Origin of the sequence: Pseudomonas sp. MM227 (assembly GCF_947090715.1) — a bacterium.
Lineage (GTDB): Bacteria > Pseudomonadota > Gammaproteobacteria > Pseudomonadales > Pseudomonadaceae > Aquipseudomonas > Aquipseudomonas baltica.
Window position 1 is genome coordinate 4132501 of record NZ_OX352319.1, and the last position, 459645, is coordinate 4592145.

The window sequence follows — 459645 nt, forward strand, 5'->3', positions numbered from 1 at the left end:
AGCCTGGAAATGCCGGCTCCCGCAGAACAGCTCAAGGACGCCGAACAGGACACTCCGGTAGCCCCGATCGCCGAGCAGGCTGCTCCCGCGCCATTCGCCCAGATCGAAACCAGCGATTCGACAGACACCGAGCAGGCTGCACAGCCAGCTGCGCCGGCTACTCCTCAGGTAGCTGCGACCAAGGAAACGACTGTCGCCAAGGACGTCGCAGCGGTCAAGAAAGAGCCTTCGCACCGTCAAGTCGTTGTGGCCAAGGGCGACACGCTCTCCACGCTGTTCGAAAAGGTTGGCCTGCCAGCTTCCACCGCCGCCCAAGTGGTAGGCACTGACAAGAAGGCCAAGCAGTTCACCCAGCTCAAGCGTGGGCAACTGCTGGAGTTCGAGCTGTCGCCGGAAGGCGATCTGCTCGGCCTGCACAGCAAAGTCAGCGAGCTGGACACCATCCGCCTGACCAAGGCCGGCAACGGTTTCGCGTTCGAGCGTGAAACCAGCAAGCCAGTGACACGCGAAGCCTATGCGCATGGGGTCATCAAGAACTCCCTGTCGCAATCTGCGGCGCGCGCTGGACTGTCCCACAGCCAGACCATGGACATGGCCAGCATCTTCGGCTACGACGTGGACTTCGCTCAGGATATTCGCCAGGGCGATGAGTTCGATATCGTCTACGAGCAGCGCGTGCTCAACGGCAAGGTGATCGGCACTGGCGGCATCCTGGCCGCGCGCTTTACCAACCGCGGCAAGACCTATACCGCAGTCCGGTACACCAACAAGCAAGGCAACAGCAACTACTACACCGCCGATGGCAACAGCATGCGCAAGGCGTTCATTCGTACACCGGTGGACTTTGCCCGCATCAGCTCCCGCTTCTCAATGGGCCGCAAGCATCCGATCCTGAACAAGATTCGCGCGCACAAGGGTGTCGATTATGCAGCGCCACGGGGCACGCCGATCAAAGCCGCCGGTGATGGCAAGGTAACGCTGGCCGGCCGCCGCGGTGGCTACGGCAATACCGTGATCATCCAGCACGGCAACAGCTACACCACGCTGTACGGGCACATGCAGGGCTTTGCCAAGGGCATCAAGACCGGCGGCAGCGTCAAGCAAGGCCAGGTCATCGGCTACATCGGCACCACCGGTTTGTCCACGGGCCCGCACCTGCACTACGAGTTCCAGGTCAATGGTGTCCATGTTGACCCACTGGGCCAGAAGCTGCCGATGGCCGACCCGATTGCCAAGGCCGAAAAACAGCGTTTCAACCAGCTGAGCCAGCCGTTGATGGCGAAGATGGACGCCGAGCGGACGACGCTGTTGGCGAGCAAGCGCTGAGTCATGACTTACTACCTGGGGGTAATGTCCGGCACCAGCCTGGACGGGCTGGACATTGCCCTGATCGAGCAAGACCACTCGACTCGGCTGGTTGCGACGCACTATGTGCCCATGCCCGAAGCACTGCGCCAGCAGCTGCTGGAACTGTGCGCCAGCGGGCCGGATGAGATTGCCCGGGCCGCTCTGGCGGAAAACCAGTGGGTCGCGTTGGCGGCTGATGGCATATCGGCCTTGCTCACCGCACAGCAACTGGCCCCTGCAGACATCCGCGCCATCGGCAGCCACGGCCAGACCGTTCGCCACGAGCCTGCCCGTGGCTTCACCGTGCAGATTGGCAACCCTGCCCTGCTGGCAGAACTGACCCAGATCACCGTGGTGGGCGATTTTCGCCGCCGCGATGTCGCAGCCGGTGGTCAAGGTGCTCCTCTGGTGCCGGCCTTCCACGAGGCCCTGTTCGGCGCCGAAGGCGAGGCGCGTGCGGTGCTCAACGTGGGTGGTTTCAGCAACCTCAGCCTGATTGGCGGGAATACGCCGGTCAGCGGTTTCGATTGCGGACCTGGCAACGTGCTGATGGATGCCTGGATTCAGCTCAAGTGCGGCCTGGACTATGACCAGGGTGGCGCCTGGGCAGCAACCGGCACGCTACAGCCGCATTTGCTCGGCGCGCTGCTGGGCGACCCGTTCTTCGCTGGCAGCGGGCCGAAAAGCACGGGGCGTGAGGTGTTCAATCTGGGGTGGCTGCAGCGACACCTGGAGACGCTGCCCGCGCTCGCTGATGCCGACGTTCAGGCAACGCTTCTCGAGCTGACCGCGCAGAGCATCGTGCAGTCGCTGCGTGTCGCCCAGCCGACCACCCATGCGCTGCTGGTCTGTGGCGGCGGCGCGCACAACCAGACGCTGATGACGCGCCTGCAAGCCTTGTTGCCAGAAGCTCAGGTGGCCAGTACGGCGAAAGCCGGTGTCGACCCGGACTGGGTCGAGGCGATGGCGTTCGCCTGGCTGGCCGATTGCTGCCTGCAGGGCATAGCCGCCAATCGGCCGAGCGTGACTGGCGCACGCGGCCTGCGAGTACTGGGCGCTATATACCCGGCTTGAAGCCTGACGCCTGAAACGAAAACGCCGCGCAGATGCGCGGCGTTTTCGTTGGCGCTGGATCAGATCGAGAAGGACTGACCGCAACCGCAAGTGGTGCTGGCGTTCGGGTTGTTGATGACGAACCGCGAACCTTCCAGACCTTCCTGGTAATCCACCTGCGCGCCGGCCAGGTACTGGAAGCTCATGGGATCGACCACCAGACTGACGCCTTCGCGCTCGACGATGGTGTCGTCTTCGGCAACGTCTTCATCGAAGGTGAAGCCATACTGGAAGCCCGAGCAGCCGCCACCGGTGACGAAGACGCGCAGCTTTAGGCGATCATTACCCTCTTCATCGACCAGGTTCTTGACCTTGATGGCGGCCCCTTGGGTGAATTGCAAAGCCATGGGGGTAAAGGATTCGACGCTCATGTAGAAGTTCTCCCGGCGTACGCCGTCATAATGCTCAATGGCGGCATTATCCGCTTCTCCTACGAAAATGGTCAAGAATTAGCCAGTGGCAAACGCAAAGAGGCCCGCAAGCGGGCCTCTGGAAAGCACTGCGGCAAGCGTCAGGGGAGCATGCCGGCGTGAGATAGACCGAAGCGCTCGTCCAGGCCGAACAGGATGTTCATGTTCTGTACGGCCTGGCCCGAAGCCCCCTTGACCAGGTTGTCGATGACCGAAAGCACGACGACCAGATCACCGTCCTGTGGGCGATGCACGGCGATCCGGCAGACATTGGCGCCGCGTACGCTGCGGGTCTCGGGGTGGCTGCCGGCTGGCATGACATCGACGAACGGCTCGTCGGCATAACGCGCCTCGTACAACGCTTGCAGATCGACCGATTTGTCGACGACGGTGGCGTACAGCGTGGAGTGAATGCCACGGATCATTGGAGTGAGATGGGGAACGAAGGTCAGGCCCACTTCGCCGCCAGCCGCGCGACGCAAGCCCTGGGTGATTTCAGGCAGATGGCGATGCCCCTTGACTGCGTAGGCCTTCATGCTTTCACCTGCCTCGCAGAACAACGAGCCTACGCTGGCGCCACGACCCGCGCCGCTGACACCCGACTTGCAGTCGGCGATCAGGCGCGTGTTGTCGGCCAGGCCGGCCTCGAGCAGCGGCAGGAAACCCAGCTGGGTGGCCGTGGGATAGCAACCCGGCACGGCGATCAGACGCGCCTGGCGGATCTGCTCGCGGTTGACCTCGGGCAAGCCGTAGACAGCGTCGACCAGCAGCTCGGGTGCACCATGGGGCTGGCCGTACCATTTGGCCCATTCATCGGCATCCTGCAGACGGAAGTCGGCGGACAGGTCGATGATCCTGGTTCCCGCCGCGAGCAGCTCACCGGCCAGGGCATGGGCGACGCCATGGGGCGTGGCGAAGAACACCACGTCGCAAGCACCCAACGTCTTGATGTCAGGGACGCTGAACGCCAGGCCGTCGTAGTGGCCTCGCAGGTTGGGGTACAGGTCGGCAACGGGCAGGCCAGCCTCGGATCGGGAGGTAATGACCTCTACCTGCGCCTGCGGATGCTGCGCCAGCAGACGCAGTAGTTCGACCCCGGTATAACCCGTGCCGCCGACGATACCGACCTTGACCATAAAATGCCCTCTTCACGATGCGACTGGAAAGCCTTCGATGATAGGGGGCCTGCGTCTGTGTAACAACCGTTGAGATGACGTGGGCGCTGGCAGACTCTACTATCGACGCTACCGTGAACCTGGGAATAACTGGAAATGCTTTATCTATGGATCAAGGCCCTGCACATCGTCAGCGTTGTCTGCTGGTTTGCCGGGTTGTTCTACCTGCCGCGCCTGTTCGTCTACCACGCCCAGAGCGAGGACACCGTCAGCCGCGAACGCTTCGCCGTCATGGAGCGCAAGCTGTACCGCGGGATCATGACGCCGGCGATGATCGCCACGTTCATCTTCGGCATCTGGCTGATCGCGCTGTCGCCGGGCTGGATGAGCCAGGGGTGGATGCATGCCAAGCTGACCCTGGTCATCTTGTTGACCGGCTATCACCACGTATGCGGCGCGCAGATGAAGCGTTTCGCGCGGGGCGAAAACAAGCGTAGCCATGTGTTTTTCCGCTGGTTCAACGAAATTCCGGTGCTGGTGCTGCTGGCCGTGGTGATTCTGGTCGTGGTCAAGCCATTCTGATCCTGCGCACAAGCAACGCGCTCAAAGCCGGTGCGCCCTGTAGACTGTCCATATGAAATCGCGCCAGCTTGCCTGGCGCGGGTATGGAGAATTCGATGACCCGTTATGCCATGATCACAGGCGCGTCGGCAGGCCTGGGCCTGGCCATGGCCGAAGCCCTGGCCAGGCGCGGACGCAGCCTGCTGCTGGTGGCGCGCCACCGTGACCCGCTGGAAATCATTGCCGCTGAACTGACCCAGCGCTTTGGTGTGGAAGTACTGTTTCGTGCCTGCGACCTCGGCGAGCCGTTGCGGCTATCCGGATTCCTGCTGGAACTGGAAGAAAGCGAACGTCAGATCGACCTGCTGGTGAATTGCGCCGCCGTGCGCTCCCATGGGCATTTTCTCGCCCAGGACTGGAGCCAGGAACAAGACCTGATCGAACTGAACATTCTTGCCCTGACCCGGCTCTGTCATGCCTTGGGCAACGCCATGGCCGTGCAGGGCGGTGGGCAGATCCTCAATGTGGCCTCGCTGGCCGCGTTTCAACCCGGCCCATGGATGAGCAGCTATGCGGCCAGCAAGGCCTATGTCCTGCATTTTTCCGAAGGGTTGCGCGAGGAACTCAAGCAGACCGGGGTGAAGGTCTCGGTACTGTGTCCGGGGCCGGTACGCGCGAGCCAGCGGCGAATTCCACGCCTGGCGGGCAGCTCGCTGGTGCTGGACGCCGAGCAGGTTGCCTTGCAGACCGTGCGTGCACTGGCGCGCGATCGCGCGGTGATCGTGCCTGGACGGCGCAATGGCTGGCTGGCAAGGGCTCCGCGTCTGGTCCCGCGCTGGCTGATGCGCAGAGTGGCCGGATGGATCAACAAGGCCTATGCCCCGCATTGAAGCAGGCAAGACTGGGCGCTGGACGCAAGCCTCAGTACACTGACCTTTCGACTGCCATGGAGATGCATTGTGGATACTTTGTTTACCAAGATCATCAACCGGGAGATTCCGGCCAGGATCATCTACGAGGACGACCAAGTGCTGGCCTTCCACGATATCGCGCCCCAGGCTCCGGTGCATTTCCTGGTCATCCCGAAAAAAGCCATTCGCACGCTCAATGACTTGACCGAAGACGACAAAGGCCTGGCAGGACACATTCTGTTCACCGCCCAGCGCCTGGCCAAGGAGATGGGCTGCGAAGAGGGTTTCCGGGTAGTGATGAACTGCAACGAACTGGGCGGTCAGACCGTCTACCACATACACATGCATGTGCTGGGGCAGCGCCAGATGAACTGGCCGCCCGGTTGAATGGCATTCATGCGAGCCGCAGCCCAGTTGCTGTGCGCTCGTGCGCCAACATGCAGGCAAGATTTCAACGGAGGTGCCCATGGCTACCCAGCGTCACTACTCGCCGATTGACCGATTGTTGCTGCAGGCCGACACGGCCATGCGCACCCTGCTGCCTTTCAGCGGCCATCCGTCGCGACCGTCGCCGGCCGTCGTCCAGCCGGAGGTGACGATGGACAAGCAACAGAGTCGGCACGTGGCCGGACTGATGCGCATCAATCACACCGGCGAGGTCTGCGCGCAGGCGCTGTACCAAGGTCAGGCACTGACTGCGAAGCTGCCCCAGGTGCGCAAGGCTATGGAACATGCCGCAGAAGAGGAAGTGGATCACCTGGCCTGGTGCGAGCAGCGCATTCGTCAACTGGGCAGCCACACCAGCGTGCTCAATCCGCTGTTCTACGGGATGTCGTTCGGTATCGGTGCAGCGGCAGGCATCATCAGCGACCGGGTGAGCCTGGGTTTCGTGGCGGCCACCGAGCATCAGGTGGTCAAGCACCTCGACGAGCATCTGCTGCAGCTACCTGCCGAAGACGTGAAATCGCGGGCGATCCTGGCGCAGATGCGCAGTGATGAGCAGGCCCACGCCGAGTCGGCGCTCGACGCCGGCGGAGCCAGGTTCCCGGCACCGATACGCTTCGGCATGAGCTTGCTGGCCAAGGTCATGACCAAAAGCACCTACCGCATCTGAACGCGCGCGGGGCCTACAGAAAGGGCGCTCGGTGAGCGCCCTTTTCATTCATCCCAGTTCGACGATCTCGTAGTCATGGGTGATGTCGACGCCGGCGCGACCCAGCATGATGGATGCCGAGCAATACTTCTCTGCCGAGAGTTCCACCGCACGCTTGACCTGAGCTTCTTTCAAACCGCGGCCCTTGACCACGAAATGCAGGTGGATCTTGGTGAAGACCTTGGGGTCTTCGGTAGCGCGTTCAGCTTCCAGAAAGGCCTCGCAGCTTTCGACGGGTTGCCGCGATTTCTTGAGGATGCTGACCACGTCATAGTTGCTGCAGCCGCCCAGGCCCAACAGCAACATTTCCATGGGGCGCACGCCCAGATTGCGACCGCCGCTTTCGGGGGGGCCGTCCATGACCACGACATGGCCGCTGCCCGACTCGCCCAGAAACATGGCTTCGCCAGCCCATTGAATACGCGCCTTCATCTTTCCGGACTCCCGTGCTCATAAAGCGGACGAGCTTACCACAGCGCACTTGTAACGATTGGTGAGGGAGGATCGGCCAAACCGCCTGCCTCGCCGTCTAAATGGCGTGTGACTCTAGAGTGTGTCTGATAAGCTGACGCCAATGTACTGGCGTATCGCCGTGATTCATGCAAGATAGATTGCCCATTCCGGAACCAAGTCATGACCGCTGCCGCGCACAAGATCAAGAACCTCGAGAAGCTGCTCGCACATGGTCAGCGCTATCGGTTCGCCGCCAAGACCACCTTGATCGCCGCGGGTGCGCGTGATGACTCGCTTTCGCTGATTCTCAAAGGCTCGGCGACGGTGGTGATCGAGGCCGAAGAAGGCCGCGAGTTGGTGATCGCCTACCTCAACGCCGGGGATTTCTTTGGCGAGCTGGGCCTGTTTCAGACTGCAAGCGGCACACAGGCACACAACGCATGGGTACGCGCCAAGACCGAATGCGAAGTGGTGCAGATCAGCTATGCCGCGTTTCGCGAATTGGCCCAGCAGGAGCCGGAGATGCTCTACGCGGTGGGTGGACAGATGGCGCAACGTCTGCGCGACACTACGCGCAAGGTCGGCGACCTGGCGTTCTTCGATGTGACCGGACGGGTTGCCCGCTGCCTGCTCGACCTATGCAAGCAGCCCGACGCCATGACCCACCCCGATGGCATGCAGATCAAGATCACCCGGCAGGAAATCGGGCGTATCGTGGGTTGTTCACGGGAGATGGTCGGTCGCGTGCTCAAGGATCTTGAAGAGCGCAGCGTGGTCCATGTCAAAGGCAAGACCATGGTGGTGTTCGGCACGCGCTGAGCGCAAGGCAGCCTCGACGCTCGGGCAGCGTTCAAGCCAACGCCGACAGCATCCGCGTATAGACGGCGTGCAGCTCGTCGATCAGGTCAGGGGCGGGATGACGCTCATGCAGCGCGATATGGCTGTCGGCCTTGACCCGCTGTTCCAGACCACATTGCCGATTGAACAGATTGACAGCTGCTGCCATGGATTCACGCTCGTCATCCATCAGCATCGCCCCGTGCACCAACACCACCGGACGTGTGCCGCTCAAGCCCTGGCGCCAACGCTGCGCTGTGCCGACCCATTTGCGGCCGTCGAGATTGACGTTGAAACGGCCATCGCAAAAAGCCCCTTCTATTTCACCCAACGACGCACTGCCACCCAGTCGTTCGAGGGCATCGAGCAACGGCTGGCACAGGCGGCGGTAAGCCGTTTCGATACGATGCTGATCGCCTTCAGGCTGCGGAGCCACATACACCAACGCGACGTTGATGGTGGATGACGACTGCGGCACCGGTTCGCCGCCGGTTTCGCGCAGCAGCACCGGCCAGCCGCTGGCGGCCGAGGCGAGGCTGGCCTCCTGGAAACCATCGAGGCGGCTCATTCGTCGTGGCATCACCAGCGTGCGATCCGTCGGGCACCAGAACAGCAACCCCCAGGCTTGCTCGCCTTTGCAGACAGCGCCGAGCAGATCCTGCTCGGCGCGCAAACCCTGTTCCGTAGGCAAATGCACAAGCATTGACTGAGACTCATGAGGTGAAGGCCAAGGCGGCCGTTGGATCAAGGGAAGAACAACCGCTGCAGCTCCAGGCCTGGATCTTCGGCGCGCATGAATGCTTCGCCGACCAGGAAGGAATAGACCCCGTTGATTTCCATCAACTGGACATCGGCGCGGTTGAAAATTCCGCTCTCGGTGATCACCAGGCGATCACGTGGAATGCGTGGAAGCAGATCCAGGGTGGTTTCCAGGCTGACGTCGAAGGTGTGCAGGTTGCGGTTGTTGACCCCGACCAGCGGTGTGTCCAGGGTGTTCAGCGCGCGCTCAAGCTCAGCGCCGTCATGCACTTCGACCAGCACGTCGAGGCCGACGCCCTTGGCCACTGCGGCGAGTTCAGCCATTTGCGCATCCTGCAGTGCCGAGACGATCAGCAGGATACAGTCGGCGCCCAGTGCCCGTGCCTCGATCACCTGATAGGGGTCGATCATGAAGTCCTTGCGGATCACCGGCAGCTGGCAGGCGCCGCGTGCCTGTTGCAGGTACAGGTCGGCGCCCTGGAAAAAGTCGATGTCGGTCAGCACCGACAGGCAGGTAGCCCCGCCCTTCTCGTAGCTGCGGGCGATGTCGGCCGGAACGAAGTGTTCGCGGATGACGCCCTTGCTTGGCGAGGCTTTCTTGACCTCGGCGATCACGGCTGGCCGCTTCGAAGCAGCCTGGGTGATCAAGGCCTGGGCAAACCCGCGCGGCGCGTCGGCCGCGGCGGCAAGACGTTCAAGCTCGGCGAGGCTGACCCGCGCGCGCCGCTCGGCCACTTCCTGCGTCTTGCGCGCCAGTATGTTTTCCAGCACGGTGGGCACGCTCATGCTTCGTTCTCCTGCTTGAATACCGCGGTAAAGGCACCCAGTTCTTCGAGCTTTTCGCGGGCCAGCCCGGTGTGCAATGCATCGTGAGCCATGGCCACGCCCTCTTTCAGGCTGCTCGCTACATCGGCAGCGTACAGTGCGGCGCCGGCGTTGAGCACGATCATTTCGGCCGCTTTCTCGCCCTGCTCGGTCTTGCGCCGACCCAAGGCGTCGCGGATCAATTCGAGCGAGGCTGCCGGGCTGTCGACCACCAGGCCATGCAAGCTCTGGCTCTTGATGCCGAGGTCTTCGGGCTCGACCCAGTATTCGCTGACCTCGCCATTCTTGAGCTCGGCAACGAAGGTCGGCGCGGCAAGGCTGAATTCGTCCAGGCCATCGCGCGAATGCACCACCAGTACATGCTTGCTGCCTAGGCGCGCGAGCACTTCGGCCAGCGGTCGGCACAAGGCCTGGGTGAACACACCCACCACCTGATGCTTGACGCCGGCCGGGTTGGTCAGCGGGCCGAGCATGTTGAACAGGGTCCGCAGGCCCAGGTCGCGGCGCGGGATGGCCGCGTGCTTCATGGCACTGTGATGGGCCTGGGCGAACATGAAGCCGATGCCGACGCTGTCGATGCAGCGGGCGACCTGCTGTGCGTCCAGGTTGAGGTAGACCCCGGCAGCTTCGAGCAGGTCGGCGCTGCCGCTCTTGCCGGACACCGCGCGGTTGCCATGCTTGGCCACCGTGCAGCCGGCTGCCGCGACGACCAATGCCGAGGCGGTGGACACGTTGAAGATGTTGGCGCCGTCGCCACCGGTGCCGACGATGTCGACCACTTTGTCCAGGGTTCGCAGTTCGACCTTGCTGGCGAGTTCGCGCATTGCCGTCACGGCGCCGACGATCTCGTCGATGGTTTCGCTTTTCATGCGCATGCCCATCATGAAGGCGCCGATCTGCGCTTCGCTGCACTGGCCGGTCATGATGTCGAGCATCACCGCGCGCATTTCCTCGGTGGTGAGGTCCAGCTGGCTGACGATACGGGTCAGCGCGCTCTTGATATCCATGGGTATTCCTTAGCCCTGGCGGCTGCCGCCGGTCTGCTTGAGAAAGTTGGCGAACAGCTCGTGGCCTTGCTCGGTCAGGATCGATTCGGGGTGGAACTGCACGCCTTCGACATTCAGAGTCTTGTGCCGCAGGCCCATGATTTCGTCCACCGTGCCGTCTTCGTGGGTCGTCCAGGCCGTGAGCTCCAGGCACTCGGGCAACGTCTGGGCCTTCACCACCAATGAGTGGTAGCGGGTGACGGTCAGCGGGTGATTGAGGCCTTCGAACACACCCAGGTCGGTGTGGGTGATCGGGCTGGTCTTGCCGTGCATGACCTGACGGGCGCGGACCACGTCGCCACCGAAGGCCTGGCCGATGGACTGGTGGCCCAGGCAGACGCCGAGGATCGGTAGCTTGCCGGCAAAATGCCGGATCACGTCGAGGGAAACACCGGCTTCGTTGGGAGTGCAGGGACCGGGCGACACGACGATGCGCTCAGGTGCCAAGGCTTCGATCTGGGCGATGCTGAGTTCATCGTTGCGGATGACTTTGACGTCGGCGCCCAGTTCGCCCAGGTACTGCACGACGTTGTAGGTAAAGGAGTCGTAATTGTCGATCATGAGCAACATGGTGCTTAACCTCTCGAATCTGCTGACGGACCACCTGCTCGCTGGAACCGGTGGACACTGGCTTGCCGGGTCCGGAATCAGTCTGGCGACTGCTCGGCCAGGGCCACGGCCTTGAACATGGCGCGACGCTTGTTCAGCGTCTCTTCCCATTCCAGCGCAGGCACCGAGTCGGCGACGATGCCGCCGCCGGCCTGCACGTGCAGCTCACCGTTCTTGATGACCGCGGTACGAATGGCGATCGCGGTGTCCATGTTGCCGTTCCAGGCGAAGTAGCCGACCGCGCCGCCGTAGACACCGCGCTTGACCGGCTCCAGCTCGTCGATGATTTCCATGGCGCGGATCTTCGGCGCGCCGGACAAGGTGCCGGCCGGCAGAATGGCGCGCAGGGCGTCCATCGCGGTCAGGCCCTGCTTGAGGTGGCCGGTCACGTTGGACACGATGTGCATCACGTTGGAGTAACGCTCGATGACCATCTTTTCGGTCAGCTTCACCGAGCCGACTTCCGATACCCGGCCCACGTCGTTGCGGCCCAGGTCGATCAACATCAAGTGCTCGGCGATCTCCTTGTCGTCGGACAGCAGGTCGACTTCAAGCGCATGGTCGGCTTCTTCGGTAGCACCGCGTGGGCGCGTGCCGGCAATCGGGCGTACGGTGATCAGGTCGTCCTCGACACGCACCAGCACTTCGGGTGAGCTGCCGACCACATGGAAGTCGCCGAAATTGAAAAAGTACATGTAGGGCGTTGGGTTGAAGCAGCGCAGTGCGCGGTACAGGTCGATCGGCGCGGCCTTGAAGTCGATGGACATGCGCTGCGACGGCACCACCTGCATGACATCGCCCGCCAGGATGTACTCCTTGATGGTGTCGACGGCGCCTTCGTAGTCGGACTGGGTGAAACTTGAACGAAACACCGGATCGCTGGCCTGCGGACGGTTGAAATCCAGACCGCGGCGCGGAGCGATGGGCTGGCGCAGTCGCTCCATCAAGGTTTCGAGCTGGCTGCGGGCCTGTTCGTAGGCGTCGGCCTGGGCCGGATCGGCGAGGACGATGGCGTGCATCTTGCCCGCCAGGTTGTCGAACACCACCACCGCGTCGGACACCATCAGCAGGATGTCCGGAACCCCCAGCGGATCGGGGTTGGGGCACTGGCCCAGGCGTTTTTCAACGTAGCGCACGCAGTCGTAGCCGAAGTAACCGACCAAGCCACCGTTGAAGCGTGGCAGGCCGGCAATGCTCGGCACGTTGTAGCGCGCCTTGAAAGCTTCGACGAAGGCCAACGGGTCTTCGACTTCGCACGCTTCGATCTCGACGCCGTCGCAGGTCACGCTGGCGTGGTAGCCATGGACGCGCAGGACGGTGCGGCACGGCAGGCCGATGATCGAGTAACGGCCCCACTTCTCGCCGCCCTGCACAGATTCCAGCAGGTAGGAATTGGGCTGGTCGGCCAGCTTCAGGTAGATGGACAGGGGGGTGTCGAAGTCGGCCAGGGTTTCGTGGGCCATCGGAATGCGGTTGTAGCCTTCGGCAGCCAGGCGCAGGAAGTCTTCGCGGGTCATGATTCAGCCTCGTGATGGAGGGGTCGAACGGTCTGTGGGCAAACGTTGGAACGGAAAAGTCAGGCGCGCCAACGCCAGCGGGCCAGGGCCTTGATGACTTTCATCCAGAGTTTGCGAGTGACCACCACGATGGAATCTCTATGAGCGGGGGATTTGCCGTTGGCCAACGTTATCCCAGTGGCCGGATCGAAGCAACCAGGCATCAGCACGCGCAGATCGTCGATCACCAGCGTCGGTGATTCCTCGGCGATCGGACGCCCGTGATTGTAGCCGTAGCTGAGCGCAATACAGGTCACGCCGGCAGCCTTGGCCGCCTGCACGTCGCTGCGTGAATCGCCGACGAACAAGGAATGCTGCGACTTGACCTTGGCCATTTTCATGACGAAAAACAGGGCAGCCGGATCGGGCTTCTGCTGGGGCAGCGTGTCGCCGCCAATGATCCACTTGAAATAGCGGCCCAGGCCCATCTGGTCCAGCAAGGGGGCGACGAAGCGCTCCGGCTTGTTGGTGATCAGCGCCATTTTCACGCGTTTCTTGTGCAGCCATTTCAGTGTTTCGTGCACGCCTGGGTAGACCTGGGTCAAGGCATGGCTGGACGCATAGGCCGCCGAAAAAAGCTCGAGGGCGTGCGCGGTTTCCGCCTCGCCCACGTGCTGGTGCTCGAGGCCACCCGCGAGCGCCCGGCGAACCAGCACGCGGGCACCGTTGCCAACCCATTCGCGGACAGCTTCGAGCCCCGCCGGCGCGCGCCCCAACTGGGCCAGCATGGTGTCGACGGCGGCGGCCAGATCGGGTACGGAGTCCACCAGCGTGCCGTCCAGGTCGAACATCACCAGCCGTGGCAGGCCGCCGGGAAACAGCCGCTCCATGGCACTCATGAACGGGCCAGCGTCAATTCCGTGCGCATTTGCTCGATCACATGGCGGTAGTCCGGCGCGTTGAAGATGGCCGAGCCGGCAACGAAAGTGTCGGCTCCGGCTGCGGCGATCTCGCGGATGTTGGCGACGTTGACGCCACCGTCGATCTCCAGGCGGATGTCGCGGCCGCTGGCGTCGATCAGGGCGCGGGCTTCGCGCAGCTTGTTCAGCGTGCCGGGAATGAACTTCTGGCCGCCGAAGCCGGGGTTGACGCTCATCAGGAGGATCATGTCGACCTTGTCCATGACGTATTCGAGCAGGTTCAGCGGTGTGGCCGGGTTGAATACCAGACCGGCCTTGCAGCCGCCCTCGCGGATCAATTGCAGCGAGCGGTCGATGTGCTGGGTCGCCTCGGGATGGAAGGTGATGTAGCTGGCACCTGCCTCGATGAAGTCGCCGATGATGCGGTCGACCGGGCTGACCATCAGGTGCACATCGATGGGCGCGCTGACGCCGTATTTGCGCAGCGCCGCACACACCATCGGGCCGATGGTGAGGTTGGGGACATAGTGGTTGTCCATCACGTCGAAGTGGACGATATCGGCGCCAGCGGCGAGCACGTTATCGACTTCTTCGCCCAGGCGGGCGAAGTCCGCGGAGAGGATGGACGGGGCAATTGCGAAGGGCTGCATGGCGCACCTATTCAGGCTGGAATCACGGTGGCGCGCATTGTAGCTCAGGTGGGATGAGCGGGCGAACAAGCCCTGTCAAACGGCGGCGGTGCGCAGCTTTTCGCCGCGGCCGCGCAGCCATTCCAGTACCAACAGCAGCAACACCGAGAAGACGATCAGCAGGGTGGCGGCGGCGGCGATGGTCGGGCTGAGGTTCTCGCGGATGCCGCTGAACATCTGCCGAGGCAAGGTGGCCTGCTCCGGCCCGGCCAGGAACAGGGTCACCACCACTTCATCGAACGAGGTGGCAAAGGCGAACAGCGCGCCGGAAATCACCCCTGGTGCAATCAGCGGCAGGGTCACCCGACGGAACGTGGTCAGCGGCGAAGCGCCAAGGCTGGCCGCCGCCCGCACCAGGTTGTGGTTGAAACCCTGCAACGTCGCCGACACCGTGATGATCACGAACGGTACACCCAGCACCGCGTGCACCACGATCAGCGAGAGAAAGCTGTTGCCCATCCCCAGCGGCGCGAAGAACAGATAACTGGCCACGCCGATGATCACCACCGGTACCACCATCGGCGAAATGACCAAGGCCATCACCAGGGACTTGCCAGGGAAGTCGCCGCGGGTCAGACCGATTGCTGCCAGGGTACCGAAGATCATCGCGACGACCGTGGCGGCCGGGGCGATGATCACGCTGTTGCGCAGCGCGCGCATCCACTCTGCCGAACCGAAGAAATCCTGGTACCAGTGCAGCGAAAAGCCCTGCAGGGGATACACCAGAAAGCTGCCGGAGTTGAACGACAGCGGAATGATCACCAGTACCGGCAGGATCAGGAACAGCAGAATCAAACCGCACAGGATGCGCAGGGTGTAGAACCACAGGCGTTCGATGGGCGACAGGTAAGGGCTCGTCATGTCAGTGTTCCTCAGCTCAGGCGCAGGCGGCTGGCGCCGACCAGCCAGCTATAGATCAGGTACAACACCACGGTGGCCAGAAGCAGCAGGCCGCCCAGCGCGGTCGCCATTCCCCAGTTGATGCTGGTGTTGGTGTAGAAGGCCACGAAGTAGCTGACCATCTGGTCGTTGGGGCTGCCCAGCAGCGCCGGAGTGATGTAATAGCCGATGGCCAGGATGAACACCAGCAGGCAGCCGGCGCCAACCCCGGCGTAGGTCTGCGGGAAGTACACCCGCCAGAAGCTGGCGAACGGATGGCAACCCAGGGAAATGGCCGCACGCATGTAAGTGGGCGAGATGCCTTTCATCACGCTGTAGATGGGCAGGATCATGAACGGCAGCAGGATGTGCACCATGGAGATGTAGACCCCGGCGCGGTTGAACACCAGCTCCAGCGGTTTATCGATGATGCCCATGGCCATCAGTGCGCTGTTGATCAGACCGCCCGATTGCAGCAGCACGATCCAGGCGGCGACACGCACCAGGATGGACGTCCAGAAGGGCAGCAGCACCAGGATCATCAGCAGATTGCTCTGCCGGGTCGGCAGGTTGGCCAGCAGATAGGCCAAGGGATAGGCCAGCGCCAGGCAGATGGCGGTGATTACCAGCCCCATCCAGAACGTGCGGGCGAAGATGTCCAGGTAGATGGCCTGGTCCGGCGTGGCAGGCGCCACCTCGCCGAGGTCGTCGATGCGGTGATCGACCGCCGCCAGCAGGTAGAACGGCGTGAGGGTGCTGGTGTTGCGGCGGATCGCCTGCCAGTAGGCCGGGTCACCCCAGCGCTCGTCGAGTGCCTGCAGCGCCTCTTTGTAGGAGGCCGGTTCGGTCTTGAACGGCAGGGCACGAGCGGTTTTCGCCAGCAGGCTGCGGTAGCCGGCCAGCTCCATGTTCAGACGCTTGGACAGATCGCCCAGGCTTTGATTCTTGCGCGACTCGGCGAGGTCCTCGGCCAGTGACCGGTACACCGGTTCGTCGGGCAGGCCCTTCCCGTCCCACGCGGTCACGGCCGCCACGGTGCGCGGCATGCCTTCGACCACTTCGGGGTTGCCGACGCTTTTGTACAGGAGCGCGGCGATGGGCACTAGAAACACCAGCAGCAGGAACAGCACCAGCGGCGCAATCAACGCCTGGGCTTTCCAGCGGTTGCGCCGTTCGGCCCGGGACAGCCGCTGTTTCAAGGTGAGGCTGGCGTCCTGTTTGAGAGGCACTGCGACGGCCATGGTCAACTCCGCGAATCATTCAGGTCTAAAAAGGCGCGCCCGGCAGGCGCGCCCATGACAGCGTTGCCGCGACGCGTGTTACTTGGCCGCCCAGGCATTGAAGCGCTGTTCCAGTTGCTCGCCGTTGTCGGCCCAGAAGCTCACGTCGATCTGCACCTGATTGACGATGTTTTCCGGCGTGGTCGGCATGTCCTTGAGAATGTCCTTGTTCAGCAGCGGCACGGCCTGGGTATTGGCCGGGCCGTAGGCGATGTTTTCCGAGTAGGTTTTCTGCTGCTGCGGCGCGACCGACCAGGCGATGAATTTCTTGGCGGCTTCGACATTCTTCGCCCCCTTGGGAATGGCCCAGGCATCGAAGTCATAGATGCCGCCGTTCCAGACCACTTTCAGGTTGCTCTCTTTCTGCACGGCAGCGATGCGCCCGTTGTAGGCCGAGCTCATGACCACGTCGCCGGAGGCCAGGTACTGCGGCGGCTGGGCACCGGCCTCCCACCACTGGATGCTGGGCTTGAGTTCATCGAGTTTCTTGAAGGCGCGGTCCTGGCCGGCCTTGGTGGCGAGCACCGAATACACGTCTTTGGGCGCCACGCCGTCGGCCATCAGGGCGAATTCCAGGGTGTACTTGGCACCCTTGCGCAAGCCACGCTTGCCCGGGAATTCCTTGGTGTTCCAGAAGTCGGTCCAACCGGTGGGCGCCGTCTTGAGTTTGTCGGCGTTGTAGGCCAGCACTGTGGACCAGACGAAGAAACCTACACCGCAGGGCTGGATGGCACCCTTGACGAAGTCTTCCTGCTTGCCGAACAGCGCCGGATCGAGCTCTTCGAACATGCCCTCGTCGCAGCCGCGGGACAGCTCGGGCGATTCCACCTCCACCAGGTCCCAGGACACGCTCTTGGTATCGACCATGGCCTTGACCTTGGCCATCTCGCCGTTGTACTCACCGGCGACGATCTTGCCGGAGCCGGCCTTTTCCCACGGTTCGTAGAACGCCTTGACCTGCGCGGCCTTGTTGGCCCCGCCGAAAGACACCACGGTCAGGTCGGTAGCGGCCAACGCCTGGCCGGCCCAGAACAGGCCGAGCGTCAGCCCGGTCAATTTCAAGTGCTTGAGCATTTAATCGTCTCTCCAAGTGCAGGTGGGTCAAGCGCGGGGCGATGGTTCGCCTCTGATCGTTTTGGTACGGTTGCAGCGACTTCAGCGGTGAAGCCCTCATTGATCCAACAGCGGGTCCAGCGCGCGGGCGTGTTCCAATGGCCAGCCCAAGGGCACCACGTCGCCCACGGCCAATGCGGGGTCGAGCTGGGCGATGGGCTGCTTGACGAAGAAATCGGTCTTGCCGCACACCTCCAGGCGCACCCGTACGTGATCGCCCAGGTAGATGAATTCGGCGACTCGCCCCGAGAAGCGGTTGATGCACTCGCCGCTGTGGCCGTTCAGGCGAACCCGTTCGGGCCGAATCGACAGGGTCACCGGTGCGCCTATCTGGCCGACATTGATCGCCAGCGCCTCGATTTTTTCACCCCGTGGCAGTTCGACGATGCAGCGCTCGCCCTCGCGGCTGAGCAGACGTCCGTTGATGCGGTTGTTTTCGCCGATGAAGTTGGCGACGAAGGTGTTCTTTGGCTCCTCGTAGAGGGCACGGGGTGGGGCGATCTGCTGGATCTCGCCCTGATGGAACACGGCCACGCGGTCGGACATGGTCAGCGCCTCGCCCTGATCGTGGGTCACGTACACCACGGTGACGCCCAGGCGCTGGTGCAGGTGCTTGATCTCCATCTGCATGTGCTCGCGCAGCTGTTTGTCCAGGGCACCCAGCGGTTCGTCCATGAGCACCAGTTGCGGCTCGAAAACCAAGGCGCGGGCCAGGGCCACACGCTGTTGCTGCCCGCCGGACAGCTGCGCCGGATAGCGGTGGGCAAAGGCATCGAGCTGGACCATGCCGAGCACCCGCTTGACCCGCTCGCTGATGTCGGTCTTGCTCAGGCCGCGCACGGACAGGGGGAAGGCCAGGTTTTCCGCCACGGTCATGTGCGGAAACAGGGCGTAGTTCTGGAACACCATGCCGATGTCACGCTTGTGCGGCGGCACGTGGTTGATCGAGCGTCCGGACAGCTGGATTTCCCCCGCCGTGGGGGTTTCGAAGCCTGCCAGCATCATCAGGCTGGTGGTCTTGCCGGAGCCGGAGGGGCCGAGGAGCGTAAGGAACTCGCCCTTGCGGATGTCCAGATTGAGGTCCTTGACGATGAGGTTTTCACCGTCATAGCTTTTCTGCACGCCACGGAAGCTGACCAGTATCTCGTCCGTACTTGCGCTTGCCTCGCTCATACCCACACCTTTGTTGAATGACTGCCGTGGGGTCAAGCCTAGAGAAGGCCGCAACCCTTGCAAATCGGGGGCTGGGAGAGATTGCCATGGGGTAGTTGGAAGATTCGGGGTAGGGATTGCCCTACAGGCATGTCGCCCCTGAGCATGGGCGAGAAGTGCCAGAGCGGCTGCGTGGCAGAACCCCGGGTGCCACTGTCGTTTTCAGACCAGCTTGTGCTCCATCGCGTACTTCACCAGGTCGGCCAGCGACGCCACATTGAGCTTGTGCATCAGGCGCGCCTTGTGGGTGCTGATGGTTTTGCTGCTCAGGGCCAACTGCTGGGCAATGTCGTTGACGTTGGCGCCGCGAGCCAGGCGTTCGAACACCGAGAACTCGCGCTCCGACAGCAGGGCATGCCGCGGCCGGGCATCGGTGAGCCCGACCTCGAAGACCATGCGGTCGGCCAGGGCCGGGTCGATGTAGCGCCCGCCCGCGGCGACTCGGCGGATAGCGGTCAGCAGCAGCGCCGGGTCGCTGTCCTTGGTGGCATAACCTGCCGCGCCGACTTTCAATGCACGCGCGGCCATCTGCGCCTCGTCGTGCATGGACAACACCAGAATGGCCGGCGGATGAGGCAGCGCGCGGATCCGCGGAATGGCCTCCAGCCCATTGACGCCCGGCATGGAGATGTCCAGCAGGACCACGTCGCAAGGGGTGACGCGCAAGATCTCGAGCAACTGCTCGCCATTGCCGGCCTCCCCTGCCACCACCAAGTCCTTGGCCAGGGCGATCAATTGCTTGATGCCTTCACGCACGATGGTGTGGTCTTCGGCCACCAGCACTCGGATCAACGGGTCACCCTCCAGCAATCAATTCAACGGTGCGCTCAGTTCAACGGCACGGTGACCGTCAGGGCAGTGCCCTCCCCCAGCTGGCTGCTCAGTTCAAGCCGGCCACCGAGCATCAGTACGCGCTCGCGCATGCCTACCAGGCCGAACGACAGCGAGCTCACTTCGGCAGGTTCGAAGCCGCAGCCATCGTCGGTGATCGACAGACGCAGGTCGTTGCCTTCCTGGCTGAGCTCGATTTGCACAGTATGCGCCTGGGCGTGGCGAATGACATTGGTCAGCGCCTCTTGCAGAAGGCGAAAGAGGCCCACGGCCTTGGCGTCGTCCAGAGGCGGCAACTGTTCCGGAACGCTGACCAGGCAGGGAATCTGGGTGCGCTCTTCGAAGCGATGCGCCTGCCACTCGATGGCTGAGGCAATACCGGCATCCAGTATCGGCGGGCGCAAGGCGGTGGCCACGTCGCGCACCTGCTGGAACAGCTGGGCAATCAAGCGCTTCATGCTGTTGAGGCGTTCCTGAAGCCCGCTATCGAGGTCGGCGTAGGCCAGTTCGCACATCGAGGTTTCCAGTTTCAGTACCGTGAGGATCTGCCCCAGTTCGTCGTGCACTTCTCGGGCAATGCGCGCCTTTTCTTCCTCGCGCACGGTTTCCAGGTGCGCCGACAGCTCGCGCAGTTGCGCCTCGCTGTGCTGCAGGGCAGCCAGCGCCCGCCGCCGCTCGGTCACATCGGTGAGGTAGACCACCAAATATTCGGCTTCGCGAAAGCGCAGGAAGCTCAGCGAGACATCGGTGGGCAGGACGCTGCCGTCGGCGCGTACGCAGTGGGTTTCGAAGGTCTGCGCAGCGTGTTCGCTGGCCCGGGCCAGCCGCCACAGGTTCAGCCAGCGGTCCATGCTCAGGCCCGGTTCGAAGTCGGCCAGGGGCTTGTCCACCACCGCGCCGGTGCCGTAGCCGAGCATGCGCTCGGCAGCGCGGTTGGCGTAGCGCACATGGCTGTCCCAGTTGACCCACAGTATGCCGACCGTGCTTTGCTCGATGGAGAACTGGTTGACCCGCAGGGCTTCCTCGCTCGCCGCGCGCAGGGCAATGTCTTCCCGAGCCGCCAGCAGTTGCCGTTCCAGCGCGTGGACCTGGCGGCGCTGCCAGACCAGCAGTGCGATGATGGCCACGGCGATCAGCACCAGCAGCAGGCACAGGTTCTGCCAGAACCCTCGAGATTCGCTCAGACGCGGATACTGTGGCTGCAACCACCGCTCGTGCAGCCGCTCCAGGTCCTTGGCGGGCAGAGACTCCAAGGCCACGGTGACGATATGCGCCAACTGCGGCCAGTCGCGCCGCGTCGCCACGCGCAGCAACTGTGGATAACCTATGTCGCCGACCACCACCAGCTCGTCGAACTCGGCCTCGCGGGACAGCCGGCCCAACTGCGCCTCGTCCACCACCGCATAACGTGCCTGCTGGCTAAGCAGTAATTGCAGGGCCTGCCGTTCCAGCGGCACACCTTGCAGATTGAGGTGGGTGTAGGTGTTGCGCAAATAGTCGGCAACCGCCCCTGGCATGCGCACGGCGACCCGGTCATTGGCCGAAAGCGTCTCGAGATCGATGGCGACTTCGCCATTGCGCTCGCCTACCAACAACTGCGGCACGCGCAGGTAGGGATCGGAAAACTGCCACAGTTTCAATCCGGCAGGGGTTTGCGCAAGACCGGGCGCCAGGTCCACCTCGCCTGCGCGCAAACCCTGTTCCAGCGCCGGCTGGTCGGCGTAGTTGCGCCAGATCAGCTCCACCTGCATGGCCTTGGCCAGCCAGTTCATCAGGTCGACGTTGACGCCGGACAACTGGCCCAGGCGACGGTCCAGTTGCGCATAGGGTTGCTGCAGTACCAGCCCGACGCGCAAGGTGCGATGCTCATCCAGCCACTGGATCTGCGCAGCGTCGAGCGGCAGCTTCACGGCGGGCACGGCGGCGGCGCCATGGACGAGCAACGGCAGGCACAATCCGCCCAGCAGTGAAAGGCGACGCAGCAGTGGGTACATATCGGTATGAACGACCTTTGCGTGGATGGCACTAAGCTATAGGCTTTGAATATCGACCGGTGTCGGGATTATCCGCGAGAAAAGGATCGCCTGTCAGGTTGCATCGATGGCAGCGCGCACTCGGCCCGGTATCGAACAAGCGAGTCATTCATTTGGGCGGGAAGTACCGATGAAAGTTGTTCAGTTGAGAGCCGTTTGCCTGGCATTGCTGGTGCCCCTGCACAGTGTTGCAGCGGCCCAAGAGGCCGCGCCAGCCAAGGAGACGGCCGAAGTCCGCCAGCCTCTGGCGGAGCGCAGCGTCGAGGATGCCCAGGCACTGGAACGTCAGTTGCCCGCCAGCGAGCAGCAACAATTGCAGGCCGGCAGCGACGAGTTCCTGTCGTTGTGGCGTCCGGCCAATACCGCCGATGCGCAGGGTACGGTGATCATCGTGCCAGGGGCCGGGGAAACGGCGGACTGGCCTCAGGGCGTGGGGCCGTTGCGGCGCAAGTTGCCGGATGCGGCGTTCAACACCCTGAGCCTGAGCCTGCCGGACCTGGTCAGCCAGATGCCTTCGGCCAGGCCAAACGAGAAGCCGCCATTGCCGGTGACCACCGACACCCAGGCGACGCCACCGGACGCTGGCGCCGGGGTGGAAAAAGCCACGGCTCAGGACGCCGATACGGCCAGCACCGAGGTGCAGCTGCAAGACCCGATGCAGGTGGATGCCGAGCGGATCTTTGCCCGCATCGAAGCCGGCATCGCTTTCGCCCAGCAACACAACTCACGCAGGATCGTGCTCTTGGGGCATGGCAGCGGCGCTTACTGGGCGACCCGCTACATGGCCGAACGGCAGCCGGCGCACGTGCAGAAGCTGGTGTTGGTGGATACCCGCACACCGGGCAATGCGCCGCAGCAGATCGACGAACTGGCCGCGCTGCTCAAGGTGCCCACCACGGACGTCTTCTACAGCGATCGTCAAGCAGCGGCTGACGCCGCGCAACGGCGTTTGCAGGCCAGCAAGCGGCAGAAAGGTGCGGTGTACTCGCAGGTTTCGCTCAGGTCGCTGCCGGACAAGGCCGCGCAGGCCGAGCAGCTGTTCCGGCGGGTCAAGGGTGCCTTGAATGCGCAGTAAGCCACTGCGCGGTTGATGCCGGGCCTGCGCATCAGCGCAGGTCCAGGCGCTCGCGGATCAGGCTGTAGGCGTTGTGCAGCTCGCGCGTGCGGTCGGTGGCCTCGCGAATCTGCGCCGGTGTGGCGCCCCCGCCCACCAGCTTGTCGGGATGGTGGCGGCTGAGCAGACGCCGATACGCACGCTTGATCTGGTCAGGCTCGGTGGTCGAGGAAACCCCCAGCAGGCGCAGTGCTTCTTCGAAGGCGCCGCCTCGCTTGGTCACCGGTCTGTGGCGCGGCTCGTAATCCTGCCCCAGCCCCTGCACCCGTGCCGAGGACCAGCCCAGCCACTTGCCCCAGGTGACTACCAGTTCGCGCTCGGCGGTACCGGCCTGGCCATCGGCCCAGACCATCCGCCAGCAGGCACGCAGCATGCCTTCGGCGGAGTTGGGTTGGTGCTTGAGAAGCAGCAGGTGACTGCGCAGCTGATCGCCTCCCGTCTTGCCGCGATTGAACGCAACAATGGCCCGTTTTCGCGCCTGCTCGTTGAGGTTCAATGAGCGCATTTCCCGCCGCGCCTGCTGGATATGCACCGCCAGCACCTGGCCTTCGGCCTTGGCCACCCGGCCCAGCAGGACGAACAGCAACTGCTCGTCACGCAGCACCGATTTACCCTTGAGCCGATCCATCAACTCACCCCAGGTCTGCAACCTGAGGTGTCGATCCAGCGCCTGACCGAGCACTATGCCCAGCAGCGCCCCTGGAATGCTGGCGAGGGCATAACCTGCCGCCGCGCCGACTACCGTTCCGGGCCACAACATATCAACCTCGCTCGGCCAGCAGGCGGTCGAGTTCGGTCAGGCGTTGCGCAGTGCCGACGTCGATCCACTGGCCTTGATGATGCTCGCCGGTGACCTGCCCCACGTCCATTGCGCGGCGCAGCAGCGGCGCGAGCTTGAAGGCTGGCTCGCCATGGCCGTCGAACAGATCAGGATGGAGCACGGCGATGCCGCTGTAGGTCAAGCCAGGCTGATCGCGCACCTGGCCTTCGACCAGGCTGAAGTCGCCTTCGAGATGGTGGACCGGGTTATCGACCAGCACCAGATGCGCGTGGCCCGCCAACGGACCGCGCAACCGACTGAAATCGTAGTCGGTCCAGATGTCGCCGTTGACCACCACGAACGGTGCATCGCCGAGCAATGGCAACGCATGGCGAATGCCACCGCCGGTTTCCAGTGGCTCGGTTTCGCGGGAATACTCGATGGCCACCCCGTAGCGAGCACCGTCGCCCAGGTAGTCTTCGATCTGCTGGCCCAGCCAGGCGTGATTGATCACCACCTCGGCAAAGCCGGCCCGGGCCAGGGCCAGCAGGTGATACTCGATCAACCGCTTGCCGCCGGCGGCCAGCAACGGCTTGGGCGTGGTCAGGGTCAGCGGGCGCATGCGCTCGCCTTTGCCTGCCGCCAGGATCATGGCTTTCATGAGGACACTCCAAGGCTCTTGAACAATTGACCCAGTTCAGCCAGCTCGGGGCGCCGCGCCAGTACCGTCTCTATATAAGAGAAGAAACGGGGTGCGTCGGCCAGGTAACGGGGTTTGCCATCACGATGGCAGATACGGGCAAAAATGCCGATCACTTTCAGATGACGCTGCACGCCCATCAGATCGCTGGCACGGCAGAACTCGGCGAAGTCCAGTTGCACCGGCACGCCTTGCTCGCCCGCCTGTTCCCAGTAGCGCTGCAACCAGGTCTGCACACGCGCTTCGGGCCAGCTGAGGAAGGCGTCCTTGAACAGGCAGGTGATGTCGTAGGTGACCGGGCCGTAGACCGCATCCTGAAAGTCCAGCACGCCCGGGTTGGGCTCGCTGCGCATGAGGTTGCGCGGCATGTAGTCGCGATGCACCAGCACCTTGGGCTGCGCCAGGGCGCTGTCGATCAGGCGCGTGCACACCCGTTGCCAGGCGGCCGATTGCTCGGCGTCGAGCTGCTTGCCCAAAGCCTTGCCGACATACCATTGCGGAAACAGCTCGAGCTCGCGCTGCAACAGCGCAACGTCGTAGCTGGGCAGGTCCCCGCTGGCCGGCAGTTTCTGCAGTGCCAGCAGCGCGTCGATGGCATCGGCAAACAGCGCGTCGGCGTTATCCGCATCGATCACGTCCAGGTAGGTCTGGTGGCCCAGATCGCTCAACAACAGGAAGCCGCGCTCGAGGTCCTGGGCATGAATCTGCGGCACATTGAGGCCGGCGCTCGCCAGCAGTTCGTCGATTTTCACGAACGGCGCGCAGTTTTCCTGGGGCGGCGGCGCATCCATGACGATAAAACTGCGACCCTGGCCCTGCCAGCGAAAGTATCGGCGAAAACTTGCATCGCTACTGGCCGCGGTCAACGTGGCCGGGGGTACGGCGCCCCATTGGCGAGCCTGGAAGAGCTTCTCGAGCTGCTCGTCGAGCCATGTTTTGAGGTGTTGCAGGCGTACATCTTGATCAGGCATTGCAAGGGTCTCCGACGGCGCTAGCCGTCAAGCGGGTCATGCTTTATTATCCAGCATCTTTTTCAGACCATCGAGAGGCGTGCGGCCCCCCCGCGGGCAAGATGGCACGCAGGAAGCCCGGACTAATAAGATGGCATTGAAATCCCCCGCGTTTCGTAAAAAATTTCCGTTGCTGGTCACTGGCGGTTTGCTGGTGATGCAACCCATGGCCACCCCGTTCGTTTTTGCTGCAGAGCAATTCGACTGCCAAGTCTCCGCTGCTGGTGCCTGGGACTGCAACCCCAAGGCCAACGCCGCGCAGTTGCCGCCGCGCCCCGTGCACGACGGCGCGGCAGTGGCGAGCGGCGGCAGCGGTGCCTCTTCACGCGAAGAGAAAACCGTCGGGCCGGTCGCGGTCACGCAGAGCAAGGGCCGTGGCCTGAGCTCGCGCAGCCCCGACTACAGCCATCTCGACTGGGTGCCGCGCAGCAAGCTGACCGCCGCCCAACTGGCCGAGACCGGGCCGTACTGCTCCGGTGCGTACATCGAGCCGGTGCGTCCGGGCATGAACGACGACACGCCGAAGAGCGAGGCACCGACCTTCATCGGCGCCAAGGCTTCGCGCTACCAGACCGAGGAGCAGATCGCCTCGCTGGCCGGTGACGTCGTGATGCGCCAGGGCAGCATGCAGATCGAGGCCGACGAGGCCAGCCTGCACCAGGCCGAGAACCGCGGCGAGCTCAACGGCAACGTCAAGCTGCGCGACAACGGCGCGCTGGTCGTGGGCGACCACGCCCAGATCCAGCTCGACACCGGTGAAGCCCAGGTCGACAACGCCGAATACGTGCTGCACAAGTCGCGCATCCGCGGCAATGCGCTGTACGCCAAGCGCGCCGAGAACGCGATCATCCGCCTCAAGGACGGTACCTATACCACCTGCGAGCCGGACAGCAACGCCTGGCAGCTCAAGGGCAACAACATCACGCTGAACCCGGCCACCGGTTTCGGCACGGCGACCAACGTCACCCTTCGCGTGAAGGATATTCCGGTGCTTTACACGCCGTATATCTACTTCCCGATCGACGACCGTCGCCAGTCCGGCTTCCTGCCGCCGTCCTTCGCCAGCGACAGCGACAGCGGCTTCACCCTGGTTGCCCCGTACTACTTCAACCTGGCGCCGAACTACGACGCCACGTTGTACCCGCGCTACATGGCCAAGCGTGGCTTGATGATGGAAGGCGAGTTCCGCTACCTGACCAAGACCAGCGAAGGCCAGTTCGGCGGCGCGTACCTGAACGACGAAAACGACGATCGCAGCCAGCAGTCCGACTACGACAAGACCCGCTGGATGGTCAACTGGCAGCACAAGGGCGGCCTGGATTCGCGCCTGACCACTGAAGTCGACTACACCGACATCAGCGATCCGTACTACTTCCAGGACCTGCAGTCGGACCAGATCGGCGTCGAGCGCACTGACTGGATCAACCAGCAGGGTGCCCTGACCTATCGCGGTGACAACTACACCGCACGCTTGAACGCCCAGGCGTACAAGCTGGCGACCGTGGCCGACATCACCCCGTACAACCGCATGCCGCAGATCACCTTCAACGGTGCGCTGCCTTACCATCCGGGCGGTCTGGACTTCACCTACAACAGCGAGATCGTGCGTTTCGAGCGTGATCTGCGCAAAGGTACGTTCATCAACGAAGATGGCATTGGCGCGAGCCGCATCGACAACAACGTGTCAGGCCTGGCGCGTGCCAACGGCAACCGCCTGAACCTGGAACCAGGCGTATCGCTGCCGTTGAACTGGAACTGGGGCTTCGTGCGTCCGTCGCTCAAGTACATGTACACCCAGTACGATCTGGATCTGGATGGCCGAGGCAAGCAGGATTTGGCCAATCAAAATCCGAATTCAAGCACGTTCGAAAAATACAGCGGCTCGCAGAACCGCGGCGTACCGATCGCCAGCATCGACAGCGGCCTGTACTTCGACCGCGACACCCAGATGTTCGGCACCAACTTCCGCCAGACCCTGGAACCGCGCCTGTTCTACCTCTATGTTCCCGAGGAAGACCAGACCGACATTCCAGTGTTCGACACGTCGGAAACCACCTTCAGCTATGGCTCGCTGTTCCGCGAAAACCGCTTCACCGGTGCCGACCGCGTGGGCGACGAGAACAAGCTGTCGCTGGGCGTGACCAGCCGCTGGATCGAGGAGAACGGTTTCGAGCGTCAGCGCGTGGCCGTCGGCCAGGCCGTGTACTTCAAGGATCGTGAAGTGCAACTGCCGGGCGTCGATTTCAAGACGCGCGACGATGCCCAGGCCAACGTTTCGCCGTACGCCCTGGAATACGAATATCGCTTCAACCGCGACTGGCGCTTCAGCTCGGACTTCAACTGGGATCCGGACAGCCGCAGCACCCGTTCGGGCAGCGCGATGTTCCACTACCAGCCTGAAGACAACCCGAACAAGGTGGTCAACCTGGGCTACCGCTACCGCGACGACACCGTGCACTACGATTCGGCGACCGGTCGCTGGACCTTCGGTGGCGACTACGGTCAGCCGGGTGATCCGAACTACGTGAAGGACTACTACAAGATCCAGCAGCATGACTTCTCGGTCATGTGGCCGATCGTGCCGCAGTGGAGCGTCATCAGCCGCTGGCAGTTCGACTACAACCGCAATCGCACGCTGGAAGCCTTTGGTGGTTTCGAATACGACAACTGCTGCTGGAAGATGCGTCTGATCAACCGCTACTGGGTTGACTACGACGAGTACAGCCAGGCCGCCCCGCAGAACGAAAAAGGCGACCACGGCATCTTCCTGCAAATCGTGCTGAAGGGCCTCGGTGGCGTGGTAGGCAATAAGGTCGAGGGTTTCCTCGACAAGGGCATTCAAGGTTATCGTGAACGTGAAGACCAAGCTATGTGATCTGCTGCGCCCAGTCGTGCTGGGCGCCATGCTGCTGGGCACCACGGCGCACGCCGCGGTGCAACAGCTGGACCGCGTCGTGGCCATCGTCGACAACGACGTGGTCATGCAAAGCCAGCTCGACCAGCGCGTCAAGGAAGTGCAGCAAACCATCGCCAAGCGTGGCGGTGGCGTACCTGCGGCGAGCGTCCTGCAACAGCAGGTGCTGGAACGCCTGATCGTCGAGAATCTGCAGCTGCAGATCGGCGAACGTTCCGGCATTCGCATTACCGACGAAGAACTCAACAGCGCCATCGCCACCATTGCCCAGCGCAACAACATGTCGACCGAGCAGTTCCGTGCCGCACTGGCGCATGACGGCCTGTCGTATGACGATGCGCGCGAGCAGGTGAAGCGCGAGATGATCATCAGCCGCGTACGCCAGCGTCGCGTGGCCGAGCGCATCCAGGTATCCGAGCAGGAAGTGAAGAACTTCCTCGCCTCGGACCTGGGCAAGATGCAGCTGTCCGAAGAACTGCACCTGGCCAACATCCAGATCCAGGTCCCGGAAAGCGCCAGCTCGGCGGCTATCCAGGCAGCGGCGAGCAAGGCCGAGGACATCTATCGCCAGCTCAAGCAGGGTGCCGACTTCAACAAGTTGGCGATTGCCAGCTCGTCGAGCGAGAACGCCCTGGAAGGCGGCGACATGGGCTGGCGCAAGCCTGCTCAGCTGCCGGCACCGTTCGACCGCATGCTCAGCAGCATGCCGGTCGGCGATGTTACCCAGCCGGTGCGCACGCCCGTGGGCTTCATCATCCTCAAGGTGCTGGACAAGCGCGGTGGCGCCACCCAGACCGTGGACGAAGTACACGTACGTCACATTCTGCTCAAGCCGAGCGAGATTCGCAGCCCGGCCCAGACCGAAGAACTGGCACGCAAGCTGTACGAACGCATCGAAAACGGCGAGGACTTCGCCACCCTGGCGAAGAATTTCTCGGAAGATCCAGGTTCGGCGCTCAACGGCGGCGATCTGAACTGGGTCAACCCCCAGTCGCTGGTGCCCGAGTTCCGCGAAACCATGGCGTCGACGCCGGTGGAAACGGTTTCGCGTCCGTTCCAGACCCAGTTCGGCTGGCATGTGCTGCAGGTGCTGGGGCGCCGTGCAACCGACAACACCGAGCAGGCCCGCGACCAGCAGGCAATGACCGTGTTGCGCAACCGCAAGTATGACGAAGAGCTGCAGACCTGGATGCGCCAGATCCGCGACGAAGCCTACGTCGAAATCAAGCTGCCTGGCGCCGACCAGGCTGCGCAGTGACCCCCAAGCGTTTCGCGTTGACGCCCGGTGAGCCGGCGGGCATAGGTCCAGACCTGTGCCTGCTGCTGGCCGAGCAACCTCAGCCTCACCCCTTGATCGCCATCACCAGCCGTGACCTGCTCGCCGAGCGGGCCGCGCAACTGGGGCTGGCCGTCAGCCTGCTGGAAGTCGATGCCGACACCCTACCCGACCAGCCTGCGCCAGCGGGCAGCCTGTACGTCTGGGACACGCCTCTGGGCGCGCCGGTACTCACCGGCCAGCTGAATACCGCCAACGCCGCGTTCGTGCTGCAGACCTTGACGCGTGCAGCGCAGGGCTGCCTCGACGGGCTGTTCGCGGGCATGATTACTGCGCCGGTGCACAAGGGTGTGATCAACGACGGTGGCATCGCGTTCTCCGGACACACTGAATTCCTCGCCGATCTCACCGCTACCGAACAGGTGGTGATGATGCTTGCAACCGGCGATCTGCGCGTCGCACTGGTAACCACTCACCTGCCCCTGCGCGAGGTGTCCGATGCGATCACCGTCGAGCGTCTGGAGCGGGTCACGCGCATTCTGCACGCCGACCTGCAGGGCAAGTTCGGCCTGGCCCGACCGCGCATCCTGGTCTGCGGTCTGAACCCCCATGCCGGCGAAAGCGGCCACCTGGGCCGCGAGGAAATCGACATCATCGAGCCTACCCTGGAGCGTCTGCGCGCCGAAGGCATGGATCTGCGCGGGCCGCTGCCCGCCGATACGCTCTTCACTCCCAAATACCTGCAGCATTGCGATGCGGTGCTGGCGATGTATCACGACCAAGGCCTGCCCGTACTCAAGTACAAAGGCTTTGGCGCCGCGGTCAACGTGACCCTGGGGTTGCCGATCATTCGCACCTCCGTGGACCACGGCACCGCCCTGGACCTGGCCGGAACCGGCAAGGTCGATACCGGCAGCCTGCGCGTCGCCCTCGACACCGCCTATCGAATGGCCGAGACATTTTAATGACCGAGCACTACCAACACCGGGCGCGCAAGCGCTTTGGCCAGAACTTTCTCCACGATGCCGGCGTGATCGACCGTATCCTGCGCTCCATCCACGCCAAGCCCGGTGAACACCTGCTGGAAATCGGCCCGGGCCAGGGCGCCCTTACCGAAGGCCTGCTGGGCAGCGGCGCGCAACTGGACGTGGTGGAACTGGACAAGGACCTGGTGCCGATCCTCAATCAGCAATTCGCCGGCAAGGGCAATTTCCGCCTGCACCAGGGCGATGCATTGAAGTTCGACTTCACCAGCCTGGGCGCCGAGGCTGGCAGCCTGCGCGTGGTCGGCAACCTGCCGTACAACATCTCCACCCCACTGATCTTCCATTTGCTGCACAACGCCCACCTGATCCGCGACATGCATTTCATGCTGCAGAAGGAAGTGGTCGAGCGCATGGCTGCAGGCCCTGGCGGCGGCGACTGGGGACGGCTGTCGATCATGGTTCAGTACCACTGCCGTGTCGAGCACCTGTTCAACGTCGGGCCGGGCGCGTTCAATCCGCCGCCCAAGGTCGATTCGGCCATCGTGCGCCTGGTACCTCACACCACCCTGCCCCACCCGGCCAAGGATCACCGCCTGCTCGAGCGAGTGGTGCGCGAAGCCTTCAACCAGCGGCGCAAGACCTTGCGCAACACGCTCAAGGCGCTGCTGCCCGTCGAGGCGATCGAAGCGGCCGGCGTCGACGGCAGCCTGCGGCCCGAACAGCTCGACCTGGCGGCTTTCGTGCGCCTGGCTGATCAACTCGCCGAACGAAGCGACCCGCTCTGACCTCTAACCTGGACCAAGCGATTGGTCCACAGGCCACCGCGTTGCCCCGGACTGACCCTGAACCGGCCAACGCCGGCTACATTAGCTCTCGTTTTCAAGGCCCTTTGCATGTCCGATCCCCGTTATCAGATCGACGTCAGCGTCGTGACCCGTTTCCTGGCAGAACAATCACAGCCCGAGCAGCAGCGTTTTGCCTTTGCCTATACCGTTACCGTGAGCAACAACGGACAGATACCGGCTCGCCTGCTGTCTCGCCACTGGGTGATCACCGATGGCGATGGCAAGGTCGAGGAAGTCCGAGGCGCCGGTGTCATTGGCCAGCAACCGCTGATCGCCGCCGGTGAAAGCCACACCTATTCCAGCGGCACGGTGATGGCCACCACGGTGGGCAACATGCAGGGCAGCTATCAGATGCAGGCCGAAGACGGCAAGCAGTTCGAAGCCGTCATCGCCCCGTTTCGCCTCGCCGTACCAGGCGCCCTGCACTGATGGCAGTGTACGCAGTCGGTGACTTGCAAGGCTGCCTGCAGCCACTCAAGTGCCTGCTGCAACAGGTCGCCTTCGACCCTGCCAAGGACACGCTGTGGCTGGTGGGCGACCTGGTCAACCGCGGGCCGAGTTCGCTGGAAACCCTGCGCTACCTGTATGGCATGCGTGACGCGCTGGTGTGTGTGCTGGGCAATCACGACCTGCACCTGCTGGCGGTGGCCAACGACGCCGAGCGGCTCAAGCGTGGCGATACCTTGCGCGAAATCCTCGACGCACCCGACGGCCCGCAGTTGCTCGACTGGCTGCGCCGGCAGAAGCTGCTGCACCACGACGAACAGCGCAATGCCGTGCTGGTGCATGCCGGGATTCCACCACAATGGTCGCTGCGCAAGGCCTTGCGCCTGGCCGCCGAGGTCGAGACCGCGCTGCGTGATGACCAGCTGTTCAAGCCTTTTCTGGACGGCATGTACGGCAACGAGCCGAACAAGTGGGACAAGGCGTTGCAGGGCGTTGCCCGCTTGCGTGTGATCACCAACTACTTCACCCGCATGCGTTTCTGCACCGCCGACGGCAAGCTCGACCTCAAGGGCAAGGAAGGCGCCGACACCGCGCTGCCCGGCTACGCGCCCTGGTTCGCCCACAAGGAGCGCAAGACGCGCGACCTGAAGATCATCTTCGGCCATTGGGCGGCGCTGGAAGGGCGTTGCGAGGCGCCGGGCGTGTTCGCGCTCGATACCGGATGCGTGTGGGGCGGTGCGATGACGCTGCTCGACGTCGACAGCGGTGAGCGCCTGTCCTGCAAATGCACCGATGAGGGCGATGTGCACTTGCCTGCAGCGACCCCCGCGGCGGATTTCCCTCCCCCATGCGACAAACGCTAGAATGGGCGACCAGCCCAGGAGCCTGTCCATGACCGAATTCAAACGCATCCCTCCGCAAGACGTCCAGAGCCTGCGCGAACAGGGCGCCGTGGTGGTGGATATCCGCGACCCGCAAACCTTCGCGGCTGGCCATATCACCGATTCCACTCACCTGGACAACCACTCGCTGCACGGTTTCATCACGGCGGCCGATCTGGACAAGCCGCTGGTCGTGGTCTGCTACCACGGCAATTCCAGCCAGAGCGCCGCTGCCTACCTGGTGAGCCAGGGCTTTTCCGATGTGTACAGCATGGACGGCGGCTTCGAGCTGTGGCGCAGCACCTTTCCGGGCGAAACCAGCCAGGCTGAATAATCCTTCGCAAGCCCCGCGCGACGAAATTTTTTTCGTCGCCGACGCCGCGCCCCACGGGCCTTCGCAGCATTGTCGCCAGGCCCTGGCCGCAGTTAATTGCGCATCCGCGCTTGAAGTCTTCGATAACCAACTATCCTTAAGCTCAGGCCATCCATAACAGGGGAGAGCCGGTACACCGGCGCGCGGGTCAATCGGTCAAGGCTACAAGGGTGTTCTGGGGGGTATACGGCCACCACGGGGTTTGGGTGACCGCCAGCATCAACTGAGTGATCCGACGTCGGCTCCACGTATCGAGCGAGGTGACGTCATGAGTATCTTTAGCCACTTCCAACAACGCTTCGAATCCACACGCCAGGAAGAGCTCTCGTTACAGGAGTACCTCGAGCTGTGCAAAACCGACCGCAGGACCTATGCGTCTGCTGCCGAGCGGATCCTGATGGCGATAGGGGAGCCCGAATTGCTCGACACGTCGGCCAATTCCCGGCTGTCGCGCATCTTCTCCAACAAGGTGATTCGTCGCTACCCAGCGTTCGAAGACTTCCACGGCATGGAGGAATGCATCGACCAGATCGTGTCGTACTTCCGCCATGCGGCGCAGGGCCTGGAAGAGAAGAAACAGATCCTGTACCTGCTGGGCCCGGTAGGCGGCGGCAAGTCTTCGCTGGCCGAGAAGCTCAAGCAGCTGATCGAGAAGGTGCCGTTCTACGCGATCAAGGGTTCGCCGGTGTTCGAGTCGCCCCTGGGGCTGTTCAATGCCACCGAGGACGGCGCGATCCTTGAAGAAGACTTCGGCATTCCGCAACGCTACCTGAGCACCATCATGTCGCCCTGGGCCACCAAGCGCCTGGCCGAATTCGGCGGTGACATCAGCCAGTTCCGCGTGGTCAAGCTCTACCCTTCCATTCTCAACCAGATCGCCGTGGCCAAGACCGAGCCGGGCGACGAGAACAACCAGGACATTTCCGCGCTGGTGGGCAAGGTCGACATCCGCAAGCTGGAGGAATACCCACAGAATGACGCCGATGCCTACAGCTACTCGGGTGCCCTGTGCCGGGCCAACCAGGGCCTGATGGAATTCGTCGAGATGTTCAAGGCGCCGATCAAGGTGCTCCATCCGCTGCTGACCGCCACCCAGGAGGGTAACTACAACAGTACCGAGGGCCTGGGCGCGATTCCCTATTCGGGCATCCTGCTGGCGCACTCCAACGAATCGGAGTGGCACAGCTTTCGCAACAACAAGAACAACGAGGCGTTCATCGACCGGATCTACATCGTCAAGGTGCCGTACTGCCTGCGTGTCAGCGACGAGATCAAGATCTACGACAAGCTGCTGTTCAACAGCTCGCTGTCCAAGGCTCATTGCGCGCCCGACACCCTGAAGATGCTGGCGCAGTTCACCGTGCTGTCGCGGCTCAAGGAGCCGGACAACTCCAACATCTATTCGAAGATGCGCGTGTACGACGGCGAGAACCTCAAGGACACCGATCCCAAGGCCAAGTCGATCCAGGAATACCGCGACACCGCGGGCGTGGATGAAGGCATGAATGGCCTGTCGACGCGCTTCGCCTTCAAGATCCTCTCCAAGGTGTTCAACTTCGACCCCCACGAGATCGCCGCCAACCCGGTGCACCTGCTTTATGTACTGGAGCAGCAGATCGAGCAGGAGCAATTCCCTGCCGAGGTGCGCGAGCGGTACCTGCGCTTCCTCAAGGAATACCTGGCACCGCGCTACATCGAGTTCATCGGCAAGGAGATCCAGACCGCGTACCTGGAGTCGTACAGCGAGTACGGGCAGAACATCTTCGACCGCTACGTGCTGTACGCCGATTTCTGGATTCAGGATCAGGAGTACCGCGACCCGGAAACCGGCGAGATTCTCAACCGCGTGGCCCTCAACGAAGAGCTGGAAAAGATCGAGAAACCAGCCGGCATCAGCAATCCGAAGGATTTCCGCAACGAGATCGTCAACTTCGTGCTGCGCGCCCGCGCCAACAACAACGGCAAGAATCCGACCTGGCTCAGCTACGAGAAGCTGCGCGTGGTGATCGAGAAGAAAATGTTCTCCAACACCGAGGACTTGTTGCCGGTCATCAGTTTCAACGCCAAGGCCAGCAAGGAGGACCAGCAGAAGCACAACGACTTCGTCACTCGCATGGTCGAGCGCGGCTATACCGACAAGCAGGTCCGTCTGCTGTCCGAGTGGTATCTGCGGGTCAGGAAGTCGCAGTGATCACGCGGTAGGTTTCAGGCTGCGACGGGCCCAGGCAGGCATCGATGCCCGGGCTTTTCGCTGCTCTCGACTTGTGGCTTGCAGCCCGGCTGCCCGGAGGCCTAATGAGCTATGTGATCGACCGACGCCTCAATGGCAAGAACAAGAGTACGGTGAACCGCCAGCGTTTCCTGCGGCGTTACCGTGACCACATCAAGAAGGCCGTGGAAGATGCCGTCGGCCGTCGTTCCATCACCGACATGGAACATGGCGAGCAGATCAGCATTCCCGGCCGCGATATCGACGAGCCGGTGTTGCAGCACGGCCGCGGCGGCAAGCAGACGGTGGTGCACCCCGGCAACAAGGAGTTCACCGCCGGCGAACACATCGCCCGCCCCCAGGGCGGAGGCGGCGGCAAGGGGCCTGGCAAGGCGGGCAACTCCGGCGAGGGCATGGACGAGTTCGTGTTCCAGATCACCCAGGAGGAATTTCTCGAATTCATGTTCGAGGACCTGGAACTGCCCAACCTGGTGAAGCGCAACCTCAGTGGTACCGACACCTACAAGACGGTGCGTGCTGGTATCAGCAACGAGGGCAACCCTTCGCGCATCAACATCATCCGCACCCTGCGCTCGGCCCATGCGCGGCGCATAGCGCTTTCAGGCAGCAGCCGCGCCAAGCTCAAGGCGGCCAAGCTTGAGCTCGAGCGTTTGAAGATCGAGGAACCGGACAATTTCGGTGACATTCAGGCATTGATCGGCGAAATCGAAAAGCTCAGCGCGCGCATCCATCGCGTGCCCTTTCTGGACACCTTCGACCTCAAGTACAACCTGCTGGTCAAGCATCCCAACCCCAGTTCCAAGGCGGTGATGTTCTGCCTGATGGACGTGTCCGGTTCCATGACCCAAGCCACCAAGGACATAGCCAAGCGCTTCTTCATCTTGCTGTATCTGTTTCTCAAGCGTAACTACGACAAGATCGAAGTGGTGTTCATCCGCCATCACACCAGCGCCCGCGAAGTCGACGAGGAGGAGTTCTTCTACTCGCGCGAGACCGGCGGCACCATCGTTTCCAGCGCCCTGAAACTGATGCAGGAGATCATGGCCGCGCGGTACCCAACCAACGAATGGAACATCTACGCCGCCCAGGCCTCGGACGGCGATAACTGGAACGACGACTCACCGATTTGCCGGGAAATCCTCACCCAGCAGATCATGCCGTTCGTGCAGTACTACACCTATGTGGAAATCACGCCGCGCGAACATCAGGCCCTGTGGTACGAATACGAGCGCATCAGCGAGTCGTTCGCCGATACGTTCGCCCAGCAGCAGCTGGTGTCGGCCGGTGATATCTATCCGGTCTTCCGTGAACTCTTCCAGCGCAGGTTAGCGACATGACCGCCAGAGAGCAGAAGCGCCAACCCATCTCCACGGGCTCGGAATGGACGTTCGAGCTCATCCAGACCTACGACCGGGAAATCAGCCGCATCGCCGAGCGCTATGCGCTGGACACCTACCCCAACCAGATCGAGGTGATCACTGCCGAGCAGATGATGGATGCGTACGCCTCGGTGGGGATGCCCCTGGGCTATCACCATTGGTCCTACGGCAAGCATTTTCTCAGCACCGAGAAGTCCTACACCCGCGGCCAGATGGGCCTGGCCTACGAGATCGTCATCAACTCCGATCCGTGCATCGCCTACCTGATGGAAGAGAACACCATCTGCATGCAGGCGCTGGTGGTGGCCCATGCCTGCTATGGGCACAACAGCTTCTTCAAGGGCAACTACCTGTTCCGCACCTGGACCGACGCCAGTTCGATCATCGATTACCTGGTGTTCGCCAAGTCCTACATCATGAAGTGCGAGGAACGTCATGGCATCGATGCCGTGGAGGATCTGCTCGATTCCTGCCACGCCCTGATGAACTACGGTGTCGACCGCTACAAGCGTCCCTACCCCATTTCCGCGGAAGAAGAGCGTCGCCGCCAGGCCGATCGCGAAGAGCACCTGCAGCGGCAGATCAACGATCTGTGGCGCACCATTCCCAAGGGCGCCGACAAGAACCGCGAGGAAGACAACGCCCGGTTCCCGGCCGAGCCGCAGGAGAACATCCTGTATTTCATCGAAAAGCATGCGCCGCTGCTCGAGCCCTGGCAGCGCGAGATCGTACGAATCGTGCGCAAGATCGCCCAGTACTTCTACCCGCAACGCCAGACCCAGGTGATGAACGAGGGCTGGGCAACGTTCTGGCACTACACCCTGATGAACGACCTCTACGACGAAGGCCTGGTGACCGACGGCTTCATGATGGAGTTTCTGCAGTCGCACACCAGCGTGGTGTTCCAGCCCGGTTTCGACAGCCCCTACTACAATGGCATCAACCCCTATGCCCTGGGCTTTGCCATGTACCGCGACATACGCCGCATGTGCGAGCACCCGGACGATGAAGATCGTCACTGGTTTCCCGACATTGCCGGCAGTGACTGGCTGTCGACCATCAAGTTCGCCATGAGCAGCTTCAAGGACGAGAGCTTCATCCTGCAGTACCTGTCGCCCAAGGTCATTCGCGACCTGAAGCTGTTCAGCATCATGGATGACGATCAGCGGGACGAGTTACTGGTGCCAGCCATCCACGATGAAAACGGCTATCGCACCATTCGCGAAACCCTGGCGGCGCAGTACAACCTGGGTAACCGCGAGCCCAATGTACAGATCTGGAGCATCGATCGACGCGGTGACCGCTCGCTGACCCTGCGTCATCAGCAACATGACCGCAAGCCACTGGGAGAATCCACCGACGAGGTGCTCAAGCACCTGCACCGCCTGTGGGGGTTCGATATCCATCTGGATACGCTGCAGGGCGATCAGTTGGTCAAGACCCATCACGTGCCACCGCGCAGCGAGCATGCGGACGGCAGCCACGGGCGGATGGACCTCAACATCGTCCACCTCTGAGGCAGGTGCGTACGCAAAACCGCCGATGGCTTGGTGTTATCCTTCCGGGCCATCGGAGGTGTTGCAATGAAGATCTATGAAGTGGGTGGAGCGGTGCGCGACCGCTTGCTGGGCATACCGGTCGTGGACATCGACCGCGTGGTGGTCGGTGCCGACGCCGAACGTATGCTCGCTGATGGCTATCGTCCCGTGGGCAGTGATTTCCCGGTGTTCCTGCATCCGCAGACCGGTGAGGAATATGCCCTGGCACGCACCGAGCGCAAGAGTGGACGTGGCTATGGCGGGTTCGTCTTCCACGCCAGCCCGGACGTGACCCTGGAGCAGGACCTGTCGCGGCGCGACCTGACCATCAATGCCATGGCCGAGGACGATGACGGCCGCATCATCGATCCGTACGGCGGTCAGCAGGACCTGAACGAGCGCCTGCTCAGGCACGTGTCCCCAGCGTTCATCGAAGACCCCTTGCGCGTGCTGCGGGTCGCACGTTTCGCCGCGCGCTATGCCGGACTGGGTTTTCGCGTGGCCGAACCGACCCTGCAGCTCATGCGTCAGTTGAGCGAGTCGGGCGAGCTGCAGGCCTTGACCGCCGAACGCAGCTGGAAGGAGATTTCCCGAGCATTGATGGAGGCTCATCCCCAGGTGTTCATTCAAGTGCTGCGCGATTGCGGGGCGCTGGAGCACCTGCTGCCTGAGGTCGACGCGTTGTTTGGCGTGCCGCAGCCGCCGGCCCATCATCCGGAGATCGACACCGGCGTGCATACCCTGAGCGTGCTTGAACAGGCGGCGCGCCATGGCCAGCCGCTGAGCGTGCGCTGGGCGTGCCTGCTGCACGACCTGGGCAAGGGCACCACGCGCCCCAGCGAGTGGCCGCGGCATATCGCCCACGAGCAGCGGGGCGTGAAACTGATCAAGGCGGTCAACGAACGCTTCAAGGTGCCCAGGGATTGTCAGGAGCTGGCGGTGTTGGTGGGTGAATATCACACGCACGGCCATCGAGCCCTGGAGCTCAAGCCGTCGACGCTGCTGGAGTTGCTGCAGAGCTTCGATGTGTACCGTCGCCCCGGGCGCTTCGAGGATTTCATCATGGCGTGCGAGATGGACGCGCGAGGGCGGTTGGGGTTCGAGGCGCGGGAATATCCGCAGGCGGATTATCTAAGGGGTGCGGCTGCAGCGGCGCGGGGTGTGGCGGTTCAGCCGCTGGTTGCCCAGGGGTTCAAGGGCCAGGCATTGGGGGAGGCGTTGAAGCGGGCGCGGTTGGAGGCACTCAAGGCGTATAAGGCGGGGGTTTGAGGGTGGCCTTGGGGGCCTCTTCGCGGGCAGAGACCCGCTCCCACAGGTGGGGAGCTGTGCTTGTGAAGAAGACGGTGATGATTCAAAGCGTGACGGGAGTCAATTGCTGCCCGCGCCATTCGAATGGAACGGGGGCCAACACCTGATCGATGTTCGACTCGCGCCAAAGCTGGTCAAGACTCACCCCTGCGCCTGGATGCACCAACTCTGGCGCGATCAATGCCAATGGCCACAGTACAAACGCATTTTTCAGAATTTCGGCACGGGGCAGCACCAGTCCGTCGAAGTTACCGACCAGGTCGCCGTACAGCAATACATCGATATCCAACGGCAGGCCTTTGCGCTCCGGGGCGTAGCGGCCATTGTCGGCTTCGATGAACTTCAACCGACGATCCAGTGCGGTCAACGGCAAGTCGGTCAGCCCGGTTACCACCAGATTGAAGAACGGGCCGCTCTTGATGCCCACCGGCTGGCTTTCGAATACCGCTGAACAGCGCATGTCCACGAGCAAGGGCGCCAACGCATCGAGCCCCGCACACAGATGACGTTCACGGTCGGTGTTGCTGCCCAGGCCCAGGTAGATTCTATTCAGCGACATCCGCGCTCGATCTCCACACCGACACCTTGCGCCGCCGCGACGGCACCCGGCTTGGTGACCTTGAGCCGCAGCCTGGGAATGCCGAACTCGCTCATCAACAGCTGGGCCAGACGTTCGGCGAACGTCTCGACCAGTTCGAAGCGAGCCTGCGCGGCAAATGCCTGGACGCGCTGCGACACCGTCGCATAGTCGAGGGCCAGGGTGAGGTCGTCGCCAGCCGCAGCCGGGCGGTTGTCCCAGGCGAACACCAGGTCCAGACGCAGGCACTGACGAATGTCACGCTCCCAATCGTAGGCGCCGATCACCGTGTCGACTTCCAGACCTTCGATAAACACTCTGTCCAAGCACTTCACTCCGCAGCACGACAAGGGCGCCAGGCGCCGTTAGAATCAAGGGTTTCCAGACCCGGAAATAGTAAGCATGTTCTGGTTGCTGGCGCTTGGCGCCTACCTGCTCGGCTCGCTGTCCTTCGCTATCGTGCTCAGTCGCGCGACGGGCACTCCCGACCCGCGAATGAGCGGTTCGGGCAACGCCGGGGCAACCAACATGCTGCGCCTGGCCGGTAAAAAGCTCGCCATCCTCACTCTGCTGGGCGACTTGTGCAAGGGTTTGCTGCCGGTGCTGGCCGCCGCCTGGGCCGGGATGACCCTCGGGCAGCAAGCCTGGATCGGGCTCTGCGCGGTAATCGGCCACCTGTTCCCGCTGTATTTCCGCTTCAAGGGCGGCAAGGGCGTGGCCACCTCCGCTGGCCTGCTGATGGGGCTGTACCCACCCGCTGCACTGCTGGCAATGCTGGCCTGGGCGCTGACCTTTCGGCTCAGCCGCACCAGTTCGCTGGCGGCCCTGATCGCCACGCCCCTGACCCTGCCGTTGCTGGCCTGGCAGCGCCCTGAGGCGCTGCTGCCCATGAGCGTGCTGACGGTGCTGGTGATCTGGCGTCACCGCGGTAACCTGCGCGATTTGTTCGCCGGCCGCGAGCGTCACTTCTGAGCGGGCTGGCCAACATATTCAGAGCGGTGGCAACTGCTCCATTGGCCAACGCGCCTGGACACTGATCGCCAGGGTTTCCTGCTGGCCGGCCAACAGCCGCTGACAACCAGCATAGGCGATCATTGCGCCGTTATCCGTACAGAACTGCGGACGGGCGTAATAGACATTGCCACCCAGTTCACCCAGCATTTTTTCCAGGCCCTGGCGCAGCGACTGGTTGGCACTCACCCCACCCGCAATCACCAGGCGCTTGAGGCCGGTCTGCTTCAAGGCGCGACGGCATTTGTAGGTCAGGGTATCGACCACTGCCTGCTCGAAGGCCAAGGAGATGTCGCAGCGGGTCTGCTCGCCGTCGTCTCCGGCGCTGCGGCACTGCTGCCAGGTGTTGAGGGCGAAGGTCTTCAAGCCGCTGAAGCTGAAATCCAGGCCAGGGCGGTCGCACATCGGTCGGGGGAAGGTAAAGCGCCCCGCCACACCCTGCCTGGCCAAGCGAGCGATCTCCGGGCCACCCGGGTAATTCAGGCCGATCAGCTTGGCGGTCTTGTCGAAGGCTTCCCCGGCGGCATCGTCCAGGGTCTCGCCGAGCAAGGCGTACTGGCCGATGCCGTCGACCTGCACCAATTGCGTATGGCCGCCGGACACCAGCAGAGCGACGAACGGAAACTGTGGCGGTTGCTCTTCCAGCATGGGCGCCAATAGGTGGCCTTCCATGTGATGAACGCCCAGGGCTGGTATGTCCCAGGCGAACGCCAGCGCCTGCGCACACGAGGCACCTACCAGCAGCGCCCCGACCAGGCCGGGGCCGGCCGTGTAGGCGATGGCGTCGATCTCGGTTGCCGCGCAGTCGGCTTCGGCCAAGACCTGGCGGATCAACGGCAGCATGCGTTTGACGTGATCGCGCGAGGCAAGCTCGGGCACGACCCCGCCATAGGCGCGATGCAGGTCGATCTGGCTGAACAGCGCGTCGGCCAGCAGGCCGCGTTCGCTGTCGTATAATGCGACACCGGTTTCGTCGCAGGACGTTTCCAATCCCAGTACTAGCATGGCCAGGCCTTGTGGAGCTCTATTCGAAGGCGCGCATGATAGTCGTCGAACAAGGCACCGACCAGCGGTTTTCGATCAGAGGCTTTGCATTCCTGTCGGGTAAGGGTTAACATCCGCAACCCTTAAAAACCGACGTACTTATGCGCGATTTTGCCATGAGATGTCGACCCCGGTAATGAATGAAGGTAGCTCTGGATGCCAGCCGTCAAAGTTAAAGAGAACGAACCCTTCGACGTAGCTCTGCGTCGTTTCAAGCGCTCCTGCGAAAAAGCCGGTGTACTGGCTGAAGTTCGTAGCCGCGAATTTTACGAGAAGCCGACTTCGGAGCGTAAGCGCAAGGCAGCAGCCGCTGTCAAACGCCACGCCAAGAAAGTCCAGCGCGAACAGCGCCGCGCCGTTCGTCTGTACTAATACACAGACGTTCGTTGCAAGCTTCTGCCTTGCCCGGCCCACAGCCGGGCTGCCGGCAGTTGCAGCAGTACCCCGCCTCAACCGTCAGAACTGGTTTCATCGCCAGATCGTGCGCGTCATTCTGACGAGCCTTGCAAGGCTGCAGACGAGCACACTTATTCCTTTGGCAACGCCCTGCTTCGACTGCTGCCCCCGGGCTCCGTTGAACGTACAGACGTTTCCGATACAGAAATCTGCGCTGCAACACCTGCCAGACCGATTTCCAATGGGTACACTTCCGCTCCTGGGCTGCTGATAAAGAGAACGCCATGGCCGGGCTGATTCCCCAAGGCTTCATCGACGACCTGCTCAACCGCACCGATATCGTCGATGTCGTGCAGTCTCGCCTGCAAATGAAGAAAGCCGGCAAGAACTACACCGCCTGCTGCCCGTTCCACAAGGAAAAGACTCCCTCGTTCAGCGTCAGCCCCGACAAGCAGTTCTATTACTGTTTTGGCTGCGGCGCGGGCGGCAATGCCCTTGGCTTCATCATGGACCACGACAACCTGGACTTCCCCCAGGCCGTCGAGGAACTGGCCAAGGCCGCCGGCATGGAAGTGCCGCGCGAAGACAGCGGGCGCAACAGCAAGCCTCGCCAGCCCACCGACTCACCGCTGTACCCCTTGCTTGAAGCTGCCGCGCAGTTCTACCGCATGGCGCTCAAGGGGCATGCGCAACGTCGCGCGGCAGTCGACTACCTCAAGGGTCGGGGCCTGTCCGGCGAGATCGCCCGCGATTTCGGCCTGGGCTTCGCCCCGCCCGGCTGGGACAACCTGTTCAAGCACCTGAGCAGCGACAGCCTGCAACAGAAAGCCATGATCGACGCCGGCCTGCTGGTGGAGAACGCCGACTCCGGCAAGCGCTACGACCGTTTTCGCGACCGCGTGATGTTCCCCATCCGCGACAGCCGCGGACGGGTCATCGCCTTCGGTGGCCGCGTGCTCGGTGACGACAAGCCCAAGTACCTGAACTCGCCGGAGACCCCGGTGTTCCACAAGGGCCAGGAGCTGTACGGCCTTTACGAAGCACGCAAGCACAACCGCAACCTCGACGAGATCATCGTCGTGGAAGGCTACATGGACGTCATTGCCCTGGCCCAGCAAGGCCTGCGCAATGCCGTCGCGACCCTGGGCACGGCCACCAGCGAGGAACATCTCAAGCGCCTGTTCCGCGTGGTGCCCAGCGTGCTGTTCTGCTTCGACGGCGACCAGGCCGGCCGCAATGCCGCCTGGCGCGCACTGGAAGCTGCACTGCCGAGCCTGCAGGATGGGCGCAAGGCGCGCTTCCTGTTTCTGCCCGAAGGCGAAGACCCGGATACCCTGGTGCGCTCTGAAGGAACAGACGCCTTCCGCGCCCGCATCAACCAGCACGCACAGCCGCTGGCCGACTATTTTTTCCAGCAGTTGACCGAAGAAGCCGATCCGCGCTCGCTCGAAGGCAAGGCGCACATGGCGACACTGGCTGCGCCGCTGATCGACAAGGTGCCCGGCGCCAATCTGCGCACGTTGATGCGCAACCGCCTGAGCCAGATCACCGGCTTGAGCGGCGAGGCTGTCAGCCAGCTGGTGCAAAGCGCCCCTGCCGCACCGATGCCCAGCCATGATCCGCTGGCCGATTACGATTCAATGCCGGGTTATTCGCCCGACTTCAGTGACTTTCATGCGCCGCCGGCCTTCGAACCACAGCAACAATGGACATCGGCCAAGCCAGGCGGGAAGAAATGGGAAGGCAAGCCCTGGAAGGGCAAAGGCAAGCGTGATTTCGAGCCGCGCCCGCAGCCGCGCACGCCGGTGACCGTCGAGCCGCCTACCTTGAGCGCGCTGCGAACCTTGCTGCACTACCCGCAACTGGCGGAAAAGGTCGAGGACGTCAGCCATTTTGCCGATGAAGAACAGGTACACGCGCAGTTGCTGGTGGCATTGCTCGAAGCCCTGCAGAAGAATCCTAAGCTACGCTCTCTGCAGTTGATCGCGCGCTGGCACGGCACCGAACAGGGCAAGCTGCTGCGAGCACTGGCCGAGAAAGAATGGCTGATCGATGCCGATAACCTTGAACAACAGTTTTTCGACACTATAACTAGCTTGTCCGCTCGCCAACGCGAGCGTTGTCTCGAGCATTTGCTCAGAAAATCAAGACAGAGTGAACTGAGCGCAGAGGAAAAGAATCAACTGCGCGAGCTACTCAGCCGCAATGTTCACGCACAAACCCCGACCTCAACTGGCGCGTGAGGTCCTAGCTCGGGTATAATCCTCGGCTTGTTTTTTGCCCGCCAAGACCTTCAGTGGATAGGGTGTTATGTCCGGAAAAGCGCAACAGCAGTCTCGTATCAAAGAGTTGATCACCCGTGGTCGTGAGCAGGGTTACCTGACTTACGCCGAGGTCAACGATCACCTGCCCGAGGATATTTCAGATCCGGAGCAGGTGGAAGACATCATCCGCATGATCAACGACATGGGGATCAACGTATTCGAGAGTGCTCCGGATGCGGATGCCCTTTTGTTGGCCGAAGCCGATACCGACGAAGCGGCGGCCGAAGAGGCCGCTGCCGCGTTGGCAGCGGTCGAGACCGACATCGGTCGCACGACCGACCCGGTGCGCATGTACATGCGCGAAATGGGTACGGTCGAGCTGCTCACGCGTGAAGGCGAAATCGAAATCGCCAAACGTATCGAAGAGGGCATCCGTGAAGTGATGGGCGCAATTGCGCACTTCCCCGGCACGGTCGAGCACATCCTCAGCGAATACGATCGTGTGACCACCGAGGGCGGCCGCCTGTCCGACGTGCTCAGCGGCTACATCGACCCGGACGAAGGCATTGCGCCGCCGGCCGAGGTACCGCCGCCGGTCGAGAAATCGGCCGACAAGGCCGATGGCAAGGACGACGACGAAGAGGAAGCCGACAGCGACGACGAGGACGAAGTCGAAAGCGGTCCGGATCCCGTCATCGCCCAGCAGCGCTTCGGCGCCGTGTCCGACCAGCTCGCCGTCACTTTGAAGGCTCTGAAGAAGCATGGCCGTCACAGCAAGCAAGGCATTGCCGAGATGCTGCTGCTGGCCGAGCTGTTCATGCCGATCAAGCTGGTGCCCAAGCAGTTCGAAGGCTTGGTGGAGCGTGTTCGTGGTGCTCTGGAGCGTCTGCGTCAGCAGGAACGCGCCATCATGCAGCTGTGCGTGCGTGATGCACGCATGCCGCGTGCCGACTTCCTGCGCCAGTTCCCCGGCAACGAAGTCGACCAGACCTGGAGCGATGCCCTGGCCAACGGCAAGGCGAAGTACGCCGAAGCCATCGGTCGCCTGCAGGCCGACATCCAGCGCTGCCAGCAGAAGCTGAGCGCGCTGGAAGCGGAAACCGGCCTGACCATCGCCGAGATCAAGGACATCAACCGTCGCATGTCGATCGGCGAAGCCAAGGCGCGTCGGGCGAAGAAAGAGATGGTCGAGGCCAACCTGCGTCTGGTGATCTCGATTGCCAAGAAGTACACCAACCGTGGCCTGCAGTTCCTCGACCTGATCCAGGAAGGCAACATCGGCTTGATGAAGGCGGTGGACAAGTTCGAATACCGTCGCGGCTACAAGTTCTCGACGTACGCCACCTGGTGGATTCGTCAGGCCATCACTCGCTCGATCGCCGACCAGGCGCGCACCATCCGTATTCCGGTGCACATGATCGAGACCATCAACAAGCTCAACCGCATTTCGCGGCAGATGCTGCAGGAGATGGGTCGCGAGCCTACGCCTGAAGAGCTGGGCGAGCGCATGGAGATGCCCGAGGACAAGATCCGCAAGGTCTTGAAGATCGCCAAGGAGCCTATCTCCATGGAGACGCCGATTGGTGACGACGAAGACTCCCACCTGGGTGACTTCATCGAAGACTCCACCATGCAGTCGCCGATCGACGTGGCCACCGTGGAGAGCCTCAAGGAAGCCACGCGCGAAGTGCTGGGCGGCCTTACGGCACGGGAAGCCAAGGTGCTGCGCATGCGTTTCGGCATCGACATGAACACCGACCACACCCTCGAGGAAGTCGGCAAGCAGTTCGATGTTACCCGCGAGCGTATCCGCCAGATCGAAGCCAAGGCGCTGCGCAAGCTGCGTCACCCGACCAGAAGCGAGCACCTGCGCTCGTTCCTCGACGAATAAGCTTCTGCGACGAGCACCACCAGAACCCCCGGCCCTGTCGGGGGTTTTGCATCATGGACCGATGGCCTTCAAGTTTGTTATCACCCCCTCTTCCCGCTGGCCGCCGCGCCCGACTACACTGGCCTTTTCTGCGCTGGTCCAACGAGGCTGCCATGCATCGACTGCCGGCACTTGTGCTGCTGACTTCGCTCGCCGGGCCAGCCATCGCCGACACCCCTCCTCCCGCCGGCTACCCGCCAGGGCAACTTGAACGTGCGTCGTTGCACACCGACGGCGCAAACGCGCGCCCTGTGTTCGCAGCGCTGGCAAGCGACCGCGCGCCGTCGCTGGACGAGGAGACTGTGGCCGATGCCGCGCCCGCGCGCGACTGGTACAACACCCTGATCTACGGTCTGCCAGGGCTGGTCATGTTGGTAATTGCCCTGGGCGTGGTGATCCGCATCAACCGTCGCCTGACCTCGGAGATCAGCCAGCGCATTGCCCTGGAGCATGAGCTGCGCAGCAGCGAATACCATTACCGCGGCTTGGTCGAGAGCCTTTCGGCCATCGCCTGGGAAGCCGACACCACCGACTACACCTACAGTTACGTCTCGCCCCATGCCGAGGCCCTGCTGGGCTACCCTCTGCAGAGCTGGCTGGAGCCGGGCTTCTGGCAGCGCATCCTGCACCCCGAGGACGCCCGCCGAGCGCGCGCCTACTGCTCGGAACAGACCGCCGCAGGCGTCGGACATGCCCTTGAATACCGGGTGATCACCGCCGACGGACGCAGCCTGTGGGTACGCGACATCGTCAGCCTGATCAAGCATGACCTGCGCCCGGTGATGCGTGGCCTGATGATCGACATCAGCGAAACCAAGAAGATCGAGGAGGCCCAGCGCCTGTCCGAGCAGAAATTCGCTTCGGTGTTCCGCCAGTGCCCCGACATCCTGGTCATCGCGCGGCTCAGCGACGGCTGCCTGTTGGAGGTCAACGAGGCCTTCGAAGAGCAGATCGGCCTCAAGGCGCCGCAGGTGGTCGGGCGCCGCGCCGCAGAACTGGACATCTGGGGCGTGGACGGCGTGGCACCGCGCCTGCTCAAGCGCCTGCAGGACGGCAGCGTGCGCAACCTGGAGATGACCTTTCGCCGCGACAACGGCCAGCGCTTCACCGGCCTGCTCTCGGCCGAGCCGTTCGAACTGGAAACCACCGCCGCCCTGGTCGTGGTGGTGCGCGACATCAGCGAACTCAAGCAGACCCAGCAACGCCTGCAGATTTCCGAAGAGAAGTTCGCCAAGGCGTTCCACGCCTCGCCCGACGGCATGCTGCTGACCCGGCAGAGCGACGGGCTGCTGATCGAGGTCAACGAAGGCTTCAGCATCATGACCGGGCACAAGAGCAAGACCTCGCTGGATCGCTCGACCCTGGAGCTGGGCATCTGGGCCGACCCCAACGAGCGCAAGCGGTTGCTGGAGAAGCTGCAGCGACAAGGCTTCGTTCGCGACTTCGCCTGCCGCATTCGGCGCATCGATGGCCAGGTGCGACTCTGTGAGGTGTCGGTGCGCCCGCTGCCGATCGGTGGCGACGCCTGCATGCTGACGATTGCCCGCGACATCACCGAGCGCCACCAGATGCAGCACAAGCTGGCGCTGGCGGCGACCGTGTTCGAGAGCACCGCCGAGGGCGTGCTGATCACCGACACGCAGCAGCGCATCAGCATGGTCAATCGCGCGTTCACCGAGATCACCGGCTTCAGCGAACAGGAGGTGCTGGGCCAGACCCCTCGCCTGCTCGCCTCGGGCCAGCACGACAGCGCGTTCTACATCGCCATGTGGCATCGGCTGGCGGCCGAGGGTCATTGGCAGGGCGAGATCTGCAACCGGCGCAAGAACGGCGAGCTGTACCCCAGCTGGCTGACCATCAGCTCGGTGCGCAACGGCGACGAAGCGATCACCCATTTCGTAGCCGTGTTCGCCGACATTTCCAGCCTCAAACACGCCCAGGCGCGGCTGGACTATCAGGCCCATCACGACCCCCTGACCGGCCTGCCCAACCGCACCCTGTTCGAAAGCCGGTTGGCCGCCGCCCTGGCCAGCCAGACCGAAGCCGGCGGCCAGGGCGCGGTGCTGTTCCTCGATCTCGACCGTTTCAAACACATCAACGACAGCCTTGGCCACCCGGTGGGCGACCTGCTGCTCAAGGGCATCGCCCTGCGCCTCAAGGAGCAGGTGCGCGACATCGACACCGTGGCGCGCCTGGGCGGCGACGAGTTCATCATCCTGCTGCCAGGGCTGGCCCACGCCAGCGACGCCGAGCATATCGCCGCCAAGGTCCTGGCCTGCTTTACTGCGCCGTTCCAGGCCGGCGACCACGAGTTCTTCACCAGCGCCAGCATCGGCACCAGCCTGTATCCGCAGGACGGCAGCGACGTCGCCACCTTGGTCAAGAACGCCGATGCCGCCATGTACCGCTCCAAGGCCAAGGGCCGCAACCGGGTGGAGAGCTACACCCGCGACCTCACCACCCAGGCCACCACCCGCATCGCGCTGGAGCACGAGCTGCGCCGCGCCATCGAGCGCGACGAGCTGAGCCTGAGCTATCAGCCCAAGTTCAGCATCGACACCCACAGCCTGGTGGGCGCCGAAGCGCTGATCCGCTGGAAGCACCCCAACTTCGGCGACGTGCCGCCCGAGCAATTCATTTCGCTGGCCGAAGAGAACGGCATGATCCTGCAGCTCGGCGATTGGGTACTGGAACAGGCCTGCCGACAGATGTGCGAGTGGAAACGGCTATACCACGAGTTCGGTCCGCTGTCGGTCAACCTCGCCGGCGCCCAGCTGCGCCAACCCAACCTGCTCAAGCGCATCGAAGGCCTGCTGGCCGACAGCGGCCTGCGCCCGCAGTCGCTGCAGCTGGAGATCACCGAAAACTTCATCATGAGCCAGGCCGAAGAAGCCCTGGTGGTGCTGCACCAGCTCAAGCACCTGGGCGTGCAACTGGCCATCGACGACTTCGGCACCGGCTACTCGTCGCTGAGCTACCTCAAGCGCCTGCCGCTGGACATCCTCAAGATCGACCAGTCGTTCGTCCGCGGCCTGCCCGACGACCCCCACGATGCCGCCATCGTACGGGCGATCATCGCCCTGGGCCGCAGCATGCAACTGACCGTCATCGCCGAAGGCGTGGAAACCCCCGCACAGCAGGCATTCCTCGCCCGCGAAGGCTGCGAGCAGATCCAAGGCTACCTGGTCAGCCTGCCCCTGCCCCCCGAGCGCTTCGCCGCGACCTTTCTTCGTATGCGCCTTTCGGATTTTTCGGATAGCACTCCCTTCAATCCATCGCTATAATCGGCGGCCTTCTGGGGCCTATAGCTCAGTTGGTTAGAGCAGGGGACTCATAATCCCTTGGTCGCAGGTTCGAGTCCTGCTGGGCCCACCAAGATTTGAGAGCCGCGCTTTGCGCGGCTTTTTTTGTTTTGGAAAGGCCTTTGTCGCGATCGGCTTCCAGCACGTGGTCGCCAATATGTTCGTCATACCGGCGGCAATCTTTGCCGGGGCTTTGAGCTGGGCGCAGTTCGGCGATAATTTTGTTCCGGTATTCCTGGGTAACGCCGTGGGAGGCGCGGTCTTCGTTGGGCTGGCCTATCATGTGGCGTACTTCAAGACGGCAACCGGCTCCGAAGCGTCGGCCACGGCCGGTGGTGCGCGAACGCAGAAATAATCCAGCTATGCTGGCGTTGGTACTGTCATCAAGGTTGAGAAATGGACTTCACACCTGTCATCGCCCAGCTCTGGGGCATGCTGAGCTGGGCGCTTCCGCTCCTGTTGCTCATCACGTTATTCAAGTCGCCGTGGGCCAAGGGTCATATCGGTGAGTTGCTGGTACGCTTGTTTGCACACTGGCAACTGGACCAACACACCTATCGCCGCCTGCACAACGTCACCCTGAATACGCCTGACGGCACGACGCAGATCGATCACGTGTTTCTCTCGGTCCATGGCATTTTCGTGCTGGAAACGAAGAACATGAGCGGCTGGATTTTCGGTACTGAACAACAGGCGCAGTGGACGCAGAAGTTTCCCAGGCTCAGCTTCAAATTCCAGAACCCTCTTCGGCAGAACTACAAACATCTGAAGGCGCTGGAAGCCACTTTGGGGGTGAGCCCTGCCCACTTGCATTCGGTGATCACGTTCGTCGGGGGCAGTACGTTCAAGACCGAGATGCCGGCCAATGTGACTCGAGGCATCGGTTTCATCCGCTATATCAAGTCGTTTCGGCAGGTGGTGTTCAGCGAGGCGGAAGTCGATGACATGTTGCAAGCACTGAAGGCCGGGCGTCTGGCACCGAGCATTGCGACTCATCGCGAACACGTGCAACACCTCAAGCGTCGCAGTGATCCAAGCGCTGAACGTTGTTGCCCGAAGTGCGGCAGTGCGCTGGTCATTCGCACGCGGAAAACGGGAGCCAATGCCGGGCAGCAGTTTTGGGGATGTTCGGCTTTTCCCAAGTGTAGAGTCATGCAAAGTCTCTAAGGTGCTGCGCTCCATCAGGCTGTTGATTGAAGGCAAACTACCCAAATGTTTGCCTGAACGGATCGGCACTTTTCTGTATTGCGGCGACCACGTGCTGCGCTTGCTCCGTCACCTCACCCGAGCTCGCCAGCACCTGCTCCAACGCCTGCAATTGCCTGCGGATCACTTCTTGTGGCTGATCTACAGCACAGAGCTGGGCGAAATCCAGCAAGCCCTGTCGCGAGGCGAACATTGATTTGTTGCCGATCAGGTCCAGGGCAAGTACATCGTCAGGGATATAGGCCGTGGTGTTGACGATGTCGTAGGCGGGTGCAAGCCGTGCATCGCCCTGGGCGGGATTGGCGTAGAGCAGTCCGAAGTTTTTCAGATGAGCATCGCCGTTGCCGACCATGCAGCTGAGAGTCACGATGGCGAATAGCTGAGACAGTGAATGCTCTATCCGGTCCGGGGCGCAGAACATACGGATGGCTCTGGCAATGGACGAGTAGCTCTTGCTGTACTTCTGTTCGGCAGCCAGGCCCATGAGGGCTGTCATGTCCTCGAAGCCAATGGGGTTGAGCTGCTCGTCCCGATCGAAGCGGCGCATGACGAATAGTTTGGTGTTATCGGACAGGTAGAATTCCGGCACGACGATTCCAGAAGCCTTGGCCACGGACATGCAGAGAAACTCGTTGATCGCCAGGCCAGGGAATTCATCTCGGCCGCTCTTGATGATCAGTTCGGACGTTTTCGAGGTGAATCGCTGCGGCGCGTGGTTTTGATGCTCAGGTACCAGCACCTTGGGTTGCACCCCTGAGATGCCGGCACGCAGGATGTACCGATCAACCAGGCTGGCGAAGATGTCCTCGGCACCATCCCAGGCGAGGATCTCATCTAGCCTTTCTCCGGGGAACTGTTGGCGTTGCAACAGCGCATCGACTTCCGGCGAGTTGACTGCGACTCGCCCGATGGGCGAACTGCTGCCTGAAAGAGCCAGGAGTAGCATTGGATCGACGTTTGTCAGCTTGGCCAGGCGATTACGCAGCTGCTCCAGCACGTAACCCTCAGGCAGATTCATCTGGAAGATGGGATGAAGTTCGCGATGGCGATATTCATCCATTCGCGGGGGCATGAGCAAACTGATCGCCCTGTGGGCACTAGCGTCATCGCGATAGCGGAAGATGTAGTCATCTTCGCTGCACATCACTCTTCCGCTCTCTCCTTCCGGGGTTGAAACCTGCAGTAGGGTCGGCATCAGTCGAATATCCCGTGAATTTCATCCAGCGTGGGCAGCACGGCAGGTATGACCGTGAGTTCGCAATTCAGCGCAGCGAGCACGCGTGCATAGGCGGTCATGCCGACCGAGAGATCGCCCTTCTCGATCGCGATGACCTTCTGCCGTGTGACAAAAGCTAATGCGGCAAGCCGGGCTTGAGTCATGCCACGATTGAGGCGGCGTTGCCGGATTTGCGCGCCCAGACGGGTGGCAATAAGCTCGTAGTCCATGTTCTGCATACGTGACAAAGTGAGGTCAATGTAACGTATACCTAACCTTCACGAAAATAAAGCTCCGGCTGACACAAAGTGCAGCCTTTAGGCTCCTCTCTGGAAACCCTCACTTGGCCTGCAAACGAAACCCCAGCAAATTTTCCTGCAACGTAAACTGCTCACCAATGTTGCCGCAGAAGCTGGTGCGCGGCAGGAAGGCGCCGGCGCCGTTCAGGTAGGGCGGGATGTTGGTGCTCTGTTCGCAGCCTTGCAGAATGCGACCGCGCAGCGCGCCGTTGGCCTGGGCGGAGCGCAGGGCGCCCAGCGGGGTGGTGTCGGCGACGACCAGGGCGCCGGGCGGCACCAGGGTTTCGTAGGTGCGGGCGAACTGGTGCGCGGAGCGGTCTTGCAGGTAGGGCACCAGGTAGTAGCGGATGTCGTCGCGAAACGGCAGGGCTTCGGTGTGGGTCGGCAGTTTGACCCAGCCGTTGGCGTACAGCCCCCACATCGACAGCATGGCGACCGGCCCCGCCAATACCGACAGGTAGACGACGGCAGTGCCGATACGGCTGCCAGGCAGGTATCTGGCCAGGTTGACCACGCCGAGGATGCTGGCCAGGGCGATGCCCGGCAGGAACAGGGTGAAGCGGTCGAATACGCCGTAGGACACGGCAAACAGGAAGTTGAGTAGCAGCGCTGCCCAGAGCACCTGCAGCGCGCGGGTTTTTGGCCACAGGATGAGGCCAAGAATCTGCGGGCCGATCAGCGACAACGCCAGCAGCACCACGGCGTTTTTCTCGTGCCACATGTCGTCGAAACGCCAGAGCGTATCATTGCGGCCGCCTGCGATGATCGCCAGTTGGTCGGGGCCTGCCAGGTAACGGCGGGTGATGTCGAACAGGCTCATGCCAGTGCCCAGGTCGTTGATCACGGCAGGCCAGGCCGGCGCAAAACCCAAGGCGATGCCGGGCAGCACCAGCAGCAGGCGCAGCCTGTGTTGCACGGCCAGCTGCACATACAACGGCAGCAGCACCACCAGTGTCAGTGGGTGAATCGCCAGGGCCAGGCCACTGAGCGCGCCGATGGCCAGCAGGCGGCCGGTGGCACCGAGTCGCGCCGGTGCGGCGAAACACAGCCAGTAGGCGCCGATGATCAGCACGGCATGCAGCACGTAGGGCTCGGCCTTGGTGGAGGCCCAGAACACCGCGTGGGCCAGCACGGTGGCGGTTGCCGCCAGCAGCGCCAGGTGACGTGGGGTGCCGACACTGACCGCCAGGCCGTGGACGACCATGGCCAGTGGCAGCAAGAGGATGGCGTTGAGCAGGCTGAGCAGGTGCATGCCCAGCAGCGCATGAATGACACGAGCGATGAGCGCGTAGAACGGATGGCTGACCGGCCCCAGGGAGGAGCTGAAGAACGGGCCCTGGGCGGCGTCGGCCAGCATCAGGCCGTTGTCCATCCATTGCACCGGACCGCTGGCGGCCAGGAAGCTGGCGATCACGGCGCACGCCAGCATCAAGCCGGCCACGACGGTCGGCAGGTGCGTGCCACGGGTTGAACTCATGTTCCTTGTTCTCCTGTTCCTTGCTCTGTAGGGACCGCGAGCAGCGGGTTGTTCAGTAAAGGTCTGAATGGAAACAGCATCGGTAGGTGAACTATCGCGTGGCGAACTATAGAGGGATTGATAGTTTTTCCACTTCAATTTAATCAATCCATTGCACTCAGACTGCCGCTCGCCTGACGCCAGAAACAGCAAGTTCGACTGCACTTTCGACAAGTCGCGTCAAACTTTCCGTTCAACTGCAGGGTGCTGAACAAAAGACTCTGCGTGATTTGAAAAAGCGTGACTGGCAACATTGCTTTGAGCACGGCGCCGATCAATGGCCTAATCAACGCTCGCCCACTCGCTGATGGAGCCTGTTTTGTCCGACCGCCACTCGTTTGCCCTGGATGCCCTAGACCGCCAACTGATCGCCGCCCTGCAGATCAATGCCCGCGAAAGCGTGGCGATGCTCGCTCGCGGCCTCGGCATCGCACGTACCACGGTCACCGCACGGCTGGCGCGGCTGGAAAGCTCCGGGGTCATCAGCGGCTACGGGGTAAGGCTGGGCCAGCACGCACTGGATGGCGGCTTGCAGGCTTACGTCGGCATCACCGTGCAGCCGCGTTCCGGCAAGGACGTGGTACGGCGCCTGAGTGGCATGGCGCAGGTGCAGCAACTGTGCGCCGTCAGTGGCGAGTTCGATTACGTGGCCTGGCTGCGCACCGATTCGCCGGAACAACTGGATGAGTTGCTGGACCAGATCGGCGGCGTCGACGGGGTGGAGAAAACCACGACCTCGATTATCCTCAGCAACAAGGTGGACCGCCGGGGTTGAGCGCAAGCAGGCACAATGCAGCAACGACGCATCCAATCGACCGATAAAACGTCATATCGACGACACTTTGCGTCTTATTTACCGCAGCGCCCTTGCCTAGAATGAACGTGCCCTTTCTTCGTTCAGCCTCAGCCAAGGTCCCCCCATGAGCCCAACTTCGCGTCACCCCGCCGACGGCAAGAAGCCCGTCACCGTTTTCGGCCCGGACTTTCCTTTCGCTTTCGACGACTGGATCGAGCATCCGGCCGGGCTGGGGGTGATTCCCGAGCAACACCATGGGGCCGAAGTGGCCATCATCGGCGCCGGTATCGCCGGGCTGGTGGCGGCCTACGAGCTGATGAAGCTGGGCCTGCGGCCGGTGGTCTATGAAGCCTCGAAAATGGGCGGGCGCCTGCGCTCGCAGAAGTTCGAGGGCACCGAGGAAATCGTTGCCGAGCTGGGCGGGATGCGCTTTCCGGTTTCGTCCACGGCGTTCTACCACTACGTCGACAAGCTCGGGTTGAAAACCAAGCCCTTTCCCAACCCGCTGACGCCGGCTTCGGGCAGTACCGTGATCGATCTGGAGGGCGAGACCTACTACGCCCAGAGTCTGGCCGACCTGCCGGCGCTGTTTCAGGAAGTCGCCGACGCCTGGGCCGATGCGCTGGAGGAAGGCGCACGCTTCGGTGATATCCAGCAGGCGATACGTGATCGCGACGTGCCGCGCCTCAAGGAGCTGTGGAACACCCTGGTGCCGCTGTGGGACGACCGCACGTTCTATGATTTCGTGGCCACATCCAAGGCCTTTGCGCAGTTGTCATTCCACCACCGCGAGGTGTTTGGCCAGGTCGGTTTCGGCACCGGCGGCTGGGATTCGGACTTCCCCAATTCGATGCTGGAAATCTTCCGTGTGGTGATGACCAATTGTGACGATCACCAGCATCTGGTGATCGGCGGCGTGGAGCAGGTGCCGCTGGGCTTGTGGAAGCATGCGCCCGAACGCTGTGCTCACTGGCCGGCTGGCACCAGCCTGGCTTCACTGCACCGCGGCGCGCCGCGCGGCGGGGTGAAGAAGATCGCCCGCGCCGCCGATGGTCGCTTTGCGGTGACCGATCACTGGGACGACACCCGCCGCTACGCCGCCGTGCTGACCACCTGCCAGAGCTGGCTGCTGACCACCCAGATCGAATGCGAGGAAACGCTGTTTTCGCAGAAGATGTGGATGGCGCTGGACCGTACCCGCTACATGCAGTCTTCGAAGACCTTCGTCATGGTCGACCGGCCCTTCTGGAAGGACAAAGACCCGGACACCGGCCGCGACCTGATGAGCATGACCCTCACCGACCGGCTGACCCGCGGCACCTACCTGTTCGACCATGGCGACGACAAGCCGGGGGTGATCTGCCTGTCATATGCGTGGATGAGCGATGCCTTGAAGATGCTGCCCCACCCCGTGGAGAAGCGCGTCAAGCTGGCCCTGGATGCCTTGAAGAAGATCTATCCGAAAGTGGATATCGCCGCGCGCATCATCGGCGATCCGATCACCGTGTCGTGGGAAGCGGACCCTTACTTCCTCGGCGCGTTCAAGGGCGCGCTGCCGGGTCACTATCGTTACAACCAGCGTATGTATGCGCACTTTATGCAAAGCGCGCTGCCAGATGCACAACGCGGTATCTTCATCGCCGGTGACGACGTGTCGTGGACGCCTGCCTGGGTCGAAGGCGCGGTTCAGACGTCACTGAATGCGGTGTGGGGCATCATGACCCACTTCGATGGCTACACTCACCCGGAGAACCCTGGGCCGGGGGATGTTTTCGACGAACTGGGGCCCATTGCCCTGTCGGATTGACCGTGTCCCTGATCGCCACACTTGATCACCAGACTTGATCACAACAGGAGCCCGCATGCGCATAGCCTTGTACCAATGCCAGTCCCAACCGCTCGACGTCGAGGGCAACCTTGCCCGTTTGCAGGCGCGTGCCCGTGAGGCCGCTCAGTGGGAAGTCGAACTGCTGGTACTGCCGGAAATGTTCCTGAGTGGCTACAACATCGGCGCCGAGGCGGCGCGCGACCTGGCGCAGGCCAGTGACGGCGCCAACGCCGAGCGGGTCGCGCAGATCGCCCGGCAATTCGGCCTGGCCATTGTGTACGGCTACCCGGAACGGGATGAACAGGGCAACGTGTACAACGCGGTGCAGTTGATTGACCGCACCGGTGCGCGCCTGGGCAACTACCGCAAGACGCACCTGTTCGGCGACGCCGATCGCGCCATGTTCAGCGCAGGCGAACAGGCGCCCGCGCTGTTCGAGTTCAATGGCTGGAAGCTGGGCCTGTTGATCTGCTACGACCTGGAATTCCCGGAGAACGCTCGCCGGCTGGCTGCTGCCGGGGCCGAACTGATTCTGGTGCCCACGGCCAACATGGTGCCCTACGGGTTCATTGCCGAGGTGACTGTGCGCAGTCGGGCTTTCGAGAATCAGTGCTACGTGGCGTATGCCAACTACTGCGGCAAGGAAGTGGAGTTCGAGTACTGCGGTTTGAGCAGCATTGCCGGGGCGGATGGGCAGCAGATTGCCAAAGCCAGCCGTGACGAAGCGTTGATCGTGGGTACCTTGGACAAAGCCACGCTGGTATCGGCGCGCACTGCCTTCACCTATTTGAACGACAGGCGGCCGGAGCTTTACTGAAGCAGCCTGTGGGAGCGGTCGTTGGCCGCGAAAGGCATGCCGGGGTACATCCGATACACCGCGGCGTTTTTTTCGCGGCCACTGGCCGCTCCTACGGAGATCTGGTGGTCTGTGTAGGAGAAATGGCGCTTGGCCAGTGATGTCAATAAACCATCATAGGGGTGTTCCTATCTCCATGGTGGTTTTTTTTGACGACGTTAAATAGTCGGCTTCTGTAGGGATTTCGAGGTTCGGCCACGCTTGCGGAACGGCTGAGCCCAGACGCTGTGCGGGTTTGCGAGCCGTGCAGCGGATTGGCGGGAGGAAAACGTCAGAAACCCACAATTAAGCAGCAATATGCCAGCGCCAGAAATAAATTCTGATATAAATCATATACTTAGGGTATTTCAACGCGGCCATCCTAGCCAGTGCACTATTTTTGACGAAAGCGATTGACAGTCCCCCTGCCAAAGCCGATATATCACCCATCTGCCGCCAACACAGCAGTTGCAGTGGTGCCAAAGAGCGCCACGCACATTCGACCCACTACCCCGTATTGCCTTGCAGTCGCTGACTTTGAATACCGGTCCGCGCTGTGTGTTCTGGCGTGTGCAGTCAGCCAGGCTCATTGCAGTACGCGGTCGTTGCGTGCAAACGAAGTTGGAAGTCGCAAGTTCAAGGGATCGTCGAGTACGAACCGGGCGGTAGCTTTGCCCAAACATATAGAACGTTAGTTATGGCGTTCAATCAATCGCGTGTCCAAGGAGGGTTCTTCCTCATGCCACATTTGTTCAACCTGGATGAAAGCACGTCGCGCCGCCTGGCGGCCGATATGAACGAACAGGGCTATGCCGTACTGGAAAACGCTTTGGCGCCCTACGTGCTGGAAGAACTTCGTGCCTATGTGGATGACCAGGCTGCGCGCCATAACAACCAATATTTCGCGTATCATGGCAATGCGCCACTCGTGGGCAGCCGATTGGCTGCCACGGCGGTGTCGAGCGAATTCCGCCAGCACCTGGCGCGCCTGCACGAGCAGGGCCAGGGCCATGCCGCCCCCAGCGACCAGGTGTTCCCGGTGCTGCGTTGCGTGCAGGGCCACAGTGGCCTGAAAGAATCCAACGCGTTTCACTTCGATGCCACTCTGCTGACCATGTTGGTGCCTATCTTCATTCCAGACCAAGGCAAGGACCGCGGCGATCTGGTGCTGTTTCCCAACCTGCGCCGTGTGCGTGGCAGCGTGCTGTTCAACGCCGTCGAAAAGGTCGTGTATCAGAACCCGCTGTGCCGCCGCCTGATGGGCTGGTGCATCGAGCGTGGCTGGCTCAAGCCGCTATTGCTGCGCATGAAGCCTGGCAATGTGTATTTCTTCTGGGGCTATCGCTCGCTGCATGCCAACCAGCCATGCGATCCGGCGCACCGTCGTGCCACCGCGCTGTTCCACTACGGTGACCCGCATGCCGGCAGTCTGACCACGCGGATGATCCTGCGGCTCAACCAGCACCGCGCTCGCCGCGCAGTCGCTCGCAGCAAAAGTCAGGCGTCCTGAGCGGACAACACCGTGTTGGACACTTCGGGGAATGGCGAGCAGCCAGGGAGCAGCAAATGATCAACGTAACCAAGTCCTATCTGGGCGACATCGACAAGTTCAAGGCCTATGTGGACCGTATCTACGAGTCCCACTGGCTGACCAACCACGGTCCGCTGTGCTGCGAGCTGGAGGAGCGCCTCAAGGATTACCTGGGCGTGCGCCATCTGATCCTGACCAACAACGGCACCCTGGCACTGCAAGTCGCCTACCGCGCCCTGGGCCTGTCCGGCAGCGCCGTGACCACGCCGTTCAGCTTCGTAGCTACCAGCAGCTCGCTGCACTGGGAAGGCATTCGCCCGGTATTCGCCGACATCGACCCGCACACCTGGAACATCGACCCCGAGCAGATTCCAGCCAGCCTGCAGCCCGACACCAGTGCCATCGTTGCCACCCATGTGTTCGGCAACCCTTGCGCGGTGGAACGCATCGAAGCGATTGCCCGCCAGTACCGCCTCAAGGTGGTGTACGACGGCGCGCACGCTTTCGCCGTGAAACAGGCCGGCCAATCGGTATTCAACTGGGGCGATGCCAGCACCCTGAGCTTTCATGCAACCAAGCTGTTCCATACCATCGAGGGTGGCGCAATCGTCACCAACGACGACGATGTGGCCGCCCGTGTGCGCAAGCTGTGCAACTTCGGCATCACCGACGTCGACAAGATCGAAGGCCTGGGCACCAACGCCAAGCTCAACGAGTTCTGCGCCGCCATGGGCCTGAGCGTGCTCGACGACATCGACAACATCCTCGAGCGCCGCGCCGAGATGGGTCATTACTACACCCAGCGCCTGGGTGGCTACCTGGACCTGCAACGTCAGGCCGACGACAGCCAGATCAACTACAGCTACTTTCCGGTGGCGTTGCAGAACGAAGCCCAGGTGCTGGCCATGCGCACCGCGCTGCAGGCTGGCGGTATCAACCCGCGACGTTATTTTTACCCCTCGCTCGATACCCTGGACTATCTGCAACCGCAAGCGGTCCAGTACCAGTCGCGCAGCTTGAGCGACCGTGTGCTGTGCCTGCCCATCTACCCCGGGCTGGCACGCGCCACTCAGGATCAGGTCATCGATACCCTGCTGCGCGGCCACGAGCTGCATTATCCACAACCCGTTGCATGGGCCGCCGCCGTATGAACCGCCGTAACCAAAGCCTGAAAGCGTGCAACCAGGGCAATCGTCGATGAAGAAGCTTTCGGTCATCCACAACACCGCCCTCAGCTACCTGGGCCAGGCCTATGCGCTGGTGATCGGCATCTTGATCATGCCGTTCTACCTCAGCCATCTGGGCGCCGAGGCATACGGCCTGATCGGCTTCTACGCGGTGATGCAGGCGTGGCTGCTGCTGCTCGACGCCGGCGTCTCGCCGTCGCTGGTACGCCAGATCGCGCATCATCAGGGCAGCAGCGACAGCGCCGCAGCCAAGCGCATCGGCGGCTGGTTGATGCGTTCCTTCGAGCTGGTGTTCCTGCCCATGGCAGTGGTGTGTGCGCTGGCCGTCTACCTGGCCAGCGACTGGATGGCCACGCACTGGCTGCAGGCCCAGGCCCTGGACCCGCGAACCATCGTCAACTGCGTGATCCTGATGGGCGTTATGGTGGGCCTGCGCCTGTTCGCCACCCTGTACAAGAGCGGCCTGCAAGGCCTGGAGATGCACGCCTGGTTGAACAACGCCAACGTGGTGATCGCCACCCTGCGCTACTTCGGCGGCCTGGTGCTGGTGACCTGGGTGTCGCAGGATGCGCAGGTGTTCTTCGAATTCCAACTGTTCGTGGCGCTGGTGGAGACGTTGATCTTCGCCGCCAAGGCCTACCGCCATCTGCCCGCACCGACCCCCTTGAGCGGGTTCAACTGGGCGCTGGTGAAACCGATCCTGCCGTTCGCTGCCAGTGTGTCGCTGACCGCGGTGGTGTGGATCGTTCTGACCCAGCTGGACAAGGTGCTGTTGTCCAAGGTACTGCCGCTGGCCGAATACGGGTATTTCTCGCTGGTCGCGTTGCTGACCACCGGCATCATGATGATGATCAACCCGCTGGTGCAGACCCTGCTGCCACGCATGACGGTGCAGGTCGCCGAAGGCCGCGAAGGCGACATGCATGCCCTGTACCTGGGTGCCAGCCGCTTCGTCAGCACCTTTCTGTTTCCCCTGGCGGCGATCATCGCGTTCTATGCCGAACCCTTGCTGTTCGCCTGGAGCGGCGACACGCAGGCTGCACAGTGGGGCGCACCGATCCTGTTCTGGTACGCACTGGGCAGCGCCATCCTGGCGGTCAGCGCGTTCCAGTACCACCTGCAATACGCCTACGGCGAAATGCGCCTGCACATCTGGTACAGCGTGATTTCGGCCGCGATCAGCGTGCCGGCGATGATCATCGCGGTGTACGGCTGGGGCGCCCTGGGCGCGGCCGTGACCTGGTTCCTGTTGCGCCTGGTGTCGTTCGCACTGTGGCCGCAAGTGGTGCATCGGCGCCTGGCCCCTGGCCTGCACCGGCCATGGCTGCACGACATTCTGCGCATCAGCCTGAGCACCGTGCTCGGCGTGCTGCTGACCCATCCGCTGTTCACGGCAATTGCCGGCGGGTCCAACAACCGCCTGGTGATCTTCGCCGCCCTGGCTTTGTGCGGCGTGTTGACGCTGACCCTGGTGGCAGCGACCTACAAACCACTGGCCCAGCGGGTTTTCCTGAAGTTGAGCAGAGCGAGCGTCGAACGATGAACCGGACCGAACAACAGATCATGCACACCTGGCCCGAGGGCCAGGAACCGCTGCTGTCGATCACGTGCCCGGCCTACAACCAGGTCGAGTACATCGAGCAGACCTTGAACAGTTTCCTGGCGCAACGCACCACGTTCGCCTTCGAGATTCTGATCAACGACGACGCTTCCACCGATGGCACCACGCAGGTGATCGGCCGCTACGCCGAGCAGTACCCGAACATCATCAAGCCGGTGTTCCACGAGCACAACCAGTACCAACTGGGCCGCTGGTGTTTCCCGGCCCTGTTCAACCGGGCGCTGGGCAAGTACATCGCCTACTGCGAGGGCGACGACTACTGGATCGACCCGCTCAAGCTGCAGAAGCAGGTGAATTTCCTCGAGGCCAACCGCGACTACGTGCTGACCTACCACGATGCCATGGCCTTCGACAGCGAGGGCGACAAGGGTATCCAGCTGACCGGCAAGTACCAGGCCGATGCCACCGCCATGGACCTGCTCAAGACCCGGCCGATCTCGACGCTCACCACCTGCTTTCGCAACGTGCTGCACGAGCTGCCCCGGGAGCTGGAACAGGCACCCGTGCTGGACCTGTGCTGGTGGTCGATGCTCGGTGCCCACGGCAAGGGCAAGTACCTGGCCGACATCGCACCGGCGCGCTACCGCCTGCACCCTGGTGGGATCTTTTCCCAGCGCCCGAACCAGAGCAAATTGCAGATGACCCTGCACACCTATGCGTGCCTCGCCAACTACTACTTCCGTCAGGGCGACCGGGTGCTCTACGAGCACTTTCTGGTCCAGGTGTCGGGCATGTGCATCGCCGCTATCAGACCGGTGCAGAAGCTCAAGGCCGTACTGCACGTGTCGGGCAACGTCAGCCGCAACCTGCTGCGACGCCTGACGCCCGCCGCGGCGAGGGGCTGAAGACGACATGATCAACAAGGTTCTGGTGATCTGCATCGGCAACATCTGCCGCAGCCCCATGGCAGTGGCGCTGTTGCGCAAGCACGCGCCGCACCTGCAGGTCGAGTCGGCCGGATTGGCCGCATGCGTGGGCAACGACATGGACAGTCTCACCGCGCAGGTATTGGCCGATAACCAGGTGCCACAGCCGGCGCACGCTGCCACCCAGCTTACCGACGAGCTGGTGCGCTGGGCCGATCTGATCCTGGTCATGGACCAGCGCCAGTTGCGCAGCATCACCAGCAAGGCCCCGCACACGCGAGGCAAGACGTTCCTGATCGGCAAGTGGCGCGACGACTTCGAAATCGACGATCCCTATCGCCGCCCCATTGCCGCCTTTCAACGGACCTACACCGAATTGACTCGGTGTATCGAAGGCTGGTTGCCCTACCTGAGATCTGAGGATCGACAAAGATGACCGCGATGAACCGTACAAACCTGGAGTATTACAAGGACACCCAGATCGATCTCGCGACGATTCTACGGACCTTGTTCGATCACAAGAAACTGATTGTCGTGGTGGTGGCTCTGTTCACCCTGCTCGGTGGTTTCTACGCCGTGATCGCCACGCCGGTGTACCAGGCCAACGCCATGATCCAGATCGAGCCGAAGAAGGTCGGTCTGGATGCCACCCCGCAGCTCAATACCAAGCCGGCCTCGGTATCGGAAGCGGTGACCGAGATCGAACTGATCAAGTCGCGCACCGTGCTCGGCCAGGTGGTCAGCGACCTCAAGCTGGACGTGGTGGCCACGCCGCGCTACTTCCCGGCGATCGGCCGCTACATGGCCCGCGAATTCACTCCCACCGGCAGCCAGAAACTGGCCGCCCCGCTGTTCGGTCTGGATGCGTTCGCCTGGGGCGGCGAGAAGATCGACGTGTTCAACCTGGACGTGCCGGCCAACCTGCTGGGCGAGCGCATGACGTTGGTCGCCGGGCCCAATGCGACTTATCGACTGGTGGACGCCGGTGGCGCACCGCTGCTCAGCGGTCGTGTCGGCGAGATCAGCCAGGGCAACGGCATCACCCTGCAATTGGCTGAACTGACCGCCCGCCCCGGCACTGAATTCCGCCTGGTGAAGAATCGCCTGCTCAACACCTCGCTGGACTACCAGCAGCGTCTGCGCGTGGCCGAATCGGGCAAGGACTCGGGCATCGTCTACCTGAGCATCAACGACACCGACCCGGTACAGGCCAACCGCGTGCTGGATGAAGTGAGCCGCCTGTACGTACGCCAGAACGTGGAACGCAGTTCGGCCGAAGCGGCCCAGCGCCTGGACTTCCTGCGCTCGCAATTGCCGGTGGTGCGCAAGGAACTGGAAAAATCCGAAGAAGCCCTGCACGCCTTCCAGATGCGCACCAAGTCGGTGGACATCACCCTGGAGACCAAGGCACTGCTCGACCAGATGGTGGCCTACGATGCGCAACTGTCCGAGCTGCGCCTCAAGCGCACCGACCTTGATCGCCTGTACACCCGTCAGCACCCTGCCTCGGCCGCACTGAGCCAGCAGATCAGCCAGATCGAGTCGCAGAAGACCTCCCTGCAGGCACAGATCAAGGGCTTGCCCGAGACCCAGCAGGAGCTGCTGCGCCTGACCCGTGACATGCAGGTCACCACCCAGACCTACACCCTGGTACTGAACAAGAGCCAGGAGCAGGACATCATCCGCGCCGGCAACATCGGTAACGTACGGATCATCGACAAGGCCGACAGCAACATCGAAGAGCCGGTCAAGCCCATGCGCGCCGTCATCGTGCTGGTGGCGATGCTGCTGGGTGCCCTGGTCGCCGTGGCGATCATCTTCATCCGCCAGGCGTTCTACCGCGGCGTGGAAAACCCGGAAGTGATCGAGAACCTGGGCATGCCGGTGTACGCCTCGCTGCCGCTGTCGCGCCAGCAGGAACGCCTGCAGAAAAAACGCGACAAGGGCGTGACCAATCGCGAATCGCGTCTGCTCAGCGTGGCCGCCCCCAGCGAGCTGGCCATCGAGTCGCTGCGCAGCCTGCGCACCAGCCTGCACTTCGCGATGATGGAAGCGCGCAACAACGTGCTGATGATCACCAGCCCCATGCCGGGCGTGGGCAAGTCGTTCGTCAGCGCCAACCTGGCGGTGATCATTGCCCAGGCCGGCAAGCGCGTATTGCTGATCGACGGCGACATGCGCAAGGGCTACCTGCACCGCGTGTTCGGCCTGCAACCCAAGCACGGCCTGTCCGATGCCCTGGCTGCACGCCTGGGCAACACCGAGGTGATCAACGCCACCGAAGTGGACAACCTGCACCTGATCGCCTGCGGTTTCGCCGCGCCGAACCCTTCCGAACTGTTGATGCATGACAACTTCAGCAAGCTGCTGCGCGAGCTGTCGCCGCACTACGACCTGGTGATCATCGACACCCCGCCGGTGATCGCCGTGACCGATGCCAGCCTGATCGGCCGCCAGGCCGGGACCACCTTGCTGGTGGCCCGCTTTGGCCAGAGTTCGGTCAAGGAAATCGAGGTCAGCAAACGGCGCCTCGCGCAGAACGGCGTGCTGGTCAAGGGCGCGATATTCAACGGCGTGATCCGCAAGGCGTCCACCGCCGAGTACGACTGCGCCGCCTACGGCTACGACTATTCGCCGAGCAAGAAGTAATCGCCTAGCAAGGCAGGAGTCTCCCGATGTCCAGAACCGTAGCAATGATGCAGCCTTACTGGTTTCCCTATTTCGGCTATTTCCAGCTGATCGCCGGCGCCGATGCCTTTGTGCTCGGCGACAGCCTGCAGTACGTACACCCCGGTTGGGTCAACCGCAACCGACTGCTCAGCTCGGGCGCTGCAACGCTGTTCACCCTGCCGTTGAAGAAGGACCATTCGGACCTGGCGATCAATCAGCGCGAGCTCAGTGACAACGCTCCGCAGGTGCTGGACAAGCTGCTCAAGAGCATCGCCATGAGCTACTCCCGCGCGCCTTACCGCGACGAGGTGCTGGCGTTGCTCAAGCCGCTGCTGACCTACCCGGAACGCAACCTGGCGCTGTACCTGGAGTACTCGCTGCGCAAGGTCTGCGAGTACCTGCAGATCGACACGCCGATCCACGTCATGTCCACCCTGCCGGTGGATCAGCGCCAGGTGCAGGACAAGCAGGACCGTGTGGTCAAGCTGGCGCGGCACTTCGATGCGCAGCGCTACCTCAACCCCATCGGCGGCACGGCCCTGTACGACGAGGAATACTTCGCTCGTCACGATCTGGAACTGCGTTTCCACCGCATGGACGAGCTTTGCTACACGCAGTTCAAGGACCCGTTCGTGGCCAACCTGTCGATCATCGACGTGCTGATGTTCAACCCGGTATCACGGATCCGCCAGTGGCTGCCCTGCTACAGCACGCTCAAGCCGAGCGCTGCGCAGGACACCGTCAAAGTGGTCACCAGCCCTTCCGCCCACGCCATCGAGATGCGCTCATGAACGACTTCGACAGCAACGCCAACTGGTACTTGATCCAGACCAAGCCGCGGCAGGAAGCCCGTGCCGAAGAACATCTGCTGCGTCAGCAATACGACTGCTTTCGCCCGTTGCGCGCGGCCCCGGTGCTGACCCGCAGCCGCCGTGTGGCCGACGAGGACTTGTTCCCCGGCTACCTGTTCATTCGCCTGGACTGCAACGACAACTGGTACCCGATCCGCTCGACCCGTGGGGTGTGCCGCATCGTTGCCTTCGGCGGCATGCCGTGCCCGGTGCCGGACAGCCTGATCGCCAGCATCCGCCAGCGCGCGCAGGCCGGTTCGGCGAACGCGGTGCGTTTCACCGAAGGCGAAGCGGTGCGTGTGCGCAACGGCGACAGTGACGTACAGGCCATTTTCCTCTGCGAGGACGGCGATGAACGCGCCGTGATCCTGCTCAACATGCTGCAGCGCGAACAGCGCATCAGCCTGCCCCGCAGCAGCCTGCAGCGGCTTGCCGCGCACGCCTGCTGAGCGGCGCACAGACATACGATGCTTTAGGAGAGCTGTTCGATGAATGCCAAGACCACGCTGGTGACACTGACGTACGGCGATCGCTTGTGTTACCTGGAAGCGCTGATCGAGCGTTCGCTGGCCTCTGCACACATCGAACGGGTGGTGGTGGTGAGCAACGCGTCGCGCGCCGACCTGAACTCGCTGCGCACGCAGTGGCCAACCCAGATCACCGTGATCGAGTTGCCCAGCAACACCGGTTCGGCCAATGGCTACAAGGTGGGTATCGAAGCGGCGCTGCAACTGGGCGCCGAATACCTCTGGCTGATGGACGACGACAATGCCCCCACCCTGGGCGCGGTCGAGACCCTGCACCAGCGGCTGCACGAGTGCGAGCGCCTCGTCGGCGTGGACAAGGCGGCCGTGATCGGCTTCCGCCCCAACCACCAGGCCGACATCGCCTCCGGCGTGCCGCATCGCTACGCGATCCAGTTGCGCTCCAGCTGCTTCGGTTTCCATGTCGCGCAACTGCCCTACAAGCTCTGGCGCCGTACGCCCTGGGGCAAGCCCGCCGGGCGCAAGGCAACCAGCAAGCCGCTGGTGCAATTGCCATTCACCACCTACGGCGGCCTGCTGGCACACCGCAGCGTGTTCCAGAAGATCGGCCTGCCGCTCGAAGACCTGCTGCTGTATGCCGACGACACCGAGTACACCTGGCGCATCACTGCCAGTGGTGGGCAGATCTTTCTGGTGACCGAAGCGCTGCTCGACGACCTGGAAGAATCGTGGAACGCCAAGGCGCGTACCAACAACATCTTCGAGAGTTTCCTGCTCGGCAACTCGGACCTGCGCGCCTACTACACCGCGCGCAACCAGGCCTGGTTCGACAAGCACGTGTGGGCCGGCTCGACCCTGTTGTATCGACTCAATCGCTCGGTGTTTCTGCTGTTGCTGCGCTATTTCGCAAAAAGGAGCGGTTCGGACCGACGCCTGGGCTTGCTTCAGCAAGCCATGCGTGACGGGGAATCGGGTCGTCTGGGCATTCACGAATCCTACCCACTATGAAGATACTGTTCCTGAGCAGCCTGTACTCGCCGCACATCGGCGGCGGTGCTGAAATCGTCCTGCAGCGCACGGTCGAGGGCATGCACCAGCGTGGCCACGAAGTGTGCGTGCTGAGCACCGGTCCCGACGCGGGCCTCAAGCATGAATACGTGAAAGGCGTGAAGGTCTATCGCGCCGGGCTGCTCAACACCTACTGGCACTTCAGCGAACAGCGCCCCGGCGCGCTGGCCCGGCTGGGCTGGCATCTGCGCGACAAGTACAACATGGGCATGCGCACCTACCTGCGCGACGTGCTGGCGGCCGAAAAAGTCGACCTGGTGGTGTGCCACAACCTCAGTGGCTGGTCGGTGTCGGCGTGGGATGAGATCTCCGCATCCGGCGTGCCGCTGGTGCAGGTGCTGCACGACATGTACCTGATGTGCCCGAGCAGCAACATGTTCAAGAAGAACGCCGCCTGCAAGACGCCCTGCACCCTGTGCAAGCATTTCCGTCAGGGCCATGCCGAACGTTCGGCCCAGGTCGACGCGGTGGTTGGGGTCAGCCAGCACCTGCTGGGCAAGCTCACCGACGCACGCTTCTTCCGCAATGCTTCGCAACAGGTGATCTACAACGCCAGCCCGAAAATCGACCACGCGCCGTCGCGTTTCGCCCGCCTGGATCAGGCCGAGCCGCTGCGTTTCGGCTACCTGGGCACGCTGTCCGAACCCAAGGGCCTGCGCTGGTTGATCAATCAGTTCAAGCGGTTGCCCTTCAACGCCACCTTGCAGATCGCCGGGCGCGGGCAACTGGACTACGAGCAATTGCTCAAGCAAGAGGCCGGCGGCGAGAACATCCACTTCGTCGGCTACCAGTCGCCGGAAACCTTCTATCGGCAGATCGACGTGGCCATCGTGCCGTCGATCTGGAACGAGCCGTTCGGCCTGGTGGCGGTAGAAGCCTGCGCCCACTCGGTGCCGGTGATCGCCAGTGCCCGCGGCGGCTTGCCGGAGATCATCCAGGACGGCGTCAACGGCCTGCTGTGCAACCCCGACGAGCCGCAGACCCTGGGCCTGGCGATGCTGCAGTTGTACCGCGATCCCGAACTGCGCGAACGCCTGGCCGCCCAGGCACGTGACAGCGTCGAGCATCTGCTCGACCAGGAACGGATGCTCGACAGTTACCAACAGCTGTTCCTCGATGTTCTGCAAAGAAGAAATGTCCATCATGAAATCAGCCCTGTCACTCAGTCACTTTGAGGCGCCGGCAGCGCGACTTGCGGTGAACAAGTCGACGCTGGTGGTCTGGACCGCGATCGGCCTACTGCTGGCCGAAACGTTTTCCGGCGCCTTGCGCTATTACTTCGACCAGGCCGGCATCTCGGCCCTGCTGTACTTGCCCAAAGTGCTGTGTGTGGTGCTGTTCGCGTTGGAACTGACCAGCTTCAAGGCGCACCGCCTGTTTTGGATAATGCTGCTGGGGCTGGTGCTGTCGGCCGGCCTTGGCCTGCTGCACGGCGCAGCGTTGGCCAACCCGCTGTTCAGCATCTTCGTGTACATCCCGCTGCTGTTCGGCCTGGTCTGCGGCGAGCATCTGGAGCAGCGCCGCGTGTTGCTGGGCTGGGCGGTCGGCCTGTGCCTGGCAGCGACCATCACCGGCGTGTACGTGGACAGCATGTTCTCGGTGCCGTGGAAGGGCTACAGCTACAACCTGGGCGACCAGGAGCTGACCGGCAACATGACCTGGGCAGCGGACGGCGTCGACCGGCCTGCCGGCTTCGCCCGGATGTCGACCACTGCGGCAACGCTGACCGCGATCTTCACCCTGTACCTGAGCGCTTTCATGCGTTCCAAGGTGTTGATGCTGGGCCTGCTGGCGCTGGCCTTCGCGACCATTCTGGTGACCACCAACAAGTCGACCGCCGCGGCGTTCCTGGTGACCCTGCTGGTGATGCCGCTGTACAACCAGCGCCTGCTCTGCCGCGTGTTGTTCGCGGTGCTGGTCGGTGTCGGCGCCGCGCTGCCGCTGATCGGTTTGTGGACACCGCTGGACCCGAGCCTGGCCGCCAGTGGCGCCGAAGGCAGCCTGGTATCGCTGTACGACCGCATGATCAACACCTGGCCGCGCCTGGCCGATGAAGTGCTGCGCCGCGACTGGAACTGGACCGGCGGCGGCTTCGGCATGGTCGGCAGTGCGGTGAACATGTTCCCGGTGGACAACGTCAAGTACCCGGCCGTCGCCGACAGCCTGTTCATGTACCTGTGGGCCTGTTTCGGCCTCATGGGCCCGGTGCTGTATGCGCTGCTGCTGCCGCTGCTGATGACGCTGCGCAGCAAGAACAGCTGGATGGGCCGCGGGCTGCTGAGCATTTCCCTGTGCGTGGTGGTGGTGGGCTGGACGACCGATGTGCTCGAAGTGCCGGTCTGCGGACTTTTCCTGGGCATGGCCGTGGCCCATGCCATGCGCCGCAAGGCCATGCCCAGCCATTGGCTGATTGCCGAACGACGTCGCAGCAACCGTGATGATTACCCCGATGGCCTCCAACTGACATGAACCTCTCTATGCCCAGATTGCTGCAACGTTTGGTTTGGATACTGCTGGGGCTGTTCACCCACGGGCATGCCAAGGCCGCCGACAATTTCATCGTGGGTGTGGGTACCCACCTGCTCCACTCGACCGGGCCGGTGGCCCGGCCGACCTTGCTCATGAAGGAAGCCGGCATCGTATCGGCACGCGATGACCTGTTCTGGTCCACTGTGGAGCTGGAGCCCAAGCGCTTGAATTTCCCACTGGGCTGGCAGCGTTATCTGCAGGCCCTGCGCGACCGCCAGATCGGCAACATGCTGATCCTGGGCTACGGCAATCAATGGTATGAGCGCGACGCCAAGCCACGCAGCCCGTTCGTGCGCGATGCCTTCGCCAACTACGTGAACTTCGTCAGCCGACGTTTGCGCGGCCAGGTGGACTTCTACGAGATCTGGAACGAATGGGACCTGGAAGACCCGACCAGTGACGCCTTCAGCCGCGACTATGCCGCGCTGATCAAGGAGACCAGCGAACTGTTGCGCAGCAACGATCCGAACGTGCGCCTGATAGCCGGTGCAGTCACTACCCAGGGCTTGCAGGAAGGTTTCGCCGACCGCCTGGTGCAGGCTGGGGTCATGGATGATCTGGATGGTTTGTCGCTGCATCCGTACGTGCACTGCCGCAAGGACCATGGCGGCAACACGCCGGAAAGCTGGATCAAATGGCTCAGCGACATCTCCACTCGGCTCGACGCCCTGGCCCGGCGCCCGGTGCCCTTGTACCTCACGGAAATGAGCTGGCCCAGCGCCGACGAACCGTGCGGGGTCAGTGAAACCACCCAGGCGGCGTACCTGGCACGCGGGTTCTTTCTGGCCCGCATCCATCCGGCCATCCAGGGCATGTGGTGGTACGACCTGTACAACGACGGGCGCGACCCCAAGGAGCGCGAGCACAACTTCGGCCTGCTGGACAACGACCTCAACCCCAAGCCTGCGTACACCACGCTCAAGGCCATTGCACCGTACCTGTCGCAATACAGCTACGACCCCAGGCACAGCGTGATCAGCGACTCCCTGTACCAGTTGCGCTTCGCCAAGGGCGACGAGCAGGTGCTGGTGATCTGGGCCGTGGGCCAGTCGCGGCAGGTCAGGATCGAGTCGAGTGCATTGCTTAAGGGCGGTGCGCGCCTGGTCGACACCCGCCAGGCCGGCGTGGGCATGCGCGAAAGCGAGAACCCGTGGGATTGCGGTGAGCACTACTGCACCACCGTGATAACCGCCTCCGAGTTTCCCAAGATCATCAGCCTGGGCAAGGCCAATTGGTTGTTCACGCAGTAGAAAACGATGCCCGCCGCAGCGGGCCTCAACCGCAGCGCATCGTGCGCCGCCATCGACCGCGCCTGTTGGACGCGGCACTACCTCTAGCAAGCGCGTGAGCCAAGGATGTTCCGATGATTGTCATCAATGCACGTTTTCTGACCCAGGAGCTACGCGGGGTGCAACGGTTCGCCGAGCAGACCTGCCTGGCGCTCAAGCGTCAACGTGACGACCTGGTGTTCGTCACCTCGCCGGGCGTGCGCATGCACGAAACCGCTCGGCTGCTGGATGCTCAGGTCGTGGGCACTCGTACCGGTCACCTGTGGGAACAACTCGACCTGCCGCGCTACCTGCGCAGCCAGGGCAATCCATTGCTGCTGTCGCTGTGCGCCACGGCGCCGCTGTTCTATGGCAACCAGATCGCCACGCACCACGACATCACCTACGTGCGTCACCCACAAAGCTACACCTGGCAGTTCCGCACGGCCTATCGCCTGATGACGCCCCTGCTGCTCAAGCGCTTGAAGACCTTGATCACGGTCAGCCAGTTTTCCAAACGCGAGATCGGCGAGTTCTACAACTTTGCGGCGCAGAAGATTCTCGTGGTGCCGAATGCCGTGGGTGAGGAATTTCAGCCCGGCGAACCGCTGCAAACCGGCGGCTCACGCTATCTGTTGGCGGTGTCCTCGCCCAGCGCGCACAAGAATTTCAGCCGCATGATCCAGGCGTTCCTGCAGCTCAAGGGTTTCGACCAGGTGGAGTTGCGCATCGTCGGCGGCGGCGGTGCAGTGTTCTCCGACCCCGATCTGGAAGCCTTGGCCAAGCGCGATGCTCGGGTGCGCTTTCTCGGGCGCTTGAGCGACGCCGAGTTGATCGAGCAGTACCAGGGCGCAGCGGCCTTCGTGTTTCCTTCGCTGTATGAAGGCTTCGGCATTCCGCCGCTCGAAGCGCAAGCGTGTGGCTGCCCGGTGCTGGCGGCCAATGCCGCCTCGATCCCCGAGGTGCTGCAGTCCAGTGCGTTGTACTTCGACCCGCTGGATGTCGAGCACATCAGCCGGGCCATGGCCCTGGCCTTGAACAGCCTGACCATTCGCCAGCATTTGCGCACCCTGGGTCTGCAGAACGTGGCGCGGTTCAGCTGGGATGCTTCGGCACGGCTGATCAGCGATCGCATCGACAGTGTCCAGGTACGGCGTCCACGCGGTGCCACCCTGAACCAGCCGTCCAGCGGCAAGGAGCACTCATGACTCGCCTGGGATATCTGGATGCCCTGCGCGGTATCGCCGCCTTGCTGGTGGTGGTCTGTCACCTGTGGCAGCCATTGCTGGGCCCCGGTGCGCTGCCGTACTTCTGGCTGGACATCGGCAAGCTGGGCGTCATCTGGTTCTTCCTGCTCAGCGGCGTGGTGATTCCGTTCAGCCTGCAACCGGGGCCGGGCGGCGCACGGCGCTTCATCGTCTCGCGGGTGCTGCGCCTGTACCCGGCCTACTGGCTGTCGCTGGCGCTGTACATCAGCATGCTGGCGCTGACCGGCGAAACCCTGCCGAGCTGGCAGCAGGTGGTCGCCAACCTGACCATGCTGCAGGCCGCCATGGGCGTCGAAGACGTGATGGGGCTGTACTGGACGCTGTTCATCGAGTGGCTGTTCTACGCCCTGTGCCTGGGCCTGATGCTGATCGGCCGACTGCGCAGCACCGGCTTTCGCGCCGCCTGCTCGCTGGCCCTGCTGGCCGCCGCAGTGGGCATGGGCCTGATGCGCATGCTGCTCGAACGCAAGCTGCCGGTGGCGTTGCCGTTGGGGCTGTCGCTGATGCTGTTCGGTTCGATCTGGCGCGACTGCCTGCTCGGCCAGGCCGATGCCCAGGTGCGCCGCTGCGTGAAGGGCCTGCTGCTGGCCTATGCCGTGGCCCTGCCGCCGACTTTCTTCGCCGCCTACGGCTTCGATGCCGGCAATGGCGAGTACTGGTTCCGCTACTGCTTCACCTATCTGTTGGCCATCAGCAGCTTCATGTTGCTGACCCAGCGCATCCGCCTGCATCAACCGTTGTTGCTGTGGCTGGGCACCATCAGTTACTCGCTGTACCTGCTGCATCCGAGCATGGAGCTGTTGTGCCGTTACCTGCTGGGCGTTCCCGGTCGTTCGTTGTCGGTGACCTTGCTTGCCACCGCGCTGTCGCTGTTGGCTGCGCACGTGAGCTATCGCTTCGTCGAACTGCCTTTCATCAAGTTGAGCAAACGACTCAACGCCCGTGCTCGTCCGAGCGCGCCCCTCATTCCCGAACTGCAGGTGCCCTATGAAAATAGCAATCGTCCATGATTGGCTCGTCACCTACGCCGGTGCCGAAAAGGTGCTGGCTTCGATGCTCAAGATCTGGCCCGACGCGGACCTGTTCTCGGTCATCGACTTTCTCAGTGACGAAGACCGCAAGCACCTGGGGGGCAAGCGCGCCACCACGACCTTCATCCAGCGCCTGCCCAAGGCCCGCACGCGCTACCAGAAATACCTGCCGCTGATGCCCATGGCGATCGAGCAACTGGACCTGTCCGGCTACGACCTGATCCTGTCGAGCAGCCACGCGGTGGCCAAGGGTGTGCTCACCGGGCCCAACCAGTTGCACATCAGCTACGTGCATTCGCCCATTCGCTACGCCTGGGACCTGCAGCACCAGTACCTGCGCGAAGCCAATCTGCTGGCCGGCCTTAAGAGCAAAGTGGCGCGGATGATCCTGCACTACATGCGCATGTGGGACCAACGCACCGCCGCCGGTGTCGACGAGTTCATCAGCAACTCGCAGTTCATTGGTCGACGCATCGACAAGGCCTATCGCCGCCCCTCGACGGTGATCTACCCACCGGTGGACACCACGGGCTTCAACCTGCAGACCGAGAAGCAGGACTTCTATCTCACCGCCCAGCGCATGGTGCCGTACAAGAAAGTGCCGATGATGGTGGAGGCGTTCAGCGCCATGCCCGACAAGCGCCTGATCGTCATCGGCGACGGCCCGGAAATGGAAAAGTGCCGCGCCGTGTGCGGCCCCAACGTCACGCTGATGGGCTATCAGTCGTTCGAGGTATTGCGCGAGCACATGCAGAACGCCCGAGGCTTCGTCTTTGCCGCCGAAGAGGATTTCGGCATCAGCCCGGTCGAGGCCCAGGCCTGCGGTACGCCGGTGATTGCCTTCGGCCGTGGCGGCACCCTTGAAACCGTACGCGGGCTCAACGACGACAACCCTACCGGTGTGTTCTATTACCAGCAGACAGTGGCTGCCTTGACGGCCGCCATCGAAACGTTCGAAAGCCAGGCGTCGCGCTTTGATGCCCGCACCTGCCGCGAGAATGCCCTGCAGTTCGCGGAAAAGCGTTTCGAACGGGAAATGCGCCAGTTCGTCGAGCAGCGCTGGAACGAAGCACGCCTGGGTGACGCCTTCGACTGCAACCCGGTATTGGGCCTGGCCGACACCGGCCTGCTGCTCGCCGCGGCCCAGAAGCTCTAGGCCGCGCAGGAACATGTTGTAACGCAACACCGCTGTTCTGAACCTCCCAAATACCGTGCGAGAAGTCTGATTCTCCAAGGAAGATTGCAATGAAACGAACTGTATTCGTAGTCGCGTTGTTCGCCGTGCTGCTGCAAGGATGTGTGTTTTCCCCAGGGCAACACATGACGCCCGAGGATGCCGCCGACGACATCGGCACAACCGGACCGGTAACGGTCCTGCCGATCAACGCGCAGACGGTCGCGCAGCATCAGAGCCTGTACCGGCCCGAACCGGTACCGGCAGCGCTGTATGGCTACACGCCGGGCGACTACCGCATCGGCGCCGGCGACGGTCTGCAGATCACAGTCTGGGACCACGTCGAGCTGAATTCGCCAACCAACCAGGAGCCACGCGCCCAGGGCACGCAGATCGTGCGCAACGACGGTACCGTGTACTACCCGTTCATCAACTCCATCCAGGCCGAGGGCAAGACGGTCAGCGAACTGCGCAATGACTTGCAGCGCGCCCTGTCGCGCTTCCTGACCGACACCCAGGTGGACGTCAACGTGCAGAACTACGCCAGCCAGCGCGTGGTGTTTTCCGGTTCGTTCAAGAACGCCGGCCCGCAGGTTCTGAACAACGTGCCGCTGTCGCTGATCGAAGCGGTCAGTCGCGCCGGTGGCGACGATGGCAGCGGCAACCTGGCCGGGCTGATCCTCAAGCGTGATGGGCACGAGTACCTGCTGGACATCGACACCCTGAACCGCAAGGACTCCAAGCTTAACGGCATCTACCTGAAGAACGGCGACCAGCTGCACCTGGGCAACAACCGGGCAAACAAGGTCTACGTGCTCGGCGAAGTCAATTCGCCCCAGGTGATGACCTACGGCACCAGCACCTTCACCCTGCTCGAAGCGCTGGGCAATGCCGGTGGCCTGTCCCAGGAAACCGCCAACGCCGAGGCCATCTACGTGATCCGTGGCGCCCAGGACCGCTCCAAGCAACCGGCCACGGTGTTCTACCTCAACGCCAAGAAGCCGACCGCCTTCCTGCTCGCCCGCCAGTTCGACCTGCAGGCCTCGGACGTGGTCTTCGTCGGTCCTTCGGACATCACCCGCTGGAACCGCTTCATCAGCCAGTTGCTGCCGTCGGCCACCGTGGTTGCTACCGGTAATGCACTGGGTCAGTGATCGGACCACAGAAGCGCCACTGAACGCTTTGGCAAGCGCTTGACTCCAAGTCTTGCCCAGGCGCTCAGTGCCCGCGTTTCGCGCCGATGGGCTTTCGCATCATCTGCCCACTTCAGGAATTCCCATGACTGACCCACGCAACGTTGCCCACGACAAGAAAGTCCAGCAGGAAAAGAAGAACAACGGCGAAGAGATCGCACCCAACGCCGAACACGCGCCACAGCCAGGCATGAAGCCGGCGCTCAAGCACGATGACGAGCAGCAGGACGAGCAGGACGACAAGGCCTGAACCAGGCGCCGACCTGAGCTGAAGACGGCCTCTGGCGGCGCTGACCCACGTCGGTGACTGCCAGATCGCTTGCCGAGATGCGAATTTCTCCGCAATCCGCGCAAAAGCCTGTTTTGCCTGGGCAATCCCTGCGCGAACGGCTCCCCCACCTACCCGCAAATCCGCTACGATGATTCCCTACAGCCTTACCGCTCAAAGGGAATTGACATGCCTCATCCTTCACTGCCGGCCGCAGAACACGTGGTGCTCGACAACGGCCTGCACGTGCGCCTGCATCATGAGCCGCGTCTCAAGCGTGCCGCCGCCTTCATGCGCGTCGCTGCAGGCAGCCATGACGTACCCGCCGCCTGGCCGGGCCTGGCACATTTCCTTGAACACCTGTTCTTTCTCGGCACCGAACGCCACAGTGGCGACCACGGCCTGATGGCCTTCGTGCAGAACCACGGCGGGCAGATCAACGCCAGCACGCGCGAGCGCTGCACCGACTATTTCTTCGAGGTGCCGGTGAGCGCCTTCGCCGGCGCGCTGGAGCGCCTGTGCGACATGCTCGGCCATCCGCGCATGACCCAGGCCGAGCAACTGCGCGAGCGCGAAGTGCTGCATGCCGAGTTCGTCGCCTGGTCGCGCGACCCCGAGGCACGCCACCAGCAATGGCTGACCAGTGCGCTGGACGCCGAGCATCCGTTGCGCGCGTTCCACGCCGGCAACCGCTACAGCCTGCCGGTGCCGCGCGACTCGTTCCAGCAGAACCTGCGCAGCTTCTACCGGCGCTTCTACCAGACCGGGCAGATGACCTTGTGCCTGGTGGGCCCGCAACCGCTGGAACAGCTGCGCGCCATGGCGGAAAAAGTGGCGGGTGCACTGCGCCCCGGCGATACCGCCGAACAGATCGCCCCGCCGCCGCTGGTAGGCACGCCGGGAGAGGCGGTCGAGCGTGCGGATACCAGCCGTTTCAACCTGCTGTTCGCCTGCGAAAACCTGCCCCGTGGTGCCACCCAGGCGCTGGAGTTCCTCGGCACCTGGCTGGGCGCCAGTCAGCACGGCGGGTTGCTGGCCGAGCTGCGCCGTCGGCAACTGGTGCAAAGCCTGGAGCTGAGCACCTTCTACAGCTTCGCCGACCAGGCATTGATCAATATCGAATTCAAGCTCACCCCGGCGGGCGAAACGGCCACGGCGCTGATCAGCCAGCTGTGCTTCGACTGGCTGGAGTTCTTCCAGGCCCACGACGACTGGCAGGGCCTGCGTGAAGAATTCCGCCTGCTCAACGAGCGCCGGCTGCAGGTTGCCAGTGCGTTGGAGCTGGCCCGCCACCACAGTGACGAAACCCCGTGCGAGTTGAGCCGACAAGCCGTGCAGGCGCTGCGCGAGGTGCTTGAGCAACTGCGCCCGGAACACCTGCTGCACCCGATGGAAGCCGGTCCGGAGCGCGACCTCGCCGGCCGCTGGCGGCTGCCGCCACGCAACCGCTTTCTGCGTCCGAGCCGACGCCCGGATCACCCCGTGGCCGACCCACAAGGCCTGGCGTACTGGCACGGCGCTTCGGCGCACAGCCACGAAGCGGCGCTGCACCTGCGCTGGCGGGTCAATGCCTCGCGCCACCAGGGGTTGTTCCGCACCCTGCAGGACAGCTTGCGCAAACTCACCGAAGAAGCCCGCCAGGCCGGTGTGCAAATGGTCTTCAGCAGCCTGGGCGACGACTGGCAGCTCAAGCTCAGTGGTGTGCAGGCGCCGATTCCGGCGCTGCTCGAACAGGCCCTGGAGCTGCTCGCCATCCCCGCTCCGGAGGTCTGGCATCAGGCCGGGCAGGAACCGCCGAGCGCAACCCTGACCCCCATCAAGGAACTGCTCAAGCGCCTGCCCGACCACAGCCTGGGTTATTTCCACAGCCGTACCTCCGATGAAGACCTGCGTCCCCTGGCGCTGCAGAAGCTGTGGGGCGCGGCGCGCTGGGATGGCCTGGCGGTCGGCATGGACGACGGCGAACGCAGTGCGCTGAACAATGCGTTGCGCAAGATGCCCGGCACGGCCAGCCCGCATCTTGCGCAACCGCACCCGGCCCATTCGGGGCGCAGCTGGAGCCACGTGCCGTGTCAATCGAGCGAACATGCATTGCTGCTGTTTTGCCCGGTACCCAGCCAGAGCATTGCCGACGAAGCGGCCTGGCGCCTGCTCGCGCAGCTGTGCCAGACGCCGTTCTACCAGCGCCTGCGGGGCGAGCTGCAACTGGGCTACGCCGTGTTCAGTGGCCTGCGCCAGGTGGCGGGGCGCACGGGCCTGGTGTTCGGCGTTCAGTCGCCTCATGCACCGCTGGCCGATATTCTCGGCCATGTGCAGACCTTCATCGAAACCCTGCCGACGCTGGTCGAGGCCTGCAAGCCTGCGGCGTTGGAAACCCAGCGCGAAGAACTGGCCAATCGTCACGAGCGCTCGCAAATGGACCTGCTGCCCCTGGCCGATCTGCTCTGGCAGGCTTGCCAGGCCGGCCATGGCGCCGACTATCTGGCTGCCCTGCAGCGGGCGGTGCGCGAGCTGCGCCCGAGCGATCTGCAACAGGCGGCGCAGCAACTGGCCAGCGGCACCGGTGGCTGGCTGTGCCTGGCCACAGGCCCTGCGGTGGAGCCTGCGTGGCTGCCGGCGCAGCGATCGTTACCAGGCAGGTAACGGACTTTATCGAATAATTAACCGTAGCCGCCTATCTTATTTAGTAACATAGTCGCACAAGGAGCATTGAACGTCCTACGGTCGGGGCGGACTAATGCTACAAGCCCATCAACCTAGAAGGAGATCTCTTATGTGGACCAAACCTGCTTACACTGATCTGCGCATCGGCTTCGAAGTCACCATGTACTTCGCAAGCCGCTAAGCTTCAGTTGCAACGCAACGCCTCGGCCAGTCACTGACCGGGGCGTTTTCATTTCCAGGCTTGATGCTGCGAGTTCTCCATGTATATCCAGATTCTTGGCTCCGCCGCCGGCGGCGGCTTTCCCCAGTGGAACTGCAATTGCGCCAATTGCAGCGGCTTTCGCGATGGCAGCCTGCGCGCCCATGCGCGCACGCAGTCGTCCATTGCCCTGTCCGACGATGGGGTCAACTGGGTGCTGTGCAATGCCTCGCCGGACATTCGCGCACAACTGCAAGGTTTTGCGCCGATGCAGCCTGGCCGGGCCCTGCGCGATACCGGTATCCAGGCCATCGTGCTGCTCGACAGCCAGATCGACCACACCACCGGGCTGCTCAGCCTGCGCGAAGGCTGCCCGCATCAAGTCTGGTGTACCGACATGGTGCATCAGGACCTGAGCACCGGCTTTCCGTTGTTCAACATGCTCAGCCACTGGAATGGCGGGCTGGACTGGCAGCGCATCGAGCTTGAAGGCAGCTTCGTGATTCCGGCGTGCCCGCACCTGCGTTTCACTCCGCTGCCGCTGCGCAGTGCCGCTCCGCCCTACTCGCCCCACCGCTTCGACCCCCATCCAGGCGACAACCTGGGCTTGATCGTGGAAGACACGCGTACCGGTGGCACGCTGTTCTATGCGCCGGGCCTGGGCCAGGTCGACGACGCGTTGCTCGAACGCATGGCCGGCGCGGATTGTCTGTTGGTAGACGGCACCCTGTGGGACGACGATGAAATGCAGCGACGTGGCGTTGGCACCCGGACCGGACGTGAGATGGGTCACCTGGCGCAGAGCGGCCCCGGCGGCATGCTGGAAGTGCTGGAAGGCCTGCCGCGCCAGCGCAAGGTGCTGATCCACATCAACAACACCAACCCGATCCTGGACGAAGACTCGCCACAGCGCGCCGAACTGGCCAAGCGCGGTGTCGAAGTGGCGTTCGATGGGATGAGCATCGAGTTGTAGTGGCGCCCCATTCCCCAGGAGAACCGCAATGTCCGACACCCCCATGACCCCCGCCGAATTCGAGCAGGCCTTGCGTGCCAAGGGTGCGTATTACCACATCCACCACCCCTATCATGTGGCCATGTACGAAGGCCGCGCCAGCCGCGAGCAGATCCAGGGCTGGGTGGCCAACCGTTTCTACTATCAGGTCAACATCCCGCTCAAGGACGCAGCCATCCTGGCCAACTGCCCGGACCGCGAGATCCGTCGCGAGTGGATCCAGCGCCTGCTCGACCACGACGGTGCCCCCGGCGAAGACGGCGGCATCGAAGCCTGGCTGCGCCTGGGCCAGGCCGTGGGCCTGGATCCCGACCAATTGCGTTCTCAGGAACTGGTGTTGCCCGGCGTACGTTTTGCGGTAGACGCCTACGTCAATTTCGCCCGCCGGGCCAACTGGCAGGAAGCGGCGAGCAGTTCGCTGACCGAGCTGTTCGCGCCGCAGATCCATCAGTCGCGCCTCGACAGCTGGCCAGCCCACTACCCATGGATCGACCCGGCCGGCTACGAATACTTCCGCACGCGCCTGGGCCAGGCCCGGCGCGACGTGGAACACGGTCTGCACATCACCCTGCAGCACTACACGACGGTCGAAGGCCAGCAGCGTATGCTGGAAATCCTGCAGTTCAAGCTCGACATCCTGTGGAGCATGCTCGACGCCATGAGCATGGCCTACGAGCTGAATCGTCCGCCCTATCACAGCGTTACCGACCAGCGTGTCTGGCACAAGGGGATCGCCCTATGAGCTTCGATCGTCTACAAACCCCGCGCTGGCGCCAGGGCTACCGGTTCCAGTACGAGCCGGCGCAGAAAGGCCACGTGCTGCTGTACCCCGAGGGCATGATCAAGCTCAACGAAAGTGCCAGTGCCATCGGTGGCCTGATCGACGGCCAGCGCAGCGTGGCCGCGATCATCGCCGAGCTCGACGCGCAGTTCCCCGGTGTGCCCGAGTTGGCCATCGATATCGAGCAATTCATGGAGGTGGCCCGTGCACAGCACTGGATCGAACTTGCCCAGCCTGCCACCCACGCCTGAAGTCGGACTGCCGCTGTGGCTGCTGGCGGAACTGACCTACCGCTGCCCACTGCAATGCCCGTACTGTTCCAACCCCCTGGACTTCGCCGCTCAGGGCAAGGAACTGAGCACCGAGCAGTGGTTCAAGGTGATGGCCGAAGCCCGCGAAATGGGCGCCGCGCAGATCGGTTTCTCCGGTGGCGAGCCACTGGTGCGCCAGGATCTCGCGCAGCTGATCGGCGAAGCCCGGCGCCTGGGTTTCTACACCAACCTGATCACCTCAGGCATCGGCCTGACCGAACAGAAGATCGCCGATTTCAAGATCGCCGGCCTGGATCATATCCAGATCAGCTTTCAGGCCAGCGACGAGCAGGTCAACAACCTGCTGGCCGGCTCGAAAAAAGCCTTCGCGCAGAAGCTGGAAATGGCCCGAGCGGTGAAGGCCCACGGCTATCCGATGGTACTGAATTTCGTGACCCACCGGCACAACATCGACAAGATCGACCGCATCATCGAGCTGTGCGTGGCGCTCGAGGCTGACTTCGTCGAACTCGCCACGTGCCAGTTCTACGGCTGGGCCGAGCTCAACCGTGCCGGCCTGTTGCCCACCCGCGAACAACTGGTGCGTGCCGAGCGCATCACCAACGAATACCGCGCCAAGCTGGAAGCGGCCGGCAGCGCCTGCAAGCTGATTTTCGTCACGCCCGACTACTATGAAGAACGCCCCAAGGGCTGCATGAACGGCTGGGGCAGCATTTTCCTCACCGTAACGCCCGATGGCACCGCGCTGCCGTGCCACGGCGCGCGTCAGCTGCCGGTGGAGTTTCCCAACGTGCGCGATCACAGCCTGCAACACATCTGGTACGACTCTTTTGGCTTCAATCGCTTCCGCGGCTATGCCTGGATGCCCGAGCCATGCCGCTCGTGCGACGAGAAAGAGAAGGACTTCGGTGGCTGTCGCTGCCAGGCTTTCATGCTGACCGGCGATGCTGCCAATGCCGATCCGGTGTGCAGCAAGTCGCCCCACCATGGCGTAATCCTGCGGGCTCGTGAAGAAGCGGAACACGCTACCCAGACGATCGAACAATTGGCCTTTCGCAATGACCGAAACTCACGCCTCATCGCCAAAGCATGACCGCTTCAGCGCCTCCCAGGCCGTAGCTGCCGGGACCGATTTCGCCGAACTTCGGGTCGGCCCTGCTGGCGTGTTCTGGAACGAGTTCCGTCCCCAGGATGGCGTCTGCCGCCTGTGGACCGAGCAGGACGGTGTGGCGGTTTGCCTGACGCCCGACGGTTACAGCGCGCGCAGCCGGGTCTACGAATACGGCGGTGGGTCGTTCTGCCTGGCGAACGACGAACTGGTGTTCGTCAACGAGGCCGACCAGCAGCTCTACCGTCAGCCGGTGACCGGCGGCCTGCCGCAACCGTTGAGCTTCGGCCAGAAGCGCTACGGGGGGCTGGAATATGCCGCAGGCCAGGTGCTGGCGGTGGAGGAAGACGGCGACATTCATCGCCTGGTGGCCATCGACCTGGCCAGCGAGCGTCACCGCGTGCTGGCCGAAGGCGCCGACTTCTACGCCTCGCCGGTATTGAGCCCGGACGGCACCCGTCTGGCCTGGATCGAGTGGGACCGCCCGCACCAGCCCTGGACCCAGACGCGGCTGATGTGCAGCGAACTGGCGGCCGTGGCCGAATGCGTGGCCAGCGGTTTCAGCTTGCAGCAGCCGCGCTTCGACGAGCAGGGGCGATTGTATTGCCTGTCCGATGCGAACGGCTTCTGGCAGCCGTGGGCAGAGGTCGACGCCAACTGGGCGCCACTGCCCGCGGCGCTTGCCGATCATGCCGCGGCGCCTTGGCAACTGGGTGCCTGCACCTGGCTCCCGGCTGCCGACCAGGGCTATCTGGCGAGTTGGTTCGACGACGGTTTCGGCCGCCTGGGCCTGTGCGATGGGCAGGGCGATTGCCTGGATTACAGCGGCGAGTTCACGCGGTTTCGCGCGTTGGCCATGGATGCCGACCACCTCTACGCCATCGCCGGTTCACCTCTGCAGCCTTCGGCAGTGATTGCCGTCGACCGGCATGATCACAGCCTGCGCATCCTGGCGGGCGGGTATTCGCCGCTGCCGGCCGAGCAGGTCAGCCTGCCGCAGCCGCTGAGCTACCCCAGCGGCGGTGAGCAGGCTCACGGCTTCTTCTATGCCGCGCAGGGTGACGAGCGCCATCCGCCACTGGTGGTATTCATCCACGGCGGGCCGACGTCGGCGTGCTACCCGGTCTTCGACCCGCGCATCCAATACTGGACCCAGCGCGGTTTCGCCGTGGCCGACCTCAACTATCGCGGCAGCAGCAACTACGGTCGCACCTATCGCGATGCCCTGCATCTGCGCTGGGGCGTAACCGACGTGCAGGACGCCTGCGCCGTGGTCGACTACCTGGCCACGCAAGGCCGCATCGATGCGCAACGGGCGTTCGTGCGCGGTGGCAGCGCGGGCGGCTATACGGTGCTGTGCGCACTGGCGTTCGCCAAGGTGTTCCGGGCCGGCGCCAGCCTGTACGGCGTGAGCGATCCGGCCGCGTTGGGGCGCGTCACCCACAAGTTCGAAAACGACTACCTGGACTGGCTGATCGGCGACCCGGACAGCGACCGACAACGCTACGAAGAGCGCACTCCGCTGCTGCACGCCGATCGAATCACAGCCCCGGTGATTTTCTTTCAGGGAGAGTTGGATGTAGTGGTGGTGCCGCAGCAGACTCGTGACATGGTCGCCGCGTTGCAGGCGGGAGGTGTGCCGGTGCAAGCGCACTACTATGACGAGGAACGGCACGGCTTTCGCAATGCAGCCAACCTGGCCCATGCTCTGGAGCATGAATGGCGCTTCTACCTGAAGGTCATGCAGGAGGACGACCGCGGGCTATCCGATCTGCTTTGAACGGGTACCGGTGCGGTCGTCAGGCAGACGAACGCACCGGCAGCGGCATTACCTTCTGCTGGCGATGATGTACACCGCGTGGATGATGCCGGGAATGTAGCCCAGCAGGGTCAGCAGGATGTTCAGCCAGAACGCGCCGGCGAATCCGACTTGCATGAACACGCCGACTGGCGGCAGAAGAATGGCGAAAATGATGCGAATGATGTCCATGATGCAGCTCCTTGAGGTCGATGCATAACAGACCTCGGGCAATCCTCGGCGTTCCGCACGCGGCTGTATCACCCAAGCCCTAGAGCTGGGCGTCGAGACCATCGAGCAGCCGCTTCAATGCACCCTGGTTGGCTCGCATCACGTCCAGCCCAGCCTGCCCGCTGCGCACCGCTTCGCGAGGCAGCTCCAGCCACCGCCGCAGCGCCGTTGCCAAGCCTTGCGCGTCGTCGACTTCGACCAGCGCCCCGGCCTCGCGCAGCATCGCGCCTATTTCGAGAAAGTTGAACATGTGCGGCCCGCTCAACACCGGCTTGGCCAGGGCTGCCGGTTCCAGCGGATTATGCCCACCGTTCTCCACCAGGCTGCCGCCAACGAAGGCAACGTCTGCCAGTGCATAGAGGAACAGCAGCTCGCCCATGGTATCGCCCAGCAACACCTGGGTAGTCGCCGTAACCGCTTGCTCGAGCGAACGCTGCACCGTACTGAACCCTTGCGCCTGGCACAGCCCGTGGACCGAAGCGAAACGCTCCTGGTGCCGCGGAACCAGAATCAGCAAGGCATCGGCATGGCTGGCCAGCAGTTGCCGGTGGGCGGCCAATATCACCGCATCCTCACCTTCGTGGGTGCTGGCAGCGATCCACACCGGACGGTCTTGTGCCTGCCACTGCTCGCGCAACCGGGCTGCGCGCACGGGCACGGCCGGGTCGACGCTGAGGTCGAACTTGATCGAGCCCGTCACCTGCACGCATTCCGGACGTGCGCCCAAGTCCAGGAAGCGTTGCGCCTCGGTTGCAGTCTGCACCGCCAGCAAGCTCATCTCGGCCAGCATCGGCGCGGTCAGGCCTTTGAAGCGGGCATAGCCTTTGGCCGAACGCGCGGAAAGCCGACCATTGGCCAACGCCACCGGGATGCCGCGGCGGGCGCACTGGTGAATATGATTGGGCCACAGTTCGGTTTCCATGATCACTGCCAGGCGCGGCCGCACGTGGTCGAGAAAGCGGCCGGACGCCCAGGGCAGATCGTACGGCAGGTAGCAGTGCTGGATGCGTGGCTCGCCGGCGAACAGTGCCTGGATGCGCTCCGACCCGGTCGGGGTCATGCAGGTGACGGTGATCGGCAGCTCGGGGTGGCGCAGCAGCAACTGGCGGATCATCGGCGCTGCGGCAATGCTCTCGCCCACCGACACCGCGTGCACCCAGATGCCGCCCGGCTGCATCGCCGGCAGCCGGTAGGCGAAACGCTCGCCGAGGCGCTGCCCGTAGGCCGGTGCCTTGCGCGCGCGCAGCCATAGACGCACGGCCAGCAACGGCAGCCCCAGGTGAAACAGCAAGGTGTAGAGAGTTCTGTTCATGGCGGCGAAGTTTACTCAGGTCGCCGTGCTTGACCAAGCACCGGCAGACACCGCACGAACCGATTGACCGCTGACGGTTCGAAAGGGACCCACCCCCAGCGCTCGCGCATCACCTAGAATGCCTGCATCGAAAAGGAGCTCCACCATGAACGCCTATGTTTTTCTTGCCATCGCCATCTGCGCCGAAGTGATCGCCACCGTGTCCATGAAGGCAGTCAAGGGCCTGAGCACGCCACTGCCGCTGATCCTGGTGGTGGTCGGCTATGGCATCGCCTTCTGGATGCTGACCCTGGTAGTGCGCACCGTGCCGGTGGGCATCGCCTACGCCATCTGGGCCGGCATGGGCATCGTGCTGGTCAGCGTCGCCGCGCTGTTCATCTACGGGCAGAAGCTCGACCTGCCGGCCATGCTCGGCATGGCGTTGATCGTGCTGGGCGTGGTGGTGATCCAGCTGTTCTCGAAAACCACCGGGCACTGAGGCTGTATACTCCCCCGCCTGTCCAAGCCTGCGAGGTCTGCAATGCCGTCTGAACTGTCCACTGATATCGTCATCGTCGGCGCCGGTGTCGCCGGGCTCTGGCTCAACGCGCGGCTGCGCGCCCTGGGCTATTCGACGGTGCTGGTGGAGAACGCGCGCCTGGGCGGCGGGCAGACGTTCAAGGCCCAGGGGATCATTCACGGCGGCGCTAAATACGCCCTGCACGGCGCGCTGACCGGGGCGTCCGAAGCGATTGCCGACATGCCGCGGCGCTGGCGTGAAGCGCTGGCCGGTGAGGGCGAACTCGATCTTTCCGGTGTGCGGCTGCTGTCTGAGGCGCACTATCTGTGGTCGCCGGGCACCCTCGCGGGCAACCTCACCAGCTTCTTCGCCAGCAAGGCCGTGCGCGGTCGGGTCGATCAGGTCAAGGGCGAGCAGTTGCCGCCGGCGTTGCAGGACCGCGCCTTCAAGGGCAAGGTCTACCGCCTGGCCGAACTGGTGGTCGACGTGCCCAGCCTGGTCGCGCGGCTGGCCGAGCTGGCGGGTGAAGGGCTGCTGGCCGGCGAGCGCATCGAGCCTTTGTATGACCAGGGCCGCCTGGCGGGCCTGATCGTCGATGGCCGGGTGATTCGTGCCCAGCGCGTGGTGCTCAGTGCCGGCGAAGGCATCCAGGCGCTGTTGACCGCGCTGGGCGTCGAACAACCCACCATGCAGCGTCGGCCACTGCACATGGTGCTGGCCAAGGGCGCCAACCTGAAACCGTTGTATGCCCACTGCCTGGGCGGTGGGCCGAAGCCGCGCATCACCGTCACCACCCATCCGGGGGCCGATGGTCAATGGGTCTGGTACCTGGGGGGGGAGATCGCCGAGGCCGACGGCGTGGCCCGCGAACCGGCGCAGCAGATCGCCGCCGCGCAGAAGGAAATTGCCCAGTTGTTGCCGTGGGTCGACCAAAGCCAGATGCGCTGGGCCACGTTGCGGGTCAATCGCGCCGAGCCTGCGCAGTCAGGGCTGGTGCGCCCGGACAACGCCTTCCTGGCCGATCAACCCGGTTTGCTGGTGGGCTGGCCGACCAAGCTGGCGCTGGCGCCCGACTTCGCCGACCGGGTCATCGGCGCTTTGCAGCGCGACGGCATTTCGCCCCTCGCGCATGCGCCTCTGCCCGAACTGCCCAAGCCGGCCCTGGCCACACCTGTCTGGGATGAACTGCTGCCATGAGCCTGCCGACCCTGCACGATCTGCACCGCCCGCTGGGCGACACCGGCCTGCGGGTCTCCCCCCTGGGCCTGGGCACGGTGAAGCTGGGCCGCGACCAAGGGGTGAAATACCCCAGCGGCTTCACCATTCCCGACGACAGTGCGGCGCGCATGTTGCTCGACCAGGCGCGCCAGCTGGGCATCAACCTGATCGACACCGCGCCGGCCTATGGCATCAGCGAAGAGCGATTGGGCCCGTTGCTGCGTGGCCAGCGTCAGGAGTGGGTCATCGTCAGCAAGGTGGGAGAAGAGTTCGAGGCCGGCCAGTCACGCTTCGATTTCAGTGCCGAGCACACGCGGTTCTCGGTGGAGCGCAGCCTGAAACGCCTGGAAACAGACTTCATCGATCTGTTGCTGGTGCATTCGGACGGCAACGATCTGGAGATTCTCGAGGGCAGTGAGGTGTACCAGACGTTGGCGGCGCTGAAAGCCGAAGGCAAGATTCGTGGCTTCGGCTTTTCCGGCAAGACCGTTCAGGGCGGGCTGAAAGCCTTGGAAACCGGGGACTGCGCCATGGTCACCTACAACCTGAGCGAGCAGTCCGAGCGCCCGGTGCTCGACTACGCAGCTGCCCACGGCAAGGCCATCCTGGTGAAAAAGGCCTTGGCCAGCGGCCATGCCTGCCTGGCACCGGGGGTCGATCCGGTACGCGCCAGCTTCGAGCTGCTGTTCGCCCACCCTGGGGTCGCCAGTGCTATTGTCGGAACGATAAATCCGCTGCACCTGTCCCACAACGTAGCGACAGCCGCTGCCGTGCTACTCAGGAATTGACGCCGCCGACGCGGCCGACCCCGACGCAAGAAGGAGCCGTAATGCCGCGTACCCTGACACGAAAGAACCCTGGCAATTTCAAGACCCTGCCCCTTGCCGTCGAAGCCACGCCCGAAGCCCTGAGTTACGAAGCCGTGGGCATGCCGTTGAATTTCGCTCAGACTCTGGAACGGCGCAAACCGGTCGAGGTGAGTGACAGCGAACGCTTTCGCGTGGAGTTGGCCAACCTCGGCGTGTCGGTCCGGCTGACCTTGAACTGGCGTGGCCGCGACTATTGGGTGCTGGTGCGTCAACGCCGCGAAGACCGCGGCGATGTGGTGCTCAAGCTGATCTCCGGCTATGTGCCGGCCCATGAGGTGAATCTGCCGCTGCACACGGCCATTCAGGAAATCGCCGAGGAGTGTCTGCTGGAGACTTCGGAAGGCTGGCTGGGCGGGCGTTTCAACGACACCTGGCTGCCGACGCCGTATGACCAGGTGCTGCGCTATCACGAGCCCCTGCCCTTTCGCTTGAGCACCCGTTCCGGCGCGGCGCGCCCAGTGCGCTGTGGCAGCCTGAACCTGATCGAGCGGCCGCGAGCATACGTGCATGTGCCGACGGCTTCATTGCAGCTGGTCTACGACCTGCGTCTGGAGGTACCGCCCCAGGCCAAGGAGCTGAGTCTGTTCCATGTGGAGGAACGCCTGGAAAAAGGTGAGCTGATCACCCGCCTGAGCCGGAGCAGGCCCGACCTGTACCTGATCCCGCTGAAGGACGGTCAACCGGTCGCCGAGCTGTACACCCTGAAGAAGGACAAGCTGCACGCCGCAGGCACACGGGGCGTTTACCTGGCCGAGAGTTTCGCTGCGCAAGAAGGTTGGTTGGTCCGCGACGAACGCGTGCGCTGGCGCGACTGGGTGGCGGAAAAAGGCCTGGCCATCCCGAAGAAGCCGCGTACCAGCCTGCAAAAATTCAAGGTCAAGGCGCGGGTATTGGTGCGCAAGGTGCGCAGCGGCTTGCACAAGTAATCCCATTGCCCCTACCGAATACCGTCATGCGGTGTGCCTGGAAAACCGCGGTGCGGCCGGACGCGGCTTGCGCCGCTGCTACAGGGGGGGCGGTGGACGCAGTCTCTGTAGCAGCGGCGCGAGCCGCGTCGCCGGTGGACGCGGTCCCTGTAGCAGCGGCGCAAGCCGCGTCGGCGGTAGACGCGGTCTCTATAGCAGCGGCGCGAGCCGCGTCGGCGGTAGACGCGGTCTCTGTAGCAGCGGCGCGAGCCGCGTCGGCGATGGACACGGTCTCTGTAGCAGCGGCGCAAGCCGCGTCGGCGGTGGACGCGGTCCCTGTAGCAGCGGCGCAAGCCGCGTCGGCGGTGGACGCGGTCCCTGTAGCAGCGGCGCAAGCCGCGTCGGCGGTGGACGCGGTGCATTTGCGGGAACGTGGTAAAACCTGACGCTTCAACGGCTGCGGATTTTCTCGACGATGGCGGTGGTCGAGCTGTTTTCCACCAGCCCCAGTACCTTTACCGTGCCGCCATAGGCAGCCACGATATCGGCACCCACCACTTGCTCCATCGAATAATCCCCCCCCTTCACCAGCACATCCGGGCGTACATGGGTCAGCAGGTTTTCCGGCGTACCTTCGGCAAAGCTGATCACCCAGTCCACCGCCCCCAGCCCGGCCAACACCGCCATGCGCCGGTCGACGCTGTTGATCGGCCGACCCGGCCCTTTCAGACGGCTTACCGAAGCGTCATCGTTGACCGCCACGATCAGCCGGTCACCCTGAGCGCGGGCCTGCTCCAGATACGTCACGTGGCCCGCATGGAGGATATCGAAGCAGCCATTGGTGAACACGATGCGCTCGTTGTGCGCCCGCGCATCGTCGATCGCCAGCAGCAACTGCTCGAGGCTCAACACGCCGCGTTCCGAACCTTCCTCGCGCTGGATGGCACGGCGCAGTTCAGGTGCGCTGATCGCCGCCGTACCCAGCTTGCCGACCACGATGCCCGCCGCCAGATTGGCCAGGGCCACCGCATGGGGCAACTCTTCGCCTGCGGCGATGGCCGCTGCCAGGGTGGAGATTACGGTATCGCCGGCACCAGTCACGTCGAACACTTCACGGGCCCGCGCGGGTAAGTGCAGGGCCGGATGATCAGGGCGCAACAGGGTCATGCCGTGCTCGCCACGGGTCACCAGCAGTGCGCCCAGATCCAGCTCGCTCATCAGCGCGGCGCCCTTGGCCACCAGTTCTGCCTCATCGGCGCAACCGCCGACGATGGTTTCGAATTCGCTGAGGTTGGGCGTGATCAGGCTGGCGCCTCGATAGATCGAGAAATCCTTGCCCTTGGGGTCGGCCAGCACGGGAATGTTGCGCGCGCGCGCCGCCTGAATCAGCGCCTGATGGTTTTTCAGCGCGCCCTTGCCATAGTCCGACAGCACCAGCACCTTGACGCCTTCGAGCAACGCTTCGACTTCGTTGCCCAGCGCTACCGGGTCAGTGGCAAACGCTTCTTCGAAGTCGATGCGCAACAGTTGTTGATGGCGGCTCATGACCCGCAGCTTGACGATGGTCGGCTGGTGGGCAATGCGCTGGAACACCGCTGTGACGCCGGCAGCCTTCAAGCTGTTGCCCAGGCTGTCGGCGGCCTCGTCGGTACCGGTCACACCCACCAGGGAAGCCGGCGCACCCAGTGCGGCGATGTTCAACGCAACGTTGGCGGCACCACCAGGCCGATCCTCGATCTGTTCGACCTTGACCACCGGCACCGGTGCTTCCGGGGAGATGCGCGAAGTACCGCCATGCCAGTAACGGTCGAGCATGACATCGCCGACCACCAATACAGGGGCCGACTCGAATCGCGGCATGGATAACTTCATGGGCAACCCACATACAAAATGAACAGGGCGGCGATATTAACACGCAAGCACCCGATAGGCCCCCACCCCACCTCGGGAGCAGTGATCCCCGTAGGAGCGGCCAGTGGCCGCGAATGGGACGCCGCGTATCACCTGACACACCGCGCCGTCTGATTCGCGGCCGATGACCGCTCCTGCAAGTGAGCAGTGATCCCCGTAGGAGCGGCCAGTGGCCGCGAAGGGAACGCCGCGTATCACCTGACACACCGAGCCGTCCGATTCGCGGCCGATGACCGCTCCTGCAAGGGGACCGCAATACCGCGCAATAGCGCAATGCCATAGGGAAATCGCAGTCCTGCAGGGCTCAGGTGATGTCGGTTTTCGCAGGTTCGTCCAGGCCCATGGCGTGTAACCTGGCGTAATAGCCGTTCTGCGCCAGCAACTGCGCGTGCGTGCCGCGCTCGACGATGCGGCCCTGGTCCATCACCAGAATCTGGTCGGCCTTTTCGATGGTCGACAGTCGGTGAGCGATCACCAAGGTGGTCCGCCCTTTCATCACATGGTCCAGCGCAGCCTGGATATGCCGCTCCGATTCGGTATCCAGCGCCGAGGTCGCTTCATCCAGTATCAGCACAGGGGCATTCTTGAGCAACGCCCGGGCAATCGCCAGGCGTTGGCGCTGGCCACCGGACAACAGCACGCCGTTCTCGCCCACCTGCGTGTCGAAACCCTCGGGCAGACGGTCGATGAATTCCTTGGCATAGGCATCGGCCGCCGCCGCCACCACATCTTCGCGCGGCGCACCGGCCAGGTCACCGTAGGCAATGTTGTTGGCCACACTGTCGTTGAACAGTGTCACGCTCTGGGTCACCAGCGCGATGTGCCGGCGCAGGTTGCGCAGTTGGTAGTCGGCAATCTCCACGCCATCGAGCAACACTTCGCCTTGATTGTGGTGATAGAAGCGCGGGATCAACCCGGCCAGGGTCGACTTGCCACTGCCCGAACGCCCCACCAGCGCAATCATCTGCCCCGGCTTGGCGGTGAAGTTGATGTCACTGAGCACTTGGCGATCGGTGCCGGGGTAAGTGAAGTTCAGGTTGCGCACTTCCAGCGAACCGCCAACGCGCTCGCGCTCCACTGTGCCGGTGTCCAGCTCAGGGGGAACGTCCAGCTGCTCGAAGATGCTTTCGGCACCGGCCACGCCCTTCTGCACCGTGGAGCTGACTTCCGACAGCTGGCGGATCGGCTTGGGCAGCAAACCGGCTGCGGTGATGTAGGCCACCAGATCACCGGCCGTGGCATCGCCACGCATGTACAGCACCAGGAACATCAGCACGGCCATGGCGGTGTAGATCACCAGCTGCAACATCGGCGTGTAGATCGCGCCGGTCTTGGTCATGCGCAGTTGCTTGTCGGTGTTGCCCTGGCTGGCTTTGGCAAAGCGGTTCTGCTCGTAGCCTTCACCGCCGAAGCTGCGCACCACCCGATAGCCCTGGATGGTCTCGGATGCCACGTGGGTCACATCGCCCATGGCAACCTGAATCTTCTTGCTCTGCTTGCGGAATTTCTTGCTGGTGCTGCCGACCATGACGGCGATCAGCGGCAGAATGGCCAGCATGACCAGGGTCAGTTGCCAGTTCATCCAGATCAGGTAGATGAACAGGAACACCACCGTCAAGCCTTCGCGGATCACCACCTTGATGGCATCGGTCGCTGCGCCGGTCACCATGGTCACGTTGAAGGTGATGCGCGAAATCAGGTGGCCGGAGTTGTGCGTGTCGAAGTAGCGGTTGGGCAGTACCAGCAGCTTGTTGAACAGCTCCACGCGCAGGTCGTGGACCAGGCCCAGCGATACCTTGGCCAGGAAGTAGTTGCCCAGGTAGGAGCCCAGGCCCTGCCAGGCGGCGATCAGCACGATCAGTATGGGTACCGCCTGCAGCAGTTGCAGGTCGCGCAGGTAGGGCACATTGGGGAACAGTACCGCTTCGGGATTGCTCAGGCCGTCGACGAAATACTTGAGGATGCCGGCCAGCATGGGCTGGGTCGAGGCGAAGATCACGAAACCTATGATACTGATCAGGAACATGCCCACGTAGGGGCGAACGTAGCTGAGCAGTCGCAAATAGATTTTCAGGCTTGAATCCTGTTCCGCTGGGCGCGGTGAATCACTCATCGTCTAACTCACTGTTGGCGTAGAACGGGAATTTTATCACAGGGGGCGGATCGGGGATCGCGGTGCTGCAGCCAGACCGAGTCGCGCCCTTCGCGGGCAGAGCAATCCCCCGTAGGAGCGGTCCGTGGCCGCGAAAGCCGCGCCGCGGTTCGGCCTGACACACCGCAGCGCCTGTTTCGCGGGCAGAGCCCGCTCCCACAAGTACCGCGCAATCCCCCGTAGGAGCGGTCCGTGGCCGCGAAAGCCGCGCCGCAGTTCGGCCTGGCGGTAGAACATGCTGGCGCTTTTGGGCATCATGCCACCCGCCCTCTTCAATCAAGGCCTTATCACGATGCAATGCACCCGCCTTCCTCTGGCCGCTTTTGACACGCTGATCACCGGCGCCAAGGTGTTGGAAGCCGACAGCCATGGCGCGAAAGTGTACCTGCTCGCAGACGGCAAGATCCTGAAACTTTTCCGCCGCAAACGGCTGTTTTCCTCAGCCCTGCTGCGCCCGTATTCGGCGCGTTTCATCGCCAACGCCCAACGCCTGCAGCAACTGGGCGTGCCGACCTTGAAGGTGCTGCAGCACTATCGTCTGGACAAGCCTGGCATGACCGCCGTGCTGTACGAGCCCCTGCCAGGCAGGAACCTGCGTCAGTTGATGGACACCGCCGACTTCACCTGGCAACACAGCCTGGAGCCGCTGATCGCCATGATTCGCCGGTTGCATCGCTCTGGGGTGTATTTCCGCTCGTTGCACTTGGGCAATGTGATCGTCACGCCCGAAGGAGAGCTGGGCCTGATCGACATGGCCGACATGAGCTTCACCCGCGGGCCTTTGTCGAAGCGCCTGATCAAGCGCAACCTCGAGCATTTCTCCCGGTATCTGGAGCGTGAACAGTTGACCGCCTGCTTCCCCTTGGCCGAGCTCAACAAAGCCCTGCTCAAGTAGCACCATGGCCCGTCCCCTGTAGGAGCGGCCAGTGGCCGCGAAGGGCGCACCGCGGTTCGGCCTGACACACCGCAGCGCCTGTTTCGCGGGCAGAGCCCGCTCCCACAGGACTTGCGCGCACCCCTTTGTGGGAGTGGGCTCTGCCCGCGAAGGGCGCGACGCCGTAGCTAGGACAAGGCCAACCGCAGGCGTTGCCACACCGTCAACGGCGGATGCGGGCGCAGCGGCGGCTGCATGGCCTGCACGATACGCTCACCGATCCGGTCGAAACCGTATTCCCCCAGCACCAGCGCCTGCCCCGCCGCGGCGATGCGCTCGGCCAGTGCCGGCTCGCGGCGCAGCTGCGCCAGCTTGGCCTGCAAGCTCGCCACGCTGTCGTAAAGCACCACCGTGTGCATGTCCACGAACCCCAGCGCGCGGTTTTCCGCCTCGCCCTGGTCGAAGGTGAACAGCACACACCCGCACGCCATGGCTTCGAAATTCTTGATCATGTACTCGCCCATGCCCACATCGGCACTGACGAAAAAACGGATGCGGTTCAGCGTATCGCCATACTCCTGGCCGCTGTTGGTCCGCGTCACCAGCAACGGCTCCACCTGGCCGATCGCATCGAGCATCTGCTTGCGACCACTGTAGGCCACGCTCTTGGTGCTGCCCACGAAGGCCAGCTCGATGTCGCGCTCGCGGGTCTGCGGGGTCAGCAGGGCCTGGTCATAGCCCTTGGGCACGAAATGCGCATCGAAGCCCTCGGCGCGCAAGCGTTCGCTGACCATGAACCCCGAACTGATCACCCGCACCCACGGCAGCTGCTGGTAGTGCGCGCTGAACTTGCCGGTGTACTTGCACGCGATGTAGTTCTGGTAGGCGTCATGCTCCAGGATGACCAGATTGGGCACCGAACGAATGAACGCCACCTGGCGAATCTCCTGCTTGAAGCGCAGGAAAAACAGAATGCGGTCGTACCGGGCAACGTCCACTTCGCGCTTGAAATACCCTTTCAGATCGCGCTGCTGCGCGCCGTCCAACCAGCGCAGATCGCACTCGCAATGCGCGGCGATGCCTTCATAGAGACGATCGAGAATGGCGCGCTGCTCTTTCTGCACCAGGAACAGTACTTTCATCATTGTGCTAACGGCACCTTATAAGTCTTTGCGCCAGAACAGTTCGTGGCGGCGCACCGCCTTGCGGAAAAATTCGTTTTCACCCGTCGCCGGCCAACGTCGACCGGCCAGCAACCACTGCAGCCAACGCCGCACGCGACGCTTGAACGGCGCCGGCGGTTGCAGGTCGTGCATCATGCCCAGCGCCATGGCCTTGTCCATCTGCACCGCCGCACCCACCGGCAGGCTGCACGGCAGCAGCCGTTCACGGGCATCGAAAAACGGTGGCAGGGCCACGCCTTCGCCAGCACGGCCCATAGGCCAACGGTCGTTGTCATGCAAATGGTTGGCATAGCCCAGCAGGTAGCGTGGCTGGTGCGCCACCCCTTGCAACGCCTGCAGCACCGCTGCCTGCGCGCAGATGTGGTCCGGATGCGGGTCGATGCTCGCGTGGGGCATCACCAGCACATCCGGCTGCGCCCGTTGCAGCAGCTCGCGCAGGTCGGCGAGCAGATTGTTCCAGGTCGGCGCGCCATCGGCATCGGCCGGCAGGGCGAAGGGATTGAGTTGGCGGAACGGACGGATGTCAGTCATGTCCGCCTCGCGCGAGCCACACGGCTGCTCGGGTGCCGCCTGCATCGCTGGCAGTTGCAGGCAGAAATACCCCAACTGCACGCACTGCTCGGCCGGCACCCCGGCCCAGCGCGGTACGGCCAGGCTGTCCCAGGCCCGCAGGCGCCCCTTCAAGCGAGCGGCGTCGGCCGGCGCCAGGCCCATCGCCTGATAGTGCTCGGCTTCGATCTCGCCTGCCGTCAAGGTCACGATCCAACTGCTCGCCGCGCGGCTGTAAAAACCATAGGCCGCCAGCTCGGCATCGTCGGCATGGGGCGCAATGACCATGACCGTGTGCCGGGTGAAATCCGGATGCTGAAAGCGCCACAAGCGCGGCTCACCAACGATGCGGCAGAACCGCCCGCGCAAGCGCAGGCGCCCGTGATTGAGCTCATCGGCAAAGCCACTCAGATTCAGGTAGCGCAGGCCATCGACACCGCGCTCGAACGTCTGCCGGTCGTTCAGCTCGCCCCCGAGCAACTGCACATACGGATCGAACAGACGCCCCAGCCAGGACGCCTTCACATCCAGCGCCAGGATCAAGGTATCCGCCGCCTCGACGCGCTCTGCAACCTGCAGCACCTCGCCGTTCAGGCTGACCTTGGCCAGCTCCGCTTCGCTGTCGAAGCTGTAGGCGTAATCATCGCCCGGCGAATAGAACAGATGGTCGGCAAACCACGCCTCATGGGCCACCCAGGCCAGCAACAACAGGGGCAGCGGCAACCACCAGGCAACCAGCACACCCGCCAGCAGCATCACCACCAGCCCGGCCAGCAGCACGCGACGCTTGTTGCGCCGGTGCCGGGCGAGCAACGCCTGTTTGCGGCTCATGCCTGAAACACCGGAACGGGGTTGCACCAGCGGTCCTTGTACTCGCGGTCGGCGCGGCCGAACGAGAAGCGCAGGGGTTTGTTCACCGCGCGGGCCTGCTCCCAGGCGCTCTGGGTATTGAGAAAACTGAGCACGCTGCCGGGGCTGAACGCGCGGTTCTCCGGATCCACGCCGCCATTGATGTATTCCACGCTGACCCAGTCTGGCGCCTCGACGCGGTACACCAGTTGAATGGCAACGGGCGCATCGCCCAGCAGCAGCACCGAGCCGATCATCAGCTCGCGCAGCAGCTCGATGACCTCGGCCATGCGCTCGGCGCCGGTCGCGGGAAAGCCCCAGCGGCGCTGGAACAGGTCACAGTAGATCGCTGCCAGCTCGGCGCTGGTGAATTCACTGACGGGCTTGGCCACGCCGCCGGCTTCTTCCAGCAGACGCAGTTCGCGGCGCTGGTTGTAGCGAAATTTCTTCGACAGGTCTTCGGGCGTGCGGGCCATGGCCAGGCTCTCGGCCTGCGCCTTCAAGCCGCTGAAACGCCCCTGGTTCAGCTCCGACAGATAACGCCCATGGTGGCGCAGCGGTGCCTGGGCATCAGCAGCCGCCGGCAAAATCAACTCGGCGTTGCCCAGATCGTACAGGCCCTTCTTGCCGGCCTGCTTGAGCACGTCCTTGGACAGCGCCAGGTAGCGCCCCCAGGTGGGTATCACTGCGACCAGTTTGCCCGCCTGCTCCCACCCCAGGTAGCGCACCGGAATGCCGGCCAGCGCAGCCAACCGCTCGACCACCAGCGGGTGCGTCGCCACACTGCCGCCGAACTGCGTCCAGGCCTGGGCATAGGTGGCCGCGTCCACAGTTTGCCAGCCCCGTTCGCGCACGCTCTGCAATCGGTTGAGCATCATGTGGCCGCCGTCAGTGCGGTGACCATCGGCAGTTGCCAGAAAGCCTTGCGCACCGCGCGGTCGCAGAAGCGCGTCTCGAGGCGTTCGGCCATGTGCGCTTCGCACTGCGCGCGCTGGTAGCGATCCATCCCGGCCATGTGTTCCAGGCCCTGTGCCAGGCGCTCGGCGTCACCCAGCGGAAACAGGATACCGACGCCCTCGACGATCTCCGGTGCGCCACCGCAGGCCGTGGCCAGCAGCGGCACATTGGCCGCCATCGCTTCAAGCAGGACCATGCCGAACGGCTCATGGTCGGAGCTCAGGGCGAACACGTCGAACGCCTTGAAATACAGCCGCGCCTGGGCCACCTGGCCAAGAAACCGCACCCGCTCGGCAATGCCCAGCTCAACGGCCAGGTCCTTGAGATTCTGTTCCAGGCGCCCAGAACCGATGATCACCAGCAGCGCTTCCTGAGGCAGTTTTGCCCAGGCCAAAGCAAAGCCGCGCAGCAAGGTGGCCTGGTCCTTATCCGGGTGCAGGCGACCGACGTTGCCGACGATCCAGGCATCGGGCGCCAACCCCAACGCCTGGCGGGCTTCGGCCGCAGGCAGCAAGTTTTTCTGCAAGGTAAAGGTGTTCAAACGGTTGTACAGAGTGGCGATGCGCTCGGGCGCCCAACCGGGCAGGCAGCGGCGCATGTCGTCGCGCACCGCATCGGACACACCCAGCAGGCTCAAGCGTTTGCGGAACAACTGCGCAAACACCCGGCGCGAACGACGCTGATAGTCGCCGAATGCATGGTGCACGCCGATCACCGGCAGCGAAGTGCCGAGCAGGGCAACATAGATAGGCTTGAACCGGTGCGCGATGCAGAAGGCGAATGTGCGCGCAGCGGTGATCTTGCGCAGCTCGCGAATGGCACCCAGCTTCAAGCCACGGATATCCTTGGAACTGAACTCCATGAACAGCACTTCGTCGCTCTCGCAGCCAGCGGCCACCTGAGCATCGGCCGCGCCGGTCAGGAACACGGTGGTCACCCGGTAGCCACGGCCCACGAACAGGCTGGCGTACTGACGGGCACAGTCGAGGAACGGCCCGTCATAGCCGTGGCAGAACTGCAGCACATGACGCTCAGTCGAGCGCGTCATAGGCTTGAGCACCCTCTTTGACCACCAGAATGTCTTCCATGACCAGGTACTCGAGGTCCGAGCCGTAGAACATGTTCAACGCATCGGTGGGCGAGCAGATCATCGGCTCGCCACGGCGGTTGAGCGAGGTGTTCAGCGACACGCCGTTGCCGGTCAGCTCTTCGAGGGCTTTCATCATGTCGTAGTAGCGCGGGTTGTATTCGCGCTTGAGCACCTGGGCGCGCGAGGTGCCGTCTTCGTGGACCACTTCCGGCACGCGGGTTTTCCATTCCTCGGCCACCTCGAAGGTGAACGTCATGAACGGCGCCGGATGGTCGATCTTGATCATCTGCGGCGCGACGGTGTCGAGCATCGATGGGCAGAAAGGCCTCCAGCGCTCGCGGAACTTGATCTGGTGGTTGATGCGGTCGGCCACGCCCGGCACGCTCGGGCAACCGATGATCGAACGACCACCCAGCGCCCGCGGACCGAACTCCATGCGCCCCTGGAACCAGGCCACAGGGTTGCCGTCGACCATGATCTGCGCGATCTGCTTGGGCATGTTACCCAGCATGCGCCCCTTGGGCTTGTTCGGATGACGCGCGCAGGCAGCGATCACGTCTTCGTTGGTGTAGGACGGGCCGAGGTATACGTGTTCCATTTTCTCCACGGGCACGCCGCGGGCATGGGAGACGTATGCCGCCGCCCCGACCGCCGTACCGGCGTCGCCGGAAGCAGGCTGCACGAACAGCTCCTTCACGTCCGGGCGGGCGATGATCTTCTGGTTCAGCTTGACGTTCAGCGCGCAGCCACCGGCGAAGGCCAGTTTGCCGGTCTGCTTGAGCACGTCGCCCAGGTAGTGGTCGATCATCTGCAGGGCGAGTTTTTCGAACAACGCCTGCATGCTGGCCGCGTAGTGGATGTACGGCTCGTCGGCGATGTCGCCTTCGCGCTTGGGGCCCAACCATTCGATCAGCTTGGGCGAGAAGTAGAAACCCTTGCCCTTCTCTTTATAGCGGCGCAGGCCGATGACGTTGGCGTAGTCGGTGTTGATCACCAGCTCGCCGTTCTCGAACGAAGCCAGGCGCGAAAAATCGTACTTGCTGGCGTCGCCATAGGGCGCCATGCCCATGACCTTGAACTCGCCGTCGAGCATTTCGAAACCGAGGAATTCGGTGATCGCACCGTACAGGCCGCCCAGCGAATCGGGGTCGAAGAACTCCTTGATCTTGTGGATCTTGCCGTTCTCGCCGTAGCCGAAAAACGTGGTGGCGTACTCGCCCTTGCCGTCGATGCCAAGGATCGCGGTTTTTTCCTGAAAACCCGAGCAGTGGTAGGCACTGGAGGCATGCGCCAGGTGGTGCTCGACCGGTTCGATCTTGATTTTCTTCGCGTCGAAGCCCAGCTGCTCGAGGCAGAAAACGATCTTGTTGCGGTAGCGCTTGTAGCGGCGGTTGCCCATCAGCAATGCGTCGAGGGCGCGGTCCGGGGCGTACCAGTAGCGCTTGGCGTAGTGCCAACGCGCCTTGCCGAACAGGCTGATGGGGGCGAACGGAATGGCCACCACGTCAACGTCCGACGGCTTGATGCCGGCTTGCTCCAGGCAGAACTTGGCCGATTCGTAGGGCATGCGGTTCTTTGCATGTTTGTCGCGCACGAAGCGCTCTTCTTCGGCGGCGGCAACCAGCTTGCCGTCGATGTACAGCGCCGCGGAAGGGTCATGGCTAAGGGCGCCGGACAGGCCAAGAATCGTCAATGCCAAGGGTCTAGCCTCTTTGAGCGGAATGGGTGCGCGCGCGGTGATCGGGCACGGCGGGCGGCGAAAGGCGGGGATTATAGCGTAATAAGCGATGGCTCAACCAACACCCCTGTGGCGGTGGTGCTGCGGCGAGCGATCTGTTCAGTCACAGACAAAAATCGAAGATCTCTGGTTTTTCCTTAGGCAGGGTCAAACACGCATGATTGAAACGGCAAGCGCTAGAAGTGATTGAGGCGCAGCGAGCGTTGGATCCCCCCGGGCGATAATCAAGGTCCGGAAATTCTAGTCAAAGCGCTATGGGGACTGAGATGTCCGTGTTAGTTAAAAAACTCGGTCGCTGAACGTCCAGCGACCGGGCAGATCCCCGTTCTTGATCATGATGGCTGCACCTGCAGGACGCAGATTTCAGTTTTCAAGGAACAAGCTGTACCAACACACATTTTTGATCCTTAAACTAACTCCGGCCTACTAACATCCCTTATGCAGAAACACGGATATTCCTGCCGCCTGAAGGTTCTGCCTAGGTTGTTGCTCGTACAGATCTTAGGGGAAATCTACTGCTCCTGCTTTATCAATCAGATGTTACAATTCCATTCTAGCTAGCGGCATGGACGAACATACAACGACCCTAAAACTGTCTATACAACCGAATCGTACTTTATAGAGATATTGTCAAGATAACCGTACACATCAGACTTCGCGTAAATACACACTTTCGAAATCCGCCATCCAGGATTGTCTTTTACGTCTATCCTCACCCATCCTGGATTTATATCCATCACATGTGCTTGCCCTCCTAGATAGGCTACACGAATAGTACTACCAACACTTATCCCGAACTCAATCTCGGTACAGCCATCCCATAATGAAATCATAACATAATCACTGCCATTTCCCCTGCGAATATACCTAAAGGCATTGCCTGAGATGAAAGGCCTAAGATCTACAGGAGGGTCCTGAATGATATCTGCCTGAACCGAAGTTGCCAGGTAAATCTCGGCCTGATTTATCACTAAGGATGAAGAAACAGGGCCTAATGGAACAGTATCAAACCCTTCAACACCCGGCGGGGTGACTGTCTCGATTTTCCCCAACTCAAACGGCACAGCCTCGGACGTTTTCACAAGCCCATTCTCGACGCGTGCCACCGTGTACGCCACTGACACTGCCTTGTCCTGGCTCAACTCCGCCACCGCCTTGGGCACCGTGAATTCCAGTGGCTGCGCTGTCGTCAGTCGCCGAGCGGGCAACACCAGGGACACTGCTGGATCCACCGCCGTCCATTCCAACCCTACCCATTGGCCCGCTTCGATCCCCCCATACACCGGTGTCGTGATCTTCACACCCGTATTGGGAATAGCCGCAGGATCCAAATGCCCATTGGTTTCGTTTTCCACAGTTGGTGCAGGCAGCACCAAAGTCAACTGAGTCATGTTCAGCACTCCTTCAGGAAATATAACCGCTTCACGTTCACTTAAACTCTTGCCCAAGCCCACTTTCAGTTCCAAGGTCAGTGGCAAAGTGTTCTCCAGGCGCAACAGGAAACTGCGAGGCAGGTTGATGTGCAGCCCTGAACTCACTTGCGCGGCCGTCACTGCGGACCCCATCGCCAGCTCTTCGCTGCGCGTCGTGCCGTCATCCAGTGTCCCGTGCGCGCGCAGCCAGTAAGTTTGGCCGGTCGCAATCAACGGCCAAGGATCGACCGACACGGTTGCAGCTGTGGAAAAGGTATTCAGATCCAACGTTCCATCGCTAGCCTGCACCACCTTGGGCGGTTTCAATGCCGTGGCCGGCAGATCCTGTACCCTCAATGCCAAGGCGGGGCTTGTCACACCAGACCCCCCATCCACCAGAATCACATTCGTCACCTCAACCGTCTTGCCCAGGCTGGCCGCCACCACACTGGCCGGAATCGGCGCGCGCACCTCACCCATGATGGCCAGTGCGCTCGGGATGTCGAGGGTGCGGCCATCCATTGGCCGTGATCTGGCGGTTACCGGATGAGGACGTGCTGCTCGACTGGGCTGGCGCGACAGTGGGTGAGGCACGCGCACCGATTCCGGCCAATGTGATTGCAGCCAGCCTGGGCAAAACGGTTGAGGTGACGAATGTCATTCTGGTGGATGGGGTTTCTGGTGTGGCAAGCCCCACTTTGACATTGAGGGTGCAGGATCTGCCGGCCGCGGCATTGAAACCGCCCAAGGTGGTGCAGGCTAGCGACGGAACGTTGGATCTGAATACCTTTTCCACAGCCGCAACCGTGTCGGTCGATCCTTGGCCGTTGATTGCGACCGGCCAAACTTACTGGCTACGCGCATACGGAACGCTGGATGACGGCACGACGCGCAGCGAAGAGCTGGCTATGGGGGTTGCTGTGACGGCTGCGCAAGTAAGCTCAGGGCTGCTAATCAACCTGCCTCGCAGTTTCCTGTTGCGACTGAAGAACGCCTTGCCGCTGACCCTCGAACTGAAAGTGAGCTTAAGCAAGAGCGTAAGTGAAAATGAAGCGATAACGTTTCCTGAAGAAGTGCTGAGCATAACTCAATTGACTTTGGTGCTGCCCGCACCGACGGTAGAAAATGAAACCGATGGGTATTTAGACCCTGCGGCTATTCCCAATACCGGTGTGAAGATCATGACACCTGTGTATGAGGGAATCGAAGCAGGCCAATGGGTGGGGTTGGAATGGACGGCGGTGGATGACGCAGGATCCGTAACATTGCCCGCTCGCGAAGTGATGGCGCAAGACTCACTGGAGTTCGTGGTTCCAAAAGCGACAGCTTTGTTGAGTGCGGGTAAAGCGGTCAGTGTTGCGTACACCGTGAGGCGAGTGAGCGGCGGCCTTGTTCAAACCTCTACCCCAAGGGCTTTCGAGTTGTCTGTGGATGACCCTGGCGCAGGCCCTGTTCTCGAAGGCTTTGAAGAGTTTTCTCTTGGGCCGATTGCACTTCCAGTCACGCTGGCTTCGGAATGTATACTGAGTATTGATCAAAGCGTTCCAGGTATCGATTTCGACGCAAAAATTGGCAACGAGTCAGGAGAGTCACCCTTTGTGACAGGTAATTATCTAGAGCTGCATACCCGTCCGATTGCGGTGTTTTTTCTGACCTTTATAGAACCGGTCAATCAGTTCCAGCTAGGTGTGTACTTCAAGGATTTAGCAGCGAAGGGTGGTTTTTTGAAAGTGCGTGAAGTCCACGGTGTAGTCACGGAGTACGACCTGAAGGTTGGGTATGCTTGGGAAGCATTTCAGTCAGAGTCTGGTCAAAACACAATATCCGCTATCGAACTCGATATGATGAGTGGCACGTCTATCCGATTGGATAATCTAAGTTTCCAGCGCGTGTAATTTTGTTCTTTGTGTGCAGAGTACAAGATAGCGCACCCTGTAGGTATCGGGTTTTGATGTCAGGAGAGTGAAACGACCCTACCGTTAGGCAATCATCGGTAGGGTCGTTTTTCAAGGTTTCTACGCACGAACGTGTTCTTGTAAGAGCAGACGCTTTTCGCTCGGGATTTGCTGATTGTCATTACGCCATAACCCCCCGCCTTCCGCCGCCCACCATGCCCGATCACCGCGCCCGACGATCCGAGCGAGCCAGGGTTCAACCACAACTTCGTCGTGCGAAAACGCAGCATGGTGTGGCTGAAGATACCTTCGATGTCAAAGCTGAGCAGCGTGGTCGGCGAGGCCTAGCTTAAGCAGCTGCGCGAGCAAGACTGCCTACAGGGTTGGCACCGAGAGCAAGGCTTGAACCGACGCGGCGGGCTGCCTGACGCGAGCAGCGCAGCGATGCTCGCGTCTTCCCGTGCCCCAGTTCTCCTGCTCGGCAGCGAGCACTGCATTGATCATGGCCTTGGCCGTGAGCAAGCCTTCGGGGTGACGCTGGTACAACGCCACGCCGATGTTGATCGCCAGCCGTTCGGCGGGCGTGTGCCAGTGGCGCAAGGTGCGCTGTTGCAAAGGCGTCTGCGCGTCGATGCCGTCGATCAGTACGCCTGGGCGAAAGCCTGCAGCCATGCCCAGGTATCCGTAGTGAATACCGCCCCAGAGACCGACGTGATACAGATATTGCCCTTGCTTGTGCCAGGTGGAGCTCTGCAGTTGCGCGACTTTGGCGCGGTAGTTCCACTCGCGGTTTTCGTCCATCTGCTCGACCCACAGGGCCACTGCTTCGTCCTTGCAGGCCCTGGCCACCTGCTGTGGATTGCGCACCCACCAACGTGCGTGCCACGGCAGCGCTTGGTAGGTGCGCATGGCGCTGGTTGCATCGTAGCGGTTGAATTGCTTGATCTTGCTCACGACGGCGTGGCGGACGTTGCGATTGATCTCGCCGGCCATGTAGGTGGTGATCGACAGCAGCTGGTCCGGATGGCCAAAATTCTGCACGGCGCTGGGCCGCGGCATTATGGTATGTCGCGCTTTGACCTTTTTCGATGATTCGTACTGGGTACTGAACGACGACGGAATCAGCAGGGCATTGCAGGCACAACTGCTGGTGCTGTCGAGGCTGCCGGCGACACGCCGACCGTTGCTCTTGAACTGCTCGACGCCGCCGACGATGTGAAACTCGCCGGTGCTTTTTCCGCAGGACACGCGATCGCCCTCGCGCGAACGCGGAACGCCGAGCAGGGTGACGCCCCGCTCGCCACCAAGGACCGTGCCGCCACACGATGTCTTGTCACCCAACCGGATGAAGTAGCCCAGTTTCATGTCCAACCCCCCTGCTCTGTCGCTGGCCCACGCAGGGCCGCCAAGCGACAGGAGTTTCCGGGAGTTGTGGAAGTACGTCTGTAGGACCCATCCGACGCAAATGCAGGAAGAGTCCTGAATTCCGTGCGCAACGTATGTTGCGGCTACATTTCTCGGGGCAAACGCTGATCCAGCAGCACACGCAGGGCACTGCCGTCCGGCCAGTTGCGCAGCAACCGTTCACGATCGCGCTGGTGGGCAGGGGCGAAGCTGCTGTCGCTGCCGTGTTGCTGCATGGCGTCGAGGTCGATCAGGGCCCAGCGGCCGTCGTGCCAGAACAGGTTGTGGCCCTTGAGGTCGCCGTGGCTGATGCGTTCGCGAATCAGGTCGGCGAACAGCTGGTCCAGAGCCTGGAGCTGATCCTCGGGAACGTCACCCGTGTCGACATGGGTGGCGAAGGCTTCGATCAGGTCCGGGCCGCCCAGGTGTTCGGTCACCAGGTAGGCTTCGCGACGCAGCCACAGCACGCGCTTTTCCAGCACACCGAGCGGCTTGGGGGTAGCGATGCCGAGGAACAGCAGGCGATTGCCCTCGACCCACGAATGCCAGGCGCGGCTCGGGCGCCAGAAACGCTTGCCCCAGTGCAGCAGGTTCTTGATGTTGTAGCGTTTGATCAGCAGGTCGCGGCCTTGGCTGTGCACGCGGCCGACCGTGGCGGCGCCACCGGTCTTGTACAGGTGGCCTTGTTCGAGCAGGGCATTGGCCTGCTCCAGCACGGGCAGGATGGCCGCTTCTTCTTCTCGGCGTACGGCGCGCAGGCTGGAGGCGCTGTCCTGCACGCTGAACAGGCTGCAGTCGCGGCCCACTTTGCTCAGATAGTCCTTCAGGCGCCAGGCGCGGACCTTGTCGATCTGCTTTTGCAGGGCTTCCATGGGCAGGCCGTGCTCGCCATTGGCCAGCAGGTAATACACCAGCAGCTCTTCGGTGAAGGGCTCGAGGTGCTTGGGCAGTTGGGCGAAGAACACGCCAAGGTTTTCCAGGACCTTCTGCCGTGACAGCGGTTTGCCGGCCTCTTCGGCCTGGATGCCGGCGCCGTCGATGAGGAACACCTGGCCGTTGTGGCGCAGCAGGTTGTCCAGGTGCAGGTCTTGCTGCCACAGGCCCTTGCCGTGCATCTGGCCGATAACGCCGAGCGCGTCACCAAGCACGGCGGTCTGTTCGTCGGCCAGGGGCGGCAGGGTTTCCACACGGGTCCAGTCGTCGGCCAGGCTCTGGGCGTTTTCCAGGTACTCGAACAGCAGCCAGCCGCCCTCGCCTTCCTGCAGGCCGTCGGCGAGCAGTTGCGGGGTGGTGAGGTGTTGCTCGGCCAGCAGGCGCACGCCTTCCAGTTCACGCTGGAAATGCCGGGCAGCCTTGCTGCCGACCAGCAGTTTGGCGAGCACCGTGCGGCCGCGCCAGATACCGGCGCCGACGTAGCGCTGGCCGGGCAGCACGCGCAGCAGGGTCAGCAGTTGCAGCTCGGCAGGGCCGGCAGCATCGGCCAGGGTGATGCTCAGGGGCAACGCGGGAGTGCGGCCGGCTTGGGTCAGTTCAGACAGGCGCATCGGCGGGCCTCTTGTCGTAGGTAAGGTGGGGCGCTGGATGGGTGGCTGGCAGGGGGGCCTCTTCGCGGGCAGAGCCCGCTCCCACAAAGAGTACATGCCGTGCATTCTTCTGTGGGAGCGGGGCGGGCGGCCGAGCCCTCTGCCCGCGAAGAGGCCAGCAGCAGCACACATCTACCGCCCTTCCTTGTGGTTGCGGCGGCGGCTCAGGCGCTGCAGCCAGGCGTCGACCTGGGGGCTGGCTTCGGACTGGGCCAGATACGCGGCGAGCAAAACGCGAATGTCGGCGGCCTGCCAGCGCGGTGCCCGGCGCAGCAACGGTTCGAGGTCCTTGGCGCGGTCGCGCTGGCCGAACAGCAGCGGGCGAGTCTTTTCCAGGTCGATCAATTGCGCCTGGTAGCCGCTGGCCGTGGCGCGCAGAAAAATATGCTTGGGGTAGAAGCAGCCGTGCACCTGCCCTGCCGAATGCAGGATACGCCCCAGCTCGCCGCACGCCACCAGCACCGCGCGGCGCTCTTGCGGGGCCAGGGTCGGCCACTGCTGCAGCACCGCTTCAAGGTCGGACCAGCCGTCCAGGGCGCGGGTCATGAGCATGGCACGGGTTTCACCCTGAACCTGGCGCTGACCGTAGAACACCGCCTGCAACGCCGGGATGCCCTGCTTGCGATAGCGGCTGATGTTGCGAAACTCGCGGGCGAAGGTTGGCTCGCCGAAGGGCCGGGCCAGGGTACGGGTCAAATAGTTGCTTTGCCGCTTGAGGTAGAAACCACGGCCTTCCAGGTCCAGCCGATACACGCTGCTCCAGCCGCCACGGCCGGTGTTGGGTTCGTCCACGGCGTCCAGTTGCAGGTTCCACAGTGCATCGAATGTGGCCAGCCCGTGGCGCTCCAGCAAGGCGCGCTCCTCGCTGGCGATGAAGTCGCTCATTCGCGGCCCTCGAAGAATTTTACGATCTTGCGCACACGCAGCTTGTCCGAGGCATTGAGCTTTTCGCGGCGGCGGTACTGCAGGTAGAAGCGCAGGCGCTGGGTGTTGGACAGTTCGCTCTTGCCCAGTTTGTCCAGGCAGGCGAGGTCCTTGATGATGCGATAGCGCAGCATGAAGCTGCGCCAGAAAGCACCATTGGGACAGTCGATGAAGTACAGCACGTCCTTGTCGTCCACCAGCAGGTTGCGCCACTTCAGATCGTTGTGGGTGAAGTGGTTGTCGTGCAGCGTGCGCGTGTGTTGCGCCAGTTGCCGACTGATGTGGTCGACCCAGGCCCGGTTGCGCAACCGTGGATCACCGCTCAGCGCAAGGTGGTGCAGATCTTGGGTGTTGGCCAGTTCGCGAGTGATCAGCGCCCCGCGGTCATAGCTGGCGCCATTGCGTTCCAGGCCCCAGGCCACCACTTCGGCAGTGGGAATGCCCCACTTGGCGAAGCGCTTGAGGTTCTGCCATTCGGCCTTCACCCGTGGCTTGCCCAGGTGCGCGCGCAGGCCCTTGCCGGCACCCACGTAGCGTTTGACGTAATAGTTGACCCCACCGCGCTGCACGCGAATCACCTCGGACAACGGGTCGCGGGTCAGGCGCTCGCCGGTGAGGGCGAACACGCTGTCCAGGCTGCCGAAGTCGGCCTGCAGGTGCGCGTAGCCCGCTTCCAGGTTCCAGCCCGCCATCAGAGAGCATCCCCGTAGCGCAATTTGCGGTCGTACAGTTTATTCGCCTTGCCGTCGAGCCAGCCGAGCAGTACGGCTTCTTCCTTGAGCACGCGGCGCAGGGGCTGCTGGAAATAGTCGCGCAGGAAGCGCAGCTTGTCGCGGCGCGTCAGGCCAATGTCCAGCGCCGAGAAATACAGCGCGGCGAGGTCCTTGTCGCGCCAGCGGCGAGTGATGCGCGGACGGACCTGGGCACGGTGCAGATCGATCACCGAGAGCTTGAAATCGTCGGCCTTGACCGGCTTGTCGGTGTGCAGCAGAAAGTGGCAGATGTAGCAGTCGCGGTGGTTCACGCCGGCGCGGTGCATCATGCCGACCAGGCGCGCCACTTCGGCGATCAGTGCGCGCTTGAGCGCCGGTTGCGGCGGCTGCTTGGCCCAGTTCAGGCTCAGCACTTCCAGGTCGATGGTAGGCGCCAGCTCTTCGGTGATGATGAACGAATGCTGATCGGCCGGGTTGCTGCCGCGCTCGCCGTAGGCCACCGCCGTCATGCTCGGCACGCCGGCCTCGCGCAGGCGCTGGATGGCCTTCCACTCCTGGCCGGCGCCAAGCACCGGAAGCTTGGCGGTGAGCAGGTTCTTGGTGATTTCCGCCCAGCCGACGCCACGGTGGATCTTGACGAAATAGCCCTTGCCGTCGACTTCGGTGCGCAGCGTGCGGCGTGCTTCGAGTTCGCGGAACACTTCGCCTTGCAGCGCTTCGACGGCGACGAATGGATCGCGCCCGGCCCACAGCGTCTTGAACGGCTCGTCGAGCACCAGCTTCATGGTCGCGCCTCCAGGATAACGTCGGCAGCGTGTTCGGGCATGCTGTAGATGTCGGCGCTGTCGGCGAAGGCCAGGCCATTGGCCGACCAGGCCGCGCGGGCGCTGTCGTCCTCGAGCATGCGCTGCAGGTAGCGGTTGAGCTCTTCCTGCTCGAAGGGCTCGCTGAGCACCAGCCCGGCGTCGGCCTGGGCGATGTAATGGGCATAGCCGCACACCGCCGAGACCAGCACCGGCAAGCCAGCCACCACCGCTTCGAGCAGCACGGTGCCGGTGTTCTCGTTGTAGGCGGGGTGAATCAGCACATCGGCGCCGAGCAGGAAGCGCGGAATGTCACTGCGGCCCTTGAGGAACTGCACCCGGTCGCCCAGGCCGAGCGCTGCGCCCTGCATCTGGAACAGCTTGGGGTCGTCCTGGCCGATGACCATCAGCCGCACGCGCTTGCGCAGCGCCGCGGGCAAGGCCGCCATGGCCTTGAGGCTGCGGTCCACGCCCTTGGTCTTGAAGCCGGAGCCGATCTGCACCAACAGCAGCTCGTCGTCCTCGAGCATGAATTCGCCACGGAATTCGGCGCGGATCAGCGCCGCGTCCGGCGGCGCGCGACGGTCGTGGGCGATGCCCGGCGGCAGCAGGTGAAAACGTGCCAGCGGGGTGTCGTAATGCTTGATGAACAGCGGTTGCTGGACTTCGGAAATCATCAGGATTTCGGTCTTGGCGTCGCGCCCGAACACCGCGCGCTCGTAGTCGGCGAAATGCTTGTAGCGCCCCCAGTAGCGGTACAGCGAATGACGCAGGTTCTGTGCCTTGTCTTCGTAGCAGCCATCGGCCGCGTAGTAGACGTCCAGGCCGGGCATCTTGTTGAAGCCGATCAGGCGGTCTACCGGGCGCTTGGCCAGGTCGGCCTGCATCCAGCTCAGCAGTTTCTCGTTGCGCCGGTGGTTGAAGAACGCCTTGACCGGCGCGACGTGGACCTCGAAACCTTCGGGCACCTCGCCTTCCCAGATCAGCGTATAGACGCGGATGCCGTGGCCACGGCGCTGGCACTCCAGGGCAATGCGCATGAAATCGCGCTGCAGGCCACCAAAGGGAAAATACTTGTAGAGCACGAATGCCAGTTGCATCAGCGAAGATCCTCGGCCAGTAACACGGTGCTCAGTCGGCTTGCCACGCGCTCGGGGTCGAGCCGGGTGAAACACAGCGGCCACTCGCGTTTGAGATCGAACCGACGCTGGTCTTCCGGCGTCGGCTGGTAGGTACAGGTTTTCTGCATGCACGGCGCGCAGGGGGGAAATCGCTGGCCAGGTGAATCTGGCCACGACCGTAGGCGCCGGTCAGGCCAACGTTGGTCGGGCCGAACAGGGAGATGGTCGGCACGTCGAGGGCGGCGGCCAGGTGGCCAAGGCCGGTGTCGACCGCCACGCAGGCGCGGGCTTCGGCCAAGGTCTGCGCCATCCCGGCCAGGTTCAACCGAGGCAACACCACGCAGTTCTTGAGGCCTGCGGCAATGCGTTGCGCGCGTTCGCGTTCGCTGTCGCTGCCCCATGGCAATCGCACCTGGATGTGGGCATGTCCCAAGCGTTCGGCCAGCTCGCGCCAGTAGGCTTCCGGCCAGTGCTTGGTGTCCCAGGTGGTGCCGTGCAGAAACACCACGAACGCCGGGCCGGGAATCAGGTCGCGCCACTGCAGGCGATTGAGGCCGTAGTCGCCGGTGCCTTTGGGCAGGTCATAGCCCAGTGCCAGGGCGAACAGCTGGCGCACGCGTTCGACCGCGTGCTGGCCGCGCGCGACGGCCAAACGCCGATGATAGAAACGACTGGCCAGGCCTTCGCGGGCCGAGCCCTTGTCGAGGCCGGCCACCGGGGCCTTGACCAGACGCGTCAGCCAGGCGCTCTTGAGCAGCCCCTGGGCGTCGATCACCAAGTCATAGCGGTTGGCGCGCAGACGCTGGCGCAGTAGCTTGAATTCGCCGCTTTTGTAGGCCTGCCAAAGGTTCTTGCGCCAGCGGCGGATGGCCACTGGAATGACCGTGTCCACGGCCGGATGCCATTTCGGAATCTCGGCGAAGCCCTCCTCCACCACCCAGTCGAAACGGATGCCCGGCACGGCGCGGGCCGCGTCGGTCAGCGCTGGAAGGGTATGAATGACGTCGCCCATGGACGAGGTCTTGATCAGCAGTACCCGCAATTCATTCCGCCTTGACTGTCAGTTCGACCGTGGCCGGCCCTTCTACCTGCTGCAACGCATCGGCAACCCGCTGGGGTTCCAGCAGGCGCAGGCAATTGTAGTGGCCGAAGCGGCAGGTGCGGTCGAAGCACGGGCTGCAATCCAGGCCCAGGCGCACCACCTCGACCTTTTCTGCCAGGGGGGCGTGAAACCTGGCGAGGTCGAGCCGTACACGGCCACCAGCGGCCGGTTGAGCGCGGCGGCCACGTGCATCAGGCCTGAATCGTTGGACACCACGGCGTCGGCGCACGACATCAGGTCGATGGCCTCGGCCAGCGCGGTTTCACCGGACAGGTTGTAGGCTTCCTCGCGCAGGCCGGGAATCAGCCGCTCGCGGATCGCCTCGCCCACCGGGAAGTCTTTCTTGGAGCCGAACAGCCAGACCTGCCAGCCTTCACGGATCTTGATTTCGGCCACTTCGGCATAGTGCTCGGACGGCCAGCGCTTGGCTTCGCCGAACTCGGCGCCGGGGCACAGGGCGAGCACCGGGCGATCCAGGGCCAGGCCGAACTTGGCCAGGGCAGCGTCGCGGCTGGCCGGATCGATACGCAGTTCGGGGCGCGGATACGGCTGCGGCAACAGGGCGCCGGGCTCGAAGGCCAGGGCCATGAAGCGCTCGATCATCAACGGGTAGCGTTGCCTGTCCAGGGTGCGCACGTCGTTGAGCAGGCCGTAGCGAAATTCGCCGCGCCAGCCGGTGCGCTTGGGGATGCCGGCGAAGAACGGCACCAGCGCCGATTTCAACGAGTTGGGCAGCAGGATGGCCTGGTCGTAATGACCCTTGAGGCTTTTACCGATGCGCCGGCGCGTGGCCAGTTCGAGCGCGCCGTGGCCGAGCGGAAAGCTCAAGGCCGCACGCACTTCGGGCATGCGCTCCAGGATCGGGCGGCTCCATTCAGGCGCCAGCACGTCGATCAGGCAGTCGGGGTGCCGTTGCTTGAGGCTCTGGAACAGGGTCTGTGCCATTACCATGTCACCGACCCAGCTGGGCCCAATGATCAGAATTCTCATAGTTTTCCAGAACAGTCAGTCGGGTGGTGCAGTGGTGCCAGGGTTTTCGGTGCCAGCCTGTTCGCGGCCACTGGCCGCTCCTACGGGGCAAATAGGTGGGTACCGCCTTCAACTCAACCCCAGCTCACCCCAGATCCGCATCACCTCGCGCCGTTCATCGATGAACTGGTTGCCCGGGATCACCCCGGCCTGCTTCTGCAGGGCCTGACGATGAGCGGCCGAGCGGTAGGCCTTGTAGGCTTCGCGCAGCAACCCCGCATCGGCGGCGGGCAACAATCCGGCCTCTTCCAGGCCTTCGAGAATGCGAATGTTGTCGGTGTATCGCAGCAGGTCCGGGTGCTTGCCCGACCACGCCAGAGCCGCGTATTGCACCATAAATTCGATATCGACGATACCACCGGCGTCTTGCTTGACGTCAAAGCGCTGGCCAGCTTCGAAGGCATTGGCGCCGCGCCCTGCTGCCGTCTGCCGCGTACCCAGGTTGTCGCGCATCTTCGCACGCATCTCGCTGACCTCGGCACGCAGCGTATCCAGGTCGCGTGGTTTGGCCAGCACGGCGCCACGCACCTGCTCGAACTCGGCGCCCGTCTGGCGGCAGCCTACCAGCACACGGGCGCGCACCAGCGCCTGGTGCTCCCAGGTCCAGGCCTCGGTCTGCTGGTAGCGCGAAAACGCCGCCACCGAGCTGACCAGCAGCCCCGCCGCACCGGAGGGACGCAGGCGCATGTCGACGTCGTACAGCTGGCCGGAGTTGGTCTGTGCAGTCAGCAGGTGAATGATGCGCTGGCCCAGGCGGGTGAAGAACTGGGCGCTGTCGATCGGCTTGGCGCCGTCGGTTTCCAGGCTCGGGTCGCCATCGTGGATGAATACCAGGTCCAGGTCCGAGCCATGGCCCAGCTCGATGCCGCCAACCTTGCCATAACCGACGATGACGAAGGCCGGATCACAGTCACTGCCGTCGGCCCGCTTGGGCACGCCATGGCGCGCCACGGTCTGGTGCCAGGCCAGGGCCAGCACCTGCGCAAGAATCGCCTCGGCCAGCCAGGTCAGGTAATCGCTGACCTTCATCAGCGGCAAGGCGCCGGCGATTTCCGAAGCGGCCACGCGCAGGTTGTGCGCCAGCTTGAAATGCCGCAGCGCTTCCATCTGCTGCTCCAGGTCGTCCTCGGGGATGCGCGTGAGCCGTTCGCGCAACTCGGCGGCCAGCTCCGGCGCCAACGGCGGGTTGAACAGCCGTGCTTCGTTGAGCAGTTCGTCGAGCAGCAACGGGAAACGCGCAATCTGTTCGGCGATCCATGGGCTGGCGGCGCACAGGGTCAGCAGGCGACGCAAGGCATCGGGGTTCTCCGTCAGCAGTACCAGGTACGCCGAGCGCCGCGCCACGGCTTCCACCAGCGGCAGCACCCGTTCCAGAATCAGGTCCGGGTCGGCGTGCTCCACCGCCTGAGCCAGCAGGCGCGGAATGAAGGCGTCCAGGCGCTCGCGGCTCAGGCGCTGCATCGCCCGAAGTTGCGGGCTGCTGCGCAGGTCTTCAAGACGCTTGAGCGCCTGGCGTGCGTCGCTGAAACCGGCTTCCTGCAACTGCCGGCAGGCCGCATCGGCGTCGTGGGTTTCCTCCCACAGCGGCAGCCACTCGCCGCCGATCACCATTGCCTCGCTGTTCTCGGCGTCTTCGTCCGGGTCGGCGATCACCTGCGCGAAGTGCCAGGCGGTGCGGCCGCGCCAGTGCATCAGGCGCGCGTGAAAAGCCGGCCAGTCGGCGAAGCCCATCATGAAGGCGATGCGCGCACGGTCCCGCTCATCGTCGGGCAGCATCTGTGTCTGCCGATCGGCGATGGCCTGGATGGCGTGCTCGGTGTAGCGCAGGAATTCATAGCCCTCGCGCAACTCGTCCACTACCGCAGCAGGCAGATAGCCCTGCCCCTCCAGGGTCGCCAGCACCTTGAGCAAGGGTCGCTGCTGCAGGCTCAGGTCACGTCCGCCGTGGATCAACTGGAACGCCTGGGCGATGAATTCGACTTCACGGATGCCGCCCGAGCCCAGCTTGATGTTGTCGGCCATGCCCTTGCGCCGCACTTCCTGCTGGATCAGTTGCTTCATGGTGCGCAACGCGTCGATGGCGGAGAAATCCAGGTAGCGGCGATAGACGAACGGTCGCAGCATATCGAGCAGTTGCGCACCAGCCTGCTGGTCGCCGGCCACCACCCGCGCCTTGATCATGGCGTAGCGTTCCCAGTCGCGACCCTGGTCCTGATAGTACTGCTCCAGCGCGTTGAAACTGAGCACCAGCGCACCGGACGAGCCGTAGGGGCGCAGGCGCATGTCGACGCGGAAGACGAAACCGTCGACGGTGATCGGATCCAGGGCCTTGATCAGGCGCTGGCCGAGGCGGATGAAAAACTCCTGGTTATCGAGGGGGCGTTTCACCCCTTGGGTTTCGCCGCCTTCGGGGTAACCGAAGATCAGGTCGATGTCGGACGACAGGTTCAGCTCCACTGCCCCCAGCTTGCCCATGCCGAGCACGACCATGTGCTGCTGCTCGCCGCTGCGTCGGCCCATGGGCGTACCGAACTGCTGGCATTGGCGCGGGTACAGCCATTGATAGGCCTGGTCAATGCAGGCGTCGGCCATGTCCGACAGGTCGCGGCAGGTCTGCACCAGGTCGGCGAGGCGGTTGAGGTCGCGCCAGATGATGCGCACCTGCTGCCGCGCGCGCTGGCGGCGCAGGATGCGGGCAAGGTCGTCTTCGCTCTCGGCCTGGGCCACGGCGAGGGCGATCTGCTCGCGCAGTTCACCGGGCCTGAAGGGACGGTCGAGGTCGCCGCTGGCGATGAGGCCGAGCAGCATGGCGGGGTTCTGGATGGCCTGCTGCAGGACGAAATCGCTGGCGATGGTGACGCGGTCCCATTGTTGCCAGCGCTCGATGGGCCAGTCCAAAGGTGTGGTGACCGGGGGGGCCTCTTCGCGGGCAGAGCCCGCTCCCACAGTGTGCGTGGTGCTGCCGAGATCGGCGAAGAGGCCCTCAGCCCCCACCACAGCAGCCTGGAACGACTCGCGATTGCGCGACACCAAAGGCATGAGAACAGCCGGAATTTCGACCAGCAAAGGCAGGTTCATGGTCTATCCTTGTGCAGCGTGAAGAGCCTGGTAAAGGTCTGTATAGACAGGTTCATCTGTCCCTGATCTGTCGAACAAAGGTGATAAATAGCTGAATTTCTTCAGAACTTGGCAGAAGTCACTCACGCATAGCCCCGAGATGAATACATTCGATCACAGGTAACGATCCAACCCACAACCGGACAGGGGGCCAAAAGCCTGTATCCTGTGTCTACCCGGCTGCCCACCGCCCGCAGGGGCATGAAAAGGGCAGGGATTTGTAGTAAAACTACAGCTCGCCGGAAAAGCTGCCGGTAATCCAAGAATTCAATATCGTCTGCCCACAAGGCCAGTCGCAAACTCAGGCTTCGATTCTGGAAGCCTTTCCGCCCTGGAGCAAGCCATGCAAGACCTCGATCCCGTCGAAACCCAGGAATGGCTGGATGCCCTGGAGTCGGTCCTCGACAAAGAAGGCGAAGACCGCGCTCACTACCTGATGACCCGCATGGGCGAGTTGGCCACCCGCAGTGGTTCACAACTCCCCTACGCCATCACCACGCCGTACCGCAACACCATCCCCGTCACCCACGAAGCACGCATGCCTGGCGACCTGTTCATGGAACGCCGCATTCGCTCGTTGGTGCGTTGGAACGCATTGGCGATGGTGGTGCGCACCAACCTGCGCGACCCGGATCTGGGCGGCCACATTTCCAGCTTCGCCTCCAGCGCGACCCTGTACGACATCGGCTTCAACTACTTCTTCCAGGCCCCGACCGACGAACACGGTGGCGACCTCATCTACTTCCAGGGCCACGCTTCGCCTGGCGTCTACGCACGCGCCTTCATGGAAGGCCGCATCAGCGAAGACCAGATGAACAACTTCCGCCAGGAAGTGGACGGCAAGGGCCTGTCTTCGTATCCGCACCCTTGGCTGATGCCTGATTTCTGGCAGTTCCCGACCGTTTCCATGGGTCTGGGCCCGATCCAGGCGATCTACCAGGCGCGTTTCATGAAGTACATGGAAGCCCGCGGTTACATCCCTGCCGGCAAGCAGAAGATCTGGTGCTTCATGGGCGACGGCGAGTGCGACGAGCCGGAATCCCTGGGCGCGATCTCCCTGGCAGGCCGCGAGAAGCTGGACAACCTGATCTTCGTCATCAACTGCAACCTGCAGCGCCTCGACGGCCCGGTTCGCGGCAACGCCAAGATCATCCAGGAACTGGAAGGCGTGTTCCGTGGCGGTGGCTGGAACGTCAACAAAGTGGTGTGGGGCCGTTTCTGGGACCCACTGCTGGCCAAGGACGTCGACGGCATCCTGCAGCGTCGCATGGACGAAGTCATCGACGGCGAGTACCAGAACTACAAGGCCAAGGACGGCGCGTTCGTCCGTGAGCACTTCTTCAACTCGCCGGAACTCAAGGCCATGGTCGCCGACCTGTCCGACGACGAGATCTGGAAGCTCAACCGTGGTGGCCACGACCCGTACAAGGTCTATGCAGCCTACCATCAGGCGGTGAACCACAAGGATCAGCCGACCGTCATCCTGGCCAAGACCATCAAGGGTTACGGCACCGGTGCAGGCGAAGCCAAGAACACCGCGCACAACACCAAGAAGGTCGACGTCGACAGCCTGCGCAAATTCCGCGACCGCTTCGACGTCCCCATCAAGGACGACGAGCTGGAAAGCATGCCGTTCTACAAGCCCGAAGAAGGCAGTGCCGAAGCCCGCTACCTGAGCGAGCGCCGCGCCGCACTGGGCGGTTTCGTGCCGCAGCGCCGGGCAAAGAGCTTCAGCATTCCGACGCCACCCCTGGAAACCCTCAAGGCGATCCTGGACGGTTCGGGCGACCGTGAAATTTCCACCACCATGGCGTTCGTGCGGATTCTGTCGCAGTTGGTCAAGGACAAGGAAATCGGTCAGCGCATCGTTCCGATCATCCCGGACGAGGCCCGTACCTTCGGTATGGAAGGCATGTTCCGCCAGCTGGGCATCTACTCCTCCGTCGGTCAGCTCTACGATCCGGTCGACAAGGACCAGGTGATGTTCTACCGCGAGGACAAGAAGGGCCAGATCCTCGAGGAAGGCATCAACGAAGCCGGTGCCATGTCGTCGTTCATCGCCGCCGGTACGTCGTACAGCAACCACAACCAGCCGATGCTGCCGTTCTACATTTTCTATTCGATGTTCGGTTTCCAGCGTATCGGCGACCTGGCCTGGGCCGCTGGCGACAGCCGCACCCGTGGCTTCCTGATCGGCGGCACCGCCGGCCGTACCACCTTGAACGGCGAAGGCCTGCAGCACGAAGACGGCCACAGCCATCTGCTTGCCGCGACCATCCCCAACTGCCGCACCTATGACCCCACCTACGGCTACGAGCTGGCGGTGATCATCCAGGACGGCATGAAGAAGATGACCGAAGAGCAACAGGACATCTTCTACTACATCACCGTGATGAACGAAGCCTACACCCAGCCTGCCATTCCGGCCGGCGCCGAGGAAGGCATCATCAAGGGCATGTACCTGCTCGAGGAAGACACCAAGGAAGCGGCGCACCACGTCCAGTTGCTGGGCTCGGGCACCATCCTGCGTGAAGTCCGCGAAGCGGCGAAGATCCTGCGCGAAGAGTTCAACGTCGGCGCCGACGTGTGGAGCGTCACCAGCTTCAACGAACTGCGCCGCGACGGCCTGGCCGTCGAGCGTTCGAACCGCCTGCACCCCGGGCAGAAGCCGCAGACCACCTACGTCGAAGAGTGCCTGAGCGGCCGCAAGGGTCCGGTCATTGCCTCTACCGACTACATGAAGCTGTTCGCCGAGCAGATTCGTCAGTGGGTTCCTTCCAAGGAATTCAAAGTCCTGGGTACCGATGGCTTCGGTCGCAGCGACAGCCGCAAGAAGCTGCGTCACTTCTTCGAAGTGGATCGCAACTTCGTCGTGCTGGCTGCTCTGGAAGCCTTGGCAGATCGCGGCGATATCGAAGCGAAGGTGGTGGCCGAGGCCATCGTCAAGTTCGGTATCGACCCTGACAAACGCAACCCACTGGACTGCTGAGGAGATTTTCTGTGAGCGAACTCATTCGCGTACCTGACATCGGCAGCGGTGAAGGTGAAGTCATTGAATTGCTGGTCAAGGTCGGCGACCGCATCGAGGCGGAGCAGAGCCTGCTGACCCTCGAATCGGACAAGGCCAGCATGGAAGTACCGGCGCCCAAGGCGGGCGTCGTGAAAAGCATCAAGGTCAAGCTGGGCGACCGCCTGAAAGAAGGCGACGAACTGCTGGAGCTGGAAGTCGAGGGTGCTGAAGAAGCACCCCAGGCTTCCGAGCCTGCGGCTGCACCAAAGCTGGAAGAGAAAGCCGAGGCCGCGCCTGCCGCTGCCCCAGCCGCTGCTCCCGCTGCCGCGGCTTCGAGCCAGGACATCCACGTGCCGGACATCGGCTCGTCGGGCAAGGCGCAGATCATCGAGATTTCGGTGAAGGTGGGTGACACCGTCACCGCCGATCAGTCGCTGATCACCCTGGAGTCGGACAAGGCCAGCATGGAAATTCCATCGCCGGCTGCTGGCGTGGTGGAAAGCATCAGCGTCAAGCTGAACGACGAAGTCGGTACCGGTGACCTGATCCTGAAGCTTGCGGTCGAAGGCGCAGCCCCTGCTGCTGCCCCAGCGGCCGCCGCTCCTGCACCTGCCGCAGCGGCGCCTGCAGCGGCTGAAAAACCGGCCGCAGCGCCTGCTGGCGACAGCGTGCAGGACATCCACGTGCCCGACATCGGTTCGGCCGGCAAGGCCAAGATCATCGAAGTACTGGTCAAGGCCGGCGACACGGTCGAAGCCGACCAGTCGCTGATCACCCTGGAATCGGACAAGGCCAGCATGGAGATTCCTTCTCCGGCTGCCGGCGTTGTTGAAAGCGTCAGCGTCAAGCTGGAAGACGAAGTGGGTACCGGCGACCTGATTCTCAAGCTGAAAGTGGCCGGTGCTGCCCCTGCAGCGCCTGCCCAGGCGGCTGCACCGGCTGCCGCTGCGCCTGAGTCCAAGCCTGCAGCTGCCCCGGCGGCTGCCGAGAAGCCTGCTGCCGCACCCGCAGCACCTGCCGCAGCGGCCGGTGCCAAGGTGCATGCCGGCCCGGCCGTTCGCCAACTGGCGCGCGAGTTCGGTGTCGAGCTGAACGCGGTGAGCCCGACCGGCCCGCACGGTCGCATCCTCAAGGAAGACGTGCAGGTCTACGTCAAGGCGATGATGCACAAGGCCAAGGAGGCACCGGCAGCTGCTGCCGGCGCCACCGGCGGTGCTGGCATTCCGCCGATCCCGGTGGTCGACTTCAGCCGCTTCGGCGAAACCGAAGAAGTACCGATGACCCGCCTGATGCAGGCCGGTGCCACCAACCTGCATCGCAGCTGGCTGAACGTGCCCCACGTGACCCAGTTCGACCAGGCTGATATCACCGAGCTGGAAGCGTTCCGTGTGGCGCAGAAAGCCGTGGCGGAAAAGGCCGGCGTCAAGCTGACCGTGCTGCCGCTGCTGCTCAAGGCCTGTGCGCACCTGCTCAAGGAGCTGCCGGACTTCAACGCTTCGCTGGCGCCCAGTGGCAAGGCGATCATCCGCAAGAAATACGTCAACGTCGGCTTCGCGGTCGATACGCCGGACGGCCTGCTGGTGCCGGTGATCAAGAACGTCGATCAGAAGAGCCTGCTGCAACTGGCTGCCGAAGCCGCCGCCCTGGCCGAAAAGGCCCGGACCAAGAAGCTCTCGGCAGACGACATGCAGGGCGCCTGCTTCACCATCTCCAGCCTCGGGCACATTGGCGGCACCGGCTTCACGCCGATCGTCAACGCGCCGGAAGTGGCGATCCTGGGTGTCTCCAAGGCCACCATCCAGCCGGTCTGGGATGGCAAGGCGTTCCAACCCAAGCTGATGCTGCCGCTGTCGCTGTCCTACGATCACCGTGTGATCAACGGCGCGGCCGCTGCACGCTTCACCAAACGTCTGGGCGAGTTGCTGACCGATATCCGCACCATGCTGCTGTAACGCTGGCCGGATGAAAAAACCCACCATTACCGGTGGGTTTTTTTGCCCTGGATTCGACCGCGAAGTACGGGAACGGTGTGCAGCGCAGAGCGTAAATGCCCTCATGTAACCAGTATTTTCGGATCCAATTGCAGAATTTTGTGCGCCTGCCGACAACATGGAAGCACCGAGCCACTGTACCGCTTGTAAGCCCGAGCGCCATGATGCAACCTTGCCTGACGCGCCCGCCTGTAGGGACCCTAGCCTGTAAGGATTGTTGTCCCTGCGCGACCAGTACCCTTGAAGCGAGTTTTCAATGAAAAGCCAGCCCGATGCCGCCAACCGCATGGTGGCCGAGGTAGTGACGCAGCTGCCGGTGCCCTCGCGCCTGGGAATGCTGCGTTTCGAACGGCTGAACGAGGCCAGCTGGGCACTGCTTTATCTGGATCCGGCCTGCGAACGAACCTTCGGTCTTCCCGCTGCGCAGCTGTGCTCGCTGACCGGTTCGCCGTACGCCAGCCTGATGGAGCCGGAGGCGCGGCACCGTCTGCACGATGCCATCCAGGCGCAGTTGGTCGACAGCGCCCATTACACCGTGCGGTACACTCTGCACAGCAACCACGGCAGCCTGCACCTGATGGAGCTGGGCGAAGCCTTTCGCCAACGCAATCGGCAGCTGTTGCGGGGCTACCTGATGGTGGTCGACGCGGCCGTCGGCGACGTGGTCGACGACACGCTGAAACCGGCCAGCGCGAGCAGCCCGCTGCAGATGGCGCTGGAACTCAACCAGCGCGCGCAACAGGAACAACTGCAGCACATGGAGCGCGCCAGCGCCCAGCAGGCATTGATCCTGAGCCTGGCACAACAGCGCTACGGGCCTCACAAGCCGTTGCTCGAGGCGGCCGAACTGATCACGCGCAATGCCTGCGATATCTATGCCGTGGACTGTGCCAGCCTGTGGACGCTGCAAGGTCAGCAGCTGCTGCCCATTACCGCCTATTACGGTGATCGGCAGGTGCATGGCTGTCTGCAGCCTGTAGACCTGGGGGAATTCCCCGATTACCTGGCAGCCCTGCACGCCAGCCGCGCCATCGACGCCAGCGACGTGGCCAGCGATCCGCGCACGCGCCAGCTTGCCCGGCAACTGGCAATGCGCGATGTCAGCTCGGTGCTCGATGCCAGCATCCGTATCGACGGCCAGGTGGTCGGCGTGCTGTGCCTGGAGCAGAGTGGCGGTGGGCGGGTCTGGCGTGCGGACGAGATCGCCTTCGCCGGCGAGCTCGCCGACCAGTTCGCCCAGGTGATCAACAACCACGACCGTCGTGCGGCCACCAGCGCCTTGAATCTGTTCCAGCGCGCGGTCGAACAAAGCGCCAATGCCTTTCTGCTGGTCAACTGCGATGGCGTGGTCGAGTACGTCAACCCCAGCTTCACCGCGATCACCCAGTACAGCACCGAGGAAGTCCACGGCAAGCGCCTGGCGGATCTGCCAGCCCTGGAAAACCTCAGCGAGCTGTTGTTCGACGCGCCTTCGAGCCTGGCCAACGGCAACAGCTGGCAAGGCGAATTCAAGAGCCGCCGCAAGAACCTGGAACCCTACTGGGGCCAGCTGTCGATTTCCAAGGTGTACGGCGACGACCGTGAGCTGACCCATTACATCGGCATCTACGAAGACATCACCCAGAGCAAGTTGGCCCAGCAGCGCATCGAGCGCCTGGCCTACACCGACAATCTGACCAACCTGGGCAACCGCCCGGCGTTCATCCGCTGCCTGGATGAAAGCTTCGCCCACGACAGCGACCGGCCGATCAGCATGATGCTGGTGGACATCGACAACTTCAAACGGATCAACGACAGCCTTGGCCACCAGACCGGCGACAAGCTGCTGGTGAGCCTGTCGCGCCGGCTGCGCAACAGCCTGAGTCCGGCCGGCAGCCTGGCACGTTTTGCCAGCAACGAATTCGCCGTGCTGCTGCACGACACTGATCTGGAAGCCGGCCAGCGCATTGCCCAGGAGGTGCTGCTGACGCTGGACAAGCCGATGTTCGTGGATAACCAGTTGATCAACGTCACCGGCTCCGTGGGCCTGGCCTGTGCGCCGCTGCACGGGCGCGACCCGCAGACCTTGATGAAGAACGCAGGCCTTGCGCTGCACAAGGCCAAGGCCAATGGCAAGCATCAGGTGCAGGTGTTCACCGAGGCGCTGAACGCCGAGGCCAGCTACAAGCTGTTCGTGGAAAACAACCTGCGGCGCGCACTGACCCAGAACGAACTGGATGTGTTCTACCAGCCAAAGCTGTGCCTGCGCACGGGCCGCCTGCTGGGCATGGAAGCACTGCTGCGCTGGAACCATCCGGAAAAAGGCATGATTCGCCCCGATCAGTTCATCAGCGTGGCCGAAGAGACGGGGTTGATCATCCCCATTGGCAAGTGGATCGCGCGTCAGGCCTGCCGCATGAGCAAAGCCCTCACAGCGGCCGGGCTGGGCCGCCTGCAGGTGGCGATCAACCTGTCGCCCAAGCAGTTTTCCGACCCCGACCTGGTTGCGTCCATCGCCAGCATTCTGCAGGAAGAGGCCCTGGACGCCTCGTTGCTGGAGCTGGAGCTGACCGAGGGTCTGTTGCTGGAAGCCACTGTGGACACCCATCAGCAACTCGAACAGCTCAAGCAGTTGGGCATGACCCTGGCCATGGATGACTTCGGCACGGGGTATTCTTCGCTCAGTTACCTGAAGAAATTCCCCATCGACGTGATCAAGATCGATCGCAGCTTCATCCACGAGATCCCTGACAACCAGGACGACATGGAAATTACCTCGGCAGTGATCGCCATGGCGCACAACCTCAAGCTCAAGGTCGTGGCCGAGGGTATCGAGACCGCTGCACAACTGGCCTTCCTGCGGCGTCAGCGCTGCGACGTCGGCCAGGGTTATCTGTTCGACAAGCCGATTCCCGGCGCCGAACTGATCGAACGGCTCAAGCGCTATCCACGCGGGCCGAAGGCCTGACCTTCCGCTGTGCCGAGGCGTATCACCAGCAGTACGTGGCCAACGACCCGCCAGGGGATCGCGGGCCGGGCGGCACAGGGGCACGCCTCACGCCTTGAGGATCACTCGGCGATCAGCCAGTCCATCTTCCAGCCGCCCTGGCTCTGGCCGAGCAGATTCGCCAACCAGGGCATCAGCTCGCGCAATTCTTCTTCCAGGCCCCACGGCGGGTTGGCAATGACCAGTCCCGAACCGTTCAGGCTCTGCCGTGTGTCCAGCGGGTGCACCAGCAATTCCACGCGCAGCAGCTTCGGCGCGCCGGTGCTGGTGAGGTCCTGATAGAAACGCTTGAGCGCACGCTCGTCGTCCTTTATCGGGTACCAGATGGCCGTCACGGTCTGGCGCATGCGGCCAATGGTTTCCTTCAGGGCAGTGGCGCAGCGCTTGAGCTCGTCGAGTTGCTCGAACGGCGGATCGATCAGCATCACCGCGCGTTTCTCGGCCACCGGCAGCAGGGCCCGCGGCACGTGCCAGCCCTCGCCCAGGTGCACGGCCACACGTGGGTCCTTCTTCATGTTCTCTTTGAGCAACTGGCCGTCTTCGGGGTGTTTCTCGTTGAGCAGCACGCGGTCCTGCTGGCGCATCAACCGGCGTGCCAGCTCGGGCGAGCCGGGGTAGTAACGCAGCTCGCCTTCGGTATTGAGACGGTTGATGACCTTGACGTAGTCGTCGGTCAGCTCCGGGCGGTCGGTGGCCTGCCACAGGCGGGCGATGCCTTCGAGCCATTCACCGGTGCGCGTGGCCTGGTCGCCGCGCAGGTCGTAGAGCCCCAGCCCGGCATGGGTGTCGAGGTAGGCGAAGGGTTGTTCCTTGCGCGACATCAGCGCAACCAGCCGGGTGAGGACGATATGTTTGAACACGTCGGCGTGATTGCCGGCGTGGAAGGCATGACGATAGTTCATGGGGACTCCTGCAGATGCGCAGGAGTCTAGCATTTCAGATGGGGTTTTTCAGGGGAGCTGGCAGCCCCCACTGCATCACTTGCCTTGGTGGAATGCCGCCTCGGCGCGTTCGAAGCGGCTGACCATGGCCGGTGACGGCCCGCGGCCCAGCTTGCTGACGATCAGGATAGCCAGGCTGGCGAACACGAAGCCTGGGATGATCTCGTACAGCCCCAGCAGCTCGAAGTGTTTCCACACGATCACCGTCGCTGCACCTACCAGAATGCCCGCCAGCGCACCGTTGCGGGTCATGCCTTTCCAAACCACCGAGATCAGCACCACCGGTCCGAACGCCGCGCCGAAACCTGCCCAGGCGTAGCTGACCAGGCCCAGTACGCGGTTGTCGGGGTTGGACGCCAGCCAGATGGCAACCAACGCCACCAGCAGCACCATCATGCGGCCCACCCAGACCAGTTCGCGCTGCGAGGCGCCCTTGCGCAGGAACGCCTTGTAGAAGTCTTCGGTCAGGGCGCTGGAGCACACCAGCAACTGGCAGCTGAGGGTGCTCATCACCGCAGCCAGAATGGCCGACAGCAGCACCCCGGCAATCCACGGATTGAAGAGGATCTTGGCCAGCTCGATGAACACCCGCTCGTGGTTCTCGGTGACCGGACCGGCCAGCTCGGGGTGCGCCGAGAAGTAGGCGATACCGAAGAAACCCACGGCCACGGTGCCACCCAGGCAAAGGATCATCCAGGTCATGGAAATGCGCCGCGCCTTGGCAATGGAGCGCACCGAATCGGCGGCCATGAAGCGGGCAAGAATATGCGGCTGGCCGAAATAGCCCAGCCCCCAGCCCAGCAGCGAGATGATGCCGATGAAGGTGGTACCGCGCAGCATGTCGAAATTGGCCGGGTTCTGCGCTTCGATGGCCAGAAAGGCCGTGTCGACGCCGCCAGTGGCCAGCACCACGACGATCGGCGTGAGGATCAACGCGAAGATCATCAGGGTGGCTTGCACCGTGTCCGTCCAGCTTACCGCCAGGAACCCGCCAACGAAGGTGTAGGCGATGGTCGCTGCAGCGCCGGCCCACAATGCGGACTCATAGGACATGCCGAAGGTGCTTTCGAACAGCCGCGCGCCGGCGACGATGCCTGAGGCGCAGTAAATGGTGAAGAACACCAGGATCACTACCGCCGAGATGATCCGCAACAGGCCGCTGGTGTCTTCGAAGCGCCCGGCGAAATAGTCCGGCAGGGTCAGGGCGTCACCGTTGTGCTCGGTCTGCACGCGCAGCCGGCCTGCGACGAACAGCCAGTTCAGGTAGGCGCCGATGATCAGTCCGACGGCGATCCAACCCTCCGAAAGACCTGACATGTAGATCGCGCCCGGCAGGCCCATGAGCAACCAGCCGCTCATGTCCGAGGCGCCGGCAGACAGGGCCGTGACCACGCTGCCAAGGCTGCGACCGCCGAGAATGTAGTCGGAAAGATTGTTGGTGGAACGGTAGGCGAACAGGCCGATCAGGACCATGGCAGCGATGTAGATCACGAAGGTGATCAGAGTGGGGTTGCTGACACTCATGGGTGTCTCCTTGTGTTGTTTTTATGAGCCTGCGAGCGCGCTTCGGCGCTTCATGTACAGGTCGGCAGATTGCAGGATGTCCGGGTTGACCCAACGGCGCCGAACTTTAGGCCGGCATTGGAGACGGGCGCAACCCCTTTTGGCAAGCAAGTTGCACCTCTGGAAACATCTGGATAAACACGGTGTATCTGCTTCCTTTCGGAGCATTCGCCTGTCATTTGCTACACAGCCGCACCTGGGTTGTGCAGATTCAACCCATGTAAAAAGATTTTCCGTCGAGCGGTGCAACTTTCGTCGATATACAGGTTGCACCTGGTTGCACCCCGCAAAGCGCACGGCTAATCTTGCCGCCGGCTTTATTGCCACGCACCGTGGCCCTGATGAGGACAAGAAATGGCAACCACCACCCTGGGCGTCAAATTGGACGACCCGACCCGCGAACGCCTCAAGGCTTGCGCGCAGTCCATCGACCGCACTCCACACTGGTTGATCAAGCAGGCGATCTTCAACTACCTGGAGAAGCTGGAAGGCGGCGCGACGCTGACCGAACTGACCGGCGCCGGGGTGAGTGGCAATGACGATGCGGGCGACATCCAGCCCGACCATGCCCATCAGTGTTTCCTCGAATTCGCCGAAAGCATTCTGCCGCAGTCGGTACTGCGCGCCGCGATCACCGGCGCCTATCGCCGCCCCGAGCCTGAAGTGGTGCCGATGCTGCTGGAGCAGGCGCGCCTGCCGGCCGACATGGCCGAAGCCACCAACAAGCTGGCCGCGCGCATCGCCGAGAAGCTGCGCAATCAGAAAAGCGCCGGTGGCCGTGCCGGCATCGTTCAGGGCCTGCTGCAGGAGTTCTCGCTCAGCTCCCAGGAAGGCGTGGCCTTGATGTGCCTGGCCGAGGCGCTGCTGCGCATCCCCGACAAGGGCACGCGTGACGCCCTGATCCGCGACAAGATCAGCACCGGCAACTGGCACCCGCATCTGGGCAACAGCCCCTCGCTGTTCGTCAACGCGGCAACCTGGGGCTTGCTGCTGACCGGCAAGCTGGTGTCGACGCACAACGAATCGGGCCTGTCGTCGTCGCTCAGCCGCATCATCGGCAAGAGCGGCGAGCCGATGATCCGCAAGGGCGTCGATATGGCCATGCGCTTGATGGGCGAACAGTTCGTGACTGGCGAAACCATTGGCGAAGCGCTGGCCAATGCCAGCAAGTTCGAGAACAAGGGTTTCCGCTACTCCTACGACATGCTCGGCGAGGCGGCGCTGACCGAGCACGACGCGCAGAAATACCTGGCCTCCTACGAGCAGGCGATCCATTCGATCGGCAAGGCCTCCCATGGTCGCGGCATCTATGAAGGTCCGGGCATCTCCATCAAGCTGTCGGCGCTGCACCCGCGTTACAGCCGCGCGCAGTACGAGCGCGTCATGGAAGAACTGTACCCGCGCCTGCTGTCGCTGACTCTGCTGGCCAAGCACTACGACATCGGCCTGAACATCGACGCCGAGGAAGCCGACCGCCTGGAGCTGTCGCTGGACCTGCTCGAGCGTCTGTGCTTCGAGCCGCAACTGACCGGCTGGAACGGTATCGGTTTCGTCATCCAGGCCTACCAGAAGCGCTGCCCGTACGTGATCGACTACGTCATCGACCTGGCTCGGCGCAGCCGTCATCGCCTGATGATCCGCCTGGTGAAGGGCGCCTACTGGGACAGCGAAATCAAGCGTGCCCAGGTCGAGGGGCTGGAAGGCTATCCGGTGTACACGCGCAAGGTGTACACCGACGTGTCCTACGTGGCGTGCGCGCGCAAACTGCTATCGGTGCCGGAAGTCATCTACCCGCAGTTCGCGACCCACAACGCCCATACGCTGGCGGCCATCTACCACATTGCCGGTCAGAACTATTACCCCGGCCAGTACGAATTCCAGTGCCTGCACGGCATGGGCGAACCGCTGTACGAACAGGTCGTGGGCAAGGTCGCCGATGGCAAGCTGAACCGTCCGTGCCGCGTGTATGCACCGGTCGGCACCCACGAAACACTGCTCGCCTACCTGGTCCGCCGCCTGCTGGAAAACGGCGCCAACACTTCGTTCGTCAACCGGATCGCCGACCAGTCCATTTCCATCCAGGAGCTGGTCGCCGACCCGGTGGCCACCATCGAGCGGATGGCGACCCAGGAGGGCCAGTTCGGCCTGCCTCATCCGCGCATTCCGCTGCCGCGTGACCTGTACGGCAGCGACCGGGCCAACTCGGCCGGTATCGACATGGCCAACGAGCATCGCCTCGCGTCGCTGTCGTCGGCCCTGCTGGCCACTGCCCACACCGACTGGAAAGCCCTGCCGATGCTGGGCTGCGAAACCAGCAACGAACCGGCCCAGCCGGTGCTGAACCCGTCCGACCTGCGCGACGTGGTCGGCCATGTTCAGGAAGCCACGGTCACCGACGTCGACAACGCGATCCAGTGCGCACTGATCAACGGCCCGATCTGGCAGGCCACGCCGCCGGCCGAACGCGCCGCCGTGCTGGAGCGTGCCGCAGACCTGATGGAAGCCGAGATCCAGCCGCTGATGGGGCTGCTCGCCCGCGAAGCCGGCAAGACCTTCGCCAACGCCATCGCCGAAGTTCGCGAGGCCGTGGATTTCCTGCGCTACTACGCAGTGCAGGCGCGCAACGATTTCAGCAATGACGCCCATCGGCCGCTGGGTCCGGTGGTGTGTATCAGCCCGTGGAACTTCCCGCTGGCGATCTTCAGTGGCCAAGTCGCTGCGGCCCTTGCCGCTGGTAACCCGGTGCTGGCCAAGCCGGCGGAGCAGACCCCGCTGGTGGCCGCTCAGGCCGTACGCCTGCTGCTCGAAGCCGGTATCCCCGAAGGCGTGCTGCAACTGCTGCCAGGCCGCGGTGAAACCGTGGGCGCACGGCTGGTGGGCGACGAGCGCGTCAAGGGCGTGATGTTCACCGGTTCCACCGAAGTGGCGCGGTTGCTGCAACGCAACATCGCCGGGCGCCTGGACTCGCAAGGTCGTCCGATTCCGCTGATCGCCGAAACCGGTGGCCAGAACGCAATGATCGTCGATTCCTCGGCGCTGACCGAACAGGTAGTGATCGATGTCGTGTCTTCGGCCTTCGACTCCGCCGGCCAGCGCTGCTCGGCCCTGCGCGTGCTGTGCCTGCAGGAAGACTCGGCCGACCGTGTGATCGAAATGCTCAAGGGCGCCATGGCCGAAGCGCGCCTGGGCAACCCCGAGCGCCTGAACGTGGACATTGGCCCGGTGATCGACGCCGAGGCCAAAACCGGTATCGAGAAACACATCCAGGGCATGCGCGACAAAGGCCGCGACGTGTACCAGATGGCGATTGCCGACAGTGCCGAAATCAAGCGCGGCACTTTCGTCATGCCGACCCTGATCGAGCTGGAAAGCTTCGACGAGTTGCAGCGCGAAATCTTCGGGCCGGTGCTGCACGTGGTGCGCTACAAGCGTCGTGACCTGGACCAGTTGATCGGCCAGATCAATGCCTCCGGCTATGGCCTGACCTTGGGCGTGCACACACGCATCGACGAAACCATCGCCAAGGTGATCGACAACGTTCATGCCGGTAACGTCTACGTCAACCGCAACATCGTCGGCGCCGTGGTGGGCGTGCAGCCGTTCGGCGGCGAAGGCCTGTCGGGCACCGGCCCGAAAGCCGGTGGTCCGCTGTACCTGTACCGCCTGCTGTCGACCCGGCCAAACGACGCCATCGCCCAGTCCTTCGCCCGCACCGATGCCGGTACGGCGCCGGACGTGCGTCTGCGTGACGCCCTGGGCAAACCGTTGCAAGCCCTGCAGGCCTGGGCTTCGAGCAACCAGCAGGCCGAACTGGCGCAACTGTGCGGCGACTTCGCCGCCCAATCGCAAAGCGGCGTGAGCCGGCTGCTCGACGGCCCCACCGGCGAGCGCAACAGCTACACCATTCTGCCGCGCGAGCACGTGCTGTGCCTGGCCGACACCGAAGCCGACCTGCTGGCGCAGCTGGCAGCGGTGATGGCCGTGGGTTCCAGAGCGGTAGTGCCCGACAACGAGCTGGGCAAGGCCGTGCGCGGGCGTTTGCCCAAGGAAGTGCAGGCGCGCATCCAGTTGGTGCCGGAGTGGAACAAGGACGAGGTGCACTTCGATGCCGTACTGCATCACGGCGACTCCGACCAGCTGCGCGCGGTGTGCGAGCAGATCGCCAAGCGCAGCGGCGCCATCGTTGGTGTGCATGGCCTGTCGCAGGGTGAAACCGGCATCTGCCTGGAGCGCCTGGTGATCGAGCGCGCGCTGAGCGTGAACACCGCCGCCGCCGGTGGTAACGCGAGCTTGATGAGCATCGGCTAACGCCGTCACGAAGGAAAACGCCACCCCGGCCTGCGCCGCGGTGGCGTTTTTTTTGCCTCTCCATCAGGCGCATCGGTCGGTATTCAGGGCTGCACGAGGCTCAGGTTCTGCTCGGCCATGGCCGCCAGCAGACCCTGCAGTGTCCAGAACCTGCGTCCATGGACCTTGTCCCAACTGGGCCGCGACAACCAGTAGCGGCCCAGCGTCTTCTCGATGGGCGTGTGGTAGATGTTGCCGTCGCGACTCAGGTGCACCACCTGGCGCTTGCCTTCTACCTTCTGCAGGTAGAAGGAGCCGGGATGGATCAACCGCGGCGGCGCCGGTTGCAGACCGACGGGCGTGTGGGTCAGCAAGGCTTCCATCTCGGTGGCCAAAGCTAGCTGCGACGCAGTGAGCTCGCCAGTGCCAGCCGACGGACGCAGATGCTGGGTGGGTACTTCCAGCTCCAGCAGAAAGTCGGCTTTGACCATGCCCTGATTGAAATGGGTCTCGAAGCCCGGATCTGAACGCAGGCCAGGTCTGCCGCCGGCATCCGGCGTACTGACCCGTACCCCGATGGCCTTGTTGAGTTCGGCCAGGCCTGGCGTGCCCTTGAAGGTGTTGGCGTGACTGTTGCCCACCAGCGCCACCCAGTTGTGCTCGCCCGTGGCGTGCTGATGGTCGGCAATGACCCGGGTCGCCAGGTAGCTGAACATGCGCTGACGCGCCGTGCTGCGCGCATCCATCACGCCCTTGGCATACCAGCTGGCAGCGCAATCGAGGCTGACCACCTGCAGACCGGCGTCGTGGGCCTTGACCACCACCTGCTCGAAGGTGAAAGGCTGCCCCGCGTCCACTTTGTGGCCGGTGTCGAGCGACTGCAACCGGGCTTTCAACGCCGGTGTCATGACGCCGCTGCCATTGAAGGCTTTGAGGTCGTCGGCCAGGAAATCCATCGGCAGATGCTCGAAGTACAAGGTCTTCACGCCAGTGGCTGCAAGCGTCGCGAAGTTGTCGATCAGAAACCGCTTGGAGGCTGCCGAGGAATGGGCTTCCCCCACCACCAGGCCATTGGCGTTTTCATACACGGCGGCAATCAAGGCAGCAGGTTGAACGTCGCTGGCCAGCACCGGCAGCGGCACGCGCGGTTCGCGCGGTGTGTGCTCGAGGTAGGCATCGGCGTCCTGCAACAACTGCCGGCGCTGGGCGAAGAACCGACTGCGGGCTGCATCCCCCGGCGTGGCCTGCAGCGACGCAGCCATTTCATCGAGGTTGTAGCGCCCCCCTCGGGCCAGTACCTGGCTCATGACCGGACGATCATCCGGTACGATCAGGTAGTCGCCCATGGCGCTGGGGTCGGCAGTGGCCCCGGTGCTGCTTCCTGCACGCGAGCGGCCGCCGGCGCGTAAACCGGTATCCAGATGAGTGACGAAGCGTCCATCGGGGCCTGGTCGAACCGGATGTTCGTGGTTGTTGGCTGCGGTTCGACGCAGGCGCAAAGTGAGTTCGCCGCGGCGACGAAACACTTCGTAGGCCTGGCCATCCTGCCAGAGATAGAGCTTGCCGCCCTGTTTCCAGGTACCGGCGTCGGGTCCGCGCTGGAGCCTGGCGCCGACCAGGCTGACCGACGTCTCGTGGCCTGCGAAACCGTCGAGCCGCGTTCGCTGCGGGCTTACCTGCAGCGCAGCCGGGCGCAGGCCCTGGCGCGGCTTCAAACTGCTGCGCGCGACTTTGGCAGCCGCCATCCCCGGCAGAAATGAAAGCAGGGCGAAACCGAAGTTGAGTTCGGCCGATGCCAGGCGGCGCAAGCCCAGCGCGGGGTCACTGCCCGCAAAGGCCTGCACCGCCTGCCTGGCGTCATGCCAGCCGTCGCTGAGCTGCATCAGCGTACCGATACCCGGCAGGTAGGCAAGCCCGGACATCAATAACTGTTGACCACCCTCGCGCAGTTGCCGCGCGAAAGCCGCACGCACATCCTCGCGGCTGCGAGAGATGAGGCTGGCATCATCGAGCAGCTTCGATCGGTGATCGCGCAGCAGTTTGGCCGCCAGCGGCCAGACAGGATCGGCCAACGGGGAAAACTTGATGAAGCGGCCATAGCTGCGTTGATAAGCCTGCTCGATGTAGCTTTCGCGCGCTGCCGTGGGTTGGCCGACGCCCGCTTGCCCCGCCAACCACCGGCGCACCGATGCGCTGCGCAGGCGCAACAACAGGCTGTCGCGCAGGCCTTGAACACTGGTTGCCTGGATGAAGTGAGCGCCGTGCGGCACATCGGGCAGGTACAGGCAGTGAAGGTCTTGGGCGGGTGCCTGGATCAGCAGCAGGCCGCTGGACAAGTCCGCCTGGCCGGGCCCAAGGCTCAGGGTGACCGCGCCGAGTGACACCCCCAGCGCCGCTTGCGCGGCGGCGGACCTGCACTGCGCCGCCCTTTCCAACATCTGCCAGGCCTGCTCGGTCAGCCAACCCTGACACCAGGCGCCAAACGCCTGCAGCCTGAATGCCGCGCTGTAGGGCAGCGCCATGATCTGCCCGTGCAGCGCGGGCCTGGCCGACGCACCCGCAGCGATGGTGAACAGCGCCTGGACGCTTTCCCGATAACGCCGGGCCACATCGAGTTCAAGCACCAACCTGCGCAAGTAGGGGATGTCCAGGCCGGCCACGCTCACCTCGGCACCGGTGTCTCGATGCACCCATTGCGCATACCCCAGGCGCAAGGTCATCTGCCGGTCGATATTGAGCAAGGCCAATTCGACGATGCTGATCGTGGAATGCGCAGCGCTGGGCACCTGAATCTGCGAGGGCACATTGGGTACCGCCTTGACCTCGACACTGTCGGGCAGCCTCAGCAGCAGTCGCTCGGGGTCGATGCTCTGCTTCAGGTCGGCCTTGAGCCGGGTTTCGAGCAGATCGGCCGCGAAGGCCCGGATCGTGGTCGGCCGACCTTGCAGATACGCCTCCTGGCCCGCCGCCAGCCGGTTGTAGTCATCGAGCAGGCCGGCATAGTGGTTTCGCTGGGTCTGCCCCGCTGTCGCCAGCCAGCGAGGCAACGCCTGCAACACGGCCTGCAGACGGCGCTGCTCGGCGATATGGCCGATGGCTGTTTCTCGTATGCCGTGCGCCGGTTGCCGCAATGCGCTCGCCAGCTCCTCTCGCAGACGCTGCCGGCCTTGGTCATCGGGCATCCGCGCTGCTGCCTGATCGTACCGATCGATCGTCGCGCGAAGGTGGCTGTCGATCCAGTCTCCTTCGACCGGCGTGGTCACCAGTGGCAGTTTTTCCAGCGCCAGCAGCGGTGCCAGGCGTTTCGACGTATCAGCAGGGAAGCGCGCCCAGAGCGCGGTGAAGGTGGGGTCACGCAGACTGGCCGTGACGCACTGCAACAGTTGCTCGAGCGAAGCGAAGCGACGCACGCCACCGTTCTCTCCTGTCAGGAACAGCAGCGCAGGCACGACCTGTTCGGTGTTCACCCACACGCTGGCCGCAGCGATGATGTAGGCTCCAGGCAGCGTGCAGGCATAGGTCGCCTCGCCCACCGCCAATTCGGCGACCACCGTACCCTCCGCGCCCCGCAGGTGAGCGTCAGGCTGATTCACGACCTCCAGTATCCGCTCAAGGTCGGCCTCCTCGAGCGTGCCCTCGCAGACTTGCAGCCCGGCGTCATGGCGCAGGGCGTTGCTCAGTTCCAGCGCCAGCGAATGCTGGCGCGACAGGCCCTGCCCCCTGTCGTGGGCCCAGAATGCACGGGTAGGCCAGGACGCCTCTGTGGTCAGTGCCTCGAGCAGCTGTCGAGTCTTGCCTTGCGCCGCTTGCCAGGCACCGTGGAGCTGGCGGTAATGCTTGTGTTCAGGGCTGTCCAGGGCATCACCTGCATACCCTTGGACACCTCCTTCGCAGGCATCCAGCTTCTGCTTGAGCAACGCCGTGGCGATATCCGGCGTGATGCCGCCAAAGGTCAGCAGCGCCCGCTGGCGCTCGCCATCCGCCCTGATGGCAGCAGCCACCACGGCACTGATGGCCTTGGGCAGAGGAAGCCAGAAGTGTGCCGATCGCTGCCCTGACTCACTGTATTCAGGCGGTGATCCAGCTTCGGCCTGGGCCACCACTTGGCTGGCGATACTGGTCCGCAAACCATGTTCGAGTACGCGCGCTGTGTGTGGAACGAAACGCACCCTGGCGCCCAGGCTTGTGGAAAGGCCCGATAGGCCGTTTGCCGGGAACTGCAAGGCCAGGCGCTGCCGCAGCACGTGGCCCTGGGCGGAAAACAGATACTCGATCAGACCACGTCCAGCCTCGGTGGCGCAGCCGAACTCGAACAACTGCTGTTCCAGCCCAGGGCACACCAGCAAACAGCGTCCTCCACCCCGGCGCTCGATCAACTCGGCGCCGGGCAGCATGGCGTGTGTGCCGTCGCTGGCCAGCAGCGTTATCGTGCTGCACACCAGCAGTACGGCGTCCTCGCCTGGCTGCAGAGCGTCCATCAACAGCCTGCGCCCGGCCTCGGTCACTTCGCCCAACGCTGCCAGCAACTGAGCGCGATGCATCAGGTCTTCGACGCGCAGCGCCTCTGCGTGCTGTAACCGCGATAACACGGTGCCAGGGGCCAGGTCACTCCAATAAAGGTCGGTGTCCGTTTGCAGCTGCGCCCGGGCTTGGTGATCGAGAGACTGGAGCAGCGGTGCCCCTGCCGCCAGGCTCTGCTGCGCGAGCGTTGTCTGGGCAACGGCATCGACCAGGCTCTGCAGGCGATTGAGCAAAGGGGTGCGCAGGTGGTCTTGCCCGATATGGGTATTGAGCAGGCTGTTCAGTTGTTCATCGAGTGAGGTGTCCATGGGTTCGCTCTTGCACATTGGGCGACCACTCTGGACAGCACGGCTCACAACAGCGCGCTACATAAGCGCTACCACCAGACGACGCTCGGTTGGTGGATACGAAGCCCGGCACTGCTTGCATGATTGGCCCAACTAGCAGGAGGCTTCCTTCTCTTGCCGATGAATCCTCCTACAGCGCAAACAGGCCGGTCCGAAAGAGGCTTCCCAAACATCCACGCGATACTTCCTACGCCGAAACAAAAACCTACGCACTCCCCTTGGAAAGGAGAAAGGGTGCTGATTCTTACAAACGCCCTCCTCCACATATGCAAGGCGCATCCGTAAGTCCTGTAGGACTTTTCCTGCCCGTAACATCACAGCATGGCTGCTGGTGCCCGTCTGCAACACCGCCGAAGTGTGATGATTCCACGCAAGGCTTTGACAGTTATGCATTTACACAGGTTATTATCCCTTGGCACGCAGCCTGCATGAGCGACTGCCTTTTCACCTCGTTTTCAGAAACCGGAGTACCGCCCTTGGATGCCACCTTCATCAACAGCCTGTTCTTGATCGGTGCGTTGCTGGTAGGTGCGAGCATTCTGGTCAGCTCGCTTTCCTCCCGCCTGGGCATTCCCATTCTGGTGATCATCCTGGCCGTAGGCATGGCCGCCGGGGTGGACGGCGGCGGCATCATCTTCAACAACTACCCCACGGCCTATCTGGTCGGTAACCTGGCGCTGGCGGTAATCCTGCTCGATGGTGGCCTGCGCACGCGGGTATCGAGCTTTCGCGTGGCGTTGTGGCCCGCCCTGTCGCTGGCCACGGTGGGGGTGCTGATCACCACCGCGCTGACTGGCGCTGTCGCCGCCTGGCTGTTCGACCTGAGCATGATCCAGGGGCTGTTGATCGGCGCCATCGTCGGTTCCACCGATGCGGCGGCGGTGTTCTCGCTGCTGGGCGGCAAGGGCCTGAACGAACGGGTGACCGCCACGCTCGAGATCGAATCGGGCAGCAACGACCCCATGGCGGTGTTCCTCACCGTGACCCTGATCGACATGATCGCCAGCGGCCAGACCGGACTGCATTGGGGCCTGCTGGGGCACCTGCTGCGCGAGTTCGGCATTGGCGGCGTGATTGGTCTGGGCGGCGGCTGGGTCATGCTGCAACTGGTCAACCGCATCAACCTGGCCGCCGGCCTGTACCCGATCCTGGTGGTAGCCGGTGGCCTGCTGGTGTTCGCCCTGACCAACGCGCTGCACGGCAGCGGCTTCCTGGCTGTCTACCTGTGCGGCCTGGTGATGGGCAACAAGCCGATCCGCAGCCGCCATGGCATTTTGCACATGCTCGATGGTATGGCCTGGCTGGCGCAGATCGGCATGTTCCTGGTGCTGGGGCTGCTGGTCACGCCCCACGACCTGCTGCCCATCGCCCTGCCCGCGCTCGCCCTGGCCCTGTGGATGATCCTGGTCGCGCGGCCGCTGTCGGTGATGGTCGGCCTGCTGCCATTCAAGGCGTTCCATGGCCGCGAAAAAGCCTTCATTTCGTGGGTCGGCCTGCGCGGCGCGGTACCGATCATTCTTGCGGTGTTCCCGCTGATGGCCGGGCTGCCGGACGCGCAGCTGTTCTTCAACCTGGCGTTCTTCATCGTACTGGTGTCGCTACTGGTACAAGGCACCAGCCTGCCGTGGGTAGCCAAGCTGCTCAAGGTCACCGTGCCGCCGGATCCCGCGCCGATCTCGCGTTCGGCCCTCGAGGTGCACATCACCAGCGAGTGGGAGCTGTTCGTGTATCGCCTGGGTGCGGAAAAGTGGTGCATCGGGGCAGCCCTGCGCGAGCTGAAAATGCCCGAAGGCACACGTATCGCCGCACTGTTCCGCGGCCAGCAATTGCTCCACCCATCCGGCAGTACCGTGCTCGAAGTGGACGACCTGCTGTGCGTGATCGGCCACGAGCACAACCTGCCGGCCTTGGGCAAACTGTTCAGCCAGGCACCGCAGCGCGGTCTGGACCTGCGTTTCTTCGGCGACTTCGTCCTCGAAGGCGACGCGCAATTGGGCGCAGTGTCGGCGCTCTACGGCCTCAAGCTCGATGGGCTCGACCCGCAGATGCCGCTCAGCCGCTTCATCATTCAGCGGGTTGGCGGCGCGCCGATCGTTGGCGACCACGTAGAATGGAACGGCACCGTCTGGACGGTCGCGGTCATGGACGGAAACCGGATCATGAAAGTGGGCGTGAGATTCCCCGAAGGAAGTCGTCCAGGGCCTGGGCTTTTCCTTTGAATTCCTGGCGAATGAATTCAAGCCCGCTGATGAATGAACGGTCTGCGTACTCAACAACGCTAATACGACCGTTCATCCTGTAAAAAAACATTCAGTTCCCCAACTTTGTACAGACTTTAACTACTGAAGCGGAATACCTTTTTTACTCAGCAAGTTGCGAACAGTGTGCAACATTGCAACGCCCCTCCCCTTTGATTTCTGCCGTTTCCGCTGGCGCGACCATTACATTGACCCTGCTAGCCTGATTGTGTCTCAACTTCTGGTGGAGGGGTCATCTATTTCCAACTGGCCAATGAAATAAACACCGCCAATGTCATTATTCTGGGTGCACAGGAACTTCCCTACTTCGAACATGGCAATACCTCGACAGCGGTCTATCACGCCATGCTCGACGCCCGGCCAACCCCGTACGTGGAGTTGTACAGCGCCCGGGTCGTTCTGACCGTCGATCGGGCATCGGCGCAGGCTTACAAGAACAGTGGCATACCGCTGCTGATGGCAACTTACGAGCGCATCATTGACGTGCAAGAGACGTTACTGGGTCTGGACAAGGCAGAAGAACTTCATGCACCGGCTCCGCTGAAATATCATCTTGTACTGGGTAACCACGGTGGCGCTGGATCGGCACATGCCACCACCGGGTACACGGCATACAACATGGCGTATGCACGAGGGCTGCTTGAACCCGAGCGCCTCAAGGCGGAGTGGGCAGTGCCTCACGAAATAGGTCATCAGAACCAGATGCGCGCCTACTTGCCCAATGATTTCAGCGAAGTGACCAACAACCTCTTCGCCATGGCGACCCAGCGGGTATTCGGTGTGCGGTCGAATTTGACTCACCCCGGCGCGAACGGCAAGGACACCTGGGACAATGCGCTGGAAAAGCAGGCCGCGGCTGATCTGGACATAACCCAGCTATCTGCGTTCGAGCGTCTGGCGGCCCTGGAGCAACTACGCCTTGGGTTTGGCGACGCTTTTTGGCCACGGTTGAACCGGATTGCCCGTGAGCATGGCCCTTGGAGCACAACGCCCTCACGAGCCCAATCGTTCGATAACTTAGCACTGTTCGGGAGCATGGCCGCTTGGGCTGATCTGCGAGCCTTCGTGCGCGCCTGGGGGATGCCTCTTTCAACGGCAGCCGATCAACAAATTGCCGAGATGCGCCTGCCTGCGCCGCCTGCAGATCTGCTGACGCTCAGGGAGCCTCGGGCTGGAGCGAGTGCGAGCTCCAGCCCTGAGAAAGAGCCGGAATGTGGCACCGAGCCGCCCGGCGACACGTCTCTGCTTAAAGATGCCTAGACTGGCTCGAAGGGCGCTGGCCCCAGCGATTTGGTCGGGGCCGCAGTCCGGCCCCGCCCGAGACTGTGTGACGGACCGAAGGCGCATAAACCGGACTGTTCACATGACATAGCCTGGCCTGCGTCAGGCAATGCGGTCATGCACGGGAACCGGATCATGAAAGTGGGCGTCAAATTCCGCGAAGGAAGTCGTCCAGGGCCTGGACTCTTCCTCTAAACTGCCCATCTCTCTTCGAGCTGTACGACGTCTAACCTATGCGCAATTTTCTTTCCGCAGCCCTGCTGGGGCTGTGCATGGCTGTCGCCGGCGTTCAGGCTGCCGACCCCCTCAACCGTGAAACGGTGCAACAGAACCTCGACAAGATCGCCGAGCGCAAGCTGCCAGAAGCCGACCAGAAGGCGCTGCAGCAGGTGTTCGAGCAGACCCTGGGGCTGCTTGGCAACCAGGCCGACAATGAACGCAAGCTGGCCGAGCTCAAGCAGCAACTGGCCGATGCGCCGAAGCAGACCCTGGAGGCGCAGCGCGAGCTGAGCCGTCTCAAGGGCATGCCGATCATCCCTGTGAGCCAGCGCTATGCCACCTTGAGCGTGCCGCAGCTGGAGCAGATCTTCAGCGAGCGCACCACCGAGCAGGGCGAATTGCAAAAGGCCTTGTCCGATGCCAACAGCCTGATCATCACCGCGCAGACCCGCCCGGAACGCGCGCAGACCGAAATCAGCGCCAGCCAGAACCGTATCCAGCAGATCAGCGGCATTCTCAAGCTGGGCAAGAACGACGGCAAGGCGCTGACCCCCGACACGCGCAACCAGTTGGCGGCCGAACAGGCGTCGATCAATGCCTTGATCTACCTGCGCCGCCAGGAGCTGGCCGGCAACAGTACCCTGCAGGACCTGGGCAATGCCCGTCACGACCTGGTGCTGGAGAAGACCACCCGTTTGGAGCAGGAAATCCAGGACCTGCAGACGCTGATCAACCAGAAGCGCCTGGCGCAGTCCCAGGAAACCGTCACCAAGCAGTCGCTGGAAGCACAGAAAGCCGGCGGCAGCAGCGTGCTGGCCACGGAGAGTGCGACCAACGTCAAGCTGTCCGACTACCTGCTGCGCAGCACCGACCGGCTCAACGAGCTGACCCAGCAGAACCTCAAGACCCGCCAGCAGCTGGACAGCGTGACGCAGAGCGACCAGGCCCTGGACGAGCAGATCAGCGTGCTCAAGGGCAGCCTGTTGCTGTCCAAGATTCTCTACAAACAGAAGCAGGCGTTGCCGCACTTGAAGGTCGATCGCGACCTGGCCGACGAGATCGCCGACATCCGCCTGTATCAGTTCGAAGTCAACCAGCAGCGCGAAGCCATCGGCAACCCGGCGGCGTACGTGGACAACCTGATGGTCAATCAGCCACAGGACCAGAACGCGCCGCAATTGCGCAAAAGCCTGCTGGAGTTGGCGGTCACCCGCAGCGACCTGCTCGAACGCCTGAACCGGGAGCTGAGCGCACTGCTCAACGAGTCGATCACTCTGCAGCTCAATCAGAAGCAACTGCTCAGCACCGCGCAAGGCCTGCGTGCCACGCTGGACGAGCAGATGTTCTGGATCCCCAGCAACAAACCGCTGGATGACGAGTGGTTCAAAGCCGTGCCACGACGCCTGGAAAACCAGGTCACCACCCTGCCCTGGGCATCGAGCGTAAGCGAATTGACCGATGGCCTGGTGCAGCGGCCGTTGCTGTTCCTGCCCCTGCTGCTGGTGATCGGCCTGCTGCAGTGGAAGCGCAAGTTTCTCTACCAGAAGCTCAATGCGGTCCATCAGGACATCGGTCACTTCAAGCGCGACCGGCAATGGCACACACCGGCGGCGATTCTGATCAACATTCTGCTGGCCATGCCCATGGCCCTGGGCCTGGCCCTGTGCGGCTACGCCCTGCTGATCGATGCTCGCGGGCAGAATGCCGGTCTTGGCGCGGCCATGTTGCAGATCGCCCAGGCCTGGCTGGTGTTCTACACCGCCTATCGCATCCTTGCCCCCGGCGGCGTGGCCGAGCTGCATTTTCGCTGGGAGCGTGCGCAGGTGGCCTTCCTCCAGGGCTGGGTGCGCCGGCTGGGCTTCGTCGTGCTGGCGCTGGTGTCGGTGGTGGCGGTGGCCGAACTGCAACCCTCGGCGCTGGCGGATGACGTGCTCGGCATTGCCGTGGTGCTGACCTGCTACGCATTGATGGCCTGGCTGCTGGGACGCTTGTTGGTCAGCAGCCCGACCCACAAGAGCGCTTCACTGTTCCGCCGTACCATCGGCCTGTTGTTCACCGCGCTGCCGATCGCGCTGTTCGTGGCTGTGTGTTTTGGCTACTACTACACGGCGCTCAAGCTCACCGACCGGCTGATCGACACCCTGTATCTGCTGATGATCTGGCTGGTCATCGAAGCCGCATTCGTGCGTGGCCTGAGCGTCGCCGCCCGGCGCCTGGCCTACCAACGGGCACTGGCCAAGCGGCAGACGGCGAAGGACAGCGGCGAAGGCGAAGCAGTCGCCGAAGAGCCGACCCTGGACATCGAGCAGGTCAACCAGCAGTCCTTGCGCCTGGTGCGCCTGGCCTTGCTGGCCGGCTTCATCGGCGCGCTGTACTGGGTCTGGAGCGATTTGATCAGCGTATTCGCCTATCTGGACAACATCACCCTGTACGAGTACACCAGCGGCACCGGCGCGGCCATGAGCATGGTGCCGATCAGCCTCAGCGACTTCATCGGTGCGGCGGTGATCATCGGTATCACCTTCGTGCTGGCCGGCAACCTGCCGGGGCTGCTGGAGGTGCTGGTGCTGTCCAAGCTCAACCTGGCCCAGGGCAGCGCCTACGCCACCACGACGTTGTTGTCGTACGTGATCGCCGGGGTGGGTTTCGTGTCCACGCTGTCGACCCTGGGGGTGAGCTGGGACAAGCTGCAGTGGCTGGTCGCGGCGCTCTCGGTAGGGCTGGGTTTCGGCATGCAGGAGATCTTCGCCAATTTCATTTCCGGCATCATGATTCTGTTCGAGCGCCCGGTGCGCATCGGCGACACCATCACCATCGGCAACCTGTCGGGAACGGTGAGCAAGATCCGCATTCGCGCCACCACCATCACCGACTTCGATCGCAAGGACATCATCGTCCCCAACAAGACCTTCATCACCGGGCAACTGATCAACTGGTCGCTGACCGACACCATCACCCGGGTGACGTTGAAGCTGGGCGTGGACTACGGCTCGGACCTGGACCTGGTGCGCACCCTGCTGCTCAAGGCTGCGCGAGACAACCCGCGGGTGCTCAAGGACCCGGAGCCACTGGTGTATTTCCTCAACTTCGGCGAAAGCACCCTGGACCACGAGTTGCGCATGCACGTGCGTGACCTGGGTGACCGCAACCCGGTCCTGGACGAGATCAACCGCTTCATCAACAAGGAATTCAAGCGTCAGAACATCAACATTTCGTTCCGGCAAATGGAGATCTACCTGAAGAACACCACCGGCCGCGAGTACAAGCTGGTGCCCGCCGAGCCTGGAGAAAGTGCCGGCACCCTGCAGCCGGCGGCGACGCCTGCGCCGGCCGAGCCACCGAGCGCACCCCAGGCCGTGGAAGCACCCAAGCCACCGCCCTCGAAACTTGATTGAGCGCACCGCGCCAACGGAGAACGCACATGAAAGGCCTCGATGAACTGATCTTCGACAACCGCTTCGCCCGCCTGGGCGACGTTTTCTCCACCCACGTGCTGCCCGAGCCGATCGACAACCCACGGCTGGTAGTGGCCAGCGATGCGGCGATGAGCCTGCTGGACCTGGACCCGGCATGCGCCCGAACGCCACTGTTCGCCGAGCTGTTCAGCGGGCACAAACTGTGGAGCGAGACCGAACCACGGGCGATGATCTACTCGGGCCATCAGTTCGGCGGCTACACGCCACAGCTGGGCGATGGCCGCGGTGTGCTGCTGGGCGAGGTGTACAACGAGGCCGGCGAGCACTGGGACCTGCATCTCAAGGGTGCCGGGCAGACGCCCTACTCGCGCATGGGCGATGGCCGGGCGGTGCTGCGTTCCTCGATCCGCGAGTTCCTCGCTTCCGAAGCCTTGCATGCCTTGGGCATTCCCAGCAGTCGCGCACTGTGCGTGATTGCATCGGACACTCCGGTGTGGCGCGAGAAGCAGGAACGCGCTGCCATGCTCCTGCGCCTTTCCCCCAGCCATGTGCGTTTCGGGCATTTCGAGTACTTCTACTACACGCGCCAACCCGAACTGCAGAAACAGCTGGTCGACCATGTGCTGGCAGCCCACTTCCCCGGCTGTGCAACCCAACCCGAACCCTACCTCGACATGTTCCGCGAAGTCGTCGAGCGCAACGCCGAACTGATCGCCCAGTGGCAGGCCTACGGGTTCTGTCATGGGGTGATGAACACCGACAACATGTCGATCCTGGGCATTACCTTCGACTTCGGGCCGTACGCCTTCCTCGACGATTTCGATGCGAATTTCATCTGCAACCACTCCGACCATCAAGGCCGCTACAGCTTCAGCAACCAGGTGCCCGTGGCGCACTGGAACCTGAGCGCCCTGGCTCAATCGTTGACGCCGCTGATCAGCGTGGAGGCGCTGCAGGAAGCACTGGGGTTGTTCCTGCCGCTGTACGAGGCGGCCTGGCTGGACATCATGCGGCGGCGACTGGGTTTCACCCTGGCCGAAGAGGGCGACAAGGTGTTGCTCGAACGCCTGCTGGGGCTGATGCAGAACAGCGGTGTGGACTACAACCTGTTCTTCCGCCGCTTGGGTGAGGACGGCTCGCTGGCCGTACTGCGCGACGATTTCGTCGATATCCAGGGCTTCGATGCCTGGGCAGGCGATTACCAGGCGCGCATGGAGCGCGATGTGGTGGAAGGCCGCACGGAACGCATGAACCAGGTCAACCCGTTGTACATCCTGCGCAATTACCTGGCGCAAAAAGCCATCGATGCGGTCGAAGACGGTGACTATTCGGAGGTGCGCCGCCTGCACCAAGTGCTTTGCAATCCATTCGAAGCGCAGCCGGGCATGGAAAGTTACGCCGAACGGCCACCGGAGTGGGGCAAGCATCTGGAGATCAGTTGTTCGTCGTGAGCAACACTGGCCGCGAACGCTGCACCGCAGTGCATCAGGCAGACCGCATCCTGCCCTTCGCGGCCGATGACCGCTCCTACGGAGTAGGCTGTGGCGCTTGGGTTGATAACCGATCTTTCTGCCTCCAGATACGCAGGGGCCATCTTTCAAATCGGAGCCGGACATGAGCGACTCACTGGTAATCCCCTGCCCGCAGTGCAACGGGCTCAATCGCATTCCTGCTTTGCGCCTGACCGACCAGCCCAAATGCGGGCGGTGCAAGGCGGCGGTGTTGCTCGATACACCCTTCGAGCTGACTCAAGGCGACTATGCCAGCCAGATCAAGGGCGATCTGCCGCTGCTGGTGGACGTCTGGGCCGACTGGTGCGGGCCATGCAAATCCTTTGCTCCCGTGTTCGAGCAGGCGGCGGGGCAACTGCAGGGGCGATGCCGACTGGCCAAGCTGGACAGCCAGGCCAACCCGCAGCTGTCCACGCAACTTGGCATCCGCTCGATACCGAGTTTGATCCTGTTCAAGAATGGTCGAGAAGTGGCGCGGCAGAGCGGCGCGATGCCGCTGCCGCAGTTGCTGGCCTGGCTTGGTGCCCAGGGTATTGCCAACCTGTAGCAACCTGATGCACCGCATCGAGGCCGGACGCGGCTTGCGCCGCTGCTACAGGGGATTGAGCAAGGCCCGCCATTGGGTTGATCGCGGTGCGTGTAGCAGCGGCGCAAGCCGCGTCAGCGAACGGCGCGGTAGGTCAGGCGGATCGCGGTGCCCGTAGCAGCGGCGCAAGCCGCGTCGGCGAACGGCGCGGTAGGTCAGGCGGATCGCGGTGCCTGATTCGCGGCCGCAGACCGTTCCCTCAGTCGATCGCAGGGGTGCGAGGTCAGGCTTGTTCGAGCAGGTCATGCAGCTCGACGAACTGCTGGGTCAGCTTGTGTCGCGGGTCCAGGTAGATCAATGGGATATTCAGCTCATGGGACTCGCGCATCTTGACCGAGCTGTTCAAATACACCGGCAGCACGGGCAGGCCCTCGGCGATCAGTTCGTCGAGCATCTGCTGAGGCAGGCTGGCCCGAGGCTGGAACTGGTTGACGACGATACCTTCGACTTCAAGACCCTCGTTGTGGTCCTCTTTCAACTCATCGATTTCACTCAGCAGACCATAGAGCGCATGCCGGGAAAAGCTGTCGCAATCGAAGGGAATCAACACCCGATCCGCAGCGATCAGCGCCGACACCGCATAGAAATTCAACGCCGGCGGCGTGTCGATATAGATCCGATCATAATCTTCACTGAGCTCGTCGAGCAGTTTGCGCAGCTTGTTGATCTTGTGCTTGGCTTCCAGCTTGGGCTGCAGATCAGCCAACTCCGCCGAAGCCGTGACTACATGCAGGTTGTCATAGGGCGTTTGATGGATATCCACCTTGCCTTTCTTGCTGGCCGGCCCCGACGACAGGATCTGCTTGAAGAAATCCGCGATGCCCATCGGGATATCGTTACCGGTCAGCCCGGTGAGGTACTGGGTAGAGTTGGCCTGGGCATCGAGGTCGATCAATAACGTGCGAAAGCCCTCGTTGGCACTGACGGCCGCCAGGTTGCAGGCAATGCTGGATTTGCCTACGCCGCCCTTCTGATTGAACACCACGCGCCGCATCTATATCCCTCCATGACAGGCAAAGCCTCGAGTGTAGCGGCCAGAATATTACAGTTGCTAGCGCGCCGGGACGTTCATTCTCGGATTTTTCCTACAATTTCCTACAGTCTCGGTGCTAGTGTTGGCAGAAATCATTAGCCAGCTATATAGTTTTTCAACTCCTGCCGCCCCCCTCCCGAGGTCACCGTGAAAACTGCTGTCGCGCCTGCTGCGCAAGCTGTTGATACCCCTCATCAAAACGCCGCTCAGTTCAACGAGCAGTACATCGAAAAAGGCACCCCGCAGTTCCTGCGCACGGTACTCGCCCTGTTCAGCGGCGGCTTCGCCACCTTTGCCCTGCTGTATTGCGTGCAACCCATGATGCCGATCCTGTCCTACGAGTTCGGCATCAACGCCGCCCAGAGCAGCCTGGTGCTGTCGGTGGCTACCGGGATGCTGGCCATCGGATTGCTGATCACCGGGCCGATTTCCGACAGTGTCGGACGCAAGCCGGTGATGGTGGCAGCCTTGTTCAGCGCAGCGCTGTGCACCCTCGGCAGTGCCTTGATGCCTACTTGGGACGGCGTGCTGTTGCTGCGCGCCTTGACCGGATTGAGCCTGAGCGGCCTGGCTGCGGTAGCCATGACCTACCTGAGCGAGGAAATTCATCCGCAACACATCGGTCTGGCAATGGGTTTGTACATTGGCGGCAACGCCATCGGCGGCATGAGTGGACGCCTGATCACCGGCGTGCTGATCGACTTCGTCAGTTGGCACACTGCACTGTTGGTGGTCGGCGGCCTGGCTCTGGTCGCAGCGGCGGTGTTCGTCAGGATCCTCCCGGAATCGCGTAACTTCCGCCCCCGCAAGATGAACCCACGTGGCTTGCTGGAAGGCTTCACCATGCACTTCAAGGATGCCGGCCTGCCGTGGCTGTTTCTCGAAGCGTTCCTGCTGATGGGCAGCTTCGTGACGCTGTTCAACTACATTGGCTACCGCCTGTTGGCCGAGCCCTACCACATGAGCCAGGCGCTGGTGGGGCTGCTGTCGGTGGTGTACCTGGCCGGCATCTACAGCTCGGCGCAGGTGGGCTCGCTGGCCGACAAGCATGGCCGACGCAAGGTGTTCTGGATGAGCATCGTGCTGATGTTCGCAGGCCTGCTGGTGACCCTGTTCAATCCGGTACCCGTGATCCTGCTGGGGATGCTGATGTTCACCTTTGGCTTTTTCGGTGCGCACTCGGTGGCCAGCAGCTGGATCGGACGGCGTGCGTTGACGGCCAAGGGGCAGGCGTCTTCGTTGTACCTGTTCAGTTATTACGCGGGGTCAAGCGTCGCCGGGACGGCGGGAGGGATGGCCTGGCACTACGGTGGCTGGACGGGTGTGGGCGGGTTCATTGCGGGCCTGTTGACGGTGGCGTTGGTGGTGGCGGCGAGGCTGGCGAAGTTGCAGCCGGTGGGGGCGTCCAAATGAACCGCATGCACCGCCGACGCGGCTTGCGCCGCTGCTACAGGGGTGGGTGTTTCTGTAGCAGCGGTGCAAGCCGCGTCAGGTTTCAACGCGAGCGTCCAGATGTACCGCATACACCGCCGACGCGGCTTGCGCCGCTGCTACAGGGGCGGGTGTTTCTGTAGCAGCGGTGCAAGCCGCGTCAGGTTTCAACGCGAGCGTCCAGATGTACCGCGTACGCCGCCGACGCGGCTTGCGCCGCTGCTACAGGGGTGGGTGTTTCTGTAGCAGCGGTGCAAGCCGCGTCAAGATTCAACACGGCAGGATGTCAGCCGTGATATTGCCCTGAAAACTCATGCACGGCGTTGATGAATGCGCCGGCATGCTCGGGATCGACTTCCGGGGTGATGCCGTGGCCGAGGTTGAACACATGGCCTGTGCCCTGCCCGTAGCTGGCGAGGATCCGCGCCACTTCGGCGCGAATCGCTTCGGGCTTGGCGTACAGCACGGTAGGGTCCATGTTGCCCTGCAGGGCGACCTTGTGGCCAACGCGGCGACGGGCTTCGCCGATGTCGCAGGTCCAGTCCAGGCCCAGCGCGTCGGCGCCGGCGTCGGCGATGCTTTCCAGCCACAGGCCGCCGTTCTTGGTGAACAGGATCACCGGCACCTTGCGCCCTTCGTGTTCGCGGATCAGGCCGCTGACGATCTTGCGCATGTAGGCCAGGGAGAATTCCTGATACGCCGCGGCCGACAGGTTGCCGCCCCAGGTATCGAAGATCTGCACCGCCTGGGCCCCGGCCATGATCTGGCCATTAAGGTAGCTGGTGACCGACTGCGCCAGCTTGTCCAGCAGCAGGTGCATGGCCTGGGGCTGGTCGTAGAGCATGGCTTTGGTCTTGCGAAAATCCTTCGACGAACCGCCTTCGACCATGTAGGTGGCCAGCGTCCAGGGGCTCCCGGAAAAGCCGATCAGCGGCACCCGGCCGTTGAGTTCGCGGCGGATGGTGCTGACCGCGTCCATGACGTAGCCCAGATCCTGATGCGCATCGGGGATCGGCAGCGCTTCGATGTCGGCCAAGGTACTGACGACCTTCTTGAAGCGCGGGCCTTCGCCGGTTTCGAAGTACAGGCCCTGGCCCATGGCATCGGGGATGGTGAGGATGTCGGAGAACAGGATGGCCGCATCCAGCGGGTAGCGTTCCAACGGCTGCATGGTGACTTCGCAGGCGAACGACGGGTTCTTGCACAGGCTCATGAAGTCACCGGCCTTGGCGCGGCTGGCGCGGTACTCGGGCAGGTAGCGTCCGGCCTGGCGCATCATCCACACCGGGGTGACGTCAACGGGCTGCTTGAGCAGGGCACGCAGGAAGCGGTCGTTCTTGAGGGGAGTCATGTCAACATCCGGCAGAAAAGTATGAGGATTTTCGCAGAGCAAAGAACAACAAGCCACCGGCGAGGGCTGGGCGGTGATCTGCGCAGCAGCACCACCCGGCCGCCTGGCTGAATCAGTCCTGCGTATCGCTGCAGCGACTCACCAGGGCGTCGATCCTGCTTTTGCACTGGTCCATGGCATGGGCGTGGCCCTGGCTCAGCTCGACCTGGCGCTGGCATAGATTCAGCGCGGCCAGCACCAGCAGGCGGTCGCCGATCAATGTCGGATGGCTGCGCTTGGTCTGCGCCAGCGTGCGCTCGAGCATGCCGAACGCCTGACGCAGCGCCTGCTGTTCGCCGGGCGGTGCTTTCACTGAATATTCGTTGCCCAGGATCGAGAAGACCTCAACCCCGTCGTCAAGGTTCATACCGCCGCCGCAGTAGCACGCTCGACCAGTGCTTGAATACGCGCGGTGGTTGCGCCCTGCTTCTCTTCCTGTTCCAGCAGACTGAGCTGCAGCGTGTCGTTGTCATCCTTGGCCTGGGCCAGCTCGCCGGCCAGCTGGGCATTGCGTTCGGCCAGTTCCCGGTTGTGCTTTACCAGGTCGTTTACCAGGCTTTCCAATTGATTCAGGGATGCTTCCAACATTTGCTATTTCCAACACTTTGTCAGGGGCGCGAACGATAAAGAAAAAACCTCGCCCGGGCCAGCTTTGATAGGACCCCGATGGACCCCCAAATCGCTGTTCGGTTCGTCCCGTTCATCGGTCTTCATCGCTTGAGCGCTCGCGATGACGCGCATCACCTGCGGCAATTTGTCCCCTTCAGACTTTTTACATTCGACCGATAAGCCGTGCAGCCCTTTCTTGTGTCGCACGGACGCGCCCTACCTTTCGGTAACCTCACATGTCTTTACGCAACATGAACATCGCCCCGCGCGCTCTGCTCGGTTTCTCCCTCATCGGCGTGCTGATGATCGTGCTCGGGGTGTTTTCCCTGGTCCAGATGAGCCACATCCGCGCCGCCGGCCAGAACATCGAGAACAACACCGTACCCAGCATCACCAGCCTGGACGAGCTGACCCAGCTGACGCTGCGCCTGCGTGTGCTGTCGTACCGCTTGTTGCTCAATCGCGAAGCCGACATCCAGCAGAAAACCGTGCAGCTGTTCGACCAGCGCAACGAGCAGATCAACCAGGCCCAGGCCCGTTACGAGAAAATGATCTCCAATGACGAAGAGCAGGCGGCCTACGATGACTACAAGCGTTTGCTGGGCCAGTATCGCCAGCTCGAAGCTCGCATGAAGAGCTTCTCGGCAAACGGCCAGGTGGAAGAGCTGCGGACCATGCTCAACAGCGACATGCTGAGCAATTCCGAGCAGGTCAATGCCGTGCTCGAGAAACTGGTCAAGATCAACAATGTGCAAACCCGCGAGATCAATCAGCAAGCCGAGGATGAATACCGCTCGGCGTTCACCTGGGTGGTGGGCATGCTGATCGTGGCGACCCTGCTGACGTTCCTGTTTGCCTGGCTGTTGACCCGCAGCATCGTCAGGCCGATCGACCAGGCACTGGTGGCGGCCGAGGCAATTGCCGAAGGCAACCTGACCCGGCCGATCCATGCCGAGGGGCGCGACGAAGCCGCGCGGTTGCTGCTGGCCATGCAGAAGATGCAGGGCAAGCTGCGCGATACCCTGCAGCGCATTTCCGGTTCGGCGACCCAATTGGCATCGGCTGCCGAGGAACTCAACAGCGTCACCGACGAAGGTGCTCGCGGCCTGACTCAGCAGAACAACGAGATCGAACAGGCCGCCACTGCGGTCAACGAGATGACCAGTGCGGTCGAAGAAGTGGCACGCAACGCCGTGAGCACCTCCGAGGCGTCCAAGGACGCGACCACGTCGGCCAGCGATGGCCGTGACCTGGTCATGGAAACCGTCAGCGCCATCGAACGCATGAGCGGCGATGTGCAGAGCACCGCCGAGCTGATTGGCAACCTGGCAACCGAGTCGCGCGACATCGGCAAGGTGCTGGACGTGATTCGTGGCCTGGCCGACCAGACCAACCTGCTGGCGCTCAACGCTGCCATCGAGGCGGCACGTGCCGGCGAGGCAGGCCGCGGGTTTGCCGTGGTGGCCGACGAGGTCCGCGCGCTGGCGCACCGCACCCAGCAGTCGACCAGCGAGATCGAACGCATGATCGGCAGCATCCAGGGCGGCACCGAGCAGGCCGTGGACTCGATGCGCAACAGCACCGAGCGCGCCGAGTCGACCCTCAACATCGCCAAGGGTGCCGGCATGGCGCTGGAGACGATCAATGGCGCCATCGTGCAGATCAATGAACGCAACCTGGTGATCGCCAGCGCCGCCGAAGAGCAGGCCCAGGTGGCACGCGAAGTGGACCGCAACCTGGTGAACATTCGCGACCTGTCGGTGCAGACCGCTGCAGGTTCGGCGCAGACCACGGCAGCCAGCGGCGAACTGGCGCGCCTTGCAGTGGATCTGAACGGGCTGGTGGCACGCTTCAAGGTGTAAGCACCGGGCGCCTGGACGCGTTCACTCATAGACACCGCGCGCACCGCCGACGCGGCTCGCGCCGCTGCTACAGAAATACCGCAATGCCTCGTAGCAGCGGCGCAAGCCGCGTCCGGCCGCAACGCAGGCGTTCAGATGCACCGCGATGCCTTGTAGCAGCGGCGCAAGCCGCGTCCGGCCGCGACGCAGTCGTTCAGAAACACCGCGACCCCCTGTAGCAGCGGCGCAAGCCGCGTCTGGCCTCGACGCAGTCGTTCAGATGCACCGCAATACCTTGTAGCAGCGGCGCAAGCCGCGTCCGGCTTCGACGCAGGCGTTCAGATGCACCGCAATGCCTTGTAGCAGCGGCGCAAGCCGCGTCCGGCCTCGATGCGGTCGTCCGAAACCACGACTGACACCGCAATCGCACATCAGAACTCGATGCGCACATCTCCCTTCGGCACGCTGCAGCAGGACAGGATGTAACCCTCGGCTTCGTCATCCTCGGTGATGCCGCCGTTGTGCTCCATCTCCACTTCCCCGCCCAGTTTCAACACTTTGCAGGTGCCACAGATACCCATGCCGCAGGCCTTGGGAATCATCATTCCCAGCTTGGAAGCCGCCGCGTGCACGGTTTCGCCCGGCGCCACGCGGATGCTCTTGCCGCTGGCGGTGAACTCCACCAGGTGCAGTTCCGAGACGTCCACTTCCGGCGCATCGGCGGCCTGCTCGGCCTGTTCCACGGCGTCGGCGCGCGCCTCGGGCGGCGTGGCGCCGAACGATTCCTCGTGGTAACGGGTCATGTCGAAGCCGGCGGCTTCCAGCAGGCGCTTGACCGCAGTCATGTACGGGGTCGGCCCGCAGCAATACACCTCGCGCTCCATGAAGTCGGGCGCGATCAATTCCAGCAGCTTGTGGTTCAGGTAGCCACGGTAGCCCGACCACGGCTCACCCAGCCCATGCTTCTCGCAGATGATGTGCAGGCTGAAGTTGTCGACCCGCGAGGCCATGTGCTCCAGTTCGCGGTGGTAGATGATGTCCTTGGGCGAACGCGCACTGTGCACGAAAACCATGTCGACGTTGGCGTTGGTGTCGTAGAACCAGCGCGCCATCGACATCACCGGCGTGATACCGACCCCACCGCTGAGATAGAGAATCTTCGGTGCCGGAAAGTCGATGGCATTGAACAGCCCGACCGGGCCATGTACCGCCAGCTCCTGGCCCTCGTGCAGGGTATCGTGCAACCAGTTCGAAACCCGCCCGCCCGGCACTCGCTTGATGGTGATGGAAAAGCTGTACGGCACCGACGGCGCGCTGGAGATGGTGTACGAGCGCATCACCGGCTGGCCTTCGATTTCCAGTTCCAGGGTCACGAACTGGCCTGGCTTGAAAAAGAACAGAATGGGCTGGTCGGCCATGAAGCAGAAGGTGCGCACGTCCCAGGTTTCCTGGATCACCTTGACGCAACGAACGATGTGGCGCCCATTGGCCCAGGTCTGGGTATTGACGGGCATCAGGAAGGGGTTGGACATGCTGGTCTCCAAGGTCGACTGCCGACTGTGCGTGCAGCGATTCTGCGGGTGCACCGCCACCGCCACATTCCCATCCGCGACATCCACATGCTCATGGCGACCAGCCCCATGCCGCCTAGCCTGCAGCGTCGGGAATGGATTTGGCCATGTCGCCCATGGATAAGGTTCATGGCGCGCCGAGTCGCACACTCCACCGCATCTGAACGCAGTTTCAGCCGCCTTGCGTCGACAACCGTAACAGCCACTTTTTTCGCGGCCACACTGCCTGGCCATGAGGATGAACACGATGGATGCCACCACTACCCTGAGTCTGGGCGATCCGCTGGAACCCGCACGCAAGGCAACCGCCCAGATGCTGCAGGAACGCGAGCGTACCTTCTCGCTGCCGCAGCCGTTCTACAACGACGAACGCCTGTTCCAGATCGACATGCAGGAGATCTTCAACAAGGAATGGCTGATCGCCGGCATGACATGCGAGATCCCGGCCAAGGGCAACTACCTCACCCTGCAGATCGGCAGCAATCCGATCCTCGTGGTGCGCGGGGCCGAAGGGGTGGTGCATGCCTTTCACAACGTCTGCCGCCATCGCGGTTCGCGACTGTGCACCAAGGAAAAAGGCAAGGTGGCCAAGCTGGTCTGCCATTACCACCAATGGACCTACGAGCTGGATGGCCGCCTGCTGTTCGCCGGCACCGAGATGGGCGCCGACTTCGACATGAAGCAGTACGGCCTCAAGCCCGTGCATGTGAAAACCTCAGGCGGCTACATTTTCATCAGCCTGGCGGAGAACCCGCCTGCGATCGACAATTTCCTCAGTACGCTGAACCATTACATGGAACCGTACGACATGGAAAACACCAAGGTCGCGGTGCAGACCGATCTGCTGGAAAAGGCCAACTGGAAACTGGTGCTGGAGAACAACCGCGAGTGCTACCACTGCGGCGGCGCCCACCCCGAATTGCTCAAGACCCTGCTGGAATGGGACGACGTCACCGACCCGCGCGCCGACCAGGCCTTCAAGGACCATGTGGCCGCCTCGGCTGCCGCCTGGGATGCCGAGAAGATCCCCTACGCCCACGCCAGCCACGGCCTGCGCAACCGCATCGTGCGCATGCCGCTGCTCAAGGGGACGCTGTCGATGACGCTGGACGGCCAGGTCGGCTGCAAGAAACTGATGGGGCGCATCAAGAATCCGGACCTGGGTTCGATGCGCATCCTGCACCTGCCGCATTCCTGGAACCACTGCATGGGTGACCACATCATCGTGTTCACGGTGTGGCCGATCAGCGCGCAGGAAACGGTGGTCACCACCAAGTGGCTGGTGCACAAGGACGCCGTGGAAGGCGTGGACTACGACGTCGCGCGGATGCGCCAGGTGTGGGACGCGACCAACGACCAGGACCGCCGCCTGGCCGAGGAAAACCAGCGCGGCATCAACTCCACCGCCTACCAGCCGGGGCCGTACTCCAAGACCTACGAGTTCGGCGTGGTGAACTTCATCGACTGGTACAGCGAGCGGCTGCTGAGCAACCTGGGGGCGGAGCCTGCGGCGTATCTCAAGGGCGTGGCAGTGCACGAGTAACAGGCGAGCTCGGGATACATCCTGAAAAGATGCAATCTGGCGTTTGCCTGCCCAGGCATTCTATGGTCGCTGCCCAACAATAAAAGGGCGGCACCATGTCCTCCACTCCCGGCTTGCCATACGTTGCGGGCATCGATGGCCTGCGCGCGATCGCGGTACTTGCAGTCATCGTTTTCCATGTCGACTTCCTGCGCTTTCTGCCAGGAGGCTTCACCGGCGTAGACATGTTCTTCGTCATTTCCGGCTACGTGATCAGCCGCTCCCTGGCGCAAACGAGCGGCCTGCCGCTGCGCACCTTCCTGCTGGAGTTCTACCAACGACGCCTGCTGCGCATTCTTCCGGCGTTATTGCTTGTGCTCACCGCCAGTGTCCTGATGTCGGCGCTGATCGTTCCCCCGGTATGGCTCAGCAGCCAGAACGAAGACACTGGCCTGGCCGCATTCGTGGGGCTGAGCAACCTGGTTCTGGCCTGGCAGACCGACACCTATTTCTCACCGAAAGCCGAGTTCAACCCGTACCTGCACACCTGGTCGCTGGGCGTGGAAGAACAGTTCTATCTGCTATTGCCCACGGTCTTCCTGCTCTGGCTGCGCTACCGCGAAAACAGCGTTATCGCGCGCTGCCTGCTGCCTGCCTTGACCCTTGCCTCGCTGGCCTGGTGCGCGGTGCAGACCCACGCCGCACCCTTGTCGGCGTTCTATCTGCTGCCCAGCCGTTTCTGGGAACTGGCCGCCGGTGCACTGCTGTTCCAGGCCATCGGCCAAGGCCGCCTGACTTGCCTGCATGCGTGGCATCGACAGGCGATGCTGGTGGCCGGGCTGGCGTTGCTGGCGGCAGGCTTCATGCTGACGCCGACCGCACGCTTCCCGTACCCATGGGCGCTGGTCCCGGTGCTGGGCACGGTGTTGCTGATCGCCGCCGTGGTGCTCGGCAGCGATCGACCCGCTGGCCCGTTGCTGACGGTCTTGCAATGGCCAGCCCTGACGTACGTGGGGCGCCTGTCATATTCGCTGTACCTGTGGCACTGGCCCGTGGCGGTATTCCTGCGCTGGACCATTGGCCTGGAAGCATTGTGGATCCAGCTGGCCTACCCGTTGCTGGTGTTCGGCCTGGCAGCGGCGTCCTACCACTGGGTCGAAATGCCAGTGCGCCGTGGCGGCACGCGGTGGCATCGTCGTGCGGGGCTGTCGGTGTGCGGTGGGCTGAGTGCCATGGGGCTGTGCGCCGGAATTGCGGCGTGGACAATCCACTCCACCGAGCGTTTATCGCTGAGTACCGTGGCCGATAGCTACACCTGGCATGCCTACAGACACTACCCTCGGGAGCCGATCGAAAAGATCGACCAGCCGGCCCTGCACGGGCGCCAGCTTTTCGTGCTGGGCGACTCACACACTGCCGCGTACCGCACGATGCTCAACATCGTCTCGCTGCGACTGGGCATCGACGTGGTGGAATACGAACGCGGCGGCTGCGCAGTGGTCAGCCTGCTGGATGCCGATCCGCCCGCCTGCGCCTCTTGGCAGAGCAGTGCGTTGGCCGATATTCAGGCACGCGCCAAGCCGGGCGATGTGGTGTTCCTGGCGTCCCTGCGCATGCCGGAGCTGGCAGGTCGCGATTGGCAGCAGGGCGAGGACGCAATCTTCGAACAAGCACGCGGCGAGCGCACTGTGCAACACGCCCAAGCGGCGCGTCAGGCCGCCGACGCCGTGCTCGAATCGCTGCAGGCGGCGGGCTTGACCGTACTGATCGACGCACCGTCGCCGGTCTTCAAGGCCCCGGCGAACCGTTGCTCGGATCCATTCAACCGAATGAATCCGATCTGCACGCCCGGACTGAGCGTGGAACACGACCGGATAGTGCAGCTACGTGCGCCGCAGATGCATCTGCTGACGATACTGACCCGCGAATACCCGGCGCTGAACGTCTGGGATCCGTTGCCGATCCTTTGCCCGGGCAACACCTGCTCGACCTACGACTCGAACGAAACACCACTCTTCGCTGATGCCGACCACCTGAGCGGCCACGGCAACCGTGTGCTCGAACCCTCTTTCACAGCGCTTTTGATACACCTCTACGCACCCCTGCGAACGCGATGACGCACCCGGCACGGCAAGCCGAACGCGGCCTGCATCGCCGCTACAGTTGTGCGCAGCGTTGATACCGTGGGTGTTCATGGCTGGCTGCCGGTCGATCAGAGATAAAGAGGGAAATCTATCCGAGCAAGGCAGGACAGCATGTCGCCCCTTCGAAGCATCTCCGATCAACTCGCCATCCATGCCCGCACCCCGGCACTGGTGGTGTCCGACCCCCGTGGCCTGGCCGTACGTACCATCGGTTATTACCGACGCGAAGCCGACGTCCTTGCCGAGCCCCGGGTCAGTGCCCAATGGCATGACCACGCAGGCCGTCCTGTCAGCCAGTGGGATCCGCGTCAGTTCGAGCATTTCCAGAGCGGTGTGAGCGAGACGCCGAATCAAGCAACGGTGTTCAGCTTCTCGGGTACACCGTTGTTGCAGCGCAATGCGGATTCTGGCTGGAAAGCGATGTTGCTCGACGCCCAAGGCTCCAACCGGGAAAGCTGGGACAGCAAAGGCATCCACACCACGCTGAATTATGACCGACACGCCAGGTTGATATCGGTTGCCAAACGCGATGCCGAGGGCCGGCAACGCGTCACGCAACGCGTCGATTACGCAGCGGTCGACAGCGAGCACGCTGCTCGCAATCTGTGCGGCACGAGCTATCGGCATGACGATGACGCGGGCAGCAGAATCGCCCATGGGTTTGACATCAACGGCGAAGCGATCAGCTATACGCAGCGTTTTCTGGACGCAGAGGTGCTACCCGACTGGCCCGTGTCCCTGGCGGAACGCGATGCCTTGCTAGAGCCTGGGCCGGGTTATCGCACCTCCTATACCCACGATGCCACCGGCATGCTTGTCACCCACAGAGACGCCTTGGGTAATGTGCAACATTTTGGCCATGACATCAGTGGTCTGGAGGCTACCAGCCGGCTGGTGACCGCCGAAGGGCTGAACTGTGAACTGCTGTCGGCGTTGAGTCATGATGCAGGCGGGCGGATCGTTTCGCAAACGATAGGCAATGGCGTGACAAGCCGCGCCGAGTTCGACCCCATCGACCAACAGCTACTCAGGGCAACGTCCGTAAGCGCCGACGCGGTCGTGCTTCAGGATTTGCACTACCTGTATGATCCAGCCGGCAACATCATCAAGGTCAGCGATCAATCTCAACCCACCAAATACCACGCCAATCGTCGCATCGAAGCGGTCAACGAATATCGCTATGACTCGTTTTGCCAACTGATCGAAGCTACCGGTCGCGAAGCTGCAAATGCGGGCGGCGAAGGCCCATCACTGCCGCCGTTGCTGGCAATGCCTCAGGATCCTTCCTTGCTGCTCAACTACCGGCAGAACATGGAGTATGACCGGGCGGGCAACCTGACAGAGCTTCGCCACGTCAATGGGCAACGGAACCGAACACTCAGAATGGCGGTGGCAAGTGCCAGCAACAGATCGCTGCCCGAGCGCAATGGGCAACTCCCCGATGAAGGCCAGTTGACCGATGGCTTCGATGCCAATGGAAACTCCCGCGAACTGCTGCCCGGGCAGGTAATGACATGGGATGAATACAACCAGCTGCAGCGCGTGGCACCGGTGCAGCGCGACGATGAAGAAGACGACTATGAGCGCTACATCTACGACGCTGCGGGAAGTCGTTTGCGCAAGATATCCCATGCCCAACAGCGCAGCGGCGCACGTCGATGTGAGGTCCGCTACCTACCGGGGCTGGAAATTCGGACGGACAGCCGCAGCGGTGAGCGCTTGCATGTCATCGTTGCGCAAGCGGGTAAGAACGGCGTCCGTCTGCTGCATTGGGCACATGGCAAACCCGAGGGTTTGCCTAATGATCAACTGCGTTTCACCCTGAGCAACCATTTGCGCTCAGCCACGTTGGAGTTGGGCAGCGACGGCCAGTTATTGAGCCGGGAAGAATACTATCCGTTCGGGGGCACCGCCTGCTGGGCCGGTCGCAGTGCACTGCAAGCCAAGTACAAAACCATCCGCTACTCCGGCAAGGAACGTGACGCCACCGGTCTTTACTATTACGGCTTGCGCTACTACGCACCCTGGCAGATCCGATGGATCAATCCGGATCCGGCGGGCGATATCGACGGTCTGAACCTTTATGCGATGGTAGGCAACAATCCTATCACCATGGTGGACGGTGATGGGCGCGCTAAAACAAAGCATGACACCCTTGAAAGCATGATTGAAGCGGGCCCTACAGACGAATACCTGGCGGGGCAGCCGTATTGGGGAACCGGTTCCGAGAGCGAGCGACGCCGTAAATATGAGAACTGGAAAGGCCATTGCAAGACCTGGTTCAATCGCACCAGGCAGAGCCGCGCGCAGGTACTGCTTTCGGCCTACGAAATCTCTGAAACCAATAGCAAGGGTGTGATCCAGGCACTGAAAAATATGGAAAGCACTACTGAGCTGGCGAAGTCGGTCGGACTTCGAGGGGCGACTATCGTTGTTTCCAACTTGAGCTCTACAGCCACAGGAACAGCCATTGGCACAGCCGTCGGGGCGATGGCATTGGGCCCGGCGGGGGCTCTGGCCGGTGCTGGCATAGGCATGGTGCTCGGTAAGCTGGCCAGTGTCGCCTCGGAAAAGGCAATGGAAAAAGCCGGCAATACCGCCACTCTGCATCTGCGTACTGGAACTCTGAGTGCTTCATCGATCATTCATGACGCGAAGATTCGCAAGAACGGTCTGGTGGGTAAGTTCTACTATAAATCTCGCACTTACGTACCCGACAATCCCAAGAATGCCCTGAACCTCGGCACTGAAGTCGCCAAAACCGCAGGTTCCAAAGCCGCAGGGCCAGCGGGCGTCGCCGTCAAGATCGGCGTCGATGCAATCAAGGCTGGCTATGAACTGTATAAAACCCAACAAGACAAAGACCCGGCGAAGCTCGAACTTTTGGAAACCAGCGCGGACGGTGCGTTCGCCGAGCTCTATCGGCGGACGCTACAGATAGCAAAGATGTACAACGCGACCGAGGCTGACGATAAACTCACTGGGCTGACCAATAGCACGTTCACTGGAAAAAGCATGACGTTGGGTGGCCTGGTCGCGCAATTCAGTACGGCTGTTGACCATCTGCAAGCGGCTGCCGGTGCCACCAGCGCATTCCGCCAGCGGCATCAAGTCGACGTGCTTGGCTTGTAGCGACGCGCGCATCAAAGCCGCACCACCCCCTCCTCGATCAACGCCTTGAGCACCGCCTGAGCGCCCTCTTCGGCGCTCAGGCCCTTGAGCACCTGCCCTCCTCCGCCACTGGCCTTGGCCGTGGCGGCCTTCATGCGATCCGCGCCGCTCTTGGCCTTGATCACCTTCAAACGTTTGGGCCGGGGCTTGGCCGGCTGCAGCTCGGCGCTGTCGAACAGTTCGTCGTTGATTACCTCCACCTCATCCACCGGCAGCCGTCCGCGCTGCGCCGGGCCGTAGGCGCTCTGCCGAGGCTTGGGTGCGGCATTGTCGACGGTGGCCAGCAACGGCAGCCGCACCTTGAGGCGCCGCCGTTGGCCTCGGGGCAAGGCCTGCAGCACCTGGGCCACGCCGTTGTCGATGGACTCGACCTCGGCCAGGCCAACGATCAACGGCCAGCCGAGTTTTTCCGCCAGCAGAAAGGGCAACATGCCCGAGCCTTCGCCGGTTTCGGCCTGGGTACCGGTGAGCACCACGTGCGCACCGGCCGCTTGCAGGTAGTCGCACAGGGCCGGCAAGGCATCGGCGCCTTGTGGCTGTTCGAGCACGTGCAGCTGTTGCAGGCCCATGCCCAGGTACGCGCGCAACGCAGGCTCGGCGACATCACCGGCGTGCAGCACCTGCAGGTCATCTCCGGCCAGTTGCAGGCCCAGCTCCACGGCGCGTGAATCCTGGTCTGCGCGCCGGGGGCGGCCGGACGTCGGGTGGGCGCCGATGGAAACGAGGGTGATGACCTTGGTGTTCATGGCTGTGTCTCTCTCATCGTGGCGCCCATCAGGCGGCATCGCGTTTGGCTTGGTTGCGATAGGCCTGGATGGCGTCGATCAAGGCGTGCATGATCGCCTGCCCGTCGCCGATCACCGACAGGTCGGCACGCTTGACCATGTCGCAGTTGGCGTCGAGGTTGATGGCAATGACCTTGTCGCAACCACCAATGCCCTGCAAGTGCTGGATGGCACCGGAAATGCCCACCGCCACATAGACCCGCGCGGTCACCCAGGTACCACTGGCGCCGACCTGACGGTCGCGCAGCATGAAACCATCGTCCACCGCCACCCGCGAGGCACCTTCGGTCGCACCCAAGGCCTGGGCCGTCCGGTGGAACAGTTCCCAGTCCTTGACCCCATTGCCCCCCGAGAATATGAATTCCGATTCGGCCATGGGCACGGCCGCCGGGTCGACTGCTACCGCACCGAGGTCTTCGATGCGCGGCAGGCTGCGCGCCGTGGCTGCGGACAACGCCACCGGCAGCGCTTCGTGACGAGTCTCGTCCACCGGTTCGGCGCACTCGGCGGCCGCCAGGATCAAGCGCGGCAGCGGTCGGGCAATGTCCTGCTGGCCGGCACCGGCACGGCTGATGCACTGGCCGTCCTTGACCTGCCACACACGTGTGGCGGGACGTTCACCCTGGCAAGCGGCAAAACGCCGACCCAGCTCGCCACCGCCGGTACGGCTGTCGGGCAGCAGCCAATGGCGTGGGCTGAACTGATTATCCACCGCGCGCAGGCCGTGGATTCGCTGTTCCGGCGCATAACCTTCGAATTCGCCGCCTTGCACAATCAACAGCCGGTCGACGCCTGCGCTATCGAAAGCGTTTTCCTTGTATTCGCCGAAGACGATAGCCAATACCGCGCCACCCCCTGCTGCCAGGCGATGGGCCAGGCCCAGCACGTCGCGGTCGTGGCTGCTCAGGCGGCCGCCGACCATGTCCGGTACCACAGCGATGTAAAATTGGGGCACCGCCACCTGGTGCAAGGGCAGCTTCACTTCCACGGCTGCCGAACGCTTGCTCGCGCCGCCCTGCTGGGCGCCACTGCGGTCGATGCGCTTGATCCCGTTGGCACCGATGAAACCGATGCCGTGGGGGTTCTTGCGCATGACGCCATTGGGCCCCATCCACGCACTCGCCTGAGGCTGCAGGGCACTGTGCAAGGGATGCAGGCGGTTGCGGGCGATCCATTCGGCCCGCGGATCACGACGGATGAGGTCACTCATCAATGCACCTCCTCGACAACTTCACGTTTGGCCGGTGCGGGCCTGGCGGGGGCAACACTGTCCTCGACCAGCGCCTCGGCGACCAGTTCGGCGATGTCCTTGACCAACGGCCGCGGTTCCACCACGCCTTCTAGCATGGCGGTGCACTGCGGGCAGCCCACGGCCACGACTTCGGCCTGGGTTTCGCGGATGTCTTCCATGCGCATGTCGGGAATGCGCTGCTTGCCGGGTATGTCGGTGATCGGCGCGCCGCCACCGCCACCGCAACAGCGGGAACGGAAACCCGAGCGCTGCATTTCCTTGACCTCGATACCCAGCGCCTTGAGCACATCGCGCGGGGCCTGGTACTCGCCGTTGTAGCGGCCCAGGTAGCACGGGTCGTGGTAGGTCACGCTGCCGCCCTTGTGCTGTCCCAGATGGAGCTGGCCGGCGGTGACCAGTTCGGCCATGAAGGTGCTGTGATGCAGCACCTGATAGTTGCCGCCCAGCGCACCGTACTCGTTCTTCAACACATGGAAGCTGTGGGGGTCGCAGGTGACGATGCGCTTGAAACCGTACTTGCCGAGGGTGCCGATATTGCGCTTGGCCAGCAGTTGGAAGGTGGCCTCGTCGCCCAGTCGCCGCGCCACGTCTCCGCTGTCGCGCTCTTCCAGGCCGAGCACGGCGAAATCGACCTTGGCCGCTTTCAGCACCTTGACGAAAGCACGCAGGGTGCGCTGATTGCGCATGTCGAAGGCGCCGTCCCCAACCCAGAACAGCACGTCGATGGTTTTGCGCTCGCTCAACAATGGCAGGTTCAGGTCGGCGGCCCAGTTCATCCGGCCACCAGGACTGAAACCGCCGGGGTTGTCGGTGGCGATCAGGTTATCCAGCACTTCGGCGCCCTTGTTGGGCGTGGCGCCTTTTTCCAGGGTCAGGTGGCGGCGCATGTCGACGATGGCGTCGACGTGCTCGATCATCATCGGACACTCTTCCACGCAGGCGCGGCAGGTGGTGCACGACCACAGGGTGTCGGCATCGACCAGGCCATTGACGATGGGCTGGTGCGGGTTACCCGCGTGTTCGCCAATCGCCTTGCCGGGATAGGGGTTGCCGGCGAAGTTCGCATCGGTACCACCGGCCAGGCCTACGACCATGTCCTGAATGAGCTTCTTCGGGTTCAACGGTTGACCGGCGGCGAACGCCGGGCACGCGGCTTCACATTTGCCGCACTGCACGCAGGCATCGAAGCCCAGCAGCTGGTTCCAGGTGAAGTCCTTGGGTTTTTCCACGCCCAGCGGCGCAGTGGGGTCGTTCAGGTCCAACGGTTTCAGGCCGGTGGAGCGACCACCGCCAAAGCGTTCGGCGCGGCGGTGCCAGGCCAGGTGCAAGGCGCCAGCGAAAGCGTGCTTCATCGGCCCGCCCCAGGTCAGCCCGAGAAACAGTTCCGACACGCCCCACAGCACGCCGATGCCCAGCACCGCAGCCAGTACCCAACCGCCGAAATTCATCGGCAAGATACCGGCCACCGGCAAGGTGGCGATGAAGAAGGTGGCCGAGAACATCAGCAGGCTTTTCGGCAGGCGCATCCACGGGCCCTTGGACAGGCGCGCGGGCGGGTTGCGGCGGCGGGCGTAGACGAAGCAGGCACCGACGAACATCAGCGCGGTGGCGAACAGCAGCGCATAGCCAAGAATGCGATTGTGCAGGCCGAAGCCATGGACCAGCACCGCCAGCACCGCCGCCAGCACCGCGCCACCGGCCGTGGCGACGTGGGTGTTGGCGATGTACTTGTCGCGCGCGACCACATGGTGCAGGTCGACCATGTAGCGCTTGGGCATGGCCAGCAGGCCGCCCAGCAGGTCGACCTGGGATGGCCGACCGCGGCGCCACATATTGATTCGCCGCACGGCGCCCAGAACAGCCAAGGCGAGGGCGGCGAACAACAGGATGGGAAGCAGTGTATTGAGCATGGTGAGGCCTCTGTGGACCCTCGTAGGAGCGGTCATCGGCCGCGAAACGGTCACTGCGCTGTATCAGGTACACCGCAGTGATCCCTTCGCGGCCGATGACCGCTCCTACGGGAGCAGGGTCAAAATCCTTGCACAGGCGCAGCGCGTCGTAGATCGCCGCGTGTGTGTTGCGCTGGGCCACGCAGTCGCCGATACGAAACAGCAGATAGTCGTCGCCCGAAGTACTCAACGACGGCTGCGGCTGGATCGCGAACAAGGCGTCGATGTCCATCTGGCCCTTGTTGCGCGACCCCTGCTTGAGCGCGTAGTAGAGCTGTTCGTCGGGACGCACGCCGTTCTCCACCACCACCTGGTCGACCACGCGTTCTTCCTTGGCGCCGGTGTACTCGTTCTCCAGCACGGCCACCAGCTTGTCGCCTTCGCGGTAGACCTTGTCCAGCATCATGTCGCCGGTCATGATCACTTCCTTGGGGTACATGCTGCGGTAGTAGGTGGGGAACGACGTACCGCCGATGGCCACGCCCGGCTTGATGTCGTCGGTGACGATCTCCACCTGGCTGCCCTTGTCGGCGAGGAAGTCGGCCACCGACATGCCGGTGAACTCGCAGATGGTGTCGTACACCAGCACGTTCTTGCCCGGTGCGACCTTGCCGTCGAGCACGTCCCAGCTGCTGACCACCAGGCCCTCTTCGGCGCCCCAGTGCTCGTTCTGTTCCAGAAACGGGTGGCCACCCACCGCCAGCACGACGATGTCCGGGCGCAGGTCCATGATGGTATCGGCATCGGCAGCCGTGCCCAGGCGCAGGTCGACCTTCAGGCGCGCCAGTTCCAGCTGGAACCAGCGGGTAATGCCAGCGATCTGGTCACGCTGCGGCGCCTTGGACGCAGTGGTGATCTGCCCACCGATGAAGTCCTTCTTCTCGAACAACGTCACGTCGTGGCCACGCTCGGCCGCCACGCGCGCGGCCTCCATGCCGGCAGGCCCTGCGCCGACCACCACCACCTTGCGCTTCACGCCGGTGGACTTTTCGATGATGTGCGGCACGCCCATGTATTCACGCGACGTGGCCGCGTTCTGAATGCACAGCACGTCCAGCCCCTGGTACTGCCGATCGATACAGTAGTTGGCGCCCACGCATTGCTTGATCTGGTCGATCTGGCCCATCTTGATCTTGGCGATCAGGTGCGGGTCGGCGATGTGCGCCCGGGTCATGCCGACCATGTCGACGTAGCCGCCTTCCAGAATACGCGTCGCCTGGTTCGGATCCTTGATGTTCTGCGCGTGCAGCACCGGGATGTTCACCACCTCCTTGATCCCTGCCGCCAGGTGCAGGAACGGCTCGGGCGGGTAGCTCATGTTGGGAATGACGTTGGCCAGGGTGTTGTGGGTGTCGCAACCCGAGCCCACCACGCCGAGGAAATCGAGCATGCCGGTGTCGCAGTAGTACTTGGCGATTTCCTTCATGTCCTCGTGGCTGAGGCCATCGGGATGGAATTCGTCGCCGCAGATGCGCAGCCCTACGCAGAAGTCGTCGCCGACTTCCTTGCGCACGGCCTTGATCACCTCCATGCCGAAGCGCATGCGGTTCTCGAAGCTGCCGCCCCACTCGTCGGTGCGCTTGTTGACCCGCGGGCTCCAGAACTGGTCGATCATGTGCTGGTGCACCGCCGACAGCTCGACGCCGTCCAGGCCGCCGGCCTTGGCGCGGGCCGCAGCGCTGGCGTAGTTGCCGATCACGCGCCAGATCTCTTCGGGCTCGATGGTCTTGCAGGTCGCGCGGTGCACCGGCTCGCGGATGCCCGAGGGCGACATCAGGGTCGGCCAGTGCTCGCCGTCCCACCGCGAGCGACGGCCCATGTGGGTGATCTGGATCATGATCTTGGCCCCATGCTTGTGCATGGCGTCGGCCAGGTTCTGGAAATGCGGAATGATCTTGTCGGTGGCCAGGTTGACCGATTTCCACCAGCCCTGGGGGCTGTCGATGGCCACGCTGGAGGAACCGCCGCAGATGGCCAGGCCTATTCCACCCTTGGCTTTCTCTTCGTAGTATTTCACGTAACGATCGGTGGTCATGCCGCCGTCGGTGGCGTAGACCTCGGCGTGCGCGGTACTGAGCACGCGGTTGCGGATCGTCAGCTTGCCGATCTGGATCGGCTGGAACATCGCTTCGAAAGCCATGACGGTTGATTCCTCGACTTACAACGGTTTCACGGTGAAGAGGCCATCTTCGTGGCCTTCTTCGGAGCCGCCGTACACTTGCTCGGCGACGGTACGAATGCTGCTGCCGCGAGCGGCGAGAATCTGGTCCATGGCGCCGGCGAACCAGCCGGTGAACATGTAGTCGACCTTGCGTCCGACCTTGCCGTACACGTAGACGAAGGCGGAATGCTCCAGCTTGACGCTACAGGTGCCCTGGTCCAGGTCGATGTCCTGGATCTTGAACAGGCCCCAGCCGCGCTGCGACAGGCGCTTCATGTAGTGCTCGAACACCGCGACGCCTTCCAGGCCATGGCACTCGGCTTCCTTCTCGCACCAGTGCCAGGCGGATTTGTAGCCCGCCTTGTAGAGAATCTCGGCGTAGGCATCGGCGCCCAGCACCTCTTCGATGCCCATGTGGTTGTTGACGAAGAAGTGACGCGGCACGTACAGCATGGGCAGGGCGTCGGAGGTCCAGATACCGGTTTCGCTGTCGACTTCGATGGGCAGTTGCGGGGCGATCTTGGCCATGGTGAGTGATCTCCGATAAACATGATTCGAGCAAGCAACGCAGAATCGCTTTGCTCGTAGATAGACAGTTGTGTGAATGCCTTTGGAGCCGTAGCGAGCACGTCGAGAGCAAGGAAGGACCGGAGCGAAAGGCGAGACAGTACCGAGGTACGGCGAGCTTTTCGCGAGGACCTGACGCAGCTATCGGCGAGCGCAGTAGGCTCCAGAGGTATTCACTCGCCCCAGACGTCCTTGAGGACATTGACCCAGTTCTCGCCCATGATCTTGCGCACCACGCGTTCGCTGTGGCCGCGCTTTAGCAGGGTTTCGGTCAGGTTGGGGAACTCGCCCACGGTGCGGATGCCCAGCGGATTGATGATCTTGCCGAAGCTGGTCAGGCGGCGGGCGTAGCCCTTGTCGTGGGTCAGGTATTCGAAGAAGTCCTGGCCGTGGCCCTGGGTGAAGTCGGTGCCGATGCCGATGGCGTCTTCACCGACGATGTTCATGGTGTATTCGATGGCTTCGGCGTAGTCGTCGATAGTCGAATCGATACCCTTGGCCAGGAAAGGCGCGAACATGGTCACGCCGACGAAGCCACCATGGTCGGCGATGAATTTCAGCTCTTCATCGGACTTGTTGCGCGGGTGCTCCTTGAGGCCCGACGGCAGGCAATGGGAGTAGCACACCGGCTTTTTCGACTCGAGGATGACTTCTTCGCTGGTCTTGGAGCCGACGTGGGACAGGTCGCACATCACGCCGACGCGGTTCATCTCGGCAACGATCTCGCGGCCGAATCCGGACAGGCCGCCGTCGCGCTCGTAGCAGCCGGTACCGACCAGGTTCTGGGTGTTGTAGCACATCTGCACGATGCCCACGCCCAGCTGCTTGAACACTTCCACGTAGCCGATCTGGTCTTCGTAGGCGTGGGCATTCTGGAAGCCGAAGAGGATGCCGGTCTTGCCGGTTTCCTTGGCCTTGCGGATGTCGGCGGTGCTGCGCACGGGCATCACCAGGTCGCTGTTCTCGCGCATCAGCTTCTGGCTCTTGCAGATGCTGTCGATGGTGGCCTGGAAACCTTCCCACACCGACACCGTGCAGTTGGCCATGGTCAGACCGCCCTTGCGCATGTCCTCGAACAGTTCGCGGTTCCATTTGGCAATGATCAGCCCGTCGATGACGATGCTGTCGGCGTGCAGTTCGGCTGGGCTCATCGGGCAGTCCCCATCAGGCAAGTCAGGCGCCGAATCGTATGTCGGCGCTTCATGGAGCCAGCATATGCCTGCGCGACAGGGCGACCGGATGCAAAAACGACAGGGGAATTGCCGAAAGCGTCAACGCACGATGCAAAAGATGACCACCCACCTTGCAGGGGAGACCTGCTTGGTCGTGCCACTGCATGAAATAAACCGCCTGGCATCGCTGCGCCCCTATGCTTTCCAGCGCCCCTGAGACAGAATCAGCGGCAATTGTCCTGCTCAACGGGTTAGGTAGATCCTCATGAGATTCACGCTGCTGATGCTTGCCCTGCTGTCCTTCGCCGCCCAGGCAGAAGAGTCCGACGGCCCCACCCCGTGCGATAACGTCGAAACCGATCAGCAGAGCTACGATTGCTCGGCCTACAACCGCAAGACATCGGAAACCGAGATGAGCGAGTCGTACACCGACCTGCTCGACCGCATCAACTCCCAGTTCCCCAAAGGCTCGCCCGAACTCAAGGCGTTCACCGACAGGCTCAAGACCGCCCAGGACCTGTGGGCCAAGTCGCGCGATGCCGATTGCGACGTGTACACGGTCAATGCCGGCAAAGGCACCAAGGCCTATGACATTGCCCAGAACGATTGTCGCGCGCAGAAAAGCGACGAGCGTTCCGAATTTCTGCAATCGGTGGGCCTGGAGTGAGCGTGAAAATAGTCGGGGTCGAGATCAAGGGCAGCGAAGCGATCTTTGCAGTGGTGGAATACGACGGTGCCGACTTGGCGCATCTTCCCACTTCCCTCAAGAAGATCGCGCTGGAAGACGATGACATCGCGGCGAACGTGCGGCAGTTTCGCGAACAGGTGGCCGCTTTCGTCGGCGACAACGGGTTGAAGATGCTTGCCATCAAGAAGCGTGGCAAGAAAGGCGAATTCGCCGGCGGGCCGACCACTTTCAAGATCGAAGGCGTGCTGCAGCTGCTCGAAGGCTGCGAGGCAGTGCTGGTGTCGCCGCAGACCATCAGCGCCCAGGCCAAGAAGCTGGCCGAGCTGCCAGGCAGCTTGAACAAATACCAGCACGAAGCCTACAAGGCTGCCTGCGCGGTATTGCTCAAGGCGCGCTGAAACGGTCAACAGTCGTCTTTCATTCCTCCTCGTTTACCCGGCAGTCCAGGCCGATGTCGGTCGGATTGCTGGGGTCCTGCGCCACGAACGCACGGGTCTTTTGCTCGGCATCCGCCAGGCTGTCGGCCTCCACGGGCAGATCAACCAGGGTGTTGTTCCAGGCGTCATCGGCTTGGTTGTCGATGACCCGGCAGTCGTACCACGCCGCCGCTGCCGGCCCGGCCAATGCCAGAAGAGCCACTGCCAGAATTGGCGCACCCATGACTTGCTTGCTCATTTCGATGATTCCTTATATCGCTGAATGAGCGCGCAGGTTAGCGGCCGCCTGCCGTGCCAGGACGGTACATATGCATTGGCCGTACCGGCGCCTTCGCGGCCATAGACCGCTCCTACGACACGCGCACATTCCATCCGCAGGAGCGGCCAGTGCCCCAGGCGGTAGAGGGATCACAGTCCTTCCGCAGGAGCGGCCAGTGGCTCAGGCGGCAGAGGGATCACAGTCCTTCCGTAGGAGCGGCCAGTGGCCGCGAAGGCAGAGGGATAACAGTCTTCCGTAGGAGCGGCCAGTGGCCGCGAAGGCAGAGGGATAACAGTCTTCCGTAGGAGCGGCCAGTGGCCGCGAAGGCGTCGGCACGGCCGCTGCATGGTGAACGACCTACCCCGACTCGCGCCCGCGCCGATCTTCCCGCGGGCAGCAGGCAAAGCGCGCCCGGTAGCTGCGGGTGAAATAAGACGGCGAGTCGAAACCGCAGGCAATGCTCACCTCCAGCACGCTCATCTGGGTCTGGCGCAGCAGCTGCCGGGCTTTTTCCAGGCGCAGGCGCAGGTAGAAGTTGCTCGGGGTGTCGTTCAGATGCAGGCGGAACAAGCGCTCCAGCTGGCGGCGAGTGACCTTGGCCAGTTCGGCCAGCTGCAAGGTGCTCAGCGGCGGCTCGGTGTGCTGTTCCATCTCGCCGATCACCTGCACCAGTTTTTTGTTGCTGAGGCCGTAGCGTGAAGCGATTTCCATGCGCTGGTGGTCCTTGCGCGGGCGAATGCGCCCCACCACGAACTGCTCGGACACCTGGATGGCCAGCGAGCTGCCATGGGCCTGGCCGATCAGATCGAGCATCAGATCGATGCAGGCAGTACCGCCGGCGCAGGTGATGCGCAGGCTGTCGGTCTCGAACAGCTCCTGGCTGGCGCTGAGCGCGGGGTAGGATTCGCGAAAAGCATCCAAGGCCTCCCAGTGCAGCGCCACGCGGTGGCGCTCGAGCAGGCCCGCCTCGGCCAGGACGAAACTGCCGGTGTCGATACCGCCCAGGGTCACGCCCTCGCGATCCAGCCGCCGCAGCCAATCGCGCAGCGTTGCATCAAAGGCTGCCAGCGGCTCGAAGCCCGCCACCACCAACAACGTCACGCCCTTGGTCAGCGGCCCGAGTCCCCCATCGGCATTCACCGACATGCCGTTGCTGGCCAGTACCGCGCCGCCGTCCAGGCTCAGCACCTGCCACCGGTACAGCTCGCCGCGAAAGCGGTTGGCCACGCGCAGAGGCTCGATCGCCGAGATGAAACCGATTGCGGAAAATCCGGGCAGCAACAGGAAATTGAAGTCTTGGGCCATGGTGTGCTCTGTGAGTTCTGCGGGCAGCGATCCCACAGCGCGATCCTGTGGAAGCAGGGCGAGCGGCGCGCCCTCTGCCCGCGAAGAGGGCCTCTGTGAACCACCACTAATACCCACCACGTCGCCACTGTGCAAGAGCCGGTCGCCGCAGTGCGTTTTTTCCGCCAACGGCCTGCGTACCTTATGCAAACGGCGCGCAGACGCCGCCCCCATAACAATTCGAACTGCCGCCTGAGGGAGCCATCATGAACAGATTGATCAGCTGCTGCCTGCTGATGCTTACCGGTACCGCGCTGTTGACCGGCACGGCCAGCGCCGCGGAACCGGCCAGTTGCAAGAACGTGCGCCTGGGCGTGGTCAACTGGACCGACGTGATCGCCACCAGCGCCATGACCCAGGTGCTGCTCGACGACCTGGGCTACAGCGTCAAACAGACCAGCGCGTCCCAGCAGATCATCTTTGCCGGTATCCGCGATCAGCGCCTGGACATGTTTCTGGGTTACTGGAACCCGTTGATGACCCAGACCATCACTCCCTTCGTGGAACAGAAGCAGGTCCGCGTGCTGGCCGAGCCCAGCTTGAAGGACGCCCGCGCCACGTTGGCCGTGCCGACCTACCTGGCCGACAAAGGCCTGAAAAGCTTCGCCGACATTGCCAAATTCAAGAAGGAACTGGGCGGCAAGATCTACGGTATCGAACCGGGGTCGGGCGCCAACACGCAGATCAAGGACATGATTGCCAAGAACCGCTTCGGCCTGGGCGACTTTCAACTGGTCGAGTCCAGTGAAGCCGGCATGCTCTCGGCGGTGACGCGCGCGGTGAAGCGCAACGAGGCCATCGTGTTCTTCGGGTGGGCGCCGCACCCGATGAACGTCAATCAGGACATGACCTACCTGAGCGGCAGTGAAGATGCCCTGGGCCCGAACGAAGGCATGGCCACGGTGTGGACAGTGACCGCGCCGGACTACGCCAGCCGCTGCCCGAACGTGGACAAGCTGCTGGGCAACCTCACTTTCACCGCCGCCGACGAAAGCCGAATGATGCAGCCGCTCCTGGAGCACAAGGACGCCTTCGACTCGGCACGGCAATGGCTCAAGGACCACCCTCAGGACCGCCAGCGCTGGCTGCAAGGCGTCACCACCTTCGACGGCAAACCCGCCGCTTGAACGCACCCCTGTAGCAGCGCCGCCTGTGGCAGCGGGTTCTGTGGCAGCAGGTTCTGTGGGAGCAGGTTCTGTGGGAGCGGGTTCTACCCGCGAATGGTTCACCACGGTAGATGAACAAGACCGCGCTGCATCAGCCACACCGCAGATACCGCCAACGCGGCTCGCGCCGCTGCTACAGAACAGCGCGCCTGCCTTGTACGTGCGGGAACAACCGCGCTCTGCCGGACACACCGCGATCCCCTGTAGCAGCGGCGCAAGCCGCGTCCGGCGACAACCGCGTTACATCAGACACACACCTCAAGGAACCCTGCAATGAACCACGACGTCATCATCACCTGCGCTTTGACCGGTGCTGGCGACACCACCGCGAAAAGCCCGCATGTTCCGGTCACGCCGAAACAGATCGCCGCCGCCGCCGTAGAGGCAGCCAAGGCGGGCGCCACGGTCGTGCACTGCCATGTCCGCGACCCACAGACCGGCCGCTTCAGCCGCGACGTGGCGCTGTACCGGGAAGTGATGGAGCGCATTCGCGAGGCCGACATCGACATCATCGTCAACCTCACCGCCGGCATGGGTGGCGACCTCGAGATCGGCCCTGGGGAAACGCCGATGGTGTTCGGCCCCGGCACCGACCTGATCGGCCCGCTGGCACGCCTGGCTCACGTCGAAGCGTTGCTGCCGGAGATCTGCACCCTGGATTGCGGCACCCTCAATTTCGGCGACGGCAACAGCATCTACGTGTCCACTCCCGCGCAATTGCGTGCCGGTGCCAAACGCATCACCGAGCTGGGCGTGAAGGCCGAGCTGGAAATCTTCGACACCGGCCACCTGTGGTTCGCCAAGCAGATGATCAAGGAAGGCGTGCTGCACGATCCGCTGTTCCAGTTGTGCCTGGGCATTCCATGGGGTGCGCCGGCCGATACCACCACCATGAAGGCCATGGTCGACAACTTGCCGGCAGACGCGGTGTGGGCCGGCTTCGGCATCGGTCGCATGCAGATGCCCATGGCCGCGCAGGCGGTGCTGCTGGGCGGCAACGTGCGGGTCGGGCTGGAAGACAACATCTGGCTGGAGAAAGGTGTGCTGGCCACTAACGGTCAATTGGTCGAACGCGCCGGCGAGATCCTTACCCGGCTGGGCGCTCGGGTGCTGACACCGGCCGAAGGGCGGAAAAAGATGAACCTCGTCAGCCGCTGATTTTTTTGGTGCTCTCCAGGCCTCTTCGCGGGTAGCAGCCTCGCCGCCCGCCCCGCTCCCACAAAGATCCCATGTGGGAGCGGGCTCTGCCCGCGAAGAGGCCCGCATCCCCCACACACCTCTCCAGGAATGACCCATGACCTACATCACCCACATAAAAACCTTCGCCGCCCTGGGCAGCGGTGTAATCGGCAGCGGCTGGGTCGCCCGCGCCTTGGCCCATGGCCTGGACGTGGTGGCCTGGGACCCTGCGCCCGGCGCCGAAGCCGCCTTGCGCCAACGCGTCGCCAACGCCTGGCCGGCCCTGGTCAAACAAGGCCTGGCGGCGGGTGCAGCGCAGTCGCGGCTGCGCTTTGTGGCCACCGTCGAGGACTGCGTGCGCGACGCCGACTTCATCCAGGAAAGCGCGCCAGAACGGCTGGAACTGAAACTGGACCTGCACGCCCGAATCAGCGCCGCCGCCAAGCCCGACGCCTTGATTGGTTCCAGCACGTCAGGGCTGCTGCCCAGCGAATTCTATGAAGGCGCCACACACCCGGAACGCTGCGTGGTCGGCCATCCGTTCAATCCGGTCTACCTGCTGCCGCTGGTGGAAGTGGTCGGCGGCCGGCACACCGCGCCCGAGGCGATCCAGGCGGCCATCGCCGTGTACGAGAGCCTGGGCATGCGCCCGTTGCACGTGCGCAAGGAGGTGCCCGGTTTCATCGCCGACCGCCTGCTCGAGGCGTTGTGGCGCGAAGCCTTGCACCTGGTCAACGACGGCGTCGCCACCACGGGCGAGATCGACGACGCCATTCGCTTTGGCGCCGGTTTGCGCTGGTCGTTCATGGGCACGTTTCTGACCTACACCCTGGCGGGCGGCGACGCCGGCATGCGGCACTTCATGAACCAGTTCGGCCCGGCGCTGAAGTTGCCCTGGACCTACCTGCCGGCGCCGGAGCTGACCGATTCGCTGATCGACGAGGTGGTCGCGGGCACCTCGGCGCAGCTTGGCGAACACAGCATCGGCGCCCTGGAGCGCTATCGCGATGATTGCCTGCTGGCGGTGCTGGACGCGGTACGGGTGACCAAGGCCCGGCACGGCATGAGCTTCGCCGAATGATCACCTACCAGACGCCGGTGCTCGCGGAGTGGGTGGACTACAACGGGCATCTGCGCGATGCGTTCTATCTGCTGATCTTCAGCTACGCCACCGATGCGTTCATGCTGCGGATCGGAGTGGATCCGCAGCGTGACGGGCGCTCGCTGTTCACGCTGGAATGTCACCTCAACTATCTGCATGAAGTGAAACAAAGGGCGCAGGTTCAGGTGCGTACGCGGGTGCTGGCCCATGACCACAAACGGGTGCAGGTGTACCACACGCTGCACCTGCAAGGCGCGGACGAGGTGCTGGCCGCCAGCGAGCAGATGCTCTTGCATGTGGATCTGAAGGGGCCGAAGTCGGCGGTGTTCGGGGAGGCTTCGTTGGCGGCGCTGGCCGAGGCTTTCGAGGCACAGCGACAACAGCCCCAGGCGGAGTACGCAGGTCGGCGGATTGCGTTGCCAGGCTGAAAACCGCGCCACGCCCTTCGCGGCCACGGACCGCTCCTACGGGGTTTGGGGTGCCTCGTAGGAGCGGTCATCGGCCGCGAAAGCCGCACTGCGCTCTGCCTGGCGCTCCACCGCCGCCGCAATCAGCGGCGCCATCTCGCGTAGCCCTTCCAGCCCGACTTTGCCCTCTTCGAACAAGCGCAACCATTGCCGCCGCACGCGCATCACCCGCTCGTCATCGCGCAGCGGCAGGTGCTTGAGGGTGTACTCGGCCCGCGCCCGCAACGCTTCGGGCACCTGGTCGGTCAACACCAGTTGCAGCGACGGCAGCAACACCTCGAACCAGCCCTCGCGTACCTCGAACGGATCGAGAAAATCCTCGGCTTTCTTGCTGCCCTTGGCGCTGTTCATCCAGGCGTCGACATAACGGTAGTTGCTCCACTCATAGGCCATGCCACGGTCCTGGTCACAGCTGATGAAATGTTCCACGGTGCCGCTGGGAATGTACATGGCGCCGAACGCGCAGCGGTTGGCGAAGCCCTCGCCCAGTTCCGGGCGAAACGGCGACCAGTAGTCGCGTGGCCTGGCAGCGTCGGGATTGTCCTGCAACCAGGCATTGCCGCGTTGGCGGCAGCGCTCGTCGAAGCCGTGAGGTTCGGGCAGCGGATTGACGAGCTCGATCATGCCCCTGCTCCAGCCTTGGTCACGACCCAGGCGGGCCAGAAATGATCACCGGTGGGCAGTGTGCGCAGCAGCTGCGACTCGATCGCTGCCTCACTGTCCAGCCCCTTTGGCAGCCCTGACCGCTCGCCACGCATCCAGGCCTCAGCGGCGCCGATCGCGGCTTCCGCTTCCACCGAGCGCGCCTGGCGCAGGCCAAAGCTCTCGGACACCAGCCAGTTCACGGCATCGCCCTGGGGCGCCCAGACGTGTCGGTGCAGCTGTACTTCACCGGCCTGCACGCCCAAGGTGAAGAGTGCATCGCGCGCTTCGACGAACTGCGTCTCCATGGAGGCCAGCACCAGCGGCGAGTGCGTGGCCACGATCATCTGCACCGCTAGGCGTTGACGGGTCAGCGCCCCGACCACGGCCATCAGCGCCGGGACGATACGGCGCTGCCACTGAGCGTGCAGATGGCATTCGACCTCATCCACCAGAAACACCAGTTCATCGCTCGCCCGCACACCGGCCAGGCGGCAGGCGCGGCGGTGGCCTTCCCAGGTCCAGACCAGCATGTAGGCCAGGGCCACCACGCGGCGGATGGCACTGGAGGTTTCGGGCAGGGGCACCTGCCCCTGGGGCCGCTGCAAGGTCGGGTACTGGGTTTCATCCAGCAGGCCGATGTGACACGGGCGACCGGGCAGCAACAGCTCCTCGCGCGAGGGCGACAGGGCATGCAGTACTTGCTTCAAGGCGGCGAACGCCTTGCAGCCATGATTGCGCTGCCAACGCACCCAGTCGCTGATCAAACCGTTGCACAAGCGACCCTGGCCAGCCATCGAGGCGCCCTGCCACAGCTGGGTTTCATCGAAGTGATAGGCTGCCAGCTCGCCCGCGTTGCGCAGCGGATCCCAGACGCTGAAGGTGCCGTTGGCGTGGGCATACACCACCAGCGAACGGCTCGGCGTGCTGTCGCCCAGCGCCGCCCAGCGACCTTGCTGCCAGGCCCACTGCCCGGCGCTGCGGTGCGCACCCGTGAACCGATAGTCGATCACCGGCAATGCCGTCTGGTCGCGCGCCTTGATGGGTTTGCCCGCAGCCCAGGTACGGGTCAGCACCCACCAGGCGGCATCGAGCACGAAGCTCTTGCCCAGGCCGTTGTCACCGGTGATGAAGTTCAGCCGTGGCGCCAGCCCGATGGGCCCCAGCGCGGGAGAAGGGCCGACGCCCTTGAAGGAGAGAAAGTCGAGCATGTCCATTGCCGTCCATAGGAAGTGAACGGCAAGGGTATTCAGGGTTGCGTCGCACGGTGCCATACCCCGGTGCTACAGGGGCCGAACGCAGGCATGCGAAAAACGACCTGCCTGTGTGCAATCCGGCCATGGCGACCGTCGACGCTTGCCGAGTGCGTGCAGGGCTACCAGAATCGGCACACCGTCACGCCATTTGAAGAAGGATCAGCATCATGATGCATGCAGACTTGATTGATCAGGATGACCTGCTGGGCCAATTACGCGCACTGGGTTTCGACATGCCCGCCGGCGCCACGGCCGAGCAGGCCTGTGAATGCGCAGTGCGCGGCCTGGACAGCGGACGGGCCCAGGCCCTGCGCAAGATGGTGGAACAGATGCTGATGGGCAGCGCGACCATCCTGCCGGCAGTCCGCCAGGCGATCGACCGGACCTTGCTGCCAGCGTTGGCCCAGCATTCGAAACGGGCCTGAATTTCAGCGGCGGCCCTTTCGCGGCCGCTGACCGCTCCTACGGAAGGTCGCGATGCCTGAACTACCGTAGGAGCGGTCAGTGGCCGCGAAGGGTGCGCTGGGGTATCAGATCCTTACACTGGCAAAGGTCGATTCGTTGCGCGCCTGGCTCAATGCCGACAACGGACCTGCCAGCACCATGGCCTGCGGAATCGGCAACATCGCCACCTGCTGGGTGGTATTGGAACCAACCCGCTCGTCGCGCGGCGGAATTCCGAAATACTCGCGGTAGCACTTGGAGAAATGCGGCGTGGAAACGAAGCCGCACACCGACGCCACTTCGATGATCGACATGGGCGTCTGCTTGAGCAGCTGCCGCGCCCGAATCAGACGCAACTTGAGGTAATAGCGCGACGGCGAACAGTGCAGGTATTTCTGGAACAACCTCTCCAGCTGGCGCCGTGACACCGCCACGTACACCGCCAGTTCGTCCAGATCGATCGGCTCTTCCAGGTTGGCTTCCATCAGCGCGACGATTTCCTGCAGCTTCGGCTGGTTGGTGCCCAGCATGTGCTTGAGCGGCACGCGCTGATGATCCTGCTCGTTGCGAATGCGCTCGTAGACGAACATCTCGGAGATCGCCGCCGACAGCTCGCGGCCATGATCGCGGCTGATCAGGTGCAGCATCATGTCCAGCGGCGCGGTACCGCCCGAACTGGTAAAGCGATTGCGGTCGAGGGTGAACAGCCGCGTGCTCATGGCCACCCGTGGAAAGGCTTCCTGCATCGAGGCCAGGCATTCCCAGTGCACGCTGCATTCGAAGCCGTCGAGCAGTCCGGCGCAGGCCAGTGCCCAGCTACCGGTACAGACCGCACCCAGGCGCTTGGACTGCCGCGCCTGGCTCTGCAACCAGCTGACGTGGTCACGGCCCACGGCACGCTGGATACCGACACCGCCACAGACGATGACCGCGTCCAGCGGCGCAGCCTTGTGCATGGCCGCATCCGGGGTGATCTGCAGTCCGTCACTGGCCCATACCTGGCCACCGTCGGCGCTGAGGGTGGTCCACCGATACAGCTCGCGCCCGGACAACTGGTTGGCCATGCGCAGCGGTTCGACCGCCGAGGCCAGGGAGATGAGCGTGAAGTTGTCGAGCAGCAGGAAGCCGATGGACTGAGGGCTGCGAGTCTGCGGTTGAGCGCCGGGGGTGAAGGACGTCATTGCGGTATCTCCTTACGCGAAGCGGATGGTGGCCTCAGGCAGGCTCTTGTTATTACCCTCTGTTTGACAGGGGCTTTACTTTGCTACGCAAACGCCATGCCGACAATTGGTCGGGAACTCCACGGCGCCTGAAAACGACGTCGCGCAGGGCTATGCGGAGCCGTGCGCCGGGTGTTCCCCTGCGGCGTGCGATTCTTGCCAAAAGCATAGCTGCCGTGGGGTCTGAGCACTTCGGTAGCAGCCGTTGGGGCATTGCGCTGCCAAGTGTCACCGCAAGCACGTTGCCCACCGTCGCTAGGTCCTGCGCGCGTGGATCGAAGGATCTCGGGAACAGCGCGCGAAAAAGAGGCGTGGCGCTCACGCCTGCACGCTCGTGTGGCAACCTCATAGAGGTGGATGTGCGTCGATGTCGCGGGTAAGGTCGCTGCTGCAAGCCTCATGAGCTGTAAGCGACGTCACCGACACTGGATACGACTCTGTCCGCACTGGATACGACGCACCCTGTAGGCGGTTGATTTGCGCTGGTACATGATCACTCACGGCTCATCGCCCGGCACCGTGTCGGCGCACCCGCCGCATGCGCGGCGATCGAGCATCCAGACAAGCGTGGCGCGCCGTCAGGCCCACGCCGAGAAAAACCGGGAGCACACCATGAAAGGTCCATCATCGATTCTGCTGGCTACTCTGCTGGGCCTGCCTGCACTGGCTCAAGCAGCGGAACCGGCGCGATGCGCCACTGTGAATTTCTCCGATGTCGGCTGGACCGACATCACCGTCACCACCGCGGTTACCAGCGCGGTGCTGCAGTCACTGGGCTACAAGACCAAGACCACCATGATTTCCGTACCGGTGACCTACAAGTCCCTGGCCGATGGCAAGAACATGGACGTCTTCCTCGGCAACTGGATGCCGACCATGGAAAACGACATCAAGCCCTACCGCGACGCCGGCACCGTGGAAACGGTACGGGCCAACCTGGAAAACGCCAAGTACACCCTGGCCGTGCCTCAGGGACTGTACGACAAGGGCCTCAAGGATTTCGCCGACATCGTCAAGTTCAAGAAGGAACTGGACGGCAAGATCTACGGCATCGAGCCGGGCAACGACGGCAATCGCCTGATCCAGAGCATGATCGACAAGAACGCGTTCGGCCTCAAGGACGCCGGCTTCAAGGTGGTCGAATCCAGCGAGGCCGGCATGCTGTCGCAGGTCGACCGTGCCCAGCGGCGCAACACCGACGTGGTGTTCCTGGGCTGGGAACCGCACCCGATGAACACCCGCTTCAAGGTGCAGTACCTGACCGGCGGCGATGACTTCTTCGGCCCCAACTTCGGCCAGGCCACCATCTACACCAACACCCGCAAGGGCTACACCCAAGAATGCAGCAACGTTGGCCAGTTGCTGAAAAACCTGCAGTTCAGCCTGGCCATGGAGAGCACGCTGATGGGCAATGTCCTGGACGACAAGCAGAAACCCGACGCGGCCGCACGGGCCTGGCTGAAAAACAACCCGCAGGTGCTCGACACCTGGCTGGCTGGCGTCACCACCATTGATGGCAAGCCGGGTCTTGAAGCCGTCAAGGCCAAGCTCGCGCAATAACGCAGGCAAGCGGGCCGGCGGTTGCCGGCCTCACCGGCCGGCACTTTGTTCCCTCGCATGCGGACACTCACTACCATGCTGACAGACCACAAGATCCCCCTGGGCGAGTACATCGCGGCGTTCGTCGATTGGCTCACTCAACACGGGGCCTCGACGTTCGATGCCATCGCATCCACGCTCGAAGCGATCATTCATGGTTTCACCGCCGGCCTCACCTGGTTCAACCCCTACGTACTCACCGCACTGATCGCCGCGCTGGCGCACTTCATCCAACGCAAATGGGGGCTCACGCTGTTCGTGGCGCTGTCCTTCCTGCTGATCCTCAACCTGGGGTACTGGCAGGAAACCATGGAGACCCTGGCGCAGGTGCTGTTCGCCACTCTGGTCTGCGTGATCATCGGCGTACCGCTGGGCATCGTGGCCGCGCACAAACCCATGTTCTACACGATGATGCGCCCGGTCCTCGACCTGATGCAGACGGTACCGACCTTCGTCTATCTGATTCCCACGCTCACCCTGTTCGGGCTGGGCGTCGTGCCGGGCCTGATTTCCACGGTGGTGTTCGCCATCGCCGCGCCGATTCGCCTCACCTACCTGGGCATCCGCGACGTGCCGCAGGAACTGATGGACGCCGGCAAGGCCTTCGGCTGCTCGCGACGCCAACTGCTGTCGCGCATCGAACTGCCGCACGCCATGCCTAGCATCGCCGCCGGTATCACTCAATGCATCATGCTGTCGCTGTCGATGGTAGTGATCGCCGCCCTGGTAGGCGCCGATGGCCTGGGCAAGCCGGTGGTCAACGCGCTGAACACCGCCGACATCGCCCTGGGCTTCGAAGCCGGTCTGGCCATCGTGTTGCTGGCGATCATGCTGGACCGAATCTGCAAACAACCTGACGTGAAGATAGGGGGTGATGCATGAGCATTATTCGATTCGACAACGTCGATGTGATCTTCGCCAAGGATCCACGCGAAGCGCTGAAGCTGCTCGACCAGGGCCTGACCCGCAACGAGATCCTGAAAAAGACCGGGCAGATCGTGGGCGTGGAAAAAGCCAGCCTGGACGTCAACAAGGGCGAGATCTGCGTGTTGATGGGGCTGTCCGGTTCGGGCAAGTCGAGCCTGCTGCGCTGCATCAACGGGTTGAACACCGTGAGCCGCGGCAAGCTGTTCGTCGAGCATGAAGATCGCCAGATCGACATCGCCGCCTGCACACCCGCGGAACTGAAGATGATGCGCACCCAGCGCATCGCCATGGTGTTCCAGAAGTTCGCCCTGATGCCTTGGCTGACGGTGCGCGAGAACATCAGCTTTGGCCTGGAGATGCAGGGCCGTCCGGAAAAGGAACGGCGCAAGCTGGTCGACGAGAAGCTGGAGCTGGTGGGCCTGACCCAGTGGCGCAACAAGAAACCCGACGAGCTGTCCGGCGGCATGCAGCAGCGTGTGGGCCTGGCCCGGGCGCTGGCCATGGATGCCGACATCCTGCTGATGGACGAACCCTTTTCGGCGCTCGACCCGTTGATTCGCCAAGGCCTGCAGGACGAGCTGCTGGAGCTGCAACGCAAGCTGAACAAGACCATCGTGTTCGTCAGCCATGACCTGGACGAAGCACTCAAACTGGGCAGCCGCATCGCCATCATGAAAGACGGGCGGATCATTCAGTACAGCGTGCCCGAGGACATCGTGCTCAACCCGGCCGACGACTACGTGCGAACCTTCGTGGCTCACACCAATCCACTCAATGTGCTGTGCGGGCGCAGCCTGATGCGCACGCTGGACAAGTGCACGCGCGTCAATGGTTCGGTGTGCCTGGACCCAGGCGTGGATTCATGGCTGAACCTGGGCGCCGGCAACTCGCTGACCAGCGCACGTCAGGGCGATGCCGTGCTCGACCTGCAAGGCTGGGCACCGGGGCAAGCCATGGAAGGCCTGGGGCGGCGCCCGACGTTGGTCCATGCCGACATCGGCATGCGTGACGCCCTGCAGATCCGCTACCAGACCGGGCACAAACTGGTGCTGCAGGACAGCGACAAGCAGGTGGTAGGCATTCTCGGGGATACCGAGCTGTACCATGCCCTGCTGGGCAAGAACCTGGGCTGAGCTTCCCTCCGCTGGCCACACCCTGTGGGCGCCATCCCCTGTAGGAGCGGTCAGCGGCCGCGAAGGCCTCGCCGCATTCCCCCTGATCCACCGCGCCGTCCTTTTCGCGGCCACGGACCGCTCCTACACGACTGTTCGATTCCCTGTAGGAGCGGTCAGCGGCCGCGAAGGCCTCGCCGCATTCCCCCTGATCCACCGCGCCGCCCTTTTCGCGGCCACGGACCGCTCCTACACGACTGTGCGATTCCCTGTAGGAGCGGTCAGCGGCCGCGAATGCATCACCGCAACCTACCTGACACCCCCCTCTCGAAGCCCATTGCCTTCCCCTTCCCAATCCTCTAAAACCACGCGCACATTCACCCGTCCTTTTTTATTGATTGATCGTTCAATAAAAATAAACTAGACTGGCTTCAGTCGGCTGTCACTCACTGCCCGTACTGCAGGCCCAAGGAGATTTGCCCAATGCCCAAGGTCGGTATGCAACCCATCCGCCGCCAACAGTTGATCGAAGCCACGCTCCAGGCGGTCGATCAGGTCGGCATGAGTGACGCCAGCATCGCTTTGATTGCCCGTCTGGCCGGTGTGTCGAACGGCATCATCAGTCACTACTTTCAGGACAAGAACGGCCTGATCGCGGCGACCATGCGCCACTTGATGAACGTTCTGATCGACAACGTCGCCACACGGCGACAAGCCTTGAACGACGACAGCGCCAGGGCGCACCTGCAGGTGATCATCGAAGGCAACTTCGACGCCAGCCAGGTCAACGCTCCGGCCATGAAGACCTGGCTGGCCTTCTGGGCCACCAGCATGCATCAGCCGTCTCTGCACAGGTTGCAGCGGATCAACGATCACCGCCTGTATTCCAACCTGTGCTGCCAGTTTCGCCGTGAATTGCCGGTGGAACAGGCACGCAACGCCGCACGCGGCCTGGCCGCCCTGATCGACGGTCTGTGGTTGCGCGGCGCGCTGTCGGGCGATGCCTTCGACACCGCCCAGGCTCACCGTATCGCCTGCGAATACATGGACATGCAACTGGCAAAACAGCAGCGCTGAAGCTTCGCGCCTCGCCTGCTGCCACCTTAACTGCACCGCGAGGATCTTATGGCCCGTTTCCCAACGCAAAAACTCTACATCGATGGCGGCTACGTGGACGCCAGCGGCAGCGGCACCTTCGATGCCGTCAACCCGGCCACCGGTGAGGTGCTGGCGCAGGTCCAGCGCGCCACTGCCCAGGACGTCGAGAAAGCCGTCGCCAGCGCCGAGAAAGGCCAGAAAGTCTGGGCCGCGATGACCGCCATGGAGCGCTCGCGAGTGCTGCGCAAAGCCGTCGACCTGCTGCGCGAACGCAACGACGAACTGGCCCTGCTGGAAACCCTGGACACCGGCAAGTCCTATTCGGAAACCCGCTACGTCGACATCGTGACCGGTGCCGACGTGCTGGAATACTACGCCGGCCTGGTGCCCGCCATCGAAGGCGAACAGATCCCGCTGCGCGACACTTCCTTCGTCTACACCCGCCGCGAGCCCTTGGGCGTGACCGCCGGTATCGGCGCCTGGAACTATCCGATCCAGATCGCCTTGTGGAAGTCCGCACCGGCGCTGGCCGCCGGTAACGCGATGATCTTCAAGCCCAGCGAAGTCACCTCGCTGACCACGCTCAAGCTGGCCGAGATCTACACCGAAGCCGGTCTGCCCGATGGCGTGTTCAACGTGCTCACCGGCAGCGGCAGCGAAGTCGGCGCCTGGCTCACCGGGCATCCGCGTATCGAGAAGATCTCGTTCACCGGCGGCGTCAGCACCGGCAAGAAGGTCATGGCCAGCGCCTCGAGCTCTTCGCTCAAGGAAGTGACCATGGAACTGGGCGGCAAGTCGCCGCTGATCATCTTCGACGATGCCGACCTCGACAAGGCCGCCGACATCGCCATGATGGCCAACTTCTACAGCTCCGGCCAGGTGTGCACCAACGGCACCCGAGTGTTCGTGCCCAACGCGCTGAAGGCCCAGCTGGAAGCGAAGATCCTGGAACGTGTGCAGCGTATCCGCATTGGCAACCCCGAGGACGAGAACACCAATTTCGGTCCGCTGGTGAGCTTTGCCCACATGGAAAACGTGCTGGGCCACATCGCCAAGGGCAAGGCCGAAGGCGCGCGCCTGCTGTGCGGCGGCGAGCGGCTGAGCGAAGGTGAACTGGGCAAGGGTGCGTTCGTCGCCCCGACCGTGTTCACCGACTGCAGCGACGAGATGACCATCGTGCGTGAAGAAATCTTCGGTCCGGTGATGAGCATCCTCGGCTACGACAGCGAAGAGGAAGTGATCCGCCGCGCCAACGCCACCGAGATGGGCCTGGCCGCCGGTGTGGTCACCCGCGATCTGAACCGTGCGCACCGTGTGATCCATCAGCTCGAAGCAGGCATTTGCTGGATCAACGCCTGGGGCGAGTCCGACGCGAAGATGCCGGTGGGTGGCTACAAGCAATCCGGTGTGGGCCGCGAAAACGGTATCAGTTCGCTGGCGCAGTACACCCGGATCAAATCGGTACAGGTAGAACTGGGCGATTACGTTTCGGTGTTCTGACCCCGAATCCCTTGTGGGAGCGGGCCGGGCGGCGAGCCCTGTGCCCGCGAAGGGGCCTTGAGCAACACCGCGGCGTCTTCTTCGCGGGCAAAGCCCGCTCCCACAAAAAAGCCCGACACAGCTGATCCTTGTGGGAGCGGGCTCTGCCCGCGAATAGGCCAGACCTGACACCCTGCCTACCTTGCCATTTTTTCAAAGAGGGAACCTCCATGTCCCAGGAATTCGACTACATCATCATCGGCGCCGGTTCGGCCGGTAACACCCTGGCCACGCGCCTGACCGAAGACCCGGGCGTGACGGTTCTGCTGCTCGAAGCCGGCGGGCCGGACTACCGCTTGGACTTCCGTACCCAGATGCCCGCCGCCCTCGCCTTTCCGCTGCAGGGCCGCCGCTACAACTGGGCCTACGAGACCGAGCCCGAGCCGCACATGGACAACCGTCGCATGGAATGTGGCCGCGGCAAGGGCCTGGGCGGCTCTTCGCTGATCAATGGCATGTGCTACATCCGCGGCAACGCCATGGACTACGACGGCTGGGCCAAGCTGCCGGGCCTGGAAGACTGGAGCTACCTGGATTGCCTGCCGTATTTCCGCAAGGCCGAAACCCGTGACATCGGCGCCAACGACTACCATGGCGGCGAAGGCCCGGTCAGCGTCACCACGCCCAAGGCCGGCAACAACCCGTTGTTTGCCGCCATGGTCGAAGCCGGTGTGCAGGCAGGCTTTCCGCGCACCGACGACCTCAACGGCTACCAGCAGGAAGGCTTCGGTCCCATGGACCGCACCGTGACGCCCAAGGGCCGACGCGCCAGCACCGCGCGCGGCTACCTGGACCAGGCCAAGCAACGCGACACCCTGACCATCGTCACTCACGCCTTGACCGACAAGATCGTCTTCGACGGCAAGCGCGCGGTTGGCGTCAGCTACCTGGTCGGTGACAGCGACGAGCGCATCCAGGCCCGCGCTCGCAAGGAAGTGCTGCTGTGCGGCGGCGCCATCGCCTCGCCACAGATTCTGCAGCGCTCCGGCGTCGGCCCGGCCGAGGTGCTCCAGCCCCTGGGCATCGACGTTGTGCATGACTTGCCAGGCGTGGGTCAGAACCTGCAGGACCACCTGGAAATGTACCTGCAATACAGCTGCACCCAGCCAGTCTCGCTGTACCCGTCGCTGAAGTGGTGGAACCAGCCGCAGATCGGCGCCGAATGGATGTTTCTGGGCACCGGCATCGGCGCCAGCAACCAGTTCGAGGCCGGTGGTTTCATCCGCTCGCGCCCTGAGTTCGAATGGCCGAACATCCAGTACCACTTCCTCCCGGTGGCGATCAATTACAACGGCACCAAGGGCGTTCAGGAACACGGCTTCCAGGCTCACGTGGGCTCGATGCGCTCGCCGAGTCGCGGCCGGGTCAACGTCAAGTCGAAGAACCCGCGCGACTACCCAAGCATCCTGTTCAACTACATGGCCAGCGAGCAGGACTGGCAGGAATTCCGAGACGGCATTCGCCTGACCCGCGAGATCATGCAGCAGCCGGCGCTGGACCAGTACCGTGGCCGCGAGATCAGCCCAGGCATCGAAGTGCAGACGGACGAGCAGTTGGACCAGTTCATCCGCGAGCATGCCGAAACGGCTTATCACCCGTCGTGCTCGTGCAAGATGGGCACCGACGACATGGCTGTGGTCGATGGTCAGGGTCGCGTGCATGGCCTGCAAGGCTTGCGTGTGGTCGACGCTTCGATCATGCCGATCATCACCACCGGCAACCTGAACGCGCCGACCATCATGATCGCCGAGAAGATCGCCGACCGCATTCGTGGCCGCAAGCCCGAAGCGCGTTCGACCGCGGCCTACTATGTCGCCGGCGATGCGCCAGTACGCGGCAAGCCGATGCGCGAAGTGGGCGCGACCACCCGCGGCTGATCCAGATTTGCTCCGTGCCGGTGGCAGGCCTAAGCTGTGGGCCTGCCAGATTCCGGTTCGGTTTGCAGACTTTTTCACGGCCGCTGTCCGCGCCTACAGGGCACAGTAATCCCCTGTAGGAACGGTCAGCGGCCGCGAACAGGCCGAGCACCGACGCCCCCCAGAGGCCCGTCCATGTTCGATTTCACCGCCACCTTGCAACAACGCTTCGCTGCTTTGCGCACCCGCGCCGAATTCTTCTCCCTGCGCCACGTGCGCCAATCCAGCCAGCACCTGGCCGTGCGCAAGAACATTGCCGAACCGCCGAGCCTGAGCCTCGACGAAGGCGTGATGATCACCGTTCGAGTGCATGGCGTGGAAGCCTATGCCGCCACCGGCGACCTTTCCCTGCAAGGGTTGCAGCAGGCCCTGGCGCGTGCCGAACAGCAGGCAGGCGCGATCGCCGCGCATGCCCTGCTCGACCTGCAGCAACAACCGGTCAGCAGTGCCCGCAGCGACTACCTCTCCCCCGAAGTGCAGGCAGCCTTTCCGACTCTGGCCCAGTGCTACCAACTGCTCAATGAAGAGTCGGCCAGCGTGCCCGACGACTCCCGCCTGGTCAGCTGGTATGCCGGCCTGGGCGTCACCGATGTCGAACAGATCTACCTGAACAGTGCCGGCGCGCAGATCCGCCAGGCGCAGCGCTTCGTCTTTCCTGGCTTGAGCGTCACCGCTTTCGATGGCAACGACAGCCAGACCCGCAGCCTGGGCCGCGACAATTTCGGCCAGCAAGGCGGTGTCGACGTGATAGAGCGCTGCGGCATCGTTGGCGCGGCTCGCCAGGTCGCCGACCAGGCCCTGCAGTTGCTGCTGGCGCCCAACGCCCCACAGGGCCCGCGCGACCTGCTGCTGACGCCCGACCAGATGATGCTGCAGATTCACGAATCCATCGGCCACCCGTTGGAGCTGGACCGCATCCTGGGTGATGAGCGCAACTACGCGGGCACCAGCTTCGTCAAGGTCGAAGACTTCGGTCACCTGCAGTATGGCTCGCCGCTGCTCAATGTGACCTTCGACCCGGACATTCCCCACGAGCTGGCCAGTTATGCCCATGACGACGACGGCACTGCAGCGAGCAAGCAGTGGCTGATTCGCGATGGCGTACTGGTCCGGCCACTGGGCGGCGCGCTGTCGCAATACCGCAGCGGCATGGCGGGCGTGGCCAACAGCCGCGCCAGCAGCTGGAACCGGGCGCCGATCGACCGCATGGCCAACCTCAACATCGAACCGGGCGAGCACAGCCAGGCGCAACTGATCGCCGGCATCGAGCACGGCATCCTGATGTCCACCAACCGTTCCTGGTCGATCGACGATGCGCGCAACAAATTCCAGTTCGGCTGCGAATGGGGTCGGTTGATCGAGAACGGCGAACTCAAGGGCGTGGTCAAGAACCCCAACTATCGCGGTATTTCCGCCAGCTTCTGGAAAAAACTCAGCGCCGTGGGCGACGCCAGCACGCTGCAGGTGCTGGGCACGCCCAACTGCGGCAAGGGCGAGCCCAACCAGGTCATCCGTGTGGGGCACGCTTCGCCCAGTTGCGTGTTCAGCCAGATCGACGTTTTTGGAGGTGACGCATGAGCCATCACGCCGAGCATTTCCAGGCACTGGTGCAGTGGCTGCGCCAGGCTGCGGCCCCGACCCAGCGCTTCACCCTGAGCTACAACGCCGAGGCCTCGGATTTCATCCGTTTCAACCACGCCCGGGTACGCCAGGCGGGGCAGGTTGCCCAGGCCACCGTGTCGCTGAAGCTGATCGAAGACGGTCGTCAGGCCGAGCTGCAACTGACCTTGGCCGAGGACCTGGAGGTGGACCGGCAGCGTCTGACTCAGGCCCTGCACCAGCTGAGCCAGACGCTGCCGCTGCTGCAACCGGACCCCTACCTGCAACTCGACACCTCGCCGTGGCAGACCCGTCATGTCGACGACACGCCCTTGCCCGATGCGGGTCAGGTGGTCGAACAGATAGGCACGGCGGCCAGCGGCCTGGACCTGGTCGGCATCTATGCCGCGGGCACGATCTGCCGCGGTTTCGCCAACAGCGACGGGGCCTGCGGTTGGCATCAGGCCAACAGTTTCAATTTCGATTTCAGCCTCTTCCATGCCAACGGCGAGGCAGTCAAGGCGAACTATGCCGGCCAGCAGTGGCAGGCACGCGCCTTCGCCGATCGCCTGGCCCAGGCCCGCGAGCAGCTGGAGCACCTGAGCCGACCGCCCAAGGTGCTGTTGCCGGGCGCGTATCGCGCCTACCTGGCGCCGGCGGCCCTGGATGAAATCATCGGGATGCTGGGCTGGGGGGTTTCTCTGCACAAGCCATCGCCAGCAAGAACAGCCCTCTGCAACGGCTGTACGCCGGCGAGGCACGCTTGAGTGCGCAGGTGAGCTTCGAGGAGCGCATCAGCGGTTCGTTGACCCCGGCGTTTTCCCAGGAAGGCTATCCGCGCAAGGACCTCTCGCTGGTCAGCCACGGCTTGGCCGTCGAACGCCTGGTGGACTCGCGCAGCGCGGCCGAATACGGCCTGCAAGGCAACGGCGCGGACAACTCGGAAATGCCCGGCGCGCTGCAGATGGCCGCCGGCGACCTGCCTTTGGCCCAGGTGCTGCAACGCCTCGGCACCGGGCTGTACATCAGTAACCTGTGGTACCTGAACTACTCCGACATGCCAGCGGCGCGCATGACCGGGCTGACTCGGTTCGCCACTTTCTGGGTGGAGGACGGTCAGATCGTTGCACCGGTCCAGACCATGCGTTTCGACGACAGCGTCTACAGTGTCCTGGGGGACCAGCTGGAAGCGCTGACGGCCGAGCGCGAGCTGATCCTCTCGACCAGCACCTACGGTGAGCGCCAGACCAGCTCCAGTTTGCTGCCCGGCGCGTTGGTGAAGCGGTTGCTGTTGACGCTGTAGGAGCGGCCCGTGGCCGCGAAAGGTACACCGCCATCGGCCTGACACACCGCGGCGACCCCTTCGCGGCCGATGACCGCTCCTACAGTAGATCGCGGCGCTGCGGTAACCGTAGAAGCGGTCCGTGGCCGCGAAAAGGGCACCGCAGAGCGTCAGGTACACCGCGGCAACCCTTCGCGGCCGATGACCGCTCCTACAGTAGATCGCGGCACTGCGGTCACTGTAGGAGCGGCCCGTGGCCGCGAAAGGCGCACCGCAGAGCGTCAGGCATACCGCGGTGACCGCTGCTACGGGGTTTGCCATGAACATTCGTCATTCACCTCAAACAACAAGAGGCCCCATGTCCACGCGCCCAACACTGGATCCCGCTACCGCTCGCTGGCTGCCCTGGGTCATCGCCATTGCCTTCTTCATGCAGGCCCTGGACGGCACCATCCTCAACACCGCGCTGCCGGCCATGGCCAGCGACCTGGCGGAAAACCCGTTGCGCATGCAATCGGTGATCATCGCCTACATGCTGACGGTCGCGCTTCTGATCCCCGCCTCAGGCTGGATTTCCGACCGCTTCGGCACGCGCAAGGTGTTCTTCAGCGCCATCATGCTGTTCAGCATCGGCTCGCTGCTGTGTGCACTGTCCCAGAGCCTGGCGATGCTGGTCGCGGCTCGGGTCATTCAAGGCCTGGGCGGTGCCCTGATGCTGCCGGTGGGCCGGCTGGTGGTGCTGCGCGCCTACCCGCGCTCGGAACTGGTGCGCATCCTCAGCTTCATCACCGTGCCTGCCTTGCTCGGCCCGCTGCTGGGGCCGACCCTGGGTGGCTGGATGGTCGAATGGCTGAGCTGGCACTGGATCTTTCTCATCAACCTGCCGGTGGGCGCACTGGGCTGCTGGGCGGTGTGGCACTTCGTGCCCGACCTGCGCGGCGCCGAACGCACGCGCTTCGATGGCATCGGCTTCGTGCTGTTCGGGGCGGCGATGGTACTCATCACCATCGCCATGGAGGGCCTGGGCGAGCTGCACTTGCCGCACCTGCGAGTGATGCTGCTGCTGTTCGTCGGCATGGCCTGCCTGGCTGCCTACTGGCTGCGGGCGGGGCAGATCGACAACCCGCTGTTCTCGCCGAACCTGTTTCGCACGCGCACCTTTGCCATCGGCATTCTCGGCAATCTGTTCGCCCGCCTGGGCAGTGGCGCCCTGCCGTTCATGGTGCCGTTGCTGCTGCAAGTCGCCCTGGGGCATTCGCCTTCGGAAGCCGGCATGAGCATGATTCCACTGGCGGCAGCCGCCATGGTTTCCAAGTCGTTTTCCCGGCCGATCATCGAACGCTTCGGCTATCGCATCGTGCTCACCGGCAACACCTTGCTGCTGGGCGTGTTGCTGGCCAGCCTCGGCCTGGTCTCGGAAACCACCCCCTACTGGCTGCTGTTGACCCAACTGGGCTTGCTCGGCGCAGTCAACTCGCTGCAGTTCGCGGCGATGAACACCGTGACCCTGATCGATCTGGACGACGAAAGCGCCAGCAGTGGCAACGGTCTGCTCTCGGTGGTGGCGCAGCTCTCCCTCGGCCTGGGCGTGGCCTGCGCCGGTGCTCTGCTGGGCGGATTCACTGCGTCCCTGGGCAACGAGGGTGTGGACACGGTGCTGGGTGCGTTCCAGGCCACGTTCCTGACCATCGGGTTGATGGCGATGCTGGCTGCCGGGATCTTCGTGCAACTGTCCGACAGCGATGGACGGCGCGCACCTCGTCAGGAACCTCCGGTGGAGCACTAAGCAGGCTTAGGGCGAAAGGCCACGGGGCTGATACACTGCGCGACATTTTGTTTTGCAGGCCCGTCCCGTGACCACCATTGCCACTGCTTTCAACACGCTGCCCCTGTCCGCCGCCATGCTGGCCAACCTGGAATCCCTCGGGTATGCCCAGATGACGCCGATCCAGGCGCAGAGCCTGCCGGTGATTCTCAAGGGCATGGACCTGATCGCCCAGGCCAAGACCGGCAGCGGCAAGACGGCCGCGTTCGGCATCGGCCTGCTGAACCCGATCAACCCGCGCTATTTCGGCTGCCAGGCGCTGATCATGTGCCCCACGCGCGAGCTGGCCGACCAGGTGGCCAAGGAAATCCGTCGCCTGGCCCGCGCCGAAGACAACATCAAGGTGCTGACCCTGTGCGGCGGCGTGTCGTTCGGCCCGCAGATCGCCTCGCTGGAACACGGCGCGCACATCATCGTCGGCACGCCGGGACGTATCCAGCAACACCTGCGCAAAGGTTCGCTGGTGCTCGACGGGCTCAACACGCTGGTGCTCGACGAAGCCGACCGCATGCTCGACATGGGCTTCTACGACTCTATCGCCGACATCATCGAGCAGACCCCGGAACGCCGGCAGACCTTGCTGTTCTCGGCCACCTACCCGGTCGGCATCAAGCAGCTGTCGTCCAAGTTCATGCGCGACCCCCAGCAGGTCAAGGCCGAGGCACTGCATGCCGACAGCCAGATCGAACAGCGTTTCTACGAAATCTCGCCGGATGACCGCATGGCCGCCGTGGTGCGCGCCCTGGGCCACTTCCGCCCACAGTCGTGCGTTGCCTTCTGCTACACCAAGCAGCAATGCCAGGAAGTGGTCGATCACCTGACCAGCAAGGGGATCAGCGCCGTGGCGCTGCATGGCGACCTGGAACAGCGCGACCGCGACCAGGTTCTGGCGATGTTCGCCAACCGCAGTACGTCCGTGCTGGTGGCCACCGACGTGGCCGCCCGTGGCCTGGACATCGATGCCCTGGACATGGTGATCAACGTCGAGCTGGCGCGTGACTCGGAAATCCACATCCACCGCGTGGGCCGTACCGGTCGCGCTGGCGAGAAAGGCCTGGCGATCAGCTTCGTCGCCCCCGCCGAGGCGCACCGCGCCCAGGCCATCGAGCAACTGCAGAAGTCGCCGTTGGCCTGGGCCGAACTCGACAGCCTGACTTCCAAGGGCGGCGAGCCGCTGCTGCCGCCAATGAGCACCCTGTGCATCGGCGCCGGGCGCAAGGACAAGGTACGGCCGGGCGACATTCTCGGCGCGCTGACTGGCGATGCGGGCATTCCCGGGACCCAGGTCGGCAAGATCGCCATTTTCGATTTCCAGGCGTTCGTGGCCGTGGAGCGCGGAATCGCCAAGCAGGCGCTGCAGCGTCTGAACAGCGGCAAGATCAAGGGCCGTTCGCTGCGCGTACGGATTCTCTGACCGCAGGCCAGGCCTCTTCGCGGGCAGAGGGCTCGCCGCCCGCCCTGCTCCCACAGGGCGATGTCCGAACGCCTAACCTTGTGGGAGCGGGCTCCCACAGGGTGAGGTCCGAACGCCTAACCTTGTGGGAGCGGGCTCTGCCCGCGAAGAGGCCTCCCCTGACACCCCCGATTCGAGAGGACCCAGCAGTGCGCTCTACCCCCGTCATCATCATCGGCGCCGGTGCCGCCGGCCTCATGTGCGCCTTGAGCGCTGCACAGCGAGGTCGCGAGGTACTGCTGATCGACCACGCCAACAAGCCGGGCAAGAAGATCCTCATGTCCGGCGGCGGTCGCTGCAACTTCACCAACATGTACACCGAACCGGCCAACTTCCTCTCGCAGAACCCGCACTTCTGCAAGTCGGCCCTGGCGCGCTATACCCAGTGGGATTTCATCGCCCTGGTGGCCAAGCACGGCGTGCCCTACCACGAGAAGAAACTCGGCCAGCTGTTCTGCGACAACAAGTCCAGTGACATCCTCGGCTTGCTGCTGGACGAGTGCGAAAGCGCCGGCGTCGAGTTGCGCATGGACACCTCGGTGCAGTCCATCGAGAAAACCGCCGACGGCTATCGTTTGCAGACTTCACTGGGCCTGCTGGCGTGCCAGTCGTTGGTGGTGGCCACTGGCGGGCTGTCGATTCCGACCCTGGGCGCGACCGGCTTCGGCTACCAGATCGCCCGCCAGTTCGGTCACAGTGTGCTGCCCACCCGCGCAGGGCTGGTGCCGTTCACCATCACCGACCAGCTCAAGGACATCTGCACCGAGTTGTCCGGCACCTCGGTGGATTGTGTGGCCAGCTGCAACGAACAAGCGTTTCGCGAGAACCTGCTGTTCACCCATCGCGGCCTGAGCGGGCCGGCGATCCTGCAGATTTCCTCGTTCTGGCAGCCCGGCGACACCGTCGAGATCAACCTGCTGCCCGATCACGATGCGTTGGCGTGGCTGCAGCAACAGCAGGCCGAGCGGCCCAATTCGGAGCTCAAGACCCTGCTGGGTGAAGTCTTCACCAAGAAAATGGCCAACCTGTTGGCCGAACACTGGTTCGTGTCCAAGCCGATGAAGCAGTACACCCCGGCCGAGCTGCAAACGGTTGCAACTACGCTGGGCGCCTGGCAGTTGGTGCCGGCCGGCACCGAAGGCTATCGCACCGCCGAGGTGACGCTGGGCGGCGTCGATACCCGCGAGGTGTCGTCCAAGACCCTGGAATCGTTGAAAAGCCCGGGGTTGTATTTCATCGGCGAGGTGCTCGATGTCAGCGGGCATCTGGGCGGCTTCAATTTCCAGTGGGCGTGGGCCTCCGGATACGCCGCCGCGCAGTACGTGTAGCACGCCGCGGATCTGCGGCGCTGCCGGACGCGGCTCGCGCCGCTGCTACAGGGTCCCCACACTCTCTCGATCCGCCACCGCCCCTGTAGCAGCGGCGCAAGCCGCGTCAGGGGCCGCCGCGCAGTATCGGGCGTGCGCCGACAATGGTAGATTGACGCCGTTCATCAGTTCCCTCGCCTACAGGTCGACTCCTTTTTCATGGCATCCAGGTCGTTCCGCCAATCGATGCGCCGCTTGTGGGCGCTGGACAAATTCAGCTACAGCGTACGGGTGTTCATCGCGCTGTCCGGCAGCATGGCGCTGTGCTGGTATGAAAACGAGATGCGTCTGCTGGTGCCACTGTTCCTGGGCATCATCGCCTGTGCCCTGGCTGAAACCGACGACAACTGGCAAGGCCGCATCCGCGCCCTGGCAGCCACCCTGTCGTGCTTCACCGTCGCCGCTTTTGCCGTTGAACTGCTGTTCCCCTACCCCTACATCTTCGTCACGGCCCTGGCCGTGGCCAGCTTCGCCCTGACCATGCTCGGCGCGCTCGGCGAGCGCTACGGTGCCATTGCCTACGCCACCCTGATCCTCTCGGTCTACACCATGATCGGCGTCGACCAGCGCGGCGGCGAAGTCAGCAACCTGTGGCGCGAGCCGGTGCTGCTGGTGGCCGGCGCCGCCTGGTATGGCCTGCTGTCGGTGCTGTGGCAGGTGCTGTTTTCCAACCAGCCGGTGCAACAGGCCCTGGCGCGGCTGTTCAGCGAGCTGGGGCAGTACCTCAAGCTCAAGTCGAGCCTGTTCGAACCGATCCGCCAGCTGGACGTGGAAGCCCGCCGCCTGGAGCTCGCCAAGCAGAACGGTCGGGTCGTGGCCGCGCTCAACGCGGCCAAGGAAATCATCCTGCACCGAGTCGGCAACGGCCGTCCCGGCTCCAAGGTCAGCCGCTACCTGAAGCTGTACTTCCTGGCCCAGGACATCCACGAGCGCGCCAGTTCCTCGCACTACCCCTACAACGCATTGGCCGACGCCTTCTTCCACAGTGACGTGCTGTTTCGCTGTCAGCGTCTGCTGCGCCAGCAGGGCGTGGCCTGCCAGCGGCTGGGCGAGTCGATCCAGTTGCGCCAGCCGTTCATCTACGACGACAGCTTCGCCGAGGCCTTGAGCGACCTGCACGCTTCGCTCGAACACCTGCGGATCCAGAGCAACCCGGCCTGGCGCGGCCTGTTGCGGTCGCTGCGCGCGCTGGCGGCCAACCTCGGCACCCTCGACCGCCTGCTCAGCGACGCCGGCAATCCCGACCGTCTGGCCGATGCCCGCGACAGCAGCCTGCTGGACCGCTCGCCGCACACTCTGAAAGACTTCTGGGGCCGCATCCGGCAGAACCTCACGCCCACTTCGCTGCTGTTTCGCCATGCCCTGCGCCTGCCCCTGGCACTGGTGATCTGCTACGCCATGGTGCACCTGATCCACCCCAGCCAGGGCTACTGGATCATGCTGACGACCTTGTTCGTGTGCCAGCCCAGCTACGGCGCCACCCGCCGCAAGCTGGGCCAGCGGATCATCGGCACCGCCATCGGCCTGACCGTGGGCTGGGCGCTGTTCGACCTGTTCCCCAGCCCCATCGTGCAGTCGCTGTTCGCCATCGGCGCCGGCCTGGTGTTCTTCGTCAACCGCACCACGCGCTACACCCTGGCCACGGCCGCCATCACCTTGATGGTGCTGTTCTGCTTCAACCAGACCGGCGACGGCTACGGGCTGTTCCTGCCACGGCTGTTCGACACCCTGCTCGGCAGCCTGATCGCCGGCCTGGCGGTGTTCCTGTTCCTGCCCGACTGGCAAGGCCGCAAGCTGAACAAGGTGCTGGCCAACACGCTGACCTGCAACAGCATCTACCTGCGCCAGATCATGCAGCAATACGCCAACGGCAAGAGCGACGACCTCGCCTATCGCCTGGCACGGCGCAACGCCCACAATGCCGACGCTGCGCTTTCCACCACCCTGGCCAACATGCTCATGGAGCCCGGCCACTTCCGCAAGGAAGCCGACGTCGGCTTCCGCTTCCTGGTGCTGTCGCACACCCTGCTCAGCTACCTGTCCGGGCTGGGTGCGCACCGTGGCACCGAGCTGCCGGCCGAGGCGCGCGAACAATTGATCGGCGGGGCCGGCGAAAGCCTGGCACGCAGCATCGACGAAATCGCCACGGGCCTCGCCACGCGTGTGCCGGTGCAGGTGCAGAGCGACAGCGAGGAAGCGCTGGCCGACGAACTGGAACAGATGCCCGAGGAGGTCGACGAAGGCCAGCGTCTGATGCAGACCCAGCTGGCGCTGATCTGTCGGCAGCTGGGGCCACTGCGCACCCTGGCCGCGCACTTGATCAAAGGCCCGACCGCAGCTGCCGCCAGCTAGCGGGCAACCGAAACCTTGAACGAGGTAACCATGGCCATCGAATGGATGTGCATGCACCACAGCGAGCTGGATGTGCACCAGCTGTACGAAATCCTGCGCCTGCGCAGCGAAGTCTTCGTGGTCGAGCAGCAATGCCCCTATCAGGACGTTGATGGGCAGGACCTGCAGGCGGACACCTGTCACCTGCTGGCTTGGAGCGAGGGCCGCCTGGTGGCCTACCTGCGCCTGCTCGACCCTTCCACACAGAGCGGTGACGTGGTGATCGGCCGAGTGATCACTGCCCCATCTGCGCGCGGTACCGGCCTGGGCCACGCGCTGCTGGCCAACGCTCTGGAGCACGCCGCGCGGCGCTGGCCGCAAATGCCGATAAAGCTATCGGCCCAGGCTCATCTGCAAGGCTATTACGGCCGCTACGGCTTCATTGCCCACGGCCAGGAATACCTGGAAGACAACATTGCGCACATCGCCATGTACCGGCGTGTCGAGGCTCAGGGGTAACCGAGTACCTGACGGATCTGCCCCAGGTTCTGGCCGATCCATTCACGGTCGATCGCGCCCCACTGCCTGATCACGTAGCGACCGATGTGGTTGCGCTCGCCATCCTGCTGCTCGAACTCGCAGGCGATGTCCAGGTCGGCCAGCGCCGCAATGGTGTCCTGGGCCGTGCGCCGGGGCATCCCGGTGGCCTCGATGAGGGCAGGCACGGTGGCCGCCTGGCCACTGTCGATAAGCCAGGCCACGTAGAGCCGGCGATAGAAACTGCTGCGGGTCTTGCTGACTTGCATGGGAATATCCTTCACGGCGGCGGGGGCAGATCACGGTAGGTCAGGTAGACGCGCAGGTCGAATTCCAACCGCTGATAACCGGGCAGCATGTGTTCGCACAGCTGGTAGAACGCCTTGTTGTGGTCGCTCTCGCGGAAATGCGCCAGCTCATGCACCACGATCATCTGCAGAAACTGCGGCGCCGCGTCCTTGAACAGCGAAGCGATACGGATTTCCTTCTTGGCCTTGAGCTTGCCGCCCTGAACCCGCGAAACCGCGGTGTGCAGGCCCAGTGCGCGATGCGTCAGGTCCAGGCGGTTGTCGAACAGGACCTTGTCGATGGCCGGCGCGTTGCGCAGGTACTCCTGCTTCAGGGCCATGGCATAGTTGTACAGCGCCTTGTCGCTCTGCACGGCGTGGCGATCCGGATAGCGCTGGCTCAGGTAGTCCGCCAGCTGTCCGCGCGCGATCAGTTGCCGGACCTGCTCCTGCAGTGCGGGTGGGTAGGCTTGCAGGTACTTCAGCGCGGTCATGGTGCCTGTTTCGACTTGAGAAAGGTGTCCAGTGTAACGCCTGCGTGGCGCTGGCGTCACACCGCTGCCGGCTGCACGCCGGCGCTGACCAGCGGAAAGTCGCTGGCGGCCTGCGCCGTCAATGGCCGGGCAATCACGAAGCCCTGGATCCACTCGCAACCGGCGGCGCGCAGCCACTGGCATTGCTCAGCGGTTTCCACCCCCTCGGCGATCACCGTGATGTCGAACGCTTTGCAGGCCTGGATCACGCTGCGCGCGAACACACCATCGGGCTTGGAGTCGGGCAATCGAGCGATCAGGTGACGGTCCAGCTTGAGGGTGTCGATGGGCAGATCGCGCAGCAATTTCAGCGAGCACGGGCCGGTGCCGAAATCATCCAGGGCGATGCGCACACCGAGGTTGCGCAACTCCTGCAACTGCGCGGTGGCCTGGGGCAGGTTATGCATCAGCGAGCACTCCACTACCTCCACTTCGAGCTGATGCGGGCGCAACCCATGCAAGGCAATCGCGCGTTGCAGCTCGGCCACCAGGTTGGGCATGGCGAACTGGGCATTGCTCAGGCTGATGCTGAGCACCAGCTCGGCAGGAAAACGGCTGGACCAGGCGCGGCGCTGGGCGGCGCCTTCAGTGTAGATCCAGCTCGACAGGCGACTGATCAATCGGGCCTGTTCGAGCAAGGGAATGAACAGCCCCGGCTGCACGTCGCCGACGCTGGGATGGCACCAGCGCAACAGCGCCTCGAAACCGCGCAGACGACCGTCGAGCAGGGACACCTGCGGCTGGTAGACCAAACTGAAATCACGGTTCTCGATGGCTTCGCCAACGCTGGTTTCGAGCAGCAGACGCGAGCGCGCGCGACCGTTCAAGTCCTGATCGTAATAGCGGTATTGCTGGCGACCGGCCTGCTTGGCGGCATACATGGCGATATCGGCAGCGCGCAGCAGGCTGTCCAGGTTGGCGCCACACTCGGGGTAGGTGGCAATGCCGATGCTGACGCCCAGGCTGATGTCCACGCCATCCACGGTCTGCTCGATGGCGATGCGTTCCATGAGCTTTTCGGCCACCTTGGCGGCCTGCTCGGGGTAGTCGAGGTTGTCCAGCAGCGCAGTGAATTCGTCGCCACCCATGCGCGCCACCACGTCGAAGGGCCGCAGCACCGCTTTGAGCTGTTCGGCCACCCAGCGCAGGGCCCTGTCCCCAGCGTCGTGACCATGGCTGTCGTTGATACGCTTGAAGCCGTCCAGATCCAGATACAGCAGCGCCTGAGCCTTTTCCGTTCGCTCGTTGCGCACCAGCGCGCTCTCCACGGCCTGATAGAAACCGCGGCGGTTGAGCAGCCCGGTCAGCGGGTCAGTCACCGCCTGGTATTCCAGCTGCTGGTGCAGGCTGCGCACCACCGACATGTCGAGGATCGTCACCACCATGGCGCGCTGCTCGCCGGGCAACGGCGCGCACGACAGAGCCACCGGCAACTGCTGGCCGTTGGCCGTGCGCAGCAGCGCGTCATGCACCCGGTAGGTATTGCGCGTGCTGTAGGCGCGGTAGAAGTCGGACTCGGACCATTCGGGAATCTGCGGCTTGTGCAGGTAATCCGCCAGTTCGCCGCGCTGCAGTTGCTCCACCGTGGCGCCCAGCAGGCGCGAGATGGCCGGATTGGCGAAGGTGATCAGACCGTGCTCGTTGACCACCAGAATGCCCTCACCGGCATTTTCCAGCACCGAGGCATTGAAGGCGCGGGCCGCTTCCAGGTCACGGCTCAAACGCTGCAGGTCACGCCGGTTGCGCTGCTGTTCGAGCAGCGCCTGGACCTTGGGCCGCAGGATCTGCGGGTCGAACGGTTTGAACAGATAGTCCACCGCCCCTGTGGCGTAGCCCTTGAGCACGGAGGCCTGCGACTGCTCGTTGGCAGTCAGGAAGATGATCGGGGTCAAGCGCGTACGCTGGCTGCCACGCATCAGCCGAGCCACTTCGAAACCGTCCATGCCCGGCATCTGCACGTCGAGCAGAACTAGATCGACCTCATGTTCGAGCAGTTTGCCCAACGCTTCGACCCCGGAAGCTGCGGTCACCACCTGCCAGTCCTGGCGCTCGAGCAGGGCTCTCATGCTCAGCAGGTTTTCCGGATAATCGTCGACCACCAACAACGTGGAACCACCGTCAACGGACGGATCAGGGGCGCATTCCATGCTAATACTCGTTCAGACGTGCTGAATCCGGATTCGCCCGGAAACTTCTTGCGTTACTTTAGACGGGCTCGGCACAAAGCTGTAGGACAATTTCCCACGGTTTGCGTCACGAATGAGCACTCGCCGATGGACGGCGCGCCCTGTTCAAAAGGCATTGCCATGCCGAGAACACTGCGCCAGAACGAAAAAACCCGCCAACAGGCGGGTTTTTCGACAGCGGTGAGGCTTAGTTGACCTTGGCGTTCAACTCGCCGCTGGCATAGCGCTGGAACATGCCTTCCAGGGAGATCGGCTTGATCTTCGAGGCGTTGCCGGCAGTGCCGAACGCTTCGTAGCGGGCGATGCAGACGTCACGCATGGCTTTCACGGTTTCGGCGAAATATTTGCGCGGGTCGAACTCGGCCGGGTTCTGCGCCATGAAACGGCGGATCGCACCGGTGGAGGCCAGGCGCAGGTCAGTGTCGATGTTGACCTTGCGCACGCCGTACTTGATACCTTCGACGATTTCCTCGACCGGCACGCCGTAGGTTTCCTTGATGGCGCCGCCGTACTCGTTGATGATCGCCAGCCATTCCTGCGGCACCGACGAGGAGCCGTGCATCACCAGGTGAGTGTTGGGAATGCGCGCATGGATCGCCTTGATGCGGTCGATCGCCAGGATGTCGCCGGTAGGCGGCTTGGTGAACTTGTAGGCGCCGTGGCTGGTGCCGATGGCGATGGCCAGGGCGTCGACCTGGGTCTTGGCGACGAAATCGGCCGCCTCTTCCGGGTCGGTGAGCATCTGGCTGTGATCCAGGATGCCTTCGGCGCCCACGCCGTCTTCTTCACCGGCCTGACCGGTTTCCAGCGAACCCAGGCAGCCCAGCTCGCCCTCTACCGACACACCGCAGGCGTGGGCGAAGGACACGGTCTGCGAAGTCACGCGCACATTGTAGTCGTAGTCGGTGGGGGTCTTGCCGTCGACGCCCAGCGAGCCGTCCATCATCACCGAGCTGAAGCCCAGCTGGATCGAACGCTGGCAGATGTCGGGGCTGGTGCCGTGGTCCTGGTGCATGCACACCGGGATATGCGGGAACTCTTCGATCGCCGCCAGGATCAAGTGACGCAGGAACGGGGCACCGGCGTATTTGCGGGCGCCGGCCGAAGCCTGGACGATGACCGGGGAGTCGGTCTTGTCGGCCGCTTCCATGATGGCGCGCATCTGCTCGAGGTTGTTGACGTTGAAAGCTGGTACGCCGTAGCCGAATTCGGCGGCGTGATCCAGCATCTGACGCATGCTGATAAGTGCCATTGTCTTGTGTCTCCCGGTTCAGGGTCGTTGATCGTTGCAGCTCGCCGCATCGGCGGCCGCTCTTGAAGTAATGCCTATCATCGGTCTGGCGCAGTAGGCCCAGCCGTCACGGAGCCTTGCAGCCCCGGCCAATCAAATCGTCGGTAGCGACCCAGTACACCAGGCCCTCATCACCTTTCTTGTGGAACGCCAGCACACCATCGCTGAACAGCTCGCCCTCGGCCCCGGCCTGGGGCGTCAAGACGTACTGCTTGTCACTGCCGGCCAGGCGCACCTGCATCGCGCTCTTGTCGGCGGCACTGTACCGCCATTGCACCTCGACCTGGCTGTCGCACTGCCAACGTGTCCAGTCGGGGGACACCGGCATCGGCTTATCCAGGTAGGCGCAGCCAGAAAGCAGCGCCATTGCCATTATTGCCAAACCGCCTTTCATTCATATACCTCTGAGCACTGGCTCACGCGCCGCAATCCTGTGCCGTGTTCCGGGCACCGGCCGGCGCACCAGTGGCGTTGGTCTGCACCCGTTGATCGTCCTGAGTCGTGGGCGTCACCACAGACACCGGGCTGAACACTTCACAGGCGCTGCCGGCGCCTGAACTCATGCAACCGCTGGACAGCGCCGCTGCCAGCAGGGTGGCCAAACCGAATGTCGCGGAACCGATCTTCATGGTGAACTCCTTGTGCCGGAGGCACAGATAATCTTGGTGCCAAAGGCAGTGATAATCGTGAAACTCACCACAGAAGACCCCTGGCAAGCGCCATTGGTTGCCCTCACGGACAACCCGGTGCCTGCGCCTGTTGTTCCGGCTCGTAGCGCTCCAGAGCCTCAGGCCCCATGCGCTTGCCGACCACCGGGATGCTTTCGGCCTGCCACTGCGACTGCGAACAGCCGCCCGGGATCGCCGCCGGACCGTCGTCGACCGATGTTGCCGGCGCACCGGAACAGCCGGCAAGCAGGCCGATCAGCAACGCCAGGATGGGTGCCTTGAGCATCCGCTTCTCCTCGAGCCTCAAAGGACGTCAGGCCTTGGCCCGCTGTTCCAGCATTTCCACGGCCGGCAGCACCTTGCCCTCGACGAACTCGAGGAACGCACCGCCGCCAGTCGAGATGTAGGAGATGTCGCCAGCGACGCCGTACTTGTCGATGGCCGCCAGGGTATCGCCGCCACCGGCAATGGAAAAGGCCGGGCTCTGCGCGATCGCCTTGGCCAATACCTGGGTGCCGTTGCTGAACTGATCGAACTCGAACACCCCTACCGGGCCGTTCCACAGAATGGTCTTGGACGACTTGAGCAGCTCGGCGAAGTGCTCGGCGGTCTGTGGACCGATGTCCAGGATCATGTCGTCATCGGCTACGTCGGCAATGAGCTTGACCGTGGCTTCGGCGCTTTCGGCGAACTCCTTGGCCACCACCACGTCGACCGGCAACGGCACGCTGACTTTGGCCGCGATGGCGCGCGCCGTGTCGAGCAGGTCAGGCTCGTACAGCGACTTGCCAACCTTGTGCCCGGCTGCGGCCAGGAAGGTGTTGGCAATGCCACCGCCCACGATCAGCTGGTCGCAGATGCCGCTGAGGCTATTGAGCACGTCCAGCTTGGTCGAGACCTTGGAGCCGGCAACGATGGCGGCCATCGGCTTGGCCGGGGCGCCCAGCGCCTTGCCCAGCGCTTCAAGCTCTGCGGACAGCAGCGGGCCGGCTGCGGCCACCTTGGCGAACTTGGCCACGCCGTGGGTGGAGCCTTCGGCGCGGTGCGCAGTGCCGAATGCGTCCATCACGAACACGTCGCACAGCGCCGCGTAGCGTTGGGCCAGCTCGTCGGCGTTCTTTTTCTCGCCCTTGTTGAAGCGCACGTTCTCGAACAGCACCACATCACCCGCCTCGACCTGGACGCCGTCCAGGTAGTCGGCGACCAGCGGCACGTCGCGGCCCAAGGCCTTGCTCAGGTACTCGGCCACCGGCTTGAGGCTGTTCTCGGCAGAGAATTCGCCTTCGGTGGGCCGGCCCAGGTGCGAGCAGACCATCACCGCCGCGCCCTTCTCCAGGGCCAGCTTGATGGTGGGCAACGAGGCGAGGATGCGCGCGTCGCTGGTTACCTTGCCATCCTTGACGGGTACGTTGAGGTCTTCGCGAATCAGTACGCGCTTACCTTGCAGGTCGAGGTCGGTCATCTTCAACACGGTCATTGCGTTCAGTCCTTTCAAGCTCGTTTGGAATTGTTCATGACGCGCAGGTAATGCCCCGCAACGTCGAGCATTCGATTGGCAAAACCCCATTCGTTGTCGAACCAGGCCAGCAGGTTCACCAGGCGCGGGCCGGATACGCGGGTCTGGCTGGCATCGACGATGGCCGAATGAGGGTCGTGGTTGAAATCACAACTGGCGTGCGGCAACTCAGTGTAGGCCAGCAGCCCCTGCAACGGGCCACTGCACGCTGCTTCGTAGAGAATCCGGTTGACCTCCACGGCACAGGTGTCGCGCGCCATCTGCAGGGTAATGTCCAGGCATGACACGTTGACGGTCGGCACGCGCACTGCTTTGGCCTGGATTCGACCGGCAAGTTCCGGCAGCAGCCGTTCGATGCCACGGGCAAGGCCGGTGGAAACCGGAATGACCGACTGGAATGCCGAGCGCGTACGGCGCAGGTCTTCGTGGTGGTAGGCGTCGATCACCGGCTGGTCGTTCATGGCCGAGTGAATGGTGGTGATGGACACGTATTCCAGGCCGATGGCCTGATCCAGCAGGCGCAACAGTGGCACGCCGCAATTGGTGGTGCAGGACGCGTTGGAAACCAGCCGTTCGCGTCCGCTTAGGCAATCCTGATTGATACCGAACACGATGGTGGCATCGACGTCGGCTTCGCTGGCCATGGGCTGGGAAAACAGCACGGCCGGTGCGCCGGCGGCCAGGAAACGCTGGCCGTCGCCGCGGGTGTTGTAGGCCCCGGAGCATTCGAGCACCAGGTCGATGTCGAGCGCGGCCCAGTCGATCGCTTCGGGCGTGGCACTGCGGGTGACGCGTATGCGTTGACCGTTGATCAACAGGTGGTCGGCATCCACCGTGACTTCACCGGGAAAGCGGCCGTGGGTCGAATCGAAGCGCGTGAGGTACTCGATGCTGGCCATGTCGGCCAGGTCGTTGATCGCCACCACCTCGAACTCGGCCTGCGCACCGCGCTCGCACAACGCACGCAGCACGCAGCGACCGATGCGGCCGTAACCGTTGAGAGCGACTCTGTAGGGGCGTGGAGAAGACATGAGCAAGTACGCCTGGAATTATTATGAGCATCCGAGGACCACCCGTAGGAGCGGTCCGTGGCCGCGAAAGCCTCGCCGCGGTACACCTGACACACCGCAGCACGCCCTTCGCGGCCCATGACCGCTCCTACGCGGGTGTGGATCAGTCTTCGAGCAATTCTTCGGCGGTGGCCAGGATATTCTCCAGGGTGAAACCGAACTCTTCGAACAAGGCCGGCGCCGGTGCCGACTCGCCAAAGCTGGTCATGCCGATCACGCGGCCTTCCAGGCCCACGTACTTGTACCAGTAGTCGGCATGCGCCGCCTCGATGGCGATGCGCGCGCTGACCTGCAGCGGCAATACCGACTGCTTGTAGCCTGCGTCCTGCGCGTCGAACACGCTGGTGCACGGCATCGACACGACGCGCACGTTGCGGCCCTGCTCGGTCAGTTTGTCGAAGGCCTTCACCGCCAGACCGACTTCGGAACCGGTGGCAATCAGGATCAACTCAGGCTCGCCAGCACAATCCTTGAGCACATAGCCGCCACGGGTGATATCGGCCAGTTGGGCCTGGTCGCGGGTCTGGTGATCGAGGTTCTGACGCGAGAAGATCAGCGCCGATGGACCGTCGTTGCGCTCCAGGGCGAATTTCCATGCTACCGCCGACTCGACCGCATCGGCAGGACGCCAGGTGTCGAGGTTCGGGGTGCAGCGCAGGCTGGCCAGCTGTTCGATCGGCTGGTGGGTCGGGCCATCTTCACCCAGACCGATGGAGTCGTGGGTGAATACGTAGATCACGCGCTTCTTCATCAGCGCCGACATGCGTACCGCGTTGCGTGCGTATTCCATGAAGATCAGGAAGGTCGCGCCGTACGGCACGAAGCCGCCATGCAGGGCGATGCCGTTCATGATCGCGCTCATGCCGAATTCGCGTACGCCATAATAGATGTAGTTGCCGGCGGCGTCATCTGCTTCGACACCCTTGCAGCCTTTCCACAGGGTCAGGTTGGAACCGGCCAGGTCGGCCGAGCCACCGAGAATTTCCGGCAGCAATGGGCCAAAGGCGTTCAAGGCGTTCTGGCTGGCCTTGCGGCTGGCGATGGTCTCGCCCTTGGCGGCCACTTCGGCGATGTAGGCGCTGGCCTTTTCGGAGAAATCGGCTGGCAGCTCACCGCTCATGCGCCGCACGAATTCATTGGCAAGTTCGGGGTAGGCGGCGGAATAGGCAGCGAAGCGCTGGTTCCACTCGGCTTCCACGGCAACGCCGGCTTCCTTGGCGTCCCATTCCTTGTAGATGTCGGCCGGGATTTCGAACGGGCCGTGGTTCCACTTCAGCGCGGCGCGGGTCAAAGCGATCTCTTCGGCACCCAGTGGCGCGCCGTGGCAGTCTTCCTTGCCCTGCTTGTTCGGCGAGCCAAAGCCGATGGTGGTCTTGCAGCAGATCAGGGTGGGCTGCTCGCTCTTGCGCGCGGTCTCGATGGCGGTCTTGATTTCGTCCGCATCGTGGCCGTCGACGTTGCGAATCACTTGCCAGCCGTAGGCTTCGAAGCGTTTCGGCGTGTCGTCGGTGAACCAGCCCTCGACTTCGCCGTCGATGGAGATGCCGTTGTCATCGTAGAAAGCGATCAGCTTGCCCAGGCCCAGGGTGCCGGCCAGCGCGCTCACTTCGTGGGAGATGCCTTCCATCATGCAGCCGTCGCCGAGGAACACATAGGTGTTGTGATCGACGATCTTGTGGCTGTCGCGGTTGAACTGCGCCGCCAGCACTTTTTCTGCAATGGCGAAACCGACGGCGTTGGCCAGGCCCTGGCCCAGTGGGCCGGTGGTGGTTTCCACGCCTGGGGTGTAGCCGTACTCGGGGTGGCCCGGGGTGCGGCTGTGCAGCTGGCGGAAATTCTTCAGGTCCTCGATGCCCAGGTCGTAGCCGGTGAGGTGCAGCAGCGAATAGACCAGCATCGAGCCGTGGCCGTTGGACATGACGAAACGGTCGCGGTTGGCGAACGCCGGGTTGGCCGGGTTGTGCTTGAGGAAGTCACGCCACAGCACTTCGGCGATATCCGCCATGCCCATGGGGGCACCTGGGTGGCCGCTGTTGGCTTTTTGCACGGCATCCATGCTCAGTGCACGAATGGCATTGGCGCGCTCACGACGGCTGGGCATCGCATGTCTCCTGGGGTCTGTGTAGGCAGGGATACAACAAAGAACGACATTTTCCCCCACCGGCAGGGGGTTGGGCAATCGGACATTTGCCCCAGCGGGCAAATGCACGGCCGCACCAGCTGCGAACCAATATCAAAACTTTTTGATATTGGTCTTGCGAGGCTGCGCATCGCTCACTAGACTGCCGAACCTATGAACCTGCGCGCCCCTGCTTTCGACCATCAGGCAAGTGACGATCTGGCGGCCCTGTGCAAGGCCGGCGGCGATCCACTGCGCCTCAACGTGCTGCGCGCGCTGGCCAGCGATTCGTTCGGCGTGCTGGAGCTGGCGCAGATCTTCGCAGTGGGTCAGTCGGGCATGAGCCATCACCTCAAGGTGCTCGCCCAAGCCGACCTGGTGGCTACCCGCCGCGAGGGCAACGCGATTTTCTACCGCCGCGCCCTGCCCAACGCTCGCGCGCTGGGCGGGCGCCTGCACAGCGCCTTGCTCGAAGAGGTCGACGCGTTGAGCCTCCCGGCCGAGGCCCAGGTGCGCATGGCCGTGGTGCAGCGCCAGCGCGCGGCCGCCAGCGAAGATTTCTTCTCGCGCATGGAAGAAAAATTCCGCGCCCAGCAGGACCTCATCGCCGGCTTGCCGCAGTACCGCGAAAGCCTGCTGGCCCTGCTCGACAAACTCAGCTTTACCAGCCAGGCCAGCGCCTTGGAAGTGGGCCCTGGCGACGGCGGCTTCTTGCCCGAGCTGGCGCGGCGCTTTGCTCAGGTCACGGCGCAGGACAACAGCCCGGCCATGCTCGAACTGGCGCGTCAGGTCTGCCTGCGCGAGCGGTTGGGCAACGTGCGCCTGGAGCTGGTCGATGCCTTGGCACCCACCAGCCTGCGCGCCGACTGCGTGGTGCTGAACATGGTCCTGCACCACTTCAGCGACCCGCAGCAGGCCCTCGGTCATCTGGCCCAGCGCGTGCAACCGGGTGGCAGTCTTTTGGTCACAGAATTGTGCAGCCACAACCAGAGTTGGGCCAAGGAGGCCTGCGGTGATCTCTGGTTGGGTTTCGAACAGGAAGATCTGGCCCGTTGGGCCACCGCTGCGGGGCTTGTACCCGGAGAGAGCCTCTACGTGGGCTTACGTAATGGTTTCCAGATTCAGGTCCGACATTTCTCGCGGCCGGCTGGCGACACTCACCATCGGTCAATTTAGGAAACCGTCGAGATGAGCGAATACTCCCTTTTCACCTCCGAGTCCGTCTCTGAAGGACACCCGGACAAGATCGCCGACCAGATTTCCGACGCGGTGCTGGACGCCATCATCACCCAGGACAAGTTCGCCCGCGTGGCTTGCGAAACCCTGGTCAAGACCGGCGTGGCGATCATCGCCGGCGAAGTCAGCACGTCGGCCTGGGTCGACCTGGAAGACATCGTGCGCAAGGTCATCGTCGACATCGGCTACAACAGCTCCGATGTCGGCTTCGACGGCGCCACCTGTGCGGTCATGAACATCATCGGCAAGCAGTCGGTAGACATCGCCCAGGGCGTGGACCGCAGCAGGCCGGAAGATCAGGGCGCAGGCGACCAGGGCCTGATGTTCGGCTATGCCAGCAACGAAACCGACGTGTTGATGCCCGCGCCGATCTGCTTCTCGCATCGCCTGGTCGAGCGCCAGGCCGAAGCGCGCAAGTCCGGCCTGCTGCCGTGGCTGCGCCCCGATGCCAAGTCGCAGGTCACCTGCCAGTACGAGGGCGGCAAGGTCGTGGGCATCGATGCAGTGGTGCTGTCGACCCAGCACAACCCGGACGTGTCCTACAAGGACCTGCGCGAAGGCGTGATGGAGTTGATCGTCAAGCACGTGTTGCCGGCCGAACTGCTGCACAAGGACACCCAGTTTCACATCAACCCGACCGGCAACTTCATCATCGGTGGCCCGGTGGGTGACTGTGGCCTGACCGGACGCAAGATCATCGTCGACAGCTACGGCGGCATGGCCCGCCACGGTGGCGGTGCGTTCTCCGGCAAGGATCCGTCCAAGGTCGACCGCTCTGCGGCCTACGCCGGTCGCTACGTGGCCAAGAATATCATCGCCGCCGGCCTGGCCGAGCGCTGCGAGATCCAGGTGTCCTACGCCATCGGCGTGGCCCAGCCCACGTCGATCTCGATCAACACCTTCGGCACCGGCAAGATCAGCGACGACCAGATCGTCAAGCTGGTGCGTGCGCACTTCGACCTGCGTCCGTATGCCATCACCACCATGCTCGACCTGCTGCACCCGATGTACCAGGCCACCGCGGCCTACGGCCACTTCGGCCGGGCGCCGGTGGAAATGACCGTAGGCGACGACACCTTCACCGCGTTCACCTGGGAGCGCACCGACCGTGCCGCGGCCCTGCGCGACGCCGCCGGCCTCAAGTAAGCCAGGCGCCTGACAGCAGTATACGAAAAGCCCCGGCCGGGTGACTGGCCGGGGCTTTTTTGTGTCGTCGCAAAGGGCGCAGGCCTGCTTCGAGGCGAGACGGCTTTGACCTGGCCGGCAAAAGGTCCTTCAATGGAAGGATCATGTCGTGGGCCACTGCAGCAACTCGATACGTGGTGCCACGAATAGGACGCGTCCTACAGACATTTACTTCAATTCATCGTCAACTATTCAGAATCATATTCACGGAGTCACCATGAACAAGCTTTCCTCCCTGTGCGCTTTGCTGGTCACCGGTGTGCTTGTCGCCCCGGCGATGGCTGCCCCTCCTGCCCCCGCCGTGGCGGCAGTGGCCACCGGTTGCGCCGCCAAGCAGCAGAACGTGCAGGCACAGATCGCCGTCGCCAAGGCCAACGGCAACCAGAATCAGGTCGATGGCCTGAACACCGCACTGCGCGAGATCCAGACCAACTGCACCGACAATTCGCTGCGCAAGGAACGTGAAGGCAAAGTGCTCGATGCCAAGCGCGAAGTCAGCAAGCGTCAAAGCGACCTGGACAAAGCCATGAAGAAAGGCGATTCGGAGAAGATCAACAAGCGCAAGGACAAGCTCGCCGAGTCGCGCAAGGAATTGCAAGAAGCAATGGATGAGCTGGACAAGTAACGAGCATTGCGCGGCGAGTCATGTCGATGATCCGCCGCCTGTACGCAAAGTGCCGCTACATCGAGACGAAGAAGTAACTGACTATGATCGCGAACCCGGTGAACCATACCAACGACCGCAATGCAGCCCAGTCGGCCAGGTAACAGATGATGTACAGCAGACGTGTAGTGATGAACACCACTGCCAGCACGTCGAGCGTCACCTGTTGCGCATTGCCGACGATATCGGAAATGACCACTGCGGCGATGAAGCCGGGAAGAATTTCGAAACTGTTCAACTGCGCGGCGTGGGCCCGCTTGGGCAAGCCCTCCAGGGCGTCGAGGTAGGCTCGCGGATCATGGTTGTGGCGCAAGCCGAAGTTGCCGCCCGTGAACTTGGCGATATAGGCGCATGCGTAGGGCAATACCAAAGCGATCAAGACACACCAGAAGGCGACGGTCATACAGAGTTCCTTGTTCGAGTCTTCCATACCGATGTGCCCATGCACGCTCGATACACACTAAGAGGACACACGCCGCGAAAGGTTCGCCCGCGCAGAGTTCCATTGCAATTATCAATTTGGCCACCTTTGCGGCACTCCCTATAATACGCGCCGCTGTATTGCTGCATCCTTTTGCGCTCCTATTCCAATAAATCGTGTTCTCTGCAGTTCATGCGGAGGCTGGCGCATGCCTTTGTCGGGCAACTCACCCTCCTACTCGAGAACATCCGCATGCCACTTGCATTGTTTGCATTGGCCGTCGCCGCATTCGGCATCGGCACCACCGAATTCGTCATCATGGGCCTGCTCACCGATGTGGCGCAGGACCTGTCCGTCAGCATCCCGGATGCGGGCTTGCTGATCACCGGCTACGCCCTGGGCGTGGTCTTCGGCGCGCCGGTGCTGGCGGTGCTCACCGCCAACCTGCCGCGCAAGGCTACCTTGCTGGGCATGACCTTGATGTTCATCCTCGGCAACGTGCTGTGCGCGCTGGCGCCCAATTACGCCACGCTGATGGGCGCCCGAATCATCACGGCCCTGTGCCATGGAGCGTTCTTCGGAATCGGCTCGGTAGTGGCCGCAGGCCTGGTGGCGCCGAACAAGCGCGCCCAGGCCATCGCGCTGATGTTCACCGGACTGACCCTGGCCAACGTGCTGGGGGTACCGCTGGGCACGGCGTTGGGCCAGTTCGCCGGCTGGCGCTCCACGTTCTGGGCCGTCTCGGTGATCGGCATCATTGCCCTGCTGGCGCAGATCGTCTGGCTGCCCAAGGCCATTCCCATGGAACGCGGCAACCTGGCCCGCGAGTTCCGCGTGCTGCGCAAGCCCAACGTTTTGCTGCCCCTGGCCATGAGCGCGATGGCCTCCTGCAGCCTGTTCAGTGTGTTCACCTACATTGCACCGATCCTGCAGGACGTTACCGGCGTCAGCGCCCACGGCATCACCGTGATGCTGCTGCTGTTCGGCGTCGGCCTGACCATCGGCAGCATGCTCGGTGGCCGTCTGGCCGACTCGCGCCTGCTGCCCTCGCTGGTGGGCATGGCCATTGCGGTGGTGTTGATCCTGGCCCTGTTCACCCAGACCAGCGGCTCATTGATCCCGGCCGCGCTGACATTGCTGGCGTGGGGCGTGTTCGCCTTCGCGCTGTGCCCGATCCTGCAATTGCTGATCATCGACCAGGCACACGAGGCGCCGAACCTGGGCTCGACCCTCAACCAGAGCGCCTTCAACCTGGGCAACGCCGCCGGCGCCTGGGTCGGCGGCCTGGTTGTCGCCAGTGGTGCACCATTGGTGGATTTGCCATGGACCGGCGCCATAACCGGCATCGGCACCCTGATACTCGCCGTGGTGTTCATCTATTGGCAGCGCAGGCCAACCGCGGCACTCAACGCGGCGGGATGAACGGGTGTGCCGTTCGGGCGCACGGCAACATCCAACAACACTGCAGCGTTTGATAGACCTCATCTATCGAGAAATCTTCATCATTTGACCAAAGGAGCCCGGATGCTCGAGCTAGTTGCCACATTCATCTGCCTCACCACACTGCTGACCTATGTGAATTTCCGCTTCATCGGCCTGCCCCCTACCATCGGCGTGATGGTGACCGCTCTGCTGTTCTCGCTGATCCTGCAAGGCTTGAGTTTCATCGGCTACCCGGGCCTGGAAGAACGCGTCGAAGCATTGATGAACCAGATCGACTTCGGCGATCTGTTGATGAACTGGATGCTGTCCTTCCTGCTGTTCGCCGGCGCCCTGCACGTGAACCTCGCCGACTTGCGCAACTACCGCTGGCCGATCGGTCTGCTGGCCACTTTCGGCGTGCTGATCGCCACCTTCGTCATCGGCGCCCTGGCCTTCTGGATATTCGGCCTGTTCGGCTGGCACGTCAGCTTCCTGTACTGCTTGCTGTTCGGAGCCCTGATTTCACCTACCGATCCGATCGCGGTGCTGGGCGTGCTGCGCACGGCCAACGCCTCCAAGCCGTTGAAAACCACCATTGTCGGCGAATCGCTGTTCAACGATGGCACGGCGGTGGTGGTGTTCACCGTGCTGCTGGGTATCGCTCAACTGGGCGAAACACCGACGGCGGGCGCAACGGCCATGCTGTTCCTGCATGAAGCCGTGGGGGGCGCACTGTTCGGCGGCCTGATCGGCTACATCGTCTACCGCATGATCAAGAGCATCGAGCAGTACCAGGTCGAGGTCATGCTGACCCTGGCGCTGGTGATCGGTGGCTCGGCCATGGCCTACGAGCTGCATGTGTCGGCGCCGATCGCAATGGTGGTGGCCGGGCTGATCATCGGCAACCTGGGGCGCAACCTGGCAATGAACGACATGACCCGGCGCTATATGGACGGCTTCTGGGAGTTGCTCGACGACATCCTCAATGCGCTGCTGTTCGCCTTGATCGGCCTGGAGCTGTTGCTGCTGCCGTTCTCCTGGCTGCACCTGTTCGCAGCCTCCCTGCTGGCCGTGGCGATCCTGCTCTCGCGGTTGCTCACGGTGGCCCCGGCGATTCTGCTGCTGCGACGCTTTCGCAGCGTCCCGCGTGGCACCATTCGCGTGCTTACCTGGGGTGGCCTGCGCGGCGGCGTCTCGGTCGCCCTGGCCCTGGCCCTGCCGATCGGACCGGAACGCGACCTGCTGTTGAGCATCACCTACATCGTCGTGCTGTCCTCGATCCTGCTGCAGGGCCTGAGCATCGGCAAACTGGTCAAGGCCGTCACCCGCGAGCCGGATACGCAGGCCGTGCGCGAGCATTGATCGTCGTGAGATCAAGAAGCGGGCAGCCGTGTTTGCACGTGGCGTATCCCGTAGCGGCTGTCACGACCTGCAGATTCACGGCCTGAGGGGTGATTATCCCCATGCTGCAACAACAATGAGACACCTGATACCAGAGGCATCAGGTGTCTTGCCGAGATGACACCCTTTTCAGTCAGGATGCACTGTGTAAAACATTTTACGCTTCCCGTAGATAGCCACTTGCATCACAACGTCACGAGTGCTGGCTGCCTGAGCAACCTTGATCAGCTTTGGCATGCTGTTGACCGTTATCGTTTTCGACTGGTACTTGAACCTTTCGATTTCACCTAATGAACATGCTCGGTAAGCGCTTCTGATAGCACCACACTTTTCCAACAGATCAATTTTCTCAGGTGAAACCCAGGCAATCAGCTGGGTAATCCTGTGAATTTTTTCATGGAGGTGAGTCACCGCTTGCTGTTCGTTGGTGACTCCAGAACGCTTCCATGCAGGCTCGTGATGAAAGACTCGATTCCTGAAGTTACGAACCAGCGAAACACGCTCCCGGCATTGTTTCAGCATGCTTGCAGCGGAGGTGGTGGGCCAAATCCCCTTGAATACCGTGCCCAGATGTTTGGGCCAAATTAAATTGTTACCCATGTACTCGCTGTCAAGAATGAACTCCCACGTTGAGAACTCTGTCTTCGAGACGACTTCCTGATGTTCTGGAGCGCCTTTGAACGTTCTGCCCATTCGCCGTGAACGCTCCCTTTGTGCCGCGTTGTAGGCCGATGAAAAGTTTCCGGCCAAATGACTTACCGGATAGGGTTCCGTCGTAGCCCCAGACGTATGACTTCTGTATTGCAATGTGCCTCGCTTCCACCAGAACTTGCCAAGATCCGCTGTAAGGGCCGCGTCGATGGCATTTCTCAGTGTAATTTCCGTTGCGTTCAGCAACGGGTATAGCGCCGCGCAAACGTGCGAGTTCCATAAGTACGCACCCACCAGCTCTGCATCTGTCCTTGTAGAAAACACCCTGCCGTAACTGGCAATTCTGTGTGTGCTGATCAATTCATCGATCAGCACAGGTCGATACTGGACGGTATGCGGCATGCTCAGTTTCCTTCTGGCGACGCGTCTGGACCCTTGTATATCGGCCGGTTGACACGCGTGTCAACCGGCCGTAGCATCGGTAAACAGGTTGGCAGTGAGTTCCAATTGGCGAAAGCTTACGACTCATTGTAGAGACCATGAAACACCCGCCCCGGCCTTGAGCCGGGGTTTTTGTTTCTGCGATTTGCCTGTCTTCGATCCACACCGTGCGCGAGCATTGATCGGCACCGTTCGCATACGAAAAACCCCGCTCTCGCGGGGTTTTTCATTTACACCATCACAACCGGGTCGCCATCAGAAGATGTTGATCGGGTACTCGACGAAAGCGCGTACTTCGTTGCCGTCGTCGTTATAGCCCGAAGCACGGACGTTGTCCGAGGTGCGCAACCACGAGCCGCGCAGACGCAGGGTCAGGTCCTTGGCCGGGCCGTTCTGCACCACGTACTGGACCTGGTTGAAGATCTCGCGTTCCTGGCCATCGCCCGTCGGGGTGCGGATGTTGTCGCCACGCACGTAGGCCACCTTGTAGGTCAGGCCGGGCACGCCGAACGTGCGGAAGTCGATGCCGTAGCCCAACTGCCAGGAGACTTCGTCTTCGGCGTTGAAGTCCGACCAGTACGAGTTGGCCAGGAAAATGGTCGAGCCACCGTCGCCCACGCCACCGGCGTTCTGATAGAAACCGTAGTTGTAGCCGGTATCGCCCGTGCTGCGCTGGTGTGCCAGGGTCAGCGAGTGCGGACCGAAGGCCCAGGTCGCGGCCAGGCTCCAGATCTTGTTGTCCTGGCCAGTGCCCAGCGTGCTGGCGTAGTCCTTGTCCAGGTGCGAGCGGTAGCCGTTGAAATCAAACGTCAGCGACTGTTCGCTCGGCAGGGCCAGCACGTAGTTGAGGTTGACGTACTGCTTCTTCAGCCGGTCTTCGACATCCGAGGCATACAAGGCGCCGGTCAGGCTGTCGCTGAACTGATAGCTGCCGCCGTACACGTCGATTTTCTTCAGGCCACCGCTGTCGCGGGCTTCGGCGCTCTTGCGCGCTTCCTGGGTGAAGCGGCCGGCGTTGAGCACCAGGCCATCGATTTCCTTGGAGGTGATCAGGGTGCCGGTGAAGCTTTCCGGCAACAGGCGCGAATCGTCGAAATTGAGCACCGGCAGCGCCGGCATCTGGTCGCCGTACTTGATCACGGTATTGGAGATGCGCACTTTCACCGCTGCGCCGGCGCGGGCCAGATCGTGGGGCGCACTGCTCGGATCGTCCGAAGTACCGCCACGCTTGAAGAAGTCGATACCGCCGGCACCGGCGCGACCGGTGCCGCCGTCCAGGCGCAGCGCATACAGGCCGAATGCATCGACGCCGACGCCGACCGTACCCTGGGTGAAACCGGAATTGAACTTGGCGATCACACCCTGGCCCCACTCGGCCTTGTCCTGCCCGCCATGCTTGTAGTCACGACTGATGTAGGCATTGCGCAGCAGTACGTCGAGGTGGCTGTCTTCGACGAAGCCCTTGCTATCGGTCTGTTCGCTGGCCATGGCCTGGGTCGCCGCCATCACGCCCAGCGCGAGGACAGCCAGTTTCTTGTTCAACATCTTGTTTTCCCTAATCACCAGTGAGGACGCGACACGGCCACCCGCTCGTTTCCGGCCGTCCGCATTGCCAGCGCAACGCTCTGCAACAGGCATTCGGAGGGGCGGGGCAGGGTCTATGCGGGCCAGTGCGCGGGGTCGGATCCTAGCGATGGGAGGATGCGAAAGTCAAAATTTCGTGAAACTTTATCGCTATAAGCAGGTCGCTTTGCGGCATAACGCCCACAAAAAAGCCCGACATCAGGTCGGGCTTCAAAGGCTGGTCAGCCCGCCTCAGCCGCGCACGGGCGCCGGCTGCTGCTGGGTCAGGCAATGGATGTTGCCGCCACCGAGCAGCAATTCACGGCCCGGCACCATCACCACTTCGTGCTCCGGAAACAGCTGCTGCAACAGGGCCTGCGCCTGGCTGTCGAGCGGGTCGTCGAAGCTGGGCGCGATGATGCCGCCGTTGACGATCAGGAAGTTAACGTAGGATCCGGCCAGGCGCACGGACGGGTGACGCTCCTGGCTGCCGGCAACCAGATCGACGCCATCGCACTCCTGCTGGGTGGCATACAGGGGCCCCGGGATCGGCATCTTGTGCACCACCAGCGCCCGGCCCTTGGCATCGACGCTGCTTTCCAGCACCTGCAGGGCAGCCTGGCAACGGGCATAGTTCGGGTCACTGGCGTCGTCGGTCCAGGCCAGCAGCACTTCACCGGGACGCACGTAGCAGCAGAAGTTGTCGACGTGTCCGTCGGTCTCGTCGTTGAACAGGCCGTCGGGCAGCCAGATGATCGTGTCCACTGCCAGATGATCGGACAGGATTCGCTCGATCTGCTCGCGGTTCAGGTGCGGGTTGCGATTGCGGTTGAGCAGGCATTCCTCGGTGGTGATCAGCGTGCCTTCGCCGTCCACGTGAATCGAGCCGCCTTCGAGCACGAAACCTTGCGTGTAGTAACCCTGGCAGCGCTCCATGCCCAGCACCTTGCTTGCCACCTGCTCGTCGCGGTTCCAGGGCGCGTAGAGGCCACCTTCAAAGCCGCCCCACGCATTGAACGCCCAGTCCACACCGCGCACCTGGCCGCTTTCGTCGATCACGAAGGTCGGCCCGGTATCACGCATCCAGGCATCGTCGCTGCTCATTTCGACCACGCGAATGTTCGGCACGTCCAGGCGCGCGCGCGCGTTGTCGTACTGCCCGGCAGACACCCCGACGGTGACCGGCTCGAAACGCGCGATGGCCTTGGCCAGGGCGACATGCGCCGCCTGCACCGGCTTGCCGCCCAGGCGCCAGTTGTCCGGGCGCTCGGGCCACAGCATCCAGGTCTGGGTATGGGGCGCCCATTCGGCCGGCATGTGGAAACCGTCGGCGCGAGGGGTACTGTCGAGCGTGGTCATGGGTCAGGGCTCCGGTGGTCCATGAAAAAGGTATGGGCGCACTCTACAGGTTGTCGAGCGGATCGTGAAACGCGCCCAGGCCTGTCTTTCAGCCCTGGATTTCGTCAAGCACCTGCGCCACGCAATCGACGAAGAAATCCACGCTCTGTCGGGTGGTCACCATCGGCGGCTTGATCTTGAGGATGTTCAGGTGGTCACCGGTGGGCTGCATGAAGATGCCCAGCTCGCGCAGCCGCTCGCACAGCAACGCCGTCTCCTGCGTCGCCGGCGCCAGGCTGTGGCGATCGCGCACCAGTTCCAGGCCCAGATAGAACCCGGACCCGTGCACGGCGCCCACCAGCGGATGCTGGTCGAGCAACCCTTGCAAGCGTGCCTTGAAATGCCCGCCGACCACCCTCGCGTTCTCCCACAGCCCCTCTTCGGCCATCACATCGAGCACCGCCAGGCCAATGCGGCAACTGACCGGGCTGCCACCGGACGATGAGAAGAAATACCCCTCGGCCTCCAGTGCCTCGGCTAACTCGCGGCGGGTAATCACCGCGCCCAGCGGGTGACCATTGCCCATGCCCTTAGCCATGGTGATGATGTCCGGCACCACGCCTTGCTGTTCGAACCCCCAGAAATACTCGCCCAGGCGCCCATAGCCAACTTGCACTTCGTCGGCGATGCACAGCCCGCCCCGCGCGCGAACGCGGTCATAGACCTGCTGCAGATAGCCCTCGGGCAAGGCTATGCCGCCGGCGTTGCCGTACACCGGCTCGCAGATGAAACCGGCCAGCTGGCGGCCCTGCGCATCCAGCTGACGCAAGGTGTCGTCGACACTGCGGACGTAGCCTGCGGTGCAGTCGGGACCACGGAAAGTGCCACGGTAGCTGTTGGCCGCCATGACCGGATGGACCCAGTCCGGTCGCGTGCTCAACGCCTGAGGGTTGTCGGCGATGGAGGTGGAAATGGCATCGGTGGCCACCGACCAGCCATGGTAGGCCTCGAGCATGCTGAGCATGTCGCGCCCGCCGCTGGCTGCCCAGGCCAGGCGGATCGCCAGATCGTTGGCCTCGGTGCCGCTGTTGACCAGAAACACCCGATCGAAACCTGGCGGCGCGAGCGCCAGCAGGCGCTCGGAAAACTCGGCGATCGCTGCATAGTGAAAGCGTGAGTTGGTATTGAGCAGTGACCATTGCCGCGCCGCCACCTGGGCCATGCGCGGGTGTCCATGGCCGAGCACCGCGACGTTGTTGAGCATGTCCAGGTACGACTGGCCGTGCATGTCGATCAGATGGTTGCGCCAGCCGCGCTCGATCTGCGGCGGCGCCTGGTAATAATGCTTCTGCGAGCGAGCGAAACTGGCGTCGCGCCGCTGCAGCAGCAGACCTGCGTCGGGCGGTAGCGGCGCGTCGCAATCCATGCCGAGCACCCTTGCCGGCGACGGGCACAGGGACTGCCAGGCCGCCGCCCGCGCCGGCGTGCAGAACAGTGGCGGGCTCACATCAGGGCTGCGGCACAACTGCACCAGCAGCGAACCGTCGACCTTGCCCAACGGTGCGCCCGCAGCCAGCACGGTCCCCGCCGGGCTTGAGCAGTCGAGCCCCCACAGGTGCAGGCTCACGGAAGGACCTTCGAGCACCACGCTGGCATCTGCCAACCGCTTCAGCGTGCCAGCCCAGGGCGCCTGCAGCTTGGTGCCCGGCGGCGCCTGAACCTGCACGTGCAGCGCGCAGGTCGCCGACGCCGCGCAGGTATCGATGCGGGTACGCGAGAGGCGATACTCACCATACCCCGTACAGGCCCAGCCGCTGCCCGCTGCGGCATCGCTCAGCAGCCGTTCGTCGATATTCGCTTGCTCCCAATTGCCGTCCGCGAAATGCTCGCTGAGTACGCTCAAGTCCACTCGACAAACTGTCGAATGCGTCACGTGGGCAAACAAAGGCAATATGCCATCTCCGCCTGATTCAGGTATGCTCTGGCCCACACTGCTGAAAATTGCCGCTTCCATCAATTCGAATGGTTCTGCGGTAGCTATGTCGAAAATTTCCCACTCATGTTCGACATTGGCCCGGATGTAGTCGTTGTCCGGTGCCACGCTCAACTGCCGGGCGCTGCTCGACACCAGCACCGCGGCCCGCAGCACCACCAATGCCCATAACGCACGCAGCTCCGATTCCTCGAGCGGATTGACCCGATGATAGGCTGCCACTGCCGGCAACACCGCGAACGGATCGCCATGGCCATGATGCAGCAGCGCAGCGCAGGTCGCCGCCAGGTCCGCCACCCGCCAGGTGTACACCAGATCACCGAAGTCGATCAGGCCCGCAAGCTGCCAGCGCAGGTCGGCATCGCGCTGCCAGACACTGTTGTCATCGGTGATGTCCAGATGCACCGCCTGCAGCGGCAGATTGGCACTGACCGCACCCACTCGACGCTGCGCCTGGAACGCCATTTCGACCACACGGCCGCGCTGCCCGGGATCGTCGAGCGCTGGCAACAGATGATCAAGCAACTTATGCGCATGTCGCGGGTCCCATTGCAGCGTGCGCGCAAGGCCAGGGTGTTGAAAGTCGAGCAAGGCGCGGTCTACCTCGCCGCACAACTGACCGATGCGCGCGACCGCAACTGGCCCCAGATGCTTGAGGCGAGTCAGCGGCTGACCGTCCAGATAGCTCAACACGCGCATCTGCAGGCGCTGCTGGCCCAGGTGTACGGCAAGGGTGTCGCGACCGTCGAGGGCAGCCAGTGCCTGTGGTACTGCAAGGCCGTGGCCAGCCAGATGGCGCATCGCGGCATGCTGGGCCGCGAGTGCCTGCGGGGCGTCATCGTGACAGAACTTCAGCACCCAGCGATGCTGGGCGCTTTCCACGCGAAAATTGAGGTCTTGCTGGCTGCCCAGGCTGTGCAGCTGACCTTGCAGGCCATAATGCTCGAACAACAATGCCTGCGCCTGTTCGATACTCACCACGGGGTTGGGACGACTGGCGCGATGCACGAGCATGTCGAGCGGCATGAATGAAACCTCGATGGTCTGGTTTGCAAGTACTGTAGCGGTTCGCCGCGCAGGATTTCCACCGCCGGCAACCCTGCCGCTCGCGATTCGATCGCGCAGGCAGACTGCCGTTGAACTACGCCGCCCCAGGCCTGTGTCACTCATGAACAGGCCTGGGGTGGAACACCGTTGCACATTCGTTTGACAAACCGGGCTTGCACCGCCGCGCCCATCCACACAAGCTAGGCTGCAACGAATCATTGTCAGCTCAGGAAGAAGGCTTTCGACATGCGCATTCTCATCACCGGCGGCGCCGGTTTCATTGGCTCGGCACTGGTGCGTCACCTGATCGCCAACACCGAGCACGAAGTACTCAACCTCGACAAGCTGACCTACGCCGGCAACCTCGAATCACTGGCTGAAATCGCCAGCGACAGCCGTTACGAATTCGTCCAGGCCGACATTGCCGACCAGGCCGCGGTCAGCGCCGTGCTGGCGCGCTTCCAGCCCCACGCGATCATGCACCTGGCGGCCGAATCCCACGTCGATCGCTCCATCGACGGGCCGGGCGAGTTCATCCAGACCAACGTGGTCGGTACCTACGCCTTGCTCGAAGCCACCCGTGGCTACTGGCAGCACCTGCCGGCGGCCGAACGCGAAGCCTTCCGCTTCCACCATATTTCCACCGACGAGGTCTACGGCGACCTGCACGGCGTGGACGACCTGTTCACCGAAACCACACCGTACGCGCCAAGCTCGCCGTACTCGGCCAGCAAGGCAGCCTCCGACCACCTGGTGCGTGCCTGGCAGCGTACCTACGGGCTGCCGGTGCTGATCACCAACTGCTCGAACAACTACGGCCCGTATCACTTCCCGGAAAAACTCATTCCGCTGGTGATTCTCAATGCCCTGGCCGGCAAGCCACTGCCCGTGTACGGCAATGGCATGCAAGTGCGTGACTGGCTGTACGTCGAAGACCATGCCCGCGCCCTGTTCAAGGTCGTCACCGAAGGCGTGGTCGGCGAGACCTACAACATCGGCGGCCACAACGAGCAGAAGAACATCGACGTGGTGCGCAGCATCTGCGGTCTGCTCGACGAACTGGCGCCACAGCGTCCGGACGGCGTGGCGCACTATGCCGACCTGATCACCTTCGTCAAGGACCGCCCGGGCCACGATGTGCGCTATGCCATCGACGCCAGCAAGATCGAGCGCGAACTGGGCTGGGTGCCGCAGGAAACCTTCCAGACCGGCCTGCGCAAGACCGTGCAGTGGTACCTGGACAATCTTCAATGGTGCCGTCGCGTACAGGACGGCAGTTATCAAGGTGAACGCCTGGGCTTCACCGAACCTAAGGATTTGATCGCATGATGAAAGGTATCGTTCTGGCCGGGGGCTCCGGCACCCGCCTGCACCCCATTACCCTGGGTGTTTCCAAGCAACTGCTGCCCATCTACGACAAGCCGATGATCTACTACCCGATCTCGGTACTGATGCTGGCCGGCATTCGCGAGATCCTGCTGATCTCCACCCCTCAGGACCTGCCGCAATACCGCCAGTTGCTCGGCGACGGCAGCCAGTTCGGGATCAACATCCAGTTCGCCGAACAGCCAGCACCGGACGGCCTGGCCCAGGCGTTCCTGATCGGTGAGGAATTCATCGGCGAAGACCCGGTGTGCCTGATCCTGGGCGACAACATCTTCCACGGCCAGCACTTCAGCGACCAGCTCAAGCGTGCCTCGGCGCACCCGACCGGCGCCACCGTGTTCGGTTACTGGGTCAAGGATCCGGAGCGTTTCGGCGTGGTCGAGTTCGACCAGGACGGGCGTGCACTGTCCATCGAAGAGAAGCCGACCGAGCCCAAGTCCAGCTATGCGGTCACCGGCCTGTATTTCTACGACAACGACGTGGTGCGCATTGCCAAGGATGTCCAGCCTTCGCCCCGTGGCGAGCTGGAAATCACCGACGTCAACAATGCCTATCTGGAACGCGGCGACCTGCGCGTGGAACGCTTCGGCCGCGGCTTTGCCTGGCTCGACACCGGTACCCACGACAGCCTGCTCGATGCTTCGCAATACGTGCAGACCATCGAACACCGTCAGGGCCTGAAAGTGGCTTGCCTGGAAGAGATCGCCTACCAGAACCACTGGATCGACCGCGAACAGCTGCTGGTACGCGCCAAGTACTTCGGCAAGACCGGCTATGGTCAGTACCTGTACTCGCTGGCCGGAGAAACCCGATGAAAGTGATCGCTACCGACCTGCCCGATGTGTTGATCATCGAGCCGAAGGTTTTCGGTGACGAGCGCGGCTTCTTCTACGAAAGCTTCAATGCCAAGGCCTTCCAGGAGGCCACCGGCGTGACGCTGCCGTTCGTCCAGGACAACCATTCACGCTCCGCCCGCGGCGTGCTGCGCGGGCTGCACTATCAGGTGCAGCATGCCCAGGGCAAGCTGGTTCGCGTGGTCACCGGGCAAGTGCTCGACGTGGCGGTGGACATCCGCCGCAGCTCGCCGAACTTCGGTAAGTGGGTGGCGGTCGAGCTGTCCGCGCAGAACAGCCGTCAGTTGTGGATTCCGCCAGGCTTCGCCCACGGTTTCGTGGTGCAGAGCGAGTACGCCGAGTTCCTCTACAAGACCACCGATTACTACGACCCGTCGTCCGAGCGCAGCATTGCCTGGGATGACGAGCAGTTGGCAATCGACTGGCAGCTGGACGCAGCCCCGTCGCTGTCGGCCAAGGACCTGGCCGGCAAGCGCCTGGAAGAGGCCGACGTGTTCCCGTGATCGGCCTGCGGTAACGTCGCGATGCATGTCGACCGTGCTTCGCGGCGTTTACGTGGCGCATAATACGCCGGTCAATTCCGGCGTGTTGTCCTATGACCTCCAGACCTTTCATCACTCGCAGACCCCGCTGGCGCAGCCTGGCAATCCTGGCCCTGTGCCTGGCGCCACTGTTGTGGCCACTGGAGCATCTGGCCGAGCGCTATTACAAAAGCGAGCTGGTCAGCCAGAATCGGCAGACGCTGGACCTCTACGTCGCCAACCTGCTGGGCACCCTGCACCGCTACGAAACCCTGCCGCAGATCCTCGGTGACCTGCCGGCGCTGCGCGCCTTGCTGGCCGCTCCCCGCAACGCCCAGGCGATCCTCGACGCCAACCACCTGCTCAAGGACATCCGCGAACAGACCGGCGCCGAAGTCATGTACCTGCTGGACGCCGACGGCAATACCCTGGCCGCCTCCAACTGGGAACAGCGCGACAGTTTCGTCGGCCGCAATTTCGCCTTCCGCCCCTATTACAGCGATGCCGTGGCCGGGCGCCTGGGGCGCTTCTTCGGGCTCGGCACGACCTCGGCCAAGCGCGGCTACTTCTTTGCCGCCGCCGTGCATGACCAGGACAAGGTCATTGGCGTTCTGGTGGTGAAGGTCGACCTCGACCACACCGAAACCCTATGGGGCAAGACGCCTGAACAGCTGCTGCTCACCGACCACAACGGCGTGGTCATCCTGACCTCGCGCCCTGAATGGCGCTTCCGTGCCACGCGCCCGCTCAGCGACAGCGAGCGCCAGGCCATCGTCTCGATCCTGCCCTACCCCACCCGCGATCCACAGCCGCTGAACCTGGACCCCGACGCCTGGCTCACGCAAACGCGCACCATCGCCGAAACCGGCTGGAACGTCAGCATCCTCGCCCCCAAAACCTTGCTCGATCGACCGGTGCGCACCGTCGTCGCCGTGGGCGGAGCCTTGCTCCTGGCATTGATGCTGCTGCTCGGCCTGATGATGCAGCGCCGCCGCCACTACCTCGAGCGCATCGAGTTCGAAGGGCGTACCCGGCACGAACTGGAAACCCGGGTGGTGGAACGCACCAGTGCGCTCGAAGGGCTCAACAGCAAGCTGCGCCAGGAAGTGCTCGAACGCGAGCAGGCCCAGCAGGAACTGGTGCGTGCCCAGGACGAACTGGTGCAGGCGGGCAAACTGTCGGCGCTGGGCACCATGTCGGCCAGCATCAGCCACGAGCTCAACCAGCCCCTGGCGGCCATTCGCAGCTACGCCGAGAACACCGAAGTGCTGCTCGACCACGAGCGCATCGAGGATGCACGAGGCAACCTCAAGCTGATCAGCGAACTGACCGGGCGCATGGCCTCGATCATCGCCCACCTGCGCGCCTTCGCCCGACGCGACCGTCACGCCCTGGAAAGTGTCGCCCTGCAGCCAGCCCTCGACGATGCCCTGGCCCTGCTCGCCAAGCGCCGCCGGGCCATGGCCGTCGAGCTCATCCGCGACCTGCCCGATGCGCCGCTCTGGGTGCAGGCCGGTGAAACCCGACTGCGCCAGGTGCTGGGCAACCTGCTGGCCAATGCCCTGGATGCCTTGACCGAAAAGGCCAACCCGCGGTGCCTGTGGCTGAGCGCCGAACAAACGGCCGACGGCGTCGAACTGCGCATCCGCGACAACGGCCCAGGCTTCACCAGCGAGGCCATGGCCCGCGCCCGCGAACCCTTTTTCACCACCAAGACACGCACGCAGGGACTTGGCCTGGGCCTGGCGATCTGCGATACGCTGATGCGCGCGCTGGGCGGCGAACTGCTGCTGTCCAATCATCCCCAAGGCGGTGCCCTGCTGATCCTGCGCTTGCGCGCCGGAGAGCCCGGGGTCAGCCTGCAAGCTCCAGAGGACCCATCGGCATGACCAGCGACAGCGCCATCGACAGCAAGATCCAGGTCGTGCTGATCGACGACGATCCCCACCTGCGCCAGGCCTTGAGCCAGACCCTGGACCTGGCCGGGCTGAAAGTGCTGGCCCTGGCCGACGCCCAGGGCCTGTCCGCGCGCATCGAGCGCGACTGGCCGGGTGTCGTGGTCAGCGACATCCGCATGCCGGGCATCGACGGCCTGCAGTTGCTCGAACAATTGCATGCGCGGGACACCGAACTGCCGGTTCTGCTGATCACCGGGCACGGCGACGTCCCATTGGCCGTGCAGGCCATGCGCGCCGGCGCCTACGATTTCCTCGAAAAACCATTCGCCAGCGATGCGCTGCTCGACAGCGTGCGTCGCGGCCTGGCCGTGCGCCGGCTGGTGCTGGACAACCGCAGCCTGCGCATGGCCCTCAGCGATCGCCAGCAGCTGAGCACGCGCCTGGTGGGCCAGTCGGCGCCGATGGCGCGTTTGCGCGAACAGATCGGCGCCCTGGCCGGAACCAAGGCCGACGTGCTGATTCTGGGCGAAACCGGCGCCGGCAAGGAAGTGGTGGCGCGCGCTCTGCACGACCTGTCCAGCCGTCGCGGCGGTCCCTTCGTGGCAATCAACGCCGGTGCCCTGGCCGAATCGGTGGTGGAAAGCGAGCTGTTCGGCCATGAACCCGGTGCCTTCACCGGCGCGCAGAAACGCCGCATCGGCAAGTTCGAGTTCGCCAACGGCGGCACCTTGTTTCTCGACGAAATCGAAAGCATGAGCCTGGACGTACAGGTCAAGCTGCTGCGCCTGCTGCAGGAGCGCGTGGTCGAGCGCCTGGGTGGCAACCAGCAGATCCGCCTGGACATTCGGGTGATTGCCGCCACCAAGGAAGACCTGCGTCAGGCCGCCGACCAGGGACGCTTCCGCGCCGACCTGTATTACCGCCTCAATGTCGCCTCGCTACGCATTCCGCCGTTGCGCGAGCGTGGCGAAGACGTGCTGGCGTTGTTCCAGTACTACGCCGACGCTGCCGCCGAGCGCCACGGGGTACTGGCCAACGAACTGTCTGCCGCCCAGCGTGCATTGTTGTTGCGGCACAGCTGGCCGGGCAATGTGCGCGAGCTGCAGAACGCCGCCGAGCGCTTCGCCCTGGGGCTCGAGCTGGCACTGGACAACAGCGAGCCGGGCCCGGTGGACATGGCGCGAACGGTCGCCGGCGGGCTCAGCGAACAGGTCGAGCATTTCGAACGCGCCTTGATCGCGGCCGAGATGAGCCGCTCGCACACCTCGGTGCGCAGCCTGGCCGAAGCCCTGGGCATTCCACGCAAGACCTTGCACGACAAGCTGCGCAAGCATGGCCTGAGCTTTGGCGGGGGCGACGAACACGAGTGAATCCAGGGCTCTGCAGCGACTGCCTAGTGCTCGCTCGCGGCCTGCGCCAGCGTCACCAGCGACTGACGCCATGGCACATCCCTGGGCAGCGCCAGGAACGACGGGTTGAGCAACGACTGGCGGGCAGGATAGACGAACGGCTGCCCGTCGATCTGCAGCACTTCGCCGCCAGCACCTTCGAGCACACCCTGGGCGGCAGCGGTGTCCCATTGCGAGGTTGGCGCCAGGCGCGGATAGCAATCGGCGGCGCCTTCGGCCAACAGGCAGAACTTCAGCGAGCTGCCGACACTGACCAGATCCAGGGGGCCCACCACGGCGCTCAACCCGGCGAGCAGGTGCTCCTGCCCGGGGCTGGAATGGCGTCGGCTGGCAACCACCTTGAACGCGCCGCCTGGCGCAGGCGTGCGGCGCACGCTGATCGGTTGCGCCGGCTGCTCGCCCACGGCGTGCCAGGCGCCGAGCCCCGCCCCGCCATAGTAGGCGCTGCCCGTGGTTGGCACGGTGACCACACCGAACAGCACCTGACCCTGCTCGATCAAGGCGATGTTGACGGTGAATTCCTCGCTGCCGTTGATGAATTCCTTGGTGCCGTCCAGTGGATCGACCAGCCACCAGCGGGTCCATCGTTCGCGCACGTGCAGCGCGATGTCCGCATCTTCTTCGGACAGGATCGGGATATCCGGTGCCAACGCCTTCAATCCATCGACGATGACATGATGCGCGGCGAGGTCGGCTGCGGTGACCGGCGACTCGTCGGCCTTGGCCATGACCTGCACATCGGCCCGCCAGAACGGCAGGATCGCCGCGCCAGCCCGATGGGCCAGCGCCACTACTTCTGGCAACAGACGTTCGAGATCGCTCACAGGCTGAACACTCCACGCTGGATCAGCAGGTCGCGCGCCAGGTACAGGGCAGCCAGTGCGCGGCCTTCGGAGAACTGCGGGTGCTGGGCCAGGCCGGCCAGCTCGCGCAGGTTCACCCGCTCGACCCGCATCGGCTCCGGCTCGTCGCCCTCGAGCTGCTCCTCGTACAGCCCTTGCGCCAGAACCACCTGGATTTTCTGGCTCATGTAGCCGGGCGACAACGACAGCTCGGTCAGGTGCTCGAGCTGCCGGGCGCCGAATCCGGCTTCTTCCTTGAGCTCGCGATCGGCTGCAGCCAGCACGTCTTCGCCCGGCTCGATCAAACCCTTGGGCAGCGACAGCTCATAGGCGTCGGTGCCCCCGCAATACTCTTCGACCAGCAGCGCATGCTCGGCATCGGCCATCGCCACGATCATCACCGCGCCATAGCCATTGCCGCGCCCCACCAGACGTTCGTAGGTACGCTCGACACCATTGGAGAAGCGCAATTGCACTTCTTCGACACGGAACAGGCGACTACTGGCGACGATTTCGCGGGCAAGGACTTCGGGTTTCTGGCGCATCGGGCAGCTCCTGGACGTGAACGGGTTACTATACCGTGGCTTGGCCTGCGGCAGGCCACCCTTGATCCACCACTGCCCGAGAATCTTCGCTATGCCACGCCTCGCCTGGAGCACCATCGATACCGTCCTGCTGGACATGGATGGCACCTTGCTCGACCTGCATTACGACAACCATTTCTGGCTCGAACATCTGCCGCAGCGCTATGCCCAACTGCACGGGGTGAGCCTGGCCATGGCACAGCTGGAGCTGCAACCGCTGTTCGCCGACAACGCCGGCAAGCTGAACTGGTACTGCCTGGATTTCTGGACCCGCGAGCTGAACATCCCGGTGCGCGAGCTGAAACTGGAGACGGCCGACCTGATCGCCCTGCGCCCCGATGCCGACACGTTTCTGGCAGCGATTCAGCGCGCCGGCAAGCGGGTGATCATGATCACCAACGCCCACCGCGACTCGCTGTCGCTGAAGCTGGAGCGCATCGAGCTGGCGCCTTATTTCGAACGGCTGATCAGCTCCCACGACTACGGCTACCCCAAGGAAAACGCGCAGTTCTGGGACGCCCTGCAGGCCGACATAGGCTTCGACCCGGCGCGCAGCCTGTTCATCGACGATACCCTGCCGGTGCTGCGCAGCGCCCAGGCCTACGGGGTCAAGCATCTGCTCGCGGTGTGCGAGCCGGACAGCCGCAAGGGCGCCAAGGACACCGAAGAATTCGAGGCGGTGGGTGATTACCGCGAGCTCATCGCAGGTCTGTGACCCACCCTGCTGCCCACCGCCCCACCACCAGCGCGTGCCGCTATACTGCGCATCGCCTACCCAGGAGCGAGCATGGACATCAAGCAACTCAAATTCCTTATCGCGTTGGATGAAACCCGTCATTTCGGCCAGGCCGCAGCGCGTTGCCACATCACCCAGCCGACCCTGTCGATGCGCCTGCGCAACCTTGAAGAAGAGCTCGAGTTGCCCCTGGTGAAGCGCGGCCAGCGCTTCGAAGGCTTCACTGCCCCAGGCGAGCGCGTGCTGGCCTGGGCGCGCACCGTGCTGGCCGCCTACGACGGCCTGCAGGCGGAAGCCGCGGCCTGTCGCGGGCATCTGGTAGGCACCTTGCGCCTGGGGGTGGTGCCGCTGTCCAGCTTCGACCCGGTGCCACTGCTGCACACCCTGCACGGTGCGCATCCGAACCTGCGCTTCGAGCTCAGCTCGCTGAGTTCCGAACAGATCCTCGAGCAACTGGCGAGTAACCGCATCGACCTGGGGGTATCGTTTCTGGAGCGGCTCGATCAGGAGCGCTTCGAATCGAGGGCGCTGGGAGAAACCCGCATGGGCCTGTTGTTCGATCAACGCCACTATGATTTCGGCGAGCAGGCCTTAAGTTGGGAGGCGCTCATCGAGTTGCCGCTGGGCATGCTCACCACCGGTATGCACTTTCGCCAGTCCATCGACCACAATTTCCACTCCCGCGGGCTGGCGCCGCAGCCCTTGCTGCAGACCGACGCGGTTCACCAGTTGATCCAGGCCGTACACGGCGGCCTGTGCTGCGCCATCATGCCCCTGGCCGGCGGGCTGGAAGGGCTGACCGAGCACTTGCGCCTGCAACCCATCGCCGACGCCCACACGCTGGCGCCGCTGGGGCTGATCATGCGCCGCGCGGCGCCGCGTTCGGCACTGGCCGAAGCCTGCTTTAAGCTGTATGACGCGCCATGATCAATGCGGTCTATCGTCGCATCGGCAATAGCAATTAGACGCTGGCTCGTCCTGCGCCTAGGCTAAAGGCTGAATTCACTGCCGGTCCATTCCCATGAACGCCAAGCACCCGGCCAGCGCGGTGCCCGTTTCTTCCTCGGTTGCACCCCTCGCCAACCCCATCGCCAGCCAGACCTACAGTTATTGCAGCTTGAGCCTGGACGAGCCCGGCAGTACGCCGCTGGCCGAAGAAGTGGCGCTGGCGATCGCCTACAACGGCATCAGCCAGGCGGTGATGCTGGTCACGCCCACCGATCTCGAAGACTTCGTCACCGGCTTCAGCATCGGCAGCGGCATCGTGGCCGATGCCAATGAAATCTACGACATCAAGCTCAGCGGCACTGGGTCGGCACGCCACGCCGAGGTACAGATCGCCAACCGCGCCTTCTGGAACCTCAAGACCCAGCGTCGGCAATTGGCCGGCAGCAGCGGTTGCGGGCTGTGCGGGGTCGAAGCCGTGGAGCAGGCACTGCCTGAACTGGCCGTGCTGGCCGGCGCCGACTTGCCGCCGGTGCAGTGGCTCGAGGGCCTGCGCCAGCGCATCGGCGCCTTCCAGCCCCTGGGGCAACGCAGCGGCGCGGTGCATGCGGCGCTGTTCATGGACGCCCAAGGCACCCTGCTGCTGGGCCGTGAAGACATAGGCCGGCACAACGCGCTCGACAAAGTGATCGGCGCCCTGGTGCGGCAGAACATCGACAGCACCGGCGGCCTGGCCATCGTCACCAGCCGGTGCAGCCTCGAACTCATCCAGAAAGTACTGCGCGCCGGCATCCAGACCCTGGTCAGCCTGTCGTCGCCCACCGGCCTGGCCCTGCAATGGGCACGCCGGCACAACCTGAACCTCATTCACCTGCCGCAGCACAGCGCGCCGCGGGTCTATAGCCCTGCGTTGGAGAATCAAGCGTGAGTATTCACAATCAAGCCGACAAGACCCCTGTTCCCCGCTACAAGCCCTACAAAGGTGCAGCGGGTGGCTGGGGCGCACTGATCAGCGTGACGCAGTTCTGGCTGAGCAGCGACAACGCGCTGAAGAACATCCGCACCCTGCTCAAGACCAACCAGAATGGCGGCTTCGACTGCCCCGGTTGTGCCTGGGGCGATTCGCCGGAAAGCGGCATGGTGAAGTTCTGCGAAAACGGCGCCAAGGCGGTGAACTGGGAGGCGACCAAGCGGCGTGTCGACCCTGCCTTCTTCGCCAAGCACAGCGTCACTTCCCTGCTCGAGCAGAGTGACTACTGGCTCGAGTACCAGGGCCGTCTCACCGAGCCGATGGTCTACGACCCTGCCAGCGACCGCTACGTGCCGATTGCCTGGGACGATGCGTACGCGCTGGTCGCCAAGCATTTGCTCAACCTTGAAAGCCCGGACCAGGCCGAGTTCTACACCTCGGGACGGGCCAGCAACGAAGCGGCCTACCTGTACCAATTGTTCGTGCGCGCGTTCGGCACCAACAACTTCCCCGATTGCTCGAACATGTGCCACGAAGCCAGCGGCGTTGCATTGTCGCAGAGCATCGGGGTGGGCAAGGGCACGGTGACGTTCGACGACTTCGAGCACGCCGATGCCATCTTCGTCTGGGGGCAGAACCCCGGCACCAACCATCCGCGCATGCTCGAACCTTTGCGCGAAGCGGTCCAGCGCGGCGCGCAAGTGGTCTGCATCAACCCGCTCAAGGAGCGCGGCCTGGAGCGCTTCCAGCACCCCCAGCATCCGATCGAGATGCTTACCAACGGTGACCGTCCGACCAACACCGCCTACTTCCGTCCGGCACTGGGCGGCGACATGGCGATGATGCGCGGCATGGCCAAGTTCCTGCTGCAATGGGAACGCGAGGCCCAGGCCAACAATGCGCCGTCGGTGTTCGACCACGACTTCCTCAACGAGCACACCGCCACCGTGCTGGAATACCTGGCCGCGATCGATGACACGCCATGGGCGCACATCGTCGAGCAATCCGGCCTGCCGCTGGAGGACATCGAACTTGCCGCGCGCATGTACCTCAAGGGCAAGAACGTGATCATGTGCTGGGCCATGGGCATCACCCAGCATCGCCACTCGGTACCGACCATTCAGGAAATCTCCAACCTGATGCTGTTGCGCGGCAACATCGGTCGTCCCGGTGCCGGCCTGTGTCCGGTAAGGGGTCACAGCAACGTGCAGGGCGACCGCACCATGGGCATCAACGAGCGCCCACCGGCGTTCCTCCTCGACGCCCTGGAAAAACGTTTTGGCTTCAATGTGCCGCGCACCAACGGCCATAACGTGGTGGAAGCCATCCATGCGATGGCCGAAGGCAGGGCCAAGGTCTTCATCGCCCTGGGCGGCAACTTCGCCCAGGCCACGCCGGACAGCCCGCGCACGGCGCAGGCGCTGCGCAACTGCGAGCTCACGGTGCAGATCAGCACCAAGCTCAACCGCAGCCACCTGATGCACGGCAAGCAGGCACTGATTCTGCCCTGCCTGGGTCGCACCGACATCGATCAACAAAGCGAGGGCCCACAAGCGGTCACTGTGGAAGATTCGTTCAGCATGGTGCACGCCTCCAATGGCCAACTGCAGCCGCTGTCGAAGCACATGCGCTCGGAGCCAGCCATCGTTGCCGGCATCGCCGCCGCCACGCTCGGTACGCAGCCGGTGGACTGGAACTGGCTGATCGGCGATTACGATCGCATTCGCGATCTGATCGCCGACACCCTGCCCGGCTTCAAGGACTTCAACGAACGGCTCAAGCATCCGGGCGGTTTCTACCTGGGCAACAGCGCCGGTGCTCGCCGCTGGAACACGCCCAGCGGACGGGCCAATTTCAAGCCCAACCGCCTGCCGCTGGACCTGATCGACGAACGCGTACGCGCCACCGGCCAGATACCGGACCTGATCATGCAGTCGATGCGCTCCCACGACCAGTACAACACCACCATCTACGGCCTGGACGACCGCTATCGCGGCGTGCGTGGCCAGCGTGACGTGCTGTTCGCCAATGAAGCCGACATCATTCGCCTGGGCTTCCGTCCAGGGCAGAAAGCCGATCTGGTGTCGATCTGGGAGGACGGTCGCGAAAGGCGCGTGAAGGGCTTCACACTGCTGGCGTTCGACATTCCGGCCGGTCAGGCCGCAGCGTACTACCCGGAGGTCAATCCGCTGGTGCCGCTGGAAAGCGTGGGCGAAGGCAGCAGCACGCCTACTTCGAAGTTCGTTGCCATCCGCCTGGAGCAGCCCGCCCCGAGCGCCCGCATCGCCTGATGTCGAGCGCAGCCCCGTGTCGCGGCGCATGGGCCGCCAACGCGGCTTGCGCCGCTGCTATAGCTAGATCATACGCCCTGTAGCAGCGACGCCAGCCGCGTCGCTTTTGATCGTGATCTCGATCTTGACAAAAAGACGCCACTCCGGAAGTACGTGCGACCACCCTCCCTGCTCAAAGTTTCCCCATGAAACTTCCGAATCTCGGAACTGCGTACCCATCGTGCTTTCCATCACATCGTGCTTGTCGGCTGACCCATCGCATTGCAAAGTCGCGCCGTCATCCCTCTGAGATCTGATCGATGAAATTTCCCTCGATACTTTTGTTGACCCTTGGCCTGGTGACAGGCGCTGCTTCTGCAGGCAGCAACACCGAAGCCGGTGTAGGGGGCGCATTGGGTGGGGTTCTGGGCGCGGTGGTAGGCCAGCAACTGGGCGGCAGCACCGGCTCGACCATTGGCGCAGGCCTGGGTGGTGCCGCCGGCAGTGCAGTGGGCGCAGACAAGCGCAATCGCGGCCAGGCCGCCATTGGTGGCGCGCTGGGCGCTGCAGGTGGCAACGTGGTGGGCCGCACCGTGGGCGGCAGCACCGGCGGGCTGGTGGGCGCGGCGACGGGTGGCGGCGCAGGCGGCGCATTGGGCAACTACATGGGTACCTCGGCCGACCGCGACGACCGTGACGATCGTCGCTATCGCGGCCACGACAATCGCGGCAAATCGAAACATCGCGACCGCGGCCGCCACGTCGGCCACAACAAGCACTGGCGCGATCGCTGAGCCAGGCTTTCTGCAAACGCGGCAGGCGGCAAGGCTTCTAGCTGCAAGCCTTTAACCTACCGCCTGTCCCAGAGCCATAAAAAAACCGCCCTCAAGGGGCGGTTTTTTATTTCAGCAGACGCTTACAACTGCGGACCGGCAGCCTTGATCGAGTCGCTCACTTCGAACTTCTTGAAGTTCTCGATGAACAGCGAAGCCAGGCCTTTGGCCGCTTCGTCGTAGGCAGCTGGGTCGGCCCAGGTGTTGCGCGGGTTGAGCAGATTGGTATCGACGCCCGGTACGACCTTTGGCACGTCCAGGTTGACGATGTCCAGGTGCTCGGTCTCGGTCCCGATCAGGGCGCCGCTCTGGATCGCTGCAATCACGCCACGGGTGGTGGGGATGTTGAAGCGCTTGCCAACGCCGTAGCCACCACCGGTCCAGCCGGTATTGACCAGGTAGACCTTGGAACCGAAGCCACGGATACGCTTGATCAGCAGCTCGGCGTACTCGCCCGCCGGACGCGGGAAGAACGGTGCGCCGAAGCAGGTCGAGAAGGTCGACTTGATGCCGCTGCCCGAGCCCATTTCGGTCGAACCTACCAGTGCGGTGTAGCCCGACAGGAAGTGATAGGCAGCCTGCTCTTCGCTGAGGATGGACACAGGCGGCAGCACGCCGGTCAGGTCGCAGGTCAGGAAGATCACGGCATTGGGCTCACCGCCCAGGTTCTTCGGCGCGCGCTTCTCGATCAGCTCGCGAGGGTACGCGGCACGGCTGTTCTGGGTCAGGCTGTCATCGGCGTAGTCGGCCTTCTTGTCGGCATCGAGCACGACGTTTTCCAGCACGGCGCCGTGTTGAATGGCTTTCCAGATGACCGGCTCGTTCTTCTCGGACAGGTCGATGCACTTGGCATAGCAACCGCCTTCGATGTTGAACACCACGCCCACGCCCCAGCCATGTTCGTCGTCGCCGATCAGGTAACGGCTTTCGTCGGCCGAAAGCGTGGTCTTGCCAGTGCCCGACAGGCCGAAGAACAGAGTGACGTCGCCGTCTTCGCCCATGTTGGCGGCACAGTGCATCGGCAGCACGTCGGCAGCCGGCAGCAGGAAGTTCTGCACCGAGAACATGGCCTTCTTCATTTCGCCGGCATAGCGCATGCCGGCGATCAGCACCTTGCGAGCCGCGAAATTGATGATCACGGTACCGTCGGAATTGGTGCCGTCGCGCTCTGGGACGCACTCGAACTCAGGCGCATTGAGCACCTGCCATTCGTCCTTGCCACCGCCGTTGTACTGCTCGGGGTTGATGAACAGGCAACGGCCGAACAGGTTGTGCCAGGCGGTCTGGGTGGTCATCTTGACCGGCAGGTAGTGCGCCGGATCGGACCCTACATGAACATGGGAAACGAACCGCTCGCGCTCGCCCAGGTAGGCTTCGACACGATTCCACAAGGCATCGAACTTGTCGGCCGGGAATTTGCGGTTGATCGGGCCCCAGGCGATGGCGTCCTGGGTGGTGGGCTCTTCGACAATGAAGCGGTCGACTGGCGAACGACCGGTGCGATGACCGGTACGCACTACCAGAGCACCGGTATCGGCAAGCTCGCCTTCACCACGGTTCAGGGCTTCTTTAACCAGATCGTCTACAGTCAGATCGGCGTACACGGCGTTCTTGGCTTGCGTCATGAGGTTCCCCGTCGGCTCTGGGCCGAGTGTTCCAAACATTTTGTAGTAAGTTTACAACAACCACTACAGCTAAAAAGTGGGCCGGATTATGCCAGAAACGCTCGAAAAGAATAGCGTCCTCCGGTCGGTAACGGCGTTATTCCGGCGTGTTTTTCTTCATTTAGCGAGACTAAATCGCTTCAGTGACGGGTATCTGACGGAGCGTCGACACCAGCACCACTGAAGAGTTGATCGACGTCGGTGGCGTCAAACAAGTAGCGCTGGTTGCAGAACTGGCAGTCGATTTCCACCGTACCGCCATGCTCCTTGAGCAACTCGCGTGCATCGTCGTGCCCCAGGCTGACGAGCGCTCGTGCCGAACGCTCCCTGGAACAACTGCAGCGAAACCGTATCGGCTGGGTATCGAAAAGCCGCAGTGCCTGCTCGTGATACAGGCGGTACAGCACGGTTTCGTTATCCAGGCCCAACAGTTCTTCGGCCTTGAGGGTGTCCGCCAGGGTGGTGGCGGCCGTCCAGCTCTCGGCGCGCTCGTCCTCGTCCTTGATCACGGCGGCAGGCAACTGCTGCAGCAGCAAGCCACGGGCACGGGTGCCGTCGGCCTTGAGCCAGAAGCGCGTGCCGAGCTGTTCGGAGAGGGCGAAATAATTCGAGAAACTTGCCGACAGGTCGGCACCTTCCAACTCCACGATGCCTTGGTAGCGCTGGCCTTCGGTAGGGTCGATGGTCATCGCCAGGGTTCCGGCGGGCATCAATTCGGGCAGGCCATCGGTGTCGTTGATCTGCTCGGCGTGGAAACGCGCCAGGCCGCGGATCTCGCGTTCGCTGGAGCACTCGATCATCAACAGTGGCACGGGGCCTTCGGAACGGGCCTGCAGGATCAGCAAACCGTCGAACTTGAGCGTACCTACCAGCAGGGCCGCGGCAGCCATGAACTCGCCCAGCAGCAACTGCACCGGCAACGGATAGTCGTGCTTGGCCAGAACCTCGGCATAGCTGCGCTCCAATGCTACCGCCTCACCGCGTACATCGGCGTCATCGAAAATAAAGCGTTGGGTGAAATCGGCTTCAGGAAGATCGTGCATAATTCCAGTATCTGAGAATGGTGACAAAATGTGTAGCGGCTTTTATAAAGCCCGCTTCAGAGCGTTCGCTTGATCGCTCACTGCCCTGTAGATGTAGAGGTATCTTATGAACAAAGCCCCGCTGTTCCAAGCCAGGTGGAACGTTAGCGGCTTGCTGCTGTGCAATACAATCCCGATCATGCTGTTGTGCTTCTGGTTATGGCCTATTGGCCATCATTTGTGTACAGCATTCGACGAATGGCTGTTTCGCCTGCTCAACGCGCCCTTGGCCAGCAACGCCGCCTGGCGTTACGCCTGGACCCTGGGCAGTCTGCGCCCTTTCGATATCGTGGTCGGCGTGATCATGCTGGCGCTGCTGATCCGCGGCAATTGGGTGTTCAAGGCCCGTCAGGTTCGCCAGGCTTTCTTCGGCTTCATGGCTGTGCTGTTGCTCTTAGTGGTGGTGCGCGCGCTGTTTTCCAAGTGGATACACGCAATGGGCTGGGACCATGACAGCCCGAGCATGGTATTGGCCGACCCGGTACTGCTCAGCGACTGGTACCCGAACCTGGAACGTCACTGGGAGCTCAAGGACCGCTCCAGTCAGAGTTTTCCCGGCGATCACGCTTCGGTGCTGTTGATCTGGGCGCTGTTCATGAGTGTCTGTACCCGCAGGCTCGGGCAGTGGCTGTGCATCTGGGCCCTGGCCGTGGTGTTCATGCTGCCGCGCCTGGTGGCTGGCGCCCACTGGGGGCAGGACGACTACATTGGTGGCGTGTTGATGGCCGTCTGGGCGCTGGGGTGGGGGTATTACACACCTTTCGCGGCCCACACTTCACAGTGGCTCGTACGTGCCACCGAGCCACTGTTCAGGCTGCTGGCGAAGCTGCCGGTGCTGGGACGGTTGAGTATCGTCGCGGGCTGATGTGTCGTCCGTGCCGGCCTCTTCGCGGGCAGAGCCCGCTCCCACCCGCCCCGCTCCCACAGTTTTTCCTTGTGGGAGCGGGCTCTGCCCGCGAAGAGGCCGGCACTGCGCTGCATCAATCCACTGAGCGAAAACTGAACAGCTGCCGGCGCTGCTTCTTCGAAGGCTTGCCATCGGTGGTAACACCCAGGGCACCTGCCTTGCGCATGGCCGCCGCGGCCTCGCGCCTGGCCTGGCTCTGTTCGGTCTCGCGGTAGAGCGTCTGCGCTTCCGGCGCCCCACGCCGCACGATTGAAAGCGCCTCGATGATCACGCTGCGCTCTTCGAAACCGGTGCGTATCTGCAACTCGTCGCCCACGTGTGGCTCCTTGCCAGGCTTGCAGCGCTCGCCGCGGTAATGCACCTTGCCGCTCTCGATGGCTTCCTTGGCCAGCGCACGCGTCTTGTAGAAGCGCGCCGCCCACAGCCATTTGTCCAGACGGACCTTTTCCTCTTCTTCCTGCTTGTGCTTCTGTGCCACAGGCTCACCTCGCGAAATGCCGTCATCAAACTGTACTACCGTGCCTGTCGGATGCAAGCGGCGGTCTTTGCGATTACAGTGCACGCATGCTTGCCAAGCGGCGTCGGGCTGGGTTGAATTGATCCGGTCCGCGCCGGTCTGAAGCTTGCGTATACGGGTCCATCCCTACCTCTTGCGGTTTGCCGATTTGAAGACATTTGACCATCTGACCGTTATCGGTCTGCGCGAGTGGGTGGCGCTGCCCGATCTGGGTGTCGCCGGCCTGCGCGCCAAGATCGATACCGGCGCCAGCACCTCCAGCCTGCACGCCACGGACATCGAGCCGTTCACCCGTGCCGGTGAAAAATGGGTGCGTTTCACCGCTCATCTGGGCACCGTGGTACAGCTGCGCCACCGGCGCTGCGAAGCGCCGCTGGTGGCGATGAAAACCATCAAGAGCTCCAATGGCCATGCGCAGACGCGCTACGTGATCAAGACCACCCTGGCCCTGGGCGACCGGGTCTGGACAGTGGAATTCACCCTGGCCTGCCGCAAGTCCATGCGTTACCGCCTGTTGCTCGGCTCCAAGGCGCTGGTCCATGGCCAACTGGTCGTGAACCCGGGCGTCACCTACGTTCAAGACAAGCCGGTGTTCCCGGCCTCTACTACCTCTGCCACAGGTGTTGCATGAAGATCGCTGTGCTGTCGCGCAATCCGCGTCTGTATTCCACTCGTCGTCTGGTCGAAGCCGGTACTGCCCGTGGCCATGAAATGGTGGTGATCGACACGCTGCGCGCGTATATGAACATCGCCAGTCACAAACCGCAGATCCACTACCGCGGCAAACCGCTGCAGGGCTTCGATGCGGTCATTCCGCGCATCGGCGCGTCGGTGACGTTCTATGGCTGCGCGGTGCTGCGCCAGTTCGAAATGATGGACGTCTTTCCGCTGAACGAATCGGTGGCCATCGCCCGCTCGCGGGACAAGCTGCGCTCGCTGCAGCTGCTGTCGCGACGCGGTATCGGCCTGCCCGTCACCGGCTTCGCCCACTCGCCGGACGACATTCCCGACCTGATCAGCATGGTCAACGGCGCACCCCTGGTGATCAAGGTGCTCGAGGGTACCCAGGGCATCGGTGTGGTCCTGTGTGAAACCACCAACGCCGCCGAATCGGTGATCGAAGCGTTCATGGGGCTCAAGCAGAACATCATGGTTCAGGAGTACATCAAGGAGGCCGGCGGTGCCGACATCCGCTGTTTCGTGGTGGGTGACAAGGTGATCGCTGCGATGAAGCGCCAGGCCAGGCCAGGTGAGTTTCGCTCCAACCTGCACCGCGGCGGCTGTGCCAGCCTGATCAAGATCACACCCGAAGAGCGCATGACCGCGATCCGCGCCGCCAAGGTGATGGGGCTCAGCGTCGCCGGCGTGGATATCCTGCGCTCCAACCACGGCCCGCTGGTGATGGAGGTGAATTCATCACCCGGCCTGGAAGGGATCGAGGTGACCACCGGCAAAGACGTGGCCGGGATGATCATCGAACACATCGAAAAGAACAGCGGCCCGAACATGACCCGCACCAAGGGCAAGGGCTAAACACCGCAACATGCCGTTCGGCCAGCGTTGGCGAACGGCATCCTCGTGGTGGCAGCGCTAAACGGCGTCCCTGGGCAGCATCAGGCCCAGCGGCAGCCTGACACGCGCCTCCAGCCCACCCGTCGACCGATTGCGCAACTCCACGTTGCCGCCATGCATGGCAGCGATGCGCTTGACGATCGCCAGGCCCAACCCGGTGCCCTTGCCACTGCGGGCGCGGTCCCCGCGAATGAACGGGTCGAAGATGCCGGCCAGTTCGCCCGGATCGATGCCTGCCCCCCGATCCACCACACTGAGCACCACATAGGGCGCGTTGTCGTCGCCCGAAACATGGACCGCCACTTCCACGCCGCTGCCGGCATGGTAGAGGGCGTTGCCGATCAGGTTGTTCAGCAGGCGCTTCATCGACACCCGGCGCAGCGGGAACGGCGGGATCGGTTCCAGGCGAAGCAGTACCTGTTCTTCTGCCTGGTTATAGGGCGCGACCACTTCCTGCACCAGATGGCCCAGATCGACGACCTCGACGCTTTCGTCACGGCCGTCGCGAATGAAGGCCAGGAACTGATCGAGGATCGCGTCCATGTCCTCGATGTCGCGGACCATGTCGGGGGTGAACTCGTTGTCCGAGGTCATCAGTTCCAGTGACAGCCGCAAGCGGGTCAATGGCGTGCGCAGATCGTGGGACACCCCGGCCAGCATCAGCTCGCGCTCGCGGCCGGCCTGTTCGACGTCCTCGGCCATCTGGTTGAACGCTCGGTACACCTCGGTCATTTCGCTGGGCGTGTCGCTCACCGGCAGGCGCACGCTGCGGCCCTGCCCCAGTTGCCGGGCGGCGAACACCAGACGCTTGAGCGGCTGGTTGAGCTGACGCACGAATATCCAGGCCGAAGCGGTCGATAGCAAGCCGATCGCGAGGAACCAGCCCAGCACGCTCCAGATCTTCTGCCCACGCAAAGGGTGCGGGTACAGAGGCACTTTCAACCAGCCCGCGCCCAGGCTCGGCGCACGCACCCACAGCGCGGGCGGGGCGTGGACGCGCAGGCGCACTTCGGTGTCTTCGCCCAGTTCGGCCTGCATCTGGCGTTGGTAGATTTCACTGTACGGCCAGTGCTGCTCGCCTTCCGGCACGCCGCCGCCGACCACCCGGATCAGGCCCGCCGCATCGGCGATCTGGTCACGGTTGTTCTCGTCCGCCGCCCAGTAGGCACGCAGCGTCAGCGCCACGCCGTGGCTGTACTGGCGGTCGACCAGCACGTCTTCGTTCATCAACAGGTAGACCAGGGTCAAGGCCTTCGAGAACAGGACGACGACCAACACCAGCCAGAGGGTTCGGGCGAAAAAACTTTGGGGAAACCAGACAGGGGTTTTCATTGCGTGGCGATCACATACGTTGCAGGAGCGAGCAGGCTCGCAGACATTGTGGATGACGAACATCCCGAATCAACGAGTGATTCAGGATATCGCTCCTACAAAAACCCCGGCAGTCTATCGGGCAGCGTTGCCATCGGGTACGAACACGTAACCCACACCCCAGACCGTTTGAATGTAGCGAGGCTTGGAGGGGTCGGGCTCGATCATGCGGCGCAGCCGCGAGATCTGCACGTCGATGGAACGCTCCAGGGCATCCCATTCACGTCCGCGAGCCAGGTTCATCAGCTTGTCGCGGGTCAGTGGCTGGCGCGCGTTCATCACCAGGGCCTTGAGCACGGCGAACTCACCGGTGGTCAGCATGTGCACTTCGTCGCCGCGCTTGAGTTCGCGGGTGGCCAGGGAAAGCTCGTAGTCGCCGAAGGAAACCGATTCGTCCTCGCTGCCCGGAGCGCCGGGAACCGGCGCCGACTGGCGACGCAGCACGGCCTTGACGCGCGCCATCAGTTCATCCGGGTTGAAGGGCTTGGCCAGGTAGTCGTCCGCGCCCAGTTCCAGACCCTTGATCCGGCTGAGTTCGTCACCCTTGGCGGTCAACATGATGATCGGGACCTGGTTGTTGCTGGCACGCAGGCGGCGGCAGGCAGACAGACCGTCTTCACCGGGCAGCATCAAGTCCAGGACAACCAGATGGAACACTTCACGGGCGAGCAGGCGATCCATTTGCTCGACATTGGGCACGGCGCGCGCACGGTAGCCTTTGCTGGTGAAGAATCGCTCCAGCAGGCTGCTCAGTCCCGGATCGTCGTCAACGATGAGGATCTTTTCACCTTCGGCTGCTTGTGCGGTACTGCTCATGGGTTGCTCCTCTGATCTCGGCGCGCATTATGGCGTAGCTGCCAACGCTCGTGCCGTGTGCATTGTTAGCAGATTTTTCCTGGCCCGCCAGTCACAATCCTCGATCGTCCAGGCGTCGGGTTCGCGCCGCGACGATGTCGCTGGGTATACTGCACGGCTAGTCAGCCGGGCTCGGCGGGGATTGCACCTTGTACCCAACATTTTTCAGGTGGTTATCATGATCAGCATAAACAGCCGCATCGCCGAGGAACTCGGCGTCCGCCCTCAACAGGTCGAAGCGGCCGTCGCACTGCTGGATGAAGGTTCGACCGTGCCTTTCATCGCTCGTTACCGCAAGGAAGTGACCGGCAGCCTGGACGACACCCAGCTGCGTCACCTCGAAGAGCGCCTGCGCTATCTGCGCGAACTCGACGAGCGCCGGGCAAGCATCCTCGCCAGCATCGAGGAGCAGGGCAAGCTGACCCCCGAGCTGGCCCGCGAGATCAACCAGGCCGACACCAAGACCCGCCTGGAAGACCTTTACCTGCCGTACAAGCAGAAGCGCCGCACCAAGGGCCAGATCGCCCTGGAAGCCGGCCTCGGCGAGCTGGCCGATCGCCTGTTCGGCGACCCTGCGCTGACCCCGGAAGCGGAGGCGGCACGGTTCGTCGACAGCGACAAGGGCGTCCTCGATACCAAGGCCGCGCTTGAAGGCGCCAAGTACATCCTGATGGAACGTTTCGCCGAAGACGCCACGCTGCTGGCCAAGCTGCGCGGTTTCCTCAAGCAGGAAGCCGTGCTCAGCGCCCGGGTACTGGCCGGCAAGGAAGAGGAAGGCGCCAAGTTCCGCGACTACTTCGAGCATGACGAACCGCTCAAGAGCATGCCTTCGCACCGCGCCCTGGCGATCTTCCGCGGACGCAACGAGGGCATCCTCGGTTCTTCGCTGAAGGTCGGCGAGGAACTGCCGGGTACCCTGCACCCGTGCGAGATGATGATCGCCGAGCGTTTCGGCGTGAAAAACCAGCAGCGGGCCGCCGACAAGTGGCTCGGCGAAGTGGTGCGCTGGACCTGGAAGGTCAAGCTCTACACGCACCTGGAAACCGACCTGCTGAGCGAGCTGCGCGAGAACGCCGAAAGCGAGGCCATCAACGTCTTCGCACACAACCTGCACGACCTGCTGCTGGCCGCCCCGGCCGGCCCACGCGCCACCCTGGGCCTGGACCCGGGCCTGCGCACCGGCTGCAAGGTGGCGGTGGTGGATGCCACCGGCAAGCTGCTCGATCACGCCACGGTGTATCCGCACGTTCCGCACAACAAGTGGGACCAGACCCTCGCCACGCTCGCCGCGCTGTGTGCCAAGCATGCCGTGGACCTGATTGCCATCGGCAATGGCACTGCCAGTCGCGAGACCGACAAGCTGGCGGCCGAGCTGATCAAGAAATACCCAGGCCTGAAAATGACCAAGGTCATGGTGTCCGAAGCCGGTGCGTCGGTGTATTCGGCCTCGGAGCTGGCTGCTCGCGAGTTTCCCGATCTGGACGTGTCTATCCGCGGTGCGGTCTCCATCGCCCGCCGCCTGCAGGATCCGCTGGCCGAACTGGTCAAGATCGATCCGAAATCCATCGGCGTGGGCCAGTACCAGCACGATGTCTCGCAGCTCAAGCTGGCGCGGGGCCTGGATGCCGTGGTCGAGGACTGCGTGAACGCCGTGGGCGTGGACGTCAACACCGCGTCCGTGGCGCTGCTGGCGCGCATCTCCGGGCTCAACGCCACACTGGCGCAGAACATCGTCGCCCACCGCGACGAGCATGGTGCATTCAGAACCCGTGCGGCGCTGAAGAAAGTCTCGCGCCTGGGCGAAAAAACCTTCGAACAGGCGGCGGGCTTTCTGCGCGTCATGAACGGCGACAACCCGCTGGACGCCTCGGCCGTGCACCCCGAAGCATACCTGCTGGTGCAGCGCATTGCCGCGGGCACCGATCGCGACATTCGCTCGCTGATCGGTGACAGCGGCTTCCTCAAGCGCCTCGATCCGAAAAAATTCACCGACGAAACCTTTGGCCTGCCCACCGTCACCGACATCCTGCAGGAGTTGGACAAACCGGGCCGCGACCCTCGCCCCGGATTCAAGACTGCCGAATTCCAGGACGGTGTCGAAGACCTCAAGGACCTGCAACTGGGCATGGTGCTCGAAGGCGTGGTCACCAACGTGACCAACTTCGGCGCGTTCGTCGATATCGGCGTCCACCAGGACGGCCTGGTGCATATCTCGGCACTGTCGGAAAAATTCATCAAGGACCCGCGTGAAGCGGTGAAGGCTGGCGACGTGGTCAAGGTCAAGGTGATGGAAGTGGACATTCCGCGCAAACGCGTCGGGTTGTCGATGCGCATGGGCGACACGCCCGGCGAGAAGATCGACGGCGCACGTGGCAGCCGCCCTGGTGCCGCCGGGCGCCAGCAGGCCGCTCCGGCGCGCGTCAAGGAACCTGCCGCCGCACCGGCCAGTGGTGCCATGGCGTCGTTGTTCGCCAATGCCAAACAGCTGAAGAAGCGCTGATGCAGGTCGACGACGAGTTGACCCAGAGCGCCTACTTTCGCAACCTTGGCTGCGAGGTGCGGCGCCTGGACGCCGGCGTGGCCGAGGTGGCACTGCCACTGGCCGCGCACCTGCGCAATCGTGGGCAGGTGATGCACGGTGGCGCCATCTTCAGCCTGGTCGACATTGCCATGGGCCTGGCATGTTCCACCGCGCACGGTTTCGATAATCGAAGTGTCACGCTCGAATGCAAGATCAATTACCTTCGCGCGGTGTCAGAAGGTGAGGTGATCTGCAAGGCCCAGGTATTGCACGCCGGTCGGCGCACGATGGTGGTCGAGGCCGAAGTGCTCCAGGGCGAAAAACTGATGGCAAAAGCACAAGGTACCTTCGTGGTTCTCTAGCCCGAAGGGGCCGTTATGCGGTAATTTCGGCACGGCGCAGGCGGTGCCGGACGCCGCACGGCCTGCACCCTGCCCGATCGAAACCAGGCGACAACGCCGGTTCCTTTTTGTCTTCACCCTTGCAGACCGTCCGCTCCACCCCCATATCGGGGCGACTGACGCGTGAAGGAATCCAACTTGAGCGAATTTCTCAACCGCCGCCTGACTTTGCTCGGCGAGCCTGCCACCCTTTCCCTGCTCGCGCAGTGCCTGCATGGCATAGAGCGCGAGTGCCTGCGCGTCAACCACGAGGGTCGCCTGGCACAGACGCCACACCCCGAGGCGTTGGGCGCGGCGCTGACCAATGAACAGGTCACTACGGACTATTCCGAATCGCTGCTGGAATTCATCACGCCCGCGCTCCAGGATCCTGCACAGACCCTGCACAGCCTCGAGCAGATCCACCGCTTCGTGTACAGCAAGCTGGGCAGCGAGTATCTGTGGAGCCCCTCCATGCCCTGCCCGCTGCCAGCCGAGGAAGACATCCCGCTGGCCTACTACGGCACCTCGAACATCGGGCGCCTCAAGTATGTCTATCGCCAGGGTCTGTCCCTGCGCTATGGCCGCACCATGCAGTGCATCGCCGGCATTCACTATAATTTTTCCCTGCCCGAGCAGCTGTGGCCGGTGCTCAAGCAGGCCGAGGGTTACGTCGGCACCGATCGCGATTATCAGTCGGCGGCCTATATCGCACTGATCCGCAATTTCCGCCGCTACAGCTGGTTGCTGATGTACCTGTTCGGCGCCTCGCCGGCGCTGGATGCAGGCTTCCTGCGCGGACGTGCCCATCAACTCGAGCAACTGGATGCGCAGACGCTGTACCTGCCCTATGCCACCAGCCTGCGCATGAGCGACCTGGGCTACCAGAGCAATGCCCAGGCGGGCCTGACGCCGTGCTACAACGATCTGGCCAGCTACACCGACAGCCTGCGCAAGGCGGTTGCCACGCCCTACGCACCTTACGTCCAGGTCGGTACGCACAAGGATGGCGAATGGGTGCAGTTGAACACCAACATTCTGCAGATCGAAAACGAGTACTACTCCAACATTCGTCCGAAACGAGTGACCTACAGCGGCGAACGGCCGATCCAGGCCTTGATGGCGCGCGGCGTGCAGTACATCGAAGTGCGCTGCCTGGACATCAACCCGTTCCTGCCCACCGGCGTCGACCTGCCCGAGTCGCGTTTTCTCGATGCGTTCCTGCTGTTCTGCGCGCTGGAAAGCAGCCCGCAGATCGACAGTGCCGAGTGCTCGGCGTGCACCGACAATTTCCTCAACGTGGTCAAGGAGGGTCGCCGCCCTGGCCTGCAGTTGCAGCGCAATGGGGAAGCGGTCGAGCTCAAGGACTGGGCCAATGATCTGCTGGAGCGTATCGACGCCGTCGCCGCCCTGCTCGATCGCAGCACTGGTACCGATGAGCACGTGCAGGCGATGGCGGCGCAGCGTGCCAAGGTTGGCGATGCGTCGCTGACGCCGTCGGCGCAGGTACTGGCAAAGATGGCCGAGCAGAAGCAGAGTTTTGCCGAGTTTTCCTTCAGCCAGAGCCAGGCTCACGCCGACTACTTCCGCGAACAGCCATTGAGCCCCCAGGACCAGGCGCGCTTCGAACAGCAAGCCCGCGATTCGCTGGTAGCCCAGGCGACGCTGGAAGCCGAAGAAGTTGGCGATTTCGATCTGTTCGTCGGCTCCTATCAGGCAAGCATCCTCGCCATCAGCAACTGACCAAGCGGTCGATCCTCGAAAGACCGCGGCGCCTGCTTCGCGGCCACGGACCGCTCCTACGGATGGCCTCGACCTCACGTAGGAGCGGTCATCGGCCGCGAAAGGGGCACCGCCGATCCAGCGGATGCCCCGCTACAGCGCTTTTTCGAAGATCTTCGAATTGCGCTGGTAGTTGTACAGCGAGGCGCGCGCCGAGGGCAGGCGTTCGACGCCGCTGGGCACGAAGCCACGCTCGCGAAACCAGTGCGCCGTACGGGTGGTCAGCACGAACAGGGTGCTGAGTCCGAGCGCGCGCGCCCGTTCCTCGATGCGCTCGAGCAGCTCGTCGCCACGCCCGCCGTGGCGGTATTCCGGATTCACCGCCAGGCAGGCCAGCTCGCCGGTCTGCGAATCGGCGATCGGGTACAACGCCGCGCAGGCGATGATCATGCCTTCGCGCTCGACCACGCTGAACTGGGTGATCTCACGCTCCAATACTTCCCGCGAGCGGCGCACCAGAATGCCCTGCTCTTCCAGCGGGCTGATCAAGTCCAGCAACCCACCGACGTCTTCGATGTTGGCTTCGCGCACCTGTTCGAACTGCTCTTGCGCCACCAGGGTGCCGCCGCCATTGCGAGTGAACAGCTCGGTCAGCAGTGCACCGTCTTCGGCGTAGCTGACGATATGCGCGCGGCTGACGCCACCCTTGCACGCCTGGGCGGCGGCATCGAGCAACTCGCCCTGGTAGTCGTTGCCCAGACGCAGCAAGTGCGCCGGTACCTGCTGCGGACGCAGCTCGCGCACCAGATGACCGGTTTCGTCGAGCAAGCCCGGCTCGGCGCCGAACAGCAGCAACTTGTCGGCTTCCAGGTCGATGGCAGCCCGCGTGGCCACGTCTTCGCAGGCAATGTTGAAGATCTCGCCGGTGGGCGAATAGCCCAGTGGCGACAGCAGCACGATCGAGCGTTCGTCGAGCAGGCGATTGATGCCCTTGCGATCGACCCGGCGCACTTCGCCGGTATGGTGGTAATCGACACCCTCGACCACGCCGATCGGCCGCGCCGTGACCAGGTTGCCGCCCGCCACGCGCAACCGCGAGCCCTGCATCGGTGAGGACGCCATGTCCATGGACAGGCGTGCCTCGATGGCGATCCGCAGGTGACCCACCGCATCGATCACGCATTCGAGCGTGGCTGCATCGGTGACCCGCAGGTTGCGATGGTAATGCGGGCTCAGACCGCGCGCGGCCAGACGGCTCTCGATCTGCGGGCGCGACCCGTGGACCAGCACCAGGCGCACGCCCATGCTGTGCAGCAGCACCAGGTCGTGGACGATATTGCCGAAGTTGGGGTGGGCAACGCCTTCGCCGGGAAGCATCACCACGAAGGTGCAGTCACGGTGGGCATTGATGTAGGGAGAAGCGTGGCGAAGCCAATTCACGTAGTCGGGCATGACAGCAAAAGCCTGTAGAAAAGTGGGACGAAAAGCATCACTCGGCGCACAGCGGTATGAGGGTTATCGTCGTGACAGGCTAGGCAACACGCGTGCACTCCTTGCATGGATGGCGGCCTCGGGCGCGGCCAGATTCAGGTGATCACCGATTCGAGGCAGTAATGCCCGATCAGTTCACGCAATAGACGCACGGTAGGCTGCAAACGTGACATTTCGAGGTATTCGCCGGGCTGGTGGGCACAGGCGATGTTGCCCGGACCCAGCACCAGGGTTTCACACCCCATGCTCTGCAGGTATGGCGCCTCGGTGCCGAAGCCCACGGCGGCTGCAGTGTGCCCGGTCAGGCGCTCGGCGACCCGGACCAGCTCGGCGTCGGCACGCTGCTCGAAGGGGGGGACCTCGGCGAACAACGGGGCGTAGTCGATCTTCACCTGGTGCAGCTCGGCCAACGGTGCCAGCTTGCCGAGAATCGCGGCACGCAGGACCTGCGGGTCCATGCCCGGCAACGGCCGCAGGTCGAACTCCAGCGAGCATTGCCCGCAGATACGGTTGGGGTTGTCGCCGCCGTGGATGCAACCCAGGTTCAAGGTCGGCTGGGGCACACTGAACTGCGCGTTGTTGTACTCGCGCTGCCACTGCCGGCGCAGGCTCAGCAACTCGCCGATGGCCCCGTGCATCGCTTCCAGGGCGCTGTGGCCCAGGCTTGGGTCTGAGGAATGGCCACTGCGACCGAGGATGTCGATGCGCTCCATCATCACCCCCTTGTGCAGGCGGATCGGCCTGAGCCCGGTCGGCTCGCCGATGACCGCAGCACGGCCCAACGGGCGACCGGCCGCGGCCAGCGCCTTGGCGCCGGACATCGAACTTTCCTCGTCACAGGTGGCGAGGATGATCAGCGGCTGCTTGAACGGCTGGTCGATCAGGCCACGCACCGCCTCGATCGCCAGCGCGAAGAAGCCCTTCATGTCGCAACTGCCCAGCCCGACCCAGCGTCCGTCGACTTCGGTGAGCTTGAGCGGATCGGTGCTCCACAGCGCCTCGTCGTAGGGCACCGTGTCGCTGTGCCCGGCCAGCACAAGGCCGCCGGGGCCGCTGCCGAACGTGGCGATCAGGTTGAACTTGCCGGGCTCGACCTGCTGGATATCGCAGGCAAAATCCAGATCGGACAGCCAGCCGGCCAGCAGATCGATCACCTGGCGGTTGGACTGGTCCAGGCTGGGCTGGGTGCAACTCACCGAAGGCGCCGCGATGAGGGCGGCGAACTGTTCCTGCATGGACGGCAATGGCATGGCGAACCTCCCGGGGCGAGCCCCATCATAGAGCCATCGGGCGCCAAGAATAAACCGCCGTGGCGCGACTGCTGTACACTGCACGGCCTTATCTAGTCATCAGCGCGTTGTTGTCCGCCAGCGCTTGGATTGCCCCCTCATGCACAAAGAAACCGAAATCAAACTGCGCGTCAGCCGCGAAACGCTCGCTGCCTTGCGTGAGCACCCTTTGCTGAAGAAGCGCAACAAAAGTGGCTGGGAGCGCCGAGAGCTGTTCAACCAGTACTTCGACACGCCTGCGCGCGAACTGGCGGCGGCCAAGGTTGCCCTGCGCCTGCGTCGCGATGGCGAAGAAGTCATCCAGACCCTCAAGACCCGAGGCAGCAGCGTGGCCGGGCTGTCGCAGCGCAACGAGTACGACTGGACCCTGCCCAAGGCCAAGCTCGACCTGAAGAAACTCGACGGCGAATGCTGGCCCGAGCAACTGGCCGAACTGGACAAGAAGACCATCAAGCCGGTGTTCACCACCGATTTCGTGCGCGAGCGGGCAGAGATCGCCTGGGGCCGCGGCAAGGCCCGGGTGGTGATCGAAGCCGCCCTGGACCTGGGCAAGGTCATCGTCGGCAAGCAGTCCGAAGAGATCTGCGAACTGGAGCTGGAGCTGCGTGAAGGTGAGCCATCGGCATTGCTCGAGCTGGCCGCCGAACTGGCCGAGAAACTGGCGCTGATGCCTTGTGACATCAGCAAGGCCGAGCGCGGCTATCGCCTCAGCGATCCGGACAGCTACGCCCTGAGCCTGCCGGCGCCGGAACTGAACGCTGAAACCTCGCTCGACGACGCCTTCACCGCCTTGGCCTGGCACCTGTTGGCGAACAGCCAGCGCCTGGCCGAGCAGTACCGTTTCAACGGCCACTGGCGCCTGCTGCAGGACTGGGTACAACAACTCGTCGAACTGCGCGGACTGGTTGGCAGTCTCGGCCAGGCCGCTCCACGCACCAGCAGCAACGAGCTGCGCACCTCCCTCGATGCGCTGCTCGAAGACTGGCGCCCGCTGGTGCAGGCCGGGCAGGAGGACGAGGACGTGCGCAAGGCCGCGCCCGAGCAGTTCGCCGAAGAGCTGCTGGACGTGCGCTGGGGCCAGTTCTCGCTGAACACTTCGCGCTGGCTGCTGGGCCGCCTGTGGACGGTCGAGCGCAACAACCGCGGCAACCGCCAGGGCGCCGCCCAGCTGCAAAGCTGGCTGGGCCACCTGCTGGCCGAAGAAGGCGCAGCGCTGCAACTGCCGCGCTACCAGCAGCAACCCGAGGACCTGGCCGAGCAGTTGCCACGCATCGAACGCATCCAGAGCTGGCTGCACCTGGCCCGCGGTGTGCTGGACGTGCCGGAAGTCGACCGCCTGTTCGGCGAACTGAACAAGCTGCATGCCTTGGCCAGCCTGGATATCAGCGATGAAGTGCTGGACGCGCGGATGCAGCAGGCCATTGCCGTGAGCCAGAACCGCGCCTGGAAACTGCTGCTGCGCAAGTAAGCTTTGCGGGGTTTTTCCGACCTCTTCGCGGCTGCCAGCCGCTCCTACAGGGTGTTGTGAACCTGTAGGAGCGGCTGACATCGCGCCTCACCGATTCACCGGCAAACTGGTGGTGGACTTGATTTCGGACAGCGCCACCGTCGAATTCACCTCTTGAATGCCCGGCACCATCGACAGTTTCTCGAAGAAGAAACGCTCGTATGCTTCGATGTCCGGCGTGACGATGCGCAGCAGGAAATCGACATTGCCCATCAACACATAGCACTCCAGCACTTCCGGAAAGCCGCGTATCGCTTCGGTGAACTCGGTGAAGTTCGAGCGACCGTGGGCGTTGAGTTTCACTTCGGCGAATATCTGCGTGTTGAGGCCGATCTTCTTGCGGTCCAGCAGCGTCACCTGCGCCCTGATCACGCCCTCTTCCTTGAGCCGCTGGATGCGCCGCCAGCAGGGTGACTGCGACAAACCCACCTGCTCGGCGATCTGCGCGCTGGAAAGCGTGGCGTCCTCTTGCAGCAATGCGAGGATGCGCCGGTCATAAGCATCCAAAGAACTTTGCATAGAAATGCCTCTGCCTTGCTGTTTATGGAATTGCACAATTCAAGATAGCTCAATACCACGCCAAGTCAGGCAAGAAATACCCGTTCCAGCGTGGGAGACTTTCTCCCATCGACCACGGAGATTACCCATGTCCGCCTTTGAACTGCTGACCTCGCCGCGCCCCGATGTCTGGGCCGCAGGCAACCTGACCACCACTGTGCAGTTCAGCCTGAGTGCCGAGATCGAGGCCGACGTGCTGTGCCGGGTGCTCAATCTGTTTGCCATGCAGTACCTGATCCCCCGGCAGCTCGCTGCATCCCAGGTAGCGGACAGCCTGCAGATCCAGGTGCAGGTGGGCGAGTTGACCTGGCACCGCGCACAGGTGATCGCGGAAAAGATGCGCAACCTGATCAGCGTGTTCGATGTGCAACTGGTCGATGCCCAGCACCCGGCCCAGGTACAGTCGTACGCTTGAGCGGCCGACAAATGCGGCAACGGTTGCCATGACGGCGACTTCCGGCACGGGCGCTAGGCTGGGTAGCACGACAGATCGCGCACCGCCAAGGAGGCCTCCGCATGACGCTCGTCGCCACTCCCCGCCGACATTGCCACGACGGCAGCCTGAACCTCGATGATCTGATCGACGCCCTGCTCGTCGAAGGCCTCATCGCAGCGGACGTCGCCCAGGCACTGTGCGACGACTTGAAACAGGAATGCGCGCACCCAGCCCACCCCCTGCAACGGCTCGCCGACTGCCGATTGCCCGACCCGCGCCAACCCGGGCACTTGCTGACGCTCGAGGTCTTGAGCCGGTGGCTGGCGGACCACGCCGGGCAACCCTACCTGCGCATCGACCCGCTGTGCATCGACGTTGCCACCGTGGTCGCCTTGATGCCCCAGGCCTTCGCCATGCGCCACAACATTCTCGCCGTGGCCGTGGACGAACACAGCGTTACCATCGCCAGCGCGCAGCCCTGGCAGCGCCAGTGGGAAGCCGACCTGGCCCACGCACTCAAACGATCGATCAAGCGCGTGGTCGCCAACCCCGCAGACATCCAGCGTTTCACCGAACAATTCTTTCAGCTGGCGCGCTCGGTCAGCGGCGCCAGGGTCCAGGGCCAGCCCGGCGCCGCAGGCAATCTGGAGCAGCTGCTGCAACTGGGCGACATGGCCACGGCGCCCGCTGCCAGCGACCAGCACGTCATCAATATCGTCGACTGGCTGTTCCAATACGCGTTCGAGCAGCGCGCCAGTGACATTCATATCGAGCCGCGGCGCGACTTCGGTGCGCTGCGCTTTCGCATCGATGGCTTGCTGCATTGCGTGTACCGGTTCCCCGAGCAGGTCACCCTGGCTATCGTCAGCCGCCTGAAAAGCCTGGGGCGCATGAACGTCGCCGAGAAGCGCAAGCCTCAGGATGGCCGGATCAAGACCCGCCTGCCGCAGGGCCAGGAAATCGAACTGCGCCTGTCCACCCTGCCGACCGCCTTCGGCGAAAAGCTGGTGATGCGCATCTTCGACCCTCAGGTGTTGCTCAAGGATTTCGCTCAGCTGGGCCTGGTGGCCGAAGACCTGCGGCGCTGGCAGCAGATGACCTCCCAGGCTCACGGCATCGTGCTGGTGACCGGACCCACGGGTTCGGGCAAGACCACCACGCTGTACACCACCCTCAAGCAGTTGGCGACCCCGCAGATCAACCTGTGCACCATCGAAGATCCGATCGAGATGGTCGAACCGGCCTTCAACCAGCTGCAGGTGCAGCACAACATCGACCTGGACTTTGCCAGTGGCCTGCGTGCACTGATGCGGCAGGATCCGGACATCATCATGATCGGTGAGATCCGCGACCTGGAGACGGCCGAGATGGCGATCCAGGCGGCCCTCACCGGCCACCTGGTGGTATCGACCCTGCACACCAACGATGCCGTGGGCGCGATCACTCGCCTGCTGGAACTGGGTGTCGCGCACTACCTGATCAAAGCCACAGTGCTGGGCGTCATGGCGCAGCGCCTGGTACGTACGCTGTGCGAAGACTGCAAGGCGCCGGTGCGCATCGACCCGAAGAGCTGGCAGGCGCTCATCGAGCCTTGGCGCATGGCCGTGCCCGAGGGTGCGCGGCGGGCCGTCGGCTGTCCGCGCTGCCGCGACACCGGTTACTGCGGACGTGCCGGGGTCTATGAAGTGCTGCTGATAAGCGACGGCGTGAAGGCCTGCATCGACGCCCACACCGACCTCGCCGAGCTGCGGCGCCAGGCCTGCCGGGAGGGCATGCGCAGCCTGCGCCTGAGTGGCGCACGGCAGATCGCCGCCGGCCTGACCACGCTCGAGGAGGTGCTGCGCGTCACCCCGCGCATCGAGTCGCTGTAACGCCACTGCGGCAGGCAAGCCGTTGGCCTTGGGGAACTTGGACGTGGTTGGCCGTATCCAACATGCGAACGACAACTGCCCCGGATTACATTCGTACCGGATCACACTGTGGAGTCTCGATCATGCGCCTCAAAACCGCCGTTGCTACCCTCGCGTTGCTGTCCCTGCCCGTAAGCTCGGCCATGGCCGACCCCTTCTGGCGCAACGTGCTCTCTTCCGGCGCCACGACCGGCTCCTCCTACCTGACCTTCAAGGATCACAAGTTGATCATCGCCGCCCAGGACGATGCCGGCAGCTTCGTGGCCAGCGAAGGCGGTATCCGTGGCCCGTACCTGGAAGCCGCGATCCACAAGGTACGCGCCGAGAACCCTGGCCTGCAGGCTTCCGACATGGATCTGGCCAACGCCATCCTGGCCCGGAACGCTGTCGCCGACAACTGACAGCGCAGCCATGAAAAAACCCTCGCACCCAGGTGCGAGGGTTTTTTTGTGTGCAGGTTATTTGCACGGGCGCGAGCGAGGGGCCGTGGGCCCCTTGCCCCTGTCAGCGCACCAGATGCAGGAACTGCATGTGCCGTTCGTACTGGTCGAGGATGTCGTTGATGATCTGCTCCTTGCTGTAGCCGACCAGGTCGTAGTCCTGGCTGCCTTCGGCCAGATGCACCTCGGCACGGTAGTAGCGCCGGTTCTTCAGTTCCTGATTGCCCATGCCGCCACGGGCGAAGGATGGCGTGAAGTAACCGCGCATCTGCACCTGATAGATGAACGGCCGCTCTTCACCATGACCGATCTCGAAGATCACGTTGTCGTGAGTCGTGTCCTCTTGCGCAACGGCATCCAGGCCCTTCTCGGCGAACGATGCGGTCACTTCGGCCACGGCTGGCCGTACATGGGTGTCCATGAACCGGTACACCTCGTCACGCGAGGGGAAGCTCACGGCCTGACTCAATCGCTGCCGCCAGCCGCCACGCCCTGGGCGCGAGCTGGCAACCGGGGCCAGCGAATACAGCTGGGCGATCTTGCGCTGGCTTTCCATGTGGAACGCCTTGTGCAGTCCCCACATCATTGCCAGCAGAATGATCGAGAACGGCAGCGAGGTCAGCACCACCGCCGATTTCAGCGAGTCGATGCTGCCGGCGAACAGCAGGCCACTGGTGACCAGCGCGGTCATTGCGCCCCAGAACACCCGCAGCCATTTCGGTCCATCTTCGTCAGGGTTGCCGCCACGTGCCGACAGGGTGGAGAGCACGACGGTGCCCGAGTCGGCCGAGGTGACGAAGAACACGAAACTGATGAACACCGTAACGGCAATCACCGTCCTCGCCCATGGGTAGGTTTCGAGCAGCAGGTAGAGGGTCATCGACGGGTCGTCGATGGCCGACTGGCCGATGGCAGCCATGCCGTGGTTGATCACCTGGTCGATGGCGCTGTTGCCGAAGATCGACATCCAGGCCAGGGTGAAGCCCAGCGGAATCAGCAGCACGCCGAAGACGAACTCGCGAATGGTGCGTCCGCGCGAGATGCGCGCAATGAACAGCCCCACGAAAGGCGACCAGGCAATCCACCAGGCCCAGTAGAACACCGTCCAGTTACCCAGCCAGTCGCTGGGTTTGTCGTAGGCGTAGACGTCGAAGCTCTTGCTGGGCAGTGCACCCAGATAATCGCCAACGTTCTGCACCAGGGTGCTGAGCAAGTGCTGGGTCGGCCCGGCGAACAGCACGAAGAGCAACAGCGCACAGGCCAGCAGCATGTTGATGTCGGACATCACCCGCACGCCCTTGTCGACGCCGGAGACCGCCACCAGAATCGCTGCACCCATCATCAGGGTGATCAGGATCACCTGCACCCACTGGGTGTGGGCCACCCCGAACAGGTAGTCCAGGCCGGAATTGAGGTGCAGCACGCCGAACCCCATGTCGGCCCCCAGGCCGAAGATGGTGGCGATGATGCCGAAGCCGTCCACGGCGTAGCCGATCGGCCCGTTGATGCGTTTGCCGATCAATGGGTAGAGCGCCGAACGCAGCGCCAGCGGCAGGTTGTGGCGATAGGCGAAATAGGCCAGAGCCATGCCGACGAAGGCGAACACGCCCCAACCGTGCAGGCCCCAGTGCAGGAACAGCAACTGCATGGCCTGGCGCGCGGCTTCCTGGGTGCCCGCCTCGCCCTGCGGCGGTTGCAGCATATGGGTCAGCGGTTCGGAAACGCAGAAGAAGAACAGCGTGATGCTGATGCCGGCGGCAAACAACATGCCGGCCCAGGACAGGTAGCTGAACTCGGGCTCGTCATGATCGGCCCCCAGCTTGATCTTGCCGTAACCCGACAGCGCCGTGACCACGACGAACACCAGGTACAGGGTCATGGCCAGCATGTAGTACCAACCGACCGTGTTGGCGGCCCAGCTTTGCGCCGCCATCAGCCACTGGCCAGCTGCCTGTGGAAAGGAGATGACGACGATGCCGAAAATCAGGATGAAACTGGCGGCGAAGTAGAACACCGGAGGGTTCATGCGCACGTTGCCGCTTGGCGCTGATGAAGATGCACTCATGCGCGGTGCACTCCACACGTTCGTAAATGGAAGAAACTGGGCGTTTTCAGCAAGGGATGGCCTCCTGTTGAACGCGAATCGCGATCCATGGTTTTATTGAACGAGCGTTCAATTAAAACACGACTGATGGGTAGATGGCCAATTGATGGGCCGAACGGTCCTGCCTGGCAGGCCGTTCGCGGCGTCCTGCCAAGCCCTATTTCTGACTGCCGTCGTCGTGCACCAGGTTGGCCTGGGTGAGGTTGCTGCCGGCCGGCACAGTGCGCGTGAGCCAGACGTTGCCGCCGATGGTCGAGCCCTGGCCGATGGTGATGCGACCCAGGATGGTCGCGCCGGCGTAGATGACCACATCGTCCTCGACGATCGGGTGGCGCGGATGCCCCTTCTGCAGCTGCCCGGACTCGTCCGCCGGAAAGCGCTTGGCGCCCAGGGTGACCTGCTGGTAGATACGCACCCGCTCGCCGATGACGGCGGTTTCGCCGATCACCACGCCCGTGCCGTGGTCGATGAAGAAGCTTGGGCCGATCCGCGCGCCGGGGTGGATATCGATGCCGGTCGCCGAATGCGCCAGTTCCGAGCTGATGCGCGCCAGCAACGGCAGGCCGGCGAGATACAGGTGGTGAGCGAGGCGATGATGGATCACCGCGAGCACGCCGGGATAGCACAGCAATACCTCATCGACACTGCGCGCCGCGGGATCGCCGTGATAGGCGGCCAGCACGTCGGTGTCGAGCAGGCGCCGCAGGCCGGGCAGCGCCGCAGCGAAATCCTGGATCAGTTCCAGGGCCCTGGCGTCGACGGCGGGCAAGTCGCAGTCGCCATTGCGCGCGGCGTAGCGCAGTTCCAGGCGGGCCTGGGTCAAGAGTTCGTTGAGCGCGGCGTCCAGGGTATGGCCTACATAGAAGTCTTCGCTTTCTTCGCGCAGGTCCACCGGCCCCAGGCGCATTGGGAACAACGCGCCGCACAACTGCTCGAGTACTTTGGCCATGGCCTCGCGCGACGGCAGCTCGCGGCCGCCCTGCATGCCGCAACTGCGTCCGTTCTGCCGGCGCCAATCGGAGCGCGCCTCATGCAACTGGCCTACGATGGACTGCAACTGCCAATGGCCTCTGCGTGCCTGAGGAATGTCGTTCACGGTTATACCCTGCCTTGTGTGGAAACAGCGATGGCCGCCGATTGGCGCCCACCATACGGGAAAAATCCAGGCGGTAAAAAGAACGCTTTGGACGTGTCGTGGAGCATCTGAACATAAGCCGCGGTCATACGTTCCGTGGGCGCCGAGGGGGCTTGTGGGCCAGCGTGGCGGTGCCTATAGTCCTGTTTTCCCATTGCGCCTTCGCCTCGACGACCGGTAACCGCACAGGTGGCCGCCGACGCTGCGAAACCCTCCCTCATTTCAAGGATCCGCCATGAAGTTTCCCGCATTGCGCAAACACCTGCTGATCGCCGGCCTGGTTCTGGGCAGTTCGCTGCTGGGCCAGGCAATGGCTGGCGAACAGTTGCAGAAAATCAAGGACGCCGGTGTCATCAACATCGGCCTGGAGGGTACCTACCCGCCGTTCAGCTTCGTGGACGAAAACGGCAAGCTGACCGGCTTCGAAGTGCAACTCTCCGAGGCCCTGGCCAAGGAACTGGGCGTCAAGGTCAAGCTGCAGCCCACCCCATGGGCCGGTATTCTCGCAGCGCTGGAGTCCAAGCGGCTCGACGTCGTGGTCAATCAGGTGACCATCTCCGATGAGCGCAAGAAGAAGTACGACTTCTCCAAGCCCTACACCGTGTCCGGTATCCAGGCCGTGGTCGCGAAGAAGAATGCCGACAGCATCAAGCAGGCCTCCGACCTGGCCGGCAAGAAAGTCGGCATGGGCCTGGGCACCAACTACGAGCAGTGGCTCAAGGACAACGTGCCTAGCGCCGTGGTGAAAACCTACGACGATGATCCGACCAAGTACCAGGACCTGCGCGTCGGCCGTATCGATGCGATTCTGGTGGACCGCCTGGCCGCATTCGACCTGATCAACAAGACCAACGAAACCCTCGCCCTGGCAGGCGATGCGTTCTCGCGTCAGGAAGCCGGGATCGCCGTGCGCAAGGGCGAGCCGGAACTGCTCAAGGCACTCGACGACGCTCTCGACAAACTGCGCGCCGACGGCACCCTGGCCAAGCTGTCCAAGCAATGGTTCAGCGCTGACGTCACGCAATGATCGAGAGCAGCCTGCAGCTGATGCTCGATTCGGCACCCTTTCTGCTCAAGGGTGCCTACTACACGGTCTTCCTCAGCCTGGGCGGAATGTTCTTCGGCCTGCTGCTGGGGTTCGGCCTGGCGTTGATGCGGTTGTCCCGAAGCCGCCTGCTGAGCTGGCCGGCCAGGGTCTACGTGTCGTTCTTCCGCGGCACGCCGTTGCTGGTCCAGCTGTTCGTCATCTACTACGGCCTGCCGCAGATCGGTATCGAACTGGACCCGTTGCCCGCTGCACTCATCGGCTTTTCGCTGAACATGGCCGCCTATGCCTGTGAAATCCTGCGGGCGGCGATCGCGTCCATCGAGCGCGGTCAGTGGGAGGCAGCTGCCAGCATCGGCATGACCCGCGCGCAGACCTTGCGCCGGGCCATCCTGCCGCAGGCCATGCGCACCGCCCTGCCGCCACTGGGCAACAGTTTCATTTCACTGGTCAAGGACACGGCACTGGCAGCGACCATTCAGGTACCGGAGCTGTTCCGCCAGGCGCAGTTGATCACCGCCCGTACGTTCGAGATCTTCACCATGTACCTGGCGGCCGCATTGATCTACTGGCTGTTGGCAAGCGTTCTGGCGCACCTGCAGAATCATCTGGAACGGCGGGTCAACCGCCACGACCAAGAGGCATGAAGCAATGATCGTGGTAAAGGGCCTGACCAAACAGTTCAATGGCCACAGCGTGCTCAAGGGCATCGACCTGGAGATCGCCGCCGGTGAGGTGGTGGCGATCATCGGCCCCAGCGGCTCGGGCAAGACGACCTTCCTGCGCTGCCTGAACCTGCTGGAAACACCTACCAGTGGCCAGATCCGTGTGGGCGACATCGAAATCGACGGAGCCCGCGTGGCGCAGCAGCAAGGCCTGATTCGCGAGTTGCGCCAGCAGGTGGGTTTCGTCTTCCAGAACTTCAACCTGTTTCCCCATCGCACGGCGTTGGCGAACGTCATCGAAGGGCCGCTGGTGGTAAAGAAGATGGCCAAGGCCGAAGCGACCGAACTGGGCCGCGAGCTGTTGGCCAAGGTTGGCCTGGCCGGCAAGGAAGAGGCCTACCCCAGGCGGCTCTCGGGCGGTCAGCAGCAGCGCGTGGCGATTGCCCGGGCGCTGGCCATGCAGCCGCAGGTCATCCTCTTCGACGAGCCGACCTCGGCGCTGGACCCGGAGCTGGTCGGCGAAGTGCTGGCAACGATTCGGGGCCTGGCGCAGGAAAAGCGCACCATGGTCATCGTCACCCACGAGATGCAGTTCGCCCGCGACGTGGCCAATCGCGTGGTGTTCTTCGACCAGGGGGTGATCGTGGAACAGGGACCGGCCCGCGAGTTGTTCGCCAACCCGCAGCAGGCACGGACCCGGCAGTTTCTCGACAAGTTCCTGCACCCCGAGGGCTAGCGCCGTTCAGCGCTTGCGGAACACGTAGAACAGGTTGGGTTCGCTGACCATGTACAGGTTGCCATCGTCGTCCATGGCGATGCCTTCGGGTTGCGGCACGCTCTTGCTCAAGCCTTGGCGGCCCTTGCGCAGCGACATGGTGCTCAGGGGCCGGCCCTGCACGTCCAGTTCCAGCACCAACAGCGATTCGTCCGACAGGGCCAGCAGGTGGCCGCTGCGCTCGTCGTATTGCAGGCTGGAAAGGTCGCGCACGAACAGGCCGGCATCGCGCCGGCGGTCCTGGGTCACCTGCACGTCCAGCGGCTTGTCGCTGACCCCGCGCGGAAAGCCCTGCACTTCGTAGATCAGCATGGGATCGCGCTCGCGCGCCACGAACAGGCGCTTGCCGGTCGAGTCGTAGGCCAACCCCTCGAAACCCTTGTTGCTGCGGCCACCGAAGTTGAGGCTCAACTGCTCGGCCTGCTGGGCGTCGATGATCTGCGTATCGTCGGTGACGTTGACCTTGATCAGGCGCTGCTGGCGCTCGTCGGTGATCACGTAGACGCCAGGGCTGATGTACTCGACTGCCTCCGGGTCGCCGAACCCGACCAGCGCGATACGTCGCAGGATGGTGCCCTGCAGCGACAGCTCGATCAGCTCGGAACGTTGGTTGGTAACGGTGAACAGGGTCTTGCGCGATGGATCGAAGGTCAGTGCCGAGATGTCGTCGTCCAGGCCTTCGACCACCTGCGCCTCGATATCCACCTGATAGCTGTCCAGGTTGATTGCGCCTGGCAGCGGGCCTCCGAGCCAGCGCTCGACGTTGAAACTGGCCCGTTCGATCCAGCGAAAGTGATGCAGTGCGGCGAAGGCGCAGATCAGTGCAAGCAGTGCCGCGATCAGCAGCAGGTGAATGGGTCGAACGAAGAAACGCATCGCGTCGGGCTCTGAAGTGAAGTGTGCGCATCAAACCATTAAATGATGAAGCCAGGCTTAAGTTTCTACGGATTGATTTGTAGGAAACGTCGAAGCAATTGCAGCGCCAGAAGACGCTGCTATCCGGCTCAACGCTTGCGCAATACGTAGAACAGATTCGGCTCGCTGACCAGGTAGATCGTGCCTTCGTCGTCCATGGTCACGCCTTCGGCGCGGGGAATGGTGTCCTTGAGTCCGTTCATGCCGCCCAGCAGGGTCATGAAGCTCCACTGCTTGCCGGTTTCGTCGTATTCCATGAGCAGGTGCGAGTCGGCCGAGAGCAGCAGGCGGTGACCGGTGCGCGGATCCACTGCCAGCGCCGAAAGGTTGCGCATGTCCAGGTCGGGCGCATCGAGGCGTTGCTTCTCGCCGGTGGGCAGGCCATCGCTGCCCAGCTTCAGCGAGAACAGCGCCGGTGGTCTTTCTTCGCCAAGCAACAGGCGCTGGTTGCGCGGATCCCAGGCCAGGGCTTCGAAAGCCTTGTTCTGGTCCGCCGAAGGGCCGAGGTCGAACGGCGCGAAGTCGGCGATGTTCAGCTCGCGGGTGTCGGCCTCGACCTTGACCACGGTCAGTTGGTGCTGGCGCTCGTCGATGATCGCCAGGCGCCCATCGGCGAGTGTGGTGATGGCCTCCGGATTGCTCCAGCCGGTCAGCGGCATCTTGCGCAGCACGTCGCCCTGCAGGCTCAGCTCGACCAGATAGGGGTTCTTGCCCATCACCGCGAACAAGGTACGGGTGCCGGGGTGATAGGTGATGTCCGAGGCTTCGTCGCCTTCCATGCCGGGCAGGGCCTTGGCGTCGATCACGGCTTCATAGTCAGGCAGCCAGACACTGGCCTTGCGCTCGGTGCTGTTGTGCGTCCACTCCTGCACCCACAGCTCGGCGCGGTCGTCCCAGTGCAAGACCACCGCGACGATGTAGGCGATCAGCAGCACCAGCAAGGTCCACAGGTACCAACGTTTATGCAGGGGGCGGGATGAATGCAGCGCGGCGCGGACCATGAAGTACCCTTGCTGGAGACGGATTCATACGGGCACATCCGAACAATGCACCCACTTGGGTGGGGGCATTATCCAGATCGAATGTAAAAAAAAGGTGAGGCGTGGGGCGACTACTGGACGCGGCTGGTGAAGCGGCTGACACCGGGCAGTTCCAGCACGATTTCGGCGCCGATTTCGAGCGGGCCTACCCCGGCCGGGGTGCCGGTGAGGATCACGTCGCCAGCCTGCAGCGAGAAGCACCCGGCCATGTACTGGATCATCGGCACGATGGGGTTGAGCATCAGGTTGCTGTTGCCGTCCTGGCGCACGTCGCCGTCGATGGTCAGGCGTATCGGGATGTCGGTGAGGTCAGGGAAGCTGTCGGCCGATACGAACGGTGCGATCACTGCCGCGCCGTCGAACGACTTGGCGATTTCCCACGGCAGGCCCTTCTCGCGCAGGCGCGCCTGGACGTCGCGCAGGGTCAGGTCCAGCGCCGGGGCGAAGCCGGAGATGGCATCGATGACTTCTTCGGCACTGGGCCGGGTGCTCAGTGACTTGCCCAGCAGCACCGCGATTTCCGCCTCGTAGTGCACCGCGCCGCGATCGGTCGGAATGGTGAAGGTTTCCTGCAACGGCACCACGCAGCTGCTTGGCTTGATGAACAGCAGCGGCTCGGTCGGAATCGGGTTGTCCAGCTCCTTGGCATGCTCGGCGTAGTTGCGGCCGATGCACACCACCTTGCCCAGCGGAAAGTGGATGCGGGTACCGTCGATGTACTGGTGCTGGTAGCTCATTGCTCGAACCTCTGCTCAGATGAACGTATCAAATGGAAAAGATCTTGCCAGGGTTCATGATCCCATTGGGGTCGAACACTGCCTTCATGGCTTTCATGTACTGGATTTCGACCGGCGAGCGGCTGTACTGCAGGTAGTCGCGCTTGACCATGCCCACGCCGTGCTCGGCGGAGATGGAGCCGTTATACCTGCGCACGGTTTCGAAGACCTCGGTATTGACCAGCGCACATTCGGCAAAGAATGCGTCCTTGTCCATATGCTCGGGCTTGAGGATGTTCAGGTGCAGGTTGCCGTCGCCGATGTGGCCGTACCAGAGCACGTCGAATGCCGGATAGCGCTCGCTGACGATGGCGTCGATCTCGCGCAGGAAAGCCGGCACCTTGGAAATGGTCACCGAGATGTCGTTCTTGTACGGCACCCAGTGGGAAATGGTTTCGGAGATGTACTCGCGCAGCTTCCACAGGTTGCGCAACTGCTGCTCGCTCTGGCTCATGACGCCATCGAGCACCCAGCCCTGCTCCATGCAGTGTTCGAAGGTGGCCAGCGCGGTGTCGGCGATGTCGTCGGTGGTGGCTTCGAACTCCAGCAGGGCATAGAACGGGCAGGCCGTTTCGAACGGCGCCGGCACGTCGCCGCGGCCCAGCACCTTGGCCAGCGCCTTGTCGGAAAAGAACTCGAACGCCGTGAGGTCGAGCTTGCCCTGAAACGCATGCAGCACCGGCATGATCGCATCGAAGTCGGTGGTGCCGAGCACCATCGCGGTGAGGTTCTTCGGCGCACGGTCCAGGCGCATGGTGGCCTCGACGATGAACCCCAGGGTGCCTTCGGCGCCGATGAACAACTGACGCAGGTCGTAGCCGGTGGCGTTCTTGACCAGGTCCTTGTTCAGCTCCAGTACATCGCCCTGGCCGGTGACCACTTTGAGGCCCGCCACCCAGTTGCGCGTCATGCCGTAGCGGATGACCTTGATGCCGCCGGCGTTGGTGCCGATGTTGCCGCCGATCTGGCTGGAACCCGACGAGGCGAAGTCCACCGGGTAGTACAGGCCGTTTTCCTCGGCCAGGTTCTGCAGCTGCTTGGTGATGACGCCTGGTTGGCAGACCACGGTGCGGTCGGTGGCGTTGAAGTCGAGCACCTTGTTCATGTAGTCGAACGACACCACCACCTCGCCGTTGGCCGCCACCGCCGCAGCCGACAGACCGGTACGCCCACCCGAAGGGACCAGCGCCACCTTGCGCTCGTTGGCCCAGCGCACGATGGCCTGGACCTGCTCGGTGGTCTTGGGAAAGACGATGGCGCTGGGTGCCGGGGCGTACTGTTTGGTCCAGTCCCGGCCGTAGGTGTCGAGGGAGGCGGCATCGGTGAGGACCTTGCCAAGCTCGAGCAGGGTCTTGAGTTCATCGATCAGGGCATGACGGTTCATGGACGCGACTCTGCAAGTGAAGGATTCACGAATCGGGCGATTCGCGGCCCGCTAAACCTCGGACCATTCATAGTCACCCTGAGAACGGCTCATGACCCAGGATGGGCGTACGACAGGGAGGCTATGCTAGCATACGCCCCCCGCCAATCGAGCCCTGGCCCGGTGTGCGCCGCTTCACTTCCTGCCATTTTTTTCGGGACACAGGTTTACGCAGATGAGCAAGACTTCCCTCGACAAGAGCAAGATCAAGTTCCTTCTTCTCGAAGGCGTCCACCAATCCGCCGTGGACGTCCTCAAGGCTGCCGGCTACACCAGCATCGAGTACCACACCAAGTCGCTGCCCGAAGCCGAACTCAAGGAAAAGATCGCCGATGCGCACTTCATCGGCATTCGCTCGCGCACCCAGCTGACCGAAGAGCTGTTCGACTGTGCGAAGAAACTGGTCGCCGTGGGCTGCTTCTGCATCGGCACCAACCAGGTTGATCTGTCAGCCGCTCGCGAACGCGGTATCGCGGTGTTCAACGCACCGTATTCCAACACCCGTTCCGTGGCCGAACTGGTGCTGGCCGAAGCCATTCTGCTGTTGCGCGGCATCCCCGAGAAGAACGCTTCCTGCCACCGTGGCGGCTGGATCAAGAGCGCGGCGAACTCCTTCGAGATCCGCGGCAAGAAACTGGGCATCGTCGGCTATGGCTCGATCGGCACCCAGCTGTCGGTCCTGGCCGAAGGCCTGGGCATGCAGGTGTACTTCTACGACACCGTGACCAAGCTGCCGCTGGGCAACGCCACCCAGGTCGGCAGCCTGACCGAGCTGCTGGGCATGAGCGACATCGTCACCCTGCATGTGCCTGAAACCGCCGCCACCCAGTGGATGATCGGCGAGAAGGAAATCCGTGCCATCAAGAAGGGCGGTATCCTCATCAACGCCGCGCGCGGCACCGTGGTCGAGCTCGACGCACTGGCCGAGGCGATCAAGGACAAGCACCTGATCGGCGCTGCCATCGACGTGTTCCCGGTCGAGCCACGCTCCAACGACGACATCTTCGAAAGCCCGCTGCGTGGCCTGGACAACGTCATCCTGACCCCGCACATCGGTGGTTCCACCGCCGAGGCGCAGGCCAACATCGGCCTGGAAGTGGCCGAGAAACTGGTCAAGTACAGCGACAACGGTACCTCGGTGTCGTCGGTCAACTTCCCGGAAGTGGCTTTGCCCGCGCACCCTGGCAAGCACCGTCTGCTGCACATCCACGAGAACGTGCCGGGCGTGATGATGGAGATCAACAAGGTCTTCGCCGAGAACGCCATCAACATCTCCGGCCAGTTCCTGCAGACCAACGAAAAGGTCGGCTATGTGGTGATCGACGTCGACGCCGATTACTCGGACCTGGCGCAGGAAAAGCTGCAACAGGTCACCGGAACCATTCGCTGCCGCGTATTGTTCTGATAGCGGCCGGATTGCGGTGTGCCTGGCACACCGCGTCCTCTGGTTCGCGGCTGCCAGCCGCTCCTACAATCAACCCAGATCCCCTGTAGGAGCGGCTAGTAGCCGCGAACCAGGCGACGCGGTGTATCAGAACGGCTCGTTGCCCCGACGGCGGAACCAGCCGGTCAGCGACAGCCGATTGCGCTGCGCCGGCATCACTTCGTGCGGCACTTCTCCGGAAAGAAACACCACCAGCGTGCCACCGATCGGCTGCACGTCGTACGCCGTGTCCCCGCGCAGGTACATGCGCAGCTGACCGCCATCCTCCTCGCCCCAATCCGCATCGTTCAGGTACAGCACCGCTGACACCATGCGCCGGTCATCGTCGCGAAAGCGATCCAGGTGGCGCAGGTAGACGCTGCCCGGTGGGTACAGGGCGAAATGGCATTCGAAGTCTTCCAGGCCCAGAAACAGACCACGATTGAGCGCCTCGCGCAGGCTGTCCATGATCTGCATGTAGGCATCGCACGGCACGGCTTCGCCCGGTTCGATCCACTGGATGCGGTCACCGCGAATGCCTTCGCGGATCTCCTGGGATGGACCGCGCCCGACGGCCGCCGGCGCCAGTTCGCCTTGGGCATGGCGGGTACGGCACTCGGCCGCCAGCGCCAGGGTCAAAGCCTGGGGCACGAAGAGTTCCTGCTGCGACCAGCCGTGCTCGGCCAGGTCGTCGACGATGCGCAGCAGCAGTGGATGATCAGAAGGTATTTGCATGCCCGGCATAGTATCCATACGCCTGCAAAACCGACAGAGGCTTGCACGAGGTCGCTGCGCAGTCGATGCATCGAGGCGCAGCGTGCATGTCACTTCTCGACAAAGCCAGGCAATGCCACGGACAATGGCCCCTTGCCGACAGGAGTCCCTATGCGCCGCGTCCTTGTGTTCTTGATGATGTTCAGTACGACGCCCGCCTGGGCCGACGACCACGACCTGCTGTACAAGGCCGCTGGCTGGCCTGAACAAAGGGCGCATTTCAGCGACGCCCTCAAGGCGGCCCAGCAGCGCTACCAGAGCAGCTTGCCACCGGCGGTTTTCCAGGCACTGGTGAGCAACAGCGACCAACGCTTCGCGGCGCAGGCCATGGACCAGCGGGCCGAAGCGCGACTGCGCCAGGGCCTGGCCGATCCCAAACCGGCCCTCGCCTTCTTCGAGTCTGCCCTGGGCCGCAAGATCGTCGCCGCCGAGCTGCTGGCCACCCGCAGTGATCAACTGGCCAAGAACGCCCAGGGCCTGCCGAAACTGCAGGTCGAGTCGACCCGCGCGCTGTTGATCGGCCATCTGGCGCAGGCACTGCCGGCGCGCCAGGCTGGCGCAGAGGTCAGCCTGGCGATCGCCGGGGTGGCCGCCGACAGCCTCAGCTCGATGATTCCAGGTCTGTTGGGGGGCGGCCAGGCTGCAGGTCTGCTCGATGGCCAGCGTGAGCGGCTGCAACAGCAGATCGCCATCGACCTGAACAATACGCTGCTGTACGTGTACCGCGAATTGTCCGATCCGGAACTGGAGGAGTTCGTCGGCTTCGCCGAGTCTGCCGCTGGCCAGGCTTATTATCAGGCGGCCCTGGAGGCGGTACGGGCTGGGCTGGCGGTTGGACAGACACCGGGCAAGGCGGGAAACTGAGGGGCGCCGTTCGCGGCCGCTGACCCACCCGCAGCAATGGCCCACCCCCGTAGGAGCGGTCAGCGGCCGCGAAGCAGACGACTCGGTTACAGATTCTGTTCGAAGAAATCGAAACACTTCGCCCGAATCGCAGGCAGCTCATTGACCAGATGATGCCGGGCCCCCGCCACCTGCAACACCCGCACCTCGGCGAACTTTGCGCGCAGCACCTTGAGGTTGTGCCGCCAATCCACGGTGTCGTCATCCTCTCCCTGCACGACCACCACCGTGCGCGGGCTGCGCGGCGCTGCTTCGATGTGCTGCACCCACTGCACCAACGCCCCCACCCACGCTGTCGGCAGGCGCACGGGCTGCAGCGGGTCCGCCTGCAGGAACGGCATGAAATCCGGGTCGTTGGTATTGGCGCTGAACCGCCTGGCAATGCCGTTGACGAACGGCTTCAGCACGCGATAGCTGAGTTTGGACAAACCCCATGCGCTGGGCCGCACCAGCGGCGCCATCAGCAGCACCTGCCCCTGCGCCGCGGACTGCGCGCCCTGGTGCAGCAGATGGTCGACGATGATCGCGCCACCGGTGCTCTGCCCCAGCAAGTGCCAGGGCTGCGGCAGCTGCAGGGTACATGCTTCGGCGAACAGGCCATCGAGCGTGGCCTGGTAATCGGCAAAGCTGTGAATGCTGGCTCGCTCGCCGCTGGACAGACCATGGCCCGGCAGGTCGCAGGAAATGACCGCGAAGCCACGCGCCAAGGCCCACTGCACGGCGTGCCGGTACAACCCCATGTGATCGTAGAAACCGTGCATGACGAAGAGCGTGGCGACAGGCCGCTCCGGCAGCCACACTTGGGCCACCAGGTCGAAGCCGGCGGCACTGAAGCGCCCCAGCCAGCTTTGTACGGGCAGGTCGAGCTGATAGAAGCGCTGGTAGGCCTGAGCCTCATCGGACAGCGGCTGTCGGGTGCCCAAGGGTGGCAGGGAATTTCGCAGGGTGTCGGGATGAAATGCAATGGGCATGGACGATTGTTCCAAGGCAATACGTGTGCTGGCCAGGGCGCTGGAGATCCAGCGCCCTGCCCTCATCACACCGACGCTGCCGGCCGTTGCGTCTTGGGCTGTTGCCAGGAGTTGGCGGCGCTTTCCTCGATGGCTTGCTGGATCGCCTTGCGACGACGCTCTTCGGCCCGACGCCCGAAATACCATACCAGGAACGTCACCAACGAAACGGCCAGCAGAATCAGGCTGGCCACCGCATTGATCTCAGGCTTCACGCCCAGGCGGACCGCCGAAAAAACTTCCATCGGCAGGGTCGTGGAACCCGGCCCGGAAACGAAGCTGGCCAGCACCAGATCGTCCAGCGACAGCGCGAAGGACATCATCCCGCCGGCCGCCAGCGATGGCGCGATCATGGGAATGGTGATCAGAAAGAACACCTTCCAGGGCCGCGCACCCAAGTCCATGGCCGCCTCTTCGATCGACAGGTCCAGCTCGCGCAACCGCGATGACACCACCACCGCCACGTAGGAGGCACAGAAGGTGGTATGAGCGATCCAGATCGTGGCGATGCCACGCTCCTGCGGCCAGCCGATCACCTGGGCCATGGCCACGAACAGCAGCAGCAAGGACAGACCGGTAATCACCTCGGGCATCACCAGCGGCGCCGTCACCAGGCCGCCGAACATGGTGCGCCCCTTGAAGCGACTGATGCGCGTCAGCACGAACGCCGCCATGGTCCCCAGGGCCACGGCCGTCACTGCCGTGTAGCAGGCGATTTCCAGCGAGCGCATCACCGCACCCATCAGCTGGGAGTTGTCCAGCAGGCCGACGTACCACTGCACCGACCAGCCGCCCCAGACCGTCACCAGGCGCGAGGCGTTGAAGGAATAGATGACCAGGATCAGCATCGGCGCGTAGATGAACACCAGCCCCAGCACCAGGATCAGTTTGGAGAACCCGAAACGCTTCATGCCTTGCCCTCCAGTTCTTTGGCCTGGCTGCGATTGAACAGCACGATGGGCACGATCAGAATCGCCAGCATCAACACAGCCAATGCCGAGGCAACGGGCCAGTCGCGGTTGTTGAAGAATTCCTGCCACAACACGCGGCCGATCATCAGGGTTTCCGGGCCACCCAGCAGCTCGGGAATCACGAACTCGCCGACCACCGGAATGAATACCAGCATGCAGCCGGCGATGATGCCGTTCTTCGACAGCGGCACGGTGATCTTCCAGAAACTGTTGAAGGTGCTCGATCCCAGGTCGGAAGCAGCCTCCAGCAAGCTGTTGTCATGCTTCACCAGATTGGCGAACAGCGGCAGGATCATGAATGGCAGGTACGCATAGACCACCCCGATGTACACCGCCAGGTTGGTGTTGAGAATCTGCAGCGGCTGGTCGATCACCCCCAGCCACATCAGGAAGGCATTGAGCAGGCCGTTGTTGCTCAGGATGCCCATCCAGGCATACACGCGGATCAGGATCGCCGTCCAGGTCGGCATCATGATCAGCAGCAGGAGCACGGTCTGCAGGTCCTTGCGTGCCTTGCTGATGGCATAGGCCATGGGATAGCCGAGCAGCAGGCAGATCAGGGTGCTGAAGAAGGCCATCTTCAACGAGCCCAGATAGGCCGAGATGTACAGATCGTCTTCGGTGAGCAGCGCGTAGTTGGCGAAATTGAGGATCAACTCGAACTTCTGTTCGGCGTAGCTCCAGATTTCGGTGTACGGCGGGATCGCCACGTCGGCTTCGGCGAAGCTGATCTTGAGCACGATGAAGAACGGCAGCATGAAGAACAGGAACAGCCACAGGAACGGTACGCCGATGACCATCTGGCGACCGTTGGGGATGATCCTCTTGAGCTTGCGTTTGATCTTGCGCAGCTTCATGAGCGCAGTACCACGCCGCTGTCGTCTTCCCACCAGACGAACACTTCGTCGTCCCAGGTCGGCCGGGCGCCACGGCGCTCGGCGTTGGCCACGAACGACTGCACCAGCTTGCCGCACGGCAACTGCACGTGGAACACCGAATGGCCGCCCAGGTAGGCGATGTCATGGACCTTGCCGCGCGACCAGTTGTGTTCGCTGTCGGGCTGCTGGGTGGTCACCAACATCTTTTCCGGGCGAATGGCGTAGGTCACGTTCTTGTCTTCGGCAGCGGTACTTACACCGTGACCGACATAGATGCTGCGCTCCAGCTCCGGGCTGCTGATCAGTGCGTAGCCTTCCATGTCCTCGACCACCTGGCCTTCGAACAGGTTGACGTTGCCGATGAACTCGCACACCAGGCGGCTGGTGGGGGTTTCGTAGATGTCGATCGGGCTGCCGATCTGCGCGATCCAGCCCAGGTGCATGATGGCGATGCGCTGAGCCATGGTCATGGCCTCTTCCTGGTCGTGGGTCACCATCACGCAGGTCACGCCAACCCGCTCGATGATCTCCACCAGTTCCAGTTGCATCTGCGAGCGCAGCTTCTTGTCCAGCGCGCCCATCGGCTCGTCGAGCAGCAACAGCTTGGGCTTTTTCGCCAGCGAGCGTGCCAGCGCAACGCGCTGACGCTGGCCACCGGACAACTGGTGCGGCTTGCGCTTGCCGTACTGGGTCATCTGCACCAGCTTGAGCATTTCCGCCACGCGTGCGTCGATTTCGGCCGCCGGCAGTTTGTCCTGCTTGAGCCCGAAGGCGATGTTCTGCGCCACGGTCATGTGCGGAAACAACGCGTAGGACTGGAACATCATGTTGATCGGCCGCTCGTAGGGCGGCATATCGGTGATGTCCACGCCGTCGAGGAAAATACGCCCCTCGGTCGGCCGTTCGAAGCCAGCCAGCATGCGCAGCAGGGTGGACTTGCCGGAACCGGACCCGCCCAGCAAGGCGAAGATCTCACCCTGGTTGATTTCCAGCGACACGTCGTCCACGGCCACCGTTTCGTCGAATTTCTTCGTTACCTTTTCGATCCGGACCAGCACCTTTTTCGGTTGCTGGCTGCCTTCGAGGGCTTTTTTGTAGGCGCTGGAGGCAACAGCCATTCACGAAACTCCCAAACTTGAGTGGGGGCGGCTCTGGATCGGGCCGCCCCGAGTATTTATTTGCCCGACTTGACCTTGGTCCAGCTGCGGGTCATCAAACGCTGCACCTTGGGCGGCAGCTCGACGTTGACGTAGAGCTTGTCCTGGATGGCCTGTGGCGGGTAGACCGCCTCGTCGTTGCGCACGTCCTGATCCATCAGCTCGCCAGACTTGAGATTGGGGTTGGCATAGCCGACATAGTCGCTGACCTTGGCAATCACTTCAGGCTTCAACAGGTAGTCGATGAACGCCAGGCCCTGCTTGGCATCCGGCGCATCGGCGGGGATGGCCAGCATGTCGAACCACAGGTTGCCGCCTTCCTTGGGAATCGAGTAGGCCAGCTTGATGCCCTTGCCGGCTTCCTCGGCCCGTGCCTTGGCCTGGAATATGTCGCCGGAATAACCCACGGCCACACAGATGTTGCCATTGGCCAGGTCGCTGATGTACTTGGAGGAATGGAAGTAGGTCACGTACGGACGGACCTTGAGCAGCTTGGCCTCGGCTTGCTTGTAGAGCTTCTCGTCGGTGGTGTTGGGGTCCAGGCCCATGTAGTTGAGCACGGCCGGGAACATCTCGTCGGGCGAGTCGAGAAAGGCGACGCCGCACTTGGACAGTTTCTTGATGTTTTCGGGCTCGAACACCATGGCCCAGGAGTCGATCTTGTCGACGCCCAGCACGGCCTTGATCTTTTCCACGTTGTAACCAATGCCGTTGGTACCCCACAGATAGGGAACGGCGTACTGGTTACCCGGATCGTTCTTTTCCAGGCGCTTGAGCAGCACCGGATCGAGGTTGGAATAGTTGGTCAGCTGGGCCTTGTCCAGTTTCTGGAACGCCCCGGCCTTGATCTGTTTGCCCAGGAAGTGGTTGGACGGCACCACCACGTCGTAGCCGGTATGGCCGGCCAGCAACTTGCCTTCCAGGGTTTCATTGGAGTCGAAGACGTCGTAGATCGGCTTGATCCCGGTGGCGGCTTCGAAATCCGCCAGGGTGCTCTCGCCGATGTAGTCGGACCAGTTGTAGATGTGTACGGTGCCTGCCGCTTGAGCATTGAGCGCCAGGGTCAGACCCGCACCGATCAGCATGGCCTTGCGAAACAAAGAGTGTGACAAGTGGAGGTCCTCTCAAGCGTTTGTTCTATAAGACAAACCGGCGCGCAACTTACAGCCCATGCGCGCGCGCCGCAATTGCTGATTCACCTGGCCCGAGCTCGCGGTGCGCCATTCGCGGCCACGGGCCGCTCCTACGGGGTATGTGTGGGAGCGGTCATCGGCCGCGAAAGGCGCATCGCAATACCAGCCCGGCTTACTTGCCCGACTTAATCTTGGTCCAGCTGCGCGTCATGATGCGCTGCGTCGCCGCCGGCAGGTCGGCAATGGCATACAGCTTGGCCTGCACATCGGCCGGCGGGTAGATGCCCGGATCGCCGCTGATGGCTTTATCCACCAATGCTGTTGCAGCCTGGTTACCGTTGGGGAACTGCACGCTGTTGGTGATCTCGGCCATGACTTCCGGTTTCATCAGGAAGGTCATGAACTTGTAGGCGCCTTCGACGTTCTCGGCATCCTTGGGGATGGCGACCATGTCGAAGAAGCTGCCAGCGCCTTCCTTGGGAATGTTGTAGCTGACCTTGACCTTGCCACCCGCTTCTTCGGCGCGCGACTTGGCCTGGTAGATGTCACCCGAATACCCCACGGCCACGCAGATATTGCCGTTGGCCAGGTCGGAGATGTACTTGGAGGAATGGAAGTAACCGATCGATGGACGCACCTTGAGGAACAGCGCCTCGGCCTCGGCAAGCTGCTTCTTGTCCTGCGAGTCCGTCGGGTAGCCCAGGTAATGCAGGGCGATCGGCAGCATCTCGGTGGGCGAATCAAGGAAGCTGATGCCGCACGACTTCAGCTTGGCCGCGTTTTCCGGCTTGAACAGCAGGTCCCAGCTGTTGGTCGGTGCATCGGCGCCCAGCGCAGCCTTGACCTTGTCGGCGTTGAAGCCGATGCCGATCGAGCCCCACATGTACGGGAAGGCATGCTTGTTGTCCGGGTCGCTCACCGAGACCGCCTTGAGCAGCGATTCGTTGAGGTTTTTCCAGTTCGGCAGTTTCGAGCGGTCCAGTTCCTGGTAAACACCGGCCTTGATCTGCTTGGCCAGGAAGTTGTTGGAAGGCACGACGATATCGTAGCCGGACTTGCCGGCCAGCAGTTTGGCTTCCAGGGTTTCGTTGCTGTCGAATACGTCGTAGACGACCTTGATCCCCGACTCCGCCTCGAATTGCTTGATCGTGTCCGGCGCGATGTAGTCCGACCAGTTGTACACGTGCAGAACCTTGTCGTCTGCCTGCGCAGCACTGGCCATCGCCCCCATCAGGGCCACGGCGAGGAGGGTCTTGCCAAATATCTTCATGCGTTGTGCTCCTAAATGTTCTTGGTCTTAACCTGATGCCAATATTGATCGAGTGCCGTGTTTTGATGATCCGTAGGAGCGGTCATTGGCCGCGAAGAAACCACTGCGGTATCAGTCGAGACCGCGTCGCAGCTTTCGCGGCCGGTGACCGCTCCTACGGAACGCCGTCGCATTTTGCGTACCGATGCTCCCGACGGGAGCAAGCCTAGCATCTAGCCCCCGAGTGCTTCGAGTGTCAGGTCCAGGCAAAGCCGTGCCTTGCTCACCAGCTCGTCGATCTCGGCGTGGCTGATGACCAGCGGCGGTGCAATGATCATGGTGTCACCGACGGCCCGCATGATCAGCCCGTTGTCGAAGCAGAACTGCCGACAGATCATACCGGCGCCCCGCCCTTCGTGACGGCTGCGAGTCGCCTTGTCCTTGACCAGTTCGATTGCGCCGAGCATGCCCAGGCCACGGACCTCACCCACCAGCGGATGGTCCTGCAGTTCGCGCAGACGCTTTTGCAAATACGGTGCCGCATCGGTCCGGACCGTGTCGACGATGTGCTCGTCGCGCAGGATGCGCAGGTTTTCCAGCGCCACCGCCGCCGCGACCGGATGCCCGGAATAGGTGAAGCCGTGGTTGAAGTCGCCACCCTGGTTGATCACCTGCACCACCTCATCGCGCACGATCACGCCGCCCATGGGGATGTAGCCGCTGGTGAGGCCCTTGGCGATGGTCATCAGGTCGGGCGCCAGATCATAGTAGTCGCTGCCGAACCAGTGGCCGGTACGGCCGAAGCCGCAGATGACTTCATCGGCCACGAACAGGATGTCGTAGCGCGCCAGCACTTGCTTGACCTTCGGCCAGTAAGTCTCGGGCGGAATGATCACGCCGCCGGCGCCCTGGATCGGCTCGGCGATGAACGCCGCGACGTTGTCTTCGCCCACTTCCAGGATCTTCTTTTCCAACTGATCGGCGGCCCAGATGCCGAACGCGTCCGGGGTCATGTCACCACCCTCGCCGAACCAGTACGGCTGGGCAATGTGCACGATGCCCGGGATCGGCAGATCGCCCTGCTCGTGCATGCCCGACATGCCGCCCAGACTGGCGCCAGCCACCGTGGAGCCGTGGTAGCCATTGATGCGGCTGATGATCACCTTTTTCTCGGGCTTGCCCTTGAGCGCCCAGTAATGGCGCACCAGGCGCAGCACGGTGTCGTTGCCCTCGGAACCGGAGCCGGTGAAGAACACATGGTTCATGCCCTCGGGCGCCAGGTCGGCGATGGCCTTGGCCAGCTCGAGAGCGGGCGGGTGGGCGGTCTGGAAGAACAGGTTGTAGTACGGCAGTTCGCACATCTGCTTGCTGGCTGCCTGCACCAGCTCCTCGCGACCGTAGCCGATCGCCACGCACCACAGGCCGGCCATGCCGTCGAGGATCTTGTGCCCTTCGCTGTCCCACAGGTACACGCCGTCGGCCTTGGTGATGATCCGCGGACCCTTCTGCGCCAGCTGCGTGTAGTCGCTGAACGGCGCCAGGTGGTGGGCGCTGCTCAAGTCTTGCCAATGCTGGGTCTGGGGGTTGTTGTTGCTCATCTGTCGCTCCTTTTTCTCACACCGCGAACAGCAGGAACTCACGTTCCCACGAGCTGATCACGCGTTTGAAGTTTTCGTGTTCGGCGCGCTTGACCGCAACATAGCCAACGACGAATTTCTTGCCCAGGTACTTCTCCACCGTCTTGCAGTTTTCCATGCGCTCCAGCGCATCCTCGATGGTCAACGGCAGCCGCAGGTTGCGCCGCTCGTAGCCGCGGCCCTGCACCGGCGCACTCGGGTTCAGGCCCTCGACCATGCCGATGTAGCCGCACAACAAGCTGGCGGCGATGGCCAGGTACGGGTTGGCATCGGCGCCCGGCAAGCGGTTCTCGACCCGCCGGTTCTGCGGCGTGGCGTCGGGCACGCGCAGGCCAACGGTGCGGTTTTCCTCGCCCCACTCGACGTTGACCGGCGCCGAAGTGTCGGGCAGGAAACGACGGAACGAATTGACGTTGGGCGCGAACAGCGGCAGCAGTTCGGGAATGAATTTCTGCAGGCCGCCGACGTGGTGCAGGAACAGCTGGCTCATCGAGCCGTCTTCGTTGGCGAAGATGTTCTTGCCGGTGGCCGAATCGACGATGCTCTGGTGCAGGTGCATGGCACTGCCCGGCTCGCCCGTCATCGGCTTGGCCATGAAAGTGGCGGCGACGTTGTGCTTGAGCGCGGCCTCGCGCATGGTGCGTTTGAACACCAGGATCTGGTCGGCCAGGTGCAGGGCATTGCCGTGCCGGAAGTTGATTTCCATCTGCGCCGTGCCGTCTTCGTGGATCAGGGTGTCGAGGTCCAGGTTCTGCGCCTCGCACCAGTCGTAGACGTCTTCGAACAACGGATCGAACTCGTTCGCCGCTTCGATGGAAAACGATTGCCGACCGGTTTCCGGGCGTCCCGAGCGGCCGATCGGCGGCTGCAGCGGGAAGTCCGGGTCTTCGCAGCGCTTGGTCAGGTAGAACTCCATCTCCGGCGCCACGATCGGCTGCCAGCCTCGGTCCGCATACAGCTTCAAGACCTTCTTGAGCACGTTGCGCGGCGACAGCTCGATGGGGTTGCCCTGCTTGTCGTACGTGTCGTGGATGACCTGCGCCGTGGGCTCTATGGCCCAGGGAACGAGAAACACCGCGTTCTCGTCGGGGCGGCAGATCATGTCGATGTCGGCAGGGTCGAGCAACTCGTAGTAGATGTCGTCTTCTACATAGTCGCCAGTCACGGTTTGCAATAGAACACTTTCCGGCAAGCGCATGCCTTTTTCGGCGATGAACTTGTTGGTCGGGGAAATCTTGCCGCGGGTGATCCCGGTGAGGTCGGCGATCAGGCATTCGACTTCGGTGATCTTGTGATCTTTCAACCAATCGGTGAGCTGGTCGAGGTTGGGACTCATAAATACCTCAGGAGGCCATTGACCTGGCTCGCGGCGAGCCGGGCACGTGTTGACGCGTGGGCGTCGTTGGGAAAGCGGTCAAGCGAGGGCGGCACACTGCCCACCCGGCCTCTCGATACCCGGCCGGAACGTGAAGCTCAGGGTAGCGGTTTCGGGGCTCAGGCAGTACAGGAGGGACAAAAAAACAGAGGCGCAACGCCGTGGGCTGTCAATTATTCTGGTCGCCGGCAACCGGTGGCTGCAGCGAGCTCCATCAGATAATGGCAGGCGTGCCATGACTCACCCTCGGTATTATTGAAATGGCGGGTTGAAAACGAGCTTAGCCTTGTTCATTTTTTTCCACAACTATCAGGCGGCAAACTTCCGCAGACACTTTTCAGGCAGTTGCAAGGCACCGTAATTGCCAGGCGCATGCGCCCTGATATGCAGCAAAAGAGGCTCAACAGCGCTCTTTCAGGGCAAAACCCGGCTCGCTTGACTTAGTGTTGGCTTTCGGATTGACTGAAACCTGTTCGACCCAATGATTGATATTTTTAACAACAAAGGTGTTGCATCATGTCGGTACCCCCGCGTGCCGTTCAGCTTAACGAAGCGAACGCATTCCTTAAGGAACATCCTGAGGTTCTGTACGTCGACCTTCTGATTGCAGATATGAATGGTGTGGTGCGTGGCAAGCGCATCGAGCGCACCAGCCTCCACAAGGTTTACGAGAAAGGCATCAACCTGCCCGCCTCGCTGTTTGCCCTGGACATCAACGGCTCTACCGTGGAAAGCACCGGTCTTGGCCTGGACATCGGCGATGCCGATCGTATCTGCTACCCCATTCCCGACACCCTGTGCAACGAGCCTTGGCAGAAGCGCCCTACCGCGCAGTTGCTGATGACCATGCACGAACTCGAAGGCGAGCCGTTCTTCGCCGACCCGCGTGAAGTGCTGCGCCAGGTCGTCGAGAAGTTCGACGCCATGGGCCTGACCATCTGCGCCGCCTTCGAGCTGGAGTTCTACCTGATCGACCAGGAAAACGTGAACGGTCGACCGCAGCCGCCGCGCTCGCCGATCTCCGGCAAGCGTCCGCATTCGACCCAGGTGTATCTGATCGACGACCTGGACGAGTACGTGGACTGCCTGCAGGACATCCTCGAAGGGGCGAAGGAACAGGGCATCCCGGCCGACGCCATCGTCAAGGAAAGTGCGCCGGCGCAGTTCGAGGTTAACCTCCATCACGTTCCGGATGCCATGAAGGCCTGCGACTATGCAGTGCTGCTCAAGCGCCTGATCAAGAACATCGCCTACGACCACGAGATGGACACCACGTTCATGGCCAAGCCCTATCCGGGCCAGGCGGGTAACGGTCTGCACGTGCACATCTCGATCCTGGACAAGGACGGCAAGAACATCTTCACCAGTGAGGATCCCGAGCAGAACGCCGCATTGCGTCACGCGATCGGCGGTGTGCTCGAGACCCTGCCCGCGTCGATGGCGTTCCTGTGCCCGAACGTCAATTCGTACCGCCGCTTCGGTGCTCAGTTCTACGTGCCCAACTCGCCCTGCTGGGGCCTGGACAACCGTACCGTTGCCTTGCGCGTGCCTACCGGAACCCCGGATGCCGTGCGCCTGGAACACCGCGTTGCCGGCGCCGATGCCAACCCTTACCTGTTGATGGCCGCAGTATTGGCCGGCGTGCACCACGGCCTGACCAATCAGGTCGAGCCCAACGAGCCGGTGACGGGCAACTCCTACGAGCAGAACGAGCAGAGCCTGCCGACCAACCTGCGCGATGCCCTGCGCCTGCTGGACGACAGCGAGGTGTTGGCCAAATACATCGATCCGAAATACATCGATATCTTCGTGGCTTGCAAGGAAAGCGAGTTGGAAGAATTCGAGCACTCCATCTCGGACCTCGAGTACAACTGGTACCTGCACACCGTGTAACGGCCGGGCGCCGCGGTATGCCTGCCATGCCGCGGTGTTCACGAACGCATTTGCTGGGCGGCGGTGCAGCAGATATGCCGCGTCGTCCCCGGACGCGGCTCGCGCCGCTGCTACGGGGGGATGTGTCGCATCTGGCCTGCGGTGCGAACGACATGGCGCGGCTGGCACAATCCCTGTAGCAGCGGCGCGAGCCGCGTCGGCGGTACGTGCGGATACCCGACGTACCGCGTCCGGATCAGCGTGCCCAGCGCAACTGGGTCGGCAACGGCGACGGCGGCTCGGGCTCCGGTGGATTGCCCGGCAGCGCCAATACTCGATTGAGCACTTCGCTTTCCAGCGCCGCCAGACGATGGGAACCGCGAGCGCGCGGACGTGGCAACTCGACGGCCAGGTCCAGACCAATGCGCCCCTCCTCGATCAGAATCACCCGGTCGGCAATCGCCACCGCCTCGGCCACATCGTGGGTTACCAGCAACACGGTGAAACCGTGCTTGCGCCACAGGCTCTCGATCAACTGCTGCATCTCGATGCGCGTGAGCGCATCCAGCGCCCCCAAGGGCTCGTCCAGCAGCAACAGCCGCGGCTTGTGAATCAGGGCCCGCGCCAGCGCCACGCGCTGCTTCTGCCCGCCGGACAACCCCGCCGGCCACTCATCGGCGCGCTCGGCCAGGCCCACCGCTTCGAGCGCCTGCAAGGCCTGCTCGCGCCAATTGCCGGACAGCCCCAGGCCCACGTTGTCGATCACTCGTTTCCATGGCAGCAGGCGGGCTTCCTGGAACATCAGCCGGGTGTCGTTGCGCGCATCGCTGAGCGGACCGGAACCTGCCAGCAGTTGTCCGCTGGTGGGTTGGTCGAGTGCTGCCAGCAGGCGCAGCAAGGTGCTCTTGCCGCACCCGCTGCGGCCGACGATGGCCACGAACTGCCCGGCCGGAATGTTCAGGTCGATCTCGCGCAGTACCTCGCGCTCGCCAAAGGTCTTGCGTAGCTGGCGAACCGCCAGTGGAATCCCGCGCCGCAGGTTCTGCGGCTGTTCCTTGAAAACGGTCATGCTGCACCTCCCTTGGTTTGGTAGGCCGGGTGCCAGCGCAGCCACACTCGCTCCAGCCCTCGCGCCGCCAAGTCGGCCAGCTTGCCGAGAATCGCATAGAGCACGATGGCCAGCACCACCACGTCGGTCTGCAGGAATTCGCGCGCGTTCATGGCCAGGTAACCGATGCCGGAGCTGGCGGAAATGGTTTCCGCAACGATCAGCGTCAGCCACATCAGGCCGAGGGCGAAACGCACGCCGACCAGAATGGAAGGCAACGCCCCGGGCAGAATCACCTGCCAGAACAAACGAAATCCGGACAGGCCATAGCTGCGTGCCATTTCCACCAACGCGGGGTCGGCGTTCTTGATGCCGTGGTAGGTGTTCAGGTAGATCGGGAACAATGTGCCCAGCGCGACCAGAAAGATCTTCGCCGACTCATCGATACCGAACCACAGAATCACCAGCGGAATCAGCGCCAGGTGCGGGACGTTGCGGATCATCTGCACCGAGGTGTCGAGCAGGCGCTCGCCCCAGCGCGACAGGCCGCTGATCAGCCCCAGTAGCAGACCGATGCCGCCACCGATGGCGAAGCCGATGCCCGCGCGCCAACCGCTGATGGCCAGGTGCGTCCAGATCTCCCCGGACTTGAATAGCGCGACGCCTGCCGCGAACACCGCGCTGGGCGCTGGCAGGATCCGCGTCGACAGCCAGCCGACGCTGACCGCCAGCTGCCAGATCAACAGCAGGCCCACCGGCAGCGCCCAGGGCGCCAGCCGGTGGACGATTTGCTCGTTGTACTCATGGCAGTTTCTCAGCGCTGGGCGGCCTTGGGCAAAATGTCGTTGGCCACCATCTCACCGAACGGGCTGACGTAGTTGGCGCCGGTCGGCGCTTCCGGGCGCTGCACGTCCAGGTGCGGGAACAACAGCTCGGCCACGCGGTACGACTCTTCCAGGTGCGGGTAGCCGGAGAAGATGAACGTGTCGATGCCCAGTGCGGCGTACTCCTTGACTCGCTCGGCCACCGTCGGGCCGTCACCGACCAGCGCAGTGCCCGCCCCGCCACGCACCAGGCCGACGCCGGCCCACAGGTTGGGGCTCACCTCCAGCTTGTCCTTGCTGCCGCCATGCAATGCGGCCATGCGCTGCTGACCCACCGAATCGAAACGCGCCAGCGAAGCCTGGGCGCGGGCAATGGTATCGTCGTCGACATGGGCGATCAGCCGCTCGGCGGCCTGCCAGGCTTCTGCATTGGTTTCACGCACGATCACGTGCAGGCGGATTCCGAAGCGCACGGTCCGGCCGAGCTTGGCGGCCTTCTCGCGCACCTGGGCGATCTTCTCGGCCACCGCTGCCGGTGGCTCGCCCCAGGTCAGGTACATCTCCACCTGTTCGGCGGCAAGGTCTTGAGCCGCATCGGAAGACCCGCCGAAGTACAGCGGCGGACGCGGCTGCTGCACCGGCGGATAGAGCAGCTTGGCGCCTTTGACGGTGAGGTGCTTGCCATCGTAGTCGACCGTCTCGCCTTCCAGTACGCGGCGCCAGATACGGGTGAATTCCACCGACGCCTCGTAGCGCTCCTCGTGGGTGAGGAACAGACCGTCGCCGGACAGCTCGTCAGGGTCGCCGCCAGTGACCAGGTTGAACAGCGCGCGGCCGTTGGACAAGCGGTCCAGGGTCGCTGCCTGACGCGCGGCCACGGTGGGCGAGATGATTCCAGGGCGCAGGGCAACCAGGAATTTCAGGCGTTGGGTGACCGGAATCAACGAGGCCGCCACCAGCCAGGAGTCTTCGCAGGAGCGCCCGGTAGGGATCAGTACGCCGCCGTAGCCGAGGCGATCGGCCGCCTGCGCGATCTGTTGCAGGTAACCGTGGTCGACCGCCCGTGCACCTTCGGAGGTGCCCAGGTAATGACCGTCGCCGTGGGTGGGAAGAAACCAGAAAATATTGAGGCTCATGGAGTTGTCTCCTGACGTGGCTCGGAACCGATGCGCGGGCACCGGTGCAGTTGTGCGGGGGCGGGGGCGCAGCGGATCACGGTGCCTTGGCAACGTTGGCTGGCGGTGTCCAGATCACATCCTGAATGCGCAGCGGCTTGGGGATCAGCTTGAGCTGGTGAAAGCTGTCGGCGATCTTCTGCTGCGCGGCGACGGTCTGCGGGTTGAGAAATTGCGCGCCGTAGCCTTGGCGTTTCACCGAGGTCAGGGTGATGTCCACTGGCAGGCCCAGCAACGGTGCGACCTGGGCGGTCACTTCTTCGGGATGCGCCTTGGACCACTCGCCCACGGCGCGTACCTCCTCGACCAGCGCGGTGATCACCTCGGGGTGCTGCTCGGCATAGGGTTTGGTGGCCAGGTAGAACTGCAGGTTGTCGACGATGCCCTGGCCGTTGCGCAGAGTGCGCGCCTGCAACTGCTGCTCGGCCGCTGCCTGGTAGGGATCCCAGATCACCCACGCATCGACGCTGCCGCGCTCGAACGCCGCGCGGGCATCGGAAGGCGGGAGGTAGACGGTCTGGATGTCGGAGTACTTGAGCCCGGCTTCTTCCAGCGCGCGCACCAGCAGGTAATGCACGTTGGAACCTTTGTTCAGCGCAACCTTCTTGCCCTTGAGTTCAGCGACCGAGCGGACCGTCGAATCCTTGGGTACCAGGATCGCTTCGCTGGTCGGGGCCGGCGGCTCGTAGGCCACATACAGCAGATCGGCCCCGGCGGCCTGGGCGAATACCGGCGGGGTTTCACCGGTCACGCCGAAATCGATCGAACCGACGTTCAGCCCTTCGAGCAACTGCGGGCCGCCGGGAAACTCGGTCCATTTGACGTCCACGCCCTGCGCCGCCAGGCGTTTCTCCAGCGTGCCCTTGGCCTTGAGCAGCACCAGCGTGCCGTATTTCTGGTAACCGATGCGCAGGGTTTCAGCCTGGGCCTGGGTGATGGCGCCGAACGACACAGCCGCAGCAAACAGTGCGACCACGCCACGACGCAAGAACAGGGTGCGCATGGCACTCTCCTTCTGCAGGGGGAATTGGGTTGCACCTGCTTGCCCGTTGGCGGGCCAGTAAGGTGGGTACAGCGAAAAGTGTCGCGGCCGCGAGCGGCGGTGAAATCAGATGCTCCAGCGGGCACTGCGCAGGCTTTGCGTGAGCAAGGCCGGGTCATGGGCCTGCGGTTTGCGCAGCAGGAAGGCATGAAACTCCTGCAGCGCATTTTCCAGGCGCTGCTCGAGCGCCGGCGCCAACTGGGCTGCATGACTGCCTTCGCCATAGGCGATCTGACTGTCATCGGCGAAGATACCCTGGAGCATTTCCTGGGCCTTGAGCGAAGCCAGCACCGGTTTCAGCGCGTAGTCCACCGCCAGCATGTGGGCGATGCTGCCACCGGTGGCAATGGGCAGCACCACCTTGTTGCTAAGGGCACGCTCGGGAAGCAGGTCGAGCAGGGTCTTCAGCGCACCGGAGAACGACGCCTTGTATACCGGCGTGGCAACCACCAGGCCATCGGCCTTGCCGACCAGTTCGTTGAAATGCAGTACGTGCGGGCTGTCGAAGCGGGCATGCAGCAGGTCTTCGGCCGGGAAGTCCCGTACCTGAAACGTCACCACTTCGACGCCTTGTCGTTGCAGCCACTGCTTGCTGCGCTCCAGCAGTACGCCGGAGCGCGAGCGCAGGCTGGGGCTGCCGCCCAGGGATACGACCAGCATGGGGTAAATCCTTGAATAGCGAAATCGGAGCGCTTCTGGAGAAGTCGCCGGAATGGAAGGAACAGTAGCAGGCAGGATTTATATCTTTAAATCATATTTATTCATTTGGTTATTCGATAAAAACATATACCTGCATTTTCCTATTCCTGCTGCGCACACCGCATGGATATCACCGTGATCCCCTGTAGCCGCGGCGCAAGCCGCGTCAGCGGGCCATGCGGTGCATTTGATACACCGCAACGTCCCGGACGCGGCTTGCGCCGCTGCTACAGAGGGCAAGTTGTATCAGGTTCAGATCAGCGGTTGGGCTGCGGGGTCAGGCGCAGGTAGGGTTTCACTGCCGTGTAGCCCTTGGGGAAGCGCTGCCTGATTTCCTCTTCGTCCTTGAGCGAAGGCACGATCACCACGTCATCGCCATCCTGCCAGTTGGCCGGGGTGGCAACCTTGTGGCTGTCGGTCAATTGCAGCGAATCGATCACCCGCAGGATCTCGTGGAAATTGCGCCCGGTACTGGCCGGGTACGTGATGGTCAGCCGCACCTTCTTGTTCGGGTCGATGACGAACAGCGAACGCACCGTAAGGGTGTCACTGGCGTTCGGGTGGATCAGATCGTAGAGCTGGGACACCTTGCGGTCGGCATCGGCCAGGATCGGAAAATTCACTGTGGTGCCCTGGGTCTCGTCGATGTCACCGATCCAGCGCTGATGGGATTCCACCGGATCCACCGACAGCGCGATGGCCTTGACGTTGCGCCTGGCGAATTCATCGGCGAGCTTGGCGGTAAAACCCAGCTCGGTGGTGCACACCGGCGTGAAGTCGGCCGGGTGCGAGAACAGCACCCCCCATTGGTCGCCCAGCCACTGATGGAAGCTGATGGTGCCCTGGCTCGAGTCCTGCTGGAAATCGGGGGCGATGTCGCCGAGTCGAATGGTCATGGTGATGCTCCTGGGCTGTTGTGCGCATGACTGTGCACTGACCGGCCAGGAAACAAAAAGAATGGATCGTGCTGGGGCTAGGCGAATCGGGAATAACGCCAGCGCAGAAAAGCAAAAAGCCCGCACAAGGCGGGCTTTTTCCAACGGCACGTATTACTTGAAAGCGTACGTGTAGTTGAAGATCAGACGGGTCTGATCGGTGTTGGTGCCGACGTCGCTGCGGTAGGTACCGTTACGCAGGGTGGCGCCGAAGTTCTTCAGCAGACCGCTCTGGATCACGTAGTCGACGCGCATGTCGCGTTCCCACTCGGAGTTGTTCGAGTCGCCGGTACCGGCCGCGCGGATGTCGTCGCCGTGCAGGTAGGCAACCGAGGCTTTCAGGCCAGGAACGCCGATGCGGCTGAAGTCATAGGAGTACTGGGCGAACGTGGTGTTTTCGCCAGCGCGGGTGAACGAGTTGACCATGCTGTCGGTGAACAGATAGACGCTGGAACCGCCGTTGCCTTCGTTGCGGTTGTTGCCATCGACAACGCTGCCGTTGTTGATGAACGGCATGCCGCCGTCATCGCCCACTTGCTGGTAACCGGCAAGGAATGCGTGGCCGGCGATGCTGTAGGTGAAGATGGCACTCCAGGTCTTGTTGTCGACTTCGCCTGGGTTCTTGGCGTAGCCGCTGTTGTTGTTGAAGCGGTAGCCCACATCGCCATTCTTGCCTTCGGAGCTGCTGTCGAAGTAGCGCAGGTCGGTCTTGAACGACTGGTCTTCACCCAGGGGCAGTACGTGCACGGCGCCGAGGAAGGTCTGCTTGTAATAGTCTTCCAGCTGCGCGTGATAGACCTGCAGAGTCAGGTCCTTGGTGGCTTTCCAGTCGACACCGGCGAACTGGAAGTTGTTCGAGTCCTGCGTACCGCCGTTCAGGCCCAGGCCCGAGTAGTTGCTGGTTGCACGGCCCGCAGACTTGTTCAGTCGGCCAACGGTGAAGGTGAAGTTGTCCAGATCCTTGGAGGTCAGGATACCGCCCTGGTAAACCGCAGGCAGCAAGCGACCATCGTTGGACACCAGAATCGGCAGGTTGGGCTGCAGCGCGCTACCCACCTTGAGTTCGGTCTTGGCGAACTTGACCTTGCCGTTGGCGCCTACACGCGACCACGACTTCTCGGCCGAACCGTCGGTGTCGCTTGGGAAGAAGCTGTTGTTGTTCGGGTGGTGACCACGGCCGCCGTCCAGGTGGATGCCGGTCATGCCCTGCACGTCCAGACCGAAGCCGACGGTGCCGGGGGTGTAGCCAGAGATGAAGTTGAAGAGGAAGCCTTGAGCCGATTCTTCCTGGTCGTTCGCCGTGCCTTCACGGGTATCGTTGCGGAAATACATGGTCCGCGAGCTCAGCGTTGCTTTGCTGGCTTCAAGGAAACCCGAGGGAGCCGGATCGGCGGCGTAGACACTGGTGGAGATGCTGGCGAGCGCGATGGCTGCGGCGAGCGACTGCTTGTACATGTGATGCTCCTCTGGTTTCTAATTTTTGTGGTGTCTTTGGTCGGGGGTCTGGCGCCCCTTGTCCGCCGATGCGCGATTAGCGCCAAAGCGTGACCGGTTAGTCAATGTTTACAAGCCGATTCGAGACCTTGGTCTAAGCCAAACTCTGGGTGCCGAGGTTAACGAAATTTTCACAAAACCAAAAAGAATTGTTTCAAGTTTTTTTAGAATTTAAACGCATAACAACCCTTACCTTCCAAACAAAAAAGTTCAATCCAGTTGCAAAACATAAGCTAATTCCCAAACGGTATTTCAAAGCCGTTTCTTATATCGTTTAGATTCGCCCTCATTCGCCCTTCCGACACCTGACGTTTCGTGCCTCAACAGCCCGGTTTCGAAGAGCCAAAGCCACCCGACCCTCGCAAAAGGCAGCCACCATGGCCAAGCAGCATTTCGCACGAAAACTGGTCAGCACCCTGGCCCTGGCCAGCCTGGCCATGGGCATCCAGGCCGCTACGTTGACCGTCGGCTACCAGACCGGCATCGACCCCAGCAAGGTCGCCCAGGCCGATGGCACCTATGAAAAGGCCATTGGCGAGAAGATCGACTGGCGGCGCTTCAACAGTGGCCCGGAAGTGGTCACGGCGATTGCCTCGGGCGATGTACAGATCGGCAACCTGGGATCGAGCCCGCTGGCAGCCGCCACGTCACGCAAGCTGCCCATTGTCGCCTTCATCGTTTCTGCACAGATCAATTCCGCCGAAGCCCTGGTGGTGCGCAACGGCAGCGGTATCGACAATCCGCAGCAGTTGGTCGGCAAGACCATTGCAACGCCTTTCGTGTCCACTTCCCACTACAGCCTGCTCGGCGCGTTGAAGCATTGGGGTCTGGAAGGCAAGGTCAAGGTGGTCAACCTGCAGCCGGCCGAAATTGCCGCTGCGTGGAAACGTGGCGACATCGATGGCGCCTTCGTCTGGTCGCCGGCCCTGGGCGAGATCCGCAAGAGCGGCAAGACCCTGACCGATGCCGCACAGGTCGGCCAGTGGGGCGCACCGACTTTCGAGGTCTGGGTGGCGCGCAAGGATTACGCCGAGAAGCACCCCGAGGTGATCGCTCGGTTCGCCAAGGTCACGCTGGATTCGTTCGCCGACTATGCGAAGAACCAGGCGCAGTGGACCGCCGATTCCGAGCCGGTACGCAAGATCGCCAAATTGACGGGAGCCAACGCCGCCGACGTCCCCGACCTGCTCGCCGGCTCCACCTACCCCGATGCCCAGGCCCAGGCCTCCGCCGCGCTGCTGGGTGGCGGCACCGTGCAGGCGGTGGCCAAGACGGCCGAGTTCCTCAAGGAGCAAGGCAAACTGGAAGCGCTGCTGCCTGACTACACGCCTTACGTCAGCGCCCAGTTCGTTCAATGATCGCGCGCACGCCAACCGGAGTTCGACCGTGGCCCAATTGATTCTCGACCGTATCGGCGCCCACTACCCGGGCGCCGCGCAGCCGGTGCTGCAGGACATCTCCCTGAGCCTGGGGCCACAGCAGCTGTGCGTCGCGCTGGGCCCATCGGGCAGCGGCAAGACTTCGCTGCTCAACCTGATCGCCGGTTTCGTGCCGCCCAGCAGTGGCCGCATCACGCTGGACGGCGTCGCGGTGAAAGGTCCGGGGGCCGACCGTGGTGTGGTCTTTCAGGATGACGCCCTGCTGCCCTGGCAGGACGTATTGGCCAATGTCGCCTTCGGCCTGCAACTGGCGGGCATTGGCCGCGCACAGCGTGAAGCGCGAGCGCGTGAAATGCTCGCCCTGGTAGACCTGGCAGGGTTCGCCGAACGGCAGGTATGGCAACTCTCCGGTGGCCAGCGTCAACGCGTGGGGCTGGCTCGAGCGCTGGCGGCCGACCCGCAGGTGCTGTTGATGGACGAGCCGTTCGGCGCGCTGGATGCGTTCACCCGGGAACAGATGCAGGAGCTGCTGTTGCAGGTCTGGCAACGTACCGCCAAGCCGGTGTTCCTGATTACCCACGACATCGAAGAAGCGGTGTTTCTGGCCACCGACCTGATTCTGCTGGCGCCCAACCCCGGCCACGTCGAGGAGCGCCTGAGCCTGGACTTCGGCCAGCGCTATGCCGCTGGCGAGAGCGCCCGGGCGATCAAGTCCGATCGCCGATTCATCGAAACCCGCGAGCACGTCCTTGCCCAGGTTTTCGCCCAGCGCGTTGTCACACAGGGCGCCATTGCGCGCAAGGAGCCGGCATGAGCCTCTACCCGACGCACGCTCTCGACAGCGCCCGCGCACCTGCCGCGCGCCGGCCCTGGCGCTTGAGTACGCGCGCCATCAGCACGCTGACCCTGGCAGGCGTGCTGGCACTGTGGTGGGCGGTGACCGCCACCGAGCTGATAGAGCCCCTGTTCCTGCCCTCGCCCGGCGCGGTACTGGACAAAGCCTGGCTGCTGGCAACCCAAGGCTATATGGACGCCACGTTGTGGCAACATTTGGGTGCCAGCCTAGGGCGCATCGGCCTGGCCTTGGCATTCGCCGTGCTGTTCGCCATTCCGGTGGGCATCGCCATCGGCCACAACCGCATAGCGCAAGGCATTCTCGATCCGCTGATCGAGTTCTACCGGCCCATCCCGCCGCTGGCCTACCTGCCGCTCATCGTGATCTGGTGCGGCATCGGTGAAACCTCCAAGGTGTTGCTGATCTACCTGGCCATCTTCGCGCCGATTGCCATCGCCACGGCCACCGGCGTGCGCAATGTCGATCCCGCCCGTTTGCGCGCCGCGCAATCGCTCGGCGCCACCCGGGCGCAGCTGATCCGCCACGTGATCATACCCAGTGCGCTGCCAGAGATCCTCACCGGTATCCGCATCGGCCTGGGCGTCGGCTGGTCGACCCTGGTCGCCGCCGAGTTGATCGCAGCCACCAGTGGCCTGGGCTTCATGGTGCAGTCGGCCGCGCAATTTCTGGTCACCGATGTGGTGGTGCTGGGCATCCTGGTCATCGCGCTGATCGCCTTCGCTCTGGAAATGGGCCTGCGCGCCCTGCAGCGGCGCCTGGTGCCCTGGCACGGCCAGAGCCACTGAGCCACCCACTTTGCCAACAGAGCTGACCAACATGACTCTGCATATCACCCCCTTGAGCCCAACTATCGGCGCGGTCATCGAAGGCGTCGACCTCAGTCGGGAACTGACCCCGGCCCAGCAGCGCGAGATCGACGCCGCGCTGCTCGCCCATCAGGTGCTGTTCTGGCGCGACCAGCCGCTGACCCCTTTTCAGCAGGCACGGCTGGCGCAGCAGTTCGGTGACCTGCACGTTCATCCGATCTATCCCGGTGTGCCGGGGCAACCCGACGTGCTGGTGCTCGACACCGCCGTGACCGACGTACGCGACAACGCCATCTGGCACACCGACGTGACCTTTCTGGCGGAACCGGCGATGGGCGCCATACTGACCGCCCAGCAGGTACCGCCCTTTGGCGGGGACACTTGCTGGGCCAGCGGAATCGCGGCATTCGAGGCGCTGTCCAGGCCCATGCAGGCCCTGCTCGACGGTCTGACCGCCACCCATGATTTCGCCAAATCGTTCCCGCTCGAACGCTTTGGCAACGATGCCCAGGCATTGGCGCGCTGGGAGCAGACCCGCCGGCAACATCCCCCGCTGTCACACCCGGTGGTACGGACCCATCCGGTCAGCGGGCGCAAGGCGTTGTTCGTCAGCGATGGTTTCACCACCCACATCAACGAACTTTCGACAGCTGAAAGTCAGGCGCTGCTCGACCTGCTGTTCGCCCACAGCACGCGTCCGGAGTTCTGCGTACGCTGGCAATGGCGCCAGGGGGACGTGGCCTTCTGGGACAACCGCGTGACCCAGCATTACGCGATAGACGACTACCGCCCGCAGCGACGCGTGATGCATCGAGCGACGATAATGGGGGATCGACCGTATTGAACGCACGGGGGGCGGCGATGGCCGCCCCCGCTGGCCGTCATTCGCCGATGGCGGCCTTGTAGCCGGCGGCGTCGAGCAGCGTGTCCAGCTCACTGGCAGCGCTTGGCTTGAGCTTGAAGAACCAGGCGCCATAGGGTTCGCCGTTGACGCTTTCCGGGCCATCGGCCAACGCTTCGTTGATCGCGATCACCTCGCCCCCCACTGGGGAGTAGATGTCCGAAGCGGCCTTGACCGACTCGACCACGCCCGCCTGATCACCGGCGGCGAAGACCTTGCCGACTTCCGGCAGCTCGATGAACACCACGTCACCCAAGGCTTCCTGGGCGTGATCGCTGATGCCCACGGTCACCGTGCCATCTGCTTCCAGGCGTGCCCACTCGTGGCTTTCGGCAAAACGGAGTTCAGCAGGGATATCGCTCATAACATTGTCCTCAACAAGGGTCAGCGGCCAGCCCGCCATACGATTCAGATCAGGGTTCTACCATGCCGGACGAAGGTCGGCTTGACCACCCGTACCGGGTACCATTTGCCACGTATCTCGACTTCCGCACGGTCCGCGGTCGCCATCGGTACACGCGCCAATGCAATCGACTTGCTCAGCGTAGGGGAGAAACTACCACTGGTGATCTCTCCTTCGCCAACTCCGGCGATGCGGACCACCTGATGCGCGCGCAGCACCCCGCGTTCTTCGAGCACCAGGCCGACCAGTTTCATCGCCGGCCCGGCGGCCCGTTCACGCTCCAGCGCCTCGCGCCCGATGAAGGCGCGCGCGCTCGGTTGCCACGCCACACTGCCGGCCATGTTGGACGCCAGCGGCGAATGCGCCTCGTCCATGTCCTGGCCATACAGATTCATCCCGGCTTCCAGACGCAGCGTATCGCGCGCGCCCAGGCCGATGGGCGAAATGCCCGCACCGATCAATTCGTTGAAGAAATCGACCGCCTGCGCGGCGGGCAAGACGATCTCGATACCGTCCTCGCCGGTATAGCCGGTGCGGGCAATGAACCAGTCGCGATGGTGACGGCCTTCGAAAGGGTTCAGTTGCAAAAGCAGCTCGCGGCGTTGGCTGCCCAGCAGGTCGGCGACCTTGCGCCGTGCCTGCGGCCCTTGCACGGCCAGCAACGCCAGCTCGGGGCGCTCGCGCCATTGCACATCGAAAGTGCCTGCCTGGGCGCTGAGCCAGGCCAGGTCCTTGTCACGGGTCGCGGCATTGACCACCAGGCGATAGCCTTCCTCGGTGCAGTAGGCGATCAGATCGTCCACGACCCCGCCCTCGGCGTTGAGCATGGCGCTGTACAAGGCCTGGCCAGGGCCGGTCAGGGTGGCGACATCGTTGGCCAACAGGTATTGCAGGAACGCCCGGGCGTCCGGCCCTTGGACATCGATCACGGTCACATGCGACACGTCGAAGACGCCGCAATCGCGACGTACCTGATGATGCTCTTCGACTTGCGAGCCGTAATGCAGGGGCATGTCCCAACCGCCAAAATCGACCAGCTTTGCGCCGAGGGCAAGATGCAGGTCATACAGAGGCGTGCGCTGTCCCATGGGTTTCTCCTTCCGGGCGTGGCGAAAGCGCAGGCGAATTGTCCTTGGTGCCTGCGCCGGATGCGGCGCATTGTAGCGACAAGGTCGCGGGGGTGATATCTGTAGCGACAAGGTCGCGGTGGTGATATCTGCAGCGACAAGGTCGCGTAGCCGGTCAGTGGTTTCGACCGACCTGGCGCGCCGAACGTCGAATCAACCCGATGACCGGCAGCAGGCCGACCAGCACCAGGGTCAGGGCCGGCAGCGACGCCCGCGCCCATTCGCCTTCACTGGTCATTTCGAATACCCGCACCGCCAGCGTGTCCCAGCCGAACGGGCGCATCAGCAAGGTCGCCGGCATCTCCTTGAGCGTGTCGACGAACACCAGCAGCGCGGCGCTGAGCGTGCCGGGCAGCAACAGGGGCAGATAGACCTTGAAGAACAGCCGCGGACCACCCACTCCCAGGCTTCGTGACGCCTCCGGCAGCGAGGGGCGAATCCGCGCCAGGCTGCTTTCCAGCGGCCCATAGGCCACTGCGATGAACCGTACCAGATAGGCCACCAGCAGCGCCGCCACGCTGCCCAGCAGCAATGGCCGCCCGGCACCCCCCAGCCAGCCGGACAACGGCACGACCAGCTCGCGGTCGAGAAAACTGAAAGCCAGCATCAGCGACACCGCCAGCACCGACCCCGGCAAGGCATAGCCCAGGTTCGCCACCGCCACACCGGCGCGAATGCCTCGCGTGGGCGCCTGCCGCCGCGCAAACGCCAGCAGCAGCGCTACCGTGACCGTGATCAGCGCGGCCATGGCGCCCAGGTACAGGGTATGCACGATCAGCTCACGGTAACGTTCGTCGAGGTCGAAGCGCCCGCGCTGCCAGCACCACACGACCAACTGCAGCATGGGCACGACGAAGGCGCAGGCGAACACCAGCGCACACCAGCCGCTGGCCACCCATGCCTTGAGCCCGCGCAGCCGATACAGCGCCTGCCCACGCGGGCGTTCGCTGGCCGCATGATCCTGACCGCGCGCACGCCGCTCGCCGTAAAGCACCAGCATCACGGCCAGCAACAGCAAGCTGGCCAGCTGCGCCGCGCTGGAGAGGCTGAAGAAGCCGTACCAGGTCTTGTAGATGGCCGTGGTGAAGGTGTCGAAATTGAACACCGCCACGGCGCCGAAATCCGCCAGGGTTTCCATCAATGCCAGTGCCACGCCCGCACCGATGGCCGGCCGGGCCACCGGCAAGGCTACTCGCCAGAAGGCTTGCCAGGGGGATTGGCCGAGCATGCGCGCCGCCTCCATCAAGCCCTTGCCCTGGGCCAGGAACGCGGTCCGCGCCAGCAGGTAGACGTACGGGTAGAACACCAGCACCAGAACGATGATGACCCCTCCCGTGGAGCGCACCCGCGGCAGGCGCAGGCCGCTGCCGAACCACTCGCGCAGCAGGCTCTGCACCGGCCCGGCAAAATCCAGCAGGCCGACGAAGACGAACGCCAGTACGTAGGCCGGAATGGCAAACGGCAACATCAAGGCCCAGTCGAGCCAGCGCCGGCCGGGGAATTCACACAGGCTGGTAAGCCAGGCGAGGCTGACGCCAAGCACCGTCACGCCCGTACCTACGCCCAGCACCAGGGTAAGCGTATTGCCCAGCAGGCGCGGCATCTGCGTATCCCACAGGTGGGACCATATCTGCATGTCGATGCTTTGCCAGGAAAGCACAAGCACGCTCAACGGCAGCAGCACCAGCCCGACCACGGCCAGGACCAGGACCAGCGGGTACCAACGGCGTTGGACGGAAGAAGACAATGGATTCACTCGTGGTTTTCAGGTTGCAGGCTTCTCGACGCCGTCCACTGCCGTGTGGAGCTTACTGCGCAGTGTCAGCATGTACGGTGGCGCGCCGTTCGCGGGCAGAGACCCGCTCCCACAGCGGAAGCAAAAAGGCACCAATAGCACCCGTTCTTCTGTGGGAGCGGGTCTCTGCCCGCGAAGGCCGCCCCACCGATATCAGCTCAGTTCCAGCCGGCACGGTCCATCAACCGGATCGCCTCGGCCTGACGCTTGCCGGCCACTTCCACGGGCAGGGTGTCGGCCTTGAACTCACCCCAACTGGCGACTTCGGCAGATGGAGCCACCGTCGGGTTGGCCGGAAACTCCTGGTTCACCCCGGCAAAGATCGCCTGCGCCTGCGGCCCGGTCATCCACTCGACCAGCGCAATGGCCGCCTGCGGATGCGGTGCATACTTGTTCAGGCCAATGCCCGACAGGTTCACATGAACGCCGCGATCGCCCTGGTTCGGCCAGAACAGCTTCACGCCCAGATTCGGCTGCTGCTTGTGCAGGCGCCCATAGTAGTAGCTGTTGACGATACCCACGTCGCACTGCCCGGCGTCGATGGCCTGCAGCACCGCAATGTCATCGGAGAACACGTCGGTGGACAGGTTGTTCACCCAGCCCTTGAGAATCTGCTCGGTCTTCTCTGCGCCATGGGTCTGGATCAACGTGGCGGTCAGCGACTGGTTGTAGACCTTCTTCGCCGTACGCAGGCACAACCGCCCTTCCCACTGCTTGTCGGCCAAGGCCTCGTAGGTGCTCAGCTCCTGCGGCTTGACCCGTTCGCTGGCGTAGGCGATGGTCCGCGCGCGCAGGCTCAGGCCGGTCCATTGATGGGACGCGGCACGGTATTGCGCGGGAATGTTGCCGTCAATGACGGCTGACGTGATGGGTTGCAGGATACCCATCTGCTCGGCCTGCCACAGGTTGCCGGCGTCGACGGTGAGCAGCAGGTCGGCCGTGGCGTTCTGCCCTTCGGCCTTGATGCGCTGCATCAACGGCGCTTCCTTGTCGGTGATGAACTTGACCTTGACCCCGGTTTTCGCAGTGTAGGCGTCGAACACCGGCTTGATCAGCTCGTCGATGCGCGAAGAATAGACGACCACTTCATCGGCAGCGTGGGCGTTGCCACCCAACAGACAGAGCGCCAGTGCAGCGAGAAGACGTTTGCGCGCCATCATGAGGGAACCCTTGCCATTCGAGTGAGGGCGAAATGGTAGTGAATCACATTTAGCTTCTCAACCGAACTTGGGGTCCAGCCGTTACCAAATGTTACCGGCCATCGATCACACCTTATGCCTACAGGCGTGCCAGCGCAGGCAGATCCCCCGTGAGGCCAAGCGCCTGGCGGACGAACAGCGCCTTGGCTTCGGGTAGCCGTTCCACCCATTTCAAGCCCGTGTTGCGCAGCCAGCGCAACGGCAGCTGATCGGCCTGGAACAGGCGCTCGAAGCCTTCCATGGCCCCCATCAAGGCCAGGTTGTGCGGCATGCGCCGACGCTCATAGCGGCTCAGCACGGGCAGGCCGGCGAGCCGTTCGCCTCGCTGTCGGGCATGTATCAGCTCTTCGGCCAGCACGGCGGCGTCGAGCAAACCCAGGTTGACCCCCTGCCCGGCCAACGGATGGATGGTGTGCGCGGCATCGCCGATCAGCGCCAGGCCGGTCTCCACGTAGCGCTTGGCATGCCGCTGGCGCAATGGTACGCACAGGCGGGCATCGGCAGCGACCACTTCGCCCAGACGGCCCTCGAAGGCCTGCCCCAGGGCTTTGCAGAACGCGGCGTCATCCAGCGCCATCAAGCGCTCGGCCTGCTCCGGCGTGGCCGACCAGACGATCGAGCACCAATGCTTGCCATCTCCGCGCTGCAGAGGCAGAAACGCCAGCGGGCCGTCATCGGTAAAACGTTGCCAGGCCGTATCGCGATGCCCCTCGCTGCACTGCACGCTGGTCACGATGGCGTGGTGCAGGTAATCCCACTCGCGCGTCTCGCAACCTGCCAGGCCACGGACCGCCGAATGCGCGCCGTCCGCGGCGATCACCAGCGGGGTACGCACGGTCTGCCCACCAGCCAGGGTCAACAGTCGGTCATCGCCCGAATAGCGCAACTGCTCCAGCCGGGCATTGGCCAGCAGACGGATTCCACTGTCCTGCAACTGCTCGAGCAGCGCGTCCTGAACCACGCGATTCTCGACGATGTGCCCCAGGGTGTCGGCATGCACGCTGGCCGCGGAAAAATTGATCTGCCCGGTACCGCTGCCGTCCCATACGCACATGTGGCCGTAGGGGTTGGCACGCCGCGCCTGGATACCGTCCCAGGCGCCCAGGCGCTGAAGAATGCGCTGGCTGGCCACGGACAGCGCACTGACCCTAGCCTCGAACGGCGCCAGTGCGTCGAACGGCTTGCCGGTCAACGGCCCGCCGTCGATCAGCAGGATGTCCAGGCCGCTGTCACGCAGGGCAAGTGCCAGCGCGCTGCCGACCATGCCCGCGCCGACGATGACCAGGTCAGCGCGCAGTTCATTCGTATGGGTCACTGTATTCATTGCCCTTCGATCTCCGACCGAGTGCCCAGGCCCATGGCCTGGCGTGCGAACCAGCGCTTGGCCGGCGGTAGCAGATCGAGCCCCAGCAGGCCCAGGTTACGGCCTACTGCAAGCCAGGGATCGGGCGTTGCGAACAGCCGCGTCAACTGGTCCGAAAAGCCCACGGTCAGCCGCTGGTCCAGGCGCTGGCGTTGCGCATAGCCACGCAGCAGGGATAGCTGCCCCAAATGACCAGTGCTGGCGAGCAAGGCCTCGGCCAACGCCTGCACGTCGCGCATCGACAGGTTGAAGCCCTGCCCGGCGATGGGGTGCAAGGCATGCGCCGCGTTGCCGAGCACGACCAGATTGGAGCGCACCTGCTCTTCGGCCTGCACCAGCGACAGCGGGTAGACGTGCCGAGCACCGACGCGCTGCAGCGTGCCCAGGCGATAGCCGAACACCGCCTGCAGCTCTTGCAGAAATGCCTGGTCGGGCAAGCCCTGCAAGCGTCGAATGTCGGCGGGCGTACGGGTCCAGATGAGTGCGCAGCGGTTGTCGGGCAACGGCAACAGGGCCATCGGCCCGTCATCGGTGAAGCGCTCGAACGCCTGGCCCTGGTGCGGATTGCCTGGGGTGACGTTGGCAATCAGGGCGTCCTGATCGTAGCGCGTCTGTTGCACGGCGATGCCCAGCTGCTCGCGCAACTCGGAACGACCGCCGTCGGCCAGCACGGCCAGGTCGCACTGCAGCTGGGTGCCGTCGTCCAGGGTCAATTCATGGCCGTCAGCCAGCGCCTGCATCCGAGTCACTTCCGCTGGGCACCGCCAGCTCACGACCTCTTGGTCCAGCGCCTGCCACAGGCACTGCCCCAGCCAGGCGTTCTCCACCACATAGCCCAAGGCCGGCACGCCCTCGTCATTGGCACGAAGCCGCGCGGTGCCGAAGCGACCGCGGTCGGACACGTGGATCTGGCGGATCGCTTCGGCGCGCTGGCTGATCGCCGGCCACAAGCCCAGGCGTTCGTAGATCTGCCGGGTGCCGAAGGACAGCGCCGAGGAGCGCGCATCATAGCTTGGCTGATAGGCATCGCCCGGCGCGAAACGCTCGATCAGCACGATCTTCCAGCCGCGCGCCCTGGCCCCGGCCTGCAACGCCAGGGCCAGGCTCGCGCCGACCAGCCCGCCACCAATGATGGCCAGGTTGAAGCGGCTCATGCGTCCGCCCGTGCGGCGGCCATCAGCGCCTCGATCTCGGCGACCGACTTGGGCACTGCCTCGGTAAGAATCTCGCAGCCTTTCTTGGTCACCACAACATCGTCCTCGATTCGTACGCCAATGCCGCGCCACTTCTTCGCAACGCTGAGGTTGTCGGGCGCTATGTAGATGCCAGGTTCGACGGTCAAGGTCATGCCGGGTTCGAGCACCCGCCACTCGCCGCCGACCTTGTACTCGCCGACATCGTGCACATCCAGCCCCAGCCAGTGCCCGGCGCGGTGCATGTAGAACGCGCGGTGCGCATCGCGGGCGATCAGCTCGTCGACCTCACCCTTGAGCAGGCCCAGCCGCACCAGCCCCCGGGTAATGACCTGGACCGTCGCTTCATGGGCCTGGTTCCAGTGCTTGTCGGGCCCGATGGCGGCGAAGGCCGCCTGCTGCGCCTCGAGCACCAGCTCATAGATGGCTTTCTGTTCGGGTGAAAAGCGGCCGCTCACGGGGAAGGTCCGGGTGATGTCGCTGGCATAGCAGTCGATTTCGCAGCCGGCGTCGATCAACACCAGATCGCCGTCGCGCAGCACCGCATCGTTCTGCTGGTAATGCAGGATGCAAGCATTGCGACCGGCCGCGACGATCGAGCCATAGGCCGGCATCTTCGCCCCGCCCTTGCGGAACTCGTAGTCCAGCTCGGCCTCCAGGCTGTACTCGTGCAGCCCGGCACGACAGGCCTGCATGGCGCGCACATGGGCGCGTGCGGAGATATCGGCGGCCCGGCGCATGACCTTGACCTCGGCGGCCGACTTGTACAGGCGCATGTCGTGCAGCAGGTGGTCGAGCGCCTCGAATTCATTGGGTGGCTGGGCGCCCAGGCGCGCCTTGGAACGGATGCTGTTGATCCAGTCCATCAGGTGCCGGTCGAACTCGGGGTGGCTGCCGATCGACGAATAGACGCGGTCGCGCCCCTCGATCAGGCCGGGCAGGATGTCGTCGATATCGCTGATGGGAAAAGCGTCATCGGCACCGAAATCGCGGATTGCCCCCTCCTGCCCGGCCCGCAGGCCGTCCCACAGCTCGCGCTCGGGATTGCGCTCGCGGCAGAACAGCACATACTCGCCATGCTCGCGCCCCGGAATCAGGGCAATCACCGCCTCGGGCTCGGCAAAGCCGCTCAGGTACTGGAAGTCGCTGTCCTGGCGGTAGACGTGCTCCACGTCGCGATTGCGGATGGCCACGGCGGCGGCAGGCAGGATGGCGATGCTGTTGGGCACCATCTGCGCCATCAGCGCCTTGCGGCGGCGGGCAAATTCCGATTTCGGGATGTGGCTCATGGGCAGGCAAAGGCTCCGGTCAATGCAGCGACGGCTTGGCGCTGGCTGCGGTCGGTTGCTTGGCCGATTCGGTGTAGAGCAGCAGCGGTGCTACCCGCAGGTATTCCATGACTTCCATGTAGTCGGCCTCGCCGTCTTCGGACTCCTCCAGCGCATCCTGCACCTGGGCGATGGCGGCCAGGTCCTGCAGCACTTCCATGGCTTCGGTGCTCAGCGCCGTGTCGCGCGCGGTCAGGCCGAAACCGGCGAGGAAGCCCTGGCACCACTCGCCCAGCGCGGCGGCGCGCTCGGGCAACGGCGATTCGTCGCTGGGGACCAGCAGCACCACGGTCATGTCGTCGCTGGTGAGTTCGCCCTTGACCATTTCCTGCAGGCCGATGAGCGCCTGGCGAACGTTGTCTGCGGCCGGTGTAGCAAGCAGATCGGCGGCATCCAGCAGCCATGGCTCGATCTCGAAGCCGGCACCGGCGCAACTGCGACCCAGCAACAGCCCGTGCAGTTCGGCGGGCGAAACGGTGTGGCCGCTGCTGGTGAGCAGGGCGGCGAAGGCGTGATAGGGAGAATTCTGAATAGGCATGGGCAACTAGGCGCCAGACGGCGCAATGACTAGAATGAAGGCCTTGTATCCTAGCACCGGCAACCGCGCCAGACTATCGACGCGGACAACTACGTGTTCATCTTCACCGGGCCCGCCAGTTCATCGGCGGGCAACATTTCCCAACCGTACCCACCGGGACTCCATGGAACACAACGACCTGCAAGCGCTGATGAGCCGACTCGAATCATTGATCGGACGAGTCGAGCAACTAAAACGACAAAACGGACTCCTATTAGCGCAGGAAAAAACCTGGCGCGAGGAACGCGCAAATCTCATCGAAAAGAATGAAATCGCCCGGCGTAAGGTCGAGTCCATGATTTCGCGCCTCAAGGCCCTGGAGCAAGACTCATGAGTTCAAGCAATAGCGTCACCGTTCAGATCCTGGACAAGGAATACTCGATCATCTGCCCGCCGCAGGAGCGCAGCAATCTGGTCAACGCCGCACGCTACCTGGACGGCAAGATGCGCGAGATCCGCAGCAGCGGCAAAGTGATCGGTGCCGACCGCATTGCCGTCATGGCCGCGCTGAACATCACTCACGATCTGCTGCATCGCCAGGACACACCGGAGCTGTCGGTCAACGGCACCACTCGCGAGCAGGTTCGCGACCTGCTCGAACGCGTGGACCTGGTGCTTGCCACCGATCCGGAAACGCCCAAGGGCTGAAATCCGCAAAGCTTTTCTGTATACTGGCATCACTCCCTGGAGTGCTTGCCAGTCGGTCATGTCCCTGAGCCGATACGCACAACCACGGGGGTTGCACGTGGGGTTGGTGTGCATGTCCGCTCGACGGAAAGCCTTAAAACCTCCTGTGATCTCCACCTTGAACTTTCGGGTTCAAGGGCTACACCGACAGCGGTTCGTCGGGGAGTACCTGAATTTCCAGCCCATGCCGGCAACACTTGGCGTGGGCTTTTTCATTCGTCGCCGGGCAGCACTGTCCCACGGCGCCCTTGATCAGGATCGACCGCGCCCATGACCGTATCCGCGCCGCTGCCTCGTCAAACACAGCCTCGTCAATCCCTGCGCCGCCAGCTACGTGCGGCGCGTCGCGCCCTTACCCCTGCACAGCAGCGCCTGGCCGCTCGCGATCTCTACCGACAACTGGCCCAGCATCCGCTGTTCCGCCGTGCCCGACACATTGCCCTGTACCTGCCCAACGACGGCGAGATAGACCCGCGGCCTCTGTTGCGTGAAGCTCAACGGCGCGGCAAGCGCACTTACCTGCCGGTGCTCAGCGATTGGCCGCGCACCAGGATGGTGTTTCAGCAGGTACGCCGAGGCGAAAAGCTTCGTCCCAACCGCTTTGGCATTCCAGAACCCCGTATCCAGCGCGCACGCCAGCGCACCATCTGGGCACTGGACCTGATCCTGCTGCCGCTGGTGGGGTTCGACGACGAAGGTGGGCGCCTGGGCATGGGCGGCGGCTTCTACGACCGCAGCCTGGCCTACCGCAATCGCCGCACGGCCTGGCAAGCCCCGGTGCTGCTGGGGCTGGCCCATGAGTGTCAGAAGGTGGAGCGCCTGGCGCAGGCCAGTTGGGACATACCGCTGCAGGGAACGGTGACGGACAAGGGTTGGTATCTGAGGTGAGCCTTGCGCCGCGGCGCCAACCTGCGGGAGCGGTCAGTGGCCGCGAACGGGCGCTACCGTTACCGCGGACTTGCCATCGAACCTTGTACCATCGAAGTCTGCACCATCGAAGCCTGCACCACGATCAGCTCTGCAGCGGTATCCGCCTTGCTCGCCCACAGACTCTGCGCGTATCCAGTGGTGACGATACCCAAGCCCAACAAAATCACCAATGTCCACAACAAGTCCGGCTTACGGCGCATCGACGTTGCCCCCCTACAGGCAATTAAAGAATCGACAGAACGATATTCTGGCGTGCCGAGCAGCAGCGTCGGGCTTAAATTTGCGCGCATTCTGGGGCAAGCTTGGTAGACAAGCAAACGTTGTTCACGACCAATTGTCGGGTGCGCTTGAATCCCACAAAAGCTGGCCATTTCACATTATTGAGGAACACTCGCCATGGCCTATTGGCTGATGAAATCCGAGCCTGACGAATTGTCCATCCAGGGCCTAGCCACGCTTGGCCAGACGCGCTGGGACGGCGTACGTAACTATCAGGCACGCAACTTCATGCGCACCATGGCCGTTGGCGACCATTTCTTCTTCTATCATTCCAGCTGCCCCGAGCCAGGCATCGCCGGCATTGGTCGCATCGTCGCGAGCGACTATCCCGACCCCACTGCCCTGGATCCGGACAGTCATTACTTCGATCCCAAGGCCAGCACCGAGAAGAACCCCTGGACTTCGGTGGATGTAGCCCACGTCGAAACCTTCGACCCCGTGCTCGGGTTGGCCTTGTTGAAGCAGCAGAGCGGACTTGCCGAACTTGCGCTGGTACAAAAAGGCAGCCGGCTTTCGGTGATGCCGGTAACGGCACAGCAGTGGGAAATTGTGCTGGGATTGCGATAGAAGGCTATGTCGAACTGGCCATGACGTTACGCTTCTGGCCCTTGCTCCACATAGCCGCAGTGCGCCATGCGTACCTGCATAGCGCGTTGTGTGCGCAAGGCTTAACCTTTTCAGCGTCTAACGATGCAGCCCCGTCTGCGCCAAAGAAAACACCCACTCACGTCCATCCTTGCGTTTCTGAAACAAACCTAAATCCACAAGACCGTTGAGTACCGAAGCTGCCGTATTGTACGAGCAGCCCAAGCTCTCTTTCAGGTTCACAGCCGTGAACTTCATCCCCTTCTCGTTGCTAGCCACCTGCAGTACGGTTTTCTGCTTGTCGCTCAGCTGTGCATACAAACCACTGTCGAACAGGAAGCGATTGAATGAGTTCATATCGGCCAGCGTTTTTTCGTAGGCTTCTTTGAAATCCGCGATGCCGCGAATGATCGTGCGACTTTGGTAGTCGACGAAATACGTCAGGTCCATATCGTCTGTTTCGGTATAGAGATAACTCTTGCCGTACTGCACAGGGGCGGCCTTGAGCAATTTGCTGATAGCTATGTAACGAAAGGCAGCGAAATCATGCTTGAACATGAACCAGTAGAACAATGACCGGGCCACCCGGCCATTGCCGTCGTGAAAAGGGTGCTCATAGCCAATGGCAAAGTGCAGGACGATCGCCTTGATCAGCGGATGCAGGTAACGATTGGTCCTGAACTCACCATGGTTGCTGTTGGCCCATTCGGCCAAGGCTTCCAGCCGCGACTCCAGACCGCGTGCTGGCGGTGGTGTATGCACCACATTGCCATCGCCGTCCTGGACCACTACCTCATCGTTAACGCGGAACACACCTGGGTGATAATGCTCGTCATCGATGTTCTCCACACCCACTTGGTGGATCTCGGCGATCAAATCAGCACTCAGCGGTCGTGTGCGATGCTCCCACACGAACTGCATCATCCGATAATTGCCCAGAATCATCTTTTCATCTGGAGTGCGCGGACCTCGCTGACGCCTGAGCAAGTCCTTGGCCACTTGGGTCGTGGTCGATGCACCCTCCAACTGGCTACTGCTGATGGCCTCGTCTTCTATGAGGTCGTTGAGCAGGTACGTCACGTGTTTCTGCTCACCGATCTTGTTGCTCATCCACTCCAATGCAGCACCCGTAGTGTGCCGGTCAGTCTCGGAGGTCGCGGCATGGATCGCTGGCGTCAGTAGCAGTTGGCATTGATGTGCAGGCTGACCCAGTACAATGACGTCGCTCAGTTGCCGTTCACGCGCCAACTTCACCAGCGACCACACCAGTTCATGGTTCAGTCCTTCAGGAATGCGGAAACGAAGCTTGTCGAAATGCTGATACCGGCCCTTGCCATCCAAGGGCGCGTTGAGAGCCAGGTATTCAGCTATGCGCTCCGGACAATCCCGAGCAATGCGTTGAAGCGGATCGCGGATAACGGCGGGAGGGATCTTGAACATCGCTGTCTCAAAACTCAGTGATTTTGAGACAGCCTACGCCAATGGCAATCTTCTGTCCGCCTTGCTGCAAAACAATCAGTTCACTGCACGATCAGGTTATTGAACAGCAGGTCTTCGACGATAGGCTTGCCCTCTTCGTCGTTCATCACCTGCTGCAATTGCTTGAGGGCTTCCTGACGCAGTTTCTCCTTGGCTTCGACGTTGCCCATCGATTCGGCGGTCTGCTGTGCGAACAGTGCTACCAATTGATTGCGCAGCAGCGGGTCCTGGCGCTTCACGGCAGCTTCCGCTTCCGCGCCGGTGACCTTCAAGGCGATGTCCGCCTTGTACACGTGCAGCTTGGGGCCGCCGTCCAAGGCGTAGTTGCCCACGAACGGTGGGGTCATGCCGATATAGGCAACTTTGGGCGCTGCGTTCTCGCCCTCTTTGGCTGCCTCGTTGGCCATCACGGCGGTCGGCAGGGCCAACGCCAGCCCTATGAATACCCAGGCTTTCATCACATATGTCTCCGCAAGATCGTGTGCTGACTGTATCGGCCAGCACGGGCGATTCAGTAGCTCGTTCGAATCCACTGGGCTGAAACGATTATGCAGAAGCGTCAAGCGAGTGGGTAAACAGAACTGAACCGCTTAAGTTCGCATTGCAACATTTTCGCAAACTCCGCTGGGCGGTAATTCGTTTTATTTTCGGTAACGAAACTGTAACATTCGAATCCGCAGCAAATAACAATAAATGGAGTTTGTGAATGTTCGCCTTCTTCCGCCCCGCCCCGCATCGTGCAGCCCTGCCCGATGAAAAGATAGACAGCACCTACCGTCGCCTTCGCTGGCAGATCTTCGCCGGGATATTCATCGGTTACGCCGGTTACTACCTGCTGCGCAAGAACTTCTCGCTGGCCATGCCCTACCTGATCGAAGAACAGGGCTATACCCGAGGCCAACTGGGCTTGGCGATGTCGGCCATCGCCATCTCCTATGGCCTGTCCAAATTCCTCATGGGGATCGTGTCCGACCGCTCCAACCCGCGCTACTTCCTGCCATTCGGGTTGCTGGTTTCCGCCGGCGTGATGTTCGTCTTCGGCTTTGCGCCGTGGGCAACGTCAAGCGTCACCATGATGTTCATCCTGCTGTTCATCAACGGCTGGGCGCAAGGCATGGGCTGGCCGCCGAGCGGCCGGACCATGGTGCACTGGTGGTCGCAGAAGGAACGCGGCGGCGTGGTGTCGGTGTGGAACGTGGCGCACAACGTCGGCGGTGGCTTGATCGGCCCGCTGTTCCTGCTCGGCATGGGCTTGTTCAACGATTGGCACGCAGCGTTCTACGTACCGGCCGCAGTTGCCCTGCTGGTGGCCCTGTTCGCCTTTGCGACCATGCGCGACACACCGCAATCGGTCGGCCTGCCGCCCATCGAGCAATACAAGAACGATTACCCGGAAGGCTACGATTCAAGCCACGAAGAAGAATTCAGCGCCAAGGAAATCTTCGTCAAGTATGTGCTGCGCAACAAGATGCTCTGGTACATCGCCTTGGCCAACGTGTTCGTCTATCTGCTGCGCTATGGCGTACTGGACTGGGCGCCGACCTACCTCAAGGAAGCCAAGCACTTCACCGTCGACACCACCTCATGGGCCTATTTCTTCTATGAGTGGGCCGGTATTCCCGGCACGTTGCTGTGCGGCTGGATGTCGGACAAGATCTTCCGTGGCAACCGTGGGCTGACCGGCGTGGTGTTCATGGCGCTGGTGACCGTGGCAACCCTGGTGTACTGGCTCAACCCGCCCGGCAACCCGACCGTGGACATGATCGCGCTGGTCTCGATCGGCTTCCTGATCTACGGCCCGGTCATGCTGATCGGCCTGCAGGCGCTGGAACTGGCACCGAAGAAAGCGGCCGGCACCGCCGCGGGCTTCACTGGTCTGTTCGGCTACCTGGGCGGCTCGGTCGCCGCCAGCGCGGCGATGGGTTACACCGTGGACCACTTCGGCTGGGACGGTGGTTTCGTCCTGCTGATCGGCGCCTGCCTGTTGGCGATCGTCTTCCTGATCCCCACGCTCTGGCACAAACAGGTGGCCAGCACCCAGCGTAACGCCTGACGCAAGGCGTGAAGCGCCGTCAGGGCAGGAATTGCTGCGAGGCTTGAGTGCAGCTGCCCTGGTGGCAACGCTTGAGCCTGGCTTCCAGGTTCTTGTCCGGCATTGCGTGATTGCGCAGGGCACTGATGGTTTGCTCGACGTAATCGCGGGTGCTGCCAAATCGCCCGCTGGCACTGTCGAGAATCTGCGTCAGCAGGTTATCCGGCAGGTTGCCTGCATAGCTGGGCAAATGCCGCTCCAATACGAACCCCAACGCCTGCACCTTGGTGCCGTCTTCAAGACGGCAGTTGAGCCAATGCGGGCGGTACGAGGGATAGGGCATCTCGCGCTTCCACAGCGCCAGCAGCGAATTCTCCAGATCTTCCTGAGGCAAGCGATAGGCGAACCCGGCGCATGAGCCGCCTCGGTCCAGACCGAATACCAGGCCGGGTCGCTCGGGTGTGCCACGGTGTTCGTGGGACCACAGGTACAGGCCCCGGTGATAGCCATGCACACGCGCCCGGCGCCGCTCGGCGGCGCTGCATTCGGGCCGCCAGATGAGCGAGCCGTAGGCGAACAGCCAGACCGGCCCGCCACGATGGCGCCGCATCGTGGTGTCCAATGAATGAAGAAGTTGCTCGTGGGTCAATTGCGGCCCGAGATCGAGCGACGGCGGATAGACCACATTCAAGTGCGCAGTTTCGAGTACCGACATAAGCAGTCGCCTGTTATCCCCGTAAGATTGCAATGAAGCCCAACTCTAACGCATTGCAACTGCCGCGTTCCTACCGTATGGCAGATAGATCAATAAATACAAGCGCTTATAATCAACTTCAAATAAATAAGTTATAAGCACCAAACAGGCTCACGGACACATCGACGTGCACGATTTCACAGCAATGCCACTGCGTCAGGTTCGACGCAGGCATCACGACAGCAGAAGCAGGCAACGAAATGACGCAGGGCCAGTGGCAATCAGGCGGGCCGCGGCGCGTAGGCAAAGACGTCGGCACGCATCTGGTGCGCATCCATCCCGGCGTTTACCAGGGCATCGAGCGTGGCGTAGATCATCGCCGGTGAACCGCTGCCATAGACATGCACGGCGGTCAGATCGGCTATGTCTTCGCAGACCGCTTCATGCAGCATGCCGCAGCGCCCTTCCCAGCCGCACAGGTCGCTCACCACCTTGTTCAGGAACAGGTTGGGCAACTGCTTCCATTGCTCCCAATGTTCCAGCGCATAGAAATCCTCGGGCCGACGTACACCCCAGTACAGATGCACCGGATGCTTGAACCCCGCGCGACGGCAGTGCTCGATCAGGCTGTTCATCTGCGCCATGCCCGTACCTGCAGCAATCAGCACCAGCGGCCCGTCCGGCAACTCGGCCAGGTGGGTATCGCCATAGGGCATGTACACACGGGCCATGCCATTGCGCTGCAACTGCTCGATCAAGCTCTGCGCACTGGCTTCGCGGACCAGTACGTGCAGCTCCAGGTCGCGCCCGCTGTGGGGTGCAGAGGCCAGGGAGAAGGCCGACTTTTCGCCGTTGTCGCGCTCGATCATCAGGTATTGCCCGGCATGGTAGCGCGGCGGCTTGCCGGCCGGCGCACGCAGGCGCACGCGCCAGACATCGCCGCCGATATCGACGCAGTCGATCAGCTGGCAGGCCAGGCTACGCACCGGCAGCTCGCCCTTGGCCAGTACGCCGTCCCAGAGGATCACGCAGTCTTCCAGCGGCTCGGCGATGCAGGTATGAAACTCGCCGCGGTCGATCACCGCGCCCTCCTCGCGAACACTGCCTTCCACCAGCACCGCGCTGCACACATGGCAGTTGCCATTGCGGCAGCTCTGCGGGCAGTCATAGCCCAGACGCTGCGCGGCCGCCAGAATCCGCTCACCGGGCAGGGTTTGCAGCACCACGCCCGAAGGTTGCAAGGTCACACGCATCAATCTATTCCCAACTGATTCCAGAGTTCATCGATGCGGCGGGTCACGGCCTCGTCCTTGACGATGACCCGACCCCATTCGCGCGTAGTCTCGCCCGGCCACTTGTGCGTGGCGTCCAGGCCCATCTTGGAACCCAGGCCGGACACCGGCGAGGCGAAATCCAGGTAGTCGATCGGCGTGTTGTCGATCAGCACGGTATCGCGCTTGGGGTCCATGCGCGTGGTGATGGCCCAGATCACGTCGTTCCAGTCGCGGGCATTGATGTCGTCGTCGGTGACGATGACGAACTTGGTGTACATGAACTGCCGCAGGAACGACCACACCCCGAGCATCACCCGCTTGGCGTGCCCCGGGTACTGCTTCTTCATGGTCACCACCGCCATGCGGTACGAGCAGCCTTCGGGCGGCAGGTAGAAGTCGGTGATTTCCGGGAATTGCTTCTGCAGGATGGGCACGAACACTTCGTTCAGCGCCACGCCCAGGATCGCCGGCTCATCGGGTGGCCGGCCGGTGTAGGTGCTGTGGTAGATCGGCTTGATCCGGTGAGTGATGCGCTGCACCGTGAACACTGGAAACTTGTCGACTTCGTTGTAGTAGCCGGTATGGTCGCCATACGGCCCTTCGTCGGCCATCTCGCCCGGATGAATCACCCCTTCCAGGATGATCTCGGCAGTGGCCGGCACCTGCAGGTCGTTGCCGCGGCATTTCACCAGCTCGGTGCGGTTGCCGCGCAGCAGCCCGGCGAACGCGTACTCGGAGAGGCTGTCGGGTACCGGCGTCACCGCGCCGAGAATGGTCGCAGGGTCGGCACCCAGGGCCACGGCCACGGGAAACGGCTGGCCAGGGTGCTTGTCGCACCACTCGCGGTAATCCAGGGCGCCACCGCGATGGCTCAGCCAGCGCATGATGACCTTGTTGCGGCCGATCACCTGCTGGCGGTAGATACCCAGGTTCTGGCGTTCCTTGTTCGGCCCCTTGGTGACGGTCAGGCCCCAGGTGATCAGGGGTGCCACGTCGCCCGGCCAGCAGTGCTGCACGGGCAGCATGCCAAGGTCGACGTCGTCGCCTTCCAAGACGATTTCCTGGCAAGGCGCGTCCTTCACCACCTTGGGGGCCATGGCGATGATCTTCTTGAAAATCGGCAGTTTCGACCAGGCATCGCGCAGGCCCTTGGGCGGCTCGGGCTCCTTGAGGAACGCCAGCAGCTTGCCGATCTCGCGCAGCTCGCTCACCGATTCGGCCCCCATCCCCATGGCCACCCGCTCCGGCGTGCCGAACAGGTTGCCGAGCACCGGGATATCGAAGCCGGTGGGCCTTTCGAAAAGCAGGGCCGGGCCCTTGGCACGCAGCGTGCGGTCGCACACCTCGGTCATTTCGAGCACCGGCGAGATGGGCACCTGAATGCGTTTCAACTCTCCGCGCTGCTCAAGCTGCTGCACGAAATCCCGAAGATCCTTGAATTTCATCGACCATGCCAGTTAGAAAATAAGCGTACATCCTACCTGCTCTGGCGGCCGCTGGCAGCCGCCGGCTGGGCTTTAATGGGAATTGCCAGGCGCTGGCGCGTGTACGGGCGCAAGCAGCGGGGCGAACAAGGGCGCCACGAACCCGGCCGCGTCGTCACCCAGGTGGTTGTCGTCCATGTACAGCGAACGCCCGGCAGACTCGGCCACGCAGGTCATGCCATCGGCGCAGAACAGCTGGGTCGTATCGAGGATGCGCACCTGGGGATCACTGGCCGCCAGCTCGGCGAACAGCCCCTGCATGACCGCCTGACGCTGTCGGTGTTCGCGCAGCGGGCGCCCGATGCCGTCGGTCGATCGCTGGAGCATGGCCAGGCGGCTCAGCCGGTAAGGTGCGTTGGCGTTCTGCAAAGGGACTTCATCGAGCAGCCAGACCCGGCTGCCCGCCTGGCGCAAGGCTCGGACTTCGCGCTTGAGCGCCTCGGCCATCTGCACCGGCGCATCGGTACCGGGCAAGCGATAGGTCAGGTCGCCATGCTCGTCGCCATACAGGTACAACGTCCAGCGCGCGACCAGCACCACGTCGCGCTGCGGCGCCTGTGCGATCACGCTCCGGACCTGCGCATTGAACTGCCGGCACAGGTCGTTGCGCTCCAGCCCCGCGACCGGTACGCAGCCGGCCGAGCTGGCCAGATCGAGTGCCTGCCCGGTGCGCTCGCTATGCACGCGCAGTGCCGGCATCAGCGCGGCTGCATGGCTGTCGCCCCAGATCAGCGGTGGCAGCACGTCTTTGCTTTGGCGTCCAAGGTGACAGATGAGGCGTTCGGGCGCAGTGGTTTTTTCGAACATGCAGTCACGCTGCCCGGCATGCCATTCGCCGGCCTCGGCGTAGGCCAATGCCTGCGCCGACAGCCGCGACGGTACGCCATCGCTCCAGCGCAGGGATTGCCCCGCCAGGCCCACCACCACCATGGCCAGCAATGCGGCCAACAGCGCCTGACGCGGCTGGGCCAGCCAGCGCCGACCGCGCAGGGGCGTTTCGACCCAGCGCCAGGACAGGTAGCCGAGCAGCAGACTGCCCAGGATCAGCGCAAGGTTTTCATGCCCAGCGATACCGTCCACGGCGGCATAGTCGGCGAATACGTGCACCGGCCAGTGCCACAGGTACCAGGAATAGGAGATCAAGCCCACCGCCACCATCGGCCGCGTGCCCAGCAGCCGTGACAGCCAGGTCGGCTGGCCGGCGCCGGACCAGATGATCGCCAGCGTGCCCAACACCGGCAGCAGTGCCGCCATGCCGGGGAACGCGGTACGCCAGTCATAGCAGGCAATGGCCACGCCCACGGCAGCGATCCCGGCGGTGGCCACGCCCTGACGCACGGCCACTGTCAGCGGGCGCTGGAACACCGGCGCCACCGCTAGCAGGCTGCCGGCCAACAGTTCCCACGCGCGCGCCGGCAATAGAAAGAATGCCTGCGCCGGGGCTTGCTGAACCTGCCAGACGCTCACCGCAAACGATGCCAGGGCAATGCCGAACAAGCCTCTGCGCCACGCCTTCACATACCGGCCGAGCACGGCCAGCAACAGCGGCAAGAGAATATAGAACTGCTCTTCCACCGCCAGCGACCAAGTGTGCAGCAGTGGTTTAAGCTCCGAATCGGTATCGAAATAGCCGTCCTGCCGGGCGAACAGCACGTTGGACATGAACATGGCCTGGTAGCGCGCCGAGCGCCCCAGCTCTTCATAATCACGCGGCACCAGCAGGAACCAGCCAACGACCAGACAGGCTACCACCATCACCACCAGGGCGGGCAGGATCCGCCGCGCACGGCGCCCCCAGAACTCCACAAAACTGAAGTGGCCCGAGGCACGCTCGCGGCAGATGATCGAGGTGATCAGATAACCCGAGATGACGAAGAACACGTCAACGCCGACGAACCCGCCGGCAAAACCCGGAATACCAAAGTGGAACAACACCACGGCAATGACCGCCACGGCGCGCAAGCCGTCGATGTCACGTCGATAGGCTAGGTGAGTCATAACAATCCTTGTCGGCCGAACGGGTCTGGCATGGCTATGCAACGTTGAAAATGCGAATGGCGCCGCAAGGGCGCCATTCGGATCAAGCAGCGGGTGGGCTTACTTGCGTTTCATCGACAGGAAGAACTCGTCGTTGGTCTTGGTCTGCTTGAGCTTGTCGATCAGGAACTCGATGGCCGCCACTTCGTCCATCGGGTGCAGCAGCTTGCGCAGGATCCACATGCGCTGCAGTTCGTCGTCGGCGGTCAGCAGCTCTTCGCGACGGGTACCGGAACGGTTGATGTTGATGGCCGGGAAGACGCGCTTCTCGGCGATCTTGCGGTCCAGGGGCAGTTCCATGTTGCCGGTACCCTTGAACTCTTCGTAGATCACTTCGTCCATCTTCGAGCCGGTTTCGACCAGCGCGGTGGCGATGATGGTCAGCGAACCGCCTTCCTCGATGTTACGCGCGGCACCGAAGAAACGCTTGGGCTTCTCCAGGGCATGGGCGTCGACACCACCGGTCAGGACCTTGCCGGAGCTCGGGATCACGGTGTTGTAGGCACGCGCCAGGCGAGTGATGGAGTCGAGCAGGATGACCACATCCTTCTTGTGCTCGACCAGGCGCTTGGCCTTCTCGATCACCATCTCGGCCACTTGCACGTGGCGGGTTGGCGGCTCGTCGAAGGTCGAGGCGACCACTTCGCCGCGCACGGTGCGCTGCATCTCGGTGACTTCTTCCGGACGCTCGTCGATCAGCAGGACGATCAGGTGGCATTCAGGGTTGTTGCGCGTGATGTTCGACGCGATGTTCTGCAGCATGATGGTCTTGCCCGCTTTCGGCGGAGCGACGATCAGGCCACGCTGGCCCTTGCCGATCGGTGCGCACAGGTCGATGACACGACCGGTGAGGTCTTCGGTGGAACCGTTGCCGGCTTCCATCTTCATGCGCACCGTAGGGAACAGCGGCGTGAGGTTTTCGAAGAGAATCTTGTTTTTCGCGTTTTCCGGACGGTCGAAGTTGATGGTATCGACTTTCAACAGGGCGAAATAACGCTCGCCTTCCTTGGGCGGGCGGATCTTGCCGACGATGGTGTCGCCGGTACGCAGGTTGAAGCGGCGGATCTGGCTGGGCGAGACGTAGATGTCGTCTGGGCCGGCCAGGTACGAGGCGTCAGCCGAACGCAGGAAGCCGAAGCCGTCCTGGAGAATCTCCAGCACGCCATCACCGGAGATTTCCTCACCGCTTTTGGCGTGCTTCTTCAACAGGGAGAAAATCACATCCTGCTTGCGCGAACGGGCCATATTTTCTATGCCCATCTGTTCGGCCATTTCGAGCAGATCGGTGATCGGCTTTTGCTTGAGTTCAGTCAGGTTCATAAGGGAATGACGTAATCATGTATGGAGGGGAGAAATTAAGCTTTGGGCTTAATGAGGCCGCGCCGCAGAGAAGGCGACAGGATCGCGTACTGATTCGAGTAGGAGTGCGTCGGCGACGGCTTGCAGGGGGCAGAGGAGAAACCAATGCGAGGCCGAATGTAACACCTCGATTTGTAGGCGTCCAGTATCGCGCCCAGAAAAAAGCCCCGACGAATGCGGGGCCTTTCAGGTATCAGATATTGGCATCCAGGAAGGCTGCCAACTGCGACTTGGACAGCGCGCCGACCTTGGTCGCCTCGACGTTGCCGTTCTTGAACAGCATCAGCGTCGGGATACCGCGCACGCCATGCTTGGCCGGGGTTTCCTGATTCTCGTCGATGTTGAGCTTGGCGACGGTCAGCTTGCCCTTGTAGGTTTCGGCGATTTCGTCGAGCACCGGGGCGATCATCTTGCACGGGCCACACCATTCGGCCCAGTAGTCGACGAGTACAGCACCGTCAGCCTTGAGTACATCTGCTTCGAAGCTGGCGTCGCTGACGTGCTTGATAAGGTCGCTGCTCATGGAGTGTCTCCGTGGTCATATTCGGAAAGAAAAACGTGGCCCATCATAGCGGCACAGCGCTGCTACAGGAAGCCGATGATCATTGATCATCACTATGAACATCGGTGATACAGGCAATGGAACCCCGCTCGGCGCACCAGGAATGACCGCAGGCACTGGCCAGTGCGCTCCGCAACGGTGCGCGGCCAGCCCGGCACAGAGCACTCGTGGCAGCTCGAACCCCGATCCCACGCCGCGGCGCCCGCCCCCTGCCCCATTCTGGCACGCGCTGTGCTACCTCCCTGGCAACCTCGACTCGATCGCAATCGGAGTATCGCCATGATTTCGCGCTGCAGCCTGCTGTTCACCACCCTGGTCGCCAGTTTCATGCTGGGCCAGGCAGCCCACGCCGATGGCCTGAGCGACATCACCGAGCGCGGCACCTTGCGCGTTGCCGTGCCGCAGGATTTCCCGCCGTTCGGCTCGGTCGGCCCCGACATGCAACCGCGCGGACTGGACATCGACACGGCCAAGCTGATCGCCGACCAACTCAAAGTGAAGCTGCAGCTCACTCCGGTGAACTCCACCAACCGCATTCCCTACCTCACCACCGGCAAGGTCGACCTGGTGATCTCCAGCCTGGGCAAGAATGCCGAGCGTGAACAGGTCATCGATTTCTCCAGTGCCTACGCGCCGTTCTACCTGGCCGTGTTCGGCCCGCCGGAAGCGCCGATCGCCACGCTGGACGACCTCAAGGGCAAGACCATCAGCGTGACCCGTGGCGCCATCGAAGACATCGAGCTGAGCAAGGTCGCGCCCGAAGGCCTCACCATCAAGCGCTTCGAAGACAACAATTCGACCATCGCCGCCTACCTTGCCGGCCAGACCGACCTGATCGCCAGCGGCAACGTGGTGATGGTGGCCATCTCGGAAAAGAACCCTAAACGCATTCCAGCCCTGAAGATCAAGCTCAAGGACTCGCCGGTGTACGTGGGCATCAACAAGCAACAGCCCGAGCTGCTGGCCAAGGTCAATCAGATCATCGCTGCGGGCAAGAGTGACGGCAGCCTGGAAAAGAATGCGCAGACCTGGCTGAAGCAGCCGCTGCCCGCCGACCTCTGATTGTCGAGCGCACCCAATGGCCTATCAGTTCGCTTTCGCCCCGGTACTCGCACAGGCCGACCTGCTGCTCAAGGGTGCGCTGTTCACCCTTGAGCTCACCGCCATCGGCGCACTGCTCGGGGTAGCCGTGGGCATCGTCGGCGGCGCCCTGCGGGCCTGGCAGATCAAGCCGTTCGCCGGCCTCTTCGGGGTCTACGTGGAGCTCATCCGCAACACGCCCTTCCTGGTCCAGCTGTTCTTCATTTTCTTCGGCCTGCCCAGCCTGGGCGTGCAGATCAGCGAGTGGCAAGCCGCGGTGCTTGCCATGGTGGTCAACCTGGGGGCGTATTCCACCGAGATCATCCGCGCGGGCATCCAGGCCGTGCCAAAGGGGCAGCTCGAAGCCTCTGCGGCCCTGGCCATGAGCCGCTTCGAGGCGTTTCGCTACGTGGTTCTCCAGCCGGCCCTGGCCAAGGTCTGGCCGGCGCTGAGCAGCCAGATCATCATCGTCATGCTGGGTTCGGCGGTGTGCTCGCAGATCGCCACGCAGGAGCTGAGCTTCTACGCCAATTTCATCCAGTCGCGCAATTTTCGCGCCTTCGAGACGTATCTGCTGACCACGCTGGTGTACCTGGTCATGTCGATCCTGATCCGCATGCTGTTGAACTGGCTGGGTCGGCGTTTCATCATTAGGAACAGCTGATGGATTTCACCCTGTGGGACATCGTGCGCAACCTGCTCATCGGCCTGCAATGGACCCTGGCCTTGAGCCTGGTGGCGTTCATTGGCGGTGGTTTGATCGGCTTGCTGGTGATGACCCTGCGCATCTCGCCCACGCATCCGCTGCGCACGCTGGCACGCTGCTATATCGAAGTGTTCCAGGGCACGCCTCTGTTGATGCAGCTGTTTCTGGTGTTCTTCGGCGTGGCGCTGATGGGCGTGGACATCTCGCCTTGGGTGGCCGCCGCCCTGGCCCTGACGCTGTTCACCAGCGCCTATCTGGCCGAGATCTGGCGCGGCTGCGTGGAGTCCATCGGCAACGGCCAGTGGGAAGCCTCCGCCAGCCTGGCGCTTACCCGCAACGAGCAGCTGCGCCACGTGATCCTGCCCCAGGCCTTGCGCATTGCCGTGGCGCCGACCGTGGGCTTCTCGGTGCAAGTGGTCAAGGGCACCGCGGTGACCTCGATCATCGGCTTCACCGAGCTGACCAAGACCGGCAGCATGCTGGCCAACGCCACCTTCGAACCCTTCATGGTCTACGGCTTCGTCGCCCTGGGCTACTTCGCCCTGTGCTACCCGCTGTCGCTCAGTGCCCGCTATCTGGAAAGGAGGCTGCATGCCGCTGCTTAGGATTTCCGCCCTGCACAAGTACTACGGCGATCATCATGTGCTCAAGGGCATCGACCTGAGTGTGGACGAAGGTCAGGTGGTCGCGATCATCGGTCGCAGCGGTTCGGGCAAGAGCACCTTGCTGCGCACCCTGAACGGCCTGGAATCGATCAACGACGGCGTCATCGAAGTCGACGGTGAATACCTGGATGCGGCGCGCGCCGACTTGCGCAGCCTGCGCCAGAAGGTCGGCATGGTGTTCCAGCAGTTCAACCTGTTCCCGCACCTGAGCGTGGGCGAAAACGTGATGCTGGCCCCTCAGGTGGTGCAGAAAGTGCCCAAGGCTCGCGCCTGCGAACTGGCCCGCGAGATGCTCGAACGGGTCGGCCTGGGCGAGAAGTTCGATGCGTTCCCCGAACGTCTGTCCGGCGGCCAGCAACAGCGCGTGGCGATCGCCCGCGCACTGGCCATGTCGCCCAAGGTGCTGCTGTGCGACGAGATCACCTCGGCGCTGGACCCGGAGCTGGTCAACGAGGTGCTCAGCGTGGTGCGCAAGCTGGCCGAAGACGGCATGACCCTGATCATGGTCACCCACGAAATGCGCTTCGCCCGCGAGGTCGGCGACAAGCTGGTGTTCATGCACCATGGCAAGGTGCACGAGGTGGGCGATCCCAAGGAATTGTTCGTCAATCCGCGCACGCCCGAGCTGGCGCAGTTCATCGGCATGCAGCCGGCATGAATGCCGTTCGGGCTCGCCAGAGCTCGGACCTTGGGGCAAAGATCAGGATGGCGCGTTGGCGCCGTCGCCTGATCGTGGCACGATGCGGGGGTTAACGACCGAGATCCTTTGACCATGCCGCAGACCAAAGCCAAGAACCTGTCCCTGATCGCCGCCATCGACCTGGGCTCGAACAGCTTTCATATGGTGGTGGCCAAGGCCCACGTCAATGAAATCCGCATCCTCGAACGCCTGGGCGAAAAGGTCCAGCTGGCCGCCGGCATCGACGAAGAGCGCAAGCTCAGCGAAGAGTCGATGCAGCGCGGTCTGGACTGCCTCAAGCGCTTCGCCCAACTGATCAACGGCCTGCCCCTGGGCGCGGTGCGCATCGTGGGCACCAACGCCCTGCGCGAAGCCCGCAACCGCAACGAATTCATCGTCCGCGCGGAGCAGATCCTCGGTCATCCGGTGGAAGTCATCTCTGGCCGCGAAGAGGCCCGCCTCATCTATCTGGGCGTCTCCCACACCCTGGCCGACACGCCGGGCAAGCGCCTGGTCGCCGACATCGGCGGCGGCAGCACCGAGTTCATCATCGGCCAGCGCTTCGAACCCCTGCTGCGCGAGAGCCTGCAGATGGGCTGCGTGAGCTACACCCAGCGCTACTTCCGCGACGGCAAGATCACCCCGGCCCGCTACGCCCAGGCGTACACGGCAGCGCGCCTGGAGATCATGAGCATCGAGAATGCCCTGCATCGGCTCAGCTGGGACGAAGCCATCGGCTCCTCCGGCACCATCCGCGCCATCGGCCTGGCCCTCAAGGCCGGCGGCCAGGGCAGCGGCGAGGTCAATGCCGAGGGGCTGGCCTGGCTCAAGCGCAAGCTGTTCAAGCTGGGCGATGTCGACAAGATCGATTTCGACGGCATCAAGCCGGACCGCCGGACCATCTTTCCCGCCGGGCTGGCGATTCTCGAAGCGATCTTCGATGCCCTCGCCCTGCAGCGCATGGACCATTGCGATGGCGCCCTGCGCGAAGGCGTGCTGTACGACCTGCTGGGCCGTCATCACCACGAAGATGTGCGCGAACGTACTTTGGGTTCGTTGATGACCCGCTACCACGTCGATGTCGAGCAGGCCGAGCGCGTCGAGCGCAAGGCGCTGCATGCCTTCGACCAGGTGGCGGCGGACTGGGAGCTGGAAGACGGGGTCTGGCGCGAGCTGCTGGGCTGGGCGGCGAAGGTTCACGAGATAGGCCTGGACATTGCCCATTACCATTACCACAAGCACGGCGCCTACCTGATCGAACACTCCGACCTGGCCGGGTTCTCGCGCGAAGACCAGCAGATGCTGGCGCTGCTGGTGCGCGGCCACCGCCGCAACATTCCCAAGGACAAGTTCGCCGAGTTCGGCGACGACGGTGTGCAGTTGATCCGGCTGTGCGTGCTGCTGCGCTTCGCCATCCTGTTCCACCACATCCGTGGTACCCAGGAGATGCCGGCGGTGTCCCTGCATGCCAAGGCCAAGAGCCTGGATGTGGTGTTCCCCGATGGCTGGCTGGAGAACAACCAGCTGACCCAGGCCGACTTCGCCCAGGAAGCCGAATGGCTGACCCGCGTAGGCTTCACCCTCACCGTGCGCTGAAGACCGCGCAGGCCCTTTCGCGGGCAGAGACCCGCTCCCACAGGGATCGCATTCCAATGTGGGAGCGGGCTCTGCCCGCGAAAGCCGCACCGCCGATCTCGCTGGCTGCTAGCGCACCGGCAGGATCGGGTTGCTCAGCCGCTCGAGCAGCGTGTCCTGCGCACTGCGGGCGTTCTGGTTGCCGGTCGGGGTGTTGCGCACGTAGCGCCCGTCGGCCTGCAGGATCCAGGAATGGGTATTGTCGGTCAGGTAGCTTTCCAGCTCCTTCTTGACCCGCACGATCAGCTTCTTGCCTTCCACCGGGAAACAGGTTTCGACGCGCTTGTCGAGGTTGCGCTCCATCCAGTCGGCACTGGACAGGAACATCTGCTCCTCGCCTCCGTTGAGGAAGTAGAACACCCGCGTGTGCTCCAGGAACCGCCCGATGATCGAGCGCACATGGATGTTGTGCGACACCCCGGGAATGCCCGGACGCAGGCAGCACATGCCGCGCACCACCAGATCGATGCGCACCCCTGACTGGCTGGCCTTGTACAGCGCGCGAATGACCTTCGGGTCGGTCAGCGAGTTGAACTTGGCAATGATGTGCGCCGGCTTGCCGTCGATGGCGTACTGGGTCTCGCGAGCGATCATGTCGAGCATGCCCTTCTTCAACGTGAAGGGTGCATGCAACAGCTTCTTCATGCGCAAGGTCTTGCCCATGCCGATCAACTGGCTGAACAACTTGCCGACGTCTTCGCACAGTGCATCGTCCGAGGTCAGCAGACTGTAGTCGGTGTACAGCTTGGCATTGCCGGCGTGGTAGTTACCGGTGCCAAGGTGTGCATAGCGTACGATCTCGCCCGCCTCGCGGCGCAGAATGAGCATCATCTTGGCGTGGGTCTTGAAGCCCACCACGCCGTAGATCACCACCGCGCCCGCGGCTTGCAGACGGCTGGCCAGCTGCAGGTTGGATTCCTCGTCGAAGCGCGCGCGCAGCTCGATGACGACGGTGACTTCCTTGCCATTGCGGGCGGCATCCACCAACGCATCGACGATCTCGGAATTGGCACCGCTGCGGTACAGCGTCTGCCGCACGGCCAGCACATGAGGGTCCTTGGCCGCCTGGCGCAACAGATCGACCACGGGCGTGAACGATTCGAAGGGGTGCAGCAGCAGGATGTCCTGCTTGCTGACCACGCTGAAAATGTTCTCGCTGTTCTGCAACAGCTTCGGAATCTGTGGCGTGAACGGCAGGTACTGCAGCTCGGGATGGCTGTCCAGACCGGTGATGCTGAACAAACGCGTCAGGTTGACCGGGCCGTTGACCTGATACAGCTCGGTGTCCGACAGGTTGAACTGCTTGAGCAGATAGTCGGACAGAAGCTTGGGACAGGTGTCGGCCACTTCCAGACGTACCGCATCGCCGTAGCGACGCGAGAACAGCTCGCCGCGCAGCGCACGCGCCAGGTCTTCGACGTCCTCGGTATCGACCGACAGGTCGGCGTTGCGGGTCAGGCGAAATTGATAGCAGCCCTTCACTTTCATGCCTTGGAACAGGTCATCGGCATGGGCATGGATCATCGAGGACAGGAACACGAAATTGTCGCCCGGCCCGCCTACGTCCTCGGGCACCTTGATCACCCGCGGCAGCAACCGCGGTGCCGGAATGATCGCCAGGCCAGAGTCGCGACCGAAGGCATCGACGCCTTCGAGCTCGACGATGAAGTTCAGGCTCTTGTTCACCAGCAGCGGGAACGGGTGCGTAGGGTCCAGGCCGATGGGCGTGATGATCGGCGCGATTTCGTCGCGGAAATAGCGACGCACCCAGGTCTTGAGCTTGGTTGTCCAATGCCGACGACGAATGAAGCGAACCTGGTGTTTCTCCAGCTCCGGCAACAGGATGTCGTTGAGGATGGCGTACTGGCGATCGACATGGCCATGCACCAGCTCGCTGATCCGCGCCAGCGCCTGATGCGGCTGCAGACCGTCGGCGCCGGCCTGTTCGCGGGCAAAGGTGATCTGCTTCTTGAGCCCTGCGACGCGGATCTCGAAGAATTCGTCGAGGTTGCTGGAAAAGATCAGCAGGAACTTGAGCCGCTCGAGCAGCGGATAGGATTCATCCAACGCCTGCTCCAGCACGCGGATGTTGAACTGCAACTGCGACAGCTCGCGATGGATGTACAGGCTGCTGTCGTCCAGCCCCGGCACGACGATGTGCGGCGCCGGCGCGAGGGCCTCGCTCGGGTGCGCGGGTTCGACGATGGCTTCTATGACCAACGGCGCTTCTACCGGGGTTTCGACCACCGGCTGATCTTGGGTGAGAGCGACTTGAGTCTGGGCTTCGTTGTTCATCTGGCGTTCCCGAGGGCGTAACTGCCCTTTGCAATTGAGCGGCACGGATCGCGTAATGCGTCAGGATGCCATTGACGCCTGCACGCTTGGAAGGGGGGCGCGACAGTTATAAGCATGGATTATGACGGTTGCATGACATGACCGGCCGCATCCACAAGGTGTCTGCGTTCTCAGGTTGACAAGCATTGTTCACGACAAGACACATTTGGACACTTTCATGTATGCCCATGACGGGTTAGGCTGCGCATTCACTTCGCCAGCATCGATAAAATGCTCCAACAATTCCTGAACGATTTTGGCTATTTCGCCCTGTTCCTCGGCACGTTCTTCGAAGGCGAGACCATTCTGGTCCTGGCCGGGTTTCTGGCGTTCCGTGGCTACATGGATATCAACATGGTTGTGGTGGTGGCCTTCTTCGGCAGCTACGCAGGCGACCAGCTGTGGTATTTCATGGGCCGCAAGCATGGACGCAAGCTACTGGCGCGCAAACCTCGTTGGCAGCTGTTGGGCGACCGTGCGTTGGAGCACATCCGCCGGCATCCGGACATCTGGGTCCTGAGCTTTCGTTTCGTCTATGGCCTGCGCACCGTCATGCCGGTGGCAATCGGTCTGTCCGGCTATCCACCACGGCGTTACCTGCTGCTCAACGGCATCGGGGCTGCAGTATGGGCCACGGCACTGGGCCTGGCGGCCTACCATTTCGGCTCGTTCCTCGAACACATGCTGGGCAACGTCAAGAAATACGAGCTGTGGGTCCTCGGCGCGCTGGTGCTGATCGGCGTCCTGCTGTGGGTACGGCGCCGCATCAAGGCCGCACGCATCGCCCGCCAGGCGCGCCTGGAAGCCCCTGCGGCGACGCCTGCGCCCGGTGACGAGCAGCCCTGACGGCCCGCTCGAACTGAACACACGCCGCCGAGCGTGATCCATGCTACTGAACACATGCCAATGAAGCAGTGGCCACAATCGGAGTTCGACATGACCAAGAAAATCGCGGTGATCCTTTCCGGCTGTGGCGTCTATGACGGCAGCGAAATTCAGGAAAGCGTGATCACCTTGCTGCGCCTGGACCAGCGCGGCTGCCAAGTGCAGTGCTTCGCGCCCGACGTTGCCCAGAAGCATGTGATCAACCACTTGAACGGTGAGGAAATGCCCGAGTCGCGCAACGTGCTGGTGGAATCGGCGCGGATCGCCCGTGGCGAGGTCAAGGACATCGCCCTGGCCAACGCCGATGATTTCGATGCCTTGATCGTTCCAGGTGGGTTCGGCGCGGCAAAGAATCTGTCTTCCTTCGCCAGCGACGGCGCTGCCTGCTCGGTCAACCTGCAAGTGCAGGCACTGGCCGAGGCCTTCGCCGAAGCGCGCAAGCCGGTTGGCTTGATCTGCATCTCACCGGCGCTGGCGGCAAAATCTACGGTCCCGGCGTGATCTGCACCATCGGTACCGATGCCGAAACCGCGCAGGCCATCGAGAAAATGGGTGGCACCCACCAGGAATGCGAAGTGACCGAGATCGTCGAGGACACCGCCCGCAAGCTGGTCAGCACCCCCGCCTACATGAGCGCCAAGACCATCAGCGAAGCCGCCGCCGGCATCAACAAGCTGGTGGACCGGGTGATCGAACTCACCCAGGCCTGACCGCCGATTTCAGGCAGGCACCCGCCGCAGCGTAGCGAGCAGGGTCGCCGCCGCCACGAACAAGCCGGCGAAGGTGCGGTTCATGCGTCGCTGCTGGCGCGGCGTGCGCAGCAGCCGCAGCACCTTCGCCGCCAACCCGGTATAGCCGGCCATGACGATCAGGTCCACGGTCACCATGGTCGCTGCAATGGTCAGGTATTGAACCAGCAGTGGCGCGTGCGGATTGATGAATTGCGGCAATACCGCCAGCATGAATACCAGCGCCTTGGGGTTGCCGACGTTCACCAGAAAACCGCGCAGCACCAGGCTCGATGCCTTGCCAGCCGGCTTTTGCCCCGCCTCCTCACCGATGTCGGCAGGCAGTGCACGCCATTGCTTGAACGCAAGATAGAGCAGATAGAGCACGCCAAACCACTTGATCGCCTGGAACGCCGTGGCCGACGCCGCGAGCACGGCCCCGACGCCAGCCGCAATGATCGCAATTTGCAGAAGCAGCCCCAACTGCAGGCCGATCGCATTCCAGTAGCCGCGCAGGAAACCGTGCTGCAAGCCACTGGACATGGACGCGATAGCTCCGGCCCCAGGCGAAAGACTGATGATCCAGCACGCCACCAAAAAGGCCAACCAGGTTTCCAGCAGCATACGGACCTCGACGCTCGAATAGGGACAGCCTAAGGTAAAACGGCGCAGCGAATTTGGCTATGGGCCCGTGCAGGCAGCTCGGCATCAAGCCCCAGTATCAGGCCAATGCCTCGAGTTGTGCCTGCATGTCTTCGAGCATTTCCAGCGCTTCCATCCACTGCTCTTCCAGCTCACCCTCGCGCACCTTGAGCTTGGCCTGTTGGGCAAGCTGGTCGCGCAGTTCATCCTTGCGCGCGGCCTCGTAGAGCGCACTGTCGGACAAGGCGGCTTCGATCTTCGCCAGCTTCTCGTGAACCTCGCCAAGGTCGCGTTCCAGCTTGTCGGCCTGGCGCTTGTGCGGCGCCAGTTGCTGACGCAGTGCGGCGGCGGCCTGCCGTTGGGCTTTCTTGTCGGTCTTGTCGAGGTTGACCGGGGTATTGCTGACTGGCGCGTGGCGCTGGCGATAATCCACCAGCCAGCGCGCGTAGTCGTCCAGATCGCCATCGAACGGCTCGACCTTGCCATCGGCTACCAACAGGAAATCGTCGGTGGTGCTCTTGAGCAGATGCCGGTCGTGGGACACCACCAGCACCGCGCCACTGAACTCCTGCAAGGCCATGGTCAGGGCCAGGCGCATCTCCAGGTCGAGGTGGTTGGTCGGTTCGTCGAGCAGCAACAGGTTGGGCCGTTCCCAGGCAATCAACGCCAGCGCCAGGCGGGCCTTTTCGCCACCGGAGAAATTCAGCACCGGTTCATCGATGCGCGCGCCACGGAAATCGAAGCCACCGAGGAAGTCGCGCAGTACCTGCTCACGCTCGCCCGGTGCCAGCCGCTGCAGATGCAGCAACGGGCTGGCCTTGCTGTCCAGGGAGTCCAGCTGGTGCTGGGCGAAATAGCCCACCACCAGGTTCTCGCCACGTACCAGGCGTCCGCCGATGGGCGTGAGCTCGCCAGCGAGGTTCTTGATCAGGGTCGACTTGCCCGCGCCATTGGGGCCCAACAGGCCAATCCGCGCACCGGGCGCAAGCTGCAGCTTGACCTTCTCCAGCACGGCCGTTTCGCCGTAGCCCAGCCGACCTTCGGACAGGTCGAGCAAGGGGCTGGAAATCTTCACCGATTCGCGGAACACGAAGTCGAAGGGCGAGTCGACGTGTGCCGCCGACAGCTCTTCCATGCGCTCCAGGGCCTTGATCCGGCTCTGCGCCTGACGCGCCTTGGTGGCCTGGGCCTTGAAGCGCGCAATGTACTTCTCCATGTGCGCGCGCTGCACCTGCTGCTTCTCGTACGCTTGCTGCTGCTGCGCCAGGCGTTCGGCACGGGCGCGTTCGAAGGCGCTGTAGCCACCACGGTACAGGGTCAGCTTCTGCTGTTCGACGTGGGCCACGTGATCGACGACTTCGTCGAGGAAGTCGCGGTCGTGGGAGATCAACAGCAGGGTGCCGGGATAGCCCTTGAGCCAGTCCTCGAGCCACAGAATGGCGTCGAGATCCAGGTGGTTGGTCGGTTCGTCGAGCAGCAGCAGGTCGGAAGGGCACATCAAAGCCTGAGCCAGGCTCAGGCGCATCCGCCAGCCCCCGGAAAAATCACCGACCTGACGGTCCATCTGCTCGTTGCTGAAACCAAGCCCTGCGAGCAGCTTGCGTGCACGTGCGTCCGCGGTATAGCCGTCGGCACTGTCGAGCTCGGCATGCAGGCGCGCCTGGGCCGCACCGTCCTGCGTGGCCTCGGCGTCCGCCAGTGCCTGCTGCACTTCGCGCAGACGCACATCGCCATCGAGTACGTAGTCGACCGCAATGCGTTCGAGGGTATCGACTTCCTGGCGCATGTGGGCGATACGCCAATCGGCGGGCAGGTAGCAATTGCCGGAGTCGGGCACAAGCTCGCCACGCAGCAAGGCGAACAGGCTGGATTTGCCAGCACCGTTGGCGCCGATGAGGCCGGCTTTCTGACCGGCGTGCAGGGTCAGCTCGGCGTCTTCTAGCAGACGCTGCGGGCCACGCTGTAAAGTGAGGTTCTGAAGTCGGATCATAATGGCGGCGAAGTCTACCAGCTTCCTTGCCCACTGGCGCGAGTAGCACGATGCATGATGAGTTGTGGAAGTTTGCCCTGGACCTCTATGCCCGACCAGGCATCGAAACCACCTGCCTGCAGCTGCAAGCAGATGGCGCCAACGTGTGCCTGCTGCTGTGCGGTGCCTGGCTGGATGCCAGGGGCGTGGCCTGCACATGCGAACGGGTGACGCTGCTGGAGGCGATCGCCACGCCTTGGCATGCGGACGTGGTGCGACCCTTGCGCGAATTGCGCCAGCAGTGGCGAGCCCAGGCCGTGCAAGACCCTGAGCTGATGCACCTGCGCGAATCGGTCAAGGCACTGGAACTGAACGCCGAACGCCAGTTGCTGCAGCGCCTGCACTATCAGGCCGCACCTTGGCCCCTCGCTACGCAGGGCTTGAGCATGACCTGGCTGCCTGCTTTGCTACCCGCAACGGCCGCGCACTCGAGCGCGGCGTTACACGTGCTGGGCGTGGCAGCCAGGGAGACTCAGGCTTGGCTCGAAGATGCGTCGCCCTTGTCGTCCTGAGCGCCAGTGGCGGGAGCACCGGACTCGGTCGCACTCGAATGCACGGCTGCGGCAAGCGACTTGGCGGCCGCAGGCTTTCTGGCCGGCCGCGCAGCCGGCTTGGCGGGTGCCTTGGCGTCAGGCTTGACCGCCGCGCCCGGGGCCGCCAGGGCCTTGCGGGTAGTGCTGCGGGAAACCGCCGGCTTGCTCGCAGTGGCTGCGGCAGCTACACGGGTGGTTTTGCTGGCTGCAGGCTTCGCGGCCGCACGTGCAGTCGACCCGGCTGGGGTGCTCTTGGCAGGCGTGCGAGCGGCAGGCTTGGCTGCCGGGCTGGCCGACTTGGCCGCGGCCGCAGGGGTTGCCTTGGGCTTGGCCGAACGGGTTTCGATTGCCTTGCTCGCCGCTTCCTGGACGCGCCCTACCCCGGCTGCCAGTTTCAGGCTTTCCTGGGCGTCGCGCTTGAGCTCGACGATGTAGGCGCGGGTTTCGGCCTGGCGGTCCTTGAGCTCGTCGAGCAGTTGTTCGAGTTCGCTCACCGAGTCGTGCGCCTTGGCTTGCTTCTTTTTCTTGCCGGCAGTAGCAGCGTCCTGCACTTTGGTGCGCGACTTGTGCAGTTTTTCCTGAGCCTTGCCGCGCTGCTTCTCGAGCTTGGCGAGCAGTTTTTCAGCATCGGCCAAGGCCTGGGAACATGCACTTTCGAGGTGCTCGAGCAAACTGCCGGAAAGCTGTTGAAGCAAATGCAACGGGGTGTTTACGGGCTTCTTGTTAGCCGACATGGGTTACCTCCTGGCCGATGGGTAGAGGCTCATACTAGACCTGTGGCTGTAGAGCCGCCAGAACATGTTGACTGTGTCCGCGAGGCCCCGTTTCCCGGTCGGTGGCATAATCGGTCCATGCTCGCCGTGTCTTGTCCTGGAGAATGTGATGTTGCCTCGCCTGCTGTTGTCGTTGTCCCTGGTGCCATTGTCCCTGGCCCTGCCACAAGCGCACGCGCACGCGCAAGCTGCGCCGGACGGTGCCCGCGACCTGGCCTACAGTGTGGGCGCCAGCCTGGGGGAACGCCTGCGCCAGGACGCCCCCGGGCTTCAACTCGACGCCCTGCTCAAGGGCTTGCAGGAGGCGTATCGACAAGAGCCGCTGGCATTGAGCGACGAGCGCATCGGCCAATTGCTGGCTCAGTATCAGGCACAGGCGGACAAGACGGACAAGCCTGACAAAGCAGCCGATACGGAACAGGCGCTGGCCGCCGAGCGCCGCTTCATGGCCGCCGAACGAGCCAAGGCCGGGGTGCGGGAGATCGCTGAGGGCATTCTGGTAACCGTACTGGAACCTGGCGCAGGGGCACCTGCCACCGCCGATGGGCGTATGCAGGTTCAATACGTGGGGAAGCTGCCCGACGGCAGCGTGTTCGACCAAAGCACCCAGGCGCAGTGGTTTCGCTTGAACAGCGTCATCGAGGGCTGGCGTACGGTGTTGCCGCAGATGCCGGTCGGCGCGAAGTGGCGTGTGGTCATTGCATCGGCGCACGCCTATGGAACAGACGGCGCCGGTGCCTTGATACCACCCAATACACCGCTGACGTTCGACATTCATCTGCTGGCCACGGCCCCTTAGGGCCGCGTCGACAGAGAGTCACGCCTGGGCGACGGACTCTTCCTTGTGTGCGTTGTGCAAGACCTCGATCAGGCAGTCTTCGAGCTCGAAGCGCTCGTGCAACAACCGACCCAGCTCCTTGAGCTTGTCCAGAATGACGGCGGCATCGGAGCAGTCGCCCTTGTCGCAGTAATCGTTGAAGTCGAGCGCTTTCTGGGTGATTTCGTCGATGCGTGGCCAGATCGTGTCGGCCAGTTCCAGACCACGCTTGTCATTGAACGCCTTGGCTTCGTCGGTCAACTGTTCGTAGATTTCAAAATGGCCGGCCGATGTGTAGTCGACCAGCAAGCCGCAGAAATCCTGCAGCCTCTTGCGATCTTCGACCAGGGCCTGGGGCGTGTCGCCCAATGCATCGAACGCCTTGATCAGCTCATTGCGCTCCTGCAGCCAGCGATCGATCAGCAGGTGAACTCCGCCCCAACGTTCCTGGGCATTCTGGCAACTTTCCAACATGATGAGTGCTTCCCTTGTGGGTCATGCCCGGCTTCGCGCTCCTGTACGACAGGAAGCAGGGCTCGGACCGATTCGCGGTCTGTGACGGCGAATGTCGATGTACATGCAGGGGGAGATTATGCCCGTGCGCCAATGGCATCAAGGTACGCATCGGATAAAGTTCATACAAGCGTTTAATCAGGGAGACATTGCGCCAAATGCCGGTTTTAGTGGCGCCTGCCCCTGCCTCCGGGTGCGCACGGGGGCAGAGCAGTGGCGCGGCCTCGTTCTACACGCGAAAGCGATTCAGAGCGTGCGCACCGAAGTGGGCAGGGGTGCAGCCAGCAAACGTTCGTCAAGCAGCCCGAGGCCTTCCTGGAACAACTGGTTGCTGCGTTCGGTATCGCCCAACTGGGCGAGCAGGCGTGCAAGTTCTGCGCAGGTTTCCGGGCTGCGCTGCAGGCGCAGGCTGCTTTCCAGGTAGTCGCGGGCCTTGCCCCACAAGCGGTTCTGCAGGCACAGACGACCCAGGGTCAACAACAACCCGGCATCGTGGGGATGCTGTTTGAGCCAGCCTTCGGCAGTCTGCAATTGGCGCGCAGGGTCGGTGCCGATCACCAGGCCATAGAGGCGAGCCAGGTGCGTGTCGTACTGACGCTTCTGCGCAGTCCGTAGCACGTCTTCAGCCTGGGCTTGCGCACCCACCTGACGCAGTTGCTCGGTATAGGCGAGCACCAATGCGGGTTCCTGGCGCTGTGCCGAGCTGAGTGCCTGCCAGGCGCGCTCCAGTGCAGCCAGGCCGGCCTCTCCCTGCCCTTGCCCTTGCTCGTGCACGGGCGCGTGCGCCGCCACGCTCAGGTTCTCGCCCCAGGCACGTCGCTCGAGTTCGGCGAGCTCGGCCGCCGGCAGGGCCTTGTCCTTGCGCAGTTGTGGCAGCAGCTTGACCACTGCGGGCCAGTCACCACGCTGCTGATGCACACGCTGCAGCTGCCGCAGCACCTGCACGTTACGCGGATGACGCTCGTGCATGGCCTGCAGGGTCTGCAGGGAACCGTCACTGTCGCCGCGATCGCTCTGCAACTGAGCATGGCTCAAGGCAATTGCCAATTCCGCTTGTGGCTGACGTGCCAGGGCCCGTTCGAGCAGGTTGTCGCTGTCTTCGTAGCGGCCCTGCTCATTGGCGGCGCGTGCTGCGCCGAGGTAATAGAGCAATGGCTGGCGTTCATTTTCGGCTGCGTGCTGCAAGTGCTTCTGGGCACTGGCCCAGCGCCCTTCGGCGAGGTCCAGCTGGCCCTTCTCGATGGATGTCTGCACGCGGCGGTTGCGATTGCGGCCCGACCATGGATTGACCACGCGGCCGGAGCTGACCAGCACGCTGATCAGCAGGTAGACGACGAACGCCACCAAGACCAGCACCAGCAACGCCAGCAGCGTGCTCCACAGGCCCGACTCGTAGCGCATCACATGGGGGTAGTCGATCAGTACGTAGCCGGGGTGTTTGGCCACGGCCAGGCCGAGGCCGACCATGGCGGCAATCACCAGAAACAGGATCACGTAGAACCGTTTCATGGTTGGCTCTCCACAGCGGCCGGCGCTGCTTCGGTCGACTTCTGCAGGCCTTCGACCGGTGTGTGACGATGTTGCAGGTAGGCCTGGATGGCGTTGAGGCTTGCATCCAGATCAGGTGTGGTGACCGAAACCGGCTGATTCTTCAGGGCAGTCAACTGTTCGATCATGGCCTGGGTCGGGCCATTCTCGCGATTGAAGCCCGCCACCAGAATACTGCGGGCGTCGTCCAGCGCTTGCGTATACACCTTGCCCTGACCATTGAGCGCAGCCCACTGGGCCTGCTCCAGCGCCAGGCTCAAGGCCAGGCGAACCTGACTCAGGCTCTGCCCGGCGAGCAACGGCCGGATGCTGTCGTCGGGGCTGAAATCGACCCGGAAGAAACCGGAAATCTTGTTCCACCACTGGCGCCAGCGGGTTTCGCCTTCTGGTGAGTTGCCCTGCGCAGCTGCCGCGGCCGCCTGGAATTCGGGCGCCAGCGCCGTCAGCTGCGTGGCCTGCTCGCGCAAGGCGCTCAGCTGCAGGAACAACCCGGTGCGATCCGGCTGGGTGGTGCCTTGCAGCGACGCCAGGCTGCGGGTCAGTTGCTCGCGTGCGGCGAAGGCCTGCGGGTCGTCCTGCTCGCGCAGGATTTCGTCGGCGCCCTGCACCAGCGCCTTGGCGCTGGTGACGTCCTGCAGAGCAGACAGGCGCAGGCTGGCCAGGCGCAGCAGGTGCTCCGCTTCGGCCAGACGCCAGTCCTTGCGGCTGGCGCCCAGCACGGTTTCCAGGCGCTGGCTCAAGCGCTGCTGATCGCCCTGCAACTGGGCGAGCAGGCGGTGGCGGTCTTCGAGTTCGTTGGAGTCGGGCAACTGCGCGAGATCGGCACTGAGTTGCCGTTCGTTGTGTTCCAGCGTCAGCGTTTGCGTGGCGAGCCCTTCGATCACCCGCGACTGCTGCTGGTGGCCGGCGGTCAGCGTGCGCACCTGCCACACGCCCCAGCCAGCTGCGGCCAGACCGGCAGCGGCAAGCAGCAGCGCAATGATCGCCAAGCCGTTGCCATTGGCCGAGCGCTGCGGGGGCAAGGCGGCTGGCTGTTCGAAAGGCACCTGTGGGGCGCTCTTGGGTTCGTCTTTGGGCAAGGCTGTTTCGCTCACGTGTCCATCCTTTGCATAGGGGCGCGGTCGCCTCGCTGGCGGTCGCGCCTTACGATCTGGGTGCGGCCTGCGTGCGCAGCGCCGCCAGCAACGCCGAGGTACTGGCACCTCGGCAATCCACAACATTCACCGCACCGGCTTCACGCGCCAGCGCAGCTACCCGCGGGCTGGGCACGAACAGCGGCAGGGTACGGATCACCGACCACTGCTCGCCTGCCAATTGGTGCAAGTGTTGAAAACCCTGCCCACTGCTGACCACCAAGGCGTTCAAGCGTTCCGATGCGATACGGGACACCAGCGCACCCGGTGGGTAGACCGGAATGCTGCGTCGGTACAGTTGCAGATACTCTACCGTCGCGCCCTGCTCACGCAAGTGCTCGGCCAGAGCCTCGCGTCCGCCTTCGCCACGGATGATCAGCACCCGCGGATCGGGGCTCGCCAATGCGGCGCGCAATTGGGCCAGATTCAGCAAGGCTTCGCTATCGTCTCCTGTTTCAGGATACGTCACGGTCAGCCCACGCGCTTCGAGAATGGCCGCCGTGCCAGCACCGACGCTGAACCACGAGGTCTGCCCGAGGTTGGCAGGCGCGCGGTCCAGGGCCAGGCGCGCGGCGGGCTTGCTGACCACGATCACGGCATTGTATCGATTCAGTTCGGCCAGCACCTGCCGCTGAGTGTCGCTGTCCGCTAGCGGCTCGATCGCCAGCAATGGCAGGCTCGCCGCGAACACGCCCTGTTCCAGCAGCGCCTGGGCTTGCAGCGCGCACTCGTGGCAGGGTCGGGTCAGCAACACTCGCCAAGGGTTCAAGGATGACCGGCCTCGCCGTACACCGCGCGCAGAATGTCGTCGGCGCCCTGCTCCAGCAGGGCTTCGGCCACCTGTACGCCCAACTGTTGCGCATCGGCCAGCGGCGCGCGTGCCTGAGCATGCAGCAGACGCTGCCCAGCCGGGTCGCCCACCAGGCCGCGCAGCCAGATCTGCTCCCCTTCGAGCACGGCGTAACAGGCGATGGGCACTTGGCAGCCACCGTTGAGGTGTTTGTTCAGGGCACGCTCGGCGCTCACGCGAAATTCGGTATCGCGGTGATGCAATGACCCCAGCAGCGCGTGGATCTCGCTGTCGGCCGTCCGGCACTCGATGCCGACCGCGCCCTGGCCGCCCGCAGGCAGGCTGTCTTCGACGCTGATGCTGGTGGTGATGCGCTCTTCGAAGCCCAGGCGGATCAGGCCGGCCGCAGCCAGAATGATCGCGTCGTATTCACCGGCATCGAGCTTGGCCAGGCGGGTGTTGACGTTGCCGCGCAGAAAGCGGATCTGCAGGTCGGGACGTCGCGCCAGCAGCTGGGTCTGGCGACGCAGGCTGGAGGTGCCGACGATGCTGCCGGGCGGCAGCGCCTCCAGGCTGTCCCAGGCGTTGGAAACGAAGGCGTCGCGAGGGTCTTCGCGCTCGCAGATGCAGTACAGCCCCAGCCCGTCGGGGAAGTCCATCGGCACGTCTTTCATCGAGTGCACGGCGATGTCCGCCGTGCCTTCGAGCAGGGCGGTTTCCAGCTCCTTGACGAACAGCCCCTTGCCGCCGATCTTCGACAAGGGTGAGTCGAGCAGCTTGTCGCCGCGACTGACCATCGGCACCAGGGTGACCTGCAGATCGGGATGCGCCTGCTCCAGGCGGGCCTTGACGTATTCGGCCTGCCACAGAGCAAGCGCGCTTTTACGGGTGGCGATGCGGATTTCGCGAATGGGCATGAATCGATCCGTATGAAGATTAGCGGACGATGATACCAGCTGTGCGCCAGGCCGCGCCCAGCCCGGCGGACTGGGCAGGCCTGCTGAGGGCTAGAGGTGCTGCATCATCTTGCGCACGCCGGCCACATGGCGTCGGCTGACGATCAGCGCGTCGCCGTTGAGCCCCTTCAGATAGAGCTGAAAGTGACCCAGGGGCGTGCGCTGCAAGCGCTCGATGCGCTCGCGGGCCACCAGGGCGTTGCGATGGATACGCACGAAGCGATCGCCAAACTCGTCTTCCAACGCCTTGAGCGGTTCATCGAGCAAGACCTCGCCGCCTTCGTGGCGCAGGGTGACGTACTTGTGATCGGCAATGAAGTAGATCACCTGATCCAACGGAATCAACTCGATGCCCTTGCGGGTTCTTGCGCTTATATGGCTGCGCGGACCGGTCCCCGCCTCGGCCGCCGGACGTGTCAGGGCGGCCAGTTGCACGCGGTTGGGTTTTTCCGCCTTCTTCAACGCTTCGAGCAGGTGTTCGGAGCGCACCGGCTTGACCAGGTAGCCCACGGCACTGACCTGAAAAGCATCCAGGGCAAACTCGTCATGGGCGGTGCAGAACACCACCGCCGGCGGCGTGTCGCGCTCGCACAGCCTGGCGGCGACCTGCAGGCCATCCAGGCCGGGCATGCGAATGTCGAGCAGGACTACGTCCGGCTTCTGTGCCTCGATCATGCTCAGGGCTTCTTCGCCGTTGCTGGCGCCGGGTTCGAGCACATGGTAGCCCTCGAGCTCGCCAACCAGTCGGCTCAAACGTTCGCGGGCAAGGGGTTCGTCATCAACGATCAGGACATTCATAGAGCGCTGGATTCCTGCGTGAGTCTCGCACATGGATAACGTAGACAAGTGAAGTGACGACCGTCACGGCGATTCACGCTAAGACTTGCGCGCGGACCGAAAAGTGCCGCAAGTCGAGCGCCAATGTTTGCCAGCGCCTGCTGGGTTCCGCCCGACGCCTGCGCTGTGGCGGCCTCTTGGTAGGGATTGCTGATGGTCAATATGAACTCTCCCCCTTTGTAGTCGGCCTCCACGCTGACCACCCCGCCCGAAATCAAAGGGGCGATGCCATGTACCAGCGCATTCTCCAACAACGGTTGCAAAGTAAGTTGGGGGATCGGCAGATCATCCGGGATTGTTTCGATCCTCCAGTGCAACTGTAGACGCTCGCCGAGACGATATTGCTCAATCGATAAATAACGTTTGGCCAACTCCACCTCATCACGCCACATCACCAGGCTGTTGGGCTGGGCCAGACTGGCACGAAACAGGTCGGACAGATTGAGCACCGCCTGCTCGGCCTTGACCGGATCGCTGACCACCAGGCTGGCGATGCTGTTCAAGCTGTTGAACAGGAAGTGCGGGCGAATGCGCGCCTGCAGGGCCTGGATACGCGACTGCAATTCGGCCTGTTGCTGGCGCCGCCACTGGCTCTGCAGGTAGAAGTAGCGCAGCAGCAAGGCCGACATGATCAGCCCGATCAGGGCGTGGCGCAGGTACCGATTGACCTCCACGGTCGGCGTGTCGAGCCCGCCCAACTGGAAGTAGTCGATCACCGCCGTGCCCGCGAGGGTCAGGCCCACTACCAGGGCGCAGCACAACCCACCCGCCATACCGGGGCGCAGGCGCGCCAGCCAGGGGCGCAGGGCACAGAGCAAGGCCGCCGAGAGCAGCACGATCCATTGCACGAACAGCGAAGTGAGGGCCAGGCGCACCCAGTTGAAGCCTGGGTTCATGGGTTCGGCCAGCACCAGCACGAACACCAGCAACTGCGCCAGCACGATCAGCATCAACAGTGCCTGGGGCAGGCATAGCTCGGGCAGGAAAAAGTCCGGCTCGGGAGGGTTCGACGGCTTGCTGAACATGTACGGTTCCCTGGCTGCTGTAGGGTGTCGCGGGCCTCTTCGCGGGCAGAGACCCGCTCCCACAGGTCAACGTGATCACTTGTGAGAGCGGGGGCGGGCGGCGAGCCCTCTGCCCGCGAAGGAGTGAATGCAGACAATAGACACCTGCACTATGCCGCCAACAGACCCGGGCCGCATTTGTTATTATTGCGGCAATTTCCCGTTCACGCCTTGCACGAGCCAATTCATGAGCACTGACAAGACCAACCAGTCCTGGGGCGGCCGCTTCAGTGAACCCGTCGACGCCTTCGTCGCCCGCTTCACCGCCTCGGTCGATTTCGACCAGCGCCTGTACCGCCATGACATCATGGGCTCGATCGCCCACGCCACCATGCTGGCCAAGGTCGGTGTGCTCACCGATGCGGAGCGCGACACCATCGTCGACGGTCTGCGCACCATCGAGCAAGAAATCCAGGCGGGCCAGTTCGACTGGCGCACGGATCTGGAAGACGTGCACATGAACATCGAAGCGCGCCTGACCGATCGCATCGGTGTCACCGGCAAGAAGCTGCACACCGGACGCAGCCGCAACGATCAGGTGGCCACCGACATTCGCCTGTGGCTGCGTGACGAGATCGACCTCATCCTCAGCGAAATCACCCGCCTGCAGCAGGGCTTGCTGGAACAGGCCGAGCGCGAGGCCGACACCATCATGCCGGGCTTCACCCACCTGCAGACCGCGCAGCCGGTGACCTTCGGGCATCACCTGCTGGCGTGGTTCGAAATGCTCAGCCGCGACCATGAACGCCTGGTCGATTGCCGCAAGCGCACCAACCGCATGCCGCTGGGCAGCGCCGCGCTGGCCGGCACCACCTACCCCATCGACCGCGAGCTGACCTGCACGCTGCTGGGCTTCGAAGCCGTCGGCGGCAACTCGCTGGATGGCGTTTCGGACCGTGACTTCGCCATCGAATTCTGCGCTGCGGCCAGCATCGCGATGATGCACCTGTCGCGCTTCTCCGAGGAGCTGGTGCTGTGGACCAGCGCGCAATTCCAGTTTATCGACCTGCCCGACCGCTTCTGCACCGGCAGCTCGATCATGCCGCAGAAGAAGAACCCCGACGTACCGGAACTGGTGCGCGGCAAGAGCGGCCGGGTATTCGGTGCGCTGATGGGCCTGCTGACCCTGATGAAGGGCCAGCCGCTGGCCTACAACAAGGACAACCAGGAAGACAAGGAACCGCTGTTCGACGCCGCCGACACGCTGCGCGACTCGCTGCGGGCCTTTGCCGACATGATCCCGGCCATCAAGCCCAGGCACGCCATGATGCGCGAAGCCGCGCTGCGTGGTTTCTCCACCGCCACCGACCTCGCCGATTACCTGGTGCGCCGTGGCCTGCCGTTCCGCGATTGCCACGAGATCGTCGGGCATGCGGTCAAGCATGGCGTGGACACCGGCAAGGACCTGGCGGAAATGAGCCTGGAAGAACTGCGCCGGTTCAGTGACCAGATCGATGCGGACGTGTTCGAGGTATTGACCCTGGAAGGCTCGGTCAATGCCCGCGACCACATCGGCGGCACGGCGCCTGCTCAGGTGCGTGCGGCAGTCGCTCGCGGCCGCGATTTGCTGGCGGCTCGCTAGGCGCTTGGCAGGTCCGGCCTCTTCGCGCCCTGCTCCCACAGTAGATGTTAGATATCCTGTGGGAGCGGGTCTCTGCCCGCGAAGGGCTCCCCCCAGAACCCGACATTGACCCCGATCGAGAACATCCCCATGAGCGACAACCTGCCAGACGACGACGAAGCATTTGCCGAAGCCACCCTCACCCAGGCCATCGAGAATCAGATCGAAAGCGACAACCCGCCCGCGGCCAAGGCCACGTTCAACAAGCTGACGCTGGTGGGCTATGAGCGCGAGGACATCCTCAACATGATGGCTCATGTACTGGCGATCGAGATCGATGCCATTCTGGAGCAGGATCGTGCGTTCGACACGGCCTGGTACGAAGCCGCTCTGCGCGCCTTGCCCGAGCTGCCAGCGGAAAAAGTCTGACGCTGAACAGGCGCGTTCGCCTGCGGCTGACTACACTGGAAAAACCCCGCTGCCACGGTGTCGGGGTACAGCGTTCAGCGCCCCTCGGTGCTGTCGTTCATTCCATAAGAAAGTCGGGAGCGCCTATGTCGTCCTACACCCCGGAACTGGTTGCCGAGCTGGAAATCCTTGCCCTGTTCAACCTCGGCAACACCATGGAAGGTCTGAAAATCCACCACACTGCATCACCTGCGGCCATTGCCGCCGCGACTCGCCTGCATGAAAAGGAATTGATCACCAAGCCCGATGGCGGCTACCTGACCAGCCTGGGCCATGAGGCTGCCGGGCACGCGCAGTCATTGCTCACCATCCTGACGGTGGCCGAGCCTGCCTGAGCATCGGGGCTTGATGGAAGCAGGTGCTGTCAGTCGCCAGCAGGCGCCGACAGCGCCTGCGAGCGGCGCTGCTCGGCCACAGCGATGATCTGGCGCCGCGTATCGTCATCGGCCGAGCGCCAGGCGCGGATATCCTCGACATGGCGGAAACACCCTTGGCAAACGCGTTCTTCGTCCAGCCGGCACAGGCTCACGCAAGGTGACTGTACCGACGGGCTGACGTTGCTGTAGAGCGGCTTGGGGGCGCGTGCGGGCTGGCTCACCATCAGATCTCTTCGAAATCCAGCTCGACGCCGGCCTGTTCCTCGGTCGCCCGGGCCAGTACCTCGCCCAGCAATTCCTCGGATTTCTCGCAGCGCCACTTGCCCGACTCTTCGTCGTAATCGAAGTGATAGCCACCGGAGCGCGCGGCAAGCCACAGCTGGCGCAGCGGCTCCTGGCGGCTGATGATCAGTTGGCTGCCGTTGTCGAACTTGATGGTCATCATGCCGGCGGAAATTTCGATGTCGTCGGCGTGGTCTTCGAGCAACTCCTCCAGCGCCTGCTGGGTGGCATCGACCAGGTCGTGGAAACGGGCTTCGGTCAAACTCATTGCAGGAACCTCGGAAAGTGTCTGTTCGCGCTACGGGCGGCAAGATACGAGCAGCCAGCGGTTTATGCAAAGCATAATGCACCCGTCTGGATCGGTGGCACCGCTGGCGGCCCACCTGCATAGCCACCATGCCGGGCGCTGGGTATACTCGGGCGCAATTACTGCTTATACAAAGGATTTCGCCATGAAGCGCCTGATCTCTTCCCTGGCCGCGCTCGTCGCCGTTGCCTGCCTGGTGTCCGCCTGTGGTCAAAAGGGCCCGCTGTACCTGCCCGATGACAGCAAATCTCCCGAGGACCAAGCCAAGTCGTCGCAACCGCACAAGCACTACTAAGGGAACACCATGGACGCTTTTCAACGCCGCGACGGTGAACTGTTTGCCGAAGGCGTAGCCCTGTCGGCCGTGGCCCAGCGCTTCGGCACGCCGACGTACGTCTACTCGCGCGCCCACATCGAGGCGCAGTACAACGCCTACGCCGATGCCCTGCAGGGCACCCCGTCGCTGGTCTGCTTTGCCGTGAAGGCCAACTCCAACCTGGCCGTGCTCAATGTCCTGTCGCGTTTGGGCGCCGGTTTCGACATCGTCTCGGGCGGCGAACTGGAGCGCGTGCTGGCCGCGGGCGGGCGCGCCGAGCGCGTGGTGTTTTCCGGCGTCGGCAAGACCCGCGCCGACATGCGCCGCGCCCTCGAAGTAGGCGTGCACTGCTTCAACGTCGAATCCACCGACGAGCTGGAACGCCTGCAGGAAGTCGCCGCCCAGCTAGGCGTGCGCGCGCCTGTGTCGCTACGGGTCAATCCGGACGTCGACGCGGGCACCCACCCGTACATTTCCACGGGCTTGAAAGAGAACAAGTTCGGCATCGACATCGCTGCAGCCGAAGACGTCTATGTACGTGCCGCGCAGTTGCCCAACCTCGACGTGATCGGCGTGGATTGCCACATCGGCTCGCAGCTGACCACGCTGGCACCGTTCCTCGACGCCCTGGATCGCTTGCTCGACCTGGTCGATCGCCTTGGCGACTGCGGCATCTACCTGCGCCACATCGACCTGGGCGGTGGCCTGGGCGTGCGCTACAGCGAAGAGCAGCCGCCATTGGTTGCCGACTACATCCAGGCCGTGCGCGAGCGCCTGGACGGTCGCGAGCTGACCCTGGTGTTCGAGCCGGGGCGGTTCATCGTGGCCAATGCCGGGGTCTTGCTGACTCAGGTGGAATACCTCAAGCATACCGAGCACAAGGATTTCGCCATCGTCGACGCGGCGATGAACGACCTGATCCGCCCGGCCCTGTACCAGGCATGGATGAACGTCAGCCCGGTCAAGCCGCGGGAAGGTCAGGCACGTGCCTACGACATCGTCGGGCCGATCTGCGAAACCGGTGACTTCCTCGCCAAGGAGCGTGAACTGGTGCTGGCCGAAGGCGACTTGCTGGCCGTGCATTCGGCCGGCGCCTACGGTTTCGTCATGAGCTCGAACTACAACACGCGCGGCCGCTGTGCCGAGGTGCTGGTCGATGGTGACCAGGCATTCGAAGTACGCCGCCGCGAAACCGTGGCCGAGCTTTTCGCCGGCGAAAGCCTGTTGCCGGAGTAATCCCATGCTACTGCGTTTTACCAAGATGCATGGCCTGGGCAACGACTTCATGGTGCTGGACCTGGTCAGCCAACATGCCCATATCCTGCCCAAGCATGCCAAGCAGTGGGGCGATCGCCACACCGGCATCGGCTTCGATCAATTGCTGCTGGTCGAAGCGCCGAACAATCCCGATGTCGACTTCCGCTATCGCATCTTCAATTCCGACGGTTCGGAGGTGGAGCAATGCGGCAACGGCGCGCGCTGCTTCGCCCGCTTCGTGCTGGACAAGCGCCTCACGGCCAAGAAGACCATTCGCGTCGAAACCAAGGGCGGCATCATCACCCTGGACGTCCGCAGCGATGGTCAGATCAGCGTCGACATGGGCCCGCCGCGCCTGGTGCCGGCCGACATCCCGTTCCAGGCCGACTCCCAGGCGCGCAGCTACGAGCTGTCCGTCGATGGCCAGAGCGTCGAGATCGCCGCCCTGTCCATGGGCAACCCCCACGCAGTGCTGCGTGTCGACGACATCAACAATGCGCCGGTGCACGCACTGGGGCCGAAGATCGAACACCATCCGCGCTTTCCGGCACGGGTGAACGTGGGCTTTCTGCACGTAGTCGATCGCACCCGCGCGCAGCTGCGTGTCTGGGAGCGTGGCGCCGGCGAGACCCAGGCCTGTGGCACCGGCGCCTGTGCTGCCGCAGTCGCAGCCATCAGCCAGGGCTGGATGGATTCGCCACTGCTGCTCGACCTGCCAGGCGGCCGCCTGTCCATCGAATGGGCCGGGCCAGGCCATTCGGTGATCATGACCGGCCCTGCGGTTCGGGTCTTCGAAGGACAAGTGCGTTTATGACCGAGTACAGCCAATGACCGACCAGCCTCAAGTACCCGCGCCTGCGGAGGTCCTGGAGGCTTCGGCCGTGGCCGACTTTCTAGCCGCCAACCCGGCGTTCTTCGAGCAGCATGAGGAATTGCTGACTCAGCTGCGCCTGCCCCACCAGCGCGGCGACACGGTGTCGCTGGTGGAACGGCAGATGACGCTGCTGCGTGACCGCAACGGCGAGATGCGCCAGCGCCTCTCGCACCTGATGGAGCTCGCGCGCGACAACGATCGCCTGTTCGAGAAGACTCGCCGCCTGATTCTGGCCATGCTCGATGCCGCGTCCCTGGACGAGCTGGTGATCAGCGTCGAAGACAGCCTGCGCGAAGACTTCCAGGTGCCCTTCGTCAGCCTGATCCTGTTCAACGACATTCCCGCCCCGGTAGGCCGCAGCGTGACCAGTGGTGAAGCGCAGCAGGCCATCGGTGGGCTGTTGTCGGAGGGCAAGTCGCTCAGTGGTGCCTTGCGCGAACACGAACTGGCGTTCCTGTTCGGCAGCGACCAGGCCTCGCAGGTCGGCTCGACCGCGCTGGTGCCATTGCTGCATCAAGGCCTGCACGGCGTACTGGCCATCGGCAGCCGCGACCCTGCGCACTACAAGAGTTCGGTGGGCACGCTGTTCCTCAGCCATATCGGCGAAGTGCTCAGCCGGGTATTGCCACGCTACACCGGCGCGCTGCGCTCGGTACGTTGAGGTGCGCGAACAACTGGATGCCTACTGCACGCACCTGCGCAGTGAGCGCCAGGTGTCGGTGCATACCCTGGATGCCTACCGGCGCGACCTGACCAAGGTCGTCGAATTCTGCGAGAAGGAAGGCCTGGCGACCTGGCAGGCACTGGACATCCAGCTGTTGCGGCGTCTGATCGCTCGCCAGCATCAGCAAGGGCAGTCGTCGCGCAGTCTGTCGCGCCTGCTTTCGGCCGTGCGTGGCCTGTATCGCTACCTCAATCGCGAAGGCCTCTGCAGCCACGACCCGGCCAATGGCCTGGCGCCGCCCAAGGGCGAGCGTCGCCTGCCCAAGACGCTGGACACCGATCGCGCCCTGCAGCTGCTCGAAGGTGCGGTGGAAGACGACTTCCTGGCCCATCGCGACCAGGCCATTCTCGAGCTGTTCTATTCTTCGGGTCTGCGCTTGTCGGAGCTGACCAGCCTCGACCTCGGGCAGCTCGACCTCGCCGACGGCCTGGTGCAGGTGCATGGCAAGGGCAGCAAGACCCGTGTACTGCCCGTGGGTCGCAAGGCGCGCGCGGCGCTGGAGCAGTGGCTGGCGCTGCGCTCGATGAGCAACCCCATCGACGATGCCGTGTTCGTCAGCCAGCAGGGCCGCAGGCTCGGGCCGCGTGCCATCCAGGTACGGGTCAAGGCCGCCGGCGAGCGTGAGCTGGGGCAGAACCTGCATCCGCACATGCTGCGTCATTCGTTTGCCAGCCACCTGCTCGAGTCGTCCCACGACCTGCGTGCCGTGCAGGAGATGCTTGGCCACGCCGACATCGCTACCACGCAGATCTATACCCACCTGGACTTCCAGCACCTGGCCAGTGTCTACGACAGTGCCCACCCACGGGCAAAACGCAAAGGCGGCGACTCATGAGCATCAAGCTGATCACTTTCGACCTCGACGACACCCTGTGGGATACCGCCCCGGTCATCGTCAGCGCCGAAGCCATCCTGCGCGACTGGCTGGCCGACCAGGCGCCGAGACTGGGCCCAGTGCCGGTCGAGCACCTGTTCCAGATCCGCCAGCGCCTGGTCGACGCCGACCCTTCGCTCAAGCACCGCATCAGCGCGCTGCGCCGTCGTGTGCTGCGGCACGCCATGCAAGACGCTGGCTATGCCGAGGATGAAGCGGCCTCGCTGGCCGACAGGGCCTTCGAGGTATTCCTGCACGCTCGGCATCAGGTGGACATCTTTCCCGAGGCCCAGCCAGCCCTGGAGATCCTTTGCCAGCGTTATACCCTGGGCGTGGTTACCAACGGCAACGCCGATGTGCGTCGACTGGGCATCGCTGATTTCTTCACCTTTGCGCTATGCGCCGAAGACCTGGGCGTGGGCAAGCCGGATTCGCGGCCCTTTCTGGAAGCCATGCGCCTGGGCGATGCGGGCGCCCACGAATCGGTGCACATCGGCGATCACCCGGGCGATGACATCGCCGGCGCGCAGAAGGCGGGCATGAAGGCCATCTGGTACAACCCGCAAGGCAAGCCATGGGCCGCCGAAGGCAAACCCGACGCCGAGGTCGCCAGCCTGGCACAGTTGCCTGCACTGCTGCTGCAACTGGGCTAGCTGTGGGAGCGGGCGAGCGGCGAGTTCTCTGCCCGCGAAGAGGCCGTCAGTGTCTACCCCGCACCCACAAAAAAGCCCGCAGCGACCGCGGGCTTTTTCTATGTTGCTTCGAGCGACGAGCCTTCAGATAGGGCGGCTGCCGTACTTGTTGTCGGGCTTCTTGGGTGGATCGGCCACCACGTTGGGCTCGACTTCCTGCACCTTGCCGCCGCGCGACAGGAACTCTTCCATCGCCCGAGCCAGCGCATCGCGCTCTTTGTTCTTGGCTTCGATACTCGGCAGTTCATCCACCGATACCGCCGCCTTGGCCTTGCCCTTGGCAGCGGGTACGGGTGTGTCGCCACCGTCGTCCTCCGCAACGTCTTCGGCAGCCGCCTCGAGGGTTTCTTCGGCCTCGTCTTCTTCGCCTACTTCGAGGTCGTCGTTTTCCAGATCATCGTCGCTCATGTTCTACCTCATGACTTGCGAAAGCAGATTATTTATAGCCCAGCTTTACCTTATGTCGACGGTTGCCGGAAAAAATTCACATCCACTGGTAACCAGCGGTCAAGCGTCCTCGCCATACAGCGTGGCAAGGACCCGACGTGCGCCGCCATGATCGCGATGCTCGCCCAAATAAATACCTTGCCAGGTACCTGTCGCCAGCCTTCCCGAGGTCACCGGAACGGTCACCTGGCAGCCCAGCAAGCTGGCCTTGAAGTGCGCTGGCAGGTCGTCGGGCCCTTCGTCGTTGTGTTCGAAACCGTCTGCACCCTGTGGCACGAGGCGGTTGAAGAAACGCTCGAAGTCCCGGCGAACGGCCGGATCGGCGTTTTCGTTGACGGTCAACGACGCCGAAGTGTGTTGCAGCCACAAATGCAGCAGGCCCACGCGGCATTCGCGCAGGCGCGGCAGTTGTGCGAGCAACTCGTCAGTCACCAGGTGAAACCCGCGAGGCCTGGCTCGCAAGGTGATGAGGGTTTGCTGCCACATACCGTTCTCGTCCGTTCGGGGCGCATTCTAGCGCGCTCTGGGAAAAAGCAAAGAGCCTGTTCGCGACTGTTTTGCACTGAGCCGCCGCGCGCGATCGCTACGGCAGCCGACAGCCCCGGCGGCAAACCCGCCGGACCTGAAGCAGATGACAAATCGCAGGCAAAAAAATGCCCGGCAAGCCGGGCATTTTTTTCCGAACGGTTACAAGTTGTAGCCGCGCTCGTTGTGCTGCGCGAGGTCAAGGCCCACCGCCTCTTCTTCCTCGTTGACTCGCAGACCCATCACCGCATCCAGCACCTTGAGGATGACGTAGGTCACGATACCGGTGTAGACCACGGTGAAGCCGACGCCCTTGAGCTGGATCCAGACCTGCGCGCCGATGTCTTCGACGGTGCCGAAACCACCCAGCGCGGGCGCTGCGAACACGCCGGTCAGAATCGCGCCGACGATGCCGCCGATGCCGTGTACACCGAAGGCGTCCAGGGAGTCGTCGTAGCCCATCTTGCGCTTGAGCGTAGTAGCGCAGAGGAAGCAGATGACACCGGCCACCAGGCCGATTGCCAGTGCACCCATCGGACCGACAGTACCAGCCGCCGGGGTGATGGCCACCAGGCCAGCAACCACGCCCGAAGCGATGCCCAGTGCGCTTGGCTTACCGTGGGTCAGCCACTCGGCGAACATCCAGCCCAGCGCCGCAGCGGCGGTGGCGATCTGGGTGACCAGCATTGCCATGCCGGCAGTGCCGTTCGCCGCTGCAGCCGAACCGGCGTTGAAGCCGAACCAGCCGATCCACAGCATGGCCGCGCCGATCAGGGTGTAGCCCAGGTTGTGCGGCGCCATCGGGGTGGTCGGGTAGCCCTTGCGCTTGCCCAGCACGATGCACGCAACCAGACCGGCAACACCGGCGTTGATATGCACCACGGTGCCGCCCGCGAAGTCCAGCACGCCCCAGTCCCACATCAGGCCGCCGTTGCCGGACCAGACCATGTGCGCGATGGGTGCATAGACCAGGGTGAACCAGATGGCCATGAAGATCAGCATCGCGGAGAACTTCATGCGCTCGGCGAAGGCGCCGACGATCAGCGCCGGTGTGATGATGGCGAAGGTCATCTGGAAGGTGATGAACACTGCCTCAGGGAACAGTGCCGCCGGGCCGGTGACGCTGCTCGGCGTCACGCCGCTGAGGAAAGCCTTGGACAGCCCGCCGACGAAGGAATTGAAGTTGACGACGCCCTGCTCCATGCCGGTGGTGTCGAAGGCCAGGCTATAGCCGTAGACCATCCACAGGATGCTGATCAGGCCAGTAATGGCGAAACACTGCATCATCACCGAGAGCACGTTCTTGGAGCGCACCATGCCGCCGTAGAACAACGCCAGGCCAGGAATGGTCATGAACAGCACGAGGGCGGTCGCGGTCAGCATCCAGGCGGTATCGCCGGAGTTGAGAACGGGGGCTGCCGCCTCGTCCGCCAGGGCAAGGCCTGGCATTGCGAGGGACAACAGGGCTCCTAGCCCTGCGAATTGACGCAGAGTCATATTGTTTACTCCTGGGGCGTTGGGTTGTGTCGGCTTTTTTTTAGATTGCGTCGGTATCGGTTTCGCCGGTACGAATGCGAATCGCCTGTTCCAGATTGACCACGAAAATCTTGCCGTCGCCGATCTTGCCGGTGTTGGCGGCCTTGGTGATGGCTTCGATGACGCGATCCAGATCCTTGTCATCGATAGCGACGTCGATCTTGACCTTGGGCAGGAAGTCGACCACGTACTCCGCGCCGCGATACAGCTCGGTATGGCCTTTCTGCCGACCGAAACCCTTGACTTCGGTAACGGTGATGCCTTGCACGCCGATTTCCGACAACGACTCGCGCACGTCGTCCAGCTTGAATGGCTTGATGATGGCAGTGACTAGCTTCATGAAACTCTCTCCCGAATTGGTGGACTTGCCCCAGGAAAACAAACCCGGATCAAGTCTAAGCGCAGTGCCTGGCTTTGTAACGCGTCGTCGACCCCGCAGCCCGGACCGACAACCGATAAACAACTGCTGACGAAACACTTCCCTTGAAGCTGCGCACCGTTCTCGTCACGACGAGTCCATCAGTGCATGGGTCTCTTGGCTCTAAGCAGAAAGCTTGCCATGTCGCGCAAACCGCGAGATTTGGCCACCCTGCGCGGCTTTTGTGCAGCGGTTTGAGCAGGCAGCGCGGGCAAGCGCACAACAAGGGTGCAGCGCTGGGCACACCTGTGCGCGAAAACCGTGCGCTGCGGCTCGGCTTTTCAGCGCATGGCTGCGTGATACACTGCGCATCACTTTGTCTCAGGAAATTTCCCATGCTCCCGCCCAAAGCGTTCCTCGACACCCTGAGCGACCACGCCTCGCGCTTGTTCAGCGGTGACACCGCACAGCCGCGCGCGGAGCTCGAAGGTCAGTTCAAGGCATTGCTGCAGTCCGGCTTCAGCAAGCTCGACCTGGTCAGCCGCGAGGAATTCGACAGCCAGATGGTCGTGCTGGCGCGTACCCGCGCGCGCTTGGAGAGCCTGGAAGCCAAAGTCGCCGAGATGGAAGCCAAGGCAGCACCCAAGGCCGAGTAATATCTGAGACGCAGCTCGGTTGCCGATCGGCTGCACCGCTTTGTGCCACGCTCGGCATTGCCATTGAACAGCAGGGACGTGCTTCGATGAACCGCAACGAGCTGCGCAAGGCCGATATCAACCTGATGGTGGTGTTCGAAGCCCTCATGCTCGAGCGCAACGTCACCCGCGTCGCGGAAAAGCTGTTCCTCGGCCAGCCTACGGTCAGTTCAGCGCTGAACCGACTGCGCGCCCTGTTCAACGACCCGCTGTTCATCCGCATCGGCCATCGCATGGAACCCACCGCGCGCGCCGAGGAAATCATTCGGCACCTCTCCCCCGCGCTGGACGCGATGTCGGTGGCGCTGAGCCTGACCCATGATTTCGATCCGGCCGTAAGTACCATGACCTTCCGCATCGGCCTGTCCGACGACGTCGAGTTCGGCCTGCTGCCGCAAGTGCTGCGCGCACTGCGCACCGAGGCGCCGAAAGTGGTGATCGTGGTGCAGCACGTGGATTACTGGCGCATTCCCGACCTGCTCGCCTCCGGCGACATCACCGTAGGCATCAGCCAGACCCGCGGCCTGCCGGCCAATGCCAAGCGTAAACTACTGCGCCGCATGCGCCCGCGCGTGCTGCGCGCCGACAAGTCGGCTACCCCACTGACCCTGGACGAATACTGCGCCCGCCCCCACGTACTGGTGTCGCCGACTGCGCACACCAGCGGTATCGCCGATGAGTGGCTGCAGGAAATCGGCCGCACCCGCCAAGTGGTGCTGTCGGTGCCCCAATTCAGCTCGCTGCCCGCCCTGCTCGCCGGCACCGACATGCTCGCCGGCCTGCCCGACTACGCCGCCACCGCGATGGCCGCTCACGGCAACCTGTTCGACGAACCGCTGCCGTTCGATGCGCCGACGCTGGATTTGTCGATGGTGTGGTTGAGCATCACCGATACGGATCCGGCGGAGCGGTGGTTGCGGTCGCGGCTGGAGGCGTTCATGGGGGATCGCGGCGGGGTGGTGTAGGGTCGCAACAACGTGTCATCCATCTCACACACTCGCCTTGGTGGCGGGTTTGTTGCTGAAAAGCAATCTCTGGAAACCATGACCTGCGTGCTGCTGCCATCCGTAGCACCGTGAATCATTTCTCCACTGGCGCCCCCTTCCCCATCCACTACCCTCGCACCACCACCGCAGGAAGCGGTTCCTCTTTCAACGCATGGAGCACGCATGTCTCTCGCTATCGTTCACAGCCGAGCCCAGGTGGGCGTGGGTGCGCCTGCGGTCACGGTCGAGGCGCATCTGGCCAATGGGCTGCCGGCGCTGACTTTGGTGGGGCTGCCGGAGGCCTCGGTCAAGGAGAGCAAGGATCGCGTGCGCAGCGCGATTCTCAATTCGGGGCTGGAGTTTCCGGCGCGGCGGATCACCCTGAACCTGGCGCCGGCGGATCTGCCGAAGGACGGCGGCCGGTTCGACCTGGCCATTGCGCTGGGTATCCTGGCGGGCAGCGGGCAGATTCCGGCCCTTACCCTGGATAACGTGGAATGCCTGGGCGAGCTGGCGCTGTCGGGCGCCGTGCGGCCGGTGCAGGGTGTCTTGCCCGCTGCCCTCGCTGCTCGCGATGCAGGGCGAACGCTGATCGTGCCCAGGGATAACGCCGAAGAGGCAGCGCTGGCCTCGAACCTGACGGTGATTGCTGCGGATGATCTGATGCAGCTGGTCAGTCATTTCAATGGGCGCAATCCGATCAGTCCTTTCAATGCCAATGGCCTGTTGCTGTTGAGCAAGCCTTATCCGGACCTGAGCGAAGTGCAGGGCCAGGTTGCGGCCAAGCGTGCGCTGCTGGTGGCCGCCGCTGGCGCGCACAATTTGTTTAAGTTGTGTAACAATACACCAACATGAGTTAGGACCAGACCGATGAAGCCCAAAGCCTACAGTTACATTCGTTTCAGCAGCCCTGAACAGGCGAAAGGCGATAGCTACAGACGGCAGCGATCTGCGGCCTTGGACTACTGTGCGGAAAACGGCTTTGAACTGGCGGACACGAAGGAATACAGATTCTTTGACTCCGGTAGGTCTGCCTACACCGGTAAGCACGTTGGAGATGAAGGCGAACTTGGTCGCTTCCTCACGCTGGTAAACGACGGCGCGATCAAACCTGGATCTGTTCTGCTAGTTGAATCACTTGATCGACTGTCCAGGGACAAAGTGCCCATTGCACTCGGGCAGCTGCTCAATCTGCTGGGGACCGGCATCAAGGTTGTCACCCTTTCAGATAGACGCACTTACTCAAACGACTCACCTGACCTTGGCACAGAATTGATCGTGAGCATCGCGGTGATGATGCGAGCCCACAACGAGTCCAGCGAGAAAGGCAACCGAGTAGCGAAAGCTTGGCGTAACAAACGTGACCTCGCACGAAGCGATAAAACCCCACTCGGTGCTGCGTGCCCATACTGGTTGAAGCTTGTGGAGGGCGTTTACCAGCCAGTACCAGAACGTGTTGAGGTAGTCCGCCGCATCTTCGATATGACAATCCAGGGCTACGGCCAAGCGGCGATTTCCCGGCGGCTGAACCAAGACAACGTCCCCGTGTTCGGCAGCACGCGATCTACGAAGGAGAAGCCGAGGAACAAAAGCGGCTTATGGGGCACAAGCTCAGTGGAGAAGATTCTGAATAACCGGGCTCTGCTGGGGGAATACCAACCAACGCACCTTGTAGGACGCGTGCGAGAGAATGACGGCGAGGCTGTCGAAGGATTTTACCCTGAAATCGTTACCCCGGATGTGTTCCTGCAAGCCAAGGCCGCACGAGCACAGCGGCAGACCACTAAGTCTACCAAGCAATCGAAGAACTTCAACATCTGGCAGGGCCTCGCGAAATGCCGAGCGTGCGGCGATGCAATGCACCTAATCAACAAGGGGCGCCCACCCAAAGGATACACGTACCTACAGTGCTATAGAGCCAAGAAAGGTCAGTGCCAAAGCGGCAGTATTCGGATTGAGCAGACCGAAGCCGTGTTCAAGGAGGTCCTAGCGAACGTGGATAGCATGTCGCTAATCAACGGGAAAAGTGTGGGGATCCGCAAGAGCCTCGAAGCGGCAGATGGCAAACTCGCACTCATAAGTGGGAAGCTTGAGCAGGCAACCGAGGCTCAAACAGCGTTCCCTTCGCTTGCTGGTGCTAAGCTGCTTCACGACCTCGAACAGGAACAGGCCCATTCCTTGGCGAGAAGGGACGAACTCCGGCAAAATCTTGCATCGCACCGCGTTATCAGCCGGGAAGACTTTTTCATGCAGATCGACCTTGTAACCTACGAAGGCAGGGCCGCTGCCAACAGCCTGCTCAAACGTCTGGGGCTACAGGTTCTGTTCAAGCGTTACAATCCGAGCCGCTTCCAATGCTGGGTATTGGATAAGACTGACGAAGCAGTAACCGAAGAAATCCAGCAGATGCTATTCAGCGTGCTTTACGAGGTCGACTGCGTCACTACCCAGCCGCTCGACCCTGATATCTATGACAGGCAGATTGAGCAGGGGTTAACCACAACCGCCACCATACGCAAGCAGGAAGAAGACGGTATCGGCTGGGAATGGTTCGGCGGCAGACTAACCAAACCCCGGACATCCTGAATTTTGCTGCGGCACCTCGCCTGCTGACGAAAGTACCCTTATCTTGCTGGCCAACAATATCGCAACGGGGGTTGGGGCAAACTGTAAAAGCTGGCCGTCTGTGGGTCGGTACTAAGCGCCATTCCCGTACCAGCTCACTATCGACCGGCCAAATCGGCAAATATGGTGGGCAGAGATAAGCCCTGTCATTGACAAAGCTCGGTTCGCGGCAGTGTTAGCTCTGTTATTCGTCAATTACCTATCCAGCCCTATGCAATGCATCTTTCGCATCCATCCAGGACCGTTAATCTGCCTCTCTAAGGTCACGCTCGTTCATCTTGAGGAGACTATGCGATCTTCTCGTCAAGCGGCCCATACGCCTTCCTGAATGGTTCTTAGGCTGCGTCCAGGACGTTCATCTGCTTCACCTTCTGTACTGTCGTAGTACTGCATTTCAACAGCTCGGCTACCTTCCGGATGCTTTTACCGTCCCCCAGTAGTTCACTGACTCGCTTATGCAGATCCAGGTCAGTCGGACGACCTTTGTAAGTACCCTTTGCCTTGGCCGTAGCAATTCCCTCTGCCTGTCGGCGACGGCGGTCTTCATAGTCCTTGCGGGCTACAACGGCCAGCATATCCAGCAGCATCCCGTTCACAGCAGCGATCATGCCCTTGGTGAAGTCATCCATGCCCCCGGTAGGCTTCAAGGCTGCGTGACTGGTGCTAAGGTCCATGGATACGACTGTCACCTTCTTCGCTGCAATCAATGCTTTCAGCTCGTCCCAGTCGTCTTGCTTGAGCCGGGATAGACGATCCACCCCTTCGATCAACAGCACGTCACCTTGATGGCTGTCGTCCAGCAGCTTAAACAACTGGGGGCGGTCCAGTCGGGCACCACTCACATTCTCTACGTAGAAGGCTGCGATCTTGTGCCCCTGATTGGCGGCGAAGGCAATTAGTGCCTGTCTCGCACGGGTGGCGTCTTGCTCAGTTGTTGACGCTCTTAAGTAGGCACGGACGAACATGGCGTAGACTCTGTGGCATTTTGGGTGTGCCACATTCTACTGTGTTACTTAAGGTGGGTAAAGTCATTTCCTGACACGTATGCATGGGCTGTTTTACGCTATTCCAGTGTGGCACCTGCCGCATACCCATACTGACACGATAAGCATGCTACCGGTCGGCCATCTTCTAGCAGAGCTTGCAGAATACATATGGAACTCCGTATATTCGATTTGCCATATGCGAGGAGTGCCATTAATGATCACGCCATCAGAAGTTTTCAAGAGCCTTGCAGATGAGACTCGTACTCGTGCCACGCTGCTGATTGCCAGCCTAGGTGAGCTATGTGTATGCGAGCTGATGTGCGCCCTGGACGATAGCCAGCCCAAGATCAGCCGACACCTAGCTCAACTGCGAGGAAGCGGCTTGCTGCTTGATCGTCGTCAAGGGCAATGGGTGTATTACCGGCTCAATCCCGAACTACCTAGGTGGGTGAACGAGATGTTGTTGGTAACTACCCACGCTAATGCCGAGTGGTTAAGCGTCAACGTATCCCGCTTGCAGAACATGGACGACCGCCCGGTCCGTGTTGCTGCGTCCTGCTGAGCCCTATTAAACGCTACCCGCGAGGCTTCCATGCTAGTTGCATTCGCCGTCTTCGTGTTCACTCTGACTCTCGTTATATGGCAACCCAAGGGTCTTGGCGTTGGTTGGAGCGCCGCCTTAGGTGCAATCATTGCGTTAGCAGTTGGCGCTGTATCTCTACACGACATCCCGACCGTGTGGGCCATCGTGTGGAACGCCACGGCGACGTTCATTGCAGTAATCATCATCAGCTTATTGCTGGACGAGGCAGGCTTCTTCGAATGGGCCGCATTGCATGTAGCTCGATGGGCGAATGGTAGCGGATACCGATTGTTCGCCTTCTGCGTGCTACTCGGAGCGGCAGTTTCAGCACTGTTCGCCAACGACGGTGCGGCACTGATCCTGACACCAATAGTCTTGGCCATGCTGCTGGCCTTGCGGTTCTCTCCTGCAGCGACACTGGCATTCGTTATGGCGGCAGGGTTCATTGCGGATACAGCGAGCCTACCGCTAGTGGTGTCGAACCTGGTTAACATCGTCTCCGCTGACTATTTCAACATCGGTTTCAGCGAATACGCTTCGGTCATGGTGCCAGTGAATCTAGTCAGCATCGCCGCCACGCTGGGTATGCTGCTGTGGTTCTTCCGCAAAGACCTACCACGCACTTACGATCTCGATGATTTGAAGGCCCCCGAAGCCGCTATTCGCGATAATGCGACATTCGTTGCCGGTTGGTGGGTATTAGCGCTATTGCTGGTTGGCTTCTTCGCCATCGAGCCGCTGGGCGTTCCGATCAGTGCCATCGCTGCCATCTGTGCGTTGATCCTCTACCTGATAGCCGCGCGCGGGCATGTCATCTCTACCCGCAAGGTACTCAAGGAAGCGCCTTGGCAGGTCGTGGTGTTCTCGCTTGGTATGTACCTCGTGGTCTACGGATTGCGTAATGCCGGACTCACCGACTACCTGACGCAGGCTCTCAATGTCTTTGCTGGCTATGGAGTCTGGGGCGCATCCCTCGGGACAGGCCTGCTCGCCGCTGGCCTGTCGTCAGTCATGAACAACATGCCCACTGTGCTGGTGGGCGCCTTGTCCATTCATTCTGCCGAGGCTACTGGCATCGTGCGAGAAGCCATGGTCTACGCCAACGTCATCGGCTGTGACCTCGGCCCCAAGATTACTCCCATTGGCAGCTTGGCCACCTTGCTATGGCTGCACGTCCTGGCCCGCAAGAACATCGTCATTACCTGGGGCTACTACTTCCGCACCGGTATCGTGCTAACGCTGCCGATCCTGCTTGCCACCTTGGCCGCACTGGCCATTCGCCTGAGCTTTTGAACCGGAGATACCTGATGAAAGTCTTGTTCATGTGCACCCACAACAGTTGCCGCAGCATCTTGTCCGAGGCACTGTTTAATCACCTCGCCCCTGAGGGAATGCAAGCCGTGAGCTCGGGCAGTTTCCCCAGCGGAAACGTCAATCAGCGGGCACTAACGACCTTGGAATCCGCCGGTATCTCAACTGCTGGCCTTTCGAGCAAGGCTTCGGACGCTTTTGAAAGCGCTCCCCCCGACATCGTCATCACTGTTTGCGACCGCGCCGCTGGTGAGGCTTGCCCAATATTCTTCGGCCCGTCACTCAAGGCCCACTGGGGCCTGGCTGACCCTTCGGCTGTTACCGGGAGTGAGGCGGAAATCGAAGAAGCGTTCCAGACCACGCTAGCGAAGATCGATGAGCGTGTACGCACATTCATAGCACTGCCTTTCCAGCAGCTGGGCCAGGACGAGTTAAAAGCCGAACTAGCTCGCATTGGCTCGCTCTAGTTCTTGGATCGATGGAGACCGAGATGAACAACAACCTGCCGAACTTTCAGCCAGAATTGATCGATTTGCCGTCACTGCACGGAATGGAGCCGAATACCCCTTCGACCCATAAACCACGCATCCTGCTGCTTTATGGATCGACCCGCGAGCGTTCCTTCAGCCGCTTGATGGTCCAAGAGGCTGCGAGGTTGTTGGAAGAGTTCGGCGCCGAAACTCGCATCTTCGATCCTTCAGGCCTGCCGCTGCCTGACGACGTGCCTGTCGAGCATTCCAAGGTGCAAGAGTTGCGCGATTTGGTGCTGTGGTCGGAGGGCCAGGTGTGGTGCTCACCTGAGCGTCACGGTGCGATGTCTGCAGTGTTCAAGGCTCAGATCGACTGGATACCACTAGCCCTTGGAGCCGTGCGTCCTACTCAGGGCAAGACATTGGCGGTGATGCAGGTGTGCGGCGGCTCTCAATCCTTTAACGTGGTCAACCAGTTGCGAGTTCTTGGCCGGTGGATGCGCATGTTCACCATCCCCAACCAGTCATCTGTACCCAAGGCATATATGGAGTTCGATGACGAAGGTCGCATGAAGCCATCGGCCTACTACGACCGGGTTGTCGATGTCATGGAAGAGCTGGTGAAACTTACCGTGCTGTTGCGTGATCGCCAAGAGTTCCTAGTGGACCGTTACTCGGAACGCAAAGAGAGCGCCGAGCAGCTATCTGCACGGGTGAACCAGCCTTCGATTTAAACGCCACACCTATTGTTACTTGATGACGACTTCTCCACCGATGCGCAGCTCCGCCCATTACAATAACCTCGCAAAACCTATGGCTATATTGTGAGTGGGGCAATCTGCTAAGCCCCGCCCGCTGCAATGCCAGGGATTCCGGGGGCTGCGAGTCGACAAAGAGTTAGCAAGCATCCGCTACACGGGGATAATGAATAGTTTCCTATTAGTTATGCACTAGTTAATCCGACGTCCTGATGATGACCCGTACTACGCCGCCATCGGCACTGGCTCGACTACAACGGGGGAAAACTCCAGCCACTTCGGATATCGGTCAAACGGCATGTTGTAAACGGTAAACCGCTTATGCTCCCGGTACTGCTTGCGAGCCTCATCGACGGCTTCATCTAGGCTTACCAACACCGCATCTTGAGCATCCAGAATCTGATCTTCAGTACAGAGGCCAATGCCCACCAACGCGTGCCAAGTCGGCTCTAACGTAGCGTATAGGCTATCGATATATGCCAGCCAATCTGATCCACTGGCTTCCCAGCTCCACTGGTCAGGTGCCACTACTGCCGGGGCCAGGGTTTGAACCGATAGGCGCTTCAGAAGGCGGTTGGAGATGTAATCTTGGTCGATCTCCAGCCCCTGGAGCGCGTTCTGAGCAGAAGGAATGACACCTGGCTTGATCACCTTGCCCTTCGTGTCGCATACCCCGAGAACGAGGTTGTCCAAGTCTTCTGCCAGCAGTTGAGATGGTGTACGCCAAGGGCGATCATGATAGAGATGCACTAGTGGTGACCATGCATTACACCCTGTCCTGAGAAACCGGCTACGAGCTGTACCTTGTTGGTGATCGACTTGAACCAGATAGATGCCAAGAACCTGAACCACCTTCAGCATAAATCGGCAATTGTCCTTGTGCTTGCCTTCCGGCAGAACGCCCGAGAAGCGTGCGAGTTCGTCATGCAACACCCCTAGTTGCGAATCCGTCGAACAGCTGCTAACCGCGAAGGCATTGACTGTTGTTCGCCCCTGCTGCTTGGCGTCCAGGGATTGCAATTCCTCCAGCTTCAATGATTGCAGCTCTGCTTCTGTGTAGCGGCGGTCAAGCCGTTCGTATTGCTCGTCCCCTTGGTGCTTGAATACGGCCCTGGCAAGTCGAAGGCGTACCGTCCGCTGAGGCATCCGATCCAGCTCATCAAGATACGTGTCCAGTTCATGGCCGAGGAAGTCGGCGATCTTCTGCAATACCTGGGCTCGCGTAGTTCCCTCAGCGATGCTCCACTTCCGCTTGAGGGCAGATGCAGGAATCGAAGCGCCAGCCCATGCATTAACAGGCTTGTTACCCTGCTTCTGGTTCAGCAATGCAACGCCAGTGAACACGTTTTCCGGCGTAGTCAGTCCAACGCTTCCATCACGGCCTACAAGCGGCTGTACGTGACAAAGCTGGAACAAATCCTTGCCCTGCCCCCTATCTACCCAGCCGAAGCGCTTCTTGGTATAGGCGTACTGAGCATCCATGCGGTGTAGACCATGGGCATCAATGCCTTGATATGTCTGTACAGTTCCAGCTCGGATGGCTTGGTCGATCAGCCAGCCTCCGAAGGCGCTTTCCAGTTGACGCTCCTTCCTCCGGGCAATCTTCTTCTCTCGGGGAGTCAGGCTCGGAGACTTTCGATGCCGCTCCAACGCCTTGGCACAGGCGCTGCTACAAGTTGCTCTACCTCCCGGCCTACGCCGGAACATGCCGTGGCAGTTGAAGCACTGATACTCACGTTGCTGCGTATTGCTGGTTGTTGCTGTGGTCATAAACATCCTCGGGGACTGGAACTCGTTGCTGCATGGCCGCTTCATTAAGGAGCGGGCTGATTATGTGGGTTGGGTTGGTGACGCCAGGCTGCGACATGATTCGAAGCAGGCGAGATGCTGATGTTGAATTCAGGGTAATCCTCATCGGATTGGCTCCTTTTTCTATTGGTATTGATGAAGACGAATCGAGTTGAACCCGCGTGGGAGTAAGGCTGCAGCTAAGTAGCGCGACAAATCTGTACCTACCTCGACCCGCTAGCGCCACATTCCGGACGGCACAACGTTGACGTGTTCTGCCGGGTGGCAGTAATCGCAATGAGTCACTGGACATTAGGTGAGGTGGTGCGAGCTTCAGGTGATGCGCATTGCTGAAACGACGCCACTGGCCATGCACGAACGTGCATATATGCCTGTAACTGTTAGCAGGGATCGCAACGGGAGGTAACGGAGGGAAGCCGGGTTCTTCGGCTCGGTACGATTGAACCATGTTAGTTCGAGCTCGTCAAGTCACATATCGATCTCGAATGCAAGTAGTTTACGAGAAACTGGATAAGCAGCGTTTCACAGACAGATTTGCCAATGGTGTAATTGGTTACAACCTGTTGTTCAGCGGCCCACCGGGCACCGGCAAGACTTTGCTCGCCAGCCGCTTGCCCGGCCTGTTGCCGCCGCTGGACGAGCGCGAAGCGCTGGAAGTGGCGGCCATCCAGTCGGTGGCCAGCCATGTGCCGCTGAAGAATTGGCCGCAGCGGCCCTTTCGGCATCCTCATCATTCGGCCTCGGGCGCTGCCTTGGTAGGCGGTGGCAGTCGGCCGCAGCCAGGAGAAATCACCTTGGCACACCATGGCGTGCTGTTTCTCGATGAGCTGCCGGAGTTCGACAGGAAGGTACTGGAAGTCTTGCGCGAACCCTTGGAAAGCGGAGAGATCGTGATTGCGCGGGCGCGGGACAAGATCCGTTTTCCGGCGCGGTTCCAGTTGGTGGCGGCGATGAACCCGTGCCCGTGTGGGTATCTGGGTGACCCCAGTGGCAAATGCCAATGCGGCAGCGACCAGATTCAGCGGTACCGCAACAAGCTGTCCGGGCCGTTGCTCGACCGGATCGATCTGCATCTGACGGTGGCGCGCGAGGCGACGGCGCTGAGCCATGTGCCACAGGCGGGTGAGAATACGGCCAGCGCTGCCAGCAAGGTGGCCGAGGCGCGCGAGTTGCAGAGTCGGCGTCAGGGGTGTGCCAATGCCTTTCTCGATCTGCCGGGGTTGCGCGAGCATTGCAGGTTGTCGGCCGAAGATGAGCGCTGGCTGGAAACCGCCTGTGAACGGTTGACGCTGTCGCTGCGGGCGGCGCATCGGTTGTTGAAGGTGGCCCGCACCTTGGCGGATCTGGAGCAGGCGAAAGACATCGAGCGGGCGCATGTGGCGGAGGCGTTGCAGTATCGGCCTTCGGCGCAGTGAGCGATAAGGCGCCAGGCGTCATTGCGTTTCAGCAGGCCCATCGGGGATACCGCCGACGCGGCTTGCGCCGCTGCTACAGGGGATTGGGTATTCATACATCACCGCGTCGGCCATGGATGCGGTGGTCGTGCATCACCACGTCGGCCATGGATGCGGTGGTCGTGCAGCACCACGTCGGTCATGAATGCGGTGTTCGGGCATCACCACGTCGGCCACGGATGCGGTGGTCGGGCATCACCACGTCGGTCGTGAATGCGGTGGTCGGGCATCACCACGTCGGTCGTGAATGCGGTGTTCGGGGCTCACCACGCCGGCGGGGGATTGCGATACCTCCGTAGCAGCGGCGCGAGCCGCGTCGGCGGTGGGTGCGGTGTGGCTGTCGGAACGCGATCGGGGCCAACGCGGCTTGCGCCGCTGCCACAGGGCTTGGAGGCTACAAAACCACGCGCAGGACTTGGCCGGCGTGGTAGAGCGAGAAGCCGGTTTCATAGACGCCGGTGCGCAGGCTCGGTACCGACACGGGTTTATCCGTGCAGAACGGCAGGGGCAGCCTGTCGGCCTGGCCATGCAGCAGAAACTGCGCCAAGGCCTTGCCCACGACGGTGCCGGTGGTGTTGCCGCGGCCGTTGTAGCCGGTGACCGAGACCAGCCCCGGGGCGGGTTCGAACAGGCGCATGAGGTGGTCGGGGGTAAAATCAATGCAGCCGGTCCAGTGCATTTCCCATTCGACCGTGCCCAGTTGGGGAAAGTAATGGGTCTGGATGCGGTCGGCCCAGCGGCGGATGAACCAGGCCGGCTTGTTGTCCACGCGGCCCATGCTGCCGAGCAACAAACGGCCATCGTCGTCACGGCGAATGCTGCTCAGTACCAGGCGGGTGTCCCAGGAACCCTGTCCGTGTTTGAGCACAGCGTCTGCCGCGGCAGAGTGCAGAGGCTTGGAAGCCACCTGGTAGTAGTAACCACGGAAGAACTGGCCTTGCAGGTTGCACCAGTCGCCTTCGGTGTAGGCGCCGGTAGAGATCAGCACCTTGTCGGCGTTGACTTCGCCTTTGGCAGTCTTGACCAGCCAGCCACCACCCTGCTGTTCCAGGCCCAACACCGGCGAGTGCTGGAACACCTGCCCGCCCAGGCGCTCGACGGCCGCGCCCAGGCCACGGGTATAGGCCATGGGGTTGATGGTACCGGCGCGCCGATCGAGCAAGGCGGCCTCGATCTTTTCGGTGCCGCAGTAGTCGACGCATTGCGCCCCGGTGAGCAGCTCGACGTCGGCGCCGCGCCGTTGCCATTGCTCGCAGCGCGATTTCAGGTCGGCCATGCCATTGGCGTTGTGGGCCATGTGCAGGGTGCCGTCGTTGTGCGCCTGGCAGTCGATGCCATAGCGCTTGATCAGCGCGAACACTTCAGCCGGCGCGCCGCCGAGCACGCTGTTGAGGCGACCGCCCACGGCACTGCCCAGGGTCTGCTCGACTTCGTCGGGCGGAATCCAGGTGCCAGCGTTGACCAGTCCGACGTTGCGGCCCGAGCCGCCGGTGCCGATTTCACTGGCATCGAGCAGCACCACACGCTTGCCCTGCTCCAGCAACTCGATGGCAGCGCACAACCCGGTGATGCCGCCGCCGATCACGCAGACGTCCGCCTTTACCGCACTGGCCAGGGCCGCTGTGTGAGGGGGCCTGGCGGTGATGTGTTCCCAAAGACATTGTTGCCGTAGTTCGCTCATGACTCATTCCAAGCCAGGGAAATCGGGTTCGGACCGCGCCGTCGTCATCGCGGGCAGAGCCCGCTCCCACATCACTCAACCATCAATCAAACACGATGCCCTGGGCCAGCGGCAGTTCGCGCGAGTAGTTGACGGTATTGGTCTGGCGGCGCATGTAGGCTTTCCAGGCATCGGAGCCGGATTCACGTCCGCCGCCGGTTTCCTTTTCGCCGCCGAAGGCACCGCCGATTTCCGCGCCGCTGGTGCCGATGTTGACGTTGGCGATGCCGCAGTCGCTGCCCGCTGCGCTCTGGAATCGCTCGGCTTCACGCAGGTCGGTGGTGAAGATGCACGAGGACAGGCCCTGTGGCACTTCGTTGTTCAGGCGCAGGGCCTCGTCGAAGTCTTCGTAGCTCAATACATACAGGATCGGCGCGAAGGTTTCGTGGCGCACGACATCCGACTGACCAGGCATTTCGACGATGGCGGGCGCGACGTAATAGGCATTCGGGTAGCGGTCGGCCAACTGCCGCTCGCCACCGAACACTTCACCGCCTTCATCGCGAGCCTTGGCCAGGGCACCTTGCATGGCTTCGAACGACTGCTTGTCGATCAGCGGGCCGACCAGGTTGTCCTGGCGCGGATCGCCGATGCGTACTTTGGCGTAGGCGGCTTTGACCCGAGCAACCACTTCGTCCTTGATCGAGCTGTGCACGATCACCCGGCGCAAGGTGGTGCAGCGCTGGCCGGCGGTACCCACGGCGCTGAAGAGAATGCCGCGCACGGCCAGGTCGAGGTCGGCGCTGGGGGCCAGGATCATGGCGTTGTTGCCGCCCAGTTCGAGGATGGTGCGGCCGAAGCGCGCAGCGACCCGTGGACCCACTTCGCGACCCATGCGGGTGCTGCCGGTGGCGCTGACCAGGGCGACGCGCGGGTCATCGACCAACGCCTCGCCCGCTTCGCGATCGCCGATGATCAATTGCGCCAGGCCTTCGGGCGCATCGTCGAACTGCTGCAGGGCCTTGTCGAACAGCGCCTGGCAGGCCAGCGCGGTCAGCGGGGTCTTTTCCGATGGTTTCCAGATCACCGAATCGCCGGCCACCAGGGCCAGGGCAGTGTTCCATGCCCACACCGCCACCGGAAAGTTGAAGGCGCTGATCACACCAACCACGCCCAGCGGCTGCCAGGTTTCACGCATGTGGTGGCCTGGGCGCTCGGAAGCGATGGTCAAGCCGTACAGCTGGCGAGACAGGCCGACGGCGAAATCGCAGATGTCGATCATTTCCTGCACTTCCCCCAGCCCTTCCTGGGTGATCTTGCCCGCTTCGACCGAGACCAGCTCACCGAGCTGGGCCTTGTGTGCGCGCAGGACTTCGCCGAACAGGCGCACCAGCTCGCCACGACGGGGGGCCGGCACCGTACGCCAGGCCAGGAAAGCGCTATGCCCCAGCTCGATCTTGGCCACGACCTGCGCCTTGGATTCCAGGCTCACCGAGGCGATCTGGCTGCCGTCGATTGGGGTGTGAACAGGATGGTTGCCATCCTTGAATGCACTCGCCGCAACACCCAGGCTTTCGAGCAGGCCATCGACCATTGTTTTCTCCTCACAAGGCTTTAACGATAAGAACGGATTGAGATCAGTATTAATCCGCAGGCCAGACCACCACAACGGAGCAATATTCCATATATCATTCCCTCACCTCATGACCTTGCGGCGATGCCTCCATGTCAAAACGCCTTGTTCCTTCGATGACGGCCTTGCAGTGCTTCGAAGCGGCCGCCCGCCACCTGAGCTTCACCCGCGCAGCGGAAGAACTGCACCTGACCCAGAGCGCGGTCAGCAAGCAGGTTGCGCAGCTCGAAGACATGCTGCGTCACCACCTGTTCCTGCGCATCCGCCGACGCCTGCAATTGACACCGGCCGGCTCGCTGTACCTGGCCGAGGTGAACAAGATCCTCACCCAGGTGGATATTTCCAGCCGCTACATCCTGTCCTACGGCGATGAAACCGAAGTGCTGACCGTCGCCACCCAGCCCAGCTTCGGCGTGGGCTGGCTGATCCCCAAGCTCAAGGGTTTCGGCAAGGCGCACCCCAATATCCATCTGGACATCCGCAACGAACTCGAGCCGTTCGCCTTGCTGCAGGCCAAGGCCGACGTGGGGTTTTTCTTCGGCCAGGGCACCTGGCCCGGAGCGACCTGCATCGAGCTGTTCGACGATCAGGTGGTGCCGGTGTGTGCGCCCGACCTGCTCGATCAGCCGCTGACCCACGCCGAACAGTTGGCCGAGCTGGTGTTGATGCAATGCACGTCGCGCCCCGAGGCGTGGCACGAGTGGTTTCTGGAGCAGGGCCTGAGCGCCCAGAACAGCTACCACGGCCCGCGCTTCGATACCTTCTACATGTGTCTGAGCGCTGCCCTGTCCGGCTGTGGCGTGGCCCTGGTGCCGCGCTACCTGGCAGAGAACCACCTGGCCAACGGCAACCTGGTCATGCCCTGGCCGCACACCATGAGCAGCCAGGGCGCGCATTTCGTCGCCTTTGCCGAACACGCCGCGGAAGTGCCGAAGGTGCGCGCGCTGGTCGACTGGATTCTGGGGCAGATCGCCCACTAGCGGCGCAGAATGAACGACAGCGAAGCCGACCTGCAGGAATGACCCCCGCACTTTTTTTCGCTTGATCGCGCAGGTCATTCCCCGCTTTCATACTCCCAGCCCTTTGCGCCAGGAGTTCGCCATGCCTTTCGTCAGCCCCGACCAGACCCGTGCCGCGTTTTCCCGCGCCATGTCCGAGATGTACAAGAACGAAGTGCCGTTGTATGGCGACTTGATGACCCTTGTCGGCGAAGTCAATCGCCAGGGTCTGGAACGACAGCCGGATTTGGTCGCGTCCCTGGCGCGCACCGGCGAGATCGAGCGTCTGGATGCCGAGCGCCATGGCGCGATTCGGGTCGGCACCGCCGCAGAGCTGGCGACCATCGCTCGGCTGTTCGCGGTGATGGGCATGCAACCGGTGGGCTACTACGATCTCACCTCGGCAGGTGTGCCGGTGCACTCCACGGCATTTCGCGCGGTGCACGAACAGTCTTTGCAGGTGAGCCCGTTTCGCGTGTTCACGTCCCTGCTGCGTCTGGAATTGATCGAGGATGCCGCATTGCGCGAACAGGCCACGCAACTACTGGCGCAGCGGCAGATATTCACCTCGCCGTGCCTGGCCCTGATCGAGCGATTCGAGCGCGACGGCGGCCTCGACCAAGCCGACGCCGATGCGTTCGTCGAGCAGGCCCTGGAAACCTTCCGCTGGCACCACGATGCCACGGTGACAGCGGACCAGTATCAACGCCTGCACGACGCCCATCGACTGATCGCCGATGTGGTGGCGTTCAAGGGGCCGCACATCAATCACCTGACCCCGCGCACGCTGGACATCGACAAGGTGCAGGCGCTGATGCCCGCGCGCGGGATCACACCCAAGGCCGTCATCGAAGGGCCGCCGCCGCGTCGCCATGCCATCCTGTTGCGGCAGACCAGCTTCAAGGCGCTGCAGGAAAAGGTCGCCTTCACCGATCAGGCCGCTGTCGCCGAAGGCAGCCACACCGCGCGCTTCGGCGAGATCGAGCAACGCGGCGCGGCGCTGACGCCCAAGGGGCGTGCGCTGTACGATCGCTTGCTGAACGCCTCGCGCAGCGCGCTTGCCGGGTTCCCCAGCGAGACCAATGCCGACGAGTACATGCGTCTGCTGGGCGAGCAGTTCAGTGAGTTTCCGGATGATCTGGCGCAGATGCGCGAGCAGGACCTGGCGTTCTTCCGCTATTTCGCCAGCGGCCAGCCCAGTGCGGGCCAGACGACGCTGAAAGGTCTGCTGGACAATGGCGCGATTCGCTGCGAGCCCTTGGTCTACGAAGATTTCCTGCCGGTCAGCGCCGCAGGCATCTTCCAGTCCAACCTGGGCGACGATGCCCAGGCCGACTATGGTTTGGGGTCGAGCCAGGAGGCTTTCCATCAGGCCCTGGGCCGAACGGTACTCGACGAGCTCGCGCTGTACGCCCAGACCCAGCAGCGCTCGCTGGACGACTGCGCCCGCGCACTGGGCCTTGCCGCGCTGAACTGAGGCCGGTCGCGCCGAAGCCTGCCGCTAGCGGGCACCGCCTACACGGAAACGGTTCACTTCCTGGCGCAGCTCCGCGGCCAGGCCTTCCAGCTCGCGGGCGGTCTGGGCCAGGTTGGACACCACCTCGCGCTGCTCGCCGTTGGTCATGGCAATGCTCTGCAGGTTGCTGCTGAGCATGGTGGCCGTGCTGCTCTGCTCCTGGGTGGCGGTGCTGATGGCATCGAACTGATTCCCGGCCGAACGGCTCTGCTCGTCGATCTGCGCCAACGCCTGGGCGACCTTTGCGTTGCGCGTCAGGCCTTCGCGCATCAACACGTTGCCTTGGTCCATGGTGCTGATGGCGTTGGCGGTTTCCTTCTGGATGCTGCTGATCATGCCGGAGATTTCATCGGTGGCCTGACGGGTGCGCGAGGCCAGGCTGCGCACTTCGTCGGCGACCACGGCAAAGCCCCGACCCTGCTCGCCGGCACGGGCCGCTTCGATGGCGGCGTTGAGGGCCAGCAGGTTGGTCTGCTCGGCAATCGAGGTGATCACGCCGACGATGCCGCCGATTTCCTGCGAGCGCTGGCCCAACGTGTTGATCACCCCTGCGGTGCTGTTCAGCGCGCCGGCGATCTGCTCGAGAGAATTGGACGCCTCATCCATGGAGGTTCGACCGATGCGGGTCTGCTGGGCGTTGTCCTGGGCCATCCGCTGGGTGTGGCCCATGTTGTCGGCGATATCCAGGGACGTCGCACTGAATTCCTCGACTGCGCCGGCCATGCTGGAAATCTCGCCGGACTGGTGTTCCATGCCCTCGTAGGCGCCCGCCGACAGGCTCGACAACGTTTGCGCGCGGCCACTGACTTCATGGGCGGCATTGCGGATGTGCACGACCATGTTCGACAAGGCTTCGCCCATGTGGTTGAAGCTGCTGGCCAGCTGGCCTATTTCGTCATGGCTGGACACCTTCAGCCGTGCATCGAGGTCACCCGCGCCCAGGGCTTCGGCCTGGCGCACCAGTTCGCCCAGAGGCCGCAGCTTGCTGCGCAGCAGCCAGATGGCTGCGCCCACGGCGATCAGCATGGCCAGCAGGCTGCCGATCGCCAGTTGCGTCCCCACGCTCCAGGTCACGGCATTGATTTCCGCCTTGGGCATGCTCGCCACGACGCTCCAGGGCCCGCCCGGGAATGTCACCGCTTCGGAGAAGATGTCCTGCTTGCCGTCGTTCCACAGCCGGCCCTTGCCATCCAGCAGGGCCAGGTCGGCCAATGCCTTGGCGGCGGCGTCCGGGTCATTGACGTTGGCTGGCGCTACCAGCCAGCGATTCTGCTCGTCGAGCAAGGCCAGCGAGCCGGTCTGGCCGATGCGGAAGCGCTGCAGGTTGGCGAACTGGGTGTTCTGCGCGTCGGTGTAGTCGAAGCCGACGAACAATACCGCAATCACTTGGCCCGAGCCGTCGCGCACCGGTGTGTACTGGGTCATGTAGGAACGTTCGAACAACACCGCACGGCCGACGTAATTCTGGCCGTCGAGCAAACGCTGGTAGGCGGGATGGGCATGGTCGAGCGCGGTACCGATCGCGCGGCTGCCATCCTGCTTGGTCAGGGAAGTACTGATGCGCACGAACTCGGCGCCGCTGCGCACGAACACCGTAGCGACACCCGCTGTCAGCTGCTTGAAATCATCGACTTCCTTGAAGTCGTTGTTCAAGGTCTGGCTGCCCAGGCGCAGGCTCGGTGTCTGCTGGTTGGCCACGGTGACCGGGCTGTTGGCGTCCACGCTCAGGCCGCCGGCGAAGCGCTTCTCGAACAGCCCGCTCAAACGCTGGGTGCTGTCGCGCAGGGTGCTGTGGAAGGTGCTGAGCTGGTCGGCCAGCAGCCGCGCCTCGCTGGCCATGTGCTGTTCGCGGATGGCCAGGTTGGCGATGTCCAGCGAACGCAGGGCGAAGGCGGTGCTGCCGGTGATGACGATCGCGAGGATCACGGCCAGGGCAATGCCCAGTTGCGTGGCGATACGAGCGCGAGGTTGAGACATGTGAAGCTCCTGGGAAACGTGTACGTGGCAGGCAGTGCCAGGGATGGTCCAGACCTTTCTTGCACCTGCCATCCTTGATTTTATTGGTACTGCTACATCGGCGATCCAAACGAATACTTGAGCGCAGCACTGCGACATGAACGTTACACATCACATTTGCGTTGCGCTGCCACAAGGCTGAGAATCCTGCGTCCCACCCCTGAGCCGACCGAGCCGGATTCATCATGCAGCCCACCGTACGTATCGAACTTCAGGCCCTGCTTCGGCTGGCGGGGCCGCTGATCGCCTCGCAGCTGGCACACATGCTGATGGTCCTGACCGACACCCTGATGATGGCCCGCCTGAGCCCCGAGGCGCTGGCTGGCGGCGGCCTGGGGGCGGCCAGCTATTCCTTCGTCTCGATTTTCTGCATCGGCGTGATCGCTGCAGTCGGCACCCTGGTGTCGATCCGCAAGGGTGCCAACGACCAGCAAGGCGTGGCGCGCCTGACCCAGGCCGGGTTGTGGCTGGCATGGGGCATGGCGGCGGTGGCGGCGGTACTGCTGTGGAACCTGGGGCCGGTCCTGGCCATGCTCGGGCAGACTCCGGCCAACGTCGCTTTCGCCACCCAGTTCCTCTTGCTGCTGCCGTTCGCGCTGCCAGGCTTCCTGAGCTTCATGGCGCTGCGCGGCTTCACCGCCGCGCTGGGTCGGGCGACGCCGGTGATGGTCATCAGCATCATTGCCACGGTAGCCAACTACCTGCTCAACCATGCGTTCATCGAGGGCCTGTTCGGCTTGCCCAAATTGGGCCTGGTGGGCATCGGCATGGTCACCGCGATCGTCAGCAACCTGATGGCCATCGCGCTGGCGCTGTACATCCGCTATCACCGTGCCTACACGCCCTACCCGCTGCTCAAGGGTCTGGTCCGGCCGAACCTGCCGGCCTTGCGCGAGTTGTGGCGATTGGGGCTGCCGATCGGTGGCACCTACGCCGTGGAAGTCGGCCTGTTCGCCTTCGCCGCGCTGTGCATCGGCACCATGGGCAGCACGCCTCTGGCGGCGCACCAGATTGCCCTGCAGATCATCTCGGTGGCTTTCATGGTGCCTGCCGGCATGTCCTACGCGGTGACCATGCGCATCGGCCAGCACTACGGCGCCGGGCACTTGCTGGCTGCGCGCCTGGCCGGGCGGGTCGGCATCGGTTTCGGTGCGGTGGTAATGCTCGGCTTCGCCCTGCTGTTCTGGCTCGCACCGGGCCCTTTGGTGGGCGTCTTTCTGGACCGCGCCGATCCGGCCTTCCACGGTGTCATCGAGCTGGCCATCAGCCTGTTGGCGGTGGCGGCCTGGTTCGAGATGTTCGACGGCATCCAGACCATTGCCATGGGCGCCATTCGCGGCCTCAAGGACGCCAAGACCACGTTTCTGGTGGGGCTTTTCTGCTATTGGGCAATCGGTGCGCCAGCGGCCTGGAGCCTGGCGTTCCACTTCCAGCTGGGTGCGGTGGGCGTGTGGTGGGGGTTGGCGCTGGGCCTGCTGTGCTCGGCCTGCACCTTGACCTGGGCGTTCGAGTGGCGCATGCGCCGACTGCGCCGCCTGGCCGGGCCTACGGCGCTGGCGACCTGATGGCCTGGGCCTGGCCGAATCGCAGGAATGCCTGCAGCTGCTCCAATGGCAGGGGCCGGCTGATCAGGTAGCCCTGCACCTGATCGCAGCCGAAATCGCGCAGCAACGCCAGCTGCTCGGGGGTTTCGACGCCCTCGGCGACGACCTTGAGGTCGAGGTTGTGCGCCAGGTTGATCATGGCGTGGACCAACTTGCTGTTTTCCGGACGCTGTTCCATGCCACTGACGAAGCTCTTGTCGATCTTGAGCAAGGCGATCGGCAGGCTGCTCAGGTGGACGAACGAGGAGAAGCCGGTGCCGAAATCGTCGAGGGAGAAACGCACGCCCAGGCAGCCCAAGGCGTCCATGGTCCGCTTCACCAGGTCGTTGCGGCGCATCACGGCGGTTTCGGTGAGTTCGAATTCCAGCCAGCCGGCGTCGATGCCGCGCTCGGCGATCAAGCGCCCCAGAGTGCTGAGCAGCTGGCTGTCCTGGAACTGCCGGAACGACAGGTTGATTGCCATGTGCAATGGTTCGAAGCCACCATCGCGCAAGGTCTGCATGTCGCGCAGGGCGCGGGCAATCACCCAGTAACCCATCGGTACGATCAGCCCACTCTGCTCGGCCAGGGGCACGAATTCGCCGGGGGCAAGCACGCCACGCTCGCGGTGGCGCCAGCGCACCAGGGCCTCGAGACCGACGATGGTATTGCCGCTCAGGTCCAGCCGCGGCTGGTAGTGCAGCTCCAGCTCGTCACGCCGCAGGGCGCGGCGCAGCTCGCTTTCCAGGTCCGCCAGGCTGCGCGCGTGACGGTTGATGCGTTCGTTGAACAGATGATAGCTGCAGCCTTGGGTGCTCTTGGCCTGCTGCATGGCGATGTGCGCATGCCACATCAGCGGATCGGCGCCCGCACCGGCGCGGGCATGGGCGATGCCCAGGCTGCAGCCGATCAGCAGGCTCTCGCCGTCCACGTAATACGGCTCGGCCATGGCCTCGATGATGTTGGCGGCCAGGCGTTCGGCGCGCGATGGATCGCGCCGGGTGTCGAGCAACAAGGCGAACTCGTCGCTGCCCAGGCGAGCGACCTGATCGCCCGCCTCGAGCTGCTTCTTCAGGCGCGCCACCACCTGCAGGATCAGCCGGTCGCCGGCCTGGTGCCCGAGCGCATCGTTGGCATGGCGGAAGTTGTCCATGTCCAGGTGGCCCAAGGCTACGCCACGGCCCTCCTGCTCGGCCAGGCGCGCGGCAAGCAGTGTCTGGAAACCGGGGCGGTTGGCGATGCCGGTCAGCGGGTCCTGCTCGGCCAGGCGCTGCAGGGTGTCCTGCAGCACGCCACGCTCGCGCACATGGCGCAAGCAGCGGCGCAGCGTGTCGCTGGTGAGTTCGTCCAGCACCAGCCAGTCGCTGGCACCCGGCGGCGGCTCGTCCGGCTCCTGGGTCAGCAGCAGCACGATCGGCAGCGCGCAACGGCCGGGCGCCGGCAGCAGCGCGGTGGTGGTCAGCAGCAAGGTGCCGGGCTGGTTGTCGAAGTGCGCGGCCACAGGATCCCAGGCGGACGCCTCGATCAATGTGGCCACATTGCCAAGGGTCGCCAGACACTCACGCAGCGACGTGGCCCAGGTGCGATCCTGGGCCAGCAGCAACAGCCGCGCGGGTTCGACAGGCGTAGACAAACGAGCTCCTTGGGACAGTTTCACAGTCATTCGATAGCGCTTAAAAACGGCCTCGCCAGCAGCTCGGGGCAGACCCAATCCACAGTACGTGTCAACGTGTAACCACATCCTGCTGCAAAGTCGGCAAACCGGCAAATTTTAATGGATCTGCGGTCGCGGCACAGTTGAACCAGCGGTGCTAAAATGCGCGGCCATTTCGTCAGTGACTCCCGTCATGTCCCGACTCAACCCCCGGCAGCAAGAAGCCGTGAACTACGTCGGCGGCCCTCTTTTGGTGCTCGCCGGTGCAGGCTCCGGCAAGACCAGCGTGATCACCCGCAAGATCGCCCATCTGATCCAGAACTGCGGTATTCGTGCCCAGTACATCGTCGCCATGACCTTCACCAACAAGGCGGCGCGCGAGATGAAAGAGCGCGTCGGCAGCCTGCTGCGCGGCGGCGAGGGCCGCGGCCTGACCGTGTCGACCTTTCACAACCTGGGTCTCAACGTCATCCGCAAGGAACACGCGCGGCTGGGCTTCAAGCCAGGCTTCTCGATCTTCGACGAAGCCGACGTGAAAGCGCTGATGACCGACATCATGCAGAAGGAGTACTCGGGCGAAGACGGCGTCGACGAGATCAAGAACATGATCGGCGCCTGGAAGAACGACCTGGTCCTGCCGCCCCAGGCGCTGGAGCAGGCACGCAACCCCAAGGAGCAGACCGCCGCCATCGTCTACAGCCACTACCAGCGTACGCTGCGCGCGTTCAACGCGGTGGACTTCGACGACCTCATCCTGCTGCCGGTCAAGCTGTTCCAGGACCACCCCGACGTTCTCGAAAAATGGCAGAACAAGGTCCGCTACCTGCTGGTGGACGAATATCAGGACACCAACGCCAGCCAGTACCTGCTGGTGAAGCTGTTGATCGGCACGCGCAACCAGTTCACCGTGGTCGGCGACGACGATCAGTCGATCTACGCCTGGCGTGGCGCGCGCCCGGAAAACCTGATGCTGCTCAAGGACGATTACCCGTCGCTGAAGGTGGTCATGCTGGAGCAGAACTATCGCTCCACCAGCCGCATCCTGCGCTGCGCCAACGTGCTCATCTCGAACAACCCCCACGCGTTCGAGAAGCAGTTGTGGAGCGAAATGGGTCACGGCGATGAAATCCGCGTGATCCGCTGCCGCAACGAAGATGCCGAGGCCGAGCGGGTGGCCGTCGAAATTCTCAGCCTGCACCTGCGCACCGACCGGCCCTACAGTGACTTCGCCATCCTCTACCGGGGCAACTACCAGGCCAAGCTCATCGAGCTGAAGTTGCAGCACCACCAGATTCCGTATCGCCTGAGCGGCGGCAACAGCTTCTTCGGGCGTCAGGAAGTGAAGGATCTGATGGCCTACTTCCGCCTCATCGTGAACCCGGACGACGACAATGCCTTTCTTCGCGTAATCAACGTGCCGCGCCGGGAAATCGGCTCGACGACCCTGGAGAAACTCGGCAACTATGCCACCGAGCGCAAGATCTCGATGTACGCGGCCACCGATGAGATCGGCCTGGGCGAACATCTGGACGCACGCTTCACCGATCGCCTGGGTCGCTTCAAACGCTACATGGACAAGGTCCGCGAGCAGTGCGCCGGCGAAGATCCGATCGGCACGCTGCGCAGCATGATCATGGACATCGACTACGAGCAGTGGCTGCGCACCAACAGTTCCAGCGAGAAGGCCGCCGACTACCGCATGAGCAACGTGTGGTTTCTGGTCGAGGCCTTGAAGAACACCCTGGAGAAGGACGAAGACGGCGCCATGACGGTCGAGGAAGCGATCGGCAAGCTGGTGCTGCGCGACATGCTCGAACGTCAGCAGGAAGAAGAGGACGGCGCCGAGGGCGTGCAGATGATGACTCTGCACGCCTCCAAGGGGCTGGAGTTTCCCTACGTGTTCATCATGGGCATGGAAGAGGAAATCCTGCCGCACCGTTCCAGTATCGAGGCCGACACCATCGAGGAAGAACGCCGCCTGGCGTACGTGGGCATTACCCGCGCGCGGCAGACCCTGGCGTTCACCTTTGCCGCCAAGCGCAAGCAGTACGGTGAGATCATTGATTGCGCGCCCAGCCGCTTCCTCGACGAGCTGCCGCCCGACGATCTGGCCTGGGAAGGCAACGACGATACGCCCACGGAAGTCAAAGCCGTGCGCGGCAATACTGCATTGGCCGATATCCGCGCCATGCTCAAACGCTGAATTCAACCCTGCCCGGGCCACAGCCGGCCCGCGCACATTGGTACATCGAGGAACCACCGTGGAAGCTCTGCACAAAAAGATTCGCGAAGAAGGCATCGTGCTTTCCGATCAGGTATTGAAGGTCGATGCCTTTCTCAATCACCAGATCGATCCGCTCTTGATGCAGCAGATCGGCGACGAGTTCGCTCGCCGCTTTGCCGATGCCGGGATCACCAAGATCGTCACCATCGAGGCCTCGGGTATCGCGCCGGCGGTGATGGCCGGGCTGCGCCTGGGCGTGCCGGTGATCTTCGCGCGCAAGCATCAGTCGCTGACGTTGACGGAAAACCTGCTGGTGGCTTCGGTGTATTCGTTCACCAAGCAGACCGAAAGCACCGTGGCCATTTCGCCGCGTCACTTGAACAGCAGCGATACCGTGCTGGTGATCGACGATTTCCTGGCCAACGGCAAGGCGTCGCAGGCATTGATTTCGATCATCAACCAGGCCGGTGCCAAGCTGGCCGGGCTGGGTATCGTCATCGAAAAATCCTTCCAGGGCGGCCGCGCCGAGCTCGATGCACAGGGCTATCGCGTAGAGTCCCTGGCGCGCGTGCAGTCGCTGGCCAACGGCGTCGTGACCTTCCTGGAGTGACCTGATACACCGCATCCAGCCCTTCGCGGCCGATGACCGCTCCTACGGCGAGCATCATCGGCCTGCGTAGACGCGACCCATGACCGCTACGGCGAGCATCATTGGCCTGCGTAGGAGCGGTCATCGGCCGCGAAGGGAGCCACGCGGTGTAGCGCCTAGAACACCGGGGTTTCGGTCTCCTGCAGGGCGGCCAGTACCAAACGCTGGTAAAGCTCTTCGCGCAAACCCTGCGGCTGGTCCAGCGCCATGCGCTGCAGGTGCAGCGGGTAGCGGTTGGCCGGGGGCGCTTCGAGCGCCGCCTTGCCCAGCTCGAGCATTTCGCTGAGCTTGAACTTGCTCTTGAGCCAGTTCAGCGCCCGCAGCAGGTCCTTTTCTTCATCGGTAAAGTCACACCCCAGCGGATACTCCGGAAACAGTGGAGCATGCCGCTCGCGAATCGCCTGCAGACGCTCGCTGGTGTTGTTCGCGAAGCGCGGATCGAGCACGAAATCCCGGCTCAACTTGCCGGCACGCTGGGCCTCGTCGATCAGGCTGGGCTGAAAGCGCGAATCGCTGATGTTGATCATCGCCTCGATCACCTCGGCATCGGTACGCCCACGCAAGTCGGCGATGCCGTACTCGGTCACGACGATGTCGCGCAGGTGCCGTGGAATCGTGCAATGGCCGTAGTCCCACAGCACATTGGAACTGATCACCCCCGCCGACTCGCGCCAACTGCGCAAGATCAGCACCGAACGCGCGCCTTCCAGGGCATGCCCCTGAACGACGAAGTTGTATTGCCCGCCGACCCCGCTGATGACCCGACCGTCTTCGAGCTGGTCCGACACCGCCGCACCCATGACCGTGGCCGTGAACACGGTGTTGATGAAGCGCGCATCGCGCCGTTGCAGACGCTTGAGTTGCTCGTCGCCGTACAACTCGTTGATGTAGCTGATCGCGGTCATGTCGAACTGCGCAAGGCTGGCCGGGGGCAGCTCGCGCAAGCGCTCATAGAAACTGTTCGGCCCGAGGAAGAAACCGCCGTGCACCACCACCCCGTCCCGGTCCTCGTCGGCGTGCAGCACACCGGCGTTGGCCGCCGCCTGGCGAGCCACGTCGGGATACACCTTGCGGCGTATCACGCCTGCTTCGGCCAGGGCCAGCAGGCCGTTGACGAACATCTCGCTGCAGCCGTACAGGCCGGTAGCAAAAGGCTCCACCCCACCTTCGGCCTGGATCAGCGCCTGCCAGGGCGACAGATCGAGCTCAGCGAGCAGCGCCCGGTAGCCGCCGTTGTCCGCCTGGCGCGCGAGCAAGGCAGCGCTCAGCGCATCGCCCATTGCACCGATGCCGATCTGCAGGGTGCCGCCGTCGCGCACCAGGGTGCTGGCATGCAGACCGATGAAGTGATCCTGCAGTCCGACCGGCATGTTCGGCGTCGAGAACAGCGTCGAGCGCTCTGCGGTATCGACCAGCAGGTCAAAGGCCGCGCTGTCGATTTCGGCACTGCCCGGCATGAACGGCAATGCCTCGTGGACCTGGCCCAGCACCAGGATGGTCTCGCCGGCAGCGCGACGCTTTTCGATCATCGGCAGCAGGTCCAGAGTGATGTCCGGATTGCAGCTCAGGCTCAGGCGACCGGCCTGCTCGGGATGCTGGCTGACCAGTTGCGCTACCAGGTTCAGCCCCTTGGCATTGATGTCGCGAGCGGCGTGGCTGTAGTTGCTGCTGATATAGCTCTGCTGCGCCGTCGTGCTGCTCAACAAACTGCCCGGCTGCATGAAGAATTGCTGCACGCTGACGTTTGCGGGCAGCTCGTCACGGCGCAGGTCGGCGAGAAACTCGAACTCGGGATAATCACCGAAAACGCGCTCCACGAAGGGTTCGAGCAAGCGCTTCTGCAAACCGTCGCCCAAGGGTGGCCGGCTCAGCACCAGTGCGGTGTAGATCGTCAGACGTCGCTGGGGAAGGCTCTTGATCCGGGCATACAGCGCGTTGACGAAGCGGTTGGGTTTGCCCAGGCCCAACGGCATGCCCATGTGAATGTGGGCAGGCAGTCGTTCGAGCACCTGGTCCACGGCTGCCTCGATGGAACATCGCTGGACCATGCACAGGCTCCCTAGAAATTGGCCGGTGTGGCGGCGCTGATAAGGCGTGCCGGCGTATCGAACGGATTGCGGAAGCGATGCGGCTTACTGCTTTCGAAGTAGTAGCTGTCGCCCTCTTCCAGCACATAGGTATCCTGGCCAACCACCAATTCCAGGCGCCCCTCCACCAGGATGCCGGTCTCTTCGCCTTCATGCATGAGCATTTCCATGCCCGTGTCGGCGCCGGGTGGATAGACCTCGCTGAGAAAGGCAATGGCCCGGCTTGGATGGGCCTTGCCCACCAGCTTCATGGTGACCGCGCCGTCAGAGATATCGATCAGCTCACTGGCCTTGTAGACCACCTGGGTCGGCCGTTCGGCTTGCAGCTCTTCGGAAAAGAACTCGACCATGGACATCGGGATCCCGCCCAGCACCTTGCGCAGCGAGCTGATCGAGGGGCTCACGCTGTTCTTCTCGATCATGGAAATGGTGCTGTTGGTGACGCCCGCCCGTTTGGCGAGTTCACGCTGGGACAAACCCTTGAGTTTGCGAATGGCTTGCAGTCGTTCGCCGACGTCCAATGCGTAAGCCTCCTGGAATGCTGTGCAGTTCATGATGGCCGGTATCATGGCAACAGCGTTCGGGATTTACAACACATTGGCAGGCGCCGCCGCGGCACATGGGCGCAACGCGCCCCGACCGTGGCGCCAGCGGTTGCGCTAGAGGTACTGCAGAGGCACCCGGCGCAGGTTGCAGAAGATCTGGTAGGCGATGGTCCCGGCGGCATGGGCCACGTCGCTGGCCAGCACCTGCTTGCCCCACAGTTCGACCGTGCTGCCGACGCCGGCATGGGGCACATCGGTCAGGTCGACATTGAGCATGTCCATCGACACCCGCCCTGCCAACCCGGTGCGTACGCCGTCGACCAGCACCGGCGTCCCGTTGGGTGCCAGGCGCGGGTAGCCATCGGCATAACCCATGGCCACCACGCCGATTCGGCTCGGCCGCTGGGTGACGAAGCGCGCACCGTAGCCCACGGCCTCCCCGGCAGGCAGCTCACGCACGCTGATGACCTTGGATTGCAGGGTCATCACCGGCTGCAGAGCGGCGCTGGCAGGCGTGGCGGTTTCGAACGGTGTGGCACCGTAAAGCATGATGCCCGGACGCACCCAGTCGCTGGGGATCTGCGGCCAGCCAAGCACGGCCGGGGAATTGCGCAGGCTGACTTCGGCTGACAGGCCTTGGCGCGCCGTGTCGAATACCGCCAATTGCTCGGTACTGCTCGGGCAGTCCAGTTCATCGGCGCGGGCGAAATGGCTCATCAGCACGATCTTGGCCACCTTGCCGCTGGCCAGCAGGCGCTGATAGGCGCTCTGGTAATCCTTGGGGTGCAGGCCCACGCGGTGCATGCCCGAGTCGAGCTTGAGCCAGACCTGCAGCGGCTGGCTCAACCGCGCCTGCTCGATGGCTTCGAGCTGCCACAGCGAGTGCACCACGCACCACAGCCCATGCTCGGTGATGAGGGGCAATTCACTGGCTTCGAAAAAACCTTCGAGCAGCAACACCGGTGCCTCGATGCCAGCCGCGCGCAGTTGCAGGGCTTCCTCGATGCAGGCCACGGCGAACCCGTCCGCTTCGCCCTCCAACGCCTGCGCGCAGCGCACTGCACCGTGACCGTAGGCGTCGGCCTTGACCACTGCCAGCGCCTTGGCCCCGCTCATTTCACGCGCCAGGCGATAGTTGTGGCGCAGGGCCGAAAGGTCGATCGAGGCGCGAGCTGGACGCATGGCGGGCTTCTTGTGCAAAAGTTGACGAAGTCGCCCGGTTGCATACCGAACCGGGCGAGGAGCAGGTGTGAAACTTACGAGTGCGCCGGCGCTGACTGGCCTCGGCGAACCGTGTCGTGCGGCTGGCCGTAGCGCGATATGTCGAGACCGGCAGCGCTGATCTGCGGCGTTTTACGCGCGATCAGGTCGGCAAGCAAGCGCCCCGAGCCGCACGCCATGGTCCAGCCCAGGGTGCCGTGACCGGTGTTGAGAAACAGGTTCTTGAACGGCGTGGCACCGACGATCGGCGTACCGTCGGGGGTGGTAGGCCGCAGCCCGGTCCAGAAACTGGCCTGGGCCAGATCGCCGCCCTGCGGGTACAGGTCATTGACGATCATTTCCAGGGTCTCGCGGCGACGCGGGTTCAGGCTCAGGTCGAAACCGGCGATTTCGGCCATCCCGCCCACGCGGATACGGTTGTCGAAACGGGTGATCGCGACCTTGTAGCTCTCGTCGAGAATGGTCGAGGTCGGCGCCATCGCCGGGTGGGTGATCGGCACGGTCAGCGAATAGCCCTTGAGCGGGTAGACCGGCGCCTTGATGCCCAATGGCTTGAGCAACTGCGGCGAATAGCTGCCCAGTGCCAGCACGTAGCGGTCGGCGGTTTCCAGCTTGCCGTCGATCCAGACACCGTTGATGCGGTCGCCGGCGAAATCCAGGCGCTCGATGGCCTGGCCGAAGCGGAACTGCACACCCAGATCCTTGGCCATCTGCGCCAGGCGGGTGGTGAACATCTGGCAATCGCCAGTCTGGTCGTTGGGCAGGCGCAGGGCGCCGGCCAGAATGCCGGTCACCGATGCCAGGGCCGGCTCGACGCGGGCAATGCCCTCGCGGTCGAGCAATTCGTAGGGCACGCCGGACTGTTCCAGCACGGCGATGTCCTTGGCCGCGTTGTCCAGTTGCGCCTGGGTACGGAACAGCTGAGTGGTGCCCAGGGTGCGGCCTTCGTAGGCGATGCCGGTTTCCGCGCGCAGTTCGTCGAGGCAGTCGCGGCTGTACTCGGACAGGCGCACCATGCGCTCCTTGTTCACCGCATAGCGGCTGGCGGTGCAGTTGCGCAGCATCTGCGCCATCCACAGGTACTGGTCGACATCGCCGGTCAGCTTGATCGCCAGCGGTGAATGACGTTCCAGCAGCCATTTGATTGCCTTGAGCGGCACACCCGGCGCCGCCCAGGGCGAGGCATAGCCCGGCGATACCTGCCCGGCATTGGCGAAGCTGGTTTCCATGGCGACGGCCGGCTGGCGATCGACCACGGTCACATCCATGCCCTGCCGAGCCAGATAATAGGCACTGACGGTGCCGATCACACCACTACCGAGTACCAGAACGCGCATGTGTGTCGCCCTCATCGCGGAAATCCGCTGACGTAAGATGTTAGGTCCGAAGATGTGGGCAGTATAAAAAGGTCCAGCCAGTGCTTTTCACTGTATGCAAGGCTATATTTGGCGACAATTCTCGGCCATCAGCGCTTTAACGGAGGGGCATCGCCTGTGCGTACCCAGCACCAGAGCAAACGCGAACTCGACAAGATCGACCGCAACATCCTGCGCATCCTGCAGGCCGACGGGCGCATGTCGTTCACCGAACTGGGCGAGAAGGTCGGCCTGTCGACCACACCGTGCACCGAGCGAGTCCGCCGCCTGGAGCGCGAAGGCATCATCATGGGCTATTACGCCCGGCTCAATCCGCAGCATCTGCGCGGCAGCCTGCTGGTGTTCGTCGAGATCAGCCTGGACTACAAGTCGGGCGATACCTTCGAAGAGTTTCGCCGCGCCGTGCTCAAGCTGCCCCATGTGCTGGAATGCCATCTGGTGTCGGGTGACTTCGACTACCTGGTCAAGGCACGTATCTCGGAGATGGCGTCCTACCGCAAGCTACTGGGCGATATCCTGCTGAAACTGCCCCACGTGCGCGAATCCAAGAGCTACATCGTCATGGAAGAAGTGAAGGAGAGCCTGAACCTGCCGGTGCCGGACTGATCCACAGACGCTTCAAACCAGCACCTGACGCGTACTGGCGATCAGCTTGTGCACCTGATGTTCCACGGCAGGGTCGATCAGCTCGGTGGGGCGCCGTCCGTTGGGGCACGGCAATGTCGGCGTGGTCCCGAACAGCCGGCAGATCAGCGGGCGCTCCTCGTACACCGTGCATCCCTGCGGCCCCAGGTGCACACAGTCGAGGCGGGCCATCGCGGCCTCCTGCTCGGCGGCCGTCTTGCGCGGCAGCCGGGCCATTTCCTCGGACGATGTGGTCACCGGACCGCAGCAGTCGTGGCAGCCCGGCACGCATTCGAACGAGGGAATCTGCTCGCGAAGAAAGCGGAGCTTGTGGCTGTTGCAGCTCATGACGGGTCACCTGGTGGGCAAGGCGCCATTGTGCCGCGCGGTTGCCGCCATGGGAAACCCCGGCTTATGCTGCGTCAGGTTTTCCACACACTGCCATCAGGACCCTATCCATGAATGCTCACGCCGAGCACGCCGCTTCGTACTACGCCGCCAGCCTGCACCGGCAGCCGGTATACCCGCCCCTGCTGGGTGAGGTCAGCGTCGACGTCTGCGTGGTGGGCGGCGGTTTCTCCGGGCTCAATACCGCGATCGAGCTGGCTCAGCGCGGGCTCAGCGTCGCGCTGCTCGAAGCCCACCAGATCGGCTGGGGCGCCAGTGGGCGCAACGGCGGGCAATTGATTCGTGGGGTCGGCCACGGCCTGGAGCAGTTCCGCAAGGTCATCGGCGACGACGGTGTGCGCGACCTGACCCTGATGGGGCTGGAAGCGGTCGAAATCGTGCGCCGGCGCATCGACCAGCATCGTATCGAGTGCGACCTGACCTGGGGCTACTGTGACCTGGCCAACAAACCGGCCCAGTTGCAGGGCTTTATGGAAGAAGCCGAGGCGCTGCGCAGCCTGGGCTACGCGCATGAGTTGCAGATCGTCGAAGCGCAGGACATGCGCAGCGTGGTCGGGTCGGATCGCTACCACGGCGGCCTGGTCGACATGGGCTCCGGCCACCTGCATCCGCTGAACCTGGCCTTGGGCGAAGCCGAGGTGGCGCGCCAGCTCGGCGTGCAGCTTTTCGAGCACTCGCGGGTGACACGCATCGAGTATGGCCCGCAGGTGCGCGTGCACAGCGCTCAGGGCCAGGTACGGGCACGCTACCTGGTGCTGGGCTGCAATGCCTACCTGAACGATCTCAACCCACAGCTGAGCGGCAAGGTGCTGCCTGCAGGCAGCTATATCATCGCCACCGAGCCGCTGGATGCCGAGCAGGCGCGGCAGTTGCTGCCGCGCAACACGGCGGTGTGCGACCAGCGCGTGACGGTCGACTACTACCGATTGTCTGCCGATCGGCGCTTGCTGTTCGGCGGTGCCTGTCACTATTCAGGGCGTGACCCGAAGGATATCGCCCAGTACATGCGGCCCAAGATGCTCGAGGTGTTCCCGCAACTGGCGGATGTGCGCATCGACTATCAGTGGGGCGGCATGATCGGCATCGGCGCCAACCGTTTGCCGCAGATCGGCCGGCTGAAGGAACAGCCCAACGTGTTCTATGCCCAGGCATACTCCGGGCACGGCCTGAACGTTACCCATCTGGCCGGCAAGCTGCTTGGCGAGGCCATCAGTGGCCAGGCAAGCCGCGGCTTCGACCTGTTCGCCAAGGTCCCGCACATGACCTTTCCTGGTGGTCGTCACCTGCGCTCGCCGCTGCTGGCGCTGGGCATGCTCTGGCACCGGTTCAAGGAACTGGGCTAAAGCTGCGAACGCTCCAGCTGCCCAGGACCCGGCACCACTACACGCGCCAGAACGGCTTCAAGCCTTCGCTACGCGCCTGCTGCGCATCCAGGCCGATATCGCGCAACTGGTCCTTGTCCAGTTCCAGCAAGGCTGGCCGTGTGCGCAGGCGATGCAGCATCAGCGCCCAACGTCCCAGGTCTGCCGGTGCGCGCTCGGCGCAGGCGCGCAGCCTCGGCTCTTCCAGCAATTCTTCGGTGCGCAGCAGCAGACGTACATCAGTCAAGCCGTTCATGGCCGTTCTCCTTGAAGTGTTTGGACAGCAAGGCCATGGTGCCGCAGCCGAGGGCATCTCATACAGATTCAAAAAGGGCTTATGTTTTCCATACAGCCAGCTGACCTACCGGTCTGAATGCTGTATTTTGGGCGCATCTGTATGGTTACCCGCGCGAGCGACCCTATGACCCTGTACATGAACCTCGCCCAGCTGCTCACTCAGCGCATCGAACAGGGCCTCTATCGCCCCGGCGATCGACTGCCCTCGGTGCGCGCCCTGAGCATCGAGCACGGCGTCAGCCTGAGCACCGTGCAGCAAGCCTATCGCCAGCTCGAAGACCACGGCTTGGCGGCACCGCGGCCCAAATCCGGCTATTTCGTGCCCACCGTCCGTGAGCTGCCGGCGCTGCCAGCGGTAGGCCGGCCCATGCAGCGTCCGGTGGAAATCTCGCAGTGGGACCAGGTTGTCGAACTGATGCGCGCCGCGCCGCGTGATGATGTGGTGCAGCTGGGCCGCGGCATGCCCGATGTCAGCAGCCCGACCCTGCGCCCCCTGCTGCGCGAGCTGGCCCGCCTGAGCCGACACCAGGCCATGCCAGGCCTGTACTACGATTCGCTGTACGGCACCCAGGCCTTGCGCGAGCAGATCGCCCGGTTGCTGGTGGACGCCGGTTGCCAGTTGAGCATTGGCGAACTGGTGGTCACCACTGGCTGCCACGAGGCGCTGTCGGCCAGCGTGCGCGCCATCTGCGAACCCGGCGATATCGTCGCCGTGGACTCGCCGAGCTTCTTCGGCGCCATGCAGACGCTCAAGGGCCTGGGCATGAAGGCTCTGGAAATCCCCACCGACCCGCTGACCGGCATCAGCCTGCAGGCGCTTGAACTGGCATTGGAGCAGTGGCCGATCAAGGCCATACAGCTGACGCCCAACTGCAACAACCCATTGGGCTACGTCATGCCCGAAGCCCGCAAGCGCGCGCTGCTGACGCTCGCCCAGCGCTTCGACGTGGCGATCATCGAGGACGATGTGTATGGCGACCTGGCTTTCAGCTACCCACGTCCGCGCACGATCAAGTCGTTCGACGAAGACGGCCGAGTGCTGTTGTGCAGTTCGTTCTCCAAGACCCTGGCGCCGGGTCTGCGGATCGGTTTCGTTGCCCCGGGCCGCTACCTGGAACGGGTGCTGCACATGAAGTACATCGGCACCGGGTCGACATCGACACAGCCGCAGCTGGCCATCGCCGAGTTCATCAAGGGCGGCCACTACGAACCGCATCTGCGGCGCATGCGCACCCAGTATCAGCGCAGCCGCGACCTGATGATCGACTGGGTCACTCGTTACTTTCCCGCCGGCACCCGCTGCAGCCGCCCGCAAGGCGGGTTCATGCTGTGGGTCGAATTGCCCGACGGCTTCGATACCCTCAAGCTCAACCGCCTGCTGCTCGACCAGGGGGTGCAGATCGCGGTGGGCAGCATTTTTTCGGCGTCGGGCAAATACCGTAATTGCCTGCGCATGAACTTCGCCAGCAAGCCCACGCCGCAGATAGAGGCCGCGGTGCGCGCGGTGGGCAGCTGCGCACGGCAACTGCTGGTGGAAAATCCACACCCCGATGCCGACCTTTGACGGCCTGCCAGGGTCGAACTGCACGTCTCCCCCTCTGCCAAGGATGATCGCTTTGCCCTGCCCCAGGCTGTTACCGCTGCTGTTGACCTTGATCCTGGCCCTGCAAGGCTGCGCCAGCGTGAACGCGCCGCGGGACTACAGCGAGATGTTACCGGCCGAACAATCGGCCTTCGGCAGGTCGGTGCAGGCTCAGGTACAGGCCCACCACGGACAATCGGGGTTCCGCCTGTTGTCGAGCAGCGATGAGGCGTTTCGCGCACGCGCCGAATTGATCCGCAACGCCCAGGGCAGCCTCGACCTGCAGTACTACATCGTCCACGACGGTTTCAGTACCCGGGCGCTGGTCGACGAGCTGCTCAAGGCCGCCGACCGCGGCGTGCGCGTGCGCATCCTGCTGGACGACACCACCAGCGATGGCCTGGACAAGACCATCGCCACCCTGGCCGCGCATCAGAACATCCAGATCCGCCTGTTCAACCCGACGCACCTGGGCCGATCCACCGGCGCCACGCGTGCAGTGGGCCGCCTGCTGCAACTGTCCCGGCAACACCGGCGCATGCACAACAAACTGTGGCTGGCCGACAACAGCGTGGCCATCGTCGGCGGGCGCAACCTGGGCGACGAATACTTCGACGCCGAGCCGGACATGAACTTCACCGACATCGACCTGCTCGGCTTCGGGCCGGTGGCCCAGCAACTGGGCTACAGCTTCGATCAGTACTGGAACAGTGCGCTGAGCCAGCCGATCGCCAACTTTCTGTTCACCGTTCCCACGGCCAGGCACCTGGCATCCACGCGCGTGCGCCTGGAGCAGTCGCTGCTTGAATCCAGACGCCAGCACCATGTCCTCTACGAACGCCTGATGACCTATCAGAGCGCGCCACAGATGGACATCTGGCGGCAGCAACTGATCTGGGCCTGGGGCCAGGCGCTGTGGGATGCGCCAACCAAGGTGCTGGCCCGCGGCGAGCCCGATCCGCACCTGCTGCTGACCACCCAGCTCGCGCCTGAGCTGACCCGGGTCAAGCATGAACTGATGTTGATCTCTGCCTATTTCGTACCGGGCGAGGCTGGCCGCGACTACCTCACCGGGCGCGCCGACGCCGGGGTCGACGTCAGCCTGCTGACCAATTCACTGGAAGCCACCGATGTACCCGCAGTACACGGCGGGTACGTGCCCTACCGCAAGGCGTTGCTCGAACATGGCGTGAAGCTGTTCGAACTGCGTCGCCAGCCAGGTGACGATGGCGACGTGTCCCTGAGTTTCACCGGCAGTTCCGATTCCAGCCTGCACAGCAAGGCGATGATCTTCGATGCGCGCAAATCCTTCATCGGCTCGTTCAATTTCGATCCGCGTTCGGTGCTGTGGAATACCGAGGTCGGGGTGCTGGTCGACAGCCCGGAACTGGCAGCGCAGATGCGCCACCTGGCCCATGAGGGCATGTCGCCTGCGCGCAGCTATCAAGTGCGCCTGGAAAATGGCCAGGTGGTATGGGATACCGAGGACCACCAGCAGATGCATACCCTGCATCGCGAACCGGGTGACTGGTGGCGAAGGCTGAACGCATGGTTCAGCGAGGCAGTGGGGCTGGAAAAGATGCTTTGATTCCCCAGCCCCCCTGGCGATGGATCAGAGCTTGATCCAGGTGGCCTTCAATTCGGTGTATTTGTCGAACGCGTGCAGCGACTTGTCACGGCCGTTGCCCGACTGCTTGAAGCCACCGAACGGCGCGGTCATGTCGCCACCATCGTACTGATTGACCCACACGCTGCCGGCACGCAACGCCTTGGCCGTCAGGTGCGCCTTGGAGATGTCCGCCGTCCATACCGCGGCGGCCAGGCCATAGGCGCTGTCGTTGGCGATGCGCACGGCCTCCTCGGCAGTATCGAAGGTAAGCACCGACAATACCGGCCCGAAAATCTCTTCCTGGGCGATCTTCATGGCATTGGTCACGCCATCGAAAATGGTCGGTTCTACGTAAGTGCCGCCGGTTTCCTCGAGGATGCGCTTGCCGCCCACCAGCAGCGTTGCGCCGCCTTCCTGACCGGCCGCAATGTACGACAGCACGGTGTTCATCTGCTGGGTGTCCACCAGCGCACCGACGTTGGTCGCCGGGTCCAGCGGGTTGCCGGGTTTCCAACCCTTGAGCGCCTCGACCACCATCGGCAGAAAGCGCTCCTTGACCGAACGTTCCACCAGCAGGCGTGAACCGGCCGTACAGACTTCGCCTTGGTTGAAGGCAATGGCACTGGCTGCCGAATCGGCCGCGGCCTGCAGGTCCGGCGCATCGGCGAACACGATGTTGGGGCTCTTGCCACCTGCTTCCAGCCAGACGCGCTTCATGTTCGACTCGCCAGCGTAGATCATCAGTTGCTTGGCGATCCTGGTCGAGCCGGTGAACACCACGGTGTCCACGTCCATGTGCAGAGCCAGCGCCTTGCCCACCGTGTGGCCGTGGCCCGGGAGCACGTTGAGCACACCTTTGGGAATGCCTGCCTCGATCGCCAGCTGGGCGATGCGAATGGCCGTCAGCGGAGATTTTTCCGAAGGCTTGAGAATCACCGAGTTGCCCGTGGCCAGGGCCGGCCCCAGCTTCCAGCAGGCCATCATCAGCGGGAAGTTCCACGGCACCACTGCGGCGACCACGCCCACGGCTTCGCGGGTGACCAGGCCGAGCTGATCGTGCGGGGTCGGGGCGACTTCGTCGTAGACCTTGTCGATGGCCTCGCCGCTCCAGGCCAGGGCATTGGCCGAACCAGGCACGTCGATGTTCAGCGAATCGCTGATCGGCTTGCCCATGTCCAATGTTTCCAGAAGCGCGAGCTCTTCGGCATTTTCCCGCAACAGGCTGGCGAAACGAATCAGGGTGGCCTTGCGCTTGGCCGGTGCCGCCTTGGCCCAGACGCCGGAGTCGAACGTGGCGCGGGCATTCTCGACCGCTCGCTGGGCATCGGCAGCGTCGCAGCTGGCCACCTGGGCCAACAGCCGGCCATCGACGGGGCTTACGCATTCGAAGGTCTGGCCCGACACGGCGTCGGTGTATTCGCCGTCGATGAACGCGCGCCCTTCGATCTTCAGCTGCTGGGCACGTTGTTCCCAGTCAGCGCGAGTCAGAGTGGTCATACGGATCTCCTGTGATTGAATGCAAAGCCCGGCCGTGCAAGGCTGGACGGGATGACATCGAACCACCCTAAACCACCGGTGTGACGCTTTTCAATATATTTGACACTTGGCGCACAGAGGCCCACGGATGTGCGTTTTATCCAACAAGCGAGGGGTTTCCTGCATGAACATCACCAGCATCGTCGATTTTGCTCAACACAGCGTCGCCCCGGAACGCTACCGGCCTGCGCCCGAGAAGATCCTTGGCGGCGACCCCGAACAGACACTGTTCAACCACTACCAGAGCCCCTGCGGGCAGATGAACGCGGGAGTATGGGAAGGCCAGGTAGGGCAATGGACAGTCAACTATACCGAGCATGAATACTGCGAAATCGTGCAGGGCGTCTCCGTGTTGCGCGACAGCCAGGGCAACGGCAAGACGCTGCGCGCCGGCGACCGCTTCGTGATCCCCGCCGGTTTCAGTGGCACTTGGGAAGTACTGGAAGCCTGCCGCAAGATCTACGTGGTGTTCGAAGCCAAGGATTGAGGCTGCTCCACACACCCCCTGTAAGAGCGAGTGCACCTGTGGGAGCGGGTTCTACCCGCGAAAGCACCCCCGCGATCCAGAATTCACACCAAAAAAAAGGCCCGCATCTTTCGATACGGGCCTTTTTCTGGTCGCCAAAATCAATTACTTGATTTTGCCTTCCTTGTACATCACGTGCTTGCGAACAACCGGATCAAATTTCTTGATCTCGATCTTGTCCGGGGTAGTACGCTTGTTCTTGTCGGTAGTGTAGAAGTGACCAGTACCGGCGCTCGAGATCAAACGAATCAATTCACGCATGATAAAGCTCCCTTAAACCTTGCCGCCATCGCGACGGATTTCGGCCAGCACGACAGTGATGCCACGCTTGTCGATGATACGCATGCCCTTGGCGGATACGCGCAGACGCACAAAACGTTTCTCTTCTTCAACCCAGAAGCGGTGATGCTGCAGGTTCGGCAGGAAACGACGACGGGTTTTGTTGTTTGCGTGGGAAATGTTATTCCCAGTCACCGGACCCTTACCGGTAACTTGACAGACTCTCGACATGCCTCAGCCCTCTAAAACCACATGCCCAACCCGGCATGGGTTGGCCGCTTATCTTTCAGTCATTTGGCGCACGGCGCCGCGTTTCTTCAGGGTCTTACCCACCTCACCGTAAAGGCAGAGGAACAGGGCCCTAGAAAAGAGCGCTGCTTTATACCAGAAAGCCTTGGGCGCAACAACTGCAGATGCACAATCAATGTGTCGCGCAACACAGCTACTGGCTCACGCGCAGCAGTGGCGGGCGTGCTGCGGCACGACCACTCGTCGCGCAAAAAAACGATTTAGGGATAGTCAACGCTGCCGGACATCTCTAGGGTAGGACTTTTCTCCAGACTGCATAGGCAGATGGGCCCTCGACACGCCAAGGAACACACCATGCGTCTTGCGACTTTGCCGTTCTTGCTTGCTCCCCTGTTTGCCTCTGCGCTGGCTCATGCCGCGCCGCTGACAGTCTGTACCGAGGCCAGCCCCGAAGGCTTCGACGTGGTCCAGTACAATTCACTGACCACCACCAACGCGTCGGCCGACGTGCTGATGAACCGCCTGGTGGAGTTCGATGCCAAAGCCGGCAAGGTCGTTCCCAGCCTGGCGGACAGCTGGGCCGTATCGGCCGATGGCCTGACCTACACGTTCAAGCTGCACCCCGGCGTCAAGTTCCACGGCACCTCGTACTTCAAGCCCGACCGCGAGCTGAATGCGCAGGACGTGCTGTTCAGCTTCCAGCGCATGCTCGACCCGGCCAACCCCTGGCACAAGGTCGCGCAGAGTGGCTTTCCGCACGCCCAGTCGATGCAGCTGCCGGGGCTGATCAAGAAGATCGAGGCGCCTGATCCGCTGACCGTCCGGTTTACCCTGGATCATCCCGATGCGACGTTCCTGGCGACCTTGAGCATGGGCTTCGCCTCGATCTATTCGGCGCAATACGCCGAGCAACTGATGCAGGCCGGTACTCCGGAAAAACTCAACAGCCAGCCGATCGGCAGCGGCCCGTTCATCTTCGTACGCTTCGAGAAGGACGCCGTGGTGCGCTACAAGGCCAACCCGGACTACTTCGCCGGCAAACCTGCGGTCGACCCGCTGCTGTTTGCCATCACCCCGGACGCCAACGTGCGCCTGCAGAAGCTGCGGCGCAATGAGTGCCAACTGACCCTCTCGCCCAAGCCGCTGGACATTGCCGCAGCCGCCGACGACAAGAGCCTTCAGATGATCAAGACCGAGGCCTTCATGACCGCGTTCCTGGCCATCAACAGCCAGCACCCGCCGCTGGACAAGCCCGAAGTGCGCCAGGCGATCAACCTGGCGTTCGACAAGGACAGCTACCTCAAGGCCGTGTTCGAGGGCACTGCGGAGGCGGCCAATGGGCCCTACCCGCCCAATACCTGGAGCTATGCGCGGGACCTGCCGGGTTACCGGCAGGACACCGCCAAGGCGCGCGAATTGCTGGCCAAGGCCGGCCTGAAGGACGGCTTCAACACCACCATCTGGACCCGCCCATCGGGCAGCCTGCTCAACCCCAACCCCAGCCTGGGGGCGCAGCTGCTGCAGGCGGACCTGGCCAAGGTCGGCATCAAGGCCGAGATCCGCGTGATCGAATGGGGCGAGCTGATCCGCCGTGCCAAGGCCGGTGAGCATGACCTGTTGTTCATGGGCTGGGCTGGCGACAACGGTGATCCGGACAACTTCCTGACGCCGCAGTTTTCCTGCGCGGCGGTACAGTCCGGGACCAACTTCGCGCGCTATTGCGACAAGACCCTGGACAAGCTGATCAGTGATGGCAAGGCGGTGACCGATCAGGCCCAACGCAGCAAGCTGTACCACCAGGCCCAGATGCAGATCCAGCAGCAGGCGCTGTGGCTGCCACTGGCACACCCGACGGCGGCCGTGCTGGCCCGCAAGGGCGTCGAGGGGTACAGCGTCAGCCCGTTCGGCCGGCAGGACTTTTCCAAGGTGTCTGTAGGTAAATAGGACGCAGCGAGGCCACTCACATCCAGCCATGCTCGACCATCGACAGCGGCTCGCCTTCGCCGATGATGATGTGATCGAGCACGCGCACGTCGACCAGTGCCAGTGATTCCTTGAGGCGCTGGGTCAGCGCGCGGTCGGCCTGGCTCGGGGTCGGGTTTCCGGAAGGGTGATTGTGCGTCAGGATCAGCGCCGCGGCGTTCATGGCTATGGCCCGCTTGACCACTTCGCGCGGATACACCGCCGCGCTGTCGATGGTGCCGCGAAACAGCACCTCGAAACCCAACGGCTGGTGCTTGGTGTCCAGGAACAGGCAACCGAACACTTCCTGGCGCTCATGGCGCAGCTTGGCCTTGAGGTAGCGGCGCACCGACTCGGGATCTTCCATGGCCGGTCCGCGGTTCAGCCGCTCGGCCATGTAGCGGCGGTTCATCTCGATGGAGGCCTGCAGCTGGGCGTATTTGGCAGGCCCCATGCCGAAGTGCTGACTGAAGGTTTTCTGGTCTGCCTCGAGCAGGGCCCGCAGGCCGCCGAAGCGGATCAGCAGGTTGCGCGCCACGTCCACGGCGCTGTGCCCGGCCACGCCGGTACGCAGGAATATCGCCAGCAGCTCGCCATCGGAAAGACTGCCCGGACCATGCGCCAGCAGGCGCTCACGTGGCCGCTCGGCCTCGGGCCAATCGCGAATACTCATCCCCACTCCCTGTCTGTGAGCCTCGCTGTTCCATAGCGAGCGCTGTGCTATCTTAGCGCAACTTTTTGCACGGCGACCCGGCCCCGGGAGGCGGTTTCACCGTGGTGTTATTACCAGATGATAAAGGCAGGCCTATGCAGCGGCTGTATCGAAAACGCATCATTCTGGGCGTCGGCGGCGGCATTGCCGCCTACAAGAGCGCCGAGCTGGTACGTAGGCTTCTGGAGCAGGGTGCCGAAGTACGCGTGGTAATGACCAAGGGCGGCAGCGAGTTCATCACGCCGCTGACGCTGCAGGCGCTTTCCGGCCACCCGGTACACATGGACCTGCTGGACCCCGCGGCCGAAGCCGCCATGGGCCATATCGAGCTGGCCAAATGGGCCGACCTGGTGCTCATCGCCCCCGCCACTGCCGACCTGATGGCGCGCCTGGCGCAGGGCATGGCCAACGACCTGCTGACCACGCTGGTACTGGCTACCGATGCCACCGTGGCCATCGCGCCGGCCATGAACCAGGCCATGTGGCGCGATCCGGCCACCCAGGACAACCTGCACCTGCTGCGCAGCCGTGGCCTGAAAGTCTTCGGCCCGGCTGCGGGTAGCCAGGCCTGTGGCGACATCGGCCTGGGCCGCATGCTCGAAGCCACCGAGCTTGCGCTGTGCGCGGCCGACTGCTTCGAGCACCTGGCCTTGACCGGCAAGCACGTGCTGATCACCGCCGGCCCGACCCAGGAAAACATCGATCCGGTGCGCTACATCACCAACCACAGCTCCGGCAAGATGGGCTTTGCCCTGGCCGAAGCGGCCGTCGAGGCCGGCGCCCGCGTCACCTTGATCTGTGGCCCGGTGCACCTGCCCACGCCCGACCGCGTGACGCGCATCGATGTGGTCAGCGCACGCGATATGCTCGCTGCCTGCGAAGCCGGCATGCCCTGCGACGTGTTCATCGCATCCGCCGCCGTGGCCGACTACCGCCCCGAAGTGGTGGCCGCGCAGAAGCTCAAGAAAGACCCGGCCAGCGGTGACGGCCTGTTGCTGCAGATGGTGCGCAACCCGGACATCCTGGCGACCATCGCCGGCCGCGCCGACCGCCCATTCAGCGTCGGCTTCGCCGCCGAAACCGAACACCTGCTCGACTATGCCGCGCGCAAGCTCCAGGACAAGAACCTGGATTTGATCGTGGCCAACGACGTCGCCAACCCCAGCATCGGTTTCAACAGCGAAGAAAACGCCTGCAGCGTGATCGACCGCCAGCTGCAGACCACTGCTTTCGCCCAGACCAGCAAGGGCAAGATCGCCCGCCAGCTGGTTTCCTTCATCGCCAAGCGCCTCGATCAGGTTTAACGACATTCATGCACGCCCTTCAAGCCAAAATCCTCGACCCACGCCTGGGCCGGGACTTCCCGCTGCCGCACTACGCCACACCCGGCTCCGCCGGCCTGGACCTGCGCGCCATGTTGCAGCAAGACACACTGCTGGCACCTGGGCAGACCTTGCTGATTCCTACCGGCCTGTCGATCTACATCGGTGATCCGGCCCTGGCGGCGCTGATCCTGCCGCGCTCGGGCCTGGGCCACAAGCATGGCATCGTGCTGGGTAATCTGGTCGGCCTGATCGACTCCGATTACCAGGGCGAACTGATGGTTTCGTGCTGGAACCGTGGCCACACCGAGTTCACCCTGACAGTGGGCGAGCGCATCGCCCAACTGGTATTGGTACCGGTGGTGCAAGCCCATTTCGAGCTGGTCGAAAGCTTCGACGAAAGCCAGCGCGGGACCGGCGGTTTCGGTCACTCCGGCACCCAGTAAACGGCCATGCAGAGCAGGCGGCCGTGGCGAGACCATGCCGTTCCAACGCGTTCAATGCGGAGATGACAGGTGAAAGGATTTCCTCGCAATGCCAAGACGGCCGAGCACGGCCAGGCTTCGAACGCACGGCCCAACGCCGGCAACCAGGCGTTGCTGCTCGCCATTGCCGGGGTGCTTGCCGCCCTGCTGCTGATCTGGTTTCTGGTGGTTGCACCGCTGGCCGGCCGCGCCTTCCAGAACGCCGAGGCGAGCGCCGCCGCGCCTTTCACTGCGGGCCTGGACGCCGCGATCGCGCGTCAGGCCGGCCAGGCCGCCGCCCTGGCTCATTCACCTGCACTCATGGCCGCACTGGCCAGCCAGGACCCTGCGGGCATCGCCCGGGCTGCCAGTGCAGTGCCGTTGATCGACGGCCTGCAAGGTGTGCGCCTGAACCTGCCGGGACAGGCCAAGGTCGACCAGCAGGGCGCGGCCCCGATCAATTTTGCCGTACTGGACATGCTCAGCCGCGCCGAACGCGGCGTTGCCACTGCGCCTGAAGCCTACAAGGTCAACGGACGCTGGTGGATCTACACCGTCGCGGCCGTCCAGCAAGGCCCGCAGTCACCGGTGCTGGGCACGCTGCTGCTGGGGTTCGACATGCAGCCATTGGTCAAGGCGCTGGCATTGCCCGACGCCGAGTTCGGCCAGTTGCGCCTGCAACAAAGCGTACTGGGCAGCCCACCGCAACTGCTGGTCGAGCAAGGCAGCAACGCGTCTGCCACCCGCTATCCGTATGCGACCTCCAACCCCAACTGGCGCCTGGAATTCAGCCCGGGGCCGTTGTTCCAACCGCCCTTCGCCTGGAGTTCGCTGGGCCTGATGATGCTGGCGGCGGCAATTGCCATTGGCTGCGCGGCGCTGGCAGTGCGTCTTGCCCAGCGCCAGCTGTATGCGCGCATCGAGGCCGATGCGCGGCAACTCGAGCAGTTGCTCGACGAGTTGTCCGGCGGCAAGGCGGTCAAGGCGTTCGGCCTCAGCCTGGCGCCGCTCAATGGCCTGGCACAGGGCCTGGCGCGGCTGTCGCTGCGTGAAGGCAGCGCGCAACCCACCGACGGCACTGCCGCTGCGCCAGCGCCTGCTGCGGACAATTGGACCAATCCGATCTTTCAGGACACCGACATGCTCGAAGTCGACGCGGCGGAACCTGTCGCCCACCTGGGCACCCTGCCACCGGCGCTGCCCCACGGGATCTTTCGCGCCTATGACATCCGCGGCATCGTCGGCAGTACCCTGAATGCCGACACGGCCTACTGGGTCGGCCGCGCCGTCGGTGCGCAAAGCCTGGCCATGGGCGAGGCCAACGTCAATGTCGGCCGGGACGGACGCCTGTCCGGGCCGGAGCTGGTGCAGCCGCTGATCCAGGGGCTGGTCGACGCCGGCTGCCACGTCAGCGACGTGGGCCTGGTGCCGACACCGGCGCTGTACTATGCCAACCACGTGCTGACCGGACGCTCCGGGGTGATGCTCACCGGCAGCCACAACCCGCCTGACTACAACGGCTTCAAGGTGGTGATCGCAGGCGACACGCTGGCCAACGAACAGATCCTGGCATTGCACCAGCGCCTGCTGCACAACGACCTCAGCCAGGGCCAGGGCAGTGTCGAACAGGTGGACATCCTGCCGCGCTATGTCGCGCAGATCCGCGATGACATCGTGCTCACCCGTCGACTCAAGGTGGTGGTCGACTGCGGCAACGGCGCCGGCGCGGTGGTAGCCCCGGAACTGATCCAGGCCCTGGGGTGCGAGGTCATCCCGCTGTTCTGCGAGGTCGACGGGCATTTCCCCAACCACCACCCGGACCCGAGCAAAGCCGCCAACCTGCAGGCGTTGATCGCCAAGGTGGACGAAAGCGGCGCCGACCTGGGCCTGGCCTTCGATGGCGACGCCGACCGTGTGGGCGTTGTCACCAACACCGGTCGCATCATCCATCCCGATCGCCTGCTGATGCTGTTCGCGCGCGATGTGCTGTCGCGCAATCCCGGTGCCGACGTGATCTACGACGTCAAGTGCACGCGCCGCCTGGGCCCGCTGATCAAGGAGCACGGCGGGCGTCCGGTGATGTGGAAGACGGGGCATTCCCTGATCAAGAAAGAGATGAAGCGCACTGGCGCGCTGGTAGCCGGGGAAATGAGCGGGCACATCTTCTTCAAGGAGCGCTGGTTCGGCTTCGACGACGGCATCTACAGCGCCGCGCGACTGCTGGAAATCCTCAGCCGAGAAAACCTCAGCGCCGAAGAGGTGTTCGCTGCATTCGCCGACGACGTGTCCACGCCCGAACTGAATATCCCGGTGACCGAAGACAGCAAATTCAGCCTCATCGACGCCTTGCACCAAAGCGCCCAGTGGGGCGACGCGCAGCTCACCACCATCGATGGCGTGCGCGTGGACTACCCTAGAGGCTGGGGCCTGGTCCGTGCCTCCAACACCACGCCGGTGCTGGTGACACGCTTCGAAGCCGAAGACGCCGAGGAACTCGAACGAATCCAGGGCGTCTTCCGTACCCAGCTGTTGAAAGTCGCACCTGACCTGCACCTACCGTTCTGACCACTTGTTTCACTGGAGCCCCGCATGACCCTCGAACGTGATGCCGCCACCAACGTCGCCAAGGTATTGTCCGAAGCGCTGCCCTATATCCGCCGCTTCGTCGGCAAGACCCTGGTGATCAAGTACGGCGGCAACGCGATGGAGAGCGAAGAGCTCAAGACCGGTTTCGCCCGTGACATCGTGTTGATGAAGGCTGTCGGCATCAACCCGGTGGTGGTGCACGGTGGCGGGCCGCAGATCGGCGACCTGCTCAAGCGCCTGTCCATCGAGAGCCATTTCGTCGACGGCATGCGGGTTACCGATGCGCAGACCATGGACGTGGTGGAGATGGTGCTGGGTGGCCAGGTCAACAAGGACATCGTCAACCTGATCAACCGCCACGGCGGCAGCGCAATCGGCCTGACCGGCAAGGACGCCGAGCTGATCCGCGCGCGCAAGCTCACGGTGACTCGCCAGACGCCTGAAATGACCAAGCCGGAAATCATCGACATCGGCCACGTCGGGGAAGTCACCGGGGTCAACACCGATCTGCTGAACATGCTGGTCAACGGTGATTTCATTCCGGTGATCGCGCCCATCGGCGTCGGCCCGGACGGTGAGTCCTACAACATCAACGCCGATCTGGTGGCGGGCAAGGTGGCCGAGGCGCTCAAGGCCGAGAAGCTGATGCTGCTGACCAACATCGCCGGCTTGATGGACAAGGAAGGCAATGTACTGACCGGCCTGACCACCGAGCAGGTCGCCGGTCTGATCGCTGACGGCACCATCTATGGCGGCATGCTGCCCAAGATCCGCTGCGCACTGGAAGCGGTCCAGGGCGGCGTGACCACCTCGCACATCATCGACGGCCGCGTTCCCAACGCCGTGTTGCTGGAAATCTTCACCGACAGCGGTGTCGGTACCCTGATCAGCAACAAGAAAATCGGTTGATCCGACAGCGGTGCGCCAAACGCACCGCATTCATCGCCGACGCGGCTCGCGCCGCTGCTACAGGGGATTTTCGAGAAGCTTGACCAGTTGGGTTCGCTGCTGCGCAAAGCCGGCGTCGGCTTCGCTGCGCGATTGCTGCAGCCTGGCGATGCGGGTTTGCAGCTCGGCGACTTGAGCGTGCACATCACGCAGCTGGTCGAGCATCGACGTCGACACCTCCTGACCTGCGCGTTCCTGGGCGGCAGCCTGCCCCTGCAATGTCGCCTGCTGACCCTGCAAGGTCTTCACGTTCGCCGTGGCCACGGCAATCAGCGCATCGATTTCCGCCCGACGACGGGCACTGGCCTTGTCCAGCTCTTCCAGCGATGGATAGCGCTCGAGCAGCTGCGCATCGGCCTGCGCCTGCACATCGGCCTGCTGCTTGAGACGCAGTTCCTCGGCCGTGGGTGCAGGCGGCACTGTCTGCACCACCCGACCGGTCTGGTTGAGCACCTGGTAACCCTTGCCCACGTACTCCGGGGGCACGCCCTGGCGATCCAGTACGGTCACGCCGCGGCTATCGACGTAGCGATAGAGCAGCATGCCCGGCGCCTCGGCCGCCGTCGCCGCCAGCACCGGCAGCAGGCTGATCGCCGCCACCGCCAGGCGCAGACGCACGTGCTCAGATACCGTATTGCGCACGGTAGGCTTCGACCGCCGGCAGATGCTGCTTGAGCTGCGCATCATCGGCGAGAAATTCCAGCACCTGGTTCAGCGAAACGATACTGACCACCGGCACGGCGAAGTCACGCTCCACCTCCTGGATGGCCGACAGCTCGCCGTTGCCACGCTCCTGGCGATTCAGGGCGATCATGACTCCAGCAGCAGTGGCACCCTGCTGCTGGATGATCTGCATCACTTCACGGATGGCCGTACCGGCGGTGATCACGTCGTCGATGATCAGCACGTTGCCGGCCAACGGCGAGCCGACCAGGCTGCCACCTTCGCCGTGCGCCTTGGCTTCCTTGCGATTGAAGCACCAGGGCACGTCCAGCTGGTGCCTTTCGGCCAGTTGCACGGAAGTGGCGGCCGCCAGGGGAATACCCTTGTAGGCAGGGCCGAACAACACGTCGAAGGCAATGCCGCTGTCAACGATGGCTGCGGCATAATAGCGCGCCAGTTCGGCCAGTGCGGCACCGGTATTGAACAGGCCGGCATTGAAGAAATAAGGGCTGGTACGCCCTGATTTCAGGGTGAATTCGCCGAAACGCAGAACGCCTCGATCAATGGCAAAACGAATGAAGTCGCGCTGATAGGCCTGCATCGAAAAAGTCCCGGATACCACGGATTTAGCTAATTAGGTAGAGCTCGGGTATCATACACGCACAAGATTTTTGGGGCCATGTATGCGGATCATCAGTGTGAACGTCAATGGTATTCAGGCGGCAGTCGAGCGCGGGTTGCTCAGTTGGCTGCAGGCCCAGAATGCCGACGTCATCTGCTTGCAGGACACCCGTGCTTCCGCCTTTGAACTGGACGACGCCGCCTTCCAACTGGACGGCTACTTCCTTTATGCATGCGATGCCGAAGTGCCCGCCCAAGGCGGCGTGGCGCTGTACTCGCGGTTGCAACCCAAGGCGGTCATCAGTGGGCTGGGTTTCGAGACAGCCGACCGCTACGGGCGTTATCTGCAGGCAGATTTCGACAAGCTCAGTATTGCCACCCTGCTGTTGCCCTCGGGCATGAACGGCGATGAAGACTTGAACCAGAAGTTCAAGCTCATGGACGACTTCGGCAAGTACCTGGACAAGCAACGGCGCAAGCGTCGCGAATACATCTACTGTGGCTCGCTGTATGTAGCGCAACAGAAACTCGACATCAAGAACTGGCGCGACAGCCAGCAGTCGCCGGGTTTCCTGGCACCCGAGCGCGCCTGGATGGACGAAATCGTCGGCAACATGGGTTACGTCGACGCACTGCGCGAAGTCAGCCGCGAAGGCGACCAGTACAGCTGGTGGCCCGACAACGAACAGGCCGAGATGCTCAACCTGGGCTGGCGCTTCGACTACCAGCTGCTCACACCTGGCCTGCGCCGTTTCGTGCGCAGCGCGCGACTGCCGCGCCAGCCGCGTTTTTCCCAGCATGCGCCACTGATCGTGGACTACGACTGGACCCTGACGATCTGATCGCCAGGCACAAAAAAGCCGACCCTTCGAGGTCGGCTTTTTTGTTTGCTTCTTGCAGAGCTTGAAACACCACAAAAGGCCCTCTTCCACAAAAGGCCCGTTGCTATGAAAAGCTCGCCCCTGGAGAGAGCCTGCCCCCCCACAGAGGTTTGCATCACTCGCCCAAGGCGACTTTCTGCAAGGCGAAGATTTCTTCCATGCCGTGCTGAGCCAGCGCCAGCATGGCGTTCAGCTCGGCGGGCTGGAACGGCGCGCCTTCGGCGGTGCCCTGCACTTCGATGAAACCACCGGTGCTGGTCATCACCACGTTGAGGTCGGTCTCGGCGGCGGAGTCTTCCAGGTAGTCCAGGTCCAGGACCGGCTCGCCCTGATACATGCCCACCGATACCGCCGCGATCATCTGCTTGAGCGGATCGCCGCCTTTCAGGCCGCCGCGCTTCTTGACCATTTTCAAGGCATCGACCAACGCCACCATGGCACCGGTAATGGACGCGGTACGGGTACCGCCATCAGCCTGGATCACATCGCAATCGACGTAGAGGGTGATGTCGCCCAGCTTGCTCATGTCGAGCGCTGCGCGCAGCGAACGGCCGATCAGGCGCTGGATTTCCAGGGTGCGACCGCCTTGCTTGCCACGGCTCGCCTCACGCTGGTTACGGTCGCCGGTGGCGCGTGGCAGCATGCCGTATTCGGCGGTCAGCCAGCCTTGGCCCTGGCCTTTGAGGAAGCGCGGAACGCCGTTTTCGACGCTGACGGTGCAGATCACCTTGGTGTCGCCGAACTCTACCAGCACCGACCCTTCGGCGTGCTTGGTGTAGTTGCGAGTGATGCGGATCGAGCGGAGCTGATCGGCGGCGCGACCACTTGGACGTTTCATCGGGATACCTGTACTGGACTCAAATCTGACGGGCATTATAGGGCGTCCGACCACGAATTGCCCGCGCGGGGTCTGAGCGGGACATTGCAGATGGCCTCTGCGCCGGCACAGGGCTCACCGCCCGCCCCGCTGCCACAGTGTGTGCAATGCCATGCGGGGATGGACAAGGCAGCATTGGGAGCCAGCGCCAGGTTGCGCTACAATCCTGCGCCTCGATTCATCCTCCACCGCCTGCGAGGTTTCCCCCCCATGGTGCACAGCATGACCGCCTTCGCCCGCTGCGAACGCGCCGCGGCCCAGGGCACCCTGAGCTGGGAGCTGCGCTCGGTCAATCACCGCTACCTGGAACCGCACCTGCGCCTGCCCGAGGCCCTGCGCGACCTCGAAGGCTCGGTGCGCGAAGCACTGCGCCAGGGACTCTCGCGCGGCAAGGTCGAATGCACCCTGCGCTACACCGAGGAAACCGGCGGCCAGCCCCTGCAGGTCGATCGTGAACGCGCCACCCAACTGATAGCCGCCGCCGAGACCATCGCCGGCTTGATCAAGCAGCCTGCGCCACTCAACCCGCTGGAAGTGCTGGCCTGGCCTGGCGTGCTGGTGGCCGATGCCAGCGATCCGCAGGCCTTGAGCACGGCGGCCAACGAATTGTTCGCTCAGGCGCTGGCCGAGCTGAAGCATGGCCGCGTGCGCGAAGGCGCCGAACTGGCCCGACTGATCAACGACCGGCTCGATGCCATGAGCAGCGAGGTCGCCACCCTGCGCAGCCTGGTACCGCAGATGCTCAGCACGCAACGGCAGAAGATCCTCGATCGCTGCGCCGACCTGCAGGTCGAACTCGATCCGCAGCGCCTGGAGCAGGAAATGGTCCTGTTGGCGCAGAAAAGCGACGTGGCCGAAGAGCTCGATCGCCTCGCCACCCACGTTACCGAAGTGCGTCGCGTGCTCAAGGCCGGCGGCGCCGCCGGCCGGCGCCTGGATTTCCTCATGCAGGAACTCAACCGCGAAGCCAACACCCTGGGCTCCAAAGCCTTCGACCCACGTAGTACGCAGGCTGCCGTCAACCTCAAGGTGTTGATCGAGCAGATGCGTGAACAAGTGCAGAACATTGAGTAAGGCCAACCCGTCATGAACCACAGCACCGGCACCCTGTACATCGTTTCGGCCCCTTCGGGCGCTGGCAAGACCAGCCTGGTCAAGGCCCTGATCGACGCCCAGCCGTCCATTCGCGTCTCGGTCTCGCACACCACCCGCGCCATGCGGCCAGGCGAAGCCTGCGGCGTGAACTACCACTTCGTCGACCGCGAAACCTTCATAGACATGATCGGCCATGGCGATTTCCTGGAGCAGGCCGAAGTGTTCGGCAACCTCTACGGTACGTCCCAGAGCCACCTGCAGCAGACGCTCGACGAAGGCCACGACCTGATCCTGGAAATCGACTGGCAAGGCGCCGAGCAGGTGCGTCGGCTGATGCCAGGGGCGCGCTCGATCTTCATTCTGCCGCCTTCGCAACTGGCGCTGCGCCAGCGCCTGACCAACCGCGGCACCGACAGCGACGAGATCATCGAGACGCGCATGCGCGAAGCGGTCAGCGAGATGAGCCACTATGTGGAATACGATTACCTGATCATCAACGACGACTTCGCCTCGGCCCTCGAAGACCTGAAAGCGGTGTTTCGCGCCAACCGCCTCCAGCAGCAGGCGCAGCAGCAAAGGCACGGCAATTTGCTGGCCGAGCTGCTTGCCTGAAAACAAAGCTTCCCTAAACGCTGGTGATTTTTTAAACTGTCTAGTCCGCTCGCCCATCCGGGCTGCGCGCATAATCGCATTTGCTACGAGGAAGACCATGGCCCGCGTAACCGTTGAAGACTGCCTAGAACACGTGGATAACCGTTTCGAGCTGGTCATGCTCTCCACCAAGCGCGCTCGCCAACTGGCGACCGGCGGCAAAGAGCCGAAAGTGGCGTGGGAAAATGACAAGCCTACCGTGGTAGCCCTGCGTGAAATCGCCGAAGGCCTGATCGACTATGCTGCTATCGCTGAAGCTGAAATCGTTGAAGACGAGCCCCTCTTCGCAGCGTTCGAAGACGAGGCCAACGAGGCCGTCTGAGTCCATGCCCGGTCGACGCTGTACGGCGCGAGGTTCTATCCCACATCGGCAGGAGGTTTTCCCTTGCCGAGCATAGACGCCCTCGCCGATCGCCTGTCGACCTACCTCGGCAAGGAACAGGTCAACCTGGTCCGCCGAGCGTACTTCTACGCCGAACAAGCCCACGACGGCCAACGCCGTCGCAGCGGTGAAGCCTACGTCACGCATCCGCTGGCGGTGGCAGGCATTCTCGCCGACATGCACATGGACCATCAGAGCCTGATGGCGGCCATGCTGCACGATGTGATCGAAGACACCGGTATCGCCAAGGAAGCACTCAGTGCCCAGTTCGGCGAAACCGTGGCCGATCTGGTCGACGGGGTCAGCAAGCTGACCCAGATGAACTTCGAGACCAAGGCCGAGGCCCAGGCGGAAAACTTCCAGAAAATGGCAATGGCCATGGCCCGGGATATCCGCGTCATCCTGGTCAAGTTGGCCGACCGCCTGCACAACATGCGCACCCTCGAGGTGCTGTCCGGTGAAAAGCGCCGGCGCATCGCCAAGGAAACCCTGGAGATCTACGCGCCCATCGCCAACCGCCTGGGCATGCACAACGTGCGTGTCGAATTCGAGGACCTGGGCTTCAAGGCCATGTACCCGATGCGCTCGGCGCGTATCTACCAGGCCGTCAAGCGCGCCCGAGGCAATCGCAAGGAGCTGGTCAACAAGATCGAGCAGTCCCTGGCCCATTGCCTGTCGGTGGATGGCATCGAGGGCGATGTCAGCGGGCGGCAGAAACACATCTATGGCATCTACAAGAAGATGCGCGGCAAGCGTCGTGCCTTCAACGAGATCATGGATGTGTATGCGTTCCGCATCGTGGTCGACAAGGTCGACACCTGCTACCGCGTGCTCGGCGCCGTGCATAACCTGTACAAGCCGCTGCCGGGTCGCTTCAAGGACTACATCGCGATCCCCAAGGCCAATGGCTACCAGTCGCTGCACACCACCCTGTTCGGCATGCACGGCGTGCCCATCGAGATCCAGATCCGCACCCGTGAAATGGAAGAGATGGCCAACAACGGCATCGCTGCCCATTGGCTGTACAAGTCCAGCGACGACGAACAGCCCAAGGGCACCCATGCCCGTGCCCGCCAGTGGGTCAAGGGCGTGCTGGAAATGCAGCAACGTGCCGGCAACTCGCTGGAATTCATCGAGAGCGTGAAGATCGACCTGTTTCCGGACGAGGTCTACGTGTTCACCCCCAAGGGTCGCATCATGGAGCTGCCCAAAGGCTCCACCGCGGTGGACTTCGCCTATGCGGTGCACACCGACGTGGGCAACAGCTGCATTGCCTGCCGCATCAACCGACGCCTGGCTCCGCTCTCCGAGCCGCTGCAGAGCGGCTCGACGGTGGAAATCGTCAGCGCGCCCGGCGCCAGGCCCAACCCGGCCTGGCTCAACTTCGTGGTCACCGGCAAGGCCCGCACGCACATTCGCCACGCCCTGAAGCTGCAGCGCCGCTCCGAGTCGGTGAACCTTGGCGAACGCCTGCTCAACAAGGTGCTCAATGGTTTCGACAGCGCTCTGGACACGATCCCCGCCGAGCGCATTCAGGCGATGCTGGCCGAGTACCGCCTGGAACTCATCGAAGACCTGCTCGAAGACATCGGCCTGGGCAACCGCATGGCCTATGTAGTGGCTCGACGCCTGCTGGCGACCGATGGCGGCGAGCAGCTGCCCAGCCCCGAGGGGCCGCTGGCCATCCGCGGCACCGAAGGCCTGGTGCTCAGCTATGCCAAGTGCTGCACGCCGATTCCCGGCGACCCGATCGTTGGTCACCTGTCGGCGGGCAAGGGCATGGTGGTCCACCTGGAAAACTGCCGCAACATCAGCGAAATCCGCCACAATCCAGAGAAGTGCATCCAGCTGGGCTGGGCCAAGGACGTCACGGGCGAGTTCAATGTCGAACTGCGCGTGGAGCTCGAACACCAGCGTGGCCTGATCGCGCTGCTGGCCAGCAGCGTCAACGCGGCCGATGGCAACATCGAGAAAATCAGCATGGACGAACGCGATGGCCGCATCAGCGTGGTCCAGCTGGTGGTCAGCGTGCACGACCGCGTGCACCTGGCCCGCGTGATCAAGAAACTGCGCGCCCTGGCAGGCGTCACCCGTCTCACGCGTGTGCGTGCGTGAGGCGCAGAACCTTCATTTCAAGGAGCTGTTCATGACCAAGACCGTAATCACCAGCGACAAGGCCCCGGCCGCCATCGGCCCCTATTCCCAAGCCATCAAGGCTGGCAATACCGTCTACATGTCCGGCCAGATCCCACTGGATCCCACTACCATGGAGCTGGTCGAAGGGTTCGAAGCCCAGACCGTGCAGGTCTTCGAGAACCTCAAGTCGGTGGCCGAGGCGGCCGGTGGTTCGTTCAAGGACATCGTCAAACTCAACATCTTCCTGACCGACCTGGGCCATTTCGCCACGGTCAACGAAGTGATGAGCCGCTATTTCCAGCAGCCCTATCCGGCCCGTGCCGCCATTGGCGTTGCCGCCCTGCCCAAAGGCGCGCAGGTTGAAATGGACGCTATCCTGGTCATCGAATAAGCCGCTTCGCGCGCTGCGGCCACTGGCTGCAGCGCCGTTCGCCAGCAAGGACTTCCTTCATGCGTCACGCGCTCGCCCTATCTCTGGCCGCCCTGTTCCTGGGCGGCTGCGCCAGCCACGAAAACGTGGACCCCAACGGCGTCTGGATCAATCAGAAAGCCATCGATGCCGCGGCCAAGGGCGCAAGCCTGCGCCAGGCGCTGCTGGCCAACGGCCCGACCCTGGAGTGGTCGATCGACACCGTGGCCGGCCAGGCCCGGTTCAGCAATGGCTTCGAAGAGGGCGAAGGCAAGCTGCTGCCCCAGGCCGACGGCCAGCTCAAGGTGGACTTCTACGGTAACGGCGAAGACACCCTGAAGGTCGACGGCGATACCCTGCAGCAGGCAGCGAGCGATAACACCCCGGTGCAGACGTTCAGCAAGTCGGCGACGCCCGTGCGTGCGGACACGCCAGCGGGCAGCACCTTCGAGCAGGCACTGTACACCGCCTACATGGGTGGCGACTGGAAAGTGGTCGAGGGCCCGGGCAAGGGCGGCGTGGCGCATTTCCTTCCCGACGGCCGCATCGACGGGCTGGCCGGCCTGGATCGCTATGCGCTGTGCCTGGCGGGCGACTGCGCCGCCATGAGTGGCGAGTTCGACAGCATGTGGCTGGAACAGCAACAGCGCGGCAATGCGTTCATCTTTCGTCGCAACGGCAACCAACTGGAAATCCTGCAGGCGCTCAACCAGGCCCAGGATGACGAAATGCCCAACCTGGTGCCCGGCACCCGGCGCTGGTTGCTCAGCAAGTAACACCAGGCGAGTGCACGACTATCGTTCCAGCAAGGCCGCGTACCCTTCACGGTAGGTAGGGTACTGCGGCTTCCAGCCGAGCGCCTTGGCGCGCGCGTTGCTGCACCGCTTGGAACCGGTGCGGCGAATGCTCTGGGTCTGCGACCGATGGGTGACGCCAAGGTAGCTGCGCAGCCATTCCACGACCTCGTGCAGGGCCGTCGGGGCATCGTCGACACCTATATAGCAATCATCGAGCACCTCACCCCGAGCATCCGCTTGCAGCAGAAACGTCAGCAGGCCGGCGGCGTCATCTGCGTGAATGCGGTTGCCGTACAGCGGCGGCTGCGAGGCGACCTGATACCCCTCGCGTACCTGAGCGGCCAACCGCTCACGGCCAGGACCATAGATGCCGGTCAAGCGCACGACGGTTGCGGGCGCCGGGGCATTCAGCGCCAGTTGCTCGGCCTTGCACATCAGTTGCCCGGAAAATCCGCTCGGCGCTACCGGCGAGGTTTCATCGACCCATTCCCCCTCGGTCTGTCCGTACACACTGCTGCTGGACACGAAGAAGATTCGTCTGGGCGTCTGCTGGTTGTCTGCCAACCAGGCCAATACGTGACGCAGACCGTCGACATAGGCGGCCTGATATCCCGGCTCGTCATGCTGCGTGGCGGCCACGCAATACAGCAGGTAATCCAGGGGCTCCCGTGGCCAGGCGTCAGGGCATCGAGCCTGGTGCAGGTCGGCGGCGACGCCAAGCACGCCAGTGGGCAACCGCTCGACCTGTCGCCGCAGGCCGTGCACGCGCCAGTCCAACGCCAACAGGCGGCAGGCAACGCGACTGCCGATATCGCCGCAACCGGCAATCAATACAGTGGGTGAGGTCATGCGCAAGGCTCCTGAAAGTCAGGCGTCGAGCCTACCTGCGCCGGGGCTTTTGCGGCCAGCGGAATTAAATAAGTTACATTATTACTTTTGCTAACAAGAATTACTTGCAATAATACTCCCCCAATCTGTTCTCGGTCTTTCGCGAGGCCTTGAAGAACGTTGACCCCTTTTCTCTCTCTTCTCAGGTCCGGCCAGCATGATTCGCAAACACCCTTCCGCTTCGCCAAACCAGCCACGCGCATGGCGCGCCATTGCAGCGTTGCTGCTGGGCCTGGCCATCGCCCCGCTGTCATTCGCCGACGCCACCGCTCCGAACAATGCCCCCAACACGGCGCCCGCCAGCACCGCAGCACCGGTACCGGCCGCACCGGCCAATGCAGTGCCTGCCGCAGCTCCTGCACAGGGATCGGAGCAACTGGCGCCGGCGCCGGCCGAGCAGGCGCTGGTAGAGGACACCACCTTGGGCATGGGCCACGACCTGTCGCCCTGGGGCATGTACCAGAACGCCGACATCGTGGTGAAGGCGGTGATGATCGGCCTGGCCATCGCCTCGATCATCACCTGGACCATCTGGATCGCCAAGGGCTTCGAGCTGTTGGGCGCCAAGCGTCGCCTCAAGGGTGAAATTGCCGCGTTGAAGAAGGCTGCCAACCTCAAGCAGGCGAGCGAAACTGCCACCCGCAAGGGCACGCTGGCCAACCTGCTGGTACACGACGCGCTCGAAGAAATGCACCTGTCGGCCAATGCCCGCGAGCGTGAAGGCATCAAGGAGCGCGTGAGCTTCCGTCTCGAGCGCCTGGTAGCTGCCTGCGGCCGCAACATGAGCATGGGCACCGGCGTGCTGGCCACCATCGGCTCCACCGCACCCTTCGTCGGCCTGTTCGGCACCGTGTGGGGCATCATGAACAGCTTCATCGGCATCGCCAAGACCCAGACCACCAACCTGGCGGTGGTCGCACCCGGCATCGCCGAGGCCCTGCTGGCCACGGCACTGGGCCTGGTGGCGGCCATTCCCGCGGTGGTCATCTACAACGTTTTCGCCCGCTCCATCGCCGGCTACAAGGCGCAGGTATCGGACGCTTCGGCGCAGGTGCTGCTGCTGGTCAGCCGCGACCTGGACCACCAGCCAGGCGAGCGCGCAGCTCAGCCGCAGATGGTCAAGGTGGGCTGACCTATGGGCCTGCACCTGAACGAAGGCGGCGATGATCTCGCCGAGAACCATGAAATCAACGTGACGCCGTTCATCGACGTCATGCTGGTGCTGCTGATCATCTTCATGGTCGCCGCCCCCCTGGCGACTGTGGACATCAAGGTCGACCTGCCCGCGTCCACCGCCAAGCCGGCGCCGCGGCCCGAAAAACCGGTATTCCTGAGCGTCAAGGCCGATCAGAACCTGTACGTGGGCGATGACCGGATCGAGCGTGCGCAACTGGGCCAGATCCTCGACGCCAAGACTCACGGCAACAAGGACACGACCATCTTCTTCCGGGCCGACAAGGGCGTGGATTACGGCGACCTGATGGAAGTGATGAATACCCTGCGCGGCGCGGGCTACCTGAAGGTAGGCCTGGTCGGACTCGAGACGGCAGCCAAGCAATGATCACGACGCGCCAGAAAACGACGCGTTATGGTGCCAGCCTGGCGGTAGTCCTCGGCGTGCATGCAGTGGCCGTGGTGATTGCCTTGAACTGGCCCGCGCCGCAGCCCATCGAGCTGCCGCCGCAGGCCATGATGGTGGAGATGGCGCCGCTGCCCGAGCCTGCGCCACCGCCGCCACCCCAGGTCGTCACACCCCCTCCACCGCCCGAACCGGTGGTAGAGGATCCGTTGCCGAAGCTGGCCGAAGCGCCCAAGCCAACCATCTCCGTGCCCAAGCCGACGCCGCCCAAGCCCAAGCCCAAACCGCAGCCGCCCAAGGTCGAGAAGAAACCCGAACCGCCCAAGGAGCAACCGCCGGCCGAACAGACCGTCGACAGCCGCCCTGCTCCCCCGCAACCGGCCAAGCCGGCAGCGCCCGCGCCAAGTGTGCCATCCAACAGCAATGCGCTGCCCAGCTGGCAGAGCGACCTGCTGCGCCATCTGGCCAAGTACAAGAAGTACCCCGAAGACGCACGTCGTCGCGGCATGACCGGGGTCAACCGCTTGCGCTTCGTGGTGGACGCCGACGGCAAGGTGTTGTCCTACTCCCTGGCCGGCGGTTCAGGCAGTGCCGCACTGGATCGCGCGACCATGGAGATGATCCGTCGAGCGCAACCCTTGCCCAAGCCGCCGGCCGAGATTCTGGTCAACGGCAGCCTGGAAGTGGTCGCACCTTTCGTCTACTCGCTGGACAAGCGCTGAATCGCGGATATTGATGCGTTTCAGCACGGTTGATAACGTGCGTCTATCGGTTGCAGCCGCTATGCTGGGCTCGCAACTTCATGGACGCACGTTATGACCCTCACAGAATTGCGCTACATCGTTACCCTGGCCCAGGAACAACACTTCGGCCACGCTGCCGAACGCTGCCACGTCAGCCAGCCTACCCTGTCGGTAGGCGTCAAGAAGCTCGAGGACGAGCTCGGCGTGCTGATCTTCGAACGCAGCAAGAGCGCCGTGCGCCTGACCCCGGTGGGTGAAGGCATCGTCGCCCAGGCACAGAAGGTGCTCGAGCAGGCCCAAGGCATTCGCGAACTGGCCCAGGCCGGCAAGAACCAGCTGACGGCCCCGCTCAAGGTCGGCGCCATCTACACCGTCGGCCCGTACCTGTTCCCGCACCTGATTCCGCAGCTGCACCGCGTTGCGCCGCAGATGCCGCTGTACATCGAGGAAAACTTCACTCACATCCTGCGCGACAAGCTGCGCAACGGTGAGCTGGACGCGGTGATCATCGCGCTGCCGTTCAACGAAGCCGATGTACTGACCCTGCCGCTCTATGACGAGCCGTTCTACGTGCTGATGCCTGCCGACCACCCGTGGACGCGCAAGGAAACCATCGACTCGGGCCTGCTCAACGACAAGAGCCTGTTGCTGCTGGGTGAAGGCCACTGCTTCCGCGACCAGGTACTGGAAGCCTGCCCCACCCTGACCAAGGGTTCGGAGGGTGCCAAGCACACCACCGTCGAGTCCAGTTCGCTGGAAACCATTCGGCACATGGTCGCGTCGGGCCTGGGTGTTTCGATCCTGCCGCTGTCGGCAGTCGACAGCCATCACTACGCCCCCGGCATCATCGAAGTCCGCCCACTGACCCCGCCGACGCCGTTCCGCACCGTGGCCATCGCCTGGCGCGCCAGCTTCCCGCGGCCCAAGGCGATCGAGATCCTCGCCGACTCGATCCGCCTGTGTTCGGTGGCCAAACCGGTGGGCCGCGACGCGCCATGACCGAGCTGGCTCAGGTAGCGGTCACCGCGCTCAAGGGCGTGGGCGAGGCCATGGCGGAAAAACTCGCCAAGGTTGGTCTTGAGAACCTGCAGGACGTGTTGTTCCACTTGCCCCTGCGCTATCAGGACCGCACCCGCGTGGTGCCGATCGGGGCCCTGCATCCCGGCCAGGATGCGGTCATCGAGGGGGTGGTCAGTGGCGCCGACGTGTCCATGGGCAAGCGACGCAGCCTGCTGGTACGCCTGGGCGATGGCAGCGGTTCGTTGAGCCTGCGCTTCTATCACTTCAGCAATGCCCAGAAGGAAGCGCTCAAGCGCGGCACGCACCTGCGTTGCTACGGCGAAGCGCGGCCCGGCGCTTCGGGGCTGGAGATCTACCACCCCGAATACCGCGTCCTGACCGGTGAAGAAGACATTCCGGTCGAACAGAACCTGACGCCGATCTACCCGACCACCGAAGGCCTGACCCAGCAGCGTCTGCGTCAGTTGTCCCAGCAGGCCCTCGACCTGCTGGGGCCGCGCAGCCTGCCCGACTGGTTGCCCCTGGAGTTGGCGCGCGAGCATCGACTGGCGCCGCTGGACGAAGCGATCCGCTACCTGCATCGTCCACCACCGGACGCCGATCTCGAGGAGCTTGCGGTCGGTCATCACTGGGCTCAGCACCGCCTGGCCTTCGAAGAGCTGCTGACCCATCAGCTTTCGCAGCAACGCCTGCGCGAAAGCCTGCGTGCCCAGCGCGCACCCGCCCTGCCCCTGGCCAAAGACCTGCCGGGGCGCTACCTGCACAACCTTGGTTTTGCACCGACCGGGGCGCAGCGTCGGGTCGGTGCGGAAATAGCCTACGACCTGAGTCAGCCGGAGCCGATGCTGCGCCTGGTGCAGGGCGACGTCGGCGCCGGCAAGACGGTGGTGGCTGCGCTGGCTGCGCTGCAGGCGCTGGAAGCGGGCTATCAGGTTGCCCTGATGGCGCCGACCGAGATTCTCGCCGAACAGCATTTCATCACCTTCCAGCGCTGGCTCGAACCGCTGGGCATCGAAGTCGCGTGGCTGGCCGGCAAGCTCAAGGGCAAGGCGCGGGTCAGTGCACTGGAGCGTATCGTCGGCGGCGCGCCCATGGTGGTGGGTACCCACGCGCTGTTTCAAGCCGAGGTGCAGTTCGCCCGCCTGGCCCTGGTGATCATCGATGAGCAGCATCGTTTCGGCGTGCAGCAGCGTCTGGCGCTGCGGCAGAAAGGCGTGGGCGGCACCCTGTGCCCGCACCAGTTGATCATGACCGCCACGCCCATCCCGCGGACCCTGGCCATGAGCGCCTACGCCGACCTCGACACCTCGGTGCTCGACGAGCTGCCACCCGGGCGCACGCCCGTCAACACCGTGCTGGTGGCCGACAGTCGTCGCCCGGAAGTGGTGGAGCGGGTGCGCGCCGCCTGTGCCGAGGGCCGCCAGGCCTATTGGGTCTGCACCCTGATCGAGGAATCCGAAGAGCTGACCTGTCAGGCCGCGCAGAGTACCTTCGAAGAGCTGACCCTGGCCCTTGGCGAGCTGCGCGTCGGACTGATCCACGGGCGCATGAAGCCGGTCGAGAAGGCCGCGGTGATGGCGCTGTTCAAGGCCGGCGAACTGCAGCTGCTGATCGCTACCACGGTGATCGAAGTCGGGGTCGATGTACCCAACTCCAGCCTGATGATCATCGAGAACCCGGAACGTCTCGGGCTTGCCCAGCTTCACCAGTTGCGCGGTCGGGTCGGTCGCGGCAGTGCCGCCAGCCACTGCGTGCTGCTCTACCACCCCCCACTGTCGCAGATCGGTCGGGAACGGCTGGGCATCATGCGCGAGACCAATGACGGCTTCGTGATCGCGGAAAAGGACCTGCAGCTGCGGGGCCCTGGCGAGATGCTCGGCACCCGGCAGACCGGACTGCTGCAGTTCAAGGTCGCCGATCTGATGCGCGACGCCGACCTGCTGCCGGCCGTGCGCGACGCTGCTCAACTGCTGATCGAACGCTGGCCTGGGCACGTCACGCCGCTGCTGGAACGCTGGCTGCGCCACGGGCAGCAATACGGTCAAGTCTGACGCGCGCCGGAAACTTGCGCGATAGAGGTCTCGGTTTCCCAGACAAGCTGAGTATACTGAGACGAATGTAGGACAATGGATGCAGACCATGAATGAATATGCGCTGGAAGCCGTCACTCCGCACGCCGCCTCGGTGATCCAGAAGATGCTCGACGATTTCGGCATCGCCTGGAGCCAGGTGGACGCACAGCACGTGACCGCTGCCGATGCCAGTCGTACGATCCAGGCCGTGCTGCTGGCCGATGCGATCGGCGCGCTCATGGTGCTGTTTCCACAGAGCAAGCTGCTGGACCTCAGCCGCCTGGCCGAATTGACTGGGCGCAAGCTCACCGCGGTGCCCGAAGAGCGCCTGATGAAGATGCTGGGCAAGCACCAGCTGACCGTGCTCCCGGCCCTGCCGATCCTCACCAGTTCGCCGTGCCTGTACGATGAGCGCCTGATGCTCGAACCCACGCTGCTGATCAGTTCCGGGGAGCCGGGTACATGGCTGGAGATCAGCGGCGACGATTTCCGCAAGATGCTCACCAAGGCCAGCTCAGGCGTGTTTGGCGAACCACTGGCCAATGTTCGCCCCAACCTCGATCGCCCCGACGACGACAGCCAGGAAATCGACCGCGCCGTGCAGAATTTCACTGCACGGCGAATCCAGCAGCGCCTGGAGTCGACCATCGAGATTCCACCGCTGGCGGCCACTGCGCAGAAAATCATCAAGCTGCGTGTCGACCCCAACGCGACCATCGACGACATCACCGGCGTGGTCGAAACCGACCCGGCGCTGGCCGCGCAAGTGGTCAGCTGGGCCGCTTCACCCTACTACGCGTCACCGGGCAAGATCCGTTCGGTGGAAGATGCCATCGTCCGCGTGCTGGGTTTCGACCTGGTCATCAACTTGGCGCTGGGCCTCGCCCTGGGCAAGACCATGAGCCTGCCCAAGGATCATCCTCAGCACGCCACGCCCTACTGGCACCAGTCCATCTACGTCGCGGCGGTGATCGAAGGCCTGACGCGTGCCATGCCTCGGGCCAGTCGTCCGGAGGCAGGCCTCACTTATCTGGCCGGTTTGCTGCACAACTTTGGCTACCTGCTGCTCGCCCACGTCTTTCCGCCGCATTTTTCCTTGATCTGTCGCCACCTGGAGGTCAATCCGCATCTGCAACATGACTTCGTCGAGCAGCACCTGCTGGGTGTCACCCGCGAGCAGATGGGTGCCTGGCTGATGCGCTATTGGGAAATGCCGGAAGAGCTGAGCACGGCGCTGCGCTTTCAGCATGACCCTGGCTACACCGGCGAGCACGCCGCCTACGCCAACCTGGTCTGCCTGGCCATCCGCTTGCTGCGCAGCCGCGGTATCGGCAGTGGCGAGCAACACATTCCGGACGCCCTGCTCGAACGCCTGGAGCTGAGCCGAGACAAGGCCGAAGATGTCGTGAGCAAGGTGCTGGAAGCCGAAGCGCTGTTGCGCGAGCTGGCCCACCAGTTCGACTGACAGGTGCGCGGGTGCCTCAGCGCTTTTTCGGCCTGAGGTACTTCATCGCGCCCTGGAACCACACGACCAGTGCCGGATTGCCCTTGATCTGAATGTGCTTGTCCTGGATGCCTTGCATGAAGGCCAGCTGTTTGTTGCTGGCCTGCAAGGTGTCGTAGCCGTATCCGGCATCCCTGAACGCAATCGCGAAGGCCGGCTGCGCCACGCTGCCGCTGCGGCTGGTCACGCGTTGATCACGCACGGTGAAGTGCCGGGCGATCTTGCCGTCCTGTGTCTGCAGCTGGAACACCAGGTCCTTGTCCTTGAGTTGCTGGGCGAATGCCGGATTGTTGCGGCTGGCGCGGGCCATCATCAGGCCCATGGCCCAGAGCAGAAGGCGGAATTTCATGGCGAAGTCTCGGCACGGGAAAGTGCCGGCGAGTGTACCGGCAATGTCTTGGCCAAGGCAGCCCGGCTACGCCTGGGCACGATGTTTGGCAGGTATGCCGGCAGTGGCGGCGGCGCGTACGTCGCAGGCACCCGGCGAACCGGGTGCCATGGGACTGCGCTCAGCGGCGCGGCAGCAGACACCTCACTTGGTGGTGTTCACGCTGTCCTTGAGAGATTTCCCAGGCTTGAAGGCAACGGTATTGCTGGCCTTGATCTTCACCGGCTCGCCGGTCTGCGGATTCTTGCCGGTGCGGGCGCCGCGGTGACGCTGGATGAAGGTGCCGAAGCCCACCAGGGTGACACTGTCCTTGCGATGCAGTGCGCCGGTGATTTCTTCGAGTACGGCATTCAAGACGCGGTTGGCCTGTTCCTTGGTCAGGTCCGCTTTTTCAGCAATGGCATCTACGAGCTCTGGTTTACGCATGGTGAAGCCTCTCATTGACGGTTTTTGTTTTTATTGGCGGCTGCCTGGAGGACGGCGACGCCCAACTCGCCGCAGGCTCTACGCTGCGGCAGACGGAGTGAGAATGGCACGCTGCACGAGGGCGCGCCAGTGTCTGCCACGGGTTTGTTGCGGCCAGATGCCGGTTATTCCGACAGAACGGCGCCGATCCGCACGCCGGGCCTGCCTGTGGGTAGCAATCAGCCGATCTCGATCATTTCGAAATCCATCTTGCCCACGCCACAATCGGGGCAAAGCCAGTCTTCGGGCACGTCTTCCCAGCGGGTTCCGGGGATGATCCCGTCCTCGGGCCAGCCATCGGCTTCGTTATAGATCAGGCCACAGACGATACATTGCCACTTCTTCATCATTTCCCCTTGGTATTCAGGCGGTCTGGCGGGCGCTCGATGGTGTGACGTTGTCGCCCGGCTCTCGCGGTTTGTACTGATCAACGCCGTGCGATGCAAGCTTCATCAGGCGCGGGCAGCCAATCGGCGTTGGCAAACATGATAAGCTCGGCGTCTTTCCGGCCGACCCGATCCACTACCGTGCCCCACTCAGGATACCCCTCCCCCGACTGGCAATGCCTGGCCGATGCCGAACCGCTGGTACACGACTGGCTGTTCGACCCAGGCTCCCTGACCCGCCGCTTGATCCAGCTCAGCGATGATCATTTCGGCGTCACCGTGCTGCTGCAGGACTGGCAGCCGCTGCGCGATGAAGAATGCCTGGCGCTGGGGGTGCCGCCTGCCAGCCAGGGCTGGGTGCGCGAGGTCTGCCTGCTCGGTCATGGCCAGCCATGGGTGTTTGCCCGCAGCGTGGCGGCGCGCAGCGGCCTGCAGGCCAGCGACCTGGATCTGCAGGCGCTGGGCAACCGTTCGCTGGGCGAGCTGTTGTTCTGCGACCCGGCGTTCGTCCGCGGTCCCATCCAGACCTGCCGCTACCCGGCCCGCTGGCTGCCCGCGCAGCAGGCTGGCGAGGGCCTGTGGGCGCGGCGCTCGCGTTTCGACCGCGGCCCGTTGGCGGTGCTGGTTGCCGAAGTATTCCTGCCGCCGCTGTGGCAAGCCGTTCGTACCCAAGTGGAGAGCCGTTGATGTACCAGAGCCTGCTCAAGTCGCTGAACCGGCTGAACCCGCGCGCCTGGGATTTCGTCCAGCTCACGCGCATGGACAAGCCCATCGGCGTCTACCTGCTGCTCTGGCCGACGCTGTGGGCCTTGTGGATCGCCGGCGAAGGTCGGCCTTCGCTGGCCAACCTGGCGATTTTCGTTGCCGGCGTGGTGTTGATGCGTGCGGCCGGCTGCGTGATCAACGATTTCGCCGACCGCAAGGTCGACGGACACGTCAAGCGTACCGAAGCGCGGCCACTGGTCAGCGGCAAGATCAGCAGCAAGGAAGCACTGGTGTTCTTTGCCGTGCTGGTCAGCATCAGTTTCATTCTGGTGCTGTGCACCAACGCGCAGACCATCGGCCTGTCGGTGGGCGGTCTGGTATTGGCGGCGAGCTACCCGTTCATGAAGCGCTACACCTACTACCCACAGGTGGTGCTGGGCATGGCGTTCTCGTGGGGCATGCCGATGGCGTTCACCGCCGAAACCGGCGAGCTGCCAGCCGCCGCCTGGCTGCTGTGGATCGCCAACCTGCTGTGGACGGTGGCCTACGATACCTATTACGCCATGACCGACCGCGACGACGACCTGCGCATCGGGGTGAAGTCGACCGCCATCCTGTTCGGCGCTGCCGATCGGTTGATCATCGTCATTCTACAGGGGCTGGCGCTGGCCTGCCTGCTGCTGGCCGGCGCGCGGTTCGGCCTCGGCGGCTGGTTTCATGCAGGCCTGGCGGTAGCCGCCGTGTGCTTCGGCTGGCAGTGGTGGCACAGCCGCGAGCGCGAGCGGATGGCCTGCTTCAGGGCGTTTCTGCACAACCACTGGGTGGGCCTGGCGATTTTCGTCGGTATCGTGCTCGACTATGCGTTGCGTTGAGGGGGCCTTGCGTTGACGGGCTCTGCGTTGAGGCGCGTTGCGTCGATGCCGTCCCTGGCAGCTGCAGCGTAGCGCGCGAAGCGGATCAGTCTTCTACAGGGCGCGCCACCTGCCAGGCATTCTCCTTCTTGCCATCGCCACTGGTTTCGCCGGGCTTCTTGTCGCCCTTGTAGGTGTACAGCGGGCTGCCCATGTAGGCCCATTGCAGGCTGCCGTCGTCGCGGCTGAGCACGGTCCAGTCGCCATCGTCGCTGGCGCCCTTGTCGGCCATCAGCGGCGGCCAGTTCTTGGCGCAGTCGGCGTTGCACGTCGATTTGCCGTCTTCGTCCTCGGCGTAGGTATAGAGCGTCATGCCGCGACCATCGACGAATGCCTTGCCCGGTTCCAGGCGCGGATGATCGGCGGCCATCGCCATGCCGGACAGCGTCAGCGCCAGGGCGCCACACAGGGCCGTCCAGGCCGAAGTCGTGCGAGTCTTCATGAGTGCTTCTCGTCTTCAATGAACAGGGATTTACAGCTTAGTACAGTCTGACTAATTTGATACGCTCGAACACCTGTCACACGACTGCAATAATTGCGTTATCTAATGCGGCGCATGACAGGGTAATGACAAGAGGTTCGCACAATGGCTGGCAGGAGCATTCTCATCGTCGACGATGAGGCACCGATCCGCGAAATGATCGCCGTGGCCCTGGAAATGGCAGGCTACGACAGCCTCGAGGCGGAGAACGCGCAGCAGGCCCACGCGATCATCGTCGACCGCAAACCCGATCTCATCCTGCTCGACTGGATGCTGCCCGGCACCTCGGGCATCGAATTGGCCCGGCGCCTCAAGCGCGACGAGCTGACCGGCGATATCCCGATCATCATGCTCACCGCCAAGGGCGAGGAAGACAACAAGATCCAGGGCCTGGAAGTCGGTGCCGACGACTACATCACCAAGCCGTTCTCGCCGCGCGAACTGGTGGCCCGGCTCAAGGCCGTGCTGCGCCGCGCCGGCCCCAGCGATGGCGAATCGCCGATCGAAGTCGGCGGCCTGCTGCTCGACCCGATCAGCCATCGCGTCACCATCGACGGCAAGCCCGCCGAAATGGGCCCCACCGAATACCGCCTGTTGCAGTTCTTCATGACCCACCAGGAGCGTGCCTACACCCGCGGGCAGCTGCTCGACCAGGTCTGGGGTGGCAACGTCTATGTCGAGGAGCGCACCGTGGACGTGCATATCCGGCGCCTGCGCAAAGCCCTGGGTGACGCCTACGAAAATCTGGTACAAACCGTGCGCGGCACCGGTTACCGCTTCTCCACCAAGAGCTGAACCGGCAGGCTTTCACAGCAAAGGATGCGCGATACGTGAAACAAGACTGGTATGCCACCCTGGTGCGTCACATGCTGCTGCTGGTGGCGGGGTGTCTGTTGGTCGGCATGCTCACCGGCCACTACGGCTGGTGCCTGGCAGCGGGGCTGGCGGTGTACCTGGCCTGGACCCTCAAGCAACTGTTGCGCCTGCACCGCTGGCTGCGCGAGCACCAGCCCGACCAGCCGCCGCCCGACGGTTATGGCCTGTGGGGTGAAGTGTTCGACAGCATCTATCACATGCAGCGCCGCGATCAGCGCGCGCGGGGGCGGCTGCAGGCCGTGATCGACCGCGTGCAGGAGTCCACTGCGGCGCTGCGCGATGCAGTGATCATGCTCGACGCCGACGGCAACCTGGAATGGTGGAACCGCGCCGCCGAAACCCTGCTGGGGCTCAAGACCCCGCAGGACAGCGGCCAACCGGTGACCAACCTGATACGCCATCCACGCTTCAAGGAATACTTTGCGCACGAGCAGTATGCCGAGCCTCTGGAGATCCCCTCGCCGGTCAATGACCGCCTGCGCGTGCAGTTTCTGATCACCCGCTACGGCAACAACGAACACCTGATGCTGGTGCGCGATGTGACCCGCATTCATCAGCTGGAGCAGATGCGCAAGGATTTCGTGGCCAACGTGTCCCACGAGCTGCGCACGCCGCTGACGGTGATCACCGGCTACCTGGAAACCCTCCTGGACAACGTCGAAAACGTCAATCCACGCTGGACCCGGGCCCTGCAGCAGATGGAGCAGCAAGGCGTGCGCATGCAGACCCTGCTCAACGATCTGCTGTTGCTGGCCAAACTGGAAGCCACCGACTACCCCTCGGACAACCTGCCGGTGGCGGTCACGCCTCTGCTGCAGAGCATCGTCAGCGACGCGCGGGCCTTGTCCGGACCGCGTAACCAGACGATCAGCCTGGACATCGAAAACGATGTACTGCTCAAGGGCAGCGAAGCCGAGTTGCGCAGTGCGTTCTCCAATCTGGTGTTCAACGCGGTGAAATACACGCCGGAACAGGGGACCATCCGCGTGCGCTGCTGGGCCGATGCCCAGGGCGCCCATCTGCGGGTCCAGGACTCGGGAATCGGCATCGACGCCAAGCACCTGCCGCGCCTCACCGAACGCTTCTACCGAGTGGACTCGAGCCGGGCTTCCAACACCGGCGGTACCGGACTGGGCCTGGCCATTGTCAAGCACGTGCTGCTGCGCCATCGGGCCACGCTGGAGATCAGCAGCGTGCCGGGCCGTGGCAGCCTCTTCACCTGCCACTTCTCGGCGGTGCAGGTAGCGATTCGGTAACCGCGCAGGGCGCGATCCTGTCGCAGGAGCGGCCATTGGCCGCGAAGCAGGCGCTGCAGTCTGTTGGGAGAACGCTGCATATGGCAGCCTTATCGGCGCACCCCACTAGGCAAGTGCCCGCCCAGCCGTTACATTGCCAAACACATTACCCGCGCCGGGTATCGCCTCACTTCCCTTCCAGCACACGGACACCGTAAAACGCCACCATGGACCCTTCCACAGGCATCTCCCTTTCGTCATTGTTCGCCGACTTCGGCATGATTCTTTTCGCTCTGTTCCTGGTATTGCTCAACGGCTTCTTCGTTGCCGCCGAGTTCGCCATGGTCAAACTGCGCTCGACCCGCGTGGAAGCCATCGCCAAGAAGCATGGATGGCGCGGCAGCATCCTGCGTACCGTGCACAGCCAGCTGGACGCCTACCTGTCCGCCTGCCAGTTGGGTATCACCCTGGCCTCGCTGGGCCTGGGCTGGGTCGGTGAACCGGCGTTCGCGCACATACTCGAACCCCTGCTGGGCGCAGTCGGCGTGCAGTCGCCGGAAGTGATCAAGGGCGTGTCGTTCTTCAGTGCCTTCTTCGTCATCTCCTACCTGCACATCGTGGTCGGCGAGCTGGCGCCCAAGTCCTGGGCGATCCGCAAGCCCGAGCTGCTGTCGATGTGGACGGCTGTGCCGCTGTATCTGTTCTACTGGGCGATGTACCCGGCCATCTACCTGCTCAACGCCAGCGCCAACGGCATTCTGCGCATCGCCGGCCAGGGCGAGCCCGGCCCGCACCACGAACATCACTACAGCCGCGACGAGCTCAAGCTGATCCTGCATTCGAGCCGAGGCCAGGACCCCAGTGACCAAGGCATGCGCGTGCTGGCGTCGGCGGTGGAGATGGGCGAGCTGGAAGTGGTCGACTGGGCCAACTCCCGCGAAGACCTGGTGAGCCTGGAATTCAACGCGCCGCTCAAGGAAATCCTGGCGATGTTCCGCCGGCATAAATTCAGCCGCTATCCGGTGTACGACACCGAGCGCGAAGAATTCGTCGGCCTGTTGCACATCAAGGACCTGCTCCTGGAGCTGGCCGCACTCGACCACCTGCCGGAGTCGTTCAACCTGGCCGAGCTGACCCGCCCGTTGGAGCGCGTGTCGCGGCACATGCCGCTGTCGCGCCTGCTGGAGCAGTTCCGCAAGGGCGGCGCACACTTCGCCCTGGTGGAGGAAGCCGACGGCAAGATCATCGGTTATCTGACCATGGAAGACGTGTTGGAAGTGTTGGTCGGCGATATTCAGGACGAACATCGCAAGGCCGAGCGCGGCATCCTCGCCTATCAGCCCGGCAAGTTGCTGGTGCGTGGCGACACGCCGCTGTTCAAGGTCGAGCGGCTGTTGGGCGTGGACCTGGATCACATCGAGGCGGAAACCCTGGCAGGCTTGATCTACGAGACCCTCAAGCGAGTGCCCGAGGAAGAAGAGCTGCTGGAAGTCGAAGGGCTGCGCATCATCATCAAGAAGATGAAGGGGCCCAAGATCATCCTGGCCAAGGTGCTCAAGATCGAGTGATGTGTGGCAGGTCGGTGCTAGCTGCGAGCAGGCCGGGCACTGTGCAGTGACCTTGCTGGCCTCTTCGCGGGTAGAACCCGCTCCCACATGGGTCAGTAGCACAAAGGTCTGCTCACGCAGGGGGTGGTTCCTGCGACGAGGCTACTGGCCGCCGACGGCGAAGTTGGGGAGCACGCCCAGTGGCCGGTCGAACTGGTAGGGGATCGATTCCAGCGCCAGGCCGACGTTGCGCTGCACCACGAAATGCAGGTGCGGGCCGGTGCTGTTGCCGGTGTTGCCCGAGCGCGCCAGCGCCGAACCGACACTGACCTGCTGCCCCTCCCTGACGCTGACCGAACCGCGCATCAGGTGCAGATAGACGCCCATGGTGCCGTCCTCGTGGAGGATGCGCACGAAGTTGCCCGACGGGTTGTCACCGCGATTGTCCTGCTCGTTTTCCACCTTGATCACCGTGCCGCCGCGCGCTGCTATGATCGGCGTGCCTTCGGGCATGGCGATGTCCATGGCATAGCGCCCCTTGGCGCCGAAATGGCTGTATTTGCCATTCGGGCCCTGGGTCAGGCGGAAAGGTCCGCCGCGCCATGGGAACGGATAGCGATAACCATGCGCCTCGCCCTGCGGGTCGCCGATCGAGGACACCAGCGTCTGCGCATAGCCCAACGGCTTGCCGGCCTGCTGGGCTGTGAGCACCACCAGGCTGACGCTGCTGCGCGCGGGCACCACCCGGCGGATGCTGCTGGGCGGCAGGCCTTGCACGTTGCGCAACTTGCTCAGCTTGAGCTCGACCTCGACGGGCGCGTAGAGATCGTTGCGCACCATGAAATTGGCGCTGCCCTTGCCTTTCTTCACCTCCAGACGAACCTGCCGGTCGATGCGCTCGACGATGCGCTCGCGCAGCACGAAGACCCGCGCGCCGGGCACGGGCCGGTCGGTATAGGAGGTGACGCCATCGGCATTGGTGAACTTGTAGACGGTCGCCGCCTGAGCCATGGGGGCGGCCGCGAGCAGGCCGCAGATCAGCAGGAGGCGATAGACCATGGGGGCGATGTCTGAAGGGGAACGAGCGCCAAGATTAGCAGGTATCGGCGCAGCGGCAATGTGCCATCTGTCAGGCGCCTGGCACGAAATGTTTCTGCACCGATCCACGGGCGATCAAGCGCGAAACGTAGTCGAGCTTCTGCGCATCCTGATCGAGAAAACGGAACGTCAGCTGCAGCCAGTCGCTGTCGGGCTTGGGCTCGAAGGCGGCGACGGCGTGCAGGTAGCCGTTGAGGCGAGCCACCTCGGCATTCTCGCCCTGCTCAAGGTCCAGGACAGCCAACTCCAGCACCTGGGGCAACACGGCTGCGCGGCGTACCACCAGCAACGCTTCCTTGAGGCTCAGGGCCTTGATCACGCACTGCTGGCTGCCACCCGGCAAGCGCAGTTGGCCCTGCCCGCGGCCCATGGGCGCTGAAGCTCGCGGGGGCGGCGGCGCTGCACCTGCCAATAGTGGGCTGGCAGGACGAGACGCCGGAGCTGCAGCCCGTGCAGGCTCGGCACGGCCCGAGGTCAACGCACTGAGTGAATCGTTGGCAAAGGCCGAAGCGGCCTGCTGGCGAGTCGGCGCCCCGGCGGCCAATGCCTGCAGCTTGCCGACCTTGGCCAGGGCCTTCTTGACCTTGGTCATCAGCTGTTCGTTGGTGAACGGCTTGCCGATGTAATCGGAAACGCCGGCCTGGATCGCCTGCACGACGTTTTCCTTGTCGCCTCGACTGGTCACCATGATGAAGGGCAAGGTCTTGCTGTTTTCCTGCTCGCGGGTCCAGGTCAGCAGTTCAAGGCCTGACATTTCCGGCATTTCCCAGTCGCACAGCACCATGTCGTAACTGTTGTGCATCATCAAGGACTGCGCCTTGCGTCCGTTGACTGCATCTTCGACGACGATGCCGGGAAAGGCATTGCGCAGGCATTTCTTCACCAGATCGCGGATGAACGGCGCGTCATCCACTACCAGTACACTGATCTTGCTCATCGACCGCTCCTGAAAACCGCGCAGGCATTACCGCTCGCCAAGGGCCACGTGCCACGTGGCGTGGCTGGCCACACGGCTGCCTCGCTTCGACCCACAATGAAAAACGCCCGGCAAAGGCCGGGCGTTCGTGTCGGGCCACCTTACTTATCGTCAGGTTGGTCCAGAACATTAGCGCTGTCGAGGGTGCCTTCGACTTCCTGCTTCATGCGCTTGAGGCCCATGTGCCTTACATCGGTACCGCGCACCAGGTAGATCACCAGTTCGGAGATGTTGCGCGCATGGTCGCCGATGCGCTCCAGCGAGCGCAGCACCCAGATCACGTTGAGCACTCGGGAGATGGAGCGCGGGTCTTCCATCATGTAGGTCACCAGCTCGCGCAGCGCCGTCTTGTACTCGCGGTCGATGGTCTTGTCGTACTGCGCCACCGACAGGGCCAGGTCGGCGTCGAAGCGGGCGAAGGCGTCGAGCGCGTCGCGCACCATGATGCGTACCTGGTCGCCGATGTGCCGCACCTCGACGTAGCCACGCGGCGACTCGCCCTCCTCGCACAGCTGGATGGCGCGACGGGCGATCTTGGTCGATTCGTCGCCGATGCGCTCCAGGTCGATCACCGACTTGGAAATGCTGATGATCAGCCGCAGGTCGGAGGCCGCGGGCTGTCGACGTGCGAGGATGCGCAGGCATTCCTCGTCGATGTTGCGCTCCATCTGGTTGATCTGCTCGTCGACCTCGCGCACCTGCTGGGCCAGGCCGGAGTCGGCCTCGATCAGCGCGGTGACCGCGTCGTTGACCTGCTTCTCGACCAGCCCGCCCATGGCCAGCAGGTGGCTGCGCACCTCCTCGAGTTCGGCGTTGAACTGCTGCGAGATGTGATGGGTGAGGCCTTCTTTACTGATCATGGGTCGAATCCTTGGTGCGTCCACTCGGGATGATGCCAGCAACCGCTGCGAAGCCCTAGCCGTAGCGACCGGTAATGTAGTCTTCGGTCTGCTTCTTGGCGGGATTGGTGAACAGCGTGTCGGTATCGCCGAACTCCACCAGCTTGCCCATGTACATGAACGCCGTGTAGTCCGACACCCGCGCGGCCTGCTGCATGTTGTGGGTCACGATGACGATGGTGTACTTGGACTTGAGCTCGTAGATCAGCTCTTCGACCTTGAGCGTGGAAATCGGGTCGAGCGCCGAGCACGGTTCGTCGAGCAACAGTACCTCGGGCTCGACGGCGATGGTGCGGGCGATCACCAGACGCTGCTGCTGGCCGCCGGACAGGCCCAGCGCCGACTCGTGCAGGCGGTCCTTGACCTCGTCCCACAAGGCTGCGCCTCTGAGCGCCCACTCGACCGCTTCATCGAGGATGCGCTTCTTGTTGATGCCCTGGATGCGCAGGCCGTAGACCACATTCTCGTAGATGGTCTTGGGGAACGGGTTGGGCTTCTGGAACACCATGCCGACGCGGCGACGCAGCTCGGCGACGTCCTCGCCCTTGCTATAGATGTCGTGGCCATAGAGGTTGATGGCACCCTGTACGCGGCAGCCATCGACCAGGTCGTTCATGCGGTTGAAGGTGCGCAGCAGGGTCGACTTGCCGCAGCCCGACGGGCCGATGAAGGCGGTCACGCGCTGCTTGGGAATGTTCATGCCGATGTCGAACAGCGCTTGCTTGTCGCCGTAGAACAGGCTCAGGCCGGGCACTTCGATGGCCACGGTCTCTTTCGCCAGGTTCAGGCTCTGCTTGTCGCGCCCCAGGGCCGACAGGTTGATGCCATGGGATGGGTTTTCATGCTGCATGGCAGACTCCAGAGGCTGTCAAATTCGGTTCAACGTTGGAATATTCCGGCGGCTGTGATGACCCGTTCGCGGACGGAGCGCTCACCGCCCTTGCGGGAGCGGGCTCTGCCCGCGAAGGGGCCATCACTGACACACCCCTCAACTGTCCAGCGCCTTGTACTTCTCGCGCAAGTGGTTACGAATCCATACCGCCGACAGGTTCAGCGTAGCGATCACCAGCACCAGCAGCAATGCGGTGGCATACACCAGCGGTCGCGCGGCCTCCACGTTGGGGCTCTGGAAACCGACGTCATAGATATGAAAGCCCAGGTGCATGATCTTCTGGTCCAGGTGCAGGTACGGGTAGTTGCCGTCCAGCGGCAGCGACGGCGCCAGCTTGACCACACCCACCAGCATCAGCGGCGCCACCTCGCCAGCAGCGCGGGCCACGGCCAGGATCATGCCGGTCATCATTGCCGGGCTGGCCATGGGCAGGACGATCTTCCACAGGGTTTCCGCCTTGGTCGCGCCGAGGGCGAGCGAGCCCTCGCGCACGGTCCGCGGAATCCGCGCCAGGCCCTCCTCGGTGGCCACGATCACCACCGGCACCGCCAGCAGGGCCAGGGTCAGCGACGCCCACAACAGCCCCGGCGTGCCGAAGGTCGGCGCCGGCAGGGCCTCGGGAAAGAACAGCCGATCGAGCGAGCCACCGAGCACATAGACGAAGAACCCCAGGCCGAACACGCCATAGACGATGGCCGGTACACCCGCCAGGTTGTTCACCGCAATGCGGATCAGACGCGTGAAGGTATTCTGCTTGGCGTACTCACGCAGGTAGACCGCCGCCAGTACGCCGAACGGCGTGACGATGACGGCCATGATCAGGGTCATCATCACCGTGCCGAAGATGGCCGGAAAGATCCCGCCCTCGGTGTTGGCTTCGCGCGGGTCATCGCTGAGGAATTCCCACATCTTGCTGAAATAGAAACCCAGCTTGGTCAGCGTATTCATGGCATTGGGCTGATAGGCGTGGACGATCTGGCCCAGCTGAACCTCGATTTCCTTGCCGTTGGCGTCACGCACCGTGACGCTGTCGCGATTGACCTGGGCATGCAGCGCGCCCAGGCGGGTTTCGATGTCTTTGTAACTCGCGTCGAGCTCGGCGCGCTCGGCGTCCATGTCGGCCTGGGCCACGGGCGTGAGGCGGCCTTCGAGTTCCAGGCGACGGGTCTGTAGACGCAGCCTTTCCAGGTCGGCGTTGACCTTGCCGATATCGGACTTCTCCAGCCGCCTCAGTGCCTCCGCCAAGTCGCTGACCCGGGTGATGCGGCTTTGCAGTTCCGGCCAGGCAGTTTCGCCCTCGGCCACGACCTTGCCTTGTTCCTTGATATTGACCAGGTAGCCATAGAAATTGCCCCACTCGCGCCGCTCCAGCGCCATGAGCTCGGGCGGGCTGCTCTGCTCGGCCAACCAGTCGCCGACGATCCAGGTGAAATCGGCACCGTTGATGTCGCGGTTGCCGACCTTGACCAGCTCGCGGGTCATGAATTCGGGGCCGCTGTCCGGCACCGGCAGGCCGGCACTTTTCAGACGTTCGCGCGGCACCTCTTCCTTCTGCACGATTTCGCCGATGACCAGGTGGTTGGCCATTCCCGGGACGTTGTAGCTGGCGTGTATCAGGTCGGCCGGCCAGAAATGTGCCAGGCCACGCACGGCGATCACCGCCAGCAGCCCCAGGGTCATGATCACCGCGATGGACACGGCCCCGCCGCTCAGCCATACGCCGGGCGAGCCGCTCTTGAACCAGCCTTTCAGGGAGTTCTGCTTCACAGCTGGCTACCTTTTCTCAAAGCGATGAATACTTTTTGCGCAGGCGCTGACGAATCAGCTCGGCCGCGGTGTTCATGACGAAGGTGAACAACAGCAGCACCAGGGCCGAGAGGAACAGCACGCGGTAGTGACTGCCGCCCACTTCCGACTCGGGCATTTCCACCGCGACGTTGGCCGCCAGGGTGCGCAGGCCTTCGAACAGGTTCATTTCCATGACCGGTGTGTTGCCGGTGGCCATCAGCACGATCATGGTTTCGCCCACGGCCCGGCCCATGCCGATCATCAGCGCCGAGAAGATGCCTGGGCTGGCGGTCAGAATCACCACCCGGGTCAGGGTCTGCCAGGGTGTGGCGCCCAGCGCCAGCGAACCCAGGGTCAGGCCGCGCGGCACGCTGAACACGGCGTCCTCGGCAATCGAATAGATGTTCGGAATGACCGCGAAGCCCATGGCCAGGCCCACCACCAACGCGTTGCGCTGATCGTAGGTGATGCCCAGGTCGTTGCTGATCCACAGGCGCATGTCGCCGCCGAACCACCAGGTTTCCAGGAACGGGCTCATGTACAGCGCAAACCAGCCTACCAGCAGGATCACCGGGATCAGGATCGCGCTTTCCCAACCGTCCGGAATGCGCAGGCGGATCGACTCCGGCAGGCGACTGACCACGAAACCTGCGCTCAGGATGCCCAGCGGGGTAAGCAGGAGCAGGCTGAAGATACCGGGCAGGTGACCTTCGACATAAGGTGCCAGGAACAGGCCGGCGAAGAAGCCGAGGATCACCGTAGGCATGGCTTCCATCAGCTCGATGACCGGCTTGACCTTGCGGCGCATGCCGGGGGCCATGAAGTAGGCGGTGTAGATCGCCGCGGCAATGGCCAGCGGTGCGGCCAGCAGCATTGCGTAGAACGCGGCCTTCAAGGTGCCGAACGTCAGCGGCGCCAGGCTCATCTTGGGTTCGAAATCGGTGTTGGCTGCGGTCGACTGCCAGACATAGGCTGGTTTGTCGTAGTTTTCGTACCAGACCTTGCTCCACATCGAGCTCCAGGACACTTCCGGATGCGGGTTGTGCAGGGTCAATGGCTGCAACGCGCCGTTGGCTTCGACCATGAGCTTGTTGGCCCGCGGCGCCATGGCGTAGATACCCGCACCATCGACCACGGGCTCGATCAGCAGGGTGCGGTGCGCAGTGCTGTGGAAAACTCCCAGCTGACCGGATGCATCCAGGGCGGTGAAGCCCTTGCGTCGCTGCTCGGAGCTGATCTGGATGATCGGCGCGTGCCCCATCTGGAAGGTACGGATCTGCTTGAGGCGTGGTTCGCCGTCTTCGTCGCGAGCCATGAACCATTGGGCCAGGCCGCCCCTGGAGTCGCCGATGATCAGGGAGATACCGCCGACCAACTGGGCGCTGGCGGTGATCTGGGTGTCGGCGTTTTCGCTGAGCTTGTAGCGGCCGTTCATGCTGCGGTCGCGCAGGCTGAAAACATCGACCTGGGCACGGCCATTGATCACATAAAGCCACTGCTGGCGCGGGTCGATGAAGATCGCCTTCACCGCCTGGTTCATCTGCGGCAGCTCGATACGCTTCTGCTCGTTGGCGACCTCGCCGGTCATCATGTTTTCTTCGCGGGTGAGCTGCAGCACGTGGAGCTGGTCACCGGTCGAGCCGGCCAGGATCAGGCTGGAATCGCTGGCATTGATGCTCACCCGCTCCAGCGCGCGGCCCTGGGGGTCGAGCTCGATGGGGGCGTTGCCGTAGGGGTATTCGATCGCCGGGGTGACGGTCTTGTTGCCATCCGGGTAAGTCACCCGGTAGGTGTGGCGAAACACCAGAGCCTGGCCGTTGGACAGGCCCAGTACCACCAGTGGCGCACCTGGCTGGTCCTTGGCGCTGGCGGTCACGGTCACGCCGGCGGGAATCGGCAACGCCGTGCGCGACAGCTCTTCCCCGGTATGAGCATTGAAGAACAGTGCCGTGCCCTGCTCCGAGACGCGCATGCCCGCCTCGTTCTGCTCTTCGAGCGCATACACCAGAGGCTTGCCGGCATCCTGCAGCCAAGCGGGATGCAGCGGCGGCTCGACCGTCAGCTCTGCCCCTTTGAACAGCGGTACCACCACGTAGGCGAGAAAGAAGAAGATCAAGGTGATCGCGGCCAGCACGGCCAGGCCACCGACCAACACATACCAGCGCGTGAAGCGATCCTTGAGCGCGCGAATACGCCGCTTGCGCTGCATCTCGGGGGTGTTGAAATCGATGCGCTTGGGTGGAGAAGTCGGGGTCATCGGGGAATTGGCCAGATCGTTCATGCGCACACCCTAGCGATCCTGTATGACAGAAACATGACAATGAGGTGACGCGACAAAATTGCCGGCCGGCTCAGGGCCGTCGGCGAATGGATGTAGGTTAATCCCGTAGGAGCGGTCTGTGGCCGCGAACCTGTCACTGCGGTGCATCAGGTGTACCGCGGCGCTCATTTCGCGGCCACCGGCCGCTCCTACGGGGTGGCGATGTTTATTGCTTGGCGACGTCTGCGCCTTCCTTCAGACCCAGGTCGGCCAGGGCCTTGGCGGCGACTTTGGCCGGCAGGGGAATGTAGCCATCCTTGACCACGACTTCCTGACCCTGCTTGGACAGCATCAGCTTGACGAACTCGGCCTCCAGCGGCGCCAGCGGCTTGTTCGGCGCCTTGTTGACGTACACATAGAGGAAGCGCGACAACGGATACTTGCCGTTCAGGGCGTTTTCCTCGGTGTCTTCGATGAACTCGCTGGTGCCTTTCTTGGCCAGCGGGACGGTCTTCACACTGGCGGTCTTGTAACCGATACCCGAGTAGCCAATGCCATTGAGCGAGCTGCTGATCGACTGTACCACCGAGGCCGAGCCTGGCTGCTCGTTGACGTTGGCCTTGTAGTCACCCTTGCACAGGGCCTCTTCCTTGAAATAGCCATAGGTACCGGACACCGAGTTGCGCCCGAACAGCTGCACCGGTTTGTTGGCCAGGTCGCCGGTCACGCCCAGGTCGCCCCAGGTCTTCACATCGGCCTTGGCGCCACACAGGCGAGTGGAGGAGAACACCGCGTCGACCTGTTCCATGGTCAGGTGCTGGATCGGGTTGTCCTTGTGCACGAACACGGCCAGGGCGTCGACGGCCACCGGAATGGCCGTGGGCTTGTAGCCGTATTTCTGCTCGAAGGCCGCCATTTCGGTGTCCTTCATCTTGCGGCTCATGGGCCCCAGGTTGGCGGTGCCTTCGATCAGCGCCGTGGGCGCCGTGGCCGAACCTGCTGCCTGGATCTGGATGTTGACGTTCGGGTATTCCTTCTTGTAGTTCTCGGCCCACAAGGTCATCAGGTTGGCCAGGGTATCGGAGCCCACACTGGACAAGTTGCCCGACACGCCAGTGGTCTTGACGTAGGCAGGGATGGAAGGGTCGACGGCGGCTACCGCATTGGCAGTGGCAACGCCTGCGGCGACGAAGGTCATGGCGGCCATCAAACGCGTGAGTTTCATGCCTTGCTCCTAGCAAATCCAGAAAAGGGTGTTGACTCGGCGCTCGGTATTGGCGGGCCGTGGGGACACTCTATGAAAGGATTGTGACAGTAGGATGAATGGCCATCATCCTCCGTGCGGGCCTCGTTCGCAGGCTCTGCCAGCGAACGAGGCCAACGGATTCAGCGCTTCTTGGCCATCAGGTACAACCCGCACAGGAAGCCGATCACACAGATCGCCGCCACATAATAGGCCGGCCCCATGGGATTGGACTTCATCAGCAGGGTCACTGCCATCGGCGTCAGGCCGCCGAAGATGGCATAGGCCACGTTGTACGAAAACGACAGGCCGGAGAAACGCACCACCGCCGGGAACGCCTTGACCATCACGTAGGGCACCGCGCCGATCACGCCCACGCACAGGCCAGTCACCGCATACAGCGGAAACAGCCAGTCGGGATGCGCGTGCAGGCTGTGGAACAGGGTCCAGGAGGTGGCCAGCAGCGCCAGGCTGCCGACCACGAACACCTTGCCGGCGCCGAAGCGGTCAGCCAACGCGCCCGAACCGATGCAGCCCAGGCTCAGGAACACGATGGCCAGGCTGTTGGCCTGCAGCGACTGCTTGGGGGTAAAGCCGTAAAGGGTCTGCAGAATGGTCGGGGTCATCAGGATGACCACGATGATCCCCGCCGAGAGCAACCAGGTCAGCAGCATGGAAATGGCCACGGCCCCACGATGGTCGCGCAGCACCGTGCGCAGCGGCACTTCGGCGGCCAGCGCCTTGCGCTGCTGCAGTTCGGCGAAGACCGGGGTTTCATGCAGCCAGCGACGCAGGTACACCGACGCCAGGCCGAACACACCGCCGATCAGGAAAGGAATACGCCAGGCGTAGTCCGAAACCTCGGCCGGGGTGTAGATGCTGTTGATGGCAGTGGCCATCAGCGAGCCCAGCAGGATCCCGGTGGTCAAGCCGCAGGTCAGCGTGCCGCAGGCATAGCCGACGTTGCGCCCCGGCACATGCTCGGAGACGAACACCCAGGCACCGGGTACTTCGCCGCCGATGGCCGCGCCCTGGATCACCCGCATCAACAGCAACAGAATGGGCGCAAAGATGCCGATCTGTGCGTAAGTGGGCAGCAGGCCCATGATCAGGGTGGGCACGGCCATCATGAAGATGCTCAACGTGAACATCTTCTTGCGCCCCAACAGGTCACCGAAGTGCGCCATGATGATGCCGCCCAGCGGCCGCGCCAGATAGCCAGCGGCGAAGATGCCGAAGGTTTGCATCAGCCGCAGCCACTCGGGCATGTCGGCAGGAAAGAACAACTTGCCCACCACCGCCGCAAAGAACACGAAGATGATGAAGTCGTAGAACTCAAGTGCACCGCCCAGGGCGGACAACGAAAGTGTCTTGTAATCACTGCGGGTCAGCGGACGCGAAGGCGGAGCGATACTCGAAGGCGCGGCGGTCATGTGATGTTCTCTTATATACAAATCCACAGCTTTGTTGCTGTTTTGGGTTTGGCAGTGCAGGCACGATAGCAAATTGCTAGAAAAAGCACATGGCCTGTATTGGCAATCGCAGTAATTGGACAGCGAACGGTCGTTATGGCGGTTCTGCGCCTATATACTGGCCTTAATTAAAGGGTGTTGTGCGAAAACGCAGCTAGCGTTGTAGCCGATTTCGCAGAGGTACCCTGTGTGCGCCAGTTGAAAGAAAAGCCGTGTAGGCTTTTGTCATTGGCGCCGATCAATGCGCCACTCCAATAAAGCGTCACGGGTCAGAGGCCCCCCCGGCATGATTGAACTCGAACAAGAAGATCCCATCCCCCAAGGCGACCTGGCCTTGCAGATCACCGCGCTGCCGCGCGAAACCAACGGCTTTGGCGATATTTTCGGCGGCTGGCTGGTCGCCCAGATGGATCTGGCCGGAACGGCCATGGCCAGCAAGGTCGCCGGTGGACGGGTGGCGACGGTAGCCATCGATCGCATGGCGTTCCTGGTCCCGGTTGCCGTCGGCGCGCAATTGTCCTTCTATACCCAGACCCTGGAGATCGGCCGCAGCTCGATCCAGATGATGGTCGAGGTATGGAGCGACGATCCACTGTCGAGCGAATGGCGCAAGGTCACCGAGGCCGTCTTCGTGTTCGTCGCCATCGACGGCAGCGGCCGTACGCGCGCGGTACCACCGCGGCGCTGATGTACCACCGGCGCATCAGCCGACTTTTTGAACCCATAGCGAGAACTCTTCATGTCTGAGCCGCAGGTCGAATCGGTCAAGCTCGATGAACTCAATTGCTGGCGCATCAGCACCGATCAGGCTGAGCTGCTGATCGCGCAACAAGGCGCCCAGGTGATCAGCTATCAGCGTCACGGTCAGCAGCCGCTGATCTGGCCCAACCCGGCCGCCCTCTACAAGCCGGGCAAGGCCGTTCGCACCGGCGTGCCGGTGTGTTGGCCATGGTTCGGCAACCTTGGGCGCAATCCCGAGGCGGTACAGGCCATGCGCACCGCCAGCGACGAGGCACCTGCCCACGGCCTGGTGCGGACGCTGGACTGGGAGTTGCTGGGTATCGACCAGCTCGAATCGGGCATCAAGGTCGAATTGAGCGTGCCGCAGGCAGCTCGCGGTGAATTGCCAGGGTGGCCGCACAAGGTCGAGGTCAGGCTGTGCGTGGTACTTGGCGAGGCGCTGGAGATCACCCTGCACAGTCGCAACCTGGACGACCATCCCGTCAGCCTGAGCCAGGCGCTGCACAGCTACTTTGCGGTGAGCGACGTGCGTCAGGCCACCGTCGAGTGCCTGGGCGGCCTGACGTACATCGAAACCCTGGACGGCTGGCAGCCCCGCCAGCAGGCTGGCGTGCTCGGGTTTGCCGGCGAAACCGACCGGATCTACCTGAATACTCCAGCGCAGCTGAGTTTCGTCGACCCAGGCTGGCAACGTCGGGTGACCCTCGCCTCCACCGGCTCGCGCAGCGCAGTGGTGTGGAACCCGTGGGTCGAGCGCGCCACGGCCTTGCCGGACATGGCCGACGACGGTTGGCAGGGCATGTTGTGCATCGAGACGGCGAACGTCTGGGATGACGTGGTGACGCTGGCACCCGGTGCGGCGTGTGCCATGGGTGTGAGGTTTACAGCTTCAGAGCTTTGATATTTGCAGGCAGGTCCGGCCTCTTCGCGGGCAGAGCCCGCTCCCACATGGACGCTGTATGCCCCACTGTGGGAGCGGGGCGGGCGGCGAGCCTTCTACCCGCGAAGAGGCCAGACCTGCAGAATCACAAATCCGACTCCTCTACCACCCGCACTTTCTGCGCATCCAGCGCATAAGCCGCATCGGCCAGGTCGTTGCTGACCTTCTCCACCTTGACCTTGCCCGTGACCCACAACGGCGTGTAGATATCGGCCAGCTTCAGCCCCTTGGGGTAGCGCACCAGGATCAACTGGTTCGGCGGCGGCGGCGGAACGTGAATGCACGCGCCTGGGTATGGCACCAGGAAGAACAGCGTGCTGTTGCCCTTGGCATCGCTTTCCAGCGGAACGGGGTAGCCGCCGATGCGAATGTCCTTGCCGTTCATGGCCGCCACGGTCTTGGTGGAATACATCACCGCCGGCAGACCCTTGGCTTGCTTCATGCCACCCTTTTCGGTGAACGTGCCCTGCGCCTCGGGTGAGTCGTGGTCGATTTCGGGCATCTGCTCCAAGGCCTGCTGGTCTGCCTTGGGCATCAGCTGCAGCCAGTCGGTTTCCGGCAGTTCAGCGTGCGCAGTGGCTGCGGCGAACATGAAGCAGAGCAGTAGAAGTCGGCGCATGGCAGGGCCCAGAGTGGAAAGTCGGCCATTCTAACCACAGCCCAGACGTGACGCAGCCCCCATCGAGGCAAGCTCGAGGGGGGCTGCGGTGCAACCAGTCAGGTACCTGCAGGGCTGCCGCAGGTATCAGGCGCGTTGAATCAACGCTTCTTGCTGACCATGCCGTAGATCACCAGCAGGATGATCGCGCCGACCAGCGCGCCGAGGAAGCCGGCACCTTCGCCAGCCCGGTAGATACCCAGCGCCTGACCACCGTAGGTCGCAGCCAGGGAACCGGCGATACCCAGCAGAATGGTCATGATCCAACCCATGCTGTCATCGCCAGGCTTCAGAAAACGCGCCAGCAGACCAACGATCAAGCCGATGAAGATAGTCCCGATGATTCCCATGATATTCCCTCTGATATGAACAGGCTTGATGCCAAGCTGCGATAGCAGCCTTGGCGTACAGCCATCAGAGGGTTGATGGTCGGCAATGGTTCCTCAACCCTGGATAAGGGCCTGCACTTCGGCGATCTGGCGTTGCAACGTGGCGCGATCGGCACAGCGCACGGTGGCATGACCGACCTTGCGGCCGACCTTGAACGCCTTGCCGTAGTGGTGCAGATGACAGTCGTCGATGGCCGCGACCTGCGCCACTGCCGGCACTTCGCCGATGAAGTTGAGCATGGCGCTTTCGCCGACCTTGGCGGTCGAACCCAATGGCAGCCCGGCCACGGCGCGCAGGTGGTTTTCGAACTGGCTGCACTCGGCGCCTTCGATGGTCCAGTGCCCGGAGTTGTGCACGCGGGGCGCGATTTCATTGGCCTTCAAGCCACCGTCCACTTCGAAGAACTCGAACGCCAGTACGCCAACGTAGTCGAGCTTCTCCAGCACACGACCAGCGTAGTCTTCGGCCAGCCCCTGCAGTGGATGCGCGGTGCTTGCCACCGACAGGCGCAGGATGCCGGCCTCGTGGGTGTTGTGCACCAGCGGGTAGAAGCGGGTCTCGCCATCGCGTGCGCGCACGGCGATCAGCGACACTTCGCCGGTAAAGGGCACGAAGCCTTCGAGCAGGCACGGCACGCTGCCCAGTTCGGCGAAGGTCCCGGCCACATCAACGGCGCTGCGCAGGACCTTCTGGCCTTTGCCGTCATAGCCCAGGGTACGGGTTTTCAGCACGGCGGGCAGGCCGATGCTGGCCACCGCGGCGTCGAGATCGGCCTGGGACTGGATGTCGGCGAACGTCGGCGTCGGCACGCCCAGGTCCTTGAACATGCTTTTTTCGAACCAGCGGTCACGGGCGATGCGCAGCGCGTCGGCGCTGGGATACACCGGTACGAATTGCGACAGGAACGCCACGGTCTCGGCCGGAACGCTTTCGAACTCGAAGGTGACCAAGTCGACTTCGTCGGCCAACTGGCGCAGGTGATCCTGGTCGCCATAGTCGGCCCGCAGGTGCTCGCCCAAGGGGGCGGCACAGGCATCGGGCGCCGGGTCCAGGAAAGCGAAATTCATCCCCAGGGGGGTACCGGCCAAGGCCAGCATGCGGCCCAGTTGGCCGCCACCGATTACACCGATCTTCATGTCAAAGAACCTCAGGCCTGGCGCGGGTCGGGATTGTCCAGAACGTTGTCTGTCTGCTCGGCGCGGAACGTTTTCAGTGCAGTGTGGAACTGCGGGTGCTTGGCGCCCAGGATGCTGGCCGACAGCAGCGCGGCGTTGATCGCGCCGGCCTTGCCGATGGCCAGTGTGGCGACCGGAATGCCCGCCGGCATCTGCACGATGGACAGCAGCGAGTCGACGCCCGACAGCATGGACGACTGCACCGGCACACCCAGCACCGGCAGGTGCGTCTTGGCCGCGCACATGCCTGGCAGATGCGCCGCGCCGCCGGCGCCGGCGATGATCACCTCGATGCCGCGGCTTTCGGCCTCGTCGGCATACTGGAACAGCAGGTCCGGGGTGCGGTGGGCGGAAACCACCTTGACCTCGAAGGGAATACCGAGCTTTTCCAGCATATCGGCGGTGTGGCTAAGGGTGGACCAATCGGACTTGGAGCCCATGATCACGCCAACCAATGCACTCATCGTCGAGCCTCTTCTCTTGGGCGCCCGCAGGCGCGTCAAAAAACAACGAGCCACGCAGGAAGACCGGCGTGGCTCGTTATGCGAATAATGGCCGGAACAGACCGGCCGAAGGCCGCGCAGTATACCGTAAGAATGAAGATTTATTGCAGCCATCTCGACCGACCGTCAAATGGCTGCGAAGCACGGGTTTGTTGACTTTCAGGTCAGTGAAACAGGTGCTGGATCCTTCGCGGCCACTGGCCGCTCCTACAGAGATCGCGATGGCCGCGCCTATGGAGATCACGATGGCTCTGCGTAGGAGCGGCCAGTGGCCGCGAAGGCAGCACCGCCGAATCGAGTCAGGCGCTGCCCGCCGCCGCACCCTCCAACCGCTTCCACAACAGCCGCACATTGGCCTTGCGCACCAACGCACAGCGATACACGCGAATCTCCAACGGCACGTGCCACTGCTGCCCGCCACACACCACCAGCTCGCCGCGAGCCAGCTCGGCGCGTACGCTCAGGCGCGGCACCCAGGCGATCCCCAGGCCTTCGAGCGCCATGCTTTTCAGGCTGTCGGCCATGGCGGTTTCGTACACCGTGGTATAGCGCAGGCTGCGCTGGCGCAGCAGCAGGTTCACCGAGCGCCCGAGAAACGCGCCTGCAGAATAAGCCAGCAGTGGAATGCTGCCCTCGCCTTCCAGGTCGAACAACGGCTGGCCCTGGGCGTCGCTGGCGCAGATGGGCAGCATCTCGGTGGTGCCCAGATGCAGGGACGGAAATATCTCAGGGTCCATCTGCATCGCCGAATCGGGGTCGTAGAACGCCAGCATCAGGTCGCAGCCGCCCTCGCGCAACGCATGCACTGCATCGCCGACGTTGGTGGCCACAAGACGCGTGGCGATGGGCAGGCCGTCGTTGCGCAGCTTCGCGATCCAGCCCGGAAAGAACCCCAATGCCAGCGAGTGCGCTGCAGCCACCTGCATGACTTCACCCTGCCCGCCTTCCAAGTGATGCAGATGACGCAAGACCTCGCCCAGTTGGTCGACCACCGTGCGCGCCGTGACCAGAAACAACTGACCGGCCTCGGTCAACTCGACCGGCGTGCGCGATCGATTCACCAACGTCAGGCCCAGCGCAGCTTCCAGGCTGCGGATACGCCGGCTGAACGCAGGCTGGGTGACGAAGCGGCGTTCAGCCGCCTGCGAAAAGCTGCGGGTGGCCGCCAGGGCGCTGAAGTCTTCCAGCCATTTGCTTTCCAGGTTCATGTCGGTTCTCGGTACGTTGATTCGGGCAGCGTGTAAAGCCGGACGCGGCTCGCGCCGCTGCTACAGGGATCCCTTGTAGCAGCGGCGCAAGCCGCGTCGGCGGACAACACCGACGTCATTGGAATACGCCTGATCGCCCTTGCGCGTCACATGCGCCATTATGCCGATTATGCATACCCCAGCAAGCATCAGCATTAGCCGCAAATCTGCTACAGGCCTAGCATTGCAAGCATTCCGGCACTTGCCGGGCCTCTACAGAGATTATCTCTATCATGTCCTCCGCTGCATCACTGCGCACTGAAAAAGACCTGCTCGGCGTTCTCGAAGTCCCGGCTGAAGCCTACTACGGCATTCAAACCCTGCGCGCCGTGCACAACTTCCGCCTCTCCGGCGTGCCGTTGTCGCACTACCCCAAGCTGGTCGTGGCCCTGGCCATGGTCAAGCAGGCCGCCGCCGATGCCAACCACCAGTTGGGGCATCTGAACACCGCCAAGCATGCGGCAATCAGTGAAGCGTGTGCCCGCTTGGTGCGCGGCGATTTCCACGATCAGTTCGTGGTCGACATGATTCAGGGTGGCGCCGGTACGTCCACCAACATGAATGCCAACGAGGTGATCGCCAACATCGCCCTGGAAGTCATGGGCCATCAGAAAGGCGAATACCAGTACCTGCACCCCAACAACGACGTGAACATGGCGCAGTCGACCAACGACGCCTACCCGACGGCCATTCGCCTGGGTCTGCTGCTGGGCCATGACGCCCTGCTGGCCAGCCTCGACAGCCTCATCCAGGCATTCGCCGCCAAGGGCGTGGAATTCGCCCACGTGCTGAAGATGGGTCGGACCCAGCTGCAGGACGCCGTGCCGATGACTCTGGGCCAGGAATTCAAGGCCTTCGCCACCACGTTGACCGAAGACCTCAACCGCCTGCGCAGCCTGGCTCCGGAACTGCTGACCGAAGTCAACCTGGGTGGCACCGCCATCGGCACCGGCATCAACGCCGACCCGGGCTATCAGGCCCTGGCCGTGTCGCGCCTGGCCACCATCAGCGGCCAGCCGCTGGTGCCCGCCGCCGACCTGATCGAAGCAACCTCCGACATGGGTGCCTTCGTGCTGTTCTCCGGCATGCTCAAGCGCACTGCGGTCAAGCTGTCGAAGATCTGCAACGACCTGCGCCTGCTGTCCAGCGGCCCGCGTACCGGCATCAACGAGATCAACCTGCCGGCGCGCCAGCCGGGCAGCTCGATCATGCCGGGCAAGGTCAATCCGGTGATTCCCGAAGCGGTCAACATGTGCGCCTTCGAGATCATGGGCAACGACCTGGCCCTGACCATCGCCGCCGAGGGCGGGCAGTTGCAGCTCAACGTCATGGAACCGCTGATCGCCTACAAGATCTTCGACTCCATCCGCCTGCTGCAGCGCGCCATGGACATGCTGCGTGAACACTGCATCGTCGGCATTACCGCCAACGAACAGCGCTGCCGCGAGCTGGTGGAGCACTCCATCGGCCTGGTCACCGCGCTGAACCCCTACATTGGCTATGAAAACGCCACCCGTATCGCTCGCATCGCCCTGCAGACAGGTCGCGGCGTGCTGGAGCTGGTACGTGAGGAAGGCCTGCTCGACGACGCCATGCTGGCCGACATCCTGCGCCCGGAAAACATGATCGCGCCGCGCCTCGTGCCCCTCAAGGCCTGAGCCGGCCGTACGCTCACCAGGTCGAGGGACTAGACACCTCTCACCTTTTGAGGGCTCCGAGAGCAATTTCGGAGCCCTTTTTTTGTGCCGCTGTAACGCCCTGGGTCAAACATCCCACAAGATGAATATGCCCAGTCCTATGCACCAAAAAGCTGCGCGGCCTTACACCTATGGGTATAGTGCCGCCCTTTTGAACTTGACGAGGTAACCCCCATGCTTGAAGTCATCAACGACTTCCTCTCGGGAAAAGTCCTGATCGTGCTTATCGTCGGCCTCGGTGGCTATTTCACCGTGCGCTCGCGCTTCGTCCAACTGCGCCACTTCCTGCACATGTTCAGTGTGTTCCGCGACAGCCTGCGCAACAGTTCAGACCAGCTCAGCTCGTTTCAGGCACTGATGCTCAGCCTGGCCGGGCGAGTCGGCGCCGGTAACATTGCAGGCGTCGGCATTGCCGTGACCCTGGGTGGCCCGGGCGCGGTGTTCTGGATGTGGGTCACCGCCCTGGTGGGCATGGCCAGCAGCTTCTTCGAATGTACACTGGCGCAGGCCTACAAGCGCTGCGACCCCGACGGCCAATACCGCGGCGGTCCTTCGTTCTACATTCAGCACGGCCTGGGCAAGCGCTGGCTGGGCATGGTCATGGCGGTGCTGTTGCTGCTGACCTTCGGCTTTGCCTTCAACGGCCTGCAATCGCATGCGGTCACCAGTTCGCTGAACGATGCCTTCGGCCTGTCCACCACTTGGACCGGCGTCGGCCTGGCCGCGTTGCTGGGCCTGGTGTTCTTCGGTGGTATCAAGCGAATCGCGGCGGTCGCCGACCTGCTGGTGCCGGTCAAGACCCTGGCCTACATCGCCGTCAGCCTCTATGTGATCGTGCTGCAGTTCGATCAGGTTCCGGAAATGCTGGCGACCATCGTGCGCAGCGCGTTCGGCCTGGACCCGGTATTCGGCGGTCTGCTCGGCAGCGCCATCGTCATGGGCGTGAAACGTGGTGTGTTCGCCAACGAAGCGGGCCTGGGCAGTGCGCCCAACGTGGCCGCCGTGGCGCAGGTCGAACACCCGGTTGCACAGGGCGTGGTGCAGGCGTTCAGCGTCTTCCTCGACACCTTCGTGATCTGTACCTGTACCGCACTGGTGATCCTGCTGTCGGGCTTCTACACGCCGGGCTTCGAGGGCGATGGCATTGCTCTGACGCAGAACTCGCTGGCCAACGTGGTGGGTGAATGGGGCCGGGTGTTCATCAGTGTCGCCTTGTCGCTGTTCGTATTCACCTCGATCCTCTACAACTATTATCTGGGCGAGAACAGCCTGCGCTTCCTCATCGGCGACAACCGCAAGGCGGTGCTGGTGTACCGCGCGATCGTGCTGTTGCTGATCTTCTGGGGCGCCATCGAAAACCTGGAAACGGTGTTTGCCTTCGCCGACATCACCATGACCCTGCTGGCCTTCGTCAACCTGATCGCTTTGGCCATGCTGTTCAAGACCGGCCTGCGCCTGCTGCGCGACTATGATGCGCAGCGCAGTGCCGGGATCAAGGTACCGGTGTTCGATTCGCGGCAGTTCGCCGACCTCGACCTGGATCTGAAGGCCTGGCCGGTACCAAATCCGTCGGCAGCCGATGAAAAGGCCCAGGCACCCCTGCCCGTCCAGCGTTAAGGAGCCTTCTGCATGAGCATCGCATCCCCTGCCCGTCATGTGCGGGTGCTGTACACCGGCGGCACCATCGGCATGCAGGCCAGTGCCAATGGCCTGGCTCCGGCTTCGGGCTTCGAGGCGCGCATGCGCGAACAACTCGATGCCCAGCCTGAGCTGGTGGTGCCGCAATTCAGCTTCGAGGAGCTGCTGCCGCTGATCGACAGCGCCAACATGACGCCGGCCTACTGGCAGCGTCTGCGCGAAGCCGTGGTTCGAGCGGTGGATGAGCAGGGTTGCGATGCCGTACTGATCCTGCATGGCACCGACACGCTGGCGTACAGCGCGGCGGCCATGAGCTTCCAGTTGCTGGGGCTCCAGGCACCGGTGCTGTTCACCGGTTCCATGCTGCCTGCCGGGGTGCCCGGCAGCGATGCCTGGGAAAACGTCAACGGCGCCCTGGCAGATCTCGCTCGGGGCCTGGAGCCGGGTGTGCACCTGCATTTCCACGGTGCCCTGCTGCCGCCGACCCGCTGCGCCAAGGTGCGCAGCTCGGGGCGCAATCCGTTTGCCGCATTGCGGCGCACAGGTGGCGCCGCCAGGGTCGCACCGATGCCGGCGGCGCTGGATTATCGCCAGCCACGTCAGCCTGCCAGCATCGGTGTATTGCCGCTGTACCCCGGCCTCGGCGTGCCGCTGTTGCAGGCGGTCGTGGACAGCGGGGTGCAGGCCTTGCTGCTCGAATGCTACGGCAGCGGCACCGGGCCGTCCGACAACGCGCCGTTCCTCGACGCGCTGCAGGCAGCCCAGGCGCGGGGTATCGTGGTCGTGGCGCTGACGCAATGCCAGGAAGGCGGCGTCGAACTGGATGTGTATGAAGCCGGTAGCCGCCTGCGCGATGCAGGCGTGCTCTCCGGCGGCGGCATGACCCGCGAGACGGCATTGGGCAAGCTGCACGCATTGCTGGGTGCAGGCTTGCCGGTGGAAGAAGTCCGCCGCCTGGTAGAACTCGACCTGTGCGGCGAACTGGCCTGATCGAAACCGCGGCGCGCCCTTCGCGCTGCTGCAAGGGTTGCGCACATCCGTAGGAGCGGTCAGCGGCCGCGAAACAGGCGCTGCGGTGCATCAGACAGACTGCGGCGCGCCCTTCGCGGCCACGGACCGCTCCTGCGAAGCTTGCACGATCCCGTAGGAGCGGTCAGCGGCCGCGAAGCAGGCGCCGCGGTGTCACTGTCACTCAGCAGCCGGTCAGGCGTTCCACGCGCGCTTCGTTGGGAAAGAACAACGGACGCAGGCGAACGCCAACGCTGTTGCCGATGAAGGCGGCGACCAGCCACAGCCAGCCATGCAGGCTGCCAGAGGCAATGCCGCTGAAATACGCACCGATGTTGCAGCCATAAGCCAGGCGCGACCCATAGCCCAGTAACAACCCGCCAATCACGGCCGCGATCAGTGACCGGCGCGGGATCTTCAAGCTGGGCGCGAAATGCCCGGCCAACCCCGCCGCCAGCAGTGCACCCAGCACGATACCGATGTCCATGACGCTGGTGATGTCCTCCCACACCGGCGCAGCCAGCGCCTTGGCGTTGGATGCGGTTTGCCAGAACGCCCAACTGCCCACGTCCACGCCCAACCCACTGGCCACTTTCGCCCCCCACAGGGCGAACGCCGACGTGATGCCCCAAGGCCGACCGGCCAGCGCTAGCGTGGCGAAGTTCAGCAGCGCCAGCGCGACTGCTCCCCACACCAGGGGCCACGGCCCGCGCAGGAACCTGTTCGAACCAGGCGTCGCCCGCACATCGGGTGTTTCCAGCGCCCCATGCCGACGCCGTTCCAGGCCCACGGTCACCCACGCGATCAGCGCGAACACGCCCAGGCTCAGCAACAGCGCCGGCACCACGCCCAGGCTCTTGACGATCGAGATCGCCGGCAACGATGGCAAGGCAAACCACCAGTCCACATGGTGGGTCGCGATCAGTGAGCCACAGATGAAGAACAGCAGGGTCACCAGCATGCGTGCGTTGCCACCACCGACGGTGAACAGCGTCCCCGACGCGCAACCGCCACCCAGCTGCATGCCGATGCCGAAAATAAAGGCACCGAACACCACCGACAAACCGGCGGGCGCGACCAGCCCCACCACCGGCTGGCCGAACAGGCTGCCTGCACCCAGAACCGGAAAGAACAGCAGCACCGCCAGCGCCAGCATGACCATCTGCGCCCGCAGCCCTGCGCCTCGGCGATCACGGATGAAAACCCGCCAGGCAGACGTGAAGCCGAAGGCTGCGTGATAAAGCGTCAGACCCAGGGCCGCACCGACCGCCCACAACAGCACCTGGCGCGAACCCACCGCAGCGGCGAGAAACACCCCGCCGAGCACCAGCAGAGAGATCGCCACCAGCGGCGCACCCAGTGCACGCCGTGGGGCAACAGAAAAGGTCGAACTCATGGCAGCATCCGAATAGAGAGACAAGACAGCGCAGCAGTATAAAACCTAAAGCCAGGTGTTGATGCGTCTCTGCGACCAGAGCGACTTCAGGCCGCAGGTGATCGGTGCCAGGCACCCGCAGGATTTTGTGAACAACCTTCTTGCAACGTTCCCTCGACGCGCCGGTCAGAAACTGTCCAACCGCAGCTGAGCAAGCCATTTCACTGTATGTAATACCAGACGCTTAGGGCGATCTGTGGATAAACCTGTGCATAACCGGGGGTATAACCCTGTGGATACCTGTGTGGATAATCTTCCGAGTGCTGTTGGATGCACTCGCTCGCACAAGATGCCAAGATGACCGTCACGACCCACCGGAGCACGACCATGTCCGACCTCGCCATTCGTCCTGTTACCGCAGCCGACCATCTTGCCTGGCTGAACCTCTGGCGGGCCTACCAGCTTTTCTACCAGACCGAGATTCCCGACGCCGTGACCCAGGTCACCTGGCAGCGCATGCTCGACGACGCCGAACCCATGCACGCGGCGCTTGCCTGGCGCGACGGCGTGGCCGTCGGCATGGTTCACTACATCTATCACCGCTCGTGCTGGACCATTGAAAACTCCTGCTACCTGCAGGATCTGCTGGTGGATGCTTCGGTACGCGGTGGGGGCGTGGGTCGCCAGTTGATCGAGTTCGTCTACGCAACCGCCAAGACCGCCGGTTGCGCCAAGGTCCACTGGCTCACCCATGAAACCAACAGCACCGCCATCGGGCTGTACCGGAATATCGCCGAGCAGCCCGGTTTCATCCAATTTCGCAAGCCACTCTAGGAGCTGCCATGCCCACATCCGCCTCCGCATCCGACTGGAAGCCCGTAAAGGCACCCGTGGCGACCACCATGAACGGTCGCTTCATCCGCCTGGAGAAACTCGATCCCAAGCGCCATGGTGAAGACCTCTGGGAAGCCCTGCAGGGGCCGCAGTCCGACGCGCAGCTGTGGGACTACCTGCCCTACGGCCCCTTCAACGACCTGGAGCTGTTCTACATCTGGCTCGACGGCTATGCCATCAGCAACGATCCGCTGGGCTTCTGCGTGGTCGACCAGCACACCGACAAAGCCGAAGGCATCCTCAGCCTGATGTCCATCGTGCCGGCGCACGGACGCCTGGAAGTGGGCCACGTGGCCTTTGCCGCCTCCATGCAGCGCACGCCCAAGGGCACCGAGGCGATCTACCTGGCGCTCAAGCTGGCATTCGGTCAGGGCTATCGCCGGGTCGAATGGAAGTGCGACAACGCCAACAAACGTTCGCGCCGCGCCGCCGAACGCGTCGGTTTCAGCCTCGAAGGTGTGTTCCGCCAGCACATGGTGGTCAAGGGTCGCAACCGTGACACGGCGTACTTTTCCATCACCCACAGCGAGTGGCCGGCAATCGAGGCAGCGTTCGAGGGCTGGCTGGCGGTAGACAACCAGCCTTCTTCCGGCCAGCGCAAACCCTTGGAACAGTTTCGCGTCGGCGTTTAAATAATTCTGTAAAGACCAGGGGCTATACAGGACGACCTCACTGCAATCAGGTCGTCCGCTCATGCCGTACTCTCCGCACCGCCTCGCCCTTGCCATCGCTCTGCTCGCCCCGGGCACGCCGATGTCGGCGGCCTTCGCCAAAGACCTGCAGATCGATACCGCCATCCAGGCGACGCAAAGCCTGAGCGATACCGATCGCCTGACGGTGAGCAAGGCTGGGAGCATCACGGCCAGTGCCGAGGCGATCAAGCTCAAGGGTTCGGCAGCGGGTACTGGCGTGGTTGTGGATAACTCGGGCCGGCTGATCTCCACTGCCGATCGAGCCATCGACAGCTCCAGTAGCGGCGCAGTGCGCAACTACACCCTGATCAATCGCGCGGGTGCGCTGATTCAAGGCTCGTCCGATGCCTTTCGCATCAAGGACGATTTCAGCCGTGGCGCCATCGCCATCGACAACAGTGGCACGCTGCGCTCGCTGAACAAGCGCGCTATCGATCTGGAAGCCCTGGAAAGCGCTGGCATCGCCACCACCCTCGACAACCGCGCCGGCGGGTTGATCCGCAGCGAAAAGAACGACGCGATGAAAACCGGCATCAATGCCACGATCATCAACCACGGCGAGATATCCACAGGCGACACCTTCAGCCTCGACGACAAGTACGACGGTATCGACGTGGCGGCGGCCACTGGCGTGTCCGTGTACAACCATGGCTTGATCAGCGGCGGCCGCCACGGCCTGACCACGGACGAAGGTGCGCTGCTGTACAACGAAGGCACGCTGATAGGCCGCAATGGCTCGGGCTACGGTTCGGACGGCAATGGCACGGTCATCAACCATGGCCTGATCTCCGGCGATGTGTCCGGCCTGCAGGCCGTGGGTGATGGCGACGGTGTGGACATCGACTACATCGGCCATATCGAGAACTACGGCACCATTCGCGGCACCGGTGCATCCGGTGCCAAGCCAGGCGATCCCCTCAATGCCAGCGAAGGCATCGCCATGGGCGGCGGTTATATTTTCAATGCGGCAGGCGCCACCATCAGCGGCGCCGACAATGCCATCCTGATCGACGATGGCAGCAATGGCTCGGCCCATGGCGCCACCTATCTGGAGAACCATGGCAGCATCAGCGGGCTCAACGGCTTCGGCGTGCAGCTCAATGGCGCCTTCGCCGACACCGTCATAAACGCCGGCTCCATTGGCGGCAGCAATGGACAGGCCCTGCAAATGGGCGCAGGCGATGACCGTTTGACCGTACTTAGCGGTGGTCGCTTCAACGGTGTGGTCGACGGCGGCAGCGGCCGCGATCGTGTGATCCTGGAGGGCAACGCCGGCGGCAGTTTCGGCAACAGCCGCCACTTCGAAACCCTGGAAGTGCAGAGCGGCACCTGGACCCTCACCAGCATCGGCGACTTCAGCGCCGACAGTCGCATTGCCAACGGCGCCACGCTGATCAACCAGGGCAGTATTGCCGGCAACCTCAGCGTTGACCCGGGCGGCGTCTACGCCGGCGGTGGCGCAGTGGGCAACCTGCTCGTCAACGGCACCTTGTCGAGCAACAGCCAACTGGGCACTGCCTTGGTCAACGGCGACCTGACACTGGCACGCGGCGCAACCCTGGCGTATGGGGTGAACGCCGATGGCAGCAGTGCGCCGCTGCAGGTCGCAGGCGCGGCCAATCTCGACGGCGCCACCCTGGCCGTTGTCCCGAGCAGTGGCGAATACCCCTGGCAAAGCCGCTACACCGTGCTGCAGGCGGGCAGCGTGAACGGTCGCTTCGGTACGGTGACGAGCGACTACGCCTTTCTGACCCCGACCCTGAGCTACGGCGCGACCGCGGTCGACCTCGACTACACCCGCAACGACATCGCCTTCGCCGACTTCGCCAGCACCACCAATGGCGGCAATGCGGCCCGCAGCCTGGCTGCCGCAAGCAGCGGCACCTTGTACAACGCCCTGCTCGGCACCAGTACCGCCAGCGCAGGGGCGGCCATCGAGCAACTGGCTGGCAGCAGCAACGCCAACCTGGCTGCCGCAACCCTGGCCGGTACCACCCAGGTCGGCAGCAGCATGCTCTCGGCCATGCGCCAGATGGGCAGCGGCAGCGGCCTGCTGGTGGGTCTGGGCGCACAAGACACGCCGGTGCTGGCCGCCAGCGGCATACCCGACCAGGCCCGCAACCTCAACGACCCCAACGCACAGGGCCGTGTCTGGGTCCAGGCACTGGGCAGCTACGGCAAGCTTGATGGCGAACACGGCAGCGATGGCCTCGAACAACGGACTTCGGGCGCCGTGCTGGGCACCGAATGGGCACTGACCCCGGACTGGCGCGTGGGCCTGCTGGGCGGTTATTCGCGTACCGACCTGGACGCATCCGGCGCGGACGGCAAAATCGACAGCTGGCACGCAGGCATCTACGCCCTGCGCCAGAACGGTCCGCTGGCCCTGCGCCTGGGTGCGGCCTACAGCCAGCATGATGGCAACAGCAAGCGGAGTGTCGACTTCGCCGGCTTCAGTGACCGTTTGCGCGGCGACTACGACGCCGACAGCCAGCAAGCCTTCGCCGAACTGGGCTACGACCTGGGCAGCGGCCGGCTCAGCGCCGAACCCTTCGCCAACCTGGGCTACCAGCGCTACAGCCGCGACGGCTACCGCGAAAAAGGCGGAGCCGCCGCCCTCGCCGTGGACGCCCAGACACAGGACAACTTCACCAGCACCTTCGGCGTGCGCCTGGCTCACTTGAGCCAATTGGACAACGGCATGAGCCTGACCCCGCGTGGCAGCCTGGGCTGGCGTCATGCCTATGGAGACGTCGACAACAGCACCCGGCAGGCGTTTGCCAGTGGTGGCAATGCGTTCAGTGTCGAAGGCAGCGCCCTGGACCGCGACAGCCTGATGGTCGAAGCCGGCCTGGACCTGGGTGTCAGTGCGCGGCAGAGCGTCGGCATCGGTTACACCGGCGAGCTGGGTAGCAACAGTCGCAACCATGCTGTGGTCGGCCAGTGGCAGATGCGCTTCTGATCAGTCTCGCGGCTGCCGGGTGGACAAAAAAAGGGGGCCACCCGGCCCCCAGAGGAAAACCTTGAAACCTGAGATCAGCCCTCGATCTCGATCAGTATCTCGCCGGGGTTCACGCGGTCGCCCTTGGCCACGTGGATCGCCGTGACCTTGCCTGCCACACCGGCCTGGACCTCGGTTTCCATCTTCATCGCCTCGGTGATCAACAGCGCCTGGCCGGCCTTGACCGAGTCACCCAGCTTGACCAGCACATCGACGATATTGCCGGGCATGGCGGTGCTGACATGGCCGGGTTCGCTGGCCTGCTTGCGTTTGCCGATACCGCTGCCGACGAACTCGTTCAACGGCTCGAACACCACCTCTTCAGGCATGCCGTCGATGGACAGGTAGAAGTGCCGCTTGCCTTCGGCCTTGACCCCGACACCGGTGATGTCGACTCGATAGCTCTCGCCGTGCACATCGATGACGAATTCGGTCGGTACCCCTTCACCGCTGCGCGCAACCTGCGCTCCGGCCTCGGGGATCGGCAGCAACATCTCGGGCACCAGCGTGCCGGCGGCACGCTCTTCGAGGAACTTGCGCCCGATGTCGGGGAACATCGCAAACGTCAGTACATCCTCCTCCGACTGGGCCAGCTCGCCGATGTCCTTGCGCAGCTTGTCCATCTCCGGCTTGAGCAGGTCGGCGGGACGTACGTCGATGACCTCCTCGCTGCCGATCGCCTGGCGCCGCAGTTGTTCGTTGACCTTGCCCGGCGCCTGGCCATAGCCGCCTTGCAGGTACAACTTCACTTCGTTGGTGATGGTCTTGTAGCGCTCGCCGGCCAACACGTTGAAGAATGCCTGGGTACCGACGATCTGCGAGGTGGGCGTGACCAGTGGCGGGAAGCCGAGGTCTTCGCGCACCTTGGGGATCTCGGCCAGCACCTCGTTCATACGGTTCAGCGCGCCCTGCTCCTTGAGCTGGTTGGCCAAATTGGAAATCATCCCGCCCGGCACCTGGTTGACCTGCACACGGGTATCGACCGCGGTGAATTCGCTTTCGAACTGGTGGTACTTCTTGCGCACGGCGTAGAAATACAGGCCGATTTCCTGCAGCAGTTCCAGGCTCAGGCCGGTATCGAATTCGCTGCCCTTGAGCGCCGCGACCATCGACTCGGTGCCCGGATGGCTGGTGCCCCAGGCGAAGCTCGAGATGGCGGTGTCGATGTGATCGGCGCCATTTTCCACGGCCTTGAGCTGGCACATCGCGGCCAGGCCTGCCGTGTCGTGGCTGTGGATGAACACCGGCAGCGACTGCTCGGCCTTCAACGCCCTGACCAGTTCGCCGGTCGCATAAGGCGTCAGCAAGCCCGCCATGTCCTTGATCGCCACCGAGTCGCAGCCCATGGCTTCCATCTGTTTGGCCTGGGCCACGAACGCGGCCACGGTATGCACCGGGCTGGTGGTATAGGCGATGGTGCCCTGGGCGTGTTTGCCGGCTGCCTTCACGGCCTCGATGGCCACGCGCAGGTTCCGCACGTCGTTCATGGCATCGAAGATGCGAAACACGTCGATACCGTTGTCGGCCGCCTTGGCCACGAAGGCCCGCACCACGTCATCGCTGTAATGCCGGTAGCCGAGCAGGTTCTGCCCGCGCAGGAGCATCTGCAGACGCGTGTTCGGCAGCGCCTCGCGCAGCTTGCGCAGGCGTTCCCACGGGTCTTCCTTGAGGAAGCGCACGCAAGCATCGAAGGTGGCGCCGCCCCATACTTCCAGCGACCAGTAGCCCACCCGGTCGAGCTTGTCGCAGATAGGCAGCATGTCTTCGGTGCGCATGCGCGTTGCCAGCAAGGACTGGTGGGCGTCGCGCAGGATGGTGTCGGTAACGAATATTCGCTTGGAAACAGGCGTATTGGACATTGTTGTGTTCCTCACAGGCCGGCGTGGGCGGCGATGGCGGCGGCGATGGCCAGGGCCAGCTCTTCGGGTTTGCGCTTGATCGAGTACTGGGTCAGCTCAGGGTGGCTGTCGACGAAACTGGTGTTGAACTGGCCACTGCGAAACTCGGGGTTGCGCAGGATTTCCTGGTAGTACGCCGCGGTGGTCTTGATGCCTTGCAGGCGCATGTCATCCAGCGCACGCAGGCCGCGGTCCATGGCCTCTTCCCAGGTCAGCGCCCAGACCACCAGCTTCAGGCACATGGAATCGTAGAACGGCGGAATGGTGTAGCCGGTATAGATCGCCGTGTCGGTGCGTACGCCCGGCCCACCAGGCGCGTAGTAGCGGGTGATCTTGCCGAAGCTGGGCAGGAAATTGTTCTTCGGATCCTCGGCATTGATGCGGAACTGCAGGGCAAAGCCGCGGTGCACGATGTCTTCCTGCTTTACCGAAAGGGCCAGCCCCGAGGCGATGCGGATCTGCTCACGGACGATGTCGATGCCGGTGATTTCCTCGGTGATGGTGTGTTCGACCTGCACCCGGGTGTTCATCTCCATGAAATACACCTCGCCCTCGGCGAGCAGGAATTCCACGGTGCCGGCGTTCTCGTAACCCACCGCCTTGGCCGCTCGCACCGACAGGTCGCCGATGTAGGCGCGCTGCTCGGGGGTCAGCTGCGGGCTGGGCGCGATCTCGATGAGCTTCTGGTTACGCCGCTGAATCGAGCAGTCGCGCTCGAACAGGTGCACCACATTGCCGAAGCTGTCACCCAGAATCTGTGCTTCGATGTGCTTGGGATTGACGATGCATTTTTCCAGGAACACTTCGGCCGAACCGAAAGCCTTGGTCGCTTCGGAAATCACCCGCGGGAACGCCTGCTCCAGCTCCTCGCGGCTGTTGCAGCGACGAATGCCGCGCCCGCCGCCACCGGAAGTGGCCTTGAGCATGACCGGATAGCCGATGCGTTCGCCCTCCTCCAGCGCTTCGCGGATGTCGGCCACGTTGCCCTCGGTGCCGGGCGTGACCGGCACGCCCGCCTTGATCATGCTGCGCCGGGCTTCGGTCTTGTCACCCATGCGGCGGATGACTTCGGCAGACGGGCCGATGAACTTCACCCCTCGCTCGGCGCAGATATCCGCCAGCTCGGCGTTCTCGGAAAGAAAGCCATAGCCCGGGTGCAAGGCATCGCAGCCGGTTTCCACCGCCAGGTTCACCAGCTTGCGTGGGTTCAGGTAACCGGCCAGGGGCTCGGCACCGATGCTGTGGGCTTCGTCGGCGCGCTTGACGTGCAGCGCGTGGCGATCGGCTTCGGAGTAGATCGCGACCGAACGAATGCCCATTTCGGCGCAGGCTCGTACGATACGTACGGCAATCTCACCTCGGTTGGCGATCAGGATCTTTTTTATCACTTGGAATTTCCTCGACCGATGAATCCATTCGGGTCGGTGCGTGGCCGACCCTTTGGGTAACCAGTTGTTTCCTGGTCGCCCCTGCAAGCTAGCGCGGCATGAGGATTAATAAAAATAAATCTTTGTTGGGTTACATATTAGTAAAAGCTTATATTTGAGGAACTGCCCACCGCACATCGGATTGAGAAATGCGTAAGTCATTGATGCGCCTGACGTTGCGTCAGCTGCAAGTGTTCAACGAAGTATGCGACCTGCGCTCCTACAGCCGCGCGGCGGAAGAAATGTCGCTGACTCAACCGGCAGTCAGCTTGCAGATTCGTCAGCTGGAAGAGCTGGTGGGCCAGCCATTATTCGACTATGTGGGCAAGAAGCTCTACCTGACCGAGGCAGCGCAAGCGCTGCAGGCCGCCAGCCGGGATATCTTCGGCCGCCTGGAAAACCTCGACATGCAGCTGTCCGACCTGCAGGGCTCGCTGCAGGGGCAACTCAAGCTGGCGGTCGAATCCAGTGCCAAATATTTCACGCCACACCTGTTCGCCGCCTTCCGCACGCTGCATCCGGAAGTCAATCTGCAGCTCACGGTGGTCAACCGTGCGCAGGTCATTCGCCGTTTGAGTGACAACCGCGACGACGTGACCATCATGTCGATGGTGCCGCAGGACATGGGGCTGGACTTCATGCCCTTCCTCAACAATCCGATCGTGGCGGTGGCTCCGCCCGAGCACCCGCTGTGCCAGCAGGAACGGGTGAACCTGCAGGAGCTGCAAGCCTATACGTTGCTGGTACGCGAACAGGGTTCGGGCACACGACGAGCGTGCGAGGAATATTTCAAGGAGAAGCGCGTGCATTTTGCGCAGACGCTGGAAGTGTCTTCCGCCGAGGCTCAGCGCGAATGCGTGATCGCGGGGCTGGGGCTGGCACTGCTGACACGCCACGCCGTCGCCAGGGAGTTATCCACAGGTACCTTGTGCGAATTGCGTGTGGAAGAGCTGCCGTTGCAGCGCAGTTGGTGCGTGGTGCAGGCCAAGGCACGGCGTCAGTCGCCGGTGGCGTTGGCCTTTGCCGCATTCATCCGCGCCGAACGTGCACAGATCACGGCGCTGGTCGAGCGCTTTGCCGGGAACCCGTCGATGCCGCCTGCCAGTAATTGAGCTCGGCATCGTCGCCGATTTCCTGGAGCAAACGACGCTGCTCGGAATAGCTCTCGATCGCGCGGCGAAACTCCATGCGGCGCTGATCTTCCTGCTGACGCTTGGTACGGGTCGCGCTGTTGCCCTGCGGTTGCGAGCCATCGAAGTAACGAGCCATTGCGTGTCTCCCAGTTCGAGTTCGGGAGTACAGGGTGGCGTGGCTATGTGAAGGTTTGGCGACGAGGCGGTGAACATCGGGTTAAACCGCAGCGGTCGCTCAGTCCTCGTGAGCCTCGTGGGCCTTCAACGACTTGGGCGACAGGCGCAGGCTGCGCAGACTGCGCTTGACGCTCTTCAGGTGATTGACCAGGTCTGGGCCGCGGGCCATTGCCACGCCCATGGCCAGTACGTCGATCACCACCAGGTGGGCGATGCGGGAGGCCAGCGGGGTGTAGATCTCGGTGTCTTCATGCACGTCGACCGCCAGGTTGACCGTCGCCAGTTCCGCCAGCGGCGTCTGCCCCGGGCACAGCGAAATCAGGGTGGCGCCGGTTTCACGCACCAGGTTGGCGGTGATCAGCAGGTCCTTCGAGCGCCCGGATTGGGAGATGCACACGGCCACGTCGGTCGGCTTCAGTGTCACTGCCGACATGGCCTGCATGTGCGGGTCCGAGTAAGCCGCCGCCGTCAGCAGCAGACGGAAGAACTTGTGCTGGGCATCGGCGGCCACTGCGCCGGATGCGCCGAAACCATAGAACTCGACGCGCTGTGCGGTAACCATGGCGCTGATCGCCCGCTGCAGGGCTTCGGGGTCGAGCTTCTCGCGCACCTCCATCAGAGTATGCAGGGTGGTGTCGAAGATCTTCAGGCTGTAGTCGGCCACCGAGTCGTCTTCGTGGATGGCGAACTGACCGAAACTCGCCCCCGCCGCCAGGCTTTGCGCCAGCTTGAGTTTGAGGTCCTGGAAACCGGTGCAGCCGATCGCCCGGCAGAAACGCACGATGGTCGGCTCGCTGATGCCCACGCTGTGCGCCAGGTCGGCCATGGAGCTGTGCATCACCGCCGCAGGGTCCAGCAGCACATGCTCGGCAACCTTGAGTTCGGATTTGCGCAGCAGGTGGCGAGACTGGTCGATGTGTTGCAGCAGGTTCAAGGGACAGCTTCCGCTAAAGGGGTCGAAGGGCCGGGATGTAGCTAGTCTGCAGTTATACTACAGGCCTCTGTGATCGCCCAGTTAAACGTCTCAGCAAGGATGATCGGCCGCCAAATCCGGCCCTTTGCGAATGTCATCGGTACCCATGAGTCTCACCTGCGCGTACCCCGGCCCAGGCTAGGGGTGGTCACCGGTACGCGCCGACACGTCGGTGACCAGAACGATGGTCTGGTGAACTTCACCTCGGGCATTTCGCACGCCGATCAGTTGTAGCCATTGACCATACTGCTCCCCATTCAGTCGCGTCTCGGTCAGCGCTCCCTGCCATGAACCCTCGACGTCCATGGCATGCCGAATCGACGCCTTGCACCTGCGCGCATCGCGACTGCAAGGCAGTTGCCACCAGGATCGCCCGCAGAGTTGATCCGCAGCCAGCCCGGTAATACGGCTGAATGCCGGATTCGACGTCAGTACTTTGCAATGAGCGTCGAGCACCAGGATGCCCTCGTTGGAATGGTCGAACACCAACCCCGCCAGCTCCAGCTGGCCGCTCAGGGCGATGTCGCGGCTGGCGTCGCGGCGGGTGCCGACCATGCGCAGGACACTGCCATCCGCCGCACGCTCCACGGCCCGACCGTGGTCTTCGATCCACAACCAGTGGCCTTCATGGTGGCGGATCCGGTACTGCACCAGGTAGTCGTCGCTGCGACCCTTGAGGTGGTCGATCATGGCGCGCTTCACCCGCGGCACGTCCTCCGGGTGCATGCGCGGGCGCAGTTGCTTGAGCATTGCCTGCATGAATTCCGGCTCCAGGCCGAACAGCTCCTTGAGTTGGGTGTGGTAGACCTCGTCTGTGCTCAGGTTCCAGTCCCACAGGCCCAAACCGCTCGCCTCCAACGCCAGGGCCAGACGCTGCTCGCTCTTGCCCAGCGCCTGGTTGGCCTGATCCAGTTCACGACTGCGCTGCTGCACGCGATTTTCCAGCTCCGCATGGGCCTGAGCCAATTGCTGCTGGGCCTCGCGGCGCTGGCCAACTTCGGTGGTCAGGGCCTGGTTCAGGCGCTCGCTGCGGCTTTGCGCCAACTGCAGGGTCTCGATCAGCTCCTGGTTGCGAAAGCGCCGCAACAGGCTGCGGTTGGTCAGGCGATTGACCTGCCAGGCGACCACCAGCAATGCCCCCAGGAAAATCAGCCCGAACCAGCCCCAGCCGCGCTGGGCGCCGTCGTTCCATACGAACAGGTAGGCGGTGGGCGGCAGCAGGCACGGCAAGGTATAGGCAAGAAAGGCCGGCAGGCTGACGGCGTAGGCCACGCTGGCCGACAGCGTCGCCGCGCCGAGCAGGCCGAACACCCAGGCCTGTTGGATGAGGTTGTCTTCGGACACCAGCATGATGGCCGCCGCCGCCAGGGTCGCGCCGCTGACGGCCGAGCCGAAGATGAACATGCGCCGCCAGTGGGCCTGGGCCTGCCGGTCCGGCATGGCCGCATCGAACGCCGCCACCTGGATGACCCGTCCGGCCACCAGCAGCAACAGCCACAACAACCCGATGCTGACCCCCAGGTAATGCTGCGGAGTCCATAGCAGCCAGGCGCACAGGCCGCCGTTGAGCAGCATCAGCAAGGTCGGCAGCAACGAGCCCTGGTACAGCAGGCGCGTGCGCTCGGCGGCCAGTTGCGCGGCGTAGCGCTCCTGCAGGGCCTGCTGCTCCAGGGGCGAGTCCAGCGGGTTGAGGTTCGGCGTCATGGGCAATGTGCTTGTCGTGAGGTGCCATCCGTCGAGCCAGAATACACAAGCACAGGCGGCGCACTTGCACCTTATGTCCGACTCTGCAGGTATTTATCCAAAGACGCGCAACTCTTGTTTGCCCCAACTCCATCGCGCACCCTAAAATGCCCGGATGCGCGATGACCTCTCCCTTCTGCTGAACTCCCTCAACGATGCCCAACGCCAGGCCGTAGCGGCCTCCGTCGGCCGTCAGTTGGTCCTGGCCGGTGCTGGTTCCGGTAAAACCCGAGTGCTGGTGCACCGTATCGCCTGGCTGATCCAGGTCGAAAACGCCTCGCCGCACTCGCTGCTGTCGGTGACGTTCACCAACAAGGCGGCCGCCGAGATGCGCCAGCGCATCGAGCAGCTGATGGGCATCAACCCGGCCGGCATGTGGGTCGGCACCTTCCACGGCCTGGCCCATCGCCTGCTGCGCGCGCACTGGCAGGAAGCTGGCCTGAACCAGAACTTCCAGATTCTCGACAGCGACGACCAGCAACGCCTGGTCAAGCGGGTCATGCGCGAGCTGGGCCTGGACGAGCAGAAGTGGCCCGTGCGCCAGGCGCAGTGGTTCATCAACGGGCAGAAGGACGAGGGCTTGCGTCCGCAGCACATCCAGCCCGGTGGCGACCTGTTCCTGGCGACCATGCGCTCGATCTACGAAGCGTACGAGGCGGCCTGCGCGCGGGCGGGGGTGATCGACTTCTCCGAACTGCTGCTGCGCGCCCTCGACCTGTGGCGCGACAACCCTGGCCTGCTGGCGCACTATCAGCGCCGTTTCCGCCATGTGCTGGTCGACGAGTTCCAGGACACCAACGCCGTGCAGTACGCCTGGCTGCGGTTGCTGGCACAAGGTGGCGACAGCTTGATGGTGGTAGGCGACGACGACCAGTCGATCTACGGCTGGCGCGGCGCCAAGATCGAAAACATTCACCAGTATTCCGCTGACTTCCCTGATTCGCAGCTGATTCGTCTGGAACAGAACTACCGCTCCACCGCCGGCATCCTCAAGGCCGCCAACGCCCTGATCGCCAACAACAGCGGGCGTCTGGGCAAGGAGCTGTGGACCGATGGCGGCGATGGCGAGCCGATCAGCCTGTACGCCGCGTTCAACGAACACGACGAGGCGCGCTATGTGGTCGAAACCATCGAGAGCGCGCTCAAGACCGGCCTGGCGCGCAGCGACATCGCCATTCTCTACCGTTCCAACGCCCAGTCGCGGGTGCTGGAAGAGGCGCTGTTGCGCGAGCGTATCCCTTATCGCATCTATGGCGGGCAGCGCTTCTTCGAACGCGCCGAAATCAAGAACGCCATGGCGTACCTGCGCCTGCTCGAAGGGCGCGGCAACGATGCCGCCCTGGAGCGGGTGATCAACGTCCCGCCACGCGGCCTGGGCGAGAAGACCGTCGAAGCCATCCGTCAGCATGCCCGTCATGCCGAAGTGTCGATGTGGGAAGCCGGCCGCCAACTGGTGGCCAACAAGGGCCTGACCGGGCGCGCCGCCAATGCCCTGGGCGCGTTCATCGAGCTGATCGAGAACCTCGCCGCCAAGGTCATGCAGATGCCGTTGCACCTGATGACCCAGACGGTCATCGAGCAGTCCGGCCTGATCATCTACCACCAGGAAGAAAAGGGCGAAAAAGGCCAGGCACGGGTGGAAAACCTCGAGGAACTGGTCAGCGCTGCGCGCAACTTCGAAAACGGCGAGGCAGAAGCCGACCTGACGCCGCTGGCGGCATTCTTGGGCCATGCCTCGCTCGAGGCCGGCGACACCCAGGCCGAGGAGCACGAGGACAGCGTGCAGCTGATGACCCTGCACAGCGCCAAGGGCCTGGAGTTTCCCTACGTGTTCCTGGTGGGCATGGAAGAAGGCCTGTTCCCGCACAAGATGAGCCTGGAAGAGCCTGGCCGTCTCGAGGAAGAGCGGCGCCTGGCCTATGTCGGCATCACCCGGGCCATGCAGCAGCTGGTCATGACCTACGCCGAAACGCGCCGCCTCTACGGCAGCGAGACCTACAACAAGGTGTCGCGCTTCGTGCGCGAGGTGCCCGCCGGGCTGATCCAGGAAGTGCGCCTGTCCAACAGCGTGAGTCGTCCTTTCGGCGGTGGCCAGGCGCAGAACTCGAGCAGCCTGTTCGGTGCGGCCAATATTCCGGAAACCCAGTTCAACCTGGGCCAGCGCGTGCAGCACTCTGTGTTTGGCGAAGGCGTGATCCTCAACTTCGAAGGCTCCGGCGCGCAGGCGCGAGTGCAGGTCAACTTCGCCGAGGGCAGCAAGTGGTTGATGCTGGGGTACGCGAAGCTCGAGCCAGTGTAGCCACTGGCTGCAGGGCTTTGTCGCGGTGCCCGGCGGCCGCGAAAAAGCCGACACGGCCTTTCCAAGGAGCAACGAATTTTCCTACGCCGTGCTTCGCATTTACGCAAAAGCTCGAAACATGTTGTCACTAGCTATGTACAGCACACCTGTGCAACATGACTCGCGTGCAATCCACCTAACGGAATGAACCTATGCAACGTTTTCTCAGCATGGCCCTGGCCCTGTGCATCGGCCTGACCATGAGCCTCGATGCCAGTGCCAAACGCTTCGGCGGCGGCAAGAGCATGGGCGCAGCCCCGACTCACCAGACTCGCCAGGCCGCGCCCACCACTCCAGGTGCCGCAGCAGCCGTCCCAGGCCGTGCAGCCCCAGCCGCCAGCGGTGCCTCGCGCTGGTTGGGCCCTCTGGCCGGCCTCGCCGCCGGTGGCCTGCTGGCGTCCATGTTCATGGGCGATGGCTTCCAGGGCATGCAGATCTTCGACTTCCTGATCATGGCGGTCATCGCCTTCCTGATCTTCCGCTTCATCGCCGCTCGCCGTCGCAAGCAGCAGCAGGGCCCGCAAATGGCCGGCGCCGGTGCTCCGTACCAGCGTGAAGCGATCGACCAGGCACCTGCCCAACCGTCGATCTTCGGTGGCGCCAGCGGTGCTTCCGCAGCCCGTCCGGTGATCAACGCGCCGGCCTGGTTCAACGAAGAAAGCTTCCTGAACGCAGCCCGCAGCCACTTCCAGTCGCTGCAGCAGCACTGGGACGCGAACGAGATGGACAAGATCGCCGAGTTCGTCACGCCGCAGATGCTGCAATCGTTGAAGCAGGAACGTGCCGAGCTGGGTGATGGCTTCCAGTCCACCTATATCGACGATCTGCAAGTGCAGCTGGAAGGTGTCGATGACCGCGCCGAGAAAACCATCGCTACCCTGACATTCGTCGGCGTATCGAAGACCTCGCGCTTCGACAAGGGCGAACCCTTCAGCGAAAGCTGGAACATGGAACGCGCCCAGGGCGAAAATCAGCCTTGGCTGGTCGCGGGTATCCGCCAGAACTGATACACGTCACGCTTTGCAAAGCCCCGGCCCTGGTCGGGGTTTTTGCATTTTGAACGTTGCATCCATTTCCAGCTAAGGTATAAACCGCAGCGCGTATTCTGGTCAGAGGAAAACATCGTGGAAGAAGTGATCGAGCAGCTCCGAGAAGCCAACGAACCGGTACCGGTTCCCCTGGAACTGCCAGACGAAGACCTGCTGGTCGAGATCGAAGAGCAGTTGTTCATCAATATTCCGTTCGTCTTCAAGGAGTATCTGCTCACCGTCAGCGACGTCGTGTATGGCAGCCTGGAACCGGTCACCGTGACCGACCCGCAATCGCATACGTATCTGCCGGAGGTCGCCGCCAGCGCCTGGGACATCGGCGTACCACGCGAGCTGATCCCGATCTGTCAGGACGGCGAGGACTACTACTGTGTCGAAGAAGACGGCACCGTGGTGCTGTGGTCGGGCGAAGAAGAGCTGGTAACCGAAGAAAGCTGGGAGTCGGTCTGGCACTGGGTGCGAGACGTCTGGCTGGAAAGCTGATCGGTAGAGGCAGGTGTGACCTTTTCACAGCTCGACGGCGCGCCGCCAACCCTGTGGGAGCGGGTTCTACCCGCGAAAAGGCCAAACCTGCCTACCCAAATTCAATGCTCGACGTTGTTATCCAGGGTTTCCAGTAAAGCCACCTGCATCCGCGTATGCACGCGAATGAACCAGCGCCACAACACGGCCACCACTGCTGCTGCAACCACCGCAATCAACAGCAGTAATTCCATGGTCGGCAATATGCTCGCCGACAGTGCCGCCAGCAGCACGAAAATCACCAGCAGCGACAGCAGCGGAATGACTTCGGCGATGACGCGCCGCACCCGCTGGGTATGCCTGCCAGCCATTTCCGGCTTCACGCCCATTTCCGCCAGCAGCATCGACAGTGCCTTGAGCTTGCGATAGGCGGCGATCAAAAACGGCAGCGACAGCAGCAAGGCTGCGCCCCAGATCAACGCCTTCTGCCCGCCGGGCTCGGCCACCCAAGTCGTCAGGTGACCGCCGATACGTTCGGCAAAATAGGCGCCAGCCAGAAAGATACCGATCACCAGCGCCAGGTTGACCCCTACCTGCAGGAGGATCTTGCGGATCATCGATGCCAGCATGGCGCCCTGCCCGCGCGGCTGGATGCTGCGCAGCCATTCCCCGTACATGCCCAGCACGCGTGCGACACGTTGCGGCACGATAGCGCCGAGGCGATGCGACAAGGGATCGGCTGCCCGGATCAGGTACGGCGTGGACAGCGTCGTCAGCACCGACACGGCCACGGCAACGGGATAGAGAAAATCGCTGGTGACCTGCAGGGTCATGCCCAGCGCGGCGATGATGAACGAGAACTCGCCGATCTGCGACAAGCCCATGCCCACCCGCAGCGATGTCTTGCCATCGTTGCCGGCAATGAACGCGCCCAGCCCGCAAGAGACGATCTTGCCGAGCACCACGGCCAAGGTGATGACTGCAATCGGCCAGGCATAGTCGAGCAGGATGGCGGGGTCGAGCATGAGGCCGATGGCGACGAAGAAGATCGCGCTGAACATGTCGCGGATGGGTTCGATCAGACGCTCGATCTTCAGCAATTGCCGCGACTCGGCCATGATCGCCCCGATCAGGAAAGCCCCGAGCACCATGCTGTATTCAAGCTTGACCACCAGCAGGCAAAAGCCGAAGCACAGGCCCAGCACGGTCACCAGCAGCATCTCGTTGCTTTCGAAGGTGGCCACATAGGCCAGCAGTCGGGGCACCACCAGGATGCCCACGACCAGGGCAATGACCATGAACAGCGAGAGCTTGCCGACCGTCGAGAAAACCTCGCCCGAACTGACCGCGCCGCTGACGGCAATCCCCGACAGCAGGGCGATGATACCGATACCTAGAATATCCTCGACGATCAACACGCCGAAGATCAACTGGGCGAAGCGCTCGTTTTTCATCTTCAGGTCGTTGAGCGCCTTGACGATGATGGTGGTCGAGGAGATTGCCAGGATAGCCCCGAGGAACAGCGAGTCCATGGTGCCCCAATCGAACCAGCGGCCGATTTCGTAGCCGATCCAGATCATCAGCACGATTTCCAGGAACGCAGCGATGAAGGCCGTGGCACCGACCTTGAACAGTTTGCGCAGGCTGAATTCCAGGCCCAGGCTGAACATCAGAAAGATCACGCCCAGTTCGGCCAGGGTCTTGATGGTGTCTTCGTCGTGGATCAAGCCGAACGGCGGCGTATGGGGGCCGATGATGAAGCCGGCAACGATGTAGCCCAGCACCACGGGTTGCCGTAGCCGGTGAAACAGAATCGTCACCACGCCGGCTACCAGCATGATCACCGCCAGGTCCTGGATAAAACTGATGGCATGCACGGTGATAGCCTCCATTGCTATTCAGAATTGCTGTACCAATTGTTTCAGAAAGGCAGATTAACACCGGCCATTGCAGGCGAACGTCGGTGCAATATGCGGAAACAGATCGCCGCTATGCCCTGCGTAATGGCACGATAGACGTGACGGCGCCCGTCCGTTCGGCGTCCGCTTCTGGATGCAAGCCTTTGAAAGCGGCAAACGCCAATATAGGCGACGCCCCTGCACTTCTGCCAACCAACCGTGAGTTCACTATGGAACCTGGAAACGCCCAGCTGTCGATGACGGTGCTGATGACCCCCGACATGGCCAATTTTTCCGGCAATGTGCACGGAGGAACCCTGCTCAAATACCTCGACGAAGTGGCTTACGCCTGCGCCAGCCGCTATGCCGGCCGGTATGTGGTGACCTTGTCGGTGGATCAGGTGATCTTCCGCGAGCCGGTGCATGTCGGCGAACTGGTGACGTTCCTGGCTTCGGTCAATTACACCGGCAATACTTCGATGGAAGTGGGCATCAAGGTGGTCACCGAGAACATCCGCGAACGCTCCGTGCGCCACACCAACAGCTGTTTCTTCACCATGGTGGCAGTGGATGACCAGCGCAAGCCGGCCAGCGTACCGCCCCTGCAGCCGCAGGATGCCGAAGGCTCGCGGCGCTTCATCCAGGCACAGCAACGTCGACAGATTCGCCAGGAGCTGGAAAAGCGCTACCGCGATCTCAAGGACGAGCCGATTTAAAGCGCCACGGCGTCGAAACGCAGGCGCGGGTGCACGATGCGGTCCTGGGCACGTACCAGTTCCAGCTCGTAGCTGGCACAGGCCTGGGTTTCCAGCAGTACTTCATGCACCGCCGCCGCAGTGAATTCGAAAGCGGCCAGCCAATCATCGCCCAGCAGCAGCCGGGCGAGGAACAAGCCACTGGTCAGGTCACCCACACCGACCGGTTGGCGCGGAAACGCCAGCAGCGGACGACGCAGGTGCCAGCTGCCCGCGGCAGTGACCAGAAGCATTTCGAAGTCTTCGGCCGATTTGCCCGGATAGGCCAGGTGCTTGACCAGCACCGCCTTGGGCCCGCGCGCCAGCAACGCCCGCGCCATGGCCACGCAGTCCGGCAGGGATTGGGCCTTGCGCCCGCTGAAGCTGTCGAGCTCCAGCTGGTTGGGACACAGTACGTCGGCAGCGGCAACGGCTTCATCGAGCAGAAAGTCGCTGACCTCGGCCGGCACCACGCAGCCTTTTTCCGCATGCCCCATCACCGGGTCGCACAGATACAGGGCCTTGGGATTGGCCGCCTTGACCCGACGTACCACGCCCAGGATCGCTCGCCCCTGCGCGGCGCTGCCCAGATAGCCACTGAGCACGGCATCGCAGTTGCCCAATTCGCCAATCGTCGCAATCCCTTCGACCAGTGCGGGAATGTGTTGCGGCGCCAACACTTCTCCCGTCCACTGGCCATACTGAGTGTGATTGGAAAACTGCACCGTATTCAGTGGCCAGACCTTGACCCCCACCCGCTGCATCGGAAAAACCGCCGCGCTGTTGCCGGCGTGGCCGAACACGACATGGGACTGGATGGCGAGCAGGTGTGGTGTACGTTTCATGCAAGGATTCCGGACCGGTGACAGGACTTCATGGCGCGCAGTATCGCGCGAAATGCAGCCTGTACGACAGACCGGAGACACAGTTAAGCTGCGAGCAACCGGTTGGAGCGCACTTCGATGTTGACCCTTGGCAATATGTTCATCCTGATGTTGATGGCCGCAGGTGCGGCTTGGCTGTGGCACAACCATGGCCTGCGTGAAAAAGCCCTGGCGCGGGTCAAGCAGCATTGCAGCAAGCTCGATCTGGAACTGCTCGACGACAACGTGGCCTTCAAGCGTTTTTCCTGGCTGGCCGATGCCAACGGCCGCAAGCGTCTGGCGCGTGTGTACAACTTCGAATTCACGGTGACCGGCGAGCAGCGCCATGCAGGCATCGCCACCCAATTCGGGCCACACGCGGTGCAGATCGAGCTGGCGCCCTACCCGTTCGAAGTGAAAACCGCGACCAGTGCCGAAGTCATCGAGATGAGTCAGTGGCGTCAGGAACACAAGCGCTGGCGTCCCTGAGCGACGTCAGCGCTGCGATGGGTCGTACACGCGTGCCTGCTGCAAGTGGTCCTGAAGAGCGGCTGCGTCCTGCGGCGTATCGAATATCAGCTCCAAACGTGAATCACGACGCCATTCACTGGTTTTCCACTGTACCGACTGCCCCGCCAGCAGGTTGCTCGAAAACCATCCATTCGGGCTGTGGATAACCAGCTTGGCCCGTCGCCAAGACCAAGTGGCCAATGCGCGCTCCACTGTTGGCAAATCGAACTGCGTTCGGGCTTGCCATCGCCAGCCGATGCTCCAGCCATCGCGGTGATCCTGCACCTGGCATTGCGGCTGGGACTTATCCACCCAGATTTCGCCCATGGCTTGCGGGAGCTTCCTCAGCCTGTCCACAACCAGTGGCGCTGAATTATCCACAAGGGGCAATTGCTCGAATCGCACCTGATCGACATCGAGCCACAGCAGTCGGTCTGTGGGTAACCCTGAAGTTATGCACACTTCTGGCGTCGGCTTTGCCTTGTTCATGATCAACAAGCCTGCCACTTCAGCGGCTTCGCGCTGTGCAGCTGGCAGCGCGACGCCTTTCGCAAGGGTCAGCGCGTCGAGCACCATCACCAGCGGTTGCACCGCCAGAACGCCGCGCCAGGGCGCTTCGCTCAGTTGCGAAAGGATCTGCAACGGATGCCCCAGGCCCGAGGGTTCGATGAACAGGCGATCCGGCCGGGCTTTGCGCAGCAGGCGGCCCAGGCCGATCTGAAACGGCGCACCGTTCACGCAGCACAGACATCCTCCGGCGATTTCGCCGATTGCGATACCATCATCGGTGGTGGCAAGCAGCGCGGCGTCGATGCCCACCAGGCCGAATTCGTTGATCAGCACGGCCCAACGCTGGTTTGTCGGCTTGCACGCCAGCAGACGACGAATCAGGCTGGTCTTGCCGGCGCCCAAGGGGCCTGCGATGACATGGGTGGGGATGTTCTGCAGCATGGTCGGATATCTATGGAGGTTGAGCGATGCGTGTGTGGGGTTTGCTGGGGCTGCTGGCCAGTACCCAGGTGTGGGCCGAGGCCTGCGTGGTGCACAGCCAGGCAGAACGGGTAAGCGTCGAAGTGTGCCAGCAGAATCGCACTATACCGCCGAAGCTGTTCAAGGAAGGTTTTTGTCGACCCAACCTGCCGGGGCAGCAGGTCGAAGTGCAATTCCTGGCGCAGTGCCCACAAGGCGCCTACGGCATCTGCCGCGGCGCTCGGGTCGAGCGCATGCCCTATGAACAGGACATCCACTACTACGGTGTGGCGAGCGACGCCGCCTACCTCAAGCCGTTCTGCGAACAGAACAGTCAGGGACAATGGATCTTGCCCTGAGCAATCTGGATCACGCGTGCTGGCCTTGATCGTGCCACTCGCCGAACGGATCCGGCCAGTGCACCCAGGCCTGTGCGCCCTGGGCCAGTTCCTCATCATCCAGCAGACACTGGTCCAGGGCGTGGCCTAACGCTGCGAAATCCATGTTCTGCCCGATGAATACCAGCTCCTGGCGGCAGTCTCCGGTGTCGGCGTGCCACGTCTGCTGGATGGCAGCCACACTCTCGGCCTCCTGCGGCCATTGCGTTTGCGGCACGAAACGCCACCAGCGGCCAGCGAAGCCATAGCGCATCAACCCACCCGCCTGGGACCAGCTTCCTGCTTCCTGGGGTTTGCTGGCGAGCCAGAAAAAGCCTTTGGAGCGCAGCAGCCGACCATTGGTCCAGGGTTTGTCGATGAAGTCATGGAAGCGCTGTGGGTGGAACGGACGCCGGGCGCGGTAGGCCGTGGATGCAATGCCGTATTCTGCGGTTTCCGCAACATGCTCACCCCTGAGCACCTTCAGCCAGCCTGGCGCTTGCGCTGCGCGCTCGAAATCGAACAGCCCGGTGTCCAGAATACGTGCCAGCGGCACCTGCCCCATGACCATGGGCATGACCTGCGCGCTGGGGTTGAGTGTGTGCAGTACTGCCATCAGCTCGGTGCGTTCAGCCTGACTGATCAGGTCGATCTTGCTGACGAGGATGACGTCGGCAAATTCCACCTGTTCCACCAACAGATCAGTGATGGCTCGCTCGTCGTCCTCTCCCAGAGTTTCGCCGCGCGTCGCCAGGCTTTCCGCTGCCTGATAGTCGAGCAGGAAATTGACCCCGTCGACCACCGTGACCATGGTGTCGAGCCGGGCCAGATCGGCCAGGCTCTGGCCGTGCTCGTCGCGGAAGGTAAAAGTCTCGGCCACCGGCAGCGGCTCGGAGATGCCCGTCGATTCGATCAGCAGGTAATCGAAACGCCCCTCGGCGGCCAGCTTGGCCACTTCTTCGAGCAGGTCTTCGCGCAGCGTGCAGCAGATGCAGCCATTGCTCATTTCGACCAGTCTTTCTTCGGCCCGGTTGAGGCTGACGTTACGCTGCACTTCACTGCCGTCGATGTTGATCTCGCTCATGTCGTTGACGATCACGGCAACGCGCAGATCTTCCCGGTTGCGCAGGATGTGATTGAGCAACGTGCTCTTGCCGGCCCCCAGGAAGCCGGACAGCACGGTGACGGGTAAACGGTTGGGCATGACGGACCTCATCGGTGACGAATGCAAAGAACACTGCATCGCTTATGTTGTTATAACATAACATATAAGTCACCGCTTGCCTGGTCTCGTGGTGCTTTTTGCGGCAAGTGCATGATCGAGAAACGCGTGTTCCACGTGGAACACGCATTGCAGCTATCAGGTGCGAGGCTTCACTGACCCACAGTTATTTCCCAACCAAACGGCGCGAGTGTTCATGCTGCCCTTCTGCGCGACGCCGGAGGCATTGAACGTGCCGTTGACCGTGGTAAGAAACTCTCTATCGCTGAGAAACTGGGCTTGTCCGGTCCCCTGGGCCTTGGGGCAACTGAACTGAAATTTCCAGACATTGCCATTGCGCTCAGTGATCTTCTGCGTGCAGCCGGACTTTGCATCTTGCAACGGAATGTCGTTGGTCTTCACCTGTTCAGGCGTCAGGCACGAGCGAATGCCATTGCCGCCCACCGTAATGCCCTGGTTGGCAAGCACGCCTTCCATCATTGCCCTTTGCTCGGGTGGAAGCATCTTCAGCTGGCCCAGCATCACCTGCATGTCAGGCAGCGGCTTGCCATCGACTTGCATGTTACTGGTGGTCATTTCCCATAGGCCCGGCTGGAGCATCTGCGCCTGTGCCCCGGTTGCCGAAAGGCCCACTACCAATGCAGCCATCGGCCATTTAAATCTCATCTGATTCCACTCCTCAAGAACGTTGGGAAAAGTGCGGGCATGGGTCTTTGACGTCGAAACGGGTGCCGAGTTGCGCGGTAATAAAAACGCGACAACCGCCACTGAACGTGGTCTGTTTAGCACAGCGCATCAAGGAGCCGCCGTGCAATGGATTATCACAGTCCGATTTTTTTTGGGTATCTATTTGGCCTGCTGCACGTGTTGGGCATCGCTGCCGCCGTTCATGCAGTTCTTACCGTACGCACCGCGCAGGGTTCGATTGCTTGGGCCTTATCGCTGTTGTTCATTCCCTACCTCACGTTGATCCCCTACCTGGTGTTTGGCCGCAGCACGTTCGACGCATACATCAAGGCCCGTCGGCATGCCAACAAGGAGATGCACACCGCGATCGCCGACATGGATTGGCGCCCCTGGATAGAGGAAGCGCTTGCCGCACGCAAATCCACGTCATATGCCTCACTCCGGGCCATGCCCAAACTTGGCCGGATGCCATGCCTGGCCAACAATCGGGTCGGTCTGCTGATCAATGGACACGCCACCTTCGATGCCATCTTTGCAGCCATCCGCGAAGCCCGGCGAGCGATACTGGTGCAGTTCTTCATCATCCACGACGATCATATCGGCCGGCAGCTGCAAGGCTTGCTGCTGCAAAAGGCCTCCGAGGGGGTCGAGGTCTACGTGCTTTACGACCGAGTGGGGAGCCACGCCCTGCCCCGCGAATACGTCGAGCGGCTGCGCGAGGGTGGCGTCAATGTGAAAGCATTCGCTACCCAGAGCGGCTGGTTGAACAGGTTCCAGGTCAATTTCCGCAACCATCGCAAGATCGTCGTGGTGGACGGAGTAAAAGGCTTCATCGGTGGCCATAACGTCGGCGACGAATACCTGGGCGGCAACCCCAAGCTCTCGCCTTGGCGCGATACCCATGTGAGCATCAGCGGGCCGGTGATCGCCTGCCTGCAAGAGTCGTTTGCCGAAGACTGGTTCTGGGCAGCACGGGAATTGCCACCCTTGATCCTCCCCGAAGCGTATGAGGAAGACGGCGTGTTGTGCCAAGTGCTGGCCAGTGGCCCGGCCGACCCCTATGAAACCTGCTCGTTGTTTTTCGTTGAGTCGATCCACGCCGCCAATGACAGGGTCTGGATCACAACCCCCTATTTCATACCGGATGAGGCCGTCTTTGCCGCACTTCGCTTGGCGGTACTGCGCGGTGTCGATGTCCGTATCCTGCTGCCGTCTCGCCCGGATCACAAAGTGGTGTATGCCGCATCCAGCCTGTTCGCGTTCGAAGCAGTACGCGCCGGGGTGAAAATGTATCGCTACGGCCCGGGCTTTCTGCATCAGAAAGTGGTGCTGGTTGACGATGAAATCACGGCAATCGGCAGTGCCAATATGGACAACCGCTCGTTTCGTTTGAACTTCGAAATCATGTTGCTGACCGTCGATAAGGCATTCACCAGCGAAGTGGAACAGATGTTGCTCGATGATTTCGCCCAGTCACGAGAAATAGATGTCCGTGATAGCAAAGAGACACATCGTTTGGAAAAGCTCGGTATGCGAGTGGCGCGCTTGATTTCGCCTATCCTGTAGCGCGCAGTAGGCGAATTTGTCAGCTGATCGGCAACGAAGCCTGCCTTTAGACATATAAGGAAACATTGGAAACGCTTCGTGTACCATGAGCGGGCTTCGATATTACTAAAGGGAAGTGGACCTGCATGAACGCAGAGAAAGAGAGATTCATCGGTTTGGAATGGCTGCGGTTTTTCCTGGGCGTGTATCTGGTGATGTTCCACACGCTGCCGTTCTACGAGGAATACACACAGCTGAGTGGGTTGGTGGAATTCACCGAATTGGGTTTCTTTGCCACAAGCAGCTTTTTTGCGTTGTCCGGTTTTCTCCTCGCGCACGTCTACCTCGACGGTAACAAACTGCGGGAGCCGCCGGTCTCCTTCATGACCAAACGATTTGCCAACCTCTATCCGATCCACATATTCGGCCTCGCCAGCTGCGTGGTTCTGATATCGCTGACAGGCCTGTTCGACAGCAACACTGACCTGAGTGTGGCGTATCGTTCCGATGACCTGCTCAAGCGTACCGCGCCCGAGCTGCTCAAATACAAACTCAGCGATTTCCAGATAGCCGTGAATGCTGTGCTGCAGGTTACCCTGCTGCAGGCCTGGAACCCGGTTTACCTGGCCTACAACGGCCCGCTGTGGTCGATCTCGGCGCTGTTCTTCTTCTACCTGACATTCCCCTGGTTTGCGCCACGCCTGGCAGCCGCCAAACATAAGGTAGGGTTGCTGCTGATCATCTGGGCCGCCTGCCTGATCCCTCCATTGCTGGTGGTCCTCAATGAAGACTACAGCTCGATCTGGATTGGCTTCCTGCACCACTTCCCGTTGCTGCGGCTGCCGGTCTTTTTAGCAGGCATCGTCGCCTACCTGCTGTTTCGCGATTATCGGCTGATGGGTACCGGCCTGCGCGGGCCTCGCAAATTGATGGCGGTGATTGCCCTGGGGTTCGGTGTGGCGATCGCCGCCGAGGTCAACTGGCGAGGCGAGAGCCATTGGTATGTGCTGCTGCACAATGGC

393 protein-coding genes, 1 tRNA gene, 1 other RNA gene and 10 pseudogenes (2 of these 405 cut by a window edge) are annotated in these 459645 nt (G+C 63.1%); 212 read left to right on the forward strand and 193 right to left on the reverse strand.

Features of this window, described 5'->3' with window-relative positions:
• A protein-coding gene (locus ONG87_RS18925; protein WP_264381831.1) for a peptidoglycan DD-metalloendopeptidase family protein crosses the window boundary here: on the forward strand, positions 1 to 1326 show its 3' portion. The gene continues 138 nt to the left of window position 1, outside the view; 1326 of the gene's 1464 nt are visible here — the last part of the coding sequence; its start codon lies beyond the left edge, outside the window; the stop codon is at positions 1324 to 1326.
• A 3-nt stretch (positions 1327 to 1329) separates the two neighbouring features.
• A complete protein-coding gene (locus tag ONG87_RS18930; protein WP_264381832.1) occupies positions 1330 to 2421 on the forward strand; it encodes an anhydro-N-acetylmuramic acid kinase in 1092 nt (363 codons plus the stop codon).
• A gap of 59 nt (positions 2422 to 2480) precedes the next feature.
• Here the strand turns inward: ONG87_RS18930 and erpA are convergent, their stop codons facing one another.
• Positions 2481 to 2831 (reverse strand): iron-sulfur cluster insertion protein ErpA, encoded by a 351-nt coding sequence (gene erpA, locus ONG87_RS18935; protein WP_122477191.1) that lies wholly within the window; start codon positions 2829 to 2831, stop codon positions 2481 to 2483.
• Positions 2832 to 2971: 140 nt separating this feature from the next.
• The gene (gene argC / locus ONG87_RS18940) at positions 2972 to 4006 is read right to left on the reverse strand and encodes an N-acetyl-gamma-glutamyl-phosphate reductase (RefSeq protein ID WP_264381833.1); all 1035 of its coding nucleotides are present in this window, start codon (positions 4004 to 4006) and stop codon (positions 2972 to 2974) included.
• Positions 4007 to 4141: 135 nt separating this feature from the next.
• Between argC and hemJ the strand changes: the two genes are divergently transcribed.
• From hemJ to coq7, 4 genes are all read left to right on the forward strand, one after another.
• On the forward strand, positions 4142 to 4567 hold the full coding sequence (gene hemJ / locus ONG87_RS18945) for a protoporphyrinogen oxidase HemJ (RefSeq protein ID WP_122477187.1): 426 nt from the start codon (positions 4142 to 4144) through the stop codon (positions 4565 to 4567).
• Positions 4568 to 4662: 95 nt separating this feature from the next.
• Complete coding sequence (locus ONG87_RS18950; RefSeq protein WP_122714958.1) at positions 4663 to 5436, forward strand: SDR family oxidoreductase; 774 nt, start codon at positions 4663 to 4665, stop codon at positions 5434 to 5436.
• Positions 5437 to 5505: 69 nt separating this feature from the next.
• Positions 5506 to 5844 (forward strand): histidine triad nucleotide-binding protein, encoded by a 339-nt coding sequence (locus tag ONG87_RS18955; protein WP_264381834.1) that lies wholly within the window; start codon positions 5506 to 5508, stop codon positions 5842 to 5844.
• A 79-nt stretch (positions 5845 to 5923) separates the two neighbouring features.
• Positions 5924 to 6571 carry a 2-polyprenyl-3-methyl-6-methoxy-1,4-benzoquinone monooxygenase gene (gene coq7, locus ONG87_RS18960; protein WP_122714957.1) on the forward strand — a complete coding sequence of 216 codons (648 nt, stop codon included), beginning with the start codon at positions 5924 to 5926 and terminating at the stop codon, positions 6569 to 6571.
• Between the two features lie 48 nt (positions 6572 to 6619).
• Here the strand turns inward: coq7 and ONG87_RS18965 are convergent, their stop codons facing one another.
• The gene (locus tag ONG87_RS18965; RefSeq protein ID WP_264381835.1) at positions 6620 to 7042 is read right to left on the reverse strand and encodes an OsmC family protein; all 423 of its coding nucleotides are present in this window, start codon (positions 7040 to 7042) and stop codon (positions 6620 to 6622) included.
• Positions 7043 to 7243: 201 nt separating this feature from the next.
• Here ONG87_RS18965 and crp point away from each other — a divergent pair, with 201 nt between their 5' ends.
• Positions 7244 to 7882, forward strand: a complete 639-nt coding sequence (crp, locus tag ONG87_RS18970) for a cAMP-activated global transcriptional regulator CRP (RefSeq protein ID WP_122795532.1) — start codon at positions 7244 to 7246, stop codon at positions 7880 to 7882.
• A gap of 31 nt (positions 7883 to 7913) precedes the next feature.
• Here the strand turns inward: crp and ONG87_RS18975 are convergent, their stop codons facing one another.
• From ONG87_RS18975 to ONG87_RS19035, 13 genes are all read right to left on the reverse strand, one after another.
• Positions 7914 to 8603, reverse strand: a complete 690-nt coding sequence (locus ONG87_RS18975; protein WP_192138242.1) for a lipoate--protein ligase family protein — start codon at positions 8601 to 8603, stop codon at positions 7914 to 7916.
• Between the two features lie 41 nt (positions 8604 to 8644).
• Positions 8645 to 9445, reverse strand: a complete 801-nt coding sequence (trpC, locus tag ONG87_RS18980; protein WP_264381836.1) for an indole-3-glycerol phosphate synthase TrpC — start codon at positions 9443 to 9445, stop codon at positions 8645 to 8647.
• Complete coding sequence (gene trpD / locus ONG87_RS18985) at positions 9442 to 10491, reverse strand: anthranilate phosphoribosyltransferase (protein WP_122477175.1); 1050 nt, start codon at positions 10489 to 10491, stop codon at positions 9442 to 9444. Before trpD ends, trpC begins: the two co-directional genes overlap by 4 nt.
• Positions 10492 to 10500: 9 nt before the next feature.
• The gene (locus tag ONG87_RS18990) at positions 10501 to 11100 is read right to left on the reverse strand and encodes an aminodeoxychorismate/anthranilate synthase component II (RefSeq protein WP_122477174.1); all 600 of its coding nucleotides are present in this window, start codon (positions 11098 to 11100) and stop codon (positions 10501 to 10503) included.
• A 77-nt stretch (positions 11101 to 11177) separates the two neighbouring features.
• Positions 11178 to 12656, reverse strand: a complete 1479-nt coding sequence (trpE, locus tag ONG87_RS18995) for an anthranilate synthase component I (RefSeq protein ID WP_264381837.1) — start codon at positions 12654 to 12656, stop codon at positions 11178 to 11180.
• A 59-nt stretch (positions 12657 to 12715) separates the two neighbouring features.
• Positions 12716 to 13534 carry a phosphoglycolate phosphatase gene (locus ONG87_RS19000; protein ID WP_264381838.1) on the reverse strand — a complete coding sequence of 273 codons (819 nt, stop codon included), beginning with the start codon at positions 13532 to 13534 and terminating at the stop codon, positions 12716 to 12718.
• A complete protein-coding gene (gene rpe, locus ONG87_RS19005) occupies positions 13531 to 14205 on the reverse strand; it encodes a ribulose-phosphate 3-epimerase (protein WP_122477170.1) in 675 nt (224 codons plus the stop codon). Before rpe ends, ONG87_RS19000 begins: the two co-directional genes overlap by 4 nt.
• A 75-nt stretch (positions 14206 to 14280) precedes the next feature.
• Complete coding sequence (locus ONG87_RS19010; protein WP_122477168.1) at positions 14281 to 15105, reverse strand: ABC transporter permease; 825 nt, start codon at positions 15103 to 15105, stop codon at positions 14281 to 14283.
• A gap of 11 nt (positions 15106 to 15116) precedes the next feature.
• Positions 15117 to 16364, reverse strand: coding sequence for an ABC transporter permease (locus tag ONG87_RS19015; RefSeq protein ID WP_122477205.1), 1248 nt, complete (start codon positions 16362 to 16364; stop codon positions 15117 to 15119).
• Between the two features lie 78 nt (positions 16365 to 16442).
• On the reverse strand, positions 16443 to 17477 hold the full coding sequence (locus ONG87_RS19020) for an ABC transporter substrate-binding protein (protein WP_122477167.1): 1035 nt from the start codon (positions 17475 to 17477) through the stop codon (positions 16443 to 16445).
• A 96-nt stretch (positions 17478 to 17573) separates the two neighbouring features.
• A complete protein-coding gene (locus ONG87_RS19025) occupies positions 17574 to 18689 on the reverse strand; it encodes an ABC transporter ATP-binding protein (protein WP_122477165.1) in 1116 nt (371 codons plus the stop codon).
• A gap of 201 nt (positions 18690 to 18890) precedes the next feature.
• Positions 18891 to 19520, reverse strand: a complete 630-nt coding sequence (locus ONG87_RS19030) for a response regulator transcription factor (protein ID WP_185795322.1) — start codon at positions 19518 to 19520, stop codon at positions 18891 to 18893.
• A 35-nt stretch (positions 19521 to 19555) separates the two neighbouring features.
• Positions 19556 to 21553 carry a sensor histidine kinase gene (locus ONG87_RS19035; protein ID WP_264381839.1) on the reverse strand — a complete coding sequence of 666 codons (1998 nt, stop codon included), beginning with the start codon at positions 21551 to 21553 and terminating at the stop codon, positions 19556 to 19558.
• A 169-nt stretch (positions 21554 to 21722) separates the two neighbouring features.
• On the opposite strand from ONG87_RS19035, the gene ONG87_RS19040 reads away from it, so the two are divergent.
• Complete coding sequence (locus ONG87_RS19040; RefSeq protein WP_264381840.1) at positions 21723 to 22667, forward strand: alpha/beta hydrolase family protein; 945 nt, start codon at positions 21723 to 21725, stop codon at positions 22665 to 22667.
• A gap of 31 nt (positions 22668 to 22698) precedes the next feature.
• On the opposite strand, the gene ONG87_RS19045 is transcribed toward ONG87_RS19040, so the two are convergent.
• Genes ONG87_RS19045 through ONG87_RS19055 form a run of 3 tightly spaced genes read right to left on the reverse strand, consistent with a single transcriptional unit; the run spans position 22699 to position 25137 of the window.
• On the reverse strand, positions 22699 to 23466 hold the full coding sequence (locus ONG87_RS19045; RefSeq protein WP_264381841.1) for a DnaJ domain-containing protein: 768 nt from the start codon (positions 23464 to 23466) through the stop codon (positions 22699 to 22701).
• A gap of 1 nt (position 23467) precedes the next feature.
• Entirely contained in the window at positions 23468 to 24127 is a 660-nt protein-coding gene (gene murU / locus ONG87_RS19050; protein WP_264381842.1) for an N-acetylmuramate alpha-1-phosphate uridylyltransferase MurU, read from the reverse strand.
• Entirely contained in the window at positions 24124 to 25137 is a 1014-nt protein-coding gene (locus tag ONG87_RS19055) for an aminoglycoside phosphotransferase family protein (protein ID WP_122714940.1), read from the reverse strand. Before ONG87_RS19055 ends, murU begins: the two co-directional genes overlap by 4 nt.
• 130 nt (positions 25138 to 25267) lie before the next feature.
• Between ONG87_RS19055 and ONG87_RS19060 the strand changes: the two genes are divergently transcribed.
• The 11 genes from ONG87_RS19060 (at position 25268) to ONG87_RS19110 (ending at position 39314) form a co-directional block, all read left to right on the forward strand.
• Positions 25268 to 28051 (forward strand): LPS-assembly protein LptD, encoded by a 2784-nt coding sequence (locus tag ONG87_RS19060; protein ID WP_264381843.1) that lies wholly within the window; start codon positions 25268 to 25270, stop codon positions 28049 to 28051.
• Positions 28032 to 29348 (forward strand): peptidylprolyl isomerase SurA, encoded by a 1317-nt coding sequence (gene surA / locus ONG87_RS19065; RefSeq protein WP_264381844.1) that lies wholly within the window; start codon positions 28032 to 28034, stop codon positions 29346 to 29348. Before ONG87_RS19060 ends, surA begins: the two co-directional genes overlap by 20 nt.
• The gene (gene pdxA, locus ONG87_RS19070) at positions 29345 to 30331 is read left to right on the forward strand and encodes a 4-hydroxythreonine-4-phosphate dehydrogenase PdxA (RefSeq protein ID WP_264381845.1); all 987 of its coding nucleotides are present in this window, start codon (positions 29345 to 29347) and stop codon (positions 30329 to 30331) included. The genes surA and pdxA overlap by 4 nt, the downstream gene beginning before the upstream one ends.
• The gene (gene rsmA, locus ONG87_RS19075; protein ID WP_192056455.1) at positions 30331 to 31137 is read left to right on the forward strand and encodes a 16S rRNA (adenine(1518)-N(6)/adenine(1519)-N(6))-dimethyltransferase RsmA; all 807 of its coding nucleotides are present in this window, start codon (positions 30331 to 30333) and stop codon (positions 31135 to 31137) included. The genes pdxA and rsmA overlap by 1 nt, the downstream gene beginning before the upstream one ends.
• Positions 31138 to 31245: 108 nt before the next feature.
• The gene (apaG, locus tag ONG87_RS19080) at positions 31246 to 31626 is read left to right on the forward strand and encodes a Co2+/Mg2+ efflux protein ApaG (RefSeq protein WP_122477148.1); all 381 of its coding nucleotides are present in this window, start codon (positions 31246 to 31248) and stop codon (positions 31624 to 31626) included.
• On the forward strand, positions 31626 to 32507 hold the full coding sequence (locus tag ONG87_RS19085; protein WP_185795330.1) for a symmetrical bis(5'-nucleosyl)-tetraphosphatase: 882 nt from the start codon (positions 31626 to 31628) through the stop codon (positions 32505 to 32507). Before apaG ends, ONG87_RS19085 begins: the two co-directional genes overlap by 1 nt.
• Before the next feature lie 28 nt (positions 32508 to 32535).
• On the forward strand, positions 32536 to 32859 hold the full coding sequence (glpE, locus tag ONG87_RS19090) for a thiosulfate sulfurtransferase GlpE (RefSeq protein WP_122477145.1): 324 nt from the start codon (positions 32536 to 32538) through the stop codon (positions 32857 to 32859).
• Between the two features lie 307 nt (positions 32860 to 33166).
• Positions 33167 to 35089 (forward strand): PrkA family serine protein kinase, encoded by a 1923-nt coding sequence (locus tag ONG87_RS19095; protein WP_122477144.1) that lies wholly within the window; start codon positions 33167 to 33169, stop codon positions 35087 to 35089.
• A gap of 104 nt (positions 35090 to 35193) precedes the next feature.
• On the forward strand, positions 35194 to 36465 hold the full coding sequence (locus ONG87_RS19100; RefSeq protein ID WP_122477142.1) for a YeaH/YhbH family protein: 1272 nt from the start codon (positions 35194 to 35196) through the stop codon (positions 36463 to 36465).
• Positions 36462 to 38024: a SpoVR family protein gene (locus ONG87_RS19105; protein ID WP_264381846.1), complete on the forward strand. Its 1563-nt coding sequence runs from the start codon at positions 36462 to 36464 to the stop codon at positions 38022 to 38024. Before ONG87_RS19100 ends, ONG87_RS19105 begins: the two co-directional genes overlap by 4 nt.
• Positions 38025 to 38090: 66 nt before the next feature.
• Positions 38091 to 39314, forward strand: coding sequence for a multifunctional CCA addition/repair protein (locus ONG87_RS19110; protein WP_264381847.1), 1224 nt, complete (start codon positions 38091 to 38093; stop codon positions 39312 to 39314).
• Between the two features lie 82 nt (positions 39315 to 39396).
• Here the strand turns inward: ONG87_RS19110 and folK are convergent, their stop codons facing one another.
• Complete coding sequence (gene folK, locus ONG87_RS19115; protein ID WP_122477137.1) at positions 39397 to 39912, reverse strand: 2-amino-4-hydroxy-6-hydroxymethyldihydropteridine diphosphokinase; 516 nt, start codon at positions 39910 to 39912, stop codon at positions 39397 to 39399.
• The gene (gene folB, locus ONG87_RS19120) at positions 39903 to 40256 is read right to left on the reverse strand and encodes a dihydroneopterin aldolase (protein ID WP_264381848.1); all 354 of its coding nucleotides are present in this window, start codon (positions 40254 to 40256) and stop codon (positions 39903 to 39905) included. The genes folK and folB overlap by 10 nt, the downstream gene beginning before the upstream one ends.
• Before the next feature lie 76 nt (positions 40257 to 40332).
• On the opposite strand from folB, the gene plsY reads away from it, so the two are divergent.
• A complete protein-coding gene (gene plsY / locus ONG87_RS19125; protein WP_122477134.1) occupies positions 40333 to 40902 on the forward strand; it encodes a glycerol-3-phosphate 1-O-acyltransferase PlsY in 570 nt (189 codons plus the stop codon).
• 18 nt (positions 40903 to 40920) lie between these two features.
• Here plsY and tsaD read toward each other — a convergent pair whose 3' ends face one another.
• A complete protein-coding gene (gene tsaD / locus ONG87_RS19130; protein WP_122477133.1) occupies positions 40921 to 41946 on the reverse strand; it encodes a tRNA (adenosine(37)-N6)-threonylcarbamoyltransferase complex transferase subunit TsaD in 1026 nt (341 codons plus the stop codon).
• A gap of 195 nt (positions 41947 to 42141) precedes the next feature.
• Here tsaD and rpsU point away from each other — a divergent pair, with 195 nt between their 5' ends.
• From rpsU to ONG87_RS19165, 7 genes and pseudogenes are all read left to right on the forward strand, one after another.
• Positions 42142 to 42357 (forward strand): 30S ribosomal protein S21, encoded by a 216-nt coding sequence (gene rpsU / locus ONG87_RS19135; RefSeq protein WP_002551877.1) that lies wholly within the window; start codon positions 42142 to 42144, stop codon positions 42355 to 42357.
• A gap of 308 nt (positions 42358 to 42665) precedes the next feature.
• Entirely contained in the window at positions 42666 to 44624 is a 1959-nt protein-coding gene (gene dnaG / locus ONG87_RS19140; RefSeq protein WP_122477131.1) for a DNA primase, read from the forward strand.
• Positions 44625 to 44691: 67 nt separating this feature from the next.
• Positions 44692 to 46536: an RNA polymerase sigma factor RpoD gene (gene rpoD, locus ONG87_RS19145; RefSeq protein WP_185795335.1), complete on the forward strand. Its 1845-nt coding sequence runs from the start codon at positions 44692 to 44694 to the stop codon at positions 46534 to 46536.
• Between the two features lie 368 nt (positions 46537 to 46904).
• Positions 46905 to 49859, forward strand: a pseudogene (locus ONG87_RS19150) (EAL domain-containing protein); the annotation flags it as partial.
• Positions 49860 to 49873: 14 nt separating this feature from the next.
• Positions 49874 to 49950 (forward strand) — tRNA-Ile (locus tag ONG87_RS19155).
• 45 nt (positions 49951 to 49995) lie between these two features.
• A pseudogene (locus ONG87_RS19160) lies at positions 49996 to 50232 on the forward strand (formate/nitrite transporter family protein); the annotation flags it as partial.
• Between the two features lie 41 nt (positions 50233 to 50273).
• Positions 50274 to 51044, forward strand: a complete 771-nt coding sequence (locus ONG87_RS19165) for a nuclease-related domain-containing protein (RefSeq protein WP_122477128.1) — start codon at positions 50274 to 50276, stop codon at positions 51042 to 51044.
• A 37-nt stretch (positions 51045 to 51081) separates the two neighbouring features.
• Here ONG87_RS19165 and ONG87_RS19170 read toward each other — a convergent pair whose 3' ends face one another.
• The 3 genes from ONG87_RS19170 to ONG87_RS19180 form a co-directional block, all read right to left on the reverse strand.
• On the reverse strand, positions 51082 to 52278 hold the full coding sequence (locus ONG87_RS19170; RefSeq protein ID WP_264381849.1) for a type II toxin-antitoxin system HipA family toxin: 1197 nt from the start codon (positions 52276 to 52278) through the stop codon (positions 51082 to 51084).
• Positions 52278 to 52529: a helix-turn-helix transcriptional regulator gene (locus tag ONG87_RS19175; RefSeq protein WP_122477203.1), complete on the reverse strand. Its 252-nt coding sequence runs from the start codon at positions 52527 to 52529 to the stop codon at positions 52278 to 52280. The genes ONG87_RS19170 and ONG87_RS19175 overlap by 1 nt, the downstream gene beginning before the upstream one ends.
• Positions 52530 to 52638: 109 nt before the next feature.
• Complete coding sequence (locus ONG87_RS19180) at positions 52639 to 54075, reverse strand: DUF2723 domain-containing protein (protein WP_264381850.1); 1437 nt, start codon at positions 54073 to 54075, stop codon at positions 52639 to 52641.
• A 346-nt stretch (positions 54076 to 54421) separates the two neighbouring features.
• Between ONG87_RS19180 and ONG87_RS19185 the strand changes: the two genes are divergently transcribed.
• The 27 genes from ONG87_RS19185 (at position 54422) to ONG87_RS19315 (ending at position 84399) form a co-directional block, all read left to right on the forward strand.
• The gene (locus ONG87_RS19185; protein WP_264381851.1) at positions 54422 to 54889 is read left to right on the forward strand and encodes an Lrp/AsnC family transcriptional regulator; all 468 of its coding nucleotides are present in this window, start codon (positions 54422 to 54424) and stop codon (positions 54887 to 54889) included.
• Between the two features lie 145 nt (positions 54890 to 55034).
• A complete protein-coding gene (locus ONG87_RS19190; protein ID WP_264381852.1) occupies positions 55035 to 56717 on the forward strand; it encodes an NAD(P)/FAD-dependent oxidoreductase in 1683 nt (560 codons plus the stop codon).
• A 55-nt stretch (positions 56718 to 56772) separates the two neighbouring features.
• Positions 56773 to 57555, forward strand: a complete 783-nt coding sequence (locus ONG87_RS19195) for a carbon-nitrogen hydrolase family protein (RefSeq protein WP_264381853.1) — start codon at positions 56773 to 56775, stop codon at positions 57553 to 57555.
• 757 nt (positions 57556 to 58312) lie between these two features.
• Positions 58313 to 59083 (forward strand): hypothetical protein, encoded by a 771-nt coding sequence (locus ONG87_RS19200; protein WP_122477118.1) that lies wholly within the window; start codon positions 58313 to 58315, stop codon positions 59081 to 59083.
• A 56-nt stretch (positions 59084 to 59139) separates the two neighbouring features.
• Positions 59140 to 60255 carry a DegT/DnrJ/EryC1/StrS aminotransferase family protein gene (locus ONG87_RS19205; protein WP_192104488.1) on the forward strand — a complete coding sequence of 372 codons (1116 nt, stop codon included), beginning with the start codon at positions 59140 to 59142 and terminating at the stop codon, positions 60253 to 60255.
• A 46-nt stretch (positions 60256 to 60301) separates the two neighbouring features.
• Positions 60302 to 61834 carry a lipopolysaccharide biosynthesis protein gene (locus tag ONG87_RS19210; protein WP_264381854.1) on the forward strand — a complete coding sequence of 511 codons (1533 nt, stop codon included), beginning with the start codon at positions 60302 to 60304 and terminating at the stop codon, positions 61832 to 61834.
• On the forward strand, positions 61831 to 62757 hold the full coding sequence (locus ONG87_RS19215) for a glycosyltransferase (protein ID WP_264381855.1): 927 nt from the start codon (positions 61831 to 61833) through the stop codon (positions 62755 to 62757). The genes ONG87_RS19210 and ONG87_RS19215 overlap by 4 nt, the downstream gene beginning before the upstream one ends.
• 7 nt (positions 62758 to 62764) lie before the next feature.
• Entirely contained in the window at positions 62765 to 63214 is a 450-nt protein-coding gene (locus tag ONG87_RS19220; RefSeq protein WP_185795345.1) for a low molecular weight protein-tyrosine-phosphatase, read from the forward strand.
• Positions 63211 to 65427, forward strand: a complete 2217-nt coding sequence (locus tag ONG87_RS19225) for a polysaccharide biosynthesis tyrosine autokinase (protein WP_264381856.1) — start codon at positions 63211 to 63213, stop codon at positions 65425 to 65427. Before ONG87_RS19220 ends, ONG87_RS19225 begins: the two co-directional genes overlap by 4 nt.
• Before the next feature lie 26 nt (positions 65428 to 65453).
• A complete protein-coding gene (locus ONG87_RS19230; protein ID WP_185795347.1) occupies positions 65454 to 66239 on the forward strand; it encodes a WbqC family protein in 786 nt (261 codons plus the stop codon).
• Positions 66236 to 66748 (forward strand): transcription/translation regulatory transformer protein RfaH, encoded by a 513-nt coding sequence (gene rfaH, locus ONG87_RS19235; protein ID WP_264381857.1) that lies wholly within the window; start codon positions 66236 to 66238, stop codon positions 66746 to 66748. Before ONG87_RS19230 ends, rfaH begins: the two co-directional genes overlap by 4 nt.
• A 39-nt stretch (positions 66749 to 66787) precedes the next feature.
• Positions 66788 to 67792, forward strand: coding sequence for a glycosyltransferase (locus ONG87_RS19240; protein WP_122477106.1), 1005 nt, complete (start codon positions 66788 to 66790; stop codon positions 67790 to 67792).
• Entirely contained in the window at positions 67789 to 69027 is a 1239-nt protein-coding gene (locus ONG87_RS19245; RefSeq protein WP_264381858.1) for a glycosyltransferase family 4 protein, read from the forward strand. The genes ONG87_RS19240 and ONG87_RS19245 overlap by 4 nt, the downstream gene beginning before the upstream one ends.
• The gene (locus ONG87_RS19250) at positions 68996 to 70321 is read left to right on the forward strand and encodes a hypothetical protein (protein ID WP_264381859.1); all 1326 of its coding nucleotides are present in this window, start codon (positions 68996 to 68998) and stop codon (positions 70319 to 70321) included. Before ONG87_RS19245 ends, ONG87_RS19250 begins: the two co-directional genes overlap by 32 nt.
• An 8-nt stretch (positions 70322 to 70329) precedes the next feature.
• Positions 70330 to 71631: a hypothetical protein gene (locus ONG87_RS19255; RefSeq protein WP_192176413.1), complete on the forward strand. Its 1302-nt coding sequence runs from the start codon at positions 70330 to 70332 to the stop codon at positions 71629 to 71631.
• A gap of 113 nt (positions 71632 to 71744) precedes the next feature.
• A complete protein-coding gene (locus tag ONG87_RS19260; RefSeq protein WP_264381860.1) occupies positions 71745 to 72857 on the forward strand; it encodes a glycosyltransferase family 1 protein in 1113 nt (370 codons plus the stop codon).
• Positions 72854 to 73927, forward strand: coding sequence for an acyltransferase (locus ONG87_RS19265; protein ID WP_122477098.1), 1074 nt, complete (start codon positions 72854 to 72856; stop codon positions 73925 to 73927). The genes ONG87_RS19260 and ONG87_RS19265 overlap by 4 nt, the downstream gene beginning before the upstream one ends.
• Positions 73905 to 75104 (forward strand): glycosyltransferase family 4 protein, encoded by a 1200-nt coding sequence (locus tag ONG87_RS19270; RefSeq protein ID WP_122714906.1) that lies wholly within the window; start codon positions 73905 to 73907, stop codon positions 75102 to 75104. The genes ONG87_RS19265 and ONG87_RS19270 overlap by 23 nt, the downstream gene beginning before the upstream one ends.
• Positions 75105 to 75193: 89 nt before the next feature.
• The gene (locus ONG87_RS19275; RefSeq protein ID WP_122477095.1) at positions 75194 to 76276 is read left to right on the forward strand and encodes a polysaccharide biosynthesis/export family protein; all 1083 of its coding nucleotides are present in this window, start codon (positions 75194 to 75196) and stop codon (positions 76274 to 76276) included.
• Between the two features lie 124 nt (positions 76277 to 76400).
• Positions 76401 to 76565, forward strand: a complete 165-nt coding sequence (locus ONG87_RS19280; RefSeq protein ID WP_122477093.1) for a hypothetical protein — start codon at positions 76401 to 76403, stop codon at positions 76563 to 76565.
• 207 nt (positions 76566 to 76772) lie between these two features.
• A complete protein-coding gene (pqqF, locus tag ONG87_RS19285; RefSeq protein WP_264381861.1) occupies positions 76773 to 79226 on the forward strand; it encodes a pyrroloquinoline quinone biosynthesis protein PqqF in 2454 nt (817 codons plus the stop codon).
• 130 nt (positions 79227 to 79356) lie between these two features.
• Positions 79357 to 79428 carry a pyrroloquinoline quinone precursor peptide PqqA gene (pqqA, locus tag ONG87_RS19290; RefSeq protein ID WP_008365141.1) on the forward strand — a complete coding sequence of 24 codons (72 nt, stop codon included), beginning with the start codon at positions 79357 to 79359 and terminating at the stop codon, positions 79426 to 79428.
• A 79-nt stretch (positions 79429 to 79507) separates the two neighbouring features.
• Complete coding sequence (gene pqqB / locus ONG87_RS19295; protein WP_192176410.1) at positions 79508 to 80419, forward strand: pyrroloquinoline quinone biosynthesis protein PqqB; 912 nt, start codon at positions 79508 to 79510, stop codon at positions 80417 to 80419.
• A 28-nt stretch (positions 80420 to 80447) separates the two neighbouring features.
• The gene (gene pqqC, locus ONG87_RS19300) at positions 80448 to 81200 is read left to right on the forward strand and encodes a pyrroloquinoline-quinone synthase PqqC (RefSeq protein ID WP_122714902.1); all 753 of its coding nucleotides are present in this window, start codon (positions 80448 to 80450) and stop codon (positions 81198 to 81200) included.
• On the forward strand, positions 81197 to 81490 hold the full coding sequence (pqqD, locus tag ONG87_RS19305; RefSeq protein WP_122477086.1) for a pyrroloquinoline quinone biosynthesis peptide chaperone PqqD: 294 nt from the start codon (positions 81197 to 81199) through the stop codon (positions 81488 to 81490). Before pqqC ends, pqqD begins: the two co-directional genes overlap by 4 nt.
• On the forward strand, positions 81444 to 82604 hold the full coding sequence (gene pqqE, locus ONG87_RS19310) for a pyrroloquinoline quinone biosynthesis protein PqqE (RefSeq protein ID WP_122795584.1): 1161 nt from the start codon (positions 81444 to 81446) through the stop codon (positions 82602 to 82604). The genes pqqD and pqqE overlap by 47 nt, the downstream gene beginning before the upstream one ends.
• Positions 82570 to 84399 carry a S9 family peptidase gene (locus ONG87_RS19315; RefSeq protein WP_122477082.1) on the forward strand — a complete coding sequence of 610 codons (1830 nt, stop codon included), beginning with the start codon at positions 82570 to 82572 and terminating at the stop codon, positions 84397 to 84399. Before pqqE ends, ONG87_RS19315 begins: the two co-directional genes overlap by 35 nt.
• Positions 84400 to 84447: 48 nt before the next feature.
• Here the strand turns inward: ONG87_RS19315 and ONG87_RS19320 are convergent, their stop codons facing one another.
• Both ONG87_RS19320 and waaA read right to left on the reverse strand, forming a co-directional pair.
• The gene (locus ONG87_RS19320) at positions 84448 to 84609 is read right to left on the reverse strand and encodes a YqaE/Pmp3 family membrane protein (RefSeq protein WP_122477081.1); all 162 of its coding nucleotides are present in this window, start codon (positions 84607 to 84609) and stop codon (positions 84448 to 84450) included.
• Positions 84610 to 84688: 79 nt separating this feature from the next.
• The gene (waaA, locus tag ONG87_RS19325; RefSeq protein ID WP_192138194.1) at positions 84689 to 85960 is read right to left on the reverse strand and encodes a lipid IV(A) 3-deoxy-D-manno-octulosonic acid transferase; all 1272 of its coding nucleotides are present in this window, start codon (positions 85958 to 85960) and stop codon (positions 84689 to 84691) included.
• A gap of 145 nt (positions 85961 to 86105) precedes the next feature.
• On the opposite strand from waaA, the gene ONG87_RS19330 reads away from it, so the two are divergent.
• Genes ONG87_RS19330 through ONG87_RS19345 form a run of 4 tightly spaced genes read left to right on the forward strand, consistent with a single transcriptional unit; the run spans position 86106 to position 89472 of the window.
• The gene (locus tag ONG87_RS19330) at positions 86106 to 86438 is read left to right on the forward strand and encodes a multidrug efflux SMR transporter (RefSeq protein ID WP_122477078.1); all 333 of its coding nucleotides are present in this window, start codon (positions 86106 to 86108) and stop codon (positions 86436 to 86438) included.
• Positions 86439 to 86480: 42 nt separating this feature from the next.
• Positions 86481 to 87656, forward strand: a complete 1176-nt coding sequence (locus ONG87_RS19335; protein WP_264381862.1) for an FAD-binding oxidoreductase — start codon at positions 86481 to 86483, stop codon at positions 87654 to 87656.
• The gene (locus tag ONG87_RS19340) at positions 87653 to 88465 is read left to right on the forward strand and encodes an aldo/keto reductase (protein ID WP_122477075.1); all 813 of its coding nucleotides are present in this window, start codon (positions 87653 to 87655) and stop codon (positions 88463 to 88465) included. Before ONG87_RS19335 ends, ONG87_RS19340 begins: the two co-directional genes overlap by 4 nt.
• A gap of 41 nt (positions 88466 to 88506) precedes the next feature.
• On the forward strand, positions 88507 to 89472 hold the full coding sequence (locus ONG87_RS19345; RefSeq protein WP_122477073.1) for a metal ABC transporter ATPase: 966 nt from the start codon (positions 88507 to 88509) through the stop codon (positions 89470 to 89472).
• Positions 89473 to 89901: 429 nt separating this feature from the next.
• On the opposite strand, the gene hldE is transcribed toward ONG87_RS19345, so the two are convergent.
• On the reverse strand, positions 89902 to 91323 hold the full coding sequence (hldE, locus tag ONG87_RS19350; RefSeq protein ID WP_122477071.1) for a bifunctional D-glycero-beta-D-manno-heptose-7-phosphate kinase/D-glycero-beta-D-manno-heptose 1-phosphate adenylyltransferase HldE: 1422 nt from the start codon (positions 91321 to 91323) through the stop codon (positions 89902 to 89904).
• Positions 91324 to 91666: 343 nt separating this feature from the next.
• Positions 91667 to 93475, reverse strand: a complete 1809-nt coding sequence (msbA, locus tag ONG87_RS19355) for a lipid A export permease/ATP-binding protein MsbA (protein WP_122477070.1) — start codon at positions 93473 to 93475, stop codon at positions 91667 to 91669.
• A gap of 331 nt (positions 93476 to 93806) precedes the next feature.
• Here msbA and ONG87_RS19360 point away from each other — a divergent pair, with 331 nt between their 5' ends.
• On the forward strand, positions 93807 to 94409 hold the full coding sequence (locus ONG87_RS19360) for a lipopolysaccharide kinase InaA family protein (protein WP_185795362.1): 603 nt from the start codon (positions 93807 to 93809) through the stop codon (positions 94407 to 94409).
• A gap of 167 nt (positions 94410 to 94576) precedes the next feature.
• Here the strand turns inward: ONG87_RS19360 and ONG87_RS19365 are convergent, their stop codons facing one another.
• From ONG87_RS19365 to ONG87_RS19390, 6 genes are all read right to left on the reverse strand, one after another.
• Positions 94577 to 95530, reverse strand: a complete 954-nt coding sequence (locus ONG87_RS19365; RefSeq protein WP_192138254.1) for a glycosyltransferase — start codon at positions 95528 to 95530, stop codon at positions 94577 to 94579.
• Positions 95531 to 95548: 18 nt separating this feature from the next.
• Positions 95549 to 96952 (reverse strand): PIG-L family deacetylase, encoded by a 1404-nt coding sequence (locus ONG87_RS19370; RefSeq protein ID WP_264381863.1) that lies wholly within the window; start codon positions 96950 to 96952, stop codon positions 95549 to 95551.
• Positions 96949 to 97845 (reverse strand): antimicrobial resistance protein Mig-14, encoded by an 897-nt coding sequence (locus ONG87_RS19375; RefSeq protein WP_192176438.1) that lies wholly within the window; start codon positions 97843 to 97845, stop codon positions 96949 to 96951. Before ONG87_RS19375 ends, ONG87_RS19370 begins: the two co-directional genes overlap by 4 nt.
• Positions 97845 to 98975: a glycosyltransferase gene (locus ONG87_RS19380; protein ID WP_264381864.1), complete on the reverse strand. Its 1131-nt coding sequence runs from the start codon at positions 98973 to 98975 to the stop codon at positions 97845 to 97847. The genes ONG87_RS19375 and ONG87_RS19380 overlap by 1 nt, the downstream gene beginning before the upstream one ends.
• A complete protein-coding gene (locus tag ONG87_RS19385; protein ID WP_122477064.1) occupies positions 98959 to 100716 on the reverse strand; it encodes a carbamoyltransferase in 1758 nt (585 codons plus the stop codon). The genes ONG87_RS19380 and ONG87_RS19385 overlap by 17 nt, the downstream gene beginning before the upstream one ends.
• Positions 100717 to 101351: 635 nt before the next feature.
• Positions 101352 to 102689 carry a hypothetical protein gene (locus ONG87_RS19390; RefSeq protein ID WP_264381865.1) on the reverse strand — a complete coding sequence of 446 codons (1338 nt, stop codon included), beginning with the start codon at positions 102687 to 102689 and terminating at the stop codon, positions 101352 to 101354.
• 32 nt (positions 102690 to 102721) lie between these two features.
• On the opposite strand from ONG87_RS19390, the gene ONG87_RS19395 reads away from it, so the two are divergent.
• Entirely contained in the window at positions 102722 to 104062 is a 1341-nt protein-coding gene (locus tag ONG87_RS19395) for a hypothetical protein (RefSeq protein WP_264381866.1), read from the forward strand.
• A 375-nt stretch (positions 104063 to 104437) separates the two neighbouring features.
• Here the strand turns inward: ONG87_RS19395 and ONG87_RS19400 are convergent, their stop codons facing one another.
• The 9 genes and pseudogenes from ONG87_RS19400 to glnE form a co-directional block, all read right to left on the reverse strand.
• On the reverse strand, positions 104438 to 105427 hold the full coding sequence (locus tag ONG87_RS19400; protein WP_264381867.1) for a polymorphic toxin type 44 domain-containing protein: 990 nt from the start codon (positions 105425 to 105427) through the stop codon (positions 104438 to 104440).
• 143 nt (positions 105428 to 105570) lie between these two features.
• Positions 105571 to 107010 (reverse strand): lipopolysaccharide kinase InaA family protein, encoded by a 1440-nt coding sequence (locus ONG87_RS19405; RefSeq protein ID WP_264381868.1) that lies wholly within the window; start codon positions 107008 to 107010, stop codon positions 105571 to 105573.
• Positions 107011 to 107181: 171 nt separating this feature from the next.
• On the reverse strand, positions 107182 to 107934 hold the full coding sequence (locus ONG87_RS19410; RefSeq protein WP_192176327.1) for a lipopolysaccharide kinase InaA family protein: 753 nt from the start codon (positions 107932 to 107934) through the stop codon (positions 107182 to 107184).
• Positions 107931 to 108665 (reverse strand): lipopolysaccharide kinase InaA family protein, encoded by a 735-nt coding sequence (locus tag ONG87_RS19415; RefSeq protein WP_264381869.1) that lies wholly within the window; start codon positions 108663 to 108665, stop codon positions 107931 to 107933. Before ONG87_RS19415 ends, ONG87_RS19410 begins: the two co-directional genes overlap by 4 nt.
• Positions 108665 to 109471 carry a lipopolysaccharide core heptose(I) kinase RfaP gene (gene rfaP / locus ONG87_RS19420; protein WP_264381870.1) on the reverse strand — a complete coding sequence of 269 codons (807 nt, stop codon included), beginning with the start codon at positions 109469 to 109471 and terminating at the stop codon, positions 108665 to 108667. The genes ONG87_RS19415 and rfaP overlap by 1 nt, the downstream gene beginning before the upstream one ends.
• A complete protein-coding gene (locus ONG87_RS19425; protein ID WP_122479758.1) occupies positions 109468 to 110589 on the reverse strand; it encodes a glycosyltransferase family 4 protein in 1122 nt (373 codons plus the stop codon). Before ONG87_RS19425 ends, rfaP begins: the two co-directional genes overlap by 4 nt.
• A pseudogene (gene waaC / locus ONG87_RS19430) lies at positions 110589 to 111652 on the reverse strand (lipopolysaccharide heptosyltransferase I). The gene ONG87_RS19425 and the pseudogene waaC overlap by 1 nt, the downstream one beginning before the upstream one ends.
• Before the next feature lies 1 nt (position 111653).
• Positions 111654 to 112702: pseudogene (gene waaF / locus ONG87_RS19435) on the reverse strand (lipopolysaccharide heptosyltransferase II).
• A 108-nt stretch (positions 112703 to 112810) separates the two neighbouring features.
• Positions 112811 to 115819, reverse strand: coding sequence for a bifunctional [glutamate--ammonia ligase]-adenylyl-L-tyrosine phosphorylase/[glutamate--ammonia-ligase] adenylyltransferase (gene glnE / locus ONG87_RS19440; protein WP_264381871.1), 3009 nt, complete (start codon positions 115817 to 115819; stop codon positions 112811 to 112813).
• Between the two features lie 382 nt (positions 115820 to 116201).
• Between glnE and aceE the strand changes: the two genes are divergently transcribed.
• From aceE to ONG87_RS19455, 3 genes are all read left to right on the forward strand, one after another.
• Positions 116202 to 118847 (forward strand): pyruvate dehydrogenase (acetyl-transferring), homodimeric type, encoded by a 2646-nt coding sequence (aceE, locus tag ONG87_RS19445; RefSeq protein WP_122479762.1) that lies wholly within the window; start codon positions 116202 to 116204, stop codon positions 118845 to 118847.
• A gap of 11 nt (positions 118848 to 118858) precedes the next feature.
• A complete protein-coding gene (aceF, locus tag ONG87_RS19450; protein WP_264381872.1) occupies positions 118859 to 120820 on the forward strand; it encodes a dihydrolipoyllysine-residue acetyltransferase in 1962 nt (653 codons plus the stop codon).
• 295 nt (positions 120821 to 121115) lie between these two features.
• Positions 121116 to 123806, forward strand: coding sequence for an EAL domain-containing protein (locus tag ONG87_RS19455; RefSeq protein ID WP_192059527.1), 2691 nt, complete (start codon positions 121116 to 121118; stop codon positions 123804 to 123806).
• A gap of 101 nt (positions 123807 to 123907) precedes the next feature.
• Here ONG87_RS19455 and ONG87_RS19460 read toward each other — a convergent pair whose 3' ends face one another.
• A complete protein-coding gene (locus tag ONG87_RS19460; protein ID WP_264381873.1) occupies positions 123908 to 124747 on the reverse strand; it encodes a 23S rRNA (adenine(2030)-N(6))-methyltransferase RlmJ in 840 nt (279 codons plus the stop codon).
• Between the two features lie 75 nt (positions 124748 to 124822).
• A complete protein-coding gene (gene putP / locus ONG87_RS19465; RefSeq protein ID WP_122479766.1) occupies positions 124823 to 126310 on the reverse strand; it encodes a sodium/proline symporter PutP in 1488 nt (495 codons plus the stop codon).
• A 393-nt stretch (positions 126311 to 126703) separates the two neighbouring features.
• Here putP and putA point away from each other — a divergent pair, with 393 nt between their 5' ends.
• A complete protein-coding gene (gene putA / locus ONG87_RS19470) occupies positions 126704 to 130657 on the forward strand; it encodes a trifunctional transcriptional regulator/proline dehydrogenase/L-glutamate gamma-semialdehyde dehydrogenase (RefSeq protein WP_264381874.1) in 3954 nt (1317 codons plus the stop codon).
• Between the two features lie 83 nt (positions 130658 to 130740).
• On the opposite strand, the gene ONG87_RS19475 is transcribed toward putA, so the two are convergent.
• A complete protein-coding gene (locus ONG87_RS19475) occupies positions 130741 to 135465 on the reverse strand; it encodes a membrane-targeted effector domain-containing toxin (RefSeq protein WP_264381875.1) in 4725 nt (1574 codons plus the stop codon).
• Between the two features lie 515 nt (positions 135466 to 135980).
• Between ONG87_RS19475 and ONG87_RS19480 the strand changes: the two genes are divergently transcribed.
• The 5 genes from ONG87_RS19480 (at position 135981) to trxC (ending at position 144736) form a co-directional block, all read left to right on the forward strand.
• Positions 135981 to 137723, forward strand: coding sequence for a potassium/proton antiporter (locus tag ONG87_RS19480; RefSeq protein ID WP_122479769.1), 1743 nt, complete (start codon positions 135981 to 135983; stop codon positions 137721 to 137723).
• Positions 137724 to 138107: 384 nt separating this feature from the next.
• Complete coding sequence (locus tag ONG87_RS19485; RefSeq protein ID WP_240998840.1) at positions 138108 to 139022, forward strand: M60 family metallopeptidase; 915 nt, start codon at positions 138108 to 138110, stop codon at positions 139020 to 139022.
• 254 nt (positions 139023 to 139276) lie between these two features.
• A complete protein-coding gene (gene mscK, locus ONG87_RS19490) occupies positions 139277 to 142657 on the forward strand; it encodes a mechanosensitive channel MscK (protein WP_264381876.1) in 3381 nt (1126 codons plus the stop codon).
• Between the two features lie 26 nt (positions 142658 to 142683).
• Positions 142684 to 144129: a protein adenylyltransferase SelO gene (gene selO, locus ONG87_RS19495; protein WP_264381877.1), complete on the forward strand. Its 1446-nt coding sequence runs from the start codon at positions 142684 to 142686 to the stop codon at positions 144127 to 144129.
• 163 nt (positions 144130 to 144292) lie between these two features.
• Positions 144293 to 144736 (forward strand): thioredoxin TrxC, encoded by a 444-nt coding sequence (gene trxC / locus ONG87_RS19500; RefSeq protein WP_264381878.1) that lies wholly within the window; start codon positions 144293 to 144295, stop codon positions 144734 to 144736.
• A 262-nt stretch (positions 144737 to 144998) separates the two neighbouring features.
• Here the strand turns inward: trxC and ONG87_RS19505 are convergent, their stop codons facing one another.
• Complete coding sequence (locus tag ONG87_RS19505; RefSeq protein ID WP_264381879.1) at positions 144999 to 145769, reverse strand: ParA family protein; 771 nt, start codon at positions 145767 to 145769, stop codon at positions 144999 to 145001.
• A gap of 264 nt (positions 145770 to 146033) precedes the next feature.
• On the opposite strand from ONG87_RS19505, the gene ONG87_RS19510 reads away from it, so the two are divergent.
• Complete coding sequence (locus ONG87_RS19510) at positions 146034 to 147221, forward strand: MFS transporter (protein WP_264382882.1); 1188 nt, start codon at positions 146034 to 146036, stop codon at positions 147219 to 147221.
• A gap of 304 nt (positions 147222 to 147525) precedes the next feature.
• Here the strand turns inward: ONG87_RS19510 and hemE are convergent, their stop codons facing one another.
• The 3 genes from hemE to ONG87_RS19525 form a co-directional block, all read right to left on the reverse strand.
• Positions 147526 to 148590 carry a uroporphyrinogen decarboxylase gene (gene hemE, locus ONG87_RS19515; protein ID WP_122479776.1) on the reverse strand — a complete coding sequence of 355 codons (1065 nt, stop codon included), beginning with the start codon at positions 148588 to 148590 and terminating at the stop codon, positions 147526 to 147528.
• Positions 148591 to 148702: 112 nt separating this feature from the next.
• Positions 148703 to 148996 carry a cell division protein ZapA gene (locus ONG87_RS19520; protein ID WP_122479777.1) on the reverse strand — a complete coding sequence of 98 codons (294 nt, stop codon included), beginning with the start codon at positions 148994 to 148996 and terminating at the stop codon, positions 148703 to 148705.
• A complete protein-coding gene (locus ONG87_RS19525; protein WP_192103211.1) occupies positions 148993 to 149217 on the reverse strand; it encodes a hypothetical protein in 225 nt (74 codons plus the stop codon). Before ONG87_RS19525 ends, ONG87_RS19520 begins: the two co-directional genes overlap by 4 nt.
• A 257-nt stretch (positions 149218 to 149474) precedes the next feature.
• Between ONG87_RS19525 and ONG87_RS19530 the strand changes: the two genes are divergently transcribed.
• Positions 149475 to 151100 carry a methyl-accepting chemotaxis protein gene (locus ONG87_RS19530; protein ID WP_185794774.1) on the forward strand — a complete coding sequence of 542 codons (1626 nt, stop codon included), beginning with the start codon at positions 149475 to 149477 and terminating at the stop codon, positions 151098 to 151100.
• Positions 151101 to 151510: 410 nt separating this feature from the next.
• On the opposite strand, the gene gbcB is transcribed toward ONG87_RS19530, so the two are convergent.
• On the reverse strand, positions 151511 to 152611 hold the full coding sequence (gbcB, locus tag ONG87_RS19535) for a glycine-betaine demethylase subunit GbcB (RefSeq protein WP_122480122.1): 1101 nt from the start codon (positions 152609 to 152611) through the stop codon (positions 151511 to 151513).
• Between the two features lie 286 nt (positions 152612 to 152897).
• On the opposite strand from gbcB, the gene gbcA reads away from it, so the two are divergent.
• The 3 genes from gbcA to ONG87_RS19550 all read left to right on the forward strand — a co-directional run bounded on the left by gbcA (position 152898) and on the right by ONG87_RS19550 (position 159448).
• Positions 152898 to 154193 carry a glycine-betaine demethylase subunit GbcA gene (gene gbcA / locus ONG87_RS19540; RefSeq protein WP_122480123.1) on the forward strand — a complete coding sequence of 432 codons (1296 nt, stop codon included), beginning with the start codon at positions 152898 to 152900 and terminating at the stop codon, positions 154191 to 154193.
• Between the two features lie 95 nt (positions 154194 to 154288).
• Entirely contained in the window at positions 154289 to 156289 is a 2001-nt protein-coding gene (locus tag ONG87_RS19545) for an acyltransferase family protein (RefSeq protein WP_264381880.1), read from the forward strand.
• A gap of 138 nt (positions 156290 to 156427) precedes the next feature.
• Complete coding sequence (locus ONG87_RS19550) at positions 156428 to 159448, forward strand: RHS repeat domain-containing protein (protein WP_264381881.1); 3021 nt, start codon at positions 156428 to 156430, stop codon at positions 159446 to 159448.
• An 11-nt stretch (positions 159449 to 159459) separates the two neighbouring features.
• Here ONG87_RS19550 and ONG87_RS19555 read toward each other — a convergent pair whose 3' ends face one another.
• The 6 genes and pseudogenes from ONG87_RS19555 to ONG87_RS19580 form a co-directional block, all read right to left on the reverse strand.
• A complete protein-coding gene (locus ONG87_RS19555) occupies positions 159460 to 160233 on the reverse strand; it encodes an electron transfer flavoprotein subunit beta (protein WP_192054985.1) in 774 nt (257 codons plus the stop codon).
• A gap of 28 nt (positions 160234 to 160261) precedes the next feature.
• On the reverse strand, positions 160262 to 161482 hold the full coding sequence (locus tag ONG87_RS19560) for an electron transfer flavoprotein subunit alpha/FixB family protein (protein ID WP_264381882.1): 1221 nt from the start codon (positions 161480 to 161482) through the stop codon (positions 160262 to 160264).
• Entirely contained in the window at positions 161482 to 163434 is a 1953-nt protein-coding gene (dgcB, locus tag ONG87_RS19565) for a dimethylglycine demethylation protein DgcB (protein ID WP_264381883.1), read from the reverse strand. Before dgcB ends, ONG87_RS19560 begins: the two co-directional genes overlap by 1 nt.
• A 121-nt stretch (positions 163435 to 163555) precedes the next feature.
• A pseudogene (locus ONG87_RS19570) lies at positions 163556 to 165613 on the reverse strand (FAD-dependent oxidoreductase); the annotation flags it as partial.
• 18 nt (positions 165614 to 165631) lie between these two features.
• Positions 165632 to 166162 (reverse strand): DUF5943 domain-containing protein, encoded by a 531-nt coding sequence (locus ONG87_RS19575; RefSeq protein ID WP_122479786.1) that lies wholly within the window; start codon positions 166160 to 166162, stop codon positions 165632 to 165634.
• 212 nt (positions 166163 to 166374) lie between these two features.
• Entirely contained in the window at positions 166375 to 167352 is a 978-nt protein-coding gene (locus tag ONG87_RS19580) for a dipeptidase (protein WP_122479787.1), read from the reverse strand.
• A gap of 286 nt (positions 167353 to 167638) precedes the next feature.
• On the opposite strand from ONG87_RS19580, the gene ONG87_RS19585 reads away from it, so the two are divergent.
• Entirely contained in the window at positions 167639 to 168040 is a 402-nt protein-coding gene (locus ONG87_RS19585; protein ID WP_122479788.1) for a lysozyme inhibitor LprI family protein, read from the forward strand.
• 2 nt (positions 168041 to 168042) lie between these two features.
• Positions 168043 to 168459, forward strand: coding sequence for a DUF3010 family protein (locus tag ONG87_RS19590; protein WP_264381884.1), 417 nt, complete (start codon positions 168043 to 168045; stop codon positions 168457 to 168459).
• A gap of 19 nt (positions 168460 to 168478) precedes the next feature.
• Here ONG87_RS19590 and ONG87_RS19595 read toward each other — a convergent pair whose 3' ends face one another.
• Positions 168479 to 168736 (reverse strand): hypothetical protein, encoded by a 258-nt coding sequence (locus ONG87_RS19595; RefSeq protein WP_264381885.1) that lies wholly within the window; start codon positions 168734 to 168736, stop codon positions 168479 to 168481.
• 378 nt (positions 168737 to 169114) lie between these two features.
• Positions 169115 to 170062, reverse strand: a complete 948-nt coding sequence (locus ONG87_RS19600) for a GlxA family transcriptional regulator (RefSeq protein WP_264381886.1) — start codon at positions 170060 to 170062, stop codon at positions 169115 to 169117.
• Positions 170063 to 170307: 245 nt separating this feature from the next.
• Between ONG87_RS19600 and choX the strand changes: the two genes are divergently transcribed.
• The 4 genes from choX (at position 170308) to ONG87_RS19620 (ending at position 173976) form a co-directional block, all read left to right on the forward strand.
• Positions 170308 to 171228 (forward strand): choline ABC transporter substrate-binding protein, encoded by a 921-nt coding sequence (gene choX / locus ONG87_RS19605; protein WP_185794763.1) that lies wholly within the window; start codon positions 170308 to 170310, stop codon positions 171226 to 171228.
• Positions 171229 to 171540: 312 nt separating this feature from the next.
• Positions 171541 to 172425 (forward strand): 3-keto-5-aminohexanoate cleavage protein, encoded by an 885-nt coding sequence (locus tag ONG87_RS19610; RefSeq protein ID WP_264381887.1) that lies wholly within the window; start codon positions 171541 to 171543, stop codon positions 172423 to 172425.
• Between the two features lie 136 nt (positions 172426 to 172561).
• The gene (locus tag ONG87_RS19615; RefSeq protein ID WP_192103205.1) at positions 172562 to 173527 is read left to right on the forward strand and encodes an L-carnitine dehydrogenase; all 966 of its coding nucleotides are present in this window, start codon (positions 172562 to 172564) and stop codon (positions 173525 to 173527) included.
• Positions 173524 to 173976: a thioesterase family protein gene (locus ONG87_RS19620; protein WP_264381888.1), complete on the forward strand. Its 453-nt coding sequence runs from the start codon at positions 173524 to 173526 to the stop codon at positions 173974 to 173976. The genes ONG87_RS19615 and ONG87_RS19620 overlap by 4 nt, the downstream gene beginning before the upstream one ends.
• A 36-nt stretch (positions 173977 to 174012) precedes the next feature.
• Here the strand turns inward: ONG87_RS19620 and ONG87_RS19625 are convergent, their stop codons facing one another.
• Both ONG87_RS19625 and ONG87_RS19630 read right to left on the reverse strand, forming a co-directional pair.
• Complete coding sequence (locus ONG87_RS19625) at positions 174013 to 174639, reverse strand: hypothetical protein (protein ID WP_264381889.1); 627 nt, start codon at positions 174637 to 174639, stop codon at positions 174013 to 174015.
• Positions 174636 to 175868, reverse strand: coding sequence for an ATP-binding protein (locus tag ONG87_RS19630; RefSeq protein ID WP_264381890.1), 1233 nt, complete (start codon positions 175866 to 175868; stop codon positions 174636 to 174638). The genes ONG87_RS19625 and ONG87_RS19630 overlap by 4 nt, the downstream gene beginning before the upstream one ends.
• Positions 175869 to 176080: 212 nt before the next feature.
• On the opposite strand from ONG87_RS19630, the gene ONG87_RS19635 reads away from it, so the two are divergent.
• Entirely contained in the window at positions 176081 to 176338 is a 258-nt protein-coding gene (locus ONG87_RS19635) for a hypothetical protein (RefSeq protein ID WP_185794758.1), read from the forward strand.
• A gap of 105 nt (positions 176339 to 176443) precedes the next feature.
• Here ONG87_RS19635 and ONG87_RS19640 read toward each other — a convergent pair whose 3' ends face one another.
• The gene (locus ONG87_RS19640) at positions 176444 to 177538 is read right to left on the reverse strand and encodes a GlxA family transcriptional regulator (RefSeq protein ID WP_122479798.1); all 1095 of its coding nucleotides are present in this window, start codon (positions 177536 to 177538) and stop codon (positions 176444 to 176446) included.
• Between the two features lie 651 nt (positions 177539 to 178189).
• Here ONG87_RS19640 and ONG87_RS19645 point away from each other — a divergent pair.
• The 13 genes and pseudogenes from ONG87_RS19645 to ONG87_RS19705 all read left to right on the forward strand — a co-directional run bounded on the left by ONG87_RS19645 (position 178190) and on the right by ONG87_RS19705 (position 196144).
• The gene (locus ONG87_RS19645; protein WP_122479799.1) at positions 178190 to 179137 is read left to right on the forward strand and encodes a choline ABC transporter substrate-binding protein; all 948 of its coding nucleotides are present in this window, start codon (positions 178190 to 178192) and stop codon (positions 179135 to 179137) included.
• 75 nt (positions 179138 to 179212) lie between these two features.
• Positions 179213 to 180058, forward strand: a complete 846-nt coding sequence (gene choW / locus ONG87_RS19650; RefSeq protein WP_043192362.1) for a choline ABC transporter permease subunit — start codon at positions 179213 to 179215, stop codon at positions 180056 to 180058.
• Entirely contained in the window at positions 180055 to 181236 is a 1182-nt protein-coding gene (choV, locus tag ONG87_RS19655) for a choline ABC transporter ATP-binding protein (protein ID WP_122715900.1), read from the forward strand. The genes choW and choV overlap by 4 nt, the downstream gene beginning before the upstream one ends.
• A 462-nt stretch (positions 181237 to 181698) precedes the next feature.
• On the forward strand, positions 181699 to 182292 hold the full coding sequence (gene betI, locus ONG87_RS19660; protein WP_122479801.1) for a transcriptional regulator BetI: 594 nt from the start codon (positions 181699 to 181701) through the stop codon (positions 182290 to 182292).
• Between the two features lie 48 nt (positions 182293 to 182340).
• Positions 182341 to 183813, forward strand: a complete 1473-nt coding sequence (gene betB, locus ONG87_RS19665) for a betaine-aldehyde dehydrogenase (protein ID WP_264381891.1) — start codon at positions 182341 to 182343, stop codon at positions 183811 to 183813.
• 209 nt (positions 183814 to 184022) lie between these two features.
• A complete protein-coding gene (betA, locus tag ONG87_RS19670) occupies positions 184023 to 185729 on the forward strand; it encodes a choline dehydrogenase (RefSeq protein ID WP_264381892.1) in 1707 nt (568 codons plus the stop codon).
• Positions 185730 to 185903: 174 nt separating this feature from the next.
• Positions 185904 to 187346, forward strand: a complete 1443-nt coding sequence (locus ONG87_RS19675) for a TldD/PmbA family protein (protein WP_264381893.1) — start codon at positions 185904 to 185906, stop codon at positions 187344 to 187346.
• Positions 187343 to 188670 (forward strand): annotated as a pseudogene (locus ONG87_RS19680) (TldD/PmbA family protein). Before ONG87_RS19675 ends, ONG87_RS19680 begins: the two are co-directional and overlap by 4 nt.
• A 298-nt stretch (positions 188671 to 188968) precedes the next feature.
• Positions 188969 to 190435: a multidrug transporter subunit MdtD gene (gene mdtD / locus ONG87_RS19685; RefSeq protein WP_367400479.1), complete on the forward strand. Its 1467-nt coding sequence runs from the start codon at positions 188969 to 188971 to the stop codon at positions 190433 to 190435.
• A gap of 115 nt (positions 190436 to 190550) precedes the next feature.
• Positions 190551 to 191888 (forward strand): ATP-dependent RNA helicase DbpA, encoded by a 1338-nt coding sequence (gene dbpA / locus ONG87_RS19690; protein ID WP_240998843.1) that lies wholly within the window; start codon positions 190551 to 190553, stop codon positions 191886 to 191888.
• 188 nt (positions 191889 to 192076) lie between these two features.
• Positions 192077 to 193255 (forward strand): NAD(P)/FAD-dependent oxidoreductase, encoded by a 1179-nt coding sequence (locus ONG87_RS19695; protein WP_122479808.1) that lies wholly within the window; start codon positions 192077 to 192079, stop codon positions 193253 to 193255.
• Positions 193256 to 193453: 198 nt separating this feature from the next.
• Positions 193454 to 195646: a YccS family putative transporter gene (gene yccS, locus ONG87_RS19700; protein WP_122479809.1), complete on the forward strand. Its 2193-nt coding sequence runs from the start codon at positions 193454 to 193456 to the stop codon at positions 195644 to 195646.
• Between the two features lie 30 nt (positions 195647 to 195676).
• Positions 195677 to 196144, forward strand: coding sequence for a GNAT family N-acetyltransferase (locus ONG87_RS19705; RefSeq protein ID WP_122479810.1), 468 nt, complete (start codon positions 195677 to 195679; stop codon positions 196142 to 196144).
• On the opposite strand, the gene ONG87_RS19710 is transcribed toward ONG87_RS19705, so the two are convergent.
• From ONG87_RS19710 to tkt, 10 genes are all read right to left on the reverse strand, one after another.
• The gene (locus ONG87_RS19710; protein WP_049861413.1) at positions 196135 to 196431 is read right to left on the reverse strand and encodes a helix-turn-helix domain-containing protein; all 297 of its coding nucleotides are present in this window, start codon (positions 196429 to 196431) and stop codon (positions 196135 to 196137) included. The genes ONG87_RS19705 and ONG87_RS19710 overlap by 10 nt on opposite strands.
• An 11-nt stretch (positions 196432 to 196442) precedes the next feature.
• The gene (locus ONG87_RS19715) at positions 196443 to 196943 is read right to left on the reverse strand and encodes a M48 family metallopeptidase (RefSeq protein WP_264381894.1); all 501 of its coding nucleotides are present in this window, start codon (positions 196941 to 196943) and stop codon (positions 196443 to 196445) included.
• 56 nt (positions 196944 to 196999) lie between these two features.
• Positions 197000 to 199129 carry a bifunctional diguanylate cyclase/phosphodiesterase gene (locus tag ONG87_RS19720; RefSeq protein WP_264381895.1) on the reverse strand — a complete coding sequence of 710 codons (2130 nt, stop codon included), beginning with the start codon at positions 199127 to 199129 and terminating at the stop codon, positions 197000 to 197002.
• A 226-nt stretch (positions 199130 to 199355) separates the two neighbouring features.
• On the reverse strand, positions 199356 to 200420 hold the full coding sequence (fba, locus tag ONG87_RS19725) for a class II fructose-bisphosphate aldolase (RefSeq protein ID WP_043192347.1): 1065 nt from the start codon (positions 200418 to 200420) through the stop codon (positions 199356 to 199358).
• A gap of 106 nt (positions 200421 to 200526) precedes the next feature.
• Positions 200527 to 200853 carry an MliC family protein gene (locus tag ONG87_RS19730; protein ID WP_264381896.1) on the reverse strand — a complete coding sequence of 109 codons (327 nt, stop codon included), beginning with the start codon at positions 200851 to 200853 and terminating at the stop codon, positions 200527 to 200529.
• A 22-nt stretch (positions 200854 to 200875) separates the two neighbouring features.
• The gene (locus ONG87_RS19735; protein ID WP_122479814.1) at positions 200876 to 201088 is read right to left on the reverse strand and encodes a hypothetical protein; all 213 of its coding nucleotides are present in this window, start codon (positions 201086 to 201088) and stop codon (positions 200876 to 200878) included.
• Positions 201089 to 201191: 103 nt separating this feature from the next.
• A complete protein-coding gene (locus tag ONG87_RS19740; protein WP_264381897.1) occupies positions 201192 to 201413 on the reverse strand; it encodes a hypothetical protein in 222 nt (73 codons plus the stop codon).
• Between the two features lie 27 nt (positions 201414 to 201440).
• The gene (locus ONG87_RS19745; protein WP_122479816.1) at positions 201441 to 202604 is read right to left on the reverse strand and encodes a phosphoglycerate kinase; all 1164 of its coding nucleotides are present in this window, start codon (positions 202602 to 202604) and stop codon (positions 201441 to 201443) included.
• Between the two features lie 14 nt (positions 202605 to 202618).
• Entirely contained in the window at positions 202619 to 203674 is a 1056-nt protein-coding gene (epd, locus tag ONG87_RS19750) for an erythrose-4-phosphate dehydrogenase (protein WP_122479817.1), read from the reverse strand.
• Positions 203675 to 203816: 142 nt separating this feature from the next.
• On the reverse strand, positions 203817 to 205814 hold the full coding sequence (gene tkt, locus ONG87_RS19755; RefSeq protein WP_122479818.1) for a transketolase: 1998 nt from the start codon (positions 205812 to 205814) through the stop codon (positions 203817 to 203819).
• A 192-nt stretch (positions 205815 to 206006) separates the two neighbouring features.
• Between tkt and ONG87_RS19760 the strand changes: the two genes are divergently transcribed.
• The 3 genes from ONG87_RS19760 to ONG87_RS19770 all read left to right on the forward strand — a co-directional run bounded on the left by ONG87_RS19760 (position 206007) and on the right by ONG87_RS19770 (position 208878).
• Positions 206007 to 207008 (forward strand): metalloregulator ArsR/SmtB family transcription factor, encoded by a 1002-nt coding sequence (locus ONG87_RS19760; RefSeq protein ID WP_122479819.1) that lies wholly within the window; start codon positions 206007 to 206009, stop codon positions 207006 to 207008.
• Between the two features lie 12 nt (positions 207009 to 207020).
• Positions 207021 to 208214 carry a methionine adenosyltransferase gene (metK, locus tag ONG87_RS19765; RefSeq protein ID WP_264381898.1) on the forward strand — a complete coding sequence of 398 codons (1194 nt, stop codon included), beginning with the start codon at positions 207021 to 207023 and terminating at the stop codon, positions 208212 to 208214.
• 256 nt (positions 208215 to 208470) lie between these two features.
• Positions 208471 to 208878 carry a DUF1090 domain-containing protein gene (locus ONG87_RS19770; protein ID WP_185794743.1) on the forward strand — a complete coding sequence of 136 codons (408 nt, stop codon included), beginning with the start codon at positions 208471 to 208473 and terminating at the stop codon, positions 208876 to 208878.
• 55 nt (positions 208879 to 208933) lie between these two features.
• Here ONG87_RS19770 and ONG87_RS19775 read toward each other — a convergent pair whose 3' ends face one another.
• A complete protein-coding gene (locus ONG87_RS19775; protein ID WP_185794742.1) occupies positions 208934 to 209320 on the reverse strand; it encodes an MAPEG family protein in 387 nt (128 codons plus the stop codon).
• 270 nt (positions 209321 to 209590) lie between these two features.
• Here ONG87_RS19775 and ONG87_RS19780 point away from each other — a divergent pair, with 270 nt between their 5' ends.
• The gene (locus tag ONG87_RS19780; protein WP_185794741.1) at positions 209591 to 210760 is read left to right on the forward strand and encodes an MFS transporter; all 1170 of its coding nucleotides are present in this window, start codon (positions 209591 to 209593) and stop codon (positions 210758 to 210760) included.
• A gap of 102 nt (positions 210761 to 210862) precedes the next feature.
• Complete coding sequence (locus ONG87_RS19785; RefSeq protein WP_122479824.1) at positions 210863 to 212122, forward strand: sodium:proton antiporter; 1260 nt, start codon at positions 210863 to 210865, stop codon at positions 212120 to 212122.
• Positions 212123 to 212290: 168 nt separating this feature from the next.
• Here the strand turns inward: ONG87_RS19785 and ONG87_RS19790 are convergent, their stop codons facing one another.
• From ONG87_RS19790 to ONG87_RS19805, 4 genes are all read right to left on the reverse strand, one after another.
• A complete protein-coding gene (locus ONG87_RS19790; RefSeq protein ID WP_264381899.1) occupies positions 212291 to 213214 on the reverse strand; it encodes a CAAX protease in 924 nt (307 codons plus the stop codon).
• Between the two features lie 294 nt (positions 213215 to 213508).
• Positions 213509 to 214798: an OprD family porin gene (locus tag ONG87_RS19795; protein WP_264381900.1), complete on the reverse strand. Its 1290-nt coding sequence runs from the start codon at positions 214796 to 214798 to the stop codon at positions 213509 to 213511.
• A 270-nt stretch (positions 214799 to 215068) separates the two neighbouring features.
• The gene (gene aguA, locus ONG87_RS19800; protein WP_264381901.1) at positions 215069 to 216175 is read right to left on the reverse strand and encodes an agmatine deiminase; all 1107 of its coding nucleotides are present in this window, start codon (positions 216173 to 216175) and stop codon (positions 215069 to 215071) included.
• An 88-nt stretch (positions 216176 to 216263) separates the two neighbouring features.
• Entirely contained in the window at positions 216264 to 219173 is a 2910-nt protein-coding gene (locus ONG87_RS19805; protein WP_264381902.1) for an aminotransferase, read from the reverse strand.
• Positions 219174 to 219440: 267 nt separating this feature from the next.
• On the opposite strand from ONG87_RS19805, the gene rfbB reads away from it, so the two are divergent.
• The 5 genes from rfbB (at position 219441) to ONG87_RS19830 (ending at position 225223) form a co-directional block, all read left to right on the forward strand.
• Positions 219441 to 220523 (forward strand): dTDP-glucose 4,6-dehydratase, encoded by a 1083-nt coding sequence (rfbB, locus tag ONG87_RS19810; RefSeq protein WP_122479828.1) that lies wholly within the window; start codon positions 219441 to 219443, stop codon positions 220521 to 220523.
• Positions 220520 to 221395: a glucose-1-phosphate thymidylyltransferase RfbA gene (rfbA, locus tag ONG87_RS19815; RefSeq protein ID WP_122479829.1), complete on the forward strand. Its 876-nt coding sequence runs from the start codon at positions 220520 to 220522 to the stop codon at positions 221393 to 221395. Before rfbB ends, rfbA begins: the two co-directional genes overlap by 4 nt.
• Positions 221392 to 221937 carry a dTDP-4-dehydrorhamnose 3,5-epimerase gene (gene rfbC / locus ONG87_RS19820; RefSeq protein WP_122479830.1) on the forward strand — a complete coding sequence of 182 codons (546 nt, stop codon included), beginning with the start codon at positions 221392 to 221394 and terminating at the stop codon, positions 221935 to 221937. Before rfbA ends, rfbC begins: the two co-directional genes overlap by 4 nt.
• A 92-nt stretch (positions 221938 to 222029) precedes the next feature.
• Positions 222030 to 223844, forward strand: a complete 1815-nt coding sequence (locus ONG87_RS19825) for an ATP-binding protein (protein WP_264381903.1) — start codon at positions 222030 to 222032, stop codon at positions 223842 to 223844.
• A complete protein-coding gene (locus ONG87_RS19830) occupies positions 223841 to 225223 on the forward strand; it encodes a sigma-54 dependent transcriptional regulator (RefSeq protein WP_264381904.1) in 1383 nt (460 codons plus the stop codon). The genes ONG87_RS19825 and ONG87_RS19830 overlap by 4 nt, the downstream gene beginning before the upstream one ends.
• A 23-nt stretch (positions 225224 to 225246) precedes the next feature.
• On the opposite strand, the gene cysQ is transcribed toward ONG87_RS19830, so the two are convergent.
• Complete coding sequence (gene cysQ / locus ONG87_RS19835) at positions 225247 to 226086, reverse strand: 3'(2'),5'-bisphosphate nucleotidase CysQ (protein ID WP_264381905.1); 840 nt, start codon at positions 226084 to 226086, stop codon at positions 225247 to 225249.
• Positions 226083 to 226649: an ADP compounds hydrolase NudE gene (gene nudE, locus ONG87_RS19840; protein WP_264381906.1), complete on the reverse strand. Its 567-nt coding sequence runs from the start codon at positions 226647 to 226649 to the stop codon at positions 226083 to 226085. Before nudE ends, cysQ begins: the two co-directional genes overlap by 4 nt.
• Before the next feature lie 91 nt (positions 226650 to 226740).
• Between nudE and yrfG the strand changes: the two genes are divergently transcribed.
• The 5 genes from yrfG (at position 226741) to ONG87_RS19865 (ending at position 232403) form a co-directional block, all read left to right on the forward strand.
• Positions 226741 to 227403, forward strand: a complete 663-nt coding sequence (gene yrfG / locus ONG87_RS19845) for a GMP/IMP nucleotidase (protein WP_264381907.1) — start codon at positions 226741 to 226743, stop codon at positions 227401 to 227403.
• 72 nt (positions 227404 to 227475) lie between these two features.
• Complete coding sequence (locus ONG87_RS19850) at positions 227476 to 228351, forward strand: LysR family transcriptional regulator (RefSeq protein WP_192059459.1); 876 nt, start codon at positions 227476 to 227478, stop codon at positions 228349 to 228351.
• A 94-nt stretch (positions 228352 to 228445) separates the two neighbouring features.
• Positions 228446 to 229297, forward strand: coding sequence for a formate dehydrogenase accessory sulfurtransferase FdhD (gene fdhD / locus ONG87_RS19855; RefSeq protein WP_122479837.1), 852 nt, complete (start codon positions 228446 to 228448; stop codon positions 229295 to 229297).
• Entirely contained in the window at positions 229294 to 231630 is a 2337-nt protein-coding gene (locus ONG87_RS19860) for an FdhF/YdeP family oxidoreductase (protein WP_264381908.1), read from the forward strand. Before fdhD ends, ONG87_RS19860 begins: the two co-directional genes overlap by 4 nt.
• Before the next feature lie 299 nt (positions 231631 to 231929).
• The gene (locus tag ONG87_RS19865) at positions 231930 to 232403 is read left to right on the forward strand and encodes a glycine zipper 2TM domain-containing protein (protein ID WP_185794733.1); all 474 of its coding nucleotides are present in this window, start codon (positions 231930 to 231932) and stop codon (positions 232401 to 232403) included.
• Positions 232404 to 232525: 122 nt separating this feature from the next.
• On the opposite strand, the gene ONG87_RS19870 is transcribed toward ONG87_RS19865, so the two are convergent.
• Both ONG87_RS19870 and hslO read right to left on the reverse strand, forming a co-directional pair.
• Positions 232526 to 234067 (reverse strand): phosphoenolpyruvate carboxykinase, encoded by a 1542-nt coding sequence (locus ONG87_RS19870; protein ID WP_185794732.1) that lies wholly within the window; start codon positions 234065 to 234067, stop codon positions 232526 to 232528.
• 179 nt (positions 234068 to 234246) lie between these two features.
• Positions 234247 to 235149 carry an Hsp33 family molecular chaperone HslO gene (hslO, locus tag ONG87_RS19875; RefSeq protein ID WP_122479841.1) on the reverse strand — a complete coding sequence of 301 codons (903 nt, stop codon included), beginning with the start codon at positions 235147 to 235149 and terminating at the stop codon, positions 234247 to 234249.
• 106 nt (positions 235150 to 235255) lie between these two features.
• On the opposite strand from hslO, the gene ONG87_RS19880 reads away from it, so the two are divergent.
• Positions 235256 to 236053, forward strand: coding sequence for a phosphatase PAP2 family protein (locus ONG87_RS19880; RefSeq protein WP_264381909.1), 798 nt, complete (start codon positions 235256 to 235258; stop codon positions 236051 to 236053).
• Between the two features lie 115 nt (positions 236054 to 236168).
• Here ONG87_RS19880 and ONG87_RS19885 read toward each other — a convergent pair whose 3' ends face one another.
• Positions 236169 to 236573 (reverse strand): RNA-binding S4 domain-containing protein, encoded by a 405-nt coding sequence (locus ONG87_RS19885; RefSeq protein WP_185794730.1) that lies wholly within the window; start codon positions 236571 to 236573, stop codon positions 236169 to 236171.
• 247 nt (positions 236574 to 236820) lie between these two features.
• On the opposite strand from ONG87_RS19885, the gene ONG87_RS19890 reads away from it, so the two are divergent.
• Both ONG87_RS19890 and rimK read left to right on the forward strand, forming a co-directional pair.
• Positions 236821 to 237243, forward strand: coding sequence for an ATP-dependent zinc protease (locus tag ONG87_RS19890; RefSeq protein ID WP_236690498.1), 423 nt, complete (start codon positions 236821 to 236823; stop codon positions 237241 to 237243).
• Positions 237240 to 238145: a 30S ribosomal protein S6--L-glutamate ligase gene (rimK, locus tag ONG87_RS19895; protein ID WP_122479844.1), complete on the forward strand. Its 906-nt coding sequence runs from the start codon at positions 237240 to 237242 to the stop codon at positions 238143 to 238145. Before ONG87_RS19890 ends, rimK begins: the two co-directional genes overlap by 4 nt.
• A 57-nt stretch (positions 238146 to 238202) precedes the next feature.
• Here the strand turns inward: rimK and ONG87_RS19900 are convergent, their stop codons facing one another.
• Both ONG87_RS19900 and ompR read right to left on the reverse strand, forming a co-directional pair.
• Positions 238203 to 239516 (reverse strand): ATP-binding protein, encoded by a 1314-nt coding sequence (locus ONG87_RS19900; RefSeq protein ID WP_122480125.1) that lies wholly within the window; start codon positions 239514 to 239516, stop codon positions 238203 to 238205.
• Positions 239517 to 239630: 114 nt separating this feature from the next.
• Positions 239631 to 240371: a two-component system response regulator OmpR gene (ompR, locus tag ONG87_RS19905; RefSeq protein ID WP_122479845.1), complete on the reverse strand. Its 741-nt coding sequence runs from the start codon at positions 240369 to 240371 to the stop codon at positions 239631 to 239633.
• Positions 240372 to 240588: 217 nt separating this feature from the next.
• On the opposite strand from ompR, the gene ONG87_RS19910 reads away from it, so the two are divergent.
• The 3 genes from ONG87_RS19910 to gshA all read left to right on the forward strand — a co-directional run bounded on the left by ONG87_RS19910 (position 240589) and on the right by gshA (position 245054).
• The gene (locus ONG87_RS19910; protein WP_192103176.1) at positions 240589 to 242910 is read left to right on the forward strand and encodes a Tex family protein; all 2322 of its coding nucleotides are present in this window, start codon (positions 240589 to 240591) and stop codon (positions 242908 to 242910) included.
• Complete coding sequence (locus ONG87_RS19915) at positions 242910 to 243293, forward strand: PaaI family thioesterase (RefSeq protein ID WP_122479847.1); 384 nt, start codon at positions 242910 to 242912, stop codon at positions 243291 to 243293. Before ONG87_RS19910 ends, ONG87_RS19915 begins: the two co-directional genes overlap by 1 nt.
• A 177-nt stretch (positions 243294 to 243470) precedes the next feature.
• Positions 243471 to 245054 carry a glutamate--cysteine ligase gene (gene gshA / locus ONG87_RS19920; RefSeq protein WP_122479848.1) on the forward strand — a complete coding sequence of 528 codons (1584 nt, stop codon included), beginning with the start codon at positions 243471 to 243473 and terminating at the stop codon, positions 245052 to 245054.
• 132 nt (positions 245055 to 245186) lie between these two features.
• On the opposite strand, the gene argA is transcribed toward gshA, so the two are convergent.
• On the reverse strand, positions 245187 to 246485 hold the full coding sequence (gene argA, locus ONG87_RS19925; protein ID WP_192137864.1) for an amino-acid N-acetyltransferase: 1299 nt from the start codon (positions 246483 to 246485) through the stop codon (positions 245187 to 245189).
• A 134-nt stretch (positions 246486 to 246619) separates the two neighbouring features.
• Positions 246620 to 247774 carry an acetylornithine deacetylase gene (argE, locus tag ONG87_RS19930; RefSeq protein WP_264381910.1) on the reverse strand — a complete coding sequence of 385 codons (1155 nt, stop codon included), beginning with the start codon at positions 247772 to 247774 and terminating at the stop codon, positions 246620 to 246622.
• 139 nt (positions 247775 to 247913) lie between these two features.
• Here argE and ONG87_RS19935 point away from each other — a divergent pair, with 139 nt between their 5' ends.
• The gene (locus ONG87_RS19935; protein ID WP_185794726.1) at positions 247914 to 249281 is read left to right on the forward strand and encodes an inorganic triphosphatase; all 1368 of its coding nucleotides are present in this window, start codon (positions 247914 to 247916) and stop codon (positions 249279 to 249281) included.
• Positions 249282 to 249368: 87 nt separating this feature from the next.
• Here ONG87_RS19935 and ONG87_RS19940 read toward each other — a convergent pair whose 3' ends face one another.
• Entirely contained in the window at positions 249369 to 249839 is a 471-nt protein-coding gene (locus tag ONG87_RS19940; RefSeq protein ID WP_122796211.1) for an Lrp/AsnC family transcriptional regulator, read from the reverse strand.
• Positions 249840 to 249981: 142 nt separating this feature from the next.
• Between ONG87_RS19940 and ONG87_RS19945 the strand changes: the two genes are divergently transcribed.
• The 3 genes from ONG87_RS19945 to ONG87_RS19955 all read left to right on the forward strand — a co-directional run bounded on the left by ONG87_RS19945 (position 249982) and on the right by ONG87_RS19955 (position 252625).
• The gene (locus tag ONG87_RS19945) at positions 249982 to 250293 is read left to right on the forward strand and encodes a hypothetical protein (RefSeq protein WP_122480126.1); all 312 of its coding nucleotides are present in this window, start codon (positions 249982 to 249984) and stop codon (positions 250291 to 250293) included.
• A gap of 101 nt (positions 250294 to 250394) precedes the next feature.
• Positions 250395 to 252185 (forward strand): GspE/PulE family protein, encoded by a 1791-nt coding sequence (locus ONG87_RS19950; RefSeq protein WP_264381911.1) that lies wholly within the window; start codon positions 250395 to 250397, stop codon positions 252183 to 252185.
• A 122-nt stretch (positions 252186 to 252307) separates the two neighbouring features.
• Positions 252308 to 252625 carry a DUF2388 domain-containing protein gene (locus tag ONG87_RS19955; protein ID WP_122479854.1) on the forward strand — a complete coding sequence of 106 codons (318 nt, stop codon included), beginning with the start codon at positions 252308 to 252310 and terminating at the stop codon, positions 252623 to 252625.
• Between the two features lie 103 nt (positions 252626 to 252728).
• Here ONG87_RS19955 and betT read toward each other — a convergent pair whose 3' ends face one another.
• Together betT and epsC are read right to left on the reverse strand one after the other, a co-directional pair.
• Complete coding sequence (gene betT / locus ONG87_RS19960) at positions 252729 to 254690, reverse strand: choline transporter BetT (RefSeq protein ID WP_264382883.1); 1962 nt, start codon at positions 254688 to 254690, stop codon at positions 252729 to 252731.
• Positions 254691 to 254925: 235 nt separating this feature from the next.
• Positions 254926 to 255864: a serine O-acetyltransferase EpsC gene (gene epsC / locus ONG87_RS19965; protein WP_185794723.1), complete on the reverse strand. Its 939-nt coding sequence runs from the start codon at positions 255862 to 255864 to the stop codon at positions 254926 to 254928.
• Positions 255865 to 256138: 274 nt separating this feature from the next.
• Here epsC and tcyJ point away from each other — a divergent pair, with 274 nt between their 5' ends.
• The 3 genes from tcyJ to tcyN are packed head-to-tail and all read left to right on the forward strand — an operon-like array spanning position 256139 to position 258349.
• The gene (tcyJ, locus tag ONG87_RS19970) at positions 256139 to 256930 is read left to right on the forward strand and encodes a cystine ABC transporter substrate-binding protein (RefSeq protein WP_122479857.1); all 792 of its coding nucleotides are present in this window, start codon (positions 256139 to 256141) and stop codon (positions 256928 to 256930) included.
• Positions 256930 to 257595, forward strand: coding sequence for a cystine ABC transporter permease (gene tcyL, locus ONG87_RS19975; RefSeq protein ID WP_122480127.1), 666 nt, complete (start codon positions 256930 to 256932; stop codon positions 257593 to 257595). The genes tcyJ and tcyL overlap by 1 nt, the downstream gene beginning before the upstream one ends.
• A 4-nt stretch (positions 257596 to 257599) precedes the next feature.
• Complete coding sequence (gene tcyN / locus ONG87_RS19980) at positions 257600 to 258349, forward strand: L-cystine ABC transporter ATP-binding protein TcyN (protein ID WP_122479858.1); 750 nt, start codon at positions 257600 to 257602, stop codon at positions 258347 to 258349.
• Positions 258350 to 258355: 6 nt separating this feature from the next.
• On the opposite strand, the gene ONG87_RS19985 is transcribed toward tcyN, so the two are convergent.
• The 4 genes from ONG87_RS19985 to ONG87_RS20000 all read right to left on the reverse strand — a co-directional run bounded on the left by ONG87_RS19985 (position 258356) and on the right by ONG87_RS20000 (position 262503).
• A complete protein-coding gene (locus ONG87_RS19985; protein WP_122479859.1) occupies positions 258356 to 259264 on the reverse strand; it encodes an SdiA-regulated domain-containing protein in 909 nt (302 codons plus the stop codon).
• A gap of 128 nt (positions 259265 to 259392) precedes the next feature.
• The gene (locus ONG87_RS19990; RefSeq protein ID WP_122479860.1) at positions 259393 to 260304 is read right to left on the reverse strand and encodes an SdiA-regulated domain-containing protein; all 912 of its coding nucleotides are present in this window, start codon (positions 260302 to 260304) and stop codon (positions 259393 to 259395) included.
• A gap of 110 nt (positions 260305 to 260414) precedes the next feature.
• Positions 260415 to 261080: a fumarylacetoacetate hydrolase family protein gene (locus ONG87_RS19995; RefSeq protein WP_122796203.1), complete on the reverse strand. Its 666-nt coding sequence runs from the start codon at positions 261078 to 261080 to the stop codon at positions 260415 to 260417.
• Between the two features lie 28 nt (positions 261081 to 261108).
• A complete protein-coding gene (locus tag ONG87_RS20000) occupies positions 261109 to 262503 on the reverse strand; it encodes an FAD-binding oxidoreductase (RefSeq protein WP_264381912.1) in 1395 nt (464 codons plus the stop codon).
• Between the two features lie 214 nt (positions 262504 to 262717).
• Here ONG87_RS20000 and serA point away from each other — a divergent pair, with 214 nt between their 5' ends.
• The gene (gene serA, locus ONG87_RS20005) at positions 262718 to 263947 is read left to right on the forward strand and encodes a phosphoglycerate dehydrogenase (RefSeq protein ID WP_122479863.1); all 1230 of its coding nucleotides are present in this window, start codon (positions 262718 to 262720) and stop codon (positions 263945 to 263947) included.
• A gap of 126 nt (positions 263948 to 264073) precedes the next feature.
• Here the strand turns inward: serA and ONG87_RS20010 are convergent, their stop codons facing one another.
• Positions 264074 to 264709, reverse strand: coding sequence for a 2OG-Fe(II) oxygenase (locus ONG87_RS20010; protein ID WP_264381913.1), 636 nt, complete (start codon positions 264707 to 264709; stop codon positions 264074 to 264076).
• Positions 264710 to 264850: 141 nt separating this feature from the next.
• Between ONG87_RS20010 and ONG87_RS20015 the strand changes: the two genes are divergently transcribed.
• Positions 264851 to 265603, forward strand: a complete 753-nt coding sequence (locus tag ONG87_RS20015) for a DUF2059 domain-containing protein (RefSeq protein WP_122479865.1) — start codon at positions 264851 to 264853, stop codon at positions 265601 to 265603.
• An 86-nt stretch (positions 265604 to 265689) separates the two neighbouring features.
• On the opposite strand, the gene ONG87_RS20020 is transcribed toward ONG87_RS20015, so the two are convergent.
• The 8 genes from ONG87_RS20020 to ONG87_RS20055 all read right to left on the reverse strand — a co-directional run bounded on the left by ONG87_RS20020 (position 265690) and on the right by ONG87_RS20055 (position 275013).
• Positions 265690 to 266613 (reverse strand): alpha/beta hydrolase, encoded by a 924-nt coding sequence (locus tag ONG87_RS20020; RefSeq protein WP_122479866.1) that lies wholly within the window; start codon positions 266611 to 266613, stop codon positions 265690 to 265692.
• A 65-nt stretch (positions 266614 to 266678) separates the two neighbouring features.
• Complete coding sequence (locus ONG87_RS20025) at positions 266679 to 267563, reverse strand: ABC transporter permease subunit (RefSeq protein ID WP_122479867.1); 885 nt, start codon at positions 267561 to 267563, stop codon at positions 266679 to 266681.
• Positions 267560 to 268441: an ABC transporter permease subunit gene (locus ONG87_RS20030; RefSeq protein ID WP_163007645.1), complete on the reverse strand. Its 882-nt coding sequence runs from the start codon at positions 268439 to 268441 to the stop codon at positions 267560 to 267562. Before ONG87_RS20030 ends, ONG87_RS20025 begins: the two co-directional genes overlap by 4 nt.
• 35 nt (positions 268442 to 268476) lie before the next feature.
• Entirely contained in the window at positions 268477 to 269619 is a 1143-nt protein-coding gene (potA, locus tag ONG87_RS20035) for a polyamine ABC transporter ATP-binding protein (protein ID WP_122479869.1), read from the reverse strand.
• Between the two features lie 56 nt (positions 269620 to 269675).
• A complete protein-coding gene (locus tag ONG87_RS20040; RefSeq protein WP_122479870.1) occupies positions 269676 to 270770 on the reverse strand; it encodes a polyamine ABC transporter substrate-binding protein in 1095 nt (364 codons plus the stop codon).
• Between the two features lie 193 nt (positions 270771 to 270963).
• A complete protein-coding gene (locus tag ONG87_RS20045; RefSeq protein WP_122479871.1) occupies positions 270964 to 272061 on the reverse strand; it encodes a polyamine ABC transporter substrate-binding protein in 1098 nt (365 codons plus the stop codon).
• A 212-nt stretch (positions 272062 to 272273) separates the two neighbouring features.
• Positions 272274 to 273638, reverse strand: a complete 1365-nt coding sequence (locus tag ONG87_RS20050; RefSeq protein ID WP_264381914.1) for an aspartate aminotransferase family protein — start codon at positions 273636 to 273638, stop codon at positions 272274 to 272276.
• A gap of 16 nt (positions 273639 to 273654) precedes the next feature.
• Positions 273655 to 275013, reverse strand: a complete 1359-nt coding sequence (locus tag ONG87_RS20055; protein WP_122479873.1) for a glutamine synthetase family protein — start codon at positions 275011 to 275013, stop codon at positions 273655 to 273657.
• A gap of 555 nt (positions 275014 to 275568) precedes the next feature.
• Between ONG87_RS20055 and ONG87_RS20060 the strand changes: the two genes are divergently transcribed.
• Positions 275569 to 276945, forward strand: a complete 1377-nt coding sequence (locus tag ONG87_RS20060; RefSeq protein ID WP_122479874.1) for a glutamine synthetase family protein — start codon at positions 275569 to 275571, stop codon at positions 276943 to 276945.
• Positions 276946 to 277180: 235 nt separating this feature from the next.
• Here ONG87_RS20060 and ssuB read toward each other — a convergent pair whose 3' ends face one another.
• The 7 genes from ssuB to ONG87_RS20095 form a co-directional block, all read right to left on the reverse strand.
• Positions 277181 to 277993, reverse strand: a complete 813-nt coding sequence (ssuB, locus tag ONG87_RS20065; RefSeq protein ID WP_122479875.1) for an aliphatic sulfonates ABC transporter ATP-binding protein — start codon at positions 277991 to 277993, stop codon at positions 277181 to 277183.
• Positions 277990 to 278790, reverse strand: coding sequence for an aliphatic sulfonate ABC transporter permease SsuC (ssuC, locus tag ONG87_RS20070; protein WP_264382884.1), 801 nt, complete (start codon positions 278788 to 278790; stop codon positions 277990 to 277992). The genes ssuB and ssuC overlap by 4 nt, the downstream gene beginning before the upstream one ends.
• The gene (gene ssuD, locus ONG87_RS20075; protein ID WP_185794713.1) at positions 278787 to 279932 is read right to left on the reverse strand and encodes an FMNH2-dependent alkanesulfonate monooxygenase; all 1146 of its coding nucleotides are present in this window, start codon (positions 279930 to 279932) and stop codon (positions 278787 to 278789) included. Before ssuD ends, ssuC begins: the two co-directional genes overlap by 4 nt.
• Positions 279933 to 280008: 76 nt before the next feature.
• Positions 280009 to 280974 carry a sulfonate ABC transporter substrate-binding protein gene (locus ONG87_RS20080; protein ID WP_264381915.1) on the reverse strand — a complete coding sequence of 322 codons (966 nt, stop codon included), beginning with the start codon at positions 280972 to 280974 and terminating at the stop codon, positions 280009 to 280011.
• A 105-nt stretch (positions 280975 to 281079) separates the two neighbouring features.
• Positions 281080 to 281673, reverse strand: coding sequence for an NADPH-dependent FMN reductase (gene ssuE / locus ONG87_RS20085; RefSeq protein ID WP_264381916.1), 594 nt, complete (start codon positions 281671 to 281673; stop codon positions 281080 to 281082).
• A 296-nt stretch (positions 281674 to 281969) separates the two neighbouring features.
• Complete coding sequence (locus ONG87_RS20090) at positions 281970 to 282608, reverse strand: peroxiredoxin (protein ID WP_192055052.1); 639 nt, start codon at positions 282606 to 282608, stop codon at positions 281970 to 281972.
• Positions 282609 to 282761: 153 nt separating this feature from the next.
• On the reverse strand, positions 282762 to 284102 hold the full coding sequence (locus ONG87_RS20095; RefSeq protein ID WP_264381917.1) for an OprD family porin: 1341 nt from the start codon (positions 284100 to 284102) through the stop codon (positions 282762 to 282764).
• 416 nt (positions 284103 to 284518) lie between these two features.
• Between ONG87_RS20095 and tauA the strand changes: the two genes are divergently transcribed.
• The 4 genes from tauA to tauD are packed head-to-tail and all read left to right on the forward strand — an operon-like array spanning position 284519 to position 288026.
• Positions 284519 to 285499 carry a taurine ABC transporter substrate-binding protein gene (gene tauA / locus ONG87_RS20100; protein WP_264381918.1) on the forward strand — a complete coding sequence of 327 codons (981 nt, stop codon included), beginning with the start codon at positions 284519 to 284521 and terminating at the stop codon, positions 285497 to 285499.
• 28 nt (positions 285500 to 285527) lie between these two features.
• A complete protein-coding gene (gene tauB / locus ONG87_RS20105; RefSeq protein ID WP_264381919.1) occupies positions 285528 to 286334 on the forward strand; it encodes a taurine ABC transporter ATP-binding subunit in 807 nt (268 codons plus the stop codon).
• Positions 286331 to 287161, forward strand: coding sequence for a taurine ABC transporter permease TauC (gene tauC, locus ONG87_RS20110; protein ID WP_264381920.1), 831 nt, complete (start codon positions 286331 to 286333; stop codon positions 287159 to 287161). Before tauB ends, tauC begins: the two co-directional genes overlap by 4 nt.
• Before the next feature lie 31 nt (positions 287162 to 287192).
• On the forward strand, positions 287193 to 288026 hold the full coding sequence (tauD, locus tag ONG87_RS20115; protein WP_192059416.1) for a taurine dioxygenase: 834 nt from the start codon (positions 287193 to 287195) through the stop codon (positions 288024 to 288026).
• Between the two features lie 37 nt (positions 288027 to 288063).
• On the opposite strand, the gene gcvH is transcribed toward tauD, so the two are convergent.
• From gcvH to ONG87_RS20155, 8 genes are all read right to left on the reverse strand, one after another.
• Positions 288064 to 288447, reverse strand: a complete 384-nt coding sequence (gcvH, locus tag ONG87_RS20120; protein ID WP_122479886.1) for a glycine cleavage system protein GcvH — start codon at positions 288445 to 288447, stop codon at positions 288064 to 288066.
• 44 nt (positions 288448 to 288491) lie between these two features.
• On the reverse strand, positions 288492 to 289574 hold the full coding sequence (gene gcvT / locus ONG87_RS20125; RefSeq protein ID WP_122479887.1) for a glycine cleavage system aminomethyltransferase GcvT: 1083 nt from the start codon (positions 289572 to 289574) through the stop codon (positions 288492 to 288494).
• A 154-nt stretch (positions 289575 to 289728) separates the two neighbouring features.
• Positions 289729 to 291360 carry an iron ABC transporter permease gene (locus tag ONG87_RS20130; RefSeq protein ID WP_264381921.1) on the reverse strand — a complete coding sequence of 544 codons (1632 nt, stop codon included), beginning with the start codon at positions 291358 to 291360 and terminating at the stop codon, positions 289729 to 289731.
• A 206-nt stretch (positions 291361 to 291566) separates the two neighbouring features.
• On the reverse strand, positions 291567 to 292568 hold the full coding sequence (locus tag ONG87_RS20135; protein WP_264381922.1) for an extracellular solute-binding protein: 1002 nt from the start codon (positions 292566 to 292568) through the stop codon (positions 291567 to 291569).
• A 118-nt stretch (positions 292569 to 292686) separates the two neighbouring features.
• Positions 292687 to 293904 (reverse strand): 2-octaprenyl-3-methyl-6-methoxy-1,4-benzoquinol hydroxylase, encoded by a 1218-nt coding sequence (locus tag ONG87_RS20140; protein WP_192176235.1) that lies wholly within the window; start codon positions 293902 to 293904, stop codon positions 292687 to 292689.
• A 23-nt stretch (positions 293905 to 293927) separates the two neighbouring features.
• Positions 293928 to 295124 (reverse strand): 2-octaprenyl-6-methoxyphenyl hydroxylase, encoded by a 1197-nt coding sequence (gene ubiH, locus ONG87_RS20145; protein WP_192137854.1) that lies wholly within the window; start codon positions 295122 to 295124, stop codon positions 293928 to 293930.
• Entirely contained in the window at positions 295121 to 296452 is a 1332-nt protein-coding gene (pepP, locus tag ONG87_RS20150) for a Xaa-Pro aminopeptidase (protein ID WP_122479892.1), read from the reverse strand. Before pepP ends, ubiH begins: the two co-directional genes overlap by 4 nt.
• Positions 296453 to 296471: 19 nt before the next feature.
• Positions 296472 to 297029, reverse strand: coding sequence for a YecA family protein (locus ONG87_RS20155; protein WP_264381923.1), 558 nt, complete (start codon positions 297027 to 297029; stop codon positions 296472 to 296474).
• Between the two features lie 163 nt (positions 297030 to 297192).
• Between ONG87_RS20155 and ONG87_RS20160 the strand changes: the two genes are divergently transcribed.
• From ONG87_RS20160 to ONG87_RS20175, 4 genes are all read left to right on the forward strand, one after another.
• A complete protein-coding gene (locus tag ONG87_RS20160) occupies positions 297193 to 297402 on the forward strand; it encodes a TIGR02449 family protein (RefSeq protein ID WP_122479894.1) in 210 nt (69 codons plus the stop codon).
• Positions 297399 to 297716: a cell division protein ZapA gene (locus tag ONG87_RS20165; protein WP_122479895.1), complete on the forward strand. Its 318-nt coding sequence runs from the start codon at positions 297399 to 297401 to the stop codon at positions 297714 to 297716. The genes ONG87_RS20160 and ONG87_RS20165 overlap by 4 nt, the downstream gene beginning before the upstream one ends.
• A gap of 30 nt (positions 297717 to 297746) precedes the next feature.
• Positions 297747 to 297924, forward strand: a non-coding RNA gene (gene ssrS / locus ONG87_RS20170) — 6S RNA.
• A 101-nt stretch (positions 297925 to 298025) separates the two neighbouring features.
• The gene (locus tag ONG87_RS20175) at positions 298026 to 298643 is read left to right on the forward strand and encodes a 5-formyltetrahydrofolate cyclo-ligase (protein ID WP_122479896.1); all 618 of its coding nucleotides are present in this window, start codon (positions 298026 to 298028) and stop codon (positions 298641 to 298643) included.
• Positions 298644 to 298702: 59 nt separating this feature from the next.
• Here ONG87_RS20175 and ONG87_RS20180 read toward each other — a convergent pair whose 3' ends face one another.
• Positions 298703 to 298885 (reverse strand): hypothetical protein, encoded by a 183-nt coding sequence (locus tag ONG87_RS20180; protein WP_122479897.1) that lies wholly within the window; start codon positions 298883 to 298885, stop codon positions 298703 to 298705.
• Between the two features lie 196 nt (positions 298886 to 299081).
• Between ONG87_RS20180 and ONG87_RS20185 the strand changes: the two genes are divergently transcribed.
• Positions 299082 to 299531 (forward strand): EVE domain-containing protein, encoded by a 450-nt coding sequence (locus ONG87_RS20185; protein WP_264381924.1) that lies wholly within the window; start codon positions 299082 to 299084, stop codon positions 299529 to 299531.
• A 117-nt stretch (positions 299532 to 299648) separates the two neighbouring features.
• Here the strand turns inward: ONG87_RS20185 and ONG87_RS20190 are convergent, their stop codons facing one another.
• Complete coding sequence (locus tag ONG87_RS20190) at positions 299649 to 300989, reverse strand: Fic family protein (RefSeq protein ID WP_264381925.1); 1341 nt, start codon at positions 300987 to 300989, stop codon at positions 299649 to 299651.
• 80 nt (positions 300990 to 301069) lie between these two features.
• Positions 301070 to 301486, reverse strand: a complete 417-nt coding sequence (locus tag ONG87_RS20195; RefSeq protein WP_192059406.1) for a flagellar basal body-associated protein FliL — start codon at positions 301484 to 301486, stop codon at positions 301070 to 301072.
• Positions 301487 to 301734: 248 nt separating this feature from the next.
• Between ONG87_RS20195 and glpT the strand changes: the two genes are divergently transcribed.
• Positions 301735 to 303081 (forward strand): glycerol-3-phosphate transporter, encoded by a 1347-nt coding sequence (gene glpT, locus ONG87_RS20200; RefSeq protein WP_122479901.1) that lies wholly within the window; start codon positions 301735 to 301737, stop codon positions 303079 to 303081.
• Between the two features lie 19 nt (positions 303082 to 303100).
• On the opposite strand, the gene ONG87_RS20205 is transcribed toward glpT, so the two are convergent.
• From ONG87_RS20205 to trxA, 6 genes are all read right to left on the reverse strand, one after another.
• The gene (locus tag ONG87_RS20205) at positions 303101 to 303775 is read right to left on the reverse strand and encodes a gamma-glutamylcyclotransferase (protein ID WP_122479902.1); all 675 of its coding nucleotides are present in this window, start codon (positions 303773 to 303775) and stop codon (positions 303101 to 303103) included.
• Positions 303776 to 304035: 260 nt separating this feature from the next.
• Positions 304036 to 305007 (reverse strand): CDP-6-deoxy-delta-3,4-glucoseen reductase, encoded by a 972-nt coding sequence (locus tag ONG87_RS20210; protein ID WP_264381926.1) that lies wholly within the window; start codon positions 305005 to 305007, stop codon positions 304036 to 304038.
• Positions 305007 to 306473 carry a 4-hydroxy-3-polyprenylbenzoate decarboxylase gene (gene ubiD / locus ONG87_RS20215; RefSeq protein ID WP_264381927.1) on the reverse strand — a complete coding sequence of 489 codons (1467 nt, stop codon included), beginning with the start codon at positions 306471 to 306473 and terminating at the stop codon, positions 305007 to 305009. The genes ONG87_RS20210 and ubiD overlap by 1 nt, the downstream gene beginning before the upstream one ends.
• Positions 306474 to 306545: 72 nt before the next feature.
• Positions 306546 to 308510 carry an acyltransferase family protein gene (locus ONG87_RS20220; RefSeq protein WP_264381928.1) on the reverse strand — a complete coding sequence of 655 codons (1965 nt, stop codon included), beginning with the start codon at positions 308508 to 308510 and terminating at the stop codon, positions 306546 to 306548.
• 99 nt (positions 308511 to 308609) lie between these two features.
• The gene (rho, locus tag ONG87_RS20225; RefSeq protein WP_043192255.1) at positions 308610 to 309869 is read right to left on the reverse strand and encodes a transcription termination factor Rho; all 1260 of its coding nucleotides are present in this window, start codon (positions 309867 to 309869) and stop codon (positions 308610 to 308612) included.
• Positions 309870 to 310101: 232 nt separating this feature from the next.
• The gene (trxA, locus tag ONG87_RS20230) at positions 310102 to 310431 is read right to left on the reverse strand and encodes a thioredoxin TrxA (RefSeq protein WP_043192254.1); all 330 of its coding nucleotides are present in this window, start codon (positions 310429 to 310431) and stop codon (positions 310102 to 310104) included.
• Between the two features lie 318 nt (positions 310432 to 310749).
• Here trxA and ONG87_RS20235 point away from each other — a divergent pair, with 318 nt between their 5' ends.
• The 5 genes from ONG87_RS20235 to ppx all read left to right on the forward strand — a co-directional run bounded on the left by ONG87_RS20235 (position 310750) and on the right by ppx (position 315196).
• Entirely contained in the window at positions 310750 to 311532 is a 783-nt protein-coding gene (locus ONG87_RS20235; RefSeq protein WP_264381929.1) for a transporter substrate-binding domain-containing protein, read from the forward strand.
• Positions 311533 to 311548: 16 nt separating this feature from the next.
• Positions 311549 to 312214: an amino acid ABC transporter permease gene (locus tag ONG87_RS20240; protein WP_264381930.1), complete on the forward strand. Its 666-nt coding sequence runs from the start codon at positions 311549 to 311551 to the stop codon at positions 312212 to 312214.
• A complete protein-coding gene (locus ONG87_RS20245) occupies positions 312211 to 312861 on the forward strand; it encodes an amino acid ABC transporter permease (protein ID WP_185794800.1) in 651 nt (216 codons plus the stop codon). Before ONG87_RS20240 ends, ONG87_RS20245 begins: the two co-directional genes overlap by 4 nt.
• Positions 312848 to 313579 (forward strand): amino acid ABC transporter ATP-binding protein, encoded by a 732-nt coding sequence (locus ONG87_RS20250; RefSeq protein ID WP_264381931.1) that lies wholly within the window; start codon positions 312848 to 312850, stop codon positions 313577 to 313579. The genes ONG87_RS20245 and ONG87_RS20250 overlap by 14 nt, the downstream gene beginning before the upstream one ends.
• 114 nt (positions 313580 to 313693) lie before the next feature.
• A complete protein-coding gene (gene ppx / locus ONG87_RS20255; RefSeq protein ID WP_122480128.1) occupies positions 313694 to 315196 on the forward strand; it encodes an exopolyphosphatase in 1503 nt (500 codons plus the stop codon).
• A 108-nt stretch (positions 315197 to 315304) separates the two neighbouring features.
• Here the strand turns inward: ppx and ppk1 are convergent, their stop codons facing one another.
• Positions 315305 to 317530 carry a polyphosphate kinase 1 gene (ppk1, locus tag ONG87_RS20260; RefSeq protein ID WP_122715990.1) on the reverse strand — a complete coding sequence of 742 codons (2226 nt, stop codon included), beginning with the start codon at positions 317528 to 317530 and terminating at the stop codon, positions 315305 to 315307.
• Positions 317531 to 317800: 270 nt separating this feature from the next.
• Between ppk1 and ONG87_RS20265 the strand changes: the two genes are divergently transcribed.
• On the forward strand, positions 317801 to 318415 hold the full coding sequence (locus ONG87_RS20265; RefSeq protein WP_122479910.1) for a DedA family protein: 615 nt from the start codon (positions 317801 to 317803) through the stop codon (positions 318413 to 318415).
• A 90-nt stretch (positions 318416 to 318505) separates the two neighbouring features.
• Positions 318506 to 319164: pseudogene (elbB, locus tag ONG87_RS20270) on the forward strand (isoprenoid biosynthesis glyoxalase ElbB).
• Between the two features lie 9 nt (positions 319165 to 319173).
• On the opposite strand, the gene ONG87_RS20275 reads toward elbB, so the two are convergent.
• The gene (locus ONG87_RS20275; RefSeq protein WP_122715994.1) at positions 319174 to 319806 is read right to left on the reverse strand and encodes a LysE family transporter; all 633 of its coding nucleotides are present in this window, start codon (positions 319804 to 319806) and stop codon (positions 319174 to 319176) included.
• 97 nt (positions 319807 to 319903) lie between these two features.
• The gene (locus tag ONG87_RS20280) at positions 319904 to 321814 is read right to left on the reverse strand and encodes an ATP-binding cassette domain-containing protein (protein ID WP_264381932.1); all 1911 of its coding nucleotides are present in this window, start codon (positions 321812 to 321814) and stop codon (positions 319904 to 319906) included.
• 50 nt (positions 321815 to 321864) lie between these two features.
• Between ONG87_RS20280 and ONG87_RS20285 the strand changes: the two genes are divergently transcribed.
• Complete coding sequence (locus tag ONG87_RS20285; RefSeq protein ID WP_264381933.1) at positions 321865 to 322365, forward strand: TIGR02444 family protein; 501 nt, start codon at positions 321865 to 321867, stop codon at positions 322363 to 322365.
• Here ONG87_RS20285 and ONG87_RS20290 read toward each other — a convergent pair.
• The gene (locus ONG87_RS20290; RefSeq protein WP_192059389.1) at positions 322326 to 323120 is read right to left on the reverse strand and encodes an AlgP family protein; all 795 of its coding nucleotides are present in this window, start codon (positions 323118 to 323120) and stop codon (positions 322326 to 322328) included. The two genes, ONG87_RS20285 and ONG87_RS20290, sit on opposite strands and share 40 nt — an antisense overlap.
• A gap of 148 nt (positions 323121 to 323268) precedes the next feature.
• Here ONG87_RS20290 and ONG87_RS20295 point away from each other — a divergent pair, with 148 nt between their 5' ends.
• Entirely contained in the window at positions 323269 to 323958 is a 690-nt protein-coding gene (locus tag ONG87_RS20295; RefSeq protein ID WP_264381934.1) for an FKBP-type peptidyl-prolyl cis-trans isomerase, read from the forward strand.
• Positions 323959 to 323976: 18 nt separating this feature from the next.
• Here the strand turns inward: ONG87_RS20295 and rsd are convergent, their stop codons facing one another.
• The 7 genes from rsd to ONG87_RS20330 all read right to left on the reverse strand — a co-directional run bounded on the left by rsd (position 323977) and on the right by ONG87_RS20330 (position 330778).
• The gene (gene rsd, locus ONG87_RS20300) at positions 323977 to 324450 is read right to left on the reverse strand and encodes a sigma D regulator (protein WP_122479915.1); all 474 of its coding nucleotides are present in this window, start codon (positions 324448 to 324450) and stop codon (positions 323977 to 323979) included.
• A gap of 285 nt (positions 324451 to 324735) precedes the next feature.
• Complete coding sequence (locus tag ONG87_RS20305) at positions 324736 to 325998, reverse strand: heme biosynthesis HemY N-terminal domain-containing protein (protein WP_264381935.1); 1263 nt, start codon at positions 325996 to 325998, stop codon at positions 324736 to 324738.
• Positions 325995 to 327131, reverse strand: a complete 1137-nt coding sequence (locus tag ONG87_RS20310; protein WP_192059385.1) for a uroporphyrinogen-III C-methyltransferase — start codon at positions 327129 to 327131, stop codon at positions 325995 to 325997. The genes ONG87_RS20305 and ONG87_RS20310 overlap by 4 nt, the downstream gene beginning before the upstream one ends.
• A gap of 49 nt (positions 327132 to 327180) precedes the next feature.
• The gene (locus ONG87_RS20315; protein ID WP_264381936.1) at positions 327181 to 327939 is read right to left on the reverse strand and encodes a uroporphyrinogen-III synthase; all 759 of its coding nucleotides are present in this window, start codon (positions 327937 to 327939) and stop codon (positions 327181 to 327183) included.
• The gene (gene hemC, locus ONG87_RS20320; protein ID WP_122479919.1) at positions 327936 to 328877 is read right to left on the reverse strand and encodes a hydroxymethylbilane synthase; all 942 of its coding nucleotides are present in this window, start codon (positions 328875 to 328877) and stop codon (positions 327936 to 327938) included. Before hemC ends, ONG87_RS20315 begins: the two co-directional genes overlap by 4 nt.
• A gap of 90 nt (positions 328878 to 328967) precedes the next feature.
• Complete coding sequence (locus ONG87_RS20325; RefSeq protein WP_122479920.1) at positions 328968 to 329714, reverse strand: LytTR family DNA-binding domain-containing protein; 747 nt, start codon at positions 329712 to 329714, stop codon at positions 328968 to 328970.
• Entirely contained in the window at positions 329711 to 330778 is a 1068-nt protein-coding gene (locus tag ONG87_RS20330; protein WP_122479921.1) for a sensor histidine kinase, read from the reverse strand. Before ONG87_RS20330 ends, ONG87_RS20325 begins: the two co-directional genes overlap by 4 nt.
• Before the next feature lie 226 nt (positions 330779 to 331004).
• On the opposite strand from ONG87_RS20330, the gene argH reads away from it, so the two are divergent.
• The 3 genes from argH (at position 331005) to ONG87_RS20345 (ending at position 333181) form a co-directional block, all read left to right on the forward strand.
• Positions 331005 to 332399 carry an argininosuccinate lyase gene (gene argH, locus ONG87_RS20335; RefSeq protein WP_122479922.1) on the forward strand — a complete coding sequence of 465 codons (1395 nt, stop codon included), beginning with the start codon at positions 331005 to 331007 and terminating at the stop codon, positions 332397 to 332399.
• A gap of 129 nt (positions 332400 to 332528) precedes the next feature.
• A complete protein-coding gene (locus ONG87_RS20340; RefSeq protein WP_192059379.1) occupies positions 332529 to 332807 on the forward strand; it encodes a hypothetical protein in 279 nt (92 codons plus the stop codon).
• Between the two features lie 125 nt (positions 332808 to 332932).
• A complete protein-coding gene (locus tag ONG87_RS20345; protein ID WP_122479924.1) occupies positions 332933 to 333181 on the forward strand; it encodes a TIGR02647 family protein in 249 nt (82 codons plus the stop codon).
• A 29-nt stretch (positions 333182 to 333210) separates the two neighbouring features.
• On the opposite strand, the gene ONG87_RS20350 is transcribed toward ONG87_RS20345, so the two are convergent.
• Both ONG87_RS20350 and cyaY read right to left on the reverse strand, forming a co-directional pair.
• Positions 333211 to 333447: a DUF1289 domain-containing protein gene (locus ONG87_RS20350; RefSeq protein WP_122479925.1), complete on the reverse strand. Its 237-nt coding sequence runs from the start codon at positions 333445 to 333447 to the stop codon at positions 333211 to 333213.
• Positions 333447 to 333773: an iron donor protein CyaY gene (gene cyaY, locus ONG87_RS20355; RefSeq protein WP_122479926.1), complete on the reverse strand. Its 327-nt coding sequence runs from the start codon at positions 333771 to 333773 to the stop codon at positions 333447 to 333449. The genes ONG87_RS20350 and cyaY overlap by 1 nt, the downstream gene beginning before the upstream one ends.
• Before the next feature lie 184 nt (positions 333774 to 333957).
• On the opposite strand from cyaY, the gene ONG87_RS20360 reads away from it, so the two are divergent.
• From ONG87_RS20360 to ONG87_RS20385, 6 genes are read left to right on the forward strand one after another with little or no spacing between them, the layout of a single operon-like run.
• Complete coding sequence (locus ONG87_RS20360) at positions 333958 to 334107, forward strand: lipoprotein (RefSeq protein WP_043192229.1); 150 nt, start codon at positions 333958 to 333960, stop codon at positions 334105 to 334107.
• Positions 334108 to 334116: 9 nt separating this feature from the next.
• Positions 334117 to 335364, forward strand: a complete 1248-nt coding sequence (lysA, locus tag ONG87_RS20365; protein WP_264381937.1) for a diaminopimelate decarboxylase — start codon at positions 334117 to 334119, stop codon at positions 335362 to 335364.
• 4 nt (positions 335365 to 335368) lie between these two features.
• Positions 335369 to 336199 (forward strand): diaminopimelate epimerase, encoded by an 831-nt coding sequence (gene dapF, locus ONG87_RS20370; protein WP_122479928.1) that lies wholly within the window; start codon positions 335369 to 335371, stop codon positions 336197 to 336199.
• 13 nt (positions 336200 to 336212) lie between these two features.
• Positions 336213 to 336920, forward strand: a complete 708-nt coding sequence (locus tag ONG87_RS20375) for a DUF484 family protein (RefSeq protein WP_264381938.1) — start codon at positions 336213 to 336215, stop codon at positions 336918 to 336920.
• Position 336921: 1 nt separating this feature from the next.
• Positions 336922 to 337818 carry a tyrosine recombinase XerC gene (gene xerC, locus ONG87_RS20380; RefSeq protein ID WP_264381939.1) on the forward strand — a complete coding sequence of 299 codons (897 nt, stop codon included), beginning with the start codon at positions 336922 to 336924 and terminating at the stop codon, positions 337816 to 337818.
• A complete protein-coding gene (locus ONG87_RS20385; RefSeq protein ID WP_264381940.1) occupies positions 337815 to 338510 on the forward strand; it encodes an HAD family hydrolase in 696 nt (231 codons plus the stop codon). Before xerC ends, ONG87_RS20385 begins: the two co-directional genes overlap by 4 nt.
• Positions 338511 to 338633: 123 nt before the next feature.
• On the opposite strand, the gene sutA is transcribed toward ONG87_RS20385, so the two are convergent.
• The 4 genes from sutA to glnK form a co-directional block, all read right to left on the reverse strand.
• Entirely contained in the window at positions 338634 to 338957 is a 324-nt protein-coding gene (gene sutA, locus ONG87_RS20390) for a transcriptional regulator SutA (RefSeq protein WP_122479932.1), read from the reverse strand.
• Positions 338958 to 339056: 99 nt separating this feature from the next.
• The gene (locus ONG87_RS20395; RefSeq protein WP_122479933.1) at positions 339057 to 339482 is read right to left on the reverse strand and encodes a secondary thiamine-phosphate synthase enzyme YjbQ; all 426 of its coding nucleotides are present in this window, start codon (positions 339480 to 339482) and stop codon (positions 339057 to 339059) included.
• 201 nt (positions 339483 to 339683) lie between these two features.
• Positions 339684 to 341018 (reverse strand): ammonium transporter, encoded by a 1335-nt coding sequence (locus ONG87_RS20400; RefSeq protein ID WP_122479934.1) that lies wholly within the window; start codon positions 341016 to 341018, stop codon positions 339684 to 339686.
• A 40-nt stretch (positions 341019 to 341058) separates the two neighbouring features.
• Complete coding sequence (gene glnK, locus ONG87_RS20405; protein WP_002555808.1) at positions 341059 to 341397, reverse strand: P-II family nitrogen regulator; 339 nt, start codon at positions 341395 to 341397, stop codon at positions 341059 to 341061.
• Between the two features lie 413 nt (positions 341398 to 341810).
• Between glnK and ONG87_RS20410 the strand changes: the two genes are divergently transcribed.
• From ONG87_RS20410 to ONG87_RS20425, 4 genes and pseudogenes are all read left to right on the forward strand, one after another.
• Entirely contained in the window at positions 341811 to 342071 is a 261-nt protein-coding gene (locus ONG87_RS20410; RefSeq protein ID WP_122479935.1) for an accessory factor UbiK family protein, read from the forward strand.
• 86 nt (positions 342072 to 342157) lie between these two features.
• Entirely contained in the window at positions 342158 to 343075 is a 918-nt protein-coding gene (locus ONG87_RS20415; RefSeq protein WP_192059370.1) for a LysR family transcriptional regulator, read from the forward strand.
• A gap of 204 nt (positions 343076 to 343279) precedes the next feature.
• Positions 343280 to 343921, forward strand: a pseudogene (locus ONG87_RS20420) (magnesium chelatase domain-containing protein); the annotation flags it as partial.
• 45 nt (positions 343922 to 343966) lie between these two features.
• Positions 343967 to 345682, forward strand: a complete 1716-nt coding sequence (locus ONG87_RS20425; protein ID WP_264381941.1) for a recombinase family protein — start codon at positions 343967 to 343969, stop codon at positions 345680 to 345682.
• Between the two features lie 374 nt (positions 345683 to 346056).
• Here the strand turns inward: ONG87_RS20425 and ONG87_RS20430 are convergent, their stop codons facing one another.
• The gene (locus ONG87_RS20430; RefSeq protein WP_264381942.1) at positions 346057 to 346686 is read right to left on the reverse strand and encodes a recombinase family protein; all 630 of its coding nucleotides are present in this window, start codon (positions 346684 to 346686) and stop codon (positions 346057 to 346059) included.
• Positions 346687 to 346921: 235 nt separating this feature from the next.
• Here ONG87_RS20430 and ONG87_RS20435 point away from each other — a divergent pair, with 235 nt between their 5' ends.
• Genes ONG87_RS20435 through arsH form a run of 4 tightly spaced genes read left to right on the forward strand, consistent with a single transcriptional unit; the run spans position 346922 to position 349805 of the window.
• Positions 346922 to 347269, forward strand: coding sequence for a metalloregulator ArsR/SmtB family transcription factor (locus tag ONG87_RS20435; protein WP_264381943.1), 348 nt, complete (start codon positions 346922 to 346924; stop codon positions 347267 to 347269).
• A gap of 30 nt (positions 347270 to 347299) precedes the next feature.
• On the forward strand, positions 347300 to 348583 hold the full coding sequence (locus ONG87_RS20440) for an arsenic transporter (protein WP_264381944.1): 1284 nt from the start codon (positions 347300 to 347302) through the stop codon (positions 348581 to 348583).
• A gap of 14 nt (positions 348584 to 348597) precedes the next feature.
• A complete protein-coding gene (locus ONG87_RS20445; RefSeq protein WP_264381945.1) occupies positions 348598 to 349068 on the forward strand; it encodes an arsenate reductase ArsC in 471 nt (156 codons plus the stop codon).
• 23 nt (positions 349069 to 349091) lie between these two features.
• Complete coding sequence (gene arsH / locus ONG87_RS20450; RefSeq protein WP_264381946.1) at positions 349092 to 349805, forward strand: arsenical resistance protein ArsH; 714 nt, start codon at positions 349092 to 349094, stop codon at positions 349803 to 349805.
• 249 nt (positions 349806 to 350054) lie between these two features.
• Here the strand turns inward: arsH and ONG87_RS20455 are convergent, their stop codons facing one another.
• Both ONG87_RS20455 and ONG87_RS20460 read right to left on the reverse strand, forming a co-directional pair.
• The gene (locus ONG87_RS20455) at positions 350055 to 351311 is read right to left on the reverse strand and encodes a hypothetical protein (RefSeq protein WP_264381947.1); all 1257 of its coding nucleotides are present in this window, start codon (positions 351309 to 351311) and stop codon (positions 350055 to 350057) included.
• 250 nt (positions 351312 to 351561) lie between these two features.
• Positions 351562 to 351744: a hypothetical protein gene (locus ONG87_RS20460; protein ID WP_264381948.1), complete on the reverse strand. Its 183-nt coding sequence runs from the start codon at positions 351742 to 351744 to the stop codon at positions 351562 to 351564.
• Positions 351745 to 352192: 448 nt separating this feature from the next.
• Here ONG87_RS20460 and ONG87_RS20465 point away from each other — a divergent pair.
• Positions 352193 to 353053 (forward strand): annotated as a pseudogene (locus ONG87_RS20465) (YifB family Mg chelatase-like AAA ATPase); the annotation flags it as partial.
• Positions 353054 to 353486: 433 nt separating this feature from the next.
• Here the strand turns inward: ONG87_RS20465 and ONG87_RS20470 are convergent.
• Both ONG87_RS20470 and ONG87_RS20475 read right to left on the reverse strand, forming a co-directional pair.
• Positions 353487 to 354773, reverse strand: coding sequence for an FAD-binding oxidoreductase (locus tag ONG87_RS20470; RefSeq protein WP_264381949.1), 1287 nt, complete (start codon positions 354771 to 354773; stop codon positions 353487 to 353489).
• Between the two features lie 82 nt (positions 354774 to 354855).
• Positions 354856 to 356346: an aldehyde dehydrogenase family protein gene (locus tag ONG87_RS20475; protein ID WP_264381950.1), complete on the reverse strand. Its 1491-nt coding sequence runs from the start codon at positions 356344 to 356346 to the stop codon at positions 354856 to 354858.
• A 131-nt stretch (positions 356347 to 356477) separates the two neighbouring features.
• Here ONG87_RS20475 and ONG87_RS20480 point away from each other — a divergent pair, with 131 nt between their 5' ends.
• Entirely contained in the window at positions 356478 to 357365 is an 888-nt protein-coding gene (locus ONG87_RS20480; protein WP_122479940.1) for a LysR substrate-binding domain-containing protein, read from the forward strand.
• 121 nt (positions 357366 to 357486) lie between these two features.
• On the forward strand, positions 357487 to 358860 hold the full coding sequence (locus ONG87_RS20485; RefSeq protein WP_264381951.1) for a VOC family protein: 1374 nt from the start codon (positions 357487 to 357489) through the stop codon (positions 358858 to 358860).
• Between the two features lie 24 nt (positions 358861 to 358884).
• Here ONG87_RS20485 and ONG87_RS20490 read toward each other — a convergent pair whose 3' ends face one another.
• Complete coding sequence (locus tag ONG87_RS20490) at positions 358885 to 360876, reverse strand: methyl-accepting chemotaxis protein (protein ID WP_264381952.1); 1992 nt, start codon at positions 360874 to 360876, stop codon at positions 358885 to 358887.
• Between the two features lie 224 nt (positions 360877 to 361100).
• Between ONG87_RS20490 and ONG87_RS20495 the strand changes: the two genes are divergently transcribed.
• Complete coding sequence (locus ONG87_RS20495; protein WP_264381953.1) at positions 361101 to 362480, forward strand: NorM family multidrug efflux MATE transporter; 1380 nt, start codon at positions 361101 to 361103, stop codon at positions 362478 to 362480.
• On the opposite strand, the gene ONG87_RS20500 is transcribed toward ONG87_RS20495, so the two are convergent.
• Positions 362461 to 364131 carry a bifunctional diguanylate cyclase/phosphodiesterase gene (locus ONG87_RS20500; RefSeq protein WP_264381954.1) on the reverse strand — a complete coding sequence of 557 codons (1671 nt, stop codon included), beginning with the start codon at positions 364129 to 364131 and terminating at the stop codon, positions 362461 to 362463. The genes ONG87_RS20495 and ONG87_RS20500 overlap by 20 nt on opposite strands.
• A gap of 214 nt (positions 364132 to 364345) precedes the next feature.
• Here ONG87_RS20500 and rep point away from each other — a divergent pair, with 214 nt between their 5' ends.
• Positions 364346 to 366355 (forward strand): DNA helicase Rep, encoded by a 2010-nt coding sequence (gene rep, locus ONG87_RS20505; RefSeq protein ID WP_122479945.1) that lies wholly within the window; start codon positions 364346 to 364348, stop codon positions 366353 to 366355.
• A 58-nt stretch (positions 366356 to 366413) separates the two neighbouring features.
• The gene (locus ONG87_RS20510) at positions 366414 to 366986 is read left to right on the forward strand and encodes a xanthine phosphoribosyltransferase (RefSeq protein ID WP_122716026.1); all 573 of its coding nucleotides are present in this window, start codon (positions 366414 to 366416) and stop codon (positions 366984 to 366986) included.
• 155 nt (positions 366987 to 367141) lie between these two features.
• Here the strand turns inward: ONG87_RS20510 and ONG87_RS20515 are convergent, their stop codons facing one another.
• The 4 genes from ONG87_RS20515 to dadA form a co-directional block, all read right to left on the reverse strand.
• A complete protein-coding gene (locus ONG87_RS20515; RefSeq protein WP_264381955.1) occupies positions 367142 to 369073 on the reverse strand; it encodes an acetyl-CoA hydrolase/transferase C-terminal domain-containing protein in 1932 nt (643 codons plus the stop codon).
• An 11-nt stretch (positions 369074 to 369084) separates the two neighbouring features.
• A complete protein-coding gene (locus tag ONG87_RS20520) occupies positions 369085 to 369633 on the reverse strand; it encodes a cupin domain-containing protein (RefSeq protein ID WP_122479948.1) in 549 nt (182 codons plus the stop codon).
• Between the two features lie 138 nt (positions 369634 to 369771).
• The gene (alr, locus tag ONG87_RS20525) at positions 369772 to 370839 is read right to left on the reverse strand and encodes an alanine racemase (RefSeq protein WP_192055114.1); all 1068 of its coding nucleotides are present in this window, start codon (positions 370837 to 370839) and stop codon (positions 369772 to 369774) included.
• Positions 370840 to 370913: 74 nt separating this feature from the next.
• Positions 370914 to 372215 carry a D-amino acid dehydrogenase gene (dadA, locus tag ONG87_RS20530; protein WP_264381956.1) on the reverse strand — a complete coding sequence of 434 codons (1302 nt, stop codon included), beginning with the start codon at positions 372213 to 372215 and terminating at the stop codon, positions 370914 to 370916.
• Between the two features lie 156 nt (positions 372216 to 372371).
• On the opposite strand from dadA, the gene ONG87_RS20535 reads away from it, so the two are divergent.
• On the forward strand, positions 372372 to 372860 hold the full coding sequence (locus tag ONG87_RS20535) for an Lrp/AsnC ligand binding domain-containing protein (protein WP_043192202.1): 489 nt from the start codon (positions 372372 to 372374) through the stop codon (positions 372858 to 372860).
• Between the two features lie 12 nt (positions 372861 to 372872).
• Here the strand turns inward: ONG87_RS20535 and ONG87_RS20540 are convergent, their stop codons facing one another.
• Entirely contained in the window at positions 372873 to 373226 is a 354-nt protein-coding gene (locus tag ONG87_RS20540; RefSeq protein ID WP_122479951.1) for a YkgJ family cysteine cluster protein, read from the reverse strand.
• 110 nt (positions 373227 to 373336) lie between these two features.
• On the opposite strand from ONG87_RS20540, the gene ONG87_RS20545 reads away from it, so the two are divergent.
• On the forward strand, positions 373337 to 374629 hold the full coding sequence (locus tag ONG87_RS20545; RefSeq protein ID WP_122479952.1) for an FAD-binding oxidoreductase: 1293 nt from the start codon (positions 373337 to 373339) through the stop codon (positions 374627 to 374629).
• 37 nt (positions 374630 to 374666) lie between these two features.
• Here ONG87_RS20545 and ONG87_RS20550 read toward each other — a convergent pair whose 3' ends face one another.
• The gene (locus ONG87_RS20550; RefSeq protein WP_264381957.1) at positions 374667 to 374903 is read right to left on the reverse strand and encodes a DUF1127 domain-containing protein; all 237 of its coding nucleotides are present in this window, start codon (positions 374901 to 374903) and stop codon (positions 374667 to 374669) included.
• Between the two features lie 165 nt (positions 374904 to 375068).
• On the opposite strand from ONG87_RS20550, the gene ONG87_RS20555 reads away from it, so the two are divergent.
• On the forward strand, positions 375069 to 376508 hold the full coding sequence (locus ONG87_RS20555) for a PLP-dependent aminotransferase family protein (RefSeq protein WP_192055119.1): 1440 nt from the start codon (positions 375069 to 375071) through the stop codon (positions 376506 to 376508).
• Positions 376509 to 376551: 43 nt separating this feature from the next.
• Positions 376552 to 378114 carry a phospholipase D family protein gene (locus ONG87_RS20560; protein WP_264381958.1) on the forward strand — a complete coding sequence of 521 codons (1563 nt, stop codon included), beginning with the start codon at positions 376552 to 376554 and terminating at the stop codon, positions 378112 to 378114.
• A 24-nt stretch (positions 378115 to 378138) separates the two neighbouring features.
• Here the strand turns inward: ONG87_RS20560 and ONG87_RS20565 are convergent, their stop codons facing one another.
• Positions 378139 to 379632: an aldehyde dehydrogenase gene (locus ONG87_RS20565; protein ID WP_122479956.1), complete on the reverse strand. Its 1494-nt coding sequence runs from the start codon at positions 379630 to 379632 to the stop codon at positions 378139 to 378141.
• A 163-nt stretch (positions 379633 to 379795) separates the two neighbouring features.
• Between ONG87_RS20565 and ONG87_RS20570 the strand changes: the two genes are divergently transcribed.
• Positions 379796 to 380158, forward strand: coding sequence for a cupin domain-containing protein (locus tag ONG87_RS20570; protein ID WP_122479957.1), 363 nt, complete (start codon positions 379796 to 379798; stop codon positions 380156 to 380158).
• 144 nt (positions 380159 to 380302) lie between these two features.
• Here ONG87_RS20570 and rpmG read toward each other — a convergent pair whose 3' ends face one another.
• On the reverse strand, positions 380303 to 380458 hold the full coding sequence (rpmG, locus tag ONG87_RS20575; RefSeq protein WP_022960960.1) for a 50S ribosomal protein L33: 156 nt from the start codon (positions 380456 to 380458) through the stop codon (positions 380303 to 380305).
• 12 nt (positions 380459 to 380470) lie between these two features.
• Positions 380471 to 380707 carry a 50S ribosomal protein L28 gene (gene rpmB / locus ONG87_RS20580; protein WP_122479958.1) on the reverse strand — a complete coding sequence of 79 codons (237 nt, stop codon included), beginning with the start codon at positions 380705 to 380707 and terminating at the stop codon, positions 380471 to 380473.
• A gap of 372 nt (positions 380708 to 381079) precedes the next feature.
• Between rpmB and ONG87_RS20585 the strand changes: the two genes are divergently transcribed.
• On the forward strand, positions 381080 to 382669 hold the full coding sequence (locus ONG87_RS20585; RefSeq protein WP_264381959.1) for an ABC transporter substrate-binding protein: 1590 nt from the start codon (positions 381080 to 381082) through the stop codon (positions 382667 to 382669).
• Positions 382670 to 382685: 16 nt separating this feature from the next.
• Here the strand turns inward: ONG87_RS20585 and radC are convergent, their stop codons facing one another.
• Positions 382686 to 383360 carry a DNA repair protein RadC gene (gene radC / locus ONG87_RS20590; RefSeq protein WP_122479960.1) on the reverse strand — a complete coding sequence of 225 codons (675 nt, stop codon included), beginning with the start codon at positions 383358 to 383360 and terminating at the stop codon, positions 382686 to 382688.
• A 134-nt stretch (positions 383361 to 383494) separates the two neighbouring features.
• On the opposite strand from radC, the gene coaBC reads away from it, so the two are divergent.
• The 4 genes from coaBC to argB all read left to right on the forward strand — a co-directional run bounded on the left by coaBC (position 383495) and on the right by argB (position 388680).
• Entirely contained in the window at positions 383495 to 384703 is a 1209-nt protein-coding gene (gene coaBC, locus ONG87_RS20595) for a bifunctional phosphopantothenoylcysteine decarboxylase/phosphopantothenate--cysteine ligase CoaBC (RefSeq protein WP_122479961.1), read from the forward strand.
• An 8-nt stretch (positions 384704 to 384711) separates the two neighbouring features.
• Complete coding sequence (gene dut, locus ONG87_RS20600; protein ID WP_122479962.1) at positions 384712 to 385167, forward strand: dUTP diphosphatase; 456 nt, start codon at positions 384712 to 384714, stop codon at positions 385165 to 385167.
• A gap of 1158 nt (positions 385168 to 386325) precedes the next feature.
• The gene (locus ONG87_RS20605; protein WP_264382885.1) at positions 386326 to 387750 is read left to right on the forward strand and encodes a phosphomannomutase/phosphoglucomutase; all 1425 of its coding nucleotides are present in this window, start codon (positions 386326 to 386328) and stop codon (positions 387748 to 387750) included.
• A gap of 24 nt (positions 387751 to 387774) precedes the next feature.
• A complete protein-coding gene (gene argB / locus ONG87_RS20610; protein WP_043192190.1) occupies positions 387775 to 388680 on the forward strand; it encodes an acetylglutamate kinase in 906 nt (301 codons plus the stop codon).
• Positions 388681 to 388737: 57 nt separating this feature from the next.
• On the opposite strand, the gene ONG87_RS20615 is transcribed toward argB, so the two are convergent.
• A complete protein-coding gene (locus tag ONG87_RS20615; RefSeq protein ID WP_122480130.1) occupies positions 388738 to 389331 on the reverse strand; it encodes a DUF4124 domain-containing protein in 594 nt (197 codons plus the stop codon).
• Between the two features lie 10 nt (positions 389332 to 389341).
• Entirely contained in the window at positions 389342 to 389983 is a 642-nt protein-coding gene (pyrE, locus tag ONG87_RS20620; RefSeq protein WP_122479964.1) for an orotate phosphoribosyltransferase, read from the reverse strand.
• A gap of 82 nt (positions 389984 to 390065) precedes the next feature.
• On the opposite strand from pyrE, the gene ONG87_RS20625 reads away from it, so the two are divergent.
• Complete coding sequence (locus ONG87_RS20625) at positions 390066 to 390845, forward strand: exodeoxyribonuclease III (protein ID WP_043192186.1); 780 nt, start codon at positions 390066 to 390068, stop codon at positions 390843 to 390845.
• Between the two features lie 154 nt (positions 390846 to 390999).
• Here the strand turns inward: ONG87_RS20625 and rph are convergent, their stop codons facing one another.
• Positions 391000 to 391722: a ribonuclease PH gene (rph, locus tag ONG87_RS20630; protein ID WP_122479965.1), complete on the reverse strand. Its 723-nt coding sequence runs from the start codon at positions 391720 to 391722 to the stop codon at positions 391000 to 391002.
• Between the two features lie 249 nt (positions 391723 to 391971).
• Here rph and ONG87_RS20635 point away from each other — a divergent pair, with 249 nt between their 5' ends.
• The 6 genes from ONG87_RS20635 (at position 391972) to ONG87_RS20660 (ending at position 397210) form a co-directional block, all read left to right on the forward strand.
• Complete coding sequence (locus ONG87_RS20635) at positions 391972 to 392835, forward strand: YicC/YloC family endoribonuclease (RefSeq protein ID WP_122479966.1); 864 nt, start codon at positions 391972 to 391974, stop codon at positions 392833 to 392835.
• Between the two features lie 12 nt (positions 392836 to 392847).
• On the forward strand, positions 392848 to 393468 hold the full coding sequence (gene gmk / locus ONG87_RS20640) for a guanylate kinase (protein ID WP_122479967.1): 621 nt from the start codon (positions 392848 to 392850) through the stop codon (positions 393466 to 393468).
• A 97-nt stretch (positions 393469 to 393565) separates the two neighbouring features.
• Positions 393566 to 393829, forward strand: a complete 264-nt coding sequence (gene rpoZ / locus ONG87_RS20645) for a DNA-directed RNA polymerase subunit omega (RefSeq protein WP_043192179.1) — start codon at positions 393566 to 393568, stop codon at positions 393827 to 393829.
• Between the two features lie 63 nt (positions 393830 to 393892).
• Positions 393893 to 396004 carry a bifunctional GTP diphosphokinase/guanosine-3',5'-bis pyrophosphate 3'-pyrophosphohydrolase gene (gene spoT / locus ONG87_RS20650; protein ID WP_122479968.1) on the forward strand — a complete coding sequence of 704 codons (2112 nt, stop codon included), beginning with the start codon at positions 393893 to 393895 and terminating at the stop codon, positions 396002 to 396004.
• A 31-nt stretch (positions 396005 to 396035) separates the two neighbouring features.
• Positions 396036 to 396416, forward strand: coding sequence for a RidA family protein (locus tag ONG87_RS20655; protein WP_122716145.1), 381 nt, complete (start codon positions 396036 to 396038; stop codon positions 396414 to 396416).
• A gap of 59 nt (positions 396417 to 396475) precedes the next feature.
• Positions 396476 to 397210 (forward strand): hypothetical protein, encoded by a 735-nt coding sequence (locus ONG87_RS20660; RefSeq protein WP_122479969.1) that lies wholly within the window; start codon positions 396476 to 396478, stop codon positions 397208 to 397210.
• A gap of 18 nt (positions 397211 to 397228) precedes the next feature.
• On the opposite strand, the gene ONG87_RS20665 is transcribed toward ONG87_RS20660, so the two are convergent.
• Positions 397229 to 398080 carry an SDR family oxidoreductase gene (locus tag ONG87_RS20665; RefSeq protein WP_264381960.1) on the reverse strand — a complete coding sequence of 284 codons (852 nt, stop codon included), beginning with the start codon at positions 398078 to 398080 and terminating at the stop codon, positions 397229 to 397231.
• A gap of 196 nt (positions 398081 to 398276) precedes the next feature.
• Here ONG87_RS20665 and exbB point away from each other — a divergent pair, with 196 nt between their 5' ends.
• From exbB to ONG87_RS20695, 6 genes are all read left to right on the forward strand, one after another.
• Entirely contained in the window at positions 398277 to 399251 is a 975-nt protein-coding gene (gene exbB / locus ONG87_RS20670; RefSeq protein WP_122716043.1) for a tonB-system energizer ExbB, read from the forward strand.
• Between the two features lie 3 nt (positions 399252 to 399254).
• Positions 399255 to 399680 (forward strand): TonB system transport protein ExbD, encoded by a 426-nt coding sequence (exbD, locus tag ONG87_RS20675; RefSeq protein WP_122479972.1) that lies wholly within the window; start codon positions 399255 to 399257, stop codon positions 399678 to 399680.
• Entirely contained in the window at positions 399677 to 400420 is a 744-nt protein-coding gene (locus ONG87_RS20680; protein ID WP_122479973.1) for an energy transducer TonB, read from the forward strand. The genes exbD and ONG87_RS20680 overlap by 4 nt, the downstream gene beginning before the upstream one ends.
• A gap of 93 nt (positions 400421 to 400513) precedes the next feature.
• Positions 400514 to 401440, forward strand: a complete 927-nt coding sequence (locus tag ONG87_RS20685; RefSeq protein ID WP_122479974.1) for a hydrogen peroxide-inducible genes activator — start codon at positions 400514 to 400516, stop codon at positions 401438 to 401440.
• The gene (gene recG / locus ONG87_RS20690; protein WP_122480132.1) at positions 401437 to 403512 is read left to right on the forward strand and encodes an ATP-dependent DNA helicase RecG; all 2076 of its coding nucleotides are present in this window, start codon (positions 401437 to 401439) and stop codon (positions 403510 to 403512) included. The genes ONG87_RS20685 and recG overlap by 4 nt, the downstream gene beginning before the upstream one ends.
• 88 nt (positions 403513 to 403600) lie before the next feature.
• The gene (locus tag ONG87_RS20695; RefSeq protein ID WP_185794661.1) at positions 403601 to 404998 is read left to right on the forward strand and encodes an aminoacyl-tRNA deacylase and HDOD domain-containing protein; all 1398 of its coding nucleotides are present in this window, start codon (positions 403601 to 403603) and stop codon (positions 404996 to 404998) included.
• 16 nt (positions 404999 to 405014) lie between these two features.
• Here ONG87_RS20695 and ONG87_RS20700 read toward each other — a convergent pair whose 3' ends face one another.
• The 3 genes from ONG87_RS20700 to ONG87_RS20710 all read right to left on the reverse strand — a co-directional run bounded on the left by ONG87_RS20700 (position 405015) and on the right by ONG87_RS20710 (position 406237).
• Positions 405015 to 405386, reverse strand: coding sequence for a helicase (locus ONG87_RS20700; RefSeq protein WP_122479975.1), 372 nt, complete (start codon positions 405384 to 405386; stop codon positions 405015 to 405017).
• Positions 405387 to 405569: 183 nt separating this feature from the next.
• Entirely contained in the window at positions 405570 to 405851 is a 282-nt protein-coding gene (locus tag ONG87_RS20705; RefSeq protein ID WP_122479976.1) for an HU family DNA-binding protein, read from the reverse strand.
• 218 nt (positions 405852 to 406069) lie between these two features.
• On the reverse strand, positions 406070 to 406237 hold the full coding sequence (locus ONG87_RS20710) for a rubredoxin (RefSeq protein ID WP_122479977.1): 168 nt from the start codon (positions 406235 to 406237) through the stop codon (positions 406070 to 406072).
• A gap of 219 nt (positions 406238 to 406456) precedes the next feature.
• Between ONG87_RS20710 and ONG87_RS20715 the strand changes: the two genes are divergently transcribed.
• The gene (locus ONG87_RS20715; protein WP_244647970.1) at positions 406457 to 406963 is read left to right on the forward strand and encodes a chorismate lyase; all 507 of its coding nucleotides are present in this window, start codon (positions 406457 to 406459) and stop codon (positions 406961 to 406963) included.
• The gene (gene ubiA, locus ONG87_RS20720) at positions 406963 to 407853 is read left to right on the forward strand and encodes a 4-hydroxybenzoate octaprenyltransferase (RefSeq protein ID WP_122479979.1); all 891 of its coding nucleotides are present in this window, start codon (positions 406963 to 406965) and stop codon (positions 407851 to 407853) included. The genes ONG87_RS20715 and ubiA overlap by 1 nt, the downstream gene beginning before the upstream one ends.
• 85 nt (positions 407854 to 407938) lie before the next feature.
• On the opposite strand, the gene ONG87_RS20725 is transcribed toward ubiA, so the two are convergent.
• Positions 407939 to 408334: a hypothetical protein gene (locus tag ONG87_RS20725; protein ID WP_122479980.1), complete on the reverse strand. Its 396-nt coding sequence runs from the start codon at positions 408332 to 408334 to the stop codon at positions 407939 to 407941.
• 144 nt (positions 408335 to 408478) lie between these two features.
• On the opposite strand from ONG87_RS20725, the gene phoB reads away from it, so the two are divergent.
• The 3 genes from phoB (at position 408479) to ONG87_RS20740 (ending at position 412052) form a co-directional block, all read left to right on the forward strand.
• Entirely contained in the window at positions 408479 to 409168 is a 690-nt protein-coding gene (gene phoB, locus ONG87_RS20730; protein WP_122479981.1) for a phosphate regulon transcriptional regulator PhoB, read from the forward strand.
• 71 nt (positions 409169 to 409239) lie between these two features.
• Positions 409240 to 410505, forward strand: a complete 1266-nt coding sequence (phoR, locus tag ONG87_RS20735; RefSeq protein ID WP_264382886.1) for a phosphate regulon sensor histidine kinase PhoR — start codon at positions 409240 to 409242, stop codon at positions 410503 to 410505.
• Positions 410506 to 410711: 206 nt separating this feature from the next.
• Positions 410712 to 412052, forward strand: a complete 1341-nt coding sequence (locus tag ONG87_RS20740) for a hemolysin family protein (protein ID WP_043192150.1) — start codon at positions 410712 to 410714, stop codon at positions 412050 to 412052.
• 141 nt (positions 412053 to 412193) lie between these two features.
• Here ONG87_RS20740 and ONG87_RS20745 read toward each other — a convergent pair whose 3' ends face one another.
• From ONG87_RS20745 to ONG87_RS20780, 8 genes are all read right to left on the reverse strand, one after another.
• Positions 412194 to 413090 (reverse strand): peptidoglycan DD-metalloendopeptidase family protein, encoded by an 897-nt coding sequence (locus ONG87_RS20745; RefSeq protein ID WP_185794657.1) that lies wholly within the window; start codon positions 413088 to 413090, stop codon positions 412194 to 412196.
• Positions 413091 to 413160: 70 nt separating this feature from the next.
• Entirely contained in the window at positions 413161 to 414066 is a 906-nt protein-coding gene (locus tag ONG87_RS20750) for a response regulator (RefSeq protein ID WP_122479984.1), read from the reverse strand.
• A 140-nt stretch (positions 414067 to 414206) separates the two neighbouring features.
• Entirely contained in the window at positions 414207 to 414965 is a 759-nt protein-coding gene (gene phoU / locus ONG87_RS20755; protein ID WP_043192144.1) for a phosphate signaling complex protein PhoU, read from the reverse strand.
• A gap of 55 nt (positions 414966 to 415020) precedes the next feature.
• On the reverse strand, positions 415021 to 415854 hold the full coding sequence (gene pstB / locus ONG87_RS20760) for a phosphate ABC transporter ATP-binding protein PstB (protein ID WP_122479985.1): 834 nt from the start codon (positions 415852 to 415854) through the stop codon (positions 415021 to 415023).
• Between the two features lie 138 nt (positions 415855 to 415992).
• Complete coding sequence (gene pstA, locus ONG87_RS20765) at positions 415993 to 417663, reverse strand: phosphate ABC transporter permease PstA (RefSeq protein WP_264381961.1); 1671 nt, start codon at positions 417661 to 417663, stop codon at positions 415993 to 415995.
• Positions 417664 to 417679: 16 nt separating this feature from the next.
• Positions 417680 to 419965, reverse strand: coding sequence for an ABC transporter permease subunit (locus ONG87_RS20770; RefSeq protein WP_264381962.1), 2286 nt, complete (start codon positions 419963 to 419965; stop codon positions 417680 to 417682).
• 205 nt (positions 419966 to 420170) lie between these two features.
• On the reverse strand, positions 420171 to 421169 hold the full coding sequence (locus tag ONG87_RS20775) for a phosphate ABC transporter substrate-binding protein PstS family protein (protein ID WP_122479988.1): 999 nt from the start codon (positions 421167 to 421169) through the stop codon (positions 420171 to 420173).
• A 161-nt stretch (positions 421170 to 421330) separates the two neighbouring features.
• Complete coding sequence (locus ONG87_RS20780; protein WP_122479989.1) at positions 421331 to 422620, reverse strand: MFS transporter; 1290 nt, start codon at positions 422618 to 422620, stop codon at positions 421331 to 421333.
• Between the two features lie 325 nt (positions 422621 to 422945).
• Here ONG87_RS20780 and ONG87_RS20785 point away from each other — a divergent pair, with 325 nt between their 5' ends.
• Both ONG87_RS20785 and ONG87_RS20790 read left to right on the forward strand, forming a co-directional pair.
• Positions 422946 to 423347 carry an acyl-CoA thioesterase gene (locus ONG87_RS20785; protein WP_043192132.1) on the forward strand — a complete coding sequence of 134 codons (402 nt, stop codon included), beginning with the start codon at positions 422946 to 422948 and terminating at the stop codon, positions 423345 to 423347.
• Positions 423348 to 423398: 51 nt separating this feature from the next.
• Entirely contained in the window at positions 423399 to 424301 is a 903-nt protein-coding gene (locus ONG87_RS20790) for a D-hexose-6-phosphate mutarotase (protein WP_185794653.1), read from the forward strand.
• A 124-nt stretch (positions 424302 to 424425) separates the two neighbouring features.
• On the opposite strand, the gene ONG87_RS20795 is transcribed toward ONG87_RS20790, so the two are convergent.
• The 5 genes from ONG87_RS20795 to ONG87_RS20815 all read right to left on the reverse strand — a co-directional run bounded on the left by ONG87_RS20795 (position 424426) and on the right by ONG87_RS20815 (position 428274).
• A complete protein-coding gene (locus ONG87_RS20795; protein WP_192176187.1) occupies positions 424426 to 424959 on the reverse strand; it encodes a DUF3299 domain-containing protein in 534 nt (177 codons plus the stop codon).
• A 140-nt stretch (positions 424960 to 425099) separates the two neighbouring features.
• Entirely contained in the window at positions 425100 to 425348 is a 249-nt protein-coding gene (locus tag ONG87_RS20800) for a GlsB/YeaQ/YmgE family stress response membrane protein (protein WP_122479992.1), read from the reverse strand.
• A 93-nt stretch (positions 425349 to 425441) separates the two neighbouring features.
• Positions 425442 to 426524: a 5-(carboxyamino)imidazole ribonucleotide synthase gene (locus ONG87_RS20805; protein ID WP_264381963.1), complete on the reverse strand. Its 1083-nt coding sequence runs from the start codon at positions 426522 to 426524 to the stop codon at positions 425442 to 425444.
• Positions 426525 to 426535: 11 nt separating this feature from the next.
• Positions 426536 to 427027 (reverse strand): 5-(carboxyamino)imidazole ribonucleotide mutase, encoded by a 492-nt coding sequence (gene purE, locus ONG87_RS20810; protein ID WP_122479994.1) that lies wholly within the window; start codon positions 427025 to 427027, stop codon positions 426536 to 426538.
• 338 nt (positions 427028 to 427365) lie between these two features.
• A complete protein-coding gene (locus tag ONG87_RS20815; RefSeq protein WP_122479995.1) occupies positions 427366 to 428274 on the reverse strand; it encodes a LysR substrate-binding domain-containing protein in 909 nt (302 codons plus the stop codon).
• Between the two features lie 272 nt (positions 428275 to 428546).
• On the opposite strand from ONG87_RS20815, the gene ONG87_RS20820 reads away from it, so the two are divergent.
• The 3 genes from ONG87_RS20820 (at position 428547) to ONG87_RS20830 (ending at position 432638) form a co-directional block, all read left to right on the forward strand.
• Positions 428547 to 429971, forward strand: coding sequence for an aspartate ammonia-lyase (locus ONG87_RS20820; protein ID WP_122479996.1), 1425 nt, complete (start codon positions 428547 to 428549; stop codon positions 429969 to 429971).
• A 213-nt stretch (positions 429972 to 430184) separates the two neighbouring features.
• The gene (locus tag ONG87_RS20825) at positions 430185 to 431627 is read left to right on the forward strand and encodes a sodium:alanine symporter family protein (protein ID WP_122479997.1); all 1443 of its coding nucleotides are present in this window, start codon (positions 430185 to 430187) and stop codon (positions 431625 to 431627) included.
• Between the two features lie 12 nt (positions 431628 to 431639).
• The gene (locus ONG87_RS20830) at positions 431640 to 432638 is read left to right on the forward strand and encodes an asparaginase (RefSeq protein WP_264381964.1); all 999 of its coding nucleotides are present in this window, start codon (positions 431640 to 431642) and stop codon (positions 432636 to 432638) included.
• A gap of 202 nt (positions 432639 to 432840) precedes the next feature.
• Here the strand turns inward: ONG87_RS20830 and ONG87_RS20835 are convergent, their stop codons facing one another.
• Positions 432841 to 434052, reverse strand: coding sequence for a YeeE/YedE family protein (locus ONG87_RS20835; protein ID WP_264381965.1), 1212 nt, complete (start codon positions 434050 to 434052; stop codon positions 432841 to 432843).
• A 366-nt stretch (positions 434053 to 434418) separates the two neighbouring features.
• On the opposite strand from ONG87_RS20835, the gene ONG87_RS20840 reads away from it, so the two are divergent.
• The 3 genes from ONG87_RS20840 (at position 434419) to ONG87_RS20850 (ending at position 438579) form a co-directional block, all read left to right on the forward strand.
• Positions 434419 to 434865: a GNAT family N-acetyltransferase gene (locus tag ONG87_RS20840; RefSeq protein ID WP_264381966.1), complete on the forward strand. Its 447-nt coding sequence runs from the start codon at positions 434419 to 434421 to the stop codon at positions 434863 to 434865.
• 8 nt (positions 434866 to 434873) lie between these two features.
• Entirely contained in the window at positions 434874 to 435557 is a 684-nt protein-coding gene (locus ONG87_RS20845) for a GNAT family N-acetyltransferase (RefSeq protein ID WP_264381967.1), read from the forward strand.
• Positions 435558 to 435618: 61 nt separating this feature from the next.
• Positions 435619 to 438579, forward strand: a complete 2961-nt coding sequence (locus tag ONG87_RS20850; protein ID WP_264381968.1) for an autotransporter outer membrane beta-barrel domain-containing protein — start codon at positions 435619 to 435621, stop codon at positions 438577 to 438579.
• 74 nt (positions 438580 to 438653) lie between these two features.
• Here the strand turns inward: ONG87_RS20850 and oadA are convergent, their stop codons facing one another.
• On the reverse strand, positions 438654 to 440477 hold the full coding sequence (oadA, locus tag ONG87_RS20855; protein ID WP_264381969.1) for a sodium-extruding oxaloacetate decarboxylase subunit alpha: 1824 nt from the start codon (positions 440475 to 440477) through the stop codon (positions 438654 to 438656).
• Between the two features lie 11 nt (positions 440478 to 440488).
• Entirely contained in the window at positions 440489 to 441904 is a 1416-nt protein-coding gene (locus ONG87_RS20860) for an acetyl-CoA carboxylase biotin carboxylase subunit (protein WP_122480004.1), read from the reverse strand.
• 188 nt (positions 441905 to 442092) lie between these two features.
• Here ONG87_RS20860 and ONG87_RS20865 point away from each other — a divergent pair, with 188 nt between their 5' ends.
• A complete protein-coding gene (locus tag ONG87_RS20865; RefSeq protein ID WP_264381970.1) occupies positions 442093 to 443055 on the forward strand; it encodes a LysR family transcriptional regulator in 963 nt (320 codons plus the stop codon).
• Here the strand turns inward: ONG87_RS20865 and ONG87_RS20870 are convergent.
• The 3 genes and pseudogenes from ONG87_RS20870 to ONG87_RS20880 form a co-directional block, all read right to left on the reverse strand.
• Positions 442997 to 443212, reverse strand: a complete 216-nt coding sequence (locus ONG87_RS20870) for a PA3496 family putative envelope integrity protein (protein ID WP_192059308.1) — start codon at positions 443210 to 443212, stop codon at positions 442997 to 442999. The genes ONG87_RS20865 and ONG87_RS20870 overlap by 59 nt on opposite strands.
• A 99-nt stretch (positions 443213 to 443311) precedes the next feature.
• Entirely contained in the window at positions 443312 to 444187 is an 876-nt protein-coding gene (gene hexR / locus ONG87_RS20875; RefSeq protein WP_122480007.1) for a transcriptional regulator HexR, read from the reverse strand.
• Between the two features lie 234 nt (positions 444188 to 444421).
• Positions 444422 to 445930: pseudogene (locus ONG87_RS20880) on the reverse strand (PAS domain-containing protein); the annotation flags it as partial.
• A 154-nt stretch (positions 445931 to 446084) separates the two neighbouring features.
• Between ONG87_RS20880 and uvrD the strand changes: the two are divergent.
• The 3 genes from uvrD (at position 446085) to ONG87_RS20895 (ending at position 449839) form a co-directional block, all read left to right on the forward strand.
• Positions 446085 to 448268 carry a DNA helicase II gene (gene uvrD / locus ONG87_RS20885; RefSeq protein WP_122480009.1) on the forward strand — a complete coding sequence of 728 codons (2184 nt, stop codon included), beginning with the start codon at positions 446085 to 446087 and terminating at the stop codon, positions 448266 to 448268.
• 191 nt (positions 448269 to 448459) lie between these two features.
• Positions 448460 to 449314, forward strand: a complete 855-nt coding sequence (locus ONG87_RS20890) for a Tim44 domain-containing protein (protein WP_122480010.1) — start codon at positions 448460 to 448462, stop codon at positions 449312 to 449314.
• 117 nt (positions 449315 to 449431) lie between these two features.
• Positions 449432 to 449839: an SMI1/KNR4 family protein gene (locus ONG87_RS20895; protein ID WP_122480011.1), complete on the forward strand. Its 408-nt coding sequence runs from the start codon at positions 449432 to 449434 to the stop codon at positions 449837 to 449839.
• A gap of 101 nt (positions 449840 to 449940) precedes the next feature.
• Here ONG87_RS20895 and ONG87_RS20900 read toward each other — a convergent pair whose 3' ends face one another.
• Positions 449941 to 451695 (reverse strand): cation:proton antiporter, encoded by a 1755-nt coding sequence (locus ONG87_RS20900; protein WP_264382887.1) that lies wholly within the window; start codon positions 451693 to 451695, stop codon positions 449941 to 449943.
• A 251-nt stretch (positions 451696 to 451946) separates the two neighbouring features.
• On the opposite strand from ONG87_RS20900, the gene ONG87_RS20905 reads away from it, so the two are divergent.
• Positions 451947 to 452432, forward strand: coding sequence for an acyl-CoA thioesterase (locus ONG87_RS20905; protein ID WP_264381971.1), 486 nt, complete (start codon positions 451947 to 451949; stop codon positions 452430 to 452432).
• Here ONG87_RS20905 and pdxY read toward each other — a convergent pair.
• Entirely contained in the window at positions 452429 to 453295 is an 867-nt protein-coding gene (gene pdxY / locus ONG87_RS20910; protein WP_192137815.1) for a pyridoxal kinase PdxY, read from the reverse strand. The two genes, ONG87_RS20905 and pdxY, sit on opposite strands and share 4 nt — an antisense overlap.
• 117 nt (positions 453296 to 453412) lie before the next feature.
• On the opposite strand from pdxY, the gene ONG87_RS20915 reads away from it, so the two are divergent.
• Positions 453413 to 453802 carry a DUF3301 domain-containing protein gene (locus ONG87_RS20915; protein WP_192137814.1) on the forward strand — a complete coding sequence of 130 codons (390 nt, stop codon included), beginning with the start codon at positions 453413 to 453415 and terminating at the stop codon, positions 453800 to 453802.
• A gap of 6 nt (positions 453803 to 453808) precedes the next feature.
• Here the strand turns inward: ONG87_RS20915 and ONG87_RS20920 are convergent, their stop codons facing one another.
• On the reverse strand, positions 453809 to 454774 hold the full coding sequence (locus ONG87_RS20920; RefSeq protein WP_264381972.1) for a GTP-binding protein: 966 nt from the start codon (positions 454772 to 454774) through the stop codon (positions 453809 to 453811).
• Between the two features lie 26 nt (positions 454775 to 454800).
• On the opposite strand from ONG87_RS20920, the gene ONG87_RS20925 reads away from it, so the two are divergent.
• Positions 454801 to 455151 (forward strand): NADH:ubiquinone oxidoreductase, encoded by a 351-nt coding sequence (locus ONG87_RS20925; RefSeq protein WP_192176239.1) that lies wholly within the window; start codon positions 454801 to 454803, stop codon positions 455149 to 455151.
• A 10-nt stretch (positions 455152 to 455161) separates the two neighbouring features.
• On the opposite strand, the gene zigA is transcribed toward ONG87_RS20925, so the two are convergent.
• Positions 455162 to 456373, reverse strand: coding sequence for a zinc metallochaperone GTPase ZigA (gene zigA / locus ONG87_RS20930; protein ID WP_264381973.1), 1212 nt, complete (start codon positions 456371 to 456373; stop codon positions 455162 to 455164).
• Between the two features lie 156 nt (positions 456374 to 456529).
• Positions 456530 to 457057, reverse strand: a complete 528-nt coding sequence (locus tag ONG87_RS20935; protein WP_122480018.1) for a DUF3617 domain-containing protein — start codon at positions 457055 to 457057, stop codon at positions 456530 to 456532.
• Between the two features lie 147 nt (positions 457058 to 457204).
• Here ONG87_RS20935 and cls point away from each other — a divergent pair, with 147 nt between their 5' ends.
• The gene (gene cls, locus ONG87_RS20940; RefSeq protein WP_264381974.1) at positions 457205 to 458644 is read left to right on the forward strand and encodes a cardiolipin synthase; all 1440 of its coding nucleotides are present in this window, start codon (positions 457205 to 457207) and stop codon (positions 458642 to 458644) included.
• A gap of 125 nt (positions 458645 to 458769) precedes the next feature.
• Positions 458770 to 459645, forward strand: the 5' portion of a protein-coding gene (locus tag ONG87_RS20945) for an acyltransferase (protein ID WP_192059296.1). 411 nt of this gene lie beyond the right edge of the window; 876 of the gene's 1287 nt are visible here — the first part of the coding sequence; it begins with the start codon at positions 458770 to 458772; its stop codon lies beyond the right edge, outside the window.

Excerpts from the sequence above, each read along its gene's own strand:
- ONG87_RS18930 (WP_264381832.1), top strand. The coding sequence starts at position 1,330 with ATGACTTACTACCTGGGGGTAATGTCCGGCACCAGCCTGGACGGGCTG.
- erpA (WP_122477191.1), bottom strand. The coding sequence starts at position 2,831 with ATGAGCGTCGAATCCTTTACCCCCATGGCTTTGCAATTCACCCAAGGG.
- argC (WP_264381833.1), bottom strand. The coding sequence starts at position 4,006 with ATGGTCAAGGTCGGTATCGTCGGCGGCACGGGTTATACCGGGGTCGAA.
- hemJ (WP_122477187.1), top strand. The coding sequence starts at position 4,142 with ATGCTTTATCTATGGATCAAGGCCCTGCACATCGTCAGCGTTGTCTGC.
- ONG87_RS18950 (WP_122714958.1), top strand. The coding sequence starts at position 4,663 with ATGACCCGTTATGCCATGATCACAGGCGCGTCGGCAGGCCTGGGCCTG.
- coq7 (WP_122714957.1), top strand. The coding sequence starts at position 5,924 with ATGGCTACCCAGCGTCACTACTCGCCGATTGACCGATTGTTGCTGCAG.
- ONG87_RS18965 (WP_264381835.1), bottom strand. The coding sequence starts at position 7,042 with ATGAAGGCGCGTATTCAATGGGCTGGCGAAGCCATGTTTCTGGGCGAG.
- crp (WP_122795532.1), top strand. The coding sequence starts at position 7,244 with ATGACCGCTGCCGCGCACAAGATCAAGAACCTCGAGAAGCTGCTCGCA.
- ONG87_RS18975 (WP_192138242.1), bottom strand. The coding sequence starts at position 8,603 with ATGCTTGTGCATTTGCCTACGGAACAGGGTTTGCGCGCCGAGCAGGAT.
- trpC (WP_264381836.1), bottom strand. The coding sequence starts at position 9,445 with ATGAGCGTGCCCACCGTGCTGGAAAACATACTGGCGCGCAAGACGCAG.
- trpD (WP_122477175.1), bottom strand. The coding sequence starts at position 10,491 with ATGGATATCAAGAGCGCGCTGACCCGTATCGTCAGCCAGCTGGACCTC.
- ONG87_RS18990 (WP_122477174.1), bottom strand. The coding sequence starts at position 11,100 with ATGTTGCTCATGATCGACAATTACGACTCCTTTACCTACAACGTCGTG.
- trpE (WP_264381837.1), bottom strand. The coding sequence starts at position 12,656 with ATGACCCGCGAAGACTTCCTGCGCCTGGCTGCCGAAGGCTACAACCGC.
- ONG87_RS19000 (WP_264381838.1), bottom strand. The coding sequence starts at position 13,534 with ATGAGTGCCATGGAGCGGCTGTTTCCCGGCGGCCTGCCACGGCTGGTG.
- rpe (WP_122477170.1), bottom strand. The coding sequence starts at position 14,205 with ATGCAGCCCTTCGCAATTGCCCCGTCCATCCTCTCCGCGGACTTCGCC.
- ONG87_RS19010 (WP_122477168.1), bottom strand. The coding sequence starts at position 15,105 with ATGACGAGCCCTTACCTGTCGCCCATCGAACGCCTGTGGTTCTACACC.
- ONG87_RS19015 (WP_122477205.1), bottom strand. The coding sequence starts at position 16,364 with ATGGCCGTCGCAGTGCCTCTCAAACAGGACGCCAGCCTCACCTTGAAA.
- ONG87_RS19020 (WP_122477167.1), bottom strand. The coding sequence starts at position 17,477 with ATGCTCAAGCACTTGAAATTGACCGGGCTGACGCTCGGCCTGTTCTGG.
- ONG87_RS19025 (WP_122477165.1), bottom strand. The coding sequence starts at position 18,689 with ATGAGCGAGGCAAGCGCAAGTACGGACGAGATACTGGTCAGCTTCCGT.
- ONG87_RS19035 (WP_264381839.1), bottom strand. The coding sequence starts at position 21,553 with ATGTACCCACTGCTGCGTCGCCTTTCACTGCTGGGCGGATTGTGCCTG.
- ONG87_RS19040 (WP_264381840.1), top strand. The coding sequence starts at position 21,723 with ATGAAAGTTGTTCAGTTGAGAGCCGTTTGCCTGGCATTGCTGGTGCCC.
- ONG87_RS19045 (WP_264381841.1), bottom strand. The coding sequence starts at position 23,466 with ATGTTGTGGCCCGGAACGGTAGTCGGCGCGGCGGCAGGTTATGCCCTC.
- murU (WP_264381842.1), bottom strand. The coding sequence starts at position 24,127 with ATGAAAGCCATGATCCTGGCGGCAGGCAAAGGCGAGCGCATGCGCCCG.
- ONG87_RS19055 (WP_122714940.1), bottom strand. The coding sequence starts at position 25,137 with ATGCCTGATCAAGATGTACGCCTGCAACACCTCAAAACATGGCTCGAC.
- ONG87_RS19060 (WP_264381843.1), top strand. The coding sequence starts at position 25,268 with ATGGCATTGAAATCCCCCGCGTTTCGTAAAAAATTTCCGTTGCTGGTC.
- rsmA (WP_192056455.1), top strand. The coding sequence starts at position 30,331 with ATGACCGAGCACTACCAACACCGGGCGCGCAAGCGCTTTGGCCAGAAC.
- apaG (WP_122477148.1), top strand. The coding sequence starts at position 31,246 with ATGTCCGATCCCCGTTATCAGATCGACGTCAGCGTCGTGACCCGTTTC.
- ONG87_RS19085 (WP_185795330.1), top strand. The coding sequence starts at position 31,626 with ATGGCAGTGTACGCAGTCGGTGACTTGCAAGGCTGCCTGCAGCCACTC.
- glpE (WP_122477145.1), top strand. The coding sequence starts at position 32,536 with ATGACCGAATTCAAACGCATCCCTCCGCAAGACGTCCAGAGCCTGCGC.
- ONG87_RS19095 (WP_122477144.1), top strand. The coding sequence starts at position 33,167 with ATGAGTATCTTTAGCCACTTCCAACAACGCTTCGAATCCACACGCCAG.
- ONG87_RS19100 (WP_122477142.1), top strand. The coding sequence starts at position 35,194 with ATGAGCTATGTGATCGACCGACGCCTCAATGGCAAGAACAAGAGTACG.
- ONG87_RS19105 (WP_264381846.1), top strand. The coding sequence starts at position 36,462 with ATGACCGCCAGAGAGCAGAAGCGCCAACCCATCTCCACGGGCTCGGAA.
- ONG87_RS19110 (WP_264381847.1), top strand. The coding sequence starts at position 38,091 with ATGAAGATCTATGAAGTGGGTGGAGCGGTGCGCGACCGCTTGCTGGGC.
- folK (WP_122477137.1), bottom strand. The coding sequence starts at position 39,912 with ATGTCGCTGAATAGAATCTACCTGGGCCTGGGCAGCAACACCGACCGT.
- plsY (WP_122477134.1), top strand. The coding sequence starts at position 40,333 with ATGTTCTGGTTGCTGGCGCTTGGCGCCTACCTGCTCGGCTCGCTGTCC.
- tsaD (WP_122477133.1), bottom strand. The coding sequence starts at position 41,946 with ATGCTAGTACTGGGATTGGAAACGTCCTGCGACGAAACCGGTGTCGCA.
- rpsU (WP_002551877.1), top strand. The coding sequence starts at position 42,142 with ATGCCAGCCGTCAAAGTTAAAGAGAACGAACCCTTCGACGTAGCTCTG.
- dnaG (WP_122477131.1), top strand. The coding sequence starts at position 42,666 with ATGGCCGGGCTGATTCCCCAAGGCTTCATCGACGACCTGCTCAACCGC.
- rpoD (WP_185795335.1), top strand. The coding sequence starts at position 44,692 with ATGTCCGGAAAAGCGCAACAGCAGTCTCGTATCAAAGAGTTGATCACC.
- ONG87_RS19165 (WP_122477128.1), top strand. The coding sequence starts at position 50,274 with ATGGACTTCACACCTGTCATCGCCCAGCTCTGGGGCATGCTGAGCTGG.
- ONG87_RS19170 (WP_264381849.1), bottom strand. The coding sequence starts at position 52,278 with ATGCCGACCCTACTGCAGGTTTCAACCCCGGAAGGAGAGAGCGGAAGA.
- ONG87_RS19175 (WP_122477203.1), bottom strand. The coding sequence starts at position 52,529 with ATGGACTACGAGCTTATTGCCACCCGTCTGGGCGCGCAAATCCGGCAA.
- ONG87_RS19180 (WP_264381850.1), bottom strand. The coding sequence starts at position 54,075 with ATGAGTTCAACCCGTGGCACGCACCTGCCGACCGTCGTGGCCGGCTTG.
- ONG87_RS19185 (WP_264381851.1), top strand. The coding sequence starts at position 54,422 with ATGGAGCCTGTTTTGTCCGACCGCCACTCGTTTGCCCTGGATGCCCTA.
- ONG87_RS19190 (WP_264381852.1), top strand. The coding sequence starts at position 55,035 with ATGAGCCCAACTTCGCGTCACCCCGCCGACGGCAAGAAGCCCGTCACC.
- ONG87_RS19195 (WP_264381853.1), top strand. The coding sequence starts at position 56,773 with ATGCGCATAGCCTTGTACCAATGCCAGTCCCAACCGCTCGACGTCGAG.
- ONG87_RS19200 (WP_122477118.1), top strand. The coding sequence starts at position 58,313 with ATGCCACATTTGTTCAACCTGGATGAAAGCACGTCGCGCCGCCTGGCG.
- ONG87_RS19205 (WP_192104488.1), top strand. The coding sequence starts at position 59,140 with ATGATCAACGTAACCAAGTCCTATCTGGGCGACATCGACAAGTTCAAG.
- ONG87_RS19210 (WP_264381854.1), top strand. The coding sequence starts at position 60,302 with ATGAAGAAGCTTTCGGTCATCCACAACACCGCCCTCAGCTACCTGGGC.
- ONG87_RS19215 (WP_264381855.1), top strand. The coding sequence starts at position 61,831 with ATGAACCGGACCGAACAACAGATCATGCACACCTGGCCCGAGGGCCAG.
- ONG87_RS19220 (WP_185795345.1), top strand. The coding sequence starts at position 62,765 with ATGATCAACAAGGTTCTGGTGATCTGCATCGGCAACATCTGCCGCAGC.
- ONG87_RS19225 (WP_264381856.1), top strand. The coding sequence starts at position 63,211 with ATGACCGCGATGAACCGTACAAACCTGGAGTATTACAAGGACACCCAG.
- ONG87_RS19230 (WP_185795347.1), top strand. The coding sequence starts at position 65,454 with ATGTCCAGAACCGTAGCAATGATGCAGCCTTACTGGTTTCCCTATTTC.
- rfaH (WP_264381857.1), top strand. The coding sequence starts at position 66,236 with ATGAACGACTTCGACAGCAACGCCAACTGGTACTTGATCCAGACCAAG.
- ONG87_RS19240 (WP_122477106.1), top strand. The coding sequence starts at position 66,788 with ATGAATGCCAAGACCACGCTGGTGACACTGACGTACGGCGATCGCTTG.
- ONG87_RS19245 (WP_264381858.1), top strand. The coding sequence starts at position 67,789 with ATGAAGATACTGTTCCTGAGCAGCCTGTACTCGCCGCACATCGGCGGC.
- ONG87_RS19250 (WP_264381859.1), top strand. The coding sequence starts at position 68,996 with ATGAAATCAGCCCTGTCACTCAGTCACTTTGAGGCGCCGGCAGCGCGA.
- ONG87_RS19255 (WP_192176413.1), top strand. The coding sequence starts at position 70,330 with ATGCCCAGATTGCTGCAACGTTTGGTTTGGATACTGCTGGGGCTGTTC.
- ONG87_RS19260 (WP_264381860.1), top strand. The coding sequence starts at position 71,745 with ATGATTGTCATCAATGCACGTTTTCTGACCCAGGAGCTACGCGGGGTG.
- ONG87_RS19265 (WP_122477098.1), top strand. The coding sequence starts at position 72,854 with ATGACTCGCCTGGGATATCTGGATGCCCTGCGCGGTATCGCCGCCTTG.
- ONG87_RS19270 (WP_122714906.1), top strand. The coding sequence starts at position 73,905 with ATGAAAATAGCAATCGTCCATGATTGGCTCGTCACCTACGCCGGTGCC.
- ONG87_RS19275 (WP_122477095.1), top strand. The coding sequence starts at position 75,194 with ATGAAACGAACTGTATTCGTAGTCGCGTTGTTCGCCGTGCTGCTGCAA.
- ONG87_RS19280 (WP_122477093.1), top strand. The coding sequence starts at position 76,401 with ATGACTGACCCACGCAACGTTGCCCACGACAAGAAAGTCCAGCAGGAA.
- pqqF (WP_264381861.1), top strand. The coding sequence starts at position 76,773 with ATGCCTCATCCTTCACTGCCGGCCGCAGAACACGTGGTGCTCGACAAC.
- pqqB (WP_192176410.1), top strand. The coding sequence starts at position 79,508 with ATGTATATCCAGATTCTTGGCTCCGCCGCCGGCGGCGGCTTTCCCCAG.
- pqqC (WP_122714902.1), top strand. The coding sequence starts at position 80,448 with ATGTCCGACACCCCCATGACCCCCGCCGAATTCGAGCAGGCCTTGCGT.
- pqqD (WP_122477086.1), top strand. The coding sequence starts at position 81,197 with ATGAGCTTCGATCGTCTACAAACCCCGCGCTGGCGCCAGGGCTACCGG.
- ONG87_RS19315 (WP_122477082.1), top strand. The coding sequence starts at position 82,570 with ATGACCGAAACTCACGCCTCATCGCCAAAGCATGACCGCTTCAGCGCC.
- ONG87_RS19320 (WP_122477081.1), bottom strand. The coding sequence starts at position 84,609 with ATGGACATCATTCGCATCATTTTCGCCATTCTTCTGCCGCCAGTCGGC.
- waaA (WP_192138194.1), bottom strand. The coding sequence starts at position 85,960 with ATGAACAGAACTCTCTACACCTTGCTGTTTCACCTGGGGCTGCCGTTG.
- ONG87_RS19330 (WP_122477078.1), top strand. The coding sequence starts at position 86,106 with ATGAACGCCTATGTTTTTCTTGCCATCGCCATCTGCGCCGAAGTGATC.
- ONG87_RS19335 (WP_264381862.1), top strand. The coding sequence starts at position 86,481 with ATGCCGTCTGAACTGTCCACTGATATCGTCATCGTCGGCGCCGGTGTC.
- ONG87_RS19340 (WP_122477075.1), top strand. The coding sequence starts at position 87,653 with ATGAGCCTGCCGACCCTGCACGATCTGCACCGCCCGCTGGGCGACACC.
- ONG87_RS19345 (WP_122477073.1), top strand. The coding sequence starts at position 88,507 with ATGCCGCGTACCCTGACACGAAAGAACCCTGGCAATTTCAAGACCCTG.
- hldE (WP_122477071.1), bottom strand. The coding sequence starts at position 91,323 with ATGAAGTTATCCATGCCGCGATTCGAGTCGGCCCCTGTATTGGTGGTC.
- msbA (WP_122477070.1), bottom strand. The coding sequence starts at position 93,475 with ATGAGTGATTCACCGCGCCCAGCGGAACAGGATTCAAGCCTGAAAATC.
- ONG87_RS19360 (WP_185795362.1), top strand. The coding sequence starts at position 93,807 with ATGCAATGCACCCGCCTTCCTCTGGCCGCTTTTGACACGCTGATCACC.
- ONG87_RS19365 (WP_192138254.1), bottom strand. The coding sequence starts at position 95,530 with ATGAAAGTACTGTTCCTGGTGCAGAAAGAGCAGCGCGCCATTCTCGAT.
- ONG87_RS19370 (WP_264381863.1), bottom strand. The coding sequence starts at position 96,952 with ATGAGCCGCAAACAGGCGTTGCTCGCCCGGCACCGGCGCAACAAGCGT.
- ONG87_RS19375 (WP_192176438.1), bottom strand. The coding sequence starts at position 97,845 with ATGCTCAACCGATTGCAGAGCGTGCGCGAACGGGGCTGGCAAACTGTG.
- ONG87_RS19380 (WP_264381864.1), bottom strand. The coding sequence starts at position 98,975 with ATGACGCGCTCGACTGAGCGTCATGTGCTGCAGTTCTGCCACGGCTAT.
- ONG87_RS19390 (WP_264381865.1), bottom strand. The coding sequence starts at position 102,689 with ATGGATGGCCGCACCCTCGACATCCCGAGCGCACTGGCCATCATGGGT.
- ONG87_RS19400 (WP_264381867.1), bottom strand. The coding sequence starts at position 105,427 with ATGAAACTGGGCTACTTCATCCGGTTGGGTGACAAGACATCGTGTGGC.
- ONG87_RS19405 (WP_264381868.1), bottom strand. The coding sequence starts at position 107,010 with ATGCGCCTGTCTGAACTGACCCAAGCCGGCCGCACTCCCGCGTTGCCC.
- ONG87_RS19410 (WP_192176327.1), bottom strand. The coding sequence starts at position 107,934 with ATGAGCGACTTCATCGCCAGCGAGGAGCGCGCCTTGCTGGAGCGCCAC.
- ONG87_RS19415 (WP_264381869.1), bottom strand. The coding sequence starts at position 108,665 with ATGGCGGGCTGGAACCTGGAAGCGGGCTACGCGCACCTGCAGGCCGAC.
- rfaP (WP_264381870.1), bottom strand. The coding sequence starts at position 109,471 with ATGAAGCTGGTGCTCGACGAGCCGTTCAAGACGCTGTGGGCCGGGCGC.
- ONG87_RS19425 (WP_122479758.1), bottom strand. The coding sequence starts at position 110,589 with ATGCAACTGGCATTCGTGCTCTACAAGTATTTTCCCTTTGGTGGCCTG.
- glnE (WP_264381871.1), bottom strand. The coding sequence starts at position 115,819 with ATGAACCTGCCTTTGCTGGTCGAAATTCCGGCTGTTCTCATGCCTTTG.
- aceE (WP_122479762.1), top strand. The coding sequence starts at position 116,202 with ATGCAAGACCTCGATCCCGTCGAAACCCAGGAATGGCTGGATGCCCTG.
- ONG87_RS19455 (WP_192059527.1), top strand. The coding sequence starts at position 121,116 with ATGAAAAGCCAGCCCGATGCCGCCAACCGCATGGTGGCCGAGGTAGTG.
- ONG87_RS19460 (WP_264381873.1), bottom strand. The coding sequence starts at position 124,747 with ATGAACTATCGTCATGCCTTCCACGCCGGCAATCACGCCGACGTGTTC.
- putP (WP_122479766.1), bottom strand. The coding sequence starts at position 126,310 with ATGAGTGTCAGCAACCCCACTCTGATCACCTTCGTGATCTACATCGCT.
- putA (WP_264381874.1), top strand. The coding sequence starts at position 126,704 with ATGGCAACCACCACCCTGGGCGTCAAATTGGACGACCCGACCCGCGAA.
- ONG87_RS19475 (WP_264381875.1), bottom strand. The coding sequence starts at position 135,465 with ATGGACACCTCACTCGATGAACAACTGAACAGCCTGCTCAATACCCAT.
- ONG87_RS19485 (WP_240998840.1), top strand. The coding sequence starts at position 138,108 with ATGCTCGACGCCCGGCCAACCCCGTACGTGGAGTTGTACAGCGCCCGG.
- mscK (WP_264381876.1), top strand. The coding sequence starts at position 139,277 with ATGCGCAATTTTCTTTCCGCAGCCCTGCTGGGGCTGTGCATGGCTGTC.
- selO (WP_264381877.1), top strand. The coding sequence starts at position 142,684 with ATGAAAGGCCTCGATGAACTGATCTTCGACAACCGCTTCGCCCGCCTG.
- trxC (WP_264381878.1), top strand. The coding sequence starts at position 144,293 with ATGAGCGACTCACTGGTAATCCCCTGCCCGCAGTGCAACGGGCTCAAT.
- ONG87_RS19505 (WP_264381879.1), bottom strand. The coding sequence starts at position 145,769 with ATGCGGCGCGTGGTGTTCAATCAGAAGGGCGGCGTAGGCAAATCCAGC.
- hemE (WP_122479776.1), bottom strand. The coding sequence starts at position 148,590 with ATGACTCCCCTCAAGAACGACCGCTTCCTGCGTGCCCTGCTCAAGCAG.
- ONG87_RS19520 (WP_122479777.1), bottom strand. The coding sequence starts at position 148,996 with ATGAACCTTGACGACGGGGTTGAGGTCTTCTCGATCCTGGGCAACGAA.
- ONG87_RS19525 (WP_192103211.1), bottom strand. The coding sequence starts at position 149,217 with ATGTTGGAAGCATCCCTGAATCAATTGGAAAGCCTGGTAAACGACCTG.
- ONG87_RS19530 (WP_185794774.1), top strand. The coding sequence starts at position 149,475 with ATGTCTTTACGCAACATGAACATCGCCCCGCGCGCTCTGCTCGGTTTC.
- gbcB (WP_122480122.1), bottom strand. The coding sequence starts at position 152,611 with ATGTCCAACCCCTTCCTGATGCCCGTCAATACCCAGACCTGGGCCAAT.
- gbcA (WP_122480123.1), top strand. The coding sequence starts at position 152,898 with ATGGATGCCACCACTACCCTGAGTCTGGGCGATCCGCTGGAACCCGCA.
- ONG87_RS19545 (WP_264381880.1), top strand. The coding sequence starts at position 154,289 with ATGTCCTCCACTCCCGGCTTGCCATACGTTGCGGGCATCGATGGCCTG.
- ONG87_RS19550 (WP_264381881.1), top strand. The coding sequence starts at position 156,428 with ATGTCGCCCCTTCGAAGCATCTCCGATCAACTCGCCATCCATGCCCGC.
- ONG87_RS19555 (WP_192054985.1), bottom strand. The coding sequence starts at position 160,233 with ATGAACACCAAGGTCATCACCCTCGTTTCCATCGGCGCCCACCCGACG.
- ONG87_RS19560 (WP_264381882.1), bottom strand. The coding sequence starts at position 161,482 with ATGAGTGACCTCATCCGTCGTGATCCGCGGGCCGAATGGATCGCCCGC.
- dgcB (WP_264381883.1), bottom strand. The coding sequence starts at position 163,434 with ATGCTCAATACACTGCTTCCCATCCTGTTGTTCGCCGCCCTCGCCTTG.
- ONG87_RS19575 (WP_122479786.1), bottom strand. The coding sequence starts at position 166,162 with ATGGCCAAGATCGCCCCGCAACTGCCCATCGAAGTCGACAGCGAAACC.
- ONG87_RS19580 (WP_122479787.1), bottom strand. The coding sequence starts at position 167,352 with ATGAGCCCAGCCGAACTGCACGCCGACAGCATCGTCATCGACGGGCTG.
- ONG87_RS19585 (WP_122479788.1), top strand. The coding sequence starts at position 167,639 with ATGAGATTCACGCTGCTGATGCTTGCCCTGCTGTCCTTCGCCGCCCAG.
- ONG87_RS19595 (WP_264381885.1), bottom strand. The coding sequence starts at position 168,736 with ATGAGCAAGCAAGTCATGGGTGCGCCAATTCTGGCAGTGGCTCTTCTG.
- ONG87_RS19600 (WP_264381886.1), bottom strand. The coding sequence starts at position 170,062 with ATGGCCCAAGACTTCAATTTCCTGTTGCTGCCCGGATTTTCCGCAATC.
- choX (WP_185794763.1), top strand. The coding sequence starts at position 170,308 with ATGAACAGATTGATCAGCTGCTGCCTGCTGATGCTTACCGGTACCGCG.
- ONG87_RS19610 (WP_264381887.1), top strand. The coding sequence starts at position 171,541 with ATGAACCACGACGTCATCATCACCTGCGCTTTGACCGGTGCTGGCGAC.
- ONG87_RS19615 (WP_192103205.1), top strand. The coding sequence starts at position 172,562 with ATGACCTACATCACCCACATAAAAACCTTCGCCGCCCTGGGCAGCGGT.
- ONG87_RS19620 (WP_264381888.1), top strand. The coding sequence starts at position 173,524 with ATGATCACCTACCAGACGCCGGTGCTCGCGGAGTGGGTGGACTACAAC.
- ONG87_RS19625 (WP_264381889.1), bottom strand. The coding sequence starts at position 174,639 with ATGATCGAGCTCGTCAATCCGCTGCCCGAACCTCACGGCTTCGACGAG.
- ONG87_RS19630 (WP_264381890.1), bottom strand. The coding sequence starts at position 175,868 with ATGCTCGACTTTCTCTCCTTCAAGGGCGTCGGCCCTTCTCCCGCGCTG.
- ONG87_RS19635 (WP_185794758.1), top strand. The coding sequence starts at position 176,081 with ATGATGCATGCAGACTTGATTGATCAGGATGACCTGCTGGGCCAATTA.
- ONG87_RS19640 (WP_122479798.1), bottom strand. The coding sequence starts at position 177,538 with ATGACGTCCTTCACCCCCGGCGCTCAACCGCAGACTCGCAGCCCTCAG.
- ONG87_RS19645 (WP_122479799.1), top strand. The coding sequence starts at position 178,190 with ATGAAAGGTCCATCATCGATTCTGCTGGCTACTCTGCTGGGCCTGCCT.
- choW (WP_043192362.1), top strand. The coding sequence starts at position 179,213 with ATGCTGACAGACCACAAGATCCCCCTGGGCGAGTACATCGCGGCGTTC.
- choV (WP_122715900.1), top strand. The coding sequence starts at position 180,055 with ATGAGCATTATTCGATTCGACAACGTCGATGTGATCTTCGCCAAGGAT.
- betI (WP_122479801.1), top strand. The coding sequence starts at position 181,699 with ATGCCCAAGGTCGGTATGCAACCCATCCGCCGCCAACAGTTGATCGAA.
- betB (WP_264381891.1), top strand. The coding sequence starts at position 182,341 with ATGGCCCGTTTCCCAACGCAAAAACTCTACATCGATGGCGGCTACGTG.
- betA (WP_264381892.1), top strand. The coding sequence starts at position 184,023 with ATGTCCCAGGAATTCGACTACATCATCATCGGCGCCGGTTCGGCCGGT.
- ONG87_RS19675 (WP_264381893.1), top strand. The coding sequence starts at position 185,904 with ATGTTCGATTTCACCGCCACCTTGCAACAACGCTTCGCTGCTTTGCGC.
- mdtD (WP_367400479.1), top strand. The coding sequence starts at position 188,969 with ATGAACATTCGTCATTCACCTCAAACAACAAGAGGCCCCATGTCCACG.
- dbpA (WP_240998843.1), top strand. The coding sequence starts at position 190,551 with ATGCTGGCCAACCTGGAATCCCTCGGGTATGCCCAGATGACGCCGATC.
- yccS (WP_122479809.1), top strand. The coding sequence starts at position 193,454 with ATGGCATCCAGGTCGTTCCGCCAATCGATGCGCCGCTTGTGGGCGCTG.
- ONG87_RS19705 (WP_122479810.1), top strand. The coding sequence starts at position 195,677 with ATGGCCATCGAATGGATGTGCATGCACCACAGCGAGCTGGATGTGCAC.
- ONG87_RS19710 (WP_049861413.1), bottom strand. The coding sequence starts at position 196,431 with ATGCAAGTCAGCAAGACCCGCAGCAGTTTCTATCGCCGGCTCTACGTG.
- ONG87_RS19715 (WP_264381894.1), bottom strand. The coding sequence starts at position 196,943 with ATGACCGCGCTGAAGTACCTGCAAGCCTACCCACCCGCACTGCAGGAG.
- ONG87_RS19720 (WP_264381895.1), bottom strand. The coding sequence starts at position 199,129 with ATGGAATGCGCCCCTGATCCGTCCGTTGACGGTGGTTCCACGTTGTTG.
- fba (WP_043192347.1), bottom strand. The coding sequence starts at position 200,420 with ATGGCACTTATCAGCATGCGTCAGATGCTGGATCACGCCGCCGAATTC.
- ONG87_RS19730 (WP_264381896.1), bottom strand. The coding sequence starts at position 200,853 with ATGAAAGGCGGTTTGGCAATAATGGCAATGGCGCTGCTTTCTGGCTGC.
- ONG87_RS19735 (WP_122479814.1), bottom strand. The coding sequence starts at position 201,088 with ATGAAGATCGGTTCCGCGACATTCGGTTTGGCCACCCTGCTGGCAGCG.
- ONG87_RS19740 (WP_264381897.1), bottom strand. The coding sequence starts at position 201,413 with ATGCTCAAGGCACCCATCCTGGCGTTGCTGATCGGCCTGCTTGCCGGC.
- ONG87_RS19745 (WP_122479816.1), bottom strand. The coding sequence starts at position 202,604 with ATGACCGTGTTGAAGATGACCGACCTCGACCTGCAAGGTAAGCGCGTA.
- epd (WP_122479817.1), bottom strand. The coding sequence starts at position 203,674 with ATGTCTTCTCCACGCCCCTACAGAGTCGCTCTCAACGGTTACGGCCGC.
- tkt (WP_122479818.1), bottom strand. The coding sequence starts at position 205,814 with ATGCCCAGCCGTCGTGAGCGCGCCAATGCCATTCGTGCACTGAGCATG.
- ONG87_RS19760 (WP_122479819.1), top strand. The coding sequence starts at position 206,007 with ATGAACCTGCGCGCCCCTGCTTTCGACCATCAGGCAAGTGACGATCTG.
- metK (WP_264381898.1), top strand. The coding sequence starts at position 207,021 with ATGAGCGAATACTCCCTTTTCACCTCCGAGTCCGTCTCTGAAGGACAC.
- ONG87_RS19770 (WP_185794743.1), top strand. The coding sequence starts at position 208,471 with ATGAACAAGCTTTCCTCCCTGTGCGCTTTGCTGGTCACCGGTGTGCTT.
- ONG87_RS19775 (WP_185794742.1), bottom strand. The coding sequence starts at position 209,320 with ATGACCGTCGCCTTCTGGTGTGTCTTGATCGCTTTGGTATTGCCCTAC.
- ONG87_RS19780 (WP_185794741.1), top strand. The coding sequence starts at position 209,591 with ATGCCACTTGCATTGTTTGCATTGGCCGTCGCCGCATTCGGCATCGGC.
- ONG87_RS19785 (WP_122479824.1), top strand. The coding sequence starts at position 210,863 with ATGCTCGAGCTAGTTGCCACATTCATCTGCCTCACCACACTGCTGACC.
- ONG87_RS19790 (WP_264381899.1), bottom strand. The coding sequence starts at position 213,214 with ATGCCGCATACCGTCCAGTATCGACCTGTGCTGATCGATGAATTGATC.
- ONG87_RS19795 (WP_264381900.1), bottom strand. The coding sequence starts at position 214,798 with ATGTTGAACAAGAAACTGGCTGTCCTCGCGCTGGGCGTGATGGCGGCG.
- aguA (WP_264381901.1), bottom strand. The coding sequence starts at position 216,175 with ATGACCACGCTCGACAGTACCCCTCGCGCCGACGGTTTCCACATGCCG.
- ONG87_RS19805 (WP_264381902.1), bottom strand. The coding sequence starts at position 219,173 with ATGCCGCTCGACATGCTCGTGCATCGCGCCAGTCGTCCCAACCCCGTG.
- rfbB (WP_122479828.1), top strand. The coding sequence starts at position 219,441 with ATGCGCATTCTCATCACCGGCGGCGCCGGTTTCATTGGCTCGGCACTG.
- rfbA (WP_122479829.1), top strand. The coding sequence starts at position 220,520 with ATGATGAAAGGTATCGTTCTGGCCGGGGGCTCCGGCACCCGCCTGCAC.
- rfbC (WP_122479830.1), top strand. The coding sequence starts at position 221,392 with ATGAAAGTGATCGCTACCGACCTGCCCGATGTGTTGATCATCGAGCCG.
- ONG87_RS19825 (WP_264381903.1), top strand. The coding sequence starts at position 222,030 with ATGACCTCCAGACCTTTCATCACTCGCAGACCCCGCTGGCGCAGCCTG.
- ONG87_RS19830 (WP_264381904.1), top strand. The coding sequence starts at position 223,841 with ATGACCAGCGACAGCGCCATCGACAGCAAGATCCAGGTCGTGCTGATC.
- nudE (WP_264381906.1), bottom strand. The coding sequence starts at position 226,649 with ATGCGCCAGAAACCCGAAGTCCTTGCCCGCGAAATCGTCGCCAGTAGT.
- yrfG (WP_264381907.1), top strand. The coding sequence starts at position 226,741 with ATGCCACGCCTCGCCTGGAGCACCATCGATACCGTCCTGCTGGACATG.
- ONG87_RS19850 (WP_192059459.1), top strand. The coding sequence starts at position 227,476 with ATGGACATCAAGCAACTCAAATTCCTTATCGCGTTGGATGAAACCCGT.
- fdhD (WP_122479837.1), top strand. The coding sequence starts at position 228,446 with ATGAACGCCAAGCACCCGGCCAGCGCGGTGCCCGTTTCTTCCTCGGTT.
- ONG87_RS19865 (WP_185794733.1), top strand. The coding sequence starts at position 231,930 with ATGAAATTTCCCTCGATACTTTTGTTGACCCTTGGCCTGGTGACAGGC.
- ONG87_RS19870 (WP_185794732.1), bottom strand. The coding sequence starts at position 234,067 with ATGACGCAAGCCAAGAACGCCGTGTACGCCGATCTGACTGTAGACGAT.
- hslO (WP_122479841.1), bottom strand. The coding sequence starts at position 235,149 with ATGCACGATCTTCCTGAAGCCGATTTCACCCAACGCTTTATTTTCGAT.
- ONG87_RS19880 (WP_264381909.1), top strand. The coding sequence starts at position 235,256 with ATGAACAAAGCCCCGCTGTTCCAAGCCAGGTGGAACGTTAGCGGCTTG.
- rimK (WP_122479844.1), top strand. The coding sequence starts at position 237,240 with ATGAAGATCGCTGTGCTGTCGCGCAATCCGCGTCTGTATTCCACTCGT.
- ONG87_RS19900 (WP_122480125.1), bottom strand. The coding sequence starts at position 239,516 with ATGAAAACCCCTGTCTGGTTTCCCCAAAGTTTTTTCGCCCGAACCCTC.
- ompR (WP_122479845.1), bottom strand. The coding sequence starts at position 240,371 with ATGAGCAGTACCGCACAAGCAGCCGAAGGTGAAAAGATCCTCATCGTT.
- ONG87_RS19910 (WP_192103176.1), top strand. The coding sequence starts at position 240,589 with ATGATCAGCATAAACAGCCGCATCGCCGAGGAACTCGGCGTCCGCCCT.
- ONG87_RS19915 (WP_122479847.1), top strand. The coding sequence starts at position 242,910 with ATGCAGGTCGACGACGAGTTGACCCAGAGCGCCTACTTTCGCAACCTT.
- argA (WP_192137864.1), bottom strand. The coding sequence starts at position 246,485 with ATGCCCGACTACGTGAATTGGCTTCGCCACGCTTCTCCCTACATCAAT.
- argE (WP_264381910.1), bottom strand. The coding sequence starts at position 247,774 with ATGCCATTGCCGTCCATGCAGGAACAGTTCGCCGCCCTCATCGCGGCG.
- ONG87_RS19935 (WP_185794726.1), top strand. The coding sequence starts at position 247,914 with ATGCACAAAGAAACCGAAATCAAACTGCGCGTCAGCCGCGAAACGCTC.
- ONG87_RS19940 (WP_122796211.1), bottom strand. The coding sequence starts at position 249,839 with ATGCAAAGTTCTTTGGATGCTTATGACCGGCGCATCCTCGCATTGCTG.
- ONG87_RS19950 (WP_264381911.1), top strand. The coding sequence starts at position 250,395 with ATGACGCTCGTCGCCACTCCCCGCCGACATTGCCACGACGGCAGCCTG.
- ONG87_RS19955 (WP_122479854.1), top strand. The coding sequence starts at position 252,308 with ATGCGCCTCAAAACCGCCGTTGCTACCCTCGCGTTGCTGTCCCTGCCC.
- betT (WP_264382883.1), bottom strand. The coding sequence starts at position 254,690 with ATGAACCCTCCGGTGTTCTACTTCGCCGCCAGTTTCATCCTGATTTTC.
- tcyJ (WP_122479857.1), top strand. The coding sequence starts at position 256,139 with ATGAAGTTTCCCGCATTGCGCAAACACCTGCTGATCGCCGGCCTGGTT.
- tcyN (WP_122479858.1), top strand. The coding sequence starts at position 257,600 with ATGATCGTGGTAAAGGGCCTGACCAAACAGTTCAATGGCCACAGCGTG.
- ONG87_RS19985 (WP_122479859.1), bottom strand. The coding sequence starts at position 259,264 with ATGCGTTTCTTCGTTCGACCCATTCACCTGCTGCTGATCGCGGCACTG.
- ONG87_RS19990 (WP_122479860.1), bottom strand. The coding sequence starts at position 260,304 with ATGGTCCGCGCCGCGCTGCATTCATCCCGCCCCCTGCATAAACGTTGG.
- ONG87_RS19995 (WP_122796203.1), bottom strand. The coding sequence starts at position 261,080 with ATGAGCTACCAGCACCAGTACATCGACGGTACCCGCATCCACTTTCCG.
- ONG87_RS20000 (WP_264381912.1), bottom strand. The coding sequence starts at position 262,503 with ATGAACCGTCATGCCCTGATCGATGAACTCAAGACCCTGCTCGAGCTT.
- serA (WP_122479863.1), top strand. The coding sequence starts at position 262,718 with ATGAGCAAGACTTCCCTCGACAAGAGCAAGATCAAGTTCCTTCTTCTC.
- ONG87_RS20010 (WP_264381913.1), bottom strand. The coding sequence starts at position 264,709 with ATGCCGGGCATGCAAATACCTTCTGATCATCCACTGCTGCTGCGCATC.
- ONG87_RS20015 (WP_122479865.1), top strand. The coding sequence starts at position 264,851 with ATGCGCCGCGTCCTTGTGTTCTTGATGATGTTCAGTACGACGCCCGCC.
- ONG87_RS20020 (WP_122479866.1), bottom strand. The coding sequence starts at position 266,613 with ATGCCCATTGCATTTCATCCCGACACCCTGCGAAATTCCCTGCCACCC.
- ONG87_RS20025 (WP_122479867.1), bottom strand. The coding sequence starts at position 267,563 with ATGAAGCGTTTCGGGTTCTCCAAACTGATCCTGGTGCTGGGGCTGGTG.
- potA (WP_122479869.1), bottom strand. The coding sequence starts at position 269,619 with ATGGCTGTTGCCTCCAGCGCCTACAAAAAAGCCCTCGAAGGCAGCCAG.
- ONG87_RS20045 (WP_122479871.1), bottom strand. The coding sequence starts at position 272,061 with ATGAAGATATTTGGCAAGACCCTCCTCGCCGTGGCCCTGATGGGGGCG.
- ONG87_RS20050 (WP_264381914.1), bottom strand. The coding sequence starts at position 273,638 with ATGAGCAACAACAACCCCCAGACCCAGCATTGGCAAGACTTGAGCAGC.
- ONG87_RS20055 (WP_122479873.1), bottom strand. The coding sequence starts at position 275,013 with ATGAGTCCCAACCTCGACCAGCTCACCGATTGGTTGAAAGATCACAAG.
- ONG87_RS20060 (WP_122479874.1), top strand. The coding sequence starts at position 275,569 with ATGTCGGTACCCCCGCGTGCCGTTCAGCTTAACGAAGCGAACGCATTC.
- ssuB (WP_122479875.1), bottom strand. The coding sequence starts at position 277,993 with ATGACCGTTTTCAAGGAACAGCCGCAGAACCTGCGGCGCGGGATTCCA.
- ssuD (WP_185794713.1), bottom strand. The coding sequence starts at position 279,932 with ATGAGCCTCAATATTTTCTGGTTTCTTCCCACCCACGGCGACGGTCAT.
- ONG87_RS20080 (WP_264381915.1), bottom strand. The coding sequence starts at position 280,974 with ATGCGCACCCTGTTCTTGCGTCGTGGCGTGGTCGCACTGTTTGCTGCG.
- ssuE (WP_264381916.1), bottom strand. The coding sequence starts at position 281,673 with ATGCTGGTCGTATCCCTGGGCGGCAGCCCCAGCCTGCGCTCGCGCTCC.
- ONG87_RS20090 (WP_192055052.1), bottom strand. The coding sequence starts at position 282,608 with ATGACCATTCGACTCGGCGACATCGCCCCCGATTTCCAGCAGGACTCG.
- ONG87_RS20095 (WP_264381917.1), bottom strand. The coding sequence starts at position 284,102 with ATGTACAAGCAGTCGCTCGCCGCAGCCATCGCGCTCGCCAGCATCTCC.
- tauA (WP_264381918.1), top strand. The coding sequence starts at position 284,519 with ATGGCCAAGCAGCATTTCGCACGAAAACTGGTCAGCACCCTGGCCCTG.
- tauC (WP_264381920.1), top strand. The coding sequence starts at position 286,331 with ATGAGCCTCTACCCGACGCACGCTCTCGACAGCGCCCGCGCACCTGCC.
- tauD (WP_192059416.1), top strand. The coding sequence starts at position 287,193 with ATGACTCTGCATATCACCCCCTTGAGCCCAACTATCGGCGCGGTCATC.
- gcvH (WP_122479886.1), bottom strand. The coding sequence starts at position 288,447 with ATGAGCGATATCCCTGCTGAACTCCGTTTTGCCGAAAGCCACGAGTGG.
- gcvT (WP_122479887.1), bottom strand. The coding sequence starts at position 289,574 with ATGGGACAGCGCACGCCTCTGTATGACCTGCATCTTGCCCTCGGCGCA.
- ONG87_RS20135 (WP_264381922.1), bottom strand. The coding sequence starts at position 292,568 with ATGATGGCGCGCAAACGTCTTCTCGCTGCACTGGCGCTCTGTCTGTTG.
- ubiH (WP_192137854.1), bottom strand. The coding sequence starts at position 295,124 with ATGAGCCGCTTCAACCTGGCCATCATTGGTGGCGGGCTGGTCGGCGCG.
- pepP (WP_122479892.1), bottom strand. The coding sequence starts at position 296,452 with ATGAGCCACATCCCGAAATCGGAATTTGCCCGCCGCCGCAAGGCGCTG.
- ONG87_RS20155 (WP_264381923.1), bottom strand. The coding sequence starts at position 297,029 with ATGCCTATTCAGAATTCTCCCTATCACGCCTTCGCCGCCCTGCTCACC.
- ONG87_RS20160 (WP_122479894.1), top strand. The coding sequence starts at position 297,193 with ATGGAACACAACGACCTGCAAGCGCTGATGAGCCGACTCGAATCATTG.
- ONG87_RS20165 (WP_122479895.1), top strand. The coding sequence starts at position 297,399 with ATGAGTTCAAGCAATAGCGTCACCGTTCAGATCCTGGACAAGGAATAC.
- ONG87_RS20175 (WP_122479896.1), top strand. The coding sequence starts at position 298,026 with ATGACCGTATCCGCGCCGCTGCCTCGTCAAACACAGCCTCGTCAATCC.
- ONG87_RS20180 (WP_122479897.1), bottom strand. The coding sequence starts at position 298,885 with ATGCGCCGTAAGCCGGACTTGTTGTGGACATTGGTGATTTTGTTGGGC.
- ONG87_RS20185 (WP_264381924.1), top strand. The coding sequence starts at position 299,082 with ATGGCCTATTGGCTGATGAAATCCGAGCCTGACGAATTGTCCATCCAG.
- ONG87_RS20190 (WP_264381925.1), bottom strand. The coding sequence starts at position 300,989 with ATGTTCAAGATCCCTCCCGCCGTTATCCGCGATCCGCTTCAACGCATT.
- ONG87_RS20195 (WP_192059406.1), bottom strand. The coding sequence starts at position 301,486 with ATGAAAGCCTGGGTATTCATAGGGCTGGCGTTGGCCCTGCCGACCGCC.
- glpT (WP_122479901.1), top strand. The coding sequence starts at position 301,735 with ATGTTCGCCTTCTTCCGCCCCGCCCCGCATCGTGCAGCCCTGCCCGAT.
- ONG87_RS20205 (WP_122479902.1), bottom strand. The coding sequence starts at position 303,775 with ATGTCGGTACTCGAAACTGCGCACTTGAATGTGGTCTATCCGCCGTCG.
- ONG87_RS20210 (WP_264381926.1), bottom strand. The coding sequence starts at position 305,007 with ATGCGTGTGACCTTGCAACCTTCGGGCGTGGTGCTGCAAACCCTGCCC.
- ubiD (WP_264381927.1), bottom strand. The coding sequence starts at position 306,473 with ATGAAATTCAAGGATCTTCGGGATTTCGTGCAGCAGCTTGAGCAGCGC.
- ONG87_RS20220 (WP_264381928.1), bottom strand. The coding sequence starts at position 308,510 with ATGACTCACCTAGCCTATCGACGTGACATCGACGGCTTGCGCGCCGTG.
- rho (WP_043192255.1), bottom strand. The coding sequence starts at position 309,869 with ATGAACCTGACTGAACTCAAGCAAAAGCCGATCACCGATCTGCTCGAA.
- trxA (WP_043192254.1), bottom strand. The coding sequence starts at position 310,431 with ATGAGCAGCGACCTTATCAAGCACGTCAGCGACGCCAGCTTCGAAGCA.
- ONG87_RS20235 (WP_264381929.1), top strand. The coding sequence starts at position 310,750 with ATGATTTCGCGCTGCAGCCTGCTGTTCACCACCCTGGTCGCCAGTTTC.
- ONG87_RS20240 (WP_264381930.1), top strand. The coding sequence starts at position 311,549 with ATGGCCTATCAGTTCGCTTTCGCCCCGGTACTCGCACAGGCCGACCTG.
- ONG87_RS20250 (WP_264381931.1), top strand. The coding sequence starts at position 312,848 with ATGCCGCTGCTTAGGATTTCCGCCCTGCACAAGTACTACGGCGATCAT.
- ppx (WP_122480128.1), top strand. The coding sequence starts at position 313,694 with ATGCCGCAGACCAAAGCCAAGAACCTGTCCCTGATCGCCGCCATCGAC.
- ppk1 (WP_122715990.1), bottom strand. The coding sequence starts at position 317,530 with ATGAACAACGAAGCCCAGACTCAAGTCGCTCTCACCCAAGATCAGCCG.
- ONG87_RS20265 (WP_122479910.1), top strand. The coding sequence starts at position 317,801 with ATGCTCCAACAATTCCTGAACGATTTTGGCTATTTCGCCCTGTTCCTC.
- ONG87_RS20275 (WP_122715994.1), bottom strand. The coding sequence starts at position 319,806 with ATGCTGCTGGAAACCTGGTTGGCCTTTTTGGTGGCGTGCTGGATCATC.
- ONG87_RS20280 (WP_264381932.1), bottom strand. The coding sequence starts at position 321,814 with ATGATCCGACTTCAGAACCTCACTTTACAGCGTGGCCCGCAGCGTCTG.
- ONG87_RS20285 (WP_264381933.1), top strand. The coding sequence starts at position 321,865 with ATGCATGATGAGTTGTGGAAGTTTGCCCTGGACCTCTATGCCCGACCA.
- ONG87_RS20290 (WP_192059389.1), bottom strand. The coding sequence starts at position 323,120 with ATGTCGGCTAACAAGAAGCCCGTAAACACCCCGTTGCATTTGCTTCAA.
- ONG87_RS20295 (WP_264381934.1), top strand. The coding sequence starts at position 323,269 with ATGTTGCCTCGCCTGCTGTTGTCGTTGTCCCTGGTGCCATTGTCCCTG.
- rsd (WP_122479915.1), bottom strand. The coding sequence starts at position 324,450 with ATGTTGGAAAGTTGCCAGAATGCCCAGGAACGTTGGGGCGGAGTTCAC.
- ONG87_RS20305 (WP_264381935.1), bottom strand. The coding sequence starts at position 325,998 with ATGAAACGGTTCTACGTGATCCTGTTTCTGGTGATTGCCGCCATGGTC.
- hemC (WP_122479919.1), bottom strand. The coding sequence starts at position 328,877 with ATGCCCATTCGCGAAATCCGCATCGCCACCCGTAAAAGCGCGCTTGCT.
- ONG87_RS20325 (WP_122479920.1), bottom strand. The coding sequence starts at position 329,714 with ATGAATGTCCTGATCGTTGATGACGAACCCCTTGCCCGCGAACGTTTG.
- ONG87_RS20330 (WP_122479921.1), bottom strand. The coding sequence starts at position 330,778 with ATGTTCAGCAAGCCGTCGAACCCTCCCGAGCCGGACTTTTTCCTGCCC.
- argH (WP_122479922.1), top strand. The coding sequence starts at position 331,005 with ATGAGCACTGACAAGACCAACCAGTCCTGGGGCGGCCGCTTCAGTGAA.
- ONG87_RS20340 (WP_192059379.1), top strand. The coding sequence starts at position 332,529 with ATGAGCGACAACCTGCCAGACGACGACGAAGCATTTGCCGAAGCCACC.
- ONG87_RS20345 (WP_122479924.1), top strand. The coding sequence starts at position 332,933 with ATGTCGTCCTACACCCCGGAACTGGTTGCCGAGCTGGAAATCCTTGCC.
- ONG87_RS20350 (WP_122479925.1), bottom strand. The coding sequence starts at position 333,447 with ATGGTGAGCCAGCCCGCACGCGCCCCCAAGCCGCTCTACAGCAACGTC.
- cyaY (WP_122479926.1), bottom strand. The coding sequence starts at position 333,773 with ATGAGTTTGACCGAAGCCCGTTTCCACGACCTGGTCGATGCCACCCAG.
- ONG87_RS20360 (WP_043192229.1), top strand. The coding sequence starts at position 333,958 with ATGAAGCGCCTGATCTCTTCCCTGGCCGCGCTCGTCGCCGTTGCCTGC.
- lysA (WP_264381937.1), top strand. The coding sequence starts at position 334,117 with ATGGACGCTTTTCAACGCCGCGACGGTGAACTGTTTGCCGAAGGCGTA.
- dapF (WP_122479928.1), top strand. The coding sequence starts at position 335,369 with ATGCTACTGCGTTTTACCAAGATGCATGGCCTGGGCAACGACTTCATG.
- ONG87_RS20375 (WP_264381938.1), top strand. The coding sequence starts at position 336,213 with ATGACCGACCAGCCTCAAGTACCCGCGCCTGCGGAGGTCCTGGAGGCT.
- ONG87_RS20385 (WP_264381940.1), top strand. The coding sequence starts at position 337,815 with ATGAGCATCAAGCTGATCACTTTCGACCTCGACGACACCCTGTGGGAT.
- sutA (WP_122479932.1), bottom strand. The coding sequence starts at position 338,957 with ATGAGCGACGATGATCTGGAAAACGACGACCTCGAAGTAGGCGAAGAA.
- ONG87_RS20395 (WP_122479933.1), bottom strand. The coding sequence starts at position 339,482 with ATGTGGCAGCAAACCCTCATCACCTTGCGAGCCAGGCCTCGCGGGTTT.
- ONG87_RS20400 (WP_122479934.1), bottom strand. The coding sequence starts at position 341,018 with ATGACTCTGCGTCAATTCGCAGGGCTAGGAGCCCTGTTGTCCCTCGCA.
- glnK (WP_002555808.1), bottom strand. The coding sequence starts at position 341,397 with ATGAAGCTAGTCACTGCCATCATCAAGCCATTCAAGCTGGACGACGTG.
- ONG87_RS20410 (WP_122479935.1), top strand. The coding sequence starts at position 341,811 with ATGCTCCCGCCCAAAGCGTTCCTCGACACCCTGAGCGACCACGCCTCG.
- ONG87_RS20415 (WP_192059370.1), top strand. The coding sequence starts at position 342,158 with ATGAACCGCAACGAGCTGCGCAAGGCCGATATCAACCTGATGGTGGTG.
- ONG87_RS20425 (WP_264381941.1), top strand. The coding sequence starts at position 343,967 with ATGAAGCCCAAAGCCTACAGTTACATTCGTTTCAGCAGCCCTGAACAG.
- ONG87_RS20430 (WP_264381942.1), bottom strand. The coding sequence starts at position 346,686 with ATGTTCGTCCGTGCCTACTTAAGAGCGTCAACAACTGAGCAAGACGCC.
- ONG87_RS20435 (WP_264381943.1), top strand. The coding sequence starts at position 346,922 with ATGATCACGCCATCAGAAGTTTTCAAGAGCCTTGCAGATGAGACTCGT.
- ONG87_RS20440 (WP_264381944.1), top strand. The coding sequence starts at position 347,300 with ATGCTAGTTGCATTCGCCGTCTTCGTGTTCACTCTGACTCTCGTTATA.
- ONG87_RS20445 (WP_264381945.1), top strand. The coding sequence starts at position 348,598 with ATGAAAGTCTTGTTCATGTGCACCCACAACAGTTGCCGCAGCATCTTG.
- arsH (WP_264381946.1), top strand. The coding sequence starts at position 349,092 with ATGAACAACAACCTGCCGAACTTTCAGCCAGAATTGATCGATTTGCCG.
- ONG87_RS20455 (WP_264381947.1), bottom strand. The coding sequence starts at position 351,311 with ATGGATGCTCAGTACGCCTATACCAAGAAGCGCTTCGGCTGGGTAGAT.
- ONG87_RS20460 (WP_264381948.1), bottom strand. The coding sequence starts at position 351,744 with ATGAGGATTACCCTGAATTCAACATCAGCATCTCGCCTGCTTCGAATC.
- ONG87_RS20470 (WP_264381949.1), bottom strand. The coding sequence starts at position 354,773 with ATGAGCGAACTACGGCAACAATGTCTTTGGGAACACATCACCGCCAGG.
- ONG87_RS20475 (WP_264381950.1), bottom strand. The coding sequence starts at position 356,346 with ATGGTCGATGGCCTGCTCGAAAGCCTGGGTGTTGCGGCGAGTGCATTC.
- ONG87_RS20480 (WP_122479940.1), top strand. The coding sequence starts at position 356,478 with ATGTCAAAACGCCTTGTTCCTTCGATGACGGCCTTGCAGTGCTTCGAA.
- ONG87_RS20485 (WP_264381951.1), top strand. The coding sequence starts at position 357,487 with ATGCCTTTCGTCAGCCCCGACCAGACCCGTGCCGCGTTTTCCCGCGCC.
- ONG87_RS20490 (WP_264381952.1), bottom strand. The coding sequence starts at position 360,876 with ATGTCTCAACCTCGCGCTCGTATCGCCACGCAACTGGGCATTGCCCTG.
- ONG87_RS20495 (WP_264381953.1), top strand. The coding sequence starts at position 361,101 with ATGCAGCCCACCGTACGTATCGAACTTCAGGCCCTGCTTCGGCTGGCG.
- rep (WP_122479945.1), top strand. The coding sequence starts at position 364,346 with ATGTCCCGACTCAACCCCCGGCAGCAAGAAGCCGTGAACTACGTCGGC.
- ONG87_RS20515 (WP_264381955.1), bottom strand. The coding sequence starts at position 369,073 with ATGGTCCAGCGATGTTCCATCGAGGCAGCCGTGGACCAGGTGCTCGAA.
- alr (WP_192055114.1), bottom strand. The coding sequence starts at position 370,839 with ATGCGTCCAGCTCGCGCCTCGATCGACCTTTCGGCCCTGCGCCACAAC.
- dadA (WP_264381956.1), bottom strand. The coding sequence starts at position 372,215 with ATGCGCGTTCTGGTACTCGGTAGTGGTGTGATCGGCACCGTCAGTGCC.
- ONG87_RS20540 (WP_122479951.1), bottom strand. The coding sequence starts at position 373,226 with ATGAGCTGCAACAGCCACAAGCTCCGCTTTCTTCGCGAGCAGATTCCC.
- ONG87_RS20545 (WP_122479952.1), top strand. The coding sequence starts at position 373,337 with ATGAATGCTCACGCCGAGCACGCCGCTTCGTACTACGCCGCCAGCCTG.
- ONG87_RS20550 (WP_264381957.1), bottom strand. The coding sequence starts at position 374,903 with ATGAACGGCTTGACTGATGTACGTCTGCTGCTGCGCACCGAAGAATTG.
- ONG87_RS20555 (WP_192055119.1), top strand. The coding sequence starts at position 375,069 with ATGACCCTGTACATGAACCTCGCCCAGCTGCTCACTCAGCGCATCGAA.
- ONG87_RS20560 (WP_264381958.1), top strand. The coding sequence starts at position 376,552 with ATGATCGCTTTGCCCTGCCCCAGGCTGTTACCGCTGCTGTTGACCTTG.
- ONG87_RS20565 (WP_122479956.1), bottom strand. The coding sequence starts at position 379,632 with ATGACCACTCTGACTCGCGCTGACTGGGAACAACGTGCCCAGCAGCTG.
- ONG87_RS20570 (WP_122479957.1), top strand. The coding sequence starts at position 379,796 with ATGAACATCACCAGCATCGTCGATTTTGCTCAACACAGCGTCGCCCCG.
- rpmG (WP_022960960.1), bottom strand. The coding sequence starts at position 380,458 with ATGCGTGAATTGATTCGTTTGATCTCGAGCGCCGGTACTGGTCACTTC.
- rpmB (WP_122479958.1), bottom strand. The coding sequence starts at position 380,707 with ATGTCGAGAGTCTGTCAAGTTACCGGTAAGGGTCCGGTGACTGGGAAT.
- ONG87_RS20585 (WP_264381959.1), top strand. The coding sequence starts at position 381,080 with ATGCGTCTTGCGACTTTGCCGTTCTTGCTTGCTCCCCTGTTTGCCTCT.
- radC (WP_122479960.1), bottom strand. The coding sequence starts at position 383,360 with ATGAGTATTCGCGATTGGCCCGAGGCCGAGCGGCCACGTGAGCGCCTG.
- coaBC (WP_122479961.1), top strand. The coding sequence starts at position 383,495 with ATGCAGCGGCTGTATCGAAAACGCATCATTCTGGGCGTCGGCGGCGGC.
- dut (WP_122479962.1), top strand. The coding sequence starts at position 384,712 with ATGCACGCCCTTCAAGCCAAAATCCTCGACCCACGCCTGGGCCGGGAC.
- ONG87_RS20605 (WP_264382885.1), top strand. The coding sequence starts at position 386,326 with ATGCTCGAAGTCGACGCGGCGGAACCTGTCGCCCACCTGGGCACCCTG.
- argB (WP_043192190.1), top strand. The coding sequence starts at position 387,775 with ATGACCCTCGAACGTGATGCCGCCACCAACGTCGCCAAGGTATTGTCC.
- pyrE (WP_122479964.1), bottom strand. The coding sequence starts at position 389,983 with ATGCAGGCCTATCAGCGCGACTTCATTCGTTTTGCCATTGATCGAGGC.
- ONG87_RS20625 (WP_043192186.1), top strand. The coding sequence starts at position 390,066 with ATGCGGATCATCAGTGTGAACGTCAATGGTATTCAGGCGGCAGTCGAG.
- rph (WP_122479965.1), bottom strand. The coding sequence starts at position 391,722 with ATGAAACGTCCAAGTGGTCGCGCCGCCGATCAGCTCCGCTCGATCCGC.
- ONG87_RS20635 (WP_122479966.1), top strand. The coding sequence starts at position 391,972 with ATGGTGCACAGCATGACCGCCTTCGCCCGCTGCGAACGCGCCGCGGCC.
- gmk (WP_122479967.1), top strand. The coding sequence starts at position 392,848 with ATGAACCACAGCACCGGCACCCTGTACATCGTTTCGGCCCCTTCGGGC.
- rpoZ (WP_043192179.1), top strand. The coding sequence starts at position 393,566 with ATGGCCCGCGTAACCGTTGAAGACTGCCTAGAACACGTGGATAACCGT.
- ONG87_RS20655 (WP_122716145.1), top strand. The coding sequence starts at position 396,036 with ATGACCAAGACCGTAATCACCAGCGACAAGGCCCCGGCCGCCATCGGC.
- ONG87_RS20660 (WP_122479969.1), top strand. The coding sequence starts at position 396,476 with ATGCGTCACGCGCTCGCCCTATCTCTGGCCGCCCTGTTCCTGGGCGGC.
- ONG87_RS20665 (WP_264381960.1), bottom strand. The coding sequence starts at position 398,080 with ATGACCTCACCCACTGTATTGATTGCCGGTTGCGGCGATATCGGCAGT.
- exbB (WP_122716043.1), top strand. The coding sequence starts at position 398,277 with ATGATTCGCAAACACCCTTCCGCTTCGCCAAACCAGCCACGCGCATGG.
- exbD (WP_122479972.1), top strand. The coding sequence starts at position 399,255 with ATGGGCCTGCACCTGAACGAAGGCGGCGATGATCTCGCCGAGAACCAT.
- ONG87_RS20680 (WP_122479973.1), top strand. The coding sequence starts at position 399,677 with ATGATCACGACGCGCCAGAAAACGACGCGTTATGGTGCCAGCCTGGCG.
- ONG87_RS20685 (WP_122479974.1), top strand. The coding sequence starts at position 400,514 with ATGACCCTCACAGAATTGCGCTACATCGTTACCCTGGCCCAGGAACAA.
- recG (WP_122480132.1), top strand. The coding sequence starts at position 401,437 with ATGACCGAGCTGGCTCAGGTAGCGGTCACCGCGCTCAAGGGCGTGGGC.
- ONG87_RS20695 (WP_185794661.1), top strand. The coding sequence starts at position 403,601 with ATGAATGAATATGCGCTGGAAGCCGTCACTCCGCACGCCGCCTCGGTG.
- ONG87_RS20700 (WP_122479975.1), bottom strand. The coding sequence starts at position 405,386 with ATGAAATTCCGCCTTCTGCTCTGGGCCATGGGCCTGATGATGGCCCGC.
- ONG87_RS20705 (WP_122479976.1), bottom strand. The coding sequence starts at position 405,851 with ATGCGTAAACCAGAGCTCGTAGATGCCATTGCTGAAAAAGCGGACCTG.
- ONG87_RS20710 (WP_122479977.1), bottom strand. The coding sequence starts at position 406,237 with ATGAAGAAGTGGCAATGTATCGTCTGTGGCCTGATCTATAACGAAGCC.
- ubiA (WP_122479979.1), top strand. The coding sequence starts at position 406,963 with ATGTACCAGAGCCTGCTCAAGTCGCTGAACCGGCTGAACCCGCGCGCC.
- ONG87_RS20725 (WP_122479980.1), bottom strand. The coding sequence starts at position 408,334 with ATGAAGACTCGCACGACTTCGGCCTGGACGGCCCTGTGTGGCGCCCTG.
- phoB (WP_122479981.1), top strand. The coding sequence starts at position 408,479 with ATGGCTGGCAGGAGCATTCTCATCGTCGACGATGAGGCACCGATCCGC.
- phoR (WP_264382886.1), top strand. The coding sequence starts at position 409,240 with ATGCTGCTGCTGGTGGCGGGGTGTCTGTTGGTCGGCATGCTCACCGGC.
- ONG87_RS20740 (WP_043192150.1), top strand. The coding sequence starts at position 410,712 with ATGGACCCTTCCACAGGCATCTCCCTTTCGTCATTGTTCGCCGACTTC.
- ONG87_RS20745 (WP_185794657.1), bottom strand. The coding sequence starts at position 413,090 with ATGGTCTATCGCCTCCTGCTGATCTGCGGCCTGCTCGCGGCCGCCCCC.
- ONG87_RS20750 (WP_122479984.1), bottom strand. The coding sequence starts at position 414,066 with ATGAGCAAGATCAGTGTACTGGTAGTGGATGACGCGCCGTTCATCCGC.
- phoU (WP_043192144.1), bottom strand. The coding sequence starts at position 414,965 with ATGATCAGTAAAGAAGGCCTCACCCATCACATCTCGCAGCAGTTCAAC.
- pstB (WP_122479985.1), bottom strand. The coding sequence starts at position 415,854 with ATGCAGCATGAAAACCCATCCCATGGCATCAACCTGTCGGCCCTGGGG.
- ONG87_RS20770 (WP_264381962.1), bottom strand. The coding sequence starts at position 419,965 with ATGAACGATCTGGCCAATTCCCCGATGACCCCGACTTCTCCACCCAAG.
- ONG87_RS20775 (WP_122479988.1), bottom strand. The coding sequence starts at position 421,169 with ATGAAACTCACGCGTTTGATGGCCGCCATGACCTTCGTCGCCGCAGGC.
- ONG87_RS20780 (WP_122479989.1), bottom strand. The coding sequence starts at position 422,620 with ATGACCGCCGCGCCTTCGAGTATCGCTCCGCCTTCGCGTCCGCTGACC.
- ONG87_RS20785 (WP_043192132.1), top strand. The coding sequence starts at position 422,946 with ATGATTGAACTCGAACAAGAAGATCCCATCCCCCAAGGCGACCTGGCC.
- ONG87_RS20790 (WP_185794653.1), top strand. The coding sequence starts at position 423,399 with ATGTCTGAGCCGCAGGTCGAATCGGTCAAGCTCGATGAACTCAATTGC.
- ONG87_RS20795 (WP_192176187.1), bottom strand. The coding sequence starts at position 424,959 with ATGCGCCGACTTCTACTGCTCTGCTTCATGTTCGCCGCAGCCACTGCG.
- ONG87_RS20800 (WP_122479992.1), bottom strand. The coding sequence starts at position 425,348 with ATGGGAATCATCGGGACTATCTTCATCGGCTTGATCGTTGGTCTGCTG.
- ONG87_RS20805 (WP_264381963.1), bottom strand. The coding sequence starts at position 426,524 with ATGAAGATCGGTGTAATCGGTGGCGGCCAACTGGGCCGCATGCTGGCC.
- purE (WP_122479994.1), bottom strand. The coding sequence starts at position 427,027 with ATGAGTGCATTGGTTGGCGTGATCATGGGCTCCAAGTCCGATTGGTCC.
- ONG87_RS20815 (WP_122479995.1), bottom strand. The coding sequence starts at position 428,274 with ATGAACCTGGAAAGCAAATGGCTGGAAGACTTCAGCGCCCTGGCGGCC.
- ONG87_RS20820 (WP_122479996.1), top strand. The coding sequence starts at position 428,547 with ATGTCCTCCGCTGCATCACTGCGCACTGAAAAAGACCTGCTCGGCGTT.
- ONG87_RS20825 (WP_122479997.1), top strand. The coding sequence starts at position 430,185 with ATGCTTGAAGTCATCAACGACTTCCTCTCGGGAAAAGTCCTGATCGTG.
- ONG87_RS20830 (WP_264381964.1), top strand. The coding sequence starts at position 431,640 with ATGAGCATCGCATCCCCTGCCCGTCATGTGCGGGTGCTGTACACCGGC.
- ONG87_RS20835 (WP_264381965.1), bottom strand. The coding sequence starts at position 434,052 with ATGAGTTCGACCTTTTCTGTTGCCCCACGGCGTGCACTGGGTGCGCCG.
- ONG87_RS20840 (WP_264381966.1), top strand. The coding sequence starts at position 434,419 with ATGTCCGACCTCGCCATTCGTCCTGTTACCGCAGCCGACCATCTTGCC.
- ONG87_RS20845 (WP_264381967.1), top strand. The coding sequence starts at position 434,874 with ATGCCCACATCCGCCTCCGCATCCGACTGGAAGCCCGTAAAGGCACCC.
- ONG87_RS20850 (WP_264381968.1), top strand. The coding sequence starts at position 435,619 with ATGCCGTACTCTCCGCACCGCCTCGCCCTTGCCATCGCTCTGCTCGCC.
- oadA (WP_264381969.1), bottom strand. The coding sequence starts at position 440,477 with ATGTCCAATACGCCTGTTTCCAAGCGAATATTCGTTACCGACACCATC.
- ONG87_RS20865 (WP_264381970.1), top strand. The coding sequence starts at position 442,093 with ATGCGTAAGTCATTGATGCGCCTGACGTTGCGTCAGCTGCAAGTGTTC.
- ONG87_RS20870 (WP_192059308.1), bottom strand. The coding sequence starts at position 443,212 with ATGGCTCGTTACTTCGATGGCTCGCAACCGCAGGGCAACAGCGCGACC.
- uvrD (WP_122480009.1), top strand. The coding sequence starts at position 446,085 with ATGCGCGATGACCTCTCCCTTCTGCTGAACTCCCTCAACGATGCCCAA.
- ONG87_RS20890 (WP_122480010.1), top strand. The coding sequence starts at position 448,460 with ATGCAACGTTTTCTCAGCATGGCCCTGGCCCTGTGCATCGGCCTGACC.
- ONG87_RS20905 (WP_264381971.1), top strand. The coding sequence starts at position 451,947 with ATGGAACCTGGAAACGCCCAGCTGTCGATGACGGTGCTGATGACCCCC.
- pdxY (WP_192137815.1), bottom strand. The coding sequence starts at position 453,295 with ATGAAACGTACACCACACCTGCTCGCCATCCAGTCCCATGTCGTGTTC.
- ONG87_RS20915 (WP_192137814.1), top strand. The coding sequence starts at position 453,413 with ATGTTGACCCTTGGCAATATGTTCATCCTGATGTTGATGGCCGCAGGT.
- ONG87_RS20920 (WP_264381972.1), bottom strand. The coding sequence starts at position 454,774 with ATGCTGCAGAACATCCCCACCCATGTCATCGCAGGCCCCTTGGGCGCC.
- ONG87_RS20925 (WP_192176239.1), top strand. The coding sequence starts at position 454,801 with ATGCGTGTGTGGGGTTTGCTGGGGCTGCTGGCCAGTACCCAGGTGTGG.
- zigA (WP_264381973.1), bottom strand. The coding sequence starts at position 456,373 with ATGCCCAACCGTTTACCCGTCACCGTGCTGTCCGGCTTCCTGGGGGCC.
- ONG87_RS20935 (WP_122480018.1), bottom strand. The coding sequence starts at position 457,057 with ATGAGATTTAAATGGCCGATGGCTGCATTGGTAGTGGGCCTTTCGGCA.
- cls (WP_264381974.1), top strand. The coding sequence starts at position 457,205 with ATGGATTATCACAGTCCGATTTTTTTTGGGTATCTATTTGGCCTGCTG.